The 461373-nt window shown below is 40.8% G+C and carries 325 protein-coding genes, 6 tRNA genes and 5 pseudogenes (2 of these 336 running past the window's edge); 178 read left to right on the forward strand and 158 right to left on the reverse strand.

Going from position 1 to position 461373, the window contains the following annotated elements; all coding sequences use genetic code 11:
* Positions 1 to 1014: the 5' portion of a hypothetical protein gene (locus tag IPP86_15925; GenBank protein ID MBL0139992.1), read on the reverse strand. It extends 639 nt beyond the left edge of the window; 1014 of the gene's 1653 nt are visible here — the first part of the coding sequence; its start codon is at positions 1012 to 1014; its stop codon lies off the left edge, out of view.
* Positions 1015 to 1023: 9 nt separating this feature from the next.
* Positions 1024 to 5112, reverse strand: coding sequence for a T9SS type A sorting domain-containing protein (locus IPP86_15930; protein MBL0139993.1), 4089 nt, complete (start codon positions 5110 to 5112; stop codon positions 1024 to 1026).
* Positions 5113 to 5354: 242 nt separating this feature from the next.
* Here IPP86_15930 and IPP86_15935 point away from each other — a divergent pair, with 242 nt between their 5' ends.
* On the forward strand, positions 5355 to 8300 hold the full coding sequence (locus IPP86_15935; protein ID MBL0139994.1) for a T9SS type A sorting domain-containing protein: 2946 nt from the start codon (positions 5355 to 5357) through the stop codon (positions 8298 to 8300).
* A gap of 70 nt (positions 8301 to 8370) precedes the next feature.
* Here IPP86_15935 and lpxD read toward each other — a convergent pair whose 3' ends face one another.
* The 3 genes from lpxD to IPP86_15950 form a co-directional block, all read right to left on the reverse strand.
* On the reverse strand, positions 8371 to 9414 hold the full coding sequence (lpxD, locus tag IPP86_15940; GenBank protein ID MBL0139995.1) for a UDP-3-O-(3-hydroxymyristoyl)glucosamine N-acyltransferase: 1044 nt from the start codon (positions 9412 to 9414) through the stop codon (positions 8371 to 8373).
* Positions 9415 to 9612: 198 nt separating this feature from the next.
* A complete protein-coding gene (locus tag IPP86_15945; GenBank protein MBL0139996.1) occupies positions 9613 to 10320 on the reverse strand; it encodes an alpha/beta fold hydrolase in 708 nt (235 codons plus the stop codon).
* Between the two features lie 13 nt (positions 10321 to 10333).
* Complete coding sequence (locus IPP86_15950; protein MBL0139997.1) at positions 10334 to 11557, reverse strand: HD domain-containing protein; 1224 nt, start codon at positions 11555 to 11557, stop codon at positions 10334 to 10336.
* Positions 11558 to 11789: 232 nt separating this feature from the next.
* Here IPP86_15950 and IPP86_15955 point away from each other — a divergent pair, with 232 nt between their 5' ends.
* A complete protein-coding gene (locus tag IPP86_15955) occupies positions 11790 to 13346 on the forward strand; it encodes a PglZ domain-containing protein (protein MBL0139998.1) in 1557 nt (518 codons plus the stop codon).
* 126 nt (positions 13347 to 13472) lie between these two features.
* Here IPP86_15955 and IPP86_15960 read toward each other — a convergent pair.
* Positions 13473 to 13545, reverse strand: a tRNA-Gly gene (locus tag IPP86_15960).
* A 162-nt stretch (positions 13546 to 13707) separates the two neighbouring features.
* Between IPP86_15960 and IPP86_15965 the strand changes: the two genes are divergently transcribed.
* The 4 genes from IPP86_15965 (at position 13708) to IPP86_15980 (ending at position 16541) form a co-directional block, all read left to right on the forward strand.
* A complete protein-coding gene (locus IPP86_15965) occupies positions 13708 to 14208 on the forward strand; it encodes a DUF1573 domain-containing protein (protein ID MBL0139999.1) in 501 nt (166 codons plus the stop codon).
* 36 nt (positions 14209 to 14244) lie between these two features.
* Positions 14245 to 14697: a DUF1573 domain-containing protein gene (locus IPP86_15970; GenBank protein ID MBL0140000.1), complete on the forward strand. Its 453-nt coding sequence runs from the start codon at positions 14245 to 14247 to the stop codon at positions 14695 to 14697.
* A 61-nt stretch (positions 14698 to 14758) separates the two neighbouring features.
* Entirely contained in the window at positions 14759 to 15229 is a 471-nt protein-coding gene (locus tag IPP86_15975) for a DUF1573 domain-containing protein (GenBank protein ID MBL0140001.1), read from the forward strand.
* Between the two features lie 85 nt (positions 15230 to 15314).
* Positions 15315 to 16541 (forward strand): pyridoxal phosphate-dependent aminotransferase, encoded by a 1227-nt coding sequence (locus IPP86_15980; GenBank protein ID MBL0140002.1) that lies wholly within the window; start codon positions 15315 to 15317, stop codon positions 16539 to 16541.
* A 90-nt stretch (positions 16542 to 16631) separates the two neighbouring features.
* Here IPP86_15980 and IPP86_15985 read toward each other — a convergent pair whose 3' ends face one another.
* The 3 genes from IPP86_15985 to IPP86_15995 all read right to left on the reverse strand — a co-directional run bounded on the left by IPP86_15985 (position 16632) and on the right by IPP86_15995 (position 19880).
* The gene (locus IPP86_15985) at positions 16632 to 18137 is read right to left on the reverse strand and encodes a T9SS type A sorting domain-containing protein (GenBank protein ID MBL0140003.1); all 1506 of its coding nucleotides are present in this window, start codon (positions 18135 to 18137) and stop codon (positions 16632 to 16634) included.
* Positions 18134 to 18547 carry a hypothetical protein gene (locus tag IPP86_15990; GenBank protein ID MBL0140004.1) on the reverse strand — a complete coding sequence of 138 codons (414 nt, stop codon included), beginning with the start codon at positions 18545 to 18547 and terminating at the stop codon, positions 18134 to 18136. The genes IPP86_15985 and IPP86_15990 overlap by 4 nt, the downstream gene beginning before the upstream one ends.
* A gap of 118 nt (positions 18548 to 18665) precedes the next feature.
* Positions 18666 to 19880 carry a DUF1343 domain-containing protein gene (locus IPP86_15995; protein MBL0140005.1) on the reverse strand — a complete coding sequence of 405 codons (1215 nt, stop codon included), beginning with the start codon at positions 19878 to 19880 and terminating at the stop codon, positions 18666 to 18668.
* A 58-nt stretch (positions 19881 to 19938) separates the two neighbouring features.
* On the opposite strand from IPP86_15995, the gene IPP86_16000 reads away from it, so the two are divergent.
* The 5 genes from IPP86_16000 (at position 19939) to IPP86_16020 (ending at position 26433) form a co-directional block, all read left to right on the forward strand.
* Positions 19939 to 21162, forward strand: coding sequence for an ABC transporter permease (locus IPP86_16000; protein MBL0140006.1), 1224 nt, complete (start codon positions 19939 to 19941; stop codon positions 21160 to 21162).
* A 126-nt stretch (positions 21163 to 21288) separates the two neighbouring features.
* Positions 21289 to 22674, forward strand: coding sequence for a pyridoxal-phosphate dependent enzyme (locus IPP86_16005; protein ID MBL0140007.1), 1386 nt, complete (start codon positions 21289 to 21291; stop codon positions 22672 to 22674).
* 55 nt (positions 22675 to 22729) lie between these two features.
* A complete protein-coding gene (locus IPP86_16010; protein MBL0140008.1) occupies positions 22730 to 23530 on the forward strand; it encodes an ABC transporter substrate-binding protein in 801 nt (266 codons plus the stop codon).
* A 62-nt stretch (positions 23531 to 23592) separates the two neighbouring features.
* The gene (locus tag IPP86_16015; protein MBL0140009.1) at positions 23593 to 25857 is read left to right on the forward strand and encodes a patatin-like phospholipase family protein; all 2265 of its coding nucleotides are present in this window, start codon (positions 23593 to 23595) and stop codon (positions 25855 to 25857) included.
* Positions 25858 to 25914: 57 nt separating this feature from the next.
* Positions 25915 to 26433 carry a glutathione peroxidase gene (locus IPP86_16020; protein ID MBL0140010.1) on the forward strand — a complete coding sequence of 173 codons (519 nt, stop codon included), beginning with the start codon at positions 25915 to 25917 and terminating at the stop codon, positions 26431 to 26433.
* 36 nt (positions 26434 to 26469) lie between these two features.
* Here IPP86_16020 and IPP86_16025 read toward each other — a convergent pair whose 3' ends face one another.
* Positions 26470 to 27108 (reverse strand): DUF1211 domain-containing protein, encoded by a 639-nt coding sequence (locus IPP86_16025; protein MBL0140011.1) that lies wholly within the window; start codon positions 27106 to 27108, stop codon positions 26470 to 26472.
* A gap of 91 nt (positions 27109 to 27199) precedes the next feature.
* Between IPP86_16025 and IPP86_16030 the strand changes: the two genes are divergently transcribed.
* Both IPP86_16030 and IPP86_16035 read left to right on the forward strand, forming a co-directional pair.
* The gene (locus tag IPP86_16030; protein ID MBL0140012.1) at positions 27200 to 27562 is read left to right on the forward strand and encodes a hypothetical protein; all 363 of its coding nucleotides are present in this window, start codon (positions 27200 to 27202) and stop codon (positions 27560 to 27562) included.
* Positions 27563 to 27696: 134 nt separating this feature from the next.
* On the forward strand, positions 27697 to 27978 hold the full coding sequence (locus IPP86_16035; protein MBL0140013.1) for a hypothetical protein: 282 nt from the start codon (positions 27697 to 27699) through the stop codon (positions 27976 to 27978).
* A 58-nt stretch (positions 27979 to 28036) separates the two neighbouring features.
* On the opposite strand, the gene IPP86_16040 is transcribed toward IPP86_16035, so the two are convergent.
* The 19 genes from IPP86_16040 to IPP86_16130 all read right to left on the reverse strand — a co-directional run bounded on the left by IPP86_16040 (position 28037) and on the right by IPP86_16130 (position 45852).
* The gene (locus tag IPP86_16040) at positions 28037 to 28351 is read right to left on the reverse strand and encodes a DUF3467 domain-containing protein (GenBank protein ID MBL0140014.1); all 315 of its coding nucleotides are present in this window, start codon (positions 28349 to 28351) and stop codon (positions 28037 to 28039) included.
* Between the two features lie 121 nt (positions 28352 to 28472).
* The gene (gene rpoC / locus IPP86_16045) at positions 28473 to 32768 is read right to left on the reverse strand and encodes a DNA-directed RNA polymerase subunit beta' (protein ID MBL0140015.1); all 4296 of its coding nucleotides are present in this window, start codon (positions 32766 to 32768) and stop codon (positions 28473 to 28475) included.
* Between the two features lie 70 nt (positions 32769 to 32838).
* On the reverse strand, positions 32839 to 36642 hold the full coding sequence (gene rpoB, locus IPP86_16050; GenBank protein MBL0140016.1) for a DNA-directed RNA polymerase subunit beta: 3804 nt from the start codon (positions 36640 to 36642) through the stop codon (positions 32839 to 32841).
* A gap of 154 nt (positions 36643 to 36796) precedes the next feature.
* Positions 36797 to 37174, reverse strand: a complete 378-nt coding sequence (gene rplL / locus IPP86_16055) for a 50S ribosomal protein L7/L12 (protein ID MBL0140017.1) — start codon at positions 37172 to 37174, stop codon at positions 36797 to 36799.
* Positions 37175 to 37278: 104 nt separating this feature from the next.
* The gene (locus IPP86_16060) at positions 37279 to 37806 is read right to left on the reverse strand and encodes a 50S ribosomal protein L10 (GenBank protein ID MBL0140018.1); all 528 of its coding nucleotides are present in this window, start codon (positions 37804 to 37806) and stop codon (positions 37279 to 37281) included.
* A gap of 40 nt (positions 37807 to 37846) precedes the next feature.
* A complete protein-coding gene (locus tag IPP86_16065; GenBank protein ID MBL0140019.1) occupies positions 37847 to 38539 on the reverse strand; it encodes a 50S ribosomal protein L1 in 693 nt (230 codons plus the stop codon).
* Between the two features lie 134 nt (positions 38540 to 38673).
* Entirely contained in the window at positions 38674 to 39111 is a 438-nt protein-coding gene (gene rplK / locus IPP86_16070) for a 50S ribosomal protein L11 (GenBank protein ID MBL0140020.1), read from the reverse strand.
* An 81-nt stretch (positions 39112 to 39192) separates the two neighbouring features.
* Entirely contained in the window at positions 39193 to 39756 is a 564-nt protein-coding gene (gene nusG, locus IPP86_16075; protein MBL0140021.1) for a transcription termination/antitermination factor NusG, read from the reverse strand.
* Between the two features lie 12 nt (positions 39757 to 39768).
* A complete protein-coding gene (secE, locus tag IPP86_16080) occupies positions 39769 to 39963 on the reverse strand; it encodes a preprotein translocase subunit SecE (protein MBL0140022.1) in 195 nt (64 codons plus the stop codon).
* Positions 39964 to 40054: 91 nt separating this feature from the next.
* Positions 40055 to 40127, reverse strand: a tRNA-Trp gene (locus IPP86_16085).
* 153 nt (positions 40128 to 40280) lie between these two features.
* The gene (gene tuf, locus IPP86_16090) at positions 40281 to 41468 is read right to left on the reverse strand and encodes an elongation factor Tu (protein MBL0140023.1); all 1188 of its coding nucleotides are present in this window, start codon (positions 41466 to 41468) and stop codon (positions 40281 to 40283) included.
* A 294-nt stretch (positions 41469 to 41762) separates the two neighbouring features.
* Positions 41763 to 41835: transfer RNA gene (locus IPP86_16095), tRNA-Thr, on the reverse strand.
* Between the two features lie 84 nt (positions 41836 to 41919).
* Positions 41920 to 41992, reverse strand: a tRNA-Gly gene (locus IPP86_16100).
* A gap of 89 nt (positions 41993 to 42081) precedes the next feature.
* A tRNA-Tyr gene (locus tag IPP86_16105) sits at positions 42082 to 42165 on the reverse strand.
* Positions 42166 to 42211: 46 nt separating this feature from the next.
* A tRNA-Thr gene (locus IPP86_16110) sits at positions 42212 to 42285 on the reverse strand.
* 179 nt (positions 42286 to 42464) lie between these two features.
* The gene (locus IPP86_16115) at positions 42465 to 42632 is read right to left on the reverse strand and encodes a hypothetical protein (protein MBL0140024.1); all 168 of its coding nucleotides are present in this window, start codon (positions 42630 to 42632) and stop codon (positions 42465 to 42467) included.
* Between the two features lie 437 nt (positions 42633 to 43069).
* Positions 43070 to 44071 (reverse strand): type I glyceraldehyde-3-phosphate dehydrogenase, encoded by a 1002-nt coding sequence (gene gap, locus IPP86_16120; GenBank protein MBL0140025.1) that lies wholly within the window; start codon positions 44069 to 44071, stop codon positions 43070 to 43072.
* Between the two features lie 115 nt (positions 44072 to 44186).
* Complete coding sequence (gene lipA / locus IPP86_16125; protein MBL0140026.1) at positions 44187 to 45056, reverse strand: lipoyl synthase; 870 nt, start codon at positions 45054 to 45056, stop codon at positions 44187 to 44189.
* A gap of 37 nt (positions 45057 to 45093) precedes the next feature.
* Entirely contained in the window at positions 45094 to 45852 is a 759-nt protein-coding gene (locus tag IPP86_16130) for a hypothetical protein (GenBank protein MBL0140027.1), read from the reverse strand.
* A 229-nt stretch (positions 45853 to 46081) separates the two neighbouring features.
* On the opposite strand from IPP86_16130, the gene IPP86_16135 reads away from it, so the two are divergent.
* The 6 genes from IPP86_16135 to IPP86_16160 all read left to right on the forward strand — a co-directional run bounded on the left by IPP86_16135 (position 46082) and on the right by IPP86_16160 (position 52919).
* Entirely contained in the window at positions 46082 to 46489 is a 408-nt protein-coding gene (locus IPP86_16135; protein ID MBL0140028.1) for an OsmC family protein, read from the forward strand.
* Positions 46490 to 46924: 435 nt separating this feature from the next.
* Positions 46925 to 47599, forward strand: a complete 675-nt coding sequence (gene ung / locus IPP86_16140; GenBank protein ID MBL0140029.1) for a uracil-DNA glycosylase — start codon at positions 46925 to 46927, stop codon at positions 47597 to 47599.
* Between the two features lie 259 nt (positions 47600 to 47858).
* Positions 47859 to 49490, forward strand: a complete 1632-nt coding sequence (locus tag IPP86_16145) for a BamA/TamA family outer membrane protein (GenBank protein ID MBL0140030.1) — start codon at positions 47859 to 47861, stop codon at positions 49488 to 49490.
* 151 nt (positions 49491 to 49641) lie between these two features.
* Entirely contained in the window at positions 49642 to 50667 is a 1026-nt protein-coding gene (gene hemE, locus IPP86_16150) for a uroporphyrinogen decarboxylase (GenBank protein MBL0140031.1), read from the forward strand.
* 159 nt (positions 50668 to 50826) lie between these two features.
* Positions 50827 to 52158: an MFS transporter gene (locus IPP86_16155; protein ID MBL0140032.1), complete on the forward strand. Its 1332-nt coding sequence runs from the start codon at positions 50827 to 50829 to the stop codon at positions 52156 to 52158.
* Positions 52159 to 52199: 41 nt separating this feature from the next.
* Positions 52200 to 52919, forward strand: coding sequence for a (Fe-S)-binding protein (locus tag IPP86_16160; protein ID MBL0140033.1), 720 nt, complete (start codon positions 52200 to 52202; stop codon positions 52917 to 52919).
* A 166-nt stretch (positions 52920 to 53085) separates the two neighbouring features.
* On the opposite strand, the gene IPP86_16165 is transcribed toward IPP86_16160, so the two are convergent.
* Both IPP86_16165 and purB read right to left on the reverse strand, forming a co-directional pair.
* Positions 53086 to 53955, reverse strand: a complete 870-nt coding sequence (locus IPP86_16165; protein ID MBL0140034.1) for a glycosyltransferase family 2 protein — start codon at positions 53953 to 53955, stop codon at positions 53086 to 53088.
* 6 nt (positions 53956 to 53961) lie between these two features.
* Positions 53962 to 55305 (reverse strand): adenylosuccinate lyase, encoded by a 1344-nt coding sequence (gene purB / locus IPP86_16170; GenBank protein MBL0140035.1) that lies wholly within the window; start codon positions 55303 to 55305, stop codon positions 53962 to 53964.
* Between the two features lie 242 nt (positions 55306 to 55547).
* Here purB and IPP86_16175 point away from each other — a divergent pair, with 242 nt between their 5' ends.
* From IPP86_16175 to IPP86_16195, 5 genes are all read left to right on the forward strand, one after another.
* On the forward strand, positions 55548 to 56165 hold the full coding sequence (locus IPP86_16175; GenBank protein MBL0140036.1) for a TetR/AcrR family transcriptional regulator: 618 nt from the start codon (positions 55548 to 55550) through the stop codon (positions 56163 to 56165).
* 43 nt (positions 56166 to 56208) lie between these two features.
* Positions 56209 to 57600, forward strand: coding sequence for a TolC family protein (locus tag IPP86_16180; protein MBL0140037.1), 1392 nt, complete (start codon positions 56209 to 56211; stop codon positions 57598 to 57600).
* Between the two features lie 27 nt (positions 57601 to 57627).
* Positions 57628 to 58749, forward strand: coding sequence for an efflux RND transporter periplasmic adaptor subunit (locus IPP86_16185; protein ID MBL0140038.1), 1122 nt, complete (start codon positions 57628 to 57630; stop codon positions 58747 to 58749).
* A 55-nt stretch (positions 58750 to 58804) separates the two neighbouring features.
* The gene (locus IPP86_16190; GenBank protein ID MBL0140039.1) at positions 58805 to 62212 is read left to right on the forward strand and encodes an efflux RND transporter permease subunit; all 3408 of its coding nucleotides are present in this window, start codon (positions 58805 to 58807) and stop codon (positions 62210 to 62212) included.
* A gap of 162 nt (positions 62213 to 62374) precedes the next feature.
* Positions 62375 to 63160 carry a menaquinone biosynthesis protein gene (locus tag IPP86_16195; protein ID MBL0140040.1) on the forward strand — a complete coding sequence of 262 codons (786 nt, stop codon included), beginning with the start codon at positions 62375 to 62377 and terminating at the stop codon, positions 63158 to 63160.
* A gap of 71 nt (positions 63161 to 63231) precedes the next feature.
* Here IPP86_16195 and IPP86_16200 read toward each other — a convergent pair whose 3' ends face one another.
* Together IPP86_16200 and IPP86_16205 are read right to left on the reverse strand one after the other, a co-directional pair.
* Complete coding sequence (locus tag IPP86_16200; protein ID MBL0140041.1) at positions 63232 to 64506, reverse strand: T9SS type A sorting domain-containing protein; 1275 nt, start codon at positions 64504 to 64506, stop codon at positions 63232 to 63234.
* Positions 64507 to 64638: 132 nt separating this feature from the next.
* On the reverse strand, positions 64639 to 65232 hold the full coding sequence (locus IPP86_16205) for a pseudouridine synthase (protein ID MBL0140042.1): 594 nt from the start codon (positions 65230 to 65232) through the stop codon (positions 64639 to 64641).
* Positions 65233 to 65945: 713 nt separating this feature from the next.
* Between IPP86_16205 and IPP86_16210 the strand changes: the two genes are divergently transcribed.
* The 4 genes from IPP86_16210 to IPP86_16225 all read left to right on the forward strand — a co-directional run bounded on the left by IPP86_16210 (position 65946) and on the right by IPP86_16225 (position 68773).
* Complete coding sequence (locus IPP86_16210; GenBank protein ID MBL0140043.1) at positions 65946 to 66359, forward strand: hypothetical protein; 414 nt, start codon at positions 65946 to 65948, stop codon at positions 66357 to 66359.
* Between the two features lie 133 nt (positions 66360 to 66492).
* Positions 66493 to 66873, forward strand: a complete 381-nt coding sequence (locus IPP86_16215; protein ID MBL0140044.1) for a hypothetical protein — start codon at positions 66493 to 66495, stop codon at positions 66871 to 66873.
* A gap of 14 nt (positions 66874 to 66887) precedes the next feature.
* A complete protein-coding gene (locus tag IPP86_16220) occupies positions 66888 to 68369 on the forward strand; it encodes a beta-propeller fold lactonase family protein (protein ID MBL0140045.1) in 1482 nt (493 codons plus the stop codon).
* Complete coding sequence (locus IPP86_16225) at positions 68369 to 68773, forward strand: DUF393 domain-containing protein (GenBank protein MBL0140046.1); 405 nt, start codon at positions 68369 to 68371, stop codon at positions 68771 to 68773. Before IPP86_16220 ends, IPP86_16225 begins: the two co-directional genes overlap by 1 nt.
* A gap of 5 nt (positions 68774 to 68778) precedes the next feature.
* Here the strand turns inward: IPP86_16225 and IPP86_16230 are convergent, their stop codons facing one another.
* Positions 68779 to 69246 carry a clan AA aspartic protease gene (locus IPP86_16230; GenBank protein MBL0140047.1) on the reverse strand — a complete coding sequence of 156 codons (468 nt, stop codon included), beginning with the start codon at positions 69244 to 69246 and terminating at the stop codon, positions 68779 to 68781.
* Between the two features lie 48 nt (positions 69247 to 69294).
* Positions 69295 to 70239: a malate dehydrogenase gene (gene mdh / locus IPP86_16235; protein ID MBL0140048.1), complete on the reverse strand. Its 945-nt coding sequence runs from the start codon at positions 70237 to 70239 to the stop codon at positions 69295 to 69297.
* Positions 70240 to 70675: 436 nt separating this feature from the next.
* Between mdh and IPP86_16240 the strand changes: the two genes are divergently transcribed.
* The gene (locus IPP86_16240) at positions 70676 to 83902 is read left to right on the forward strand and encodes a gliding motility-associated C-terminal domain-containing protein (GenBank protein ID MBL0140049.1); all 13227 of its coding nucleotides are present in this window, start codon (positions 70676 to 70678) and stop codon (positions 83900 to 83902) included.
* Positions 83903 to 84146: 244 nt separating this feature from the next.
* A complete protein-coding gene (locus IPP86_16245; GenBank protein MBL0140050.1) occupies positions 84147 to 85589 on the forward strand; it encodes a DUF3300 domain-containing protein in 1443 nt (480 codons plus the stop codon).
* Positions 85590 to 85789: 200 nt separating this feature from the next.
* Here the strand turns inward: IPP86_16245 and IPP86_16250 are convergent, their stop codons facing one another.
* The 4 genes from IPP86_16250 to recQ all read right to left on the reverse strand — a co-directional run bounded on the left by IPP86_16250 (position 85790) and on the right by recQ (position 90997).
* A complete protein-coding gene (locus IPP86_16250) occupies positions 85790 to 86590 on the reverse strand; it encodes a glycoside hydrolase family 16 protein (protein MBL0140051.1) in 801 nt (266 codons plus the stop codon).
* On the reverse strand, positions 86568 to 87998 hold the full coding sequence (locus IPP86_16255; protein MBL0140052.1) for a glycosyltransferase family 39 protein: 1431 nt from the start codon (positions 87996 to 87998) through the stop codon (positions 86568 to 86570). The genes IPP86_16250 and IPP86_16255 overlap by 23 nt, the downstream gene beginning before the upstream one ends.
* A complete protein-coding gene (locus tag IPP86_16260; protein MBL0140053.1) occupies positions 87985 to 88506 on the reverse strand; it encodes a hypothetical protein in 522 nt (173 codons plus the stop codon). Before IPP86_16260 ends, IPP86_16255 begins: the two co-directional genes overlap by 14 nt.
* 304 nt (positions 88507 to 88810) lie before the next feature.
* Complete coding sequence (gene recQ, locus IPP86_16265) at positions 88811 to 90997, reverse strand: DNA helicase RecQ (protein ID MBL0140054.1); 2187 nt, start codon at positions 90995 to 90997, stop codon at positions 88811 to 88813.
* A 110-nt stretch (positions 90998 to 91107) separates the two neighbouring features.
* Between recQ and IPP86_16270 the strand changes: the two genes are divergently transcribed.
* The 5 genes from IPP86_16270 to lptB all read left to right on the forward strand — a co-directional run bounded on the left by IPP86_16270 (position 91108) and on the right by lptB (position 96757).
* Positions 91108 to 92100, forward strand: a complete 993-nt coding sequence (locus tag IPP86_16270) for a KpsF/GutQ family sugar-phosphate isomerase (GenBank protein ID MBL0140055.1) — start codon at positions 91108 to 91110, stop codon at positions 92098 to 92100.
* A gap of 115 nt (positions 92101 to 92215) precedes the next feature.
* Positions 92216 to 93052 carry a twin-arginine translocase subunit TatC gene (gene tatC / locus IPP86_16275; protein MBL0140056.1) on the forward strand — a complete coding sequence of 279 codons (837 nt, stop codon included), beginning with the start codon at positions 92216 to 92218 and terminating at the stop codon, positions 93050 to 93052.
* A gap of 11 nt (positions 93053 to 93063) precedes the next feature.
* Positions 93064 to 93408, forward strand: coding sequence for a carboxymuconolactone decarboxylase family protein (locus IPP86_16280; GenBank protein MBL0140057.1), 345 nt, complete (start codon positions 93064 to 93066; stop codon positions 93406 to 93408).
* 41 nt (positions 93409 to 93449) lie between these two features.
* On the forward strand, positions 93450 to 95930 hold the full coding sequence (locus tag IPP86_16285; GenBank protein ID MBL0140058.1) for a carboxypeptidase-like regulatory domain-containing protein: 2481 nt from the start codon (positions 93450 to 93452) through the stop codon (positions 95928 to 95930).
* A 101-nt stretch (positions 95931 to 96031) separates the two neighbouring features.
* Positions 96032 to 96757: an LPS export ABC transporter ATP-binding protein gene (lptB, locus tag IPP86_16290; protein ID MBL0140059.1), complete on the forward strand. Its 726-nt coding sequence runs from the start codon at positions 96032 to 96034 to the stop codon at positions 96755 to 96757.
* 65 nt (positions 96758 to 96822) lie between these two features.
* Here the strand turns inward: lptB and purS are convergent, their stop codons facing one another.
* Both purS and pssA read right to left on the reverse strand, forming a co-directional pair.
* On the reverse strand, positions 96823 to 97077 hold the full coding sequence (gene purS / locus IPP86_16295) for a phosphoribosylformylglycinamidine synthase subunit PurS (protein MBL0140060.1): 255 nt from the start codon (positions 97075 to 97077) through the stop codon (positions 96823 to 96825).
* A gap of 9 nt (positions 97078 to 97086) precedes the next feature.
* On the reverse strand, positions 97087 to 97818 hold the full coding sequence (pssA, locus tag IPP86_16300; GenBank protein ID MBL0140061.1) for a CDP-diacylglycerol--serine O-phosphatidyltransferase: 732 nt from the start codon (positions 97816 to 97818) through the stop codon (positions 97087 to 97089).
* Positions 97819 to 98192: 374 nt separating this feature from the next.
* Between pssA and IPP86_16305 the strand changes: the two genes are divergently transcribed.
* Both IPP86_16305 and IPP86_16310 read left to right on the forward strand, forming a co-directional pair.
* On the forward strand, positions 98193 to 99260 hold the full coding sequence (locus tag IPP86_16305; GenBank protein ID MBL0140062.1) for a hypothetical protein: 1068 nt from the start codon (positions 98193 to 98195) through the stop codon (positions 99258 to 99260).
* Positions 99261 to 99315: 55 nt separating this feature from the next.
* Positions 99316 to 104412 carry a hypothetical protein gene (locus tag IPP86_16310; GenBank protein ID MBL0140063.1) on the forward strand — a complete coding sequence of 1699 codons (5097 nt, stop codon included), beginning with the start codon at positions 99316 to 99318 and terminating at the stop codon, positions 104410 to 104412.
* Between the two features lie 116 nt (positions 104413 to 104528).
* Here the strand turns inward: IPP86_16310 and IPP86_16315 are convergent, their stop codons facing one another.
* From IPP86_16315 to IPP86_16380, 14 genes are all read right to left on the reverse strand, one after another.
* On the reverse strand, positions 104529 to 105239 hold the full coding sequence (locus tag IPP86_16315; GenBank protein MBL0140064.1) for a YebC/PmpR family DNA-binding transcriptional regulator: 711 nt from the start codon (positions 105237 to 105239) through the stop codon (positions 104529 to 104531).
* Between the two features lie 135 nt (positions 105240 to 105374).
* Positions 105375 to 107135 (reverse strand): S41 family peptidase, encoded by a 1761-nt coding sequence (locus IPP86_16320; protein MBL0140065.1) that lies wholly within the window; start codon positions 107133 to 107135, stop codon positions 105375 to 105377.
* Between the two features lie 323 nt (positions 107136 to 107458).
* Positions 107459 to 107953, reverse strand: coding sequence for a cytochrome P460 family protein (locus IPP86_16325; protein MBL0140066.1), 495 nt, complete (start codon positions 107951 to 107953; stop codon positions 107459 to 107461).
* A 124-nt stretch (positions 107954 to 108077) separates the two neighbouring features.
* Positions 108078 to 108605, reverse strand: coding sequence for a GNAT family N-acetyltransferase (locus IPP86_16330; GenBank protein ID MBL0140067.1), 528 nt, complete (start codon positions 108603 to 108605; stop codon positions 108078 to 108080).
* Positions 108606 to 108630: 25 nt separating this feature from the next.
* Positions 108631 to 109239: a tetratricopeptide repeat protein gene (locus IPP86_16335; GenBank protein MBL0140068.1), complete on the reverse strand. Its 609-nt coding sequence runs from the start codon at positions 109237 to 109239 to the stop codon at positions 108631 to 108633.
* Positions 109236 to 110675, reverse strand: coding sequence for a hypothetical protein (locus IPP86_16340; GenBank protein ID MBL0140069.1), 1440 nt, complete (start codon positions 110673 to 110675; stop codon positions 109236 to 109238). The genes IPP86_16335 and IPP86_16340 overlap by 4 nt, the downstream gene beginning before the upstream one ends.
* Entirely contained in the window at positions 110660 to 112819 is a 2160-nt protein-coding gene (locus tag IPP86_16345; protein ID MBL0140070.1) for an urea transporter, read from the reverse strand. The genes IPP86_16340 and IPP86_16345 overlap by 16 nt, the downstream gene beginning before the upstream one ends.
* A gap of 6 nt (positions 112820 to 112825) precedes the next feature.
* A complete protein-coding gene (locus IPP86_16350) occupies positions 112826 to 114199 on the reverse strand; it encodes a diaminopimelate decarboxylase (protein MBL0140071.1) in 1374 nt (457 codons plus the stop codon).
* A gap of 18 nt (positions 114200 to 114217) precedes the next feature.
* The gene (locus tag IPP86_16355; protein MBL0140072.1) at positions 114218 to 115267 is read right to left on the reverse strand and encodes an ATP-grasp domain-containing protein; all 1050 of its coding nucleotides are present in this window, start codon (positions 115265 to 115267) and stop codon (positions 114218 to 114220) included.
* Positions 115257 to 115508 carry a PqqD family protein gene (locus IPP86_16360; GenBank protein MBL0140073.1) on the reverse strand — a complete coding sequence of 84 codons (252 nt, stop codon included), beginning with the start codon at positions 115506 to 115508 and terminating at the stop codon, positions 115257 to 115259. Before IPP86_16360 ends, IPP86_16355 begins: the two co-directional genes overlap by 11 nt.
* Positions 115509 to 115764: 256 nt before the next feature.
* Positions 115765 to 116463: a response regulator transcription factor gene (locus tag IPP86_16365; protein MBL0140074.1), complete on the reverse strand. Its 699-nt coding sequence runs from the start codon at positions 116461 to 116463 to the stop codon at positions 115765 to 115767.
* A gap of 1 nt (position 116464) precedes the next feature.
* A complete protein-coding gene (locus IPP86_16370) occupies positions 116465 to 117526 on the reverse strand; it encodes a sensor histidine kinase (protein ID MBL0140075.1) in 1062 nt (353 codons plus the stop codon).
* Positions 117527 to 117706: 180 nt separating this feature from the next.
* Positions 117707 to 118294, reverse strand: a complete 588-nt coding sequence (locus tag IPP86_16375) for a pseudouridine synthase (protein MBL0140076.1) — start codon at positions 118292 to 118294, stop codon at positions 117707 to 117709.
* A gap of 316 nt (positions 118295 to 118610) precedes the next feature.
* On the reverse strand, positions 118611 to 119153 hold the full coding sequence (locus IPP86_16380) for a putative metal-dependent hydrolase (GenBank protein MBL0140077.1): 543 nt from the start codon (positions 119151 to 119153) through the stop codon (positions 118611 to 118613).
* 71 nt (positions 119154 to 119224) lie between these two features.
* Between IPP86_16380 and IPP86_16385 the strand changes: the two genes are divergently transcribed.
* Positions 119225 to 120874 carry an amidohydrolase gene (locus IPP86_16385; protein MBL0140078.1) on the forward strand — a complete coding sequence of 550 codons (1650 nt, stop codon included), beginning with the start codon at positions 119225 to 119227 and terminating at the stop codon, positions 120872 to 120874.
* A 66-nt stretch (positions 120875 to 120940) separates the two neighbouring features.
* On the opposite strand, the gene IPP86_16390 is transcribed toward IPP86_16385, so the two are convergent.
* The 4 genes from IPP86_16390 to IPP86_16405 form a co-directional block, all read right to left on the reverse strand.
* Positions 120941 to 121282, reverse strand: coding sequence for a heavy-metal-associated domain-containing protein (locus IPP86_16390; protein MBL0140079.1), 342 nt, complete (start codon positions 121280 to 121282; stop codon positions 120941 to 120943).
* A 34-nt stretch (positions 121283 to 121316) separates the two neighbouring features.
* Entirely contained in the window at positions 121317 to 123584 is a 2268-nt protein-coding gene (locus IPP86_16395) for a TonB-dependent receptor (GenBank protein MBL0140080.1), read from the reverse strand.
* A gap of 79 nt (positions 123585 to 123663) precedes the next feature.
* Positions 123664 to 124065, reverse strand: coding sequence for a hypothetical protein (locus tag IPP86_16400; GenBank protein ID MBL0140081.1), 402 nt, complete (start codon positions 124063 to 124065; stop codon positions 123664 to 123666).
* Between the two features lie 64 nt (positions 124066 to 124129).
* Positions 124130 to 126718: a hypothetical protein gene (locus tag IPP86_16405; GenBank protein MBL0140082.1), complete on the reverse strand. Its 2589-nt coding sequence runs from the start codon at positions 126716 to 126718 to the stop codon at positions 124130 to 124132.
* Positions 126719 to 127028: 310 nt separating this feature from the next.
* On the opposite strand from IPP86_16405, the gene IPP86_16410 reads away from it, so the two are divergent.
* Together IPP86_16410 and IPP86_16415 are read left to right on the forward strand one after the other, a co-directional pair.
* Positions 127029 to 128264: a U32 family peptidase gene (locus IPP86_16410; protein ID MBL0140083.1), complete on the forward strand. Its 1236-nt coding sequence runs from the start codon at positions 127029 to 127031 to the stop codon at positions 128262 to 128264.
* Positions 128261 to 128494, forward strand: coding sequence for a ferredoxin (locus tag IPP86_16415; GenBank protein MBL0140084.1), 234 nt, complete (start codon positions 128261 to 128263; stop codon positions 128492 to 128494). The genes IPP86_16410 and IPP86_16415 overlap by 4 nt, the downstream gene beginning before the upstream one ends.
* Positions 128495 to 128516: 22 nt before the next feature.
* On the opposite strand, the gene IPP86_16420 is transcribed toward IPP86_16415, so the two are convergent.
* The 10 genes from IPP86_16420 to IPP86_16465 all read right to left on the reverse strand — a co-directional run bounded on the left by IPP86_16420 (position 128517) and on the right by IPP86_16465 (position 143800).
* Positions 128517 to 129422 carry a T9SS type A sorting domain-containing protein gene (locus tag IPP86_16420; protein ID MBL0140085.1) on the reverse strand — a complete coding sequence of 302 codons (906 nt, stop codon included), beginning with the start codon at positions 129420 to 129422 and terminating at the stop codon, positions 128517 to 128519.
* A 55-nt stretch (positions 129423 to 129477) separates the two neighbouring features.
* On the reverse strand, positions 129478 to 130527 hold the full coding sequence (rsmH, locus tag IPP86_16425; protein MBL0140086.1) for a 16S rRNA (cytosine(1402)-N(4))-methyltransferase RsmH: 1050 nt from the start codon (positions 130525 to 130527) through the stop codon (positions 129478 to 129480).
* An 87-nt stretch (positions 130528 to 130614) separates the two neighbouring features.
* Complete coding sequence (locus IPP86_16430) at positions 130615 to 132342, reverse strand: T9SS type A sorting domain-containing protein (GenBank protein ID MBL0140087.1); 1728 nt, start codon at positions 132340 to 132342, stop codon at positions 130615 to 130617.
* Between the two features lie 10 nt (positions 132343 to 132352).
* Positions 132353 to 133726, reverse strand: coding sequence for an aldehyde dehydrogenase (locus tag IPP86_16435; protein MBL0140088.1), 1374 nt, complete (start codon positions 133724 to 133726; stop codon positions 132353 to 132355).
* Positions 133722 to 135311, reverse strand: a complete 1590-nt coding sequence (locus tag IPP86_16440) for a GMC family oxidoreductase (GenBank protein ID MBL0140089.1) — start codon at positions 135309 to 135311, stop codon at positions 133722 to 133724. The genes IPP86_16435 and IPP86_16440 overlap by 5 nt, the downstream gene beginning before the upstream one ends.
* 268 nt (positions 135312 to 135579) lie before the next feature.
* Positions 135580 to 137370: an acyl-CoA dehydrogenase family protein gene (locus IPP86_16445; protein MBL0140090.1), complete on the reverse strand. Its 1791-nt coding sequence runs from the start codon at positions 137368 to 137370 to the stop codon at positions 135580 to 135582.
* A 153-nt stretch (positions 137371 to 137523) separates the two neighbouring features.
* The gene (locus tag IPP86_16450) at positions 137524 to 138699 is read right to left on the reverse strand and encodes an acetyl-CoA C-acyltransferase (GenBank protein MBL0140091.1); all 1176 of its coding nucleotides are present in this window, start codon (positions 138697 to 138699) and stop codon (positions 137524 to 137526) included.
* A 125-nt stretch (positions 138700 to 138824) separates the two neighbouring features.
* Positions 138825 to 139523, reverse strand: a complete 699-nt coding sequence (locus IPP86_16455; protein MBL0140092.1) for a toxin-antitoxin system YwqK family antitoxin — start codon at positions 139521 to 139523, stop codon at positions 138825 to 138827.
* A 22-nt stretch (positions 139524 to 139545) separates the two neighbouring features.
* Positions 139546 to 141948, reverse strand: coding sequence for a 3-hydroxyacyl-CoA dehydrogenase/enoyl-CoA hydratase family protein (locus IPP86_16460; GenBank protein ID MBL0140093.1), 2403 nt, complete (start codon positions 141946 to 141948; stop codon positions 139546 to 139548).
* Between the two features lie 88 nt (positions 141949 to 142036).
* Entirely contained in the window at positions 142037 to 143800 is a 1764-nt protein-coding gene (locus tag IPP86_16465; protein ID MBL0140094.1) for a long-chain fatty acid--CoA ligase, read from the reverse strand.
* Positions 143801 to 144043: 243 nt separating this feature from the next.
* On the opposite strand from IPP86_16465, the gene IPP86_16470 reads away from it, so the two are divergent.
* Together IPP86_16470 and IPP86_16475 are read left to right on the forward strand one after the other, a co-directional pair.
* Positions 144044 to 145054, forward strand: a complete 1011-nt coding sequence (locus IPP86_16470) for a nitronate monooxygenase (GenBank protein ID MBL0140095.1) — start codon at positions 144044 to 144046, stop codon at positions 145052 to 145054.
* 35 nt (positions 145055 to 145089) lie between these two features.
* Positions 145090 to 145605 (forward strand): DUF4442 domain-containing protein, encoded by a 516-nt coding sequence (locus IPP86_16475; GenBank protein MBL0140096.1) that lies wholly within the window; start codon positions 145090 to 145092, stop codon positions 145603 to 145605.
* Positions 145606 to 145648: 43 nt separating this feature from the next.
* Here IPP86_16475 and IPP86_16480 read toward each other — a convergent pair whose 3' ends face one another.
* Positions 145649 to 149257: a S8 family peptidase gene (locus IPP86_16480; GenBank protein MBL0140097.1), complete on the reverse strand. Its 3609-nt coding sequence runs from the start codon at positions 149255 to 149257 to the stop codon at positions 145649 to 145651.
* Between the two features lie 308 nt (positions 149258 to 149565).
* On the opposite strand from IPP86_16480, the gene IPP86_16485 reads away from it, so the two are divergent.
* Both IPP86_16485 and IPP86_16490 read left to right on the forward strand, forming a co-directional pair.
* Positions 149566 to 150303, forward strand: coding sequence for a 1-acyl-sn-glycerol-3-phosphate acyltransferase (locus IPP86_16485; protein MBL0140098.1), 738 nt, complete (start codon positions 149566 to 149568; stop codon positions 150301 to 150303).
* A gap of 136 nt (positions 150304 to 150439) precedes the next feature.
* The gene (locus IPP86_16490; GenBank protein MBL0140099.1) at positions 150440 to 152356 is read left to right on the forward strand and encodes a menaquinone biosynthesis decarboxylase; all 1917 of its coding nucleotides are present in this window, start codon (positions 150440 to 150442) and stop codon (positions 152354 to 152356) included.
* 12 nt (positions 152357 to 152368) lie between these two features.
* On the opposite strand, the gene IPP86_16495 is transcribed toward IPP86_16490, so the two are convergent.
* The 4 genes from IPP86_16495 to rmuC are packed head-to-tail and all read right to left on the reverse strand — an operon-like array spanning position 152369 to position 157755.
* On the reverse strand, positions 152369 to 154315 hold the full coding sequence (locus tag IPP86_16495; protein MBL0140100.1) for a glycosyltransferase family 39 protein: 1947 nt from the start codon (positions 154313 to 154315) through the stop codon (positions 152369 to 152371).
* 13 nt (positions 154316 to 154328) lie between these two features.
* Positions 154329 to 155135 carry a 23S rRNA (guanosine(2251)-2'-O)-methyltransferase RlmB gene (gene rlmB, locus IPP86_16500; GenBank protein ID MBL0140101.1) on the reverse strand — a complete coding sequence of 269 codons (807 nt, stop codon included), beginning with the start codon at positions 155133 to 155135 and terminating at the stop codon, positions 154329 to 154331.
* A gap of 27 nt (positions 155136 to 155162) precedes the next feature.
* Positions 155163 to 156419 (reverse strand): GWxTD domain-containing protein, encoded by a 1257-nt coding sequence (locus IPP86_16505; GenBank protein MBL0140102.1) that lies wholly within the window; start codon positions 156417 to 156419, stop codon positions 155163 to 155165.
* Position 156420: 1 nt separating this feature from the next.
* Positions 156421 to 157755, reverse strand: a complete 1335-nt coding sequence (gene rmuC / locus IPP86_16510; GenBank protein MBL0140103.1) for a DNA recombination protein RmuC — start codon at positions 157753 to 157755, stop codon at positions 156421 to 156423.
* 117 nt (positions 157756 to 157872) lie between these two features.
* Here rmuC and IPP86_16515 point away from each other — a divergent pair, with 117 nt between their 5' ends.
* Complete coding sequence (locus IPP86_16515; GenBank protein MBL0140104.1) at positions 157873 to 158961, forward strand: hypothetical protein; 1089 nt, start codon at positions 157873 to 157875, stop codon at positions 158959 to 158961.
* Positions 158962 to 158976: 15 nt separating this feature from the next.
* Here IPP86_16515 and IPP86_16520 read toward each other — a convergent pair whose 3' ends face one another.
* Both IPP86_16520 and IPP86_16525 read right to left on the reverse strand, forming a co-directional pair.
* Entirely contained in the window at positions 158977 to 160062 is a 1086-nt protein-coding gene (locus IPP86_16520; GenBank protein ID MBL0140105.1) for a PA0069 family radical SAM protein, read from the reverse strand.
* A 90-nt stretch (positions 160063 to 160152) separates the two neighbouring features.
* Positions 160153 to 160707 carry a hypothetical protein gene (locus IPP86_16525; protein ID MBL0140106.1) on the reverse strand — a complete coding sequence of 185 codons (555 nt, stop codon included), beginning with the start codon at positions 160705 to 160707 and terminating at the stop codon, positions 160153 to 160155.
* Positions 160708 to 160973: 266 nt separating this feature from the next.
* Between IPP86_16525 and IPP86_16530 the strand changes: the two genes are divergently transcribed.
* Both IPP86_16530 and IPP86_16535 read left to right on the forward strand, forming a co-directional pair.
* The gene (locus IPP86_16530; protein ID MBL0140107.1) at positions 160974 to 162779 is read left to right on the forward strand and encodes an ABC transporter ATP-binding protein; all 1806 of its coding nucleotides are present in this window, start codon (positions 160974 to 160976) and stop codon (positions 162777 to 162779) included.
* A 14-nt stretch (positions 162780 to 162793) separates the two neighbouring features.
* Complete coding sequence (locus tag IPP86_16535) at positions 162794 to 163429, forward strand: CoA pyrophosphatase (protein MBL0140108.1); 636 nt, start codon at positions 162794 to 162796, stop codon at positions 163427 to 163429.
* 90 nt (positions 163430 to 163519) lie between these two features.
* Here the strand turns inward: IPP86_16535 and IPP86_16540 are convergent, their stop codons facing one another.
* The 4 genes from IPP86_16540 to eno all read right to left on the reverse strand — a co-directional run bounded on the left by IPP86_16540 (position 163520) and on the right by eno (position 167095).
* Positions 163520 to 164086 carry a DNA-3-methyladenine glycosylase I gene (locus IPP86_16540; GenBank protein ID MBL0140109.1) on the reverse strand — a complete coding sequence of 189 codons (567 nt, stop codon included), beginning with the start codon at positions 164084 to 164086 and terminating at the stop codon, positions 163520 to 163522.
* Positions 164087 to 164129: 43 nt separating this feature from the next.
* Positions 164130 to 165401, reverse strand: a complete 1272-nt coding sequence (locus IPP86_16545) for a citrate (Si)-synthase, eukaryotic (GenBank protein MBL0140110.1) — start codon at positions 165399 to 165401, stop codon at positions 164130 to 164132.
* A gap of 98 nt (positions 165402 to 165499) precedes the next feature.
* Positions 165500 to 165772 carry a hypothetical protein gene (locus IPP86_16550; GenBank protein ID MBL0140111.1) on the reverse strand — a complete coding sequence of 91 codons (273 nt, stop codon included), beginning with the start codon at positions 165770 to 165772 and terminating at the stop codon, positions 165500 to 165502.
* Between the two features lie 30 nt (positions 165773 to 165802).
* Positions 165803 to 167095: a phosphopyruvate hydratase gene (gene eno, locus IPP86_16555; GenBank protein ID MBL0140112.1), complete on the reverse strand. Its 1293-nt coding sequence runs from the start codon at positions 167093 to 167095 to the stop codon at positions 165803 to 165805.
* Between the two features lie 341 nt (positions 167096 to 167436).
* Here eno and IPP86_16560 point away from each other — a divergent pair, with 341 nt between their 5' ends.
* From IPP86_16560 to IPP86_16580, 5 genes are all read left to right on the forward strand, one after another.
* Positions 167437 to 168177: a class I SAM-dependent methyltransferase gene (locus IPP86_16560; protein ID MBL0140113.1), complete on the forward strand. Its 741-nt coding sequence runs from the start codon at positions 167437 to 167439 to the stop codon at positions 168175 to 168177.
* A gap of 67 nt (positions 168178 to 168244) precedes the next feature.
* On the forward strand, positions 168245 to 168949 hold the full coding sequence (locus IPP86_16565) for an ABC transporter ATP-binding protein (GenBank protein MBL0140114.1): 705 nt from the start codon (positions 168245 to 168247) through the stop codon (positions 168947 to 168949).
* Between the two features lie 24 nt (positions 168950 to 168973).
* On the forward strand, positions 168974 to 169522 hold the full coding sequence (locus tag IPP86_16570) for a cob(I)yrinic acid a,c-diamide adenosyltransferase (protein ID MBL0140115.1): 549 nt from the start codon (positions 168974 to 168976) through the stop codon (positions 169520 to 169522).
* A gap of 146 nt (positions 169523 to 169668) precedes the next feature.
* The gene (locus tag IPP86_16575) at positions 169669 to 169890 is read left to right on the forward strand and encodes a DUF2795 domain-containing protein (protein MBL0140116.1); all 222 of its coding nucleotides are present in this window, start codon (positions 169669 to 169671) and stop codon (positions 169888 to 169890) included.
* 93 nt (positions 169891 to 169983) lie between these two features.
* On the forward strand, positions 169984 to 171570 hold the full coding sequence (locus tag IPP86_16580; GenBank protein ID MBL0140117.1) for a T9SS type A sorting domain-containing protein: 1587 nt from the start codon (positions 169984 to 169986) through the stop codon (positions 171568 to 171570).
* A gap of 52 nt (positions 171571 to 171622) precedes the next feature.
* Here IPP86_16580 and IPP86_16585 read toward each other — a convergent pair whose 3' ends face one another.
* Positions 171623 to 175015 (reverse strand): T9SS type A sorting domain-containing protein, encoded by a 3393-nt coding sequence (locus IPP86_16585; GenBank protein MBL0140118.1) that lies wholly within the window; start codon positions 175013 to 175015, stop codon positions 171623 to 171625.
* Positions 175016 to 175175: 160 nt separating this feature from the next.
* Here IPP86_16585 and secA point away from each other — a divergent pair, with 160 nt between their 5' ends.
* Entirely contained in the window at positions 175176 to 178490 is a 3315-nt protein-coding gene (gene secA / locus IPP86_16590; protein MBL0140119.1) for a preprotein translocase subunit SecA, read from the forward strand.
* 177 nt (positions 178491 to 178667) lie between these two features.
* Positions 178668 to 180152, forward strand: coding sequence for a peptide MFS transporter (locus IPP86_16595; GenBank protein MBL0140120.1), 1485 nt, complete (start codon positions 178668 to 178670; stop codon positions 180150 to 180152).
* Between the two features lie 85 nt (positions 180153 to 180237).
* Here the strand turns inward: IPP86_16595 and IPP86_16600 are convergent, their stop codons facing one another.
* Together IPP86_16600 and IPP86_16605 are read right to left on the reverse strand one after the other, a co-directional pair.
* Positions 180238 to 181728 carry a T9SS type A sorting domain-containing protein gene (locus IPP86_16600; protein ID MBL0140121.1) on the reverse strand — a complete coding sequence of 497 codons (1491 nt, stop codon included), beginning with the start codon at positions 181726 to 181728 and terminating at the stop codon, positions 180238 to 180240.
* A 130-nt stretch (positions 181729 to 181858) separates the two neighbouring features.
* On the reverse strand, positions 181859 to 181957 hold the full coding sequence (locus IPP86_16605; protein MBL0140122.1) for a 30S ribosomal protein THX: 99 nt from the start codon (positions 181955 to 181957) through the stop codon (positions 181859 to 181861).
* A gap of 86 nt (positions 181958 to 182043) precedes the next feature.
* On the opposite strand from IPP86_16605, the gene IPP86_16610 reads away from it, so the two are divergent.
* From IPP86_16610 to IPP86_16625, 4 genes are all read left to right on the forward strand, one after another.
* Entirely contained in the window at positions 182044 to 182520 is a 477-nt protein-coding gene (locus tag IPP86_16610; protein ID MBL0140123.1) for a TlpA family protein disulfide reductase, read from the forward strand.
* Between the two features lie 38 nt (positions 182521 to 182558).
* Positions 182559 to 183158, forward strand: coding sequence for a thioredoxin family protein (locus IPP86_16615; protein ID MBL0140124.1), 600 nt, complete (start codon positions 182559 to 182561; stop codon positions 183156 to 183158).
* 224 nt (positions 183159 to 183382) lie between these two features.
* The gene (locus IPP86_16620) at positions 183383 to 184849 is read left to right on the forward strand and encodes a gliding motility-associated C-terminal domain-containing protein (GenBank protein ID MBL0140125.1); all 1467 of its coding nucleotides are present in this window, start codon (positions 183383 to 183385) and stop codon (positions 184847 to 184849) included.
* 21 nt (positions 184850 to 184870) lie between these two features.
* Complete coding sequence (locus tag IPP86_16625) at positions 184871 to 187018, forward strand: tetratricopeptide repeat protein (GenBank protein ID MBL0140126.1); 2148 nt, start codon at positions 184871 to 184873, stop codon at positions 187016 to 187018.
* Between the two features lie 250 nt (positions 187019 to 187268).
* Here IPP86_16625 and IPP86_16630 read toward each other — a convergent pair whose 3' ends face one another.
* The 4 genes from IPP86_16630 to lpcA all read right to left on the reverse strand — a co-directional run bounded on the left by IPP86_16630 (position 187269) and on the right by lpcA (position 191790).
* Complete coding sequence (locus IPP86_16630; protein ID MBL0140127.1) at positions 187269 to 188087, reverse strand: hypothetical protein; 819 nt, start codon at positions 188085 to 188087, stop codon at positions 187269 to 187271.
* Between the two features lie 354 nt (positions 188088 to 188441).
* Positions 188442 to 189980 (reverse strand): YifB family Mg chelatase-like AAA ATPase, encoded by a 1539-nt coding sequence (locus IPP86_16635; GenBank protein MBL0140128.1) that lies wholly within the window; start codon positions 189978 to 189980, stop codon positions 188442 to 188444.
* A gap of 155 nt (positions 189981 to 190135) precedes the next feature.
* Entirely contained in the window at positions 190136 to 191038 is a 903-nt protein-coding gene (locus tag IPP86_16640) for a prohibitin family protein (protein ID MBL0140129.1), read from the reverse strand.
* Between the two features lie 176 nt (positions 191039 to 191214).
* Positions 191215 to 191790, reverse strand: a complete 576-nt coding sequence (gene lpcA / locus IPP86_16645; protein ID MBL0140130.1) for a D-sedoheptulose 7-phosphate isomerase — start codon at positions 191788 to 191790, stop codon at positions 191215 to 191217.
* A 102-nt stretch (positions 191791 to 191892) separates the two neighbouring features.
* Between lpcA and IPP86_16650 the strand changes: the two genes are divergently transcribed.
* The 36 genes and pseudogenes from IPP86_16650 (at position 191893) to IPP86_16825 (ending at position 231964) form a co-directional block, all read left to right on the forward strand.
* Positions 191893 to 192495 carry an outer membrane beta-barrel protein gene (locus IPP86_16650; protein ID MBL0140131.1) on the forward strand — a complete coding sequence of 201 codons (603 nt, stop codon included), beginning with the start codon at positions 191893 to 191895 and terminating at the stop codon, positions 192493 to 192495.
* A gap of 444 nt (positions 192496 to 192939) precedes the next feature.
* Positions 192940 to 193956 carry a UDP-N-acetylmuramate dehydrogenase gene (gene murB / locus IPP86_16655; protein MBL0140132.1) on the forward strand — a complete coding sequence of 339 codons (1017 nt, stop codon included), beginning with the start codon at positions 192940 to 192942 and terminating at the stop codon, positions 193954 to 193956.
* A 538-nt stretch (positions 193957 to 194494) separates the two neighbouring features.
* Positions 194495 to 196120, forward strand: coding sequence for a site-specific integrase (locus IPP86_16660; GenBank protein MBL0140133.1), 1626 nt, complete (start codon positions 194495 to 194497; stop codon positions 196118 to 196120).
* Positions 196121 to 196477: 357 nt separating this feature from the next.
* Positions 196478 to 197089, forward strand: coding sequence for a phage integrase N-terminal SAM-like domain-containing protein (locus IPP86_16665; protein MBL0140134.1), 612 nt, complete (start codon positions 196478 to 196480; stop codon positions 197087 to 197089).
* Positions 197011 to 197310 (forward strand): tyrosine-type recombinase/integrase, encoded by a 300-nt coding sequence (locus IPP86_16670; GenBank protein ID MBL0140135.1) that lies wholly within the window; start codon positions 197011 to 197013, stop codon positions 197308 to 197310. Before IPP86_16665 ends, IPP86_16670 begins: the two co-directional genes overlap by 79 nt.
* An 11-nt stretch (positions 197311 to 197321) precedes the next feature.
* Positions 197322 to 198512, forward strand: a pseudogene (locus tag IPP86_16675) (IS91 family transposase).
* Between the two features lie 321 nt (positions 198513 to 198833).
* Positions 198834 to 199457 carry a hypothetical protein gene (locus tag IPP86_16680; GenBank protein MBL0140136.1) on the forward strand — a complete coding sequence of 208 codons (624 nt, stop codon included), beginning with the start codon at positions 198834 to 198836 and terminating at the stop codon, positions 199455 to 199457.
* Positions 199458 to 200000: 543 nt separating this feature from the next.
* On the forward strand, positions 200001 to 200594 hold the full coding sequence (locus tag IPP86_16685) for a TetR/AcrR family transcriptional regulator (GenBank protein ID MBL0140137.1): 594 nt from the start codon (positions 200001 to 200003) through the stop codon (positions 200592 to 200594).
* Entirely contained in the window at positions 200591 to 200980 is a 390-nt protein-coding gene (locus tag IPP86_16690; protein ID MBL0140138.1) for a hypothetical protein, read from the forward strand. Before IPP86_16685 ends, IPP86_16690 begins: the two co-directional genes overlap by 4 nt.
* A 14-nt stretch (positions 200981 to 200994) precedes the next feature.
* Complete coding sequence (locus IPP86_16695) at positions 200995 to 202329, forward strand: TolC family protein (GenBank protein MBL0140139.1); 1335 nt, start codon at positions 200995 to 200997, stop codon at positions 202327 to 202329.
* Positions 202330 to 202337: 8 nt separating this feature from the next.
* A complete protein-coding gene (locus tag IPP86_16700; GenBank protein MBL0140140.1) occupies positions 202338 to 203408 on the forward strand; it encodes an efflux RND transporter periplasmic adaptor subunit in 1071 nt (356 codons plus the stop codon).
* A 12-nt stretch (positions 203409 to 203420) separates the two neighbouring features.
* Entirely contained in the window at positions 203421 to 206513 is a 3093-nt protein-coding gene (locus tag IPP86_16705) for an efflux RND transporter permease subunit (protein ID MBL0140141.1), read from the forward strand.
* Between the two features lie 5 nt (positions 206514 to 206518).
* Entirely contained in the window at positions 206519 to 206968 is a 450-nt protein-coding gene (locus tag IPP86_16710) for a DUF2141 domain-containing protein (GenBank protein ID MBL0140142.1), read from the forward strand.
* Positions 206969 to 207516: 548 nt separating this feature from the next.
* Entirely contained in the window at positions 207517 to 207909 is a 393-nt protein-coding gene (locus IPP86_16715; protein MBL0140143.1) for a hypothetical protein, read from the forward strand.
* Positions 207910 to 207986: 77 nt separating this feature from the next.
* Positions 207987 to 208457: a PepSY-like domain-containing protein gene (locus IPP86_16720; GenBank protein MBL0140144.1), complete on the forward strand. Its 471-nt coding sequence runs from the start codon at positions 207987 to 207989 to the stop codon at positions 208455 to 208457.
* Positions 208458 to 208513: 56 nt separating this feature from the next.
* Positions 208514 to 209254, forward strand: coding sequence for a hypothetical protein (locus tag IPP86_16725; GenBank protein ID MBL0140145.1), 741 nt, complete (start codon positions 208514 to 208516; stop codon positions 209252 to 209254).
* Complete coding sequence (locus IPP86_16730; GenBank protein ID MBL0140146.1) at positions 209251 to 210000, forward strand: hypothetical protein; 750 nt, start codon at positions 209251 to 209253, stop codon at positions 209998 to 210000. The genes IPP86_16725 and IPP86_16730 overlap by 4 nt, the downstream gene beginning before the upstream one ends.
* A gap of 352 nt (positions 210001 to 210352) precedes the next feature.
* Complete coding sequence (locus IPP86_16735) at positions 210353 to 211210, forward strand: hypothetical protein (GenBank protein ID MBL0140147.1); 858 nt, start codon at positions 210353 to 210355, stop codon at positions 211208 to 211210.
* 309 nt (positions 211211 to 211519) lie between these two features.
* Positions 211520 to 211753: a phage integrase N-terminal SAM-like domain-containing protein gene (locus IPP86_16740; GenBank protein ID MBL0140148.1), complete on the forward strand. Its 234-nt coding sequence runs from the start codon at positions 211520 to 211522 to the stop codon at positions 211751 to 211753.
* A 4-nt stretch (positions 211754 to 211757) separates the two neighbouring features.
* Positions 211758 to 213554 (forward strand): IS91 family transposase, encoded by a 1797-nt coding sequence (locus IPP86_16745; GenBank protein ID MBL0140149.1) that lies wholly within the window; start codon positions 211758 to 211760, stop codon positions 213552 to 213554.
* A 538-nt stretch (positions 213555 to 214092) separates the two neighbouring features.
* Positions 214093 to 214527, forward strand: coding sequence for an Rrf2 family transcriptional regulator (locus tag IPP86_16750; GenBank protein MBL0140150.1), 435 nt, complete (start codon positions 214093 to 214095; stop codon positions 214525 to 214527).
* 15 nt (positions 214528 to 214542) lie between these two features.
* Entirely contained in the window at positions 214543 to 214842 is a 300-nt protein-coding gene (locus IPP86_16755) for a cupin (GenBank protein ID MBL0140151.1), read from the forward strand.
* Between the two features lie 12 nt (positions 214843 to 214854).
* Positions 214855 to 215569 (forward strand): annotated as a pseudogene (gene ric, locus IPP86_16760) (iron-sulfur cluster repair di-iron protein).
* A gap of 7 nt (positions 215570 to 215576) precedes the next feature.
* Positions 215577 to 215882, forward strand: a pseudogene (locus IPP86_16765) (phosphoribosylpyrophosphate synthetase).
* The gene (locus IPP86_16770; protein ID MBL0140152.1) at positions 215883 to 216347 is read left to right on the forward strand and encodes a hemerythrin domain-containing protein; all 465 of its coding nucleotides are present in this window, start codon (positions 215883 to 215885) and stop codon (positions 216345 to 216347) included.
* 2 nt (positions 216348 to 216349) lie between these two features.
* Positions 216350 to 217587 (forward strand): annotated as a pseudogene (locus IPP86_16775) (NAD(P)/FAD-dependent oxidoreductase).
* Positions 217588 to 217946: 359 nt separating this feature from the next.
* Positions 217947 to 218414, forward strand: a complete 468-nt coding sequence (locus tag IPP86_16780) for a hypothetical protein (GenBank protein ID MBL0140153.1) — start codon at positions 217947 to 217949, stop codon at positions 218412 to 218414.
* 582 nt (positions 218415 to 218996) lie between these two features.
* Positions 218997 to 220625: an AAA family ATPase gene (locus IPP86_16785; protein ID MBL0140154.1), complete on the forward strand. Its 1629-nt coding sequence runs from the start codon at positions 218997 to 218999 to the stop codon at positions 220623 to 220625.
* Positions 220625 to 221995, forward strand: coding sequence for a restriction endonuclease (locus tag IPP86_16790; protein MBL0140155.1), 1371 nt, complete (start codon positions 220625 to 220627; stop codon positions 221993 to 221995). The genes IPP86_16785 and IPP86_16790 overlap by 1 nt, the downstream gene beginning before the upstream one ends.
* Positions 221996 to 222618: 623 nt before the next feature.
* Complete coding sequence (locus tag IPP86_16795) at positions 222619 to 223179, forward strand: hypothetical protein (protein MBL0140156.1); 561 nt, start codon at positions 222619 to 222621, stop codon at positions 223177 to 223179.
* A gap of 526 nt (positions 223180 to 223705) precedes the next feature.
* On the forward strand, positions 223706 to 225685 hold the full coding sequence (locus IPP86_16800; GenBank protein MBL0140157.1) for a protein kinase: 1980 nt from the start codon (positions 223706 to 223708) through the stop codon (positions 225683 to 225685).
* A gap of 709 nt (positions 225686 to 226394) precedes the next feature.
* A complete protein-coding gene (locus IPP86_16805) occupies positions 226395 to 226835 on the forward strand; it encodes a hypothetical protein (GenBank protein ID MBL0140158.1) in 441 nt (146 codons plus the stop codon).
* Positions 226836 to 226969: 134 nt separating this feature from the next.
* The gene (locus IPP86_16810) at positions 226970 to 227479 is read left to right on the forward strand and encodes a hypothetical protein (protein MBL0140159.1); all 510 of its coding nucleotides are present in this window, start codon (positions 226970 to 226972) and stop codon (positions 227477 to 227479) included.
* Positions 227480 to 227618: 139 nt separating this feature from the next.
* On the forward strand, positions 227619 to 229571 hold the full coding sequence (locus IPP86_16815; protein ID MBL0140160.1) for a hypothetical protein: 1953 nt from the start codon (positions 227619 to 227621) through the stop codon (positions 229569 to 229571).
* A 166-nt stretch (positions 229572 to 229737) separates the two neighbouring features.
* The gene (locus IPP86_16820; GenBank protein ID MBL0140161.1) at positions 229738 to 230448 is read left to right on the forward strand and encodes a hypothetical protein; all 711 of its coding nucleotides are present in this window, start codon (positions 229738 to 229740) and stop codon (positions 230446 to 230448) included.
* 136 nt (positions 230449 to 230584) lie between these two features.
* The gene (locus IPP86_16825) at positions 230585 to 231964 is read left to right on the forward strand and encodes a T9SS type A sorting domain-containing protein (protein ID MBL0140162.1); all 1380 of its coding nucleotides are present in this window, start codon (positions 230585 to 230587) and stop codon (positions 231962 to 231964) included.
* A gap of 390 nt (positions 231965 to 232354) precedes the next feature.
* Here the strand turns inward: IPP86_16825 and IPP86_16830 are convergent, their stop codons facing one another.
* Together IPP86_16830 and IPP86_16835 are read right to left on the reverse strand one after the other, a co-directional pair.
* Complete coding sequence (locus tag IPP86_16830; GenBank protein MBL0140163.1) at positions 232355 to 232996, reverse strand: response regulator transcription factor; 642 nt, start codon at positions 232994 to 232996, stop codon at positions 232355 to 232357.
* Positions 232993 to 235047 (reverse strand): tetratricopeptide repeat protein, encoded by a 2055-nt coding sequence (locus IPP86_16835; protein MBL0140164.1) that lies wholly within the window; start codon positions 235045 to 235047, stop codon positions 232993 to 232995. Before IPP86_16835 ends, IPP86_16830 begins: the two co-directional genes overlap by 4 nt.
* A 221-nt stretch (positions 235048 to 235268) precedes the next feature.
* Here IPP86_16835 and IPP86_16840 point away from each other — a divergent pair, with 221 nt between their 5' ends.
* Positions 235269 to 236168, forward strand: a complete 900-nt coding sequence (locus IPP86_16840) for a T9SS type A sorting domain-containing protein (protein MBL0140165.1) — start codon at positions 235269 to 235271, stop codon at positions 236166 to 236168.
* Between the two features lie 302 nt (positions 236169 to 236470).
* Here IPP86_16840 and IPP86_16845 read toward each other — a convergent pair whose 3' ends face one another.
* Positions 236471 to 239212, reverse strand: coding sequence for a T9SS type A sorting domain-containing protein (locus tag IPP86_16845; protein ID MBL0140166.1), 2742 nt, complete (start codon positions 239210 to 239212; stop codon positions 236471 to 236473).
* A 283-nt stretch (positions 239213 to 239495) separates the two neighbouring features.
* Here IPP86_16845 and IPP86_16850 point away from each other — a divergent pair, with 283 nt between their 5' ends.
* The 17 genes and pseudogenes from IPP86_16850 to IPP86_16930 all read left to right on the forward strand — a co-directional run bounded on the left by IPP86_16850 (position 239496) and on the right by IPP86_16930 (position 255389).
* Complete coding sequence (locus IPP86_16850) at positions 239496 to 240329, forward strand: hypothetical protein (GenBank protein ID MBL0140167.1); 834 nt, start codon at positions 239496 to 239498, stop codon at positions 240327 to 240329.
* A gap of 137 nt (positions 240330 to 240466) precedes the next feature.
* The gene (locus IPP86_16855) at positions 240467 to 241096 is read left to right on the forward strand and encodes a hypothetical protein (protein ID MBL0140168.1); all 630 of its coding nucleotides are present in this window, start codon (positions 240467 to 240469) and stop codon (positions 241094 to 241096) included.
* Positions 241097 to 241346: 250 nt separating this feature from the next.
* A complete protein-coding gene (locus tag IPP86_16860; protein MBL0140169.1) occupies positions 241347 to 241754 on the forward strand; it encodes a hypothetical protein in 408 nt (135 codons plus the stop codon).
* 73 nt (positions 241755 to 241827) lie between these two features.
* A complete protein-coding gene (locus IPP86_16865) occupies positions 241828 to 242463 on the forward strand; it encodes a hypothetical protein (GenBank protein ID MBL0140170.1) in 636 nt (211 codons plus the stop codon).
* A 291-nt stretch (positions 242464 to 242754) separates the two neighbouring features.
* Positions 242755 to 243450 carry an SIMPL domain-containing protein gene (locus IPP86_16870; GenBank protein MBL0140171.1) on the forward strand — a complete coding sequence of 232 codons (696 nt, stop codon included), beginning with the start codon at positions 242755 to 242757 and terminating at the stop codon, positions 243448 to 243450.
* Between the two features lie 57 nt (positions 243451 to 243507).
* A complete protein-coding gene (locus IPP86_16875; GenBank protein ID MBL0140172.1) occupies positions 243508 to 244242 on the forward strand; it encodes a PorT family protein in 735 nt (244 codons plus the stop codon).
* Positions 244243 to 244425: 183 nt separating this feature from the next.
* Positions 244426 to 244884 (forward strand): SRPBCC domain-containing protein, encoded by a 459-nt coding sequence (locus IPP86_16880; GenBank protein ID MBL0140173.1) that lies wholly within the window; start codon positions 244426 to 244428, stop codon positions 244882 to 244884.
* 193 nt (positions 244885 to 245077) lie between these two features.
* Positions 245078 to 245797, forward strand: a complete 720-nt coding sequence (locus tag IPP86_16885) for a VIT family protein (protein MBL0140174.1) — start codon at positions 245078 to 245080, stop codon at positions 245795 to 245797.
* Between the two features lie 204 nt (positions 245798 to 246001).
* Positions 246002 to 246427, forward strand: a complete 426-nt coding sequence (locus IPP86_16890) for a DUF3830 family protein (GenBank protein MBL0140175.1) — start codon at positions 246002 to 246004, stop codon at positions 246425 to 246427.
* 61 nt (positions 246428 to 246488) lie between these two features.
* Positions 246489 to 246975 (forward strand): annotated as a pseudogene (locus tag IPP86_16895) (GNAT family N-acetyltransferase).
* A 63-nt stretch (positions 246976 to 247038) separates the two neighbouring features.
* Complete coding sequence (locus IPP86_16900; protein ID MBL0140176.1) at positions 247039 to 248232, forward strand: DUF1624 domain-containing protein; 1194 nt, start codon at positions 247039 to 247041, stop codon at positions 248230 to 248232.
* Positions 248233 to 248340: 108 nt separating this feature from the next.
* Positions 248341 to 248913: a hypothetical protein gene (locus tag IPP86_16905; GenBank protein MBL0140177.1), complete on the forward strand. Its 573-nt coding sequence runs from the start codon at positions 248341 to 248343 to the stop codon at positions 248911 to 248913.
* Positions 248914 to 249185: 272 nt separating this feature from the next.
* Positions 249186 to 249515 (forward strand): hypothetical protein, encoded by a 330-nt coding sequence (locus IPP86_16910; GenBank protein ID MBL0140178.1) that lies wholly within the window; start codon positions 249186 to 249188, stop codon positions 249513 to 249515.
* A gap of 629 nt (positions 249516 to 250144) precedes the next feature.
* A complete protein-coding gene (locus tag IPP86_16915) occupies positions 250145 to 250720 on the forward strand; it encodes a hypothetical protein (GenBank protein MBL0140179.1) in 576 nt (191 codons plus the stop codon).
* Positions 250721 to 251055: 335 nt separating this feature from the next.
* A complete protein-coding gene (locus IPP86_16920) occupies positions 251056 to 252123 on the forward strand; it encodes a sensor histidine kinase (GenBank protein ID MBL0140180.1) in 1068 nt (355 codons plus the stop codon).
* The gene (locus tag IPP86_16925) at positions 252116 to 252817 is read left to right on the forward strand and encodes a response regulator transcription factor (protein MBL0140181.1); all 702 of its coding nucleotides are present in this window, start codon (positions 252116 to 252118) and stop codon (positions 252815 to 252817) included. The genes IPP86_16920 and IPP86_16925 overlap by 8 nt, the downstream gene beginning before the upstream one ends.
* Positions 252818 to 252956: 139 nt before the next feature.
* A complete protein-coding gene (locus IPP86_16930; GenBank protein ID MBL0140182.1) occupies positions 252957 to 255389 on the forward strand; it encodes a TonB-dependent receptor in 2433 nt (810 codons plus the stop codon).
* Positions 255390 to 255495: 106 nt separating this feature from the next.
* Here IPP86_16930 and IPP86_16935 read toward each other — a convergent pair whose 3' ends face one another.
* The 5 genes from IPP86_16935 to IPP86_16955 form a co-directional block, all read right to left on the reverse strand.
* Positions 255496 to 258885: a PAS domain S-box protein gene (locus IPP86_16935; GenBank protein MBL0140183.1), complete on the reverse strand. Its 3390-nt coding sequence runs from the start codon at positions 258883 to 258885 to the stop codon at positions 255496 to 255498.
* Positions 258886 to 259199: 314 nt separating this feature from the next.
* Positions 259200 to 260921 carry a M3 family oligoendopeptidase gene (locus IPP86_16940; GenBank protein ID MBL0140184.1) on the reverse strand — a complete coding sequence of 574 codons (1722 nt, stop codon included), beginning with the start codon at positions 260919 to 260921 and terminating at the stop codon, positions 259200 to 259202.
* Between the two features lie 5 nt (positions 260922 to 260926).
* Positions 260927 to 261451 carry a DUF5606 domain-containing protein gene (locus tag IPP86_16945; protein ID MBL0140185.1) on the reverse strand — a complete coding sequence of 175 codons (525 nt, stop codon included), beginning with the start codon at positions 261449 to 261451 and terminating at the stop codon, positions 260927 to 260929.
* A 241-nt stretch (positions 261452 to 261692) separates the two neighbouring features.
* Positions 261693 to 264572, reverse strand: coding sequence for a S8 family peptidase (locus tag IPP86_16950; GenBank protein ID MBL0140186.1), 2880 nt, complete (start codon positions 264570 to 264572; stop codon positions 261693 to 261695).
* 108 nt (positions 264573 to 264680) lie between these two features.
* Entirely contained in the window at positions 264681 to 265145 is a 465-nt protein-coding gene (locus IPP86_16955) for a type I restriction enzyme HsdR N-terminal domain-containing protein (protein ID MBL0140187.1), read from the reverse strand.
* A 27-nt stretch (positions 265146 to 265172) separates the two neighbouring features.
* Between IPP86_16955 and IPP86_16960 the strand changes: the two genes are divergently transcribed.
* From IPP86_16960 to IPP86_16975, 4 genes are all read left to right on the forward strand, one after another.
* Entirely contained in the window at positions 265173 to 265943 is a 771-nt protein-coding gene (locus IPP86_16960) for an AMP nucleosidase (protein MBL0140188.1), read from the forward strand.
* A gap of 11 nt (positions 265944 to 265954) precedes the next feature.
* On the forward strand, positions 265955 to 267013 hold the full coding sequence (holA, locus tag IPP86_16965; protein ID MBL0140189.1) for a DNA polymerase III subunit delta: 1059 nt from the start codon (positions 265955 to 265957) through the stop codon (positions 267011 to 267013).
* A gap of 163 nt (positions 267014 to 267176) precedes the next feature.
* Positions 267177 to 267581, forward strand: a complete 405-nt coding sequence (locus IPP86_16970; GenBank protein MBL0140190.1) for an EVE domain-containing protein — start codon at positions 267177 to 267179, stop codon at positions 267579 to 267581.
* Between the two features lie 66 nt (positions 267582 to 267647).
* A complete protein-coding gene (locus tag IPP86_16975) occupies positions 267648 to 270050 on the forward strand; it encodes a TonB-dependent receptor (GenBank protein MBL0140191.1) in 2403 nt (800 codons plus the stop codon).
* A 48-nt stretch (positions 270051 to 270098) separates the two neighbouring features.
* On the opposite strand, the gene IPP86_16980 is transcribed toward IPP86_16975, so the two are convergent.
* Positions 270099 to 271058 carry a phosphatase PAP2 family protein gene (locus IPP86_16980; protein MBL0140192.1) on the reverse strand — a complete coding sequence of 320 codons (960 nt, stop codon included), beginning with the start codon at positions 271056 to 271058 and terminating at the stop codon, positions 270099 to 270101.
* 156 nt (positions 271059 to 271214) lie between these two features.
* On the opposite strand from IPP86_16980, the gene IPP86_16985 reads away from it, so the two are divergent.
* On the forward strand, positions 271215 to 272834 hold the full coding sequence (locus IPP86_16985) for a CTP synthase (protein MBL0140193.1): 1620 nt from the start codon (positions 271215 to 271217) through the stop codon (positions 272832 to 272834).
* A 141-nt stretch (positions 272835 to 272975) separates the two neighbouring features.
* Here the strand turns inward: IPP86_16985 and IPP86_16990 are convergent, their stop codons facing one another.
* Positions 272976 to 273974: a T9SS type A sorting domain-containing protein gene (locus IPP86_16990; protein MBL0140194.1), complete on the reverse strand. Its 999-nt coding sequence runs from the start codon at positions 273972 to 273974 to the stop codon at positions 272976 to 272978.
* Between the two features lie 350 nt (positions 273975 to 274324).
* On the opposite strand from IPP86_16990, the gene IPP86_16995 reads away from it, so the two are divergent.
* The 4 genes from IPP86_16995 (at position 274325) to IPP86_17010 (ending at position 284330) form a co-directional block, all read left to right on the forward strand.
* Positions 274325 to 279226 (forward strand): T9SS type A sorting domain-containing protein, encoded by a 4902-nt coding sequence (locus IPP86_16995; protein ID MBL0140195.1) that lies wholly within the window; start codon positions 274325 to 274327, stop codon positions 279224 to 279226.
* 202 nt (positions 279227 to 279428) lie between these two features.
* Positions 279429 to 281276: a membrane protein insertase YidC gene (gene yidC / locus IPP86_17000; protein ID MBL0140196.1), complete on the forward strand. Its 1848-nt coding sequence runs from the start codon at positions 279429 to 279431 to the stop codon at positions 281274 to 281276.
* A 259-nt stretch (positions 281277 to 281535) separates the two neighbouring features.
* Positions 281536 to 282630 carry a 4-hydroxyphenylpyruvate dioxygenase gene (hppD, locus tag IPP86_17005; protein ID MBL0140197.1) on the forward strand — a complete coding sequence of 365 codons (1095 nt, stop codon included), beginning with the start codon at positions 281536 to 281538 and terminating at the stop codon, positions 282628 to 282630.
* A gap of 374 nt (positions 282631 to 283004) precedes the next feature.
* Positions 283005 to 284330, forward strand: a complete 1326-nt coding sequence (locus tag IPP86_17010) for a DUF5106 domain-containing protein (protein ID MBL0140198.1) — start codon at positions 283005 to 283007, stop codon at positions 284328 to 284330.
* 47 nt (positions 284331 to 284377) lie between these two features.
* Here IPP86_17010 and IPP86_17015 read toward each other — a convergent pair whose 3' ends face one another.
* Entirely contained in the window at positions 284378 to 287320 is a 2943-nt protein-coding gene (locus tag IPP86_17015; GenBank protein ID MBL0140199.1) for a glycosyl hydrolase, read from the reverse strand.
* A 132-nt stretch (positions 287321 to 287452) separates the two neighbouring features.
* Between IPP86_17015 and IPP86_17020 the strand changes: the two genes are divergently transcribed.
* Positions 287453 to 288094, forward strand: a complete 642-nt coding sequence (locus tag IPP86_17020; GenBank protein MBL0140200.1) for a DUF1211 domain-containing protein — start codon at positions 287453 to 287455, stop codon at positions 288092 to 288094.
* A gap of 10 nt (positions 288095 to 288104) precedes the next feature.
* Here the strand turns inward: IPP86_17020 and purL are convergent, their stop codons facing one another.
* Positions 288105 to 290333: a phosphoribosylformylglycinamidine synthase subunit PurL gene (gene purL / locus IPP86_17025; GenBank protein ID MBL0140201.1), complete on the reverse strand. Its 2229-nt coding sequence runs from the start codon at positions 290331 to 290333 to the stop codon at positions 288105 to 288107.
* Positions 290334 to 290471: 138 nt separating this feature from the next.
* Between purL and IPP86_17030 the strand changes: the two genes are divergently transcribed.
* The 16 genes from IPP86_17030 to IPP86_17105 all read left to right on the forward strand — a co-directional run bounded on the left by IPP86_17030 (position 290472) and on the right by IPP86_17105 (position 308947).
* Complete coding sequence (locus IPP86_17030; GenBank protein MBL0140202.1) at positions 290472 to 291779, forward strand: hypothetical protein; 1308 nt, start codon at positions 290472 to 290474, stop codon at positions 291777 to 291779.
* 254 nt (positions 291780 to 292033) lie between these two features.
* Entirely contained in the window at positions 292034 to 293071 is a 1038-nt protein-coding gene (locus tag IPP86_17035; protein ID MBL0140203.1) for a hypothetical protein, read from the forward strand.
* An 83-nt stretch (positions 293072 to 293154) separates the two neighbouring features.
* The gene (locus IPP86_17040; protein MBL0140204.1) at positions 293155 to 295071 is read left to right on the forward strand and encodes an amino acid permease; all 1917 of its coding nucleotides are present in this window, start codon (positions 293155 to 293157) and stop codon (positions 295069 to 295071) included.
* Positions 295072 to 295074: 3 nt separating this feature from the next.
* Entirely contained in the window at positions 295075 to 295845 is a 771-nt protein-coding gene (locus IPP86_17045) for an SDR family NAD(P)-dependent oxidoreductase (GenBank protein ID MBL0140205.1), read from the forward strand.
* Between the two features lie 63 nt (positions 295846 to 295908).
* The gene (gene lnt, locus IPP86_17050; protein ID MBL0140206.1) at positions 295909 to 297531 is read left to right on the forward strand and encodes an apolipoprotein N-acyltransferase; all 1623 of its coding nucleotides are present in this window, start codon (positions 295909 to 295911) and stop codon (positions 297529 to 297531) included.
* Positions 297532 to 297728: 197 nt separating this feature from the next.
* Positions 297729 to 299126 (forward strand): dihydrolipoyl dehydrogenase, encoded by a 1398-nt coding sequence (gene lpdA / locus IPP86_17055; protein MBL0140207.1) that lies wholly within the window; start codon positions 297729 to 297731, stop codon positions 299124 to 299126.
* Positions 299127 to 299186: 60 nt separating this feature from the next.
* Positions 299187 to 300200, forward strand: a complete 1014-nt coding sequence (gene hemH / locus IPP86_17060) for a ferrochelatase (GenBank protein ID MBL0140208.1) — start codon at positions 299187 to 299189, stop codon at positions 300198 to 300200.
* A 30-nt stretch (positions 300201 to 300230) separates the two neighbouring features.
* A complete protein-coding gene (locus IPP86_17065) occupies positions 300231 to 301364 on the forward strand; it encodes a T9SS type A sorting domain-containing protein (GenBank protein MBL0140209.1) in 1134 nt (377 codons plus the stop codon).
* Between the two features lie 231 nt (positions 301365 to 301595).
* Positions 301596 to 302354 (forward strand): SDR family oxidoreductase, encoded by a 759-nt coding sequence (locus IPP86_17070; GenBank protein ID MBL0140210.1) that lies wholly within the window; start codon positions 301596 to 301598, stop codon positions 302352 to 302354.
* A 108-nt stretch (positions 302355 to 302462) separates the two neighbouring features.
* Positions 302463 to 303764 (forward strand): anthranilate synthase component I family protein, encoded by a 1302-nt coding sequence (locus tag IPP86_17075; protein ID MBL0140211.1) that lies wholly within the window; start codon positions 302463 to 302465, stop codon positions 303762 to 303764.
* A gap of 66 nt (positions 303765 to 303830) precedes the next feature.
* A complete protein-coding gene (tilS, locus tag IPP86_17080; GenBank protein ID MBL0140212.1) occupies positions 303831 to 305162 on the forward strand; it encodes a tRNA lysidine(34) synthetase TilS in 1332 nt (443 codons plus the stop codon).
* Position 305163: 1 nt separating this feature from the next.
* A complete protein-coding gene (locus tag IPP86_17085) occupies positions 305164 to 305649 on the forward strand; it encodes a hypothetical protein (GenBank protein ID MBL0140213.1) in 486 nt (161 codons plus the stop codon).
* Positions 305650 to 305823: 174 nt separating this feature from the next.
* Complete coding sequence (locus IPP86_17090) at positions 305824 to 306399, forward strand: LemA family protein (protein MBL0140214.1); 576 nt, start codon at positions 305824 to 305826, stop codon at positions 306397 to 306399.
* Positions 306399 to 306845 carry a TPM domain-containing protein gene (locus tag IPP86_17095; protein ID MBL0140215.1) on the forward strand — a complete coding sequence of 149 codons (447 nt, stop codon included), beginning with the start codon at positions 306399 to 306401 and terminating at the stop codon, positions 306843 to 306845. The genes IPP86_17090 and IPP86_17095 overlap by 1 nt, the downstream gene beginning before the upstream one ends.
* A 90-nt stretch (positions 306846 to 306935) precedes the next feature.
* Positions 306936 to 307733: a TPM domain-containing protein gene (locus IPP86_17100; GenBank protein ID MBL0140216.1), complete on the forward strand. Its 798-nt coding sequence runs from the start codon at positions 306936 to 306938 to the stop codon at positions 307731 to 307733.
* A gap of 251 nt (positions 307734 to 307984) precedes the next feature.
* Entirely contained in the window at positions 307985 to 308947 is a 963-nt protein-coding gene (locus IPP86_17105; protein ID MBL0140217.1) for a T9SS type A sorting domain-containing protein, read from the forward strand.
* Positions 308948 to 309020: 73 nt separating this feature from the next.
* Here the strand turns inward: IPP86_17105 and IPP86_17110 are convergent, their stop codons facing one another.
* Entirely contained in the window at positions 309021 to 309515 is a 495-nt protein-coding gene (locus IPP86_17110) for a hypothetical protein (GenBank protein ID MBL0140218.1), read from the reverse strand.
* A 303-nt stretch (positions 309516 to 309818) separates the two neighbouring features.
* Between IPP86_17110 and IPP86_17115 the strand changes: the two genes are divergently transcribed.
* The 10 genes from IPP86_17115 (at position 309819) to IPP86_17160 (ending at position 321807) form a co-directional block, all read left to right on the forward strand.
* Entirely contained in the window at positions 309819 to 310910 is a 1092-nt protein-coding gene (locus IPP86_17115) for a hypothetical protein (GenBank protein ID MBL0140219.1), read from the forward strand.
* A 157-nt stretch (positions 310911 to 311067) separates the two neighbouring features.
* Positions 311068 to 312027, forward strand: coding sequence for an ABC transporter substrate-binding protein (locus IPP86_17120; protein MBL0140220.1), 960 nt, complete (start codon positions 311068 to 311070; stop codon positions 312025 to 312027).
* 73 nt (positions 312028 to 312100) lie between these two features.
* Entirely contained in the window at positions 312101 to 312967 is an 867-nt protein-coding gene (locus tag IPP86_17125; GenBank protein MBL0140221.1) for an ABC transporter permease, read from the forward strand.
* Positions 312960 to 313712: an ATP-binding cassette domain-containing protein gene (locus IPP86_17130; protein MBL0140222.1), complete on the forward strand. Its 753-nt coding sequence runs from the start codon at positions 312960 to 312962 to the stop codon at positions 313710 to 313712. Before IPP86_17125 ends, IPP86_17130 begins: the two co-directional genes overlap by 8 nt.
* A gap of 174 nt (positions 313713 to 313886) precedes the next feature.
* Entirely contained in the window at positions 313887 to 314330 is a 444-nt protein-coding gene (locus IPP86_17135) for a hypothetical protein (GenBank protein MBL0140223.1), read from the forward strand.
* Positions 314331 to 314425: 95 nt separating this feature from the next.
* Positions 314426 to 316441: a thioredoxin family protein gene (locus IPP86_17140; protein ID MBL0140224.1), complete on the forward strand. Its 2016-nt coding sequence runs from the start codon at positions 314426 to 314428 to the stop codon at positions 316439 to 316441.
* 263 nt (positions 316442 to 316704) lie between these two features.
* Entirely contained in the window at positions 316705 to 318156 is a 1452-nt protein-coding gene (locus IPP86_17145; GenBank protein MBL0140225.1) for an oligosaccharide flippase family protein, read from the forward strand.
* A gap of 87 nt (positions 318157 to 318243) precedes the next feature.
* Positions 318244 to 319359: a hypothetical protein gene (locus tag IPP86_17150; GenBank protein ID MBL0140226.1), complete on the forward strand. Its 1116-nt coding sequence runs from the start codon at positions 318244 to 318246 to the stop codon at positions 319357 to 319359.
* A 16-nt stretch (positions 319360 to 319375) separates the two neighbouring features.
* The gene (locus IPP86_17155; protein ID MBL0140227.1) at positions 319376 to 320332 is read left to right on the forward strand and encodes a hypothetical protein; all 957 of its coding nucleotides are present in this window, start codon (positions 319376 to 319378) and stop codon (positions 320330 to 320332) included.
* An 11-nt stretch (positions 320333 to 320343) separates the two neighbouring features.
* Positions 320344 to 321807 (forward strand): O-antigen ligase family protein, encoded by a 1464-nt coding sequence (locus IPP86_17160; GenBank protein MBL0140228.1) that lies wholly within the window; start codon positions 320344 to 320346, stop codon positions 321805 to 321807.
* Between the two features lie 37 nt (positions 321808 to 321844).
* Here the strand turns inward: IPP86_17160 and IPP86_17165 are convergent, their stop codons facing one another.
* Together IPP86_17165 and IPP86_17170 are read right to left on the reverse strand one after the other, a co-directional pair.
* Entirely contained in the window at positions 321845 to 323104 is a 1260-nt protein-coding gene (locus IPP86_17165; GenBank protein ID MBL0140229.1) for a PP2C family protein-serine/threonine phosphatase, read from the reverse strand.
* Positions 323105 to 324037, reverse strand: a complete 933-nt coding sequence (locus tag IPP86_17170; GenBank protein MBL0140230.1) for a UDP-3-O-(3-hydroxymyristoyl)glucosamine N-acyltransferase — start codon at positions 324035 to 324037, stop codon at positions 323105 to 323107.
* A gap of 171 nt (positions 324038 to 324208) precedes the next feature.
* Here IPP86_17170 and IPP86_17175 point away from each other — a divergent pair, with 171 nt between their 5' ends.
* From IPP86_17175 to IPP86_17195, 5 genes are all read left to right on the forward strand, one after another.
* Positions 324209 to 325330 (forward strand): glycosyltransferase family 4 protein, encoded by a 1122-nt coding sequence (locus IPP86_17175; GenBank protein ID MBL0140231.1) that lies wholly within the window; start codon positions 324209 to 324211, stop codon positions 325328 to 325330.
* Positions 325331 to 325351: 21 nt separating this feature from the next.
* The gene (locus IPP86_17180; protein MBL0140232.1) at positions 325352 to 325972 is read left to right on the forward strand and encodes a ribonuclease HII; all 621 of its coding nucleotides are present in this window, start codon (positions 325352 to 325354) and stop codon (positions 325970 to 325972) included.
* Positions 325973 to 326043: 71 nt separating this feature from the next.
* Positions 326044 to 328755 carry a DUF3352 domain-containing protein gene (locus IPP86_17185; protein MBL0140233.1) on the forward strand — a complete coding sequence of 904 codons (2712 nt, stop codon included), beginning with the start codon at positions 326044 to 326046 and terminating at the stop codon, positions 328753 to 328755.
* Positions 328756 to 328776: 21 nt separating this feature from the next.
* Positions 328777 to 330399 carry a hypothetical protein gene (locus IPP86_17190; GenBank protein MBL0140234.1) on the forward strand — a complete coding sequence of 541 codons (1623 nt, stop codon included), beginning with the start codon at positions 328777 to 328779 and terminating at the stop codon, positions 330397 to 330399.
* A gap of 25 nt (positions 330400 to 330424) precedes the next feature.
* Complete coding sequence (locus IPP86_17195) at positions 330425 to 332611, forward strand: OmpA family protein (protein ID MBL0140235.1); 2187 nt, start codon at positions 330425 to 330427, stop codon at positions 332609 to 332611.
* Positions 332612 to 332761: 150 nt separating this feature from the next.
* Here the strand turns inward: IPP86_17195 and IPP86_17200 are convergent, their stop codons facing one another.
* The 10 genes from IPP86_17200 to IPP86_17245 form a co-directional block, all read right to left on the reverse strand.
* Positions 332762 to 333145 (reverse strand): hypothetical protein, encoded by a 384-nt coding sequence (locus IPP86_17200; protein ID MBL0140236.1) that lies wholly within the window; start codon positions 333143 to 333145, stop codon positions 332762 to 332764.
* A 109-nt stretch (positions 333146 to 333254) separates the two neighbouring features.
* Positions 333255 to 334052: a T9SS type A sorting domain-containing protein gene (locus IPP86_17205; protein MBL0140237.1), complete on the reverse strand. Its 798-nt coding sequence runs from the start codon at positions 334050 to 334052 to the stop codon at positions 333255 to 333257.
* Between the two features lie 102 nt (positions 334053 to 334154).
* Positions 334155 to 335078, reverse strand: coding sequence for a hypothetical protein (locus IPP86_17210; GenBank protein ID MBL0140238.1), 924 nt, complete (start codon positions 335076 to 335078; stop codon positions 334155 to 334157).
* A 114-nt stretch (positions 335079 to 335192) separates the two neighbouring features.
* Entirely contained in the window at positions 335193 to 335960 is a 768-nt protein-coding gene (locus tag IPP86_17215; GenBank protein MBL0140239.1) for an ABC transporter permease subunit, read from the reverse strand.
* Positions 335953 to 336666 (reverse strand): ABC transporter ATP-binding protein, encoded by a 714-nt coding sequence (locus IPP86_17220; protein ID MBL0140240.1) that lies wholly within the window; start codon positions 336664 to 336666, stop codon positions 335953 to 335955. Before IPP86_17220 ends, IPP86_17215 begins: the two co-directional genes overlap by 8 nt.
* On the reverse strand, positions 336653 to 337867 hold the full coding sequence (locus IPP86_17225) for a nitrous oxide reductase family maturation protein NosD (protein MBL0140241.1): 1215 nt from the start codon (positions 337865 to 337867) through the stop codon (positions 336653 to 336655). Before IPP86_17225 ends, IPP86_17220 begins: the two co-directional genes overlap by 14 nt.
* Positions 337868 to 337914: 47 nt before the next feature.
* Positions 337915 to 338361, reverse strand: a complete 447-nt coding sequence (locus tag IPP86_17230) for a nitrous oxide reductase accessory protein NosL (protein ID MBL0140242.1) — start codon at positions 338359 to 338361, stop codon at positions 337915 to 337917.
* Positions 338362 to 338381: 20 nt separating this feature from the next.
* Positions 338382 to 338954 (reverse strand): hypothetical protein, encoded by a 573-nt coding sequence (locus IPP86_17235; GenBank protein ID MBL0140243.1) that lies wholly within the window; start codon positions 338952 to 338954, stop codon positions 338382 to 338384.
* Positions 338955 to 339168: 214 nt separating this feature from the next.
* Positions 339169 to 341130, reverse strand: a complete 1962-nt coding sequence (nosZ, locus tag IPP86_17240; protein MBL0140244.1) for a Sec-dependent nitrous-oxide reductase — start codon at positions 341128 to 341130, stop codon at positions 339169 to 339171.
* A 35-nt stretch (positions 341131 to 341165) separates the two neighbouring features.
* Positions 341166 to 341642, reverse strand: a complete 477-nt coding sequence (locus IPP86_17245) for a cytochrome c (protein ID MBL0140245.1) — start codon at positions 341640 to 341642, stop codon at positions 341166 to 341168.
* A 385-nt stretch (positions 341643 to 342027) separates the two neighbouring features.
* On the opposite strand from IPP86_17245, the gene IPP86_17250 reads away from it, so the two are divergent.
* The 4 genes from IPP86_17250 (at position 342028) to IPP86_17265 (ending at position 345927) form a co-directional block, all read left to right on the forward strand.
* On the forward strand, positions 342028 to 344316 hold the full coding sequence (locus tag IPP86_17250; GenBank protein MBL0140246.1) for a PAS domain S-box protein: 2289 nt from the start codon (positions 342028 to 342030) through the stop codon (positions 344314 to 344316).
* Positions 344317 to 344335: 19 nt separating this feature from the next.
* A complete protein-coding gene (locus tag IPP86_17255; GenBank protein ID MBL0140247.1) occupies positions 344336 to 344977 on the forward strand; it encodes a response regulator transcription factor in 642 nt (213 codons plus the stop codon).
* A 151-nt stretch (positions 344978 to 345128) separates the two neighbouring features.
* Positions 345129 to 345518 carry a response regulator gene (locus tag IPP86_17260; protein ID MBL0140248.1) on the forward strand — a complete coding sequence of 130 codons (390 nt, stop codon included), beginning with the start codon at positions 345129 to 345131 and terminating at the stop codon, positions 345516 to 345518.
* Between the two features lie 10 nt (positions 345519 to 345528).
* The gene (locus tag IPP86_17265) at positions 345529 to 345927 is read left to right on the forward strand and encodes a response regulator (protein MBL0140249.1); all 399 of its coding nucleotides are present in this window, start codon (positions 345529 to 345531) and stop codon (positions 345925 to 345927) included.
* 115 nt (positions 345928 to 346042) lie between these two features.
* Here IPP86_17265 and IPP86_17270 read toward each other — a convergent pair whose 3' ends face one another.
* The 15 genes from IPP86_17270 to IPP86_17340 all read right to left on the reverse strand — a co-directional run bounded on the left by IPP86_17270 (position 346043) and on the right by IPP86_17340 (position 381394).
* A complete protein-coding gene (locus IPP86_17270) occupies positions 346043 to 346405 on the reverse strand; it encodes a hypothetical protein (protein MBL0140250.1) in 363 nt (120 codons plus the stop codon).
* Between the two features lie 51 nt (positions 346406 to 346456).
* Positions 346457 to 347866 (reverse strand): NADH-quinone oxidoreductase subunit N, encoded by a 1410-nt coding sequence (locus tag IPP86_17275; protein ID MBL0140251.1) that lies wholly within the window; start codon positions 347864 to 347866, stop codon positions 346457 to 346459.
* 5 nt (positions 347867 to 347871) lie between these two features.
* The gene (locus IPP86_17280; protein MBL0140252.1) at positions 347872 to 349362 is read right to left on the reverse strand and encodes an NADH-quinone oxidoreductase subunit M; all 1491 of its coding nucleotides are present in this window, start codon (positions 349360 to 349362) and stop codon (positions 347872 to 347874) included.
* A 6-nt stretch (positions 349363 to 349368) separates the two neighbouring features.
* Positions 349369 to 351306: an NADH-quinone oxidoreductase subunit L gene (gene nuoL, locus IPP86_17285; protein MBL0140253.1), complete on the reverse strand. Its 1938-nt coding sequence runs from the start codon at positions 351304 to 351306 to the stop codon at positions 349369 to 349371.
* Positions 351307 to 351353: 47 nt separating this feature from the next.
* Positions 351354 to 351668 (reverse strand): NADH-quinone oxidoreductase subunit NuoK, encoded by a 315-nt coding sequence (gene nuoK / locus IPP86_17290; protein MBL0140254.1) that lies wholly within the window; start codon positions 351666 to 351668, stop codon positions 351354 to 351356.
* Positions 351665 to 352180, reverse strand: a complete 516-nt coding sequence (locus IPP86_17295; protein MBL0140255.1) for an NADH-quinone oxidoreductase subunit J — start codon at positions 352178 to 352180, stop codon at positions 351665 to 351667. The genes nuoK and IPP86_17295 overlap by 4 nt, the downstream gene beginning before the upstream one ends.
* Entirely contained in the window at positions 352180 to 352659 is a 480-nt protein-coding gene (locus IPP86_17300) for a 4Fe-4S binding protein (protein ID MBL0140256.1), read from the reverse strand. The genes IPP86_17295 and IPP86_17300 overlap by 1 nt, the downstream gene beginning before the upstream one ends.
* Positions 352660 to 352740: 81 nt before the next feature.
* Positions 352741 to 353817 (reverse strand): NADH-quinone oxidoreductase subunit NuoH, encoded by a 1077-nt coding sequence (gene nuoH / locus IPP86_17305; protein ID MBL0140257.1) that lies wholly within the window; start codon positions 353815 to 353817, stop codon positions 352741 to 352743.
* A 28-nt stretch (positions 353818 to 353845) separates the two neighbouring features.
* Positions 353846 to 354961 carry an NADH-quinone oxidoreductase subunit D gene (locus IPP86_17310; protein MBL0140258.1) on the reverse strand — a complete coding sequence of 372 codons (1116 nt, stop codon included), beginning with the start codon at positions 354959 to 354961 and terminating at the stop codon, positions 353846 to 353848.
* Between the two features lie 64 nt (positions 354962 to 355025).
* The gene (locus tag IPP86_17315) at positions 355026 to 355481 is read right to left on the reverse strand and encodes an NADH-quinone oxidoreductase subunit C (GenBank protein MBL0140259.1); all 456 of its coding nucleotides are present in this window, start codon (positions 355479 to 355481) and stop codon (positions 355026 to 355028) included.
* 83 nt (positions 355482 to 355564) lie between these two features.
* Positions 355565 to 356119, reverse strand: a complete 555-nt coding sequence (nuoB, locus tag IPP86_17320) for an NADH-quinone oxidoreductase subunit NuoB (protein MBL0140260.1) — start codon at positions 356117 to 356119, stop codon at positions 355565 to 355567.
* Positions 356110 to 356460 (reverse strand): NADH-quinone oxidoreductase subunit A, encoded by a 351-nt coding sequence (locus IPP86_17325; protein ID MBL0140261.1) that lies wholly within the window; start codon positions 356458 to 356460, stop codon positions 356110 to 356112. Before IPP86_17325 ends, nuoB begins: the two co-directional genes overlap by 10 nt.
* A 271-nt stretch (positions 356461 to 356731) precedes the next feature.
* The gene (locus IPP86_17330) at positions 356732 to 366118 is read right to left on the reverse strand and encodes a CotH kinase family protein (GenBank protein MBL0140262.1); all 9387 of its coding nucleotides are present in this window, start codon (positions 366116 to 366118) and stop codon (positions 356732 to 356734) included.
* 330 nt (positions 366119 to 366448) lie between these two features.
* Positions 366449 to 368065, reverse strand: coding sequence for a T9SS type A sorting domain-containing protein (locus tag IPP86_17335; GenBank protein ID MBL0140263.1), 1617 nt, complete (start codon positions 368063 to 368065; stop codon positions 366449 to 366451).
* A gap of 195 nt (positions 368066 to 368260) precedes the next feature.
* Entirely contained in the window at positions 368261 to 381394 is a 13134-nt protein-coding gene (locus IPP86_17340; protein MBL0140264.1) for a S8 family serine peptidase, read from the reverse strand.
* Positions 381395 to 382577: 1183 nt separating this feature from the next.
* Between IPP86_17340 and IPP86_17345 the strand changes: the two genes are divergently transcribed.
* Positions 382578 to 384182 carry a peptide chain release factor 3 gene (locus IPP86_17345; protein ID MBL0140265.1) on the forward strand — a complete coding sequence of 535 codons (1605 nt, stop codon included), beginning with the start codon at positions 382578 to 382580 and terminating at the stop codon, positions 384180 to 384182.
* Positions 384183 to 384224: 42 nt separating this feature from the next.
* Here IPP86_17345 and IPP86_17350 read toward each other — a convergent pair whose 3' ends face one another.
* The 12 genes from IPP86_17350 to IPP86_17405 form a co-directional block, all read right to left on the reverse strand.
* On the reverse strand, positions 384225 to 385493 hold the full coding sequence (locus IPP86_17350; protein MBL0140266.1) for a hypothetical protein: 1269 nt from the start codon (positions 385491 to 385493) through the stop codon (positions 384225 to 384227).
* An 87-nt stretch (positions 385494 to 385580) separates the two neighbouring features.
* Positions 385581 to 387770, reverse strand: a complete 2190-nt coding sequence (locus IPP86_17355) for a peptidase domain-containing ABC transporter (GenBank protein MBL0140267.1) — start codon at positions 387768 to 387770, stop codon at positions 385581 to 385583.
* A 523-nt stretch (positions 387771 to 388293) separates the two neighbouring features.
* A complete protein-coding gene (locus IPP86_17360) occupies positions 388294 to 388434 on the reverse strand; it encodes a hypothetical protein (GenBank protein ID MBL0140268.1) in 141 nt (46 codons plus the stop codon).
* 205 nt (positions 388435 to 388639) lie between these two features.
* Positions 388640 to 389656, reverse strand: coding sequence for an OB-fold nucleic acid binding domain-containing protein (locus tag IPP86_17365; protein ID MBL0140269.1), 1017 nt, complete (start codon positions 389654 to 389656; stop codon positions 388640 to 388642).
* 26 nt (positions 389657 to 389682) lie between these two features.
* The gene (locus IPP86_17370; protein MBL0140270.1) at positions 389683 to 390258 is read right to left on the reverse strand and encodes a tetratricopeptide repeat protein; all 576 of its coding nucleotides are present in this window, start codon (positions 390256 to 390258) and stop codon (positions 389683 to 389685) included.
* 19 nt (positions 390259 to 390277) lie between these two features.
* On the reverse strand, positions 390278 to 391330 hold the full coding sequence (locus IPP86_17375) for an SH3-like domain-containing protein (protein MBL0140271.1): 1053 nt from the start codon (positions 391328 to 391330) through the stop codon (positions 390278 to 390280).
* 27 nt (positions 391331 to 391357) lie between these two features.
* Positions 391358 to 394519 carry a cytochrome c biogenesis protein CcsA gene (gene ccsA / locus IPP86_17380; protein MBL0140272.1) on the reverse strand — a complete coding sequence of 1054 codons (3162 nt, stop codon included), beginning with the start codon at positions 394517 to 394519 and terminating at the stop codon, positions 391358 to 391360.
* A 488-nt stretch (positions 394520 to 395007) separates the two neighbouring features.
* Positions 395008 to 396027: a cytochrome c3 family protein gene (locus tag IPP86_17385; protein MBL0140273.1), complete on the reverse strand. Its 1020-nt coding sequence runs from the start codon at positions 396025 to 396027 to the stop codon at positions 395008 to 395010.
* 11 nt (positions 396028 to 396038) lie between these two features.
* Entirely contained in the window at positions 396039 to 398000 is a 1962-nt protein-coding gene (locus IPP86_17390; GenBank protein MBL0140274.1) for a hypothetical protein, read from the reverse strand.
* Positions 398001 to 398049: 49 nt separating this feature from the next.
* Entirely contained in the window at positions 398050 to 399048 is a 999-nt protein-coding gene (locus IPP86_17395) for a hypothetical protein (GenBank protein ID MBL0140275.1), read from the reverse strand.
* A gap of 257 nt (positions 399049 to 399305) precedes the next feature.
* The gene (locus tag IPP86_17400; GenBank protein ID MBL0140276.1) at positions 399306 to 400478 is read right to left on the reverse strand and encodes a hypothetical protein; all 1173 of its coding nucleotides are present in this window, start codon (positions 400476 to 400478) and stop codon (positions 399306 to 399308) included.
* A gap of 236 nt (positions 400479 to 400714) precedes the next feature.
* Positions 400715 to 401413, reverse strand: coding sequence for a hypothetical protein (locus tag IPP86_17405; protein ID MBL0140277.1), 699 nt, complete (start codon positions 401411 to 401413; stop codon positions 400715 to 400717).
* A 618-nt stretch (positions 401414 to 402031) separates the two neighbouring features.
* Here IPP86_17405 and hemA point away from each other — a divergent pair.
* The 7 genes from hemA to IPP86_17440 all read left to right on the forward strand — a co-directional run bounded on the left by hemA (position 402032) and on the right by IPP86_17440 (position 412337).
* Positions 402032 to 403228, forward strand: coding sequence for a glutamyl-tRNA reductase (hemA, locus tag IPP86_17410; GenBank protein ID MBL0140278.1), 1197 nt, complete (start codon positions 402032 to 402034; stop codon positions 403226 to 403228).
* Positions 403229 to 403385: 157 nt separating this feature from the next.
* Positions 403386 to 404384, forward strand: a complete 999-nt coding sequence (locus IPP86_17415; protein MBL0140279.1) for a 6-bladed beta-propeller — start codon at positions 403386 to 403388, stop codon at positions 404382 to 404384.
* Positions 404381 to 406048, forward strand: a complete 1668-nt coding sequence (locus IPP86_17420; protein MBL0140280.1) for a hypothetical protein — start codon at positions 404381 to 404383, stop codon at positions 406046 to 406048. The genes IPP86_17415 and IPP86_17420 overlap by 4 nt, the downstream gene beginning before the upstream one ends.
* 53 nt (positions 406049 to 406101) lie before the next feature.
* Entirely contained in the window at positions 406102 to 406806 is a 705-nt protein-coding gene (locus IPP86_17425; protein ID MBL0140281.1) for a Crp/Fnr family transcriptional regulator, read from the forward strand.
* A gap of 124 nt (positions 406807 to 406930) precedes the next feature.
* On the forward strand, positions 406931 to 408712 hold the full coding sequence (locus tag IPP86_17430; protein ID MBL0140282.1) for a tetratricopeptide repeat protein: 1782 nt from the start codon (positions 406931 to 406933) through the stop codon (positions 408710 to 408712).
* 27 nt (positions 408713 to 408739) lie between these two features.
* Complete coding sequence (locus tag IPP86_17435) at positions 408740 to 410452, forward strand: glycosyltransferase family 39 protein (protein ID MBL0140283.1); 1713 nt, start codon at positions 408740 to 408742, stop codon at positions 410450 to 410452.
* Between the two features lie 100 nt (positions 410453 to 410552).
* Positions 410553 to 412337: a DUF1736 domain-containing protein gene (locus IPP86_17440; protein MBL0140284.1), complete on the forward strand. Its 1785-nt coding sequence runs from the start codon at positions 410553 to 410555 to the stop codon at positions 412335 to 412337.
* Between the two features lie 19 nt (positions 412338 to 412356).
* Here the strand turns inward: IPP86_17440 and IPP86_17445 are convergent, their stop codons facing one another.
* From IPP86_17445 to IPP86_17455, 3 genes are all read right to left on the reverse strand, one after another.
* The gene (locus tag IPP86_17445; protein ID MBL0140285.1) at positions 412357 to 413097 is read right to left on the reverse strand and encodes a glycosyltransferase family 2 protein; all 741 of its coding nucleotides are present in this window, start codon (positions 413095 to 413097) and stop codon (positions 412357 to 412359) included.
* A gap of 269 nt (positions 413098 to 413366) precedes the next feature.
* Positions 413367 to 415325 carry a tetratricopeptide repeat protein gene (locus tag IPP86_17450; protein ID MBL0140286.1) on the reverse strand — a complete coding sequence of 653 codons (1959 nt, stop codon included), beginning with the start codon at positions 415323 to 415325 and terminating at the stop codon, positions 413367 to 413369.
* A gap of 161 nt (positions 415326 to 415486) precedes the next feature.
* Positions 415487 to 422791, reverse strand: coding sequence for a T9SS type A sorting domain-containing protein (locus IPP86_17455; protein MBL0140287.1), 7305 nt, complete (start codon positions 422789 to 422791; stop codon positions 415487 to 415489).
* A 523-nt stretch (positions 422792 to 423314) separates the two neighbouring features.
* Between IPP86_17455 and IPP86_17460 the strand changes: the two genes are divergently transcribed.
* Positions 423315 to 424583 (forward strand): hypothetical protein, encoded by a 1269-nt coding sequence (locus tag IPP86_17460; protein MBL0140288.1) that lies wholly within the window; start codon positions 423315 to 423317, stop codon positions 424581 to 424583.
* A gap of 188 nt (positions 424584 to 424771) precedes the next feature.
* Positions 424772 to 425704 (forward strand): hypothetical protein, encoded by a 933-nt coding sequence (locus IPP86_17465; protein ID MBL0140289.1) that lies wholly within the window; start codon positions 424772 to 424774, stop codon positions 425702 to 425704.
* Positions 425705 to 425963: 259 nt separating this feature from the next.
* On the opposite strand, the gene IPP86_17470 is transcribed toward IPP86_17465, so the two are convergent.
* The 4 genes from IPP86_17470 to IPP86_17485 all read right to left on the reverse strand — a co-directional run bounded on the left by IPP86_17470 (position 425964) and on the right by IPP86_17485 (position 432413).
* Positions 425964 to 426188, reverse strand: a complete 225-nt coding sequence (locus IPP86_17470; protein MBL0140290.1) for a T9SS type A sorting domain-containing protein — start codon at positions 426186 to 426188, stop codon at positions 425964 to 425966.
* Positions 426163 to 428103, reverse strand: coding sequence for a hypothetical protein (locus IPP86_17475; GenBank protein MBL0140291.1), 1941 nt, complete (start codon positions 428101 to 428103; stop codon positions 426163 to 426165). Before IPP86_17475 ends, IPP86_17470 begins: the two co-directional genes overlap by 26 nt.
* Before the next feature lie 407 nt (positions 428104 to 428510).
* On the reverse strand, positions 428511 to 431396 hold the full coding sequence (locus IPP86_17480) for a hypothetical protein (protein ID MBL0140292.1): 2886 nt from the start codon (positions 431394 to 431396) through the stop codon (positions 428511 to 428513).
* A gap of 177 nt (positions 431397 to 431573) precedes the next feature.
* Positions 431574 to 432413, reverse strand: coding sequence for a hypothetical protein (locus IPP86_17485; GenBank protein ID MBL0140293.1), 840 nt, complete (start codon positions 432411 to 432413; stop codon positions 431574 to 431576).
* Between the two features lie 134 nt (positions 432414 to 432547).
* On the opposite strand from IPP86_17485, the gene IPP86_17490 reads away from it, so the two are divergent.
* The 10 genes from IPP86_17490 to IPP86_17535 all read left to right on the forward strand — a co-directional run bounded on the left by IPP86_17490 (position 432548) and on the right by IPP86_17535 (position 447893).
* Positions 432548 to 433066: a hypothetical protein gene (locus tag IPP86_17490; GenBank protein MBL0140294.1), complete on the forward strand. Its 519-nt coding sequence runs from the start codon at positions 432548 to 432550 to the stop codon at positions 433064 to 433066.
* Between the two features lie 34 nt (positions 433067 to 433100).
* Positions 433101 to 434810: a tetratricopeptide repeat protein gene (locus tag IPP86_17495; protein ID MBL0140295.1), complete on the forward strand. Its 1710-nt coding sequence runs from the start codon at positions 433101 to 433103 to the stop codon at positions 434808 to 434810.
* A 273-nt stretch (positions 434811 to 435083) separates the two neighbouring features.
* Positions 435084 to 436685, forward strand: a complete 1602-nt coding sequence (locus IPP86_17500) for a T9SS type A sorting domain-containing protein (protein MBL0140296.1) — start codon at positions 435084 to 435086, stop codon at positions 436683 to 436685.
* Between the two features lie 869 nt (positions 436686 to 437554).
* On the forward strand, positions 437555 to 439315 hold the full coding sequence (locus IPP86_17505) for a SprB repeat-containing protein (protein MBL0140297.1): 1761 nt from the start codon (positions 437555 to 437557) through the stop codon (positions 439313 to 439315).
* 28 nt (positions 439316 to 439343) lie between these two features.
* Positions 439344 to 441509, forward strand: coding sequence for a hypothetical protein (locus IPP86_17510; protein ID MBL0140298.1), 2166 nt, complete (start codon positions 439344 to 439346; stop codon positions 441507 to 441509).
* 34 nt (positions 441510 to 441543) lie between these two features.
* Positions 441544 to 442431: a hypothetical protein gene (locus IPP86_17515; protein ID MBL0140299.1), complete on the forward strand. Its 888-nt coding sequence runs from the start codon at positions 441544 to 441546 to the stop codon at positions 442429 to 442431.
* A gap of 41 nt (positions 442432 to 442472) precedes the next feature.
* Positions 442473 to 442934, forward strand: coding sequence for a T9SS type A sorting domain-containing protein (locus IPP86_17520; protein ID MBL0140300.1), 462 nt, complete (start codon positions 442473 to 442475; stop codon positions 442932 to 442934).
* Positions 442935 to 442936: 2 nt separating this feature from the next.
* Entirely contained in the window at positions 442937 to 444514 is a 1578-nt protein-coding gene (locus IPP86_17525) for a T9SS type A sorting domain-containing protein (GenBank protein ID MBL0140301.1), read from the forward strand.
* A gap of 600 nt (positions 444515 to 445114) precedes the next feature.
* A complete protein-coding gene (locus IPP86_17530) occupies positions 445115 to 446383 on the forward strand; it encodes a hypothetical protein (protein MBL0140302.1) in 1269 nt (422 codons plus the stop codon).
* A 679-nt stretch (positions 446384 to 447062) separates the two neighbouring features.
* Positions 447063 to 447893 (forward strand): T9SS type A sorting domain-containing protein, encoded by an 831-nt coding sequence (locus IPP86_17535; protein MBL0140303.1) that lies wholly within the window; start codon positions 447063 to 447065, stop codon positions 447891 to 447893.
* Positions 447894 to 448066: 173 nt separating this feature from the next.
* On the opposite strand, the gene IPP86_17540 is transcribed toward IPP86_17535, so the two are convergent.
* Both IPP86_17540 and IPP86_17545 read right to left on the reverse strand, forming a co-directional pair.
* On the reverse strand, positions 448067 to 448414 hold the full coding sequence (locus IPP86_17540) for a four helix bundle protein (protein ID MBL0140304.1): 348 nt from the start codon (positions 448412 to 448414) through the stop codon (positions 448067 to 448069).
* Positions 448415 to 448959: 545 nt separating this feature from the next.
* Complete coding sequence (locus IPP86_17545; GenBank protein MBL0140305.1) at positions 448960 to 449265, reverse strand: T9SS type A sorting domain-containing protein; 306 nt, start codon at positions 449263 to 449265, stop codon at positions 448960 to 448962.
* Between the two features lie 267 nt (positions 449266 to 449532).
* Between IPP86_17545 and IPP86_17550 the strand changes: the two genes are divergently transcribed.
* Positions 449533 to 449808, forward strand: a complete 276-nt coding sequence (locus tag IPP86_17550) for a T9SS type A sorting domain-containing protein (GenBank protein ID MBL0140306.1) — start codon at positions 449533 to 449535, stop codon at positions 449806 to 449808.
* A gap of 87 nt (positions 449809 to 449895) precedes the next feature.
* On the opposite strand, the gene IPP86_17555 is transcribed toward IPP86_17550, so the two are convergent.
* The 10 genes from IPP86_17555 to IPP86_17600 form a co-directional block, all read right to left on the reverse strand.
* On the reverse strand, positions 449896 to 450795 hold the full coding sequence (locus tag IPP86_17555; GenBank protein ID MBL0140307.1) for a T9SS type A sorting domain-containing protein: 900 nt from the start codon (positions 450793 to 450795) through the stop codon (positions 449896 to 449898).
* 277 nt (positions 450796 to 451072) lie between these two features.
* Positions 451073 to 452536 (reverse strand): LamG domain-containing protein, encoded by a 1464-nt coding sequence (locus tag IPP86_17560; GenBank protein MBL0140308.1) that lies wholly within the window; start codon positions 452534 to 452536, stop codon positions 451073 to 451075.
* Complete coding sequence (locus IPP86_17565) at positions 452457 to 453461, reverse strand: galactose oxidase (GenBank protein ID MBL0140309.1); 1005 nt, start codon at positions 453459 to 453461, stop codon at positions 452457 to 452459. The genes IPP86_17560 and IPP86_17565 overlap by 80 nt, the downstream gene beginning before the upstream one ends.
* Before the next feature lie 300 nt (positions 453462 to 453761).
* A complete protein-coding gene (locus IPP86_17570; protein ID MBL0140310.1) occupies positions 453762 to 453932 on the reverse strand; it encodes a hypothetical protein in 171 nt (56 codons plus the stop codon).
* 61 nt (positions 453933 to 453993) lie between these two features.
* On the reverse strand, positions 453994 to 456153 hold the full coding sequence (locus tag IPP86_17575; protein ID MBL0140311.1) for a T9SS type A sorting domain-containing protein: 2160 nt from the start codon (positions 456151 to 456153) through the stop codon (positions 453994 to 453996).
* 105 nt (positions 456154 to 456258) lie between these two features.
* Positions 456259 to 456795, reverse strand: a complete 537-nt coding sequence (locus IPP86_17580) for a hypothetical protein (GenBank protein MBL0140312.1) — start codon at positions 456793 to 456795, stop codon at positions 456259 to 456261.
* 51 nt (positions 456796 to 456846) lie between these two features.
* A complete protein-coding gene (locus tag IPP86_17585) occupies positions 456847 to 457332 on the reverse strand; it encodes a hypothetical protein (protein ID MBL0140313.1) in 486 nt (161 codons plus the stop codon).
* Complete coding sequence (locus IPP86_17590; GenBank protein ID MBL0140314.1) at positions 457310 to 458584, reverse strand: hypothetical protein; 1275 nt, start codon at positions 458582 to 458584, stop codon at positions 457310 to 457312. Before IPP86_17590 ends, IPP86_17585 begins: the two co-directional genes overlap by 23 nt.
* A gap of 38 nt (positions 458585 to 458622) precedes the next feature.
* Positions 458623 to 460083, reverse strand: a complete 1461-nt coding sequence (locus tag IPP86_17595; protein MBL0140315.1) for a hypothetical protein — start codon at positions 460081 to 460083, stop codon at positions 458623 to 458625.
* Positions 460076 to 461373, reverse strand: partial view of a phospholipase D family protein gene (locus IPP86_17600; GenBank protein ID MBL0140316.1) — the 3' portion only. 595 nt of this gene lie beyond the right edge of the window; the window shows 1298 of its 1893 coding nt (coding positions 596-1893); its start codon lies beyond the right edge, outside the window; the stop codon is at positions 460076 to 460078. Before IPP86_17600 ends, IPP86_17595 begins: the two co-directional genes overlap by 8 nt.

A 461373-nucleotide genomic window follows, 5' to 3' on the forward strand; every position in this document is an offset into this window, starting at 1 on the left:
GTTACGATCCACTTCTTTATATTCAGCATGAAATCCGTCCCAGGCTACATCCATTGTAAATTTGTTGTAGTTAATTCCAAGCCCTATTGCCGCGGTATTGTTCTTATTCAGACTTAGCGATACTTCCAAGCCATTAATCAGGGATGTGGCGGATTTCGAAACATAAGCAAGGGTTCCTGTTTTGGTATTTTCCAAATCCACTTCATCATAAGCAAGAGTAGATTTTTCAAAAACAGGATTCTTTGGTGTGTTCACAACAAATCCGAGAAACAGATCTATTCCGTATTTGTTGGTAAATACTTCCTTTGGACATCCTTTGTTGAAAGAACTGCCATATTCTTCAGGACATGGATCTTCATTGTCAGGAATTCCATCTCTGTCACGATCAAGACAACCTTTAAACCGGATCTCCCCCTTTACACCGGGACAGGCATCCTGCTCGTCGATCACTCCATCGTTGTCCTTATCATTTGCACAACTGAATGAAGAACCAATCATGGATATTTTCTTAATCAAAAAAGAATTTCCATTGACTACGGCAAGTTCAAGCAAGAGTGTATCATTATTTTCAAAACGACTTAATGTGGAAGATTTGCCACTAACTTTCTTTTGAATAACAACATTAACAAGGTTACTGTCAAGACGATCAAAATTAATTGTCGAATTCAGAATTTCAACCCGAATACCGGCAGGAAAACCTTTTCGTACATCAGCGATGTATTCATCGAGCGGTTTATTCTTTAACTGGTAAGGACTTCCCCCTAAATTATCTTCAACGACTGAAGCATCAATATCATCAAATACGATTGCATTTTCAGCAAACATCTCTTTGAATTTTTTAGCCTGAGTTTCGGAAAATTCAGTTCCTCCTATTTCCCGAAATGAGGAAGTACTAGAGAAATCGTTCAGGAAATCATCCAGTCGATTCATCAGTTCTTTTTTAGAATTCTGAGCATTGCTCATCAATGACAAACACAACAAACCCAAAAAAGATATATAGAAATGTTTTTTCATGATCATTTATTATTGAATGACAAATGAAATTAAAGCCGTTTCTCCCTGTGTGGAGACTACGCGCAACCAATAAATTCCCTTATCCAGATTAAAATTGGATTCAAACCTGACCTCCGGGTCAGACCCTAATTCAACCTCTTTATTTCCTACCTGCTTACCCAATGCATCATATATTTCCATTGTCGCTTTAGTACCCAAAAAATTTTGCAAAGAAATTACAAAATTTCCCTGACTAGGGTTTGGAAAAACAAGAAGGGATGGTGAACCATCTGTTGTCTCTTGCGGCAAGCCGCCTCTTACATAATCCGGAAAATCATTTCCGTTAACTCCACCGAAATAATACTTGCTCTTGCAATTTCCCTGGTAAAGAATGACCCAGTAATAAAAGTTTGTGACATCAAAACTATTACCAAAAGAACACGATTGGAAAATTTGATCGGGTATTATAGAATCCTTCAAATCCGATTTCCTGTCACAACCCCATTGAAACCCATCTACATCATTGCGTAAACAAACAAGCGTATTATCCAACTCAAGGTATTTCACAATATTTCCTGAAGTATTGGGCGCAATATCAGGAGTGATTGTAAACTGAACAAAAGCAGAAGCTCCTCTGCAGACCGGGTCATTGGTGTATACACCATATACACTTACAGAATCCGTTTGAACAGAGGTTACCGCATTCACACTAAAGCCGCCAACAGTACTTGTATCCGGATTATTCATGTTCAACAAAGTTGAGCCCAGTGTAGTCCAGATATATTGCATACCTGCTTGTGCAGCAATAGGAAAAATAAGATTCTGGGCAAAGCTGCAAACAGTCGTATCGCTATGAGGAATTAAAGGTGAAGCAGGAACCCTGTGTATGACCAATGGAATAGTGTCTTGAATTCCATTACAAGAATTAGGATCTGACGTTATTGGCTGAACAAGTAAATTCGCAAAACCGGTATTGATCAGGGACTGATTTAAAATTGTAAAATTGAAATTATTAATAGTGATGGTGTCCTCCTGTGGACCGACAATCAGGCTGTCAGAAAGAGTAACAATATTCCAATGATGACTGTAACCGGCAATATCCACCAGGCTCGCGGTAATATTATCTCCGGAACATACTGAGCTTTGATTCACCGTAACAATCTCCTGTGGAGCGATTCGAATTCGAAGGTTCGTAGAATCAAATCCGGAAATACAACCCCAGTTATCGATGCTGTCGCGGTATTGAGCTCTGATAATTACCGTTGTATCACCGGGAATAGTTCCGATGTTCAGATTTCTTTGAAAATTGGAAATGGTATCACCAATTGGGTTCCACGATGAATTTTGATTTAACCTCCATTCCCAATGGAAATGTCCCGTTCCGGCATTATTTCCCTGTGTTACAGAAGTCATAAATCTAAGTGTATCTCCATTACACATACTTACTTTTGAAGTTGAAACAATCCCAAGTATAGGTTGATTGAAAAGGCCCGCGGTTTTATTTACTGTCGGGGTATCGCAACCCAAACCTTCTGTATGATACACACAGGTAAGTATAGTAGATGTGTTTTGTGCATTATCGACCCGGAGTGTTTCAAGTGTGCTTGAGCCATTGATTGTTCCTGAATTTGTATTCCATTGATAATGCCATGGACCTACTCCGCCACTTGTATCTACAAACGCCGTAAGATTGGCACCAACACAATTAAATCCGTCATCAACGATGTGAATGTTGGCCACAGGTTGGGCTTTGATCTGATAAGTTACAGTATCATAAGCAAGGGCACAACCATAAGAACCCGGGTTACCCGGATTGTAGGTGCATACATAGGAAACACTATGTCCCGCCTGCTGACTGAGATCCTGATTATAATTTAATAAAGTGTCGTTATCATTAATTGCCTGCGCAGAAGTTTGATCAATCAAATAAGACCAGCTATAAGTTCCGAAAATCGAACTCGTGTTGTGTGCAGTAATATTTGTATTAAAGGAATTCGTTGCACAAATTTCCGCAACATTTGTATCCGCAGTAATACTGATGGAAGGAGTAGCATTCAACGTCACTAAAATTGAATCCTGAATGAAACACTCCATTCCATTCGCAGTAGTGTGAGTCAGTAACACAACTCTGTTTGTGTCCGGAAGAGATGCAGACGTAGAAGAAAATTGAGCGGAAGTTCCTGCTCCATTGTTCCAGCTATAGCTGTCAAAATAACCATCCTGCGCATTCAACTGAAAACTGGATGCACCTGAACAGGATACTACAGAACCGGTTAATGAATTCCCGAGCGAATCCCGGAAATTGATCCCATTAGCGGTGATATAAATCAAATCTGTCCAGGTGACTGTATCTGAAACACCAAAACTATTCTCAACCACCAGTCTTACAGAATGAGCGCCTGCGTTTGAATAAAAAATACGTGGGTTAGGAACTGTATCTTCTGTGGGTTGACCTCCGGGAAAATACCAATGCCATTTTGAAGGGTGGTGATAACTTGCATCAAAAAACTGTACATAACCCGGACAAAAATTATGAACGCCTTGCGTTCCGCTTCCCAAACCAGGACTTGGGATCACATAAGGAATTGGAGCCAGGCTATCATCATTGGCAATGATCAATTTATAATCTTCGATTTCGCCACTGTGAACTGAATCAGGATTCGGACACTGGAAGTTAAATTTCGCTGAATCAGAGACCACAACCCTCAGGTGAATAGGACCTGCAGAGAGATTGGTCGGAGTCCTGAATTTGAAGGGACGACTTTGTTGAGCACCTGCACCATTGTCTGTGTAATATAGAATCCTGTCGCTACTACCCAAAAGTAAATTTTCGTTCGCATTGCTGATATTGAATTCCCCATCATTATTCCAGTCTGCAAAAATACCAACATACGCTGTTGTTCCTATTGGTTTCACCCATTGTACAAGGATGTTATGGGTTGTATCAGCAGTAAGTGGAATAGCCGCACTGACTGAATCGTAATAATTTTTATACACAACTGTCCCCCCCGCACTTAAAGGAGTGGAAAAACCATCTACATTCAAATCATTAACAAAAGTTCCATTAACAGAAGATCCGCTGTTGGAAGGATAACACAAAGTATCGGAAAGATAGATCAGGTAATCTTCGTACTCGCCCCTTGCGAAGGAAACACAAGCTTCATCTTCATAGGTAGTTGTGACCTGTGCATTGGATAATTGAACACGAAATCGTTTGAAGCCTGTTGCATTCGGCAAAGTAATTGTTGTAGTGGTGTCCTTATCAACAGGCGGACCGGCAGGCACAGGAATAACAATGGTATTAAACCGCTCATAATGTTCATTCTCTCCATCATCATCAAAATCTATCCATGTGTTCAGGTATGCGAAATTCGACAATAGGTTTTTCAGATGAAATGTAATTGGCAGATTGAATCCACTTGAAAACTGGCCAAGGAATACCGGATTATTTGTATAATCAGAATGACAATCAGTGCCTTTTCCGGTATTAAGATTAACAATATTTCCAAATTCAATACCGTCAATCATAAATGTTGTATCACATTGTGACAAAATCGGAAAACAATAATTGGAATCTATTTCAACTGTGTAATCCAAAGTTTGTCCAATCAATGGATCAATCGGTTCGCACGCTAAAAAATCCGAACGCAAACCCAGTCCGCTTGTCGTATCCGTTACCATCACCCGTAAGCGCTTATCACCCGGATTCACCCATGATGGAATATGAAACTGAATTGTACCCGATGCTCCGGGTCCATAAATAACTCCTATCTTTTCATCCTGCCCGTCAAATGAAAAATCTTCATTGTAATCAATCCAGGCTGTAAATGCACATCCGGGTTTATTTGCAACAATTCTTAAGGACTGATTTTTTCCCCGTATCAATTCAGTAGTATATAAGTAAAATGAATCTGTAGTTGTTGTACTTGAATAATCAATATACTGAGCAGCCTGGTGCGCAATAGAATGATTATCACGTAAATCGCCAAGGACAACTTGCTGAATATAAGTTGCATTAGGAAGTGTTCCGGTGTACTGTGGAAGGCAGTAATTTTGACTATTTCCCTGTTCAATAAAAACACTAAAAAGACACAACAGAATGAACAATAATTTTTTCATCAGGATAAGAGTTTGAACGGAGGTAAATATAGAATTTGCTCTGAGAATTAACAAAAAATGTTTTAAAGGAATAGCATGTTTACCAATCTATTCACTGAACAGGATTCCAGGCTTCTTAGCGGTGAAATAACAACATTCGGAAGTGAATTTGTCTATTTTTTGAATTGCCGGATGTATATTCTATATTTGTTTCTTCCCGATTGAAATCACTTAGAATACTTTATCCTAAACAATTAATTAAGATGATTAAAACGAAACTTTTTATTCGTTGCCTTTTTATTTGTCTCATTATAGGTGTCGCTGCAGACATTCTGACCAATAAAGCAAAGTCATATTCCGATTACACAACCGCTTTTACCCCCTTCTATAATTATACAGGTTCTCCTCATGATGTTCAGAATTGCACTTCATGTCACACCGGAGTCGCTCCTCAGAATAATCCCGTTGTCGCAAGCATCTTCTCAAATATTCCTGCTTCAGGTTATAATCCATTGTCTGTATACACGGTTACTGTCCGTGTAGCAAGCATAGGATACACCTCCTTTGGATTCTCACTTTGCTCTCTGGATTCCATCGACCAGTTCAAGGGTACATTGACATCAACTTCTTCGAGGACATTTGCTTCATACGGAGGTGTTGCTGGAAAATACATTACACAAACACTCACAGGACTGGTGAATACCGACTCAGCTAACTGGAGCTTTAACTGGACAGCCCCACCTGCCGGATCAGGTAGAATCACATTTTATGCAGCCATTGTTATTGGAGACGGAAATGGAAGTTCCATTCCATATTCCTCCACTTCTGACCTGACTTATCTCGCCAATTTACAAATACAGGAAAGAAGTTGCGCTCCTATTCAACCGGATCCTGTTGTTGGCCCTGTTACCGTGTGCAGTAATTCTACCGTGACCTATTCTGTACCGGCTGTTTCAGGAGCGACAAGTTATACATGGGATCTTCCCACGGGATGGACAGGTACATCTAGCACTAATTCAATTACTGCAACGGCGAGTGGTATCGGTGGTAATGTTTCAGTATTTGCCTCAAATGCATGCGGGAATGGGGATCCCATCAGTCAGTCCATAACCGTTGTTCCGGCAGTAACGACTAGCATTTCCGCCACGGATGCAACATGTTTCGATGCCAACAATGCGTCTGTTTCCGTAAGCCCCCTGAGTGGTACAGCTCCATTTACATACAGCTGGCAACCTGCATCCGGCTTTGGTTCGTCTGCAAATTCACTTTCACCGGGAACCTATACGGCTACAATTACTGATTTTTACGGATGCACTGTCACCGCTTCTGCAAGCGTGACAGAACCTTCACAAATTGTAGTGACTACCTCTTCAACTCCTGCCACATGTGGAATTGCAAATGGAACAGCTACTGCAAATTCTCAGGGTGGTACCGGGAATTATACTTATCTCTGGTCCCATGCCGGAGAAACCGATTCTACAATTTCACAATTATCGAGTGGAACTTATACCGTGCTGGTGACAGATGATCATGGTTGCACTCAGACTGGAGCCGTCACCATCATTGCTCCAAACGCCCCTGTCATCAGCCTTGAAGCACAAAGCAATGTCACCTGTCATGGAAGTGCAAATGGTAGCACATCAGTCACGGTTACAGATGGAACTTTGCCTTATTCTTATAGCTGGACTCCAAATGTGAGTAACACAGATTCCGCGTACAATCTTGCCCCCGCAAATTACACCATTATTGTCACTGACGATCTGGGCTGTTCAACCTCCTATTCCACACTTATAACCGAACCCGATCTTCTCGGTTCAGCAATCACATCTTCTCCAATACACTGCAATGGAGATGCAGACGGAGCTCTGGATGTTAGCATAACCGGCGGTATATCACCTTACACATTTTCATGGAACACAAATCCGGTCCAAAACACTTCAACGGCCACCGGTCTCGCAGCAGGAACATACACTGTGACATTCACAGATAACAACGGTTGCTCAGGCACGAATTCAGGAACTGTTAACGAACCTGCCCCTTTGACCACAATGGTCACCCAACATTTTGTTTATTGTTATAATGGAACCATTGGTTCCCTTGCAAAAGTATGGGTTTCGGGTGGTACTGGTAATTACTCCTATCTCTGGAATACAGGTCAAACAACTGATTCAATTGCAAACATTCCTGCAGGGAATTATTCTGTGACTATCACGGATCAAAATGGATGCACTATGGTGCAGCCATTTACGATCCTACAACCTGATTCGATTCATGCTAGTGACATTTCTACAGATCTTCATTGCTACAACGATCACAGCGGTATCGCTTCTGTTACAGTAACCGGAGGCAGTGCTCCGTATACATATTACTGGCCCAATGATACTTCCAATCATTCTGCCTCATTCACCGGACTGGCGGCAGGAAATTATCAGGTTTATATCAGCGATTTTTACGGTTGTTACAAAATCAAAACACTGGTTGTCCATCAACCCGCACAACTAGTCAGTCAGGCTTTTACAGATAGTTCAGTTTGCAGACCAGATACAATCCATCTTGGAGGGATTCCGACTGCCACCGGTGGTACTTCTCCTTATTCGTACCTATGGTCTCCTTCAAGATATCTTGACAACCCTGCATCGCCAAACCCATTTTGTATCCCTGACAGTTCCACAACTTATACACTTTCCATCACCGATGCTAACAATTGTACTTCTTCTTCTACAGTAGATATTACGGTATTTCAACACGACCCATTATATATAACCGAAGGAAATGACACCATGCTCTGGACCCTTGGGGGATTCGATAGTTATCAATGGTATCTGGATGGTTCAGTACTTCAAAATGCAACTCATTCTTATCTTGCAACACACGCGAATGGAAACTACACCATTGAAGTTGTAGATACCAACGGATGCCGATTCATGTCGGAAATTTATTCTTTTGAAGTATCCATGCAGGATATTCTCAACAGACTCGATCTGATGATTTATCCTAATCCAGTAAGTACTTCTCTGAATCTGAAATTGCCCTTAGAAATGATGCAAGGAAATTATATGATTATGGATGGCACAGGGCGCCTGGTCTTAAAAGGACTTATAAATGATCTGATTTCAAAAATTGATATATCGCAACTTGGTTCAGGTATGTATACATTGATCATAGAGAAAAACGATTTCTTGAAAAAGTTACAATTCACGAAAGAGTAGCACAAAAAAAAACGGATCACAAAATGTGATCCGTTTTTTTTGAATAACTAATGATGATTTTTTTTAGAGATTAAGAAGGAATTTGTTTTAAATCAGTAATCATTTGCTCGAGTTCCTTAATCTTTTTTTCCAACTGCGGTAATTTTCTGAAAACAACATAGGTTCGTTTGTAATCGCCAATGTTAAAGGCAGGTGATCCCTGTACAATTTCTCCTTCAGTTGTTATACTTGAACCTATACCGGATTGAGCAGCAATTTTAACTTTATCAGCAATGGTGATATGGCCTACAATTCCTACCTGTCCGCCAATCATACAATCCTTCCCGATTTTTGTTGAACCAGCTACGCCTGTCTGCGCAGCGATCACTGTGTTTTCTCCTATTTCAACATTGTGGGCAATCTGAATGAGATTATCCAGTTTTACTCCTTTTCGGATAATCGTGGAACCCAATGTTGCACGATCGATTGCTGTATTGGCACCGATTTCAACATAATCTTCAATGATTACATTACCGATCTGAGCGACTTTGTTGTATTGATTTTCACTGTTCGGAGTAAATCCAAATCCATCCGCACCGATCACGGTACCCGTATGGAGCGTACAGTCTTTTCCGATAACACAATCCGAGTACACCTTGGCACCGGCAAATAATGTAGTGTTATCTCCGATACTCACATTGTCCCCGACAAAAGCCTGTGGGTAAATCTTAACGTTATTTCCAATCTTAGCATTTTGCCCGATGTATGCAAATGCCCCAACATAACAATTCTCCCCCATTTGTGCATTCGTGGCAATATAGCTTGGTTGCTCTATACCCTTCTTATCCCGCTGAATCTGATTATATATTTCCAAAAGCTTGACAAAACTCTGGTAAGCATTCTCAACCCTGATCAATGTAGCTTTTACCGGATGCTCAGGAACAAAATCAGCATTAACAATAACCGCAGAAGCGTTCGTTGAATAGATGAATTGAGCATATTTTGGATTCGCCAGAAAGCTTAATGATCCCGGGGTTCCTTCTTCAATTTTACTTAAACGGTCGACCTTTACTCCCGCGTCTCCTTCGACAACTCCTTGAAGGAGATCACTGACTTGTCTGGCTGTAAATTCCATCGATTTTAAATGAGGCTCTAAGGTAAGATTTTTTATATATAGCAGTCAACTGAAAGCTGCTATTCCTTTGAAATAACGCAATTTAGGCCCATTTATTTTAAGACTTGCTTAATTACGGGAAGATTACAAATCCATGATTTTACAGAATGAAGCCGAGCCAATAAATTTCAGTATAACCTCCCTTTTTTTGTGAAAAGCTCAGGACATTTCCCGATTGGAATTTACAAATCCGGATAAAACAGAAGCTAATAGAGAGACCGAAACCTGTTCAATTGGATGAGGTGTATCCGGAAGTAATCTGAAAGTAGCGTCAGGGAAGATTTTCATAAAAGCCAATGTTTCATCCATATTGACCATATTGTCCTTTTCACCCAGACAACAAAGTACCGGCAAGTCTGAAGAGGAAATATCCCCTATTCGTAACGCTGGATTATCACCCAGCGAAAGCATCAGGTCGGCAGTTTTTTTCAAGACCATTTTCCAATTTGAAGAACCGTGTCTTTTCATCAGATCCGCTGCAAAAACCGGAACCTTTTCCAGAATCTTCTCTGCATTCATCCTGGAACTTTCCTTTCTGGCAGATTCAGGAGTCCAGTCAAATTTTGTTCCCAGGGTAATGATGCCTCTAAATAAATCCGGTCTTTTCATTGACAAGGACAATGCAACATATCCACCCATACTGTAACCAAACACATAAACAGGCGAATCGAACCTTGAACACAAACGCTCAAGGTGATCCGCAAAATAGTCAATGCTCCATGAAATTCCCTGATCAGGTGTTTTTCCATGACCGGTAAATTCCACAATCATAGGGTGAAGATCTTTCAAAGCCACTGAAAGGTCTTTCAATTGCTCAGCACTTCCGAGCGCACCATGAAGAAGCAAAATCCCGGGTTGATTAGTCATGAAAAAAAACAAATTATTTCGGAAAAGAAATATAATACTTTTCAATCGGACCGCTGATTGATTTTATATTCAAAGTATCCGCCGCATCTGCAATATCCAAAACATCTCCGTTCTTCAGGAGAATATTGATTTTGTCACTTCGGGTATCATATGCATTGTTCACAAGAGCACCATGTACAACAAAATAACTCACTTCATCGGGATTCAGGCGATACATATCTGCAACCTGTGCTTTTTTATCAATGATAAATGAATCTGAGAATTTTTCCTTCTGCAGGACTATTTTAAAAAGCTGCCTGTTCATCATTCTCCTGCACAACTCTGAGAGAATCGGGTCAGAATGTTTACTCCATTGTTTCACGGCTGTAGTGATATCACTGTCGTCCAGCTCTGAAAATGTACCCAGCAGCGACGGATCATTCAGAAAATCTTCGCGTGTATAAACTCTCTCCAGAAAACATGCCAACGCAGGTGTAGCGAATAAATCTATCCCGTCCCGTCTAAGATCCTTGGCCCGGCGCAGGATATTGATGAGCAATTGCTCGGCGCAAACAACAGTTTTGTGGAGGTACACCTGCCAGTACATCAATCGCCTTGCGACTATAAATTTCTCTATTGAATAGATTCCTTTTTCTTCAATGGCAAGCTGATCATTACATACTTCAAGCATTTTAATAATGCGATCGTGACTAATCACTCCTTCTGAAACTCCGGTAAAAAAACTATCCCTAGTCAGATAGTCAAGTCGGTCAACATCCAACTGACTGCTCACCAATTGATGTAAAAAACGTTTGGGATATCGGTCTCTGAAAATCTCAATGGCAAGGGAGAGCTCCCCATTGAAATCTTTGTTTAAAGCATCCATGAAGAGCGCTGAAATTTCTTCATGCTTAATGCCCGGAACAATGCTGTCTTCCAGAGCATGTGAAAAAGGTCCGTGACCAATATCGTGTAACAGAATGGCAATGGTGACTGCCTCCGCTTCCGCCGGAGTAATTTCATGCCCTTTGGAACGAAGAATTTCGATAGCTTCTCCCATCAGGTACATGGCACCCAGAGCATGATGAAAACGGGTATGATGCGCACCGGGATAGACCAGATGTGTCATTCCGAGCTGGCGTATCCTTCTCAACCGCTGAAATGAAGGATGCTCAATGAGACGAAAAACACTCTCAAAGGGTATTTGAATAAACCCGTAAATAGGGTCATTCACAATCTTTAAGTGGGCTGATTTCACAAGTGTATTGTTTCTGAACTTTTGCAAATATCCGTATTCAATTTGATTTTACACCATGAATGTGAACCTATTCCGCATTTCTCTCAATAAAAAAGCCGCCTGGACGTTACAAAGAGGAATGCAGGATGGATTGCTTACAATCATCGTTAAAAACATTTAAACACAACTCATGAATCGACACAACTTTGCTACCTTTGAAGGCCGCAACACGGCAATTATTTCCACCGAAATTATGGACACAATTAAAATACTTTGGGCCGACGACGAAATAGATTTATTGAAACCCCACCTGCTTTTCTTACAGGAAAAAGGATACGATGTTACTACATCAACCAATGGAGGTGATGCATTTGAACAATTCAAGAAACAGAATTTCGATATCATTTTCCTGGATGAAAATATGCCTGGATTATCCGGTCTCGAAACACTTACCCGCATGAAAAATCTGAAGCCGGAAATTCCGGTGATCATGATTACAAAAAGCGAAGAAGAAAGTATCATGGAAGAGGCAATCGGAAGTAAGATTGCAGACTTCCTGATCAAACCGGTAAATCCTAATCAGATTCTCCTGTCACTAAAAAAGAACCTTGAGAACAAGCGACTGATCAGTGAAAAAACAGCCTCCGCTTATCAACAGGAGTTCCGCAACATTGGAATGACACTCAGTGATAAGCTGACCTGGAAAGAATGGGTAGATGTTTATCGTCGACTTGTTTATTGGGAACTGGAATTACAGAAATCGGCTGATGACAGCATGTATGAGATTCTGACAACTCAAAAAAGCGAAGCCAACAAACTCTTCTCAAAATTTATTGAAAATAATTATTTGTCATGGTTGAAAAATCAGGATAAAGACATTCCGGTTCTTTCAAACCAGCTGATGAAAAAGAAAATTCTTCCGGCTGTGGATGAAAGTCCGGATCCGGTATTCATGATTCTGATTGATAACCTGCGATACGATCAATGGAAGATCCTACAACCTCTCTTGTCGGAATACTTCAGAATCCAGGAAGATGATCTCTACTTCAGTATTCTGCCTACAGCGACTCAATATGCACGGAATGCAATATTCGCAGGGCTCATGCCTTCGGAGATCGAAGCACGTTTCCCGAATCTCTGGTTGAATGATGAAGATGAGGGTGGAAAAAACAAACACGAACAGGATTTCCTTGCCGATACCATCAAGCGTTTTCGCAAGGAGTACAAATTCTCCTATACGAAAGTCACCAACCACCAGGAAGGAAAAGATCTTATTGAGAACGTTCCGAATCTTCTGCAAAACAAATTCAATGTGATCGTCTATAATTTCGTGGACATGCTTTCACACGCACGTACAGAAATGGAGATGATCCGTGAGTTGGCCGAAGACGAAGCAGCTTACCGCTCCATTACACTTTCCTGGTTTGAACACTCCCCGCTTTTTGAAGCTATCAAAAGAATGGCCGAGAAAAAAATTCGTTTGATCATCACAACGGATCACGGTACCATCCGTGTAAAAGAACCAACAAAAATTGTCGGAGACAAAACAGTGAACACAAATCTGCGCTACAAGCAGGGAAGAAATCTCAACTACGACAAACGTGAGGTGTTCGAAGTGAAAAACCCTGCAGATGCCATGCTTCCCCGCCAGCATCTGTCCCAGGCATTTGTGTTTGCAAAACAGGATAACTTCTTCGCATACCCGAATAATTACAATTATTACGTCACCTATTATAAGAACACCCTGCAACATGGTGGAATCTCATTGGAAGAAATGATTATTCCATATGCAGTTCTGACAACAAAATAATTGATGAACGCAAGGTGAAGAAATATAATCGTGGATGGATTTTTCCCCGGTTATGAAGACATCAATGAAAAGACCCCGAAATTTAGATTTCGGGGTCTTTGTTTTCAGTACTTTAGCCCTAATTTGAGCGGCAAACGGGAATCGAACCCGCGACCTTCAGTTTGGGAAACTGATGCTCTACCAACTGAGCTATTGCCGCTTTTCACTCAATTTCACCTTAAAATTACATATTCCAATTTCATTCTGCCTTCATAGCATCCTGCTAATTTTGGCAAAAATCTTGTTAGAGAAGGTGTCAAATAGAAGCTTATTCAAATGAATGGCTATTTTTGTAATCTTAAATAAAAACACTCTCAAAATTATGAAAACAGTAAAATACCTCGCTATCTCATGTGCTTTAATTCTTGGAGCTGCAAACCACAGTTTTGCCCAGGAGACAGCTCCGGCAGCTACCACTACTGAAGTAAAGGCGGATAACCCAAATGCCGCTGAAATAACCTTTGAAAATGAAACGCACGACTATGGTACTATTAAACAAGGTGCTGATGGCTCATGTGAATTCAAATTTAAAAACACCGGTAAAGAACCATTAATCATTTCAAATGCAAAGGGCAGTTGTGGATGCACCGTACCTACATGGCCTAAAGAACCAATTATGAAAGGTCAAACCGGTGTGATTAAAGTTCATTATGATACAAAAAGAGTTGGTGCATTTACAAAAACTGTTACCCTGAATTCCAACGCCAAAACTGATCCGAAAATATTAACTATTAAAGGTGTCGTTGAAGCATCTGAAGACAATTCAGATCAAACTATGCCTGTCAAGAAAACATCCGGCTTACCACTGGAAAATTCAAAATAATAATTTTACTGAATTCTCATCTTCTAAATTCATCTTATGAAACTCCGTTCAACTCTGTTTATCCTACTCCTGCTCTCATCCTTTGGCGGTTTTGCCCAGGAGGAGAAAAAAGTTCTCAGTAATATTGGCAATGTCGATGTCAACCAGGCTTCCTTCAAATTTGAAACGGAAGAACATAATTTTGGCACCATTACTCAGGGAGAATCCACTACTTATGAATTTAAGTTTTCAAATACCGGAAATGAACCAATCATCATTACAAAAGCTGAAGGATCTTGTGGATGTACAGTACCTGTTTATCCCAAAGAACCAATTATGAAAGGCCAGACTTCCGTGATTAAAGTAACTTTTAACTCTGCCGGTAAAATGGGGGTTCAGGATAAAACTGTCACTTTAACCTCCAATGCGAAACAAAACCCGATGATTATCCATATGAAGGGGACTGTTGAAAAACCAATTGAACAACCTGCCGTAGACTCAAAAAAATAAGTGGCACGAATTTAGATTACACTAACACTACATAACAAACAATCCAAAACAAATCACAAGAATGAAAAAAGCAATCTTAGCAGTATCGATGTTCCTTTTTGTTGTCGCTGCAAATGCACAGCAAGATGCTAAAACAGCTCCTGCTGCTACTCCGGCAGTTCAGGACAACAAAAATGCTCCTGATTTTAAATTTGATGTTGAAGAATTCAATTTCGGCACAATAAAACAAGGTGAAAAAGTTTCCTACGATTTTAATTTTGCTAACGCAGGTAAGGAACCTCTCATCATCACTGAAGCTCATGGTTCTTGTGGTTGCACTGTTCCTCAATGGCCAAAAGAGCCGGTGGCTAAAGGTGCGAAAGGCGTGATTCACGTTGAATTCAATTCTACCGGTAAAATGGGAATGCAGGATAAAACCGTTACAATCACTTCTAATGCTAAAGGCGGAAACAAAGTCCTCCATCTGAAAGGCAATGTTGAAGCTCCTGCGCCGGTGAAAACTGACGCTCCTGCCGGAACAGATGCTAAGTAATCCGAAACTAAAATAATTGTATTTTTAAGCCCTCCATTCGGGGGGCTTATTTTTTGCCCATAAATGGATAGTAAATACTTATGCTATGCCAAAAACATCAATAAAAGGCCGTGAAATGCCGCCTTCTCCTATTCGCAAACTGGTCCCTTTTGCCGAAAAAGCTAAAAAAGAAGGTAAAAAGATCTATCACCTGAACATTGGTCAGCCCGATATTGAAACGCCAGAAACGCTGCTCAACGCGATCCATACATTCGCGCCGAAAGTCGTTGAATACAGTCACTCTGCAGGAATTGAGTCCTATCGCCGGAAACTGACCACTTATTACAAACGATTTAATATTGAACTCGATTACCAGGACATCATCATCACTACAGGTGGTTCTGAAGCCATTGAAATAGCGATGATGAGCTGTATGGATCCCGGTGATGAAATCATCATTCCGGAGCCTTTCTATGCCAATTACAATGGTTTTTCCACCCAGGCGAATGTGAAAGTTGTTCCTATACGCTCCACGATAGAATCCGGATTTGCTTTACCCCCTATCGCGGAATTTGAAAAACTAATTACCTCCAAAACGAAGGCGATCCTCATTTGCAATCCAAGCAACCCAACCGGCTATTTATACAGCAAAGAGGAACTTGAATCCCTGAGAGATCTTGTGAAAAAATATGACCTCTGGCTTTTTTCTGATGAAGTTTACAGGGAATTCTGTTATGATGGAAAACCCTATACTTCGGTGATGCATCTCAGCGGTATCGAAAGCAATGTGGTGCTGCTGGATTCAATTTCTAAACGTTACAGCGCTTGCGGCGCCAGAATCGGTGCACTCATCTCCAGAAATAAAGAGCTGATGGCTACAGCGTTGAAATTTGCTCAGGCTCGTCTCAGTCCTCCAACCTTTGGACAAGTTGCCGCTGAAGCAGCAATCGATACTCCGGACAGCTATTTCGAAAAAGTCAAAGCTGAATACATTGAAAGAAGAAATCTTGTAGTTAGCAGTCTGAATAAAATGGAAGGTGTCTTTTGCCCGAAACCAAGTGGCGCGTTTTATTGCATCGCTCAATTGCCCATCGACAATTCTGATACATTCTGCCAATGGCTATTGGAAACCTTTAGCTATGAAAATGAAACAGTGATGCTTGCTCCAGCAACAGGATTCTATTCAAAGCCTGAATCAGGCAAACATGAAGTTCGTATCGCTTACGTCCTGAACCAGGAGTCCTTAAAAAAAGCGATGAAATGTCTGGACGAAGCACTCAAAGTCTATCCCGGAAGAACCTTACAACACATTGAAATGAAAGCTGTCAACTAAGACTCTGATATTTATGAAAAACAAAAGCCGGATTCAATAGGATCCGGCTTTTGTTTTATCTTAAAATATGGGTGTCTCTCACCCATACGATTATTGCTTTACAATTTTCTTTGTAGCACTATATCCCGAAGCAGTAGAAAATCTCACAGTATAAATTCCGGGACTAACGGAACTCAGATCAATTACATCATTATTTCCGGTGAAATTCTTATTGACAGAAATGATCTGTCCCATCACATTCACCACAGTAATTTCCACTTTTTCACCAGACGGAATTGAACCGGAAATGTGAAATAATCCTTCTCCCGGATTGGGATAAATGCTCAATCCGGAAAGCCAGGCAATTTCTTCTATTCCAACTACGCGACATCCCGTTGATGTTCTCAGACTGTTTCGCGCACCGCTCATTGTTGCATCAACCCTGGACTTTTGTCCATTGGTGAACATAGCCATGCAATTATCATTCACATAATCCATATAATTCATGAACATGTCTCCGTTAGGCCCATTGCTGCAAGTGATATGTGGAAAATTCGGGCACTGATAATTATGATCCTGCTGTGTAGGTGTATCGTTTACAAAATCATCTCCACAATTAGCATCTCCCCAGATGTGACGTAGATTCAACCAATGTCCGATTTCATGAGTAGCTGTTCTGCCGAGATCATATGGACTTGTTACGGCTCCATTTGTTCCAAAATATTTGTAACCGATCACAACTCCATCAGTGAGTGGACTTGTTGCCAAATCCGCAGGGAATTGAGCATAACCCAACAATCCTCCTCCAAGATTACATACCCACAAATTCAAATACTTATGCGGATCCCAGGAGTTTACGCCTCCTGTAGAATTCGACTTCACACCGTTATCACCAAAAAATTCCAATGTATCTGTCTGAGTTCTTGTGATTCCATTTGTTGGTTGTCCGGACGGCGTTCTTGATGCCATGCAAAATTCAATCTTGGTATCCGCCGCAACACCTGAAAATGCTCCCGGAACAATTCCAAAATCAGAATTGCGTTTCCTGAAATCCGCGTTCAGAACTTCAATTTGGGAGAGAATTTGAGAATCAGAAATATTTTCTGTTTGGTTGTTATAAACGACATGTACAACCACAGGAATTGTTACATCCGGGGGATCCTGGACCACTACAGTATTTATTAGAGTGACACGCATAGTCATGTCCACCTGGTTGCTGGAACACGGGTTATTATCGTCCAGGTAAAAATCAAGAAGCAAATCATAGTCCCCGGTAACAGACGGAGTAAAATCGATGGATGAAGGTCCGCCAGCAGTTCCACAGCCATCGTCATCACTTGCAATCAGGTTTCCACCACCTGCCGGATAAATTGATATCTGGCTGTCAAAAGTTGGTGTCCCGCATGTTGAAATACGATAAGTGTTCCCTGCAACCATTCCGGTTACACGGTTAAATTCACCCGCCCAGGTTTGTGGTGCTTCCACAAAATCATTCACAACAGTTGGCGCTGATCCGGTTAAATATATCGTGTTGTCATACGGACATTGTGCTCCGGCTTCAGTTGCAATGAAATAAACTACACAAGAAACAATTAGGGTTCTGAAAATAGTTTTCATTTTGAGCCTCCTTCTGTTCCATGAACAAAACCAGTGATAGTTTTTTTCTTTTTTACTGGTTCCTTTTGGACTTCAGCTCCGGAAGCAGGAGAAGTGACTGCTTCTTGTTTATTTTGATTTCTGCTTCTGATCAAGGCAGCTTTTGCTGCAGCGTATCGTTGCTGATCAACTTCCCTGTTTCCTGTTGGAATATAACCGGGAATTGAGGGAATCAAAGAGGTGGCCTGAGGAACTGTATTCGCTTTTATCCACTCCTGTGTAGCTCGCTCATGATCCTCGTGCACTTTACGCAAAGAAGGATCTTTTTTCATGCGTTCCTCGAGCGAAGTCATTGTTGCACAGGTTCTGTCCTGTGCAAAACCGGCAAACGAAGGAACGACCAATAAAATAAGTAAGTACAATTTTTTCATAGGCTCATATATTTCTAATGATTCAAGAGATTCTCAAAAATAAAAAAATCAACGATACTCACAATGTTGATTTAGTGCTAATCTTCAACAATTCAATTGTAAATTTAGGGATCGAAATTTATTCAAAATCAGGGTACAACAGATACTTTTTCCTTACCGCCTTAAATTGAATCAGTTTTTGAATCCATGACTTTCGAATTACATCCTCATTTTTTCCTGATTCGATTTGCTTTCTTAATAAAGCTGTTCCTGCAAGTTTCTCAAAAAAGGGAATAAAAAATGCTTCCTTCTCTGAATAAGAAGCATAAAACTGAATCAACCATTGAAGATTCAAACGAGTAAATACACTATCTCTTGTTGCACTTCTTAAGTCCAGACCCTGGCAAAGGCTGTCTTTATAAGGAGGGTTCAAAGCAATACCCGGCAAATCCTTTGGTGTAAATTCAAAATTGCCTCCTTTAAAACCGGGGTAACCGATGCATTGAAATGGTAATTCAGTCCCTCTTCCAAGACTCACTCTTGTGCCTTCAAAAAAACAAAGCGAAGGATACAAATACACTGCAGTCATATTTGGCAAATTTGGAGATGGCCTGACAGGTAATTGATACAAATCCTTATGTGTATAACCTTGTACCTTAATGACCTTCAGACTGCACATTTTTTTTCGCTTGAGCCATTTTTCTCCGTTCAGCATTTTCGCATATTCTCCAATTGTCATTCCATGTACAACAGGAATGGAATTCATGCCAACAAAGGAGCGATAGGCTGTATCAAGAACCGGCCCGTCCACATAAAAACCATTTGGATTGGGCCGGTCCAGAATGATCAGCAGTTTATTTTGCTCCGCGCATGCTTCCATCACATATTGCAATGTGGAGATATAGGTATAAAACCTTGCCCCTACATCTTGTATATCAAAGAGAATTACATCCGTTCCTTCAATATCCGCCTTGGTAGGTTTAAGGTGTTTTCCATACAAAGAAATGATGCGAATACCGGTTTTTGCATCCACACCATTGCTGATTTTTTCTCCTGCACCCTGCTCTCCCCTGAAACCGTGTTCCGGCGCGAAAACGCTTTTAATTTTAATACCGAGTTTGTGCAAACTATCGACCAAATGGGTTGTTCCGATTCTGGAGGTTTGATTGGCAACAATGGCGATTCTTTTCCCCTTAATCAAAGGCAGATAGGCTTCCATTCGCTCAGCGCCAACCTTTAAATCCTTACCGGTTTTAATTCGTGCAGCATAATCAGTCAATTGTGCGTTCACCGGTGCAATCACGGTAAATAACAAGATAAGAATATTGAAAAAGATTTTTCCCTGACTATTCATGTGCATGCCTGAATCAAATATCTTTAGACGCTAATCTTTGCAAACTTACGGTTCTGTTTTGAACTACGAATTATTCATCGCAAGAAGAATTGCCTTTTCCAGGGAGGGTAAATCATCAGTATCACGACCGATACTCAGGATTGCCATGGCCGGTGTCGCGCTGGGCTTTGCCGTGATGGTAATTGCCCTGGCTATCGTTACCGGATTCAAACAGCAAATCAGGGATAAGGTTATTGGTTTTGGATCACATATCCAGGTGAGCAATTTTGATGAGAATAATTCTTTTGAAACCAAACCCATCTTCAAAACACAGGATTTTTTAAAGGAACTAAAAAATGATCCTGAAATTGAACATGTCCAGACATTTGCGACCAAAGCGGGAATAATTAAGACAAAAGAAGAAATAGAAGGTGTTGTCGCGAAAGGAATTGGACCTGATTTCAACTGGGACTTTTTTAACTCACGTCTTGTGGAAGGTAGCATCATTCAATTTAAGGATACGCAACGAAGCAATGATGTATTGATTTCAAAATTGCTCAGCCAAAAACTCAATCTGCATACAGGTGATAACCTTGTCATGTATTTTATTCAACAACCGCCAAGGGCAAGAAAATTTACCATAACCGGAATCTACGAAACCGGACTGGAAGAATTTGATAACCTCTATCTCTTTTGTGACATTGCACAAATTCAAAAACTGAATGACTGGACCACGGATCAGGTGGGAGGTTTTGAAATCAAAATCCGTGATTTTAATAAGCTGGAGGAAGAAGGGAAAAAAGTTTATAACATCACAGGATCCGATCTCAATGCAAAAACAATAAAGGAAATCTATCCTCAGATTTTCGACTGGCTCGATTTGCAAAATATCAATGCGATCATCATCATCACCCTGATGATAATCGTTGCAGGAATCAATATGATTTCAGCACTACTCATCATCATTCTAGAACGGGTGAATATGATTGGAACTTTGAAAGCGATTGGAGCTGGAAGCATTAGTATCCGTAAAATATTTCTTTATGTTTCAGGGTTCCTGCTTTTCCGTGGCCTCCTTATGGGTAACCTCATCGGTATTGGCTTGTGTTATCTTCAAAAGACCTTCCACTGGATTCACCTTGATCAGCAGTCCTATTATATCAGCGTAGTTCCTATCAGTATAAGCCCGGTTCATATTCTTTTACTTAATATCGGAACCCTTTTGATTTGTATTGCCATGCTGGTCATCCCTTCCATGATTGTCACCAGGATCAGTCCTATTCAGGCGTTAAGATACTCATAGTCAATATTATATATTATAAAAAAAGTTCCTGAGAAGTATTAACTTCGCAGGCCGGAAAGAAATTCCGGATCAATCAGATTTTAGCCAAAATTCAAATAAAAAATCCATCCATTATACGCTCAGATTATGACTAAGAGTTCTTCAAAAAAAGTTTGTGATACAGTTCTCGATGCCATCGGAAACACACCGATGATTCGTTTGAATCATGTTGTAGCCGGTGTGAAAGCTACTGTGTATGCAAAAGTTGAAACCTTCAATCCTGGAAATTCTATCAAAGACAGAATGGCCTTAAAAATGATTGAGGATGCTGAAAAATCAGGACAACTTAAACCCGGCGGTACCATTATCGAAGGAACTTCCGGCAATACAGGGATGGGGCTTGCCATTGCAGCAATTGTAAAAGGTTATAAATGCATCTTCACAACCACCGATAAGCAATCCAAAGAAAAAGTTGACGCATTGAGAGCATTTGGCGCTGAGGTTATTGTTTGTCCTACGAATGTTGAACCTGAAGATCCCCGCTCCTATTATTCTGTTGCAGCGCGTCTGAATAAAGAAATCGCTAATTCTTTTTATCCTAACCAATACGATAACCTCAGTAACCGTCAGGCACATTACGAACAAACCGGTCCTGAAATCTGGGATCAGACAGATGGCAAAATTACACATCTTGTCGTTGGCGCTGGTACCGGTGGAACTATCTGTGGTACCGGAAAATTTTTAAAGGAAAAAAATCCGAATGTGAAAATCTGGGGTATTGATACTTACGGATCAGTATTGAAAGTTTTCCGTGATACTGGAAAGATGGATAAAAATGAAATATATCCATACGTCACAGAAGGAATTGGTGAAGATTTTATCCCAAAGAATTACGATTTCGGAATCATAGATCATTTTGAAAAAGTAACTGATAAAGATGCCGCCCTGATGACCAGGGAAATTGTTCAGAAGGAAGGGATTTGGGTAGGAAATTCTGCCGGCTCAGCTGTAGCCGGATTGCTTCAGTTAAAAGATCAGCTCACTGAAAAGGATGTAGTCGTGATCATTTTTCATGATCATGGTACTCGTTACATCGCCAAGATTTTCAACGACGAATGGATGCGTAAAATGGGTTATCTTGATAAAAAAGGTATGACCGCTCAGGATCTGGTCAGTTCTCGCAAGAATGCAGATCTGATGACTATTGAAAAATCGGATACCATTGGCAACGCACTAAAGTTGATCACCGATTATAATTTTTCGCAAATTCCTGTTACATCCGGAGATCGGATTATTGGTTCCATTTATGAAAATCTGGTCTTCAACCGCATCATGGAAAATCCCAATGCTAAAAATGATCCGGTCGAATCAATCATGCAGGAAGCGCTTCCCTTTGTCGACATCACAACTCCATTGGATACATTATCGAAAATGATTTCAATGGATCGCAGTGCTGTTTTGGTAAAAGATTTCAAAGCTAACAGGAGCTATATTATTACACGCAGCGATATCGCTGAGGCCCTTGCTCGCTAATTCGTTTCAGGTTTACTTATCGTATCCTTAACTGGTATGTAAATGACAGCATAGGATGTTTACAACATCGGATCAACTTGGGAGAACATTAAAATTTCAATCTTCTCCTTCAAGAATCGTATCACTGGTTCCCTCTCAAACAGAACTCTTGTACGACCTGGGACTGGAATTTGAAGTCGTCGGTATCACTAAATTCTGTATTCATCCTCAACAGTGGCATCATTCAAAAACCAGGGTCGGTGGAACGAAGCAACTGGATCTGGATAAAATAAGATCCCTTCAACCGGATTTGATAATCGGTAACAAGGAAGAAAACGATCAGGAGCAAGTGCAGCAATTGATGCAGGAGTTTCCGGTCTGGATGAGTGATATATACAATCTGAACGATGCCTGTCAGATGATTGGTACACTTGGTCAGCTACTTGGAAAAAAAAGTTCATCGGAAAGCATGATTCGAGGAATCGTCGATTCATTTAAGGAGCTTGAAAACTCCCGACCAAAAACTCTGGCAAAAACGGCCTATCTGATCTGGAAAGAACCCTGGATGGTTGCAGGACAGAACACATTCATCAACGATATGCTTGAAAGATGTGGATTTGAAAATGCATTTTCAGGACAACTACGCTATCCCGAAACCAATCCTGAGGAATTACTTCAATTGAAACCGGACTTAATTTTGTTGTCATCTGAACCCTATCCATTTAAAGAAAAGGAGCTACAGCTCATGAAAGAACTGATACCGGAGGCAGAAGTCCTTCTGGTAGACGGGGAGGCATTTTCATGGTATGGATCACGTTTACTGAAAGCTCCTGAATATTTCAAAACACTTTTCTTACAAATCAATTCTGCTTCGTAACTTTGAAACTCAACCCCATTCCTAAAAACCATCCTGTGCATACCGCATTCCTGAGAATCTTTATGTTCTCCGTGCTTTTGTACAGCTCAGCAACAGTACACGCCCAGAAAGTCGGTCTTGTACTTAGCGGAGGTGGTGCACGTGGATTGGCCCATATCGGAGTAATGAAAGCACTGGAGGAATATGGGATTCCAATTGATTATGTCGCCGGAACATCCGCCGGTTCCATAGTAGGTTGTATGTATGCAATGGGGCTCTCTCCTACTCAGATGGATTCTCTTGTACACACAGAAGAGTTTTACAATTGGGCAACCGGAACAATTGATGAAAATTACACCTATTATTTCCGGAAACGGGAGGAAAATGCGTCCTGGATTAACCTGAAATTTTCTCTTGACTCTATTATCCAAACGACCCTGCCAACAAGTCTGGTGAGCTCTGTTCCGATTGACTATGCGCTGATGCAATATACAGCTCCGGTGATCGCGGCTGCGGATTATAATTTCGATTCTCTGTTTGTTCCGTTTCGCTGTGTGGCTGCGGATATAGAAAACAAGCAAACGGTGATCTTTAAGGATGGAGACCTGGGAATGGCTGTACGGGCATCTTCAGCCTATCCCTTTTATTTCAGACCCGTTGTGTTTGATGGTAAAATATTATACGATGGAGGAATGTACAATAACTTTCCTGCGGATGTGATGCTTAAGGATTTTCAACCCGATATCATCATTGGAATTAATTCAGGAGGTAGTACGATGGCCACTTCTGAAACAAATATCATTTCACAGATTCGTGCGATGATGACTACGCCAACAAACTTTTCAGTGATTTGTGAAAATGGAATTTTGATCGAACCCAACACGGATAAATTCGGCTTGTTCGATTTTGACAATATTGATGGTTTGATAGATGAAGGATACAAAGCTGCCATCGCTCAAATGGAGCGCATTCAGTTCAATATTCAACGTAGAATTGACAAGGATTCTTTGGAAAGACGGAGAGAAATTTTTCGCGGCAATCTAAAAAGCGTATTAATCGACAATGTGGTGATTGAAGGTATTAACAGTAAACAATCTGAATATGTACGCCAGGTATTAAAGCCCTCCTATTCTCCTATTCCTCTCTCCAGACTGAAAGCTGCCTACTTCCAGCTTGTAGCTGATCAGAATATCAAGACAATCTTTCCTACTTTGAAATACAACAAGGTGACCGGATTTTACGACATGAAAGTGCGAATCCAAAGGGAAAAAGATCTGATCACCCAATTCGGAGGAAGTGTTTCTTCCCGCCCAATCAGTGAAGCTTTCATCGGACTTCAATACAATTTGTGGCACAAGAAAGCATACTCCTTCAGTGGGAATTTTTATTTCGGGAAATTATATACCTCCGGACAGGTCAAAGTCAGGATGGATTCACCGGCCAGAATCCCTTACTTTCTGGAAGCGGCAGCGACCATCAATCAATATGATTTTTTCCGAAGTAGCAATGATTTCTTCACAGACCAGAAACCCGCTTATATCGTAAAATCAGATCAGGATTATGGATTAAGTCTGGGTTTACCCGCGCGCAATAAAGGAAAGATTATTGCCTCTTCGTCCTATTTCAGGATCGCGGATAATTATTATCAAACATCAAATTTCCTGCAGAACGATACCGCTGACAAATCTATTTTGAAGGGTCTGACAGGTTCACTGGAATTTGAAAGAAACACGCTCAACAGAAAACAATATGCGAATCAGGGGACTTTTCTGAATGTCAGCCTTCGTTATGTGAACGCAAACGAATACACTATTCCCGGTTCTACTTCGGTCGACAGAAGTTTGCGTGAAGACAATCACCAATGGTTTCAATTGAAAATTGTTTATGAGAATTATTACAAAAGAAGAGGGCGAATCAAGCTGGGATTTTACATGGAAGCAGCCGCTTCCGATATTCCATTCCTTGCAAATTACACTTCCACAATCCTAAACTCTCCTTCTTTCAATCCTGTTCAGGAAACGAAAACACTTTTTCTCCCAAATTTCCATGCACATAATTTCGCGGGAGCCGGATTAAGAAATGTTATCATGATTAAAAACAATCTGGATATGCGACTGGAAGCATACATTTTCCAACCTTACGAGGAATTGGTGCGCACTCCGGATTTAAAGACACAATATGGCGAACCGCTTTCCAGAAGATATTATATAGGCTCCCTTGGGGCTGTTTTCCATAGCCCATTAGGGCCGGTTGGTGCCTTCCTGAATTATTATGACGATCGTAAAAATCCTTTTTCTTTCCTCTTCCAACTCGGGTTCCTGATTTATAACAGAAGTGCACTGGATTGACCGGGAAATGATTAAACTTTCCGCAAATTCATTTGTTATCTAATAAAACAAAAAATTATGTTCATGTTAATCACACTGCTATCCCTTCTCAGCGATGCATCTCAAAATGTTTATTCATTTAAGGTGAAAGATATAAGCGGTAAGGAAATCAGCCTGGATCAATATCAGGGAAAAAAAATACTGATCGTAAATACTGCATCTTCTTGTGGATATACTCCGCAATACGAAGGTTTAGAAAAACTTTATGAAGAACAAAAAGACAAATTGGTGATCATTGCTTTTCCTGCCAATAATTTCGGTGGACAGGAACCGGGAACCAATGAAGAGATTTCTGCTTTTTGCAAAAAGAATTATGGAGTTTCATTTCCGGTCATGTCAAAAATTTCAGTAAAAGGAGAAAATATGGATCCGCTTTTCAAATGGCTGACTTCTCAGACAAACCCTGATTTTACAGGTGATATCAACTGGAACTTCGAGAAATTCCTTATTGATGAACATGGAAATCTTGTGCATCGTTTTCGTTCTAAAGTTACCCCTGATAATCCATCCTTACTCGAGGCAATTCTGAAAAAATAAGATCAGGAATTTTTCTGTTTCACCGGAAATCTTCAATCATTCTACTTCACCTTTTATTAATCGAACTCTGCATCCGAGAATAATTCCGGTGATGAGCAGGAGTATGTAAATACAAAAACTGACCAATGGATACCACAGTGAAATAATCAATGGTATTATTGAAACAGGAATGTAAGTTCGTACCGCTTTACTGTTTTCTTTATATCGCCTCATATCTACAAGAGGAGAAAGGTGTCCTTTTTTCATAGCATATGTACCAAGTGAGTGAATAATAATTGGGATCAATAACCATGGAATCCCAAACAAAATCATCGCTGTGGAATTCTCAGGGTATTCACCAATCAAACCGGTTGGAAAAGGAACAAAACAAACAACCAGGAGATATAAATTATTCAGCCAAAGCATCACATTGTCAACCCGGATAAAAACCCTGAACAAAACATTGTGACTGAACCATAAATTGATTACAAATAGAAAACTCAGAATAAAACTGAGAAATTTATTCCTCAATAACCATAGAGCTTCCCACAAGGCATCCGGAGAATGCCCATCTTTGAGTTCGGGGACTTTCAAATCAAGAATCAATAAAGTGACAACGATTGCAAATACACCGTCACTTAACATTTCCACTCTTTCATTTTTATAAAACTTCTCCAGAAAGTTCTTGGGTTCCATTGGTCACAAATTTTTGAGGGTTTCAAAAAAAATTGGCAACTTGAAAATAGTATCCGACAATGTGTAAGCCAAAATTTCTACATTTATCAATATGAAATCTATCCACGATATAAGAAAAGTTGAGAATTTTCACATCCTACTTTGGCTATTGAAGGATTTGTGTTGGGTAAGTTTATCAAAAATGCTGGGCGTTATCATGATTGCTCCCACCCTGGCGTTCGCCATTTTTATTACCTGGAGAAACAGGTTCGACAAAGCCGAGCTCTTACATAATCTTGCAATTTGTTTCTGGATTTGCGCGAATTCCGTGTGGATGATTGGTGAATTTTACTTTGACGATAACACAAGAGGTACAGCGATGTTTTTCTTCGTCGCGGGGTTAATATCTATGGCTTACTTTTATCTGGTAGAAGATCTGCCCAAAAGACTCAGGAAAAGGCGAAATGGTTCTTGAAGACTTGAGTGTCAATGGAAACGTCCAAGAAAAAATCCACTTATTTACAAAATTCATGATTTGGTAATGTGATTTTCTTATACTTGTAAGATTAACTTTTCCTCTGATCCCCTTTTTCCACTGCGCAAGATCTTATGGAAGCAACCTACTTGTACTACCCTGCCCGCAAGGTGTTCAGGATACTTATATCCCAGGAAACTGAAAAAAAGGGATATAAGCTCGTGCATTGGGATGAAAAAGCAATGTCTTTGATCCTCAGGAAGAATCGATTTATTTTGAGAAGAAGGTTTTTTGAAGTAAAAATTGAACCCTCAGCCGAGAACATCACAAAAGTAATGGTCAATCAGGTCTACGCTGAAGCTGTTACACCTCAACACGAAAAAGATGTGATTGTGGATATCCTGAAAATATTCTGAAGAAGTGTTAAGAACACTTCTTCCCTGAAATCAGCTTGCTTTTTGATCCACCGGAAATTCAGGCCTGAGCTGCTGGACCACCAAAATTCATTGGGATACCAATGCCTTCAGTTTGCTTAATAGTGCCGTGAACAGCTTCATACTTCGCAATGTTATCCTGCATCGCAGCCAATAAACGTTTTGCATGCTGAGGAGTCAGTAAAATTCTGGACTTCACCTTTGCCTTAGGAACACCGGGTAACACCTTTACAAAATCAATGACAAATTCAGAATTGCTGTGCGTAATGATCGCCAGGTTGGAATAAATTCCATCTGCAATCTCTTCAGTCAGTTCAATGTTGAGTTGGTTGGAAGGATTCTGGTTATCGTCCATGATTGGTTATTTCTTTGTTTTACCAAAGGTCGTAAAAAAATCAATATTCTAAGCTCTTCCCCATCCTAAAATAAAAAGGGTCACTTCTTTCGAAGTGACCCTTTCTTATTATTTTAAGGGATTAACGGGCTGAAACTTCCTCTTCCTGCTTGGAAGCCATCAGGAGATCATATTCTTCCTGAGAACCTACAATCAGTCGGTCATACTCACGCAATCCGGTACCTGCAGGAATGAGGTGACCAACAATTACGTTTTCTTTCAATCCGAGCAAGTCATCAACTTTTCCGTTGACAGCAGCTTCATTAAGAACTTTCGTTGTTTCCTGGAAGGAAGCAGCGGAAATCCAGCTCTTCGTATGAAGTGACGCCTGTGTGATACCCTGAAGAATCGGAGAAGATGTCGCCGGAATGGCATCTCTGGCATCAATTGGCTTCTGATCCTTACGCTTCAACAGTGAATTTTCTTCACGAAGTTTACGCAAAGTAATGATCTGTCCGGCTTTCACTTCTGTAGAATCTCCAGGTTCAAGAACAACTACTTTGTCCATCATGGAATCATTCTCTTTCATGAAATCAACACGATCCACGAACTCACGCTCGAGGAATACAGTATCACCCGGATCTTCGATAACCACCTTACGCATCATCTGACGAACGATAACTTCAAAGTGCTTGTCATTGATCTTCACACCCTGCAAACGGTATACTTCCTGTACTTCGTTAACGAGGTATTCCTGAACCATTGCTGGTCCTTTGATCGCAAGGATATCGCTTGGTGTGATTGCTCCGTCTGAAAGTGCATCACCTGCCTTGATAAAGTCATTGTCCTGAACAAGGATGTGTTTGGACAGCGGTACCAGATACTTCTTGACTTCACCATCACGGGAAGTGATGACTATTTCACGATTACCTCTCTTGATTCCACCGTAAGACACAATACCGTCGATTTCAGAAACAACAGCAGGATTACTTGGGTTACGTGCTTCGAAGAGTTCAGTTACACGTGGCAGACCACCGGTGATATCACCTGACTTACCGGTTGCACGAGGAATCTTTACCAGGATGTCACCGGACTGAATCTTCTGTCCTTTGTTCACCATGATGTGCGCGCCTACCGGAATGTTGTAGCCTTTCACAACTTCCTTCTTCTCGTCGAGAATCCGGATAGCCGGGTTCTTAGTCTTATCACGAGTTTCGATGATCACCTTCTCCTTGTAACCGGTCTGTTCGTCCGATTCCTCACGGAAAGTGATACCTTCTTCAATATGTTCGAATTCAATTTTACCAGGGAACTCGGAAAGGATAACCGCATTGTACGGATCCCATTCGCAAATTACAGTTCCTTTCTCCACCACATCCCCGGCTTTCACAAACAGTTTAGAACCGTACGGAATGTTTGAAGTCGTTAAAATTGTACCTGTATTGGTATCGACAATTCTGAATTCACCAGAACGTCCGATAACCAATTCATGAGATTTATTGCCATCCTTGTGTGTTACTGTCTTCACTTCTTCGAACTCCAGTTTACCACTGTATTTCGCTTTCAGTTCAGATTCGTTGGCACCTTTCTGAGCCACACCACCGACGTGGAACGTACGGAGAGTAAGCTGTGTTCCAGGTTCACCGATGGACTGCGCTGCAATAACACCAACCGCTTCACCCTTCTGTACCATTCTACCGGTAGCAAGGTTTCTGCCGTAGCATTTCGCGCACACACCACGATCTGATTCACAAGTAAGAACGGAACGAATTTCAACAGTTTCAATCGGCGACTCTTCAATATGAGCAGCGATTTCTTCAGTGAATTCTTTTCCAGATTCAATGATCACTTCACCAGTCAATGGATGATAGATGGTGTGCAGGGAAACGCGACCAAGAATACGATCGTAGAGTGATTCTACTACTTCTTCATTATTCTTCAATGCTGTTTCCGCAAGACCACGAAGTGTACCACAATCTTCATCTGTGATAATCACGTCCTGAGCTACATCCACGAGACGACGTGTGAGGTAACCGGCATCAGCTGTTTTCAAAGCTGTATCGGCAAGACCTTTACGCGCACCGTGAGTAGAGATAAAGTACTCAAGGATCGACAGACCTTCTTTAAAGTTAGAAAGGATCGGGTTCTCGATGATTTCTCCTCCGGTGGAACCACTCTTTTGTGGTTTCGCCATAAGACCCCGCATACCGCCCAACTGACGAATCTGCTCTTTGGAACCACGGGCTCCGGAGTCAAGCATCATGTAGATCGAGTTGAAACCTTGTTTGTCAGTCGACAATTGTTTCATCAACGTCTCCGTGATACGTGAACTGGTCCGTGTCCAGATATCAATAATCTGGTTGTAACGTTCATTATAGGTGATGAATCCCATGTTGTAGTTATTCATCACTTCATCAACTTCAAGATTCGCTTTGCCAATCAATTCGGTTTTCACATCCGGGATTTTTACATCTTCCAGATTGAATGAAAGTCCGCCTTTGAAGGCCATTTTGAATCCGAGATCTTTGATATCATCAAGGAATTTGGCTGTTTGAGCGACACCACATTTCTTCAATACCTCTCCGATGATGTCACGAAGAGCTTTCTTGGTCAGCAATTGGTTGATGTAACCTGCTGATTCAGGAACAACCTGGTTGAACAATACGCGACCAACAGTAGTTTTGATGATCTCTTTCTTGAGTCCGCCATCTTCTGTCAGCACATTTGTCTTCACCTGGATTGGAGCATGGAGTTCAACAATTCCTTCGTTGAAAGCGATAATCACTTCCTCCGCGGAATAGAACTTCATTCCATCACCCTTCACTTTTACCTTACCATCAGATTTTTTCTCTTTGGTAATGTAATAAAGTCCAAGAACCATGTCCTGTGAAGGAACGGTAATCGGAGCACCGTTAGCAGGGTTAAGAATGTTATGAGAAGCAAGCATCAGCATTTGGGCTTCCAATACAGCTGCATGTCCGAGTGGAACGTGCACAGCCATTTGGTCACCGTCAAAGTCAGCGTTGAAAGCCGTACAAACCAAGGGATGCAGCTGGATCGCTTTTCCTTCAATAAGTTTTGGCTGGAATGCCTGGATACCCAATCTGTGCAGTGTCGGGGCACGGTTCAGAAGAACCGGATGTCCTTTCAGTACATTTTCAAGAATGTCCCAAACGATAGGATCTTTTCTGTCTACAATTTTCTTCGCTGATTTAACAGTCTTCACTACTCCACGCTCAATCATCTTACGGATGATAAATGGCTTGAAGAGCTCAGCTGCCATGTCCTTAGGAAGACCACACTCGTGTAGTTTCATTTCAGGACCTACGACAATTACTGAACGAGCGGAATAATCGACACGTTTACCGAGCAAGTTCTGACGGAATCGACCTTGTTTACCTTTCAAAGAATCAGAAAGGGATTTCAAAGCACGATTGGATTCTGTCTTAACGGCGTTCACTTTACGTGAATTGTCGAACAGAGAATCCACCGCTTCCTGGAGCATCCGTTTTTCATTCCGGAGAATTACATCAGGAGCTTTGATTTCCAGAAGTCGCTTCAAACGGTTGTTACGGATAATCACACGGCGATAAAGATCGTTCAGGTCAGATGTCGCGAAACGACCTCCATCCAGTGGAACGAGTGGACGCAATTCAGGTGGAATAACCGGAACAACTTTTACAATCATCCATTCCGGATGATTCTCAATATGTGTATTCGCGGCACGGAAAGCTTCTACAACATTGAGACGTTTCAACGCCTCATTCTTACGTTGCTGTGAAGTTTCATTGCTCGCCTGGTGACGTAAATTGTACGAAAGTTCATCGAGGTTCAAACGGGAAAGCAAATCATACAATGCTTCTGCTCCCATCTTCGCGATGAATTTATTCGGATCTTTTTCGTCAAGGTGTTGATTGTCTTTCGGAAGTGTTTCAAGAATCTGGAGGTATTCTTCTTCCGTCAGGAAGTCCAGGTAATTGATTCCATCCTCCTTTTTCACACCGGACTGAATAACTACGTAACGCTCGTAATAGATAATCATGTCGAGCTTTTTGGTAGGAAGTCCGAGCAGGTAACCGATTTTATTCGGGAGTGAACGGAAATACCAAATGTGCGCGACAGGAACCGTAAGGGTGATATGACCCATACGTTCACGACGTACTTTCTTTTCTGTTACTTCAACACCACAACGGTCACAAACAATACCCTTGTAACGGATACGCTTGTATTTACCGCAGTGACATTCCCAATCTTTTACCGGTCCGAAAATCCGCTCGCAGAACAATCCGTCGCGCTCGGGTTTGTAAGTACGGTAATTGATGGTTTCAGGCTTCAGAACCTCACCACTTGACTGTTCCAGGATGTGCTCCGGAGAGGCAAGACTGATGATGATCTTGGTGAAATTGGATTTGATCTTTATTTCTTTTCTGGTTGCCATCTTTTTTGATTTTTAGTTTGACGTTGTAAGAATGTTAAGCGTGATCGCGTTTAATTCCAAACATCAAACATTATTCGAGGGTAATCTTCAGTCCAAGGCCACGTAATTCGTGGAGCAATACGTTGAAGGATTCCGGAATTCCCGGTGTCGGCAGATTATCGCCTTTTACAATCGCTTCGTACGTTTTCGCACGACCGATGACGTCATCTGATTTCACGGTAAGGATTTCCTGAAGGATGTTTGCCGCACCGAATGCTTCCAGTGCCCAAACTTCCATTTCACCAAAACGCTGACCTCCGAACTGCGCCTTACCACCCAACGGCTGCTGAGTGATGAGAGAGTATGGTCCGATTGAACGGGCGTGCATCTTGTCGTCAACCATGTGTCCGAGTTTCATCATATAGATGATTCCTACTGTCGCAGGCTGGTCAAAACGCTCTCCTGTACCTCCGTCATGCAAATACGTTGAACCGAATTTCGGAAGACCTGCCTTGAGAACATAATCGTCGATCTGTTCAATAGTAGCACCATCAAAAATAGGAGTGGCAAAATTCATCCCTAATTTTTCTCCGGCCCATGCAAGGATGGTTTCATAAATCTGTCCAAGGTTCATACGGGAAGGTACACCCAGCGGATTGAGAACAATATCAACCGGAGTTCCATCTTCAAGGAAAGGCATGTCTTCATCACGAACAATTTTCGCGACGATACCCTTGTTTCCGTGACGACCGGCCATCTTATCACCCACTTTCAGCTTACGCTTCTTGGCAATATAAACTTTAGCAAGCTGAACAATTCCCGCAGGCAATTCGTCACCTACTGTCAGCGCGAATTTCTTCCGCTTGTAGATTCCGGTTACATCATTGTATTTGATGTTAAAATTGTGCAGCAATTGCTTGATCTGATCGTTCTTCTCTTTATCAGTTGTCCACTTATCCGGATTAACGGTTTCGTAGTTGATTTCAGAGAGCATCTTTTGAGTGAACTTCGCTCCTTTGGGAATGATGACTTCTTTGAAGAGGTCAGTCACACCCTGGGAAGTTTTTCCACTCACAAGAAGGAATAATTTATCAATCAGTTTTTCCTTCAATTCAGCAGCATGCTGATTGTATTCCTTGTCCAGTTTTTCAAGCTGAACTTTCTCGTCATTTTTCTGTGCTTTGTCTTTTGCGACAACACGTGAGAAGAGTCGTTTATCGATCACAACACCCTTCACGGATGGTGGAACTTTAAGAGAAGCGTCTTTTACATCACCTGCTTTATCACCAAAGATCGCACGCAGAAGTTTTTCTTCCGGTGAAGGATCGGTTTCACCTTTCGGAGTAATCTTTCCGATCAGGATATCACCTTCTCCTACTTCAGCACCAACACGAATGATTCCATTTTCATCCAGCTCACGGGTAGCTTCTTCACTTACGTTTGGAATATCAGCAGTGAGTTCTTCCATACCACGTTTGGTATCGCGAACTTCCAGACTGTATTCATCCACGTGAATGGATGTGAAGATATCTTCACGGATTACTTTTTCAGAAATTACAATCGCATCCTCGAAGTTGTACCCTTTCCAAGGCATGAAAGCCACTTTCAGGTTACGTCCCAAAGCAAGTTCTCCGCCTTGTGTCGCGTAACCTTCAGAAAGTACTTGTCCTTTTCTAACCTTTTGTCCTTTTGTAACAATCGGCTTCAGGTTAATACAAGTACTCTGGTTCGTCTTCTGGAATTTGGTAAGGTTATAAGATTTCACATCATCCTCAAAGCTCACAAGTTTCTCGTGCTCTTTGCGGTTGTAGCGAATCACAATTTCATTTGCATCAACATATTCAACTACTCCATCGCCTTCCGCATTGATGAGTACACGGGAATCACGGGCAACCAATCCTTCAAGACCGGTACCTACAATTGGAGCCTGTGGACGTAACAATGGAACAGCCTGACGTTGCATGTTTGATCCCATCAAGGCACGGTTGGCGTCATCGTGCTCGAGGAATGGAATGAGAGATGCGGCGATCGAAGCAATCTGGTTAGGGCCAACGTCAATCAGGTGAATTTTATCCGGATCAACGATCGGGAAGTCACCTTCGTAACGTGCCTTCACTTTCAATTCTTCAAAATCACCTTTTTCATTTACGCCTGCATTTGCCTGCGCGATAACTTTTCCATCTTCTTCTTCCGCGGTGAGGTAAATGACCGGCTTCTCAACATCCACTTTACCATTGGTTACACTACGGTATGGAGTTTCGATAAAACCGAGATTGTTGATTTTCGCGAATACACAGAGGGATGAAATCAAACCGATATTCGGTCCTTCCGGTGTTTCGATGGTACACAAGCGACCATAGTGTGTATAGTGTACGTCACGTACCTCGAATCCTGCACGTTCACGGGAGAGACCTCCTGGTCCGAGTGCCGACAAACGACGTTTGTGGGTAATCTCAGCGAGAGGATTAGTTTGATCCATGAACTGTGACAACTGGTTCGTTCCAAAGAACGAATTGATCACGGAAGAAAGGGTCTTCGCGTTGATCAGATCCGCAGGTGTGAACACTTCATTGTCACGAACGTTCATACGCTCACGAATGGTACGGGCCATACGGGCAAGTCCCACTCCGAACTGAGCATACAATTGCTCACCAACAGTACGCACACGTCTGTTTGACAAGTGGTCAATATCATCCACCTCCGCTTTTGAGTTGATCAACTGGATCAGCTGACGGATGATTTCAATGATATCCTGTTTGGTAAGTACACGTGTGTCTTCAGCGATTTCGAGACCGAGTTTTTTGTTGATCCTGTAACGGCCAACGTCTCCAAGGTCATAACGTTTATCAGAGAAGAACAGTTTGTCGATAATTCCACGAGCTGTTTCTTCATCCGGTGGCTCGGCATTACGAAGCTGACGGTAGATGTGTTCCACCGCTTCTTTTTCCGAGTTCGATGTATCTTTCTGAAGTGTATTGTAAATGATCGCGTAATCGTTGGTGTTCATATCCTCTTTGTGAAGGATAATGGATTTTACACCTGATTCAACGATCAATTCGAGATGATGCTCTTCGAGAATAGTTTCACGCTCGATGATCACTTCGTTACGCTCGATGGAAACCACTTCACCGGTATCTTCATCAACGAAATCTTCCACCCATGTTTTCAGAACCCGGGCAGCGAGTTTACGGTTGACTGCATTCTTGATACCTGATTTGGTTACTTTGAATTCATCGGCGAGACCGAAGATCTCGAGGATTTCTTTATCCGTCTGATATCCGATAGCACGCAGCAAAGTCGTTACCGGGAATTTCTTTTTCCGGTCGATGTATGCATACATGACATTGTTGATATCGGTAGCGAATTCAATCCATGATCCTTTGAAAGGAATGACACGGGCTGAATACAGTTTTGTACCATTCGCGTGGCGGCTTTGTCCAAAAAATACGCCCGGGGAACGGTGCAACTGGGAAACGACAACACGTTCCGCTCCATTGATCACGAAGGTACCCTTCGGAGTCATGTAGGGAATTGTTCCCAGGTATACATCCTGGACGATCGTTTCGAAATCTTCGTGTTCCGGATCGGTGCAATACAATTTAAGTTTTGCCTTCAGTGGAACACTGTGAGTCAGTCCCCTTTCGATACATTCTTCAATCGAATACCTTGGTGGATCGATGAAGTAATCCAGAAACTCCAGAACGAAATTGTTCCGGGAATCCGTGATCGGGAAATTCTCACTAAATACTTTATAAAGACCTTCTTTCTGACGGTTGTCAGAGGTTGTTTCAAGCTGGAAAAAATCCTGAAAAGATTTCAGTTGGACATCCAAAAAATCAGGATAGTCGATAGTATGCTTATTCGTCGAGAAGCTGATTCTTTTGGTAGGAGTTATGGCTGTGGACACGGTGCTGGGGTTTAAGTAAGTGAATTTGAATTTTCAACAGTGAGTGTTTCCGGAAACCTTCACCAGTTAAAAAAGGATATAGACCTATCCCCGTTTTGAACGGGGAAAGGTCTATAATTGCTCGCGGACAGAAGCCGGTTCCTTACTTAAGTTCAATCTCAGCTCCTGCTTCTTCCAATTGTGCTTTAATTGCGTTCGCTTCTTCTTTGGAAACGCCTTCTTTCACCGGTTTTGGTGCGCCATCAACCAGGTCTTTCGCCTCTTTCAGGCCAAGTCCGGTGATTTCTTTCACCAATTTCACGATGTTCAATTTTGCTCCACCCGGAGCTTTGAGGATAACGTCGAATGTTGATTTTTCAGCAGCAACGGCACCGCCATCACCACCACCAACTGCGGCAACAGCTACAGCAGCAGCTGCAGGCTCGATACCATATTCATCCTTCAGGATCTTTGCAAGTTCATTTACTTCTTTCACTGTCAGGTTGACCAACTGCTCAGCGAATGCTTTGAGATCTGCCATTTTTATGAGGTTTTGATTGTTAGAGATTTCTGGTTAAAACTAATTGATTGAATTATGTTGTTCTTGGAAGCATTCTTTTCACTACACCAACAGAGTACAGCAGCTTATGCAGCCCGTTCTGAGAGTGTTTTAATAATTCCTGCAAGTTTGCCACCGCCTGACTGAAGGCCGGAGATAACATTGCGTGCAGGAGATTGTAACAAGGCAATAATATCAGCCACCAATTCATTTTTGGATTTGATGGTTGCAAGGGTATCGAGTTGATTGTCTCCGAGGAAAACAGCTGTATCGATCCAGGCTCCTTTCAGCAGAGGTTTTTCGTTCCCGCCTTTGCGGAATTCTTTGATAAGTTTTGCAGGGACATTTCCTGTTTCACTGAACATCAGAGCGCTGGTACCTTTGAGAGACACGAAAATTCCTTCATAGGAAGCCGCATCTTTCTTTTCCATTGCCTTTTGAATCAATGAATTCTTGGCTACAAGCATCTTCACCCCTTTGTTGAAACACAAGCGACGCAATTGAGTTGTTTTAGCAACAGTCAACGCGGATGTGTCCGTGATGTAGACATTTGGATATTTGTTGAGGAGTTCCGCGATCTCGCCAATGATCACGTCCTTTTCTTCTCTTTTCATGATGGATTAACGTTTGAGGTTTAACCGGAAATGTTCCGGATTACGATAAGGTTTTCGTATCGACTTGAACCGATGGGCTCATCGTACTGGACAGGTATACACTCTTCATGTAAGTGCCTTTAGCGGATGATGGCTTCAGTTTAATGATCGTGTGAAGCAATTCATTCGCGTTTTCAGCAATCTTCTTCGCATCGAAAGAAACTTTTCCGATGGATGCGTGGATACTGCCTTGCTTATCGACTTTGAAGTCGATCTTACCGGCTTTCACTTCGTTTACTGCCTTCGCGATATCAGTCGTAACAGTACCTGTTTTCGGGTTCGGCATAAGGTTTCTGGGACCGAGGATTTTACCGAGTTTACCAACTTTACCCATAACACTGGGCATAGTGATTACAACGTCGATGTCTGTCCATCCCTGCTCAATCTTCTGAATGTACTCATCCAGTCCAACATAATCCGCTCCGGCTTCTTTCGCCTCAGCTTCTTTATCGGGTGTACAAAGTACAAGAACCTTCTTGGTTTTACCGGTTCCGTGGGGAAGCGTCACGACACCGCGAACCATTTGGTTTGCTTTCCGGGGATCTACACCCAGACGGATACTAAGATCCACTGATGCATCAAATTTTGTGGTAGTGATTTCCTTCACAATTTTTGACGCTTCAGTCAAATTGTAAGCCTTGCTTTGATCCACTTTGGCCAAAGCTTGCTTTCTCTTTTTACTGATTTTTGCCATTGAAATTTAAGTTTTGAAGTGCTGACGGGTTTGATGGGATCTCCCCCTCCTTCTGTTATAATCTCGATTATCAAGTTCCTGATTTCTCAGGAGATCTTTTCTAACGGATGAAATGATTGTATCTGCTAAATCTATCAGAACGGACGATCACCTTCTACAGTGATACCCATGCTGCGTGCAGTACCGGCAACCATACTCATTGCTGATTCAATTGTAAAACAGTTCAGGTCAGGCATTTTAATTTCAGCAATCTGACGCACCTGATCCCAGTTTACAGTACCAACCTTATTACGGTTTGGCTCTTTTGATCCGCTTTTCAATTTCGCAAAATCAAGCAACTGCACAGCTGCAGGAGGAGTCTTGATAACGAAATCAAAAGATTTATCTGTATAAACTGTGATGATAACAGGTAATACTTTTCCTGGCTGATCCTGCGTACGAGCGTTGAACTGCTTGCAGAATTCCATGATGTTGACACCCTTCGCACCGAGGGCCGGTCCAATCGGAGGTGCAGGATTTGCCGCTCCGCCTTTAACCTGAAGTTTAATGTATGTGCTTATCTCTTTTGCCATGGCTCTTTGTTGTTTTGTAACCGGAGAACGTTCCGCTTTGCGAGTGGAAGCTCACGCTGCGCTGGAACAATTCCGATTCATTTACTCTTTTTCTACTTGCATATAATTCAACTCAAGCGGTGTTTTTCTTCCGAAAATTTTCACCATTACTTTGAGCTTTTTCTTTTCTTCATTGATTTCTTCAATCACTCCGCTGAAACTATTGAACGGACCATCGATCACTTTCACAGTTTCCCCAACCACAAATGGAACACTCATGACTGCTTCACTATCCGCCAGTTCATCCATCTTGCCGAGGATTCGGTTCACTTCAGACTGACGCAAAGGAGCCGGAGCTTCACCTTTTGCTCCGAGGAAAGAAATCACCCCGGAAATATTTTCTATGATGTGAGGAATTTCTCCAACCAGGGCGGCTTCAATCAGCACATAACCCGGAAGAATATTTCTCTCTTTACTGACTTTTTTACCGTTACGGATCTGGTAGAACTTCTCCGTTGGAATCAATACCTGCGCGACATAATCGTTCAGCTTCAATCGGTTGATTTCGGATTCGATGTATTGCTTTACTTTCTTCTCCTTACCGCTGATGGCACGAACGACATACCATTTTCTCACCAGTTCTTTCTGCTGTTGTGCTTCGGACATTTCTTGGGTGATTTAGGCAATCATTTTATAGAACAGGTTCATGATGGCCTGGAAACCAAAGTCCATCACGAAGATCACGAGACCAATGATGGCTGTAGCCACCATTACCACGATCACACTACTTTGAAGCTCTTCCCATGTTGGCCAACTAACTTTGTCAACCAGTTCGGTGTAGCTTTCTTTTATATAAGCAGAGATTTTGCTCATGTTCGATTATTCGTTATGCATTAATGGTTAATCACCGCATTTGTAGCTGGTCAAATATTCAGGAAGAAAACCTGACCAGGGAACTTTATCGCACGGGTGGAGAGACTCGAACTCCCAGCCAACGGTTTTGGAGACCGCTACTCTACCAATTGAGCTACACCCGTATAGCCGACCTTGAGAAGAACTCTGCAGAATTTCGCCGAGCAAATTTTTATGCCTTTAAAAAGCATAAAAACAAGGTTTCTCTGGGTCTTGTATTGACAGGAAACAGCAGGAGATGTTACCATCACCTGCTGTCTGCCTGAAGTTCAATTGATTTATTTTACGATCTCAATTACCTGACCTGCACCAACAGTACGGCCACCTTCGCGAATCGCGAAACGCAGACCTTTGTCCATTGCCACCGGCTGAATCAATTCAACTGTGATGGTAACGTTGTCACCAGGCATTACCATTTCACGTCCTTCCGGAAGTGTGATTTCACCTGTAACATCTGTTGTACGGAGATAGAACTGAGGACGGTATTTGTTGTGGAAAGGAGTGTGACGACCACCTTCTTCTTTCTTCAATACGTAGATTTCAGCTTTGAACTGAGTGTGAGGAGTGATTGATCCCGGCTTAGCTACAACCATTCCGCGACGGATATCGTTCTTTTCGATACCACGGAGGAGCAGACCAACGTTATCACCAGCTTCACCACGGTCAAGGATTTTGCGGAACATTTCCACACCAGTAACCGTTGATTTCAAAGATTTCTCCTGCATTCCGATGATTTCAACATCATCACCAGAGTTGATAACACCACGCTCGATACGACCGGTAGCAACTGTTCCACGACCAGTGATCGAGAACACGTCTTCTACAGGCATAAGGAAAGGCTTATCAACATCACGTGGAGGAATCGGAATATATGAGTCAACCGCATCCATCAATTGCATGATAGCTTCTACCCATTTCGGATCTTTATTCAGACCACCCAAAGCAGAACCACGGATAACAGGAGTGTTTGTTCCATCAAATTCATAGAAGCTCAACAACTCACGGATTTCCATTTCAACGAGGTCAAGAAGTTCCGGATCGTCAACCATGTCCACTTTGTTCATGAATACAACGATTTTTGGAACACCAACCTGACGAGCAAGAAGGATGTGCTCACGAGTCTGTGGCATAGGACCATCAGTTGCAGCAACCACCAGGATCGCTCCATCCATCTGAGCCGCACCTGTTACCATGTTCTTTACATAGTCAGCGTGACCCGGACAGTCAACGTGTGCATAGTGACGGTTCGCCGTTGCATATTCAACGTGAGCCGTGTTAATAGTGATACCACGCTCTTTTTCTTCAGGAGCGTTATCGATTGAATCGAATGAACGTAATTCAGCAAGACCCTTACTAGCCAAAACTGTGGTAATGGCGGCAGTGAGGGTCGTTTTACCGTGGTCAACGTGACCAATTGTTCCAATGTTGACGTGAGGTTTGGAACGATCGAATTTTTCTTTTGCCATCGCAATGAGGTATTAGAGGTTAATGATTTAGAATTAAGTGAAGTGTATGTTTTATTGTCTGTCTTTTGAAGAACTGAGCGAGGGAAGCTCTTGTCAGTCTGAATAAGTCAAACAAATAATAACCAAAAATAATGGCTTTTAAGGGCCTCATCCGGGAAATTTTCATTTGTAAAATTAAAATGAAATCAAACCCGGATTAAATCAATTTTACTATGAGCCAATGCACAGAATCGGATTTGAAATCCTAATCCCTTCGGGAAGCTCTTCCCTTTCATCAGCTCCGATCCCATTATGAGCCAATGACCAGGATCGAACTGGTGACCTCATCCTTACCATGGATGTGCTCTACCAACTGAGCTACATTGGCTTGTTTGAGTTTAAAGTAATCTGCCCGATCATTGAACGCCATTCAGAATTCAAACCAAACCACTCACTTTTTACTCTGTTCAAGAGCGGAAGACGGGGCTCGAACCCGCCACCCTCAGCTTGGAAGGCTGATGCTCTACCAAATGAGCTACTTCCGCTTGTAAGGAACTGAATTTCAGCCTTTACTAACTGGAGATTTTCCTTGAGAATGCAACCAAATTTTTCCGCCAACCTCCTAAAGGTTTTTTGGTGGGGAGAGGAGGATTCGAACCTCCGAAGCTCGCGCAACGGATTTACAGTCCGTCCCATTTGGCCACTCTGGTATCTCCCCTTCTCAAGGGTTTACTAAACCAGCAATTTTAAATTCAAAGAACTCGAGCCGATGGAGGGATTCGAACCCCCGACCCACTGATTACAAATCAGTAGCTCTGGCCAACTGAGCTACATCGGCTTTTTTACTCAAATTTCAACGATTACACTACCCCTCCAAAAAGGGATTGCAAATGTAGAAAAGTGGAATGGAATTGCAAATTTTCTTGAAAAATATTTTCAATTGAAAGAAAATAGAAAAGGTTCCCCTATCGGGGAACCTTCTAATGATTTCCGGGACAAAACCAGAAAAACCAAAACTCAGGCAATCACTCTGGCAAGCGGATAACGCTTTTTCCACATTTTAAATGCAGCCATCGAATGAACTACCATCATGGTTTTATGATCGAGCTGAACTTTGATGCGTGTTGCGGCATCATGCTCAGGCTGTTTTACGATTTTGGCCTTTCTACTGGGGCGACGTACCATTTTTCTTTAGATTAAATAAATATAAGAAGATAACAAGAAACACTTCTAATATGTTTCGCAGATGAAGTTTTCAATTACTATACCATTTGCAAGTGATGGTCGCATTGGCAGAAAACCTGTGAATGGTGCGAAAAAACCATGTAGCATTTCCTGATCAAAGAAACGATTCTAACCGGATATTATTCGTTAATGTACGTTAAATTTATGATAAACTGGAGAAATAGCCCAAATCAGTCTGAATTGCAAACATTTTTATATAAAAAAATTACCTTTTCTTGGTAAAACAAGAAAAGGCAATTGAAATGTAGCATTATGCACTTTCAGATAATCAGATCAAAGAAATAGGAGAAAACAAGATTACACAAGTATATATAATTAATATTCAATTATATAACATCATAGATGTCAGGATCTTCGTGAAATTTGAAATAACTGCCTTATTGTCCGATTTTCACAACAAGCTCCGCCAAACGGTTACTATAACCCATTTCATTATCATACCATCCTACAACTTTAGCCATTGATCCAAGTACTGTCGTCAACTGAGAATCAAAAATACAAGAGGCTGGATTTCCTACGATATCAATCGATACAATAGGATCTTCAGTGTATTCCAAAATGCCTTTGAAGTATGTTTCGGAAGCTTCTTTGAAAGCAGCATTTATTTCTTCAATACTTGGATGGGCTTTTAAAATACAAGTAACATCAGTTAAGGATCCGTCCGGGGTCGGTACCCGGATTCCTGCTCCACCCAGTTTCCCTTGTAAATGTGGTAATACATCTCCCAATGCTTTCGCCGCTCCCGTTGAAGTCGGAATGATGGAAACAGCCGCTGCCCTTGCTCTTCTCAAATCCTTATGCGGAGCATCGTGAATATTCTGATCTCCTGTATAAGCATGAATAGTGGTCACAAATGCGGATTCAATTCCCCACTTCTCATCCAGTATTTTCAACATCGGTGCCGCATTATTGGTCGTGCATGAAGCATTCGACAAAATGGTATCCGTTGGCAGAATCAACTCGTCATTAACTCCCAAAACAATTGTCTTCACCGGTTCTTTTCCTTTTGCGGGAGCAGAGAGTATAACGCGTGTTGCCCCGGCCTTCAAATGCAATTCCGCTCCTGCCTTATCCGTAAAAATTCCGGTGCATTCTAATAACACATCTATTTCCAAAGATTTCCATGGGAGCTTTGCAGGATCTCTTTCTGATAAACTAAGAATTTTATATCCGTCAATGGTCAGATACTTTTCATCAAACTTAACTTCACCCGCAAATTTTCCATGGATCGAATCGTATTTGAAAAGATGCGCGAGTGTGAGGTTATCGGTTAAATCGTTAATGGCTACTAATTCTACATTCTCCTTCAACATCAGCATTCTTGCTGTCATCCTTCCAATCCTGCCAAAACCATTAATAGCAACACGCGTTTTTTTCATACAAATGTTATTTTAAAATATTTCTTTGAGAATAAGAGAATCCTTTAGATTCAATTTGATGGGAGAATGATAAATAAAACTATTGCTGGAAACCAAAATAACCGGCATCATGATTTTACAAAAGGTGCTTCTCCGCATGATAACTGGAACGAACCAATGGACCACTTTCAACAACACGAAAACCCATTTCCATTCCAGCCTTTTTGAATTCTGCAAATACATCCGGATGTACAAATTCTACTACAGGGAGATGCTCACTTGTTGGTTGAAGATACTGTCCCAATGTAAGTATCGACACATTCGATTGACGGAGATCCTGCATCGATTCAAGTACTTCTTCTTTGCTCTCTCCCAATCCCAACATGATACCTGACTTCGCAGCAATACCGGCATCACTGATTCTTTTCAATACTTCTAAACTTCTTTCGTATTTCGCCTGTACCCTCACTTGTTTGGTGAGTCTTCGTACAGTTTCAAGATTGTGAGAAATCACTTCCGGCCGAACATCCAAAACACGCTCCAGATTTTCCCATTTACCCTGGAAGTCAGGAATGAGTGTTTCAAGTGTTGTTTCCGGTGAATATTCCCTGATCTTTTGAATCGTCTCCACCCAGATCTGTGATCCGCCATCCGCCAGATCATCACGGTCGACCGAAGTAATCACACAGTGTTTTACTCCCATAAGCTTGACAGATTTTGCCACACGTAAGGGTTCAAAAGGATCCACCGCTTCCGGTCTGCCCGTTGCTACATTGCAAAAACCACAGGAACGAGTGCATACATTACCAAGAATCATAAATGTTGCTGTGCCTGCGCCCCAACATTCACCCATATTCGGACAGTTCCCGCTCTGACAAATGGTGTGGAGTTTATGATCACTCACAATTTCACGAACTTTCCTGTACTCTTCCCCTATAGGAAGTTTCACCCTGAGCCAATCCGGCTTGCGTTGCTTTGCACTTTTTGTTTCTGCTGGTAAATCCATCTTCTTTTTGATAATTCAGGAGACTGCTGTTATCGCATCACCATTTTCCACCCCACAATAAGGAGATGTAAAAATTTACGTATAAATTTTCATTCTTATTATAGGCCATGATTGGAATAGCTTTCGGGAAATAATCCACCACAACTCCTGCTTCAATAGCGGTTACCTTTTGTTGCCATCCTGCATATTCAAAAGAAAGGGCAAACTTTCCATATACACCAGGATAAACTTTCAATTCTCCAAGCCCATTGAAATAAGGTCCCGGACCATAGATATTTTCTACAGCCTGCTGCTTGGGATCATTCGGATCATACTTTCTTGTGTCGATTACTTTAACAAGAGAATCATACGGACTATCTATCAAAATTTCCAGATAGACCGGCTTAGTAATTCCAAGATCAAGTCCAGCGCAATAATTGTATCGAACTTCTACTCCACTTCTCTCTGCTTTGGAAAACAGGATATGTTGCCGGCCTACTCCACCTCTGAGTAAATACACGAAATTCAGTTTGCCATAAAAAAACGGGCGGGAATCAGGGTAGTATGGATTGGGTTGTTTGTATTGTTTGGGATGACGAATCGAAACGAAATCAAGATCTATGAGTCGTTTCTTATAACCGGTTACATGCCAGCCTCGCCGAAACGTAATTCCGAATCCGGATGAATGTACGTTCAAACCACCTTCTGCTTCATTTCTATAAAGTATGGTAACATCATCCTGTGCTACACGAAGTGAATCCTGCGCAAAAAGCTGAATGGAAAAAAGCAATCCAAGAATAAATAGATAATTCTTCATAAAGTCCGGAATACAAAACTACACAAATTCCATTAAATCCTTAGCGGAGACCACTTAAAGCTTCTTTAATTGTAATTCGCCGTTAATGTTTCTTAACAAAAGGAACAAAACTTAAACATTGGATTATCATGGAACTGTAATTTAGCTAAACTGGCAGACCCTGATTTAACACTATTAATTTCAATTTCAGAATGTCGCTGCAATCATTTTCATTGTCTATTTTCGTGACATGGAAACAGTGCATACAGTATACATCGGGGAGCTCCGTACCGAAGCTACACATGTGAAGTCGCAGGAGAAGATCATGACGGATGCTCCGCCGGATAACCAGGGAAAAGGAGAATATTTTTCTCCGACTGATTTACTTGCGGCATCCCTTGGAAGTTGCATGGCAACTTTGATGGGGATCGCTTCAAGAACTCATCAGATCAATATAGACGGAACGGAATTACGAATCACAAAAATCATGGCTTCAAATCCCCGGAGAGTGGCGGAAGTTCAGATTGATTTTGATATGCCGGATATTCAATATTCAGAAAAAGAAAAAGCGATTCTTGTAAATGCTGCGAAAACTTGTCCGGTAGCATTAAGTCTCCATCCTGACCTGAAGCAAACGATACAATTTCTTTGGAAATAATTAATCAAGGATATCTTTCGTGATTAAATACCAAGCTCTATAAATAAGAAAAGCGAACCTGGTATGGGTTCGCTGGATATTTTCCAAAAATCAGGATTAACTCCGGATTTCTTTCGTATGTTTTGGAGAACCGGAATGACCGTATGCCGGACATTTTTCATGTGATTTACACGAAGCAAACATCAGAGCAACAGCTGCAACAAGTGCAGAAACACGGAGGATCTTTTTCATGAGACGGGTTGAGTCGTTGTGGTTGGAAACGAATGTTTTCTGAAAATGTTTGATTCATTTCCAAAAATGCCTTGCAAAAATAGCTTTTTATCAAAAAAGAGCAAGCCAGAGTTTTCAACATATTAACAGGGGTCGCTTTTTATTAAAAAAAGAAGGGTTGCCAAATGAAATTAATACTATTCCTAAATTCACACCATGGCTGAAATTAACCCAAAAATTGAAGAAAGCTGGAAATTAAGGCTTTCTGATCAATTTAAGCAACCTTATTTTGGTAAACTCATCGAATTTCTCAAAGAAGAGAAAAAAAAGGGCGAAAGCATCTTTCCTCCTGGAACAAAAATTTTTTCCGCTTTTGAGCACACACCATTTAACAAGGTAAAAGTGGTTATTCTTGGACAAGACCCATATCATGGTCCGGGACAGGCACACGGACTTTCATTTTCTGTACCTCAGGGAGTCGGATTACCTCCTTCCCTTCTCAATATTTTCAAAGAATTAAAAAACGATTTAGGTATTCCTATTCCCAAAACCGGTAATCTTGAGAAATGGGCAGATCAGGGTGTATTATTACTGAATGCGACACTCACTGTTCGTGAGAGTCAGCCCGGTTCACATCAAAATAAAGGTTGGGAATTGTTTACGGATTCCGTCATCCGTGAAATATCTGCAACCCGTACAGGAGTTGTTTTCATTCTCTGGGGAAATTATGCAAAAGCAAAAGAAGTTCTGATTGATACCACAAAACATTTCATTCTTAAATCACCACATCCGTCTCCCTTCTCCGCAGACAGAGGGTTCTTTGGAAGCAAACCATTCTCCAGAACAAATGAAATTTTGAAAAGAGAAGGCCAGAAAGAAATCGACTGGAATCTCGAATGAAACCATCAACAGAACAATTTATTAAGACGGAATTCGTTTCATCGAAGTTCGAATTTTCTCTCTAAATAATTTTAACCGAATGCTTCCGGATTACTTCCTAGTGATATGTAAAAAGAAAAGAGGAAGAACATTTCGTTCATTGTTCCGGAAATTCCTGTTCATTTTATTTTTCTTCAAAAATCAGTTCGGGTTTTCACAAAGCACTTTTCAGATCAAGCTGAATTTAAAAGACACTGTCCAGCGAAAGGAATTTATCCGAATGGAAAAGCAATTGCTTTCTCAAAAAACATTCGTAGATTCATTAAGTATGTTGCGTGAGCTCAACAACACGCTGCTTCGTTTACAAGGAAGTGGTTTTTTAGCCGCAAGTATCGATAGTATCCATTGCAACCAAAAAGACTGCATTGCAGAATTATATCTTGGTGATTATTTCGCGTGGGCATATCTGGATAAAGGAAATGTCGAAAATGATTTGTTGAGCGGAACCGGATTCAGATCAAAGTTATTTGAAAAAAAACCATTTCGTCTGGAACAAATTCTCAAAATAGAAGAGAAGATTTTACAAAACTGCGAAAACAACGGATATCCATTTGCAAGTATAAAACTCGATAGTCTCCGGATTACAACGAATGAGATCAGTGGAAAATTAAATCTTATAAAAAATAAGGCTGTAACTGTCGACAGTGTGGTACTTAGAGGAAAAGCAACTATCGCGCCTGTTTATATTTACAGTTACATCGGAATCCGACCTGGCGATTTGTACAACGAATCCAAAATATCAAAAATCTCCAATCGAATCCGGGAATTAGCATTCGTTTCTGAAAATCGTCCCAGCCGCGTAGTATTTACAAAAACCGAAACCAAGCTGGAATTGTTTCTTGAAAATAAAAAAGCAAGTCAGTTCGACGGAGTCATCGGACTTTTGCCGGATGACGCGAAACCCGGGAAATTTACTTTCACGGGTGAAGCGCATTTGAAACTGCAAAACTCACTGAAGCGTGGAGAAATTATCGAGTTCAATTGGAAACAACTTCCGGGTAAAACACAAGATTTAAAAATTCATGGACTTTATCCCTTTCTCCTCAACACTCCTTTTGGAATCGATGGGAATCTTACTCTGTATAAGAAAGATTCAACGTATGTTGATATCACAAAAAATATTGGCATACAATACAGCTTTGCCGGGAATGATTTTCTAAAGGCATTCATAAACGATAAAGAAAGTAACCTTCAACTTACAAAGGGCCTTGAGAACCTCACCACCCTTCCTCCTTATGCTGACATTACCATTGTCACCTACGGACTCACATTTCATTTTGAAAGACTGGATTATCGTCTGAATCCAAGAAAAGGTTTACTCTTTGAACTAACCGGTAGCACCGGAAACAGAACTATTCGAAAAAACTCTTCCATCAATCCGGTTTTATACGACAGTTTGCGTTTACGAACGACAAATTACCAGGGTGAAATCAACCTCGATTATTTCATTCCACTCGGAGGAAGACATGTTCTGAACCTGGGTACAATCAGTGCATACATTTACAATCCTGAAATCTTCACGAATGAATTGTTTCGGATTGGCGGTTTAAGATCACTGCGTGGTTTTGATGAAGAATCAATTTATGCTTCCGCATTTTCCATAGGCAAACTTGAATACAGGTATTTGCTCGAACAGAATTCATTTCTCTTTGCATTTTTCAATGGAGCCTGGTATGAAAATAAAAACCGTTCCGGTTATATCTCAGATCAACCTTTCGGATTTGGTGCCGGTATTGATTTTGAAACAAAGCTTGGGATTATGTCGGTCAGTTATGCACTTGGCAAACAATTCGACAACCCGATTTATTTTCGAACCGGGAAAATTCACTTTGGAATCGTGAATTATTTTTAGTGGTTCAATTTCAAAGCTGCGAAATAGCAGATTTCCATTTTCAAAGACCACTTTTTTTTCTAATCAACTGTAATTCAGAGAATGGTCATTCGATGACCAAAGATTGGCACAATAATCCCGATTCCATCAAAATTTGTACTTTTGAGGCCCTATGAAATTACAAAATGATTTATTGCTTCGTGCAGCGCGCGGAGAGAAGACAGAACGTACACCTGTATGGTTGATGCGACAAGCCGGAAGAATTCTACCGGAATACCGGGTTGTCAGGGAAAAGATTGGTGGATTTAAAGAGCTTGTTGAAACCCCTGAATTCGCAGCTGAAGTAACCATACAGCCGGTAGACATCCTGAATGTGGATGCAGCAATTATTTTTTCTGATATCCTCGTTATTCCTGAAGCGATGGGTCTTCCTTACCAGATGGTAGAGAGCAAAGGCCCCTGGTTCGAGAGAACTATCCAAAATAAAAAAGACATAGATCAATTAAAGATCGCGGACGCGAACGATCTTCCCTATGTGATGGATGCGATCAAGCTTACTAAAAAAGAATTAAACGGACGTGTTCCACTCATTGGCTTCGCCGGAGCTCCATGGACCATCTTATCTTACATGATCGAAGGCCGCGGCAGCAAAACGTTTAGTAAAGCAAAAAAATTCTTGTACACCGAGCCAGTATTGGCGCATCAGTTGCTTGAAAAAATTACACAAAGCACCATCAATTACCTGAAAGGTCAGGTTGCGGCCGGAGCGAATATCGTCCAGATTTTTGACTCCTGGGCGGGAATTCTTTCTCCAAAACAGTATAGTGAATTTGCTCTTCGATATATCTCTGCCATCTGTGACGCGATCCGCGAAGTACCGGTAATTGTCTTTGCAAAAGGAGCATTCTTCGCAAGAGAAGAAATGTCAGCATTGAAATGCGAAGTCATCGGACTTGACTGGAATATGGGTATTGAAGAATCAAGAAAAATTATTGGCTGGAACAAAACTTTGCAGGGAAATATGGATCCTTGTCTCTTGTATGCGGACGATGAAACTATTGTTCGCGAGACGCAGAAGATGATGAAAGATTTCGGTCCTAACAGACACATCGCGAATCTTGGTCACGGACTGTATCCTGATATTGAAAAGGAGAAAGTAAAGTTGTTTATCGAAACTATTAAAAATTTCCGGTTCTGAGACTTATTTAAAGTCAAAGATTCCTGATTCAGAGAACGGATGCTTCAAACAATCCAAAAATCAATTCATTCCGGAGATAGTTATTCTGCTTGTTGAAAAGAAATTAGCATTCTTCTTCTTTAAACCTTTAACTTGCCCTTCAACAAGCTTTGTTAATTCATGAGTATAAAAGGAAATAAGAAAATAATCCGCGCCTGGGCAATGTATGACTGGGCGAATTCCTCCTACTCACTGGTAATTACTTCAGCATTATTCCCCATATATTTTCATGCAATAACAACCACCCCGGAAAACAATACCGTTCGTTTTCTTGGTAGAAATTTTAACAGCGATTCCCTGCAAACTTACGCGATCTCACTTGCCTTCCTTGTGATCGCTACCATCAACCCACTTCTGTCTTCTATTGCTGATTACAGCGGAAACAAGAAAAAGTTCATGTACTTCTTTAGTACACTGGGCGCTTTTGCCTGTTCTTCCCTGTTCTTTTTCACTTCGCTGGATACATTATGGGTTGGTGTCTTTGGAGTTGTTTTAGCGGCAATCGGATATGCAGGAAGTATCGTTTTCTACAATGCCTTTTTACCTGAAATTGCCGAGCCCCAGGATCAGGATAAGGTAAGTGCGAGAGGATTTGCAATGGGTTATATCGGGAGTTCAATGTTGCTAATATTTTCACTGACCATGATCTTGTTTCCTGACTGGTACGGAGGAATCTCAAGCGGAATGGCAACAAGGCTTGCATTTCTTCTTGTTGGAGTCTGGTGGTTTGGATTTGCCCAGTATACTTTCTATTATCTTCCCAACAATGTGTACAACAGAAAATCAGAAGGAAAAGTTGTACGTAATGGATATCGTGAATTGAAAAAAGTATGGAATGAATTGAAACACACTTCCCGTCTCAAAACATTCCTTCTTTCCTTTTTCTTTTACAACATGGGAGTGCAAACAGTCATGTACGTAGCGACTCTATTCGGCGACGGTGAACTGCATCTCCCCTCTTCAATTCTGATCGCTGTTATTCTGATCATACAATTTGTCGCTATCGGTGGAGCCTATTTGTTTAGTAACCTGTCAAAAAGATTAGGAAACATTTCCGCCTTATGCATTTCGCTTGCAACATGGGTTGCAGTTTGTGTAGGAGCATACTTTTGTGACAAGCGTTATGGAATAGACGAGCAAACCATGTTCATGATACTGGCTGCGGTTGTAGGTCTGGTAATGGGTGGTGTACAATCTTTATCAAGATCAACCTATTCAAAATTGCTGCCCGAAACAATCGATCACGCTTCCTACTTCAGTTTTTATGATGTTTGTGATAAACTCGGTACAGTATTGGGAACACTTGCATTTGGATTAATCAATGAAAGAACCGGAAGCATGAGAAACAGCATCATTGTTCTCATCAGCTTTTTCATTATCGGACTGATTTTGTTACTTCGCATGCGAAAAGGAAAATTGTCAATGCTGGAAGGTGAGAATGCACATAGTTAAGGTCACAAAATTGAATTCACATTAAATTAAATCGAACCCTAATGCTTGTTGATATATTCATCCCCTGTTTTGTAGATCAGATTTATCCGAATGCCGCTTTGAACATGATCAAAGTACTTGAAAGAGCGGGATGCACAGTGAATTACAATCCTAACCAGACCTGTTGCGGGCAACCCGCATTCAATGGCGGATATTGGGACCAATGCAAAGAAGTCGGTGAGAAATTCATCAAAGATTTCCCGAACGACAGGTATATCGTATCTCCTTCAGCCTCCTGTGTTGGAATGGTGAAAAATTACTATCCGGAATTGTTTCACAACACAGTATTACACAATGAATATAAAATTATTCAGAAAAATATTTTTGAGTTGAGCGACTTCCTTGTAAATGTTTTGAATGTTACAGACATCGGAGCCAAACTGAACGGTAGTGCAACTTATCACGATTCCTGCAGTGGACTTCGGGAAATCGGTTTGAAAAAAGAACCACGTTTATTGCTAAGCAAAGTAAAAGGTTTAGAATTACGTGAGATGGTCGACAATGAAACCTGCTGCGGTTTCGGTGGAACATTTTCAGTAAAATATGAATCTATCGCAGTAGGAATGGCCGAACAAAAAATCATAAACGCCGAAGCTACCAATGCTGATTACATCATCTCCACAGATCTCAGCTGTCTAATGCACATGGAAGGTTATCTTCAGAAGCATGGAAAGAAAATGAAAGTGTTGCACCTGGCGGACGTGTTGGCGAGTGGATGGTAGATTTGGGTTTCGGGTTCTGAGTTCCGGGTTTCGGGTTTTATTGTTCGAGGTTAGGTTAGGTTAATACAAGTAAACAACAACTAACAACTAACAACTAACAACTAACAACTAACAACCAACATCCAACATCCAACATCCAAATCTAATCGAATCGCTGATCTACATTTCAGATTAGCCGATAATTTTTGTATTCACCAATTCTCCAACCTGTAAGTCTTTCTACAGACATTTTAAAACGGGATTTCAGACTGAGTTTTTTAATGGTGGGGTCAATGGAAAATACCCAGTTTTTTTCGCTGATCCGTTTTTGCATGACTGCAGGATGAGTTCCGGTAAAATGTGCAAGTGAATCAATGCCTGAATAATCGAATTCTGATACGTCCGGAATATTTTTCTTCAGCCAGTCGTCGGAATGCCAAAGCTTGTGAAAATTCTTTTGTTTCTCTTGTTGTTTTTCCGGGGGTTTTACCCAACCATAATGATTAATTGAACCACCACTCTGCTTTACTCGAAGTGGCCGGCCGTTTTTCTGAAAACCCTGGGCGTCGCGGAAGGAACGGATTAAAGGATCCTTTCGGATGATGCGCACTTCTCTTCGGTACCAGCGGGAAGAATCAGCGATAAAATCATAGGACCCATAAAAGTGTCGGTAATCAAACAATAGACCTTCTACCCTTTTATCATCTTTCCAACGTTCCATTGCTGTCCTGACAGCAGGAATAAAATCTTCATGCATTACTTCATCACCCTGAATATAAAAACACCATGTGCTTTCGTCTGAAATTGCATCCAGGGCTTTGTTTGTTTCAGCAGCGAGTACCCTCCCTCCTTCACGAAGTGATTCGTCCCATACGCTATTGATAATTTTGATTTTTGAAGTTGGAATATTACGGATGAGATTCAGTGTGTCATCATCAGAATTTCCGACAACGACAACGAATTCATCACACAATGGCAAAATGGAAGTAATGGCTTCTACTATCGGATAATCATAGCGAATCGCGTTGCGGATAAAGGTGAAGCCGGAAACTTTCATCGGCGATCAGATACCGGTGTAGTTAAAAGGAGTAAATACTCTCAGTTCAGCTTTAACTGCTTCACTCACATCCAGCTTGTCAATAAAATTTTGCATGGACTCAGCCGTAATGCGGGAATTTGTGCGTGTGAGCTCTTTCAATGCCTCATAAGGATTTGCAAAATTCTCACGGCGCAGAATGGTCTGAATAGCTTCGGCTACTACTGCCCAGTTGTTCTCAAGATCCCGGTTCAGCGCGTCTCTGTTAACTATCAGTTTACCCAGTCCTTTCAGTAAAGAACGGAGTGCGATAATGGTATGGGCGAATGGAACACCCACGTTTCTGAGTACTGTTGAATCTGTCAGATCTCTTTGCAATCTGGAGATGGGTAATTTCGCAGAAAGGTGTTCGAACAAAGCGTTGGCCATTCCAAGATTACCTTCTGAATTTTCAAAATCAATCGGATTTACTTTGTGTGGCATCGCTGACGAACCAATTTCCCCGGATTTAATTTCCTGTTTGAAATAATCCATGGAAATATATGTCCAGATGTCTCTGTTAAGGTCAATCAGAATATTGTTGATTCTTTTTAAGGAATCAAACAAAGCACAGAGGTTGTCATAATGTTCAATTTGTGTGGTGGTCTGTAAGCGAACGAGACCTAATTGTTCGTTCACGAATTTATTTGCAAAAGTCACCCAATCGATTCCCGGATAAGCCGCATGATGTGCATTGAAATTTCCGGTTGCGCCGCCAAATTTCGCGCTGAAAGGAATTTGCTTTTGAAGCTTGAGTTGATTGTCAAGACGCTCGGTAAAAACAGAGATCTCTTTCCCCAATCGTGTAGGTGATGCAGGTTGTCCGTGTGTTCGTGACAGCATCGGAAAATCCTTCCATTCCGCAGCCAGTGTATTAAGTTTATGTTTCACTTCCAGTAGCAAAGGCAGGTAGACATGTTCCACTGCCTCTTTGATCGCCAAAGGAAATGCCGTGTTGTTAATGTCTTGTGAAGTCAGACCAAAATGTATAAACTCCTTGAATGAGCCCAGACCTGCATCAGTCCACTTATCTTTTAAAAAGTACTCCAGCGCTTTCACATCGTGATTGGTAACAGCTTCCCTTCTCTTGATACTATCGGCATCCGCCTGATTAAAAGCGGTATACAAACTTTTTAAGGAACCTACGATAGAAGCATCAGCATCCCTGAGTTGGGGAAGCGGTATTTGTCTTAGGGCGATAAAATACTCTACTTCCACTCTCACTCTGTATTTCATCAAAGCTTCTTCAGAAAAATAAGCGGAGAGAACAGCTGTTTGCTGCCGATACCGGCCGTCGACCGGAGATATTGCACTTAAAGGACTCAGTTCCATGAAGCTAATTAAAAAGGAATTGCGAAGGTACGAAACGATCTTTACCCGTAAAACGCCCTTTTTATATCATTTGAGCACCTCAATAATGCAATTCAGCCTTGAATTTTGTTGTTTCATCATTTTGATCCTCAGAAACTGCGAACACGGAATTAGTTTCGCACCGGAATATTAATAGAAAAAGGAAGGAAACTTTGCAAATGAAAATAGTTTCCATAGTTTTGCGCCCGAATTGAGAAAATAAAATGGTCAGGCAAGAAGACAGAATACTGGATACATCGAAAGAGCTTTTTTTCCGTCATGGAATAAAAAGCATCACGATGGATGATATCGCCCATAAACTAGGCATGTCGAAAAAGACCATTTACCAGTATTATGCCGACAAAAACGCGATTTTAAGTTCTTTGATGATCTCTGAGTTGAAATCACAGATCCGCGAGATGCAGGAAATCCGGAAGAATTCGGAAAACTCAATCGATGAAATGCTGCAATCCATGAGTTGTATGTCAAAGAATTTCAGCAAAATGAATCCTACACTTTTCTATGATTTGCAGAAATATCATTCTTCAGCCTGGGGCCACTTTAAAAACTTTAAAGAAAAGGAACTCACCGGTTTTGTGGAAGAGAACTTACGTCGTGGAATTAAAAGTGAATTGTACAGGAAAGATCTGAAAGTCAAAACACTTGCCCGTTTACGATTGGAAGAAGTGGAATTAGGCTTCAATACAGAGGCATTTCCACATGAACAATTTAATATTTCTGAAGTTCAGGTTGCATTGCTTGAACATTTCCTTTATGGAGTGGTTACTTTGAAAGGATATAAATTAATTAACAAATACAGGAAAATTCAGGATGAAGAATAGCATCCTTTACAATATACAATAATCCCCATACGTCTACCCTCTTATGAAAAAACTGCTCACTTTACTACTTTCTGTGTTTATAGCCGGTACCGCCAGCTCACAATCACAGGATTCCTTGTACCGTTTTTCCCTCCAGCAAGCCATTGATTTCGCTCTTCAGAATCAGAAGGATGTCCTTAATGCGCAACTTGACGCACAGATCGCTGATGCACAGGAAAAAGAAATCATTGGAATCGGATTGCCGCAGCTTAGCGGAAGCCTGGACGTCAAAGATTTCGAGAAAATTCCAACCCAATTTATTCCGGATTTCATTTCTCCATCTGTTTACAATATTCTTTTTGAGGAAAATGTTATTCCGCGTAAAGATCTGAATGGATCCGGTGTGTTTCCAGTTCAATTCGGTACACGTTGGAATGCTACAGCAGGGCTTACTGCTTCACAGCTTTTATTTGATCCAACCTATCTGCTTGGTGTGAAAGCAACCAAAACGCTTCACGAATTATCGATACGAAATGTAAAACGTACTCGTATTGAAACCGCAGTGAATGTAACCAAAGCATATTACAATGTACTGTTGTTAAAAGAACGTAAAAAAGTAATTGCCGCGAATGTTGAACGCATACAGAAATTGAAAGATGACACCAAAGCATTGTATGAAAATGGTTTTGTAGAAAAGCTGGACGTTGACAGGGTTACCGTGTTGTTCAACAACCTATCCACCGAAAACAGCAAATTTGACAGATTGCTAACTTTGTCTTCCCAGGTTTTCCTTTTTCAAATCGGAGCTAATCCTGCAGCTCGTGTGGAGCTCACTGATTCTATCAATGCGAATGAGATCAGGAATACCATCGTACCGCTTGATAAAGTAGATGCCTCCAAACGCATTGAATATTCAATTCTGAAGACACAGGAAAAATTACAACAGTATAATGTTAAAAGGTACCAGGATGGTTATTATCCGAACCTTGTCGCATATGGTAGTTTGAGTACTTCTGCACAGCGAAATAAGTTTGACTTCTTTGATCAAAGTCAAAAATGGTATCCAACCGGAATTGTTGGCGCGACATTGAATGTTCCCATCTTTGATGGCTTCCAGAAAGCAGCAAAAATTCGTCAGCAAAAATTAGCATTACGAAAAATCGAAATCGAACTTGTCAATTTTGAACAGGCTATTCAGCTGGATATTGCTTCGAACAGGAATGCATTGATTGATGCATTGAGTTCACTGGATAACCAGGACAAAAATCTGGCACTTGCCAATGATATTTACAGAACATCCAAATTAAAATACGACCAGGGCGTAGGTTCAAACCTTGAAGTTCTCGACGCTGAAACATCATTAAAAGAAGCACAAGCCAACTATTTTAATGCATTGTATGACGCTACGGTCGCGAAAATAAATCTTGACAAAGCCCTTGGTAATTTAAACTATTAAAATCCCCCATTGAAAAACACAAGACATATGAAATCAATATTTTTCTCCCTCCTCATTCTGACAATCGTGAGCTGCTCACAAAATTCCGGCACAGATAAAAAACGTGCTGAACTTGATAAATTAAAAAAGGAACAAGCGGATCTGCGTGAAAAAATAAGACTCCTTGAAAGCGAATTGGCCGCGAGTGATACATCCGCATCGAATGTTAAATCAAAGCTCGTTGCCATAACGGATATGAATCCTCAGGTTTTCAATCACTACATCGAAGTTCAGGCAAAAGTTGAAGGCGATGAAGATGTGAATGTCAGTGCTGAAACCATGGGTAACATTACCACACTGAATGTAAAAGCCGGTGATAAAGTAAGTAAAGGACAAGTGCTCGCAGTGGTGGACGATCGTATCATTCGTCAGGGAATCGCTGAGATGCAGTCACAACTTGACCTGGCAACCCAGATTTACAACAAACAAAAAAATCTTTGGGATCAAAAGATTGGTTCTGAGGTTCAATTCCTCCAGGCAAAGACCAACAAAGAAGCCATGGAAAAAAGAATGTCAGGTTTACAGGAACAACTCGATCTAACACGCATCAAATCTCCAATTAACGGAACCGTTGACATCGTTCATGTAAAAGTAGGACAAACGATGGCTCCCGGAATTCCGGCATTCCGCGTTGTGAATTTGAGTTCATTAAAAGTGACTGCTGAAGTAGCGGAATCCTATATCAGCAAGGTGAGCCGTGGAAATGATGTATTGATTTATTTCCCGGACCTGGGACAGGAAGTAAAAGGAAAACTGGATTATTCCGGACAGGCTATCAACAGTCTGAATCGTACTTTCAATGTGGAAGTTAGATTGAATCCAAAAGACGGATTGTTTCATCCAAACATGGTTGCCGTGCTGAAAATCGCGGATTATTCCTCTCCAAAAGCATATGTTTTACCATTGGCTGCTGTTCAAAAATCCAGTGATGGAGAATTTGTTTACGTGTCTGTTCAGGAAAACGGAAAGAATATCGCCAAAAGAAAAACTGTCAAGACCGGAATTATTTATAACGGTAATGCTGAAATTAAATCAGGTATTGATCAGGGAGACAAAGTAATCACAATTGGTTTCCAGAATATCATCGATGGAGACGCGATATCACTCTGAGCGGAAATCTGACAAATGAGCTATACCATTTTCACCCCTGAAAGAATATAATCAAATGCAAGACCTACAAAAAGAATTTAAGCCTTCCTCCTGGGCTATCAATAATAAAATCGCTGTATTCGTGATTACCCTTGTATTGGGTATCATGGGAACACTGGCATACATCAGTCTTCCCAAAGAAAGCTTTCCGGATATTTCATTACCGAACATCTATATCAGCGTTATTTATCCCGGAACTTCTCCAAAAGATATGGAGAATCTCATTGTGAGACCGATTGAGAAAGAATGTAAAAATATTGCCGGAGTAAAAAAGATCAAAAGCAATTCATTACAGGATTATTGCAGCGTTGTTGTTGAATTCGGTTCTGAAGTCAATATAGAAGACGCCAAACAAAAAGTAAAAGATGCTGTTGACAAGGCGAAAAAAGACCTCCCAAAAGATTTAAAAAACGATCCGGAAATTATCGAGATCAATTTCTCCGACTTACCTGTAATGCAGGTGAACATCAGTGGAAATTATGATTTATCCAAGCTGAAAGAATTTGCCGATGACGCGAAGGATCACATTGAGAGCCTCAAAGAAGTTAAAAAAGTTGAAATTATCGGGGCACTTGAACGGGAGATTCAGATCAATGTGGACATGATCAAAATGCAGGCTGCCGATCTCACATTGGGAGACATTCAGCGTGCTGTTCAGTCTGAAAACCTGACCTTCCCCGGTGGATCCGTCCGCATGGATGGAATCAGCAGGTCTTTAAGTGTAACGGGTGAATTCAAAAACACTGAACAGATTGGAAATCTGGTTATCAATTCCATCAACGGAAAGCCAATCTACCTGAAAGATGTAGCTCAGGTAATTGACAGTTATCACGAGCAACAAAGCTATGCACGGCTTGATCACAACAACGTAATTACCCTGAACATCATTAAACGTAAGGGTGAAAATCTGATTGAGACTTCAGATAAGATTGTTGAATTGATGGACGATATCCGTAAAAACGACTGGCCGAAGGATGTCAATGTCGTGCTTACAGGAGATCAGAGTGAACAAACCCGGACCACATTGCACGACCTGATCAATACCATTATTATCGGATTTGTACTGGTATTCATGATTCTGATGTTTTTCATGGGTACAACAAACGCTTTCTTCGTGGCATTATCGGTACCCTTATCCATGTGTCTGGCATTCCTTGTCATGCCGGCCTTAGGATTCTCGTTGAATATGATAGTCTTGTTCAGCTTCCTCCTGGCACTTGGAATTGTCGTAGACGATGCCATTGTGGTAATCGAAAACACACACCGGATATTTGCAAACGGGAAAATGAGCATCATCAAAGCCGCCAAGCTGGCTGCCGGTGAAGTATTTCTTCCGGTGTTCTCAGGTACCCTCACTACACTTGCACCTTTTGTTCCACTTCTGTTTTGGAAAGGAGTCATTGGTAAATTCATGTTCTTCCTGCCTGTGACACTGATAGTAACGCTGACGGCATCCTTGTTTGTCGCTTACATTATAAATCCTGTGTTTGCCGCCCAATTCATGAAACCGCATAAGGAACATGATGAAAAGCGTGACCGGAATAATTTAAAGAAGTCTTTGGCCTTATTCGGTGTTGCTATTGTAATCGGATACCTGATAGATTTTGGGGTAGGAAATTTCGGAGTTGTCGCCCTCCTGCTTTATTTGGTGAATCACTATTGGCTCAGATTTGTAATCAAACGTTTCCAGGAAATCAGTTGGCCAAAATTTCAGCTTGCATACCGTCGTTTATTGGTTTGGTGTCTGCATCGCCCAAGAACGATGATGCTTTCAACTTTCCTCCTGTTCATCGGTTCATTGGTGTTACTCGGGATGCGAAACGGTGGCATTAGTTTCTTCCCTCAGGCGGATCCTAACTTTATCTATGTCTATACCAGTTTACCGGTAGGGACAGATCAGGCATACACCGACTCGGTTACAAAGATTATCGAAGGACGTGTTTACAAAGCCATTGACTGGCCGAATCCTGTAGTTAAATCTGTGATTGCGAATGTTACCGTGAGCGTAACAGATCCGCAGGATGAAGACCAGGGAGATTATCCCAACAAGAGTAAAGTATCTGTGGCCTTCGTTGAATATGGTAAACGTAATGGTGTATCTACTCTGCAATATCTTGCCAAGATTCGTGAAGCGGTTAAAGGAATTCCCGGTGCAGAAATTTCCGTGGCACAGGAACAAGGTGGTCCTCCTGTCGGAAAACCTGTCAATATCGAAGTAAGTGGTGATAATCTTGAAGACCTTGCGCAAACCAGTCGTGGATTGAAACGTTATCTGGACTCACTCAAAATTGAAGGCGTAGAAGAACTACGAAGTGACCTACAGGACAAAAAACCTCAGCTGGTTGTAAACATCGACAGGGAAAGAGCCAATCGGGAGGCGATCTCCACTTATTCCGTGGGTAATGAAATTTATCTTGGAGTATTGGGTACAGATATTTCGAAATACAGGGATGTGAATGACGACTACAACATCGTGATCAAATATCGTGATGATCAACGCTACAACATCGACATGTTGAGAAATCTGAAAATTTTATATCGTGATATGGCCATGGGAGGCATGGTAAGGAATGTTCCTTTGTCAGCCTTCGCAGATGTGAAGTATTCAGATACCTATGGCGTGATCAAAAGGAAAAATCAGAAACGTGTTGTAACGATAGGTTCGAATGTATTGACAGGTTACAATGAAAACGCGGTTGTTCAGGATGTACAACGTGCCATCTCCGGATTTAACAGTGCTCCCGGTGTTCAAATCAAAATGACCGGTTCACAGGAAGAGCAGGCGGAAACCTCCGCATTCCTGGGTTGGGCCATGCTCACTTCCCTCCTGCTCATCATCATGATCCTTGTTTTACAGTTCAACTCGATTAGCAAGCCTCTGATCATTCTTGTTGAAATTGGATTTAGTATCATCGGAGTTTTCCTGGGATTCTCCATTTTCAAAATGGAGTTTTCAATTGTCATGAGTGGTGTCGGGATTATCGCGCTTGCAGGTATCGTTGTCCGAAATGGTATTCTTCTCGTAGAGTTTACTGATTTATTGCGTGAACAGGGAGTACCCACTTTCGATGCGATTGTGGAAGCAGGTCGCACGCGGATGACACCGGTTATCCTGACAGCCTCCGCAACCATGCTGGGACTCATTCCGCTTGCTGTTGGACTGAATATGGACTTTGCAACATTGTTCCGTGAGTTCAATCCGCATCTGTACTTTGGAGGCGACAACACTGCATTCTGGGGACCACTTTCATGGACAATGATCTTTGGTTTGGCCTTTGCAACCTTCCTTACCCTGATCATGGTGCCGGTTATGTATCTTTTAAGTGCCCGATTGAAAAACCGTTTGAGAAAATGGAGAGGGCATGCAATTGATGAAGGTGTAAAGGATAAAAGAATCGAAGACTTGATCGAAGCTGAAATATAATCCAGTGATGATTGATTTTCAAAAGCGGGGACAATTGTATTGTGCCCGCTTTTGCTTTTTGTAGACGCAGGTGTATGTGAAAACGAGGAGGTCTCCAATTCATCCGGCATCCTGCATCATCAAGGATATGTTTAATATATTTGCATTCGGAAAATTCATTGTATGAATTCAAAAATAAAGTTGTCTGTTGTTTCTTACCTGAACAGTAAGCCTTTTATTTTCGGTCTTGAAAAGCCCTGGATGAAAGAGCAAATTGAGTTGGAGTTGGATATCCCTTCTGTTTGCGCAATGAAATTACTGAGTGGCAAGGTTGACGTTGGATTGGTACCAATTGCAATACTTCCGGAACTCAAAGAATACTACCTGCTCACTGATTATTGTATCGGTGCCAATGGAGATGTCAATTCGGTGCTCCTGGTCAGTGAGGTTCCTCTGGAATCCATTTCCAGGGTGTTGCTGGATTATCAATCCAGAACATCAGTGCTGTTGGCCAGAGTACTTGCAAAAAGGTTCTGGAAAATCAATCCAATATGGGAAGCGGCCGAAGCCGGTTATGAATCCACAATTAACGGATCCAGTGCCGGAGTAATCATCGGTGATCGGGCATTGATTCTGAAAGACCAATTCAAATATGTATACGATTTATCCGGCGAATGGAAAAAATATACCGGCTTGCCCTTTGTCTTTGCTTGTTGGGTTGCGAACAAACCTGTTTCAAAAACATTCAGTGAATTGTTAAATAAAGCGGCAGCTGAAGGGGTTACAAATATTCCGGCCGTGCTGAATCAATATGGATCAGGAGAAATTGAAAATTCAGTTGCGGAAAAATATTTATCCGAGAATATAGATTTTAATTTTAACGAACAGAAGAAAAAAGCGTTGGAATTATTCCTCTCCTATATTGAAGAATTTACTGAAAGCAAATTGAAGGAGTCATTACCACATTGAATGCGAACATATATATGAAAAAGAAAGGCCGGACAAATTGCCCGGCCTTTTGTTTTATTTTATCTCTGGAATTAGTTCAGGATGGAAACCCTGACTGTCTTGCGGAATTCCGCATTGGTAAGATTTACAAAATAAACTCCTTTTCCAAATGACTGAAGATCTACCTGGTGGATTACTCCTACAGGGTTTTCCAGTTTTTGACTGTAAACAATTTTTCCGAGAGCATCGTGAATAATAAGATCAATTGATTTGCCAAGATCACGGGTAGCGGTCATGTCCAAATTGAGAATTCCTTCACTTGGATTTGGATAAATGCTCAACTGAAAATCATCCGGAGCACCGGTGATTCCAACGGGTGATTCACATTTTCCTGAAGCAAGCAAATCAGCGTACCAGGCAGTCATAGCAGTGTTCATTCGTGTATTCTGACCATTTGTAAACATATACAAGCAACGGTCATCACTATAATCCATATAATTCATGAACATATAACCATTGGTGGTAGTATTGCAATTGTCGTTTGCCGGGAAAGTCAGACAACCATAAGTTTCTCCACCCTGATTTGGGGTATCCGAAACGTTATCAGTACCACTGCATGCGCTACCATCATCACCCCAGATATGTTTGAGGTTGAAGCAATGTCCGATTTCATGAGTTGCTGTTCTTCCTTTGTTGTAAGGGAAAGAAACAACTCCTGTCCGGCCGAATGAATCATATAGGATTACAACACCATAGGTATCGGATACTTGTGAAGTTGGAAACTCAGCATAACCCAGAATTCCATTACCAAGATTGCACACCCAAATATTAAAATAATGACGTGTATCCCATGCATCCAAACCACCGGAAGCATAATACTTTACATCATCATTGGTTGAAAATGAAGTAACAGTAGTCTGACGTCTTTCGATTCCATTTGTGGCATTGCCATTAGGGTCAATACGTGCCATACAGAATTGAAAATTACTTGCGCCTGAAATGGTCCTCCAAACATTGGGAATACTTGAGGTATCAGCATTTCTGTGGCCAAAATCTTCATTCAGAACGTCAATCTGAGATAATATTTGCTGATCGCTGACATTCTGGGCACTGGTTCTCCAGACAACGTGCACAACAACCGGGAGAGTATAAATTGTGTTGCTTGATCTTGAATTCTGGCCTGACGTGATTGCTTGTTGCAGATATTGTTCGTCACGCAGCATCAGGTTTTCCCTCCCGGGATTTTCCTGATTGAGTCGCTTTGTACTTTCTACAATTCCACATTTCTGAGGCCCGGGAGATTTTTCTCCGGCAAAGGCAAAGGAAAGTGAACATGCCATCAAGGCAACCAGTAAATTTCTTTTCATTTGATCTTTTTCTTTGGAATGAATATTCGCAGTAATATATATACAAATTTACCAAAATTTTAACAGAAATTAACCTGACTTTTAAACTATTATTTCACCGGATTTTACATTTTGAAATTCTTCATTATCTATTCAGGATAATTTCAATTTTGCATAAAAAACTGCCTTATCTAATTCAACAACATCACCGGGTTCGAAAAAATCAAGTTCTAACGATTCCATGACAATTCTCACTAATCTTAAAGTAGGGAACCCGACAGCGGCTGTCATCTTACGAACCTGACGGTTTTTACCTTCACTAAGTTGAATTCGGATCCACGAAGTTGGGATGGATTTCCTGAACCTCACAGGCGGATTTCTTTCCGGAAGGAAATCCGGTGAATAAACAATGGAAACAGATCCGGCCGGTATTGTTTTATACTTTTTACCATCGATGGAAATTTCAACACCTTTTGCCAGTTGCATGCAAGCTTCTTCATTGACTTCACCTTCCACCTGAACAAGGTATGTTCTCATGTGTTTATTTGAAGGATGCAATAACTTTTCATTGACAGATTTATCATTGGTCAAGACAAGTAAGCCTTCGCTATCGGCATCCAGACGGCCAACCGGGTACACATCTTTTGGAAAAACAAAGTTGAGGTCGGCCAGTACTTTCCGTTCTCCCTCACGTGAAAACTGGGTGAGCATTCCGTAAGGCTTATAAGCAATAAAATATCGGTACATATAAATTCAGGGTTTAAAGACCTTTTACAAATCATCCTATCTGAAGATGAATTACTGAGTCTGACACTTGAAAGATAGGCATTAGGAAGCAATGGAGGAGCCTTCTAAAAGAAAACAATGATGAGCCACACAAAAAAAATATTCAATCTGCCATTACAAATGCTCAACAACACCAAGTTAAATGAGGCTTCTGCATCCCTGTGCTGCAATGTTAGATTTACACATCATAACACACAATTCCTCGTGTAAAAAAATTACAAATTATGGACACTTGTCTTCCGTGAAATTTCGTAATTTCACAAGGATGTTTACACGAATAGTTTCAATGATTGTGTGTTTAACGGTTTTGCTGCAGGTTTGCAGTAAAACATGCATATATAGCATATTCATACTGGAACAAAGCAGTATCATTGAAACATTTTGTGAAAATAAAAACAAACCTCAGCTGCATTGTCAAGGTTCTTGTTTTCTAAAAAAAGAGCTTAAAGAACAAGACAAACACGAAAACCAGAGCGGCAATTTATTGAAAGAAAAATTTGATCATTTTTATTCCGAAAATCAATACAATAATCAGTCATTTTCAGAATCCGGAATCTTGCACTTTTCACAACATAAAATGAACTCTATAGCTGGTTTTGACGGCAATGTATTCCAGCCACCAAAATATTTTTTGACATTAATTTAAATCATTGTATTAATCTCAAAAAATAAATATGAAACAAAAATCAATTCTGGCAACTACTGCCATTGCAATAACTATTATTCTATTCATTAGTTCCTGTAAAAAGGATCCATCCTGCGAAGCAGGTACCGGAGGATCACTCACTCTGGTTGCTAAACTGAAACACCATGGTGTAGTCATTCCAAATGACAGTGCTCAGCCTGATACTGTTTGGGTTAAATTTAATACACAGGATTGGTCCGGTGCGCCTTCCGGATACGATGCAAGATTTGTTGGAGAAGAAGGTGAAGATCATGTTCATATCAGTGGATTGAAATGCGGAGACTATTATCTCTATGCTGCCGGGCTGGACACTGCAGGACCTTTCATTGTTCGTGGAGGAAGGTCTTTCAGTACCGAACAAACTGAAGGTGAAATTGAGGTGGATATCTCTGTAACTGAATAGTTTTGAATGAAATGAAGGGTGTACTAAGTAAAGTACATCCTTCATTTTGATTAAAATTCACCCCTTCTATAGAATTGATATCATATATTCACACATGAAACGGGATAAATTTGCAAAAAAACTCCTTTTAGGGGTGTTTTTTGCTATTATCTTCATTGGTTGTAAGAAAGATGGGATCAGGAATCCTGATGGAACCATTGTGGTACAAGGCAACATTACGTTGAATGTTCACAATTATCATCACAGTTGGGCGGTTCCTTATGTACATGTATATCTTAAAAAAAACGCAGTTGAATTTCCAGGACGAGATTCAACAAAATATGAATATTCGGTTCAGGCCGACAGTGATGGAAATGCGGTATTCACCAATCTGTATCCTGGAAATTATTACCTGTACGCTACCGGAAATGACTATTATTTCGGAGCCTGGGTAAGAGGGCAATCCGCTGTAGTTTTAAATTCAACTACACTTGTCAACCAGACTTATGGAATGGAGTTACCAATGAGTGAATAATGCACAATCTGAAAATGAAAAAATATCTCTCCGCTTTAAGTGTTCTCTTGCTGTTTTTTGGATCTTGTTCTTATGACAAGCAAGTAGATCCGCTTATTGGCTCTGATTATCCCAAGGAAGTTGGAGAAATCATCGTAAACAAATGCGCAACAGCGGGATGTCATAATTCACTGAGCAGGGCAAATGCAGGTGGTCTTGATTTCAGTACATGGGATCTCATGTTTGAAGGTGGCCGGAATGGAAGCAGTGTTATCCCGTACAATATCGATTACAGTTACCTGCTATATTTCATCAATACTGATTCTTCCAGAGGCCCTACCCTATTACCAACAATGCCTCAAGGATTAACCCCACTCAGTAATGATGAATATCAAACAATTTATAACTGGATTCACAACGGTGCGCCCAATGATCAAGGCGCAATAAAATTTGCCGACAATCCAAACCGCAAGAAATTTTATGTGTGTATGCAAGGTTGTGATCAGGTCGCGGTATTTGATGCTCAGACTAAGGTGATCATGCGGTATGTATCAGTAGGCGTTGATCCCGCTATTGAAGCTCCGCATCTGGTAAGAGTTTCTCCTGATGGACAATACTGGTATGTTGTATTTTATTCCGGTCACGTTATTCAAAAATTCCGCACATCCGATGACTCTTATGTTGGTTCGCTTGAAATTGGCAATGGAGACTGGAACACTGTAATTTTCACTCCGGATTCAAAAAAGGGATTTGTGAATGCTACCACTTTGGGCATCACACGTGTTGTAGACCTGGAACACATGACACTGGAAACTTCCTTGTCAGTTGATTTCCCCCATGGAGGTTTTGTTACAAACGATGGAGAACACCTTTACCTTACCAGTCAGAATGGAAACTTTGTAACCAAAGTAGAAATCTCTGATCCGTTTTATGATACTGATAAAATTCCATTGGGAACCGGCGAAAACCCTTCCACATCATCAAAATATGATGCACATGAAATGGTACTTACTCCGGATGGACACAAGTATTTTGTCAGTTGTCAAAAATCGAATGAAGTAAGAGTATTTGCACGTGACAGAAGTAATGATGAAGATACATTAGTTGCAATCATACCAGTCGGTAATAAACCACAGGAATTCAGTTTATCAGAAACGCATCCCTATGTATTTGTAACATGTACAGAAGATTCACTCATGGGTTACCGTAAAAAGGGATCTGTGTATGTGATCAACTATCTCACCAACCAGGTGGTAAAAGTAATTTATACGGGCTACCAGCCACATGGAATTGCAGTGGATGACGATCACGATTGTGTGTATGTTGCGAATCTTAACTATGACAATTCCGGGCCTGCACCTCACCATGTGACAGCTTGCGGAGGAAGAAATGGTTATCTAACTGTTATCGACATGTCGACTCTGGAACTATACCGGAAGGTACTGTCAGATGGTAGTACTTTTGAATACAGAAATGAATTATTGAGTTTTCCCTATTTTGTTTCCTACCGGAAATAATGCCTGAAAGCGGTTTCCTGATCATTTTAATTGATGATGAATGTGTGATGTGCAATTGGATTGTTCATTTCATCCATCACAATGACAAGCAAGGTATTTTCAAATTCGCAGGATTGCGCAGTCATACCGGAAAATTTTATCAGGAAAAATATTCTATCCCGAAAACAATTGCGGAAAGCGTAATCCTTCTTGAAGGAGAAGGGTATTTTATATCATCTCTTGCAATTGAGCGTATTTTAAAAAAACTTCCAGGCTGTGTTTGGTTTGGAAAAGTCATCGGTATCTTCCCAAGAAAATTAAGTGACTGGATTTATCATTTAATAGCAAGAAACAGATACAGACTTTTTGGACGATTAAATTCCTGCAAAATTATTCCGGGATTAGAAAAAAGATTTTTGAATTGAAAATTCTATCTGGGTTTCGCGGATAATTTTAATTCCATTTTTTTGTAATTAATAGCTGCATTGTACTTGTAGAGGACATCGCCACCAAGAACTCCATCAATTGGCGTTAATCCAAGTTTCTCATACGATTCATTCACATGAGCAAGGTCCAGCAATACTGCTTCAAAATTTTCGATTAGCAACTCCCCCAGCCTGATTTTTTTAAGCCTTACCAGATGGGTTTTCATAGTATTTGTACCCAGTCCGGTTGATAATTTATCATGTGGTTCATGACTGCTTTCCCCGACATATCTCAATGATCTTTCTTTATCAAAGACTGTCCTGGAGGCGCCGGTATCAATTAAGAGCTGAACTGTTTTACCATTGATGCGCGCAGAGATGGTAAGATGATAGCCATCCTCTTCTATACCTCTGACGGTGATTGGAATTTTTACTGAACCTGATAACATACGGGGTAAAAATAAAGAAGACATTCGATAATCGAATGTCTTCCAAATTTATCAAAATAATTTTTATGTCAGTTATTTCACCGCAGCTTGTTGCATATTGTCGAGTACATCCATTACTTCTTTCACAGATTTTGCAGAAGCGTGAAGGAGTTTCATTTCATCTTCGTTCAGTTTCAGCTCGATGATTTCTTCGATACCATTTTTGCCGAGTTTTACCGGAACACCGAGGTAAATATTTTTCAAGCCATACTGACCCTGCAACCATGCGCAACAAGGGAAAATTCGTTTCTGATCTTTCACCACTGCTTCCACCATCTGGGCAGCTGCAGCTCCGGGAGCATACCATGCGGATGTTCCCATCAGATTTACCAATTCACCACCGCCTTTTTTCGTACGGTCGACAATAGCATCCAGTTTTTCCTTAGAGATTAATTCAGTAACCGGAATTCCGGCAACTGTAGTATATCTTGGAAGAGGAACCATGGTATCACCATGCCCGCCCATCAATACAGCCTGGATATCTTTCGGTGAGGTATTCAATGCTTCCGCGAGGAATGCACGGTAGCGAGCAGTATCAAGAATTCCGGCCATACCAAACACGCGGGAAGAATCAATTTTCGCAGTGAGGAAAGAGCAATAGGTCATTACATCCAATGGATTGGATACAACGATAATGATGGTATTCGGAGAATATTTAATAATGTTTTCAGTCACCGAGCGAACAATACCGGCATTTGTCGCGATAAGATCATCACGACTCATCCCTGGTTTACGAGGCAAACCTGAAGTGATTACCACAACATCCGAACCCGCGGTTTTAGAATAATCGTTCGTTGAACCGATAGTGCGGGTATCGTATAAGTTGATTGCCGCAGTTTGCCAAATATCGAGAGACTTACCTTCTGCAGTACCTTCTTTGATATCAAGAAGAACAACTTCGTGAACGAAATCTTTTTGTGCAATAACATCGGCACAAGTGGCTCCCACATTGCCGGCTCCTACAACTGTAACTTTCATGTACGATTGAATTTTTAAGAATTAGGCTACGAAATTAGGAACTCAAAAGGGATTTAGAAAATTAAACTTAAAGCAAGTGAGAAAAATCATGTAGTACCCTCATACAAATATTCGCCCAATTCAGAGGAATAAAATCTGTCTTTTACCCCTGATTTTTAATTAAAAATTAACATATCAACACCTGTTCAAAACACTCGACCAAAAAATTAGGAAATAAGGTCGTTTTTTCTTAAATTTCGTTGATAAATCCCTGATACACTGCAAACAACACTATTTCAGGGAAAAATAATGTTCAAAACTCAATTCAATCCTGATTGGTATTCATGAATCCTACAAAATTCAAAGGAATCTATTTGCTTTATTTAAGAATGCAAATAGCCTTTGGATCCCCTTTAAAAGCTATATGAAATCAATTCTTTAAATCTAATTCTCAAGCATGATCAAACAACTACTTGTCCTCACCACGTTAATTGTTTGCCTGTCAGGCGTTGGCTTTGCCCAAACCTATAACATGGGAAATTCCAATGTTTCAACTTGTTCTGGTACATTTTACGATAGTGGTGGAAACAATGGGCAGTACGCAAACAATGAAACCAGTGTTATGACATTTTGTTCAAGCACTTCCGGTCAATGTGTTCGGTTAACTTTTACATCATTTGACACTGAATCCCTGTTTGATGAAATGGTCATTTACAATGGCCCAAACACAACTTCTCCGATTATTGGAACCTATAGCGGAACTACAAATCCCGGAGTTGTTACAGGCACCAGTGGTTGTCTTACAATTGAATTTATTTCTGATGGAACGATCAAAGGTGCCGGATGGTCTGCGACTGTAAGTTGCGTTGCTTGTGGCGGTGGTCCTTGTGGTTCTGTATGTAACGGAGGACCAGCTCCCGCTAATGATGCTTGCAGTGGTGCTCAAAACCTTGGATTGCTGCCAATACCGTCTGCTTGTCCAACCGGAATCGGCAATCCACTTAGTCTGAATACGACCAATCTTTGCGCTACTGCAGAAACGCCTTATACTTCGATGTTGGGTTGTCAACCTGCAGGTAACATGGCTAGTCCGGCTGCAGATGTGTGGTATTCATTCTCGATCACAGGTCCAACGTTGATTGTGAATATTGCCGGCCTTCAGACACCAGAGGTTGGATTGTATTCCGGCAGCGGATGTAACAATCTGGTACCACGTGGATGCGGAATCGGAGCCAATGGTTCATTGAATACCACCTTTGGAAGTTTACAGCCCGGTCAGTATTTTTTACAAGTAAGTGGCGGGTCACTCAATGATCAGTGTAATTTCACTCTGACCCTCCAAAATAATTTTGATTGTTCGGGTTGCGTGATCCAAAGTAACCTCACGGTAAATCCACCTCCTGTGAATGGAACTTATCAGGCGGGACAGACAGTTAATTTCTGTTATTCCATTACAGACTATAACCAGACTTCAAGTAACTGGCTACATTCAGTTATTCCATCATTTGGAGCAGGTTGGGTGTTGAATTCCGTTACTGCAACACCGGCAACAACTTGCAATGCGAGTTTAACACCAGGTACATGGAGTTGGTACAATAATACATTTACGAGTACAGCTACCGGGCTTACAGTTGGACCGGGCTTCTTCTTTGAAACCTCTGCCGGAAGCATTTCAGGAGTTGCTGATAATAATCCCGGGAACAACTTCGGTGATTATAATCCGGCAAACCAATGTGACTGGACCTTCTGTTGGTCGGTTACGACATTGCCACCGAATCAATGTATCCCCGGAGCAAGTTTGAATATTGCAATTGACACTTATGGCGATGGTGAAACAGGATCATGGACATCTTATGCTTGCAGTGGAGACCCGATCATTCAATTCTTTGCTCAACTTGCCTGTTGTACTCCACCACAAATCACCAATACACCAATCCTGTGTCCAGGTGGAACTGCTACAGCCACAGCAACCGGACAGGGAATTGCACCCTGGAATTATATCTGGAGAAACGGTGGAGGAACAATTATCCAAACGGCAAATAACGTCAACGGATCAAATACGATTAACAATCTTGCTGCAGGAACATACACTGTGACCGTGACCGATGATGCAGGATGTACAGCTTCAGAATCCATTACTATTGCTCCCCCTACTGCAGTTACTGCAAATGGTACCGTAATAAACCCATCCTGTAGCGGAGCGAATACAGGTTCAATTACTGCAGCAGGCGCGGGTGGTACCGGTCCATATTCCTATGCATGGAATCCAAATGTAGGATCCGGCGCCACAGTCAACAATGTTGCACCCGGGAATTACACTGTGACAGTAACAGATGCTAACGGATGTACAGGTACACATGTATTTACTGTCACACAACCAACGCCAGTGACGGCAACAGCAACTCCAACGAATGTAAGTTGTTTTGGTGGTGCTAACGGATCTGCTGTCGCCAATCCGTCAGGTGGATCAGGTGTTTATACTTATTCATGGGCACCAACCGGAGGCAGCGCTGCGACTGCCAGCAATCTGGCACCGGGAACATATACTGTGACTGTCACCGACAATACCAATTGTACAGGCACAGCAACTGTAACCATTACCGCGCCGACTCAAGTTACAGCTACTATTCCGAACCATACCAATGTAACCTGCGCGGGTGGAACTAATGGTTCTGCTACTGCGACAGCAGGTGGCGGTACTCCGGGATACACTTATTCATGGGCTCCTTCCGGAGGAAATGCTGCGACTGCTAACAATCTCGCGGCAGGAAATTATACTGTCACGGTTACTGATTCAAGAGGATGTACAATGACAGCGAATATTGCCATTACGCAACCAACTCCGGTTGTTCCGAGTTTACTCAACCAGAGTAATGTTTCCTGTAATGGAGGAAATAATGGTTCTGTGAGTGCAAGTGCAAACGGAGGTTCTCCGGGATATACATATTCCTGGGCACCTTCAGGAGGAAACTCCAGCACCGCGTCAAATTTAGGCGCAGGCAATTTCACGGTAACAGTAACAGATGCGAATGGCTGTACAGCAACAACAGTAGCCACTATTACACAACCACCAGCACTGACCGGCAACGTTGTACCTGCACCTGCAAGTTGTAACGGAGTCATCGATGGAACTGCTTCAATCACCGCCGGTGGAGGAACAGGCCCTTACACTTACAACTGGCTTCCTACAGGTGGAACCGCTTCATCAGCTACCGGCCTCGCTGCAGGAACTTATACTGTCACCATTACGGATGCGAATGGATGCACTCGATCATCATCGGCGAACGTCACGGAACCTTCCGCGATTACCTATACATCCGCTTCCACTCTTGCAAATTGCGGCGCGAGCGATGGAACTGCTTCTGTAAATCCATCCGGAGGAACAGGACCTTATTCCTACCAGTGGTCTCCGTCCGGAGGTAATGCGGCGAATGCAAGCAATCTCGCTGCAGGCGCATATTCAGTAACCATTACTGACGCACATGGATGTACCACACTGGCTGCAGTTTCTGTTTCGAATGTTGCCGGCCCTGTAGCTGCCATCTCTGCTTCCACTGATGTAACATGCAATGGTGGAGCGAATGGAACTGCAACTGCAACCACCAATGGAGGTACAGGTCCTTTCACTTATTCCTGGACACCTTCCGGTGGTTCAGGTCTGACCGCTACCGGTCTGTCAGCCGGCAACTATGCAATTACAGTGACAGATGCACTCGGTTGTAATGCATCCGCAAATATCACTATCAATGAACCAACCCCGGTCACTGCAGCAATATCTTCTTCTGTAGATGTTCTTTGCGCTGGTGGAACAACCGGTTCTGCTACAGTACTTGCCGGAGGAGGAACTCCCAGCTATTCTTACACTTGGGCACCATCAGGCGGCTCCGGTGCAACAGCAAATAATCTTGGAGCCGGAAATTATACAGTGACTGTCACAGATGCTGCCGGCTGTACATCTACAACTGCTGTCACTTTGATTCAACCTCCAACTATGACAGCCAGCGTTACACCAACGGATATAACATGCAATGGAGCTGCGAATGGTTCTGCGAGTGTTACTCCCGGAGGCGGTACTGGTCCTTATACATACAACTGGGCTCCTTCCGGAGGAAATGGATCCTCTGCTAGCAGTCTTAATGCCGGGAACTATACAGTGACAGTAACGGATGCAAATGGATGTACTATTTCCAATTCAGCTACAATCACAGAGCCAACTGTTCTTGCAGCAACTGCAACACCTGTTGACATTGTTTGCAATGGTGCCGCGAATGGATCAGTTACTGCCAATCCGAATGGCGGAACAGCATCGTATACCTATGCATGGTCTCCTTCCGGAGGTAATACTGCAACAGCTAGTAATTTAGGCCCGGGAAGTTATACTGTCACAATAACAGACGCGAATCTTTGTACAACTTCTGTGACTGCAGCGGTTGCTGAACCGCCAGCAATGACGGCATCAATGGGAACTCCTGTGGATGTGCTTTGTAATGGTGGGTCAACCGGAAGTGCCACTGTTACTGCAGGTGGCGGATCAACTCCCTATACCTATAGCTGGGCACCTTCCGGTGGAAACAGCAACACGGCCTCAAATCTTTCCGCAGGAAATTATACTGTTTCGATTACAGATGTAAATGGATGTACCGCAACTGCAGCTGTGACCATTTATGAACCTACTCCGGTAGTCACAGCAATTACTGCTTCAACAAATGTCACTTGCAACGGAGCCGCTGATGGAACAGCAACTGTGAATGGCAATGGTGGAACCGGAGCACTGATTTATAACTGGACACCTTCCGGAGGAAGCAGCACAGTTGCAACCGGACTTTCTGGAGGAAACTATACTGTTACCGCCACTGATGCCAATGGATGTACAGCTTCTACTACAGTCAATATTACTGAACCTCCCGCTATCGTTGTGAACACTTCATCAACGACTGATTTGTGTGGAGCATCCAATGGAACAGCAACTGTAAATGCGAACGGAGGAATTGCTCCTTTAACATATAACTGGACACCAACAGGAGGTAGTGCAGCGACGGCAACCGGATTAACTGGTGGGGCTTACACCATCGAAGTGACGGATGCCAATGGTTGTATCGCACGTGCCAATGTGAATGTTGCCAGCGCCCCATCCCCTATCGCAACAGCATCTGTTTCGGCAAATGTAATTTGCAATGGTGGAACAAATGGCTCAGCATCTGTTTCAATTTCGCAGGGAACTGCACCGATTTCCATTTCCTGGTCACCTTCTGGCGGATCAGCAGCAGCAGCAAACAACCTTTCTGCAGGATATTACACAGTAACGGTTACCGACGCGAATGGTTGTACAAGCAGTGACAATGTCACCATTGCCGAACCTCCGGTCATCACGTTGAATGCTACCTATGCAGATTTGCTTTGCAACGGAGCAGCGAATGGAACAGCACATGTTTCAGCAAGCGGAGGAACACCAAACTTTACATTCAACTGGTCACCTTCAGGAGGAACTGATTCGATTGCAAACAATCTTGCAGGAGGCGCATATACAGTAACTGTAACCGACGTCAACGGTTGTACAGAAACAACCACTGTTAATCTTGCTGAACCTTCTGCATTAACAGCAACACCTTCTTCAACTGACATCACCTGTTTTGGTGCCGCAAATGGAACTGCTTCTGTGAACGCGGGTGGTGGTACACCAACTTACACATATGCATGGGCACCTTCAGGGGGAAATGCCAACTCCGCCAGTGGTTTGTCCGCCGCGACATATACTGTCACCATTACGGATCTCAATGGATGTACTACTACCACAACAGCAATTATTGCTGAACCGGCAGTAGTGACAGCAGTGCTTGCCGGTAGTACCAATGTAAGTTGCAATGGAGCCGCTGATGGAACCGCATCGGTTACAGCAGGCGGTGGAATTCCCGGCTACACTTATTCATGGGCTCCTTCAGGAGGAAATGCATCAAATGCAAGTGCACTCGGTGCAGGAACTTATACTGTAACTGTGACTGATGCGAATGGATGCACTAATACGACGACTGCTGTTATCACCGAACCAACCTTACTGACAAGTGCGGTTACTGCTACAACCAATGTATCCTGTAATGGTCTTGCAGATGGTTCCGGAACTGTGGCAGGAAACGGTGGCACAGTAAACTATACTTATTCATGGGCTCCATCCGGTGGAAACGCGGCAAGTGCAAGCAGTCTGAGTGCAGGCAATTATACAGTTACAGTCACAGATGCAAATGGTTGTACGACTACTACTCCCGTTTCTATCACCGAACCTACACTCCTTACTTCTTCTATACCTGCGTCGACAAATATTTTATGTAATGGTGGAAATGACGGATCTGCGTCAGTCACCGCTAATGGCGGTACAACAGGATACACCTATTCCTGGGCACCGGCAGGTGGCAGCGCTACGAATGCGGCAAACCTGACTGCGGGAACTTACACGGTTACTGTGACGGATGCCAACGGTTGCACCAGTACTTCTACCGTTGCACTCACGGAGCCTCCTGTGATCACTCTTCAAATGAATGCCACTCCTTCTCTTTGCGGAAATTCAAATGGCTCGGCGGATGTAGTTGCAGGCGGCGGAACTTCTCCGTTTACTTATAACTGGTCACCTGGTGGAGGATCTGCTTCACAAGCAAGCAATCTTGCCGCCGGTACATATACAGTTACCGTTACAGACGCAAATAACTGTACATTGACTAATACAACTACAGTCGCGAACATCATTGGACCTACAGCGACCGCGAGTGTAAACGCAGATGTAACCTGTAATGGTGGGAATAATGGTTCCGCAACCGTCAGCTTACTGAATGGTACTGCTCCATTCTCTTATACCTGGACCCCTACAGGAGGTAATGCCGTAAATGCCGCTAACCTTGCTGCCGGAACATATACAGTGAATGTGACTGATGCGAATGGTTGTACTTCTTCTGATCAGATCACAATCGTTGAGCCTCCTGTTCTTACAGCCGCATCAAATGTTTCTCCTGCTCTTTGTAATGGCAATTCTGATGGAAGTGCCGGTGTTGTAGCAGGCGGAGGTACTACTCCTTACTCTTACAACTGGACTCCATCCGGTGGATCCGGAGCAAACGCTTCCAATCTTGCAGCAGGAACTTATACCGTTACCATTACTGATGGCAATGGTTGTACTCAAACAGCAACTGCTGTTGTAAGTGAACCTGCAGTACTGAGCGCAAATCTTTCCGCAAATCCTGCTCTTTGTAATGGAAGCAGTGATGGAACCGCAACGGTTGTTCCGGCTGGTGGAACATCAGGATATTCATATAGCTGGTTCCCATCCGGAGGATCAGCGGCCAATGCAAGTAATCTTGCAGCGGGAACTTATTCTGTCACTGTTACCGATGCCAATGGTTGTACAACTACTGGTTCTGTGAATGTAACTGAACCCACAGCGATTGCTTTGCAAACATCAACAACACCTTCCACTTGTGGCACTTCGAACGGAACAGCAACTGTCGTTGCCAATGGTGGTTCAACACCTTACTCTTATTCCTGGTCACCTGCCGGAGGTTCAGCAGCGAATGCTTCGAATTTACCTGCAGGCGCATTTAACGTAACTGTAACGGATGCGAACGGTTGTTCGCAAACCGCTGTTGCAAACGTATCAAACACAGGCGGACCAACTGTCGCAGCGAATCTGATGCAGGATGTATCCTGTACCGGTGGAAATGATGGATCAGCCAATGTGAATGTTGCTAATGGTACTGCACCATTTACTTATCAATGGTCACCAAGCGGAGGAAATGGTGCTACAGCTTCAAATTTGTCTGCAGGAAATTATACTGTGGATGTAACCGATGCGAACGGATGTATTTCTTCTGATAATGTTACGATCAATGAACCCGGTCCTATCGCGGCACAAGCAAGTGCTACACCTACATTGTGTAATGGTTCATCAGACGGAGGAGCTTCTGTCAACGTTGCAGGAGGTACAGCACCTTATTCCTACTCCTGGTCACCTGCAGGTGGTGCAGCCGCTACTGCAACTAATCTTTCAGCCGGAAATTATACTGTGACGATCACAGACGCGAACGGTTGTACAAAAACAGCAGCTACAAATGTTGCTCAACCTGTTGTCCTTACATTGGGCATGAATGTCGTTCCTGCAGCCTGTAACGGTTCAGCAGACGGTTCAGCTACAGTTACTCCTAATGGAGGAACCAGTGGTTATACATACAGTTGGTTCCCATCCGGTGGTGCTGCAGCTACAGCTGCGAATCTAGCGGCAGGAACATATACCGTAAGTGTTACTGACGCAAATGGTTGTACTTCTTCTTCTACAGCAAACATACAGGAACCTGCAGCAATTGCTTTACAAACTTCTTCCACTCCTGCTTCCTGCGGATCTACTAATGGATCTGCCAGTGTCGTTGCGAATGGTGGTTCAGCGCCTTATTCATACTCATGGTCACCCGGAGGTGCAAATACTGCGACGGCTTCCAACATTTCAGCCGGTGCTTATACGGTTACAGTAACTGATGCAAACGGTTGTTCCAATTCTTCAGTAGTTAACGTTTCGAATACAGGTGGACCAACCATCGCCGCAAGTGTTACACAGGATGTAAGCTGCAATGGTGGAGCTAATGGTACTGCAACCGTGAATGTCGCCAATGGTACAGCTCCATTCACTTACAGCTGGTCGCCTTCCGGTGGCAGTGGAGCGAATGCAAGCAATCTTTCAGCAGGACCTTATACAGTTACAGTTCATGATGCAAATGGTTGTGTTTCCACGGATAATATTTCGGTCTCTGAGCCTTCTCCGTTGAACGCTCTTACTGCGACTATTCCTTCAACGTGTTCTGGTAGTGCTTCTGGTAGTGCTTCTGTAAATGTCGCCGGTGGAACAACACCTTACGCCTATGCATGGACTCCATCCGGTGGAGCAGCATCAACCGCAAACGGACTTGCAGCCGGAAATTATACTGTCACCATTACAGACGCGAATGGATGTACAAGAAGCGCTTCAGCTACGGTTGGACAGCCATCCGTACTTACACTTGCAACTCAACCTGCAAACACCAGTTGTAATGGATCTACAGACGGATCAGCAACTGCAAATCCGAATGGTGGAACACCGGGTTATTCTTACAGCTGGTTCCCGGCAGGCGGTTCCGGTGCAACCGCGAACAATCTCGCGATCGGAACATACACTGTGACTGTTACCGATGCAAACGGTTGTACAGCCAGTCAAACGGCATTGATACAACAGCCTTCAGCAATTGCTCTTCAAACATCCTCAACACCTGCTACCTGTGGATCATTCAATGGTACTGCGACAGTAGTTGCAAATGGAGGATCATCACCTTACTCCTATTCCTGGTCGCCGAGCAATGCGAATACCGCTACAGCAAGTGGACTGGCAGCTGCTGCTTATACGGTTACTGTGACAGACGCAAACGGTTGTTCAAATACCGCGATCGCCAACGTATCCAACACAGGGGGACCCTCAATCGCAGCAAGTGTAACACAACAAGTTTCTTGTAACGGAGGTTCAAGTGGCGCTGCAAGTGTGAACGTGAGCAGCGGTACTGCACCATATACTTATAATTGGTCACCATATGGCGGTACAGCTTCTTCCGCTACCGGATTATCAGCAGGAACATATTCTGTGATTGTACACGATGCGAACGGTTGTATTTCTACAGATAACGTAACAATTACTGAACCTTCCGCTATCGCGGCCCAGTCGAATTCAACGGATGCATTGTGCTTCGGTGCTTCAACGGGTGGTGCCTCGGTGAATGCTGCAGGAGGTACATCTCCTTATACCTACACCTGGACTCCATCAGGAGGTAATGCCGCAACAGCAAATGGACTGGCTGCAGGAACCTACACTGTAACAGTGACAGATGCAAACAATTGTACAACTACCAGTTCAGCAATTGTGGGACAACCTGCAAGACTTACTCTCGCACTGAATGCAGTACCTACCAGTTGTAATGGTGGTTCCGACGGTTCGATTTCCGTGAACACCAATGGAGGCACTGCAGGATTCTCTTATATTTGGTTCCCTTCAGGCGGTTCCGCTGCTACAGCAACCAACCTTGCAATTGGCACCTATAGTGTAACTGTTACAGATGCTAACGGATGTACCGCATCTCAATCATCAACAATTACTCAACCTGCGGCGATGGCATTGCAAACAGCAACCAATCCTGCGAATTGCGGATCATCGAATGGTTCCGCTTCAGTTGTCGCGAATGGAGGATCTTCGCCTTATTCATATTCCTGGTCACCGGGATCATCATCCGGTGCCTCAGCAACAAATATTCCTGCCGGAGCATATGTGGTAACAGTTACTGATGCAAACGGATGTACCGCGACTGCTTCAGCGAATGTGACGAATATCGGCGGGCCAAGTATTTCTGCCAGTGTAGCTCAACATGTGGGTTGCTTCGGAGGAAGCAATGGTTCCGGAACTGTGAACGTATCTACGGGAACTGCTCCTTATACTTATCTCTGGTCACCTTCCGGTGGTAATGCAGCAACCGCGAATAATCTTAGTGCAGGATCTTACACCATCACTGTTCATGACGCGAACGGTTGCGTATCAACAGATCAGATCACCATTACAGAACCTACAGCGCTTGCAGTACAAACTCATGCAAATGATGCACTTTGTGCAGGTTCCGCTACAGGTTCCGCAGGAGTCAATGCGGCCGGTGGAACAACACCGTATGCTTATGCATGGACTCCTTCAGGTGGCGCCGGAATGACTGCTAACAATCTCAGCGCAGGAACATATACAGTGACCGTTACGGATGACAATGGTTGTACCCTTACCGGTACTAGTACAGTTGGTCAGCCCGCAGCGATGAACTTATCGATGTCACATCAGAACGCGACTTGTCATGGTGCCAGTGATGGTACCGCGACGATCACAGCTTCCGGTGGAGCTTCCGGATTTTCTTATGCATGGTTCCCTGCAGGTGGTTCAGGATCCGCGGCGACAAATCTTGGAGCCGGAAATTATCAGGTGACTGTAACTGACGCGAACGGTTGTACCCGTTCGTCTTCTGTAACCATTACAGAGCCGGCGGCAATGAATCTGCAAACCAGTTCGACTCCTGCAACTTGCGGATCATCGAATGGTTCCGCATCGGTTGTTGCTGCAGGTGGTTCCGCACCATATTCCTACTCATGGACTCCCGGAGGTGGAAGTACTCCTACTCTTTCCAATATCTCAGCCGGCGCGTATACGACTACAATTACCGATGCCAATGGTTGTACCTCTTCCGCAACTGTTGTTGTCAACAACACAGGAGGGCCAAATGTTACACTGGCATCTTCAACCGATGTTTCCTGTTCTGGTGCCGCGAATGGAAGTGCCGGCATCAACACATCAGGAGGTACTGCACCTTACACTTATGCATGGTCACCATCCGGTGGAAATGCTTCGACTGCCAACGGACTCTCCGGAGGAAATTATACCGTAACTGTAACTGATGCGAGCGGTTGTCTGAATGTTGTGAATGTGACTATCGCTGAACCAACGGCTATTATATTGCAAACATCTTCTACAGGAACACCGTGTGGAGGCGCAACCGGAACAACCACAGTAATTGTTGCCGGAGGTTCCGCACCATACACGTATGCCTGGACTCCGGGAGGAAGTAACAGCGCGACAGCAAACAATTTGTCAGCAGGAAGCTATTCAGTTACTGTTACTGACAGTCATTCCTGTACCAGCACAGCTTCTGCTGTTGTGCCAAGCATTGGTGGAGCTACTGCTTCCTTGTTAAGCTCAACAGATGTTTCCTGCAATGGATTATCGAACGGTTCGGCTACGGTTGTCACAAGTGGTGGAACAGCTCCATTCGCTTATACCTGGTCTCCTTCCGGAGGCAGTGCTGCTACCGCATCAAATCTGAGCGCAAATACCTATACGGTTACCGTTACAGATGCAAATGGTTGTGGTGCTGATGTGATTGTAGTGATCAACGAACCGGATGCCGTGAATATCAGCATGAGTATGACTCCTGCAGCATGTAACGGAGGAACGAATGGAACCGCCACAGCAACTGCTTCCGGTGGAACACCACCATACCAATATCAATGGACACCGGGCGGAAGTACCAATGCTACTGCCAATAATCTTTCTATTGGTCATTACAGCGTGGTTGTTACCGATTCACGCGGATGCGCAGAGGTAAATGAGATTGATGTATTGTCAGCCTCCGGAATCATTTTAACTCCGGCTGCTCTTGGGGTTTCCTGTAACGGAATGTCAGATGGTACCGCTTCCGTTATTTCAAACGGTGGTACTCCGCCTTATACTTATGCATGGTCACCGACAGGTGGTACTTTGGCGAATGCAAGCGGACTCCCGGGTGGAAATTACACAGTTACAGTTACAGATGCCAATGGTTGTACAACAACAGCAACTGCTACCGTTGACGAACCTACAGCGATTTCACTGGCTGTCACAGGTGATGCGACACTTTGCAGCGGACAATCAGCTTTGCTGGAAGCAACAGTGAGTGGTGGAACAGGTCCGTATACTTACAACTGGAGCAGTGGTCCGAATGCACCAACCCAAACTGTTAACCCGACTGTTCCTACGAATTACACGGTTAGCATCACTGATGCAAACGGATGTACAACAGGAGTTGAAAGTGTAACCGTGGATATTTATCCGGCTTTATCAGTTGCCGCGCTTGGCAACAATGTCCTGTGTGGCGGCACACCAACCAATATCAGTGCGCAAGCAGCCGGTGGTGATGGTAATTACACTTATACCTGGAACAATGGATTAATCCTTGGTTCTTCTGCCACCGTTATCCCGGATCACGATTCTACGTTCACAGTTACTGTTACGGATGGTTGTGGTTCTCCTGCCGTACAAGATCAGGTGGTGCTCACTGTTTCCCCTGCTCCTGCTGTAGATTTTACACCTCAGGAAATCATCGGTTGTACTCCTGTTCATGTAGACTTTAGCAACCAAACTATTGCACCGACCGGATCAACTTATAACTGGAACTTCGGTGATAATAGTACCGGCAGTGATCTGAATCCTTCACATGATTATACCATCGCTGGCACATATAATGTAAGTCTTGAAGTAACCTCACCGGATGGATGTACAGGTTCTCTCGTGATTCCGCAATTAGTCACTGTTGAAGCTTATCCACAGGCTGAATTCAGTCAGTCTGCCGAAAATGTTACACTCACCAGTTCATCCATTTCCTTTACAAACATGAGTGCCGGTGGCACTGAATATGCCTGGGATTTTGGAGACGGAAGTTCCATCAACAATGAACCGAATCCATCGCACACTTACGAAGACACCGGAACCTTTGTTGTACAACTGATCGTGATCAATTCACTTGGATGCACGGATACCATTTATGGTGTTGTAAAAGTTACTGAAGACTTCGCGATTTACATCCCAAATGCCTTCACACCAAACAATGATAATGTGAACGATGGTTTCATCGCTACCGGTATCGGATTTGCTGATTACGATATGTGGATTCTTGACCGCTGGGGATTAAAAATCTTCCATTCAAAAGACAAAACACAACCGTGGGACGGAACCTATTATGAAAATGGCAATCAGGCACAAAGCGATGTCTACGAATACGTGATTCGCGTGCATGATTACGAGGGTAAATTGCACCGGTTTATCGGGCATGTGACGTTGGTGCGATAGTTTTTTGATTGATGATTGATGATTGATGATTGATGATTGATGATTGATGATTGATGATTGATGATTGATGATTTTAAAATTATGCTGGATTGATCATAATAAAAAATATATTTTCTGACAAAAGCCGAAGAAAATTCTTCGGCTTTTGTTTTTGTCATTTTATGGCTACAATTCAAATGTTAAGATATGATTGGTATCATTTGAATTAGAGTGGATTTACCGAACTTTGTAAAAATTTTCAGCCATGAAACGCAAGGGATTTGTATTCGCTTTCTTTCTTCAGATAATTTATTTCTCTCTGAGCGCACAGGATGTGCAACAGAGAATCCAAACATTATTCAGGGAAGACAGCACGGATATTCAAACGATAGCAGTGTATCCCACTGATACACGCGCAAAACTATTACAGGCATCCACTCATCCGGATGCTTTGGCAAGAATCAGCGACGCGAATAAAAAATCGAATGAACAATTTAAAAAACTCATTGAAACTTATTCGCGGGAAGACCAGCAAAAAATCTGGAACCTGACACGATTTGATGGACTCATTTCCAAGATGGCTTCTATCACCCCTCCTGCAGGTGAAAAGCTGGAAGAAATTCTGATGTCTTTTCCTGAAGAATCAAAAGCGGATGCAAGGTATGTCGGTTCCAAATACCCTACTCTGCCTGCTGATCTTGACAATCAACAAAATTCATTTTCAGCAGAGTTTGAATCGATTTTAAAAAATTATGCAGGGAACGATCAGGAAGCATTTCGAACTTTATTGCAACAGCCGGAAGCATTGGCTGTTTTAAACGACAACATGAACATGACTGTTCGTTTGGGTGATTTGTACAAAGAGGATCCAAGTACGGTAACAAAAGAAATGGATGGGCTCTCACTTGAATTGGCCGCGCAGAAAGCCAGGGACACCGAAGAGTGGAAACAGACTGTACAAAATGATCCGGATGCAAAAAAAGAACTTGAATCCGCGACAAAAGATTACGCGAAGGAGAATGGCTATAATGACAATGACCTGAGCAATGTGGATGTTCGCATCGTAGAAAGACCCGTGTTTTATCCTTATCCATACTGGAGTGGTTATCCCTACTGGTATGATGTTCCGATGTGGTATCCTTATCCATATTGGTATCATAGCGGATTTTATTTCTGGAATGGTGATATCGTCATCATCGGACAACCATCATGGTATTTCATGCATTGGCATTTTCACCATCATCATTATTTCTACGACTATCCTCATTTGAGTACTGTTTATGTAAATTATTATCACGGACCAAGACGATCCGCGGTGCGTAATTCAAGAGAAGTAAATGTTTGGGTAAATGAAAACCGATCCAATTTACCCAGAGACTTCTTTGTAAAAGATAAAAACCAGCCTGAACGGATCCGTGAATTTGGAAAACAGGCTCCACGAAAAAATGATCAGCAGGAAATGAAGCCGGTTGTCCAGCCTCCGCGCAACAAACAAAACGACATTTCTCCTCCCAAACAAGCCAAACCACCGAGAGAAGTCGCTCCATCAACTCCAAGAGAACCGAAACAGGTGACACCACGTAATGTTACTCCTTCCAAACCCGCACCATCAAAAGATAAAATTTCACCTCCTGTTTCACGACCGGAATCTAAACCACGGAATGTGAAACCGGCTCCTGCTCCGCCCAAGCCGGTGAAGAGGAAGTAGTTTTTAGTGGTTGGTGGTTAGTGCTTAGTGGTTGGTGCTTGGTGGTTGGTGCTTGGTGGTTGGTGCTTAGTGGTTGGTGCTTAGTGGTTGGTGCTTAGTGGTTGGTGCTTAGTGGTTGGTGCTTAGTGATTGGTGATTGGTGATTGGTGATTGGTGATTTTTGAAATATTACATGGTAGAGATGTAAAATTTCCTTTGAATTATTTTCGCTTATATGCTTTGATATAGTCGATTTCAAAATAAGCAGGGAAAATTGTACTTGAATTTGCAAAACCGGAATATGACCCTCCGACACCGAAGGTAGCTAGGAGATACATTCTTTCCTGTGGTATACCTACCTTAGAACTGAAAACTCTTTTACCATCAAGATACCATGTGATTTCCTTTGGATCCCACTCAATGCCGTAAGTATGAAAGTCCGAAGAGAAATCTGGCCCGGGATATGTAAACGCATTTTGTTTGTGAGCGCCTTGATCATCACTGAAATGATTGGTCATGTGCAACAGATTTGGTTCTCTTCCCAGAATTTCAAAAACATCAATTTCAGGTGGCCATCCTGAATAAGCCATCATCCAGAATGCCGGCCAGAATCCAATACCCTTCGGTATTTTCGCCTTCATTTCAAAATATCCATATTGTTGTGCAAACGCATCCCGTGATTGGATCATACCGGATGTGATGTAAAATTGTTTTGGAAGGCTGTGGAAATTCTCATCATACACCATTCCAATAACTGTATCACGTTTGGCTTCAATCTTTAAGACTCCTTTTTCAATTCTAAATGCAGAATCAATCCATAACTCCTGATTGTCGCCATTATATGCTTGCCCCCAAGGGACATTTGTTTTCCAAACATCTCTATTAAGAATAGGTCCTGAAAAATCGTCCACAAAAGTCAAGTCCCAGATCCTGTCTTCCAAAGGAGAATTTTTATTACAGGAGTTCAAAAACAATAATAACAGAAATAAAAGAAGAAATTTAATTTTTTCTGTATAAAACATAATTTTTCAAATCTGTTTCGATTTCATAATAACCTTCAGGTACAAGAGTCGAACACTCCTTACTTCTGATCATGATTTTTTGTTCATTGGAAGGCTCAAGAGTAACAGTTAAGTAACGCATTAAATATGCATGCAAATCCCAGTCTGCCATCAATTCAGGACAAATACTTACGGTTGATTTTTGGGAAATGAAATTTCTTGCGACACTTACCAGTTGGAGTTTATCCTTGTGTCTTCCCTCGCTTCCAAATTGTAGTGTGGAAAAAATCAAGACAGCTGCAAATAACAAATAAGCGAAGCGATTAATATAATTTGATTTTTGCTTCATAAAATCTGAATTCGAAAACAACAATTCCAAACGCTCTACAATGAAAACTGAAAAGGCTAATGCAAAATATGGTAGAGCAGGTACCAGATAATATCCGCTTTGTTTCGGACTAATCAGAATGGGAATTGATCCACAAAGAGCTAGAAGCAAAAAGAATTTGCCAAATGAAATTAATTTTGGCGAAGCTTGAAATACTAATTTTCTTTTAAGGGAAACGAAATACACAATACTGCTGAATATTAGGACCGGTATCAATTCGCCGAATAAGCGCAAAATAATATAGAACCGATTGCTATTTGCTTCCCTGGATCCGGATAGACTTTGAATCAATTGATGATCCCGGTAGTTTTTTAATGTTTCCAAAATCTGTGGCTCAATTGCACTCATGATCAATAATAAAAAAACAGGAGTGCAAACGATAACTAATGTTTGTATTAACATCGAATTTACATTTCTGTTTCTGAAAGAGAACCAAATAAGAAAAGGAATAGCCAGTGGAAAAAGACCCACAGGACCTTTAGATAAAAAAGCAAAAAGGATACACATGCCTGCTCCTGCTGTATATAAAAATCTATACTTTGGAAATTCAATTACTCTCAAAAGAAGGATGACTGACAAACAATCAAATATTCCCATAGTATTTTCCAGCATATTATTGGAATAGGACCAACTAACTACAGGGATGATTATCCATAATAACATTGGCAACCACGAGAATTTACTCAGTTTATCTTGACCTTTGAATATGAACTTCCATAATTGAATTATTAAAATAGCCTGAACAATTGCCGTAAGCAACGAATATAAACGATCAACAAATAAATGATCACCAAAAATTCGGAAGAATATGGATTGCAAACCTATGGCCAATGGAAGTTGATCATAAAATGGAAAAGAAAAAGCCTTTGTGTAATGCAAGGTCCAGAATCCACCATCACCAAAAGCCAGGTTCCTGGCCATGGAGCTATTTACAAGTCCATCCAGGAACATTCCATCCTTCACCAGACTCGGCAGAAGCAAGGCACTAAAAATTGCCCATGCAAGCAGCACCAAAGAGTTATTTACTTTACCTGAAATCATATCTCAAACCAATCACAAATAAACTGGAACTTTCACTTTTAGAAAAAATATTTCCGCTTGAATAACTCCAGGACAATGTCTTGTTCTCCGCAATATCTGTTGATGTATTGTAATTGTAAAATTGAACACCAAAACCCAAGCTGTTTTCCAGAGATAGATTTCTATAAAGCCTGATTTTTAATGTATAGCCTATATAATTATCCAGAGCATGCCATTCACTCTTAAAGGAAGTTGAATAAAACTGACCAGGACTCCATTCCATAAATTCATCATAATGAGTTTTCTGAAAAGTATAGGCTAGACTGTACCGTACTCCGAATGATAATTTCTCAGAATAAGAAAACGGACAATACTCGTAATGCCCTGAAATACCTCGAAAGGTTTTCGTTTTTTGATCTGAAAAAAAACTTAAAACCGGACCAATACCAAGTGTATGTCGTGTTTTTTCCACCAAAAACTCTGGTACAAATGTTACACCATCATTAAATTCTAATTCGGCTTTGTTCAAGCATGAAATTTCAAAGCCCAAAACATATCGCGTTGGATGTATTTTTGATGTGGATAATGAATCCAGCGAAAAAGTTGCTGAAGTGATTGCAAAATAAAAAACTAAAAAAAAGACTCCTTCCTTCCGCATGTGATGGGTAGTATAAAAGGTGAAAATAGGAAATTTGGGGAAATGTTTTGAAAATGACATAAAACATTGTAAAGTTGATCCTTACTTGCTTTTCAGAAAAAAAATAGGATTTAACTTGTCAGTTTCCAAAAAAAAATCCCGGTCTTTCGACCGGGATTTTTTCGTGCTTCATGATTTAGTTTCCGAGTTCGGACATGAATTTTATTCGCATCAAACGAATATCCTCGAGGGTGTAATCATTTTCCCCAAGTTCTTTTAATGCGGCTTCGACGGAATCAGTTTCCGCGGTTTTGAAGAATTCAAAAACTTCGGCCTGGCGATCTTCATCGATCACTTCGTTGATGTAGTAATTGATGTCGATCCGTGTACCAGAACCAACAATGCTTTCGATTTCCGTAAGGAGGTCGCGCATCGGAAGGCCTTTGGCAGTAGCCATATCGTCGAGAGAAATTTTGCGATCGATGTTCTGGATGAGATATACTTTTAATACACTCTTGTTGACGACAGATTTCACAACAAGATCCATAGGACGTTCGATCTCGTTTTCCTCAACATATTTGGAAATAAGATCGAGGAACGGTTTTCCGAATTTCACGGCCTTACCTGCTCCTACTCCGGTGATGTTTTTCAGTTCATCCTGAGTAATCGGATACTGAATCGCCATTTCTTCGAGAGAAGGATCCTGAAAGACAACAAATGGAGGAACATTTTTCTGCTTCGCGATCTTTTTACGGAGATCTTTCAGCGCGGCGAACAATTCAGGATCGGCCGCGGCACCTCCGCCACCAAATTCATCTTCATCATCCGCTTCCGCATTGCTGTAATCGTTGTCTTCCACCACCAGGATTTTCACCGGCTTCTTGAGGAAGGCTTTTCCTTTATCAGTAACTTTTAATGTTCCGTAAGTTTCAATGTCTTTGGAGAGGAATCCGGCAAGTAAAGCCTGACGGATCATTGCCGTCCAGAATTTAGTGTCGTGATCGTCACCTTCACCAAAAATCTCCAGCTGATCGTGGTTGTGGAGCTTTACGGCGTTTTCCGCTTTTCCGGTGATTACATTCACGACGTGTTCCATCGCGAATTTTTCCTTCACACCAAGAACAGCTTCGATGACGGTACACATTTCTTCTTTTCCGTCGAAGCTCTTTTTCGGATGCAGACAATTGTCGCAGCTACCGCAATTGGTTTCGTTGTAGGTTTCGCCAAAATAATTCAGCAATACTTTACGACGACAAACAGATGTTTCAGCATAACCGACTGTTTCAAGAAGCAGTTGTTTACCTACCTCCTGTTCAGCGACAGGCTTGCCTTTCATAAATTTTTCGAGCTTCTCGATATCTTTGTAACTATAGAAAGTCACGCATTTTCCTTCGCGACCATCTCTGCCGGAGCGACCGGTTTCCTGGTAATAACCTTCGAGAGATTTTGGAATATCGTGGTGGATAACAAAACGAACATCCGGTTTATCAATACCCATTCCGAACGCGATTGTCGCAACGATGACGTCGATTTCTTCCATCAGGAATTTATCCTGTGTGTCGGCACGTACGGCTGCTTCCAGTCCGGCATGATATGGCAATGCTTTGATTCCATTCACGGCAAGTGTGGAAGCGACTTCCTCCACTTTCTTTCTGCTCAGGCAATATACAATGCCTGATTTGCCCATGTTCTGTTTGATGAATTTGATAATCTCTTTCACCACATCAACTTTGGGTCTTACTTCATAATACAGATTTGGTCGGTTGAAAGACGCTTTGAAAACATTCGCGTCCATCATGCCCAGGTTCTTCTGAATATCAAGCTGTACTTTTGGTGTAGCAGTCGCGGTGAGGGCAATAATCGGAACTTTACCGATTGCCTCTATAATTGGGCGCAAACGACGGTATTCCGGACGGAAATCATGTCCCCACTCGGAAATACAATGCGCTTCATCAATCGCGAAGAATGAAATCTGGACGCTTCTGAGAAACTCTACATTTTCGTCCTTGGTCAATGATTCCGGCGCTACATAGAGCAGTTTTGTGCGTCCGGATTTGATGTCCTTACGCACCTGCGCGATTTCAGTTTTATTGAGGGATGAATTGAGAAAGTGAGCGATTCCATCCGCGTTACTAAAGCCGCGCATGGCATCCACCTGGTTCTTCATGAGGGCAATCAAAGGCGATACTACCACAGCTGTACCATCCATAATAAGGGATGGAAGCTGATAACACATCGACTTCCCTCCTCCTGTAGGCATGATGACAAATGTGTCCTTCCCGGCGAGTACGCTCTGTACAATTTCTTCCTGCTCCCCTTTGAACTTGTCGAATCCAAAATATTTCTGGAGATAGCTTTTCAAAGGTTTTTCTGCCACTAGCATTGTATTGATCTGATTTTTATGATATTAGGTTAAATAAAAAGGTATATGCTCCTGAAAAGGTTTCGGAACTAAAATTAAATAATTTTGCCGAAATACATAGTGAAAAACGGATGTATATTGAAAAAATTTTCAGACCCTTGAAAACACCCCAGCAAATAAAAAAATTAGCCCTTAAAACGCTTGATATAGAGTCAGAAGCAATAAGAAACCTGAAATCTTATATTGATGAAAGTTTCGTTAAAAGTGTTCAGCTCATACAGAAAAGTAAGGGACGTGTGGTCGTTACGGGCATCGGAAAGAGCGCGATTATCGGTCAGAAAATTGTCGCCACTTTCAATTCCACAGGTACTCCATCCATCTTTATGCACGCTGCGGATGCCATTCATGGTGATCTTGGCATCATTCAGAAGGATGATGTGATCATTTGCATTTCAAAAAGTGGCGATACACCTGAAATAAAAATTCTTGTTCCGTTGCTGAAATCCTGGGGCAACAAACTCATTGCTATCGTCGGCAATCCTGATTCATTCCTAGGTGTTTCCTGTGACGTGACATTGAATACATATGTTGAAACAGAAGCCTGTCCGCACAACCTCGCTCCTACCAGCAGTTCTACCGCACAACTGGCCATGGGTGATGCGCTCGCTGTTTGTCTGCTCGACCTGAAAGGATTCTCGAGCAAGGATTTCGCCCGCTATCATCCCGGAGGAGCACTGGGCAAAAAATTATATCTGAAAGTTGATGACATCTATCCTCATAACGAGGGACCAAAAGTCTCCGCGGATGATGATCTGAAAAAAGTAATTGTTGAAATTTCATCCAAACGTCTCGGAGCCGCGGCTGTATTGGACAAGAACAAACTGGTGGGCATTATCACGGATGGTGACTTGCGAAGAATGCTGCTTACCGGCAAGTCCATCGAAAACATGAAAGCGAAAGACATCATGAGCCCGAAACCAAAATCAGCGGAGAAAGGCATGATGGCTGTTGACGCGCTGAACCTCATGAAGCATCACAACATTTCCCAACTCATCATTACCGACAAAGGAAAATATGTGGGAATGGTTCACCTTCATGATCTTGTGAAAGAGGGAATCCTCTAAGGATAAAAGGCTCCCAATACATCCATTTTTATTAACATTTTGAGACCGGCTCCAGGGAATAGAAATTCCGCAGTACCTATCTGTACAACTTCAAAAAGCTATCTTTACCGCCCAAATGGCGATTTTTAATTTTCTTAACCCGAATAAGAACGATACAGGCGAGATGTCCTTCCTTGGTCATCTTGAAGCATTGCGCTGGCATTTGTTCCGGGCTGTGGTGGTGGTCATGTCATTGGCACTCATCCTGTTCTTTTTCAAAGAATTCCTTTTCGACGGAGTCTTACTTGCTCCGAAGAATCCGAATTTCATTACTTACAGATTGCTTTGTCAGTTATCAGACAAACTGAATCTCGGTGACGATCTGTGCATCACAACAAGTCCGTTTATCCTCATCAGCACCGACATTTCAGCGCAGTTCACCACACACATGTGGGTGGCTTTTATCGCAGGACTGGTTTGCGGATTCCCTTATGTTGTCTGGGAATTGTGGAGATTCATCAAGCCCGCATTGCATGAAAAGGAACGTCGTTATGCTACAGGGATTGTGTTCTATACTTCCTTCCTGTTTTTGCTTGGAGTGATGTTCGGTTATTACATCATCACACCGATGACGGTCAATTTCCTTGGGAATTATCAGGTGAGCACTGAAGTTAAAAATACGATTACACTGGATTCCTTCATATCAACAGTCACTACGATGACCCTGCTTACCGGTATTGTCTTTGAATTACCGATTGTCGTTTACTTCATGACACAAGTTGGGATTCTTACGCCGACTTTCATGCGTACGTATCGCCGGCACGCGGTTGTGGTGATTCTGATTCTGGCAGCTGTGATCACACCAACTTCTGACGCGACTACACTGATCATGGTGGCGCTTCCGCTTTATTTCCTGTATGAGGTCAGTATATTTGTGAGTGCTTATGTCATTCGTGGTAAGAGTAAAGCATAAAACATTCCATCATGCAAGACGCAGTTAAAGAATTCAATGCTTACAGGAGCCGGATGAATGAACGCATCCTGGATGCCGACAACCTTGTTATCAAACGTCTGTTCAACCTCGACACAAATACCTATGCTCCCGGCGCGCTTTCCGTAAAAGTGAAAGAACTGATGGGACTGGTCGCCTCCATGGTGCTCCGTTGCGATGATTGCATCAAGTATCATTTGGGTAAATGCAAAGAAGAAGGCGTTACCACTGAAGAACTCTTTGAAGTATTTGCCGTCGCGAATATTGTTGGCGGCACAATTGTGATCCCGCATTTGCGCAGAGCCGTAGAGTACTGGGATGAATTGAATAAAGTTTGATTCCCGTTGTGATCCGGATCCCCTGACCGGTTATTTTGTCTATGTATAGAAACGCACTCTTACTTTTATTTTCACTCTCGTTTTTACTCTCTTTCCCATCCGATTCTGTCGGACAAGTTACGAGAGTGAGTGGTCGTGTGTATGATCCTTTGACGAATGAACCGATCGCTTTCGCGAGTGTTTTATTCATGGGAACATCCACCGGTAAAAACACAGACATAGACGGAAACTTCAGTATTGAAACGATGGAATCGGTGGATAGTATCCGCGTATCCTTTATCGGTTATTTACCCACCACACTGCATGTACAGAAACACAAGGTGCAGGTAATGAATATTGCCTTGCGTGCGAACAAGTTTGATTTGCCGGAGGTGGTGATCAAAGCGGGAGAAAATCCGGCGATTATTCTGCTTAGAAAAGTGATCGAGAACAAACCGAAAAACGATCGCAGCGAGTTGAAGGCATTTCAGTATGAATCGTACAACAAGCTGGAATTTGACATCAATAACATCACCAATAAATTCAAAAAGAAACGTCTGTTCCGTCCATTCCAGTTTGTCTTTGACAATATAGATTCCTCTTCCACCAACAAAACACCATATCTGCCGGTCTTTCTGACGGAAACAGTTTCCGATGTATATTTTCGATCTGATCCTACACATCGAAAAGAAATTATCAAAGCGAGTAAAATATCCGGGGTAGAAAATGAAACTGTTTCGCAATACCTCGGAGATTTGTATTCAAACATCAACATCTACGACAATTACATTTACCTGTTCCAAAAAGGCTTTGTGAGTCCGATTGCAGGTCTTTCACAATTGTATTACAAATACTCTCTGATGGACAGCGCATTTCTGGGTGACAGATGGTGTTACAAAGTAACCTTTCATCCGCGACGCAAACAGGAGCTGACCTTTAATGGTGAAATGTGGATCGCGGATACTTCCTTCGCCATTCGTAAAATCAATATGCGCATTGCGAGTGACGCGAATATCAATTTCATTGAAGACCTTGCCCTTGTTCATGATTACGATTATGTAAACAATGAACACTGGATGCTCACCAAAGAAGTGCTGGTAGTGAATCTTGCTCCAACGGAAACCAAATCAAAACAAACTACAGGTTTCATTGGCCGGAAAACGACCTATTACAGGAAGTTTTTGTTGAATCAACCAAAAGACGATTCCTTTTTCAAAGGCTCGGAAGTGGATCTTGTTGAGGGAGCAAAAAAGCAGAACCTTTCTTTCTGGGATTCGACGCGTGCGGAAAGTCTGACCAAAAATGAACGTGCGATTTATTCAATGATCGACACGATCAAAACAATTCCTGCCTACAAGCGATATGCCGACATGGTGAAAATTTTCGCGACGGGTTATAAAGCGGCAGGACTGGTGGAGATCGGACCGATATTCACTTTTCTCAGTACAAATTCTGTTGAAGGAATACGGCTGAGATTTGGCGGACAGACCAGCAATAAATTCAGCGAATGGCTTGTGCTCGATGGTTATGGAGCTTATGGAACGAAGGATGAACGTTTCAAATACGGTGGTACTGCCCGATATTTCATCAGTAAAAAACCCAGAGTCATACTTGGCGGAGCTTATAAGCATGATGTGGAGCAATTGGGAAAAAGTCCGAACGCTTTCGCGGATGATAATTTCTTCGCTACGATTTTCAGACGGGAACAAAGCAATAAACTCAACGATATCAATCAGGGAAGAATCTATCTTGAAAATGAATGGATAGAAGGCTTCACGAATCGTCTCACTCTGGCGCACAGTGAATACATTCCGCTTGGCAATCTTGATTTCACCTATTATCTGAACGACGCGAAAACGGATTCATCCAATCGTATAAAAAATACGGAACTGAGTTTTTATATGCGATTTGCATACAAAGAAAGATTTGTAAGCGGAAAAGTGGACAGGATCTCCCTGGGAACACGTTATCCTGTGATTCATCTGCAATATTCTAAAGGAATAAAAGATGTGATTTATAGTTCTTTTGAATATGACAAATTGCGATTGAAAGTGGATGATGATTTGTATCTCGGAAATTTCGGGATCCTGAGTTATAGTGTTGAAGCGGCGAAGATTTTCCAGGCACTACCCTATCCATTGCTCTTTATTCATCCGGGGAACAATTCATTTGTCTATGATAAAGCCGCTTTTAACCTCATGGATTATTATGAATTTGTGAGTGACGAATACATCAGTTTCAAGGCGGAGCAACATTTTGGTGGAATTTTTCTTGATCGTATTCCTGCTTTGCGCAAATTGAAATGGAGAGAAGTGGCAACATTCAGTGCAGTATCCGGCAGACTGTCCTCAAAAAACAGAGTGTTGCTTTCGAACCCGAATGTATTTTACAATCTTGAGAAAAAGCCATATGCCGAATTTGGTGTAGGTATTGAGAATATCTTCAAAGTCTTACGGATAGACAATATCTGGCGTTTATCCTATCTTGATCACCCGGGTATTTCAAAGGTGGCAATTTTAGGAACCGTTTCCTTTTCCTTCTGATTTTGGAGGATTGATGGGAATAATCATCTTTGCAGGATAATTGACCGAAGGCGATGTAATGCCAGAATTCAGGTCACACAGTATTTCATCAACAGGAAAACATGTTATTACGCTCTGAAAACCTGATCAAACGTTACAAGCAACGTACTGTTGTTGACAATGTATCAATTGAGGTACGTCAGGGTGAAATTGTTGGTTTGCTGGGTCCAAATGGAGCCGGGAAGACCACCTCTTTTTACATGATTGTTGGTCTGATCAAACCGAATGAGGGCAAAATTTACCTGGATGAACAGGAGATTACAAATCTTCCGATGTATAAAAGGTCTCAGTTGGGAATTGGCTATCTGGCTCAGGAAGCTTCTGTTTTTCGGAAATTGAGTGTCGAAGACAATATCAAAGCCGTGCTGGAGATGACCAAACTAAGCAAGAGCCAGCAAAGTGAGAAGCTCGAGTCATTGCTGCAGGAGTTTGGTTTGAACCGAATCCGGAAAAACCGTGGTGATTTGTTATCCGGTGGAGAAAGACGTCGGACTGAAATTGCACGTGCTCTGGCTGTTGACCCAAAATTTATTCTACTGGACGAACCTTTCGCCGGTGTAGACCCGATCGCTGTGGAAGACATCCAAAGCATCGTTTCGCTTTTGAAACATCGTAACATTGGTGTATTGATCACTGATCACAACGTTCACGAAACGCTGACCATTACTGATCGGGCTTACCTTTTGTTTGAAGGAAGAATTTTGAAAGCGGGTACCGCGGAAGAACTTGCAGCTGATGAACAGGTACGGAAAGTCTACCTCGGACAGAATTTTGAACTGAGAAAATGAGGGTTCCGGCTTTTTGAAGATCTGATCTACTTCCGGTACGATACCCTTTTTAGAAAAAGTCTGATTTATTTCACTTCAACCAGTTCAAAATGGTAGGACTCCATGATTGGATTGGAGAGCAATTTTTTACAGGCATCATCAACTTTGGAGCGAGCCTCTTCAGGGTTTCCGGCTTCTATTTCAAGGGTGATGTGTTTCCCGATTCTCACGTTATCAATCTTGCTCAGGCCCATATTTGTCAATCCGTGACGAACGGCTTTCCCTTGCGGGTCCAAAAGTGCCTTAAGAGGCATCACATCAATTTCGGCTGTAAATTTCATTGCTTGGAATTATGAAGGTGTTTTCCTGAATTTATTCTGAATGATGGACAAAAGTACATAACAGAAAATTATCAGGGGAATTGCCGCGTATAAAAATATCGGGATCAGAATCGCGGAGATAAGGAGGAGGATATACTGGTATTGATTCTTTTTGAATGCAAAGCTTTTGAACTTGAGGGCAAACAGAGGAATTTCCGAAACCAGCAAAAAAGAGACAACAACAGAGACCAGTAGGATAAAAACCGGGTTCAGAAGTAAGGGGCTGAATCGGGGAGCATCCTGGGAAATCATGAGCGGAAAGGAGATGATGAGCAGGGTATTTGCCGGCGTCGGGAGGCCTATGAAGGAGTCAGTCTGACGCGTATCGATATTAAATTTTGCCAGACGAATCGCGGAAAATGCAGTGATGATAAAAGGAAAAAACTGTAAAATTTGTACTAAAGTATGAGATTCGATGATAGATGATAAGTTGGACATTTGCAGCATTTTAAACATCATCACCCCCGGTAAAAAACCGAAGCTGATTACGTCTGCAAGTGAGTCCAGCTCCTTCCCGATTGGGGAGGATACATTAAGTGCCCGGGCCATCATTCCGTCCATCAGATCAAAGAAAGCTGAGATGAAAACAAGGTAAGCCGCCCATTCAAGATGGTTGCGAAAAACCATGACAATGGCCACTGCTCCACAAAGCAAATTGAGGCAGGTAAGGAAATTGGGAATCTGGCGACGTATAAAATTCATCCGGCTCAAAATTAGTTTTTCTGTGAATTCTCTGCAGGTTTCGTAAAAAAATAGACTGCGTGTATTGTTTAGTTTTGAGTACGCTGATTCCAGGCCGAAAATGACAAATCATCCGGCTTCAGAATTTCAAACATTTTGAGTGTTTCAGATGTTGGTAACATCTCTTTGTACCCTGTTAATATTGGCCATTTTTCGCCCCTGTTTCCTGTATCTTTTCCTCCTTATTACGGTATAACTATTCACCTCCGAAATACAGTCGTTGGCGTAATGTGACAAAGCTGTATGGACTTGAAAATGGTAATTTTACAATAGAACTTAAGAACAATAAAAGCAGGGCCATGCCGTTTGGTTTGGTATCCTAATTTGACAAGCATATGCACTTCAAAAAAACTCTACTTTCCGGTTCTCTCCTCTTCCTCTCCTTTCATTTGTTTGCGCAGACGCCCAAATACAGTAATGAGTTTTTATCGATTGGAGTGGGTGGAAAACCGATGGGATTGTCGGGGGCAGTAGTTGCCGGTGTTGACGATGCCACTTCCGCTGTGTGGAATCCGGCAGGTTTAACCGGTATTGAAGGCAATCTTCAGATTGCCGCAATGCATGCTGAGCTTTTCGCGGGAATTTCAAAATTCGATTATGCAACGCTTGCCACCAAAATCGATTCTTCAAGAACGCTTGGTTTCTCGATCATCCGGTTTGGAACTGATGATATTCCAAACACATTGGATCTGATTGATGCCTCCGGTGTCATTGATTATTCCAAAATCAAATCCTTCTCGATCGCTGACTATGCCTTTGTGTTCAGCTATGCCAAGATCTCAAAGATTGCCGGGCTGAGGTTTGGCGGAAATGCCAAAATAATCCATCGCAAAGCGGGTGATTTCGGTAAGGCCTGGGGTTTTGGTTTTGATCTTGGAGCTCAGTTCCATAGTAACGGTTGGGAATTTGGTTTGATGGCAAAAGATGTCACTTCCACTTTCAATGCCTGGAGTTACAATACAGATCTTCTCGAAGAGACTTACAGCAAAACCGGAAATGAAATTCCGAAAAATACAACTGAAATTACCTTACCCAAACTAATTCTCGGAGTCGGTTACCGTTATGAATTTACCAAAAAGATCTCCGGACGAATTGAGCTGGATGCTGATATGACTTTTGACGGGCAACGGAATGTGTTGATCAGTTCCAATCCGGTGAGTGTCGATCCTCATTTCGGTTTGGAGATAGGTTATGCCAATTTCATTTTTCTACGAGGTGGAATTCAAAATATCCAGAGTGTGAAAGAATTTGACGGAACAAGCAGTACAATCGTGCAGCCCAACATGGGTCTGGGTCTCAAAATTGGTAAACTCACCATTGATTACGCATTGACGAACATTGGCCAGGAGACATTGAATTCAAATGTATTTTCATTAAAACTGGACATCTACAAACACAAATAATCTTACAAGCAGCTTTCCATTTTCGAAAGCATATTGAAAACGATAAAGGGCTATCATGAAAAGAATTTTACTAAGCATTCTCATCTCCTTCTGCGCCTCTTGGTTATGGGCTCAACCGTACGAGAATTCCTGGATCAATTACAGCCAGCCGTATTATAAGTTAAAAATTTCTTCTGAAGGAATTTACAGGATCAGTCAGCAGACCCTTCTGTTTGCCGGAGTGCAGGTTACCGGCAATGACCCTCGCAAGATCCAGCTTTTTCACAATGGCGTGGAACAGTACATCTACATTCAGGGAGAAAGCGACGGAACTTTTGATGCAAATGATTTCATTGAATTTTATGGAGAAAAAAATGACGGTAGTCTGGATTCAAAACTATACGCCGATCCCAGCTGGCAGCCAACTCCCAGCTTCAGTTTGTTCACCGACACTTCTGTTTATTTTATCACCATCAGCAATTCCGTCAACGGAAAAAGGCTGACCAGTGTGAATAACAACAATTACTCCGCTTACACTCCGAGTCCTTATTTCATCAAAGAATCCTATCAGGATCCTGCGACACAAGGTGCAACCGGACGTTATATCGGATACAACAGAGGTATGACTTCCACTTCCATCGAGTACACTGAAAGTGAAGGCTGGTGTGATGTGTTTGGAAACTACCAGGCTGCAAATTATCCTTTGAACGTGAGCGTGAATACTGACAAGATGTATTCCAGCGGACCCAATGTGGAGATCACAACCTGTGTCGGCGGGATCAATAACAATCCGCACAACATCAAGATTACTTTCCCTGGTGGAAATTTTACTGACACATATTATTCCCAATCCTTACGTGTTTATCCATTTTCAGTCTCCCCTGCTGTGTTCACCTCAGCAACTACTGCGTTCACTTACGATGTAACTACTCCCGTAAGTGCAACAAATCCGGAATACAGTTCTTTCTACTGGTTGTCGGTTCGTTATCCTCACACCTATGACCTTGAAGGAAGAAATACTTTTAAAATGTTTGTTCCGGATGATCCTTCCCAGAGTAAAACATTGATGAACATCACCAACTTCAACCCTGCTGCCTCACCGATTTTGTATGATCTTACCAATCACAAAAGAATTTTAGTGTCACAATCCGGTGCAACATTCCAGGCATTGGTTGACAACGACGGAAATTCTTCTCCAAAGGTTTGTTACCTGAGCACGCCCGGTTCCATTCAATCGGTAACAAGTGTTAGTGGCATTAATTACGTTTCTAATAATTTCGGTTACTTCAATAACCTTCAGACTGTCGCACGGGATTCCGCTTTCATTATCATCGCCCACCGTTCATTGTGGAATCAGGCTCAGAGTTATAAGTCATATCGTGATCAGACAACAAACAACAGGACAATTCTTTTGGACATTGATGAATTGTATGACCAATTTGCTTACGGAATTCAAAAACATCCTTTGTCAATAAAAAACTTTATACACTTTACCCTCAATAGCTGGACAGTTGCTGCACCGCAAAACCTCCTGTTGCTTGGTAAATCTATTTCAGGTGCTGATTTCCGTGGCAACCCGGGTTTATTCTCACTCTGTCTTGTTCCTTCTTTTGGTGTTCCTACATCCGATCAATTGCTTACATCCGGAATAGATGGTTCTTTGTATGAACCTACAGTTCCTGTTGGACGTGTATCTGCAAGGACAGGATCAGAAGTTTCGGATTACTTAGCAAAAGTTCAGGAATACGAAGACGCACAAGCCGGTCCCCCACAACCCTGGATGAAAGAGATCCTGCATTTTGGTGGTGGTGATGATCTGGCACAGCAAAATTTGCTCTCAGGTTATCTTGACATTTTCAAAACGGTAATGGAAGACAGTCTGTTTGGGGGTCACGTCACAACTTATCTGAAATACAACTCCAATCCTATCGTCATCAACCAAAGCGATTCACTGCAGGCACAAATCGACTCCGGTATTGCTGTCATGACTTTCTTTGGTCATGCTTCAGGATCAGGGTTTGATCAAAGTACAGACGAACCTTCTGCATACAATAACCAGGGCCGTTATCCTGTAGTGATTGCCAACTCCTGTTTCGCGGGAGACTTCCATACTTACCAGAAAAGTGTAAGTGAAAAATTCGTTCTGGAACCAAGAAAAGCTGCTATCGCATTTATCGCGAGTGTCGGACAGGGAATTCCAAACGACCTCTACAATTATTCGAATGCTTTTTTTGAAAACGCCTCCTATTACAATTACGGTGCAACTATAGGTCAGTTGATGAAAAAAGCGATTGAAACCATTCAAATGCCGAATCAGGAGAATATTAAAATCGTTTGTAATGAAATGTCATTGCAGGGAGACCCTTCCCTTCGACTGAATCATTTCGACAAACCTGATTATGCTGTTAACGAATCCAATATTTCTTTTTCTCCAAATGAAATCTCAACGGACCTTGACACATTTACGGTTCATGTAACACTGCGGAATATCGGCAAAGCTGTTCAGGATTCATTTTATGTGCATGTGATCAGGACATTCCCTAACGGACTGGATTCAGTATTTACTCTTAAACGCGGAAGATGTTATTATCAGGATACGATTAATCTGACGATGAAAACCGGTGGTTTCAACGCCGCTGGTGTCAACAAAGTCAGAGTTGAAATTGACCTTCCTGATTCCGTAGCTGAATACAATGACTACAGCAATAATTTTACATCTACGAATGTGTTCATCAAATCAAACGACATCATTCCGGTATATCCTCCTCGTTTTGCAATTCACCCCTACTCTACAGTAACGCTTAAAGCAAGCACAGCAGATCCGCTGGCCGATGTCCGGAACTATCGTTTTGAAATTGATACAGTAGATCTGAATGTTGTGGACTCTACACCCGGAATGCAACCCAGTCCGCAGTTTCGATTCACAGTGATCAGTGACAGTGGCGGTGTTTTCTCCTGGTCGCCTCCGAATCTTCAGTTAATCGATAGTACAGTTTACTTCTGGCGTGTCGCAAACGATTCCGTTACAATAGATACAGCCATATATAAATGGCAGCAAAGCTCGTTCATGTACATCGCAGGAAAGACAGGTTGGGCACAAAATCATTTTTACCAGTTCAAGGAAGATCAATTTGAAAACGTACTTTATGACGGTACGAGCAGAAAATTTGATTTTGTAAGAAACAATAAATCCCTCCGTGTATTTACACATGGTTTGCCGGATGGTTCACAAACACAATACAATGAAATCGGGTATTTCATGAACAATGCTCCGGTTGAGTACAACGGCTGTCAGGCACAGGCTGCTATCATGGTGGCTGTTTTAGACTCCATCACTCTCGAGCCTTGGACAACCTGTTCATACAATTTCGGACAAGCGAATCCATGGGTAGTGACATCCGGAGTTTGCGGAGATCCTACCATGCAGGGTATTAATGTTTGTCAGTTCCCGGGAGGTCGTCAGCGTCCGGAAAACTATTTCATTTTCCGATATGCAGATCCGACACAAATGCAAAGTCTGCAAAATATGATCAACCAGGTACCGGCAGGAAATTACATCCTCGCGTATTCATGGTATACCTATCCCTATTCCGCCGCAGACCCCGCCTTCAATGCTTCACTGACAGGACTTGGTTTTCACATGAACATGCTTCAGGATAACACACCATTCATCGTGTTGATGAAGAAAGGCTATCCTTCTACTATCGAAGAGAAGTGGGGACAATCCGATACATCCGATTTACAACTTCAAACGCTGCTCAGCGCGATCTGGAACAGAGGAACGACAACAACCGAAGTAATCGGACCGGCTACACGTTGGGATAGTTTCCACTGGAATCAGGTTCCTGATGAAAATCCGACTCGTGATCTGGTGAGCATAGATGTTCTCGGACAAAACAGTACCAGTAGAAACTGGGACACCCTCGTGAGCAACCTGAGTTATTCAATTACAGGAAAAGACACATTGCTGAACTGGATTGATCCCGTCACCTATCCTTACCTCAAATTGATTTCACATGTTCAGGATGATTCTTTACGTACACCTGCGCAGATGAAATACTGGAGAATCTATTATGATGAAGTTCCCGAATGCGCTTTAAATCCGAACCGTTCATTTGGCTTCTATGAAAACCCAATTCAGGAAGGTGATACTGTAAGGATGCACATTGCGATTGACAACCTTGGAAATTTACCGATGGATAGCCTGGATGTTAGTTTTTATCTCTATGACAATAACCGTATTCGACACGATTTACAAACTGTCAAATTGGATTCATTGCGTCAGGGACAATCACTCATTGCAAATGTTGTGGTAGATCGCACGTTTGGTCTGGCCGGAACAAATGGTTTGTGGGTAGAAGCGAATCCGTTCATCCCCTCACATCAGACTGAAAAATATCATTTCAACAACCTGATGGAAATGAAGTTCACCATGAATCGTGATCGCATCAATCCGATTCTGGATGTAACATTTGACGGCGTGCATATCCTCGATGGTGATATTGTATCCGGTAAACCAATGATCACGATTCAGCTGCATGATGAGAATAAATTCCTTGCATTGAATGATACAGCGAAGTTTAAAGTGTATCTAAAGAGCCCGAATTCACAGACACTTACACCCGTATTCTTCTCCTTCCCTACTTATGGAAATACACTGAGGTTTACTCCCGCGATACTGCCGAAAAACAGCTGTAAGATCGACTGGAATCCGATCTTTGAAAACGACGGAGTATACGTACTGGAAGTAGAAGCAACGGATAAATCAAACAACGAATCGGGAAAATACAATTACAAAATCTCTTTTGAAGTGGTGAATAAGTCCACGATTACGGAATTCCTGAATTACCCGAATCCATTCTCTACTTCCACCCGTTTTGTCTTTACGCTAACCGGTAATGAAATTCCTACACACATGAAAATTCAAATCATGACGGTCACCGGAAAAATTGTGCGAGAGATTATGCAGAATGAATTAGGCAACATTCATATCGGCAGAAACATTACGGATTATGCATGGGATGGAAAAGATGAATATGGCGACCAGCTTGCCAACGGCCTCTACCTCTACCGTGTTGTTACCGATCTCCATGGCGAATCCATCGAACACAGGGCAACTGATGCGGATAAATTCTTCAAGAAAGGTTGGGGCAAAATGTATCTCATGCGATGAGACCATGATTTTCCCGATCTTCAAGAATTGAGTGATTATAATTTCTTCAATTGAAATAGAAAATAGAAAAAGGCGAACATGATGTTCGCCTTTTTCATTCTAATAATTTTTTATGATTATTTCAGGTTGTGGTAGACAGCCTGAACATCATCGTCTTCCTCAAACTTATCAACCAGCTGAAGTATTTCATCCTGCTGCTCTTCACTTAGCTCCACAAAGGTTGTTGGTAAGCGTTCAAGGGCGGCTTTCTTCACTTCTATTTTCTTTTCTTCAAGGCCTTTTGCCATTTTTCCGAAATCTTCATATGCCGTATAGATGAGAATTTCCTCTTCATCCACTTCCATACTATCCAGTCCAAAATCAATCAATTCCAACTCCAGTTCTTCCACGTTTACTTTACCATCATTTGCAATACGGAAAACGCCTTTTCGCTGAAACATGAAGTCCAATGATCCTGTTTTTCCCAGTGTTCCATTTCCACGGTTAAAATACATACGGATATTCGCTACTGTCCGTGTTGTATTATCCGTTGCTGTTTCCACAACAATGGCTACTCCGTGCGGACCATAACCTTCGTATACAATCTCCTCAAAATTCCCTTCGTCTTTCGATACAGCACGTTTTATTGCCCCGTCGATGCGGTCCTTGGGCATATTCAAACCCTTCGCATTTTGCACAGCTGTGCGCAAACGAGGATTATATGCAGGATCCGGACCACCGGCCTTTACTGCAATGGCGATTTCCCGGCCCACACGAGTAAAGGCTTTTGCCATTTTATCGTAGCGGGCAAACATTTTGTGCTTGCGTTTTTCAAATACCCGACCCATAGTATGTAAATAATTTAATGGTCGCAAACGTACGGGATTCGGGAAAATTAAACAAACGGAGTTATCATCCCCGATGGAGAAAATAAAAAAATCCCCAAAACTTGGTTTTGGGGATTCTCTTTCAGGGTAGGTCATTTAGTTCAATCCGTCATCTTCTTCTCTTTCGCTGATTGCCTTAGCCTGGGCTTCACTTCCGGGTTTTCCAATTACCTTGTAATTCCCGTCGCCCTTCAAAATAGAGGTATAAAGTGGCTGATTATCCAATACTTCCAACGCTTTCTTGAGATCCTGATCAGTCCTGAAACTGGATTCAAGGCGGCCTTTCTGGAAATAATATCTTGAAGCGATTTCCCCTTCCAACATGTCTTTCACCTCTGATTTATGATTCATCAGGTCCTGCTTTTTGTAATCCGCCATTTTCTTTTTGAGTGCTTCAAATTCTGTTTTTAAGGCATCAAAATGTTTGTCCTTTTCAGCTGCTTTCCGGAAGGAATCCAGTTCCTTTTCGCTCTTATCGGTGTAATCATACTTTTTTCCATCGAGGAATGCTACGAAGTCATTGTAGTCCTTTTCCGAAATCATAAATTCTTTTGCTGGAGCAATAGACGCATGTTCACGAGCATATTTATTAGCATAATCGAAAAACAAGAAGTTGTGATACAGTGCACCTGTGAGGTTGCTGTAAACTTCAGGATTGGTATAGATATCAGGGAAAATACCACTTCCATCATAGACTACACGACCACCCTTGGTTTTAAATTCCGTAATGAGTGAGTCAGCTACTTTAGATACTGACCCATCCGCGTTTCTGTGTGTGTAATCCAATGCCTGAATACAACGTCCGCTGGGCGTATAGTACTTGGCAATCGTCACTTTTAAGAGCGTATTATAAGACAGATTATAAGTCTGCTGAACAAGTCCCTTTCCGAAGGTACGTTGCCCTACGATGACTCCCCGATCAAGTTCCTGAATGGCACCCGTAACAATTTCTGAAGCCGAAGCGGAACCACGATCTACAAGCACAACCACCGGAATCTCAGTATCCACAGCGGTTTTGCTGGCAAAATATTCCATGTTCATCTCCTTAACTTTTCCGCGCTGGGAAACGATCTTTTGGCTTTTATCTACGAAGAGATTTACGATATCAACAGCTTCTTTCAGCAAACCACCACCATTTCCACGAAGGTCCAGAATGACAGATTTCATTTTCGGATCCTGTTTCAGTGTCACTAAAGCTTGTTTTACTTCATCCGCTGAGTTCTCCAGGAATTGGGTCAATTTGATGTATCCGGTATGATCGTTGACCATTCCGAAATAAGGGACATTTTTGAATTTTATCTCATCACGTGTAATCGTTTTCTCCAGTGGTTGGGCAGTTCCTTCCCTTTGTACGACAATTTTCACGGTTGTCCCTTTCTGCCCCTTCATAAACTCAGTCACATCATCGACCTTCCGGCTTTGGGTTGTAATCCCATTCACCGAAATAATTTTATCTCCCACACGTATATCCGCTTTCTGGGCAGGGAAACCCTCGTACACTTCACTGATTTCGATTTGTCCGTCGCGTTCATGAACCAATGCACCAATCCCGCCATATTCAGCGGAAATGTGGGTCATGCGATAATCCTCTATTTCACTTTCCGGAATATATACCGTGTAAGGATCAAGTGATTTAAGCATGGCATCAGCACCCTTTTTCATGAGTTCACCCGGCTGAAGAGAATCCACGTAATAAATATTTACATCCCTGTAAAGGGTAGAAAATATGTCGAGGTTTTTGCTGACCTCGAAATAATAATCTTCAACAAAGCTGAAGGAGGCTATTGAAACCAATACTATTGAAAATACCAGCACTATTTTTTTAGCGCGGCGGGAGACTGATTGAATCAAGGGCATGCTTGTGGAATTTAGCCGGATAAAGCCGGGAAGAGTTCGTTTTATACTGCAAGAACGGAAAAAAGTTAATTCCATTTTCTTAAAAAGGGTTAATTCACCCGTCCATCATTAAAGAAAACCAAATAGCCATTCTATCAGCAAAACAAGCAACATGATTGCAACCAGGATTACGAAAATCGCTCCTGAGGAGGCTTTGGGGCTTGTTTCATTTTCGGGCGATTCCAATGCAGTTTATTTTAGGTGAATTCGGGGTAAAATGTTTTATCAGGATTCAGATAAGAATCGCCATGATCCTTCCGTCGAGATACTGGATCGCGAAAAGCTCAATGAAAATCAAAGGTTCTGATAAAGTCCCGTCCTGGTGATCCTGAATGACATCCTTTACAGCCGGCACCTTTGTTACCTGCGCTATAATTCACGCTGCCATCCGCGTTCAATTCTGCCCAAACCCAGTTTTCAGCTGCAAAAGTATTTTCCGGTTCCTTTTCCATGATAGCGTACAATTTGAGATTATCATTTGAATCAAAAATTTCTTTCACAATCAATGAACCATCGGGAAACTTAGCTCCTAATGGAAGTTCGCCGGAACTATCAAGCGCTGCAAAAGCAATTTCATTAAAACGGAGTTTGAAGGCACCGTGCGGACTTGGGGCTACCCCATTCAATTTATTTCCATTCTGATAATAATGATAACCACCTTCAATGATATCTTCGAACAACTCCAAATCTTCATTGGCATTGATCTTATCCTTGGTACAGGAAGAAATACCCAGAATCAAATGGATTATCAGCAGTAATAAAGCTGTATATTTTTTCATGATTCAAAATTAAAGGTGCTTCTCCCCAAACAGGAGCCGGGATAAAAGTCCGGATTTTAATTTTGAAAATTAATGTATACAATCAAATTCTGCAAATAAAATAATTCTAAAAAAAAAGAATCATTCAGACAGAATGTGGTTCGAAAACCCAACGATTTACTTCTTGTTCGAAGTTTATCGAACCGGGAATTGTTATGTAGGATTTCACGAATTTAAATCCTGCTTTCGGGAGCGTTTTATTTGGCGAAGGGTTCAAGGCATAAGGCTCGCTGTACAAACGATGTAATTTTAATTTCTCAAAAAATAATGGCACTGATAATTTTACAAAATGAACCCCTAAACCTTTCCCTCTGAATTCGGGATGCCAGATGTGCAAATGCATGAATGCATGCTTTCCAAATTCAATCGGATTAACATTGGAATGACCAACAGGCTTTCCATCCACTTCCCAAATGAGGGCAAAGGATTTTTTCTGTTCGTAATCCAGTTTTATTTGATTCGAAAGCATTGCCAGAAAATCACTTCTTGCCGGCATTTTTTTCAAATCAACACCCATTTTTAAAAGGTATTCAGGAGCCGCCTTGCTCCAATAGTCAGCAATCAATTCAATATCCGATTCCCGGATTTCCCTGACCGTAAGTAATGGATCCACGCAATAGTAGTTTATCGTTATTCATTCACTTGCACATTTGCAATCCATTCATTGCACTTGTATCCTGCGGGCTATACAACAATGCACGTTCAAAACAAACAGCTGCGTCGGTCTTATTGAGAAGCGCAAGCAGTGTCCATCCCTGCAAAACATTTGAATCGAAATCGAATGGATACAACTGTAAAACGACTTCCAGGTGTTTCTTTGATTCGGCGTAATTTTTCCGATTGTAGTAAATCAAAGCAGTGCGATAATTCACCAAGGAATTTTTTGAATCAATCTGAAGAATAGCATGGTATTGAGCCAATACTTCGTCCCATTTATTCTGAACAGACAAAGGATACACGATTCCTAATCTTGATTCAATTGATAAAGACTGGAGATCAATCGCTTTTTGATAGTATGAAATTGCTTCGCTATAACTCCCTGCTGAATATTTCAACCATCCAAGACGTAAATTTAATTCATAAGAATTTGAGTTGTATACTTGTTCGAGTTCATCAGAAGCTTTTTGATACTGTTTATTCGCTTCATAAGTATAACTTTTGACAAACGCGGAACGAAGAGATTCCATATTTTGCGCACTAGCAATGCATGAAATTAAAATGAAAGCGAAAATCATGTAGTTTTTCATAGGGAGTATTTTAAGCCAACAGTAAATAAGTAATTTGAATATGGTGTTTTGATGGTGATATAGCGATCAGGCTCCGGGTAAAAAATGTACTGACTATTCTTTCTTGAAAAATTGAATCCAAAAAATCCGGACAAATGAGCACCCATTTCCTGATAAGCTGAAAGCGAAAGACGGTAAATAGTTTCGTCAGTTGTATTGTGAACTACCAAACCATCATACTCAGTTGTGTTTGATAAATCTCCATACAAGGCAGACAAAGATAACCATGTTTTCTTGAAAACCCGATTAGTGATTGCCAATTGAGGGATCAGCCTGCTTTGGTTTTCCTCAAATAAAACCACAGCATTTGCAGTAAAAAATAAATCTGTATTGCCACGCGGAAAATAAACCATCCGGATTTGTGGCTGAACTTGAATTTTTGAATTTAAATTCGAGTAGGATATACCCGCTTCAATCCTGGATTTTCTGAAATTTCGTTCAAGAGCAGCTCCGAATATGTATTCATAATTTATCCTGCTTGTATCTGTAAAAGAATAGATGGTTCTTGTAGAATAAAACGTATCAACCGTCTGAGCATAATATTGTTCTTGTTTGTATGAACTGACAGCGGTGCTAAATTCACTGGATAAATAATTCCCAAATAATTTCAATGTACATATTTTTGGGAAAAAGATATTTGCCTGAAGATATCCTAAATGTTGATTCACGAGACTGTTTCTAACATAAGTTGTGTCTTTGTACTGGTAAATATTCCGGATGTACTTTATACCATTCCAGACATCCGATACACGATCCACCACAATCAGATCGGTAGCGCTGATCCTTTCCCGTTTTTCCAACTGAACAGCTGTGAAAGCACCATACAAACTAAGCGAAGCAAATGGCCTTATTTTTAACCCTGCTTGCAAATAATAAAGCTTGCCGTTGAGTGATTGAAGACCATAGATGTTGCCGTGCCGTATATCTATTTTATCATAGAGATTATAGTTGTTATTAAGGGAAATTCCCGAATTAACATCCGCGCTGACAAATACCTTACTTTTTTCTACACCCATCCAAATCTTTGTTTGCTCCGGTATTAAGCCCAGAAAATACGCCGTTTCCTGATCCTGGTCTGTTAATAAGGCGCAGCGATACAGCATCACAATGGCATCCTGGTCAGATTTGTTCTCCTCGAATACTCTTCTGTAATGCAGCGCACTTGAGGTATAATCATGTTTCATAAACATGGCGTATCCAAGTGACTTACGAATATTTACTGTTTCAGCTCCGGCACGTATCGCCATGGTAGAATAAACAACGACACTATCCCATTCTCCGCTGTTAAATGCTACCGCAATCAACGAATCGTAATTCCGCACTATATCCGGCTGAGTTTGTGAAAAAACAGATGCAGTTGAGAATATAAAAAACAAAACTGTTATTGCTCCTCGCATATCGCCTTTGTTTTGTCATTACCTTCAAAAATCATCAGGCTTTCAATGCCATTTTTTGTAAGGTGGATCTCATATTCAAATTTACTCAACCTGATCCCTGCCAGTCTGGATGTACTTTTTGAATGAAGTTCCATACGTGTGGTATATTGCAAATCATCGGCAAACACATATTCCAATTCAAATTCATTTTTTACAGCGCTAAAAAAGGGAGCTGAAAAATCCTCGAGCCACTGTACGAGAAAATTTGTTTTAAACAGGACCGGAAAATTCTCATGCAATTTCAAATCATTGTAAAAACCCAGGAATACTTTATAACAGCTCAGGTAGAAATGATACAGAACAGAATTTCTGTCACCATCAAAAAAATTAAACCTGAATATCACTCCGTCATTTTCCAGTCGAGCAATACTTTTTGTTGATTCGCACCAGATATTGATGCGGTTCCATTCATCTGTATAAATTAGCCATTCCTCAGTTTTTCCTTTCCAAGACCATTTGAGTGATTTCCCGGGAGCGAAATTAAAAGCTTGTTTCAGAAGCGGATTTATTTCAGGATTCCTGATCAGATCACCTTCATTTGGAACTTCAAATATTTTGAGATCAAAATCAGTTCCCCTTCTCAGGATATAAGAAGCAATGGGATAATCCAGAGTACGAGCACCGACCTTTGGAATCGTTTGCACCTGAAAATGTATATGCGGCTCCGGTGAACGTCCTGAATTACCACAGTTACTCAGCACATCTCCCCTTTTTACAAAATCTCCCAATTTAAAACGAAAATCTCCCGATTTCAAATGAGACAACTGAGAAAAAATACCATTACCATGATTAAGCACGATACTGTTACCCCAATTTTCCTTTGTATTCACTTCGAAGATCGCATTCTCTTCAATATTATCAATGATCAATTCCACTGTTCCATTTCCGGGAGCAAGAACGGGTTTGTTATAACAGTAGTAGTTTTCCACCCTGTTTCCCGGCGGATAATAAGATTTCATTTCATCATCCAAAAGGATGAAATCAAAAGCTTTGCTCCAGTCTCCTAAATGTGTAATTTTTCCATCATGTCCCTGACTGATTATCCATTCACCCCAGAATGGAAGGGAGATCGGAAAATATTTCGCAAAACGGTAATTGTCTTTTGTGACTAAATAATGGTAAAGGTTTTTCTCCGGAGATGAATATTGCAGCTGAACGGCATGAATATATTTACCATCAATTCTCCATTTCAATAAATAGAGGAAAAACAAAGTAGCGACAGCCAGTGACAAAGTAAAAGCCGGTAAATGAAATACGTTCAGTACCTCACTGCTTCCATAGTGAATTAAGGCGACAATTGGCACCATAAAAATGACAGCGAGAAATGACCATGTACTGGTCACTACAAAAAAACCACCGATTGCGATGGCAATAAAAATATAATTAGCGCCCACAAAAAAATGAACAAGATCGCGGGTGTCGATCCCGGCAATTTTATAAAAGAAAAAGGCAGTACTAAAACCCAATAAAGCCAGCGAAAATGAAATTCGTGAATAGAAAAATAAACCCAAGCTAATAATGAGTCCAACCAAAACATTACTTTGGAAAAATACGGCACCGAGGGAACGACAAAATATTTTAAAGAATTCGGGCAGGTTCAGCTGATTGAACCCTTCCAACATACTGTAATAAGCTCCCTGGCTGGTTTCCAATCCAGGGGTAATACCAATCAGATTGCCAAAGTATTTTGAACCCAACAACAACAACCAAAACGAAACAAGGAATGGTAAGCCCATGAATGGCAGCTGATATTTTGTAAGCAAACCCTGGAAAACAATTGTTACCAACAAACAAACAATTGCCATCAAAAACAAAATCAGCCAATACAGAGGCCCGGTTTGAAAAAACGCTCCCATACCCATTCCAACAAGGGCACTGCAAAATCCGTAAAGTCCTTCACGGATGGAAACCGGATTCATAGTGAAGGACTCTGCTACAGCATTTGTAATCAGCACAGCAAACAAACCCGAAATGCCAATTACCGGATGAATCATTGAAGCAAGCAGTAACAAAGCCCCAAACCAGAGGCTACGCGCAAAAAAGATCTGCGAATAGCTGTAAAGCAATCCGTGCGCGTGGCGTGTGATGAGTATTTTTAATTTCACACGAAATCAGAGCTTAAAGGTTTTGAGATGCTCAGGTTTCGATTCCAGATTTGTCAGCGTATCGATTGTTTCCCGTTCCCTGATTTTATGTACTTCCCCTTTCGTATCAATCATTACAACATTCGGACGCATCGCTATAAACTGCATCCATTGCGTCATGTTGTAGGCGCCAACTTTGTGAACGACAACATTATCTCCACGGCTGAGCAAAGGCAGACTGACGCTTTCGCGGATCTTATCGATGTTCATGCAAAGCGGACCATACACAACCATGTCTTCTGTATGATGTGTAAATTCCTGAGCCGGCGAGATTTTATGCTCGTACCAGAATGCGGTGAAAAGAATATTCACTCCAAAATCCATAATAGTGGCTCGACGGCCATCTGATAATCGTTTATTGGCGAGTACAGTTCCAAGTAAAAATCCTGCATCATCGATCATTGCTCTTCCTGTTTCCAAAACAAGCAGTGGCAAATCCTCCTGCTTAAATCCAAAATTCAGAATTGTGGAAGTAATGGCTTCCGCATAATCATCAAAGCCCGGACTGATATCGGATCCCGGAAGATAGGAACCACGCAGGGTATTTGTAGACGCAAAACCTCCACCCAGATCGAGGTACTGTATGGACTTATCCCACTTCAGCTTGATGTTGTAAGCCAGGTCGCACAATTTGCTTGCGGCAATCGCGTACGCGTTTGCTGTAAGCATGAAAGTACCAATGTGACAATGAAGTCCCACGAGTTCCATCCGCTCGCAGTTCATAATTTTCACAATTGCCTGCCATGCCTGGTAGGACTCATAATTAAATCCAAAACGATCCCAAAGTGGATAAACTCCAACATCCATATTTACACGGATGGCAACTTTGGCTTTTTTCTTTGACGTTTCTGTAATCTCAATGAGATCATACAATTCATCGAAATGATCAATGTGAATCAGTGATTCATTTTCTATAGCTCGTTTTAATTCATCAGTAGATTTTTCCGGTCCGTTGAAAATTATTTTATTGCCGGGAACTCCATTACGAATGGCTTTTTCATATTCGAATCCACTGACGACCTCCGCCCAGGATCCTTCCTGGTGAAATACATTACAAACGGCATCGAGGTAATTTGTTTTATAACTCCAGGCAAACTGTACTTTAGGATATCTCGTTTTAAAAGCTCTTAGCGCCGACTGATATGTCTTTCGCATTGTACGCTCCGAAATCACAAAGCAGGGTGAACCATATTCATCGATAATTCGCTTAACAGGAACACTATCAATGTGGGAAGTTGGAGCATATTCAGTACGGGTACCGAATTTATTCATAAGTCCCGAATTCATCTTGCGGATAATCGGTCGCTCGTAACGTAATTTAGTTTCTGACTCTGCTGACATACGTGCTGTAATTAAAAATTAATTTTCTCCAAAAGCGGAGAAATGTTGAAATTGTTCGATATCAATTATCATATCCCAGGAATAACGAATAAATGTTTTTCCCACTGCATAAGTCGTAAACGGCTCCACTTTCTCACCTAACGCAAGTTTTACCAGTGATGCAGGTTGATTTTGTCCGGCACCAACAGTAAGATAAATCCAGGCCGGAAACCGTGGATTCACTTCCATAAAATATGGTCGCCCATCGGCAGTAACCATCAGCTCAAGTTCGCAACCGCCTCTCCAGTTTGTCGCTTTGATAAAATCCTTTGCAAGCTTTATTAATTTAGAATCTTCCAGTGTTACACCAGCCCAGGCTTTTCCTTTATCGGTGATGAATAATTTTCTCATCGGGATCGCTGAAATTGTATTCCCCTCCCCGTCTCCTAAGGCTGCGACATTGATTTCCGTTCCATTGATAAATTCCTGAACAATGATCGGAAGCCCCCATTTGGCCTCAAGTTTATAAAAAGCTTTTTGAGCCTGCTCAAGAGTCTGACAAACTGAAGCATCATAATATTTTCCTTTTACAACCAGTGGATAATTAAAGTGAGCTGCTACAGCCGGCAATTCAGCGGCAGTGTATATGGTCCGGTCGCGAGGTACGAGAAAATTGTTCTTTTTACAAAAAGCAAAAAGATTGATTTTATCACGAGCCTCAAATTGTTCAGCGCTTGGCATAAAGGTGTGAATGCCCATCTCCTTCAACTTTGGAGTCAGTTTGATAAAATTATACAGCTCAGCATCAAAATTGGGAATCAAGACATCAATTTTTTCCTTTTCGTGTATGTACTCCAGCCGTGTTAAAAGTGATTCACTTCCGGCTGAAGGATAAGGAATCTGATAGGTCTTGTCGGCGATACCTTCCATGTAGATTCCCGGTTCAAGACTTTCGTAGGATAGTCCGATGATTCTAACCTTAAAATCAGCACAATCCCTGATCCCGCGTGCAACGGCAACTCCGGGTCCCGGGCTGTCCACAGCATTCAGTCCTGTAAGGGCTACTGTAATTGTTCGATTATTTGACATCCCCGTTCATTAAATGATTATCACGCAGTTCCTGAAGAAATTCATCAAGATCTCTTTCGATCGTAGATTTTTCTACATCATACTTAGCCAAGAGTACCTTCTTGATTTCCTCAGGAGATTTATCCAATTTTAACATCGCAATAATATCTGTCGCAACAGCATTACTTGAAAAGGAATCCCCATTGGTAGGGTTAAAAAGGTAGCCGGATTCACTGACCGCGATATTGCTTAATAGTTTCATGATGTGGGATGTAGTGCCGTTTTAGATGGATATTTTCGTACAAGGTTTAATGAAAGAGAAAATATCATTTCAATACACAAATATGGATCAGTTCATCACTCCAGACAAAATTTCATAGGTGAACAGGTTGAAATTACCGGAGTTTAAAGGATTTCGGGGGATTTGTATACACCTGAACAGCAGGGCCAATACAAAAGAATCAATATGGCAAAGCATTATCCCGTCAGAACAAAATCATGTATTTTCAAAGACAAAATTAATGTTTGATATTCTTCGCAAGAAATTCATTTACAGCAGAAATGTAGGTAGCTCCCACAGGAATTTCTTTGCCGGCGATTCGAATCATTTTATTGCGGATACTTTCTATTCTTTTCAATGGAACGATATAGCTTCTGTGCACCCTCATAAAATCCTCATGAGGAAGTAATTCGAGAATTGACTTGAGGCTCATCAATGTTCTGACAGGAGTTTCTCCGCAATAAATCTTTATGTAATCATCCCATCCTTCAATAAATAATATACTACTCAGGTTCACTTTTACCATCTGGTAATCTGATTTCACAAAAATAAAAGACTCATCCTGCTTTTCGGGATTTTTCAATTTGTACAATTGATACGCTTTGTTTACTGCTTTTTGAAAACGATCAAAACCAAAAGGCTTCAGGAGATAATCCACAACATTTAATTCAAAACCCTGAACTGCATACTTATCAAATGCAGTAGTAAAAATTATCCAGGGAGGGTTCTCCAAAGATTTCAACAACTGAATTCCATTGATGTGAGGCATCTGAATGTCAAGGAAAACAAGGTCTACTTCTGATTTATGGATGTACTCCGACGCATTTATCGCATCATGAAAAGTTGCAACCAGATTGAGAAATGGGATCTGGCTGACAAATGATTCAATCAGTTCTACCGCGAAAGGTTCATCGTCTACAATAATACAACGGAGCATATCAGATCAATTCAAGTTGAACGACAAAATTAGCATTAGCATCATCAATCATTAATTTGTGTCTGCCGGGATACAATAAGTTCAGTCTCTTTTTCGTATTTGTTATACCGATACCCGTGGATTCAGTAAGGATATTACTGTAATTAAATATTCTATTTGTTGTCACCAATTTAATTTTGTGCTCCTCAATAGAAATTGTGATAGTAATTGTTGAATCCTCATGAGTAGACACGCCATATTTAAAAGCATTTTCAATAAAAGGTATAAGAATCAGTGGAGCAATACTTCTTCCCTGCGGATTTCCAATAACATTATAAACCACTGTGACTTTATCCGTCAATCTCATTTTTTGCAAATCAACAAACCGGTTAATGTATTCGATTTCCATTTCAATGGGAACCAAATCCTGTTTTGCCTCGCTCATCACATAACGCATCATTTCAGAAAGCTTTAATACTGCTTCAGGAGTCTGATCAGATTTTTTTGAGGCTAAAGAATAAATCGTATTCAATGTATTGAATAAAAAATGTGGGTTTATTTGCGCTTTCAACAAAGACAATTCATTCAATCTTTTTTCGTATTCAATTTCCTTACTACGCTTTTCCGACAAGAACCATAAATCAATGATCTGCCCAATACCACTGGCAATAAAAACCAAAGAAATCAAGAGGATGCTTGAAATAAGCATCCCCCTGTTGATTGGAACACCCGGATTTATTATTAAGAAAGGAATAATCGTGAGTGCAATGAAAACCAGTACACATCCAAAAACACTAAATGCATATTCCCATCTCTTTTGCCTGGACAACAATTTCGGAATCAGTACAAGTGAATTCAGGTAGTAAAAAGAAACAAGCGAAAGATAAAGGATTACGACTACAGTAAACGGAGGAGCTGAAGGAGGCGGCATTTCCTCTTCGACAGGATTTTGTCGGAATTCCTCCATTCTGAATGGAGGCGGACCGGCAGGCCGGACAAGTTTTGGGAAATAAATAGAATGCAAACTGATCAGAGCTGCCCAGATCAATGCATGAGAAATTATTTTACGAATATTCAGTTTCACAAGTTAGCCCAAATGTAAGTGTCGGGGAGATAACATTTACCAATTTCCGGTAAATTGATGGTATTTATCTGTGAACAGATGTGAAAAAACAGACTCTGTCAAAGGAATGTCAACTGCGTAAGTACTAAATCATTTTCAAAATCAAAGAAATTTCTATTTCCGTCCAAATTGACAATGATCTCAATTCATCGTTAAAATACCTGTTTCAATAAATCCATCATCAACCTCCCTAACTTCTCCCGCTTTCAATTCCTTTAAAAAAATAGTACCTATTCGAATTCTAAGCAAACGAAGAGTAGGATAACCCACCGCTGCAGTCATTTTCCGAATCTGTCGATACTTGCCTTCCGATATGGTGATTGAAATCCAGCTGGTAGGGCCATGACGATCATCCCTGATCTTCCTTGTTCTTGGAGGAAAATCAGGACTGCTTTCCAACTTGAAGACCTTGCAAGGAAGCGTTTGATATTTTACATCCCTTATCCCAATTTCAACGCCCTGCTTCAATAGCTCTATTGCATCTGGTGTAATATCACCATCAAGCTGCGCAAAATATTCTTTTTCCACCTTTTTACTCCGCACCCTTTCACTGGTAATCCCGTTTGTTGTAAGAAGAAGCAAACCTTCACTTTCTTCATCCAATCTTCCAATCGCCATCGTACCCTCCGGGAAATCGTATAAAGAACCCAGTAATTTTTTTCTGGGCAATTCACAAACGAACTGACTGAGATAACCGTAGGGTTTGTGGATGAGGAAATGGCGGTGCATATTTCGGGTTCGAGGATTGAGGATTTAAGATTGAAGATTGAGGATTGAAGATTGAGGATTGAAGATTGAGGATTGAAGATTGAGGATTGAAGATTGAGGATTGAAGATTGAGGATTGTGGATTGTGGATTGAAGATTGAGGATTGAAGATTGAAGATTGAAGATTGTGGATTGAAGATTGAGGATTGAAGATTGAGGATTGAAGTATCTGATACCATATTCGAGGTATACAATAAATCTACCAAGCACTAAGCACTAAGCACCAAGCACTAAGCACTAAGCACTAACAACTAACAACTAACAACTAACAACTAAAATCACCACTCCATTCTTTTCTTCAGCGAAACAATATGTGCCAGATGATGATCACCGTGCCATGCATACATCGCGAGCAATTGAAAAAGGTCGTATTCTTTTTTTGATTCCGGATGATATATTTTACGTTGCCAGTCGGATTCTTTGAAGCTTTTTAAAAAAAACACCCATCGGAAATGCAAGGACTTTAATAAATCAAGAGACAAATCCAATTGCCCGTGGAGTCCATCTTCTGTGTTCGCCCATGCATTTTCTTCATAAGGACGAATGGCAGGAAGCTGCTCTGTGTAGCCCAGCTTAAAACGGCAATATGCATTGAGATGACTATCTGCCAAATGGTGAACAACCTGGCGAATTGTCCAACCTCCATCTCTGTAAGGAGTATCCAATTGCTTATCGTTAAGTCCGGCAACTGCTTCCCAAATAGCAAAAGGAAGATGATCAATTCTGTGAATAAAACTCTTCATGTCAGCCTCTGAAAATTGCTCAGGCTTAACATACTTTCCAATTGGATATTTTAATTCATCTAATACAAGGGTAGCCATGATATTTTAACTTTTGTATCGTGTAAAGATATTGGTTTACTTTGCAGTGTCAAAATCATAAAGCACCCAACATGGCTAAAATGCGTCGGTCCTCACTGCTGCTCATTTCTATTGTTTTACTGGGCTATTCCTGCTCATGGACTAAAAAAGCTGATCTTGTTTTACATCATGGCGTGATCTATACAGTTGACAATGGCTTCAACATAATGGAAGCTATGGCCATCAGAAATGGAAAAGTGATTGCCGTCGGTAATAATGATGACATCATAAATAGTTTTGAGGCAACTGAAAGTATTGATCTGAACGGGAAGCCCGTCTTCCCGGGATTTATTGATGGACATTGTCATTTTTTCGGGTACGGAAGCGATCTCGTAAAATGTGATTTATCCGACACCAAATCATTTGATCAGGTAGTTGAAAAGGTTCAGGAATATTCCAAAACAAATACATTCAAATGGATTCTCGGTCGTGGCTGGGACCAGAACGACTGGGAAAAGAAAGAATTTCCAACCCGATATAAACTTGACAGCCTCTTTCCTGACATCCCTGTTTTTTTAATGCGCATAGATGGGCATGCTGTGATCTGCAATCAAAAGGCACTTACGATTGCAGGGATAGACAATTCTACTAAAGTGAATGGCGGTGAAATTATTTTGGAAAATGGAGAGCCCAGTGGTTTATTGATTGATAACGCTGTTGATCTGGTCAAGTCCAGGATTCCGGCCTTCGGTAAAGAGATGCATGAAAAAGCACTTCTCGAGGCTCAAAAAAATTGTTTTGAAGTAGGACTAACTACTGTTGACGATGCAGGTCTTGGAATGGATTCAATCCAGTTGATTCAGGATATGCAGAAAGCCGGTACCTTAAAAATCAGAGTATATGCCATGTTTTCGGACGCAGCCAAAACACGAACGCATTTTTTTGAACATGGTCAGGTAAAAACTGACAGGCTTACGGTTCGCGCTATAAAAGTTTATGCTGATGGTGCACTTGGTTCACGTGGAGCTTGTTTGAAGAAACCTTACTCTGATCAGCCAGGACATTATGGCTTTCTGTTAAATAGCGAAAAATACATGAAAGAAATTGCTGACGAGGCTCTGGAAAATGGATTTCAGGTTTGTACCCATGCAATAGGCGATTCCGCTGTGAGTACAGTACTACACATTTACGCGGATCACCTGAATGGAGAAAACAATCGCAGATGGAGAATTGAACATTGCCAGGTTGTTGATCCGAAAGACCACAACATGTTTGGCGACTATAGCATCATTCCATCTGTGCAACCCACCCACGCAACCAGTGATATGTACTGGGCGGAAGAACGATTGGGGAAAGAACGCCTCGCGAATGCCTATGCTTACAAAGAGCTAAAAGATGAAGCCGGTGGCCAGATTGTTTTTGGGACGGATTTTCCGGTTGAGAATATAAATCCCATCTACACTTTCTACGCTGCGTTGGAACGTAAGGATCTCAAGGGTTACCCGAGTGGTGGTTTTCAGGCAGAGAATAAAATTAAAAAGAAAGACGCTTTGAGGGCCATGACTATCTGGGCAGCGTATGCGAATTTTGAAGATCAGGAAAAAGGTAGTCTGGAAGAAGGCAAGGTTGCTGATTTCGTTATCCTTGATCAGGACATTATGAAAATTGAAGGACATCTGATTCCCGCAACTAAAGTTCTCTCAACATTTGTAAATGGAGAAAAAGTATTTAGCAGGGAATAAAAAGAAAATCCCCGGTTTTCAGCTTCATCGTTCTGAGTTCCGGAGATTTTCCCGCCAGTTTATCTATCATTCATGATGGCCGGGCGCCTTACAACAATCCGGTAATTTTTCAAATGCCTTGGGATCTGCCTTTAGTGAATCAGCATCATATCCGATTTTCGTAAGTGCCAACCTGATTTTTTCGGGATTCGTTTTACCCGGATTATAGACAACAGTCACAGTTTTTGTGTCGATATCCAGGCTGGTAGTTTTTATACCCTTCTCAAAAGACATATCGTGTTCAATTGTTTTTTTACACATATCACATAAAGAAGATGTGTGTATCCGAATTGTATCTGTTTGTCCAGAAACTAAATTACCGGTAAATTGTACGAGAATATAAACAAGAAATATTTTTATAGCTTTCATTTTGTCTTTTTTTTTGAATGAATTAATTGTTTAATTAACGAAGCATAAACCTCAGACCAGCAAAAATCCTTCGCCCTTCAATAGGTGCATAAATATTTGTCGCGTCAAACGTATTCGAGAAGGGATTAGAAGCATTGATGATTGGGTTCTTTTGTCTGTAATCCAATAGGTTTTCGGATCCTGCATAAATTTCAAATTTCCGGAAGACTTTAGTAACCTGAAAATGCATGATGTAAAAATCAGGAGAATTGGAAGGCAAACTCCCTGCCTCCGGATCAGCAAAAGTTGTTTCGAGCTTTTTCGGGCCATCCCAAATTACAGTGTAATCAAATTTCCAGTGTTCATTATAGGTACTGTACGAAAGATTCGCCAACATCTTTTCACGTGAAACCAATGGTTTTTGCTCCAGCTTTCCATTATAAGTTGATTTGACATCATCCAGTTTATAAGCCAGACGAACCCCAAGTCCTTCTATTACTTCGTAGTTCACCATCGCCTGAAAACTATTGGAATACGAATCACCTTTCAGATTGTAAAACAATATTCTCGTTGAATCGCTGTATGCGTCCATCACCAGCTGGTTTTGAAAATCAGTTCTGTAAAAATCAGTTGAGACAGAACCCTCATGTTGACCCAATTTAAATTTCCAGGTGAAGTTCAAACCATAATTCCAGGCTTTCTCCGGTTTAATATCCTCTGTGATCAGGAGCTCACGGGAGGATGCAAAACTACTGATGTTGTCGGCATAGAGATAAGGTACTCTGAAACTACTCCCTGCACTTGCTCTCACGAGCAGATTATCAGTAAAATTATATTTGCCGTGAAACCGTGGTGTAAAGATCCAGTTGTATTTTGAATGATAATCCTCCCGCAAACCGGTTACAAGACTCAGTTTGTCGGTGTGATTGTAGGTATATTCAAAGAACACTCCGGGAACAGCTTCCTCTACACGTGGAAGATTTTCCAGGTTGTACACCTGATCCAATGCTTCGTAACGAAATACAATTCCGGTTTTGTATTGATGCTCTGCTTTCCACAATACATTCTGGTAAATACTCTGAAAATAGAATGTCTTTTGAGTGGCGTCATAGGCTTTCAAACCAAATGAAGAATTCATATCGTGATAAGTCAGCTGCATGATATTCCCAATGCTTTTGAATGGAGCTTCAGGAAATACAAAACCCAATTTTCCATAAACTTCCATTCTCTTTGTTTCAATCGAAGTCAGGTATGGATGGGAATGCGCTCCTGGATTAACTACAGAATGCAACTGCCCTCCTTCTCTTTTATCGGCGAGAAATTTTATACCTATCTGAGATTCCAGCTTTTTACCACTATGGTAATTCCATCGATTGTAAACGTTGAATTGCTGATTGTGCATCATGTCCAGAAATCCATCCTTGTTACGGTCAATATCTCTGTCCATATAATTACCATGCAAAAAGAGCATGCTGCTCCACTTCTCATTTAATTTTTGCCGGTAGAAGGTATTGATTTCAGCATTCCCATTTGCTTCACCGAAGAGATTCAAATAAAATGCCGGAGTAGTTTTTTCCATTGGTTTTTTAAACTCGACATTGATTTGGCCCGTTGTGGATTCATAACCATTCACAACCGAACCGGATCCTTTGGTGACTTGTATGGATTCCATCCAAGGACCGGGGATGAAGGACAGTCCGTAGATAGCTGCAATCCCTCTCATGGTAGGTATATTCTCTGTCATCAATTGAGAGTAAATTCCTGCAAGGCCCAGCATTTGAATTTCTTTTGCTCCGGTAACGGCATCCTTATAGGAAACGTTTACGGTAGGACTTGTTTCAAATGCTTCAGACAAATTACAGCACGCTGCTTTTAGCAATTCTTTCTGGGATATTTTTTCGACATTGATGGGATTGATTGTAGATAAGCCGACCGCTTCCTGTTTCGCTGCCACCTGGACTTCTTTAAGATCAAGAGCTTTTTCCAGCCGTATATGCAGATCAGAATTATTTTTGATGAGCAAGGTATCCGGTTTATAACCAACAAAGCTGACAACAAGTTTAGCCGGATAAACATCCGCGCTTCTCAGGGTAAATTTCCCCTGTTGGTCAGTTGTTGTGCCATCCAGGGATGGTAACCAGTAAAGATTTGCCCCGGTCAATGGCATTTCCATTTTCATTTCTGTGTTCCATTCTACAACAATGCCTTTCAGCAAAGACTGAGAAAAGCTTGTTAAAGAAAGGAACATCAAAAGAATAACAGGCAAAGTATCACGAATTGAATCGCGCGATCTTCGTTTTGAATTACAGGTGTTAGTATTCATTTTTGATTTTGATTTGAATGCATAAAGAAAATCCGAGGCAGCTAAAGCTCCCGGAATACAACCATTAAAGGCTGTTGCATCAAATCAATAAACGATGGATTCCGTAAAGGAAATCTGTACCACCTCTCAGCTGTGGTGGAGCCTTATTTGAAATTACAGAAAATAATGTATTGTCTGAAAAAAATGTAGTCGTATTAAATGGTTCTGAAATCAGATCCGCAGATAAAGAAATCTCATACTTCAGAACACTTGCATTAACATCAATTTTATGATAAGAGATCGACAACTCACAACATTTGGCTTTCAGTCCTGTTGAGGAAGTTTTGTGACAACCTTTGTTGGACTTAGAACAACAACCCTTATGTTCAAATAAAGAAATCTGTTTTTTGGAACTTGACAAACATGTATGCATTGCCACAACCACACCTGAAGAAGAAATCAGGATAGTGAAGGCAAGAAAAAATGCAAGGATATGTTTCATCCGAATTTTCATGAATATACAAAGGTACATCATGCTGTGAAAAACAGATGAAATTTTACAAGAATTATTGCAAAATCAGCAATCCGCTCCCCAAAACAGCCTTTTCGCTCTGAATTCGATAATAGTAAATTCCTGAAGCAAGTCCACGGGTTTGGATATAGTTAATATTTCCCGGTCCTAAACGTTCAGAAAGAACAAGGCGACTTGTTTCATTATACAATAGAAGATAATAACCCAATCCTGCTTCCTCAAGAATCACCTTCAATTCTCGACCCACAGAAGATGGATTTGGCGAGATGATTACTTTTCCCGAAGTCAACTCGCTCACATGATCACAGATATCATAATAGATACGAATAGTGTCACTGTTCGCGCATCCATTTGTATCAGTAACAAACACAAAATAATCCGCTGAATCCGGAGTCATCGAAGGTGAGAAAGCAAGAAAAGTCTGATCCACTGATCCATCCTGCCACAAATAGTAATTAAACCCGGCACCCGCATCAAGTAGTACTGAACTGGTATCGCATACAATTGAATCCGGTCCAAGCGAAATGTATGGTAGTGAGTTAACGGTAACAGTTACAGTATCTGATAATTTCGGGCAACCATAATCACTCAGCATGCTGAAATAATAAGCATTGCTGGAGTTCACCAATATTTGAGGAAGCGTATCGCCGGTTGACCAGAGATATTGCGAACCGGAAGGTGCACTCAATTCAATCTGACCACCTGCACAAAAGCTCAAAGGTCCGGATGAATTTACATAAACCTGCCAATCATCGACAGTTAAAAGAAATAAATCAGAATTCGCAGGACAACCGTTTCTGTCCGTCACTTGTACCTGATAATTATTTTGAATCTTAAGGTAAATAAACGAATCGATTGCGGATGGAATGGCCTGCATTCCGGTGACGGTTTCCTCATACCATTGAAATGTGTATCCGGTATCAACAGCGGCTAATCGAAAACTATCTCCGGGACAAATTGTAGCCGGCGAAACCGCGTTCAAACCTGGCTTAGCAGGGAGTTCAAACAAAGAGTCCAAAAATACACCGGAAGTATCCGAACCACAATAGTTCGAAACAATCAGTGAATAGAATCCCTGATCAACCGGCGTAATTTCTGATGTATTTTCTCCTTCAATAAGTGTATCGTTCAGAAACCATTGGTATTGAAAACTCACATCGTTCGGAATGAGATTTTGAAAAACACTTTCACTGCATAAGGACAAGGTATCCTGGGTTGCAATCTGTGAAATTGGCCTGGCAGCAACATAGACAGGGTAATTGATCGTTCTTAAGGTATCTCCTCCTGCTTCAATAACAGTCACTGAGAAATTCCCTGTTGAAGTGACATGAATGGTATCTGCTGTTTCTGCATTTGTCCAGAGCACCGTTGAACCTGAAGGAGGAGCCGGCTGCAAAATCAATTCTGCAGTATCTCCTTCACAAAAATAATTTCCGGAACCTGTTATAGTATATTCCCCCGGAATATTTCCAAGACTATCAGTTTTGATGACATAAATTTTCGATGAGCCAAAACTGCTGGTACCGGCAAGAATTACAAAACCATGATCATATGTTTCTTCAAAGTGAATTGATGACTCATTGAGAAAAGAACCATATGTTTTTGACCACAGACTGTCACCGGAAGCATTCACTTTCATCAACTCAATGTCACCCTGGTTATGCAGAGTCCCAGTTGCATTATTCAGAATCGCAAATCCTCCATCGGAACATTGCTGTACACTATACCCATCCTGGAAATTCGGGCAGGCATAGTTTTTTTGCCAAACCGGTGTTCCATTCAAATCAAGTCTTGTCAATTTGATCCATCTCGTACTCAAAGAATCCTGATATCCTGATATTAAAATTCCGCTGTCGACAGTTGGTGTGATCGCATTTGAGACTGAGTAAAACTCAAAAACCGAGTCGATCACCAATGTTCCATCCGCCGCAAATTTCCGGATCGATGTTGCCTGTGGAATATTTGGAAAGACATAATAGAAGTTATTATAATAGGCCATTGAAAAAAAGCTTCCATCCTTTTCCTGAATCACATCATGAGGATTTAATATAGAACCATCATAGGATAAAAAGCTTGTCCAGCTGGTACTCAGATCAGGAGCAATTTTATATAATGAATAATAGTTCTGTGAAATGAAACCATCAGTATACACAGAAATAGCAAGGTTACTATCTATAGTTTCAATGATTCCTATGCCAGCAGTTCCCCAACCATCAGCCGGAGGAAATGCATTTGAGTTGAGGATATTTCCCAGACTGTCAAGGCGGACAATTTCAGCTACGCCATCATAAAAAATTCCATTGTGGGAACCAACAAAAGCATACCCTCCATCATAAGTCGGAACAATCGCATTCCCGTATGCGTTTAATGGGTCACTGAAAATGCGCGACCACATCTCATTTCCATTGCTGTCAAGTTTCAGAACGTAATAAGCTGTATTCTGATAGAATGGATCCCTGGCAGTCCCGACCAGAATATAACCGTGATCAGGAGTAGGTTTTATATAAGACGCAGTTTCTTCAAATGTTCCACCGTAGGTCCGTTCAAAACCTGGTTGTGCTGCAGATATTACAGCAATACCAAGGAGGCAAAAAAGTAAAGCGATCGCACAGCGATTAAACATATTTCTTTCTGAAGCAAAAAAGCCCTTAAAAAGGCTTATTAAACGAAGGTAGTGAGAAGTGGACTCAGAGTAATTAAAATGTTATGAAGAAATGAAGAGGGAAATGTTAAGAAGTCTGACAAAAATCAAAGAAATCCATATTCGAGTCCATAAAATGCAATTTCAAGAGAAACTGTCAGGTATTTACAATGACATTCACAAGCCTTTCCTTCTGCCCTATGTGACCAATATCATTCCATTGTCAGAATGAAAAATCTCAAATTACACTCGAAAATATTGTAGCCTTTAGAGTGAATACATATCTACAATCATGAGTAACAAAACAGAATTAATGGCTCCCGCCGGGTCTTATGAAGCATTAATGGCAGGAATCAAGGCAGGATGCGATTCCGTCTATTTTGGAGTCGAACAGCTCAATATGAGAGCCAGATCTACAAATAACTTTCGTACCGAAGACCTTGAAAAGATTGCCAAAATCTGTAGCGAACATGAAGTAAAAAGTTACCTCACACTCAATACGGTGATGTATGATCATGATATTTCACTCATGAAACGTATCGTGGATCAGGCTAAAGCCAGTGGCATCACAGCTATTATCGCCTCAGATCATGCTGTATTGAATTACGCGAAGAAAACCGGTGTAGAAATCCATATATCCACGCAGGCGAATATCAGCAACATTGATACCGTTGAATTTTATTCCGCATACGCTGATGTAGTGGTTCTGGCTCGTGAATTGAGTTTAAAGCAAGTTGGGGATATCGTCAGGCAAATTCAGTTTCGGGAAATTACAGGACCTAAAGGAAAATTAATAGAAGTTGAAATTTTTGCTCATGGTGCTCTTTGTATGGCAGTTTCAGGGAAGTGTTATCTCAGCCTTCATTCCGACTATGCCTCCGCCAACAGAGGAGCATGTATACAGAATTGCAGAAGAAGCTATATCGTTACTGATAAAGAATCCGGAATTGAATTTGAAGTGGACAACGAATACATCATGTCGGCAAAAGATCTTTGCACGATTGGATTCCTGGACAATGTGATGGAATCCGGGGTATCTGTTTTGAAAATTGAAGGACGTGGACGCGCAGCGGATTATGTGTACACCGTTACTTCCTGCTATCGTGAAGCCATAGATGCATGGCATGAAGGCAGCTATACTCAGGAAAAGGTCGAAGCCTGGATGGAAAGACTTGCTACTGTATACAATCGTGGTTTCTGGGATGGTTATTATCTCGGCAGAACCATGGGAGAATGGAACAACGAATATGGATCCAAATCCACGAAGAAGAAAATTTATATAGGACGTGGCGTAAAATATTTTGAGAAAGCCGGAATCGGTGAAATCCAGCTGGAAGCACATCACCTGTCTGTTGGTGACGAAATTATCATAACCGGACCGACCACCGGTTACATCCACGTTGTGGTAAATGAAATGATGGTCAATGAAGCATCAACACAAACAGCAAGAAAGGGTGATGTACTCACCACTCCCATTCCGGAAAAAATTCGTCCTTCAGACAAAATCTACAAACTGACGGATGCATGAATAAAGTGAGAATTTCACAGCGTCGTGATAAATGTATTGGTTGCAATGCCTGTGTCGAAGCGGCAGACGACCGCTGGCGTGTTTCGCGACGGGATGGAAAATGCACTTTAATCGGAGGGGTTGAAAAAAAAGGAATTTATTCCGTACTCGTCGACAATCATGAATACGAAGCGAACATGATCGCGGCGAAAAACTGTCCGGTGAAAATTATCCTTGTAGAAAAAGTTTAATATGAATTATTGAAAACACCATTCATTCTTTCAAAAACACTTTTTGTACTATCCTATTCGAATCGTGGAGTTCAACAAAATACATGCCGCCAGGCAAATCCCGAATATCAATTTCGGGATTAGTTTCACATATTATTTTTTTTATCATCAGTTCTCCCGGAATTGAATAAATCACAACTTCAACCTCTCGCTTTCCGTTAAACTTAACTACCAATCTATCAGTTGCGGGGTTTGGATAAATCTGAAAACCTAAATCAGTTCCATTCTCCTGAATTTGTGTTGGGGATAAATCACAAACACATCGGATTGCAAAACCATTATTAACATTGAAATAGTACTTAACAGCTTGTGCATTGTCATAGCTTAAAAGCGTTGCAAAACGCAGCACTCCCGCATTAGATGTGGAAGACCACCAATGGCCGAAAAACCCTCTATAATTATATGGTCCGCTATCGTATCTATCACCACCCGGAAGCCCGCTAAATCCACTACTGTCAGTGGCACCGGTATTTGGAAAGTTCCAGCCATAAATGGATTTCATTGCACCACCGGCAACATTCGTTCCTCCCAAATAGCCTATTAAAATTATCCAGTCATTATCTTCAGGTACATGCCAGTTTATCGGACAAATGTTATTAACTGCATACCAATTATACAAAGCACCATAGACTCCTGAATACATTGATGAATCATTATTGTAATAAGACCTGGCGCCTGTCGTAAGTATACTCCATACAGAATCATTTCTGACATTCGGAATAAAATTACCATATCGGTCATGAGTCACTTTGAGATTATCTTTCATCCAGATCTGATTGCCTATAGTGACAGTGTTGTAAACATTTCCGTCAATATCCACTACAGTCTGTCCAGAAGATTTAGTGCCATTTAATAGCAGGATAAAAAGAAGTATTCCAATAGTTCTCATTTCAAAACAAATTCAATTTTTTAAAATCAAGTGATATTAATCAATCATAAACGTATCATCCTTTAATTGCCCAACGGAGCTTCGCGGATTTCGCTCTGGGATTTGCATTGCATTCTTCAGGAGAAGGACGAATAGGTTCGGGTGCAATTTCACTGTATACACCGGCCCGGAACAGTCCCTGAAACGCTTTTTTTACACGCCTGTCTTCTCCTGAATGAAAAGACAGAATAGCCACTCGACCTCCTGGGGCGAGGGCGTCAGGAAGTTTTTCTAGAAATTTTTCAAGTACGCCAAATTCATCATTCACCTCTATACGTAAAGCCTGGAAACAGCGCTGACATGATTTTTTAATTTCCTCCTTCTTATTTTCTCCCGAAAGAAAATCCAGTGCCTCCTTGATAACATCACGAAGCTGTGTTGTTGTTGTCACCGGAAACCCTTTCGCGATTTTTGTGACCACAGCTCTGGCTATTTGTACCGCGAATGGCTCATCAGCGTTTAAAACAAGCAATTCTTCCAGATCTTCGAGTGAAATTGTTTTTAAAAGTTCTGTTGCTGATTTTCCGCTTTTCGGATTGAGCCGCAAATCCAAAGGTCCTTCCACTTTATATGAAAACCCGCGATCCGGATTATCAATTTGCATGGAAGAAACACCAAGATCAGCCAGTACAAAATTCAAAGGGCCGGATTCGGCTGCAATCAAATCAATGTTAGAAAAATTGAGAATTCTTGCCTCAAAAAAATCAGAACCATAACCAAGAGCTGCCAGCCGTTCACGGGTTCTTGGCAATTCTATGGGATCGACATCAGTGGCATACAATCGTCCTCCTGGAGAAAGACATTTCAGTATTTCAAGACTGTGTCCACCATAACCCAAAGTTGCGTCCAAACCGATTTCTCCGGGCACGATTTTGAGAATTTCCAGGATCTCTTTTATGCAAATAGAACGGTGCATTCCGGCCGGAGTCCGGCCTTGTTGCATCACTTTTTCGACATCCTGTGAATATTGCTCAGGATTCAGCTCCTTGTATTTCTCTTTAAAAGATTTCGGGTGTGTGCCTTTATATCGTACTCTCCGGGCACGTTTGGGCTCCTGATCGTCCATTTTGTAAATCTATGAATAAGAAAACAGCCCGGCAAACAAAGTAGGATGTATCCATCTATACCCTCTAAAATAAGGTCTTAAATTCATTTACTGGATAATCAACTTACACGTCTTCCTCTCATCCAGTGAATTATTAATTGTCACAAAATATATTCCGGGTTTTAACCTGTCATTCAGTTTTAGACTAATGACATTCTCCCCTGTTCTGGAGGAAAATTTTTCGATATGTACCTGATCACCCAAAACCGTATTAATAACAAGTGAATAATTCCCTGCCGCGACGACATTGAATGAAATGTCAAAATTCCCAGAAGAAGGATTCGGATATACCAAAGCTGATTGAATGGACTTCAACTCATCAATAGAATTGGTGAAATTCAGCGAAGCAATGAAGTTGTGGTTGAGGGTACAGCTTGTGTCTTCAATCAAAACGTTCCCCGAGAACGTTGCCGAATCCGCAAAAGCACCATACACAATCGCTCCCGAATTTGTACAAGTTATCACTCCAAAATAAAGGTCATGTCCCAAGTCAGAGCTTCGGATTACACGCTTGATATGAAATGCTGAATCCATGATCAACAAAACGTTCGTGAAATTATCAAATGAGGAAGTCACAATTACAGTGTCAAATGCGATTGTTCCGTAAGGCATGGCAGGAAAAAAGATATCCCCGGCTTCGTTCACATCCGGAACAATATATGGGCTGATGGAAGATGTGTCCCCACCAAAAGTACGTATCGATGTAATTTCACCAGATGTATCCATCCAGGCGCAATAAACATCGAGATAGCCACTGGAAGTTATCGTTTGTGAGCCAAGTGTCGTAACCGAGTCAATGGTGCCATAAATGAAAATACGATCACCCATAACTTTTATCATGGTCATGGCGTCATCATTAACATTTCCAAAATGCTTTGTCCAAACTTTTTGTCCCGCTGAATTAATTTTACGAATGACAATATCTCTTTTCCCATAAGAACGTATCGTATCATTCCCGTCAATGGCCATGCTGTCAATAGTTTGACGAAAGTAAATGCTTCCGTAATCGTCCATAACTGCGGAAAAAGGTTGCTCGTCTTCCGGACCATTCCAGTAGTTCATTCCTAAAACATGACCATCCGGATCAAACCGGAAAATATAGCCATCAACATACCTTGTAAAAGGGATAATGAATGTATCCGTTGGAATTTCATGATACATGTAAACAAGAGTATCCAAAGCATCATAATCTATATAGCCTCCGTTTACAGAGATGTTGTCGTTGTGATCTAGAAATATTTTCCCGAAACCCTCTGCAGCTCTGGCAGCAAGGTGTTTTACCCATATAAAATTTCCAGACGAATCACACTTCGCAAGAAAAGCATCCTGCCAATTATTTACCGAATGCAGCGTATCCGAATTGACTATAAAAGTCCCTGCGAAGGATCCGGACATCAGGATGTTTCCCCAAGAATCCACCGCGATACTGAAACCTTCAATTGAACTGATTCCCGAATAGGCGTCATCCCCTCCAAAACTTTTCACCCAGAGGAGATTGTTCGTGGCATCAAATTTTGACAGAAACATGTCCCATCCGGTTGACTGACTGATCAAGGTCTGGTTACCAATGTTCATGGTGTCTTTAAACACTCCGGTGAAGAAAAAAGTACCATCCGGATTGGGAGTCACTTTTGCATTCCGGTTCGCGCAACTTTTCTGTTCCGCCCAATTCCATGTTTGAGCTGTAACAGAATCAGCACTCCAACACAAGTACAAAAAGCACAAACAGCTAAGTCCGTTTTTTAAAAAAGTTAAACCTCCAGTCAGATCTTTCATACCAAATAATTTATACGACTTTTTTAAGGAATTTAAAATATTTGAACGGTACATATTTAAATGGGAAATCTACACGGGTAGAAGATGTAATCACAGACCTTCTGTTACTGAAGGCAAGGAAACTATCTTTACCATGGTATTTTCCAAATCCGCTGTTACCAACACCACCAAAGGGTAAATGGTGGTTGGCAATATGCAACAATACATCGTTGACACAAGCTCCTCCGGAAGCAATTTTAGACAAAACAAGTTTAACATTTTTTTTCGATCCGAAGTAATAGAATGCAAGTGGTTTTTCTCTCGCATTTATATAAGAAATCGCTTCTTCTACATTTGAAAATGTCATCACCGGTAATAAGGGTCCAAAAATTTCCTCTTTCATCATCTTAAACTCCGGCCTGACTTCATCAATAATTGTTGGTGAAATATATTTTTGACTTCCGTTTACTATCCCTCCGTATCGCACTTTTCCTTCGTTCAATAAATCAGTTAATCTCGAAAACGCCTCTTCATTTACAATTCTGGCATAGAAATTACTTTGTTGTGCATCTTGGCCGAACATTTCCTCAAGGGCCTGTTTCATTTTCTCCAACAATTCCTCTTTTACATTTTCATGTACAAAAAGATAATCAGGAGCGATGCACGTTTGTCCTGCATTAATTGATTTACCCCAGACAATTCGCTTTGCGGCAATGTCGAGATTGGCATCTTTTTCGACAATACAGGGACTTTTACCACCCAATTCCAAAATCACAGGAGTCAGATGTTCCGCGGCCGCTTTCATGACAACTTTACCAACCGCTGAACTCCCGGTGAAGAAGATTAAATCAAATTTCTGTTCGAGTAGAATTTTATTTACTTCCCTTCCACCCTGAACAACACCAATAAAATTATCTTCAAAAGTCTCACGAATGAATTCTTCCATTACACTCGCTACATTGGGAGTACTTGGCGAAGGCTTGAGAATAGTGCAACAACCTGCTGAAATGGAACCCACCAATGGATTCATCAGTATATAAAATGGATAGTTCCAGGGAGCGATGATTAACGATACTCCAAGCGGTTCTTTCACAATTTCACTTTTTGAAGGAAAGAGTTTCAATGGGGTTCTTACTCTATCATTCTTTGCCCAGCCTTTTAGATGCCGGATATGGTATCTTATTTCCTGTAATACAATACTAATCTCGGTTAAATAACTTTCCTCCTTTGACTTGTGTAAATCTTCCCAGAGTGAATCGGTTATTCTTTTTTCAAATTTCAGAATTGCTGCATAGAGTTTTTTCAACGACTCAAGTCTGAATTGAATATCTTTTGTTTTCCCGGCATTAAAATACATACGTTGCTTTTGCAACAGCTGTTCAATCTCTATGCGGGTTGTGTCAATCATTTTGATCAGCTTGTTTTTTATGTGGAATGTGGCTCATTGCTCTTTCCGTAATAGCAGTTATAGTCAAACTTGGATTCACACCAACATTAGCTGAAATCATACTACCATCACAGATCATCATATTCCTGTAATTAAAAACGAAATTGTTTTTGTTTATGACTCCTGACTTGTCATTTTCTCCCATACAGGCGCCACCCAAAATATGAGCGGTAGTAGGTATACCCAGCAAAGTTTCCGTACTCATCACCATTGACTTTCCATTAATAATGGTTTCCGTTCTTTTTGCAATGGACTGAGCAATCGGATTAAAAGCAGTTGGCGCCTTGCCTGCCTCAAGACTTGTTTTTACAAAACCTAATCTGGATCGCTTCATTCGTAGTGTTGAATCAATGCTTTCCATATAAAGTAAAATATGGGTTCGTTTGCTCCAATCATCTACAAAGTAGGCTTTAAAATTATCAATTGGATGGATCAATAAATCTTTAATCATTTTAAACAAACGAATGAAGAAGGAATTGCCCTGCACCATAGGTGCCATAAATAAACGCCAGAATCCCGAACCCTCCGGGTAGATGACAGGTTCGACGGAACGATTTTCGTCAATATTTACAATTGAACCGATTGCAACACCATCAGAAAATGAAGTGGCGTGATCAAATGTTGTGACTCCAATGAGACTTTCAGAATTGGTACGCACTCCTTTCCCAAGTGCATCCGATAAATTTGGCAGAGAAGTTTCTTTAAGTTTAAGCAACAAATCCATTGTACCCAGGACTCCGCCTGCGAAAATTACAGATTTTGTTTTCACAGAACCTTTGCGTGAAAAATAAGATAAGGAGTCTTTAAATTCAATTCTATATCCATCAGATCCGTCTATACTAAGAGGAATTACATCATACACCACTGTTTCCGCTTTTATTTCACATCCTGATTTTTGGGCGAGGTATAAATAGTTTTTATCTAATGTATTTTTTGCATTGTGACGACAACCCAGCATACAACCTCCGCAAAGGATACAACCGGTCCGGTCAGGGCCATTTCCTTCGAAATAAGGATCTGAAACTTTTTCTCCGGGTTTTCCAAAATAAACTGCAACATCAGTCTTTTGAAATGAATCCTTGTTGCCCATTTCTGTTGCGAGAGTTTCCATCACCCTATCGCTCCTGCTCATGTAAGGGTTTTTCTCAGTACCCAGCATTTTTTTTGCAAGATCATAGAAAGGTTTCAATTCATTTTCCCAATCACACAAACCCTTCCATGTGCCGGAATTAAAAAATGAAGCCTTAGGAAAAGGCAACGTATTGGCATAAACCAGTGAGCCGCCGCCAACACCTGTACCACTTAAAACTGCAACATGTCGGTAAAATGTCAATTTGAAAATACCCTGCATTCCAAATTTCGGAAACCACATCCATTTTCTAAGGTTCCAATTTGTTTTTGGAAAATCTTCAGGTTCATTAAACCACTTTCCTTTTTCAATGACCAAAACTTTATAACCTTTTTCAGATAAGCGCAAGGCAGAAACTGAACCGCCAAAACCGCTTCCGATAATCACATAATCATAATCAAATTGATTATTCATATATCCAACCTCAATGAATTCTTGTTATTGGAATGTAGTGTTGCGATCTTCATATTTCGAACCAAGCATTCTATGATGTTTAGGCCTATTCCCCATGGGTGATATTCAATCGCCGGCATCCGCTCCCAATACTAATCCGAATGTACCCATTATTTTGATGGAAAAGAAATTCAAAGAATCCAATATTGCATCTATTCATTTAGAAAATAAAGGCACAAAAAAAAGGGAAGCCCTGTCAGGCTTCCCTTTGATGAGTATGAAAAACTGATCAATAACAATATTTATTTTCAGTCAACAACTTCGCAGCAATACGGCGACGGGACTCTTTTACGTTAACAGGCGCCACCTTCGTAAAACGTTTTAAACCCATAAGGAGCATACGTTGTTCGTCACCGGTTGTATAGGAGTTGATAGCGTCTTTACCTGCTTTGTTGATACGTTCTGCTGCGTCATAAAGGAAGACGCGCATCATGTCTACCTGTTCGGCGCAGGCGGCTTCACCTTTGAGTGCAGAAAGTTTTTCTACGCGGAGTTGCAAGGACTCGGCAACATAGAGATCAATAAGCATATCCGCTATATTCATCAGAACTTCTTGTTCTTTAGCAAGTTCCATCATCAACTTTTGTACTGCGGAACCCGCTACCATCAGGACAGCTTTCTTGAAATTCGCGATGGTTTTCTTTTCGGCTGCAAACAGTTCATCGCTACCATTTCCCATGTCAGGAATTTGCATCAGTTCGTTCGCGACCGCTGTTGCCGGTCCCATGAGATCCAGATCACCTTTCATGGCTTTTTTCAGCATCATGTCAACTGCGAGCATCCTGTTGATTTCATTGGTTCCTTCGAAGATTCTGTTGATACGCGAATCGCGGTAAGCGCGATCCATCGGCGCGTCAGAACTGTATCCCATTCCACCATAAATCTGAACACCTTCATCAGTCACATAATCGAGCGCTTCGCTTCCATAAACTTTCAGAATAGCCGCTTCGACTGCATATTGTTCAACTCCTTTTAATTTGGCTTTCCCCTCTTCCATTCCCTGTTCACGCAGCGCGTTGATGGCATCTTCCATATTCTGACTACAACGATAGATGGCAGCTTCCGCGGCAAAAATCCGGATTGCCTGCTCAGCTAGTTTGTATCGTATAGCACCATATTTGGCTATAGGACGACCGAATTGCTGACGCTCATTCGCGTATTGAACAGAAAGTGTAGCCACACGTTTAGAACCACCGATTGCAGCACCGGCGAGTTTAATTCTTCCGAGATTCAGGATGTTTACCGCTATCTTAAAACCATTTCCACGTTCGCTCAGTTGATTTTCAACCGGCACAATACAATCGTTGAAAAATATCTGGCGTGTGGAGCTGCCTTTAATTCCCATCTTATGTTCTTCCGGATTGAGTGTAATCCCCGGGAAATTCCGTTCAACAATAAAAGCGCTCAGATTTTCATCGTTATCAATTTTTGCAAAAACAATATAGACATCAGCGAAACCACCATTGGTGATCCACATCTTTTGTCCATTGATAATCCAGTTTTTCCCATCCGGAGAAAGAACTGCTTTAGTCTTTCCGGAATTTGCATCCGAACCGGAACCCGGTTCTGTCAGACAGTAAGCCGCCTTCCATTCCCCGGTGGCCAGTTTGGGAACGTATTTTTTCTTTTGCGCATCGTTGCCATAGTACAAAATAGGCAGTGTTCCGATTCCGGTATGTGCAGCATACGCAACCGAGAAGGAATGTCCTGCACCGAGATATTCCGTCGCGATCATTCCTGTTGTGAAATCTTTTCCAAAACCTCCAAGGTCTTCAGGAATAGAGATTCCCAACAAACCAAGCTCTCCTGCTTTATCGAGAATACTTTGCATCAATCCCTCCTGCTGCGCATCAATTTTATCCAGATTAGGATACACTTCCTGCTGTAAAAAATCACGACAGGTTTGAGCAATCATTTGCTGTTCCTCATTGGCTTGTTCAGGAATAAAAATATCAGCGGCCTTTGTTTCTCTGATAATAAATTCTCCTCCTTTAATCGCTTGTTGGGTCGTTGTTTCCATTTTTGGAAAATTGAGATGAGTTATGAGTCAGGAATTATGAGTTAAGAATTATGAATTATGAGTTATGAATTATGAGTTATGAAATTTCAACTCATGAATCTATCATTCTGAAAACTCCAATTCTTTATTGATGATTTTGACTCTATATTCTAATTATAAAAGTTCGTAAATACCGGCGGCTCCCTGTCCTGTGCCTACACACATCGTCACCATTCCATATTTACCTTTTCTTCTGCCAAGTTCGTTGAACAGTTGTACCGACAATTTTGCGCCACTACAACCGAGAGGATGGCCGAGTGCGATGGCTCCTCCATTGACATTGATCTTAGAGGGATCCAGGTCAAGGGTTCTGATAACAGCGAGTGACTGAGAAGCAAACGCTTCATTCAGTTCGATGAGATCCATATCTTCCTTTTTCAAACCTGCATGAGCAAGAACTTTGGGAATTGCTTCTACAGGACCAATTCCCATGACACGCGGTTCGACACCGGCGACTGCATAATCCACAAAGCGGGCAATTGGTTTTACATTGAGTTTTTTGAGCATTCGTTCGCTGACGACAATCACGAAAGCGGCACCATCACTGGTTTGGGAAGAATTTCCCGCGGTAACACTTCCTCTTGCATCGAAGACCGGCTTTAAGGTGGCCATTTTTTCAAGGGTTGTATCCGCACGTGGACCTTCATCAGTATCTACGACAATTTCCCTGGTTCTCTTTTTTTCTTTTTCATCCAGGTAAACTTCAGACACTGTCACTGGAACAATTTCATTCTTGAATTTCCCATCGCGAATCGCGTTGGACGCTTTGATATTTGATTCGTAACCGAATTTATCCTGGTCCTCTCTGCTGATTTTATAATCACGGGCTACAGCTTCAGCTGTCAGGCCCATTCCCCAATAATAATCAGGATTAGACTGAACATATTTGAGATTAGGGACAATCTTCCAGCCACCGAAAGGTATCGGGGACATGCATTCCACTCCACCGGCAATGATACAATCCGCCATGCCTGCATGAATTTTTGCCGAAGCGATCGCGATGGTTTCCAGTCCGGATGCACAATACCTGTTGACAGTCATGCCCGGAACTTTCACAGTTTCTAAACCCATCAGACTGATCATACGGCCAATATTCAGGCCCTGCTCCGCTTCAGGTGTTGCATTCCCTACAATAACATCATCGATGAGTTCTTTATCCAGCTGAGGAACTGAAGCCACAAGGTGACGAATAACGGATACAGCAAGATCATCCGGACGCATGGAGCGAAATTTACCTTTGGGAGCTTTTCCAACAGCTGAACGAAAACCGGCGATGATGTATGAATTCATTTTTTTATAGTGAAGAGGGTAAAGTGAGTGTGAGTGTGAGTGTGAGTGTGAAGTGTGGGTGTGAAGTGTGGGTGTGAACGGCCCTTCAATTCCGGTTCAAGAGAACTCTCATGAAAAAAAACTGATCATTTTTTCTTGAGGGTGTCTTTCACTGCGGGATTTGGTGTTGGGCTTCCTCCCTGTTTTTTGGGGTCAACCGGAACGGGGCCTTTCTTTGGATCAGCAGCTGCTTTTTTATCGGAGGCTTTCTTTTCATCTTCCTTCTTTTTTGCCGCGGCTTCGATATCAGCGACATCAACACCGTCTTTGTATGTAGCCTGACCTACCACTACGCCTTTACGACTATATGTTTTCCAAACACCATCTTTTTTTCCTGCCTTGTAAGATCCTTCCTGACGAATAGAACCATCTTCAAAATAACGGGTCCATTTGCTATCTTTTTTTCCGTCTTTGTACTGACCTTCCTGGGCTGTCTGACCTGAGAAGTAATAGCGAGTATAGGTTCCATCTTTAACGCCACCGAGAAATTCTGTTTCTTCTTTTACTTTATCGTAACCATAAAATTTACGTTCCACTCCTTCTTTCTGATCATTGACAAAATCAATTTCAGAAATCTTTTCTCCGAAGGTGTTATAGAACATCCATTTTCCCTGCTTGCGTCCGATTTCATCGGTGCGGTTACGGTGTTTTTCTTTTCCCGGAGCGTACTTCGGTTTTTCTTCTCTGGCTTGCCCCATCGAAATCATCGGTACTATCAATCCTGCAAGGAGGACGATACTTAGTATCCGCTTTCGGAGGCTTTGGAATAGTTTGGTCGTATTCATTCGGTCAGACAAATTTACGATTCTAATTTCTCAATGGTTTACCGCTTGTAAGAATACTTTGAATCCTTTCGAGGGTCTTTCTTTCTCCGCAAAGCGAAAGAAAAGCTTCTCTTTCCAGATCCAGCAAATATTGCTCAGAAACGAGGGTTGGGGCCGACAAATCACCCCCACACATTACAGTTGCCAGTTTTTGAGAAATTAACTGGTCATGAGCTGAAATAAAGTTTCCTGACATCATCGCGTGAGCCCCTGCATAAAACATGCCCATTCCGCTCCGTCCCAGCACTTTGATGTCTTTTCTGGGGATGGGTTGGGTATATCCTTCGGCGGCCATCTCGAGAACGGCTCTTTTTGCTTCTGTAATCACCCTTTGCGGGTTAACCACCACTTCATCCCGGCCCGGACTTAATATTTTCAAATCAAAGGCTTCATGTCCCGAAGTGGACACTTTGGCCATGGCGATTGTAAGATAATATTCACGGAGAACCTGTTCATCAATATTGCCTTCGCCATAAGCATCATTTGCCCGAAGAGCCATTTCCTTACTGCCTCCTCCGCCCGGTATTAATCCGACTCCAAATTCAACGAGACCGATATAGGTTTCCGCCGAAGCTACTACACGATCTGCATGAAGTGACATTTCACATCCACCACCCAAGGTAAGAGCATGTGGAGCGACTACGACAGGCACAGAAGAATAGCGAACCCGCATGTTCATATTCTGAAACGCACGAATCGCCATGTCGATTTCTTCATATTCCTGATCGGTGGCGAACATAAAAATCATCGCAAGATTTGCTCCCGCTGAAAAATTTTGTCCTTCACTTCCGATAACCAATCCGGCATAATCTTTTTCCGCTATGGCAATTGCTTTGTTCATTCCTTCAATCACTTCCCCGCCGATAGTATTCATTTTGGTATGAAACTCCAGATTGAGCACACCATCGCCAATATCGATAAGGGAACATCCGCTGTTTTTCCAAACGGTTTTTTCCCTGCAGGCATCCAGTAAAATAATTGGCGAGGCGCCACTCTTTGACCTGCGGGCACCCTGTCCGAGATCATAGAATTGTTGAGCCCCGTCTTTGTATTCGTAAAAGGAAGAAACTCCTTTTTTAAGCATCTCATAAACCCAGGCAGCCGGCGGCATTCCCATTTTTTCCATCACAGTGACAACATTCTGAACTCCCAGAATGTCCCAGATCGCGAAAGGTCCGGTTTCCCAGCCGAAACCTGCGCACACGGCTTCATCGATTCGTTGAATATCGTCAGAAATTTCGGGTATGCGGTACGTTATATAACGAAACAACTCAGCAAAGGAAGCGCGATAAAATTCACCGGCTGCATCTTTTCCTGAAAAGAGGATCTTCACCCTGTCTTTGAAATTATCTATGCTTTTTGTTTGATCCAGCGTCGGGAATTTAGACTTCGACTTTGGTTTGTATTCAAAAGATGTAAGATCAAGTGTAAGAATCTCACTTTTCCCCTTCTCTCCTTTCACTTTTTTGTAAAAACCCTGTCCGGTTTTGTCCCCAAACCATTTATTATCGATCAGTTTCTGAACAAATGCAGGCAGCTTAAAAGTATCCTTGCTTTCATCCTGTGGGCAGCGCGCGTACACATCCTGCGCGACTTTTACCAGAGTATCCAGCCCCACTACATCACAGGTTCTGAATGTCGCGGATTTTGGACGACCCAAAACAGGACCTGTCAGTTTATCCACATCGTCGATACTCAGTCCCATTTTTTCAATGAGATGAAAAAGCGACATGATTGAAAACACACCAATTCTGTTGGCAATAAAAGCCGGCGTGTCTTTACACAACACTGTTGATTTACCAAGGAATAAATCTCCGTAGTTCATCAGAAATTCCACAACGGCAGGATCCGTTTTCGGAGTAGGAATTATTTCCAGTAAACGGAGATACCTGGGAGGATTGAAAAAATGTGTGCCACAAAAATGCTTTTGAAAATCCTCGCTTCTTCCTTCATCCATCAGGTGAATGGGAATTCCCGAAGTATTGGAGGTAATGAGCGTTCCCGGTTTGCGGAATTTTTCCACCTCCGTAAAAACACTTTTTTTAATATCAAGGTTCTCCACTACCGCTTCAAGAATCCAATCGCATGAAGCGATGTCTTTCATGTTGTCGGTAAAATTTCCGGTACGAATTCTTGATGCAAATGATTTCTTATAAATCGAAGACGGATTGGCTTTAAGCGTCGTTTGCAATGCGGAATTTACAATACGATTTCGTACTTCCGGAGAGTCCAGTGTGAGACCCTTTTTCTTTTCTTCATCACTGAGTTCTTTCGGAACAATATCCAGCAACAATACATTCACACCGATATTCGCGAAATGACAGGCAATGCGGCTGCCCATGATACCACTTCCCAGTACAGCAACTTTCTGAATTGATCTTTTCATTCGAGGTTCTTTCATCTTGATGTTTCGAAAAAAAGAAATGATCCTTCTTTTTTTATCCGAACATCCTTGTATCAACGGATGCAGCGGTTTATTCCGCGTACATTTTTTCTATTTGTTTAGCGAATTTTTCCAGGATAATTTTTCGTCGCAATTTTAATGTCGCTGTCAGTTCTCCTGAATCAATTGTCCATTCTTTACTTAGTAATTCAACCTTTTTTATCTGTTCGGTCTGGCCGAATTCTTTATTGAACTCTTCCACTTCCTTCTGAATACGATCAATCACTTCATGGTGCAAAATCATATCTTCAGGAGTAGTATACGGGAGTCCCTTTATTTCACACCATTTTTGCAAATGAGGAAAAGAAGGTACAATCAAGGCGGCAGGGAATTTCCTGTTTTCACCGATGACCATAATTTGTTCGATGAACGAAGATTCTTTGAACTTATTCTCCAGAGCCTGTGGCGCGATGTATTTTCCACCGGAAGTTTTAAAAATTTCCTTTTTACGATCGGTAATTTTCAGAAACCTGTCATTCATCATCACCCCGATATCTCCGGTATGAAAAAATCCGTTTGCATCCATCACTTCCGCTGTCAGATCAGGGCGATTGTAATATCCCAGCATCACATTCGGGCCTTTGCAAAGAATTTCTCCATCCTCAGCGAAAGCGACTTCCACTCCTTTGATAACCGGGCCTACAGTACCGAACATGGCACCGTTTTCTTCCAGGTTATTCACTGCGATTACAGGTGATGTTTCTGTGAGACCATAGCCTTCCAGCACCGGAATCTGCGCCGACCAGAAAACTCTTGCCAAACGAGGTTGCAATGCGGCTCCACCACTGACGATCACTTTTACATTTCCGCCAAGAGCTTCTCTCCACTTACTGAATATTAATTTATTCGCCCAGCGAAGTTGCATTTCATACCAGGCACCGTTTTTCCCATTCAATTCATATTTCAATCCGAGATCAAGCGCCCAAAAGAAAAGTGCTTTTTTTATTCCTGTCAGTTCCTTCCCTTTCGCCACAATGCGATCAAAGACTTTTTCCAGCAAACGGGGAACGGTAGAAAATACATGTGGCTTCAATTCCCGCAGATTATCTGCAATCTTCTCCATGCTTTCAGCATAGTAAATCGAGACGCCGTTGTACATGTACATGTAGGTGAGCATGCGCTCGTAACTATGGCAAAGCGGGAGAAAACTCAATGCCCAGTGTTCTTTTCCTACAGGACACAAATGTTCGGAGGCAAGAATGTTACTCACGATATTGTGATGAGAAAGCATTACGCCTTTTGGTGTCCCTGTTGTACCGGAAGTGTAAAGTAATGTCGCGAGATCTTCAGGATCTACACTGTCTTTTGCAGACTGCAAGGCCGAAAGATCCCGGTTGGCTTTTCCTTTCTCACTGATTTCCGTCCAACATTTGCTGCCCGGTATCACGTTGAACGTATATACATCCAGGAGTGAAGGAACTTTCGAACGGATGTTATTTATTTTTAGCAATAATTCAGCGTCACCAACAATGATGTATTTCGCTTTGCAATCATTCAGGATAAAAGCAATCTCATTTTCACTCAGTGTGATGTAGACGGGAACATTCACTACACCAATCTGCATCATACCGATGTCCATCATGTTCCATTCCGGACGATTCGGAGAGATCATACCGATGGTATCGCCTTTTTTAAGTCCAAGGGCCATTAAACCCAGACTTATCTCATCGGCGGTTTGAACGAAAGTTGCCGTAGATGTCGGAATCCAGTTGCCGTTAATTTTCGCCGCTAAAGCATCCTTCTTAGGAAAAAGTTCCAGCTGACGTTGAGGAATGTCGAAAAGCCTTCTTATCATTTCAGATTGGTCTGCACACAAATTAAGGAGTTATTTGATTTACAATGCATTACAACTGTCAAATTCTCCCAGATGCGATTATTATAAAACCACACAATTGTGTCTGATCTGCCAAATTAAGGGATTTGACTACACCGGGGTCATGGTGGGAAAAAAATTTTGCAGGGGATATTAACAATTGAAAGGCTTCCGTTCTTTGTATCAGCAAGCCGAAACCGGAATAAACACTCTTGCTTCAAAATTATGCACTTTCAAAACGAATTGACCCGAAGCCTGAATATCCGGTTTCCATTGATAATGGCTCCTATGTTCCTTGTGACAAACGAAGCCATGTTACGTGAAGCAATTGATGCCGGAATCATGGGATGTTTCCCCTCCCTGAATTATCGTGAAGAAGGTCAACTCGATTCGGTATTGAAAAATTTAAATTCATTTATCAAAAGCAGGAATGGACAAACAGGAACCTACGCGGTAAACCTGATTGTGCAGAGATCGAATCCCTGGTTTGAAAAGCATTTGAATATTTGTATTGAAAATAAAGTTCCCGTTTTTATAACTTCTCTCGGAAATCCTAAATCCACAATAGAAGCGGCTCATCCGTACGGCGGTAAAGTATTTTGTGATGTAACCAATCTCGTTCATGCACAAAAATGTTACGACATGGGTTGCGATGGATTTATCGCTGTTGGTCAGGGGGCAGGCGGACATGCCGGACCTTATCCATTGGCGATTTTGATTGAATCGCTGAAAAATGCATTCCCAAACAAACCGGTTCTGGCTGCAGGCGGAATTGCTCATGGTAAAAGTATCCTGAGTGTTCTGGCAGCAGGAGCATCGGCCGCTTACTGCGGAACTCGTTTTATAGCATCACCGGAAGCCGGAGTGTCACAGGAATACAAAAAAGCCATCCTTGATGCAGGCATGGAAGATATAGTCATGACTACACGTATCAGCGGTACGCCATGTACTATCATCAATACTGAGTTCGCGAAAAAAATCGGGACACAACAAAACTGGTTTGAAAAATGGATGAGTAACAATCCACGTACCAAAAAGTATTTTAAAATGCTCGTACAAAAGCGCGGATTTTCATGGCTGGAAGATGCAGTGAAGCCGGGAAATTACAACAGTCTCTGGTGTGCCGGGCAATCCGTTGAACTCATTCATGCAATAAAACCCGTAAAGGAAATTGTTGAAGAAATGATAGCTGAAACTGAAGCTGCCTATCTTGAATTGAAAAAGATTGCTGAATAAACAGTTCTCAAAAAGATTAAAAAAGAAACTAATTTATGAAGCAACTAATAACTCTGCTTGAAAAAGCGAGACATTCCTCCTTCTCCCGTTCATTACTGGGTTTCGCTTTGGCACGTGCCATACCTTTCAATGCACCGCATGGTTTTAAAATTCTTGAAGTATATGAGGATGGAATAAAAATTCTTCTTCCCTATAAACGAAAAAATCTAAACCACCTCAGAGGAATTCATGCATGTGCTCTGGCAACTTTGTCCGAATTTACGGCCGGTATTACCCTTGCAAAAATGAGTGGTACAGATGCATTCAGACTCCTCATGAAAGATCTGAGTATGACGTATCATTACCAGGCCAAAGAAGATGTCATTGCAGAACTTCATTTCCCTTCAAGTGATTTTCAAAAACAGGTGAAAACTCCCCTCGAATCACAGGATGCAGTTTTTATTGAAATGAAAGTTGAAATTTTCGACGTGAAAAAAAATCACATTTCAACCGGAAAAGTTAACTGGCAAATCAAGAAGTGGGACAAAGTAAAAACAAAGACCGGCTCCTAAGGAAACCGGTCTTTGTTTTAAGAAAGAATAATTATATTTCCTATCAAAGTATTGCCAGTCGTAAGTTGTAAACTTTTTCGTCTCCGGCTATGCGCAGCATATAAATACCCTTTGTGCATTTACCTACATCCAGCATTTGAGTGAATACGTCATTAGTTTTTTCAAAGCTTCTGATAAGCACTTCCCTGCCCTGACTGTCCATCAGGGTCAAAGTAAGTTTTCTTGACGCAAGATTTTTGATATTCACATTCACCTGAGCAGATGCTGGATTCGGGAAAACAGAGATCACAGGGATCTGTACAGCGGAACCAACTCCGGCAATGTTATCATTTTCGATGTTGACATTATCGATATAAAGATTATTTCCATAATCATTTATGTTTGCAAAACGAATCAAAGCATAAGAGTTCGCCATTGAGGCTAAATCCACAGTATCATTTCTCCAGTCACTTGCCTGAGAAGGCTGGAATGAAAGATTGGCAGCCGGAGCTGTTGCCAGCACTGCACCAATTTTGAGGTAGGAAGTTGGGACAAATGTAGCACCGCAATCGCCGGAAACATCGACACGCAAACCATCTTCAAATCCTGAGTACACAGAATAAGCGACATCGAAAGTCATTCTTGGTGCGCCAGCGCCATGAAAATCAGCAAGCATCGTGACGAGATAATCTTCCGCACCTGAATTGCTGTAAGAGAAATTGTTGAACCAGGCAGCACTGGTAAGATTTCCATCACTGCCTGTGATTCCTGTTTTCACATCCCAGAAATAAGTTGTTCCCGAACTAACGATTGACCAGTCGGCCGGAGGAAAACTTTGCTGAAAGTTCTCAGCAACAGGAATCGCTGCCGTTGCGCCTGTATTAACCTGAATTGTCAAAGCATCATTCGTAGGATTTTGATCACCCGTATAAACGATTGAAACTTCAAGCAAATTCGGGCCCGGAGTTGAAAGATCAGCGGTGGTAGAGAACGTATAGGTCATCGATGCGCCATGAACCAACAATCCATTGTATGTCTCAGTAACAGGAGTACCTCCATTCAAAGTATAAGAAATATCAAAGCTTGTCACTGTATTCACTCCATCATTTCTCAAATTCAAACTCACTGGTACCGCACTCAGGTTTTGACATCCGAATAAATTTCCGGGAGTTGGATTAATGGAATTCAACAAAGCCAGATCGGAAGCAAAAGAACAATTCTGTAAACCCGGAGCTTTGTGAATTGCAATTGCCCTGCGACCTTTTCCGGAATTTGCTCCAATTGTTCTCACACTAAACCATGTATCCACTGCCTGTGAAACAGGAATTGCAATGCTTGTTGAAGCAGTCGTTGCGATGGAATCCATGTACTCAGTTCCGAGCATGCTTACTTCATATGCACTTGCTCCGGTCGCAGATGTCCAGCTTATTTGCAATGTATCCAGACAAGCATAATCAATAGTCAGATTGGATGGGAGATTGAGAATAGCAAGATTCGCGTCAGACACATCGCTGATTCCTGAGCGGGTCACACGTACTTTCACACGATCACTTAAATTGGAAGGAATAGTCCATTCGTATTGTCTGATACTAGCTGCAACACTTGGATTGATAGGATTCCAGGTGCTTCCATTGTCGGAAGTGTATTCCAGATTGAAGGTTGATGTATTTCCATAAGCATCCCAACGCAACAATTCAGTTTCATTAGGAACGAAACCTTCTCCACCATTGGGATAGGTAAGCGTAATTTCGTCAGTACGGAACTCCCAAACGATGTAATATTTTTGCGGACCAAAAGGAACATTCGTGCCTGCAACATTCACGGTATATGTTCCTGAAGCAGGTGTGTTAATCGTTACTTGTTCTACATTGTTTAAATGATCAGCACCCTGAATAGCATTTGCAGATAAGGCAACTGCACTCGGGCTTGGATCAAGAATCCATGGAGAAACGATAGCGCTTGCAGGTGTTACCACTGTCATGTCAAGATCATTTACCAGAGCCGTTGTTCCAACAGGATCACCTTCCGGATCGAGCCAATACACCATCATTCTTACCTGATCCACTCCGGCTGGCACCAGGATATCGAAAGCATTTGCTGATCCCTGATCGACAGAATCCAACACATAACGATGTTCTTCCAGTGTTTGCAAAGCTCGCAGAGCATTGACACGACCCCAACCGTAGGTAAAATCAGGACCGGGATTTCCGATGTCTTCCGCGGAATTCAGCAAAACACCTTTAATGAGTGGAGATTCCGGATTTGGATCACCGGTAATTTCACGGTAAGCCTGGTAAAGTTCTGAACAGATCCCTGCAATTCCGGGGCATGCCGCACTGGTTCCACCACCAACCTGGTATGTATTTCCTTCGTCAGTAGACATCTGATCTTTTCCATTGGATGAAATATCGGGCTTCACGCGTCCATCCGCAGAAGGTCCCTGGCTGCTTGAATTGTCGAGGACTTCATAGGCATCCAGATTTGCGCAGGCAATAACATTTTTTCCTTGCTTGAATCCTCCTGTAATTGTTCCCCATGGAGGGCCGGCACCATACCCGCAATCCGCTGATGAATTATTTCCGGCAGAAAACACCAAAGAAAACTGTGGGTTGTCATGAACAATCTGATCTCCGGTACTTGAATATAAATCATAATCATTGCAACCCTGGCTGTAACTTGTCGAAGTAATTACAATACCATATTGTGTAAAATACAATGGTGCGTTATACACATGATCATAACCATCCGGACCGGCACCCACATCATGCACATACAGGTGTGCACCGGAACCCATTCCACGTTTGGTTGGATCCAGGTTACCTGCTCCGGCAGCGATTCCGGAAGTCATGTCACCATGTGTTCCGCCGGCTCCAGTAGTGAGGAGATTGGTGAGACGTCCCTGGAAATCAATATGAGGACCGACTTCTCCGTCATCTGCAAGTGAAATACTCACTCCTGCTCCATCGTAATGTCTGCCTCCCGGATAATCGGCATTGATCATGTTTGCACGGTGCAAACTCCGGCCTTTTGTATCATCAGGTGTTGATGGAGGAGCTACCGGGGAAATCCATTTGATAAAAGTCAGCGTCGCAAGCTGATCTACAAAATTTTCAGCTACACGAATATGCATTTGTGCATTTGACGGATAATTGGCGACAACCTTTATCTCGCTACGTTGAAATTGAATTGCAACATCAGCAGGATTAATGTCTTTGAAATACTGGACAACCAAGTCAATTTTTCCATCAGCGGATTTTGCATAAGCAGGATAATTGTGTTCAGCAAGTGAACGGGCCAGTTTCATCTCTGATGTAATACTTACCAGAGTTCGCACATTGTAAGCTGAGAGTAAATTCAAATTGTAAGACTGAGGAAAAGAAATTACAAATGCCTGATTCGGGATGTAACTGATAAAATGCAATCCGGATGATTCCATCTGCTTTTTTTGAAGAGCATCCGGCATCACATTGAACTGAACTATTCTGTAATATCTTCCGGCAAAAACATCCGAAGAAGAAATTGCCTGAGAAATTTTGGAATTGAAATCATTAGCGGTAACAATGTTTCCTGACTTCAACAGGAGCTTATGCGGATCAGGAATTGGATGAGCCGCAAAGGAATTTACACCGATGAAAAGTACACCGGCTGCAATAATGGATAGAATTTTTTTCATGAAATTTTCCTGGTAGATGAGTATCAAAGTAAAATAAAAAAGACAGGATTGACAAGGAGAATTGTTATTATCCTGAGCTGTCTTATCAATAATCAAACTAAGGTTTATCTCCTGTTCTGACATCAGCATTGCACATTTCACACAAAACATGAAATAGTACAAGTCCTTGAGTTGCTCTGTTCAAATTCCAATGTTCCTGGACAATGTGCAAATAATATTAATCTCCTTTTGACCAGTAAGCACTGAATCCCTGAGAAATAATGTATTAAGCAAAAAGATTTTTATGTTTGCAGAGGCAATCCCCTAATATGCTCCGAATCCTCCTTCGCAATCTTTTTGGCTTTTTTGCACTCCTTGTATTCGGACTTTCCCTTATAATTACAAGCATTGCTTACGTATTGGTTTTCACCTTTGCATCAAAGCAAAAAGCACCTCATCTGGCTCATCGTTACATCTCCCGCAATTGGGCTAAGTTCCTTTTTCCGGCATTTGGCATTCGTGTCAAAATTATTCATGGAGAAAGAATTGATCCTGACACAACCTATGTATTTGCTGCGAATCACAGATCTTTACTGGATGTACCTGCCTACGCGATCGCTTGCGAAAACACCTTTCGTTTTCTTGCAAAAGCAGAGTTGATGAAAATTCCTTTGATGGGATACATCATCCGTAAACTCTATATCAGTGTGGACAGGAAGAATAAATCCGCCAGAGTAAAAAGCATGGAAAACATGCTGAACTCAATAAAAGAAAATATCAGCGTTTTTTTATGTCCTGAAGGTACACGTAACGCAGGGCCCGAACCGCTTTTACCTTTTCATGATGGTGCTTTTCGTCTGGCTATCGCGGCTCAGGTGCCTCTGGCAGTGATGACGATCAGGAATTCAGATCGTTTACTTTCACCAAAACATCCTTTCGCTCTTTCACCGGGGACAATGGAATGTATCTGGAGCGAACCCATTTCTACCATTGGGATGAAGGAAGAAGACATACCGCGCCTGAGAGAAATGGCAAGAGCCGAAATGACCGGGAATTTAATTTTCTGATTCATTCTTCAATTAAAACTTTTCCGGATCAACAGTGTTATTCAACTGATGATGATTGCATTGATGCCTTAAGGGCGCCCTGATAAAATGCATTGACAGTATTCTTTGTAAATTGCAATCGATTTTCAACCATCCCATGTATCGAAACACACAAGAATGGATTCAAAAGCTGGAAGCAGCAGGTGAATTGATCCGAATCAAAGAATTTGTTGACCCTGTTCTTGAAATCAGTGAAATTACTGACAGGGTTTCAAAACACAACGGCCCTGCCTTGTTATTTGAAAATACCGGAACTGCTTTTCCCGTGCTAATCAATGCGATGGGAACTGAGAAAAGAATGGCCATGGCTCTTGGCGTGAATCATCTGGATGACATCGCCAAAGACATGGAGGCGCTTTTCAAACAGCTCACATCGCCAAAGGAAAGTATTCTTGACAAACTGAAAATGCTCCCCACACTGGGAAGTATCGCCGGCTGGATGCCAAAGGTTATCAGCGGAAAAGGCGAATGCCAGGAAGTGGTGATTAAAGATCCGGATATTACTAAGTTTCCCGTTCTCAAATGCTGGCCGGAAGATGGTGGCCCTTTTTTAACACTGCCAATCATACATACGAAAGATCCACTTACCGGCATTCGCAATGTTGGATTGTACCGGATGCAGGTGTTCACTCCAACAATGACAGGCATGCACTGGCACAGACACAAAGTGAGTGCACGACATTTTAATGAATACAAAAAACGAGGAGAAAAAATGCCGGTTGCTGTCGCACTTGGTGGCGATCCTGCTTATACTTATGCGGCAACCGCCCCACTTCCGGATGGTGTGGATGAATACATGCTTGCCGGTTTTTTAAGAAAGAAAAAAGTTGAGCTGGTGCAATGCCTTACGCAGGACGTTCAGGTGCCGGCTGACGCGGATATTATTATAGAAGGTTATGTTGACCCTTCTGAAGAATTCATTCTGGAAGGACCATTTGGCGATCATACAGGATATTATTCTCTGGCAGATTATTACCCGCGTTTTCACATCACCGCGATAACACATCGTAAAAACGCTGTTTATCCTGCAACCATAGTTGGTATTCCTCCCCAGGAAGATGCATGGATAGGAAAAGCTACCGAACGCATTTTTCTGGTGCCGATCAAAATGACAATGGTACCTGAAATCACCGATATGGTAATGCCTGTGGAAGGAGTGTTTCACAACCTTGTGATCGTTAAGATCAATAAGGAATTCCCCGGACAGGCTTCAAAAGTGATGCATAGTCTCTGGGGTGCCGGACAAATGATGTTTACAAAAATGATGGTTGTCGTGGATGGCGATGTAAATATTCATGATTCAGCCGCAGTCGCCAAATATGTGAGTGAGAATTTTGATCCGCAATACGACACTTACTTCACCCAAGGCCCGGTTGACGTATTGGACCACAGTTGCAGTGTGATGGCATTTGGAGGAAAAATTGGACTGGATGCAACCAAAAAAACTTCGGAGGAAATGTCCGGAAGACAATCCGAAATGCAAATTCAGGGTTCATTGAATTCAGAGCATATTCATCTTGAAAAACTGAAGTTACTTTTCCCGGAAATCAGAGACATCAATGACAAGCTCCTGAGCATGGGAGTTTCACTTGTGTTTATTTCAATAGAGAAAAACAGAAAAAATCAAATCAAAGAATTAAGCAAGAGTGTATTTCAATTGCCGGAGTTCAGCAACATCAAAGTTGTTATTTTTCTTGAACACACCATTGACATTCGTGATATAGCGGATAGTGTATGGCGATTCGCAAACAATGTTGATCCGAAAAGAGATTCCTTTGTCGTTGAATCTGATTCAGCAATGCACCCTTCTCATGTCGCATTCGACGGGACAAGAAAGACAAAGGAACACGATGGCTTTCAACGCGACTGGCCGAACATCCTCGCATCTGATGCTCAAACGATCAAACGGGTCGATGAAGTTTGGAGCAAACTCGGACTTGGTAAGTTCATCTCATCCCCTTCTTTAAAATACAGAACACAGCTGTACAAAGGAGGCGCGGTTGCCGAAGATTAAATAAAGTATCTTTTATTCAAGATAAGGGTCATCTCCATTGTCGACAGAAATACAAAAATCATCCACAAAGAAACTTTGCCGGTCTTTGTTCCAGATGTACATTTTTATTTCATCATCCTGCTGAAGATCCCCGGGGAGCAATCGGGAAAAAGTGACTTTATTCCATTTGCCTGATTCTACATCAAACTCTCCGATATTAGAAGTAAAATAAGAGACATTCTCTTTGTTTCTGTTAACTTCCATCACGACCAATGCGGAAAGTGGTCCTTGTTGGCTGAAAAACCTGAATTTACAATTCATCCATCGGTATCCTGAACCGGGAATATCTATGCCATTTTTCTGGAAGGTAAATGCATACATATCCGAAGAATCAATGTGGGCAGATTTTGTCCCGCTAAATTTAAATTCCCCTGTCGTTTTCAATACTGATCCAACACAGTCCAGTGAATCAAAATCACAACAGGATTGAAAAATTGTTGAGGACTCTCCGGAACCATTTTTTCTACTATACAAATAAGCAGCGGAATTAAAATAGATTTCCTTTTCAACCAAATACGGGTATTTATCCTGAATCAATTTATTTACTTCAAAAATATTTTCGCAATTGCTCCATGTAAATGCAAAATAGTCCGATTGAATTGTATCCAGAATATTTGCCAACGTCGAAAATTTTTCGCCGGAATTCACTTTCTCTGCCGCCAGCCATGGATCAAAATTCAATTGCCTGAAATAATATCGCATATAATCCGTATTGATGGCATTTACAACGCATGGAACCTGTTCTTTTCCATACAAATTTATCCATCTTTGAAGATCCTGAGCCGGTTCCCGAAAGAGACCATAGGTTGGACGTGTAAATAATTTTGCCTCTACAATTGTACTCCAGCATGTACCCAAGAGCATCAGTAAAATGAAGGCTGACCGTAGTTTTTGAATAACAATCTTCTGAATAGCTGAAGCAATAAGGAAAAGTGAGAAAGGGAGAACAAAAAACAAAGTTGAATATTGCAAAACAGGGCCTCGCAATACAGAATATCCATAGGCAATAAAGAAAGAAAACAATACCCAAGCTAAAGATATCGTGTGGAACTTGTTCCATCTTTTTGACTTCACCAGGAAAAAGAGACCGGGTACTACCAGGATTGCTACGATAAAACTAAGAAGTGCCGATTTATTCAAAAGCTGATGGACAAAATCCAATAAGAACGATTTTTCAGGTGGAGCCAACCAACCTCCAATATCTCCTGTTTTCATTTGCTCCAAAAATATTTGCCATTCAGGAGTGAACAAGGCAAGTACAACCATGCCGGAAATCAGGTAAGGCAAACGATTATTCCTGCTGATGAAAAACAAGCCTGTCAATCCGAGCCCGGCAACAAATACAAAAGAAAAATAATGAATGTGTGTGCAAACAGACATCAGTATTACCAACCAAACCCATTGACTCCTTCTTATTTCTTTTTCCTTGTTTTCAGACTCTGGAAAAACAATATTGGTCCAGACAAGAGTTGTAAGCAAGGAGAAAAACAAACCCGGACTATACAACCTTGCATACATTGAATAAAGGATGCAAAATTTTGTACCAGCGAATATTGCTGCAGCCAATAAACCTGTAAATGTCGAGAACCATCTTTTCCCAAGAATATATATCAACCAGACTGATCCTATACCTGTGAGGATAAATGGAAGTCGAAATAAAAACGCCGATTCGCCAAATATTTTGAGCCAGTAATAAATAAACAACTCCACTCCTGCAGGGTGATAATCTATATAAACACCATTTACAATGAGATCATGGAATGAATTTGCTTTAGCTCTGGTTAAGGCACTCAATTCATCATTCGACAATGACAATTCATGACAGGCATACAATCGGATGATCGCGGCAAAAATCAGAATACACGCGATGAGGAGATTTTCATCCTTACGAAAAAAATTGTCAGTCCACTTTCCCGGCATTGTGTCAATCAGCTCAATTGGTTTTAGTCGTCATTCCTTCGGCAACAATCCTTTGGCGGATGGCTTCGTAGAGCATAATTCCACAAGCCACAGACACATTCAATGAAGAAATTGTTCCGATCATGGGAATTCGCAGCAACTTGTCGCAAATGCGAATGAGTTCAGGAGAAACGCCATCTTCTTCCGAACCCATGACTACGGCAAGCGGACCATTGAGATCGTTCTGAAAATGGTATTCTTTTCCTTTCTCTGTCGCGGCTACTACCAGTACTCCACTTTGTTGCAAATACGTCACTGTATTTTTCAGATTACTTTCCCTGCAAACAGGAATCCTGTTTAGTGCGCCTGCTGAAGTTCTGATCGCATCCGAAGTTACCTGCGCCGCACCTCTGGAAGGAATTACAATCGCGTGAACTCCCGCGCATTCTGCCGTACGGGCAATCGCTCCAAAGTTACGGACATCTGTGATCCTGTCCAGAACAAGCAGAAAAGGTGTTTCTCCTTTTTCAAAGATTGAGGGCAACAATTGTCCGAGTGAATGATAAGAGATCGCGGAAATAAAACAAACAACATCCTGGTGATTCTTCCGTGTGAAGCGGTTGAGTTTGTCTTCAGGAACCTCCGTCCATGGAATATTCTCTTCACGAAGCAGATTTTTTAACTCCTGCATCAACTCCCCTTTCGCTGTGCGACCGATAAAAATTCTGTCGATCTCTTTCCCTGCTTTAACGGCTTCCATGACCGGTCTTAAACCGTAGATCATCTGGTCATCTTCACGATCGGCATTCGGGTTTTTATCTTTGAATGAAAAATTCTTCATATTGTTTCTAATGATTGTGTACCGGTATTAATTCATGCTGTTGTAAGCCCGGCCCTGACGCCATACTTCCACTGCACGATACCAACTGCTTTCATAGGTTGGTGATCGTGACAATGTAAAATCGTTATCAGTAAATGGATTATTGACTCGTACAAAAAAGAAATTCAGGGAGAGATTGCTGTTTGGAGTACCATAGATCCAGCTTTCACTCAATGCTCCACGATAAATCGTATTCGGACTGCCGAAGATAATATAGAGCATTCCTCTGTCGGTTCGCCATCCCTCAGTAAAAGAGGTAAAATAGCGATTTGCCTCTTTCACACGCGTATAGTACTTTTTTATAAGCTGACGGGACCTTTCCGCATTCCCTCCGCGGTCCAGCCAGAATGCATCCATGGCACTTTTCAAATTGGGCTTATTGCCAATGTCTTCGAATTCTCTTTTGGTCGTTAAGTAACGCATCGCCTGATACATCTGCATGGCAGTGGTGATTTCGGGAAAACCTCCATTGAAACGGAATAGCGTTAAACCCACTGATGAATTCGTATCCGGAGCAAAATGATAGAAACCCTCTTTTGCAAGGTTCAGTCCATGTGTATCAGACAGATCCACCATAAACAAACTATCAGCGTGATAGTTAAATTCCTCTCTCACATCAAAGCTGTATGGCGGTGGAGCCAGAATAAAATCACGGTGATAAAATTTGCACCAAAGTTTTTTAATTCCGGGATTCCTGCAATGCAAGCGAACTGTATCGCTCTGATACAAATAATTCCTGAAAATTAAATTATCCCTGAGGTCGGTCACCCTGAAACTTTGTCTTCCAAGAGAATCCGTATTATCAAAATTGACAAAAAATTCTTCGCTGTAATTTTTATTATTATCGGTAAATATCAGATTGAGCAGATGACTTCCTTTCTGATGCACGTTAAAATCAAATTCAACCAGGCGTGGACCCGATTTCTCCATCATGTCGAAGGAGTACTGAAGGGTAAGCGTATCCAGCACAATTGAAGACTCGTATGATTCCATCAGACGAGCCTGTATTTTCAGAGACGCCTTGAATTGATCATCCGGCTGACGGACAAACAAAAACTCGGAAGGCAACAGCTTTATTGAAATTCTGGAAAGGGTGTCTGAGGAATGAAATACATTTATTTCAGGATGAAAAACCTGTTCTGAATTCCTATAAACGGAACTCAGGTTTTCATTGCTCAGCTCACGCGTACCGAAACATCCGGTAAGCAGGAAAAACAGAAAAAAATAAAAATAGTTCCGGAACATATCAGGACTGTATATTTTCCTCCGCGCGTTCAACCAGTGAAGGAGGAAGTTCCTTTGTTGCTTTTGCTCCCAGTTTCCGGAGATCTTCGATTCGCTTAACAATATTTCCGTTTCCGGTTGACAATTTATTCATGGCTTCCGAATAACTTGTTTTCGCGCCATCCATCTTTTTACCAACTTCGATCAGATCGTCAACAAAATTTTTGAACTTATCATACAGAGCACCGCCCTGACGGGCAATTTCCATCGCGTTACGGGTCTGTCTTTCCTGTTTCCAGATAGAAGAAATTGTGCGCAAGGTCGCAAGCAAAGTAGAAGGACTCACAATGACAATTTTCCTGTCCCATGCAAAATTGAACAATTCATTATCCGCCTGTACAGCCATTCCAAAAGAGGATTCAATAGGCATAAATAAAAGCACAAAATCAGGTGACGTAAAATCAGCAGAGCTCTGATAACTTTTTTCACTAAGACCTTTGATATGACTTCTGACACTTAATACATGTTCACGCAATGATTGTTCACGTATCTCCTCATCCGGCGCATTCACCATGGCTTCGTAGGCCACAAGCGAAACTTTTGAATCAACGATGATGTGTTTGCTGTCGGGAAGATAGATGACAGCATCCGGCTGAATTCTGTTTCCAATTTCATTCTGAGCACTAACCTGCATTTTGTACTCTTCATCTTTGATCAATCCTGAACGCTCCAGGATTTTCTCCAGGATAAGTTCACCCCAATTGCCTTGCTTTTTGGTGTCGCCCTTCAACGCCTTCACCAGGTTATTCGCTTCTTCACTGATCTGTTTATTTAATTCAACCAGACTTTTGATTTCTCCTTTCAATGAATTTCTTTCCGCAGACTCCGCTTTGTAAGCATTATCAACCTTTTGTTCAAAGTCTCTGATTTTATCTTTCAGTGGATTGAGAATGATGTCCAACTGGGTTTTATTTTGCTCTGTAAACTTCTGACTTTTTTCATCCAAAATTTTATTGGCGAGATTTTCAAATTCCTTTGTAAAACGTTGCTGAAGGCTTTCCAACTCTTCCTTTTGCAACATTAACTTTTCCTGAAGATTTTTATTCGTTGTTTCCTGTTGTGCAAGCAGGGCATTCAGCTGAACATATTCCTGTCTTTCTTTTTCATTCTGTTTACGGGCATTTTCAGTTTGTAAAAGGGTCTGCTCCACCCTGTCGGCAAGAACAGAACGCTCCTTGTCCAATTCATTGATCCGGAGATTCAATGCCTCCTGCTCCGCATGGCCCTTATTCTTTGAATAAAACCACATGAGGATAGCCCCAATAACAATTCCGGTGATGAGAAAAACGATTTGCATAATCCTTGTAAGAATGAGGTAAATTTACGAATTATTTTAAGCAAACCTCCTATCGAACTCTTCCTGTATCCTGACGGATTCTTATCTTTCGGGGCAAAATCCTGTACATCAAAGCAAATGTTGAAAAGATATCTGATTGTTCTGTTAATTCTCTGCCCGCTCATCACTTTTTCTCAGGAGCGCAGCTATACTATATCCCTAAAGCCGGAAGACTGGGGCATCCGGTCCGGTGCTTTTTATATCTGTGGAGTTGACGATAAAAGGCATGATACAAAGAGTAATGGAAAAATTTTAATGGAGGGAAGCAAGAATCCGGTTGACGTGGTATTTGAAGAAGACATACAAAAAAGTCTGTTGAGCTGGATTTCTAATTGCATGCCGGCTGACACAAGCAAAATTCCAATCTGGATCGCTATTGATGACTTTAAATTTAAGGATCCCGGAACTGCAATTAAACACACCCTGAGTCTCGATTTCAAAATTCATTTTTACAGAATTCTTGAAGGACAGGAAATTGATCTTTTTCAAACAAGCGGAACTCCACAAATGCAGGCAAGAGGTTTTCCTAAATCCATGCCTGAAACTATCCTGCGTCAAACATTTAAAAGTTTATTCCAAAGCTTCAATGATTGGGTGAACCAAAACCCGGGACAAGTTGCGCTCTGTAAAAACATTTCGGTAGAATTTGTCAGAATGGATGCATCAGAAAAGGAATCAAAAAAAGATACCATTCGCTGGACATCAGAATACAGATTAAACTGGGATGATTTCAAATCTTCTCCTGACAAATCTTCTCCATTCAGTGCGCAAAGTCATTGTTTGTTTGATTACAAAGGAGTGCCAACTTTCAGGGATCAAACCATGATTTTACAGATCAGCATCTTCGCCTGTTTCGCGAAAAAAGAATCCTGGGTTCATCCGGATAAAAAGGAAGCACCGCTGCTAACCCACGAACAATTGCATTTTGACATTTGTGAATTGTTTGTCAGAAAACTCCGGAAGAAAATTTCAGAAACCCCATTATCGCTTTTGAATTCCGACAATCAGATAAAGGCTCTTTTTGAAGAAGCCTGGAAAGCTTATCAGGTTAATCAGAATCTTTACGATGAGGAAACAGAACATGGTCTGATTGAAGCTGCCCAGAAAAAATGGATCAACAATGTGAATGAAGAATTGAATGGGCTTGCTGAATTTTCCAGAGATTAAATTCGAACACAATATTTATTCTTCCATAAACAATTCCATCTGTCCGCCTGCCGATGGAACTCTGAAAAGCGATTTGTTATAAGGAGGAATTTCACGATCTGCCATGAAACGGTTTACACTCTGATGAAGTAACTGACGGATACTTTCCGCGATTTTCCCCTCACCTTTCATACGTGTCCCAAATCGACTGTCACTCAATTTACCTCCATGACAATCGGCGATCATGTGGAGTACTTTTTCGGCACGGTCAGGATAGGTTTTATGAATCCAGTTGGTAAAAATTTCCGCGACAGAATCATTTAAACGAACGATGGTCATGCCTGCATTCCGTGCACCACATGCTGCGGCTGCTTCGATGATTGCTGGAATCTCATGACTGTTCAAACCAGGGATAATCGGAGCAACCATGACGGTCACAGGGATATTGTGCTGACTCAAAACTTCAATAACCTTCAGTCGATTTTTAGCAGTAGCTGTTCTTGGCTCCAGTTGCAATCTCAAATCCTCATCAAGAGATGTAATACTGACAGCAACATGAACAAGGCTTAATGCTGCAAGTTCTTTTAGTAAATCAAGATCACGGAGTATCAACTGATTTTTTGTGATCAGACTCACGGGATTCCTGAAGCGTAAAAGAATCTCAAGCATTCTTCTGGTAAGTTTCCATTTACGTTCCGCGGGCTGATAACAATCTGTATTTCCCGAAAGCATGATTACCGCAGGCTTCCAGGATTTTTTTCGCAGCTCAGCTTCCAGCAAGGTTGGAGCTTCCGGTTTTACAAGGATCTTGGATTCAAAATCAAGTCCTGCGGAGTAGCCCCAATACTGATGTGTGTTTCTTGCATAACAATAAACACAGCCATGCTCACATCCCTGGTAGGGATTCATTGAATAATCAGAAGGAATATCCGGACTATCGATCCGGTTGATCATTTTTTTTGGATACTCGAGGAAATACTGCGTTGTATGGGAAAGTTCGAGTGCCTCATCGAGACCTTCGATGTGTTCCGTAACCAGTTCCTGACGCAAGTATTTATTACGCGTATTCAGTTGCGCGCCCCGGCCTTTAATCAGGTTGTCTGTAATGCGATCTTTCGGCATGCAGACAGTATACAAAAAAATGTATCGCTGATTCCGGCAATAAAAAATTCTGTGAAAAAGAAAATATTTTCTTTTAAAGCTATCTCTAAATTAGAAAACGATGATCATGTAACCTTTTTGTTCCAAAGGAGCTGTTGGCACATTGTCAAACAGCGCGCTTTCCGCAGCTTGCTTCGCTTTGGTTTTAAGGTATTCATTGTTCGTGCTGGAACCGGGAGCGCCGGGAGTTGCCTTGGTGACATGTCCGTATTTATCAATACTGATTTCAACCACAACAGTTCCTTTGTCCTGAGTAAGATTATCAATGCGCGGGGCTTTGGCAATTTTACGGTCGGCAACTTTATAACGGACGAGATATGATCCTGCAGTAATTTGCTTCTCCCCGATTTCTCTTGGAGCTGCCGCGGAAGATTCCGCGCCGGTAGCAGCTTTTGCCGCTTCCGATTCTGAAAAATTGATTGAATAAATATCCTCAACATTCAGTTTCATCTTGTTTCCTTTATACAAAAAGTCCACAGTGCCATTGTTCAGAGACTGAACTGTTCCGTTCATTTTCTCTCCGCTTTTCATCGTTACAACATGTTGAGCGGAACAGAATGCGTACGAAGCCATAAAGGCTAATCCAAGAATTACTTTTTTCATCATTTTTTCAGCAATTGATTGTTTTATACAAAATTATAGAAGTTCAATTCACCAATTAGATGAGCAGAAGCTATTTATTAACATCTTGCGAAATCTAAATTCCAATCCAATGAACTATTTATGGAACGCAAACTATCACATTAATATTCTCATTCTTGGATTTTATTAAAAATTCCGGTTGAAAAGCCCACGTTTATTTGATCAAAGAATGAAATAAATTCACGCCAGAATCGTCCATAAATAAGTACCTTTGGCCCCCTCTATCTCCCATGAAATTACTTTTATCTTACCTCCGCAATCACAAGAAATATGTACTGCTGGCACTCCTGCTGGCGGCTGTGAATCAGTGCTTTTCCCTTATGGACCCGCTGATTGCGGGAAAAATGATGGATCGTTTTGGTGTTCACATTTCAGACTATCGTAATGACCCGAACAAAAATTTCGCCCATGATATTATGCTGCTGCTGTTGGCATCAATGGGTGTTGCAATGGTCAGTCGTATCGCCAAGAATTTTCAGGATTATTTCGTGAATGTTGTTGTACAGCGCTCCGGAGCACAAATGTATACAGATGGAATCCGCCACTCTCTTGAACTTCCCTACCAGGTTTTCGAAGATCAGCGCAGTGGTGAAACGCTCGGCAAACTCCAGAAAGTACGAACCGATTCAGAGAAATTTATTACAGCCTTTATAAGTGTCGTATTTCAGACATTAGTTGGATTGATTTTCGTGATCTGGTATGCTTTTACAGTTCACTGGCTTGTTGCTCCTGTATTTCTTGTAACCGTTCCTTTACTTGGAATTGTCAGCAGTCTGCTCAGCAAAAACATCAAAAAAATCTCGAAAGTAATTCTTGGAGAAACCACTTCACTTGCCGGTTCAACAACTGAATCTTTACGCAATATTGAACTGGTAAAAAGTCTCGGACTTGCCAATCAGGAAGTCAGTCGGTTGAATTCCATCACAGGAAAAATCCTGAAACTTGAATTGAAGAAAGTCCGGTATATCCGCAGTTTGAGTTTTGTGCAGGGAACGACTGTAAATTTTCTCCGCACAGCATTCTTATTCCTGTTGTATTATTTGGTGTTTAAGGATGTGATTACACCGGGAAAACTTCTTACGCTCACCTTTTTCAGCTTTTTCATTTTCGGACCTTTGCAGGAACTTGGTAATGTCATTGCCATCTATCGTGAAGCACAGGCATCGCTTGCAAACTTCCAGACTATTCTCGATACACCAATTGAGCCGCGTCCGGCTAATCCGAAAAGTATAGGCAGAATTGAAGATTTTCGTTTCGATAATGTATCATTCCGCCATCAAAGCAGTGCGCACAATGCGGTGGAAAATATTTCCTTTCAGGTTCGTCGCGGAGAAACTGTTGCCTTTGTAGGGCCAAGCGGTGCCGGCAAGACGACACTAGTCAAGTTGCTTGTTGGATTGTACATCCCTGAACAGGGAAAAATTCTTTACAACGGAATTCCCGGTGATCAGATCAACAAGGATGAACTTCGTGAACAAATTGGTTTTGTTACACAGGATACACAGCTCTTCAGCGGAACTATTCGCGAGAACCTCCTCTTTGTAAATCCAAATGCTACCGACGAGCAATGCATGGATGTGCTGAGGAAAGCAGCCTGTCAGAACCTGATGGCCAGAGCCGAGAAGGGTCTGGATTCAGTGATTGGTGAAGGTGGTGTAAAGGTTTCCGGTGGTGAAAAGCAAAGGCTTTCAGTAGCCCGTGCTTTGTTACGTCAACCCAACCTGATGGTTTTTGACGAGGCGACCTCCGCACTTGACTCGATTACTGAAGAAGAAATTACAGATACCATTCGTGCTCTTACATCACGCAAGGAGCACATCACCATCATGATTGCTCACCGCCTGAGTACCATCATGCATGCCGATAAAATCTTTGTTCTTGAGAAAGGACAAATTATTGAATCCGGTTCACACAATGATTTGCTCGAATCAAAGGGTTTGTATTACGCGATGTGGCGTCAACAGATTGGAGAACGTAAGCGTGTCGTTATCCCTGCCGGAAACGGAAGCGCGGCGAAAATGCCGGTAACAAATTAATTCTACTCTCATTTATGCTGGAAATTTTCAGCAAAAGTCTTAAACATCGATTGGCCCTGCCACTTCCTGGCCGGGAAGCACAGCTAAAAATGGCTCATGCGGAAAGAAGACTGAATCTTTCCCGCTACAAAATTCCGGAAGACGCCCGTTGGGGAAGTGTTTTGATTTTGTTGTTTGAAGACGAAGGCACGATAAAATTTCCGCTCATCCTCCGCTCTGATTACGATGGTGTTCACAGCCGTCAGATAGGTTTACCCGGAGGCAAATACGAATCGCCTGATCTTGATTTACAAGCTACCGCTCTGCGTGAAACTGAAGAAGAAATCGGTGCCGCGCAAAAGGACATCACCATTATCGGCAAACTCACTGAGCTTTACATTCCACCAAGTAATTTTCTTGTTCATCCATACATCGGAACGATTCCCTATCGTCCGCTTTTTGTTCCTGATAAAAATGAAGTTGCGAAAATCATCGAACTCGATCTGGATAAACTGATGGATGAAAGCAGTCTGGGCGAAAAAGACATCAAGTTAGGCACCGGACACATCATTCACACCCCTGTTTATTATTTTGAAGACGAAACCGTCTGGGGCGCGACAGCAATGATGCTGAGTGAATTTAAATCGGTGTTGTTTGAAATGGGGATCTGAGGGACGGGGGACGAGGGACGAAAGCTAACTCAATAACTCAATAACCAAATAACTCAATAACTCAACAACCATTATCCAGATCTTCGAACCTCAACCTCTATACTTCCAACAATCCACCAAATGATCATTGACCATTCCCGCTGCCTGCATATAGGCATAGCAAATGGTTGAACCGACAAATTTAAAACCGCGTTTGTACAGATCGGCGCTCATGTTGTCGGATTCTTTTGTAGAAGGTTTGATGTTTTTGTGCGTCTTGTATTTGTGATCGATTACTTTGTTGCCGGTGAACTGCCAGATGTATTTATCAAAAGTTCCAAACTCTTTTTGAATCTCAAGAAAACGTTGCGCGTTGTTGACGGTGCCATACACCTTCAGCTTATTGCGAATGATCCCTGCATCATTCAGGAGTTTCTGAATTTTTGGTTCTTTATATTTTGCAATTTTGACATAATCAAAATTGTCAAAAGCTTTTCTGAAATTCTCTCTCTTGTTCAGGATTGTACTCCAGCTCAGTCCAGCCTGAAAAGTATCGAGCAAAATAAATTCAAAATGTTTTTCATCATCATGCACGGGAACTCCCCACTCTGCATCATGATATTCCATCATGAGTTCAGAGGAAAGACACCACGGACAACGAATACGTTCTTTGGCCATTTTATAAACCAGAATGGACTGAATAAATAAGAAAAAAGAAAAATTATACCGCTGCTTTCGCTGCCTTGCTTTTCATCCAATCTGTGGTTACTGAACCCGGACGTTCAATCGGATGTCCAAGTGCGCGATCCCAGAGCAATGATGCCAATACACCTAAAGCACGGCTAACACCGAAGAGTACAGTATAGAAATCATATTCATCCATACCATAATGCATCAGCAAAGCTCCGCTGTGTGCATCCACATTTGGCCATGGATTTTTGATCTTTTTAATATTGTCGAGAATTGGAGGAACCACCTCGTACACCTGGTGTACAATTCTGCAGTTCACATCTTCAGGAATATATTTCTTCGCGAATTCCATTTGAGCGATAAAACGCGGATCGGTTTTACGCAATACAGCATGCCCGTAACCCGGCACAACTTTTCCGTCTTCCATGGTCTTCATCACGTAATCCTGGATTTGTTCTTTTGTTGGAACAGCTCCATCGTAATAATTACGGAGATCGAGGATCCAGCGAATCACTTCCTGATTTGCGAGACCATGCAATGGACCTGCCAGACCGTTCATCCCTGCAGCGAAAGACAGATAAGCATCACTCAGCGCTGAGCCAACAAGATGTGTCGTGTGCGCGGAAACGTTTCCTCCTTCATGGTCAACGTGGATAGTGAGATACAAACGCATGAGGCGTTTCATATCGTAATCATCATATCCGAGCATGTGCGCGAAATTTCCGGCCCAGTCCAGTTTTGGATCCGGCTCGATGTGCACATTGTTTTTGTAAGTACGGCGGTAGATATATGCGGCGATGCGGGGAAGACGTGCGATGAGGTTCATCACGTCTTCGTACATCGGATCCCAGTATTCTTTTTTATTTAAACCTTTACGATAAGCGGCAGCGAACACCGATTCCTTTTGCAAAGCCATGATGGCCATACTGAACTGCGTCATCGGGTGCAGATTCAAAGGCAAACTGTCAAGCATGTCGAAAACAAACTTCGGCACATTGCTTCTGCGTGCCCAGATATTACTCACCTGGAGCACATCGTCCTCAGTAGGTAATTCACCCATGAGCATGAGATAGAAGATTCCTTCCGGCAAAGGTTCACTGTCGCCCGTTGCTTTCGGGAGTTTCTCGCGCAGTTCAGGAATGCTGTAACCACGGAAACGAATACCTTCTTCAGGATCCAGTTTGCTGGTCTCCGTTACCATCCCGATCATCCCCTTCATTCCTGAATACACCTGCTCAATCGTGTAGGAACCGATGACCTGGTTTCCATTTTCTTTAATGAAATCTTTCAGCTCAGCCGCCATAGGCAGAGCTATTTTCGCGAATTTGTCTTTTATCTTATCGGTTTTCAAGAGAGATATGTATTAAAAAATAAGGAGGATGAATGTAAACGAATTTCAGATTAACGCGGTGGCGTGTAAATTTTCTTGGACTTTTCTATATTTTCCTGTTTGTTCACAGAGGTAATGTTAAGTTCAGGAACAACAATGACGAGACTGACTATAAATGCGGCAATCAGGAATATCCACAAGGCCAAACGTCCCCACTTTTTCATTCTCCGTTTCGAGAAAAAAGGTGATTTCTTTTTCAGCCTGATCTTTTTTCTTAAACGGCCACTACGCGGTGAAATTGAGTACTCACCCGTAGCCAGTTTATCCAACGTTTCCTGATCCATCAAACGAAATTATCCGGGTTAATGTTTTAATTAACGCTTTACAAATTTAAAATCTTTCCCTGCAAAATGTGCTGTCTCTCCCAGTCCTTCTTCAATCCTCAGCAATTGATTGTATTTAGCCATCCTGTCGGAACGGGAAGCGGAACCGGTTTTTATTTGTCCGGTTTTCAGAGCAACGGCAAGATCAGCAATGGTACTGTCTTCGGTTTCTCCTGAACGGTGACTCATCACTGATGAATAACTGTTTCGATGCGCCAGGTTAACCGCATCAATGGTTTCAGATAATGTACCAATCTGATTCACCTTAACAAGAATTGAATTAGCAACTCCTTTTACAATGCCTTCATTCAGACGTTTCACATTGGTCACAAACAAATCATCACCTACCAGCTGAATTTTTTTCCCGGCCAGATCTGTGAGCTTTTTCCAACCATCCCAGTCATCTTCAGCCAGTCCGTCTTCAATAGAAACAATCGGATATTTTTCGATCCAGTTGGCCCAGTACTGAGCCATTTGTTCCGGACTCAGCTGATCACCGGAGGATTTTTTGAATATGTATTTTCCGGCTTTCTCATCAAAGAATTCCGAGGCCGCTGCATCCATCGCGATGTAAATATCTTTACCTGCCGTGTATCCCGCTTCACCAATCGCATCGAGGACCGACTGAATCGCTTCTTCATTCGATTTGATGTTTGGAGCGAAACCACCTTCATCACCAACATTTGTAGAAAGTCCTTTTTTCTTCAATACTGCTTTGAGGTGATGGAACACCTCTGTGCCCATGCGTAAAGCCTCACTAAAACTAGGTGCGCCAATAGGCATAATCATAAATTCCTGGAAGTCGATGCTGTTATCAGCATGTGAACCTCCGTTGAGGATATTCATCATCGGAACAGGCAGCACATTGGCATCTACTCCGCCGACATAACGGTAAAGTGGCTGATTGCTTTCCATTGCTGCCGCTTTCGCGCAAGCCAGTGAAACGCCCAGGATCGCGTTGGCTCCCAGGTTGGATTTATTTTCGGTTCCATCCAGTTTGATCATGGCCATATCAATCAGGCGCTGATCAGAAACAGGGAAACCTTTGAGCTCTTCGTTAATGGCTTTGTTCACATTGTAAACAGCTCTCAAAACACCTTTGCCAAGGTATTTTTGTTTGTCACCATCCCTGAGTTCAACAGCTTCATGAACGCCGGTAGAAGCCCCCGAAGGGACTGCAGCGCGTCCAAAAGCGCCATTTTCTGTTATTACATCTACTTCAATCGTTGGATTACCCCTGGAATCCAGAATCTGACGGGCATGTATTTCTGCAATCGAGCTCATATAGAAGATAATGAATTCACAAAAATAGCAATAATTGATCTTTATGAAAATGATTTAAGCCCTGAGACCTTTTTTTTGAATAAAATTCAAAGGTTGATTTCCATAAATCGCAGCATAAAAAGCAGGAAAAAACCAAGATTAATCCAAACTCTTCAGCCTTAAGTACAGCGTATTGAAAGTCAATGGTTCATTGGAAAGTACCCGGCACAAATTCATGGATGCAATTCGTTTATAAAAAATTTCAAATCGGCAGGATCCGGACTGGGAACAAAAAGCCTTTCTTTTATCTTCGCAGGGTGGATAAATTTTTTTCTGCGACACATTTCCTGAAATATAAACTCATGGGCGGAACAGCCCATGATGTTCATTCTCCATTTGTTTTCGATTTACTAAACGACGTAATCAGGGATGAAACGCCCTTTTACATCTATGATAAAATTGAAGCTTTAAGAGCCCGACTTTTACTGGATGAATCCATTCTTAGTGTTACAGATCTGGGAACCGGTGGAGAGCGAAATCAAAAAAGGTCTCTCAAGGTTAAATACATCGCGGGTACATTTCTGAAATCTGCACGATGCAGTCAATTGTTGTTCCGGCTGGTGAATCATTTCCATCCAAAGAACATATTGGAACTTGGAACTTCATTGGGAATTACGACACTCTACTTAGCCTCACCTTACAGGAAAACTCAGGTTATCACCATGGAGGGTTGTCCGGAAACTGCTAATAAAGCAAGGGAACATTTCGATTTGTTTCAAATGGAAAATATCCGGGTTGTTACCGGAGATTTTGGCCTGAATCTTTCCAGTGTATTGGAAAATATCGGAGAAACCGGAATGGTCTTTTTTGATGGCAATCACAAACGAGACGCTACACTCTTCTACTTCAACCAGGCTCTCCGGCATGCAGGGAATGATACGATCTTTATCTTTGACGATATACACTGGAGCAGGGAAATGGAAGCAGCCTGGAACACCATCAAAGCTAATCCAAGGGTTACACTGAGCATTGATTTGTTCCAATTGGGTCTGATCTTTTTCAGAAGTGGCATTCCGAGACAACATTTTGTCCTTAAATTCTAATTCCTTCTCTAACGTTTTGATAACATTTTAACGTTTACATTTGCCCAAAGAATTCCTGTTTATGGCATTGCTTGAACTCAGAAATATTTCCCGTCGTTATGTAATCGGTACAGAGGAAGTAAACGCTTTACGATCCATTACTTTGTCGATACAAAAAGGCGAATATGTCGCATTGATGGGACCTTCCGGTTCCGGAAAATCAACGCTCATGAATATCATCGGTTGCCTGGATACTCCAAGCAGCGGAGAGTATATTCTAAACAATAAACAAGTGAATTCCATGGCAGATAATGAACTCGCCGAAATCCGTAACAAAGAAATCGGGTTCATTTTCCAGACATTCAATCTTATCCCGAGAAGCTCTGCCTTGGACAATGTAGCTCTGCCACTCGTATATGCAGGGATCCGCAAAGATGAGAGGGTTAACAGAGCGATGACTGCTTTGGAGGATGTCGGCCTGGGTGATCGTGTCAAACACAAACCGAATGAACTGTCCGGTGGACAAAGACAACGTGTCGCTGTCGCGCGCGCGCTTGTAAACAAACCTTCTATTATTCTTGCGGATGAACCGACAGGGAACCTTGATTCCAAAACTTCGGAGGAAATCATGGCCTTGTTTGAAGAAATTCATCAAAAAGGAAATACCATCATTGTTGTTACACACGAAGAAGACATTGCCCGTCATGCCTACAGGATTATCCGGATCAAAGACGGACTCATTGAATCCGATCAGCCCAATCCGAAAGTTGTCAGAACCGGAGCGCCTGTTTGATTCGCAATCTTTTCTATCATACTCATGAAGATTTACACAAAAAAGGGTGACGAAGGCAAGACTTCTTTGATTGGAGGAACCCGTGTTTCCAAAAATCACAAGCGAATCGATGCTTATGGAACCATTGATGAACTAAACAGCTGGATTGGACTTTTGCGTGATCAGGCGATTGCTTCCGGACATATCACCTTGCTGCTCACCATTCAGGATCGCCTCTTTATCATTGGTTCTCAACTTGCAGCTGACCCTGAAACTTCCCGAATGAAACTTCCTGAACTTACAGAGGAGGATGTCCTCCTTCTTGAAAACGCTATGGATGAGATGGAAAGTACATTACCGGAAATGAAACACTTTGTATTACCCGGAGGAAACCCGATTGTTTCTTATTGCCATCTGGCCCGAACCGTTTGCCGTCGTGCCGAAAGATGTGTTGTTTATTTATCAGAGACGGATCATGTTTCTCCGCTTATTTTAAAATATCTGAATCGATTATCCGACTACCTTTTTGTCTTATCCAGGAAACTTAGCGCCGAAACCGGTTCAAAAGAAACACCCTGGATTCCGGGAAAGTGATCATAACACCGATTTTTATTTGCAAATCCTTGTCAGGCAAGCCTTTCCAACAAATCCGGAAAAATGAGAAACCCGATACAAGTGATTATTATTTTTCTATTTTTGCAACCCTTAAAAAGGATCAACATCCTTCTAATCAATAAAAAATGTATTGGACCCTCGAACTTGCACAGCACCTTGAAGATGCTCCATGGCCGGCAACTAAAGATGAGTTGATCGATTACGCGATTCGTTCCGGCGCTCCTCTTGAAGTCATTGAAAACCTCCAGGAACTGGAAGACGAAGGTGAAGCCTACGAAAGCATCGAAGAAATCTGGCCTGACTATCCAACCAAGGATGACTTCTTCTTCAACGAAGACGAGTATTAGTCAAATAGTATAGAAAACATTCAAAAGGGGACTTTATTGTCCCCTTTTTCTTAAGATCAAATTTCAATTATCTTTGGTAATAAATAAATTTTCATGAAAAAATATCTACTCCTCTCCTACTTGTTTCTGATTGCAGTTGCCGGAAATGCACAAGTTAAATTTCAAACTTTGTACGGTGATGTGAATCTGGATGACGCACAGGTTGTGGTCCACACTTTTGATGGCGGATTTTTGCTTGCCGGTGGTACAGGACCAAACATGCTCGACAGTACTGATGTAACTTTATTTCGTCTCAACGCAAATGGCGATCTCGTATGGTCTTCAAAAATTGACGCCTACAAAGACGACTTCATCAGCGATGCGCTTCAGCTTGCGGATGGTACTTTCCTGCTGGTTGGAACAACGTACAGTTCACCAATTGACTCAGTTTATTCCGACATCCTTGTGATGCAAGTGGATGATGCAGGATTCATCATGTGGTCAAAAGTATTCGGCGGTAGTGATTATGATGAGGCTCAATCTATTGTTGATATTGGCAACGATCAGTATGTGATCCTTGGCAATACATGGAGTTTTGGTTCTGTTTTAAAATCAGCATTGGCCATGAAGATCAATGCGGGTGGTGATCAGTTCTGGACGAACATCAGCAGCACTACGATCTCCAATTATTTTTACAAAGGAGCAAAAACTGACGACGGATTTATCGCAGTTGGCGGAACATTCAATGTGAGCGGTGGTACAAACTTCGATCACTACGTTACGAAATTTGACAGTACAGGGAATATTATCTGGAGCAAACGCTATGGAACTATCGGCGCCGATTGGTCATACGCGATTGAAAATGTTCCTGGCGGAGGATATATTGTGGCGGGTGTATCTGTTGTAAACACTTCGGGCGGTACTGATCAGAATATTTTCAAACTGGATGCCGCAGGCAATGTTGTCTGGAACTTCAATTATGGCGGACTGCAATACGAAAGGCCTTCGACTGTGCGGCAAACAGCAAATGGGAATTTTGTAATAGCCGGTTTCACCAATGTGGGAGATTCATTGAATGTGATCAATCAGGACCTTCTGGAAGAAATTGACACGGATGGTAATCTAATCTGGGCACGTACTTACGGCGATGTAACTGCTACCAGCGAATGTTATTCCATGGTCGCGACCAATGATGGTTATGCTTTGGCGGGATACACCATTGGTTTCCAGACTGGCAATATCGGAGATGCTTATTTCGTCAAAACTGATACTGCCGGATTCAGCGGGTGTTATGAAACCAACTTCCCTGCGATTGTGAACATCAATACATTCACCGATAGTACTGGTGCCAATGAGCAAATAATTGTTTTAAACGAAAGCACCGCTTTATTTAATTCATCCTTACAAATCAATCAATTCGGGCAGATCTGTTTTACGGATGGCACAACCGACTTGACTTCACAAAAAATGTTTAGCCTTTACCCGAATCCTGCAAGCGAAAACCTGATGGTTCATTTTACTACTGAAGACAATTCAGGTTTACTGAAGATCAAAGATCTTTCCGGCAGAATTTTGAAAACAATAGCTGTTTCAGAAAATTCCGGGATGACAATTCCTGTGAAAGAACTCGCTTCCGGTCTTTACATCATGAGTTATGAAAATGAAAAAGGTATTACCAGTACCACCTTCATTCGTCAATAAATAAAAAACAAAGCACAATAAAAAAGGAGCCTTAGTGGCTCCTTTTTTTGTATCAGGATTTTATGATTTTTCCCGAATGCTGAACTGTATTGTTCTTAAGAATGCTGTATTGATACATTCCAGCTTCCAGTCCGGACAGATCGAGTACAGTATTTATTAATCCGGATGATGATCTGATTTCCTTAGACATCACTTGTCTGCCGGTTACATCTGTGATGCGCACGAAATATGTATTTCCTGCTGCAGCATTGAATGCTATTTTCAAAACATCTGTTACAGGGTTAGGATAAACCATCACCTTGTCACTGAGTTCGGCGCTATTCACCCCTGTACTTGCATCGCTTACATTAATATCGTCCAGGTATAAATTGTTACCATAACCACTGATGGCATCAAAACGAAACAGAACTCCTGAATTACCTATGAGGGAAGTTATATCAATTGAATCTCTTCTCCAGTCAGAAGGCCCGGGAATAAAAACATTTGAATTTTGAGCAGTAGTTGCTATGTCAAGAGGACCTTTCTCATAAATGCGATTAAAAGTGGTTCCACAATCTGAACTTACAGAAATGACCAGTGAATCGTCAAATCCTGTTCCATAAGGTGCATAGGCAAGGTTAAAGGAGAGTATTGCCGGAGCTATCGCATTACTCAAATCAAATTGTGGAGTTGACAAGGCACCAACACTTCCATTTGCAACATAAAAGAAATTAGCATAGACAGATGTTGACGACAATCCGAATCCTCCTGTCGTATTGTCGAGCAGCAGTAACCCTGAAGGATCATTTAATGTCCAGTTCGCAGGAGGAAGTAATGCAGCCTGAAAATCTTCGGTGAATGGAATAGGGAATTGAATTGTATTCACATTAAAACTGATGGAACGAATATCATTGAATGCATACTGATCAGTTCCTCCATTTGGATCAGAAGTATACACTGAGAATACATGGTTTCCGCCGGTATAGGTTTGCACAGGAAGTGTGATCAGATCTTCGTCTCCCCTGCTCAGCGCTCCTGTCCATACATACAATTGTGGCGTACCACCATCAAGTTGATAATACACATTTGCTGTAAATAATGTATCAGAGCCATAATTGCGAATTTTAAATTGAGGAATTTGTTGTGAATCACAAGATGTTCCTCCCGGAGAAAGTATTTGAGAAATTCCTGCATCCAACAGAATTGGCACAGCTCCGTTCAAATCAGCTTCCCAGATACCACGACCATAAGTTGCCGCACGCAATTTTCCGGCACCGTAATGAATTTCCATTTCACTCACCATCACATTAGGCAAGCCACCATTGTAGGGTATCCAATCGAATGCGGCGGAATCACGATAGAAAACTCCGAAATCAGTTCCTATATACAGCACATCATCGCTTTGGTTTTGATAAACAATACAGTTCACCGGAATATTCGGAAGTGTTCCGGAAATATTATTCCAGTTCGTTCCTCCATCTGTTGACATGTAAACTTTTTCTCCATCAGAATAGCCCGTAAAAGTCACCCATACTTTCTGAGGATTCGTATCACATACCGAAATGGAAGTGATACCTACTGAATTTACAGGAAGACCGGGAGAGATATCTGTCCAGGAAACTCCTCCATTGTCGGTACGAAAAATCGCTCCCAATGATGCTGCGTAAAGCACATTGGTATTGGATCTTGCAATGGCAATAGCTATCACATCTCCGTTAAATGTCGCGTTCGAAGTTATCGAATTCCAGGTGCTGCCACCGTCTGTTGTTTTTTGAAGGTCAAAAAAGCCGCCATACAAAGTTTGCGGATCAACCGGATCTATGATGTAAGGTGTCACCCATGCACCACCCCCGGGAGCAATAAAGTTGAATGTAGTTCCTCCATCTGTTGAACGCTGAACATAACCGTTCTGTGAAGAGACATACACGACATCATCATTCGTATAATCTACAAGACATTCCATTCCATCGGCACCGGATACTTGCTCCCAGACACCATTCTTCAAACGATCCGTTCCATTGTCCTGTGCTCCCGCATAAATCAGGTAAGGATCAGTGGTACTCTGTCCCATGCGGTAATATTGTTTGATACCAAGCGAATTACTCAGGTCTGTCCAGCTTGATCCTGCATCATCTGTTTTAAAAATTCCACCATCGTTACCTGAGAAAATTGTCGTGTTACTTCCCGGTAGAAAATCGAGAAAATGATTGTCGGCATGCACATAATCAACTCCACCACCGGTATTTGCGGCACTCTGCCATGAACTTCCACCATCAATTGTTTTTGAAATTCCCAATCCTCCGCAATACACCGTATTTTCATCCACTTGTGAAGCGGCTAAAACACAATCATAATAGCCGTAAAAAGTAGTCTGCGGCGAACCGGGTTGCGTAAAACTCACTCCTCCGTCGTTCGATCGATAGAAAGTTCCTGTTTCGCACAGAGCGTAAATTACATTATCATTTGCGGCTGTGGTTGCAATCGAGATGCGACCGGTGCATAAACCCTGATACAATTGTGTCCAGGTTTGACCACCGTCTAATGAACGGTACAAAGAAGAATTATCTGTTGAATAAACAACATCCGCATTCGAGGTATTGAATTCGATGTCATAATAGTGACCGGACTGAACCAGGCTCCACGTTGCTCCTCCATTTGTGGAACGGAAGATCCCATTGCGCGTCGCGATCATCACAATTTCAGGGTGTGTTGGACTAACGACAATACGTTGAATAATATCAGTCTGTGATTGAGAATAAGTTAAGCCAGTTGAATTCCATGTCACTCCACCATCAACCGACATCAACACTCCCGCACTGTATGTTCCACCCCAGAAATCATTCAGATATTCATAACCATATCCGTCGCCTGTAGCAATGTACATGGTATCCGTATTTCTGGGATTGATGGCCATATCGGCAATGCTGAGTGCTGGGAGAAGATCCGTATTGGTTGACCAGCTTTGTCCGCCATCGGTTGATTTCCAAAGTCCGCCACATGCCGCACCAAGAAAAATATTTTGGGAATTGTTCGGATCGAAACGAATGACATTTACCCGTCCGGCTCCACCACCACCACCCGGAACTACCGCGGGTCCGATAAAACTCCAGTTAGGGGACGAAGTTCTCTGGTTGGCTACCGGATGCTCCTGCTGATAACGTTTGTATTCCCTGAACAAAATATCCGGCTGAGGAAATTGTCCACTGGGAAAAGTCCTTTGTTTCATGAACCATTCCCATCTTTTAAACTGCTGATAGCCTCCTTCTTCTGCATTTTCTTCTTCCTTCATGGACACATCACGATCTTTCCAATAATTGTTAAATTTCTCCTGAACACTGTAGAAATTAGGCTTCTGTGCTTCTTTTCTCACGGAGGTGAGTGAAGGCTTCATCCACGGCTGAGCGGAAACAGAAATCTGTAAAAAAATGCCTGAAATGATCAGGGAAAATAATGAGTTCTTTTTCATTTGATTGCGACAGGATTTTGGACCTGAATTTCAAAAATAAGAAAAGAACTTAATCCAAAGCCTGATTTCATCCCATAAGTGCTTTATTTACATGAAAATGACATACTTCTTTATCTCTTAAATAAAGAGTACTTTTGTGACCCTTATTTCTCACCTTGATATGATTGGAATATTCAATAAAGCCCTGACCAAATTCTTCGGAAGCAAGAGCGACCGTGACCTGAAAGAAATCATGCCACTGGTGTTGCAGGCGAAAACCGCATTCACCGGACTTGCAAACCTGAGCAATGATCAGTTGCGGGCGAAAACACATGAGTTTCGTTATAAAATTTCTGAATTTTTAAAAGATATAGATGCGGAAATCAAATCCCTGGAAGATCAGGCAGAGAATGATCCCGATCTGGAGTTGCACCTGAAGGAAGATTTGTATCGAAAAATCGATGCACTGAAAAAGGACCGGAACAAACAAACCGAAGAAGTATTACTTCAAATTCTTCCGGAAGCATTCGCTGTTGTAAAAGAAACGGCAAGACGATTTACGGAAAATGAAACGCTCTCTGCTACAGCCAACGACATTGATCGTTTGCTTGCAACGAAAAAAGACAATGTAAAAATTGATGGCGATAAAGCTATCTATAGTAATTCATGGGTTGCAGCCGGAAACATGATCACCTGGAACATGGTGCATTATGATGTACAGCTTATCGGTGGTGTTGTCCTCCACCAGGGAAAAATCGCTGAGATGGCAACAGGTGAAGGAAAAACACTTGTAGCTACGCTCCCAATCTACCTGAACGCGCTGGCCGGTCGTGGAGTACACATCGTTACTGTCAACGACTACCTCGCGAAACGTGACTCCGAATGGAACGCGCCTTTGTTTGAGTTTCTTGGTCTTACTGTAGATTGCATTGACAAACACGAACCGAACTCTGTCGCGAGACGTGATGCCTACCTTGCTGATATTACGTATGGAACCAATAATGAATTTGGTTTCGATTATCTCCGTGACAACATGGCCCGTGCGGCAGAAGATATGGTTCAGCGCGGACACCATTTCGCGATTGTGGATGAGGTTGACTCCGTCCTCATTGACGATGCCCGTACACCATTGATCATTTCCGGGCCAACTCCTCGTGGAGACCATCACGAATTCGATATTTATAAGCCAAAAGTTGAATTGCTGATGAAAGCGCAGCGTGATTATGTGAACACGCTCATTTCGGATGCACGGAAATTACTTGCCGAGAAAAAAGAAGACGAAGCCGGACTTTGTCTCTACAGAGCTTACAGAGCATTGCCTAAAAACAAAGCTTTGATCAAGTTGCTGGGTGAACAAGGTGTCATGGGAATCATGCGCAAAACTGAAAATTTCTACATGCAGGATCAGCAGAAAGAAATGCATAAGGCGGATGCAACCCTATACTTTGTAATTGACGAAAAAAACAACAACATTGAACTCACGGAAAAAGGGATCGAGCTGATGTCCTCTTCCAGTGAAGATAAAAACTTCTTCATCCTTCCGGATGTCGGTTCCATTGTCGCTGAAATTGAAAAATCAGCAGCCGCGGCTGAAGACAAGCTTGCCAAAAAAGATGAGTTGATGCGTGAATATGGAATCAAATCCGAGCGTATCCACACAGTCAATCAATTGCTCAAAGCTTATTCTCTCTTCGACCGCGATGTTGAATACATCATTGCTGATGGTAAAATTAAAATCGTCGATGAGCAAACCGGCCGTGTATTGGATGGTCGTCGATACTCCGACGGATTACACCAGGCGATTGAAGCGAAAGAAAATGTAAAGATCGAAGCGGCGACACAGACTTACGCGACGATCACACTTCAAAACTACTTCCGTATGTTCCACAAACTGGCCGGTATGACCGGTACAGCGGAAACGGAAGCACAGGAATTCTGGACCATTTACAAACTGGATGTCGTAACGATTCCGACAAACCGTAACGTCATTCGTAAGGATACAGAAGATAAAGTATACAAAACAAAACGCGAGAAATACAACGCGGTTATCGAAGAAGTTGAATTGCTTGTGAAAGCGGGCCGACCGGTACTCGTCGGTACAACTTCGGTTGAAACTTCTGAATTGCTGAGCCGGATGCTCAAACTCCGGAACATCAAACACAATGTACTCAACGCGAAACAGCACCAGCGTGAAGCACAGATTGTCGCTGAAGCCGGTCTTGCCGGAACAGTAACCATCGCGACAAACATGGCTGGTCGGGGAACCGATATCAAACTTGGTCCGGGTGTTAAAGAAGCCGGCGGTCTTGCAATTATCGGTACTGAAAAACACGAATCACGTCGTGTTGACCGGCAGTTGCGTGGTCGTGCTGGACGTCAGGGTGATCCGGGATCTTCACAGTTCTATGTATCGTTGGAAGACGATCTGATGCGTCTCTTTGGTTCGGAACGAATCATGAAACTCATGGATCGCATGGGAATCGAGGAAGGTGAAGTGATTCAACACAGCATGATCACCTCTTCGATCGAACGTGCACAACGTAAAGTAGAAGAAAATAACTTCGGAATTCGTAAGCGTTTGATCGAATATGATGACGTGATGAATTCACAGCGTGAAGTGGTGTACACCAAACGCCGTCATGCTATTTTCGGAGAACGATTAAGTATTGACATCAGCAACATGGTGTACGATACCTGCGAGGCGCTGGTAAATCAGCACATCGAAACCCGCGATTTCCAGGCATTGCAACTTGATCTCATTCGTGTACTTTCCATTGAATGTCCGGTGACCGAGCAGCAATTCATGAATGAAAAAGCTGAGGTTAGCACTGAAAAAATCTTCAACGAAGCACAGCGATACTACAAGCATAAAACACAAATGCTGATCGAGCGCACCTGGCCGTTTATCGATGACGTGTATAAAAATCAGGGCGCGACCATTCAGAATATTGTCATTCCATTCAGCGACGGTCTTAAGGGAATTCAGGTTGTTGCCAACCTGAAGAAATCTTACGAAACACACGGCAAGGAACTGGCAATAGCATTTGAGCGATTGATCACAGCTGCCATGATTGACGACGCATGGAAAGAACACCTGCGTGAAATGGATGATCTGAAAACATCTGTACAGAATGCTGTCTATGAACAAAAAGATCCATTGCTGATTTACAAATTCGAATCTTTTGAATTGTTCAAACAAATGATGGATGAAACCAACAGGGAAATCATTTCTTTCCTTTTCAAAGGAATCATTCCTCAGCAGGATCCTAACCAGGTGAAAGAAGCCCGTCCTTTGCCAAAACAGGATTTAAAGAACGTCAGTACTAACAAAGCAGAAACGCCATCAGTTTCCAATCGTCCGGGTACACAACCGGGTCCTCCTGCCCCACCTAAGATTCAACCTGTAAGGGCTGAACAAAAGGTTGGTCGCAACGATCCTTGTCCTTGCGGTAGTGGCAAGAAATTCAAAAACTGCCACGGAGCGGGAACAATTTAAATTAAAATACGAAGTGCATTAAAGACCGTCCACAAGACGGTCTTTTTTTATGGATTTAACCATCGTGCTATTGCGAAATGTATCTGGAAACAAGTATTTTCAAGGAAAAAAATTACATTGCGCATCAGATGGACAGCAATTTGTCCTGATGATTTCTTAAAAACCAAACCCTTCACTATGAATCAAACACTCGAAGAGATCCAGGATTTCAAAGGAAAATACCCGAAGCAGCTCTGGTATTTATTCCTTGCGGAAATGTGGGAACGCTTTTCTTTTTATGGTATGAGAGGAATGCTCACCATTTTTATGGTAGAAAAACTTCTGATGTCTGAAAAAGAAGCCAACCTGAAATACGGAGCCATTCAGGCATTTGTGTATACCATGGCATTTATCGGTGGTTTGTTCGCCGATAAAATCCTCGGATTCAGAAAATCCATTTTCTGGGGAGGATTGCTGATGATCATTGGAAGTTTCACGCTCGCTTTTTCTCCGGATACTCTTTATTACATCGGTATCAGTTTCACCATCGTAGGAACAGGTTTTTTCAAACCGAATATCTCTACCATGGTTGGAGCGCTCTACAAAGATGGCGACCCAAGACGTGATGCCGGATTTTCACTGTTCTATAGTGGTATCAATATTGGAGCCCTCATGGGAGGGTTTCTGTGTATGTATGTTGCCAATAATTACAACTGGAATTACGCGTTTTCCCTCGCCGGAATTTTCATGGTACTCGGTCTTCTGATATTTTCTTTCACTCAAAGAACACTTGGCCCGATCGGTCTTTCTCCCCTGCTGCAGAAAAAGGAACTCACACCATCGCGGAGAAGAATGTACGAATTCATGGTTTATGCAGGTGGATTGCTGGTAATTCCTTTTATACTCCTGCTCATTTCCAATTCGAGCTACTCCGATATGTTCATGTATACTGTTGGTCCGCTGACTATCCTGTATATCATTTTCGAAATGACGAAAAGTACCAGGGAGGAAGTGATGAAACTCTCAGCGGCAATGGTATTTATCCTGTTCTCCATCTTATTCTGGGCATTCTTTGAACAGAGCGGAGGATCACTGAGTTTGTTTGCCCGCTATAGTGTCCACAACAAGTTGATGGGTTATACCGCGGATCCGAATGAAATCAACAACGCAGTGAACGCGCTTTTTGTCATCCTCTTCAGTCCGCTTGTAGGTTTGATCTGGCTCTGGCTGAACAAACGCAAACTGGAACCGAATACTGTAGTGAAATTTGGATTGGGATTCTTGTTCCTCAGTTTATCATTCTACGTATTTTACAGCTCACGCTTTTTTATCAATGCGGAAAATAAAACTTCATTGAACATCTTCACACTCGCATATCTGGTCATTACTGTTGGTGAATTGTGCCTCTCCCCGATCGGATTGTCGATCATGACAAAATTATCACCCAAACGTCTGGTTGGTGTAATGATGGGAATGTGGTTTCTCGCGAGTGCTTACGGACAATATGCCGCGGGATTACTCGGCGCGGGGATGGTTTCTCCCAATGAAAATGCAACACCGGTAGAAAAAATCATGTCTTATACGGAAGGCTACAAGCAACTCGCCATTTACGCGGTGATTGCCGGATTGGTGATGATCGTGATCTCTCCATTTGTCCGCAAACTCATGAGAGAAGTGAAATAAAACGCGAACTAATTTTAAGCAAATAAAAAAGGGCAGAAAGTTTTCTGCCCTTTTTTATATCAATCTGTATTATTTCAGTTTCTTTTCAATCCAGATAAACTCGTTTACTGTATGTATTTTTTGAATTGGACAGGGTCACAAAGTAGATTCCTTTTGAATAATTCCGAACCGGAATGATCATACTTCCTTCTTTAACAACTTCAGAATAAACTGTTCTGCCATTGAGATCAGAAATTGTCAAAGCTCCTTCTGTTCCATGTTGAATTGTCACCTCGAGAGATTGATCACCATTCAGGTGGAACTCAAATGGCGATACCATTTGTGCGGCTTCACCAATGCCAACGGATAAATCACAAATAGAATCACTGGTAGACGAGCATCCGTTTACATCCGTGATGACCAGACTAAAACATCCTGAATAAGGAAGTAATAAATTCGGAGAAGTGGCCCCACTCACTGCTGTTGAATCATTGTACCACTGGTAACCATACGGGCCGGTATTGATGGATGAGTAGGCAGTATCGTTAGAGAGACTCAGCAAAGGAACCGGTGGAGCTGTTACCTGCCGTACACTCACCAGGTTCGAAGCGGCATGACAGGTACCCACTGTCGTGGACACACTATAAAATGCCGGAGAACAAGCAAGTGTTGTTTGTGTGGTATCTCCATTGCTCCACAAATAATTTGGAAGCGTAGGAGCGGAAAGAGTTACACATTCTCCAGGACAAATATTAATGATAGAAGGCGATGAAACGCCATTGTATTGCAGGTTAAAAGCAGCTGTTGATTTAAAACTACCAGCCTGGATGAATATTCCCGAATCATAAATTCCATCTCCCGCATCCGCGATGGCAAGACGAAGATGATAGGTTGCACAGGGCTGAACATGTGTTCCTGCAGTTAAGCGGGTGGTGTAACCATCGTACTGCAGGATTTGACCCCCACTATTCTCAACATAATATTGACAATTGGTACACGGACCGGTTGGCAGAGTCCCAACCTGAGCATAACCATTGTTGATACTGTCAATGGAGACAGGAGTATTTGTACCAGGAACCAAGGCGATATTTTGAACACCATTGATACCCGGACCACTGATAAAAAAACCGAAGATGTCGTTATATCCGGAATTTACAAATTCATTGTATTCCTCCGAACCAAACACATAATTAAATGCAATAGAATCGGAAGTGGGAACAAAATCAAATTCAAGGATCGTCGCATCCTGAGTGAATGCGGTGGTATACAAATCAAGAAGAGAATCTCCGGGAAGTAAATTATCTACGGAAGCGCTATCCATATTGTTCGGTCCCGGTATCCGGCTTGGACTTCCGGTAGTCAGAACAATTCCATTTCGGATATTAAAACTGTTCGAAGGTTCTATGAAAGCTCCTGTAGCGCTCAATGTTCCGGTAAGTGAAACATTGGTTGCGGACACACCGATTCCCAGCATCGTCTGCACCAGTTGCTGTGGTGTCAATCCATAATTAATTGTCACCTGTGCCTCAACGTAACCGGAACCGAGTAACATAGAAATTAAAACTGCCGGAAATATTCGCAAGTAGAATGGTTTCATGTTCATCTGTTTTATGTAACGAATATAATGAATAATACTTAGCAACCCTTATTTTGATCTAATCCCAATTACAAAATCATCACTGAAAAATCGATCCTTTAACAACACTTCGAAATAAAAAAACCGGGGATTACCCGGTCTTTTTATTCTTCGCTCTGGCAGGACGGCGCTTGCCGAATGAACCTCTCCAGATCTTTCCTTTACGTGATTTTTTATCTCCTTTTCCCATAAGATTGGTTTTTTCAAGGATAAAATTATTAAAGTGCAAACAAATTTCAAAGAGTTTTTTGCTAATTTTAGAAAGTGAAATTGATCTTGTCAGGACTCCTCTTCTTACTTCCTCTTACCAGTAATTCTCAGAACTTCAGATCCCTCTCATCACAGGCATTGATTTCAGAAAGTGGAAAATATAACGATACATTATACCTCCTGAATTTCTGGGCAACCTGGTGCAAACCTTGTATCGAAGAACTTCCCTGGTTTGAGTCAACGGCAAAAAAGTACACAAACAAGCCGGTGAAAATGATCCTGGTAAATCTGGATTTCAATTCCAAAGTTGATTCACTGGTAATTCCATTCATTCGAAGAAAAAAAATCGAATCTGATGTAATACACATTACAGATACGGATCCAAATGAATGGATTAATAAAATAGACTCTTCATGGTCAGGGGCAATTCCAGCTACCGTGATGATCAGAAATAAAAATGTAATTTTCTTCAAAGAAGGCACGGTCAGTGAATTGGAATTGAACAGCAACCTTGAAAAATTCAACCTTCCGGACAACAAGTAAAAAAAACAATCATCATAAAATTAAATCATTCAAGCATTATGAAAACAAAATTTCTTCTCTTCTGTCTGCTAATTTCGTCGGCAACCATTTTCGCGGAAGGTTACAAAATCGGTGATATCGCGCGTGATTTTTCCCTAAAAAATGTTGACGGAAAAAATGTCGCCCTTGCTGATTTTAAAAACGCGAAAGGATACATCGTTGTATTCACCTGCAATCATTGCCCATTCTCCAAAGCTTACGAAAGCAGAATCATGGGCCTCGATAAAAAATATGCTTCACTCGGTTATCCTGTTATCGCCATCAACCCGAATGACGTTAATACAGTTCCGGAAGATTCATACGATAATATGGTCGTTTTGGCAAAAGAAAAGAACTACACTTTCCCCTATCTGTATGATGAAAGCCAGCTGATAGCTTCCACGTATGGCGCTGCACGTACTCCTCATGTTTTTGTGATTCAAAAAGTAAATGGTAATAATGTCGTCAAATACATAGGTGCTATCGACAATAACGCTGATGACGCGAATAAAGTAACCGCTAAATTTGTAGAAAATGCTGTCGACGCTTTGTTGGCCGGAAAAGAAATTCCTCTGGCAGAAACAAAAGCTATTGGCTGCACTATCAAATGGAAACAATAAGCATCCCATTCATAAAAAAAGTCCTGTCACAAAATGGCAGGACTTTTTTTATGCCGATACTTTTAGGACAATGACTTTCTTCTAGTCCGGATACCCTTATTAAAAATACAAAATCCAAAAAAGCTCCTCGATTCATAATAATTATTACAAAAAACACCTTTTTACGCTGAAATCATCGATTATACTATTTGCACCTTTGGCAATACCTTGTATTTTTGCCAAACATGAAAACTGCGAAAATTCACCATATTTTATTCACATTATTGATCATTACTTTACTGCCATTCAGATCAATAGCACAGTGTACCTCTCCAATAAATAATTTCCCGTATCACGAAGATTTTGAAAGCGGTCCGGGTGGATGGTCCAACGGTGGCACTGCCGATGACTGGACATTGGGAACACCTGCCAAAGCCATTATCGCTCAAGCCGGAAGCGGAACACAATGCTGGATCACCGGAGGGTTAACAACTGCATTCTACAATTTTGGCGAACGCTCCTATGTGCAAAGTCCTTGTTTCGATTTTACAAATCTGAATCATCCTTTGATTCATTTTAAAATCTATTACGAAACTGAGTACAAATTCGACGGAGCCAATCTTCAATATTCTCTTGATGCAGGCGCAACCTGGACCAATCTGGGCACCAATGGTGAACCAAACGATTGCCATACTGTAAACTGGTACAATTACGACAACATCACCAACATGACAGGACTTGCTTCTCCTGCTCACGGATGGTGCGGAAATTCACTGCCGACATCAGGCTCTTGTCAGGGCGGTAATGGAAGTATGGGCTGGATAGATGCCGAACATTGCATGAACATGCTTGCCAATCAGCCACAGGTTATTTTTCGCTTCGCTTTCGGTGCAGGAACAACCTGTAATGCTTATGATGGTTTCGCGTTTGATGACATCACGATCAGCGAAACTCCTGTTCCTGTTCCTGATTTCTCCATCAGTTGCTCAGGAGCAAACCAGGTTACATTTACCGATATGAGTGCAGCTTGCCCTACATCCTGGTCATGGGATTTTGGTGATCCATCATCAGGCAGCAATACAAGCGCTCAACAAAATCCTGTCCACACCTTTAGTGGCAATACTTCCTTCAATGTAAAAATGATCGTGTCCAGTACCTGCAGTGATACGGCTTCCATCACCAAAACAGTTTCTTTCCTCTCCGGAACCGACAGCACATTTGATGAAACTTGTGCCGGTAAAAAAGACGGATCGTTTGCTGTGTATATTACACCAAATGGAAATTACCAGTATGCCTGGACCACCAACCCTGTTCAAAGTGGCTCGACAGCTACAGGACTTTCTGCGGGTATTTACACTGTTGTTGTAAGCGGAACTACGGAAACTTGTCCGCTCGCTATCACTGACACAGTAGGTGCCGGTGAACCCTGCGAGGAACTCACGCTCACGAATGTTCTGACTCCAAACAAAGACGGAATGAATGATGGCTATTTCATCAAAGGCCTGGATCGTTATCCTTCTAATCATCTTTCTGTTTTTGACCGCTGGGGAAAACTGGTTTTCGAACAGGATAATTATGTAAATGGAGTTTGGAAAGGAGTCAACATGGACGGCAAGCAACTCAATGATGGAACTTATTATGTAATTTTTGAAGTAAAGGGTGAAAGCATCACAAAAAAGAGTTGGGTAAGTATTATCAATAAAGAAGATTAAATTCAGGGCTTATTGCACCTCATGACAAAATCTAAATTTTTATTTTTTCTTTTTTTCTTCATATCATTCAACTCGGAGGCACAGGATCAATTTCTGATTGATAGTCTTTCCAAAGAATTGAAACACATTGAAGCCTTTCGGCTTGAAATGGGTGATGCCGCAAGTGCAGGTAAGGATACGATTGAGGCTGAAATTCTCAGGCAACTGGGTTTGGAACTAATTTTTGTCAATCCTGAAACTGCACTCGATTATTTTCAAAAATCACTCGACCTTTCATCACGGGCAAAATTCAAACCAGGAATTGCCGCGGCGCATAAAAATATCGGAATTTGCTTTACCAATATGGGTGATTATCCGAATGGACTGATCCACTATTTCGCGGCACTTGAAATCAACAAAGAACTGAATGATCAGAAAGGAATCGCGTCTATTTATAATAACCTTGGGAATGTTTACAGTTACCAGGGAGATTATTCCAGCGCTTTAAATTATTTTCTCGAAGCTTTAAAAATACGCCAGGCTATTGGCGACAAAAAAGGCATCGCCGCTTCATATAATAATATCGGCAGCATTTATGGATTTCAAAGCAATTATCAGGAAGCACTGAAATATCAACAGGAGTCAATAAAGATAAAAGCAGAAATTGGGGACCAGGCCGGAATGGCTTCTTCTTACAACAACATCGGAAAATTATATTTCGATCAGGGTAAATACAGAGAAGCATTGCGCTATTTCAACAACAGTATGGATATCGCCATCCAGCTCAATGATGTTCCCGGAAAAGCCATTGCGTATAACAATCTTGGAAGTGTCTTCGGCGCCATGGGTCAATACGATGATGCCCTGAAAAATTTCCTGCTCTCCCTTGATCTGAAAGAAGAATCCGGAAATGAAAAAGACATCGCCTCTTCATTTGTCAATATCGGAAGTGTTTATTTAAAAAAGGGACAATTCGTCGAAGCACTGAAGTACGAGCACAAAGGCATGGAACTGGCGAAAGAAATCGGGTCTCTCCCCGATCTCACGGATGCCTGCGAAAAGCTCGCTGAGATCTATGCGGCCATGAACAATTACAAACTGGCCTATGAATACGCTACGCAATTCAAACAACTGAACGATTCCCTTTTCAACGCGGAAGAAAGTCGTAAGATCACGGAATTGCAAATGCAGCACGAATTCAATCTGAAGCAATCCGAAGAAAAAGCGGAACAGGATAAAAAAGATTCATTACAAAAAGCGGAATTAAAAAAACAACGCATCATTCGCAATGCTTCCATTAGTGGCGTCATTGTATTGGGAATTTTCATTTTCATCCTGTTCAGACGATTCGCTGAAAAGAAGAAAAATAACCTGGCACTTACGCAAGCCAATGAAACTCTTCAATCTACTCTCGCCAACTTAGAGGCTACACGTTCCCAGCTTGAACAAAGTGAAAAGATGGCTTTGCTCGGCCAGCTCACTGCCGGAATCGCGCACGAAATCCGTAATCCATTAAACTTCGTCAACAATTTCTCCGAAATCAGTCAGGAATTGGTCGATGATTTCATCGATACTAAATCGGATGAAGAACGAAAAAGTATCGCGGAGACTCTGAAGAAAAATTTCAGCAAAATCCTCGAGCATGGCAAACGTGCCGACAGGATCGTTGAATCCATGCTGGAACACAAAAGTGGTACGAGCGGACAAAAGATTCCTACCGATATCAATACACTTTGTGATGAAGATATCGCTTTGTCGTATTACAGTCTGCGTGCCAATAAAAATGATTTTAACTGCACCATCCGAAAAGATCTCGCAACGGATTTGCCTTTGCTTCCGCTTATTCCACAGGACATCCATCGTGTGCTCATCAACATCTTCAACAACTCTTTCGATGCGCTCATCGAAAAGCAAAAAAAGGACCCGTCTTTTCTCCCGGAGATTTCCATCACCACAAGAAAAAATGATTCAACGGTTGAAATCCTGATTCGAGATAACGGACAAGGAATTCCTTCTCACCTGATAGATAAAATTTTCCAACCCTTTTTCACCACCAAACCAACCGGACAAGGCACCGGTCTCGGCCTTTCTCTTTGCTACGACATCATCCGTACCCACAATGGATCCATCACTGTAAAAAGTGAATTGGGCAAAGGGACGGATGTGCTGATTGCATTGCCAATTAGTTAGAAAGTTCAGGGTTCCGTGTTCCGAGTTCTGAGTTATTGGTTATTAGTTATTAGTTATTAGTTATTAGTTATTAGTTATTAGTTATTAGTTATTAGTTATTAGTTATTAGTTATTAGCTGCTGGAAATTGGTTATTACTTGTGGTCTATGAGTTTTTTGTTTCAAAATAATTCTCTTTTTCAAAGCTGAAACTTCGAGCATCAAACCCTAAACCCCGAACTCGGAACCCGGAACCCGGAACTCGAAACCTTCTAATTATTTATAACACCAACTAAAGCAGCATTCAAACAAGCATACAAGCGTTCCGAAAGTTCATCATAACGTTGACCGGATTCGGGATCATCAAAGGTGAGATCGTTCCAGGAGCCCATGCCACCGAAAACCCAGGCCATGGCTGCGGAAAAAAGTAATTGTCGGTTGTTTACTGAGTAATCAGATTTAGGCACAAGATCTTTGTGATAATACGCTTCTCCGGGAGTAAGATTGGTGAGTTCATACAACGCTTTCTGAAATGTATTCGCCCATCCGTGCAAATTTTGAGCAGAAGCAAAAGATGCAATTTCAGAAAGCGCTTTACGGAACTCTTCTCTTAATCTCTCCAGACTCTGATCCGCATTCGTACTTAAAATTTTCCTCGCGAAGCGGGCGTAATTGACGGTCCATTTTTTATCCTTCTCCTTCTCCTCTGAATTGAATGTCCAGCGCGCTTGCCAGTAATAAGAATAATTCTGACAACGTTGTTCAATCATCCAGGTTCCACCACCGCCAACAAAACCGGCGAGTTTATAATCTTTTCCCATTTTTAAATCTTCAGATGGACGGTAAAACAAATGCAGCTTTTTTGTTTTCTCTTTTTTCAAAAAATTAAACCATTCAATGGGATCCTGACAAATAATTTTTTCAGAATATTTTGAAAAAAAGAACAACTTACTCATTTCCCGAAAATCAACATGATCACAAAACTGAAAAGTGGAATTCCCCGGATAAAAACCCGGTTCCAATTCTCCTTTCAGGAGAAAATGATTTCCATAGCTAGTAAGTGCAATTAGTTGAGCGAGTGTACCTGTCATCTTCTCTTACCTTGCTCTAAAGGAAAGAAAGAATTTCGAAGGATGAAAATCCCAGCCCAAAATTTTATGGTGAAATCTATTTAAATGAAAATATCCTTCAATTATTCTAATGAACATCGTCCGGTTCGAGTTTCCACCAGTCAGAACTGAAGGAGACAGAAAATCTAAAGTATCCGAGTGTCAAAATTGATAAACCTAAATACTGCCACCCCGCAACCAAAAGAAATTTATCAACTCTAACTCTTAAATTTTCCATTTGCTTAACTTCCATGAATAATATACTCAAATATATTCATGAAGATATTAACTCAACGGTCATAACTCATAATTCATAATTCATAATTCCAAACTCCCTCACCCCGCCCACCCTTCCCTGTCCAAACTCCTATACTGAATCGCTTCTGCAAGATGTTCCGTGCGGATTATTTCACTCTTGTCCAAATCCGCAATCGTTCTTGAGACTTTTAAAATGCGATCATAAGCTCTTGCCGACAGACCTAGTCTTTCCATCGCTGTTTTAAGCAAAGCTCTGCCGTCATCACCAATCACGCATATCTCATGCAGTTGCTTTGAACCCATCTGCGCATTGCAATACACTCCGTCCTGATTCGCGAAACGTTCGGCCTGGATTTGCCTGGCCGCGACAACACGTTCCCGTATCGCCTCACTCTTTTCCGACACACGAAGAGCGGTAAGTTCTTTGAAAGCTACAGGAGTAACTTCAAGATGAATATCAATTCGATCTAACAAGGGACCGGAAATTTTATTCAGATATTTCTGTACCACTCCCGGAGCACACACACATTCTTTTTCCGGATGATTGTAATAACCGCAGGGACATGGATTCATCGAAGCCACCAGCATAAAACTCGCAGGGAATTCGATCGAAAATTTTGCCCGGGAAATCGTGACACTCCGCTCTTCAAGCGGTTGTCGCATGACTTCCAACACAGTTCTTTTGAATTCGGGCAGTTCATCCAGAAACAAAACACCATGATGAGCAAGTGAAATTTCTCCCGGCTGTGGAAAGCCGCCGCCTCCGACCAGAGCCACATCACTAATCGTATGATGCGGCGATCTGAACGGACGAATAGAAACCAGCGAATTTTCTTTACCTAATTTCCCTGCGACAGAATGAATTTTTGTTGTCTCCAATGCTTCACTCAATGTCAGCGGCGGCAAAATCGTTGGCAGTCGTTTTGCCAGCATGGTTTTCCCTGCTCCGGGCGGACCAATAAGAATAATGTTGTGTCCTCCTGCCGCGGCCACTTCCATTGCACGCTTGATATTTTCCTGTCCTTTTACATCCGCGAAATCAAATTCGCTCCTTCCCTGGGAATTTTTAAACTCTTCTTCCGCGTCCACAAAAACAGGTTCAAGAACACGCCCGCCATTCAAAAACTCCACAACCTCCAGGATGTTGTCCACTCCATACACTTCAAGTCCATTCACAATGGCTGCTTCACGCGCGTTTGCTTTGGGCAAAATAATTCCTTTGAATCCTTCCTTCTGCGCCTGTATCGCGATAGGCAATACACCTTTGATGGGCTGCACTCCCCCATCCAGAGACATTTCTCCCATGATCACATATTTCTCCAGAACATCCTGTTGCACTTGTCCTGATCCCGCGAGAATACCAAGAGCAATCGTCAAATCATAAGAAGAACCTTCTTTGCGGATATCCGCCGGAGCCATATTCACGGTAATCTCCTGTCGGGGATATTTGAATTCACAATTCTTCAATGCCGCGACAATGCGCTTCTGGCTTTCCTTCACCGCGTTATCCGGCAGACCAACAAGAATAAAGTTGACACCACTGCTTTGATTCACTTCAACCGTGATGGTGGTGGCATTGATCCCATACACAGCACTTCCAAATGTTTTGACGAGCATTTTACAAATGATAATTCCCGGCCAAAAGTACAGTACAGGAATTACCCAGCCTTGTCATTCATCAAATTCACGCAGAGAGAATCCCGCAAATAGGAAGGTTTCTTTATCAGTATTTTTTATTAGTAGAAAAGAAAACAGAATGTTTTTGAAAATTTTTATTTATCACTAATTAATACCTGGTTACTTCCTTTGCCCATAATAATTACTTTGGCATTGGGAGAAATAGCGATTTCTTTTTGCGCTTTTATGGTTTCGTATTGCAGCAACCGGTCCGACAATTCACTGTTGATGATGCGCTGGTAATCCGCGATACCCTGCGCTTCGACGCGTTTGCGTTCCGCTTCCTGGTGCTCTTTCTGCAATACAAATTCCATCTTTTGAGCTTCCTGCTCGGCATTAATTTTTGATTCAATCGCAGCTCTCACCGAAGGCGGCAACGTGATGTTGCGAACGAGCAATTGTTCCAGAATCATTCCCCGTGATTTGAGGTCTTTCTCTATACCCTGAGAAATTCGCGCCTGAAATTCATCCCGCCGTTTGGAATACAAATCAACTGCCGCATAATAAACCGCGTTATCACGGATGCGTGTACGGGTAATGGGACGAACAACAATATCTTTGTAATTCTGCCCGATCTCTTTGTAAATATTCGGTGCCTCAGCGGGAATAATACGATAGAGTATGGTGAGGTCAACAATCACCTCCAATCCATCTGCCGACAAAACCCGGATGGCATCATCACCCGTCTTGTCACCCTCAGAAGATACAGATGACATCGTATAGTTTTGGGTTTTCGTATCAAACATCTTTACTTCGACAAAGGGATTGACAACATTCAATCCGCTCTCTAGAATCCGTCCTTGTACTTTTCCAAAAAGTGTCTGCACACCGATTTGTCCCGCTTCAATTTGCTTGATACTGGAATTTGCAAGCCCCAATATTGCTATTGCGATACCCGCAATTCGGAAAATTCGTTTCGCATCATGCAAACGGGGCAGATACATGTCCGCATTCCGTGCCAGAATAAAGATTACAATACCGAGAAGGAAGAGAATCATCGTGTAAGATTTTTACGAAGATAAAACAATCACTATGATACCAGCTATATCTGATTAAAAAATTCGGGATTTGGTTTTTAGTGATCTCTATTTAAAAGAGGGACGAGGGTCGAGGGGCAATTAGCAGCCCAATAACTTAATAACTTAATAACTCAATAACTTAATAACTGAATAACTCAACAACCAATTTCAACCAGCTGAATCAGCGAATGAATAATCTTAATATGCACTTCCTGCGCTCTGTCGGCGTAGTCGGAATGAGGGGCACGGAGTTCGATATCACAGAGACCGGCCATCTTGCCTCCGTCTTTACCGGTGAGACCAACGACTTTCATCCCTTTCTGTTTCGCGGCTTCGATAGCGCGTAAAATATTTTTCGAATTGCCGCTGGTGCTGATCGCAAGCAACACATCTCCTTTGTTACCGATCGCTTCAACATAACGTGAAAAGACAAATTCATAACCATAATCATTTGCGACACAGCTGAGATGCGAGGGATCAGAAATGGAAATCGCCGGTATCGCTTTGCGGTCGTCGCGGAAACGGCCGGTGAGTTCTTCGGCGAAATGCATCGCGTCGCACATGCTGCCACCATTGCCGCAAGAAATTATTTTTCCACCGCCTTTTACCGAAGCCACCATGAGCTCAGCTGCGGAAGAAATATCGTTCAGCAGCGCTTCATTGGAAAGTACCGCGTCAAGGACAGCTTTCGCTTCCAGGAAATTTTTCCGTACCACTTCGGTCTTCGACATATTGTTCAAATTTGATCTTGCCAAAGGTAGGAAGATCTGCAATATTTCAAGGCTGCTGCTTATCTTCACCCGCACAATTTTCACAAAAGAATTGCCCTGACAATGAGAATCCTGATTTGCTGCATTTTACTCGGACTGTCCCTCACCGTCAATGCCCAGAGTTTTCTGAAAAAGAACATCCTTCTGGACATGGGCATCGATGTAGGAACTTATCAGACTCAGGGCAAAGAAACCGCCACCGGAAAAAAGATCAAAGACGGCACCGTTGGCAGCGTCTTTCATACAGGCGCCGAGTATGCCATCAGCGATTACCTCGGCATCGGGGCGCAATTGAGGACCAATAATTATTCCACCGATAACGATACCGCTTCCGCAAAAAATACGGATTTCAGTCTGCTCGCCAATATCCATTTTCTGCGGACGAATTATTTCAATCTCTATTTCGGGATGAAATACGGAACCTCACATTTCAGTTACGACAACACAAAAAATCAAACCACTTTTTCCGCTGACGGCTCCCATTTTCAAATCGATCTCGGAGCCAATTTATTTGTAAGCAAATATTTTGGTTTCACACTCCATACCGCTTACAACAACCTCCATTACACCAACGGCAACATCATCCGCCCTTCCGCCCCACCTATTATCTACCGCCTTCATTTCAACGGCGCGAATATCGGGATTGGGATGGTGGGGAAGTTTTAGGATTGAGGATTTAGGATTGCTGATTTCTGATTGAGGATTTTGGATTGCTGATTTCTGATTGAGGATTGCTGATTGACTGGTTTGAGTTATGAGTTATGAGTTTTAGCGATTCGGTAATTGCATATTTCGTCCCCAGTCCCTCGTCCCTCTTCGTCAGTCCCTCGTCCCCCGTCCCTTCGTCCCTCCCTAAAAAAAACAGAAACAGCGGCCTCCCGACCGCTGTCCTGAATTACTCGAATAAACACCTCGGTCGTTTAACCAAAAACTGAACCATGAGATGTCGGCAATATAGGTGGTGGAACATGAGGCGTCAATTAAATTCGGGGGCGCTTCTTACAACCTTGGTAAACATCGTTTTTCGGACTGTGAGTAAAATTTTCAAAAGTTCGCTAAAAACAGGCTTTTCCGGTCAATTACCTCATTATTTTCGTGTACGATATCCCAATGAAGATCCAGGAAAAAGTTTCTCTCCGCCCCTACAATACCTTTGGTCTGGAGGTCAATGCAGCCCGTTTTGCCGAAGTTTCCAGCGTAGCTGAACTTCGGGAGCTCATCCTTGACCCTGCGCTAAAAAGCCTGCCTAAATTCATTCTCGGCGGCGGGAGCAACATTCTTTTTACGCAGGACTTCAACGGACTCATCATCCGTAACAGGATCCGCGGAATAGAGATTACCGATGAAACCGACGACCACGGCCGCGTGAAAGCCGGTGCCGGTGAAGTATGGCATTCTTTTGTGCTGTGGACACTCGATCACAACCTGGCCGGACTCGAAAACCTCAGTCTGATTCCCGGTTCTGTCGGCGCAGCGCCGATACAGAATATCGGAGCCTATGGTGTAGAGATCAAGGACACTTTTTATGAGCTCGAAGCGATGAGTCTCGAGGATGGAAGTCTCACAACATTTTCACGCGAAGAATGCAAATTCGGTTACCGCGACAGCATTTTCAAAAGAGAAGCGAAAAATAAATTTGTGATTGTATCCGTCACATTTCAACTGAGCAAGAAGCCGGCACTCAATACAAGTTATGGCGCGATTGAGCAGGAGTTGAAAGCGATGAATGTACAGAATGCCGGCATCCGTGAAATTTCACAGGCCGTCATCAATATCCGCAGCAGTAAACTCCCCGATCCGGCGAAGATTGGCAATGCCGGAAGTTTTTTCAAAAATCCCGAAGTCGAGATTTCCATTTTCGAAAAACTCAAATCAGAATATCCTGATCTCGTCGGCTACAAAACGGGCAACAACAAAATGAAACTCGCCGCCGGCTGGCTCATCGAGCAATGCGGATGGAAAGGCAAAGTTTCCGGTCATGTCGGCATGCATAAACAACAAGCCCTCGTCCTAGTCAACTACGGCGGCGCCACCGGTTCCGAATTAATCCAACACGCCCGCGCTGTTCAATCCAGCGTCCGTGAGAAATTTGGTGTGGAATTGGAGATGGAAGTCAATATTCTTTAGTGGTTAGTGCTTAGTGGTTGGTGCTTGGTGGCTAGTGCTTAGTGAAGGGTATTCATTTAGCTTCCGCTTATACTTTCAACTTCCACTTACACTTACACTTACACTTCCACTCACTCCTGACTATCGACTCAAGAAGATCACCAATCGCCCTTCGTCCCATCATCCCTCTTTAATAAAATTTGGAGCGCCCCCGTCTTTCTCCGCATCTCCCTCCCTTCCCGTGTTCCGCTCCTAAAGTCGCTTCACCCGGGGCTATTTTACTGAGGGCGGAAATCGATTTTGGTTTTTTTGGTGGTTAGTGCTTGGTGCTTAGTGCTTAGAGGTTAGTTGTTAGTTGCTAGCTTCAATTCTTCTTGCTTCCACCTATACTTCAAACTTCCACTTACTCTTCCACTCCCTCCCGACTAAAGACTCCTGACTACTGACTACTGACTCCCACCCCGCGTCCATCGTCCCCTTTTCAACTTTTTATCCGCATAAATGAAGTTGTACGCTAAATAAATTCTGACGAAAATTCAGCAGAAAATTTATCGTCAATATGAAAGCAAGCCGCATTACTTATAAAAACGAGCAGAGAATCAAAATAGAATTTCCTTACAATTCAAAGATCCTTTCCAAATTGAAAACCATACCTGATGCGCGATGGAGCAAAGCACACAAAGCCTGGCATATCCCTTATACGAAAACAGCATTCAACCAATTGCTTGCCTTATTTCCTGATCTCGAATACACAAAAAAAGATCCTTCGGTACAAGAAAATAAAAGCGATGAAATTAGTACGAAGAAAAAACCAATTCCTCAAAATAAAAATCAATGTAATGTCACCATTCAAATTGCCGGACAACGGATCCTTATCAAGTTGCCCAGGAATGATGCGGATATACATTTTATAAAATCACTACGTTACAGTCGTTGGGACAAAAAGCAATTCTCATGGGTCTTGCCGAATTACCCTGGAAATCTCGATCTGTTAAATGACTATTTTAAAGACAGGATACAGGAAATAATCCAGCATCCTACGGTCAAATTTTATTCGGAGGAAGAACTGGGAAGAAAAATTGGCGATGATGAAATTCTTATTGTAAAAACAAACTCAGGCAGGTTGAAATTATTTTTTGGCTACAACAAAGATTTAACAAGAGCAGTAAAGGGAATCCCCTATTATCAATGGCATACCCAACAAAAATACTGGAGCATCCCCTATTCTGAAAAATACCTGCAAGAAATCAAGGCGATAGCGGAGATGCTTAATCTGAAAGTCATTTATGAAGAAGAAAAAACAGACACATCGAAAGTAAAGCGTATCAGAAATTCAGAAAATACAACTTATCGTAAATGTCCGCCTGAATATCTAAATAAACTGACGGAATTGAGGTACAGCCCGAATACGATAAAAACCTATAAAAATGCATTTGAAGAATTCATTAATTATTATTCTGAGAAAAAATTGGAAGACATTGATGAAACATTAATCACCAATTACCTGAAGTATCTCGTAATGGAACGAAAAGTTTCAATTTCTTATCAGAACCAGGCAATTAATTCCATAAAGTTTTATTATGAACGTGTTTTAAAGGGAGAGCGTAAAATATACTATGTCGACAGGCCACGAAAAGAACAAGTTTTACCGGAAGTGTTGAGTGAAGAAGAAGTAACGAAATTAATTCAATCAACGGAGAACCTGAAACACAGAGCCATTTTGATGCTCGCATATTCAACCGGAATGAGGCTCAGTGAACTTCTGAATGTAAAAATTAAGGATATTGATTCCAAACGCATGCAGATTCGTATAGAACAGGGAAAAGGCAGGAAAGATCGTTATGCCAGGCTATCTTCTGTATTACTCGATGTTTTAAGACGATATTTTAAAGAATATAAACCTGTAGAATGGTTAATTGAAGGTATAAATGGTGGAAAATACTCCGCCCGGAGCATTCAACAAATAATGAAGATGGCCCTAAAAAAAGCAGGGATAAAGAAAAAAGCAAGTGTGCACACTCTGCGACATACATTTGCCACTCACCTGCTTGAAAATGGAGTTGATATACGCTACATTCAGGTATTACTAGGTCACGAAAGCAGCAAAACCACTGAAATTTACACTCACGTTACCACGAAGGGTTTTGATCAAATAAAAAACCCTTTGGATAAGTTAAAATTATAATAAAAATGAGGTATTATAAATGTTAGAAAATTTGTAACTTGGTATTTTAATCCTAATCAATAACGATAGAATTTGAATATAATCTTTTGAAAAAACTCATGAGCTCAAATAAAATGATCAATCAAATTCAAATACGAAACCAACTTAAGGTTGAATTTCTGGCAAATTCATTCCATACCGACATATCCGTTATACACGCAATTAATTGCGTAAACCCAACCAATTTCAATATATATACGCAACTAGTTGCGTAAACAGAAACGTTGAACTAAACCGCCTGTGGCGGTAGTCTTCCAAACGCTTAATTATTTTTTAGTTCCGAACTTAGTAGTATGTCTAATTTAAAAACATACTATCATGAGCACATTACGGAACAACATGATTCAGCAGATGGAGTTGAAGGGCTTCAGTCCCCTGACCATTAAAGTTTACATTTTCCATCTTCTACAACTGAGCAAACATTTTAACACCTCGCCGGATTTACTTTCTGTGGAACAGATCCGGACGTATTTACATCAGACGGTCGCCGAAAAAAAATGCAGCAGGTCCTGGATGAACCAGATGGTGAGCGCCCTGAAGATTTTATATTGTGATGTGTTGCGAAGGCAGTGGGACCCACTTGATTTACCCCGTGCGCCACGGGAGAAAAAACTGCCGGTAATTTTATCGAGAGATGAGGTCAGCAGGATTATTCAGGTGACGGAGAACATAAAACACCGTGCTGTGCTGATGCTCACCTACTCGGCCGGATTGCGATTGCATGAGGTAAAGAGTTTAAAGCTCAGCGATATTGATTCCGCGCGCATGATGGTGCGTGTGGTGCAATCAAAAGGTGACAAAGACCGGTATACAATTTTATCACCCCTAGCATTGAAGATGCTCCGGGAGTATTGGAACCGTTACCGTCCGGGAGTCTGGCTTTTGAAACGCGTCCCGGAAAAGCCATGGCTGACCGAACAGCACAATTGATTTTTAAACATTCGCTCCAGAAAGCCGGAATAAAAAAGGCGGCCAGCTTTCATACCCTGCGCCATAGTTTTGCCACGCACTTGATGGAACAGGGCGTTTCACTGCCAATCATTCAGCAATTGCTCGGACACAGCTCGCTGAAAACAACGAGTGGTTATTTGCATGTTCAGCAATACTCGGTGGATGCGGTAAAAAGTCCGCTCGATACTCTTTCGCTTTAATCCTGTGGGTCATGGAATCTGTTCCAGTTCCTGCAGCCACTGTCGGAGAAGTGTTCTCTTTATTTGGAGAGCAGTACAGGCATGCGCACAAATTGCCGGTGCAACAACGTAAAACAATGTTTGCACTCCAGCAATGTCGTACCGCCGCATTGGGCGGTCATGTAGACATCTGTAACAGCTGCGGTCACACACGGGTGTTTTACAATTCCTGTCGTAACAGGCATTGCCCCCGGTGTCAGGGATTAAAAAAGATCCAATGGGTTGACCGCCTCAGTTCACATCTATTACCGGTACGCTATTTTCATATTGTATTTACGCTTCCCTCCGAGCTCAACCGGCTGAGTCTGGTCAATCAGAAATGTGTGTACAATATCCTCTTTAAAGCCGCCTCGGAAAGTTTGCTCACCCTGGCAAAGGATCAAAAGTATCTGCATGCGCTCACCGGGATGGTGGCCGTGCTGCACACCTGGGGACAGAATCTGATGGAGCATCCGCACCTGCATACACTCGTTCCCGCCGGTGGTTGGAGTGAAGTAGCGCAATCCTGGAAAGCTTCAAGGAAAAAGTTTTTCTTCCGGTAAAGGTCATCTCTGCATTGTTTAAGGGTAAATTCCTTTCGCTGCTTAAAGCCGCATACCAGACCGGTGAGCTGAAATTTGAAGGGGGAGATAAAACCCTTAAAACAAAAGGAAAGTTTTAAGCAACTGCTCAACACCCTATATCAAAAACCATGGGTTGTCTATGCGAAAAAACCGTTCAGGAACTCCGCGGCAATTGTGAATTACCTGGCACGGTACACCCATCGCGTGGCCATCGACAATAGCCGGATCCTGAGCGTAGAAGATGGACAGGTGAGTTTTCGTTGGAAAGACTACAAAAATCAGGGAGCAAAAGGCACAATGAAGTTAAGCGGAGAAGAATTTATCCGTCGTTTCCTGCTGCATGTACTTCCGAAAGGCTTTTGCAAAATCCGTTACTATGGAATTTTCGCATCGCGCATCCGAAAGACGATGCTACACCAATGCAAAAAAGCCACCGGGTTAATTCCTCCCAAATCCAAATTCGCGGGACTTGACTGGAAAGCCGTATTACTGCTGGCCTATACGATTGATGTATCCCATTGTCCTGTTTGTAAAAACGGAACGATGGAGTTGCACCGCACGTTTAAAAGTCTCCGTTCACCGCCAGGGCTCATCAGGTGAATCGTTCTTTGAACAAATTAATGATTATTCTATTGCGGCCGCGGCCGCAGAGGCTTGCCATGTGTTTTTCAAAACAAATAAAGCTTAAAGCAAGCCCATGCAAGCGAATAATTAATTAATTTACCCAAAATAAAATGTATTTTAACATATTTTCCCTTCATCTGAAACATTGAAAGTACATAGGGAATAAGGCTGCTACTCAGGCGGTTTCGTTCAACGAGATTCTATCCGCAATTAATCCAACGTCATTCTTTCAAATCAGGTATTTTGCTAAATTGCGGATAAAATCCTGAAATGTTATAGGCAACCAAAGTAATGATAATGCGAAAACTGAATTTAGTATTTCTAATTTGCTTATCAATCCAAGTTTCATCCGTTTGTGAGACTTATGGACAATTCAATCAAAACGACACAACGATCTTGCTAAAAGCTTTTAGACAAATAACATCACAGAGACAAATTGTATATGTCGACACAGTTGGCCCAAATAGTTATGTCCAAGAGAAACTTCAAGAAGCTTTTAAAAAAGACACAATAATCGACAAAAGAAGAGGTAACTCAATTACTTTGACTGAAAGTGAAATGAACCATATAATATCGCAACTTGGAAAAGAAACTATATGGTACGACAACCTATTCTTTAATTGCAAACGTATTGACTCAGACAGCCTGTTGTCTGTGGCAAAACAAATGTATGCAGAACGGGTACAATCTTTAAATGAAGCTATATTAAAAAAAGATACGGCTAGAATTAAAGACCTGAAACAAAACTATTCGTATGTGTTCGAATTTACAAAACCAATTTACATTAGAGATAATACCATTTGTCTAATATCGTTTAATGCAATGTGCGGGTTAGACTGCGGACAATCAGAGACAAGCTTTTACAAAAAAGACGAAGGTGAGTGGACTAAGTGGGTTTTAGTTTCCTCGGGCGATTTTTGATAACTAAGGTCAAATGAACATTAGATAGAAAAATTTGGCTGCCTATAACATCGCCTTGCTGCCAAGCAAAGAAAGTGCTATCTTCGATTTAACAGACGGCGTGCTCGGCAGCAAGGCTAACCGTTACCAGCAAGCGTAAAGACCGACACAACAAATATCGAGTTGACTTCTAAGCGACCAAACTTTTGACTTTCAAACAAACTTTCTGGCGACCTTCTCGGTAGCCAATTTCGCTGTAACTTGACACAAACCACTCCCATTTGCCGACACTCAAGCCATCGCAAGGTTTAAAAAAAAATTCCACCGCACTATTAAAAAATAATTTTATGCCAGCCCATATTGGCACATTTGGGGTTTGCCTCCTCACACAAACCGACACAGGCAAACCCCAAAAGAGCCAATTCCCCAACGCACGTGATGATTTTCGTTAGAATTTTGAAATTTCTTTTTAAAAAATTTGCAGGAGTGAATAAAATTCAATTACCTTTGTAAGCGAACACTTACTTACATTTATGAAAATCATTTATAAAGAGGAACTTGAAAATGAAAAACAATAAATTCACAGACAGACAAATAGAAATAATGGAAGCAGCTACGCTTCGCATTGATAAATTCGGAATACAGGAATTAACCATTAAAAACCTCTCTGCTGATTTAAATTTATCTGAAGCTGCTTTATATCGACATTTTAAAAGTAAAAACGAGATATTACTTGGGCTATTAACCTATTTTATTTTAGAGATGAACGAGCGGATTGCTACAATAATAGCTGATAAAGAAAAACAACCTTCTGAACTTTTAAAAAAAATATTTACATCACAACTCAGCACTTTTGCACAAAAACCCGCCATAGTTAGTGTTATTTTTTCAGAAGGAATATTTCAATTTAATAAAGAATTAAGTGAAAAGGTTTCTGTAATGATGGCACTGATGCAAAAAAACATCAATGCACTTATTGTAAGAGGTCAAAACGGAGGTGTTTATGGAAAGTTATTAGGTGCCGACCCTATCACAACAATTATTATGGGCAGTATGCGAATGGTGGTTTTAAAATGGAAACTTTCGGGTAACAAATCCAATTTAGTAAATGATGGAAAAAATGTATTAAACGGACTTTTAAAAATGATAGAAAAATGAAAAAAGCACTTCCCTACTTATTTGCAACAATCCTAACTGGATTTGGTCTGCTTACTTTGTTTCTTAGCACCTCTGTGATATTCGATTTATTTGGTATCAGAGCAAAAGAAGGCAACTACGTTTTATTTGTTGTTTGGTCAAATTTTATCAGTAGTATTCTTTATCTTATTGCCTCTTATGGCTTTGTTACATCTAAAAGATGGACAGCTAAACTTTTAGGAGTTTCTACCATAATTTTAATTACTGCTCTTATTGGTTTATTTTATCATATCAACTCAGGCGGTATTTATGAAACAAAAACCATCGGTGCAATGATTTTTAGAATTTCTGTAACAATGGTATTTGCTGCACTTGCCTATTTCACTATCACAAAAAGGAATAATTAAAAAAAAATTGACTTATGAAGTTAGTAAACATTCACAAACAAACACTATTCCTACTATTCATTTTAATAGGATTTCAAGCAGCACAAGCACAAGTCTGGTCGCTGCAACAGTGTATTGACACAGCACAGGTTCACAACAAAAACCTGCAAATGAGTAGAAATAATATTTCTATTGGTGAGCAAAAAGAGAAAGAAGCCAAAGCCAATTTAATACCGAAAGTAACAGCCAATGCGGATTACAAGTATTTTACCAATTTGCCTTACCAGTTAATGCCATTATCAACATTTAATCCGACAGCTCCAGAAGGTCAGTTTAAAGAAGCTCAATTTGGCGTTCCGCACAACATCAATGCAAACTTACAATTGTCAATGCCTTTGTATAATCCGCAAGTTTACGGTGCCATTCAAACTACTAAAATAGCATCGGAATTGACCGAATTACAATACAAAAAAACTGAAGAGCAAATCTTTTTTGAAATCTCCAATCTGTATTACAATGCACAAATTTTACATAATCAATTAGCTTTTATTGACAGCAACCTTTTAAATGCTGAAAGACTGCTAAAAAACATTCAACTGCTCAACGAACAATTGCTTGCCAAAGGAACAGATGTAAGCAAAGTGAAATTGCAGGTTGGACAATTAACAACACAAAAAGAAAGTATCAGCAGTAAATACGAGCAAGTTTTAAATGCGTTGAAATTTGCGATTGGTGTTTCAATCGAACAAAATCTACAAATTGAGCCAAACATTCAATATCAAAACGCAAATGAATATACACCTTCATCAATTTTAGATATTCGTATCATAAAAACTCAAAACCGCTTATTGTCGAGTGAACTAAGCACGTTAAACAAATCAAGGTTTTTACCTTCGCTAAATCTTATTGGAATGTATGGAACAACAGGTTTTGGATATGACAAGCAACCAAATGATTTTTTAAAATTCTACCCTATTGGCTTTGCAGGTATTCAACTCTCATATCCACTATTTAATGGAACGGTTACACAACGAAAAATTAATCAGAAAAGATTTGAACTTCAAAACAATGAACTTCAATTTGGATTACTTACCGAACAAAATAATATGCAGGTTCAAAATGCAAAAATGCAAAAAGAAGTCGCTAAAAAAACGGTAGAAACAACAACAGAACAAATCCAATTGGCTCAAACAATTTATGAGCAAACGATAATTCAACAGAAACAAGGAACAGCAAGTTTAACAGATGTTTTGCTTGCGGACAATGCTTTGCGTGAAGCACAACAAACATATCTGTCTGCTGTAATTGATTATCTGAAAGCAGATTTAGAACTTAAAAAACTAACTGGTAATATTTCAACAACTAAATAATTATTACAATGAATACAAAAACGTCAATCTTAAAGAAGGCATTATACATTATTATACCATTGGTATTGATTGCAATTGTAGTAATCAAGTTGAAAAGCAACAAAGAAATTACACAGAGCAAAGTTTATCAATATGATAAAGAACAAGCAATTAATGTTCAGGCAGACACACTACAAATTGAAAATGTGAATGCTGATTTTTCTTATTCAGGAACATTTGAGCCCAATAAGGAAACCAAAATAAGTGCTGAAATACAAGGAAAGATAAATGATGTTTTGGTTGATGTTGGAAGTGTTGTAAATAAAGGGCAAGCATTAATTCAGTTGGATAATTCATTATTGCAACTGCAACTGCAAACTATTGAAGTGCAAATTGAAGGTTTGGAAGCCGATGTAAATCGTTATACGATTTTAGCTAAAGCAGATGCCATACAAGGTATCCAATTAGAAAAATCCGTATTGGGATTGAAATCCGCGAAAGTGCAGAAAGCTACTTTAGTAGAACAAATAAATAAAACAACTATCAAAGCCCCTTTCAATGGAGTAGTTACTGCAAAACTTAGTGAAGAAGGGGCATTTGCAGCACCCGGAGTTCCATTACTTCAAATAACGGACATTACAAATTTAAAATTCACAGTAAATGTTCCCGAAAATGATTTAAGACAATTCAAATTAAATCAAAGCTATTCTCTATCAGTAGATGCTTATTCTGAAATTTCATTAGCGGGTAAAGCTACAATGATAGGTAGTAAAGCAAATATGGGAAGTAGCTTTCCTATTCAGTTTTCAGTAAATAACACATCAGATTTAAAAATAAAATCAGGAATGTTTGGCAAGGTGAATTTGAAAAACGACATACAAGAAAAGGGAATTATTATTTCGTCCTCTGTTATTGTTGGCTCTGAAAATCAACCACAAGTTTACCTTATAAAAAATGGTAAAGCTGTATTGCAAAACATCACTATTTCAAAAAAGATACAGAACAAATCAGTTGTGTCAAGCGGTTTAAAAACAGGTGATGCAATTGTAACAAATGGGTTTATAAATCTTTTTGACGGAGCGAAAGTAACGGTTAAATAAAATCAGCGGAAAATGAATATTACAGAAATTTCAATCAAACGACCTTCGCTAATAATAGTGCTGTTCAGCGTATTTACTTTATTAGGTTTTATCGGCTATAAAAATTTGAGCTATGAATTAATGCCCGACTTTAATCAGCCCGTAGTTGTAATCAAAACAGTTTATCCAGGTGCTGAACCCAACGAAGTAGAAACATCGGTTTCACGAAAAATAGAAGATGCCTTATCCAATTTGGAGGGTGTAGATTACTTGGTTACAAAGTCATTGCCGAATGCCTCTATTATTATCGCCAATCTAAAATACGGAACGGATTTAGATAAAACAATGCAAGATGCTCAACGCTATATTGACAATATCCGCAAAGATTTACCACAGGACATTTTAAGCCCTGTAATGAGTAAAGTATCGCCAAATGATTTGCCGATAATGTCCATCAGTGCAACAAGTAATTTGTCTGCCACTGAGTTTTATCAAAAAATGAAAGATGATTATCTGCCACAAATTCAACAAATAAAAGGAGTAGCAGAGATTACCATTTTAGGAGGAGAAGAAAGAGAAATACAAGTAAAAGTAAATCAGGACAAACTGAAACTTTACAAAATTTCAATGGTTCAGGTTGTTGAAGCAATTAATCGTTCGGGCTTAGACTTACCTGCTGGAAAAGTGCAAACCGAAAAAGAAAGTAATTCAGTTCGTTTAACCGGAAAATTTACATCGTTAGAAGACATTAAAAACGTTCAAGTGGCAATGCCTGTTTTAGGTAGTCCTGTTTATGTAAAAGATATTGCGAATGTTATTGATGGTATAAAAGAGACAACCTCAATCAGTCGTTACAATGGGAAAAACGGTATTGGTTTAATGTTGAAGAAACAAGGTGATGCAAATGCTGTTGATGTTTCAAAATTAGTTCGTGCAAAATTTAAATCCATTGAACAACAAAATGCAAATTCAGGTGTAAAATTTATTATTGCAGATGATAGCACCGACAATACAATTGCGGCAGTTAATTCTGTAGTTTTTGATTTGATTTTAGCCGTGATTTTGGTTTCATTGGTAATGCTTTTGTTCCTGAGAAGTTTTAGAAACTCATTAATTGTAATTGTTGCCATTCCGACTTCTTTAGTTACCGCATTTGCAGTAATGTGGCTTTTGGGTTACACACTCAATTTAATGACTTTGCTTGCTATGTCTTTAATCATTGGGATTTTGGTAGATGATGCGGTTGTAGTATTGGAAAATATTCAAAAACATTTAGACAAAGGAAAAGACAAGCGAACTGCTGCAATGGATGGTCGTATGGAAATTGGCTTTGCTGCATTGTCAATCACATTGGTTGACGTAGTGGTATTTTTACCAATTCTATTTTTACAAGTATTTGTTGCCGATATGCTCAAGCAGTTTTCGGTGGTCGTAGTAACTTCTACGCTCACAAGTTTATTAGTAGGTTTTACACTTACACCTTGGTTGGCTTCAAGAATTGGAAAGAAAGAAGATTTACAACCAACTAATTTTTTTAATCGCTTTTTGCTTTGGTTTGAACATCAATTAGAAAAATTCACCAATTGGTATGGCAGACAATTAGAATGGGTTTTGAGCCATAAATTAATTTTTACAGGAATTGTTTTGTTACTTTTTATAATGACTTTAGGCATTATGAAACAAGGTATTATTGGTAAAGAATTAATTTCAACAGGCGACCAAGGAAAGTTCAGAATGGCTTTAGAGTTTGACAAATCCACTTCCATTCAGCAAAATAACTTAATTGCTCAAAAAATTGAAACCTACATTATTCAACAACCCGAAGTAGCAACCGTATTCAGCAACATTGGCGGACCAAGCACAGGTATTGGAAGTTTGGGTGTTGGTTCTGCAAACAAAACAGAATTTACAATTCAATTAAAATCTAAAAAAGAACTTAAAAATGTGCCGACAGAAACATTTATGAAAAAACTTCGTGAGGATTTGAAAACAAAATTTCCAAGTATAAATTATTCAATGGCAGCTTTAGGTTTAATACCTCGTTCTGCACCAATTGAAATCACTTTGAGCGGAAGTAATTTGGATTTGTTGATGCAAAGCGGAAATGACCTAAAAGTAATTATTGAAAAAATTCCCGGTGCTGATAATGTTCGCTTATCCGTTGAAGCAGGAAGTCCCGAATACAAAATAATTCCCGACAAAGACAAAATGCAACGATTAGGTTTAACAACCGCTTATGTTGGATTGAACCTAAGAACTGCATTTACAGGAAATGATGATGCCACACTTACCGATAACGGAACAGAATATCCCGTAAGAATTTGGTTGGATGAATTTAGTCGACAGAATTTTGAAGATGTTCAACAACTTTCCATTATTAACCCAATGGGATTACCATTTGAAGTTTCTCAATTTGCAACCGTTCAGCAAGACAATTCTCCGTCCTTGTTAGAAAGAAAAGACCGACAAGCAGCCGTTACATTGACTTCTGATGCTTTAGGCAGACCATCAGGAACGGTAGCAGACGATGTAGTAGCTTATCTCAAAGAAAATCCGCTGCCAAACGGAATACAAATGACTTGGGGTAGCGACATCAAAAGACAGAATGATAGCTTCGGTGCATTAGGTTCAGTTTTACTCATTTCTTTTTTGTTGATTTACCTGATTATGGTAGCACTTTATGACAGTTTTGTTTATCCATTTGTTGTATTGTTTTCTATTCCTGTAGCAGCAATTGGGGCATTTTTTGCATTGAATTTGTCGTTAAGCAATTTGAGTTTATTCGCCTTACTTGGTTTAATTATGCTAATGGGATTGGTAGTAAAAAACGCAATTCTAATTGTGGATTTCACCAATCAATTAAAAGCAGAAGGCAAACATTTCAAAGAAGCATTAATCATTGCAGGAAAAGGTCGTATGCGACCAATTCTAATGACAACGCTTTCAATGGTTGTCGGTATGCTCCCTATCGCAATGGCAACTGGAACAGCAGCCGAATGGAAAAACGGATTAGCTTGGGTTATTATTGGCGGACTACTTTCCTCATTAATTTTGACCGTTTTTTTAGTTCCGATGGTCTATTATTTAGTTGACACAGCGAAAGAAAAAATAAATCGTAAAAAATAATTGAAATGAAAACAGCAATCATAATACTAATCGCATTTGCGTTATCACTTACACTTTATTCATTTGCCAAACCCAATGCAGATACTTATTCCTTAACCATAGAGGTAAAGAATTTACGGAATGCAAAGGGAGTAGTTCAATTTGCACTATATAACAAAGACGGCTCAATTCCTGATGAAGATTATGAGAATTATTACAAAATTCTAAAAGGAGAAATTGTGAATAATTCATCTACAATAACTTTTAAAAATATTCCATCAGGAAAATATGCAGTTAACATTTTACACGATGAAAACAAGAACGGTAAAATTGACAAAGGCTTTATTTTACCAATAGAAGGTATAGGCTTTTCAAATTTTCAATCCATAGGTTTAACAAACAGACCGAACTTTTCAAAAGCCAGTTTTGATGTAAAAGAAAATAAAACAATCAGTGTAAAGGTGATTTATATGTAGTCAGTAAGCCATCGCACAGGTGTAAGCACATTTGCAATTCACACAAGCCAACGCACAGTCCAAAAATTGCAAAAGAGCTTCCACCTCTCCCACCAAAGAAAAATTATTTTTTAAAATCTCCCCTTCTATTTTTTTTTAAATCCACAACCGCACAGCCGACACAAATGACAGCGGAAGCCACGACAGACATGGACTACAGTAACTCGACAGACAGAACGCCAGCTGGTAACAGCACCTACCCAAAAGGCGGGGTTTCGTGTTCCAAAGACAGTTTTGTGGGTAATCAAACATTAGTTTTTCAAATCAAGTTTTGTGGTAAAAGTCCCGCCCTTCGGGTAGCTGCAAACCGTTAGCGGTCATTGTAAAAAGACAGACCAGACCATCAAAATATCGACAGAAAAAATGAAAGACAGCCGACCCTTCGCAAAATTAAAAGAGGTGTTTTGCCAACGCACTTGCCGACACAAAAACACCACATTTAATTTTGCCCAACCGCGCAGCGACTATTTCACAATAAAAACTCTAACTTTGCCGTTACATAGACAACATTGAAAAAAGCAGTTAACATATTTCTATTAGCATTTTACTCCTTCGGAACTTTCTGTTTGCCATTGGGTGACTTTGCAGTGCTGCAAGACATTCCTGAAATGTATCGCCACTGCAAAGCGACAGAGGATAAGGACATGACACCGCTTGACTTTATCACCGACCACTTAGTAAACATTGACGGACTGTTTGACAAACATGAAAACGGAGACGAACAAAAGCCACACACTCCAAATCAACCACAACACCATGGACAGACACAAGTTACTTTCATCACCTACTTTGCATTTTCAATTTCATTATTTCAACCTATTGAAGTTAAACATTCAATTCCTTCGGTGAATTTTCTTCCATCGGGTTACATCTCAAAATTCTTCCGCCCCCCAATAGTTTAGTTGTTTTATTTCTTGTCCGACACAAACTTCGTTTGTGCGATTAGTCATTTATTTCAAACAATTAAAAAATTCAAAAAATGAAAAAAGTAATTTATCTGCTGCTTACAGCGGCACTAATGAGTAATGCGGTTTGTGCTCAAAAAATATCTGCCGACAAAGTTCCTGCTGCCGTTACTTCAGCATTCAAAGCAAAGTTTCCAAATGCAACTAAAATAAGTTGGGAAATGGAAAACGCAAACGAGTATGAAGCAGGTTTCAAACTAAATGGCGAAGAAGTTTCTGCCAATTTTGACAACACAGGAAAATGGTTAGAAACAGAAACAGAAATTAAAATTTCTGCCTTGCCAGCTTCTATTCAATCAGTATTAAGCAAAGATTTTGCAGGTTTCAAAATCAACGAAGCAAGCAAAATTGAAAGTGTAAAAAACGGAAACTGTTTTGAAGCCGAGATTGAAAAAGGCGAAGAAACTTTTGATGTTCTGTTTACGGCTGACGGTAAAATGTTGAGCAAAACAAAAATGGAGAAAGAAAAAGGAGACAAAGATTAAGTAACAAGTAAAGCAGCACCGCTAAAGCGGTGCTGCTTTTTTTTATTTCAAACAAAATGACAAGTAAAAAATTAAATATTCATATCCCAAAACTAGGCATTCTCTACTGGACGCTAATGACTTTGGCAACAACAATAGGGGAAATTGTTGGAAACCTGATTTCAAGAAACCTAGGTTTGGGTTATAGCACAGGTTCAATTCTTTTAATAAGCATTTATGTTTTTTCAATCATAGCCATTGCATTAAGCAGAAGAGAAAACGCAACTGTTTATTGGTTGCTGATTGTGTTAGGAAACATAGCAGGAACAAACTGTGCCGACTTTATTACAATTGAACCATTAAAACTTGGAACTGTTTGGGGTTCTGTTTTAGTTATGGGTATTTTGACACTAACTCTCATTATCTGGAAATTTGTTTCTCCAAAATCAACAGTCGAAAGTGGGTTAAACAACAAAACATTTTTCCTTTATTGGTTTGCTATTATAGTTTCAAGCACCTTTGGCACAACATCGGGCGACCTGCTTTCTAATGACACTCCTTTAGGAGCGGGTGGTGGGACAATTTTGCTTACAATAATATTATCAGTATTTGCACTATTGAATAAATACACAAATTTTTCAAAGGAAATTCTTTACTGGGTTGCATTGGTAGTAATGCATCCAATTGGTGCAACTATTGGTAACTATATTTCTAAACCGGCAGGACTAAACTTCGGCAATATTTGGACTAGCATTGTTTTAGTAATTGTATTTATTGCCTTATTTATTACAAATCAAAGAAGGAAGGTTGCCTTATGAATAGAACGAATATATTACCAGCAATCACACTTTCATTTTGGATAATGAAAATTTGTGCAACCACTTTAGGCGAAACCGCAGGAGATTTACTTTCCATGACCATGAATGTTGGTTATGCAATAAGTTCAGCAATTCTTTTAGGTTTCTTTTTCGCAACGCTTGTGGTTCAACTTTCAACTAAAAAGTTTCAACCGATTATTTATTGGGCGGTAATTCTTTCTACAAGCACGGCAGGCACAACCATGTCGGACTACATGGACAGAACTTTAGGTTTAGGTTACGCAACAGGTTCTTTGATTTTAGTTTCACTTTTGACAATAACACTCATCACATGGAAGTTGACAGAAAAATCATTGTCGGTAACAAACATTAAATCGCTTCGTGGCCAAGTGTTTTATTGGACAGCGATTTTATTTTCCAACACTTTGGGAACAGCGTTAGGAGATTTTCTTGCAGACAATTCAGGACTTGGTTTTGCAGGCGGAGCAATTCTCATTGGTAGTTTATTAGCACTAATTGTTTTGGCTTACTACTTCACTAAAGTATCTCATGTAATTTTATTTTGGTTAGCGTTTGTTCTCACAAGACCATTCGGTGCAACCTTTGGCGACTTGCTGACAAAGACACATGAAAAGGGCGGACTAAATTTCGGAACAATTGGTTCATCTTTAATTTTATTTACGATACTTGTAGTTCTTGTAACGATTTCAATTATCAAACTAAACAGAGAAACTAAAACTGCCTGACAATGGAAGTAAACGCCAACGCATTTGGTAGCACATTTGCATTTTTTCCAACACCACAAGCCAAATAAAAAATGCAAAAGAGCTACCAATCTAACGCACAACGACACTGCACTATGGACAGACATAACAAGACCGAAAAAAAACAACGAACCGCTAACAGCACCTTGCCAAAAGTGGCGGTTTCGTGCTTCGTAGGACAGTTTTGTGGGTATATAAACTTTAGTGCTTCGATGAAAGTTTGTGCTGAAAATCGCCACCTTCGGCAAGCTGCAAACCGTTAGCGGTGATTTTAGGGCGACCGTGCTAACTTGAAACATTAGAGCATTAAACGAACACATTAAACAGACATAAAATGAAACGACACTTGACAACTTTAACTATTACGCTTCTACTTGTAACTAATGTTTACAGCCAACAGACAAAAGAAGAACAATCTGTAGTGGACGAAGGCAAAAAACTTTACAAATCAGAAATGGCTTCATGGTATGGCACTGACGTTTTTCTTGCAAAATTTCCCGACAAGAGAGAAAGTATTGGTGGCTACTTTTCATATGCGGACGGAGAGGTTGAGAAGTGTTTGTTTTTTTCAAACGCAACAGCTCCAAAAGTTCTTGCAATAATTTCCTTTGACAGCACTTTCAATGTAAAGACAGCAAAAGTGGACAACACCGAAAGAGAGTTTACATCGTTTGAGAACGACATTTATACAATTCGTAAGACAGCGTTAGCTTTAATCAATAAAGACACTTTATTTAAAACCTACAAAAACACTAATCTAAATCTCATTCCTCTTATTGAAGGCGACAGCAAAAAGATTTTTGTATTAACTGGACCTGAACAAAACGGAGTAGTAATTTTTGGTAACGACTATTTAATAACATTTGATAAGAACAATGAAGTGAAAAGTAAAAAGCAACTTCATAAAAACATTATTGTTCAAGAGTATTCATCAAACGGAAAAATTGACGGAAATAAAGTTGTTGGAGGCATTCACACTCATTTACCAGAAACGGGTAACTTAATGACATCAACGGACATTTGCACTTTGATGTTGTATGCAAAGTTTGCTGGTTGGGAAAGCTACTCAGTTGTCAGCGAGAAATATTATAACATATGGACTTGTGCAACAAACTCATTGGCTGTTGTTCCCAAAGACGTATTTGACAAAATAAATAAAGACCAAGAAAAAAGAAACAAGAAGAAGAACTAATCAGCAAACAAAATGGAGAGTGTAACTTTTTCAAACAACCTTTTGTGCGGACTTCTGACTGACGAGCTTCGGACAGAAAGAAAAACCACCGCTAACAAGGGGTTTGCGATAGCGGGGGTTCCGTGCTTCGCAGACACATTTGTGCAAGGTGGAAGTTCAGTTCTCCGAATGAAGTTTAGTGCTAAAACTCCCCGCCATCGCAAACCCCAGAAACGTTGAACTAAACCGCCTGTGGCGGTAGTCTTCCAAACGCTTAATTATTTTTTAGTTCCGAACTTAGTAGTATGTCTAATTTAAAAACATACTATCATGAGCACATTACGGAACAACATGATTCAGCAGATGGAGTTGAAGGGCTTCAGTCCCCTGACCATTAAAGTTTACATTTTCCATCTTCTACAACTGAGCAAACATTTTAACACCTCGCCGGATTTACTTTCTGTGGAACAGATCCGGACGTATTTACATCAGACGGTCGCCGAAAAAATGCAGCAGGTCCTGGATGAACCAGATGGTGAGCGCCCTGAAGATTTTATATTGTGATGTGTTGCGAAGGCAGTGGGACCCACTTGATTTACCCCGTGCGCCACGGGAGAAAAAACTGCCGGTAATTTTATCGAGAGATGAGGTCAGCAGGATTATTCAGGTGACGGAGAACATAAAACACCGTGCTGTGCTGATGCTCACCTACTCGGCCGGATTGCGATTGCATGAGGTAAAGAGTTTAAAGCTCAGCGATATTGATTCCGCGCGCATGATGGTGCGTGTGGTGCAATCAAAAGGTGACAAAGACCGGTATACAATTTTATCACCCCTAGCATTGAAGATGCTCCGGGAGTATTGGAACCGTTACCGTCCGGGAGTCTGGCTTTTTGAAACGCGTCCCGGAAAAGCCATGGCTGACCGAACAGCACAATTGATTTTTAAACATTCGCTCCAGAAAGCCGGAATAAAAAAGGCGGCCAGCTTTCATACCCTGCGCCATAGTTTTGCCACGCACTTGATGGAACAGGGCGTTTCACTGCCAATCATTCAGCAATTGCTCGGACACAGCTCGCTGAAAACAACGAGTGGTTATTTGCATGTTCAGCAATACTCGGTGGATGCGGTAAAAAAGTCCGCTCGATACTCTTTCGCTTTAATCCTGTGGGTCATGGAATCTGTTCCAGTTCCTGCAGCCACTGTCGGAGAAGTGTTCTCTTTATTTGGAGAGCAGTACAGGCATGCGCACAAATTGCCGGTGCAACAACGTAAAACAATGTTTGCACTCCAGCAATGTCGTACCGCCGCATTGGGCGGTCATGTAGACATCTGTAACAGCTGCGGTCACACACGGGTGTTTTACAATTCCTGTCGTAACAGGCATTGCCCCCGGTGTCAGGGATTAAAAAAGATCCAATGGGTTGACCGCCTCAGTTCACATCTATTACCGGTACGCTATTTTCATATTGTATTTACGCTTCCCTCCGAGCTCAACCGGCTGAGTCTGGTCAATCAGAAATGTGTGTACAATATCCTCTTTAAAGCCGCCTCGGAAAGTTTGCTCACCCTGGCAAAGGATCAAAAGTATCTGCATGCGCTCACCGGGATGGTGGCCGTGCTGCACACCTGGGGACAGAATCTGATGGAGCATCCGCACCTGCATACACTCGTTCCCGCCGGTGGTTGGAGTGAAGTAGCGCAATCCTGGAAAGCTTCAAGGAAAAAGTTTTTTCTTCCGGTAAAGGTCATCTCTGCATTGTTTAAGGGTAAATTCCTTTCGCTGCTTAAAGCCGCATACCAGACCGGTGAGCTGAAATTTGAAGGGGAGATAAAACCCTTAAAACAAAAGGAAAGTTTTAAGCAACTGCTCAACACCCTATATCAAAAACCATGGGTTGTCTATGCGAAAAAACCGTTCAGGAACTCCGCGGCAATTGTGAATTACCTGGCACGGTACACCCATCGCGTGGCCATCGACAATAGCCGGATCCTGAGCGTAGAAGATGGACAGGTGAGTTTTCGTTGGAAAGACTACAAAAATCAGGGAGCAAAAGGCACAATGAAGTTAAGCGGAGAAGAATTTATCCGTCGTTTCCTGCTGCATGTACTTCCGAAAGGCTTTTGCAAAATCCGTTACTATGGAATTTTCGCATCGCGCATCCGAAAGACGATGCTACACCAATGCAAAAAAGCCACCGGGTTAATTCCTCCCAAATCCAAATTCGCGGGACTTGACTGGAAAGCCGTATTACTGCTGGCCTATACGATTGATGTATCCCATTGTCCTGTTTGTAAAAACGGAACGATGGAGTTGCACCGCACGTTTAAAAGTCTCCGTTCACCGCCAGGGCTCATCAGGTGAATCGTTCTTTGAACAAATTAATGATTATTCTATTGCGGCCGCGGCCGCAGAGGCTTGCCATGTGTTTTTCAAAACAAATAAAGCTTAAAGCAAGCCCATGCAAGCGAATAATTAATTAATTTACCCAAAATAAAATGTATTTTAACATATTTTCCCTTCATCTGAAACATTGAAAGTACATAGGGAATAAGGCTGCTACTCAGGCGGTTTCGTTCAACGAGATTCTATCCGCAATTAATCCAACGTCATTCTTTCAAATCAGGTATTTTGCTAAATTGCGGATAAAATCCTGAAATGTTATAAGCAAGCCTAAAGAACGACTGTGCAACCATCAAGCTGACACTAAAACAACCAGACTTTATACTTCCAAACTAACTTTCGGCCGACAAAATTCGGTTAACATTTTTGTAGCAATTCGACACAAAACCAACCTAAAGTATTTGAATTAGAACCTACTAAAATAATTTAACAAATAATAGTGGACGCCATTGTCCACTATTAAAATATTGCTTATCTTTGCCTTATAAAATGACAACAGATGTTTTCAAAAGCTTGTGAATATGGAATTAAGGCATCAATTTTTATTGCTCAACAATCACTCTTAGACAGAAAAGTGAATTTGAGAGAAATTGCTGAAGCTATTGAATCACCAACAGCTTACACGTCAAAAATTCTACAAAAACTATCTAGACAAAAAATTATTAATACCGATAAGGGACCAACTGGTGGCTTTTCTATGGATAAAGTTAAATTAGAAAAAATAAAACTAAGTTCTATTATATGTGCTATTGACGGTGAAAATATTTATAATGATTGTGGATTAGGATTAAAAAAATGTAATGAAAAAATGCCTTGTCCGGTGCATAATCAATTTATAGTAATAAGAGAGGAACTGAAAAAAATGAGTGAAACGACAACCATTAAATCATTAACAATCGATTTCGATAACGGATTAACTTTTTTAAAACGATAATAAAATAATATAGATATGAAATCAAATGATAATCCAAAAATGACACGTCTTGATTTAGGAAATACATTCAAGGTATTGCAAGTAACCGGAAGTGCTGGAATGAATATGCCAGAACATGTAAGCACTAAAGAGGCTGTAATTATTATTCAAAAAGGCCAGGCTATTTTAAAACTGAAAGGAATTGACCATGTGTTAGAATTAAACAAATCTTTCGTTGTACCAGCAGGGCAAAAACACGAGTTACAAATAACTGAAGATTTTCAGGCCGTAGTAATCATGGAAATAGAGTCTGAAATAAAATTTATAAACAATTAAAAACATAAAAAAATGAAAGAAAACCAAATTATTGGAGAGCTGGTAGCAAAAGACTACCGCACCGCATCGGTATTCAAAAATACAGCATTGACTTTTGTTGTCAAGGTAACAGAACTATTCAAGAGGCCTGTGATAAGAAAAACATTGATTCAAAAAGGTATTAGAAGATTTAGATACTTTAGTACAAACGAAAAGTGAGGCAACCACCGACTATCAATCGTGGCCACTTGATCTATTAGCGGATTATATTGAAAAGAAACACCACCGCTACGTTCAAGATAAAACATTAGAAATACAGCCATATTTAGATAAAATATGCAGAGTTCATGGAGAACACCATCCCGAACTCTTTGAAATTAAGAATGAATTTAATGCTAGTGCAGGTGAACTAGCTGCTCACATGAAAAAAGAAGAGCTGATTTTATTTCCTTTCATAAGGAAAATGGTAAAAGTAAAACAAGAAAATTCCAATGTAGAAGCCGCAAATTTCGGAACGGTTAAAAACCCAATACAGATGATGATGGATGAACACACAGTAGAAGGAAATCGCTTCAGGAGGATTGAAGAATTAAGCAATAATTATACGCCTCCTCAAGATGCCTGCAACACCTATCGTGTTTCGTTCGCCTTACTTAAAGAATTTGAGCAAGATCTGCACCTGCATATACATTTGGAAAATAATATTCTCTTTCCAAAAGCTGTTGAAATTGAAAATGATTTAATATGAAATTTGCATGAAATATTATGAAACTTTAAGCGAAGCAGTAAATGACCTGATTAAACGAGGTTATACACATGATTTCAATGTTCATCTGGAGCAAGAATGCTTAGTATGCAATAGTTCTCTAACACAACTTTCTCCAGATGAATTTGAAATTGATGAAACCTATCGGTTTGAAGGAAATACTGACCCGGGAGATGAAATGATTTTATTCGCAATTTCCTCGACAAAGCACAAAATAAAAGGCACTTTATTAAATGCATACGGTATGTATTCAGATTCTGCCACAACAAAAATTATAGAAAAACTAGTAACACATATAAAAACTATGAAACCCATAAAAAGAGAAGAATATCTAAAAGCATTGAGCAGAGAACACCATCACAGTTTATTACTCTGCTGGAAAATTAAAACCGGTTTTACTAAAGGTGTTTCAATTACACGTATGAAATTATATATTGATTGGTTTTTTAAAAATCATTTACAGCCACATTTTGAATTAGAAGAGAAATATATTTTCCCTATACTAGGTAATGAAAATGTTCTAATCAAACAAGCTATCGAAGAACACAAAATAATTTCCCGTTTATTTTGCGATACTTCTCATATTGAAACTTCCATAAAGCAAATACAAGAAGATTTAGAAAAACACGTTCGATTTGAAGAAAGAGTTTTGTTTGATGAAATTCAAAAGGTTGCTTCTTCTGAAAATATGGAAGAGATCATAAAACTTCATACAAACGAAAAATTCATTGAAAACACAACGGATGTATTTTGGGAATAATCATGAAAAGGAAAATAATTGTTATTGGAGGTGGGTTTGCAGGTATTGAGTTTATAAAAAAATAGACGAGACACTGTTTGATGTTTTACTTATTGATAAAATCAATCATCATCAATTCCAACCCCTGTTTTATCAGGTAGCAACTTCTCAACTAGAACCAGCGAGTATTTCATTTCCACTTCGAAACATATTTAAAACAAAGAAAAATCTTCAAATCCGTTTAGCAGAAGTTCTATCTATTGATTCTGCTAATAATAAAATAAAAACAACTATAGGCGAATTTTGCTATGACCTTCTTGTAATAGCTATTGGCTGCACAACGAACTTCTTTGGAAACGATGAACTAAAAAGTCATGCTTTTACATTAAAAACCACTTACGATGCAATTAATATTCGAAATCATATACTCCAAACGTTTGAAAATATTATTTCAGCCGAAGCAGGTGAAAAGGAAGGTTTAATGAATCTTACAATTGTAGGAGCTGGACCGACTGGTGTGGAGTTAGCCGGTGCATTTGCTGAAATAAAAAAAAATATACTACCAAAAGATTATCCTAATATTGACTTCACTCATTTTAAAATTAATCTCATTGAAGGAAGCAAAGACACCTTGAATAGCATGAGTTTGCTTGCCAAAAGAACTTCAAAAATATATCTTCAAAAGATGGGGGTGAATATTATTACCGAGACTTTTGTAAAAAGATATGATGGAAATTTTCTAGAGCTTAGTAATGGAAATATAATAAAATCAAAAACAGTTATTTGGGCAGCAGGTGTTATAGGTAATACAATTAAAGGGCTACCCGATTCCGTTCAAAAAGTTGGTAATAGAATTGATGTGAATCGAACAAACTTGGTTAATGGAACCCAAAATATTTTTGCTCTTGGCGACATTGCATTTATGCAAACACCAAAGTACCCCAATGGTCATCCTCAAGTGGCTAATGTAGCAATCAACCAAGCTAAATATTTGGCATATAATTTAAATAAAACTAAGACTAATGAATTTGAATATAATGATTTGGGATCAATGGCAACAATAGGCCGGAACAAGGCTGTAGTTGACTTGCCACATTTTAAATTTAAGGGTTATTTTGCGTGGTTAATTTGGATGTTTCTTCATCTTATGCTGATACTAAGTGTTAGAAATAAACTTATTATTTTTATTAACTGGGTATGGGCTTATTTAACCAAAGACACATCGCTAAGACTGATCTTGAAACAAACAAAAAATTATTAAAATAGCTTGACGAATTAGACACATTAACCTATGATAGCAAATAGGCCAGCTTATAACACGGGTTTGGCAAAAGTGGCGGTTCAGTGCTCCGCAGACACATTTGTGGTTAATCAAAGTTTGGTTCTCCGCATCAACATTTGTGGTGAAAATCGCCACCTTCGCCAAGCCCGAAAACGTTAGCGGCAACCGTAACAGACTGCAATCATATGAACGAATATATTTCAGTGAACAGACATAAAATTATTTTCAATTTTAAATGGATCACTATTCTTTTAACCACCATTTGGACAATATATTTACTTAAATTAAATTCTGAAGACATTAGCCTAGACTTCAAGTTAATATTAATTGGCTATTGTATGGCGACAATTATTCTCCCCCTTTTTACCGTCTTAATTTTATCGATTCAAGATCTTATTGAATTTGTCAGAATCAATAAAATACTAAGCAATAATCCATTTAATCAATTTCTAAATATCGGTTTTGAAAAGTCGTACACGGAAAAAAAGGCGAAATGGACTACTTCAAAACCAATGCTGACAGGTACTCTAGACAATTATCCGATTAGGTGTGAAGTAGAAAATGGGATTGTAAGAATAATTGCCACCGCTAACTTGGATGAAATTAAAAAGACAGACATGAAAAATTGGAAAGAACTATTTGGCGATGATAATATTACCTATGATTGGTTTGGTGTCGCACTTGTATACAGACCCAAAAAGTTTAAGCAATTAACTTTTATGGACATTGAAACAGAATTGAGAAAATTTATTAAAATATTAGCAGACACTAGAATATCACCATTGGAAAGTTACGGCAGCCGCTAACACCGACTTGCTGTCAGGCAAAAAAAGTATTAACTTCGATTGAACGCAGCGGCGTGCCCGTCAGCAAGCCTCAAACGTAGTTCGCAATTTTAATTAGGGTGCATTCGTCCTGTCAGTTTTCAGTCTTGCGAGCAAGAAGCGCCCTGGGAAGTAAAAGTTTAAAAGGAAATTGTCGTTATCGCCAGCCATTCATTGAATCGGAAAGAATAAAACTTGTTTTAATGAATTCCGATTCAATGAATGGCAAAGTTCGGGGATAAAAACCGGAGTCACAACCGCATAAAATAGAATAAAATCAAAAGCTCCATTTTACCACTTACACACATGGAACCCAGGCGAATCTATCTGCAATCCTGACAAAAAAATCTACAGCGTCAATCGAAGATTAGCGCAATAGATTTTTATTAAAACTGCAGGAGCTAAAGGTTATTGAAGAAACCCATTAAAACTGCGAACAACAACCGTTTGCTGAAATGCCTCAAACAAGGTATCTTTCCATAGCGAAATTCGGAAGCTCGGCACTTCAGCAACCTTCCCATTGTGCGTCAGTGTAAAACGACAGTAACATAGAAAGTGACAGAAATGAAAAATAAAAATTATTGGGTTGTATCTCCAAACGTAAAAAATAATGATGAAGAAAACAGATGGAAAGAATTTCTATCAAGCAATCCCTATTCATTTATCGGGTGGGACGAGGACAACCAATTTGGAAATACTTTTATAAATACAATAAAAAAAGGTGATGTGATTATCAATTCGCAAAGGAAGAATTGGAAACCACACGTTTTTGGTATTGGTATCGTTTCAAATGATAAATGTGAGTGGAAAGAAATCGAAAATACTCCAAGCGGTGCATATTGCAGACAACTTAACCCATATTTGACAAAAGAAAGAGTTTCAAAACTGAAATTAGAATTTGATGGTACAGCGTATTATGGCGACAACAAACAAATCCCTGCTCTCTACCAACTGCATCCACAAAGAAATGAGAACGACAAAAGATTGGTTGAAATCATAGAAAAAGAATTAGAAATGGTTAAAAAAGAACAAGACATTCAGAAGTTTGTAGAATTACTCAAAACAAACAAAAACATCATCCTAACAGGTGCTCCTGGAACAGGCAAAACATATTTAGCCAAAGAAATTGCAAAGCAAATGATTGGAGTTAAAACTGATGAAGAGATGGAAGACAGTGGACAATTTAATTTTGTACAATTTCATCCATCTTACGACTATACAGACTTTGTCGAAGGACTAAGACCAACACCGCCTGATGAAAACGGAATAATCGGTTTTGAAATTAAAGACGGAATTTTCAAATCATTTTGCCAAAAAGCTTCGGAGGCAAAATTTTCTGAGATAGTTGACAATTTTGATGTGGCTTGGGAAAGTCTATTAACAGCAGTAAGAAATAGTATTTCTCAAGGTACATTGACAACGATTGGTTCTTGGGATTTCGGCCTATCTTCTAAAGACTCATTGAAGTATTCTTCTGTAAATACTCCATCTCAATACAATTTTACTATCACGAAAAAGAATGTTTACGATGCTTATCAAGGTAAGCAAGCAAGACCTTCTGGTGCTTTTCAAAAAGATATGGAGGATGTTGTAGATTATCTGAAAGCCAATTTTAGTTTAGTAGATTTTGTAAACGGTCAAGAAAATTCTAATAAGGGTATTAAAAATTATGTTTTTGTTATAGACGAAATTAACAGAGGTGAGATTTCAAAAATATTTGGGGAGTTATTCTTTTCCATTGACCCAAGCTATAGAGGTAAAAAGGGTTCAGTTAAAACACAGTATTCAAATTTACATAATGATGAAAAAGAAGTTTTCTATGTCCCTGAAAACGTCTATATAATCGGCTCAATGAACGACATTGACCGAAGTGTTGAAAGTTTCGATTTTGCAATGCGAAGACGTTTTACTTGGATAGAAATTACAGCAGAACAAAGTTCAGAAAATATGAATTTACCACAGAATATAAAGGAAAGAATGTTAACGTTAAACGAGAAAATTTCAGATACAAATGGACTAAATCCTTCTTATCACATTGGAGCTGCATATTTCCTAGATTCGAACAGTAATGCTAGACAGGATATTGACAATATTTGGAATTTACGAATTGAGCCACTTCTAAAAGAATATTTAAGGGGAATGCCTGATAGTATTGAGAAAATTGAACTACTGAAAAATTCCTTTCTTGCATAATGAGAACAACTGATAACAATGGAGGAAAAAGTATTGATAAATTTGACAATTTAAACATTGCAGATTTATCAGTTATAGCAAACAGAAACCTTTTGGATTTACAAAATGAAAATCCTGATTTGCTTGTTTTTCCTCATTCGTTTGGTAAATATCGAGACGATGTAGAAAAGCCACCAATCTTCACACTAGACAATGAAAATCTAACAACCTATAATTTAATGGGTTTCATTGGTCGAAATTCCACACAACTTACAATTTCATCACGTTTTGCAAAAGATGACAACAACGATTATTTTCTTCATTATATGCTGCAAAAGGTCTTTTCAATTAATCTTTTAAAATTTGACCAAACACCAAACAAAGAAAATATTTGGGATTTTCTGCTATATCTCTTCCCTTATTATCTAAAAAAAACTTATTCACAAGGTATATACAAAGCCTATAAAAAAGAGGAATACAACGATTCAAATGTAAAAGGAACTATTGATGTTAAACGGCATATTCTTAGAAACATTCCTTTTACAGGTAAGATTGCCTATACCACAAGGGAACATAGCTATAATAATTACCTGACACAACTTATTAGACATACTATTGAATATATCAATAAGCATCCTTTCGGAAGTGGTGTATTAACAGGTGAAAGTGAAGTCAGAGACATTGTAAGTAAATTCATATTTGTTACAGATAAAACATACAATAGCAATGCTAAACAAAAAATAATTACTGCTAATTTAAAGCCAGTTGCACATCCATATTTCACGGAATATTCTGCCTTGCAAAAGATTTGTTTAAAAATTTTACGGCACGAGAAAATAACATTCGGCAATGAAAAAGACAAAGTTTATGGATTATTATTTGATGGTGCTTGGCTTTGGGAAGAGTATCTTAACACCATTCTAAAAGAAAATTTCATTCACCCAGAGAATAAAACAGGAAAACACCGTCATTTACTTTTTGAGAATTTTCAATCTATTTATCCTGACTTTATTAGTAAAGAAGAACCAAAATCTGTTGGGGACGCAAAATATGTTCCACTGGACAGACAACAATCATATTCTGAAAATTCAGAAAAAGCGACAAGTATTTACTACAAAACAATTGCGTATATGTATCGCTTTAGTTCAAAGAATGGGTTTTTAATATTCCCAAAACAAGACACAAGTTTTTTTGAAACATACCGAATAAAGGAAACAGATGGAATGCTAAAGAAAATTGGACTTGCAGTTCCACAGACAACTGAAACCTTTAAAGAATATATCAAAACAATGAACGTAAACGAAGAAGAATTGAAACAAAATTTAATGACAGACAAAACACCGAACGCACAACAGCAGTTTGGCAAAATGGCGGGTTCAGTGCTAAATTGAACATTCGAATTTCTAATAAACATTTGTGCTAAAATTGAACATTTGTGCTTCTAAATCCGCCACTTCGCCAAGCTGCAAAACGTAGTTCGCAATTTTAATTAGGGTGCATTCGTCCTGTCAGTTTTCAGTCTTGCGAGCAAGAAGCGCCCTGGGACGTAAAAGTTTAAAAGGAAATTGTCGTTATCGCCAGCCATTCATTGAATCGGAAAGAATAAAACTTGTTTTAATGAATTCCGATTCAATGAATGGCAAAGTTCGGGGATAAAAACCGGAGTCACAACCGCATAAAATAGAATAAAATCAAAAGCTCCATTTTACCACTTACACACATGGAACCCGGGCGAATCTATCTGCAATCCTGACAAAAAAATCCACAGCGTCAATCGAAGATTAGCGCAATAGATTTTTATTAAAACTGCAGGAGCTAAAGGTTATTGAAGAAACCCATTAAAACTGCGAACAACAACCGTTTGCTGAAATGCCTCAAACAAGGTATCTTTCCATAGCGAAATACGGAAGCTCGGCACTTCAGCAACCTTCCCATTATGCCTCATATTAAGAAAACCGAAATGAAACCGAAATACCTTATTTTATTGACATTGTATTGCTATTCGTGCATAAACATGAATGATCCTGACTCGCAAGCCAGGTATTCAGATAGCTATAATTCTTTCGACAAAAAATTGGTGGACCATATTCCAAAGAAACTACCAAACAATCAGATAGGTTTTGGCTTTTATTCGCCAGTGAATACTAGTTTTGGACAACTCTACCTTTTGACAAAGGTATCTTCCAAATCTGAGTTTTTGAAACTTAAATCTGAGTTTTCAAATCAAGCAATATATAGTGGATATGCCAGTGATAAGTGTTTTGCGATCGTTGATGGTTTTAAGTGCAATCTGAGTGACACGAGTGGTTTAAATAATTGTAAGACAATATTCCCAATTCCGCAGGAAGCTATTTCATATACGGAAGATTTGCCAAGTAATCTAAATTCGATTAGTAAGAATTATGAGAATGCGGAAATCATTATAAAAGAATGCAAATTGGGCAACTTCCTAAAAATAATAGACACAAAATCAAATGAGAATGATTCAATAAAAAAAAGTAAGAGTGGATTTTCAAAAGGATATACATTTGTCGAAAAGGACATGATAATAATTTACTGGACAATGAATTGGTAAAATTCAAAAATATGGAAACAAAAAAACTCATTTCAAAATATGCAGTAATTCTTCTTGTTTATGTCATTCTAATTCATTTTGTCCAGCCTTATGGATTGAAAGCATATTATTCTGCAGTCGCAAGCTCCCCTCTTACGTCTGCTACAGTAAATACAATTCAGAGTTACTTGTATGCTCTAGAGTTTACATTAAATCTGATAATAATGATTATAGTTCTGCCCGATAAAAAAAAGAGAAAGGAAATTTAATTTAATAATAAAAAAAACAATTAATTGGGAGAGACTGGAATAATACTTTTCTTAATTTGGCAGATTTACAAGACTGAAAAAATAAAATACGAGGCATAACAAACGCTATAGCAAATGCGGGTTTGCGTGTTCGTTGAAACATTTGAAATCTTTACATACATTTGTGCTGGCAGACAGTTGAGCAACAATTTATTCCCGCACTTGCCATAGCGTCGGAACGTTAGATGAAATGCTGGGGGACGTGCTAACTTTAACCTGAATACAAGAAACAAACAGTAATGACGACAAGACAATTAAAAATAGGCGAAACAATTGTTGGGGAATTTAAAATTCGCAACATCTTCGGTGGCGAAGGTAAATCGGGTATGGGCGTTGTCTATCTTGTATCAAATCGCAACTACCCTAACCCATTTGTCTTAAAAACATTTCAGAAAGCTGAACTTAATTCGCTTAAAAGGTTTCGTGCAGAAGCAGAAACTTGGGTTTCCATCGGCATACACCCTAACATTGTAAAAGCACTGTTTGTTGATGAAATAAACGAACAACTTTTCATTGCAGCCGAATACATTGCACCTGATGAATATAATAGGAACACTATTACTGACTATTTAAAGCAAGGGGGAATATCAACACAAAATATTATTAAGTGGATTGCTCAATTCTGTTATGGAATGGATTACGCCATTTCAAAAGGACTTAAATCACATCGTGATATTAAACCCGACAACTTAATGGTTGACGAAGAAGGTAATCTGAAAATTACTGACTTCGGATTATCAAAATTTGATAACGAGTTTCACCAACTTAATCAAATCAAATTGCCAAAGGAAAACTTGTTCAATAAGATTAAGCAAGTATTTAAGAAACCTGAAGCAGAAGAACCCAAAGTTGGTTTGACTAATGCAGGTTCCTTTCTTGGAACAATATTATACGCTTCACCCGAACAAATTCTTGACTCTACCAAGGTTGATTTCCGTTCTGATATTTACAGTTTTGGCATTGTGCTATATCAGCTTTTAGGTGCATATCCTTATTCATTAAAAGGTAAAACTACGATTGAACATTATGCTATAATGCACTTGACAGAACCAGTTATTGAAATCAATCATCCCCTTTCAAGTATTGCTTACAAATGCCTTTCAAGAAATCCTAATGACCGTTACCAAACCTTTGGGGAAATGATTTTGGATTTGCAACGAGTAGCTACAAATTTGAAACTCAAAGTTCCTCAAAACAAAACTCAACCCGACAGTTCTTTAAGAGAATTATACATTCAAAGCTTATCCTTCATTTCGCTTGGAGACATTGACAAAGCAAAACAACTTATTAATAAATATCTTGAACAAGACAAGGAAGACAGTTCTGCCTGGAGTTTGAAAGGGAGAATTGAATATCAGTTAGGAAATATTGATGAAGGCATTAAGGCAACATTACTTTCATATAATCTTGAATCTTACAATTCCAAAACTTGTAACAACCTTGGTATATTTTATAAAGAACAAAATGATTTACTCAATGCAATACGTTATTTAACGGAAGCAATAGATATTGACCCGAACAATACAGGTGCATTGACAAACCTTGCAATTGCTTTTGAGGAAAAAGGAAATTTTTCGTTAGCATCAGATTTAATAGTAAGGGCAATTCAGTTAGCACCTGACAAAAAAACACTTCATTTTAATGCTGGCAATATTGCGGCAGGGGTTTCAAGGCAAAGACATTTTGAAAAAGCAATTAACATTCTTGAGCTTTTAATAAAAGTTGACAAGGACAACACAAACAACTGGTTCAACCTTGCATCCAACTATTGGCTGACAGACCAGAAAGAAAAAGCAATTAAATGTTTTAAAGTTGTTGAGCAACGACTACCTGACGATGAGCAGACACTTGTTTCGCTTGTCAAACTCAATGGAGAACTTGGCAATTACAGTGAAGCCATTTCATATTGCGAGAAACTTCTTGACAGAAAACTTTCAATACTAAATGCTATTTGTTGGCGTGCTCAATATATGCAGGCAAGCGGAAAAGGACAAGAAGCAATTGAATTTATGAAATCAACAATAGCAAACAATCAGACAAATGACCATCTTTTAGTTACACTTGCTAATATGTATTCCTACGAGGGCGAAAATAAAAAAGCAGTTGAAATGATTATTAGAGCAAGACAAATATTAATAAAAAATGGGGAAACAGAAAATAAAGAGAAAATGGACTTCCTGAATAAGAAGCAATCCCATTTCCAACAACTTGCAAACTGAAACTAAATGACACGAAACGCCCGAAAACAAAGCACTTCATCTAACATAAGATTTATGAAATAAAAAAAGGGGGGGGCGACCTGCCAGTATGAAGTTTCAAATATTTAATTACGTTTGTCGCGGGGCGAAAGAGACGAGCTTTTAATCCCCCCTTTTTTTTACTTCATAAATCTTTCAAACGTAGTTCGCAATTTTAATTAGGGTGCATTCGTCCTGTCAGTTTTCAGTCTTGCGAGCAAGAAGCGCCCTGGGACGTAAAAGTTTAAAAGGAAATTGTCGTTATCGCCAGCCATTCATTGAATCGGAAAGAATAAAACTTGTTTTAATGAATTCCGATTCAATGAATGGCAAAGTTCGGGGATAAAAACCGGAGTCACAACCGCATAAAATAGAATAAAATCAAAAGCTCCATTTTACCACTTACACACATGGAACCCGGGCGAATCTATCTGCAATCCTGACAAAAAAATCCACAGCGTCAATCGAAGATTAGCGCAATAGATTTTTATTAAAACTGCAGGAGCTAAAGGTTATTGAAGAAACCCATTAAAACTGCGAACAACAACCGTTTGCTGAAATGCCTCAAACAAGGTATCTTTCCATAGCGAAATACGGAAGATCGGCACTTCAGCAACCTTCCCATTAGCTGCTATTTAAACGCTCCGATGAAACAGTCTGCCAAAGTCAAATATTAGTCATACCACAAAGCATGATAGGAAAGTGGAAAGGTTCTTATAGATACAACTCCAAAAGAGTTAAGGAAATATTAGGTGTTGACAAAACAAACTTTGCAATTTCAATTGACACTTTTGAAAATAATCATTTCAAAGGTTCAGTTGAAGATGATTTAACAATGAAAGGAACACCAGGCATCGGAGAGATAGAGGGAACAATCTCGGGTGAAAAACTAAGTTTCGTAAAACGAATGCCTATAAAAGCTGTAATTGCATTGAACAATGACACAAAGACTTATGGCATGCATACGAATCCTGAAAAGAAGCATAAGCCAATTTATTATGAAGGTACATTTTCCCATGACAAGAAATCAGCAGAGGGCGTTTGGAAAATGAAAATGGGGTTTTCAATTTTCGGAAACTTTATAACATTATTGACTCAAAATGGTACATGGAATATGTTACGTGACGAATAAATCGAAAGATAAACTGCAGCTAACATCGCCTTACCGCCAGGCAAAAAAGTGTGTATCTTCGAATAACCCACGAAAGGCCCGGCGGTAAGGCTTGGACGTTAGCTGCAAGCAACTAGACAATCAAACAAGCAACTGTGGACATAAAGACAGCAAAACATATCGGACAACGACTAGCGATAAAGTCTGGACTCATTGGACTTTTGATTGCCTATATACTTTTCGCCATGGTGACTTACAGTTGGGACGAAAAATTAACAAAAGCCGTATTTTGGATTTTTGACATAGAGTTTTGGTATCATTTATTGTTTGGAGCTATTGGACTGTTAGCAATGGCTTATTTCTTCGGACAACTCGCAGGAGTTGAAATTTTAGTGAAACGAAAAAATGAACTTTGGACAGGCGTAAAGTATGGACTTATAACTTTATTAACTGGGACTTTGATTGGTAGTTCGGTAGGATTTATTCAAGAAGGAATTGACAACATTGGTGGTTTTAGTAATCCATTTTACGACTACTATTTCAAGCCAATGTATTGGGTGACAATGTTTGGAATAGTTCCCGTAATAATCGTTGGACTTTGGTTTGGCCGACAAATAAAAAGACAAGGACAGAAAATAGACGTGAAACAAAATGCCAGCCGCTAACAGCACATTTGCAATAGGCGGGGTTTCGTGCTCCGCAGACAGTTTAGTGGTAGCCAAAAGTTTTGCGCGCCGCATTAAGTTCAGTGGTAAAAATCCCGCCCATCGCAAATCTGCCAAACGTTACCCACCATTTTAAAAAATGAACGAGCGCTACTTTATATCAAGTAAAAAAGGAAAGATTAAAAGCATTTCTATTTATAAATATAATTTCACGACTGACCTTGATAAGCAGAATGACCAAAAGGTGAAATTCTGCAAATGGTTAAAAATGAATCCTGAAATTTTACTTTATGAAATAGGAGAAAGCTACTTTATAACCTTTCTTCCGTTAACCGAGTCCAAGACTTGGCAATATAAATTTTGCAAAATGGAGAGTATAACGCCACCATTTGATAATATTACATTGATTTCTAATTATCTTGGACACTTGATTCGCAATGTTTATAATCAACATTTTGAACAATATTTAAATCACAATACCTACGTAATTGATAATCTAAATTTACATCCATTCCATTTGCTAAAATGTTTTGATTTTAACGTAGAAGTATTCAATGATGGAGATTTTTTTATTCATTTCCTTCCAGTTTCTAAAATCGTTAATTCAAAGGACATAACAAGTGAATATCTGATTAATCTTAGGCTTAAAAACGAAAACAATTCTAAGACAGATAATATGCTTTTCAATTTGGTTGATTGTAAATACTTTAAAAAACAAAAATTTGACCTTCTTGATAGTGATTGTTCTGAAAAGATAACGGAGTTTGTCAAAGACAGAAAAAAAGTTGTAGCTACGTTTGATTATCATTTTGTTGCAAACTATTCACCTGCTATTTTTGGCGAAATAACTGAAAACACGATAAAGGAATTATCCACTTCAATTGACTTTTTGATTCCTGTTTCACAGTTAATTGTAATGCCTGATTTTATAGAATTAAGCGACAAGCCATTTTCTGAGATTATAATTAATCACCTTACAAAAAAAACAAATCTACTAATTGGAAATGGGAAAAAGGTTATTGAGCAAAAAGCAGCTTTCTATAACGGAATATATCGGCCTGTAAGTGATAAAGTAGTTCAACCAATAATTATTGATGGACTTAAAATAGACATGTTTATTGATTTAATAACAAAATTCAATGCTGGTGGTAATGTCGAAATTTTGAACCCAATAGTTTTTTCATCCAATGAAGTCATTGATATTTCAACTTTTAAACAATTGAAAAAAGAATATGGACAAAAACTACTTTGTGCAATTTTTACTAAGTATATTCAGCCAAGAGAATATTTTCAATCGCTTTATGATTTAGGTATTCGGCTTCAAATGTACCAAGGTCAAATTAACCAATTTCAATTATCGAACTTTACTGTAAAATGTCTTGAAAAATTAGGTGGCATTTTAAATATTATTGACAATACATTCGAACCAGAAACTACGTACTTCTTAGGTATTGATTTAGGGCATACAACCCATAATGATGAGAAATATTCGAATTTATGTGTTGTGCTTTTTGACAATAAGGGAATTTTCCTTTCATATAGGGTTATTGATAAAATACCCAGAAATGAAGCTATTAGTTCCGAAGTGATATGGCCTGGATTTTTGGAATTAAGAACGTACATTCAAAAAAATAAGCTTCCAAAACCTCAAAAATTGATTATTCACCGTGATGGTAAATTGCACAGTGGAGAAATTGAAGACTTGGTTAAGCAGGCAAAAAAACACCTATGGACAGACAATGTTGAAATTGTCGAAATTATTAAGTCAGGCTATCCTATAATTGCTTCACATGATGAGCATGAATACAAAAATTTGGTATCTGGTGACTCTTGGATACTTGAAAATCAAAAATATGGTATCTTAGTGACCAATATTCAAGCTGATGAGAAAGGGGCAGTATTAAGCCCTATTATAATTAAGCACAGGCATGGCAATTCAAAATTTTCAGAGTTGGTTGAACAAGTTTTTTGGTTTACAAAAGTTTATACTAATAATTTATATAATTCAACTCGATTGCCAGCAACAACAGAGAAAGCAAATAATTATGTTGGAACGAGTGATAAAAGACACATTTCGACATATTTAGCATAAAAAAAATAAAAAAAACGGTGGGTAACACGCGGTCATACGTAATTGGGGTTTAAGTGCTTAGGCAAGCGCATCACTCGCTGGCAAGTTTCTTATCGGGTGTTAGGTTCGTCTCCACGAAATCCCCAACTACGCATACTGCCAACGTTATGTGCAATGTTATTAAGTGATGGAAGAAATAAAAGCTAATTTTCAGTTATGTTATTTTGACTTGAGAAATGCAAAAGGAATTGCAATGAATTTATTAATGTTTGGCTATCGACAATTTGCAGACACCTATTTGTACAAAAACAAAGATCAACTAAAAATTATTTCTGAACATATTAACACTAAACCACCAAAAATTGACGAAATTTCTGGATTTGCTTTAAATAATTTAATAGATTCTGTCAAAATTCACATCTGTATTGAAAATTTTCTTAAAGCAATTCTTTTGGCTAATGGAATCGTTATTCACAAACTTGATAAAAATATTTTTAATGATTTATCAACTAAGCAAAAAAATGAACCTGTTTTTCGAGATGAAGTAGTGAGAATTTCAAAATGGGAAGAAAATTCCAAAATTAAATTGCCACTTCCAAATCAAAGACTACAAATTTTAGGTATTCAAGAATATTCACTAGGAACTAATATTTTAATGAAGCCAGGATACTTAAGTGCATTGAATTTTAGTGCAGAAACCGCAGCATTATTTGAACCATATTTGGAATATCGAGACAATCTTCACTATTATATGGACGAATCTATTACACTTACAAAATCCACTTTTTCAAATTTTGAGAGGATGATAGATTTTGTAAATAAAAATCATGTAGTAATTCAAAACGTTTTAGTAGACGAATTAAATAAAGGTGACGAATATAAATTAAAGCGCTTATAAACACTGCACATAACATCGCCTTGCTGCCAGGCAAAGAAAGTACTATCTTCGATTCAAGAGAACGGCGTGCCCGGCAGCTTGGCTAAACGTTATGCGAAACCCGTGGGCCGTAGTACTAATTATTATCTTTGTTGCTTTGAACGAAAAACTAAAAACAAAAATAAATTCAATTCAAACTTTAAATAAAAAACACAAAATGAAATTTTTTCTACTCACACTTATCTGTATCATTAGTATAAACATGGCTGATGCACAATGGACGACATCCAATCTATCAACATCAAAATTTTATCTAAGTGCTACCGCAGTTGGCACCGAAGTTTTTTTTGCGGGAGGGTTTCTTAACAATGTTACTCCTGCTTCTGTAGTTAATATTTATGACAACAGCACCGGCCTCTGGACAACCGCTAATCTTTCTGTAGCAAGAGGGTCTTTAAGTGCTGCCACAATTGGCAGCAAAGCTTTTTTTGCGGGAGGTTCGAGTAGTAGTTCTACTCCTTCTTCTGTGGTTGATATTTATGACAACAACACCGGTCTCTGGACGACTGCGAATCTATCTCAAGCAAGATCATCTTTAAGTGCTACCGCTGCTGGCACCAAGGTTTTTTTTGCAGGAGGGTATGATGGTAATCCTTCTTCTGTAGTAGATGTTTATGATAACAGCACCGGTCTCTGGACAACTGCTAATCTATCTCAGGCAAGATCAGCTTTAAGTGCTACCGCTGTTGGAACCAAGGTATTTTTTGCCGGAGGTATGACTGGTGGTTCTAGTTATTCTTCTGTGGTTGATATTTATGACAACAACACCGGTCTTTGGACAACTGCGAATCTCTCTCAAGCAAGATCATCTTTAAGCGCTACCGCTGTAGGCACCAAGGTTTTTTTTGCCGGAGGATTTGCGACAGTTCCTCAAACAGTTTTTTCTGTAGTTGATATTTATGACAACAGCACCGGCCTCTGGTCAACTGCGAATCTTTCTGCAGCAAGAGGGTTTTTAAGTGCTGCCACAGTTGGCAGCAAAGTTTTTTTTGCGGGAGGGTTTACTAATGGTGGTACTGGTTATTCTTCTGTAGTTGATATTTATGACAACAGCACCGGTCTCTGGACAACCGATAGTCTTTCTGTAGCAAGAGGTTATTTAAGTGCTACCTCTGTAGGCACCAAAGTATTTTTTGCGGGAGGGCGTAATCCGGGTTTTTCTTCTGTAGTTGATATTTATGATAATACTATTTCAGGTATTAATGTTATTAATAATAATGAAGGTATAGAAATTTATCCTAATCCTGCCACCAATCAATTCATAATTGATAATGAACCCGATTTAATCGGGATGAAAATTGAAAGTGTAGTGATTTATGATGTAAGTGGTAGAAAAGTTTACAGTGAAAATCTCGGTACATCAAACTCTAATCCCGAAATTACTATTGATGTTTCAAAATTTTCAGCGGGAGTTTATCAAGTTAAAGTTCAGGCAGCTGATTTTATTGCAACGAAAAAACTTATTGTGGAAAAATAATTTAGTGTTTATTTGAACAACACATCTTCGCATTGACAGTCGGGTATTTGCATAACATACTTAAACGAAATTTTAAAAAGGGGTATTGACCGTAATGCGAACAGTAGTGCATCTAACAAATAGTTGTGGTTGTACAAACAGTCTTGTATCCAATCCCCCTTTTTAAAACTTCTTTAATCCCTTCTTCGTTATAGGCAACTGCTTTCAGCTCCGAATAAACACGTGTGCTTGACCGAAATGCCATGCTCCATAAGTCGGCAAAGCCTTTTAACTATCGCTTCAGTACATCAAAAAGAGAAACAAGATCTTCATATTTATAAAATTGGAGTGTTTCACATTTTAATTTACCCCACCCTACCCACTTCGGTTGAAGTACATTGCTTAAAAAGATCAGACAATTTTTCCCTTAATCGCCTTCGCCACCGCTTCCGATTTTGAATGAACCTGCAACTTCTTGTAAATGTTTTTGATGTGACCGTTTACAGTTTCAGGGCTAATGAAACAGGATTCGGCAATCAATTTATAACTCATTCCCTGAACAAGATATTTCACAACTTCTTTCTCCCTGTCTGAAAGGTCAAAATCATTAACTGCTTCTGCTGACGGTTTATGTTGTACCATCTTCAGTACTTTTCTGGCTATGCTTGGTGTCATTGGAGAACCGCCTTCATAAACTTCTTTGATCGCGGCAAGCATTTGAACCGGAGGAGTGCTCTTTAGAATATACCCTTCGGCCCCGTTGCAAATAGATTGAAATATTCTATCGTTGTCATCAAAAATGGTCTCCATCAGGATTTTCACATCCGGAAAATTTTCTTTCACGATTTTCACCGCTTCAATACCCGAAATTCCGGGCATTTCAATGTCCATGAGAATGACATCAGGATTTGTTTGCCTGATGTCATTTATAATGTCCGTGCAGTTGGCAAACGCTCCGACACATTCAAATCCGAGACTTCCATTAATAAGCTGGAACAATCCCTCGCGTAAACTCCTGTTATCTTCAAAAATAATTACTCTCAATGTTTTCATGCTTTAAATTTTAGTTCAACACTTGTTCCGCTTCCTTTTTCTGATTCTATTTTCAATTGCGCTTTCATTTCTTCAGAGCGATATTTCATATTGAGCAGGCCGTTACCTTTTGATGTCTGAGAGACATCAAACCCGACTCCATTGTCCCTGACTGCCAACTTTATTAATCCGTTTTCATTGGTTAAGGTGATGGATGCACGAGTCGCATTGGAGTACTTTACAAGATTGTTGAGCGCTTCTTTAAAAATCAGGTAAAAATTTCTTCTCGATTCCAGGGAAAGTTTTGTCTCATTTAAATTTTCATCTGCCTGAAATGTGTGTTCAATATTTTTTGCCTTAAGCAAATTGTACGCAAGCGTGCCCATGCGTGAAATGATATTTTCAAATGTATCGTTCTTTGGATTGATGGTCCAGACAATATCACTCATCACTTCAATTATTTTTCTTGAAGCATCTCCGATCTGTTCCAGTTCATCAACTACAGCCGGAGATTTTTGCTTCGCCACCTCGCTGTAAACCGAAATACTGTTTAACGTAGAGCCGACATCATCGTGAAGGTCGCTTGCAATTCTGTTACGGATACTTTGCAATTTCAGTTTATTCGATATCCTGAAATTATTATAAACAAAAAATGAAAGTATCAACAACAACGCAAGTCCGCCAATGAAATAATTCTTAATCAGTTTTTGTTTTTTGATTTCTACATCTGCCACAGCCAGTTGTTTTTCGTTATCGGCTTTTGTTGCTGCTTCTTTTTTATCAAACGCGTAATTCATTTCCTTGCGTGTGATTTCATCATTCTTCTCCTGATCAAAAAGTGTATCTTTTAACGCCATTGCGTTTTTATAGTGAATCATAGAAAGCTTGTATTTCTCTGCTGCCATTGCAAACTGCCCATTGCGCATGGCCAACTGGGCTGTGGTGTCGTAAAGTTGGGAAAGTGATTCTTCAAATAGTCTTAAATTATTCTTAGCACCAATACTATCGCCAAGTGCAATTGCTTTTTTCAGTTCCACTTCTGCCTCTTTAAATTTTCCTGTTAAGATATAAAGTAAGCCGATGTTGCCGAGATTCATTGCAATTCCATTCCTATCGCCTAATTCTTCATTTATTTTCAAGGCCTGTAATTGATAGTCCAGCGCTTTGGGATAATCGCTTTCCTCAATATAGATATTTCCGATGTTGCCGAGAGCCAGAGCTTCCCCATTTATATCTCCAAGTTCTTTCGTCAGTTTCAAATGTTTAAGAAAATAGTCCAAAGCTTTGGGGAAGTCCTGTTGTTGAGCATAGGCACTTCCGATATTGCCAAGATTATTTACTTGTAATTCTTTATTTCCGAGTTCTTCCGCCATTTTTAATGCTTTGAAATAATAGTCCAGCGCTTGGGGATAATCACCTTTCTCAATATAGACATTTCCGATGTTGCTTAGATTCCTTGCAACGCCATTTTTATCTCCGAGTTCTTCATTAATTTTCATTGCCTTTAAATGATAGTCCAACGATTTAATATAATCGCCCTGAGTAACATAGACCATTCCGATATTGCCGAGTTCCAGTGCGATTCCATTTTTATCTCCGAGTTCTTCTGCCACTTTCAATGACATCAAAAAATTGTCCAACGCTTTAGAATAATCGCCCTGGTTAAAATAAACATGTCCGATATAGCTAAGGTCCTTTACAATTCCTTTTTTATTTCCAAGCTCTTCATCCATTTTCAATGCCTTGAAAAGATAGTCCGATGCTTTGGAATAATTGCCTTTGAAAAAATAATAAGTACCCAGGTTTCCTATAGATTTAGCGATGCCTTTTTTCCATTTTGATTTTTCGGCAAGAGCGAGTGCCTGGTTGCCGAGTATTATGGCTGTATCGGTGTTGGAATACATCAGCTCCCAGCCGAGGTTGTGGAGCAGATTTACCTTGTTCGTATCCTCCTTTGCCGTTTTCAAAACATTCAACAACGAATCAATCGCCTGTTGATTCTGCGCCAGAGCAGAATTAAATAAAACTCCGCACAGGAATAAAACGGAAATAAAACGGAGATTTTTTTTCATAGCTCAATGCTTCAGTTAATCGGGGATTTAAACTTATGTATAAAAATCGCAGCAAATGTAACCAGCTCATACTTCATCTGAAACCCCTTGAATATGGTGTTTTACTCTGCTTGCATCAGCAAAACACCCTGTTTATGGCATTGCTCTGTCTTTTCTATCGCTCCACCTTTGCCCCGTTCAAATATCAATAATTTTACTCAAACAGCTAAAACAATAATAAAATGAAAAAACAACTACAAAAAAAGGTTTATGCCTTCATCGTTACAGTATTGATGTTTTCTACACTTTCAAATGCACAGGTTGTTTATACAGATGTAAATCCGGATATGGTGCTTAGTTGCATCTTTCAAACCAATTGCTCGCCGGATTATTCACTTGACTTGAATAATGACGGGATCAGTGATTTTGTCTTGTCAGCAAGCAAAATGTTTGTAAATTGCGGTAGATGTGGTCCTACCGGGGGTCATACTATGGCCAATGGAAATTCAGCAGTGATAAGTTCAACTTCTAATTGTTGGATAGCTGATACCACCGGAGGATATGCTTTAAATACACTTATTAATTCCTCTTTGGCCTGGACGAATGCTATACATACTTTGGTTACAAAAAGTGTAAATTGTGAGTCTTGTTCACCATCTCCCGGTAGTCATCTTGTTTATTTACCCGAAACCGGTAACTGGATTAATGTTTCCGGAAACTACCTCCCTTTAAAAGTACAGGTGGGAACTGACTTTTTTTATGGATGGATTAAACTTGGAGTATTGATAGGCCAAAATACAGTTTCAATTACGATTTATGAATACGCTTACAATTCTATTCCCAACCAACCCATACTTGCCGGACAAACAACTGTCACAGGAATAATTGAAAACTCCCTTGCTTCATCAATAAATCTTTTTCCCAATCCTGTCACAAACCATCTCACCATTGCTTTGGGCAACAATACCAAAAAGGCCGATGTAACAATCGCAGACATTACCGGAAAAATAATTTATTCAACATCGGCAAGTGAAACACAAAAAATAGAAGTAAACACTAAAGATTTCCCAGCTGGAATTTATATTGTACAAATTCATTCAGGAGAATTTATTGGAACAAAAAAACTTGTCGTAGAAAAATAAAGTTTGCGAATATTTGAACGGCGTATCTTCATGTGCATAGTCGGGTGTTCGCACAACAGCGGGTTTAAGAAATTGGCGGTTCAGTGGTTAAATGAAGTTCAGTTTTCCAATGAAACATTTGTGACGGCAGACAGTTTAGTGCTCCGAAATCGCCAACTTCTTAAACCCACAAACCGTTATGGGCAATTCCATGTGTTAAACTTAACAAAGTTACTATATCACACAAAGCTGTATGTGTTGATAATCCAAAATTAATATCCCTTAAAACAAAACCTAAAATAATTCATCTTCAGCTTTCTGCTTTATCTGATTATAGTAACCTTACCCGAATACCGGTTCTGATCAACATCCGTAATGATATAGAAAAACTGTCCTGAAAAAGTACCTGGCAGATCAATGTGATAATAGTTGTCTGGCGTTAAATTTTTAGAAAAGATCATCTGTCCGAATGCATTATATAATTTTATTTCTTTTAATTTCCTTTCGACTGAACTAACTATAAGATAAGTTGATGAAGGATTCGGATAAACATCTAAGCCAATATTTACTTTTCTATCCTGCACAATATTTGTCATTACGTTATTATACCGTCTAACGCTGATTATTACTCCGACCGTATCTGTTCGGAGATTTGATGTGGTATAAAATGAATTTGCTTCGGCTATGATAGAAGATGGCTGGTTTTGATAACCCGGAATTGAATCTCTGAACAATATACCGCCAGTATAATCATAAATGGTGACCGGAGCCATATCGGTATTGGTGGCGGATGCAGACGCATATACTCGATTATTCAGGACTGACAAACCTGAGCCGCTAAAACCGATAATGGAATCTGTCCATTCGACATTACAATTCTGAAATTTCCGTACGCAATAATTTCCCGTTTGACCATTGAAGATGTCACCAATAACGAAGATATTATCATAATCGTCGACTACTAAATTTAAAACTCGGTTATTCCAGTCGGCCGGACTTAAGGTATCACGCCAGTCACATAAATAATTCCCGGCACTGTCCAGGCTGACCACATACCAATTAGCTGGAATGGTAATACCGGCAAGCGCAATATTACCGGTACTGCTTATTTTCATTATTGTAGAATAGGCAACATAGGGAACGGACACCTGATGAGTCCAGATAGGATTTCCGCTTGTGTCATACTCACATACGAACGTCTGCCCTACACCTGACAGGACAGAGTGCACGGTTAAAATCAAAACATTATTTCGCAATTCAAGATTGTCAATTTGTTCGGCCGCTGTCGGTCTGATTGTAATGTGCCTGATCCACTGGCAGTTTAACATCGAGTCGAATTTAATGATCACTCCATCGGATGCAAAATTGGGATAGTTGGATGTATCTGCCAATCCACCTGCATAAATATTTCCAAAACTATCGGCAGTGACTGCATTAATAGAATATCTTCCTCCTGGAACAGAATCGTAGTATAAATATCTATAGGTATACAATCCATCTGCCGAAATCTTCACAACGCATCCCTGTGTATTGGAGACTATGCCTTGCGAATTTCCACATGCATAAACATTATTGTTTGCATCGATGAATGAATTGGTATAATATAAATAGCTGTTGGAGGTGAAATTGATTTTCTTTTTCCAACGAAGAATACCGCTGCTGTCAAACTTCGAGACCTGAAGAGAGGGATAAGCATAATAACCTGAATAAATTATAGTATCCACCGCGCTGCAAATATCAATAATATTATGATCATGATCCACCAGTGATTTCAACTCACGGTCCATTTTGTGCTGATAATTAGTGTTGGTATAAAAAACACTGTCAGTGAATGAGGAATCATAATACACAACCTGATTACCGTTATGACCACAGCAAGCCTGCCACATGCCTGACATGTAGGAAGAATTACCATTCAAAGCGCCCACCGGATAGATAAAATCTAAAAAGCATTTTACCTGTTTGAGAGTACCCGATGAATCAAAGACCTGGAAACATGCTAAGTCGCGTGACCCGCCGATTGAATATCCAACATAAGCATCACCATTTACGCTGACATCAAAAGATCCTAAATAGTTACCAACATAATTATTCCAGTTAACTGTGCCGCTAGAATCGATCTTGTAGATGCGTGCATCATCTAATAAATATAAATGCCTGCCATTGCCATTCATGAATGTTGCGTTTGAAGTTGTAGAAATCGGAAGTTGCCAGGTTTCATTTAAACCAGGATCGAGTTTAAATACATATTCTGAATCGGGATTGCTCCAAATGATAGGGGCAAGTCCAATAACAAAATAAGTATTGTTCCATGCATCGATATATGATGTGATTCCACTGATGCAGGATGTTTTATAATTTGACACTGCGGTAAACGAGGTGTCATACAGAGTTATGGAAACAGAATCCCTGTTAGACGAACTGATTCCTACTTCGAGATTATTATCAGACCTCATCTTAAACGCAACGAGTCCATCATAATATTGGGCAAGGAAATTTTGCCAGGTAAGAGATCCATTTAAATATAATTTACCGCATTTGAGCTGAATACCTGGCAAAGCGGCATTATGATATGCATAATACAAAGAACCGTTAGAATCTGTCGTCAGAATAATTTCGAATCGTTTGGGATCATTTCCGTCCATAAAGGTTGGCTCCTTGTACGTCCACAATAAATTTCCCTGAAGATTGAATTTTACAATAAACAAATGAAGAGAATCGTCCATATTCTCAAATCCCGCGATAAAAGAATTCCCGTTCAAATCAACCGTCACTGCATAGGCGGCATTCCACCATAAAGGATTTGAATAGAATTCGGTCTGAAATGAAATTGAACCATCGGGGTTATATTTATTCAAAAAACTTTTCGAAGTGACAGATGTATCCTTCGCGCCCGTGAAATAAAAACAATTATTGGCATCTACAGCCGAAGCGTTTACTCTGAAATTAGAATTCTCCTTGTCCCCCATTAAAGTCCTTTCCCATTGTAAGGCAAATGGTTGAGCAGAAAGTTTAAAAAGGCCGAGAAACAGGATGAGTGATAAAACGACTTTTTGCTTTTGCATATTCCAAAGATAATGGTTTAATCGTCCGAAAATCGTTTTTGAAGATTTCTGTAACCTTGGAACATCACAACAACAAATTGAAGTTATCTTGCACAGGCCATAACATGCGCTTGGCGCAATGGCTTCCCTCCTGCTTTGGCGCACATAATTTATTGACAATTACAGCGTGCTAAAGAAATTTTTATCTTTGAAACGCGCCACTGGGCCAAGTGCCAAAGCGGTATCCTTCATGCTTAGAAAAACCTACTATTCTAAAACTCATTTCAAGAAATAAATATTAATTATGGACGAATTCATAGAGTATTTAAGATTTCCTGAAATTGAAAAAGCGAGAGAATACACTTCAGTACTTGAAAAACACAACATTCCCTTTTATCTTGATGATGTTTCAATGCGTTTTAAACTTGTTTCAAATAATAACCCTTGGGAAAATCAGTTTATACTGAAACTCAAAGAGTCTGATATTGAGCGTGCGGAAAAAGCGGTTAATGAAGAATTGGATAATGAAGTAAAACTGACCACCCAAGAACACTACATGTTTTCATTCGATGACAATGATATTTTAAATGTAATTGCTAACCAGAACGAATGGACAAGAGAAGAGGTTAAACTGGCAATGAAGATTGCTAACGAGAGAAAACTAGACTTATCTGCTCAATCAATCAGAAGCAATAAGATAGTTAAAGAGCAAACGTCACAACATCGGTCAACAATATATACCACTGCAAGCTGGTTTTGGGTAATAGGAGTCTTTACAATTGCAAATTCAGTTTTATCCGGAAAACATATTAGTTTTCATTTACCCGGGTTAATCATTACTGAAATTTTTGAAAACGTGTTTATAAATGTTTTTGGTGAAGGTAATAGATTTGGCTTTGTAGCGACCTTAATCATATCGGCTATATTCTTTCTATTTGCCAGATATGGACGGAGAAATAAATGGATATTTTTAACTGGACTTATAATTTATTCCTTTGATGCAATATTAGTATTTTCAAGTCCCAGATGGGGACAGCTAATATTTATCTTCATAGCATTGTGGAGTATGATTACTTCACTAGTGAATACTTTTAGGGACGGAGAAAAACAACTAGTGCAGAGAAGTACGAACGGATAACATCGCCTTACCGCCATGCGAAATTTTTGTATCTTCGAATAAACCACAAAAGGTCCAGCGGTAAGGCCTGGACGTTATGCTGCAAACTAAATAGCAAATAAATCAATACAAATAGAAACAAATTTTAAAAATAAAATATGGAACAATTTTCAAACAAATGGAATGAAAAATTAAGCAGGGCATTACCTACTTTATCCATGGTAGCCCCTTTATGCTGGTTTGTGGCAAGCATCGTTTATGTTATAGGTATAGGACGACTGCCGGGAGGGTTGTCAATTATAAGTTCTCATGAAGGATTTCTAATGACCTTAGGTTCGCCCTTTTTTATAGCCACATTTATTTTCTTAGGACAATCTGTAGCAAGGCAATTTCCTACGACCGGAATTGTAGTTACAGTACTCGGTTCGCTAGGTGTGACAACCTTGAGCGCCATTTCAGCCTTTAGGTTGTTTGCAACCTCATTTGTTAATTATGGCATTGATCCCGATACTATTCTTGGCGCATTTAATGCAGGTTCAAAATTTGACATTGCCTTTGCACTTTTACAAGTCTCAGGATTTTTGAGTTTTATTGTAAGTGGTGTGGCCTTTTTGCGTTCAACTACTATACCTAAATGGGTGGGCTTGTTATTAATTGCCAGCATTCCTCTTATGATAACAGGCCAGTTTTTCGAGTTTAAGAAAGAAATATTCTGGCCTCTTGCTACTTTAAGTTGGGTATTGGCAATATGGGGTCTTGCTAAATCGATGAAAACGAAACATTCATAAATGCAAATCCATTCTTTAGACTTTCCTTTATTGAATAAAGTCCGAATGCACAACATCAGCTTGGTAATATGGCGGCTGAACTGCTTCTATGAAACATTTGTGAAGGGTTCAACAGCTGGAATTCTATTGAGCTTTTGTACTAAAAATCTGCCAAGTCGCCATGCTGAAAATTGAAATGCCATCACTCATAAATTACAAACCTCACACGGAAATCATGTTGAAAACAATAAAAGATTTTACCTTCTAAAAAATGAACAGATTTCTCACCTATTTATTCTGGTCCTTACTTATAACACTTGCAGGACAGAGCTGTAAAAAAGAAGAAAACCAAACTTCCAGTTGTGCCTTTATCGAAGAGGTTCCACCCCGTTATATGTTTGCACCTGACTCTGTAAAGTCAGATTCTACAATTACAATTATAGTTTATTACAATAATCCAAAACACTGTCAACATTTCGATTCATTCAGTTCAGTTTCTGTTGACAGTACAGTAAACATTGCTTTACAAACTAAAATTGACACTTGCAATTGCACCGACGATTTCGATTTACAAATACCGGTTTTTCATTATAAGGCTCCAAGTTCTCCCGGACATTCAATCATTTCAATTCACGTAATTGACACATTGTACTATAGGGACACTATTGTTGTCTATTAACTTCATGGCTGTGTAAAAGAAAATTTAGCAAATTGAGCAAATTAATAGTATTAGGACGATACAACAACAACCAATGAACAAACTGAAATTTGTATCAACAATTTTCATATTGATAGGTTTGTTTGCTTGTGAACCACCAATTACTTTCAACGAACCACAACCTGCAGATACCGGTAATTTGTCTCACTTTCCGATTCGTTTACAAGGAGAATTTTTGAGCCTTGCAGACAATTCAATACTTTTAATTAGCGACAAGTTAATTCAAAGAGTTTATGACTATGACCATAAAATTCACCCAAGCCAACTTGATAACTCATCCTATCTCTCAGGTGACACCCTGATAGACCTGAATACAAACGAAAAGACTATAATAAAACATGACGGTGACAGTTTAATAACTCATGTCCATTATATTGACACCTTATTTCAAATGAACTACGACAATGTTGTCAGAAAGTTCAAAGGCTATTACTTTCTAAATACACGCTACGACAAGACAAGTTGGGAAGTGAAAAAAGCTCAGCTATCAAAAGGACAACTTATAATAAGTAGTATCTCAACAAAACTTGACATTGATAATTTAAAAGAAATAACAGAAATCCCAACCGATACTGTTCCGCCTTACAAGTTTTCAGCAACAAAAAAACAGTTTATAGAATTCAAAAAAAATAATGGGTTTAGAGATAGTGAAACATTTGTTAAACAATAGAAAAACGAATTATTACAACGAATTTGTAATAGGCAGGGGTTCACTCCGCCCAGACAATTGTGTAGTAAAAGAGTGGGCAGTATTCTAAATGAATTTTCATACCGATGAACAGAAGAATAATTGCGGAAATTAGAGCCTACAATAATTTGGCGGATTTGGGGTTAAATGAAGCTTTGTTCTTCATATCCAATATGAGGCAGTTTGACAATTTATTGTTTCGAAATCGCCAACTTATTCTAGACGATAACTGCTAAGTGCTAAAAATAAAACGAAATTCTAAAATTAGACCACATGAAACATTTGCTTTCGATTCTTTTTATTCTACTTGCCAACAATCTATCAGCTCAAACCAATGATTTCCCAAATGAAAGAAAAATTACCGTTAACGGCGTTGCTTCCGTTCAAATAGAGCCAAGTGAATACATCATTAGCATTAGAATTCAAGAATACTTTTACCATTCAAGTGAAGACAAAGGAGAAGCCAAAGTAGAATACACTATTGATGCATTAGAAGGGAAATTGAAAGATCTGATTTCATCACTCGGATTCAATCTTAAGAATCTTCATTTGGTTGAAATCAGCTCAAACTATAGTAATAGCTATGGAAATGAACGAAAACCATTAATTAGTGAAACATTTGAGTATAAACTGGACAATTTTTCAGATGTTGTCAGATTTCTTCAGAATGCAAGAATAAATAGCATTACATCTCTTCAAGTAAGAAGAAAGTATTCAATTAAGAAAGAGGAATTGAGAACACAATTATATAAATCTGCTTTAGAAGACGCCAAATCAACTGCTGACAAACTGTTATCAACTATAAACAAATCAACAGGAGATGTGCTTTTTATTAATGCATCAAACAATCAGATTCAGTATAATCTTGATGAAGAATATCAAAATAACTATAGTAGTGTGAGTACATTCAATCTTAATAATAACAAAACGATCTCAATGGGAGTTACCGTAATTTATGGAATAAAGTAAGTGTTTGTCAGTGCAAAAAACTCAAGTGGCACTTCCACTTAAGAAAATTGTATTCTTATGAAAATAATTCTTATTATACTTTTGATGCTTTCCATTCAAGCGCCAGGGCAAGACACAACAACAACTACAACAAAACACAAGTTCTTTATCGGTCTTAATTTATCACCAGACTATTGCGGACGAGTAATTACTCAAAATGGCAATACTCTTTCAAACGCCAATTGGTCCCGCGTCAAAGCCATGGAAGATTCAATCTTCAAACCGAAGTTTGGGCACTCATTAGGTATTACATTGGAATATCAGATTGGAAATCGACTGTACTTTGAATCGGGACTGCAATTTTCAAATAAAGGTTACAAGACTATTCCCATAATGACACTTTATGATCCTTTCAACCCGGATGGTAGTGTAACAGAAGCAACAAACATTATCAGCCACAATTACCTTGACTTACCTTTGAAAGTAAAACTATATTTTCTTAAAAATAAATTTCAACTACTGACGAGTGTTGGTGCGACACTAAATTATTTGTTACGAGTAAGTATTAAGACAATTCCAACTGTGGAGACTGAAGAATTCAAGGTAGTGACACATATTATTGACTACCCCTACAATAAAATAAATATCTCGCCAACAATAAGCTTTGGAGCCAAATACAATTTTAATGATAAAATGAATGTACAGGTAGCACCCACATTTCGATACGGACTTTTAAAACTTGATAACAAAGATTACAAGATTGAACATTTGTGGAGTGCAGGTATAAACATCAATCTCTATTACAAACTGTGACAGATACGAAAGAAGGGTTTTCCCTCGCATGACATGGCCTTGCTGTCAGGCAAGAAATTTATTACCTTGAACAAGCTAAATCCAGCCTCGCAGCATATTGTGGGGCCTTATAGGCTGCGTCAAACCACTGCTGGTCACGTAGAAATAGCAAATGGGAGATCAATTTAACCTATTATAAATAGCATGAAAAAACTACAATTCAAAGTAACCATTAACGCCCCTGTGAGCAGGATTTATGACCTTATGCTTGGCATCAGCAACAAATCAACTTACGAGCAATGGACAGCTTTGTTTAACCCGACATCAACCTATGAAGGGACCTGGATAAAGGGAACCAAGATGCTTTTTATTGGTGTAGATGAGAATGGAGAAAAGGGAGGTATGGTTTCAAGGATAGTTGATAACATTCCCAACCGCTTTGTTTCGATTCAACATTACGGTCTTTATAAAGCAAACAAGGAAATTACCGAAGGACCGGAAGTGGAAAAATGGGCTAATGGATATGAAAACTATTCCTTCGAAGAGAACAATGATTCAACGACTCTTACAGTTGACGTGGATGTCAATAATGACTTTTTGGATTACATGAACGAGACCTATCCTCAAGCTCTTGAAAAGCTGAAAGAACTTTGTGAAAAATAACAATTTCAGGAATATCAGAAAATTACAAAGAAATAAACAATGCCTATCACTCGAATTAGCAATATGGTGACTGAAGTGATTTCACGAAACATTTGTGAAAAGTTCCATATTAGGAATTCTATTGAATTGTAGTGCTAACAATCTACCACATCGCTATACCGAAAAACGTTACATGTAATTTCAAAAACTTCTCATGAACAATAAAAAGAAAATCGTAACCATTGACAATTATTTAGACACTCATTACATACACAGAAGCAATTGGTTAAGGGCCGCTGTTTTGGGAGCAAACGATGGAATAATATCTATTTCAAGTCTTGCGATAGGCGTTGCTGCCGCAAGCTCAACAAGGGAACCTATTGTTTTAGCAACAGTCGCCGGACTTGTTGCAGGAGCTTTATCTATGGCTGCTGGTGAATATGTTTCTGTAAGTTCACAAACAGACACAGAAAAATCAGACATTGAAAGAGAAACTCAGGAACTTAAAGAAATGCCGGAACAAGAGTTAAATATATTATCTCAAATTTTTGAGAAGAGAGGACTGAAAAAAGAAACAGCAATGCAAGTAGCCATTGAATTGACGGAGAAAGATTCCCTGGGTGCGCACATTAGAGAAGAATTGGGTATAAACGAAATTAGTCAGGCAAATCCCATACAAGCAGCAATTGCTTCAGGCGCTTCTTTTTCTGTTGGAGGAGTATTACCTCTTTTGGTAGTACTTTTTGCACCAATAAAAGGAATGGAATATTGGCTATATGGTTTCACAACATTTTTTTTAATTGTTTTAGGAACAACTGCAGCAAAAACAGGAGGTTCAAGTATAAAAAAAGCCATTTTACGCATTACTGTCTGGGGGACAATTGCAATGGGTTTGTCAGCACTAGTGGGCTATTTCTTTGGTATTAAAGTATAATCTATTTGACCGTTATAGAGAAACTGAAATAAAAACTACGCACAATGGCACATTTGCAAGAGGTGGACCTTTGTGCTCTGCAGATAGTTTTGTAGTTAAAGGGCAGTTCTCCACGTCAACATTTGTGGTGTGTAACCGGCTCATCACAAATCTGCAAACCGTTAATAGAAATTATAAGACAAAACATACTGACAACAAAAGAGCATGACGGGTTTTAAAATTACAACTGCGGAGAAACAAGAAATAAGATTTGAATTTTACATGGAGCTTGCTCCTGTAACATCAAAGGCCTTTGCTGACATTTTACCATTCACAAGAACCTTTCATCATGCAAGGGTTTCCGGACAAGAAATTTGGATAGACGATGTACCTCAACTTGACATTATTCAGGAAAACGCATCAGTATTCACTGAACCGGGCGAAGTTGTTTTTGGTCCAACAAAACCCATCAGGGCAAAAACGGCAAACTGTTTTGGAATTTATTATGGTGAGGGTAAAGGATTGGACGCTTGTAACATTTTCGCCAGGGTCGTAGATAGTGACAAACAAAAATTGATTGACCTTGGAAATAGTATTTGGAAAAACGGTTCACAAGTATTGACCCTTTCATTAGTAGACACAATTAAATAATCGAAATTGCAAGAGCTGTAAGAAATACGCGCAATACAGCACATACCCAAATGAATGGATCATGACACACAATAATCTTGACATTAAACTCCGGCCAACAGAAATTGCAGACCTCGACATCTTGTTTCAATTTCAAACGGACAAAGAAGGTGGATACCTGGCTGCATTTATGTCTAAAGATCCTACAGACAAGTCGGCTTACATTACTAAATACACAAAGTTGCTTGCTGACCCAACAATAAATAACCAAACTATCCTTCTTGACAATACTATTGTGGGTAGTGTCGCTAAGTTTGTCATGGAAGGTGATCCAGAAATAACCTACTGGATCGACAGAAAATATTGGGGACAAGGCATTGCGACAAAAGCATTATCCCAGCTTCTTGCTATAGAGACCAATAAGACCGATCTTTGGGCGGGTTGCATTTGACAATTTCGGTTCACAAAAGGTTTTAGAAAAATGTGGCTTTATCAAAATCGGCACCGACAGAGGTTTTGCAAATGCAAGGCAGGCGGAAATAGAAGAATTTATTTATAAGCTTGTCTGAGAAGGAGCAACAGTAAAAAAGTCAGGCACATAAAACCTACGGTCAAGCTACCAACCCATTCTTATGACCCCACTCACAAAATCCAGAATAGAATCCATTGATGTAGTACGGGGAATTGCCATGGTTATTATGGCACTGGACCATGTGAGAGATTTTTTCCATGCAGAAGCATTTACGGATGACCCTTTAAATTTAGCGACCACTACCCCACTTCTCTTCTTCACCAGATGGATCACTCATTTTTGTGCACCGATATTTGTATTTCTTTCCGGGACATCAATTTACCTTCAAAGCTTACGAAAAACAAAGAAAGAATTAAGTGCTTTCCTGGTAAAAAGAGGCTTGTGGTTAATTTTTGTTGAGTTCATAATTATTACATTCTCCTGGACTTTTAATCCCGCATACAGTTCCATTTTCCTGCAGGTGATATGGGCAATAGGCATCAGTATGGTTATTCTGGGCTTACTCATCCGTCTTCCCTATAAAATTATACTGTCACTTGGCTTGCTGATAGTCTTCGGCCATAATCTTCTGGATATACCCGAAGCTGCACCTGATTTCAAAACCGGATTTTGGTGGGACTTGATCCATCATGGCAATTGGTCTCCTTACGAATTACTGCCCAATCATACTTTCGTCATCATCTATCCATTCCTGGCCTGGACAGGAGTAATGATGCTGGGCTATTGCATGGGTATTTTCTATACGTCAAAATTTACTGCGGAGAACCGTCAAAAAACAATTTTCAGGATTGGCATTGGACTTATCCTGTTGTTTGTCATACTGCGTTTTATCAATATTTATGGCGCCCCTCATCCCTGGACAACACAAAAAAATAGTTTGTATACTTTTCTGTCCTTTCTTAAAATCCACAAATACCCTCCTTCCCTATTGTACCTGTGTATTACAATCGGACCCGCATTGTTATTGCTCTCAATGGTAGAAAGAATAAAAAATCATCTCACAAACATCCTGGTTGTTTTTGGACGCACAGCATTCTTCTATTATGTTATTCATTTTTTCCTCTTGCATTTACTTTTAGCTGCTTCATTTTATATACATGGCAATACTACTCAGCAGGCAATCGAGTCATTGCAAAAACTGCCATTCCTTTTTGCAATTCCCGGACAAGGATTCGGTTTGGCCGAAGTCTATGGCATTTGGGCAGGAGTAATTATAGCTTTGTATCCTTTGTGTAAATGGTACAATGAATATAAAACAAAGAACAAAGAAAAGTGGTGGTTGAGTTATTTATAATGTTAAAATTCTTATTGACACATTATTTACTCCATAGCCGGCCTTATTGCCGCAAATTTATTGTATCTTCGAATATATACGCATAACATTTGCCAGAATTCCTGACCTATGCAAGCATGCCTAAAGGTTACAAACATTTTTACAATTGGACTTTTGCTTTGCTTGCTTGCATGCGGAAAACCCCTACCATCCAAAATTGAATTTGACCACAAAGCATTTGAATTGCCATTAAGAGTTGATCAGGCTAAAGAAATATTCGGTCTTCAGTATGGCTATTATTCCGGCTTTTTCACCGGAAATGCAAATGATAAATCCATTGAAACACAGCTGGAAGGTTTTCCATTGTTTATGGGAAGTGACAATGACAAAGAAGAAAGTTATTATGGAAATTACTTTGCAGGTATTACTTTTTTTAAAGCAGACAATACACTTGAACAATTAAAAGCTGAATTGGAGAAACAATACAATAAAAAAATCAAGACAGAAACAATAGACTTTGGCGTGACAAGAACTCTCCCACCTTTCAGTATGACATATCACTATTTTAAAACAGAGGAAGGTCTGATTGTAGCGATAAAGGAAATTGTACGCAAACAATTCAACAAAAAATACACTTCAATTTCATTTTATAAAGGAATTTCTGAAAAGGAACTGGGAAAGTACCTGGAATATGTAAATTAATAGACAATGTTCACTAGCTGCAGAAACAGGAGAATGAAGTTTCCTCTTACAATATTGATAAGTATAATTTCATTCACAGGATGTTCTAATCAAACCTATAAGGTTGACGATTTCACCACTGAGAAACTTCTCTGGTACAAACCTTTTTCAAAAACAGATTCAGCTATTTATACTTCAGAAAAGGGGAAAAGGACACTATCATTTTCAACGCTCCCGAAACCGGTAGTGATTCGACACGAAACTTTGAACAGGGGTTTTCCAATACAAATTATTTGACAGTAGTGTACACTTTTTCCAAAGGAAGCTATCATCAGTCGGCAATGATGAGTGACGGCAAAAACCGCTATGACCATTGGTTCGTAAATAGCTACAAATCATCTGCCAGTTATGAAAGTCTTGAAATATCATTCATTGGAACTTTTTTTAGTGAAAATATTAAGAACATTCAGAAAAAAAATGACAGTACCTATTTTTTCGATAGTAATGTGGCCGACTACTCAGGAATGAATGTAGAAAAAGGAATCAAGAGCTTTACGTTCAATCCGGGAAAAGGAGTATCGGAATTTGTTGACGACAGAAATATTAAATGGAGTAAAAAATAAAATAGCGTACTCCAAAAAATTCATTTAACTGTAAAAAACGAATCGAACCCAAGGTTTTACCAAATCTCCTTCAGTATAGTTCCATTCAAAGGTTTCCTACTGAATTATGTAGCCTTTTTATAAAATGAGCCTTAGTCAAATTTATTTTTAAATTCGTAGTTTAATCCAATACTTTATAGCAAAAAGTCACAGAAACTCCTGACCGGCAAAAGTATTTTAACATTTAGATTCGGCTCTTGTTGTATTCAATAAATATATCTATAAGTATATATGAATTTTATAAAAAAACATTCTCCCCGGGCATTTTTAACAGTTCACCTTATTCTTTCTCTTGATCTTTTAACAACCCATTGCAATTTCGATATACTTCCATCGAAGGCAAATTGTGCATTCCCGTATTCCACCAACTTATTGAATATTCAAAGTAAAGCTGCGCCAGGCATGGTTTAGAATAATTGTACAACTTTGATTAAGAAAAGAATATGTCCAGTCTGTCGTATTATCGAAATTTTCACATCTTCAATTCCTGTTTGTAAACCCTGAGATAGTATGGCTGAACACATACAGCATGCACAACACGATTACCCCATCCCAGACAAATCAATTCACCCCAAAAAAATAATCTTACGATGAATATTTTCCTCCGGCTAAAACACTGGCAACTCTTCATTTTGTTGATGGGACTACCAATCCTATTACAAGGCATCGGAGCTTTTTCAATATTTGCTACAAAAGATGCAAGAATGTTGCTTGCCACATTTCCTTTCATTTTGGTTCTGTTTATTGGCATCTTCCTCGGCTGGTTCTATACACTTGGAATTAACCTTCATAAAAAACTTCCCGATACCGTAAAAATGAGCCTGTCCAGATTCAAATTGTTCCTCTTCATCCCCATGACCTACCTGCTCGCCTTATGCATCTGGATGACAAGCTTATTTTTAAACACACCTGATGGCGGAAATCACACTCCTGGAATTTTCCTCTTGATAATCCCCCTGCATTTATTTTCAATGTTCTGTTTGCTCTATTGTATCTATTTTATAGCCAAAAGTCTCAAAGCAGTTGAAATGCAAAAACCGGCTTCCTTCAACGACTACGCAGGGGAGTTTTTTCTGATCTGGTTTTTCCCGATCGGAGTCTGGATCATCCAGCCAAGAATCAATTCCTTGTTTGATCACGAAATGCATTATGCACAAACCAATTAATCAAAGCCAGACAAAAAAGTCAGTATTTCAAGAGCTTCGTTTTTTTTCTTTTCATATTTTTTTGGAACGACACATTCAGTCTTCCTCCTTCCGCCCTTCCCGTGCTCCGCTCGTCCCTCGCTGCGCCCGGGGTTGGATTGCATTTGATAGCGCATCTTAAAGAGTGCAATCCTGTTCCATTACTGAAAAATAATGATGAATAATCCCGAATCACCGGAATTTAACCGGCTGCAATCCCGATCTTGCAGACAAATACCGCCCTTTTGAATAATACATTTCCTGAAACCCTTAAATCCCTTCAATTTTGACACATTAAAACTCAAAATTGAAATTTCATGAAAAAGTCAGTCATTATTTTTCTTCATATCGGTTTTTGGATCTGCTATCTGCTGCTGATTATGATTGTTGTCGGGGTTTTCTACCGAAGCAATCACAGCTCCGTTGATCAGACTTCAAAAATTCTCAATGCAATTGCCAGTGTCAGCCTGTTTGCCCTTTTTCCCTCTGTTATCACCTTTTACTTCTACTATTTCCTGGTCTTCCCGAAATACCTTCAACATAAAAAGCACCTCTCCGCAATACTTTCCGCCCTGCTCATTTCACTTGCTGCGGCAATTCTAAGCTACATTTCCATTCGATTTTTTATTGAAACCGGGAGGCTCATCGATATGGACGATGGTGGGCGACATGGAAGATCTACGGCACTGCGGACAATTCTTATCACCAGCATTATCGCCTCAATCTCTGGTATGGTCGCTCTTGTTATTAAAGGTTTCATCACCTGGTTCGACGAAAGGAAACTGAAAGAAGAACTGAAACAGAAAAATCACGAAGCCGAACTGGCATTGGTTAAAGCACAGCTGGACCCTCACTTCCTTTTCAACACACTCAACAACATCGATACCCTCATCGTCAACAATGCTACAGATGCCTCGAATTATCTCAACATGCTGAGCGATATACTTCGATTCATGCTGTACGAAACTAAATCAGAGAAAATTCTGCTGGTGCACGAAATCGAATACATTCAAAAATATATTGAATTGCAAAAAATACGCACTTCAAATTTAAATTATGTACATTTCGAAATAAGCGGAAGCCCGGGCAATAAAACAATCGCGCCGCTAGTCTTCATTCCCTTCATTGAGAATGCATTTAAACACGCTACCAATAAAAAAATTGACAATGCTATCAATGTGAAAATTCTGATCGACAAAAACAGCATTGGTTTTATTTGCGAAAACAAATACGATCCTAATCGAAAATACAAACAAGGCAGCAACGGTCTTGGAAATGATCTGATCCAAAAAAGACTGGATCTCATTTACCCGGGAAATCACAAACTGGAAATTGTCAAACATAGCGACATCTACAGTGTTCATTTAACAATTACGAATGGATAAATACACCTGCATCATCATTGAAGACGAACCCCTGGCCCTGCAAAGAACCAAGGGTTTCGTCGATAAAATACCCTTTCTGCAATTGGTCGGAACTTTTGAAGATTCACTGAGTGGACTTACATTTCTTAAAACAAACAAAGTGGATTTGCTTTTTCTCGATATCAACATGGACGAATTATCCGGTATCGAATTGCTCGAAAGTTCAAGGATTGAAAGCCAGGTGATCATTACAACAGCTTACCAGGAATATGCCATCAAAGGATACGAACTCAACGTAACCGACTACCTCTTAAAACCATTTTCCTTTGATCGCTTCCTCAAAGCCGTCAGTAAAGCCCAGGAAAATTTAAAACAACAAATTTCCACACCACAAACAGCACCTGCATTCATTTTTGTTAAAACAGAAAATCGTCTCGAGAAAATTAACATTTCTGATATATTATACATTGAAGGGATGAGAGACTACCGTCGGATTCACACGGTCGAAAAAAGGATTATGACCCTTCAGAATTTCAGCGAACTGGAGCAAATCCTTCCTCCCGGACTGGTTTGCAGGGTACACAAATCCTTCATGGTGGGCATCAACAAAATTGAATCCATCGAAAGGAGTAGAATAAAAATCGCCGATCAGCTGATTCCTATTTCAGATACCTACAAAGAGCAGTTTTTTCAGATCATCAACAATAGAATTTAAACTCTTTAATTCGCTTTGCAGATCAAAGTCCTGATTTCGCAGACAAGCACACATACTTGGCATAGTTGAATTGCAGCACCGGGCTCAGAGGGTGACTTTTGTATCATAAATCAAAAACATTATACAAAAGAACCCCAACATGAAAAATTTAATTTCTACCACTTTCCTGATTATCCTGCTTTCAGGATTTGTCAAAGGTCAAAACCTGACACAAACCGTCAGAGGAACAATTATCGATGCCGACAGCAAATTACCACTCTTTGGTGTCGTGATCCAGCTCAGCAACGATCGCAGCATTGGAACAGTAACCGATATCAACGGCGAATTCAGACTTGAAAAAATGCAGGTCGGTCGGATTTCATTGCTACTCTCTTATCTAGGCTATGAAAGTAAAACCATCTCTGACATTGAAGTAAATTCAGGGAAAGAAAAAGTCCTTGAACTATCCATGCAGGAATCTTTACTCAAATTAAAAGAAGTTGAAATCAAAGCCATCAAAAACAAAGGAGAGGCACTCAATGAAATGTCTCTGATCAGTACACGATCCATTTCAGCCGAAGAAACAAAACGCTATGCAGGCGGACTGGACGATCCTTCCAAAATTCTGTCGAACTATGCCGGAGTCACAGCATCACAAAACGGACAGAACGATATTATCGTTCGCGGCAACTCACCAAAATATGTACAATGGCGTCTGGATGGAGTAGAAATTACCAACCCGACTCACTTTGGCGATCAAAACGCGGTGAATGGTGGTGTCAGTGCACTCAACAACAGCCTGCTCGGAACTTCGGATTTTTCTACAGGCGCTTTCACACCCGAGTACGGCGATGTATTATCCGGAGTCTACGATGTAAAATTCCGAACCGGCAATAACGAAAAACACGAGACATCCATAGGTGTCGGAATTCAGGGAACAGATTTAACACTCGAAGGACCATTCAAAAAAGGATATGGTGGTTCCTACCTCATCAATTACAGGTACTCAACCATTTCACTGCTGAATAAATTGCACGCAATAAAAGTAGATGGCGACCTCAACTATCAGGACGGCGCATTTAAAATTGTATTGCCAACCAAAAAAATGGGAGTATTCTCCATGTTCGGTTTGGCAGGAATGAGCGATGCATCCATGACAGATGTCCGTGCCGACATGATCTCGACTCCAAACAACGGAACCATCTCAGCTGAGCTTACAGAAGATTACGACAAGAGCAATTATCTTTCAAACTATGGAATCAATCACACCATGCCTTTGAGCGACAAAAGTTTTCTCAAGACTACTCTCTCCTATTCAAATGAAGGTATCAGCGAAGACATCTTCAAAATCAAAACAACAAAACTATACGACGATCAGGGCGGGTTTTTAACCGACTCTATTGGTGGCAGAATACAGGATTATAAAAGTCGGATCAAAAACTCCGCATACAGAGCTGCAGTTACATACAACAATAAATTAGATGCTAAAAACACCCTCCAGGTGGGCGCGAAGTATGCACTGCTTGGATACGACAATGCTCTGAGCCGCATGCCGAACAATTCCAATGAATTGTTCACGGTAGCGGACTTTACAGAAAACATCAATACCATCAGCAGTTTCGTGAGCTGGAAACATCGGCTAAAAGAAAATCTTACCATTGTTGCCGGCGTACATAATATGAATGTACTCTACAACAACAAGAGCACAGTCGAACCACGTCTACAACTCGACTGGAAAATCAACAGCTCAAGCGATTTGAACGCGGGTTATGGTAAACACAGTACGATGGAAAGTGTACACAACTATTTCACAAAGGTGAAACAAGCGGACGGAAGTGTCCTCGAACCAAATAAAAACCTGGGCCTGTTAAAAGCCGATCATTTTGTGCTTGGCTATGAAAAACGTTTCGGAGAAAATATCCGGTTAAAAGCGGAAGCGTATTACCAAAGTCTGTACAATTTACCTGTAGAAAATCTGAACACCAGCTCCTACGCGACCATCAACGAAGGAATCGAATTCAACTATGTTGACCTGGTGAATAAAGGAACAGGGAAAAATTACGGTATTGAACTGACGCTGGAACGCTTCTTCAACAAAAGTTACTATTACCTGATCAACGCTTCGCTTTACAATTCCAAATACAAAGCGATGGACGGAGTGGAACGAAACACACAATACAATGGCAACTATCTTGTAAATGTATTGATCGGAAAAGAATTCGCCAATCGTGGAAAAAAGAAAAACCAGACATTGAATGTGAACGCGAAAGTATTTTTCGGAGGTGGTAAGAGATACATTCCATTACTGAGAGATGCAAACGGAAATCTTGCTGTTGATCCCGCAAACAACAAATTCTGGGATAACGAAAAAGCTTATGAAAAGAAATTTGAAGATATCTATCAGGTAAACATTTCTGCCAGCTACAAGTGGAACAAACAAAAAGTAACGCATGAATTATTTCTCACAATCAACAACATCACCGACGCCAACGGAAAACTTTCAGAATATTACGATGAAAAAGTCCCCGGAAATGTAGGCAATGTAAGACAGTTCGGAATGTTCCCGAATCTGATGTATCGCTTGTATTTTTGAAATAGAGATGCATAAAGCGAAACAACAATACGCAAAGGGCGCAAAGAATAATCTTTGCGCCCTTTGCGTATTTGCGTGAAATAATAAATGCTTTATTATATGTTCTTTAACTCAGCTTACCCAAAGCTTCCTCGGTCTTTCTCCACTCCTCTATCAAAGAAGGAATCATTGTGGAACAGTCTGCCGGATTCGTTGATTTTCCAATTAGTTCAATCTGGCGGCACACTTCTGCGAGCAAATTAGCTCCAATGTTTAAAGCGGAACCTTTTAATTTATGAGCAAGCTTACTCATGCCCTGCCAGTCCTTTTCTTTACAAAGCCTTTCCATATCCTTTGTAATTTCTCTTCCCTGATCAATAAACATTGCGATTACCTGTGAGAAAAATGTAGGATCAGATCCTGCTGTCATGTCGCGCAAACGCTGAATGACAGTCATATCAAGAACTACATCTGAAGATTTTTCAGAATTACGATTGTTGTTTTGTTGAACCATTTCGGCTCTTACCTGAATATACCTTCCACCCCACTTGCGGATACGCTCAACAATTTCCTCGATCTGGAACGGTTTGCTGATATAATCATCCATTCCTGCCTCCATACATTTCTCTTTATCACCTTCCAATGCAAAAGCTGTCATTGCGACAATGATCGGGCGATGCTCAAGGTTCATTTTTTGAATGATAAACCTTGTCGTCTCAAGACCATCCAATTCAGGCATCTGAACATCCATGAAAATTAAATCATAGGATTCTTTTCTAAGGACATCAATTACTTCCAGTCCGTTGCTCACAATCTTCGGAGTATAACCCAGGCCTTCAAAAATATTTAATGCCAGTTTCTGGTTGATCTGGTTATCTTCCGCAATCAGAATTTTTATAGGTACATGTTGCGCCAGTTTAATATCCATGCGACCCAGATCCTTGTCATGCTGGCTACGCGAATGATCTTCTACCGAGAACACACCAATCAGGATATCCAGCACTTTTGAACGATCCACATTTTTGGGAATGACCGCTGAAACAATTTCTCCGCTGTAATCAAAGACAACATTATCCGACTCGTCAGCATTGAAGAGTACTATCGGCAATTCTCCTTTTCTCCGGATCTGACGGATTTGTTCGGCAAGATTCAATGCTTTTGCACTGATCATTTGTGCGTCAATCAATACAAGATTTAATTCGTCGCCGGTACGAACCATTTCGAGTGCTTTACCTGCTTCATCTACCGAACGTGGAACCATATTCCAGCGACGGAAATAATTCGAGTATATATCTGTTTCTGTTTTATCGTCACTGATGAGCAATACGTGTGAATTGACCAGCTTGTTGGTACCATTACCCGTACTTCTCGGAGTATCCGACTTGGATACAGACTCTGTTTTTATCGTGAACTGGAAATTTGATCCTTGTCCCGGAACACTTTCTACCCAAATTTTTCCACCCATCAATTCGACAAGGTTTTTGCAAATCGCGAGTCCGAGGCCCGTTCCACCATAAGTCTTAGCGGTTCCGGCATCGGCTTGAGAGAAGCTTCGGAACAGTTTGCCAATTTTATCAGGTGGAATTCCCACACCGGTATCTTTCACCTCAAAGAGTAAATCAATTTTATTCTCTTGTTCCTTCAACAAGGAGACACTAATAGTAATGGTACCTTTCGGAGTGAACTTTATGGCATTACCCACCAGATTCATCATGATCTGACGCAAACGGGTGATGTCTCCATATATATAGGCAGGCACCGAACGGGCAATGGTATATTGCAAAGCAAGGTGCTTTTCAATTGCTTTGGATGACATCAGATCGAATGTCTCTTCAATAGCGCGTTTGATAAGGAATGGTTTGTGTTCCAATTCCATCTTCGCCGATTCGATCTTGGAATAATCAAGAATGTCGTTGATGACAGATAATAAAGCTTCACCACTGAGCAGAATTGAATCGACATAATCCTGCTGTTTGGGAGAAAGTGAAGTCTGATTAAGCAACTTGCCCATTCCGATAACACCATTCAGTGGTGTCCGGATTTCATGACTCATCGTCGCGAGGAAACTTGATTTTGCTTCAGTAGCTGCTTCCGCCTGGTTTTTCTCCCTGATTAATTTCAGTTCAGAAACCTTTCTTTCAGTTACATCATGACCAAACAATGAAACACTGATCACTTTATTAAAATCATCCTTCACCGGTGTCACGACGATTTCAATATCGACTCGTTTTCCGTGCATCACCACATTGCGTTCCTGAATAAAATTCTCACCGGTCAAGGCACGCTTGTGCATGTCAAGATATTCCGCGTGAAAATTCTCAGGCAATATGTCAAGAAGATTAAATCCAGTTTCAACGACGATACCTGTAAGCCCGAACAAAATATCACAGAGCTTCGAATTGATCAGTAATATGGTATGATGCTTATCCACCGACAGGATGGAATATTCAGCATTCTCAACAAGCGCGCTGAGTTTATTTTTACTATCCGCCATTGAGCGCTCGACGCGTTTACGTTGGGTAATATTCTCAACCATCGTAATCACAAACTGCGGACGACCTTTTTCATCGCGTGAAAGAGAAGCGGTCTCGTTCACCCAGATCACTTCATTATTCCGTTTTACAAAACGCTTTTCCCTTTTACTCAGCGGTACATCTCCCCTGAAAATCGCGGAAATATTCTTTTTCTCTTTCTCCTTATCTTCCGGATGCAAAACATCGAGAAAACTAAGTTGCTGCAATTCAATTTCGGTATAACCCAACAGATTACAAAAAGCTTTGTTCGCTCTCGTGAATTTATAATTCATTCCGATGAATGCCATAGCCTGCAATCCATCCTCAAACAATCTCTTTGACGTCGGATCCGATTCAATTGTAACTGCAGTTTTTGAGGATTCAGCATCCTGAATTGGCTCAGCTTTCAAATGACTCAGATCCGTAATGCGAACAGTGAGCAGCGACTCTGAAGCGGAAGATGTTTTCACCGCCTGCATCAAACCTCTGATTTTTTTGCCTTTCAGACTCACGTACTCCGCCTTAGCTGATGCTCTGCCCTGACTTTCCAAGCCACGACGGATTTGTTTTTTTTCCTCTACGGTCCAATCTGTCGCCAGGAACGAATTGAGATCATGCCCAAGCAATGCATTTTTATCTTCGGTTTCAAACAAACGGAGTGCTTCATCCGAACAATCGAGAATCAATCCTGTGGAAACACTGATGTAAAAAACAGGGTCTTCAAAAACAGGCTGAATAATTTTTTCTTCTTCAATGATTTCTTCCTGTTCCTCTTCAATGATTTCCTGTGTACCGGAAACTCTGAACCACATGTAGAACAGTGTGAGTATCACAAATCCAAACAAACTGAGCAGGAGGAAAAAAGTAAAATGCAATTGAAGCAGATAATCGAGCACAAACACCAGGGCATATACCACGGCCACTGCTACCAGCAGGAGACGGTATAAAACCTTTCGTCCTTCATCAGGAATAGGTCTTCGGATATTTTTAATTTTTGTACTCAATGGGTAAAAGCCCAATTATGACTTGTTCTTTATATGGGTTCTGTCTCAGTATGTTTTCAAAACCACCCTCATATATTCGTAAAAAACGATGTTTTTATTACAAAAACGAAGATTCACGCGGATTTTGAAGGGTCTGTGACTGAACCTGAATTGTCTCGTCTTTTTTTCAGACAGAATGCTCTGAAAGCCTTAGTGGGCGCTGATTTGAGGAGAATAATACGAAAAAACCCGGCCCTCAAGATAAATCTCAAATTGGGACCGGGTTCTTAAAACCTTCTTTTTATCAAATTCGGTAAAAAATCAACTACCGAATCTTACACTTTTTGGAGCTCAGATTTTACAAAATCAACAAGTTCACGGATGTATTTTTCGGAAAAATCGAAGCGAATTCCTGCCGCGCTATAGATCTCCGGAATCGAACAACTATAACCCAATTTCAAAGCATTCATGTATTGTTCGATGGCTTTTTGCGGATTCTGTTTGTAATTCCTCCACACAGCTATGGCGCCCAGTTGAGCCATTCCATATTCGATGTAGTAAAATGGAACTTCAAACAAATGCAATTGTTTCTGCCACATCGCTTCCAATGCATTTTGGTCGGTTGACCAATCAACAACCTTTGAACTGAATTGCAGATAAATCCTTTTCCATGCTTCTGTGCGTTCACTTGTTGTATGATCAGGATTCATATACAACCAATGCTGGAAGTGATCAACACAGGCTATCCATGGCAACGCTTCGATAACGTTCTCCAATTGCTCACGACGTGCTCTGCGCAAATCATCGGCATTCTGGAAGAAATGATGCCAGTGCTCCATTGAAATCAATTCCATACTCATGGAAGCAAGCTCAGCAACTTCTGATGGAAGTTCTTTGAACCCGATGAAATCGAGTTTGCTTGTCAACATGGAATGAATTGCATGACCACCTTCGTGTACCATCGTGATCACATCGCGAAGCGAACCGCTTGCATTCATAAAAATAAACGGAACACCCGATTCATATAAAGGATAATTATAACCTCCCGGCGCTTTTCCAATTCGTGAATCAAGATCGATGTAATTCAAACGCTGAAGCGTTTTTGTAACCTCTCCAAAATAAGGATGAATGTCGCTGAAACACGCGATCGTTTGGGTCATCAATTCTTCACCCTTGGTAAAAGGTTTCATGTCCGGACGGCCTTGTGTATCGACATCGAGATCCCAGGGTTTCAACGCATCGAGTTTGAGCTCTGCTTTTCTTTCTTCCAGCAATGAATCAAGAACAGGAACAATGCTGGTTCGAACGGATTCGTGAAAACGCAAACAATCTTCCGGAGTATAATCGAAACGATCCAGTTCCACGAATTTATAATCACGGTAATTCGCGAAACCGGCCTGACGTGCAATGCGGTGACGCAATGTGATCAGTTCATGAAAAAGTCCATCGAGCTTCTCAAGATCCTGTTGGCGGCGACTAACAATTTTATGATACACCGATTCCCGTACAGAACGATCCGGATTCTTCAAAAGATTGGATGCTTGTTGTAAGGTCAGCGTTTTTCCGTTCACCTCAACGGTCATTGCGCCTGCCGTTTCACCGTACTTTTGCTCTTTCACAGTCATCTCTGCCTGCAATGGAATGTTTTCTTCCCTGAAAATACGGATGGAATTTTCTACCTGTTTCAAATATAAACTGTAACGCTTGTCAAGTTCTGTTCTGAACGGGCATTCAATCAATTTCCTGTTCAGTCGATCCGCGAATGGTTCAATCTTCGGATTGATATTTTCGATGAAGTGCGTGTAAGCTTCCGTAAGCTTCTTGTCGGTCGTATCGCAGGTCATGCGAATATACAACCAACCAAGATGCTCCGAAACGATGGATTCGAGTTCTGTAACATCTGTAAGCCATTTCTGAAGATCAGCAACGGAATCAATTTTACGATTCTGAAGATCCAGATAAAATGGTTCAAGAGATTCCCATGTACTCAGGTCAAGACTGGCCGGTAAAAAGTTGCGCCGGATTTTTTCCGGCGCGTTTACTGTATTAGTTGTCATTGCGATTAAACTTTTTTACGGGTTTTTGCAGTTGTTGCTTTTGCTGATTCCGCTTTAGGACCGTGTGCTTCGTGCTTCTTCGGAATCGGCTTATCATGATCCGCCGCCGCAAGAAGTTTCTCATCCGCTTCTCCGCCGGTTTCTTCTTCCTTGGAGAAATCAATCTTATCTTTCAGAATATCATACCACACCAGCATCTTTTTGATATCCGATGTATAAACTCTTTCTTCGTCAAAAGTTGGAACAATCTTTTTGAAATAATCCCTCAGCTTTGCGCCATCCGCTTTCGGATCCACACCAAGTTTTTGTCCTTCCTTTTGCTGAATCTCTTTGTAGATTTCACGCAATGGCATATCCTCACCGGTAGTGTACACAGCGATATCCACCAGTGTCATGATGCGTTGAGTTGAATTGATAAGGGTTCTTTTTGAATCAGCAAGCGATTCAACGATGAAACCGTTTTTGTTGTTTGCGACAACTTTGTACAAGCCGCTCATTCCGGGCACTGAAATAATATCTTTTAATTCCATAAAATTGATTTCTAAATAGGATACAAAGTTAAAACGAAAATCGAAAGAAGATATTGAATTCGGTAAATTATTCTACCGGGTATTCAACACCTTTTCACCGGTCTTTTAATCGATTACCAGGAAAAATAAGCGCACAGATGCGTTCACTCCAAATTGAATATTCACAAGACCGGACACAAAACGTAATAAACAAACAACCCATGGCTTATGCGGCCATGGGTTGAAATTCAAGGTTCTTTTATTATTTAATGATGGTCAATGGTAAGGTTTTTACCAGGCCACCACTTTGCAAACGATAAAAATAATTTCCTGCGGATAACTGGCTCAGATCAACTGTGACTGAATATTTTCCGCCATTCAATTTCTCAGAAACAACAGATTTGACCTTCTCACCCATAGTTGTGTAAATTGACAATTCAGTCTCGTTTGCCTGAGGAAGTACGAAACTAATCGTACTTTGATTATTTGCCGGGTTTGGATAACTCTGCGATAAAGAAAATGCTCCGGACATCGGAATCTCGGTCATGCCGGTGCTCAGGTTGTCATAACGAATCTGAGCAGCATCAGCGCTTGCCTGAATCATGCTTAAATCCTCACCGGCAATCAATGCAAATGCGACTTTTACTGAATCATTGTTTGCCAGATTGAACGGACCTGTTGAAACTATCTGGATAATATCATTTCCTGTTGCCGCGGAAGTCCCGCCATCCTGACGGAATGTAGACAGAGATAAGTACTTATCCGCGTTGCTGTAACCATCAAACATATCCAGACCTCCGTTCCCTCCGCTGATATTGTCAATCGCATAGCTGTTGAAAGCACCCGGAGAAAGTAATTTCATTCCGGCATACAGACCAGCGACATCAGTACTCCATGCATAACCCATCATTCGACTGTTATCGACAGAACATTTGTTGTTTGCATAAGCTGGTATATCCCAATCCGCAAACAATCCCGCAAAGAGATTAGATAAATTTCCTCCACTTGTATTTTTAATAGTATACTCTACGATGATATATTTTCTGTCAGCGGGTGCCATCCATGCGTATGCACGATGAGTTACAAATACGCTGATTGGTGATACGGATGTAAGTCCGTTATCACGGAACTTCCCATAAGCATCAAAATCAGAATAAACTCCCGGCTCCTGACTTGACACAGCGAGAACCGAAGCGAAATCTTCATCATAGCCGGAACCATCACCGCGTACACAATCAGAAACCTGTGTTCCGGTAGCGCCAATCATCAGACCCATTTCATAAAGTATTGTAGCGCCTCCCATATAAGTGAATCCTAATCCACCCAGCTGGCCGCTGGCATTGTATCCAATAAGTCCTTTGCTTGTGATTGTCGATGCAACATCATTGATCGCGATATTGATGTAATCCACGTTCACGATCAGAATGAATGAATAAACATCTGACCACGTTCCATCGGTCATCGTAATTTTGAAACGAACTTCCGTATTTGCTCCTGCGGAAGGATTGATCACCACTTTGTATGGACTTCCGGAATTGGTGGCTGTAGCCAATGTGCCTACTACACCCGGAGTGAATGTACTGTTCAAAACAGTAACAGCCGTATTTGTCGTAGACAATACACAGGTCAGGTTCGCTGTTGGACGCAGCAGATTTTTGAATACAGCGGTCATATCCAGCGTATCACCGATCACGAATGCATTATCATTATTATCAGTAATGTCAAGACTCTCCACTACAACACCCGGAGAAACAGAATCGGTGATGGCAGTAAACAAGTTCACCCTTCCTTTACCAAGTTTGTTACGGTAAGGGGTGTTTCCACTTGCGCTATAAATATCATCACAAGTGATTCGCAATTGCTCACCAACCTGCAAGGCGTTCATAGTAGGAAATCTGGATTTCACAATCGCCGCGCATCCGGCTGCTATCGGAGAAGCCATGGATGTTCCGCTGTAAGCTGTATAAGTATCATTGAATACAGTTGAATAAATCTGGTTTCCGGGAGCACAAACATCAATGGAATATCCAAAATTTGAAAATCCCGCTTTGCTGTCGGTACTGGTAGTCGCGGCGACACTCAATACATATTTGTAAGAACTTGGGTAATGTTCCTCTTCAAGTCCATCATTTCCGGAAGCAGCTACAACAAGTGCATCCATATCTATCGTAGCGTAGGTAATTACATCCTGCTCAAACTGACTGATACCACCTGTACGTCCCCATGAACAGTTGATCACATCCGCGCCATGATCCGCTGCATAAACGATTCCGTCGTATCCATTATCAATGGATGTAGAACTTGCATCAAGTGAAACTTTCACAGGAAGAAATTTGCAACGGAAAGCCGGACCTGCAACTCCTACTCCATTATCTGTTACTGCGGCGGCACAACCACTCACGTGTGAACCATGATCACTGTTCACCACCATCGGGTCATTATCATTCTCACTTACATCCCACCCGCGGAAATTATCAATGAATCCATCGTTGTCATTATCTGTGCCATCAATCGGATCATTCCAGTTATACTTAATATTTCCTGCCAGATCCGGATGATCCCAGTCTGTGCCACTGTCGACAATTCCTACAACAGTATTTGTATCACCTTTCCAAACATCCCAGGCATTGTACAAATTGATTTTCGCGTTTTGGTACTGCGAAGCAATTTGTGGATCGTTCGGAGTGTAATCCATCTGGTTTAAGTAGACCGGCTCAGCATAAGCGACACTACCGGTAGCCATCACTTTAGTAATCACATCTGAAATATTCAGATCCGCAGGAAAAGAAACAGAATAAATCAGACTCAAATCCGTAGGTTTTTCGCCATTTCTGTTTAGTGCCATGACAGGAGCCTGCTTTGAAGGGAATCTTTTCTTCAAACCGCTTGCCTGTAAAGATTGCAGCACAACACTGAGTTTCGATTCAGAAATCTCAGTTGGAGAACATTGTGAACGGAATTCAGGCTTGACTTTGATGATTAATTCACCGGCTTTAATTCTGGCACCGTTGAAATTCAACTCCGCGACATTTCGCTGAGTACCGCTCACAGCATTATTTGCCAGAGGATTAGCGGCGAATGTAAATAAGGATTGGGTCACCAGAAATGCTCCGAGGAACATCCGGCCAAAAGTTCTTTTCATGGATAATAGATTTTTTAGCTAAACAGAAGGCACAAGGTAATTTGAATTTTTCGGATGACCAAGGTCTCTCCAGTCCCTACAATATTCCTTCATCAAATCTTCGATTTGTCAAAGTTTTTCGTAGAAAGGGACTTCTTCCAGAAAATGATAACTCTTGTTAGCATGATCAAGGGTGCAGCAAAAGGTCTCATAACCATTTGTCAGAATAAAAATCCGGGCATCGACAGTCAGATTATACCTGGCAGCCTGATCAAAGACTTCCTGTGTGATTTTTACATTCGGGGCTTTGCATTCTACTAAAAGCATAGGTTTCATGTCCGAATCATGGATGAGAATATCGTATCTTCGCTCCAACCTGTTCACTACCACCCTTTTCTCTACACCGGTAAGGGATTTCGGATAATGCTTATCGAGGATCAAAAAGTGCAGAATATGCTGTCTTACCCATTCTTCCGGACTTAAACGAACATATTTTCCCCGAACTATGTCGAAAATTTTTAAACTTTGTCCGCCAGAGGTATCTGACCTTAGCTTAAACTTGTACTCCGGGAAATGCAGTTTTGGTAATTCCACCCTAATTTTTTTTACGAAAATACCTTTATGAATAATAAAAAAGAAATTGTTGAAAACTGGCTTCCCCGGTACACCGGTACGGAATTAAAGGATTTTGGCAAATATATCCTCCTGACCAATTTTAATCACTACGTACGGTTGTTTAGCGAATGGAACAATGTTCCAATTAACGGTCTGGATAAGCCGATGCCAAACGCGACACATGACGGCATCACCATCATCAACTTCGGGATCGGTAGTCCGAACGCGGCTCTCATCATGGATCTCCTGTCTTCTATCGCTCCCAAGGCTGCATTGTTCCTGGGAAAATGTGGTGGGCTGAAAAAGAAAAACAAACTGGGAGATCTCATTCTCCCCATCGCCGCGATTCGCGGAGAAGGAACATCCAACGATTACCTCCCTCTTGAAGTGCCTGCTCTTCCCGCATTCAGTTTGCAAAAAGCGGTTTCCACAACTATCCGGAACAATGATAGCGATTATTGGTCCGGAACGGTTTTCACCACCAACCGCCGTGTCTGGGAACACGATAAAGAATTTAAAAAGTATCTTCAAACAACACGATCCATGGCAATTGACATGGAAACTGCTACCATATTTATCGCCGGATTCGCCAATAAAATACCTACTGGCGCTCTCTTGCTTGTCTCTGACCAGCCCATGATTTCTGCAGGAGTAAAGACAGCGGAAAGTGACAAAAAAGTAACCGAAAAATATGTGAACGCGCACCTGAAAATCGGCATTGCTTCACTGAATGAATTAATTAATAACGGACTCACAGTAAAACATCTGCGTTTCTAAGTGAAAATTGCATGACCTACGATCAGATCATAGCTGAACTTAAGAAAAAGATCTATTCACCTGTCTATTTTTTGCAGGGGGAAGAGCCTTTTTACATTGATCAGATCGCCAATTACATAGAGAACGAAGTCCTTACAGAAAGCGAAAAGGAATTCAACCAGACTGTACTCTATGGAAAAGATCTTGACCTTCCGACCCTTTTCAGTTATGCGAAACGCTACCCGATGATGTCCAATTATCAGGTAGTCATTGTAAAAGAAGCACAGGACATCAAAGACCTTGCTGGAAAAAAAGAATCTGCTGATGGTGCAGGTAAAAGTGGAAAAAAGAATGATTCAAAAGATCACTTCCTGGATTATCTTCAGAACCCGACGCCTACTACCATCCTTGTGTTTTGTTACAAATACAAAACCATCGATAAACGTACTAAGGTTGCAAAAGTACTTGACAAAGCAGGAGTAGTTTTTGAATCAAAAAAAATCTATCAGGACAAAGTTCCCGCATGGGTTAATCAGTATGTTTTATCAAAAGGACATCGCATCAATCCAAAAGCTTGTGTGCTGATGGCTGAATATTTGGGCGCGGATCTCAGTCGTATTGCCAATGAAGTAAATAAATTATTACTCAACCTGAAAGCCGGTGATGAGATTACAGCGAAACACGTTGAAGAGAATATCGGCATCAGTAAAGAATTCAATATTTTTGAACTGCAAAACGCTTTGGGAAAAAGAAATATTCTGAAAGCAAATCAGATCGTAAATTATTTCAGCGCTAACCCGAAAAGCAATCCGATTCAGTTCACCATTCCACAACTCTATTCTTATTTTCACAAACTTCTTACGCTTCATTCTCTTGTGGACCGTTCACAAAATAATGTTGCAAGCATCTTAGGTGTCCATCCCTATTTCGTTCAGGATTATGAATCAGCTGCAAAGGCTTATTCCAGGGATCACTGCGTACGCAATATCAGTTTCATCCGCGATTATGACCTCCGCGCCAAAGGCATCAAACCATCCAGCGCTGATGACGGAGAACTGATGAAGGAATTGGTGTATAAAATACTCCACTGATTTTTGGTTCCGAGTTCCGAGTTCCGAGTTCCGAGTTAAAATGAAATATAATATTTCTTAAAATAAATTTGAGTTCTGCTCAGATGAACAGAAATTAAAAAACTAATTTTCTAATTTACCCGAATCCAACCCGGAACCCGAAACCCGGAACCCGAAACCAAAGATGAACTACTGGCTCGTAAAATCCGATCCCGAAACCTATTCCTGGCATGATCTGCTGAAAGATGGCAAGACCAGCTGGGATGGCGTTCGTAATTATGCGGCACGCATTCATTTAAAAGGAATGAAGAAAGGCGACAAAGTCCTGGTTTATCATAGTGGTAATGAGTCATCCGTAATTGGAATCGCGTCTGTTTCAAAAGAATTTTATCAGGACCCTACGACATCCGACATTGCATGGGTTTCCGTTGAATTAAAAGCTGAAAAAGCACTTCCAAATAGTGTCACTTTAAAACAAATTAAGAGTGAAAAGTCTCTAAGCAATATCGGTCTTGTAAAAATCGGGCGACTTTCTGTGATGCCTTTGACTAAAGAAGAATTTGAAACAATTTTATCATTAGCTAAGTAATTTTTTCTTCGATAGTTTTTTTTGAACTGAAAAGAAGGTGCTGTTTTCATGAAGTATTAACATAAAGTGTTAACTCAAAAAGCAGGGCCTTACATCCTGACCAAATTATTACAATCAAATGGAGTAAATATCAGCCCATTGGTTACATTTGCCGCAAGTAAATTTCATATGCGCAGAATTCTATTCTTTTCCCTGCTGGGAATCTTATTCAATTTAGGCCTCCATGCACAAACCGCTGAAATCCGTGGGTTTGTATACGAAGCAGAATCAACAGAACCATCCATTTATACCAGTGTATATCTGAAAGGTACTACCTATGGCGCTCAGACAAATCTGGACGGATTTTTTTCCATCTCCAAGGTACCTCCGGGCAGCTACACTTTGTTGATCACTTCCATAGGATTTGACAGCATTATCATGCCATTGACTTTGAAGAGCGGAGACCTCTTAACACGAAAGATCTTTTTAAAAAAGTCCGCTGTTCAGATGAAAGAAATAAATGTTTCTGCTGAAAGTGAAGAGAAGAAAACCGATGTACGTATTTCAGTAAATAAAATTACACCAAAAGAAATAAAGCAAATCCCGACAGTTGGCGGCGAACCGGATCTTGCCCAATACCTGCAAGTACTTCCGGGAGTAATTTTTTCCGGCGATCAGGGCGGACAATTGTATATCCGGGGAGGTACACCTATCCAAAATAAAGTGCTGATGGATGGTATGGTAATTTACAATCCGTTTCACTCCATAGGACTATATTCAGTATTCGACGCCGACATCATCCGTGCAGCGGATGTTTATACAGGAGGTTTCAATGCCGAATACGGAGACCGCATTTCTTCAATCATGGATATCACCACCCGTGATGGAAATAAAAAAAGAATCGCGGGAAAAGTGAGCGCTAATACCTTCACGGCAAAAGCACTTCTGGAAGGACCGCTGAAAAAAGAAAAAGAAGATCAGGAAGGCAGTTCTTCTTTTCTTCTCACAGTTAAAAATTCCTATCTGGACAAAACATCCAAATCACTTTACAACAACCTCGATTCTGCCGGTCTCCCCTATTCCTTTACGGATGTATATGGGAAGCTTTCTTTCAACAGTTCTTCCGGCAGCAAAGTGAATCTGTTCGGTTTCCGTTTTGAAGACAATGTCGATTACAACGAAGCGACCAACCTGCATTGGACGAGTTCAGGGTTCGGAAGTAATTTTCTACTTGTACCTTCCGGCTCATCGGTTCTGATTGATGGAAATTTCGCTTACTCAGGATATAAAATCCGTCTCAAAGAACCAGACGGTCGTGACCGCTACAGTGAAATCCGCGGATTCAATACCGGATTGAATTTCTCTTATTTCCTTGGCAAGGATGAGTTGAAATATGGTCTGGAATTGCTGGGCTTTAAAACCGATTATCAGTTCACAAATAATTATGGCTCCAGCAATGGACAAACTGAAAATACTACCGAACTGGCGGCTTTTCTGAAATATAAAAAGATCGCCGGAAAATTTGTGATCGAACCCGGGATACGCTACAACTATTATTCCTCCTTATCGGAATCTTCCCTCGAACCCCGCATCGGTTTGAAATTTAATCTGAGTGATAAAATCAGGCTCAAAGCAGCAGGAGGATATTACAGCCAAAATCTTTTGTCAGCATCCTCCGATCGTGATGTGGTGAATTTATTTTATGGCTTCTTATCCGGTTCGGATGATTTACCCTCCAAATTTGATGGAAAAGATGTGACATCGCGTTTGCAAAAAGCAAAGCATGCAATCGGTGGAATTGAAATTGATCTGCCTTTACATCTTTCGTTAAACGTTGAAGCATATTTCAAAGACTTCACACAGCTTGAAAATATTAACCGTGATAAAATTTACGAAGACGACGGACAGCACAGCGAAAAACCGGATTATCTGAAACAGGATTTCATCATTGAATCCGGAACAGCCAGAGGCGTTGACTTCCTGCTGAAATACGATTACCGCAAATTATACGTTTGGGCGGTTTACTCTCTTGGCTATGTCAAAAGATTTGACGGAGTCCGCACCTACGAACCCAGCTTCGATCGTCGTCACAATGTTAACCTGGTTGTTTCCTACAAGTTTGGAAAGAAAGATGCATGGCAGGCAAACGTTCGCTGGAATTTTGGCTCACCATTCCCATTCACCCAAACACAGGGCTTTTACGAACAGTTGATTTTACCTGAAGGATCCGGTTCAAACATTTCCAATCAAAATGGTCAACTGGGAATTTTCTACGGAGAGTTGAACAAAGGTCGTCTTTCCTACTTCCATCGCCTCGACATTTCATTGCAACGTGCATTTCACATTTCAAAAAACTCAACACTGGAAGTTGTTGCCGGTGTAACAAATGTGTATGATCGGGACAATATCTTTTATGTCAACCGTGTGACGAATTCAAGAGTCTACCAGCTTCCGATTCTTCCAAGCTTCGGAATGAACATGACTTTTTAAGAGGTTCAAATCCGCATTCAGGATGCAAAGCAGTGTTTACTTCTGCTTTCAAAAGATCAATGAATAATGAATGCGCGGTATCGAGGAATTCGTAAAATAAACAGAAGAAGCAGTTTTATGCTTTCGGGATGCCCCCGAATCCGTACGAAATAATTTCCGGTAATGCTTTACAACCTGCCGGCCGCAGGCATAACCAATGGCAGCACCAGGAAGCAGATCCGATGCCCAATGCTCGTGTTCCACCAAGCGGCTTACTGCCACCAACGAAGCCAGTGAATAAGCGATGTAAGGCACCGCTTTCTTATCTTCAAACTGCAATGCAAAAACTGTAGCGATTGAAAACGCGGCAGCTGTATGACCACTCGGAAATGCGTCAAATGCAGCAACACTTCTCCCCCTTTTTATTTCCGGATCAAACTGTGCCAGGGGACCAAACCAGTGATCCTTGTTGTATTCCCGATCCATGTATGTCGCGCCGGGACGCATGCGTCCGGTTCCAATTTTGATGATGCGAACCCATACCCCTGCAGTAATTGCAGCCTGGCTTGCGAGAACAGCTGTATGCAATGCCTTTCGTTCATGGAAAATCAGACTATAACCACCATAAGCTGCCAACAAACCATATCCATAATAGTCACCCAACTGTGTAAATTCAGGGCTAATGTATTTTAACCATGGATTCCTGTCTTTTAATGGTCTGACACTTTTTTCAATATCGGGATCAAGAAAATAAAACCCGACTGTCCCGGCACATATCCCGGCAACCTGTAATGCCTGGGACCCTGTCATGTGAAAGGGTGCCGATGCCTGTTCTCCAAAATTATGCAGCAACATCGGGAAATATCCTTTTGAACTGCGGAAAGAATACAGAGAATCCTCTTTGAATTGCTGCTTCCAGGTTTTCTTATTCTGAACAATAGTGCTGTCATTTCCTTCTGCAAACAAGGGAATGGAGCTTATTTCAAAAATAAAAAGAAAGAGGCAAAAGATTAAACGCTTCGGATTCATGATTATGGCTAAACAAGAGCCCGCAAAATAACCAAATCTGCATTTATTTTTTTTTCTCTGTCGCTTATTCTTAATTTTGTACCCCGTGTTGATGATTTTTTCTTTTCGGAATTTCTTCAACTCACAAAAGGTTTAACCCTCTAAAGGATCAACACGGTGGCTTCAGCAAAATATATTTTCGTAACAGGAGGTGTAACTTCCTCTCTTGGCAAAGGGATCATTTCGGCTTCCCTGGCCAAATTATTACAAGCAAGAGGTTATTCAGTAACCATTCAAAAGCTCGATCCTTATATCAATGTTGACCCCGGAACACTCAATCCATATGAACATGGTGAATGTTTCGTCACTAACGATGGCGCTGAAACCGATCTTGACCTGGGTCATTATGAACGCTTTCTGAATGCTCCTACATCACAGGCCAATAACGTTACAACCGGAAGGATTTATCAGACCGTTATTAATAAAGAACGTGAAGGCGCCTATCTTGGCAAAACAGTTCAGATCATCCCGCACATCACGGATGAAATCAAGAGGCGAATTCAACTGCTGGGTGAAACCGGTGAATTCGATGTGGTGATTACTGAAATCGGAGGAACAGTTGGTGACATTGAATCCCTTCCCTATGTTGAAACAGTCCGTCAATTGAAATGGGAATTGGGAAGTTCAGCTCTTTCCATTCATCTTACCCTGATTCCTTATCTCGCCGCTGCGGGTGAATTAAAAACCAAACCAACACAACACAGCGTAAAAGCATTGCTTGAATTGGGAGTACAGCCGGATGTTCTTGTTTGCCGGACTGAAAAATCTTTGTCAAGCGAAATCCGTCGCAAGATCGCATTGTTTTGCAACGTAAACGTGAATGCGGTCATTGAGTCCATTGACGCGGAAACAATTTACGATGTTCCTCTTCTGATGTATAAAGAGCAACTTGATAAAGTTGTTTTAAACAAACTCAAACTTCCTCTTCAACAGGAACCTGAACTTGCTCAATGGAAGGAATTTCTGGGCAAACTAAAAAACCCTGTTCATGAAGTACGGATTGGGCTTGTTGGTAAATACATTGAGTTGAAAGACGCTTACAAATCCATCGCTGAAGCTTTTATTCATGCCGGCGTTGCCAATGAATCCAAAGTAAAACTGGAATGGATACATTCAGAAAAACTGGACGCTACGAATGCCGCCGCCAAACTTGGTGGATTGCACGGAGTATTGGTCGCCCCGGGTTTTGGTGATCGCGGAATTGAAGGGAAAATTTCAGCCATACAATTTGTACGCGAAAACAACATACCATTCCTTGGTGTTTGTCTGGGGATGCAATGCGCGGTAATTGAATTTGCAAGAAATGTGATGGGTTGGAAAGACGCGCATTCCACCGAAATGAACCCCGCGACAAAACACGCCGTGATTGATTTCATGGAAGGACAAAAAGGAATTACCAAAAAAGGTGGCACTATGCGTCTGGGTGAATACACCTGCACAATTCACAAAGGAACAAAAGCCGCCAGTGTTTACAAGAAGGAAAAAATAGGCGAACGACACCGGCATCGTTACGAATTCAATAATAAATTTTTAAAAGATTTTGAGGAAGCGGGAATGACTGCTTCCGGAGTTAATCCTGAAAGCAACCTGGTAGAAATCGTTGAATTAAAAAATCACCCCTGGTTTGTTGGAGTACAATTCCATCCTGAATACAAGAGCACAGTTGAAAATCCCCATCCGCTTTTTGTTCGATTTGTCAGAGCAGCTTTGGACAGATCGAAATTGGCTATGGATTGAATTCAGTAAATAGTGAATGATGAATGATGAAATAAATATTTGCTGTTTCAATTTCAATCCTCAGCATAAATATTTTTACATAAAAATAAAAAAACCGGAATCTTGACAGATCCCGGTTTTTTTTGTTTGTATAGAATTTCTTTATTGTAAAATCAATCTGTTTTGTCGAATTGTCCCTTCAGAATAGGCTGACAGCAGATAAATTCCGCGTGGAAGACTAGCAACATCCAACTGCAAAGAAGCTTCTCCGGGGAATGAGTTGTGACTCCATTCTTTCCATACTTTGCCGGTAAGATCCATGATTTTAAATTGCACTTCAGAAGGCTGCATAGAAACAAAAGAAACTTCGGTGCTACCGGAAGCCGGATTCGGATGAATACTGATTTCAGAAATAGTTGGCTTAAAGATATCATCAACACCCAATCCAAAGTCAGCTACACCAACATATTTCGTGTAGCCGGTTGCAATACCGGAAGTAGTCGATGTAACCAGTTTCATGAGTGGTCCGGCATGTGTTGCAGAATACCAGAAATAACTTACCGTCAGGATATTTTCATCAACGCCCGGTCCGAAACTATAAGTGATGTTCTCCTCCCGCTTTACACGTAAAACATTGCTGTAAGTGATTGCTGGTAATTTCAAAGTACCGGTTCCGTCACCTGTGATGGTAACAGTTCCTGAAATGGTACCTGCATTGGTACTACCACTGATAGTATTCACAATGCTTGATCCAAATTGGAATGGGTAACTAAAAAATGCATAATTCGATCCGGTAATTGAAACAATATCGTTGGACGAACCTCTGCCATTGAATAAATATCCGTTTGCGTTAGTAGTAAAATATTCATACTCACCGGGAATTGTATAAGCGGCAAGGTTGGAACCGGGAAATGATGCGCCATGTGGTGTTGATGCCGGTGAAACATAATTTACAATGGTAGTGTTCAACGTCACCTGTACATTTGTGAAATTCCAGGTCTGCCCCTGTCCAGCAGCACCTGGCTGAGCAATCGTATCCGTATTTCTGTAATAATACCTTTGACCCACCAAAGGATTGTTTACAGAGGTAAGTGTAGGTTGAGCCTGGAGAAGAATACCTCCAAAAATCAAAATAATGCAGAGAAGTATTGGTTTTTTCATATTTATTCCTGATTTATTGCCGCAAGTTAAAATCCTTCTTTGAATTCGCCTAAGAACTTCATCATTTAACCTAAATTTTTCATTCACCCTCATGAAAAACACTTTGCCAAATGGATTTGGGTCATTCACCAATTATATGATAAGTTAAGGGACAATTAATTGAATTTTAAATAAAAAATCATTAGATTTGACCATCCAAAAAGGCTTATTGTGGGGGGATATTTCCTGGCTTTGGAAATAAAGGATATGTTTTGGTAAAATAAATTAGACAAACTGCGAAAACCCTTATCTGATAAGGCTTTCAAACATGATAATCTAAATCGACTAATCAAACGAATAAACCACAAACCATGAAAATCAACTTTACCCGTAATTTGTTTGTGTTGACCCTGGCTCTATTTTCCTCCTGCTTTTCAGCCATGGCATTACCCGGGATACAGTATAACCTTACAGCCAGTACTGCCGCCTTTACTACAATAGGTGCGCCGGCAACTACTGCCACCCAGGGTACTCCTATCGGAGCCAACGTTGACGAATCTTTGATCGGTCCGATTTCTCCGACTGGTTTTGCAGTCAACTTTGGTGGTATCAGGTACACTAGTTTCTACATTTCATCGAATGGATTTATTTCGTTCCAAAACCCGGGCGGAGCATTACCGACCAATGACATATCCACTGCTCCGAGCACCCTTATTGCCCCGATGTGGGATGATTTGAAAACTTCCGCTACCGGTCGTGTTGCATGGATTTATTCTTTCGGTACCCTGACAGTTGAATGGTTCAATGTTCTTTGGGGAAGTAATGCTGCTGCTGCTTCGATGAATTTTCAGGCAAAAGTTGTGACTGCATCCGGAAACATTTTATTCGCTTATCAACAAGCAGCCGGTGCTGTTGATGTAAGTATTTCAGGAGGAGCTTCTATTGGAATTTCAGGATATTGTACCGGCGACTATTATTCCCAAAACAACAGTGCTGTTCAAACAGCCGGTGTATCCTGGGGAAAATCAGTTTTGTTTAATACAGTTTCAACCAAAACTACAACCAACCAACTTTTCACATGGGCCCCTGTTGCGGGTAACCCGGTGAATGACAGCTGTAACGCTCCTACTGCACTCGCCTTTAATCCGGGTGCGATCACCACACTGAACAACCAGACTCTGGTGATGTCAAAACAAATTACCATGGCGGCGGTTAACCCACCAAAACCGGCTGCATGGCCTGCAACCACTTATTCAAATGATGTATGGTATTCGTTTACAAAACCTGTAGGTATCACTTCCTTCGAATTGCTCATCAACAATACCTGCCCAAGCACTTTTACAACTCAGATGGCTGTTTATACAGGGGCATGCGGAGCATTTACTCTGGTTTCTGCGGATGATGCCAGCAACGGAGGCTCTCCCGGAAACCCTTATCTGTTTATTTCCGGTCGACCCTGTAACGTAACCGAAACTTTTTTTGTGCGTGTAGAAAGCGATCAGGACAACTGGGTTGGCAACTTTTCTATTCAACTCCGTCCTCCGGGAACTACATGTGCCACAGCTAACGATATCACCTGCTGGTTTTATGACCCTGCAAACCCTTCTGTAGGCAGTTATAGCACCAACGTTGCTCCGACAGCATGGCTGATGAACAACGCAGGGTTCAATAACAACTTTGATACGAATAACGTTGCTCCACGAAACCTTGCGACTTCAGGTAGTGACTACCTTTTTGCATTCACTCCTACAGCATCCGGTTGTTATGACATTTCACTCTTCAACACCCAGGCAAATACAAATCCGGGGATTTTCATTTACACAGCATGTCCTACAGCAGGCTCACTGGTTGCATACAATATCGGAGCTGGTGGATCAGCGATCAACATCAATAGTTTAACACTTGGAGTTGGTTTCACTTACTACTTCCTGATTGATAACGATACTGCAGCAGCAGCATCTACCAACTTTGGATTCTCGATTTCACCATCCGCTTTTGGTGCACCGCCAAATGATGCCTGTGCCAATCCTCCGACAAGTACTGTGATTACTCCAATTACAGGATCATCCTGTACCGGTGCGGTCAACTATACTGTTGCCTGTGCTACCCCAACTCCTGCCGCGACATACACCAACCCTGGTTGTGCCGGGTTTGTGGATGGAGTAACCGGTGATGTGTGGTTTACGATGACTTCAGTAAGTACCCAGCCCCATTCAATATCTGTCCAACCCGGATCAACCGGCACGTCGGCAACAGATTTAGGGATGGCTGTATATACAGGAAACTGTGGCGCTCTTACAACAATGATAGGTTGTGATGACAACTCTGCAGGCGCGAACATGCCGGCGTTGACTGTTGTTCCTCCTGCAGCCGGAACTGTTTACTATGTCAGAGTCTGGTCCAATACAGGTGCAACACCGGGAACTTTCCGCATTTGCGCAATCTCCGGATGTACTCCTGCAAATGATTTGTGTTCAGGGGCTGTTCCCCTGACGCTCGGTGTGAGCGCAACATACCAAACGAATATCTGTTCCAGCGGAACCGGCGCAAGTGATACAGGTCCGGCTTCGTGCTGGGATGCAGGTTCATTGAATACTGTCTGGTATACAGTTACTACATCTGCAACGGGAACAAGTCTGAAAATACGGACACGATTACGTTCAATGACAGATTCCCAAATTGCATTGTATTCCGGCGCTTGTGGCGGACTTGTTCAAGTTGCATGTAACGATAATTTTACTTTGTGTAGTTCAGGAGGAGGAAGAAATTCCGACCTGAACGTAACCGGATTATTACCTAATACAACCTATTATATCCGTGTAGATGGTAGAGGTGCTGCAACCGGAACCTTCGATATCATGGCCATTGACGGTGCATCAACCTTCCCTCCAATTCCGGATCAGGACTGTGACCTTGCAACACCGGTTTGTACGGCGAATACAACAGTTGCCGATCCCGGTTTTACAGGCTCCGGAAATATTTGTGACTTGCAAGGTGGTACTTGTCTTTTCTCAAACGAAGCTTCTGGTGTTTGGTACACCTTCTCTACTACTTCTACAGGACCTGGCAGTTTGCTTCAGTTTACAATTACACCTAATAACGGATTCTCCGATTATGATTTTGAAATCTGGGAGACTACCGGTATGGGAAGCTATTGTTCGCTGATTCAGACAAACCCAACATCAGGAACCTTCCCATTCCGTTCTTGTAACTACTCTGCTGTTGGAACATCAGGTTTGAATACAATTGCAGGAACAACTTCTGTCTCACAAACTGGTGCCGTATCCGGAGGTTGGAACAGTGCTTACATTCTTAATGCTACTGCAGGAACTGTTCAAACCTTTGTACTTCTTGTTTCTCACTTCGCTAATTACGCCGGTGGAGCAACTTCTGGTTTCACACTGAATTTCCCGGGTGTAACCCCACTTAATATCGGAGCGCCTAACGTTCAGTACTGGAGACCGGATGCCGGAAGTACTACCTGGGCACCTGCGCCACTTTCGACTAACTGGGATCCTTCCTGTATTACCACTATGGGTACATGTGCAGGCGGACCATCTACATGTGTTATCCAGGGCGGACCAAATCAACCTACCATCACAGCCAATACAAGTGTGAAAAATCTTGTCATTAATGCAGGTGCAACGCTGACCATTAATCCTGGAATTACACTTTCAATTTGTGGTGACCTTACCAATAATGGTACACTGGTTTGCGGTAACGGTTCAACAATCCAGTTCATCGGAAATGCTGTCCAGCAGATGTCCGGAAATTTCACAGGAACAAGTGCCCTCTGGAATTTAACCATGAGTAAATCTGGGGGAACACTTACACCAAACAATAACGTAGAAATGCGTGGAAACTTCCTGTTGAATACAGCAGCTCCAACCGGTCAATGGATTCCAAATGCTAAATACTTCAAAGTTGCAGGAAACTGGACCAATAACGGAGGTACGACTACGCATGCTGTAGCAACCGGAAGTACGTATGAATTCAATGGAGCAGCTGCACAGACATATACCAATCTTGTAAGCAACATTGATCTCTACAATGTTAAAATGAATCAAAGTCCGGCTTCCACATTGACACTTACTGTCGGCGGATTTAATGATATGAACGTTTTGGATTCCTTGATTTTCACTTCCGGTAAAATTGTGACCGGTGTACAAAAGGTATATCATAAAACAAATACCTCACCCGGACTGGTTACGATCGGTAACGCCAACAGTTATGTTATCGGAAATTTACGTCGCGCACTGAATACAGGCTTGCAAACATGGAATTTCCCACTTGGAAGTACGTCTTTCTATAACCTGGCAGAAATACAATATACCGCCAGCCCGGTTACCGCATACGATCTTACCGGAACCTTTACACTCACAAGTCCATGGGCTCCTGTAGTAGGTCCTACGGCCACAGAATGTGTAATCAACACTTATGACGCGTTACAATTGTTTGATCAGGGCTACTGGACCTTCAACTCGAGTGTGGGAGTTGGAACAGGAACATACACTATGCGTCTGCACAATAATGGAGAAACCAACAACACCGGTATGGGTTGGACTGTTTCTAAATACATAGCCGGTGCATGGTCATTGCAAGGTTCATGTTTTATTCCTTCCACTCCGACAAATACACAACGTACAGGAATGTCCGGATTCAATACTGATTTCTCTACTGCTCAATCACAACAACCACTTCCAATTGAATTGATCAGCTTTACAGCTGAACCTGATGGAGAAGGCGTTCTATGCAATTGGGCAACCGCCTCTGAATCGAACAACGCGTATTTTGAAATCCTCAGAAGTTACAATGGGGAATCCTTTGAAATTGTAAACGCGAATAATCCAATCCCGGGTTGTGGTGCCGGAGTTTGTAACGAAACCCGTTTCTACTCTTACCTCGATAAAGATCATTGTGAAGGCATTCAGTATTACAAACTCCGCCAGGTAGATATCGATGGTAATTACAGTACCAGCAAACCTGTCGCTGTAAATTGTAAAGGCAAAATTGATGAACTCACCTTGTATCCAAACCCTGCATACAGTGAACTCACCTTCACCTTCTTTGAACCGGCTGATGGTCAGATCTCAGTTGAATTCGTAGATGTTCTTGGCAAAGTGGTGAAATCTGAATCCGTTAAGGTTCAAAAAGGCATCAACACTATAAAGAGTGGGTTGGAAGATCTTGCCGGTGGTATTTATTATCTCAAAATCAAACGGGATGGCAATACTCAGGAAATCACCAGACAAGCTAAATTCCTCAAGAAATAAGAACAAATGAAATTGGCAGGGAAAAACTTCCTGCCTTCTTCAAAAACAACTGATTATTAACCGCTTGGACAGGTTGTCCAAGCGGTTTTTTTTTGTTTACTATACATACTTTTGAACCACAAAATCAATTCCCCGCCACTCAGAGGAATCACCAAAGCCTCACCATTTTTTCTATCTTTGCCCTCCGTTTTTAAAATCCCTCATGGACAAAAATTCCATTATTGGTCTTTCGATTATAGGCCTGCTGATCGTTGGTTATTCTATTTATACGCAACCAAGCAAGGAAGAACTTGCAGCGGCTAAACACAAGCAGGATTCCATCGCGGCTCTTCAGCAAGTAGTTCAGGCAACACATGATTCAATCAAAGCGGTGCAGATTCCTGCACAAAATGTACCTGATTCATCAGTTGCAATTCCGAATGATTCCCTGATCGCTTCACAGGAAAAACAGCAATTTGGAGAATTCTACCAGGCAGCAACCGGAACGGAGCAAATACTGACTTTAGAGAACTCAAAAATTAAAGTGGAAGTATCTTCCAGGGGAGGAAGAATTCATGCAATTGAATTGAAAGATTATAAATCCTGGGAAGGTAAACCTGTGCGTCTGTTTTCCTCCGACTCCAGTGTTTTTAGCCTTACACTTTCAGCTCAGAATCGTATCATCAATACATCTGAATTATTTTTTCAGGCCTCCGGTAGTACAGGAAATAAGAAAAGTGTCACCATGCGACTACCTGCCGGTGATAATAAATACATTGAATATGTTTATTCTCTTGAAGAAGATTCCTACCTCGTCGATTACAAAATAAATGTCGTCGGCCTGCAGGATATCATTTCTCAAAATGCGGGTTACATCAACCTCGACTGGAAAGACCAACTTGCCCGTGAGGAACAAAGTCTCGAAAGCGAACGACAGGCTTCAACTGTTTATTATCGTTTTGCAGAGGAAGACGTGGATTTCATCAGCTATACCAAAGATGAAAAACAATCACTGAAAACAAAAGTAAAATGGATTTCATTCAAACAACATTTCTTCAATGTAACCCTCATCGCGGAAAACTCATTCGACTCACCTGTTGTAGAAACATATACCAACACCGATAAAAATTATGTGAAATCGATGTCTGCTTCCTTTGCGCTTCCCTATGAACGCAAACAGGTCCAGTCCTACAACATGCGTTTTTATGCAGGGCCAAACCACTACCAGACCCTTAAGAAAATTGACGACCTCAATCTTGAAAAACTTATTCCATTGGGATGGGGAATTTTTGGATGGGTAAATAAATATCTTGTCATCCCGACATTCAATTTCCTGAACAGCTTTGACATCAATTACGGGATCATCATTCTCTTGTTGACGATTCTGGTTCGTATCATTCTCTTGCCGCTTACCTATGGCTCATTTAAGTCCCAGGCTAAAATGAAAGTGCTTCAGCCTGAAATGGCTGAAATCAACGAGAAATTTAAAGATGACGCGATGAAAAAGCAACAGGAAGTCATGGGCCTGTATAAAAAAGCCGGAGTAAATCCTTTGGGAGGATGCATTCCCGGACTTTTACAGCTTCCTATTCTGATTGCGATGTTCCGTTTTTTCCCTGCTTCCATAGAGCTACGGCAAGAACCTTTTTTATGGGCACACGATTTATCAACTTACGACAGTATCCTGAACCTTCCATTTAAGATTCCTTTCTATGGAGATCACGTGAGCTTGTTTACACTGCTGATGACTGTTTCGACATTGATCTACACCAGAATGAATATGCAGATGTCAACGGCGATGAATCCGCAAATGAAATGGATGATGTATCTGATGCCTATTCTTTTCCTGGGCTTCTTCAATAATTATTCAGCCGGTTTAAGTTATTACTATTTCCTGAGTAATATTTTTGGTTTTGGACAGCAATATCTCTTCAAAGCATTTATTGACGAAGACGCTATTCACAGGCAAATTCAGGAGAACAAGAAAAAACCTGTTAAAAAGTCCGGATTCCAGGCACGCCTTGAGCAAATGGCGAAAGAACGCGGAATGCAACCTCCGAAGAAACGTTAAGGTCTTGATTTTTAGAAAAAAAATCTTAATATTTGAGATACCTGATTGTTGATTGTTGATTGCTGATTGTAGATTGTAGATTGTAGATTGAGATAGGACTCGTATTAGTAAATCCTGTTTAGTGTGGCATCATAATACTCAATGTATTCAGTAAGCTCAAGACCTCAATCTAAATTCAACAATCATAAATCAGCAATTCAAATAATCAGCAATCTAAAATCAGCAATCTAAAATCAACAATTTAATATTCCCCATATCCATGTCACAAGATTTCCTTCCTCTCCTCGGTACAGATCACATCGAATTTTGGGTTGGTAATGCAAAACAAGCTGCCTACTATTATCAAAGGGCTTTTGGTTTTGAGTTGGTTGCTTACGCGGGTCCGGAAACTGGTGTACGTGACCGTGCATCCTATGTATTGCAACAGGGAAAAATTCGCTTTGTATTAACCACCGCGATGCAACCTGATTCCGAAATCGCGCAACATGTATTGAAGCATGGCGATGGAGTAAAAGTACTTGCTCTTTGGGTTGATGATGCAGAAAAATCATTCTATGAAACAATGTCTCGCGGAGCGAAAGCACACACAGAACCGCAAACCATCACTGACGAATTTGGAGAAATCAGGTATGCCTCCATCCACACCTACGGAGAAACACTGCATAAATTTGTAGAAAGAAAAAGATATACCGGCGCGTTTATGCCCGGATACAAGCCTGCAAAAGCATCCTTTAAAGCAGAGCCACTTGGCCTTGAATACATCGACCATTGTGTTGGAAATGTAGAATTAGGCAGAATGAATGAGTGGGTGAAATTCTATGAAGATGTGATGGGCTTCAAAATGATCATCACTTTCGACGACAATGATATTTCCACTGAATACTCCGCGTTAATGAGTAAAGTGGTTTCTAACGGGAATGGATATGTAAAATTCCCAATCAATGAGCCGGCTGCCGGAAAGAAAAAATCACAAATTGACGAGTATCTTGAATTTTATCATGGCGCCGGTGTACAACACATTGCCATTATTACACAGGATGTCATCAAAACCGTAACAGAATTACAAAATCGCGGAGTTGATTTTCTCCAGGTTCCGGGTAGTTATTACGATGAACTGGAAGCACGTGTTGGAAAAATCGATGAAGATATTTCCGCGCTTCGTAAACTGGGAATTCTGGTCGATCGCGATGACGAAGGTTATCTGCTTCAAATTTTCACCAAACCTGTTGAAGACAGACCAACTGTATTTTTTGAAATTATCCAGCGTAAAGGAGCAAAATCATTTGGTAAGGGAAACTTCAAAGCACTTTTCGAAGCAATCGAAAGAGAACAGGCTTTGAGGGGGAACCTTTGAACTTAGATTTTAGATTTTAGATTTTAGATCTTAGATTTTAGGATTAAGGTTCGAAGTTTGAGGTTGGGTTTAGATTGAAATTACGGGTGGATTTGGCGCAAAAATTGCTTTGCCCGGCCTGTTAATTTGTGCTTTATAACGTCCCTCGCCCCCGGTCCCATGTCCCTATTTATCAATCCTTCATGTTTCGCATGTATGGAATTGTATTTTTGTGTAACCTATCTTAAAAATTAATGTTGAAAATCAAGCTATTACGAAGTCCTATGATTCAAAAAAGCTCCTTTTCCTTCCAAAAACAGTTCTTAATCGCCATTCTGTTTCTTATTTCCACCGTTCATGTATCTGCCGCAACAGGATATGAAATCAAGATTCGTATGAACGGTCTGCGCGACACCGTTTGTTACCTTGGAAATCACTTTGGCGAAAAGCAATATGTAAAGGACACTGTTCGTGTTGATCACGACGGTTGGGCTGTTTTTAAAGGGAATGAGCCACTCCCGGGTGGTATCTATCTGGTGGTCTTACCAAGCCACACGTATTTTGAGATCGTTGTGAACGAACAAAAATTCACTATCGAAACTGATACCATTGATTTCGTAGAATCCATGAAAATTACCGGTTCATTGGAAAACAAACTATTCAATGACCATCAGAAATTCATCATTGCTAAAACCAAATATTCGCAGACTCTGAAGGCGAAGATGGACGCGAACAAGGATAACAAAGACAGTGTCGCTTACTACAAAAAAGCGATTACCGATGTTGACAAAGAAGTGAAAGACTACCGGATCAAAGTAATGAATGACTATCCACAAACATTCATGGCTAAGATCATTAAAACCATGTCAGAGCCGGAAGTTCCCGAAGCTCCAAAGGATGAGAAAGGCAATGTGACCGATTCTACATTTCAGTTCAGATACTACAAAGCACATTACCTTGACAATGTAGACTTCAGTGACGATCGATTGCTGCGCACTCCTTTGTTGCAGACAAAAATCAAAACCTATACTCAACAGTTGACGGTTCCTTTGCCTGATTCTATCATTCCTTCCGTAGATACAATTATCGAAAAATCCAAAGCGAACAAAGAGGTGTTCAAATATTCAGTGGCCACTCTCGCGAATTATTATGAGACCTCCAACATTATGGGTTATGATAAAGTATTCGTGCACATCGCGGAGAAATATTACCTCTCAAACGACGCATACTGGGCGGATTCCACACTCAAGGCAAAAATTCACGAGCGGGTGATGAAAATCAAACCAAACATCCTTGGTGAAAAAGCTTACAACCTGGTGATGCCCGACACGGGTTTTGTGATGCACAGTCTTCAGGACATTAAAGAAAAATTTACCATCCTGGCTTTCTGGGATCCAACCTGCAGTCATTGCAAGCATGAAATTCCAATGCTTTCCGCCTATCGCGATAGTGCCCGTGAACATGGAATCAGTGTAGAAGTGTTCTCTGTAGGTATTGAATCCGATATTGAACTTTGGAAGAAATTCATCCGCGATAATAAACTCAAGTGGATCAACGTATCTGATCTTTATAACAATACCAACTTCCGTAACTACTACGACATCTACTCTACTCCCGTTATTTATCTTTTGGATGAACAAAAAAGGATCATTGCCAAGCGACTGGATACGGAGAAAATCAGAGACTTCATATCAAACAGTATGAAGGGAACGAAGAAATAAATCCCAATCACAGAATAAAAAAACGCCCGGTAAGCCCGGGCGTTTTTTTATTTGATGTCATTTTCTTCTGATTCGCCTGCCGGTTTCCCGGACGATGAACCGCCCGATTCAGGATCTGTAATTTCAAAAGCAGAGTTTACTTTATTTCCTTGTTGATCGGAAATTTCAATTTTGTATTTTCCTTTGGGTAAATAGTACATTTTATTTTCAGAAGCAGCTAAATGCACCTGCGTTTTACCCGATAAAGATTTTTCCAGCGCCTTCAGGTTTACCGGATCTACACTGAGATCATACACCAGATAATTCAATCCTGCTTCCGCAGTATCTTTAATCGATTTTATGAGTGCTCCTTTTTCAGTAGTAAATTTTACCTCTAAAACACCTTTTGCTTTTGAAAAATAGCAAGTTGAAAGAGAAGGGGAAAATGGTTCGGAAAACTCATCTTGCTTTTCTCCCCAGTGTTTATTCCACTCTGTCTTTTCCAATTCAAACACATGAAGATTTTGCTTTACAATTGAATCCGTTATTTTCTCAACTTCTTTGAGCGAAGCGATATAAATACTTCTTCCATGAGTTCCCAAAACCAGCTCGTTATCCCGTGGATGAACTACCAGGTCATGCACAGCAACTCTTGGGAGATTTCCACCTATAGTCATCCAGGACATCCCCTGATTAAGGGAACAATATGCACCATTGTCGGTACCCAGGTAAACAATCTTTTCATTGACCGGATCTTCCTGGATTACATTCACGGGCTCAGCCGGTAAATTACCGCTGATGGATTGCCATGTTATTCCTCCGTCTTCACTCTTGTAAACGTATGCTTTGAAATGGTCATTACGGTATCCGTTCAATGTGGCATATACACGGCTTTCTTTGTGTCTGGATGCGACAACACGACTAACATACAATCCCTGAGGTAAACCATCCGATATTTTTTTCCATGTGTATCCTGCATCAGAACTTGTCCAGATATACCCGTCATCAGTTCCGATATACAACAATCCAAATCTCGAAGAGGACTCGCTAATCGTAACAATTGTATTAAAAGGAACATCTCCTGTTTTATCATGATGTGTCAGATCAGGCGAAAGTGTTTTCATGTCATCGCCTTTATTCATTGAACGGTGAAAGCGATTGGATCCGTAATACAAAATATCCTGGTTGTGACGCGACAGCCATATTGGCGTTTGCCAATTGAAACGGAAGTTTGGTTCTCCCAAATCATTATCCGGTTTAATCGCAGTGCCATTTTCAGGGTCATTCTTATTAATTCTATAGTAGTATCCAAATTGATATCCGGTATACACAGTGGTGTTATCACGAGTATCTACTTGCACCTGCATGCCATCACCATTCATGATAAACTTGTATGGATATTGACCTTCCTGATGCCAGTACACTGAATTATCGTTGGTTGATGGTCCCGTCCAAACACCATTATCCTGCAATCCACCATAGACATTATAGGGTTTAGCCATGTCCACATTCACCGAATAGAACTGTCCTACCGGAGGAGTATTTGCTTTGAACCAATGCGCTCCATCATCGTATGTAATGTTCAGTCCACCGTCGTTGCAAATAATCATGTGCTTGTCTCTTTTTGGATTGATCCATACCGCGTGATGATCACCATGGGTATTATCACCATCAATAGTTTTGAATGTCTTCCCGCCGTCCAGAGACATGATCAGAGGCAAACCACAAACAAGAATTTTTTTATCGTCAAATGGAGAAACAGAAATTCGTCCAAAATAATATCCATAGGAATAGAAGAGATTTTTCAGAATACTTTCATGAGTTTTCTTCCAGGATTTACCGCCATCTTCTGAACGATAGATTTCAGAACCGATGATCGGAGTATCAAAAAGTGAATTATTCGCATCGTTGAGGTAATCCACAATGGCGGAAGGTTTGATGGAATCAGTTTTGACAAGTTCCTTTACACCTGTAGCGGTATACTTTGCCGGGAAACCATTATTTCGTAAAAATTTGCCGAGTTTACTTTCGTCCAGTGCCAGGAAACCTGACTTCGAAATATCTTTCAACTGCTTAACAGATAAAACACTGGTATCCTGCTTTTCATCCTCTTTTCTTTTACTCTGGTTATCGAGAATGGCATAGATGATTTGTGAATTCTTAGGATAAACTGCCAAACCAATACGACCCACACCATCACCCGTGGGAAAACCGGAACCATTTCCGGTGAGTAAACTCCAGTTTTCACCTCCATCGGTACTCTTATAAATACCGGAAGTACTTCCACTCTCAACAAAATTCCATGCGCGTCTTTCCCTGTGCCACATGGATGTATATAAAATATCAGGATTGTTCGGATCCAGGGTAAGATCAACTGCGCCGGTGTTTTCATCAACTGACAGAACCTGCTTCCAGGTATTTCCTCCATCCGTAGTTTTATATACTCCCCGTTCTTTATTGGGAGAATATAAATGTCCAAGTACCGCGACCCATGCAGTTCCCGGTTGTGTTGGGTGCAGACAAATCCGTCCGATATGATGTGATTCCGGCAGACCTTTATTCAACCAGGTTTTACCTGAATCAGTACTTACGTAAACACCTGTTCCGGAATAAGAACTCCGACTGCTATTTACTTCACCGGTACCCACCCAAATCATTCGGGTTTTCCAGTTAACAGCGATATCGCCGATGGTGATCACATCTTCATGATCAAAAACCGGTTCAAAGGACTGACCATTATTTACAGTGTGCCAGAGTCCTCCGGATGCATAGGCAACATAAAATTCAGTCGGATCATCCGGATTCACATCCACGTCAACAGCCCTGCCGCTCATAATGGTTGGTCCGACATTTCTAAAGTTCAGGTTGTTGAAATAAGAGTTTTCCTGAAGGGCCTTGCGTTTTGCAATTCCTTCTAAGCGTTCGCTTGCAGGTGTAGTATTGATGCTTGTCTGCCCCTTTATTTGCAAAACGCAAATAAGGGCAAAAGAAATCATAGTGTAAATTTTCATTACGGATAATTTTACCTTGGTAGAGAGAATAAAGGTGAGATTTTTTTTTGAAAAGGCAGAATTTATCCTCATGAAACAGACATTGCCCAAATCATTGGAATTTGCAATATTGCCGAAAGAAAACCCATCTCCATGACAGCAGAGCATCACAAAAAGGAATCCCAGATTGAACGCATCATCTTTTTCAGTGACGCTGTTTTCGCGATCGCGATTACTTTACTGGTCATTGAGCTGAAGGTTCCACACCTCGATGCAAGTTTATCCAACCGCGAAATCTGGATCATACTCAGGAATATGAGTCAGCAGTTTATCGGATTTATTCTTAGCTTTTATGTTGTGGCAATATTCTGGATCACTCACCATAAGATCATGAGTTATCTTGTCGCCTATAATAGAAAATTAATCTGGAAAAATATGCATTTGCTTTTCTGGATCGCATTCATGCCATTCTCCTCGGCACTTTATTCAGAATACCTTTACCGTCAGCCTGTTCTCATCTGGTATAGTCTGAACATCATTATTGTTGGCCTGAAAGTGATGGATCTCTGGAATTACATTTCCAATCCAAAAAACAAACTCAGCAAAGGTCTGGAAAACAGAAAATATGTGGAATACAATTTCATGCGTGTGCTGGTAGCACCATTCGCATTCCTGCTGGCAATCGTCTTATCCTTTGTGAATATGGATTTCGCCTACTTTTCTCCTTTATCAATCCTGATTATAATTCCTGTTTTAAAGAGACGTTACAAAGATGTCGCCCCTCATTGGGATTGATACCATTCGATTAGTTTGCAAAAAGTTTATCGAGCGCGTTATCGTACAAGTTGCGTGCTTCCTGAATGCTTCCAAATGATTCCTCATCGATCAGAATTTCACCTTCAGTAACGGAACCAAGGTTTGAAAATTCTACATCTGTAGAAGCAAGAGCGTCTACGAAATCATCCAGCTTCTCAGGACTTACAGAAACTACAATTCTTCCCTGTGCTTCTCCAAAAAGAAATGCATCCGCGCGGCAATCGAAATCCGTTTCGATGGCAAAGCCAAGATTTCCGGGCATAGCTGATTCCGCAAGGCAAATAAACAAACCTCCGTCAGAAACATCGTGCGCGGATTCGATCAGTCCTTTGCGGATAAGATTTTTCACAACCTGCTGCACCTTGAATTCCACATCGAGATCAAAATGCGGCGCCGGAGAAGTCTTGATTCCATGAAAAGAATACAAATATTCAGAGGAGGATATATCGTTAACAGATTCACCTATAAGAAAAATACTATCACCGGCATTCTTAAAATTCAGTGACATCCTGTTGTTTTTGTTTTCAAGAACACCAAGCATACCGATTGTTGGGGTCGGAAAAACCGGACCTTCATCTGAACTCTGGTTGTAAAAACTAACATTCCCTCCGGTTACCGGAGTCTGGAATTTACGGCAGGCTTTACCCATACCTTTGATTGCCTGTACAAATTGCCAGTATACTTCTTTGTTATAAGGATTTCCAAAATTCAAACAATTCGTAATTGCCGAAGGCTCTGCTCCGCTACAAACAAGATTTCTGGCAGCTTCAGCGACTGCGATCGCACAACCATTTTCCGGATCAGCGTATACATATCTGGCATTGCAATCTACAGTAAGCGCGATCGCTTTTTCTGTTCCTTTAATATTTACAATCGCCGCATCTGATGGCGCATTGGTGCTCATGTTTACAGTACCAACCATGGAATCATACTGGGTACTCACCCAGCGGCGTGATGCTATATTGTGGTGCGACAAGAGAAAATCCGCCACTTTGCGCATATCTTCCGGCTCTTCTACCTGGTCAATTGAAAATCTTTTGCTTTCATAAAAATATGCCGGAACAGAATATTCCCTGTTATAAACAGGAGCTCCACCACCCAATACCAATGAATCAGCAGGTACATCAGCAACCAGTTCACCACTCATGTAAAACTTGAGTTGTGTTCCTGAAGTCACTTCTCCAATCTGAACACAATTCAAATCCCATTTTTCAAAAATCTTTTGTACTTCTTTCTCCTTGCCTTTTCTGACAACGATTAACATACGCTCCTGCGATTCGCTCAATAAAATTTCCCAGGCCTGCATACTTTTCTGACGAACGGGAACTTTATCAAGATGAATAATCATCCCGTGTTTCCCTTTTGCTGACATCTCAGAGGTAGAGCAAATAATTCCGGCTGCACCCATATCCTGCATACCAACTACAGCTCCGGTTTCAATCAGCTCCAAAGAGGCTTCAAGCAATAATTTCTCAGTAAAAGGATCTCCAACCTGAACAGAAGGGAGATCATCCGCTGAATCCTCGTGGAGATCACCGGAAGCAAATGTAGCACCATGAATACCGTCTTTCCCGGTCGCTGAACCAACAATAAAGACCGGGTTGCCCAGACCATAGGAAGTCGCGGATATTGTTTTTCCGACTTTAACTATTCCCGCTGACATCGCATTCACCAGGGGATTAACATTGTAACAATCATCAAAGAAGACTTCGCCGCCAACCGTCGGAACACCAAAAGCGTTTCCATAATCCCCGATACCTTTAACGACACCACGCATCAGCCATTTGGTTTTTTCCAGGTTGGGATTTCCGAAACGGAGTGAATTTAACTGAGCCACAGGTCGGGCTCCCATTGTAAAAATATCACGATTGATACCACCAACCCCAGTGGCAGCACCCTGATAAGGCTCTATTGCTGAAGGGTGATTGTGAGACTCTATTTTAAAAGCACAAGCAAGACCATCGCCGATCCCAACCAGACCGGCGTTCTCTTCTCCGGCGGCCACCAGCATGTGGGGGCCATCTTTAGGCAATGTCTTTAACCAGACTATTGAATTTTTGTAAGAACAATGTTCACTCCACATCACACTGTAGATGCTGAGTTCGGTGAAATTCGGTGTTCTGCCGAGGTATTCTTTAATTTTTTGAAATTCTTCAGGCAATAAACCCAAATCTTTGGCGGTATCAACTGTAACCGCTTGTTCCATAACGTCTGACATGAATGAGGAAATAAAAATGAATGATTTTCGAGCTGCAAAAATAACGATAATTTATTTCAGTATTTTTGAAGAATCGTGAAATTCACGACCTGTTGAAAACTTCACAGGAAGGAAAAAACAGGTTTGAACTTTGTGCCTATGCAATGGATCCTGGTCGCAGGCTATACTGGTTTGATACTGGCACTTATGCCACGCATCGCTTTTTTTCGTCTGCCTTCGATACCCGCAACTTGGCTTCAGGGAATGTTCGTCCTCAAAGTATTGGCAGGCATCAGTTTGGGCCTTGTATATTCCCGATACTACACCGATAAAAGCACAGCTGATACATTCAAATTTTTTGATGACAGCCGGATAATCTTCGAATCACTCAGGGACAACCCAAAGGATTTTCTCCGGATGTTCACTGGCTATCATGCGGACGCTCAGGATCTGAAAGAAAAGTACTACATGGGCATGACTGCCTGGAACAATAAGGAAATGTTTTTCAATGACAACAGGAGTATTATCCGGTTGAACGTTTTATTTCAGTTTATAAGTCTGGGGTATTACTATGTGCATATTGTGTTATTAAACCTGTTTTCCTTTACAGGCTTAATCTGCATGTACAAATTCCTTAACAGGGGTCTGGAGAATAAAAACAAACTCTTCTTTCTTGCGCTTTTTCTTTTTCCTTCACTCCTGTTCTGGGGATCCGGCCTGTTGAAAGATGGTCTTTTGCTCTTCTCCGTCGGGATATTTTTATATTTCTTCCAAAGTATATTTATAGAAAAGAAAATAAGTCTTCTTACAGTCGCGGGCTTTCTGCTGGGAATAACCGGATTGCTTTTCAATAAATTTTATATCCTGTTCATGCTTCTCCCTGCTGTCACCGCTTATTATTTTTGCACCAAATCTCAGGTAAATTATATCCGGAAATTTAGTATTGTTTATTCCCTGTTCGCTTTAATTTTCTTTTCATCCAAATACGTTTCACCTCAATTTGACTTTCTGAAAATACTCGAGACAAAAAGAACGAGCTTTGAACAGATCGCTGTTTCAGGAAATGCGCGACACTTGCTGGAATTACCGAATACGCCTCTCACTACTTTCTCATTCCTTAAACAAATTCCTCAGGCATTCTCAAGGGTATTGTTTCGGCCATATCTATGGGAAGCGGATTCCGCACCGGTACTTTTATCCGCTTTGGAAAATTTTTTCCTGACCCTCAGTGTTCTATTACTTTTATTTTTTGTTAAACGAGGCACTAAACCATTTCCCTTGCTGCTCTTTTCTGTTGGATTCATCCTCACACTTTTTATTTTCATTGGAATGATCACTCCTGTATTAGGCGCAATGGTGAGATACCGGATCATTGGAATTCCATTTCTTATTTTCATACTATTGGGGCTAATGGACACCGTTCGGGTGAAGGCATGGTTTCAGAAAATTCTAAACTCAAAAGCCTGATGCCAAATTTCATTCTGCCACTGGGTTATTCAGCCATCTTACTTTTCATCATTGGCAAATTTAATTTTTTTACTGTGCCGGGAATTTCAATTCGGAAAGTGCAAATTCTCTTTGGAATTAAAATTTGCGCCGGGATGATGATAACCTATTTGGGATTTTATCATTTCAGAAATCTAGACATGGTCGGATATTTTGAATCAAGCCAAAAGTTATTTCATCTCAGTTTAACAGATCCAATACAATTTTTAAAAATCATGATTGGCATCGAAAATTATGATGCTGTTGTATTTTTGAACGGAGTTCCAGGCTGGTATACATATCCATGGGACATGGGCTTGAACGACAATAGAATCATTCTGCGGTTGAATACATTCATATCCTTTCTTTCAACAGGAAATCCTTTTGTACACGCGCTCTTCTTTTGCTTTTTCTCGATGACAGGAATTATTCAGGTGTTAAAAGTTTCAGCAACTTACCTCAGTAAATCAGCCATTCAGATCGCCATGTATGGAATGCTCTTTCTGCCAGGCTTACTTTGCTGGACATCGGTGATTTCAAAGGAAAGCTGGGCAGTATTTCTGATTGGAATGTTATTGTTCTCAATCCAAAAACTGTTTAGTAATCGGCAAAGGATTAAAGGTGTCATTTTTTTATTACTGATCCTGCTATTGTTCATTTACTCTAAAGCATATCTTCTTATTATACTCATTCCTTCATTGATCAGTTGGACCATTTGTCATTTCAAAAAAACAAAAAGAACTCCGCTTGTATTTTTCACAACGCATATCATTGCTGTATTTATTGTTGTTGTGAGCGGAATGATCAATCCGTATTTAAATCCTACCTGGATTGTTTATCAAAAGCAGGCAAACTTTATTAAGTTCAGCGCTGATGCCGATCCCAGGACTAAGTTTGAACTGCAGGAATTGCAGCCAAGCTATGAAAGTTTTTTAAGCAATATTCCTGAAGCACTCATCAACCCAATCGTTCACCCTTCTCCCACCGAATTAAAAAACAAATTGCTGATTCCGTTTTTTCTTGAAAATATAATATTGGTTCTCCTGTTTGCATTTCTCCTTTACCAACGAAACATTAATGTTCAAAATCCAATGAATTGGATGGCACTTTATTTCTTTGTAGGAGTGTTTCTTTTGATTGGAATGACTATCCCGATTACCGGATTATTAATCCGTCTAAAAGTACCGGCGATTTTATTACTATGCCTTCTTTTCGCGGAATCTCTGAGCAGGAATCAGCAATTCAGGACAGGAATTTCAGGGGACAAAACATGATCCGGACGAATCGTTTATTTCCAATAATTCCGGTTTTTAGATTGCTCATAATTTAGTACGTTTACGAGCATAAGCATTGAAGTATGGATCTTTTCCGAAAAAAATCAGTTGAAAAAATAATGGATCAGGCATCCAAAGATGCAGGATCAATGGAGCACCATTCCCTCAGCAAACACCTTGGCGTAAGGGATCTTACAGCATTCGGAATCGCTGCAATTATTGGCGCGGGGATTTTTAGTACGATCGGAAACGCGAGCGCGAATGGCGGACCGGGCGTGATCTTCCTTTTTCTGTTTACCGCTATCGCCTGCGGGTTTGCCGCATTTGCATATGCGGAATTTGCTTCCATGGTTCCTGTTTCCGGAAGCGCCTATACATACAGCTATGTCGCTTTTGGTGAACTCGTCGCCTGGACCATTGGATGGGCGCTCATCATGGAATATGCTATTGGTAATATTACTGTAGCCATCTCCTGGTCAGATTACTTCACCGGCTTGCTCAACAATATGGGCTTACATGTCCCGGCATGGATGACCATGGATTTTCTGACCGCCATGAAAGGATTCAAACAAGCGGAAGCTTTGTTGGTAAGCGGGAAACAATTTGGCAATCTTGATGCTCCTTTGCAGGAGGCTTATACTGCCTGGACCGGTGCTCCACAATTATTCGGACTTCATCTTGTAGCCGATTTACCTGCATTGCTCATTATTATCCTGATAACAAGACTTGTCTATCGTGGTATCCGTGAATCCCGAAACGCGAGTAATATCATGGTACTGATAAAAATCGCCATTGTGCTCATGGTCATTTTCGTTGGAGCCTTTTATGTAAATACAGATAACTGGCACCCTTTTCTTCCCAATGGAATCAGTGGAGTGTTAAAAGGAGTTTCAGCGGTATTCTTTGCTTACATCGGATTCGATGCAATCAGTACCACCGCTGAAGAATGCAAGAACCCGCAACGCGACCTGCCGCGCGGAATGATGTGGGCTTTGATTATTTGCACCATTTTATACATCGTGATTGCCCTTGTGCTTACCGGTATGGTGAATTACAGCGAGCTTGCTGTGGGTGATCCGCTGGCATTCGTTTTTCAAAAACTCGACATGCCCTGGTTCTCCGGAGTGATTGCAATCAGCGCGATTGTAGCCATGGCAAGCGTATTGCTGGTTTTCCAGCTTGGACAGCCACGTATCTGGATGAGTATGAGTCGTGATGGTTTGCTTCCAAAAAAATTCTCAAGAATCCATCCAAAATTCCATACGCCGTCTTACGCCACCATTGTTACCGGATTCGTAGTTGCTGTACCTGCCCTTTTTATGAATCTTACGATGGTGACTGATCTTTGCAGTATCGGAACTTTATTTGCATTCGTATTGGTTTGCGCCGGTGTACTCAAACTGGAAACGATGCCCGATGCTCCGAGGGGAAAATTCAAAACACCTTATGTGAATTCCCGTTACATCATGCCGGCACTTGTTATTCTCGCCATTGTTCTGAGTTTTACATACAACAAAGAAAATGTAGAGAAATTCCTTGGAAACGAAAGTCGTTTACTGGATGCAACTACTTTTGTAAGTCATCTGAACAAGGAAGAAGCTGAATACGCGCGTTATGAAGTAAGTCTTGCAGACCCTGAAGGATACAAATCAAGCAATGGAGATCTGGAAGCTTATCTGTCAAAACAGGATGAATCAAACTATAAGAATCTCGTTTCCAATCTCCGCATTCCGGAAACAAAAAAATTTGAAAGTGGTTGGGATGTTTTCAAACACAAAATACCTACCTGGATTTTCATTCTTACCTGTTTGTGGCTGACCTATTGGGCCATTGCCAAAAAACTCTCATTGATTCCGCTTCTCGGGCTTGTCAGCTGTTTGTATATGATGAGTGAGATGGGAGTTACCAACTGGATGGGATTTGGAATCTGGCTCGTGATCGGACTTGTCATTTATTTTAGTTTCAGTTATAAAAACAGTAAATTGAATACTCAGCATTGATCTATGAAAAAAATTATATTTGTTACAGGCGCCACCGCTGGTTTTGGAAAAGCCATCGCTTTCAAATTCGCTGAACACGGATACAATGTTATTCTGAACGGACGAAGAGAAGATCGTTTGCGTGCAATAGAGCAAACACTTACAGAACAATTCGGCACTCAGGTGATATCCCTTCCCTTTGATGTTCGAAATCAAAAAGAAGTAGAACAATCGATTAACAGCCTGCCACACGATTGGAAAAAAATTGATGTGCTGGTAAACAATGCCGGTCTGGCTGCAGGACTTTCCCTCATTCAGGATGGAAAAATCGAAGATTGGGAACTCATGATTGATACCAATTTAAAAGGTTTACTCTATGTATCCAGAGCCATCATGCCGTTTATGGTCAATCAAAAATCAGGACACATCATTAACATCAGTTCCATTGCCGGCAAAGAAGCTTATCAGAAAGGCAATGTGTATTGTGCCACAAAATTCGCGGTTGACGCCTTGACAAAAAGTATGCGTATCGATTTGCTTGAACACGGCATTAAAGTGACATCCATTGATCCCGGAGCTGCGGAAACAGAATTTTCACTTGTACGCTACAAAGGCGATCCGGAAAGAGCAAAGAAAGTATACGAAGGCTACGAACCCCTGAAGGCTGAAGATATTGCCGATATCGCATTCTTTGCCGCGACACGGCCACGGCACGTTGTACTGAATGATATCGTGGTCACTCCTCTTGCACAGGCGAATACCGCTTATATTGTTAAAAAAGTTAACGAATCCTAAGCCGGATTTTCAGTAAAAGATCAATTTTCTATTTGTGTTTTTTTAATGATCTTGCAAGGAAATATGTCAAAAATCCGGCCTACCATTTTATTGTTCAGTTGCGCCTTCCTTACCGGAGTTTTGGGTTGGCTGGCATGGCCTGAACGCGGATTTGTTCCCCTCATCTTCATCACTTTTGTCCCACTTTTCTGGATGGATTACCTCGTCGCAAGTGGCAAGGTGAAACGTTCCGGTTTCCGGATGTTTGGGAATTTCTTTTTAAGCATGTTGGTATGGAATGTACTCACGACCTGGTGGATCTGGAATTCGACAGATGTAGGAAGTATTGTCGCTTTCGCTATCAATAGCTTTTTTATGGCCATCATCTGGCTTTTGTTTTTCATCACCAAAAGACAATTTGGTTCCTTCTGGGGTTATCTCGCTTTCGTAATTTACTGGATAGCTTTTGAATATCTGCATTTGAATTGGGAAATCTCCTGGCCCTGGTTAACGCTCGGGAATGTGTTCGCGACAAAACCGGAATGGATCCAATGGTATGAATACACAGGAACTCTGGGTGGCTCTTTGTGGGTACTTTTGATCAACATTCTTGTTTTCTTACTGGTAAAAAGTATCTGGAGCAAAGATCTTCTCATTAAGATCAGGCGCATTAACTCCCTCGTACTTTGTACAATTTTAATTGTGCTGGTTACAGTACCACTGCTGGGTTCTATTTATCTGTATCGTCACCACACGGACAAAGGAACGCCGGTGAAAGTTTCGATCATTCAACCCAATATCGATCCTTACAATGAAAAATTTACCGGTACAGGGCCGACACAATTGACAAAAATTCTTCGACTCGCTTCGACCGTCATTGATACTTCAACAGATTATGTAATTTGTCCTGAGACTGCATTGCCTGATGGAATTTGGGAAGAAAATTTATACGCGGATGCTGAAATTCAATTTATCAAAAAGTATATTTCTAAATATCCGCGTCTGAATTTCATCACCGGACTTTCTTCCTACAAAGCTTATGGAAAAGATGAAAAGCCCAGTCTTACCGCGAGAAAATTTAAAGACGCGGACGCATATTACGACGCATATAATTCTGCCATTCAAATAGACCTGCGTGATAGTTTACAAATCTATCACAAATCAAAACTTGTTCCCGGTGTTGAAAAAATGCCCTATCCGAAAATCTTCGGTTTCCTTGAAAGTTACGCATTATCATTAGGTGGAATTTCAGGAAGTCTTGGCACACAGGATGACCGTAACAATTTTATCGGAACGAACGGTACATTCGTTGCTCCCGCGATTTGTTATGAATCTATATATGGTGATTTCATGGCCGCGTATGTGCGGAACGGAGCGGAATTCATCGCGGTGATAACAAATGATGGATGGTGGGGAAATACTCCCGGATATCGTCAGCATATGAATTATGCGAGATTGCGCGCGGTGGAATTCCGAAAAAGTATTGCACGCTCTGCCAACACCGGCATATCCTGTTTCATCAACCAACGCGGAGATGTTGTCCGGCAAAGCAGTTGGTGGGAAGAAGACGCTTTTCAGGAGACTATTTTAAAAAATTCCATCCGTACATTCTATGCTCGGCATGGTGATTATCTGGGATTCATTGCATCTTTTCTGTCCGCTTGTATTCTTGTTTTTATGAGTTTCAGGAAGCTGATCAATAAGTGAATCTTTCCCTGAAACAAGTATCGAACATACTCCTATTGCAAATTCAGGGAAAATACTTTCTATTCAATCCAATACTCCTCAGAATCAACACTCTAAAGGTTTATTCATTTGAAAGAACTGTTGTAACTTCGCGGTTCATTCCATCAGCCTGATTTACACATTTCAGGTTTAGAGAATATTTAAATAAAAAAATTATGATCTACGATGTGATCATTATCGGTTCAGGTCCCGGCGGCTATGTGGCGGCAATTCGCTGCGCGCAATTGGGAATGAAAACGGCAATCGTTGAAAAATATCCTTCTCTCGGTGGAACATGCACCAATGTTGGCTGCATTCCTTCCAAAGCGCTTCTTGATTCGTCAGAACATTATTACAATGCAGGACATCATTTCGCCGCGCATGGAATCAATCTAAAGGAACTCGGTGTTGATCTGTCAAAAATGATTTCCAGAAAGGACGATGTAGTTAAACAAAATGTGAGTGGCATCAGTTATTTGATGAAGAAGAATAAAATTGATGTGCACACGGGTACAGCTTCTTTTTTAAGTGCGAAAAAAATCCAAGTTAAAGCGGAAGGCAAAGATCCAGTTGAGCTGGAATTTAAAAACGCGATCCTTGCAACAGGATCCAAACCCGCTTCATTAAAGGGTATAGAACCTGATAAAAAAAGAGTGATCACATCAACGGAGGCATTAAATCTGAAGGAAATTCCAAAGCACCTCATCATTATCGGAGGAGGCGTGATAGGACTTGAATTGGGTTCTGTGTATGCCCGCCTCGGCTCGAAAATATCGGTTGTTGAATTTACAGATTCAATCATCGGTACAATGGACAAGTCACTGGGAAAAGAATTACAAAAGAGTTTGAGCAAACTCGGCTTTGAATTTTATCTGCAACACAAGGTGACTTCTGTTTCTACAAAGGGCAATGGTGTAAAAGTCAGCGCCGAAAATTCTCAGGGAGCTACAGTTTCATGGGACGGGGATTATTGTTTGCTAAGCGTAGGCAGAAAACCCTTTACGGAAGGACTCAATCCGGATGCTGCAGGAATAAGACTGGATGAAAAAGGACGTATTGAAGTAAACGAACATTTGCAAACTTCCGTTCCGGGAATTTATGCGATTGGTGATGTAGTAAAGGGCGCCATGCTTGCTCACAAAGCAGAGGAAGAAGGTATTTTTGTCGCGGAATTACTCGCTGGCCAAAAACCTCATATCAATTATTTACTCATTCCCGGAGTGGTATATACATGGCCGGAAGTAGCAGCAGTCGGTTATACAGAAGAGGAACTCAAAGCCAAAGGCATTCCATACAAAACAGGATCTTTCCCGTTCAAAGCCAGTGGAAGAGCAAGGGCAAGCATGGATACTGACGGATTTGTAAAAGTATTGGCCTCCGCGGATACCGATGAAATCTTAGGTGTACACATGATTGGCCCTCGTGCAGCGGATATGATTGCCGAAGCTGTTGTTGCCATGGAATTCAGAGCATCCGCGGAAGACATCGCCCGAATGAGTCATGCACATCCAACATATACCGAAGTCTTTAAAGAAGCCTGCCTCGCCGCAACAGAAAATAGGGCGATACATATTTGAGTCAGGCTGCAATAAAATAAATTCAGCTATTTACCAATCATCTAATTCAGTAGAATTACAATGCAAGCTCTTAAAACAGGAATTCTGATAGTGAACCTGGGGACACCGGACAGCCCCTCTACCCCTGATGTAAGAAAATATTTACGGGAATTCCTAAGCGATCCTCGAGTAATCGATATCAGCGCTGCAGGAAGATTTGCGCTGGTGAATTTTATCATCGCGCCGTTCCGGGCTCCCAAATCTGCCAAACTGTATTCTAAAATCTGGAATCAGAATGGTTCTCCCCTGCTCTATTATACACAACGTCAGCAGGAATTATTACAGGAAAAATTAGGCAGTGAATTCCAGGTTGAATTTGCTATGCGTTATCAAAGTCCGTCACTTAGTTCAGTATTGGAGAAATTTAAAAAACCGGTCTTTAAAAAGATAAAGGTCATTCCGCTTTTTCCGCAGTATGCTTCTGCAAGTACAGGTTCCGTTCAGCAAAAGATAATGGAAATTGTTAGTCAGTGGCAGGTTGTTCCTGAAATTGAATTTATCAATAGCTTTCACAATCATCCGGATTTTATCCGGGCTTTTGCCAATATTGGTAAGAAATACCAACCGGAAACTTATGATCACGTCTTATTCTCCTTTCATGGTTTACCGGAAAGACAAATGAGAAAAGCGGACAGCTTCGATCATTGTTTGCGGAATTCAAATTGTTGCGCGGAGCTTACAGAGAAGAATTTCTTTTGTTATCGTGCTCAGTGTTTTGACACAGCACGTTTGCTTGCTAAAGCACTTTCTCTTTCTCCCGAGAAATACACCATTTGCTTTCAATCCCGGCTGGGAAGAGATCCATGGATCAAACCTTATTCGGACGAAACGATAAAATCCCTGGCGAAAAAAGGTGTGAAAAAGATGCTCGTCTTCGCTCCTGCCTTCACATCGGATTGTCTCGAAACTATTTATGAAATCGGAGTTGAATACCATGAACTCTTCAGAGAGCACGGTGGAGAAAAAATTCAGTTGGTAGAAAGTCTTAACGACTCACCGGACGGTATTGCAATGCTCGAAAAACTGTCGCGTTGACGGAGTATCATTCTCAATAAAAATACGGAGATGAAAGTCTTTTTCCAACTTTTCCTATTGCTACTTTTCTTTGTAAAAAATAGTTTTTCCCAGGGATCTCCACCATGGGAACATCCGCTACTCAGCTGTACTTCGAATGACGGAATCACTTTTTCCCAGCCTGTCATGTTCCAGGATTCTTCAGGCGTACCCTGCCTCATGCGCTGGAAAGGCGATACACTCATTTCAGTTTTTCAATGGTTCCGGGAACCTATCGGTGCTGCTACATGGGACCGTGTTGCAGTAAAATTTTCGTACGATGATGGTTTCAGCTGGACCTCTCCTATCCCTATTACCATAAATAATTTTCCACCAACGTTTCAAAGGCCATTCGACCCGACGCTGGTTCGATTTGCCAATGACAGTCTTCGTTTGTATTATTCTTCGAGCAATGGAATGGGACCTTCGAGCGATTCTTTAATCAACACCTATTCTGCCAAAAGTATTGATGGAATTAATTTTGAATTCGAACCTGGCGCCAGGGCGGATCATCCTACTAACAGGCTCATTGATCCTGCTGTCGCATTTTTTAATCACGCCTGGCATTACCTGAGTCCTGCCGGCGCGCCGCAAGACGGTGCTTTCCATTTCATTTCACAAAATGGGGTTCAGTTTAATCCTGTTCAAAATATTCAATCGGATTCCATGCATAACTGGACCGGCAATTACATGATTCAGGATTCCACCGAGATGAGATTTTACGGTTGTGGCGGTAGCACCATCTGGTACAATGCTACTCCGAACGGCGGGGTTTGGAATGGTTATGTGCACACCAATATTCAGGGTGGAGATCCGAGTGTTGTTCGAAAGTTGAATGGCACATACCTGATGATCTATACTGGAGGAAATCCTCCCACCGATATTAAACAATATGCCACAAATCCATTCATCTTTCAAGTCTATCCCAATCCGGCTTCTTCACAAATTACACTTTGTGCTCCTGAACAAATTTCATCTACAACAACTCGTTTTGATCTGTTGGACATTACCGGCAGACCTATACTTTCCGGAGAATTCACTAAGAAGATTAATTTAAATACAGAACTAATTCCTGCCGGTTGTTATTACATCATTTTTACTACTGAAAATACCCTTTCCCGGACTCCTTTGATCATTGCCAAATAAATTTGTGCTGAATTGAAAATGCGAGGAAAAATTACTGCAGGATTTTCATTCATCGATTTTAGCAATTATTCAATTTTCCAGGATTTATATGACGAATTTTCTTTTTCAAAATCTTATAGTTTATTGTCAATTCATGATGGAGATCATTTACATTTTTATTTTCATTTATAAATAATATCTCCCTCCGCTTCGTCGTAATTTTATAGTGGAAAAAATAATAATTACGAAGCCATGAAAATTCTTGATAACAAAGTAGCCATTGTCACCGGTGCAGGTTCAGGCATGGGAAAAGCTATTGCGGGTTTATTTGCAGCAGAAGGCGCATCTGTAGTTTGCGCGGACATGAACGAAGCAAACCTTGAAACTATTGTAAAAGAAATCGAATCAAAAAAAGGGAAAGCAATAAAGATTGTAGTGAACGTATCCAAACAGGAAGATATAAAACGAATGATCGACCTGGCTTTGAAAGAGTATGGAAAATTGGACATCCTTGTCAACAATGCTGGCATCATGGATGATTTCGTTCCGGTAGCTGAAGTCAGTGATGAATTGTGGAACAAGGTATTTGGCGTAAATCTGAATGGAGTCTTTTTTGCTTGTCGCGAGGCGATTCCGATCATGCAAAAGCAAGGCAGCGGTAGTATTATTAATACTGCTTCCGTTGGAGGATTGCAAGGCTGCAGGGCCGGTGCAACATATACGGCCAGCAAACATGCAGTCATCGGACTTACAAAGAACATTGGTTTCATGTATGCAAAAACTGGAATCCGATGCAATGCCATAGCACCAGGAGGAGTAAACACAAATATCGGTGCATCAATGAAGCCTCATCCATTCGGTTTTGAAAGAATGGGACTTGGTGCAGCAAGCATGCCTCGAATGGGTGAACCGGGAGAAATCGCTGAACTGGCCTTGTTCCTGGCATCTGATAAATCCAGTTTCATCACCGGCTCAGTGATCACTGCTGATGGCGGTTGGACTGCATATTGAAAAGCAGATTTAGAAATGCTTATAACATTGTAAGGAAAAAATTCCGGGAAAATTCTATTTGCTGCTCTCCATTCAAAATTGCTAATTCTTGTTACTTTTGACGCACAAATGCGTCAGAGCCTTAACTTCTCCCTTCCTTCAGATTTTTCTATAGAAAATTTTCTTTTGAATGCAGGGAAATTTTCTCCCGTAGTATTATTGAACAGTAATCAATCATCACAAGCAACTTCTGATCCATATGGGAAGTTCAAAATGATCTCGGCTATTGGAAGTATAGAAGAATTAATTCGTCAGGAGAATTCGTTTTCCAGCCTTCAGAATTTCATCGATAAAAAAGATTGGCATTTCGGTTACTTCACATTTGATCTTAAAAATCAATTGGAAAACCTTTCTTCTTCAAACCATGACTTCATCGGATTTCCGGTGCTTCATTTTTTTCGACCACGCTGGGTTCTGATCTTTTTTGACGACGCAATCCGTGTAGAATATGACTCAAAAATTGATTCGGAAGAATCAACAATTGAACACATAAAACAACTCACAGAAAAATATCAGGAGGATAAAACGACTCCTCCTCCCGTTTTAAAGGCGAAGGTTTCAAAAGAACAATACATTTCGAATGTTGAGAATATTCAAAAGCATATTCAACGCGGAGATATCTATGAAATGAATTACTGTGTTGAATTTTTCTCTGAAAATACAGACATCTCTCCTGCACATGTATACCAAGAACTGAACCATGTTTCCCCTATGCCCTTTTCATGTTATTATCAAATGGAAGAGCATTATTTAATGTGTGCAAGTCCGGAAAGATTTTTAGCAAAAAGAGGAAATAAAATAATTTCCCAGCCTATTAAAGGAACGGCAAAACGAGGGCAAAATGAGGAGGAAGATAAAAACATCATTGAAGCACTCAGGAACAATCCGAAGGAACAAAGTGAAAATGTGATGATCGTAGATCTTGTCAGAAATGACCTGAGCCGGACAGCAGCCAAAGGAAGTGTAAAGGTGGAAGAATTGTTTGGCATCTACACTTTCCGTCAATTGCATCAAATGATATCCACTGTAAGTTCTGAATTAAAATCCGGTCTTGAGGGACTGGATGCAATTAGAGCCGCATTTCCAATGGGATCCATGACGGGAGCTCCGAAAATACGTGCCATGCAACTGATTGATGAATTTGAATCAACAAAACGGGGTTTGTATTCAGGAGCTGTTGGTTATTTTGATCCCAATGGAGATTTTGATTTCAATGTGGTTATCCGAAGTATACAATACAACAGGAAAAACAAGTACCTGAATTTTATGGTTGGCAGTGCCATCACAATTTCCTCAGATCCACAATTTGAATATACTGAATGTCTGCTCAAAGCGGAAGGCATGATGAAAGCTCTGCGACAATCTCTCTGATGATCACCAAACGATTTTCTTATCTTTCGGCTCGAAGAATTCGATCAGTTCTGTCAAATAAATAACATGACCCTTTCCTCCGCATTTTCTGAAAACAGCAGGAAACAAAAACTGTTTCAACAGAAAAGCAAAGTCTTGCTGGCTGTGAGCGGCGGGTTGGATTCTGTTGTGATGGCAGCGCTTTTTCATCAGGCAAAAATCAATTTCGCCATTGCGCATTGCAATTTTAATTTACGGGGCAAGGAATCCGAAGCGGATCAAACTTTCGTTAAAAATCTTGCAAAAAAATACAAAGTCCGCTTCCACACAAAAAAGTTCGATACAGGAACTTTCGCCGAAAAAGAAAAATTATCTATCCAGGAAGCCGCCAGAAAACTTCGATACGAGTGGTTTGAAGAAACGAGAATCAATTTCAATTATGATCTCATTTCTACAGCTCATCATCTCGATGATTCGATAGAGACTTTTTTCATCAACCTTGTCAGAGGCACCGGCATCAAAGGTCTAACAGGAATTCCGGTTCGTTCAGGGAAAATTATTCGTCCGCTGCTTTTTGCGGGAAAAGATCAGATCCTGGAATTTGCGTTGATGCATAAACTCAGCTGGAGGGAAGATGCATCCAATCAAAGTGATGTTTACCTCAGGAATAAAATCCGTCATTCCCTCATTCCTGTTCTCACAGAAATTCAGCCGGGCTTTACCAAAAGAATGGGATCTAATCTGGATCATCTTCAGCTTGCATCTTTGGCGTACGATGAATTAATTAAAAAACTTCAAAAACAATTTCTTCTTAAAAAAGCAAAGGATCAATGGGAGATCCGGATAAAGGACCTTTCCCGTCTGAAAGAGGCAGAACAAATGCTCTCCGCATTATTGCATTCAATCGGAATAACGATTTCGGCTAATTCAATTCTAAGTGCCGGTCAGACCGGAAAAGTTTTCATTGAAGGAGAATTCCGCTTGTTGCTTGACAGGGGCAAATTAAAAATTGAAAAAAGAAGAGGGAAAGACAAAGGAAGTATAAAAATCAGGAAAGCAAACCAGGAGTTATCTCTTGATACCATTCGTATCGACTTGGCTATTAAGAGTTTAGATGCAAAACTGAATTTCAGGCAAAACCCATCCATCCAGTATCTGGATCTTGACAAACTGCAGTTCCCTTTAGAATTAAGAACATGGGAAGCGGGTGATTTTTTCTACCCATTAGGATTGGGGCATAAGAAAAAACTGAGCGATTTTCTTACTGATAAAAAAATTTCCCTCTTTGATAAGGAGAAATGTCGGGTATTCTTGTCGGGAGGCGACATTGTTTGTATCTTAGGGCTTGGAATTGACGACCGATTTAAGGTCAGCGAAACAACAAAAAGGGTATTTGAAATCCGGAATTCCCCCGTTTAATATGGAACAGGAAAAACCTCTGTATGAGGAAAAACAATATTTGGGCTATAATCAGTTGAGCTTATTGCGTCGGCTGTCGTTAGCATTGTTCTGTTTTGCTTTGTATTGGTGGAAGACTACGAATGGACGTAACGGTGATCTTTTTTTCGGTTTGGGCATTGGTATTATTGTAATCTCCATTATTCTCTTGTTTGTTTTACACATCAAAATCCGGGTCTATAAATCCTTTATCGAACTGGACGGTCTTTGGACCGCGCGAAAGGTCAAAATTGATCTGCGAAGTATCACGAAAATCGAAAAGAAGAGATACAGTAAATATCATTTGAATAACGCAGTTTTTAATTTGCATTTAAACGGATTGATTCGCTTTTACACCGGTGGTCATGATGCAGTTGAAATCACCGACAGGGAAGGCACACCCTATCGAATTGGCACTCAAAGGGCCACAGAGCTTGAAAAAATTTTAAAAGATCTTGTTTCGCGCTGAGCATTCTTTCAGAAACAATATTTTCTTCCCCAAAACGTCTTACCTTTGCAGTGGCCATTTAACCGGCAGAAATTGAAATTAATTTTCCATTGGTAAATGATTGGCTACAAAACAAAAAGTAAATTTATTTGTTGAATATACACCCTAAGACAAACCATAAACTCCACCACTAAAATGAAAAAATACCTTATCTGGATTATCCTCGGTCTTCTAGTGATTGTTGGGATTACTTCCTATAACGGCCTGGTTAGTTCGCGTGAAAGCGTTAACAAAGCCTGGGCAAATGTAGAAACGCAATACCAGCGTCGTTCCGATCTTATTCCGAATCTTGTAAATACAGTAAAAGGTGCTGCTGATTTTGAAAAAAGCACTTTGGAAGCAGTCACTGAAGCCAGATCAAAAGCAACATCTATTCAAATTGACCCGAACAATATCACTCCTGAAAAGTTGGCAGAATTCCAGGCAGCACAAGCTCAGGTAAGCGGTGCACTGGGCCGTCTGTTAGCCGTTGCCGAAAATTATCCCCAACTGAAAGCTGTTCAGAACTTCTCTGATCTTCAGGCACAGCTTGAAGGCACAGAAAACCGGATCACGGAAGCGCGTCGTCAGTACAATGAGGCTGCACAAGGTTACAATACCGGAAGAGCTCGTTTCCCACGTGTCATTTTTGCAAGTCTGTTTGGTTTCAAAGAGCGTCCGTATTTCGAGGCTGACAAAGGCACTGAAAAAGCTCCAACCGTTAAATTCTAATGGCAAGCGGAAAATTCACACAGACGGAACGCGATGTGATCGTAAAAGCGATTACTGAAGCTGAGAAAAACACTTCAGGTGAAATTCGTCTGTTCGTTGAAGACGTATGCGGCAAGAATGTATTGGACCGTGCCGCATATGTTTTCAAAGAATTAAAAATGCATGAAACCAAGGAGCGTAACGGAGTGTTGTTTTACCTCGCTCTTGAATCCAAAAGCTTCGCTATTCTTGGTGATGCCGGCATCAATGCAAAAGTGCATAAGGATTTCTGGCACGAAATAAAATTAGAGATGCAGCATTATTTCACAGAAGGTGATTTTGTGAAAGGCCTGAGTAAAGGAATTGAAATGAGCGGACATGCTCTTGGAAAATTCTTTCCTCTTCTGGATAACGACACCAACGAACTTTCGAATGAAATTGTTTTTGGTGATAACAAGAAACCCTGAAGGTAGATTTCTTTGATCAACAGAAATGTTTGCACAGCATGTCAATTACTTCTTCCTACATTTCACTACTCCCCTAGTCGTCAGCCAAAAATGTCCCGGATAATTTTCTTCTTCTTGCTCCTGTTGCCCGGTTTTGTAATCGCGGATGACTTTCCGGAACGCTCCAACCGGCTGGTCACGGATTACACGAAAACCCTCACTGCTGAAGAAACAGGCTCATTGGAACAGCGATTGGTGGCCTTCAATGATTCCACTTCCACACAAATTGCTGTGGTGATGATGCAATCCACCGGCTTTTATGATATCTCTGAATACGCGGTGCAACTTTACAACAAGTGGGGTATCGGACAAAAGGATAAAAACAACGGTGTATTGATTCTTGTTGCCAAGGAAGACCGAAAAGTATTCATCAGCACAGGTTACGGAATTGAAGGCGTCTTGCCGGATATTCTTTGCAAAAGAATTGTTGATCGTGATATATTACCAAATTTTAAACTGGGAAATTATTACGAAGGAATAGAGTCAGCGACAAATACCATCATGTCAATTGTCAAAGGCGAATACACTGCCGACGATTACATGAATCGCAAGAATCAAAACAGTCCGGGATGGTTTATGATCCTGATGTTTCTTTTCATTTTCGGAATTGTCATTTTCGCACGCATCCGACATGTTAGTCGTTATGCTCGTATGAACAACCTTGCTTTCTGGGCAGCCTGGGCGCTTTTGAATGCTGCAACCCGCAGAAGCAGTGGATCCTGGAACGATTTCTCAGGCGGAAGTGGCTGGGGCGGTGGTGGTTTTGGCGGTGGTGGCGGTGGTGGCGGAGGCTTTGGTGGTTTCGGAGGAGGAAGTTCCGGAGGCGGCGGTGCAGGTGGCTCCTGGTAGATGAATTTCCTTTCTACTCTTCTTTCTACTCATTGAATAAAAACAGATATTTCAGAACTCAATTTTACTGCACGCCTATCCGATTTTTCATCTTTTACATTATTAATTTCATTTCATAATTTCTGAATAAATCATAGCAGTGTAAAAATATTGTCGGACATGACAGAATTTGCCAAATTCTTCATCCTCAGCTAAAATTCCATATTTACCACTTTTATAATCACTAAATTTGAACAACTAAAAAAAATAACATGAAAAAAACTCTACTTCTCTCTTTTGCACTGTGCCTGTCAGCATTTTATTCAAATGCCTCGCTTCCGAAAAAACATACAATCGGGTACAGCGCGCATACTGCTACTTCCCCTTTGAATTCATCCACACAAAGAAGTTTGTTGCTGTGTGATACATTGAGCAACATTCATCCTACTGACACTCTCGTAGTATATCTGGATTCCATTGGATATGTAACAGGGCAAAATTCTTTTGGCGATCTGGGTAAAGCTGATCGCTTTTCCAATAACAATCATGTTGGCGGAACCGTCAGTGCTCTCCTGCTTTATTTCGCCGTTGCAACTGCGGCTAATGCCACGGACACATTTAGCGTAAACATCTGGGATGAAACTGCAGGTTTCCCGGGCGGAATCCTGGCCAATACCAATTACATTTACCAGGGAGCGGCGGATGATGTTGCTGCCCAGACAATTTCCGTTATTACCTTTCCGGTTCCTCCAACGGTGCAGGATTATTTCTATGCAGGTATTCAATTCGATTATGCAGCCGGAGACACGGTGGCTCTCTATTCAAATATAGATGGCAATACAGTTCCAAATACAGCGTGGGAATTGTGGTCAGATGGCACATCCTGGTATCCTTTTGATGATGTAGATTCATGGGGACTTTCTATTTCCATGGCCATTCTCCCTGTAGTTTGTGACGGTACAACAGGAATGGAAAGTGTCGCATACGACAAAAATGTCGCGGTTTACCCGACCATGGCAAGTGATCGTCTGAACGTTCTTATCAGCAATTCCACAACTGATGCGTCAGTAGAAATTATGGACCTTACCGGCAGAGTTGTTTTGAGTAAGAAAGTGAATACAATGACCGACCATACACACCAATTCGACATAAGTTCAATTGCTGACGGAACTTACATGGTGAATGTGACATTTGGAAATTACCATTCATCTAAAAAGATCATTGTTCAGAAATAATTATTTCGTCAGGGATAAAAAAAGCTGTCATCACTGACAGCTTTTTTTGTTTCTGAAGAATAGACCTGCTTGCCTATAAACTAATTTTATTTAATTCCTGCTGATAATCGAATTGCAGGTCTTCATGCATTTTTGAAATGGCAGCGTTTATTTTTTTTAATTGTTGATTATACAAATTTAGGAGAACCTGACTTTTTTGAAATTTAATTCCGGAATTTTTCATTTGCACACAAAAATGAATCAATAGCTCCGCTTCCGCTTCATAAGAATCAGCGAAGCGAATATGTTTATTAGTAATTCGCAATATTTTTCTCAAACCTTTTTTCGCTAGGTAGAGATTACTCTGATTTATTTCAGGAAATAAAATATCGATTTCGCCTTTCACCTTATTCAGGAATGCTTCCGGGTTGTGGGATTCATAGATCAGGAAAGACAACAATTCCTTATTCTCCTTTTTATGTTTCGCCAGACGCAAACAAATCTTTTTAAGATCCGCTGGTGTGAGCACATTCAATTCAGCTTTCAAATCCTGTATGGATGCAGGTTTGAGCAAACTTTCGGTTTTCATTTCTTGAGAATTTGAATCCTTGGCAACTTATCATCATTTACATTCTTCATTCAAAAAATCCGGATGAAAATTATTGTTCATGCACATTATTCCACCGGCCGTGCAAGATAGAAAACACAGGAAGATCGCTCTTCCCTCCTTTTTCTAAAAATGAACAGTGAAAAGTTTGAACAGAAAAATCGCTCAATTCAGATCAAAAACAACGATTTCAATTTGAAGTTCACTTCTCGTTCATCTTGAAAAATCAACTGAAATTGAAATGGCACAGAACTTGGAAAGCAGCCTTCACAAACCCAAAATACAATGAACTCTATTTCAAAAAGAATGATTGCCGGTTTCGCGATAGCGACTCTTGCAAATGCTTTTTATTCCTGCAGTCCGGTATTTGTTGCACAATCCAGACCACATCCAAGAACAGTTGTTTACACAACTCCGGCACCTGCTCCAGCTCCTGAACCTGTTTATGCCTCCACTTTACCTCCGGCACCGGTTCAAACTGTTGTAGTTACTCCTGTAGTCCCAGTCTGGGCTCCTCCATATGTATATGTTAACGAAGTCCACTATTACTACTTCCCTGATTACATGGTTTATTACGATGTATTCGCACAGAATTACTGGTACTTCGACGGTTACAGCTGGGTCCACGTGGTGACACTTCCCGCCATTCAAACGTATTACGGTTTCAATCCATACAATTCATACATCGTGATCATGAACCGTAACACTTATAATCCATGGTTACGTCATTCACACTTCGAAGAATTGTATCCACGTGGATATTACAAAACCGCATATGCTCCACGTCAATCACTTGGTAATAACGTAGCATTGCGTGCATTCGATGAAAACCAAAGTCGTCCGGTTTTTGTAGATAAAAGATCGAACAAGGAAGTCAAAGTAAAATATGACGTGAAGAACGTCTCGCAAAAGGATGTAAAAAACAATGGACTTGCGCAACAGTCAGAAATGAGCAGACCAAAAAACAATACTGTGCTCAATCATCAAACTGAAATTGCACATCCTAAAACAGAGTCCCAAGCTAAGAATCCGCGTTCCGTAATGAATACTGACACAAAAAAGAATCCTGTCGTGATTCATTCAGAAACTCAAAGTGTGAACACAAATGCTCAGCCACGTCCGTCGAAACAGAACACACAAATAAAACCGAAAGAATCCCATCAGGGTCAGATAAAAAATAACACTAACGGATCCATTCCGCGGGAACAAGTACAAACACGTCCTGCCACACCTGGTCGTAAACCGGTAGCAATTCAAAATGAGAGTGCACCTAAGTCAGCCGGCAAACCAGCCCCGGTGATGATGAATAATCATCAGATAAAATCCGCTCCAGGCAATGCAATGGATGATAAAAGAGGCGGAAAAAGAAACAAGTAATAACAGATTGAATATTCAGAAGGTTTCCTCGCAAGGGGAAACCTTTTTTTATGCGATCCTCACACCTGTCCATCCTCCATTCATAATTCAATCGGTTCAACATCGCTCATCCGCTTGATTACAATTTTGTATCTTCGCTTTCAACATTTTGACGGATATGAAACTGAAGCCACATTATTTCCTTCTCCTTATAATTGCTTTCGCTGCCTGTAAATCTTCTACACAAAGAACGGTACCGGTTATTGGTTTTCTGGATCTGCTACAGGACGAAACACTTGAACAGGCAAAAAAAGGTTTTTTTGTTGCCTTGAAAGACAGCGGTTTTGACCCGATGCAAAAAACACTGGAAGTAGTGTATCGAAATGCTCAGAATGATCAACCAACATTGCTACAAGCCTGTGATTATCTGATTTCACAAAAGGTAGATTTAATTGCGACTAACCCTACTTTATCAACCATCACGGCCATTCAAAAAACAAAAACGATTCCCGTTTTCATGATGGTCTCTCCCCGTCCTGATATTGCAGGACTGACAGACAATGAAGGTCATGCTCCATTGAATCTTTTTGGTACCTACGAAACACTTGATTACATCGATACAGCGATGATGCTGGTCAAATCCACATTGCCTTCAGCAAAACGTATTGGAACAATCTTCAACCAGTCGGAACCACAATCGGTTGATGCATTGAAGCGAATTGAGAATACCTGCCATGCACTCGGATTTGAGCTGGAGAAACTTCCTGTAAACAATTCAAATGAAACCCAACTGGTAGTTGCTTCACTGCTCACCAAGAAGATTGACGTTTTCTTTGCATTGCCTGATAACACAGTATTCTCCTCCATGGAGATTATAGTAAAGAGTTGCGACGACGCGCACGTTCCTGTTTTTACGAGCGAAGAAGGTCTTGTTAAACGTGGTGCAGTAGCCGCGTTTGGAGCGGATATGTATCAGTGGGGTTATCAAACCGGTCAGCAGGCTGCTGTCGCTTTGAAAAAAAAATCATACCTGGGCTTACAGCCGCAAATCGTGATCTCACGTCGAAGAGTTTTCAATTCGGCGAAAGCGAAAAGTTTCAACATAGCATTTGATTCAACATTCACGGCAGTGAATTGACATACAATTCAAAGTATTGCGAATTCGATGATGTGTGCACATAAATAGAATTTGATTTTAGCAAGTTCTCATGATGAACCTGTATTTATCAGCGGTGGTTTTAGGCTTGGGTTTCGCGTCGCTCGGGTTGGGAATTTTTATTTCCATGCGCATCTTCAACATCCCGGATATTACAACGGATGGTAGTTTCACATTGGGTGGAGCGATTACAGCAGTAATGATCAGTTCCGGATGGACAAGCTGGTTCGTACTTCCAGTTGTTTTTATAGCCGGGGCCATTGCAGGAATGCTCACCGGTCTCATTCATTCAAGACTGAAAGTTAACGCACTACTTTCCGGAATCCTGGTGATGACGGCATTGTATTCGATCAATTTAGCCATCATGGGACGATCGAATATTCCCCTTGTAAATGTACCCTCCATTTTTTCCGACTTCACATGGATAAGGGATGATTTAAACAGGCAATTGTTTTTAGTGGGCATCATCATACTGATTCTTTGGGTAAAAATTTCCTGGTTATTAAAAACAGATTTTGGTCTGGCCATGAGGGCAACAGGCAATAATGAAATCATGATCCGGGCATTTGGTGTGAATACCCGGAACATGAAAACCATCGGCCTTGCCCTCGCGAACGGGTTAACCGCTTTGAGTGGATTTCTGATTACGCAAATTCAGGGATTTGCCGATATCAATATGGGGATTGGCATTGTGATCCTGGGGCTTGGCTCGGTAATGATCGGTGAAATAATCATGAAGGCATTAAAGGTTACTTCTATCACAAAGCATTTACTGGGTGTTATCCTTGGAAGTATTTTGTTCAGGATGATTCTCGCGTTTGCATTGTCTATTGGAATTGACGCGCTCTATTTGAAACTGGTAGTAGCTGTTTTCGTTTTGCTGGTGGTTAGTATTCCTAATTTGAAACGGGCGAATGATTGAATTAAAAAACATAAGTAAATCCTTTGGCTCCGGGACCATTCATGAGATCAGAGCATTGCAACCGCTTTCGCTGGAATTGAAGGATGGTGAGTTTGTAGTCCTGATCGGATCGAACGGGTCAGGAAAGTCAACACTGTTCAATCTACTGGCCGGATCCGTCAAGTCGGATACAGGTTCGATATTGATAAATGGGAAAGATATCACGCATTTGCCGGATCATAAGCGCAGCAGATACATCAGTCGGATTTTTCAGAACCCTTTATCCGGTACAGCCCCGGAGCTCAGCATCCTTGAAAATTTCAGATTGGCTTCTTTAAGAACGCAAAAAAAAGGGTTGTCTGTAGGAAGCAACAAGCTTTTTAAGAAAGAGGTAAAAGAACAGGTTGCAAGCCTGAATCTGGGCCTTGAGGATAAAATCGACCAGCCTATGGGAACATTATCCGGAGGTCAAAGACAGGCTCTTACCTTACTCATGGCCACGATGGATCGGACGAATATATTGCTGATGGACGAACCAACAGCAGCTCTTGACCCGGGGACCTCTGCTTTACTCATGGAACTAGCGTCAAAAATTGCTCATGAAAAGGGTCTCACTACCCTACTCATTACCCACCAGGTAAAGGAAGTGTTAAAGTATGGAGACAGGCTAATTCAGCTCAAATCAGGCAAAATTCTAAGGGATTTGAATACAGCTCAAAAGCGAGAGCTAGAGGTCAATGAAGTTATGAGTTGGTTCAGTGAGTGATTTTTTCTAAATTCGTTGCCCCTGCCAATTTCCAAAATGGTCCTCGACCAGGCATACCAAAAATCAATATCTGAAACCGGTATAACCGCACACTGGATTTCAATGAAATCTTGAGTATTTTTGCAAATAATAATAACCCAAATCCGTTAAATACCATCCCCGGAACAGACCTATATGAATCGACTTTTCTTAATGCTTGTTCTCTGTTTAAACAGTTTGATTCTGTTTGGTCAAATGCCCTCTGATCCTGCAACGTGGACATTTACAATTGAGAACAAAACAAAAGAATCCGCCACTCTTGTCTTTGATGTAAAATTTGAAAAAGGATGGCACATGTATTCTCAATTCACTTCGGATGGAGGTCCTTTACCGGCATTATTTACCCTTGATTCATCCGCTTGTTATCAAAAAATTGACGGAGTAACCGAACCTGAACCGGTAACTGAATTTGACTCCTTGTTTGGCGTGAGTGTGAAGTATTTTATTGAAAAAGCCACTTTCAGACAAAAAGTAAAATTGAATGGAAATTCCTGTAAAATAAAAGGTAAAATTGAATACCAGGCTTGTAAGGAAGCTTGTATCTTCTATTCAAAAGAATTTCTGTTCAATATTGAATAAAGCGAGAGCATCAGAAAAGAATAATTCCTTTTTAAAGGAATATAAGTTAAACTGCGAATAATTAAAATTACAATCACAAGGCCCCGATCAGTCCAATGAAAAAACTGTTCACTTTTCTTTTTGTAATTCTGTGGATGACACAGGCATTCGGGCAAATGGTGCATCCGGTGCATTGGTCGTTCACCACTGAACAAAATAAAGCCGGAGAAGCTACATTGATTTTCAAAGTAAAGATTGAATCAGGATGGCATCTTTATTCCCAGTTCACTCCGGATGGCGGTCCGCTTCCGATGGAATTTAAATTCGAACCCAACGGTTGTTATATTCTGGATGGAAAAGTTGTTGAACCAAAACCGATAGAATTTTTCGACTCCACTTTTGGAGTCAAGGTTCTGACCTTTGAACACGAAGCGATATTTCGTCAGAAGGTAAAGGTGAAAGGCGATGCCTGTACGATCACGGGAACTTTGCTTTATGAAGCATGTAAAGAGAGCTGTATTTTCCCTGACACTACATTTACATTTCACGTCATCAAAACAGGTTCTGCTGTTTCATCGAATCCGGTTGACACCGGCAGTATTTTGATTCCGCCTGTAAGTGTTGATACATCTCATAAATCTTCAAATTTACCGGATACCGCCGGCGCTGTACCAACATCGGTTGCAGGAACACAGCTTGAACCGGGCTGTGGGAAAGGCGATTCGGATTCAGGGACAACTGAGCAAAGTATTTGGGGAATATTTATTGCAGGGATGTTGGGTGGATTTCTTGCTCTCTTGACGCCTTGTGTGTTTCCAATGATCCCAATGACGGTAAGTTTTTTTACCAAGCGCAGTGGCACCAAGGCAAAGGGAATTCGAAACGCCATCATTTATGCTTTGTCAATCATATTCATTTATGTTACACTCGGCTTTCTTGTAACAGTTACATTCGGCAGTGATGCATTGAATGACCTGGCAAGCAATGCGTTTTTTAACATGGCTTTCTTCATCATCTTTGTGATTTTCGCCATCAGCTTTTTCGGCGCATTTGAAATAACATTGCCAAGTTCCATCATCAACAAAGCGGACTCCGCGAGTGATCGTGGTGGTTTGCTGGGAATATTCTTTATGGCCTTCACTTTGTCTCTGGTATCATTCTCCTGTACCGGACCGATTATCGGCACTTTACTTGTGGAAGCAGCACATGGACGAAGTTATCTTGGTCCTGTTGCGGGTATGACAGGCTTTGCTCTTGCATTGGCAATTCCGTTTGCATTGTTCTCTTTATTCCCGGGATGGTTGAGTAATTTACCTAAATCAGGTGGCTGGTTGAATACAGTAAAAGTATCTCTGGGATTTATTGAATTGGCACTCGCATTTAAATTTCTTTCGAATGTAGACCTGGCCTATCATTGGGGATTCCTTCAACGTGAATTGTTCGTGGCGATCTGGGTAATTATTTTCGGATTATTGGGAATTTATTTACTTGGAAAGCTGCGCTTATCTCACGACAGTGAGACCATGCATATTTCAGTGGGTAGACTTGTATTTTCCATAATCTCTCTCACATTCGCATTGTATCTGTTGCCGGGAATTTGGGGAGCTCCATTAAAACTGATCAGCGGCTTCCCTCCTCCTGAGTTTTACAAGGAATGGAAAACAGGAAAGATTACAGAATGTCCGCATGATCTGAATTGCTTCCACGATTACGATGAAGGAATGCGTTATGCCCGAAGTCAGGGGAAACCTGTCATCATTGATTTCACAGGATGGGCTTGTGTCAATTGCAGAAAGATGGAAGACAATGTCTGGAGTGATCCAAAAGTTTTGAAGCGACTGTCAGAAGAATATGTATTGATTTCTTTGTATGTTGACGATAAAACTGTACTTCCTGTTGAGCAACAAACTGTTTCAAAAACTACCGGCAGAAAGATCAAAACAACCGGTAACAAATGGAGCGATTTACAGGCATCGGTTTACAATACCAATTCACAACCATATTATGTTTTGCTGGATAATAAAGGACAAATTCTGGCTCAGCCACGTGGATACACTCCTGATATTCCAACTTACATTGATTTCCTGGACGAAGGTTTGTGTAGATATGATAAACGAAAAGAAGCGAATTAATAGTTACCTTTTACTATTAATAAAAGATTTGGAGTTCTAACTATCCGGGGGTTCATACAAACTTTTAAGTCATTCCAACTTCGCTGATGTATCACTTTTCAGCATTACATTTTTTTCGCGGGAGAATTTCCGAACCGGTAAAAAAAACACATGAAAAGATCTTCATTTTCAATATATTCTGTTTTATTTGAATTAAATTAAATCTAGCTTGCTTCATCAAAGCAACAGGTAACATTCGCTTAAAAACTTACCTTTGCCGCCCGATGCAAAGAAAATTCATCACCAATCTTGCTTTAGTCCTTGCGCTCAATCTATTGATTAAGCCATTTTGGATTTTGGGCATCGACCGCGCAGTACAAAACGCGGTGGGAACGGAGCAATATGGATTTTACTATGCCATTTTTAATTTTTCTTTTCTGTTGAATATTCTGTTGGATCTTGGAATCACCAATTTCAACAATAAAAATATTTCACAGAACAATCATTTATTGAGCAAGCATTTTGCCAGTATAGTTTTGTTAAGACTTTTACTGGCCGGAATATTTGCCGTTGTGACACTCTTTGGCGGTCTCATCATTGGTTATACACCGGACATGATGAAGATGCTCATCGCGGTGATTCTGAACCAGGTCCTGATCTCCTTCATCATGTACCTGCGATCCAATCTTGCCGGTTTGCATTTATTCAAGACCGATAGTATCGTTTCAGTGCTTGATCGCTTGATCATGATCGCTATTTGCGCTGTACTGCTGATGAAATATTCAGCACCAGGAACATTTCAAATTAAATGGTTTGTTTATGCACAGACGGTTGCATACCTGATCACTACTGCCATTACACTCTTCATCGTAATCGGGAAGGCGAAAGTCAGAAGATTCACCTGGCGCTGGCCATTCTTTGTGATGATTCTGAAGAAGAGCTATCCCTATGCTGTTTTGGTTTTGCTCATGACATTTTATAACCGGATAGATTCCGTGATGCTGGAACGTTTGCTTCCCTTTCGTGTCGGAGCGAATGAAGCGGGGATTTATGCATCCGCTTACAGGCTATTGGATGCCGCGAACATGATTGCCTTTCTATTTGCCGGACTACTGCTCCCCATTTTCGCTCGTATGATCAAGTTACGTCAGAGCGTAGAAGAAATGGTGAGGTTATCATTCTCATTACTGGTTGTACCCGCGCTGATAGTTTCGATCTGTTGCAATTTTTTCAGTTTCGAGTTAATGAATTTGCTGTACAGCGGTGATCACATCCAGGAGTCAGCAGATGTATTCAAAATTCTGATGTGCTGTTTTGTTCCGATATCCAGCACGTATATTTTTGGTACGCTTTTAACAGCAAATGGAAACCTTCGACAGCTGAATTTCATGGCAAGTTTCGGGATGGCTGTTAATATTGTAATGAACCTGATTTTAATTCCTCGTTATTCCGCAGTAGGAGCGGCGATTTCGAGTATTACTACACAAATTTTTACCGCTTTTGCACAAATCATCATGGTTCAAAAAGCATTTGAATTCAGGAAGAATTACAGGTTGCTGGGTAAGCTTGTGGTATTTATTGCAGGCTGTATTGCCTTCAATTACTTCGCATTTTCCTTGAATTTATTCTGGATTTCCCGTTTTGCTATTGCAGCTGTGGCTTGTTTTGCCCTTGCATTTGGATTGCGCCTGATCAGTATCCGGAACCTGATTCATATTGTTAAATATGAAGAATAAGCCATTTCTGGCTAAAAAGAGCAATTTCCAAATTCCATTTCCTTTTCTACCTTTGAAGCCCTCAATCTCAATTTTCGCTAAATTATTATGTTTCAGAAAGCCAGGGAAACAGCTTATCTGGAGTCCACCAGCTTTTTAGTATTGCTGATCCGCTGGAGGAAGCCACTCATTATCGTTACAGTCGTAACGGCAATAGCGGCATACATTTTTTCCGGTCCGGCATTCATCACACCAAAATTCAGATCTTCCGTTGTTTTCTTCCCTTCCGCGACCAATTCGGTAAGTAAAGCGATTATGGAAGAAACCAATTCAGAGAAGCAGGACATCCTTGCTTTCGGAGAAGAAGAGCAGGCGGAACAGATGCTTCAGATTTTAAATTCTGATGAGATCCGGGAAACCGTCATCAACAAGTATAAATTATTCGATCATTACAAGATTAATCCGAATCAGGAATATCCGATGACCGCCCTGATGGAGGAATACAAGGACAATATTAATTTTTCACGAACAGAATTTATGTCGGTGAGAATTGATGTGCTTGACAGAGATCCTGAAATGGCCGCCAACATCGCGAATGACATCGCCGCATTGCTGGATTCCATGAAAACAAAGATTCAACGATCCAGAGCGATCGCAGCTTTGTCGATTGTTGAAGAAGCATACCAGGACAAGATGGCTGCGATGAAATCCAAGGAAGATTCGCTCATGAAACTTCGCGAATTGGGAGTAATGGATTTTAAAAATCAAAGTATTATCTGGAATGAGGAGTACGCGAAATCGAATTCCATTTACAGCAATGAAACGGCGATGCTTTCTGTTCTCGAAAAGTATAAGCCTGCAAATGACACCTCCATCATCAACACCAGAGGAAGAATCAAAGGAGCAGAGACCAGAATAAAATACCTGCAGTCCAAACTGGATCTGCTGGCACAATACGGAGGCGCAAGTGTTTCTTTGAATGAAGAACTTACTCTCGAGCGTACCGAATTGGGAAAGTTAAAAGAACAATACGATAAATTGCGTGTGGATGCCAGTCAAAACCTGACACATAAATTTGTTGTAAACAAGGCAATAAAAGCCGAGAAGAAATGTTATCCTGTACGATGGCTGGTGCTGTTGGTATCGGTAGCCTGCGCCTTCCTGCTTTCTTTGGTAATCATCCTTGCTTTTGAACGCCTGAAAGAAGTTCAGTATAAAATTTAATCCTATATAAGTACCAATGAACAATTCGTTTTTCAATTCCACTGAATTAATCCGTTCAATAATTCGTTGGAAAAAACACCTCCTCATTGTCGGACTGATCAGCCTTGGAGCATCCATTTTATTTTCTTCTCCCTGGTTCATCAAACCCAAATACAAATCATTTGCACTCGCCTACCCTTCCAACCTGATCGCCTATAGTACAGAAAGCGCAACTGAACAAATGTTACAGCTTGCGCAATCTTCTGACATTCGCGACAAAGTCATCAAGGATTTTGATTTGTTCAAGCATTACGATATCGATACGCTGAAGAATGTTCACTTTCGCACAGATGTAATAAAAATGTACGAAGAAAATGTGACCATCAAAAAGACAGAGTACGAATCCATGGAAATTACGGTGTTGGATGAAGATCCTTATGTCGCTTCAGCCATGGTTGACTCTATCATTCACTTTTTCGATGTGAAGGCGCGTTCATTGCAGGCAGAAAAATCCGCTGAGGTAATGGTGATTGCAAAGAATCAGCTGGATCAGAAACTGGCACAGATGGACTCCATGGAAGAACGCTTAAGAAAATACCGTACTGAATATGGTATCCTTGATTACAAAGAACAATCCAAGGAAGCTCTTCGTGGCTATCTCAGAGGATTATCCGGCGGAAATCCACGTGCAGCTTCTGAAGCAAAAGTGATGCTTGATGCGCTTGGTGATAAAGGTGGTGAATTCAATGCACTCAACGAACACTTGTGGAGAGTACGTGGAACATATAACGACCTGAAACTGGTTTACGAAAATGCTGTACGTGATGTAACCAAAAAACTTACATACGCGAACGTCGTTACCCGTCCTCAACCTTCTGACAAAAAAGCCTACCCGATTCGTTGGCTGATTGTACTGATTAGTGTCGGCTCTTCCCTCTTCCTTGCTTTTATGGTGTTGCTGATCTTTAATTCCAGACAGGAATTAACTAAATAAGCTAAACATTCGTGATCGATAAAATTGAACTCCGTTGGTTTTATGCCATCACCCTGACATTTATCTCTGCCAGCATCTTTTTTCTGGCAAAAGAAATGTACTGGGTTGCGGCAATTCCCATTGTTCTAGGCATTGGTTACCTGGCGGTTTTCTCCATCGATAGCTTATTGTTCATCATCGCGTTTTGTACTCCCTTAGCGATTGTACTTAACGACAAATCAGCCGGACCGGCATTGAGTATACCTACCGAACCACTCATGTTCGGGATAACATTGCTTTTCATTTTCAAATTTATTTTTGAGGGCAAATTTGACAAGCGAATCTTATGGCATCCTGTGAGTCTGGCTATTTTCTTTCATCTCAGCTGGATGTTCATCACTTGCATGACGAGTAGTTTACCTTTGGTGTCCTTCAAGCACCTTTTGTCTCAACTCTGGTTTATTGTTCCGTTTTACTTCCTGGGAACACAGTTGTTTAAGGAGAAGAAGAATATCCGGAAATTTGTCTGGCTTTACGCCGCTACGCTTACCGTCGTTATCATTTATACCATTGTGAACCATGCACAGAACGGATGGACACAAAAGGCCGCACACTGGGTCATGACTCCTTTTTACAACGACCATACAGCTTATGCGGCGGTGATCGCTTTGTTCATACCGATCATTTTTGTGTTTACACGCAACCGTGAATCAAGTTTTCCGGAGCGTGTTTTTGCTATCCTGACACTGGGATTGTTCCTGACAGCACTGATCCTTTCGTATACCCGTGCCGCGTGGTTGAGCCTTGTGATTGCGATCACTATTTATTTTATCTACAAATTCAAGATCCGGTTTTATACGGTCGCTGCAGTAAGTGGAACAGTACTCATCCTATTTCTATCATTCCAGACAGAAATCATGATGAAGCTTGAAAAAAACAGGCAGGACTCGGCAACCGATTTCAATAAACATCTTCAGTCAATTTCGAACATCTCAACAGATGCATCCAACCTGGAACGTATCAATCGCTGGAACTGTGCAATGCGGATGTTTGATCAGCGACCTTTTCTTGGCTGGGGCCCGGGAACGTATCAGTTCAATTATGCTCCATTTCAAAAATCGAATGAAATGACCATTATCTCCACCAATGCCGGGGATATGGGAAATGCGCACAGTGAATTCATCGGTCCGCTGGCGGAAGAAGGAGTATTGGGAATGGTGGCCATGATTATCATAGTCATTGCAGTGTTTTACCGTGCGACCATGTTTTATTCATCCTCTAATGACAGTCAGAATAAAATACTTTTATTGGGTATCTTACTTGGACTCGTTACATATTTTGTACACGGGACTTTGAATAATTTTCTGGATACCGATAAACTGGCTGTTCCCGTCTGGGCCTTTATCGCGATGATTGTTTCGCTGGATGTTTATCATTCAGATCCCGATGCCGCAGAAAACGGCGCTTTGAAAGGGAACAAAAAATTACTCCATTAAGATTTTCTGAATGCGATTTCCTCTTCAGGCTCGCTGATTATTTAGATTTAAATAAGCAGCTAAGCAGTGTAATATCGTCGGTATAATTACGGGATTGTTTGAATGCAAAAAGGTTGGCGACTAATTGGCCATGCAGTTCTTCGATATTCCTCAGTTGAGTACGGGCAGTTAAAAATTCACGCAAACGATCCATTCCAAAATCGTGGCCGCTGTCGTTCTCGACATCGGTGATACCATCGGTGTAACAATGCAGCATCGCGTTTCCCGGAATGAAAACTTTTCCCGGATGAATAAAAGGTAATTCCTCAAACATTCCCAATCCTGTGCTGCCTTCATTGAGCATGTAAACTACTTTATCATGGATGAGGAATGGAGGATTGTGTCCGGCATTGACATAGTGAAGTTCTTTTGTTTTCACATTGTATCGGCCGATAAAAAATGTGATGAACTTCTCCCCTTTCGCGCTTTTAAAAACTTTTGCATTCAACAAACTGATGAGTTCCGGCAGGTTGTGCATCAGGTGTGAATGCGCATGAAGATTCGCCTGAAAGTTGGACATCAGCAAAGCGGCAGGAATTCCTTTTCCGCTGACATCAGCCATACAAAAAACGAACTCATCTTCATTCAATGGAATATAATCATAGTAATCACCTCCAACTTCCTGATGGGGAAGATAGGTCGCGTGCATAACATAATCACCCGTGGAAGGCAATGTAGTCGGGAAAAGCATGGTCTGCATTTGCGCGGCGAGTTCCAGTTCTTTCCGGATACCGGCCTGTCGGATCTTTTCGTTGGCGATGTTGTTATTTTCAACAGCCACAACAATCAGGTTGGTAATGGTATGAATGAAGGGAAGTAATTCATTCCGTTTTGGAATGACACTGCCGGAGGTACCACCAACAAGTGCATAAGCGAGAATCTGTTCTTTATGATATACCGGAAGAATGGTATCGAAATTTTTGATCCACAATTCCTGTTCCGTTTCAAGATTCTGAATTTTATTCAATTCCTGGAGAATACGATCCAGATCAAAATCCAGAAAATTGCGATCGGTACCGTAGAGCAAAGCACACTCCCATTTATTTTCATGAATCAGGAGGGCGAGTTTATCTACCTTGAGTTGCGTGTGCAAAACATGTTCGTACACATCAAGCAATTGTTTCGTGGAAAAATTATAATTGATCGCTTTTGTGATCTGCAGCAGCCAATGCAACTGCAATTTTTTGGCATGCAGATCCACTGCAAGGCTATCCTGAGATTCCTGAGCCGATGAGATATGTTTTTCAGCCTCTGACAATCAGGATTTCAGTTTTTCAATGATGGAAGGTAATTGTTTGATGAAAGCAAGTTCTTTCATTTTTTCACGGGCTTCCTGTGTTGGGCTGCCAAAGTAAGTTTTACCGCCTTCAAGTGATTTTGGAACACCGGATTTTCCGAGGACGACAGCGCCTTTTCCAATAGTGAGATCTTTCTGCACTCCAACTTGTCCCCAAAGGATTACATCGTCTTCGATGGTCACAACACCTGCAATGCCGACCTGTCCGGCGAAGAGGCAATTTTTTCCGATCACTGTGTCATGACCTACATGGACCATATTATCCATTTTTGTTCCTGAGCCAACGATGGTATCACCGGAAACACCTTTATCGATTGTACAGCAGGCTCCAATTTCAACTTTATCATGAATGATTACCCTGCCACAGGAGATCATTTTATCATAACCCTCCGGTCTTCTTTTGAAATAGAATGCATCCGCGCCAATGACTGTACTTGAATGAATAATTACATCATCACCAATGATGGTGTGATCGTAAATACTGACATTGGAATGAATGATACAATTTTTACCGATCACAACATGCTGACCGATAAATGCTCCGGGTTGGATGATGGTGCCTTCTCCGATAACAGCGGTTTCACTGACTGCATTTGCACTTGGAGTAAAGGTTCTGAACTTTTTGACAATTGTATTGTATGCCGTGAAAGGGTCATTAGAAAAAAGCAAGGCTTTCCCTGGTGGAACATCCACTTCTTTGTTGATAATTACAAAACCGGCATTGGAATTCAAGGCTTTGTCGTAGTATTTCGGATGATCCACAAAGGTGATATCACCGGCTTCCACCTTGTGAATTTCATTGATTCCGGTAACGGTCATGGAACCATCGCCCATCACGCGGGAACCCGTTAATTGAGCAAGTTGTTGGAGAGGAACAGCGGCAGGAAATTTCATTCTCTGCAAAAATAATCTTTTTGCCGGGAGCATCTTTGGTTACCTGCTATCCCGGGCAGCATTTATCAACACCTGAGCGTCAAAAAGTTCGGGAAATTGAGGATATATTTTCGTGGGAAATGCAGGGAAGCCTGACAGGTTTAGTATTTTCGGCGTCACAAATTAACCTGTATGATTATCGCTGTAAATGCCCGGATGCTGGTGAAAGACAAGATGGAGGGCATTGGTTATTTTACGTATGAAAGCTTAAAGCGCATCACGAGACAACAAAGCGGCCATGAGTTCATTTTTTTGTTTGACCGGCCTTATGATCCTTCCTTTATTTTCTCTGACAATATAACACCACTTGTAGTTTCGCCTCCGGCCAGACATCCGATTCTGTGGTATCTCTGGTTTGAGCAATCCCTGCCACGTGTTTTTAAAAAGATAAAAGCTGATTTATTCCTTTCGACAGATGGTTATCTGTCTCTTGCATCCGGACAGAAAACACTTGCAGTGATTCATGATATCAATTTCGAACATTATCCGAAGGATCTCCCCTTTTTCAACCGGGTATATTACCGTCATTATTTTCCGAAATATGCAAAACAAGCAGCGCGGATCGCGACAGTATCGGAATATTCCAGACAGGATATCGTGAAGGCCTACAATGTACCGGAATCAAAGATTGATGTTGTTTACAATGGAGCGGGAGAACATTTTGCTCCATTGAGTACCGAGCAGATTTCATCTGTTCGAAATAAATATACTCAAGGAAAGCCCTACTTTCTTTTTACCGGCGCTCTTCATCAGCGAAAAAATATCGCCAACCTGATGCGTGCTTTTGATTTGTTCCGTCAGCAGTCGCAGGAAAAATTTTATCTGTTACTGGCAGGGACAAAACGGTGGTGGACGAGTGAAATGGAAAGCGTGTATACCGCGATGAAATTCAAGGAAGATGTTGTTTTCACCGGACGACTCACGGAAGCGGAACTAATAGCAGTGACCGGTGCAGCATATGCCATCACCTATGTTTCAAATTTCGAAGGATTCGGAATACCCATTGTGGAAGCATTTCGTTGTGATGTACCTGTTATTACCTCAAACATCACTTCGATGCCTGAAATAGCAGGTGACGCAGCAGTATTGGTGGATCCATTTTCCGAAAATTCCATCGCTGACGGGATGACGAAGCTTGCAGCTGATCAGGGTTTACGAATACAATTAATAGAAAAAGGAAGAATCCGCAAATCAGCATTCAGTTGGGATAAAACCGCGGATTCGCTATGGGCAAGTATTGAAAAAACTATTTAATCGACCAAACGGATAAATCACATGCCGGCCAGACTTCACAAATATTTTCAGCAAGACCTGATTGAAGCGGGTTGTGATGAAGCCGGAAGAGGTTGTCTTGCAGGTTCTGTTTTTGCCGCTGCAGTAATTTTGCCTTCAGATTTTTTTCATCCTGATCTCAACGACTCCAAGCAAATCAATGAAGCAAAACGAGACAAGCTCCGGCCGATCATTGAAAAGGAAGCTATTGCCTGGTCAGTCGCTTCTGTCAATCCAGTCGAAATTGACACGATCAATATCCTGAACGCCTCGATTCTGGCGATGCACAAAGCATTGGATGGTCTGAAGAAAAAACCAGGTTTGCTGCTGATTGACGGAAACCGTTTTCACAAATACAAACGCATACCGCACAAGTGTATCATTGGAGGCGATGGGTTGTACGCTTCCATTGCCGCTGCTTCGGTGCTTGCCAAAACCTATCGTGATGCATATATGGAGCAATTGCATGCGGAATTTCCTGTTTATGGCTGGGATCAGAATAAAGGCTATGGAACTGTAAAACACCGAAAGGCTTTGCTTGAAAATGGCCCATCCCCTTTTCACCGTCTCAGCTTCCGCTTGCACAAGCCGGAACCGGAATTACCTTTTAACAGTAGTTTGTAAATAATTCCCTCTTCAAAGCCGCATTCCTGAAGGCTTAGATGTTACCTTGCACAATACTTTTTTTCACCCGAATGAAGCGTCTGATCCTTATTGGTGCGTCAGTGGTTTTACTGCTCGCCGCAATCGCATATTATTTCTTCCGTAGCAGTCCAGTTCTTTCTGTCGATCCTTTGGATGCTATTCCTTCGGATGCGGCATTGATCTTTGAATGTCCATCGGGAACGGCAGCATCGACGGAGCTCCGTCAAACCGGTTTTTGGAAGATTCTCCAGAAGGACAGTTCATTCGCGAGGATTGAAACGCAAATGCGACAAATTGATTCCATCGCGAAGATCCAACCGGAGCTGGGAATATTGTGGACGAAGGAGAAATTATTTCTTTCCTTTCATCAGGTAAAGGCGAATGCTTTTGATTATCTATTTGTACTCAAACTTCCGGATGAAATCAGGAAAGGAAGGGCGATCAGTTTACTGGAAGAAATTCCCGGATCGAAATACACACTGGATGAACGCGAATATGAAGACGTCAGCATTTTCGAATTCCGTTCCGGTGAGAGTATTGCATTCGCGTTTGCCGTTTCAAAGGGATTGGTTCTCGCGAGTAAAACATCCTTTCTTGTAGAGGATGCAATACGTCAGCTGAACGGAGGAAGTTCAGTTCGTAAATCAAAAGGATTCACACAGGCACGCAAATCACTTTCAAACAAATCGGGAATCATTTGTTATTTCAATCACGTTGGTAGCGGTGATTTGTTTTCCGGATTTCTGAGCAACACATTTACCGGTTTTCAAAAATCAGTTTCCAACCTCGCACGTTGGGAAGCGCTATCTGTTGGTTTAAACAATGATTTCATTTCTCTCACAGGATCCGTTTCTACTGTTGACACCAGTGATGGTTTGCAGATTTTCAGGAAGCAGGAACCTGTTCTCAGCAAAATGGGAGAAGTACTTCCCGGGAGAACAGCCTTCTATCTTCGCTGGGGTTCATCGAATCTTGCTGAATGCCTGAATCATTTGCGTTTGAATGAAAATTATTTTGACCCTGTAACTGAGCGAATGGATGCCATTGCAGCGTTCAACAACAAATACAAAACAAATATCGAAGAAGATCTTACTTCCTGGATCGGTAATGAATTTGCCTTCGCCATTACTGAACCCGGAACAACGGAATTTGAAAACAGTGTCTTTGCTGTAATCAAAGCAAAGCGTGCGGATCTGGCATTGCTTTCACTAAACAGTTTGCAGGGAAAATTAGGTACATTAAAAGTTCCCGCGAAATACAGAAACCATCCGATAGGCATTTTACAAGGAGGAGATTTCCTTTCTCTGTTTTATGGAATTTCTTTTCATCGTCTTCAAAATCCATCCTTCACTATTGTGAACGGCTATGTCATTTTCGCAAATCAAACTAGTGCGTTGAAAAGTCTGATTGATGAAATCGAAGCAGGGAAAACACTTTCGAATGCCGCAGCTTTCAGACAAAGCGCTGCGCTTATTAATCAACCATCTTTTCTGGATCTTTATCTGAATGCAGGTTCAGGACTAAACCTCATCAAAGCGGGATTGAATGCTGATGTATTGAAACAATTGCCGGAACATCGCGAAACGCTGAATAATTTATCCTCTTTCATACTGAAAATCGGCAAAGCAAAAGATGGATACCAATGCCAGGCAAACCTGTCGTTCCTCAAAAACCCTAAGCGGGAAGTGAACCTGCTTTTTGCAACACAACTTGATACATCGGCCACACAGAGACCTTCCTTTATTGAAACCGACGATGAAACTTTTTCGGTAGCGATTCAGGATGACGCGAACACATTATATCTCATTGATGAAAAAGGAAATATTCTCTGGAAAAAACCTTTGGAAGAAAAAATCATGAGTGATATTCATCCGGTGGATTATTACAAGAATGGAAGCAAGCAATTGCTTTTCAATACTGCCAGTCGCCTCTATCTGATCGATCAGGAAGGAAATAATGTTCCGAAATTTCCGATCAAATTGCCGGCAGAAGCAAGCAACGGATGCAATGTCGTGCAGAATGGAAATCTGAAAACACAACAAATTCTGATAGCCTGCACAAACGGTCAGGTGTATGCTTATGACTTAAGCGGCAAGCCTGTTTCGAGCTGGCTGTTTGAACCATTCCTGAATGGCATTGTGGATGTCATCAAACCGGTAGTTATGCGTAACCAGATTTTCTACCTGGTCACAAGTACGGAAGGAAAAATCATTCTTGCGGATGCAAGAGGACGAACCAGAGAAATTGCCGATGGCCTGAGTCCTGAGCAAATCAGGAGTCTTGAAATATTGCCGGCTGATTCAGGGACAAATGCTCAATTCATGGTTTATGACAGCAGTGGTGTTTCGTTGTATACTCTGGAAGGCAATCGTGGAACAATATTCGGCGACATTCAATCGCTGAAAATGATCCGTGGTATCGAAGGATGGCCGGGCAGTAATTCATCGGTCTATCTTTTACTCACAGAAGACTCCCTGATGTTGTATTCCAGTCCGGGAAAACAGGAATGCATGAAATCCTTACCCTTAATGAAAGATTGTCATCTGGAAGCTGATTTTGACGGAGTTTCAAGGACCTGGGCCGGGCTAATTTACCCTGAAGAAAACACTTTTTTCCTATTGGCAGATGATTGTTCCATTCCGGGCGGGTTTCCGGTGAAGGGAAACAGCAGATTTTGTGTCAGGATGACAAAAGGTGATGGAAAAAACAAACTCCTGATTGCGAGTACCGATGGAAACTTGTACGTTTATAATCTCAATTAACCTTTCTAACCATTATAATTCATGAAACGAATCACTATCAATCAAAAATTGAGCGCGGTGCTTCTTATTTTACTCGGCACAGGATTCTGGCAAGGCTGTGTGAAAAGCGAAGATTTTCAGTACGATAAAATAGCCGTTACAACATGGGATCCCGATGTAGCCGTTCCGCTGATCAATTCCGATTTATCTGTTTATGATATTGTGGACAATACAGATTCAGGAACGATCACGATTGATTCATTGAAAAAAGTGAGCCTCGTTTATAAAGGAAATATTTACTCGGTGTATGGCTACGAATTTCTTCCATTGATTGATCAGAGTGATTTTTCTACTATCCTGTTGAATCAAAACGACAGCAATGCATTGCAATCAGCCGGTACGTTCACAAAGAGTATTACCTCGACTATTCCATTTGTTGTCGCGAATGGAGAAAGTCTGGATTCCATTGTTTCACGACTGGGCACTTTGATTGTATCTGTCAATTCACAGATTCCTTACGATGGTTCTCTCAATGTGAGCATACCGGGTGCATTAAAAAACGGAATTTCATTCAGCAAGGATATTCCATTTTCAATCAGTAACGGAATTCCGGTGATTGCGCTTGACAGTTCGGACATCACCGGATATCATGTGAACCTGAAACCATCCGGTACTCCTAACCAATTACAGATTGTCTATTCAGCAAGGTTCACGTATAATACAAACGGACAGCCGAGTATCAACAGACCTTTCAATATCCAAAGCAATTTCGCAAATCTGCATGTGGCACAGGCATTCGGAAATTTCGGAAGCAGACCTTTGTCAATCAGTGTAGATTCCTCGAAGATAAAAGTCTTTACCAACCAGATTAGCGGAAATATTGTCTTTGATGATCCGAGTGTAAAATTCATCATCACCAATTCTTACGGGATGCCGATTGAAGCACACCTCACATCTCTTTTCGCGATCCTGGCGAATAACAGTACGATTCCAATTACAGGTTATCCGGATCCCATTCCGATTGCAGTTCCATTGAGCATCGGACAAGTTGTTCAGACAAATTTTGTACTGAATCAAACCAACAGTAACGAAAAGACTGTCATCAACCAGCAACCGAGATACATCAGTTACTCAGTAAACGCCCTGACCAATTCACCTACTCCAACATACAATTTCCTTGAGGATTCAAGCCGTTTCAAAGTAGATGTGGAAGTGAATTTACCAATGAAAGGATATGCTGAAGGATTTACGCTTCAGGATACGACACCATTCACTCTGGAGAATATTGAACAGGTACAATCAGCGGTATTCCGAATCAATATTGTAAATGGTTTTCCGGCCAAAGCTTATACGCAAGTTTATTTCTATGATACATTATTTGCCGGACACCCCCCACTCGACTCGATGTTAACAGACGCATCTGATTTGCTTGTGGAGTCAGGGCCACTGGACGCGAATGGTGTTGTTATTTCTCCTGTACACAAAAGAAAAGACGAGCCATTTAACCGCACTCGCCTTGAACATATTTTTAAAGCAAAATACCTGATCATACGAAGTGTAGTTGACACCAAAGATTCTCCTACACAACAGGTACAGATTTATTCTGATTACAAGTTGAATGTCAGGATTGGAGTACGTGCACAGCTTAGTTTTCAATCCAATTAATTGTTCAACCTTTTAATCTGACCTTATGAAAAACAAATTCACAAAAATATTCTTCCAGATTGCGGCATTCCTGACTTTATCCTTTGCCGCAAACGCCCAGCAGGATCTGACATTGTATAACATGAATACAATTGGTCAGTCGATCCGGGTGAATCCGTCATTGATGCCGGTCAATAAATATTATGTCGGTATTCCGCTTATTTCGTCGACGTACTTTCTGTTCAGTCATAACGCATTTGTGTATCATGATTTTTACAAAGTACGTTCTGATGACTCTGTTCAGATTGATGTCAACAATGCGCTCAATCAACTCAAGAAAACCAATTTCCTGAAAACAGATCTTCAGGTAGATTATCTCTCCCTGGGTATCAGCCTGAATAAATTTTACATCACAGGAAATATCACCGAGCATGTCGCATTTCGTTTTGCATACGCAAAAGAATTACTGGAACTGATTCACAAAGGGAATGGACCTTTTGTAGGACAGACGATTGATTTCAGCAAAACAGGATTTGATGCTACACATTATCGCGAATACGGTCTTGGTTTGGCGACGGAACTCAATGACCAATGGACCGTTGGCGGAAGATTGAAATATTTGTACGGACTGGAAAATTTCTCCAGCACTACCGGTGATCTGGGATTGGTGACTGCGGAAGAGGATTATCATTTGCAGGTTCCTACCAATATTGTGATCAATACATCCGGACCGGTTAATTCTGAAGACGGCTATGATCAGTTCAGTGACGGAACAGCAAAATCCGCTTCATCGAATATCAGAGATTATTTGTTTCACCGAAAAAACAGAGGCTTCGCGATTGATTTGGGCGGCACTTACAAACCGAATGAAACATGGTCCTTCAGCGCGAGTGTTCTGGATCTTGGTTTTATCAAATGGAAAAGCGATGTACGCAACTATCGGACAGACGCAGGTCAGTATGATTTTAATGGCGTAGATTTAAAGAACTTCCTCAATGATACTTCAGCCAACGTTCAGGAAGCATTGGATTCTTTGGGAAGAGTTTTTAAAGCAAAAGAAACACATGATAGTTACAAAACAAATCTCCCAACACAGGTAAATCTGAGTTCAAATTATACGATCGACGATAAGAGTTTTGCAGGCGCGCTGGTGCATGCAGAATTTTTCAAAAAGACTATCCAACCTACCGTTACTCTTTCCTACAATCGTATGGTTGGAAGACATCTTTCTGTAGCAGCATCCTATTCCTACATCAATCATACTTTTGATAACATAGGTTTGGGAATGTCTACAAGCGCAGGACCGGTTCAATTGTATATAGTATCTGACAATGTGCTCGGTTTGATTTCACCGCTTGATCATCACAATACGCATGTGCATTTTGGGATTAACCTGATCTTTGGCCGACCATTGCGTGACCGTGATAAAGATAAAGTTCCTGATGTTCGTGATGATTGTCCGGATGTACCTGGATTGATTGATCTGAAAGGTTGTCCTGACAGAGACCACGATGGAATCGCGGATTATCTTGACCGTTGTCCGGATGTTCCGGGTCTGAAACAATTCAATGGTTGTCCTGACTCCGACAATGACGGTGTAGTTGATTCACTTGATAATTGCCCGACTACTCCGGGACTCATTGAATTCCTTGGTTGTCCGGATACAGATGGAGACAGTATCCCTGATCCTGAAGACAGCTGTGTAACCGTAAAAGGTCAGCGGATCTTCAATGGTTGTCCGGATACAGATAACGACGGTGTGATGGATTCACAAGACAGTTGTGTACTTGTGCCAGGACCAACCAGCAACAATGGTTGTCCGATTATCAAGAAAGAAGTGATCGTTCCGAAAGAGCCTGTGAAAGCGGTTCTGACGGTACAGGAGCAGGAAGTCATTAATAAAGTCTTCAAAAATCTCGAATTCGAAACCGGCAAAGCGGTAATCCGCAGCAGCAGCTTTAGTTCGCTGGATGAACTTGCCGCATTGATGAAGAAAAAGCCGACTTTCCGTTTGTTGATTGAAGGACATACTGATAATGTCGGTTCCGATGCATCCAATCTGAAACTCTCGCAACGTCGTGCTGAAGCTGTGAAGAAATATCTCAGTGACAAAGGCATTGATGCTACTCGTATTGTCAGCAAAGGTTATGGTGAAATGTCACCGGTTGCCGACAATAAAACAGCCGAGGGACGTCAGCGTAACAGGCGAGTTGAGTTTACGATTCTGGAGTAATTACCAAATCGATTTCTTAAAACAAAAAAAGCGGCTGATGGCCGCTTTTTTTGTTTTAAGAACTATCTGACTTGAATAAAGACTTTAATTATTCTTATCAGGTTACAATTGAGAAAAGCAAAACTCGAAATGTTTTTTTGAATTAAATTATTACTTACATCCCGCTTCATACACCCTACTCTTCTCCTTCAAATATTCATCTTTTTCATTTCCGGCAATCTGGTATTCAATGCTCGCGATTTTCTGACAGAGATCTTCGTAGCGGGCAAGAATTCTTCGATCGGGTTCCATGATGAGTTTATGAAAAGCGGAAGCACGAAAAGCGTATAAGGCAGAATCTCCAGAATAGGACTGATGAATTTCAGAATAGTCGCATTCGATCTGGTGCAGTTCTGTTAAAAAAGGCAAATAGGTTTCTTTAGTATAAGAAGTAATTTCCAGGCTTTGGGGGTTGTCCACTCCACCTGTTTCGACAGGCCTTGAGCAGGAAACAGCGATAGATGCAAACAAAAACAGAAGGCTGACATTTTTCATCTTGTGTTTTATTTCAATTTTTCATGTTTACATGTCCTTTTTGGAGAACACTCTTACTGACCAGAGCAATGGAACAATCATTCAGAAGAATAAACTTTATCATAAAACATCAATTCAAAACAATTATTTTCTCTTCGACAACATTTTTAAAATCAGAATTAATTCGAAGAACATACATTCCAGAGGGAAAATTGCTGATGTCCAAATTAATAATCCCACCTGTTGAACTATGATTTTCTTTATTCATATCCCAAATCACCCTTCCATATAAATCCACAATCACTATTTGATAATAACTTAGATCATTCAAATTTGTCAAGTGAATAATTTTTGATGCTGGAGAAGGGGAAATAACCAGTTTCCTCTTTTGAATTTCATCAGTTGATACAAGTGATATTGTCATAAAAGATGAATCAGTGCATTCTCCTCTGAAAACTATCAAGGATACAATATAATTCCCAGCATTTGAGTAGATGTGAACTGGATTAATGTCATTAGAACTGGAACCATCGCCAAAATCCCAGTAATAATACTCTGCATTTTGAGAAAGATTTTGAAATACAATAGTATCATTCTGAATAGTATAATTGAAAGTACTTTGAACGGGGCCGATTGTACTGTTATTTAAGTGAGCAAGATAAAAGCCAATTCCTGTTGATAGATAACAATCAAAAGTGGTGTCCCGATGAAAACCGCCTATTGTATAGCCATCCAGAGAATCAGAAATAATCATGGTATTATTTCCGGAAATGTATTTTACCCATTGCATATGAAAGAGACTGTCATACTTAACCAGATATTCACCGCCAAGAAGTGATTGCACTCCTGCTCTTCCAGAATCGAGAACGAAACCTGAAAATAATAAATTCTGATCATGATCCAATATCAAACTTTTAATCGATTTCATGGCGGAAAAAGATGCAGATGAAATCGGCAAAGCACTTTTCTCAACACCACTACTGTTGTATTTCAGAATTGCTGAATAGTTTAAATTTGTTGTAAATGGATTCTACATTGTATCACTTCCAAAAATATTTATACCAATATCTTCGATTGCAATATAAATAGTACCATCATCTCCAATCGCGGATTCTACCACTTGCTTTTGAGCATTTGTAAGTCCTCCCCAAGCTTTCATCCAAAATGCTATTCCGTTAGTATCCATTTTTATGGTAACTACTTCATTAGCCAAACCTGGTGATAAAATTGCCTGAACTGTGTCAAAATGAATGGGAGTACCGCAAAAATTAGTATTTTCAATCCCATTCAGACATAATTCTGCAGAATTATTGTAACTTATATTCTGAAAATAAGGATGTTCACTAAAGGTGACACACGCGTCTATTGATTTCATCCAAACCTGATTTAAATTTTGATCAAGTTTTTCAACAAAATGTTCTGATGAAACATAAAGACTATTCTTAATACAAACAAATGAAAACGGACCGTTATAAGGTTTTATTTGAATGAATTTTCCGGCGCTATTAAATTTAAGTATATGATAAACAGTTGCAATATTTAAAGAGGTATCCTGATCAATTGACAAATCACTTCCAGATAAACCGACACCTACATAAAGATTGCCATCTTCATCTGTTGCTATACAATTGAATTGATCTGTTCCAAATGATGCATCACATTGGAGTTGTTTAAGCCAGACAACTTGCATATCTGAATTAAATTTTACAATTATATCATAATCGTTAGCATATGATGTTGAATATCCCAGATAATCAATGTACAAAGGTCCCCATGCATTTGAAGCAACAAAAATATTACCGTTAAGATCCTTTGTCATAGGAAGAAATGGATATCCTCCTTGAGTTACTGCAAAACGAAATTTATCGAATGTTTGCCCAGCCATATTTCCAAAGACTCCAAGTATCAAAAGAAAAATGAGATATAATCCCTTATCATTTCTGTCAAATTTCATATCTAGAATTATTTAATCTTATTGATAAAACTCACAGTTATAACAAAGGCGTTATTAATAAAGGTAATAAAAATTGGTTGACAATTAAATCACAATGAATAAAGAAATTTATAGTCACATATCCTTCTTCGAGAACACTCTTACCGACCAGAGCAATGGAACAATCATCCAAATGATCAACAAAATAAAGGAGTATGCGATTCCAGCTCCGGAGCCAAAGAATTTCTGATACAAGGCACCGGTATAACCCATCAATGCTGAAGTATCGAGTTTCAATAATACAAGTACTCGTCCGAGGTCGATAGGATTTAAAGCTGTGAGTGCCAAAACAGGTTTTTCAAGCGGGTAATCACTGAATGAGGACAGAATCCAGAGTACAATTCCATCGTAGAGAACTGAAAAATAAAACCACATCAGCAAAGCAGTTCCGATACCACGGGCTTTGTCGGTACTTCTCACCGAAGCAAGGAATGCAAGCGCGGTGAAAATAAATGTAAGCAAGACCCCGACAATCAGAAGATAAAGCGATGTTTCGTTGATGTCCCACATGAGGATGGGCACACCCAAACCAATGATCAGGGCCGTGGCAAGTGAACAACTCAATCCGAGGTATTCTCCAAGTAGAATTCTTCTTCTCCGAATGGGCTGAGCCATCAGCAATTCAATAAATTCTCTCGAATTGTAATAATGAATCGTTCCGAAAACAATGCTCATCAAGGGAACAACCAGGAGAATGATGTGCAATAAACTCACTGTCGTTTTGGAATCACCGGAGCCGAGGTAATACAAACCGCTGCAGAGCGCGAAAAGCAGGATCGTGTATACGAGCACCATTTTACTTCGCAGCACATCGTAAATAACATATTTCAGAACTTTACGCATATACCTCCCCTTCCATTCGTTTTGCCAGCGCTTTTCCGAGTTTACTTTCACCTGTTCCTTCCAGCAATTCAGAAATGGTGAGATTGAACTTAACAACACCATCCACCAGGAAAACCACACGATCCGCGAGTTCTTCCACTTCACTCATGTTGTGAGAAGTTACCAGTGTTAATGATCCTTGTTTTTTCTGTTTCAGAATTTTGTTTTTCAGATGTTCGGAAGCAACGGGATCCAGTCCTGCCGTAGGTTCGTCGAGGATATAGAGTTTGGGCTGAAACATAAACGCGAGCGCAGCGCTTACCTTTTGTCTTGTTCCTCCCGACAATGTTCCCATACGTTTCTCCATCATCCCCTGCAATCCGAAATCCGCGATGAGTTCTTCATCGAGGGATTTTACTGAGGAACGCAAATCTTTCATCATTTCAAAAACCTGGCGGATTTTCATTTGTTCAGGATACCGCCCGATCTGTGGCATATAACCTATTTGTGAACGGTATTCCCAGCCTTGAAGAATATTTTGTCCGTCTAAAGTAAGAGTACCACCATCGGGAACAACGAGTCCGAGTATAGATTTGATGAGTGTTGTTTTGCCTGAACCATTCGGACCGATCAAAGCGACCACTTCTCCGGCAGGGAAATCAAGACTGACATTTTTTAGCACCGCCAGCTTGCCAAATGATTTTACCAGATTTTCAATATGTATCATTGATCAGGGGTTTCATGAGTGGAAATTCGTCTTTAAAAGCCTCAGGAGTAATCGTAGGAACTACTTTTTCCGCCTGATCCATGAGGTCGATAAAGAAGCTGTGCAATAACATCAGTGTGAACGGTGATTCCTCCGTAATTTTTGAATACAAACTAACAGGATGATAAGGAATATCTCCAACCTGATCGTGATTCAGATCGTAACCACGGTACTGATCCCAGTAATTTCTGTAAAAGACATTCATGCTTCGAATCGCGTTTGTCGCGACTTCAAATGTATTTCCTTTAAAATTATTGAATCGTACGGAATCATCAAAGCAATCGCCAAGTATGCGTAAACCCCAGCCATTGCGAATAAAATCATTGTTCTCCACCACGGTTTGATTGGAGCCTTCCATGTACAGGCCGGTTGTATTCATGGAAAATGTATTGTTGTTGATCCGGCTATAGCTGATTTCTTTGAGGAGAAGTCCGTATGCCGCACTTCCCCAGTTGTGTTCAAAACGATTGTGATCCATGGTGACGCGACGTGTGTACATCACTGCCACTCCGGAACCGTTGTTGCGAAAGATATTAAAACGATAGGAGTCATCATCGGAAAACATAAAATGCAAACCATAACGCAGATTTAGTTCGCTCAGATTGCTGATGATGGCGCTGTGTTTTACGAATTCAAAATAAATGCCATCCCTGTGGCCGCTTACATGATTACCAATTAAAAGATTGTATTCACTTTTCCAGAGATGAATTCCGTTACCTGAACTGGTTTCTGTTTTTGCCAGTCCTTCAACACGATTGTGCAAAATTTTACAATGGCGTGAATTGGCGAGATAGATTCCAAAATAATTGTCATAGAAATAATTTCCTTCTATCCTGCAGCGGGAAACATTTTCAAGCCGGATACCAGAAAGCTCATGCAAATCACTATAACCTGAGTTCCGGATGGTTAGTCCTTGAATGTACACTCCGTTTGCCCTGACAACCAGAACAGATGTTTTGTGTTCACCATCGAGAATGGATTCTTTGCTTCCTTTAATGCTTACACTTTTGGTGATGACAAGTTCGCCTTCCTTGTAGACTCCTGCATGAACATTAATTACATCGCCTTCTTTTGCAATTTGCAATGCTTCACGAATAGAATGAAAACGTCCGCCCGTGCCCACGGTAATTTCTTCTCCATAAACGGAGACACCCATGATCATAAATAACAGGACGAGAATTCTTAACACAGACTATTTTTAAAGAGAAATTATTTCACCCTCACGCGAACATCTTCCCAAGTCAGCTGCTCACCTCCAAAACGGTTGAAGTAAGCTTGTAAAGAATCTTTGCTTTCAAAAGCACTAAGAGATTCACCCATCGGACTTGGTAATTTTTCGGAATGAAGATAAGATGCGGATTGTGCTTCCACAAATGTGTTCGGACGGGAATGATCTGTTACAAGCAAACGATTGTTATAGGTATTTGAAGCATCATTTTTTTTCAGGTAACGAACCAAACATTCGATAGAATCGAATTTATAAATTTTCCCTTTCGACGAAATGAGTTCGCTGCCAAAATGGGTATCGACAATTATCATCTTACACATAGAACATGCATCTGATCCGTAGTGAATGGGTTCAGGATCTGTCTGACAGCTATTCAACATTAATAGAAGGAAAATAAAGATGTTCGCCACAATGATTCGGTTGAGCATATGAATTTATTGACGTTGCATTACGCTTTCTTTTTATTCAGGAACATTTCATAAGCAAAGACAAGAAATGAAGTTGTTCCGGCTATAATAATAACCCATCCACCAGTAGCAGGAAATGAGCATGCATTAAAATTAAGCAATTGTTTGCAACCAATAAGTGGTGGTTGATAATACATGTCAGGAATCTTTATTGCTGCACGAGGATCAAGGTTGTGACCGTAATCGTATTCCCAGCTCCAAAAGTCATAGATGCCCAATGCCGCGATGGCAAAGAAAGCAGCGAACCAAATCGCAAACAACCATTTCTTTCTCAAGATTGAAACTATCAATCCGGAAATAATTACAGCGATCACAACTGTTCGCATATAACTGAATTCGGGAAACATCTCAACACTGATTTTTTTCATTCCGATATAATGATTCAATCCACTAATTGTTTCTACGTCGCCGCTTAACTGATTCAGCCAGATCTGTAAAGTTAAACCTTCCGGATATTGGGGAGCTTCAAGATCGACTGTCCAAAGCGGAACAAAAAGACTGAAAACCATAGCCAGACACGCTACAACAATCAGGACGGAAGATAATTTTTTCATAATTGGGTTATTGATTTACAATCCTTGTTAAAGGTAGATATTGTGTTTTTATTTCAGAATGATGGGTATCAGAACAAGACTTGACAGCTATCAAGATAAAAGATGCGAAAAAGTATCTTATACATGCGAATTCACATTGAAAATTCAGCTATGTAAGGTCTATAAAAAGCGAAAGGGGAGATATAAATACCTCCCCTTTTCACTCTCTCTCCTATTATTTACCTGTCGAAAAACTAAGCGCCACATTCGAGTTGGCAGGTGAAACTCGCATGTATCCTTGCATTTCCTGGTGAAGCGCGGAACAGAAATCCGTACAATAGAACGGGTAGATGTCCGCTTCTTTTGGAGTAAACTTCAAAGTTTGTGTCTCCCCAGGCATGATTAACAATTCAGAACTTGTGGACCCTTTGATCGCGAAGCCGTGAGGAGTATCCCAATCCTGTTCAAGGTTGGTCACGTGGAAGTACACCACATCACCGACTTTAACACCTTCGATATTATCAGGAACAAAGTGAGATCTTACAGAAGTCATGTATACATGCACCTCATTTCCTTTGCGTTCAACCCTTGCATCTTTTTCGTTAATACACGCATAAGGGTGTTTGTTCTCTTCCAGTTTGAATACTTTAACCTGGTGATTCATTATCAAATCAGCTGTAATTCCCTGTGCATAGTGTGGTTCACCAACTGTTGGGAAGTCGTAGAGCATACGCATTTTCTCACCGGTGATATCGATCAATTGTGCACTTTGGTTCAATTCAGGACCTGTAAGCAGGTAACGGTCTTTGGTGGTTTTGTTCATGGCTAACAAATATTCGGGCCATGGGCTTTTTGAGTCGCCACCGGGAATTGACAAGTGACCGATGGAATAGTAAGTAGGAATACGATCCACTACTTCCCATGTTCCCAGTTTCCATTTCACAACTTCTGAAGAAACGAAGAAGGAAGTATATGCAAAGCCTTTACCGTCAAATTCAGTGTGCAGCGGGCCAAGACCTGGTTTTTGAACTTCACCTGCCATGACACTTTCGTATTTCAGGATTGGAATTCCATCAACATCACCGATAAAATCTTTGGCTTCGATCGCTTTTTGGATTTTTGAAAATCCGAAAACAGGAATAACTGTAGCGAGTTTACCACCACCAACAATGTATTCACCGGATGGATCAACGTCGGCGCCATGTGGAGATTTCGGACAAGGCATCAGGTAGACAAGGCCCGGGCAATCTTTCGGATCCAGCATTTTCACACCTTCCATAACCTGGGAAGTTGTCATGTGGGATTTCTCATCCAGTTTATTGTGATAATATTTGCATGGAAAATCTTTCGCTTTGCCAGCTGCAATGTATTCTTCAGCTTTTTTCCAGTTCAAGGCAACCATGAAGTCTTTGTCATTCTGACTTGCATTCGCTTCTAACAAAGTATGTGCTTGTTCAGTATTGTAGCAGGAGAAAAAGAACCAGCCGGATGAGGGACCTTTACCGCAATGGGACAAATCGTAGTCGAAGCCAGGCATAAGAATCTGGAATCCGATTCCCATGTTTCCGGTTTCTTTATCCACTTTTACAAAAGTGATTGTTCCTTTAAAATTCTCTTTGTAGGAATTGATAGGAACATCTTTATTGCCGGTAATTGGCACACTAAAACGTGTTGCGCCAACAACGTATTCTGTATTTTCAGTAGTAAATGGTGAAGCGTGACAACCGCCGCTGTTCGGGATCTCGATGATTTCCTCTGTACGGAAGGTCGACAAATTGATCCTTGCAATACGTGGAGTATTGTTTGAATTGATGAACAACCATTTTCCATCCGGCTTTCCATCGGTCATAGAAAGTTCAGGGTGGTGTGAATCGTCCCATGGAATATAACCATGCGTAGAGTTCAGCATTTCTTTCGATTCTTCTGTAAAGCCATAACCATTCTCCGCATTGAGAGCGAATACAGGTATAACTTTCAAGAGTCGGCAGGAAGGCAATCCGTAAACGCTAACCTGACCGCTAAATCCACCGGAAAGGAACTCGTAATATTTGTCGAGTTTACCCGGTGCCACATAGACTTTGGCAGGTGCATCACCTACATTTACCTGCTTTTTTTCCTGTTTACCTCCGCAACCGGCAAGGACACCAATGGCCAAGGCAGCTGAAAGAATAAACAACATTTTAAATGATTGTTTCATAATAAATCCTCCTGGTTTTTATGTTAATGTTTCATTTAGTTGGAAGCGCCATCCATTTTGCGGAAGTATTCATAAATACTTCTGGCATCAGCTTCAGTGACATTTTGATTGGTCATTTGAGTGAGATGGGTTGCGAGTAATTCTTTGGCTGTTGGATCCTTCTGAGTCATTTCAGCCGGATTCAACATCATGTTCATGATCCACTCTGGTTTACGGCGCTTTGTAACACCCAGGAGTCCGGGACCGACATATTTCTCAGCTGCGAATTTGTGACAGGCGGTACATTTCGCTTCGAAAAGCTTCTGACCACTTTCAGCCATCGCTACGTCAATAGTTGCCGGAATTTCCACTGATTTAACAGGACCGATTCCTTTACCGTCATCTTTCATTTCTTCGGCATCTTTCATCATGTTGCCGCCGCCGCTATTTGCATCGGTAGATTCATTGGTATTGGAAGAACAACCCTGAAAGGTGGTAATAATGAACAGCACCGGGAGAGCTGCAATGGACATTTTCAGGGTTTTAATAGAGAGAGAGAGCACTGTTTTTTTCATGGTCTAATTGTTTTTATTTATGCCTCAAATGTATTGAGAAGTAGAGAATTCGCTACATGATCAAACTCAGAGGACTTTGTGAGATTCATCAATGAAGAAACTAAGTTTTCATACTATTTTCAGTATGGAAAACGCAAGAATAGCCCCAAATCAGAACCGGGTACTGGACGCCAGAAAAAAGTTAGTTTTTAGTGTTTTTTAGCCTTTTTCACGCATAGTGTTAATAACCTTCAATTTATTAACCAATGAAAACAGTGTTATATTTATTTATACTTTTTCACATCTTTTAAAACAAGGTTTCAAACAGGAGGAAATTATTTTCTACTCCTCAATTTGATCGTTTATGGCGCAAATCAATTTCTTAAATATTGGCATCTTTCTTTTACTGTTCAGTTTGAGTTATTCAATTTTCCAAATAACCCGGAAGTATATTCTGAATAAAAAACAAACTGAAAAAACCAGGGATCATGAAGACTTACAATATGTCGATTTTTACAATCATGCGCCTTGCGGATATCATTCAATAGATATGAATGGTTATTTTGTTTCTATTAATCAAACGGAGTTGGGCTGGCTGGGCTACCAGCGTGAAGAATTGATAGGCCGAAAAAAATTTTCGGACATATTGGCTCCGGAATACAAAGGTATTTTTGAAAGTAAATTCCCTGATTTCCTGAGCAACAAAGCTATATCGAATCTGGAATTTGAATTGCTCAGAAAAGACGGAAGTAATTTCATGGTTCGATTGGATGCGACGGCTGTGACAAATGAGAACGGTGAATTCCTGTACAGTCGTTCCATATTGTTGGACATTACAGACAGCAAAAGAAATGATAGCCGGCTGGAATACCTGACCAGCATTATTCAACAATCCAGTGACGCGATATTTTCTGCTGATGCCAATATGGTTATCAAAAGCTGGAATAAGGGTGCAGAAAACATGTATGGTTATGCCGCGGCTGAGGTGATTGATAAAACCGGAACAGAATTCATGCAAGCTATTTTGAATCGTGAAAAGATTGACGCGATTGTTCAACAGGTTTGCGAAAATGGTCATTGGCAAGGTGAATTATCCCAAAGAAGAAAAGACGGAACTTATATCGATGTATTGAGCTCCCTTACCCCTATTCGTCAGCCCAATGGCGTATTGTCGGGATATGTATCCATCAACCAGGATATTACTTCACAAAAGTTATACGAAACACAACTAAAACAATTCAACAAAGAATTATCCCTGAAGGTTCTCGAAAAGACTGACAATATCAAGCAAACACTTGAACGAATGACCGATGGGTTCATTGCCTTTGATACAGAATGGAGGTTTTCAATGCTGAACAAGCAGGCAGAGGAAATGCTGGGCATCAAGTCCGTTGATCTGATCGGAAAAATAATCTGGGATGTTTTTCCGGGTGTTGAAAATCATCCTTTGTTCAAAGCGGATATTCTGGCTATGGAAACCCAGAAAAATATTGAAGTAGAAGAATATTTCGCACCGCTCGAAAAATGGTTTTACAAAAGCATTTATCCTTCACCGGATGGTGTTACAATCATCATGAAAGACCGGACGGATGTGCGGAACGCGGAAATACGAAGGGCTTATTCGGAACATAAGTACAAACTTTTATTTGAAAACAATCCGCTCCCGATGTGGATGGTCGTTTGGCCTAGCACAAAAATACTTGACGTTAATGAATCAGCGATAAAGAAGTATGGTTATTCAAGAGAGGAATTTCTTCAATTCGGAACCATCGACTTATTGACACCTGAAGACAGGGACAGGTTATTGAAATGCGTTGATAAACCAATTGCTGATGTGAAAAATCCGGGAGTTTGGAAACATTGCAAGAAAGACGGATCTCTGATTGATGTAGAAATTATCACGCATGAAATTCATCTAGACAATCAGGTTGCTCTTCTGGTACTTGCCAATGATGTTACTGAAAAAGTGATTGCGGAAGAAGCACTTTTACATTCCAACAACCAACTACGGAAATTGTCAGCCCATCTTGAAAAAATCAGGGAAGAAGAGAGAACTTTCATCGCCAGAGAAATTCACGATGAACTGGGACAACAACTAACCGGTTTAAAGATGGATATCTCCTGGCTGACAAAAAAAATGCAACCTGTTGATCCATCTTTGAAATCGAAAGCCAACGAAGTAATGCATCTGATTGATGAAACAGTGAGAACCGTCAGAAGGATCGCGACAGAACTCCGGCCCGGAATCCTGGATGATCTCGGATTGATTGCCGCTTTGCAGTGGCAAAGTCAGGAATTCAGTAAACGTACCGGAATACAATGTAATTTCAGTACAGAATTAGTTGATCAAAAATACAATCAGGATCTTGCCACCGGTATATTCCGTATCTTTCAGGAATCGCTGACAAATGTTGCCAGACACGCTTCCGCGGCCAAAGTGCTATCCTCTCTTTCTCTTGAAGAGAGCTCACTGGTTCTCGTGATCAAAGATGATGGCATCGGTTTTAAGGATACTGAACGACAACAACTGCCTAACCTTGGCCTGATTGGTATGCGTGAACGGGCTACATCGCTGAAGGGTCACCTGACAATATCCAGCGAACCGGGTATAGGAACCACAGTCAAATTGACTACACCATTTGACATTGATTAAATCTATCAAGCATCTTAATATGATAAAAATACTTCTCGCAGATGATCATAGTATTGTTCGTAAGGGCTTAAAACAAATTTTACAGGAAGAATTTCCGGAGGCGAATTTCGAAGAAGCAGCAGACGGACTGGAATTGCTGAGGAAGGCCAGAACTTTTAACGCGGACATCATCATCAGCGATCTGTCCATGCCGGGCAGAAGCGGAATGGATACGCTGAAACAATTAAAATCCGAATTGCCTGCAACACCTGTAATCATTCTGAGTATACATCCCGAAGATCAATATGCCATTCGCGTGTTGAAAGCCGGAGCACAAGGATATATTACAAAGGAGGCCGCTCCGGAGGAACTTGTACAGGCAGTACGACAGGTTTTGAAAGGCAGAAGGTACATCACACATTCACTCGCTGAAAAACTTGCCGAGGCGATTGGAGGCCATGTACAGGAGTATGAAATGCCGCATCAATCACTCTCCGACCGGGAGTTTTACGTTCTTAAAATGATTTCTTCAGGTAAAACAGTTTCTGAAATCGCGGAATCGCTTTCTCTCAGCGTGAATACCATCAGTACTTATCGCGCCAGGATTCTGGAAAAAATGAACATGCGTACCAATGCTGAGTTGACGCATTACGCTATTTCCAACAACATTATTTCCACATGATCAATTTCATTGCTTCTACCCCCAGGGGTTAGAATGCAAATTTTGTAGTATTGAATGTGACAGTGGATTGGAATATCCTTTGACAGCTTTATGCCATCTTACCCTATGCATTCGGGGTAACTTTTTTGCTTTTTTGTTGCTATAAAACTATATGTTAAAGAGCCCCCTAAAAGTTCTGGTCGCTGAAGGTTCCTCTGATTTGGCACTGCGTGTCCGGGAACTTTTATCTGAACTCGATTTCGTTACCTCAATAGGGTATGCTAAGAATGGCCACGAAGCCTTGGCGCTGGCAGAATTCATGAACCCGGATTTTATCCTGCTCGATATCAAAATGCCAGGCATGAATGACCTCGATGTGCTTGAAAAACTTCGTCTTCAAAAGCATGAAGTAAAAATTATTCTTCTTACGACTCATCCGGATGAATACCTCAGACAAAAATGTCTTGAGTTGGGAGCTGATTATTACCTGGACAAAATGCTTGAATTCGACCAAATCGCAGATATTCTAAGATATCAACCGCGACAATCAGCTGCCTCCTAATATTCATTTTATGAGCTTCAACAGTCCGTACAATCAAATCGTGATCATTGATGATACCGATGTTGACCTGTTCATTTCAAAAAAAATAATTGAAGCGGCGAAATTCGCGAACACTGTTTTAACATACAAAACCGGCAAAGATGCATTGCAGGAATTAGAGAGCAGGACTAAACAACAAATTGACTGGCCGGAACTTTTTTTTATAGATATTCGGATGCCTGAGATGGACGGATTTGAATTCATCGAAAAAATTGAAGCATTGGTTCCGAAAAGTAATCCGCCAAAGTTCATATTGTATTCTACAGAAATTACCGACGAGATCCGGCAATCAGCCGGCAAAAATAAATTAATCCATAAGGTACTTCGGAAACCTTTTACCGTTGAAGATCTCCGCGGCTTGGCATCCTGATCTCTTTTCGATTCATATCAACTGGAAAAACAACATCCGTTTTACCGGCTATTGCTAAAAAACTCCCCATCTAAGCTTCTGAATTTTACCAAAGCAAAAATCCCCATCAATCCGATCAGGGGTGTTCGTAATACGGGATATCAGGGTTCGATACAGCCTCTTTTTGTTGCCAATAAGCCAAAGTCACCACTTGTCCTTGCGACGTCCTTAAAAGCCTCCCAAATACGGCATTTGTGGGATTAAACCTGACGTCTGTTACTCCTATGGTAAAGGTTTCAGGACCTGCACTGACCGGCTTATCAGGATCAGGAGCCGGAGCCCCTTTTGGAGGCGGACTTTTAACAACGACAACCTGGTAACCGTTGTATTCAAGCAATGGCTTCAAAAAATCAACCCTTGACTGAGCGGCATTCTTTTCAACGATGGAACATTTCACACCGTCAAGATCCTCAAATAAATGGTTTTGGTTAATGGCCATTTTAAAACAAATTACATTATTGCATTCAAATTTTTCCGAGAGTCTCTTAGATCAGAGACCATTGCTCAGAGAAAGTATATACTCGTACAATCCTGTCGTGAAACCGGTAATCAGTATCCCTGCGACACAAATAATCAATGCAGCTTTGTAACTCCAGTCTCCCTGCACAAGACGAACGGGATTTTCATTGGTATCCATAAATATCGCCCGGATTACCCTGAGGTAATAATAGAGCGAAATGATCATGTTCAACGCGGCAATGGTAATCAGCAAATAGTTTCCTTTCGCAGCACCCGCAGTAAGTAAGAATATTTTTCCGAAAAATCCCGCTGTTGGCGGTATACCTGCCAATGAAAAGAGTGACAAAGCCAAAACCCAGCTAAGCATCGGATTGGTTTTGTACAATCCTTTGAAATCATCTACAGATTCTCTTCCTGTTTCAGAAGAGATCAGAGAAATTACTCCGAATGCTCCAAGGTTGGAGAAGATATAAATCAGAATAAAATAAATGGACGAAGCCATCCCTGCATCTGAACTTCCTGATATCCCAATGAGAATATAACCGATCTGGGCTATTGAACTAAAAGCCAGAAATCGTTTCATGTTGTTTTGTCTCAGCGCGAAAAGATTTCCCACCACCATGGTAATGATCGACAACACCACCAGTGCATCGTACCAGATTGTAGACATTCCTCTGAAAGTTGAATACATCACCGACACGAAAACAAATACCATGGACCCTTTGGAGATAACAGAAAGGTAAGATGTCACACTCACCGGTGCGCCTTCATATACATCCGCGGTCCACAAATGGAAAGGAACAACAGATAATTTAAAAGCGAAACCGGAAAAGATCATGAGGAATGAAAGAATCTGCAAAGGATTTCCGTCAAAATAATAGGTGATGGATTGAAGAGAAAATGAACCTGTCAGTCCATAAAACAGGGAGATACCAAACAATAAAATGCCCGAAGAAAAAGCGGATGACATGATCATCTTCATCGCCGCCTCACTGCTGTTAGGTTTTTCAAGATCGAAATTACAAAGAGCAGCAAGAGGAATGGTAGACAGTTCCAATCCAAGATAAAACATCAGCAGGTTACCACTTGAAAGCATGAAAAACATACCAATCAAAGTGGAGACAATCAACATGTAGAATTCGGGAAGATGTTTGTGATTCTTAAGCCAGCCGGAAGATTGAAGACAAATAATCAGCAGTCCGAAACTGAGGATATTTTTTTCAAATGCAAGGAGCGCGGAGTTTCTGAACATACCGCCGAACAATTCACCGTTGGCATTCATCATCCAACCCCAGGCAAAATTGAGGAGCAAAAGTACATTCATCACATTGATAAGGGATGAATTCACGATTGGTTTACTCCTGATTTTTAAGACCAGCAGAAAAACCAGAATGAGCACAAGACTCAATTCATGTTTCATCAACAACAAGAAATCTGTCATTCCATTCATTTTAAAAGAGCAATTCTGCTCAATTGATTAAAGATGGCATCAGCACCCGGGGATACCAGGTCGTTGAGCCAAAACGGCATTATTCCAATCGCGACAATTCCTGCAATTAATACAACAGCCGCTAGTTTTTCATTCCAATGTGCATCCGTCAGATTAGAGAAACCTGCATTTTTTACCGGACCCATTACCGATTGACCTGTAGCTCTCAGAATGTATACAGCAGTCACCACGATAGACATACAAGCCAGGATGGTGGCTATGTGATAAAACGTTCCACTACGTTGCCAGGAACCAATGAACACTGTCATTTCAGCTACGAAACCACTGAATCCGGGAAGTCCCAGTGAACACAAACCGGCGATAAAAAAGACGGTGCTGATAAAGGGCATCATTTTCATTAAACCCCCAAGTTCAGCTACTGCCCGCGTATGTGTTCTTTCATACAACATTCCGATCGCGGCGAAGAAGAGTGCCGTCATCAGGCCATGTGATACCATTTGGAGCACTGCGCCGGTAATCGCTGTTTTCGTCAGCATGCCAATTCCCAACAACACAAAACCACAATGGCTTACTGAAGAATACGCGTTGATGTATTTCAAATCTGTTTGCATCATCGTTGCAAATGCGCCATAAATAATGGCAATCGCGGCGACGAGTACAATGTATCCTGAATAATAATGAGCTGCTTCCGGCATCAGGTAAGTAGCCACACGCAAACAACCGTAGCCACCAAGTTTCATACTGATTCCGGCCAGGAACATGGAAGCCGCGGTTGGCGCGGATGAGTGACCGTCAGGAACCCAGGTATGAAAAGGAAAAATAGCTGTGAACACACCGAAACCGATGAAGAGGAACGGGAAGAATATTTTCTGGATATAAAAGGGAATATGAAATGTACTGAGATGGACAATATCAAAGCTGTTTCCGGAATTAAAATACATCCCGAGCATCCCGACAAGTACCAGAGCAGAGCCTCCCATCAGCATCAATGCAAGTTTGTTCGCGCTGTACTCCTTACGTCCGCTACCCCAGATTCCAATGAGAAGATATTTGGGAATCACCGCTACTTCGAGGAAGAAGAAGAGCAGGAACAAATCCAATGAAATAAAGAATCCATAAGCTCCCGCACTGAGAATGATGAGTAAGAGAAAAAACTCTTTGGTCATTTTTTCAACTTTCCATGAAACCAATACTCCTGCAAAAACCACGAAGGAGGTCAGTAAAATCATGGCTACAGAAATTCCATCAACACCAATATGAAAATTAATATTTAGAGCGGGAAACCATGCCGAGCTGGACTCAAAAAGGAACGCAGCAGTATTGCCCAACGCACGCTCGGCAAGGTAATTTTGCAGAAGCAACAAGGATGCAAGCAATTGCAACCCCGAGCCTGCCATTGCTACTGTTCGGGATGCCTTCGCGTTACTAATTGCCAGAACTGCGGCAGTAAGTAAAGGAAGAAGCAAGAGTATCGTGAGAATCATAATTTTTTCTTAATGAATCCAAACATAAATAAAGAGCAATGCCAGTCCGATAACCCCGGTAAGGAAATAGGCTGCATAGTTCTGCACTTTCCCGGACTGCATTCCACTAATAGAGAACGAGAAAACCTGTGCAGCGGCGCCCAAAGTATTCATCACACCATCCACAATATTACGGTCAATCCATGCGGCGGGTCGGCCGATCAGGTTGAATATAATTTTCTTTGTGATAAAGAGATAAATTTCGTCGATGTAAAATTTGTTCTTAACCGTTGAAAAGAAGGAACCGAAAAGGCCCGCAACTTTATCCGGATAAGCAGATACTTTTTTATAAAAGACAAAAGCAATGAGAATTCCGGCGAGAGAAAGTCCCACCGGCAATATGCTGAATGAAATATGCATCTCAGAAGCGAGGGCCTTTCCATCCGAAGAAACAAAATTTCCAAAGGGAATCCATCCTGCAGAAATCGCCAGCAATCCTAATACACCAAGTGGAAATAACATCGATGCAGGTCCTTCACCATGATGTGCATGCCCGTGATCTTCGTAAGGTTTAGTCCAGAAGATTGAAAAATACAGACGGAACATATAGAATGCCGTAATTCCCGCAGTTACTAATGCCACCCAATATATCAGGGGATTTGAGTGGAAAGCGGCGAGGAGAATTTCTTCCTTACTGAAGAAACCTGAAAATGGAGGCACTCCGGCTATTGCAAGACAAGCGATCAGGAAGGTAATGTGTGTGACAGGCAGAAATTTCCGTAAACCTCCCATATCTTTCATCTCATTGCTGTGCACATAATGAATCACAGAACCTGCTCCGAGGAAGAGCAGCGCTTTGAACATCGCGTGAGTGAATAAATGGAACATGGAAGCTGTGTAACCAACACCTGCTTCACCACCATAATTTGACACTCCCAGAGCAAACATCATGTAACCGATCTGAGACATCGTAGAATATGCCAGCACACGTTTAATATCGGTTTGTGTACAGGCGATCAATGCGGCAACCAGAGCTGAAATTGCCCCGGTATATGCGACTACATCGAGTGCGACCGGACAAGCCAGTGAGAATACAGGGAACAATCGGGCTACCAAATACACACCAGCGACAACCATGGTAGCTGCATGGATGAGAGCGGAAACAGGTGTCGGGCCTTCCATGGCATCCGGCAACCAGACATGCAAAGGAAACATCGCGGATTTGCCGGCTCCGCCAATGAACACCAGAGTCAATCCCCAGGTAAGAGCTGAAATTCCGAGGAAGGTCGCGGAAGAAGCCGATTGAGCAAAGGGTGAACCGGGTGTAGTGAGACGTTCTGTGAGAGAAACGAAATCAAGCGTTTCTGAATAGAAGGATAATATTAGAATACCGATCAGGAATCCCAGATCTGCAAACCGTGTCACAATGAATGCCTTCTTCGCTGCAGCAACTGCTGAAGGTTTGTTGTAATAATATCCAATGAGAAGGAACGATGACACTCCGACAAGTTCCCAGAAAATATATGTTTGGAAAATATTGGTGGACAATACTAATCCAAGCATGGAGAAAGTAAACAAAGAGAGGAAAGAATAATATGTCGCATAGCGCTCCTCCCCTTTCATGTAACCCAGACTGTAGATGTGCACCATCAGGGAAACAAAAGTAACCACGACGATCATCATCACTGATATCGGATCCAGGAGAATTCCCATGTTGATGGAAAGGGTCTCACTAAATTTCAACCAGGTAAACTGTAATGGAATAACAGCGGTATACGTATCACCTGCTTTGCCGAAACTGAAAAAATAATTATAGGCGGTAAGCAGACTGATCACAGCCGAAACAGCCAGTGAAAGGGTTCCGATAATCCCTGAGAAATTCCCGATATATTTCCGGCCGAACAATCCAAGTAAAAGGAAAGAAGCAAGCGGCAATAAAGGAACAAGTACCAACAGTGAAATATTCATCGTTCTTTAATTCTTCAATTCAGGTATTCTGCAAGTGTACTATTTAATCAATCTTTCATCACCTCTGCGTCTTCCACATCGATTGATCTGTGTCTTCTGTAGAGATTGATGATAATGGCTATGGCAACAGCCGCTTCAGCAGCAGCGATCGTAATAATAAATATGCTAAAGAACACACCTTCCATTTTCCCGGGAAAGAGAAATTTGTTGAAGGCAAGGAAATTAATGTTCACACTATTCAATAATAACTCAACCGACATGAGCATGACAATCAGGTTCCTTCTTGTCAGAAAACCATATACACCAATGAAAAACAAAGATGTACTCAATACAAGTAAGTGTGTTAAACCAATCTCGTTCATTTGTCTCCCGGAGCTTTAATTGCAATCGTTATGCAACCAATCATGGCTGCCAATAATAATAAACTGACCACTTCAAAAGGAAGTGAATATCCACCTTCTCCAACGCTTAGCATTTTGGTTCCGATAGCCGCAACACTTACTTCAGTGGGCGGATCAAGTGAAGGCACAAAAGAATGCTGTAAGATTATTGTAGTTGTAAGCAGGAGGCCGCATACAACAGCTAATCCCGCGAATAATCTCCTGCTCAACCCTGGTCTGGGCATATCCAGCGAAGAAGTCTGTGTCAGGAAGATGGAGAAGATAATCAACACTACAATTCCTCCAACGTATACAATGATCTGTACTGCGGCGAGAAATTCGTATTCCATCCAGAAATACAATCCCGCTATTCCAATCAGGGAAAAAAGAAGATATACCGCTGCCCTGAATATTTTACGAGAAGTAACTGCCATGAAACCACCGCCTAAAATCAGTGCTGCCAGCAGATAAAAAACAATGATATGCGCGCTCATTACTCTACACCCTCCATTAATTTTGATCCCGGTTTGTTCAACACCTTTGTGAGGTCGGCACGATTGAAGACGCTGTGCTCAAATGTTTGTGCCATTTTAATTGCATCCGTCGGGCAGGCCTGAATGCAGAGATTACACATGGTGCATAATTCCAGGTGATAGATAAAGGTATCGATGGCTTTTTTCTTTTTGCCGTCAGGACCCACATCGAACTTCGTGATGATTTTGATTGTACCGTTCGGACAAGCCAGCTCGCAAGCGGTACATCCTGTGCATCGGTGCTCGTTCGATTGATTGTGAGTCATTACCACTTCTCCCCGGAAACGTTCAGCCAGATTCAGGGAATCCCTGTTCTCAGGATATTGCTCTGTAATGATTTCTTTATGATGAGTAAAGTAATACCCCGTCATCTTCATTCCTTTCAGAAGTGATGCGACCGAGCGATAAACTGTACTTATATATTCTTTTAAAAAACCCATGTCTTTTTATTTCAAATTCTACCTACACCTCAAATCCACACCCGCACTTCCTCACACAATAAATACTCTTCACGCTTCACTCTAAAAATGCCATCCCAAAATTCCAATCAAAGTCATCAGCAACAAATTGAACAACCCGATTGGAAGCAGATATTTCCATTCGAGATTCAACAATTGATCAATACGCAATCTTGGAAAGGTCCATCGGAACCACATGATTACAAAAATCAGGAAGAATGTTTTTCCGAAGAACCATATAGAAGATGGGATAAAATCCATGATATGATTAAATGCCGACCAACCGCCTATGTGAAAAGGCATCCAACCGCCGAGGAACAACGTTGCTCCGATGGCAGTGACGATGAAAATGTTTACATATTCCGCAAGAAAGAACAAAGCGAATTGCATACCGCTGTATTCTGTATGGAAACCTGCAGTAAGTTCTGATTCCGCCTCCGCGAGATCGAAAGGAGCACGATTGGTTTCTGCTGTTACCGCGATGATAAAAATGACAAATGAAATGAGCGCTGGAATATGTCCTTTGAAAATCCACCAGCCGGTAGCCTGACTCGCGACAATATCCGATAAGCGCAAACTACCTGTAAGAATAACGATGGAAAGGATTGCCAGTCCGGCCGACAGTTCATAACTCACAATTTGCGCGCCGCTGCGCATAGCGCCTAATAAAGAGTATTTATTATTACTTGACCATCCGGCCATAAGAATTCCAATTACAGAAATCGATGAAATGGCGGAGATATACAAGACACCAATATTCACATCCCAGATCTGCACATTTCTTGCAAACGGGATCGGAGCCATAAGGAGCATGGCTACCATCATGACAATGTATGGTGCAAGATTGAACAGAAACTTATCCGCGCCAATAGGTCTTAAACCTTCTTTTAAAATTAATTTGAGTGTGTCGGCAAGTGTCTGGAAAATTCCTTTGGGACCTACACGGTTTGGCCCGAGGCGGATCTGCATATAGGCAGAAACTTTTCTTTCCATGAATACCAAAACTAGTCCAAGGAAAGCAAACAACCCAATCATCAAAAGACCCACAATAAAAAACTCCGACAACAATGCCAGTTTTGCCGGAAGATGGCCGTACAACCAGGTTTGAATTTGACTACTTATATTTTCAAGACTAAGCATTCTAAGATTTTAAATAATTCACAATTAATCAACGATCGATATCCGGAATGACCAGATCGAGCGTTCCCATCGTAGCCACCAGGTCTCCGATCTTTCCTCCTATAGACATGTGATTCAATGCGGATAAATTGGAGAAACCGGGAGAACGGAATTTGATACGATAAGGAGTAGTAGCACCTTCACTCACGATATAGACACCCAGCTCACCACGGGCAGTTTCCACCATGGTATAAAATTCACCTTTTGGCAATTTCAAAACCGCTTTTGTTTTGGCTTGAAATTCTCCTTCAGGAATTACATCAATAAGCTGGTCGATAATGGCGATGGACTGACGCATTTCGTCCATTCTTACCAGGTAACGTGCATACGAATCACCTTCTGTACGGATGATTTCATCAAACTTAAGTTGGGCGTAGCAATCGTACGGGTACCATTTACGGATATCGCAACTAACTCCGGATGCTCTCGCGACCGGCCCGCTGCAGCCATAAGAAATCGCGTCTTCCTTAGAGATATAACCGACGCCTTTCATTCTTTCCTGGAAAATAATATTTCCGGTAACAAGTTCGTCGTATTCGGGAAGCTTTGATTTCAGTCCTGCTATAAGTGATTTTACTTTTGTCTGGAAGTTGGGATGTATGTCCGCCATCACACCACCGGGAACCATGTAGTTCATGGTAAGCCGGGCTCCACATGTTTCTTCCATGATATCGGTGATCAACTCACGTTCACGGAATGCATGAAAAAATGGTGTAATTGCACCCACATCCATGGCCATGGCACCCCACCACAAAAGATGAGAAGCGAGCCTGGTTAATTCATCCATAAGAACACGGATCACCTGAGCCCTTTGTGGAATTTCAACCTGTAGTCCCTTTTCAACAACCAATGCGCATGCATGATTGTTAATGTGTGAACTGAGATAATCCATCCGGGATGTCGTGTAAATAAACTGGCGATAGCTCAGACTTTCACACATTTTCTCAATGGACCGATGAATATATCCAAGATGAGGATCTACCTTTTTGATAGTTTCCCCATTGAGGGTGATCACAAGGTGTAAAACTCCGTGTGTCGCCGGGTGTTGTGGCCCCACATTGATCACCAGGTCTCCCTGCTCAGTCGTTCCGATTTCTTCAAGCATATATTGCAATGATCCCTTTTTTCATTCACTTAAAATTCAGGGATCTTCTAAAACAAATTCGAATTTATAGTTTAATAATATTCACAGGATCTTCGTAATCTTTTCTCAAAGGCCATCCTTCCCAATCGTCAGTAAGCAGAATTCTTCTGAGATCAGGATGATGGAGGAATTTTACTCCGAACAAATCATAGACTTCACGCTCATTCAATTCCGCGGTTCTCCAGATCTGATTCACTGATTCTATCTCCGGGTTGTTTCTGTCAAGCTTCACTTTTACAGTCAGCATGTGACGGTGTTTAAAGGAGCGAAGAAAATAAACCATACTCAGGTGTGTTTTCCAGTCGACACAGGTAAGGCAAAACAAATAATCGAATTCCCATTCATCGCGTGACCGAAGATCTTTTGCAACAGAAAGAAAAGCAGAAGGTTCAACTGAAACATTCAACCATTCTCCCGTTTCTTCAAAAACCATTTCCGGATAAACGCGGAGTAAGGACTCTTTTAATTCTTCCTTTGTCATAGTATTTGTACCCGTGAACCGAAGTTCGATGGGAATGCATTTGATTTATTTAATTACGGCTGAAATTCCGGCCGTTTATTCATTTATTTCTTTCCTACTACTTTTTGTTCATCAATAATTATTTTCTCCCGCACTCCCCCATCCTTGACTTTTGACTGCAGAGTAATCAGGGCATGCATGAGAGCTTCTGGTCTTGGAGGACAACCTGCCACATATACATCCACGGGAATTACGTGGTCTGCACCTTTTACAACAGAATAAGTATTGTAAAAGAATGGGCCTCCTGAGGTAGCACAAGCTCCCATCGCGATAACGTAACGAGGCTCCGCCATCTGATCATACAATCGTTTTAATACGGGAGCCATTTTATTGACGATAGTACCTGCGATGATAATCACATCCGCCTGTCGTGGAGTAGCACGTGCTACTTCAAAACCAAATCGCGACCAATCGTATTTCGCGGAAGCGGCGGACATCATTTCGATCGCGCAACAACTTGTTCCGAAAACCAATGGCCATAGCGAATTGGATCTTGCCCAGTTGATAACATCGTCGAGTTTGCTGACAAGAATTCCGCCACCCGGTGAGGGATGCACCGCGCCCGGAAATGGTTCCGGTTTATTTTGGTTTACATCCATTTCAAAGCTCCTTTCCTGTGCGCATAAAGAAATCCAAGGAATAGTATGAATAAGAAAATAACAATTTCAACAAGTGCCGACCAACCTATTTTTTTCACCACTACTGCCCAGGGATATAAAAACACAAGTTCAACATCAAAGATGAGGAAGAGTAAGGCGAAAAGATAATATCCAACATTAAACTGAATCCATGATTTTCCAATGGTAGGAATTCCGCATTCGTAAGCTTCACCTTTCTGAAGATTGGTGGAACGTGTTGCAAGAACACGAGATAAAAGAATCCCACCTGCGGCAAATGCAACCCCGCAAATCATCAGCAAAATCATTGATCCTGATCCCATATACCTGAATTGACTTTGTTTTCTAAGCAATCAAACCTACGGGAATGTTTGGAAAAAACAAAGGATACAGGACATCTAAAGGGTGAATCTTGTCACCAGTTGTATTCCGCTGAAAATGAAGAAGAATTAATGTTAAAAAAGTAAGTCAGGCCTCTCGCGGCTCCAACGGAGCCTGGAAAAGAGCTTATTAAGAAAACTTGACTTTGGTCATTGTGATATGTAAAAAAAACTCCGGGTCAGTTTTCTGCCCGGAGTTTTTCATAGAAGAATATTATTGTTTCAGGAATTCAAGGGTAGTTGATGACTTATTCGTCGTCAGGCGGACAAAATATACTCCTGGTGCATAATCATTAAGCAAGACTTTTTCCTTATGTGTACCCGGATGCGTTTTGCATTCTTTTGATTGCATCAAGCGACCATCCACACTATAAATTTGTAAGACTACTGTATGAGCACTTGTCATACCCCAGCTTACAGTTATCTCGTGTGAGCCAGGGTTAGGGTAAATATTCACGGAAAGAAGTTCATCTGTCTTTTCGATGCCGGTGATGACATGTACAAACACAGAATCAGTAGCAGTACATTGGTTAGAATCAGTAACTACTACAGTGTACACATTTTCAGTATTGACACTTATTTGCCGGGTAGTTTCCGAAGTCGACCACAAGTAGGAATCAAAGCCTGCTCCTGCATCGAGTGTCGTAAATTGTCCTGACAAAACATCCACAGTATCCGCACCAAGGTTGAGTGTTGGTGGTGTGAATACGAATGCATCAACAGCTACAGCATTGCTTGGACAGAATGTTCCGGCTACAGCATAATAGGTTGTGGATGTAGTGAGCACCGGAGTCACAAAACTATTTCCTGTGGCAAGGATAGTTCCCCCGCTTGCCTGATCATACCATGAAACCGGATCAGATGCAGTTGCAAACAAAGTAACTGAACCGCTTCCGCATACTTGTCCGGATGAAACAACAGGATCCGCACTTACAACGTTAATGATAGCCTGAGCAGGTGTACGCGTACTCCTGCAAAGTGAACCTGTTTCAGCATAATAGGTTGTAGAAGCAGAAATGAAAGGAGTCACAAATGAAGAGCCTGTTCCGATTTGAGTTCCACCGGAAATTGCATCAAACCAGAAGATCGAATCTGTGGCAAAAGCATTCAGGGTGAGAATACCGGGACCACAGCGGGAATCATCTGTCGTAGATGGAGCAATTGGCAATGGATTTACAACGGCATTTACAGGAACACGAGCACTGTTACAACCCAATCCTGCATCAGCATAGAAAATAGTTGTTGCAGAAATGGAAGGTGTAATGAATGTAAAACCTGTACCAAGCAGATTTCCTCCGGAAGCTGCATCATACCAATTTACCTGAAGTGAAGCGGTTGCACTCAGATTTACAGTACCCGGACCGCAACGATCTCCATCCAATACTACAGGCGTGGCAGGAACGGTATCAATCAAAGCCTGCACGAGAACCCTTGTGCTGCGACAGATATCGCCGGTCTCCACATAATAAGTAGTATCTGCAATAAGTGCAGGTGTCGTAAATGTACTTCCTGTTCCAATGAGATTTCCTCCGCTTGGTTGATCATACCAATAAATAGTCTCCGGTGAAGAAGCATTCAAAACTATCACTCCGGGTCCGCAGCGGGAAACATCGGATGCAACAGGAGATCCAGGGATAGCTGAAATAATAGCCTGAACAGGTATCCTGACACTTCTGCAACCGTCTCCTGCTTCCGCATAATATACAGTAGTATTTGTCAGAACAGGTGTATTGTAAGTAGTTCCGGAAGCAAGAAGATTACCGCCGATAGATGCATCAAACCAAAAGATACTGTCGGCAGAGGCAGCTGTAAGTGTAACACTGCCATCACCGCAACGGGAAACATCGTTGGCTACAGGAGCTGCCGGGAGGGCGTTTACAATTGCCTGTACTGCGACACGACTGCTATTGCAACCTGTTCCTGCTTCAACATAATAAGTTGTAGTTGCGCTTATCACCGGAGTAATGAAAGTAATTCCGGTATCGAGTAACACGCCTCCGCTGGCAGTACTATACCAGTTCAAACGATCCGTTGAATTCGCGGAAATCAAAACAGATCCTGTACCACAACGAGCACCGTCGATTGCAACAGGAGCTGCAGGTGGAGAAGTAATAACCGCCTGCACAGCAACTCTTGCACTTCTGCAAACATCACCGGCTTCAAGATAATAAGTTGTGGTTGTACTGATGCTTGGCGTTGTAAATGAATTACCTGTATTCAGAAGAGTTCCTCCGCTTGGCGCACTGTACCAGTAAACCGTTTCAGGCGAAGTTGCGGTAAGTGTGACTGTCCCTGAATTACAACGTGAAACATTGGATGTTACCGGAGGTGATGGAATTGAATTCACTATCGCGTTCACTGAAATACGATTGCTTCTGCAGGTATTTCCGGTCTCTACATAATATGTTGTTGTTGCTGAAATCGATGGTGTATTATAAGTGGTTCCTGTGCCAAGCAAGGTTCCTCCGCTTGGGGCATTATACCAATAAATCTGTTCAGGAGAAGTTGCAGATAAAGCGACTGAACCGCTTCCACAACGGGAAGCATCATTACTTACAGGTGGAGATGGAATTGGAGCAATAATTGCCTGCACTGCGGTTCGAGTTGCGCTCCGGCAGGTATTGCCGGCTTCAGAATAATAGGTTGTTGTTACAGTCAGCACCGGACTTGTATACGAACTTGCCGTCGCTAACAAAGTTCCACCGCTGGCAGCATCGTACCAGTAAATTTGTTCTGTAGAAGTAGCTGTTAAAGTAACTGTTCCTGAACCACAACGGGACACGTTTGAACTTGAAGGAGCGGCTGGTACTGGATTGATGATCGCCTGAATAGGAGTTCTTGTCGCACTCCGGCAGGTATTTCCGGCTTCAGCATAATAAGTAGTAGTGGCAGAAATGGAAGGTGTAGTATAAGAAGCAGCTGTTGCAAGTAATGTTCCTCCGGTAGCAGCACTATACCAATAGATTTGTTCCGTTGATGATGCAGACAGTGTAACTGTTCCGGTACCACAACGGGAAACGTTTGAACCTGCAGGAGCAGCAGGAAGAGGATCGATGATTGCCTGAACGGCTGTTCGTGTGAGACTCTGACAACCACTTCCCGCTTCCGCATAATAAGTTGTAGTTGTACTTATTGATGGAGTCGTATATGAACTTCCAACAAAAAGAGCTGACCCGCCACTTGCAGAACTAAACCATGTAATTTGTTCCGGAGAACTTGCACTTAAAACAACTGTTCCGGTACCGCAACGTGAACTGTTGGATGCAGTTGGCGCAGCAGGAGCCGTAGTGATGATTGCATCTACTGCAATCCTTGCACTCCGGCAATTATTACCTGTTTCCACATAATATGTAGTAGTAGAACTAAGCGAAGGTGTTGTATAGGAAGCAGCTGTTGCAAGTAAAGTTCCTCCGCTGGCTGCGGAATACCAGTAAATTGTTTCAGTAGAAGTTGCAGATAATGTTATTACACCCGGACCGCATCTTGAAACATCAGAAGCTACCGGAGCATTCGGAATCGGATCTATGATCGCCTGTACAGCGGTTCGTGTAGCACTTCGGCAGGTGTTTCCGGCTTCAGCGTAATATGTGGTTGTAGTACTGATGGAAGGTGTAGTATACGAACTGTTCGTCGCCAACAATGTACCTCCGCTTGCCGCGCTATACCAATATACCTGTTCAGATGAGGAAGCAGTAAGAACAACAGTTCCTGTTCCGCATCTGGAGACATTGGAAGATGATGGTGCTGCGGGAAGCGGATTAATGATGGCCTGTACCGCTGTTCTGGTAACACTTACACAACCATTGTTTGATTCCGCATAATAAGTAGTGGTTGAAGAAATAGAAGGCGTTGTATATGATGTTCCGCTACCCAGAAGGGTTCCGCCGGATGAAGCCGAATACCAGTTAATCGTTGCAGTTGAAGAAGCTGTGAGAACCACAGTTCCTGTTCCACATCTTGAAACATTGGATGCCGTTGGTGCGGCAGGTGCGCTGTTCACAATTGCCTGCACCGGAATTCTGGCGCTGCGACAATTGTTTCCGGTCTCAACGTAATAGGTTGTAGTGACTGCGATGGACGGTGTCGAATAAGAAGCACCTGTCCCCAACAATGTTCCACCACTTGCAGCGCTGTACCAATATATTGTTTCAGTAGATGTAGCTGTAAATGTTACGCTACCACTTCCGCAACGAGCAACATCAGATGCGGTGGGTGCAGCCGGAATAGGATCGATGATCGCCTGAACAGCAGTACGGGTGGCGCTTCTGCAGGTATTTCCTGCTTCAGCATAATAGGTTGTTGTGGTGCTGATGGAAGGTGTGGTATAACTGCTGTTAGTAGCCAGAAGTGTTCCTCCACTCGCCGCGCTGTACCAGTATACCTGTTCAGATGAAGTTGCAGTAAGCACTACTGTTCCGGTTCCACAGCGGGAGACATTGGAAGATGATGGTGCGGCAGGAATAGGATTAATGATGGCTTGAACTGCTGTTCTGGTAGCACTGGCACATCCATTATTCGCTTCCGCATAGTAGGTTGTAGTTGCGGAAATAGACGGAGTTGTATAAGAACTGCCGGTTCCAAGCAAGGTACCTCCTGTCGCAGCCGAATACCATGAAATTGTAGCGGCTGAAGTAGCTGAAAGTCCTACCGTTCCCGGACCACACCTTGAGACATTAGATGCTGTGGGTGCAGCAGGAGCAGAATTTACAATGGCTTGCACGGAAATACGGGCACTCCTGCAGTTATTTCCGGCTTCCACATAATAAGTAGTGCTGGAACTGATTGAAGGTGTTGTATAAGAAGGGCCTGTAGCAAGCAAAGTTCCTCCGCTGGCAGCGCTGTACCAATAAATAGTTTCCGGAGATGTTGCCGTCAGGGTAACTGTACCTGTTCCACAACGTGAAACGTTAGAAGAGGTCGGTGCGGAAGGACCTGTATTTACAATGGCCTGAACCGGAGTTCTGGAAGGACTTTTACAAGTAGTTCCTGCCTCAGCATAATAGGTTGTTGTTACAGATATAACCGGTGTAGTAAACTGATCCCCTGTAAATAAAAGGTTGCCACTAACAGCAGCATCGAACCATGTGATCAACTCAGGTGAAACTGCTGAAAGTGTAACGGTACCCGGACCGCAACGTGAAACATCTGTGGCTGTAGGGGCAGCCGGTATTGAATTGACAGCAGCCTGAACTGCGGTTCGTGAACTCCGACAGGTATAACCTGCCTCTGCATAATATGTTGTACTTGCATTCAGGAATGGTGTGTCGAAAATTGAACCTGTGTACAATAAATTTCCACCGCTTGAAGCATCGTACCAATACACCTGCTCAGTTGAAGTTGCAGAAACCGTTACAATGCCCGGACCACAGCTGAAGCCATCGGTACCTACCGGAGCTGACAAAACAGGATTGACAATCGCGATAGCCATGACACGTGCACTTGGACAGCCGGAATTCGCTTCCGCGTAAAAAGTATCTGTTACTGCCAGTGATGGAGTGGTGAATGAAAGTCCGGTTCCCAATACCAATCCGCCGGATACACGGTTGTACCAGGAAACCGGTGCGGAAGAAATAGCGGTCAATACGACTGTACCGTTTCCACATCTTGAATTATCACTCACTACAGGATCCGCAGTGGAATTGATTATTACATGTGCTTCAATTCTTGGGCTGGGACAAACGCTTCCGGCTTCAACATAAAACACTGTATCTGTGGAAATATAATTGGTAACAAAGCTTCCGCCCGTTTCAAGCAATCCACCACCCTGTGGCGCATTGTACCAATGCATGGTCGCTGTATCCGTTGCAGTAAGTGTAGCAACACCCGGCCCGCAAAGTGTGACATCACTTGTCACCGGTGCTGCTGTTTGTTGTAAGATCTGAGCAATTGCAGAAACAGCACTGGAAGGACAGATCCGACTTGTCTTTGCATAATAAGTCGTGGTAGCTGATAAATTTGGAGTAATTAAGGTATCTCCAAATCCGAGCAGGTTCCCGTTCGGGGCATCATACCAGAAGATCGTATCGGAAGATGTAGCTGTAAGCGTGAGACTTCCTGCACCACAACGCCAGTTAGAGGTCGTAACAGGATCAGGACTTTGAGAAACAACGGTAACAATGATAGGATCTGATACAACAGAACATCCCAAAGAACTAACGACTACCGTATATGTACCACCCTGTATCGCAGTATAACTGGAGGAGGTTGCACCAACAATAGTTGTATTGTTCCTCTTCCACTGATAAGTATACCCGGGATCTGTTGTAGAAGATAAAACCACATTTCCGCCATTGCAGAAAGTCGTATTGCCGGTTACTGAAACAGGTACCGACAACAATGAACTGTAGGCCCGTCCTGGAGAACCTCCGATACATCCTGCAAACCAATTGTTCCCATCATTCAGGTCTCCGTTTACATTTAATAATTCACAAGTATACCCGCCACCATCCGGTGTGAGTGGCCATGGCGCCAAATCAGAATAGAAGAAATTCAGATAAAGATTCCCGTTATAATCGAACAACCTGACTTCATCTCCACCATTGCCGTAATTAAAACCAAGTTGACCAATGCGATTGGATACAGTAGGAAATTGCGATTTGAATTTAACACTATCTTCCACTACCACCAGATATGCACCAGCAGCCAGCACTGTTCCTGTTGGAAAATGAAACATATGATTGTCGGCACCATCACTCAATACCCAGCCGGAAAGATCAACGGCCTGTGATCCGAAATTCTTCAATTCGATCCAGTCTCCGGAATTCAGAGCGGAATCAGCATTATAATTCAATTCGCTGATTGTAATCTTAGGCACCGCAGCAGAACCGGTAAAATATGCTGTGATAGCATCATTCGCAGTGAAATTATATGTTACTGCCTGGTTAGGATTGTTCGATGTAATTGTAACATTTGAACGCCAATGATCGAAGGTATAGCCCGGGTTCGGAATCGCGGTGATGGTTACCGGGTTTCCATTGAAATACACTCCTGACCATGGGTAAGAAGTAGGAATAATCGTACTGATTTCTATCCTGCCTGCTCCTGCCGGACTAACATTTAAAGTGAGTGTGACTTTTCCTGCAAGACTAAATCCAGTCTTGATATTATCACGCATTATAGTTGGACGTGCATTCACAAAACTGCTCACAGCATCAATATTTGTTTGCCATGTACTCATGTTATTTCCCCACTTTGCAAAATGCGCCGGCATATCCGGAGCCATAGAATCCTGGAACTGATGAATGACATCGTCAATGTTCGCAGGCAGGTAATTTGTATTTATAAGGTCAGCATATCGGTTAATAAAATAACGTTTGAACGTTGGGTTGTTCAACATCGCATCAAACATCTCTGAAGAATGACTGAATGCTGCCGGATTTCTTGCAATTGCAAGCCGGTTGTCATTCACACTACCCTGCAATCCAAATCCAAAATCTGTATCGTACAACATGTATCTCCATTTTGAACCGGTTGCATTCGGTCTCCACAATTTGATATTATTCGTCCAGTCACCAATCCAGTCACCATTGTTATAATAGGTTTCAGCTATGAAGTAGTCGGCATAGTTTTTCAGATCCAGCACGCTGTTCATGTAATCATAGTATGCCTGAGTGGTCGGAGTCTGGGTGGTAGCATAATTGTACATGGTCCAGAAAGAAGCATCAGAGCCTTCTTTAACCGTCATACTGCTTCCATCTTCTTTCAGATAATCAATCTGCTTTTTGCTTAAACCAAAATTATAATCCATCCAATTCTCATCATGGTTTTCATGGATTGTATACACACCCCAGAATTCACCATTTAAAAACATCACAGCAGGTTCGGCACCAAGATAACCGGACCATGTATTTTTCATGATACGTTCCATTAAAGCATCACGAAAATGAACTTTATTCCAGTCTGTACCCGAGTTCCTTAAAACAATATCATCCATTTTATCGATGAATGGTTTGTCTGTAAAAAAAGGATAATTCACAGATGAAGTGCCATATTTATCTCCAAGTTTTATTTCAAAGCTCTTTTGAGCTTTGGCCCGGGAATAATTTCCATAAATACTAATATCCGCATCAAATCGGACAATTCGAATTTTGTCTTTATCGTAGTACTCAATTGTTGCGGGCTTTTCCCAGTCTTGCCAGAAATTCGCACCGAAATAGGGAGAAGTTGTACTCGCATTTGGACCCATGACATATATGCCGGTATTATAATCCCAGAGATTCAGGGAATCCGTTGTAATTGAAAAGACCGGTAAGTGTACTGACTCGCTGATGAAATATGTATTTGTAACAACCGGACTGGGCAAATAACCTGATGCGAAAACTTTTGCCCGAATTGTTTTGGTACTTGAAATCGAAATGGCTCCTGAATACAATGGTGAAGAGGTTGTAGGTTCATCACCATTCGTAGAATAACGGATAGATCCTCCGGGTGTAGTTGTACTCAATGTGAGTGTTCGTGTAGAAGTATAAAACCCTCCGGAAACAGAAAACACCGGAATGGATGCATACCCATTTGAACACGTTGACGAATTATTTGAAGTGTTTGGAGTTGGTGTACCAAATAAACACCAGCTTCCTGAACCATCCGGTTTTCTTCCATACGAGTTATTACTGCTCATGGAAGGGTACGTCTTTTCATCAATGCGAGTTCCGGAAGGGTTACTGAGATAAACAGTCTCTCCTGTTCTGGCAAGTTTAAAATGCGCATTGTAATAATCGGAAACAGGTGGGTGAAACCAGGACGGTATGGCAGAGAATGTTGTACCGGTTCCTTTCATCCCAAAAAACAAATACGGTATAGATGACAAATCGGTTGATGAAGAGGTCACATTATGCGTTTCCACTGCAAATACATTCGTCCCATTTCGAAGTACTGTTTTTAAGAATACAGGATCAATAAAAACAGAATCGATCGGCAGGCCCTGGTAATTATTTGCTTCATGCGAACTCAATGCAAGATCATTCCAGTTAGGTCTTGTGCCTGCAACACCGAGGTTTGCTCTGGAAATTTCTACACCATTGAGGTATGCAACAAATCCGTCATCGTAATCCATCATGAAGACCGCTTTCAGAATTTGTGAGGTATCCGGAATGTTGAATGACTTTCGCATCATCACAGATGTACCAACAGCAACTGTTGTTCCATCATCGCTATCGCCAAAACCAATTCCACCATTACCTGTAGACATGGTCGCTTCATTAAAGGAAATATTTCTCCAGTTGGTATCGAGTCCTGCACTACCACTTGCATATCTCCAGGAGGAAAGCGCGTTAACAGCCATCTCCCAATGATTAACAATTACCGAACTTGTCGAATCGGAAGCAAACACAATGATCCGCCCGCCTGCACTGATAGTCTGTGATGGAAATGTAAATCGGTAAGGCTGAAGTGTATCATCAGTCAAACCATAACCTGACAAATTCACGGTGGTACCACCGGCATTATACAATTCGATCCAGTCATCGTATTGCCCGTTCGAATTCAGGATTACTGAAATATTCGAAGGACATATTTCATTGATTACAATTTGTGAAAAGGAAAATCTGACATTGCAAATAACCAAAAGGAGCAATGTTAATAGTGCTTTTAAAAGTGTTTTCATTTTAGGGGTGGAATAATTATAAAACCACAATTGAACAGGCATCAATTGCCTTGCGAAAATACAAAATCTGACGCTTTTTACCCATAAATGTTGACCAACGTACTAAAATCCTTGGCGAAAATTTCGTTTGTCAGAAGTCCTGAAGCCCTCACTGGAAGCCGATTTTCAAACACTTAGGATGCTACCAGGAAATCGGTTACCTTCATTTTAGTTAAAAAAAATAGTTACCAACAGTGTTAATAACCTGGACCATAAATTTGACCGGAGAATGAACTGAAAATCCTTTAGAAAAATGCGGAAATCACATTAATCAAAGGTTGATAAATGTCATCAATTTTTGATGAACTTAACGATTCTGAATTCAGAATCAGAAGTCCAGATCCTGAGAAAATAAATTCCAGACACATAATCAGTCAGGTCCACACTAATCCGTGATTGACCCTTCCCCTGCTTACACTCCTTTAACCTTCCCTGGAAATCATACACACATACCTTATCAACTTCAGCTAGAAGATCAGATTGCAGGGTCAATTCTGTTATAGCAGGATTGGGATATACCACAAATTTTTCATTTGATTTTGCCTCATCAGTAAGCGCGTACAAACAAGCATCCTCATCATCAGTATTCACTGTCATTTGCACCAGAGCAATAACACCGGTAAACAACCCGGAAGCTTGTGAAAAGACCGCGGTTCTTCCGATAAGCGGAGCATTATTAATTATCGGGTGAGAGGTAAATTCATGACAACCTGTGAATCCCATTGAATCGGTTTTGATCATGATCATCTGCGCGCTATCCTGGAAAGTATAATTCGTAGTAAATCCTGCGATCAAGTATCCTCCATCACTTGTAGCGTTATTTCTGTACGCTTCGTCCTGCAATCCATCACCATAAGTTCTGGTCCAGACTGTATCGCCAAGAGCATTTATCTTCATCATGAATATATTCGTACTGTCATCCCCCCGGTGTTCATGACCATATCCAAAACTATTGGTATACCCTGAAATCGTGTAGGTAGAATCGGAATTGATTACTAAACCGTAACTGGCATCAATTTCCGGCCCCCCATATGTTTTTACCCAGTCAACGTCACCCGCATTATTTGTTTTCATACAAAGCACATCATATTTACCGGCTCCATAGGAAGTAATTGCTCCGCAACTGACAATGCTTTCGTCAGCATTCACACCCACAGATTCCAATTCCTCCCATAGTGAGTCTCCATACAACTTTGTCCAAAGCAAATCACCGGATGCATCTGTACGCAACAAAATTCCATCTGCAAACGGGAGACCACCCACGATCCGGGTCTGTTTTCCGCAGATCACAAATCCTCCGGATGGAATTTCCGCGATTGCTATTCCAGCGTCAGAATCAACAGATCCATAGGAACGGGTAAATATAGTATCCCCATTTTCATCAGTTTTTATAAAAAGAATATCGTCTGATCCGGCACCAATACTCTGAGTAGAGCCAACAAGTGCATATCCATGATCACTTGTTTCAATCATGTAAACCGCTCCATCATTACCACCTCCTCCGTACGTTTTACTCCAGATCAATTGACCCAGGGAATCTGTTTTGAAAAGTAAAACATCTCTAGTGACATTTCCGGGAAAAAAAGTTAAGCCGGTTCCCAATAATTTGCCATCATATGATTCGATTGCATATTCAGAATTATCAAAAGCAACAGTTCCATACGCCCTCGCCCACTCCAACAATCCCTGATTATTTGTTTTGACAAAAAAACCATCCGCACTTCCCGACCCGTACGATAAGGTAGCTGCATTGTAGAGGTATCCTCCATCACGGGTTTGAAATAAAGTCTGCCCCCGTTCCTGACTTACCCCGCCAATCAATCGCTGAAAAGAATACTGAGCAAAAACTCCATTGCAGAGAAATAATCCAAAAATGAAAATACTGAGGAGAACATTTTTATTTTTCATTCCGCTAAAATAAATATTATGCAGCTTCATCCATAGATGAATAAAAGAAATACCACGTATTCATGGAATGAACAATATTTCTTTCTGAATAAAACAAATGTATTTCAGAGTCTGACCCAAAAACAGAAAGGCCGGAGAATCATCTCCGGCCTTTCTGTCTGCATCAGAAAATCAATCTGAAGCTATGATTTGTCATTATTCCACAGCGATACGAATTGTTTTACTTTCCGAATCTTCTTTCATCAGCGTGATGAAGTAAATTCCGGAAGCATATTTACTCATATCCAGCTCCGTATAATTTTCACCTTCTTCTGCAACCAGATCTTTCTGCAGGTAAACATGTCCTACCATATCCGTTAAAATCAGAACATTATTTTCTTTCTGATCAGCAGAGAATGAAAGTGTGAGTCTGCCGGATGTCGGATTCGGATAAGCATCAAATGTTCCGCTGAATGAAGATGTTTCCTCTTCAAGTGTACGACAAGACAAGTTGACCGCAATATTCAAAGTCCTTGCAACAGATGCGCCACACAGGTTATTTGCTTTAACAGAAAGCAAGGCACTTGTTGAAGTCGCGGTGGTGAACTTCACTTTTACACTGGCGCCTGTATTACTTCCGACAAAAGTTGCGCCACCGGTGATTGTCCAGGTATATGAAGTTGCGCCGGTAACTGCAGGAATCGAATATGTTACAGATGACTGTGTTTTACACACTGAAGCCGGACCTGAGATTGCGGATGGTTGTACAGTAACCGCGGAAACCCCAAGAGAAGTAACAGCACTTGAACCACAACTGTTATTTGCTTTTACAGTTACAAAACCGGAACCCACGAAACTATTACCATAGGTTACCTTGATCGAAGTACCTGAATTGCTGGTAATAGTCGCACCGGAAGGAACGGTCCATGTGTATGAAGTTGCTCCCGTAACCGGTGAAATCGAATAAGTGTTACCTGTCTTTCTGCAAACATTGCTCACCGGACCTGATATCGCTGATGGAGCGAGAGGAGTTGAACGAACCGTAAGTGTAGAAACCGGGCTATTGCCACAGGCATTCGTAGCATATACTGTCACAGTTCCGGATGTAAACCCTGCAGGGAAAGTAATATACACTTCACCCATTGAGCTATCAACTGTCAGCGGATTACCTGTTAATCCTGCTCCATTCGAAATGATTGCGCCTGCAGGAGCTGTCCATGTATAGGAAGTCGCATTCGGGAACTTGATGATCTCATACTCCCTTGTGCTTCCGGCACAAACACCCACAGTTGGGTTTTCTGTTGCTGTAAAGATTGGAGGAATGACAAGCATACCAAGTATAAGTTTCAATCGAGGTCCGCTGGAACCAATACAATTGTTTGCCTGAACCGCCAGAACACCAACAACATATCCCGATACAAAATTGATCGTGATGGTATTGGTTCCCTGACCTGAAGCTATCGTAGCTCCAGGAGCAATCAGGGTCCATGTATAGCTTGTTGCGTTCGCTACAGGAGCCACAGAGTAAGTAGCTGTCAATGGTCCACAGATGGTAGCCATACCCGAAATTGTTCCCGGAGTAGCCGGCGCTGCGGTAAAGCGTGACAGGGTCTTACAGGTGAAAATACTACTGCCGCATCCGTTGATTGCTTTGACACAGATGGATCCTCCGTTATATGTACTTCCGAAATTCAGAGTAATGGATGATGAAGTTGAACTTCCTGTAACACCTGCAGGAATGGTCCACTGATAAGATGTGGCACCTGCAACCGGAGCAATACTGAACACAACACCATTTTGTCCTCTGCATGCACCTGAAGGTCCGATAATGGATACCGGTGCATCAGGAGCTGAACCGGATATGGTCACAACAGCAGTTGCTGAACCTGTACAACCTTTCAAATCAGTCATTGTTACAGTGTAAGTACCAGCAGCAAGACCTGTAGAAGATGCAGTTGTCTGGCCTCCCGGTGTCCAGGAATAAGTATAACCCGGTGTTCCGCCTGACGCAACAATAGATGCAGTACCTGTATTTCCGGTACAACCTGTTGGGGTTACTGAGGTTACACCAGTAATTTCTGCCGGTACAAGTATTGTAGCTGTAGTATTGGCAGTACAACCTTTAATATCAGATACAGTGTAGTTATAAGTCCCTGAACCAAGTCCGGTAACAGAAGCTCCTCCAAATGTATATGGACCATTTCCACCGCTGGCAGACAATGAAACACTACCTGTCTGGCCGTAGCAATTCGGATTCGATGGTGTTGCAGTCAGTACCAGTAATTCCGGTGCCGGATCAATAGTAGCTGTTGTAGTTGAAGTACAACCGTGAGCATCCTCAACAGTATAATTATATACACCCGGTGCCAGATTGTTCACCGCGTCACCACCTGTAGTATAAGGTGATGTTCCACCTGACGGAATCAGGTCAACACTACCTGTCTCTCCAAAACAATTTGGTTGTGAAGTCACCGCGTTGAGCACTATAGCAGCAGGTGCATTATTAATGGTAATGAATAAACTTTCACTACATCCATTTGAATCGCTTACAAAATAAGTGTACAATCCTCCGGAGAGATTTGTTGTCGGAGAGCCCGCGAAAGTATAAGGAGGTACTCCTCCGCTTGCCTGAAGTACAACATTTCCTGTTTGTCCGAAACAATCGGGTTGTGTAGTAGTAGCTGTGAGGAATAATCTTGGAGGGAACTGATTAATTATAACCTCCACGCTTGCGGTACAACCATTTTCATCAGTAACAGTATAGTGATATGTTCCTGCACCAAGATTCACAGTCTGATCACCACCGAATGTATAATTACCGGTCCCTCCGCTTCCAGTTAACTCAACACTTCCGAATTCACCAAAGCAATGCGGTTGTGAAACGCTAACATTCAGTACCAATGGTTCAGGCACAGTCAATGCACCATTTTCATAAACGATGATGTAGTTCGTATCAGCAGGGAACGTAAATCCACCCGGTACAATCTGGTAGGTACCGCCAGAAGTTAAAGGACTAACCGGCTGATTCGCGTTATCCAGAATTGTAAAGGATGGTCCGGATGCCGGAGTAACTCCAGTAGAATCCTGATTTTTGAAACCGCTTACAGAAGCAGTAAATACCGGTGTTTCAAAACACGTCGGATTTGCATCAGCAGCAGTTACTGTGAGTGTAGCAGGCAGGATAGTCAGACTTCCCAATTCGTAATGGATATCAAAATTATCCGAGAAGAATGCACCCGGTACAACAATCCATGTACCTACAGTTGTTCCTGTAATCAGATTCACCGATTTCAATTCGGTAGTGGTATCTGTTGACGTAACATCATCTTCATCTAGCACAACCGCGATATTGTCTCCATTACTGGAAGTAACATCGATGCTGTCTACTTCGCTCACACCATTCGTGATTACACGCGGGTTGGTAATCACACGCGGATTCGTAATCACACGTGGATTTGCCATCGCACGTGAGTGCAAACCGGCTCCCGGACTTTCAAGAACAATTACGGAAGAATCAGCATCGAAATTGAACACAGATTCCGTAGCAAGATCAATAATAAGAGTTGAATCAATGACAGTAAGTGAATTGGTAATCACACGTGGATTTGTGATGACGCGCGGATTTGCCAAAGCATTACCGGTGGCGACAATTGCAAGGTTTGCAAAATCAGAATTGGTGATCACACGTGGATTTGTGATGACACGTGGATTTACCAGTACGAGTGCATTGGACAATGTCAACTGGTGGCTCTGTTCAATTGAATCCAGGAAATGAACCTGATCGTTAGGATCAATATTGCTTTGATCATAAACATAATTGAATTGGAAATCACCAATCTTATCACCATAAGTCATAGTGGTGTCTTTTGGAGAAATTACAATCGGCATTTTCTGAATGGTCAATCCGCCCGGATAGAAATTATACTCATACAGGGAATCCAATGCATAGTCCACAGGATCTGAAAGATTCAACGGAGGCATGGAAGCAGAAACCTGGTAGGATCCGACTCCGCTTTCTGAAGTCGCCAGGGTCTGGAAGATCAGATTGTCGAGTTTCAAATCCGCGGCTGTAAGACTGTCTTCCGACAAATCTTTTCCGTCCACAAGAATGGTTGCCGTGAATTCGGGCAGCATTTCTCCGTATTTCTTCACTTTATTATCGGTCTGGATACTAAGTACACGTTTAACCGAATTGAAGAAGAACAATCCGTTCGAGAATCCACCATCGTTCAGATTTGGAACGGTTGGTGGTGTAAACACCCGAATCATCGGATTACCGAAGAACGGAGGAATTGTAGCAGTCAGATGTGTATTGTCAATGAAAGTGGTCGTCAGCGCTATTCCATCCATATAAATGGTAGAAGAATCATCGAAATAAGATCCACCAACAATTACATCAAATGCTGTCGAGCCGGGTACAACTGAAGTATCGGCACGCATCAGGGAATCGATCACCGGTTTCGGTGTAGCAAATGTGCTCACCGCGCCGGTCGCGTCAATCAAACCATATCCGGAGCTGAAATCAAATCCGGCAGGTCCCATATCAATTGCAGTTCTTTGCAAGAGCGAACGCAAACTATCCGGGAGCATGGTTTCGGTATAGAATTTCTTTTTCGCCTGAAGGATCAAAGCTGCAGTTCCGGCAGCATGTGGAGCTGCACAGGATGTTCCATAGAAATTATAGATACCATCAAACTCAAGATCCTTCGAGTAGAAATTCACGGAAGTATTCACACCGTCAGGAGCTGTGAAATCAGGTTTATTACGAACCACACCTTTCACAGCAGTTCCACCGACAGAAGAGAATTCCTCGATTACAGGTGCCAGTCCATTGTTAAAGACCGGAGTTTGTGTGTACCTCGCAGCACCGACAGACATCGCACCCTCTGCATTCGCTTGTCCGATAATAGTAGAGCCACCGTTAGGATATTCTTTAATTGTAATATCTCCACGATACACTACATATTTAAATTTCATCGGTGTGACTGAATCCTGAGTCCATGTACGTGCAATTACTATGTTCGCATCTACATTTGATTTTACCGTGAATGGCAATACCTCAATTGGATCTCCCCAGTTATTTTTTCTGTTCAGTCCAAAAAGTTTCGTACCGGTTACATCAGTAAGATAAATATCAAAGTCATTTCTTGCACCCGGTAATTGCTTGAGTGAATAGATTGAATCATCCCACTGCAATACCAAAGTGTAATTACCGGCTTTGAGGCCAATTTTTTGCAAATAATCACCACCACCGAAATCATGCACTTTACCGGTGAGACCGGCAGGTGCAGGCATAGGATTGAAAACTCCTTCGAATGATGCGGATCCGAAATTACCGGCAGAAGTGAAATAACTTACTCCCTGATCACGTACATAATTTACCGCTCTGGAAACAATTCCATCCTGGAAGTAAGGTTCAGTAATATAGGTTACGTCATCAACAATGACATTACAAGTATCTTCCTGCAAAGCGACAATACCTTCCGCAAAGTCTCCTGCACTGATGAATCCTGTTCGGAAAGCAAGTGTTGCTTTCGGAGCAATATCATGGACAATTTGCAACATCGCGCGACCTTCATCCAATCCTTTTCCATAAGGGTAATCAAGCAATACTTCTACTTCCCTATCGTTATCAGGATTTCCTGGTCCCGGCAAGTCGTGGTTGCCAATATCGATATTCTTCGGATTACCGGAAATGGTATTGTAACTATCTGACATCACTCCAATCTTAATACCTGAACCGTCAAGACCAAACATTGAACGGGCGGAATCAGATTTCATCGATCTGTCGCCTTGTGTGGTGATGAAACCTCCACTGGAAACCGCTGAATAATTCGGTCTAACAAAGTTGATCATGCCCGGAAGGGAATCCAGTTTTTTCAGATTCGCAACAGGGAAATAACCGGTAATGATGATTGAAGTATCACCGTTGTCGACAAGCCCTGTCATTCCATAAGGAGCAGTTTGCAACAAGGATAATGTCGGGTAATACATATTGAGATTCGTAATCACATCAATCAATACCGATCCAAAATCATCAAACTGGAAGATTACGTTGTTGGTATCCGGACCAATTGAATCCGGATTTTCATACAACTGTGTCAGTTCAGGTCCAAGAACCGTATTGACTTTTCCGGAGTCAGGAGCATTGTAATATGGAAGAATACAGTTAGTAACGAATACTTCGGTATTTGCAGTGAGCGAACAACCATGGTTATCAGTGAGTATATATGAATAAACACCCGCAACAAGATTTGTAGTATCAGAACCTGTGAGAGAATAAGGAGGTGTACCACCGGAAGGAACCAGTGATAAACTTCCGGTGTTGGATGTTTCAAGACAAACAATTGTACTATCTGTAACTCCAGAAAGAACAAGTACTGCAGGTTGACTGACAAGGATACTGTCTCTGTAAGTACAGCCTATACTGTCAGTAACAATAAATTGAAAGACTGTATCTGCTGATGCAAAGGAACCAAAGCTTTGAATTCCTGCTCCGAAATACGGTGGAACTCCACCGGTCGCGGAAATATTGATTGAAAATCCATCACCATGACAAGTCGGAGCAGTCACCCCTACCGATGCAAATGGACCAAACACAACAGCAATCGCAATACTTGCGCATGAATCAGGAGTTGCACAACCACCTTCTCCTCTTACATAATAGTAAGTAGTATCCGATGGTGTGACGTTAATCGATGTTCCGTTTCCAACCAGAGTTCCTGTTCCGCATAAACCGGCATACCAGTACCAGTCAGTTGCATCGTTAAGATTACCAGACGCAATGCTTAATGTAACACTGCCACCTGAACAAACAACAGATTGTGAAGCAGAAATTACAGGTACCTCTGGTTGATTGCAATTGCCCAGACCAACGATGATCGTTGTATCAAAAGAACAAGGAACACCATCAGTAATTTGAAGATAATACGAACCTGCAGGAAGACCTGAAAAAATACCTGTTTGATTGTTCTGATTGATGGAAGCGAAGTCAGTAATGCTATAAGTATAACCACCAATCACACCACCGCTGGCAGGACCGACAGTAATACTTCCATCGTTCGCGCCGGAAGTTGTTTCATTCGAAACAAGAATTGCTCCTGGTACAATCGGTGCAAATTGATAAATGGTGATACTGTCAACAGTAACACAACCGAAAATATCCGTTCCCACAACACTATAGGTTGCTGTATCGGTTGGAGAAACAGTGATATAAGAAGTTGTTTCACCGGTGCTCCACAGGTAAGTATTCGCTCCACCTGCAGCCAGTACGGTTGAACTTCCCGGGCAAATTTCCCAGTCAAAACTCGGACCGGCATTTACTGTTGAAGCTCTCATTTTAAATCCATCTGATGTGGCCATACATCCACCGTAGGTTACGGTAGCGGAATATGTTCCCGGACTATTCACACTCAGACTGGCTGTGGTTTCTGAAGTTGACCACAAATATGTATTGTATGTAAGCGGAATAATATTTCCAATCGCAACCGCGTCAATTTCATTCCAGTCATGGACAAACGGTGAGTTCATCGCGATACGAATAGAAGAAACAGGGAATGCGGTCAGAGGGAAAGTAATGTGCAGTTTATTCGCTTCCTGAGGCATTGAACCTGCAGTTGCCGTATATACCGCCTGATATGAACTTGTGTATGGATTCATCACGTACACCGTATCAATGGTGCCGGGCGCATACGTTTCATAAATATCAACGAAGTTTATCGGAGCAGGATTCGCGAACCCAAGCTCAATATATTCACGTGAAGCATCCTGATAATTTGGAGCCCATGCATTGATATTGTCACCGTAGGATGGATAAACATCCGGAGCACCGAGAATCTGGATTGCTCCATAATCTGGTGTTGAATATTCTGAACTGAAGGCGATCACCGAATTTGCGTAACGCAGGTTACTGTATTCGGCAACAAATATTGAATCGCTGAGACCAAAACATGTAGGAAGTGTACCGGAACCTGTGGTAACAACTACCGGTCGTAAAGACTGTGTTGTAGGATCCGCATCGTTACAGTCAGAACTGTCTGAAACATAACCTACCGGTTGTGTAACCGCATATTGGCTTGCAAACAGATTTCCAAAAGAATCACCGTCAGCATCCTGATAATATGCATGCAATACAGGGAATGGAACAGTAAAGTAATTTGCCAATGAATTTGGTCCTCCGAAACAACCCGCATCATTACGTGACGCGTCAGTATCATTGTAAATAGGGTTTGGATCACCTCCGTCAATCGCATCTGAACCGGGATTAGGTCTTCCGTATTCTGACAGGACTGTATTTGATGTATCGTTGTTAGTATTATCAGCGGTAACACCACTGAAGCCTGTTCCCCCACCGGTTGATTTTCTGAAATAGTTGTAAGTGAATTCTCCCGGAACTCCGTCATTGATACCATAACCAACTCCAACAGAATTTTCAACACTAATCACGTTATTTTTAATAATCCAATATGGAGCTCCGCGAAATATTGTTGCAAGGAATGAACTCGTTGTACTCTTGATTGTGTTATTGACGAAATAATTCGTTAATCCACTGTAAAAAGCACCGTAGCTTGTAAATCCATCTGCTCCCTGACCACCATTTGGCCAAAGCATGGACATAAAGTTATTCGCGATGTACATTCCATTCTGATTGTTGTTCAGGAAGAAAACAGTCGAATTGCTGGTCATGTACATCTGGTTGCCGATGATCTGAATCTGATCACCGGTATTTGATGAGTTATTAATCTGAAGAGCACCTCCCCCGCCATTACCATACAAATAACAACCACGAACCAAACCTCTTCCGGTAATCACAGATACATCGGTAGTGTTTGGCATTACAGAGTCTCCTTCTAAAAGAGGAATACCATTGCATAGATCAAGTTTGATATATCCGTAAACAGTACAGTTGGTGATATAAAGTGAATCGAATTCAGGAGATTCATTGTTGATGTTTCCTGTAATCTGTGCTCCGTTAATATTCCATGCACCACCCATATCCACGTTACCTGTAATATGGTATTTCTCACCGGGTACAGCGCTGAAAATATTTAGATTGGTTTTTCCGGGAGCTGAAATATTTTCAACATATTCCGCTCCGCCTGCGCGTGGATAAACAAGAATCGTATCGCCACTAACAGCTGCGGCAAGCGCATCAGCGAAGTTGGTATACGCGCCACCGACTCCGTTTTCTTCAACAACAAGTGTGTTCAGGAAACCTTCGTCAACAAGACCATTACAGTTATCATCAATACCATTCATCACTTCATTTCCGTTTGCGCTGCCGGAATAGATCTTCATGATTTCATCTGAAGTAAGTTCTCTTCCGAAAACCATTACTTCATCAATCTGTCCGTTAAAGAAATTTGCAAGAACAGGTGTTTCGTCCGCACCGATAATCAAAGAATGACCATCCGCACCAAAACTGATTAGAGGAAATGCAAGACTCCGCACTAAACTACCATCCACATAAAGTTTGGCAATAGTACTGTTTGGACTAAATGTAAACGCAATATGTTGCCATCCACTGCCTGAACTAAAGGGTTCATCGATGTAAGCTGATGAAGGGTCAGCACCGAAATTGTTGAAGATGTATTGATCGGAATTTTCCACTCCGAATCTCCAGGCATTAGCGGAACCTGCGCCATATCCTTTGGAGATTACAGCCATTTCTCCGGCAGGAGATAATGGATTTACATTGATCCAGGCAGAAAGCGTAAGATCAGACAAATTAAAACTTCCGTTGTTCGGAACTTCAATATAGGCATCGGTACCGTTAAAATCGTAAGCACTGTTAGGTGTTCCAAAACGATCGTTTGTGAGTGTTGCGTTATGAACAATCCCGTTATTCCCCAATGGGCCGCCATCATCTGCATTTCCATTAAAAGGAAGATATACTGCTGCACCTGAAGGCAAAGCAAACGGAGGATGAACAAGATTATTATTATCATCGCAATCTGTAGCATCCAACGCATAACCGATTGGAGGATCACAAACAGCAGAAATTGTAATTGAGTTGTTCAAATCTCCAAAACCATCAAGATCAGTATCTGCATAAGCTGTAGCAGTTGCAATTGGGGAACAAGCTCCGGGCATACTAAATCCAACCGGAACAACCCAATTGGAAGTACCTCCGGTAAGAGCGAAATTCAACAAATTACTATGATTACCATTACCACTTGAATCAAACAGAACATCAACTGCCGGTGTAGTATTATCAGCACCTGCAAGCCCCTGATTGAAATTGTAAGCCGCTATCAAACCCAATTCGTTGTGAGAAATTTCACAAGTCCAGTTGGAAATGATTTCTTCAGGACACAAAGCTCTGTCCCATACTCTCACCTCGTCAATACTTCCTCTCCAGTATTCACCAATACCCCATTGTGACCCGATTAGGAAAGTTGCAGTAGGATTGAGTGGAGGAAAATTGGTTGGACTTGGGATAGTACTGCCTTTTGTCGCTATCAGATTTCCATCGAGATACAGGTAGGTATTATCGGTAGAACGAACGACAACATAATTGTGCCAGCTCGCATCCAGTGGAAATGAGAGATCAGTATACCACTCATCCCCTACGCGAATCGTTCCATCAAAATTTTGTCCGATATAAAAATGGCGACCCTGGGATACCATGGTCTTCATTTCACCCATGACCGGACTATCGTATTGAGCCCAGACAGATACAGTGAACGGACTGTTATTTACTGGAATCAATTCAACAGGACCTTCTACATAATCATCGGCACCGTCAAAATGTAATGCTTGTCCGGGCACCGGAGGCAAAGCTTCTCCAATCTGAAAATCACTAAAGGTTTGAATTGCTGCAACGGTGATTGACAAGTTATCGTTTCCGGAAACAGGGACATTGATCCAGTTTGGATCATCGTATTTTGAACAAACAAAACTAAAAGGGTCTGCAATCGGATCCACATCTGCTGCTTTCCAGGTCAGATAAGCATCCAATCCCAAAACACCTCCGGAAATCGGAGTGATGGTCCACCATCTGTTTACGCTTTTATCCTGATCAATTCCCGACGTAAGAATTTGCGGGTGGTCACCTGCTTCTGTTCTGGCAAGAATGTATCCACCGGGAAAAACAGAACCACTCAAAGTAACCGGTGTATATGCATCCGCATCACCAATATCATAGGTGAGAGTTACAGAACCATCGAGAAAACGTTGCATGTTACCGACAACATAGCACAAATCAGAAGCACCAGAGACTGCACAGGTCCCACCAATTCTCAAACTGTTAGTACCGGTATGAACCAATCCAAGATCAAAAAACAAATTAGCGTTTACTGTTTGATCGCCTTCCAGACTAAATCCGGCAGCATTATTGAATCGCAAATCCGAGAATTGCCCGTTACCAAGGATGTATTGCAAGTTTGTCCCTTCCAGACTAAGAGCAACAATGCTGATGAGACCATTGTTTTGAATAGTGTCACCGGTATAAATCAACTCGTTACCGGCAAGCTCTGCTCCTGCTTCAGTTTGAATGAAACCGGTAAACGCGCCACTGCTTCCATCAATACTCAGCGTTCCTTGATCAACAAAGAGGGATCCGTAATTGTTATACGTACAACCACTTGCAAAGGAAGACAGATCAGTACCAGATTTATACAGCTGTCCGCCTGCCATGTTATTGAAAGTTCCGTTGGTAGGTGTGGAGTTAAAATCACCATTATTGGTTATATAGAAAATACCATAATTGTTGAATACGGATCCATCGGTGAGAGTGAACATTCCCATTGAACTAAAGTCACATTCAGAATAGTTATTCAAAACCAATCCACCTTCAAGACCATGGTCGTTATTATTACTGATAGAGAATGTACATCCGGACTGAACATTAATTGTTCCTGTACCACTAATATGTGTCATTCCTCCCCAGTTAAAGGTTGAAATACCGGTAAATTCAGCGATGCCGTCATTGACGATAGAACCTGTATTGATATTCAATGCACCATCGCAGGTAAAATCAGTTCCCGCGCCATCCAGGATGTGCAATGTTCCTTCCGAGATAAAAATTGATCCTCCATTTTCAATCACCAGTTGATCGGCATTGATATTTTGAGAATTATTGGAAACGAAATGTCCGGAACGAACGGTAATTGTACCACCATTCAAACCATTCGGAATACTATCTGAAGGAACCCAATAAGTACCATCAAACATTTCCCATGTTGACAGATCATTCCAGTTTCCACTGCTTGCAGTGCGGAAAGAATAATTTGGTGTAGGCAAATTGAATTCCCATAATTCGGCACCATTGACACCTTCATCGGCACGCACATACAAACGATTGCGATAAATCGTAAGCTCAGAAGGGTTTGCTGAACCCGGACCAGCGATGATGTCACCAATGGGTGATACGTTCGGTTGTACCCAAGACCAAATTTCCGTTCCAAGACTCGGGACATTCGCAGCAAAATAAAGTCCACCGTTGTAGGTTACCATTGCAGGTGAAGAAACTGCGGAGCCGCCGGAACCGTTATTTACATCCGACAACATACTGGAAAAGTTACCGTTGCTCGCCCAGATTTCCTGACCATTAATCCCATCATCCGCACGGAAATATAAAAAACCGCCTGATAGAATTAAATTGATAGGATTACCACTAGCTGAACCGGGAATAACATCCGTTAAAAGACTAACAGAGGCACCATTGTATTTGAACAATTCATTTCCAACCGTACCATTATCAGCACTAAAGAATAAGTTACCATTGTAAACTGTCAAATATTGTGGTGAGGAACTGTTGCTACCGGGATTAATATCCGACACCTGTGAAGCCGTAACACCATTGTATCTCCAGAGTTCAACACCATTGGTTGCAGCTGATGCTGAAAAAAACAAATCACTTCCATAAGTGCAGAAATTCGAAGGTGCAGAACCAGTAGCGCCGGTAATGATATCGGCAGCGAGACTCACACTTACTCCGTCGTACGACCACAATTCTGCACCGGTAGCCGGAGTTGTTGCATTAAAATACAGTTTACTTCCGTAAACATACAAGGATTGAGGGTTAGAGTTGCCTGTACCTGCATTGATATCCGAGACACGTGTAGCAGATATTCCATCATAAACAAACAACTCAGTTCCAAAGGTTCCGTCATCCGCCTGGAAATACAATTTGTTATTGTAAACTTTAAGAAATGCAGGATTGGATCCCAGTGCACCACTGCGAATGTCCGCTTTGAGAGTCGAAGTCGTTCCATTGAATGACCACAACTCCGCTCCATTCGTTCCATCATCCGCGCTAAAATACAGCTCACCCTGAAACAAGGTCATGTACTGAGGCGTTGAGCTTCCCGGACCCGGATTGATGTTCGTAACCCTTGTCTGAGCCACTACATCAAATTGCCCTGTTAGAATAAAACTTAATGTTAAGAGTACAACAGACTTGGATAGCGATCGAAGTCTGTTTGATACCGCATTGGAATTAATTCGAAATGGTGTGTTCATGTTATTTAGGTGTGTTTGTTTTAAAATGAAAATAGTAAGCTCACAGTAATTCTTATGGATTAGGCAGTGCATTAGATAATCATGCGATCAACACTTAACTAAATCCGGAATCTAAACCGTAAACATTTTGCTTACAGGCAATTCAAGCAATCCAAGGCAATTACATATATGAAGGACGTGAGTCCGATGATGCAGGAAAGTTTGAACAAATCCGGATACATCCGGAACCTGAAATCTGAAATCCGAAATGTTAAAAAACACCGGTTTTTCAGGTCTCCAAGATAGTCTTTATTCACTAATTGTCAAGTAATTACTTTGATTTTACCCCAAATTTGGGCATAATTCCGCTTGACTTTTGGTAAAACCACCATCAGGGATTTGGCCGAATGGCCAAAAAACTTGGTAAAGGGAAATAAAGTATGTATTCAGGTTAAACATATCAGGACCAGTATTTACACTACTTTGGCAATAAACCGGAATTCTTAATACCTGCAAGGATTCAATTCGGCCTTCTTTAAATGGCATTCTTCAAACCGCTTTGCACTCTTTTCGGTAATCAAAAATCTACCACAAACATAAGCACAGAAAAAAAAATTCCTAATCGAAATTCACGCACTTATCCAGCTATACTTCCACTTGTGTTTTAATACACTTCACTTGTCAAATTTTGGATACCAGATGAAAAATATTTCATTTTTTTTCAATAGAAATATTGTCACTCTTCTACAGATTTAATTCTATTCATTCAATGAAAAAGAGAATAAAATTCAATGCCCTGATTTTATAATTTGAACTCACTCATAAAACTATATATCATAAAATACAAATCAATAATTCCAACTTATTATTCAGGGTAACAATACAAATGAAAAAAATAAAAACGCAAATCAATCTCTGAATTAATACTATATGCCATCAAACTCTGCAACAGAAAAATAATTTTTAAATTCCATTACGAAGTAGAAATCGCCATCATTAAATATTGACTCAGATTATCCCTAAAAAATCGAAAAAACCTCCTACTTTTGCGGCAAATCGAAGCCCGGGATAAATGCCGGGAAATCAAGGTATGGAGCTGGAAAAAGAAATCGCCAAACGCAGAACATTTGCAATTATTAGTCACCCGGATGCCGGTAAAACAACGCTGACCGAGAAATTCCTCCTTTTTGGTGGCGCGATTGTTACTGCCGGGGCTGTAAAAAGCAATAAAATCCGCAAGACAGCTACTTCCGACTTCATGGAAATTGAAAAGCAAAGGGGAATCTCCGTTGCTACTTCCGTAATGGGTTTTGATTATATGGGACATCGTGTCAATATCCTCGATACTCCCGGTCACAAAGATTTCGCGGAAGATACCTATCGTACACTCACTGCAGTTGACTCCGTTATCCTCGTTGTGGATTGCATCAAAGGTGTCGAGGAACAAACGGAAAAACTAATGAACGTCTGCCGGATGAGAAATACACCGGTGATCATTTTCATCAATAAAATGGATCGTGAAGGAAAAGATCCTTTTGATCTGCTCGATGAATTGCAGGAAAAATTGCAGATCCACGTGCGTCCGCTCACATGGCCGGTGAGCCAGGGAGAATCCTTCAAGGGCGTGTACAGTTTGTACAACAACCAGATGAATCTCTTTGAACCAAGCAAGACAAAGATTTCAGAGAACATTGCCAAGATCAATAATCTTCAGGATGAAAAAATCGCGGATCTCATCGGAGAAAAATTCACCGAAAAACTCCGCGAAGATGTTCACCTGATCGAAGGAGTTTTTGAACCTTTCAATCGCGAATTGTACCGCGATGGATTACTTGCTCCTGTTTTCTTTGGGAGTGCCATCAACAATTTCGGAATCCGGGAAATGCTGGAAACATTCCTGGAGATCGCTCCCCCACCCTCTTCACGTGAAGCAGTAGAACGTGAAGTACAGGCTACGGAAAATAAATTCTCGGGATTCGTTTTTAAAATTCACGCCAACCTCGATCCAAATCACCGCGACAGGATCGCTTTTCTCAGAATCTGTTCAGGAAAATTTGAACGCAATAAATTTTACTTCCATACCCGCACCGAAAAGAAAATTCGCTTCAACAACCCGACAACATTCATGGCCAATGAAAAAAGTCTGATCGATGAAGCGTTCCCCGGCGATGTTGTGGGTTTATACGACAATGGAATTTTTAAAATCGGCGATACTCTTTCTGAAGGAGAAATGCTTCATTATACAGGTATCCCCAGCTTCTCTCCTGAAATTTTCAAGGAAGTTGAAAACAGAGACCCTTTCAAAACAAAGCAGCTTGAAAAAGGTATTCAGCAATTAACCGAAGAAGGTGTTGCTCAGCTTTTCACGCAACAACCCGGTAACCGGAAAATCATCGGTACTGTCGGCGAACTTCAGTTTGATGTAATCAAGTTCCGTCTCGAACACGAATACGGCGCGAAGAGCGATTTCCGTACACTGAATTTCAACAAAGCATACTGGATCACTGCTGATACCAATGCCCAACTGGATCAATTCATCAGCTTACGTGCAAATGCAATTGCTTACGATAAAGAAAATCGTCCTGTTTATTTTTCAGAAAATGACTGGATGATGAAACTCATCAAGCAAAGCGCGGCAGGAATTCATTTCCACACTACTTCGGAATTTAATCAGTGGGAGAAAACAGAAGTGTAATTTTTTTCTGATTCAAAAATAGATTTGGGAGTACTCTGCCATTTATTGAGCGGTAGCTTCGTAATAAACTTTCTTCATATCATTAAACAGATATTGATAGAACGTCTTTTCATCCAAAATAACCGTGAGATCCCCATTCATCCCTATCTGAACAAGGTTTTTCAGATGACCGAAATTATCCATCTTCACTTTCATAGAGAAAGATCCATTTTCATCAGGAGTAAGACTGAGATTATCGACATGCCCCTGGATGGTTCCCCATTCATAAAACGGAAATGAAGAAACTTTCAGGACTGCACGGTTGTTTACTCTCACACGACCAACCAATGCAGGCGGACTTTTCACCCAGGCATACAGGGAAGAACTGCTATACATCACTTTTATCAGGATTCCACCTTCTTTCAGCTGCTTCTCTCCTTCAAAAATATAGGATACGATTCCATTTCCCTTTGCTACCAGAATCAGATCATTATCCACCAGTTGAAAATCGCCAAATGTATTCCGGATTTTATTTTTTGCCAGTTCGTATTGATTGACAAGTGAAATAGAATCGTACTTTGTATCAATCGCCAATTTTCCAAGTTCATCCCCAAAACTGCTATTATCCAGAAGCGATTGCTCGTTCATAGAGCTGAGATTAAATTTGGCTTTTTGGTATTCCTGCCGTGCACTGGTAAGCGCATCAGCGGCTTTGAGTTTTTTTGTTTCGGATTCTACGAGTTCATATTTTGAAATATGTCCTTCATCAAAAAGTTTTTTGTTGAGTTCATGCTTTTGAGCGGCATCATCACTCTCGTACTGCAATCTGGCAGAATTGCTCTTCCAGGTACTGTCAAGCACCTGCAATTCGTGTTCTGTCTCCTGAATCCGTGAATCGTTCTTTCGAATCCGGGTGGTAATCATTTCTTTTTGCTTTTGGATCGAAAGAACTTTTTGATTGGAAAAAATCTGCAAATTCTTTTCCGCTTCCACATAGCTGTTGACAAGCGCTACGATCTCCGGAGAAGTGATACGCATCAACGTCTGACCTTTGGTAACCGCTTTCCCGGGTTCAGTATAACTTTCAAGGATATAAACAGGATATGAAAAGCGGTAGATTTCTTCAGACTGATCACTCTTCACAACAAATGGAAGTTCTACCTGATCCGGGAATTTTATAAAGATCGCGAGAATGGAAAACAACAGACACAAGCCACCGCCTATGTAAACAAGTTTACGCAGGGCACTTTTACGAACATCTTTCACCGGAACATCTTCGTCCCAGTATATTCGTTCGTATTGTTGTGGATCTAATTCGTCAGTCTCTGCCATGTGTTTTCATTTTGTTTTGATCTTCCCGGAGCAATCAAACAGTCAATTCATTTTTATATATCAGATGAATGCACTGTTCAGACCAAATCAATAGTCGACATACGTCTTCATAAATTTATAATACAACCCTTCAAGTTTTATCAGCTCATCGTGGTGTCCATCTTCAACGATCTCACCCTGTTCAAGCACCCAAACGCGGTCGGCATTCTTCAGCGTGTTCAAACGGTGGGCGATGGAAATGATCGTCTTCCCTTTGAAATGAGTCCGGATATTGTTCATGATGATAGTCTCCGACTCAATATCCAGCATACTGCTGGCTTCATCGAGGATAATCACATCCGGATTACTCAGGAACAAACGCGCAAAGCCGATTTTAAGTTTTTGTCCGCCTGATAAATTTCCACCCGTATCCCCTACTTTGTGATTATAACCAAGGTATAAACTCTTCACATAATCGTGCAGGTTCGCAAGCTTCGCGGCCTGAATAATCGCGTCAAGATCCGCATCCAGATTACCGAATTGAATATTCTCTTTTATCGTCCCGGAGAAAATATAAATATCCTGAGGGAATAAAAAGACTTTGGAACGTAATGCGGTTGGGTTTATTCTTCTTAATTCATGCTGGTCAACAAGAATCTCTCCTTCATAATCCGGATAGAGATTCACCAGCAATTTTACGAGGGTCGTTTTACCGGAACCATTTCTTCCAACAATACCAATGGATTCTCCCTTGTTTACTTCCAGGTTGATATTCTTGATCGTATAATCATCCTGGGAACCGCTGTACTTGAAATGCAAATTCTTAAGGGTAATTTTATCCGTGGTGAAATTATTCACAAGTTCAAGCATGTTGGTGTTCTCTGTCTCCTGCATCAACACTTCATTGAGACGGCCAAGACTGACCCAAAGTTCTGTGATGTTGTACCAGATCAGACCCAAACTGTTCAGGGAATTCATCACCACCACAAAAATCGCGGTAAAGGCAAGATATTGACCGATGGTGATTTCATTGTTGAAGGTCATGTAGGCACCCAGCCAGAAAATAGAAATCTGGCTCAGGTAAAACAGACTGCGCTGTAAAGAATGCAGCATCGCGTTCTTTGATTCAGAAGCCATGACCACATTCAATGCCTTTTTATACTTGTTCTTCCATTGCCAGAATTTAAAATTCTCGAGAGACAACAGTTTTACAGTTTTGATACCGAGAAGAGAGTCCAGGAACTCCCCGAGTGTTTCAAGATTTTTATAAAATACTTTATACACGAGCAGACGCATCACCGGCGCATAGTATAAAGTGAAGATGAAGAAGATCACCACAAAACACAGTGCCAGTAATCCAAGCTTCAGATTGTAAAACAACAACACAGGCAGGTAAAGCAGGATAAACAAGATATCCACGATACTCTCTATCACCGCAGGATTGACCAACTGACGGATGGTGATATTCTCCTGGAAACGTGCCATAAAATCTTCACGCTTGTTGTTGTCATAATACTTCTGCCGGAGCGATATGAAGTGTCTGAAAAACCGACTGAAGAAATCCAGCTCAAAATTAATCTGCAGTTGTATGAGCAAAACATTTCGGACATATATCAACAGAATCTGCGTAAGGAAAATTCCCGACATCCCGACAAGGATCGCCACCAGCAATTGCTTGTTCTGGTTCACGAGTACATCATCAACGATGAGCTGGGTGAAGAACGGAATAGCCAGACCCAGAAATTGCAAAAAGAATGTGGCCAGCAGCACCTCGATGATAACAGGTTTCAAGGATGTGATTACCGGAGCATAGAATTTCTTCCAGAGAGATTTCTTCTCTTTCATAAATTCTTCTACCGCTTCGGTCAGATCCTTATTCTTAAAAATCTCAGGCGTAGGCTCAACAACAAGGATGATTCCATTCCAACGGTTGAGGAATTCCTTCTTGGTCAGCTTATCCTTTCCATAGGCCGGATCAGCGATCCATACATGGGTTTTGGACCATTTGTAAATAACAATAAAATGAACCCCGTTATAATGCGCGATGCAGGGCATCTGAACCTCTGCAAGGTGTTCGTAAGCGTGCAACTCATAACCATCCGCCTTAAAACCAAATTGCTCGGCCAGTTCGGCCATATTGTACAAACTGGTTCCTTCGGTGGTGACTTCACCGAGTTTGGTCAGCAAAGTCTGAATGTTGTAATACCCGTAATGCTTGAAAATCATGGCAAGACAAGTCGTGCCACATTCCATCATTCCGGTTTGTTGTATAAAGGGAAAAGACTTGTTTAACTTCACAAATGATTCAATTTAAGTCAATTCTACTAAATCTGGCTTAACTGAAAGAACAATCAAAGCCTCTTTAATGTTGTTTGAATTTCAGTACTTCCACATTTCTAAACACACGGTTTTGACAAATTATCCAATATACCTGTATGCTTTGAGCCAAATATAATTATTTCCACAAGAACTAAGGGCCAAATAGAAAGGTAAATCAGTAAACAAGCATAGGAATTTCACGCGAAAAACGCAAACGAGCATACTCAGGAATTAGAAAAAATCATTCAAGTGCCTGAATCTTACCACTTAGCAATGATTCAGTATTTTTGACAAAATGCAATTTCATTTGCCTGTTCAGCAGGAAAAACGAATTATCAAATGCTTTGATTACAAATTTTGTGGAACAAAGATCTTACATGAGTTTCATTCAAAAGAATGAACTCAATTCTTAAAAAATAATCCCTACCTGAAATTACATATTTCAGAATTGACCTAAAAAGCATCTAACAGTTCCAAAGTTTCAGGAACAACTAAATGAACTCTATGAAATCTGTCCCTTACCTTTGATTTGAGTGTTGCGATGCAATGGAGTTTGTCCACCTTTCACTTTTTTCAATTCAGAAGCATCCAACTTCCTGTCGGATTTTTTAATGTTTTCTGATTTTTTGTTTGGAGTTTTCATGACTTTGATTTTAAACTATAAGACCATGAAGAATAAAACGAATAAAAGAAAAACGTTCTAAATCACATACAAGTATACAAAAAAACAGGGCAATTTCCTAATATAATTATGCACAAATGGTGCATAGAAATCAACAGCGCATTCAAATTTTAATTTAAAAAATCAATCTCTTTTTCAGTTGATCACAACAGGAGCACTAAAATTCTCATTTCACCACTTTCGCCTTCTCCACAATCACTTCGAAAAAATATCCGGAGCCAAAATCTTTATCCAGATCCACAATTCCTTCAATCGTGATAACGTCTCCTTCTTTTGCAAATTGATCAGAAGTGACTGTCAAATCAAACTTGCCGGAAAACTGTGTGCCATCCTGCAGGTGAATCCAGTTTCTTCCCATGATGTCGGAACTGAATTTCACAACCTGTCCTTTTACCTTTACACTTTTTCCCCGAAAGTCTTGTTTGCCGTTATACAAATCCGCGATACTTGTCCCACCCGGGATCGCTTCTATTTTGATACCATGCTCAGGAACAGCTTTCACTGAAGTCTTTCTCGAATCACTCGCATGTCCTGATGTATTTTTCCCTTCTTCTTCTTCTTTTTTCAAAGTCAGTTTCGCGAGAAATAAAATCTCCTTGAAATTTCTGTTCAGCTCCTTGCTGAAAAAATTAGTCATGGGAGCCGCGTCATCATAGGTATAAACCTGTCCGACTTTCGCCGGAATTTTTACAATGGCCAGCCATTCCTCTTTATCCCCTTCCATAACTCTCAAATATGAATAGCCGCTTGTTTGAAGCACCTCCTTCACAACAACGGTATGTTTCACAACCGGGGTAGTATCCATCGGAACGGTATCCGCTGCAGTAACAGGAACAGGAATAATTGTTTTGCTTGAAAATTCAGGGCTGGTGCTCAATCCACCAAGAAATAAGATGTCACTAAAGGTTCGGTTCAGTTCTTTACTTTGAAATTCTCCCATTTGCAGACCACTTTCATAGTAGTAGTTCATCCCTACAGTTGGCTCTACCAAAGGCAATGCAAGCCACAATGAAGAATCCTTTCCGTCTATTACTTCTTTTACTTTCAGGTAAGTGTAGTTCTTTGTCTGCAAAACGGAATCAAGAACTACTTTGTGTTTGTAATAACGCGGAGACTCCTGTGCAAATACAGCACCGGTGATCAACAAAACCAAAACAAGCAGGAGACTCTGAAGAATTTTCATTTTGTAGAATTATTATACAGAATTAATTACTGAGCATTTCCGGAAAGCGATTTATAAATAGCCAACTCCTTATCCGCTCTCTCGATATCGCCATTTTTCCTGAGGATAACAGAGAGATTATGATGAGACTTACTATGGCGGGCATCGATTCGAATATTTTCTTCAAGGATCTGTATCGCCTTTTTCATTTTATTGACATTGGAATAACAGGTTGCCAGATCGCAACGGATATTGATATCGGCAGGATCAATCGCCAGTGCTTTTTCATAGAACTCAATAGCTTTGGTATCCTGCTGACTATCGTAATAAATATTACCGAGGTTGGTTAAGGCTGCATAATTCTTTGGATCCTGGTTATATATTTTCAAGAAATGATAGGCAGCTTTAATCAGATCTCCTGATGAATAATATCTCGTAGCCAGCATGGTTCTCATTTCAATATTTGAAGTATCCTTGCTTAGCTCCTCTTCCAGGAGTGCAAAATCATTGACGGGTTGCTCAACCGCCGGAGCGTCCGGAATTTTTCTTTCCTGTTCGGAATTGCATGCAGCGAAAACAGAAAATGAAATAAACATTATTCCAATAAAGAATCTGGGTAACATATCAATAAACTTTAAGAGTTCATTTACTTATTTTGACATCTTCCATCAATACTTCATAGTAATATCCGAAGCCAAAATCTTTGTCAAGAGTAATCGTTCCTTCAACTGTAATCTTATCCCCGACTTTGACCTCCTGGTCAGTTGTGACAACTAAATCAAACTTTCCTGAAAAATCAGTTCCATCCTGCAAATGGATCCAGTTCTTCTTCATGATTCCGGAATTGAATTTTGTAACCTGTCCTTTTACTTTGATGGATTTCCCGGCATATTTCGCTTTGTTCTCATAAAGACTTGCAATCGTGATATCGTCTTTATCGTGTTTAACACTCACTTCCTTCTTTTCAGGTTGAACAGATGAACCGGTTGAAACAGCTTGTTTATTTTGCGTGTTTACTTCTGCCACAGCGGTAGTCGCACCCGGATGCTTGGAAAGATTGTCAACAAAATATACTTCATCGAAAGTTCTTTTCAACTCCTTACTTGCAAATGCAGTCATTTTCAATCCACCCTGGAAATAATACGTATCGCCAATTGAAGCTTCCATCTTGGTCACAGCAAGCCAAATGTCTTTACCGCCTTCTGCTGCCCTTAAATACGTATACTGATTAGTCTGTAATACTTCTTTTACAACGACGGTATGCATCGCCGAAGGAACAGCTTCTTCTGAAGTTACAGGTGCCGCATCCGACATTCCGCCGGTTGAAACATTTGCTTCTTCTTGCATTGCCGGGGTTTCAGTCTTCTCAGCTATTTCCGGACTGCTACTGATATTATCCAGAAACAGGATTTCGTCAAAGGTTTTGTTCAGCTCTTTACTCACAAAATTTTTCATTACTAAACCATCTTTGTAATAGTACGTCTCGCCGGCAGTCGCCTGCATTTTTGGTAAAGCAAGCCAGGCTTCCTTTCCATCTTCCATCACATTCAGGTAAGTATATTGATTGGTTTGCAAAACTTCTTTTACCACTGCCATGTGTACACCTGATTTCGTGGCGGATTGGCCTGACTGTTGATCAGATTGACAAGCGGTGAAAAAGGAAATCAGAATCGCTAAGAATACTATATTTTTCATTGGATAATTATTTTCTAATATGAGAAATCAATGTGTATTTGAATCTATGTGATTGTGAATTCTTGAATCCCGGATTTTCGCGATAACCATTAATAGAACTATAGAGAAAATCGCGATCCAGGCCCAAACCGGGAATATTGCATGATCACCTGCACCATAACTATGCATTCCTTTTGAGAGAAAATAATTCACTCCGAAAAATGTCATCAGTACACTTCCATAACTTAGTACTGAGGCAACATTAAAGAGATATTTTCCGCTTAATTTAGGAATGAATCGTAAGTGCAACAATAAGGTATAAGTGATGACAATGATCAAAGCCCAGGTTTCTTTCGCGTCCCATCCCCAATACCTTCCCCAGGATTCATTCGCCCAAACACCTCCAAGAAAAGTACCGACTGTCGCGAGCACAATTCCTATAGTCATGTTCATCTCGTTGATATGTGTTAATTCGAGAATAAGCATATCCAGTCGTTTGTGGTTCTCTTTTGTTTTAAAAATATAGAGGAAAAGATTCATGATCCCCAATACAAATCCTAAACCGAGAAATCCATAACTAATGGTAAGCACTGCCACGTGAATAATCAACCAGTACGATTTCAATACAGGTGTGAGATTTGTAAGTTGCGGATCATAACTGCTGTGACTTGCTGTCATCAATATAAAAAATGCCAATAAGGATGTAGCTGCCAGTGTGATCTTGGAATAACGGATAAAGCTGAACCCGGCCAGCAATGTTCCCCAGGCGACCAACAACAAAGCTTCGTAACCATTGCTCCATGGCGCGTATCCCAGAAGATAAGATCTCAGCGCCATTCCGAAGGTGTGATACAAAAATGCCAACCCGAGCAGGAAGATGCTTACATTCAGCATCACAGTGATCAGTTTGCTTTTTTTGGTTTTTACATTGTCAATAAAGGCAAGCAACAAGAGCACAAGGCTGAGTACAGAATAAACATTACGCAGCACAATAAAAATCTGGGCTTTGTTGTAATATATTTCGAGGTTGATTTTACTTTCAGAAGGCAACAAACCGGCGTCTTTTCCCTGGCGCTGAATTCCTGAGATATAAACAAGAATCTTTTCCGGACGTGTATAATCACCCGACTCCATACTTTTCAAAACTTCCCTGAAATATTCCCGCATCAGGTTGTTGTAATTAAGAACTGGCAATTGCAAATCCTGGTTGATTACTTTCACAACTCCCTGCAGTGGTACATTCGCGGCTTTTTCATCCCAACTCACCCACTTATTATTCGGCGAATTCTGTTCAGGAAAAATCTTCAGAATATTTACCTGAAAAACCATCATGAACACATTCATGCGTTCATCCACTTTAATTATTTCCTTGTCGAAATTATTTCGTTCAACAGGTTTCTTCCGGAACGCAGATTCAGCGTAACTCTGCAATTTGTATTGTGATTTTTCATCAAAGAAATCCAGGAATGAAGCGGTTTTGGTATTAATTCCAATCAAATCCCTGACAGATTGTTCTTTGATGTAGACTAGTTTCTGCTTTTTCCAGAATTCCGGATTCAGCATCATGTCCATGAATACCTGCATGGCATCCATCTCCCCTCTTTCTTCAATAAAAAACTTATCCTTTCGGGTAATTTTATGCAGGACATCGTAAGCAAGAGAATTCACCGGTTCAAATCGTCCATCAATGGTCTGAGTAACCAGATGTCCAAATTTTTCAGCATGCTCCGCGTTGACAACGGGCAATACTTTCTCTTCTCCAAACACAGTTGTGCTCAGTGCAAGCAAAGCAAACAAAGGCAAAATCGCTTTTCTGCTTCTGCGAAGAATCGCGATATTGTGTCTGAGAGTAAGGAATCGTGAACGACGATTGAAGAGTGTAATGATGAATCCCAGGGTAAGCAAAATGTAACCTATGTAGGAAATCCATGTGCCCCAAAAATCATGATTTACGGAAAGAATCGTTCCCTTTTCATCTTGATCATACGAAGATTGAAAAAAACGGAATTGATCATAGTCCAACACATTGTTCATGAAAATACGATGGTTCAGTTTTATTCCTGTTCTGCTGTCTACAACCATCACTTCGCTGGCATACGATGAAGGACTTTCAGATCCCGCGTAACGCTCCAGGATGAACTTCTTCAGGAATATGGAGAACGGAAGTTTGATTTCCTTTTTTCCATAAGCGATATTTATCGGAAAGCCATCCACTTTGAAAGTTGAATATTCAGCAACCTGGTCAGGAGAAAACAAGAGCTGAACATTTTCCGTCTTCGCGCCGTCTGATATAGCCAGATCCAAAGCATCAGAACCGGTTTCTTCACCATCTGAACTCACGAGTTTACGAGTAGCTCTATGGTAATTGTTTGCAAAAAAGAAAACCGCGTCCTGCACATTGTACAATCTGCCTTTGACAAATTCAGCTGTAGAATCCGAAGGAATGGTCACACTGGTCTTTTCAGCCATGTTTGATTGTGTGATTTCAAAGGGAGAAATTAATGTCAGCATACCATCCTTCTCATTCACCCTGATTGCACCGGGAAACTTGTCGCTATTAAATGCAATCGTAATCTGACCGATCTTCAAGGATTCACCACTTGGAATAAATTCTTTCTTACGACCGGTTTCAGATGCTACCACCAATTCCAGCAAATCAGTTCCTCCTTCTGAATTCTCCTCAACCTTCTCAACAGCATTGGCGATATAACCTTTGCATTCAACAGAAATTTTTCCTTTCCCTTCAGCATCGATAGTAGCCTGGAATTTATTTTTCAGATACGGACTAAAATTCACCGGGATTATTTTCTCATGCATTCCATCTTTCTCTTTCACAGATATCATCATGAACGGATCCGAACTGTAGAGGATATTGGAAGATTCACCTTCACGAATGTGCATATTACCTTCATAGCCAAAATACCTCGTTACACCTGCCCCAAGTATCATCACAATAAAAGCGAGGTGAAAGATCACTCCACCAACCCGCTCTCTGCGAAACATGTGAAATGGTTTAATATGGCCTATAAAGTTTAATGCAAGCAATAAAAACATGAGTTCAAACCACCATGAGTTATAAATCAATACTCTTGCTGTTACTGTATCGTATTTGTCCTCCAGAAATGTTCCGGATGCCATAGCCACCGCAAGCGCGATCAGCAACACAACCATTGTCTTCGAGGAAAACAAAACACCTGAAATACGTTTCATAATATTATTCTATAAACTTAATTTAGATTCCATCACCTGCAAGCATATTCATCTTTGGCTTCTCGCTATACATCCGGAGTTTTGCTTTTAAAAGAAGGGATCTGAATGAACTTAGAACCACAATCATTCGTCCTTTCATTTTCCTCTTCAGGAAATCTTTTCAATCCACTCAAACCCCTCATAACCCCTTAATTTGCAATACAATGAACCAATGAATAAATAAGGCCTTCTCCTATTAATTACTATCAAAAATGGGGATACCTGAGGTTTTTTAACATGACAGTCATCATATTACCAAGGTCAAAAAAGATGACCTTAATTCAGTCTTTTACTCTCTGGAAAAACACATCAAGGAACTCTGCCTGATCATTCAGAAAATAACTTACACTGAAAATACGAACCAGGAACCCGTTGCTTAAGCAATACGGATCGGAAAAATCAATCAGGACAATATGAATACAAAGCGTATACTTTGAAATCAGAAGCCCTTACCTAACGTAGCTCTTTTCACTATGACAGCCGGGAGCGCAACTGCCACCTTTAGGAAGTTTCACAAATTTTATCGGCATTTCCCATTCACCGAATTTTACCTGGTCCGCGATGAGAAATAGATTATTGGACGCATGCACGTCATGACAATTCACACAATTTCTTCCCTTCTCCTTGTTTACATGCAGGAAATGCATATTCTTCTCTCCGTTCCTGAAACCGGTAGCCTCTGAAGTCTCAGCTTCTTCATACAAAGAACTTTCATGGCAATCAAGGCAAAGTGCATAATTCAGCTTCTGAGCTGCCGCGTAATTGCCGGCAGGAAATGATTTAACGAGTAAATTTTTATTTTCAGAATAATGCGGACTATGGCAAACAGAACAACCGTTATTTTCAATCGCACCATGAACGTATTTACTCTTTGTGATCATCTTTTTCATGTCCTTAATAATCCGGTCACCGGAAGCAATAGGCTTATCATGACAGGACAAACAGATATCCGGTTCCGGTGAAATAATCATTCTCTTTTCCGGTGAAGAATGTGGTGAATGACAGCTCACACATGATTTATTATCCTTCAGAGCTCCATGTTGAACCGCGGCTGCTTCAACTGATGTTTGTAAATCATTGTGACAGGAATAACACAAGCCCGGAGGTTTTGCGGACAGGAGGCCCTCATTCTTTGAACTGTGTACATCATGACAGGAAAAACAATCCCCCTCTTTTAACGGAGAATGTACCACTTCTTTCATAATATTTTTTTCTTCATGACAAGAAAAACACAAGGCAGGGACATCTTTCACCAGTTTAAAGCCTTCCACATCTTCCTTCGGATGCACCTCACCATTGCTCTGATGGCACTTATCACATTCGTACATCACCGGCTTGTGCACAACCTTCTTCTCTGTTAACTTCCCATGACAGTCCAGGCAACTATTGGTCACAGACGTAATTTGCCCGGCAACTTTTGGTTGAATACCTGATAAAAGTATTGCCAGAATTACAAACAGTCGTTTCATAATTTTTTGCATTAGAAATTTCTTGCTAACTGAATATATGCCCCTTTATATTTCGTCTTACTGTTGACACTTTGATTCCAGTACAACTCGGTACCCGCAGACAAAAACAGATTATGCAGATTGGTAGAGAGTTCAAGTTTCGCTGTATGAACATCAATATCCACCCCAATTCCATTCATGGAACGGTACATATAATCCACGTTAACTTTTAAATTTTCGGTTACAGAATATGCTACTTTTGAGGACAGATCAATATCCCGTCTCCTTGCAAGCTCATTGTTCATCTGGTAATCGGTATAATTTCCATTGAACGTAATGTAAATTTTGCGATACATTTTCTGGTAATTCACAAAGTACTTGATGCCTTCATACGGAAGCAAACTGCTGCGTGTATATTCGTACTCCGCTCCTGCTTTCAGATAGTAGAAATCGAGACGGAAACCAACAACATGTCTGGTAAAATAATTTAGTGCCTGAGTTTCTGTCTTGCTTTGGTCGCTATATCCCTGAGTATTGTAACGATAGTACACATTGAGTAAATCTTTAAACAACCACAGGTCCACATTCACATTGTTATTGTTCATGGAATAAAATCCATTCGGTTTATGTGCCGAATAATCTACATACACAAGAGCATTATTCGGAATCAATCCACCTGGGATTCTGATTATTTCCGCATAAGGGCTCCTGTCCACTACGATATAATCAATATTCAACTGATAAACTGTACTGCCATTAATATTTTTCACGACAATCGATTCAATATTTACATACTGATTATTCAGCAGTGTAATCTGGTTATCGGCTAGGATCTTTTCCTCACGAATAATATTTACTGTTGAAGGATGCGCTTCCACTTCCTGGTATTCATTGTAGTAGATATACGACAGCCATAATTTCCCATTCCTCAAATTTTTTACATATTTCAAATCAACACTGGTCCGATTTCTTTTTTCGAGATAGGTACTTTGGTCGGACTCGCTGTATTCCCATGCCACGCGTGAAAACAAACTTTCATAAAGCTGATGACCCAAAGCGCTTTCAAATCGTTGATAATTGTAGTCCTCAATCACTTGCTTCGTTTTACGAAGGTTATAACTATTGGTAAGAACAAAACGTTTTGGCAAACGAAAATTCAGATTTTCCTGCATCGCGAAATTATCAAAGCGATTCGTACCCTTGTCAGTCGTCTTCGCCAAGGAAGAAGAAAACGTAACATGCTTTTTCGAGTCAAAAGAAACTTCATTATTCAATTCAAAGAAATCAATATTGTTGATAATTCTGCTTGGCGTAATAAAGCCAACATCGTTTTGCAAACTGGTATTGTCCGTATGCAGATACATAAAGGAATGGTAATCCAGCTCACTGAAGGATTTATTAGCGGTAGCCTGGTACAAATACTGGTCAACTTTGAAACTCCGTTCTGTATCCAGAATTCTTTGATTATTTTTTTGATGAGAAAAACCCAAAGTAAAAGGCATTACTTTATTCAAATAACTGAATGTAGCTCCTTTGTAATTGCTCTTGGAGCTGATCCTTGTAATGTTGTCGATGTTTTGCAGACTATTGTATACACTCGCATTGGTAGTCAGTGTAAAACTCTTCTTTCTGAAAAATTGCGCGGAAGCATCCCATCCTTCATTCGTATTCTTCTCTGAATTATCAGGAAGACCGATATAACTGCTTCTTCTTGTTTCAGGGTTGAATATTCCGTTAAAATTCACCAGCATAAAATTCGGATGCACAAAATAACTTTGTGTGCGACCCTGTAGAATTCCATTCAGGTAGGACTCCGAATGTTTGTTGTAAAAACCGCCGTTCCAGGTTTCGGATTCTCTGTAATTACCCCTCAAACTTACCTGGCCTGACAAAGAAGTGAGTCTCCATATTTTGAATGGACTTTGATCTGTTTGGGAATAAGCACTCATTCCCATCAGGAGCAAATAAAACAATATGGATTTAACTTTTTTCACTACTTACTAATTTTCAAATTTCATATTTTAATTCAAAGCAAATTTTTGTTTATTGTTTTTGAAGCGTATCCGGCTCAACTGCAGGCAGCAGCTCATTTTGCTGCAATGTATCCTGTCTTACAATCACTGTGTCCTTTAGCTCTTTAATGGTATCCGTCGCATGTATCACATTTGCGGGCTGTTCGACCTCTAAGGTTTTTAATGGCATGAGAGACTGCACAAGTATGAAACGATCACCGCCACCATGAGGATTATGACATTGGGTACAATTTGCCTTTTTGTTTTTCTTATGTACTGGATTGTCAAAGACCAACTCTGAATTGTGGCAGCTAAAGCACAATTGTTGTCCTTCCTTTACAAGGTATTTTGGTTTTTTTGATGTATGCGAATCATGACAGGTAGTACAACTCTCAACAGCGACCGGACCATGGAGATGGTTGAATTTCGAATTGAAATTTTCATGACACGAATAACAACTTGCACCGGTAAGCAAACCCGTGTTTTCACCGCCATGGGGATTATGACATGTCGTGCAGGATTTGTCTTCGATCTTTTCGTGCATTTTGTTTTTCATTATCTCCACAGGAGAATGGCAATAAAAACAAACATCCTGTCCATCACGAGTTAAAAGTTTGCTGAACTTGGTCATGTGCTGATCGTGACAGGACATACAATTTCCGGAGCCAACCGGGCCATGTAGAATTTTATATTTTTCATTGAAATTGTCATGGCAGGTAAAACACAATTCCGGTAAAGGTTTCAACAGAGCATTACTAAATCCTTCCGCGTGACAACTTTTGCAATTGTCTTCTTCGTAAGGCTTATGCATAAAATACTCCGGCTTCACCACTTTGACAACCTCAACAACATTGTTCAGTGAATCTACAGTCACCACAACTTCTGTTTGCCGGTTTGGATTGGGCACTCCATCAAAGAGAAAATTCAGAATACGAAATTGTTTTTCAGGAGAACATCCTGACATCAGGATGGTGATGAAAACGACAACAGCCAAAAGCTTGAAGACTCGCGATTCTCCTGCACTTCTCATAAAAATCCCGGATGGAAATAACAGTAATAAATCATGACTAAATCGCTTTCACATCCGATCAAAACTACAAAGTTCATGCAGGTAGCAATATGACTTTCAGCAGTTTTTGAGAAATTGGAGAATGACTTTCCCCATCTGGCGCAGGGTTTAGAAGGGCTCTAAAAAAAGCCTGTAACAAAAATTGTCACAGGCTTCGTGTACTCATTTATAAATCAACCAATGATAAACAATCAATAATGGCTGGTTTTCTGCTATGGTTATTTAGCAGACTTCACCTTTGGCTCCACTCTGCCGTATACATTGATGAGATCAGGGCCATATTGGCTGGTCACAAAAACAAGGTATTTCAGGTCGAGAGAAGGATCCACGTACTTTTGGAAGTATTTCAGATTGTCATAATCAATCATCACTTTGGCAGGGATCATCAATCCGCCAGGGCCGTCATAATGGCCTCCAAGCACAATCAGCAATTGTCCTTTTTTATTAAATACCTGGACATTTTCGAATGCTGCATCAACCGCAAAAATATTCTCCTCTTCATCGACAGCGATACCTTTCAATTTAGTGAACTGACCAGGTCTGTCGCCTGCTGAGCCTATCGTATCCACTAATGTTCCATCGAGAGAATAAATTTTAATCCTGGAATACCCAAAATCCGCTGCATATATCCTGTCCTTTTGTACAGCTATGTTAACAGGTAATCCTAATGCTGCAGCCCTGCCATCTTCAGCCTTTGGAAAGGTGAACAATAACTTATTTAGGGAGTCATTACTGTATACGTGAATGCAACTATTGGCAATATTCGAAACATATACCCTGTCATCCGTAACGTAGACATCTCCTGGCTTGAATTTTTCCTTCTCGCCAAAACTTTTTACAAAATTTCCGTTTCTGTCATACACAAGAATCTCATATCGTCCTACATCAGCCACATAGAGAAAACCATCTTTATCCACAAAACAATTAATTGGCGTTTTCATCTGTCCTTTACCTCTGGGTTGAAAGAAATCGAATTTTTTCTCTTCGAGATTGAGAATTTCCATACCACCACCGTAGTTATCGCACACATATAATTTGCCATCATATATCGCGACTCCATAAGGCTTCACAATCGTTTTCGCCTTTTCTTCCCCCAGCACCAATTTTGAGAATTTGCTTTGAGTTGTACCAATATCATTTGAAGTTGTAATCTTAGTCAGATATTGAAATCTGGCTTCCTCGGGAGGACTAGGATAAATCAGGTAAGACTTAGGTGCATCTTTTTTCGTCGTGAATTTGCCACAGGAACTAAGTCCTGAAAACAACACAATCAGGGAAATGAATCCAAAACCGGAATACAACAACCGGTTGAAGAACTTTTGAAAAATAACCTTATTAAAGGCGTGAGTCTGCCGACTAACCGGGTCTTTAGGGTTGATTTCTCGTTTCATAAATTCAATTATTATTGCAAGAACTGATAGTTATTCTGATCACTAAGCGAATGTAAATATGATAAGATGCACGCAGGGAATGCAGAATATTACTCATACATCGGACGTGACACTTGTCATGTTTTTCACATACCAAAAATTTAATTCAATATCTCACAAAGTGCCGCCGTTAGCATGGAAAAGGGCATAAAAAAAGGGCGATTAAATCGCCCTTTCCATTTCTCTGACCTGCAGAATTATTTTTTATGGCAAGCTAAACAAAGTGCAGAACCTCTGTTACTCATTCTCAATTGATAACCTCTGGAGTTACTGTGTGCACCATGGCAGCTAGTACATTGTACTTTACCTGTTGCATCCAACATTGTAGAAACCGCTCTTGTTCCAGGAGTGTAGGTTAAGTTCAAAGTATCAAATGTAGAATAAAGATAAGTAGTTGCTTGCAAACCACCGTAACCACCTGCTAAAGAAGCAGCATAGTCAATAGAAACCGGATGGTCATTACTCAAATCAGCTGAAAGATCAGCACCACCAGAAATGAATTGTGTTCCAACTTGTCCACCAAATGATCCAAGAGCAACTGTTCCGTCGTGACAAGCCAAACATAATTTAGAAGTACCATCAATAGCTGTTACACCCATTGTTGATCCATCTTTAATACTTTGATAGAAAGTGTAAGTCGCAGTTGAATACTGGTGATTCCACAGTGGAGCAAGAGATAATGGAATTGCATTGTGTGGAGTGTGGCAAGGTTGGCAAATTTGCTGACCTAATGTAGTTGTGTAATTGTAGGCGTTCCAAGCATCAGATGCAAAGTTGTGTGGTAATCCTGCAACAGTCAATGATGTTCCCATTACACCTGGGCCTAATGTAGATTGTGCCATTCCCATTAGTGGTATCATTAAACCAAACGCTGCTGAAATGATAAGCTTTTTCATAATTTTATTTTTTAGTGATTACTGGATGATGTTTTTATCAGAGAATTATTTTATGTCAATTCTATGACACAAATATCTACTCACCCTTCTCTGAAATCAATGAGAGAAACCACTTATGTTGTTGATTTTAGACTGAAATAATTCTGCTAAAACGCAAACTTGAGTATTTCAGATAAAAATATTGTGTCGCAAACTCCTGTATTTCTGCACTTTACAGAGGCGAGGAAAATTGATTTTTCATTCATAAAAAGTACAGAAATCATCACCTTTACATGATCAAAATGACGACTATCATACAGATGTAATGACAAATGCTTTCTTTTTAAAACGATGCAAAAAAATGTTTTCACTTCTATACATATATATAATAAGAAAACCCTGATTAATTTTTTTACAAATAGATTTTCGCAACATTTCTATTCAATTTTTTTAACGTCTGAACTAATTTCATTTCCTCCAAAATTGAGAGTGAAGAAAAGCCTGTAAAAGCTGCGCTTTCGCAACAGAATAGCAAGATATAAATCAGCCTGCTGTATGACTCCCATCATACAAATTTTTATCCTGTGGACCCATATTTGTTAGGTGAAATTTGTATCCAAATAATCTATCTGAATATTCATGGAAAACACATTTGTAATCGGGATTTCTTTTAAGAATGCGGACGTCACTACACGTAGCGCGTTTTCTATATCTGCAGAAAAACAAATCGAATGCTTTGAATTGGCAAAGAACTATCAGTTCAAAGATTTTGTTGTTTTGAGCACCTGTAACAGAACAGAAGTTTACGGAGTAGGATCTATCGCTTACGCTGAAGAAATTATTACTACAGTGTGTAACCAACCAAAAATACTTTTGGATACTTTCAAATTCGTTAAAACATCCACTGACGCCCTCACCCACATTTTCAATGTTGCATCAGGACTTGACTCACAAATTCTAGGCGATTATCAGGTATTGGGTCAATTTAAAAATGCTTGCAAATTCTCAAAAGAGAATGGCTTACTGAGTCCGGTTTTTGAAAGAATGGCAAATATTTGCATTCAGGCTTCGAAAGAAGTAAAAACAAAAACTGATTTAAGTAAAGGCACAGTCTCCGCTTCTTACGCAACAATTGAAATTCTGAAAGATAAAATCGGCGACCGCACAACAAAATGTCTGCTCATCGGTACCGGTAAATTTGGGAATAACATTTCAAAAAACATCAAACACTATCTTCCGGATTATGAATTGACAGTTTCAAACCGTACTTATTCCACCGCTTGGGAAATTGCCAATGAACATGGATTTGGAATTTTGCCTTATGAGCATATCAGCACAAGCCTTCAGGATTACGATGTAGTGATCCTCAGCGCGACATCACACAAATACATTGTTACACCTGAAATACTTCGAAACGCGAAAACAAAACTTATTCTTGATCTTTCCATTCCTCAAACAGTACATCCGGAATGCAAGACCAATAATATGACCGAAGTACTGGACATCGATTCAATTTCTGCAATCCTTGACAAATCACTGGAAAACAGAAAAACATATCTTCCAATCGCCAATGAAATTATCAATAACCATATTTCTTCATTTGTTGACTGGAATAATTTTTACAAAAAAAGAGATCAGATCGTTTCTTTGAAAAGCACATTGATTGAAGTGAGCAGATATTGCCCGCATCTTTCAAAATTGGATCCGGAAGTGAAAGACGAATTGGTGAATAAAACAATCCAGGCTTTTGTACTCAATTTGAAACAGAATAAGGATTTCGAATTTGAACCCGATAAAGTAGTTGACCAATTCATGCAATATGCTCAGGCGGTTTAGCATCGGATCTAAGGAACGCAAGCTCAGCATATGGCGGGAATTCAAATACAGACATAACAGCAGGCTGAATATACAGCCTGCAAAAGGTGTTTGTCAAAACACCAGTACGGTTTTCCATTCAATTATATTTAAATCACAAATAAATAAACTGCAGTATATGCTTGCCACTGCATTTTTTCTTCTCATCAATGTGTCCGCCAGGTCACAGGACTCATTGCGACTGAAAATTCCGGTTAAATATGAAAGTGGTACGATTGACTTTGTCAGTCAATGGCCATCTGCAGAACACAAACTGCACAAGAAGTCCTTTACACACAAATTGAGAGATGTTCTATTGGGAGATAATACACCTGATTTAAACAAACCGGTTTCACTGGTAGCCTCTGACCCGAATACTTTTTGGGTGCTTGACCAAAAAAACAATGCGGTTTTTCGTGTAGAAAAAGGGAAAGAAAAAATTCCGCATTACCTCAACAAATCAAAGTTTCATTATAATTCGCTGGTCGGAGTATGTCAATATACTGACCACAAAATTCTTTTTACAGATTCCTATCAAAATAAAATTTATATACTCGACCCTGATAGTAAAAAATGCTCAGTATTGAATGACTCACTCATACTGGAAAAACCCACAGGTATTGCTTTTTCAAAAATCACCAATGAAATCTGGGTAACAGAAACAGGTAAACACAGACTTGTAGTGCTGAATAACAAAGGCGAGATCCTGAGAACCATCGGAAACAGAGGAACATCGTGGGGGAATTTCAATTTTCCAACTCATCTGTGGATCGATAATCAGGGACAAGTCTACGTAGTGGATGCGATGAATTTTCGTATTCAGGTTTTTAATAAAGAAGGATTGGTAATATCCGTCTTTGGTTCAAATGGTGACGCGACAGGCTATTTTGCAAGTCCGAAAGGCATCGCGACGGATTCCTTCGGGCATATTTATGTCGCGGATGCTTTATTCCATGCAGTTCAGATTTTTGACATAAAAGGAAATTTCCTTTACTCTTTCGGTTCTCAGGGCCAGGATGAAGGTCAATTCTGGATGCCGTCAGGGATCTATATCGATGAACATGACAGAATCTATGTTTCTGATACATACAATTCAAGAGTACAGATCTTTCATTTAATTACAGGAGGTGAAAAATGAAATTCCTTTTTCACACATTCATACTCTTGTGCATTTCATTTGGAATAAATGCACAATCAATAGTGAATACAAAACACAATCTTTCTGTAACCGGTCCGGGTTCAGTCAAAGCTACAGGAGAAACAGAAATTTGTCTTTTCTGTCATACAGCGCACAATAGCAAACCCCAATCTCCACTTTGGAACAGAAATGACCCCGGGTCTACTTATTCGCCTTATACGAGCTCAACGATGAAAGCCCTGCCCGGACAACCAAGCGGCTCTTCCATACTTTGCTTATCCTGCCATGATGGAACTGTAGCTCTCGGAAGTGTATTGAGCAGAAGTTCTACAATCAGTTTCGCGAATACATCAAACATGCCTGCCGGGCCAAGCAATCTTTCTACGGACCTGAGGAATGATCACCCTGTATCTTTTACCTACGATGCTGCTCTTGTTGCTGCAAATGGCCACCTGAACAATCCTGCCACATTGGGATCACAGATTACATTAGAGAACAACAAGCTTCAATGTACTTCCTGTCACGATCCCCATAAAAATTTATACACTGATTTTCTTGTTGCCTCATCTCAATATTCAAATATCTGTATCGCCTGCCATGCCCAGCCTTCCTGGTCGACATCCAGTCATAAAACATCAACAAAAACCTGGAATCACAATGCACCGAATCCATGGCCATTCACTCCATGGACAACCGTTGCTGAGAATGCCTGCGAAAGTTGCCATAATCCTCACAATTCCGGTGGATTGAAAAGATTGCTAAAATACCCTGCTGAAGAAGACAATTGCCTGGATTGTCATAATGGAAATGTAGCGACAAAAAATATTCAGGCTGAATTCGCAAAAGCGTATAAACATAATGTGTACGGATACACCGGAACTCATGACCCAACAGAAGCAAGTGCTGTCAGTACCAGGCACGTTGAATGCGTGGATTGCCATAGCGCGCATGAAGCGAATGCTACCACTGCAAGCGCTCCTGCCGTCAGAGGACCGAATAAAGGAGTCAAAGGAATAAATCAGAGCGGTGTTGCAGTGAACCCGGTGACGAATGAATATGAAATCTGCTATCGCTGTCACTCCGATAATCCGGTAACAGGTCCGACAACACCACGGAGGATCATTCAGAATAATGTAAGACTGGAATTCGCTCTCAATAATCCTTCCTTCCATCCAATAGCAGGACCAGGTGTAAATGCAAGTGTACCAAGCCTCATTTCACCTCTTTCACGAACCAGTATTATCTATTGCACCGACTGCCATGCCAGCAATGGTGCAGGATCGCCTGCCGGACCACATGGATCTATTTATCCGCAAATTCTGAAATCCCAATACATTCTGACAGACAATACGACTTATAATGTTTCCAATTTCCAATTGTGTTACAATTGCCATAGCAGCACTTCTATAATGAACGATATCTCTTTTAAAGAACACAGTAAACATATTTCAGGTGAAAGAGCATCATGCAGTACATGTCATGATTCACACGGAATAAGCAGTCTGCAGGGAACAGCTGCCAACAATAGTAATTTAATCAATTTCAACACCAACTATGTAACTCCATCCAGTAGTGGTATCCTGAGATTTGAAGATCTTGGAACCAATAAAGGGCGGTGCTACCTGAGATGTCATGGGGAAAATCACAACCCTCTCTCCTATTAGAATTGTATTCAGGAAATTATAATCAAACTACCGGCAAATAAATATTCAGAGCAATGAGACAAATGATTGAATGCAGCAATTGTACAAGCTCGAATTGTTTCCTGAAAAAATTCTGCAAAGGAGAAAATTTAAGTATTATTTCTGCCTTAAAGAATCAAAATATTTACAAAAAGGGTGACGCCATTTTCAGGGAAGGAAATACAATGCAGGGAATTCACTTCATCATGAGAGGTGGAATAAAGGTAGTAACTACCAATATAAATGGCAGAGAACAGGTAGTACGTTTGGCTTCTGATGGCGATATTCTTGGTCACAGAGTGCTTGGAAATGACAAGTACTATTTTAATGCCATCGCGATGATGGAAACCATTGTGTGTTTTATTGAAACCAATGTATTCCGCGAAGCGTGTATGAACAACCCTGAATTCGCTTACAATCTCATCCTCTTTTACGCTCTTGAACTGCGAAGAACTGAACTAAGGGTAAAATATCATGCACAAATGAATATCCGTGAAAAAGTGGCGGAAGCATTTGATTATCTCAATGAAATTTTCGGAATCGATCCAAAATCAAAAACACTGAATATCGAATTGAGCAGAAGAGAAATTGCAGACATCGCAGGCACTACACCCGAACAAGTCACCCGACAGCTAAGCGATTTTGAAAGTGAAAAATTGATCTACAGAACAAAAAGAGATATTCAGATTCTCAACAAAAAAGGAATTGAAAATATAGTCCGTGACTATAAAATTGAATAAAATTCATAATTAGAATTCAAAGAACAAATTTACCTATCCAATAATTACTTTTCACTAATTTTAATACTGCGGAAGATTTTCAAAAACACAATCCCTTGCCCTGGTCAGGGTGTCTGCAATTCAAATGATGAAATTCAAATTGTTTACACAAACCGGCAATTTTCACTTGTTCATCCTGTTGGTCCTTGCTTTGGGATTGAATTTCAATACGCTTCAAAATGAATATGCGCTCGATGATTATGTTGTGCTCACTCAGAACAAATATGTTCAAAAAGGAGTAGCAGGAATTCCTGAAATTCTTGGGAATGACCTGATGACAGGGACTACTGATAAAAACCTATTAAATCAATCGAGATACAGACCATTTTCCTTAATTATTTTTGCGCTCGAACATCAGTTCTTTGGAGATAATCCGGTTATTAGTCATCTGATCAATGTCTTACTTTTCGCCCTGCTCATAGTATTACTTTACCGTCTGCTAAGTAAATATCTGTTCAGGGAGTATCCTGTCTACTTTTCTTTCTTTACCTGCCTTCTTTTTGTAACCCATCCCATACATACTGAAGTGATTGCAAATGTCAAGAGCAGGGATGAATTAATCGCCTTTCTTTTACTCGCATTATCACTCATCACTTTCTTATCCTACAGTACAAAAAGATCCGGATTCTATCTGGCTGTTGCACTGACCACTTTCTTTTTTGCTCTCCTCACCAGGGAAAGCGCAGTTACTTTTGTCCTCATCTTTCCGCTTGCTTTATTTTTCTTTTATAAACGAGGATTATTCAATGCGATTAAAGAATCATTTCCATTCCTGATTGTTCTCGCCATATATCTGGCTCTTCGCTTTTCCATTGTAAGTACAACGAAACCACTTTTGACAGATATATTAAATGCCCCATTTCTGTTCGCGACAGCTGCACAGGCTTTTGCTACAAAGATTTACATTCTCTTATTGTATATTGGAATTCTCATTTTCCCTTCTCCCCTCTCCTGTGATTATTCCTTTAACCAGATTCCCTATATCGAACCGGGTTCCTTTCAATTCATTGCTTCAATAATTACTCTTGGAGCACTCCTTTACTTTGCATACAGTTTATATAAAAAGAATCCAATTCTCTCTTTTTCCATTCTTTTCTTTTTTATCACAATTTCAATTGCATCAAATTTACTGGTGGATATCGGAACTCCCTTCTCAGAGCGCCTTCTGTTTCAATCTTCACTGGCATTTTGCATCGCCCTTGGAGCCGGTTTTTCCAAACTTTACAACAAATCAAAACCCATTACACTTATTTTGTTGGCCGGAATACTTTCAGCCTATTCGGCTAAAACTATCCTACGCAATTCAGACTGGAAAAACAACGAAACTCTTTTCCTTAAAGATGCTGAATCAACTCCGAACAGCGCAAGAACAACCTGGGCCGCCTGTGAGATCTACAGAACCAGGGCTGAGAAAGAACCGGATGAATTGCTGAAAAATCAGTATCTGGACAAGTCCATCACCTATGGTGAAAAATGCATCCGGATTTACCCTGGTTATGCCACTGCTTATATCAGTCTGGGATTTCCATATTATTACAAAGGAAATTTCGACAAAGCCGCTGAACTCTGGAAGAAAAGTTATCAGCTGGATTCCATTTCACCACAAGCAAGAATCTGCCTGAATGTATTGAGTAAAGATTATTTTTATCGGGGAAATTTACTGACTGAAAATGGTCATACAAAAGAAGCTATCATGAATTACTCAAAAGCAACCGATCTGAATCCTCAGAATACTGAAGCCTGGTACTTCCTGGGTGGATTACAATATCTTGATGGAGATTCAGTCACTGCAGAGAAATCCTGGCAAAGAGTAAAACAGCTGGATCCACAACACCCCTTAAATTTGGATTTCTTTCTAACCAGATAAGCATTTTCATCGGACACAAAACTATTTATGATTTCATCAGGCACATTTAATCTCTCAAATAAATTCAAGCTGATCAGCCTGATTCTATTTAGCCTGACTTTAAATATAAACACGCTGTTTCACGACTATGCTCTTGATGATATCGTTGTGCTCACGGAAAATAAATTTGTGAAAGAGGGAATCAAGGGAATTCCGAAAATACTACAAACAGATTATATAGCCGGCTATTCGAGTGAAGCGAATATTCTTGCAGGCGCCCGATACCGGCCACTCTCTCTGATTTCCTTTGCTTTGGAATACCAGTTTTTTGGAGCGAATCCGATGATTAGTCATGTGATAAATATTATACTTTTCACCCTCCTGATTCTTTTACTCTATAAATTGTTCGATAGCCATTTATTCCCGAAGAGGGAGGATTCACTGGTCTTTTTCACAGTACTTTTATTCATTGCCCATCCCGTTCATACTGAAGTAATCGCGAATGTAAAAAGCAGGGATGAAATTCTGGTATTCCTATTTTCAATTGGCGCATTTCTCCTTTCTTTTCGATACCTGGAAACAAAAAGACCGGCATTTCTAGTATTATCACTCGCAGCTTTTTTCCTGGCATTGTTAACCAAGGAAACCGCCCTGACATTTATCCTCACGCTTCCTTTGATAATTTACTTTTTTAGTAAAAATTCCGTTTCAGAATCTATCAGGCATACCATTCCCTATCTTTTGGTATTCTCGGCTTATATGCTTTTAAGATATGCTGTTGTAGGTTTCGCGGAATACCCGGTAAACGATGTTACCAATTCGCCCTATCTTTATGCAAGTCCCATGGAAGCTTTCGCGACAAAAGTTTTTGTCATAATAAAGTACATATCACTTTGCATCTTTCCATTACATCTGAGTACAGAATATGGCTATAATCAAATTCCCTATGTAGGAATTAGCAACGCTAAATTTATCATCTCAGCAATCATAATTTTCCTTTTGATTCTTATTGCAATAATCAGTTTCAAAAAAAGATCACTCATCTCCTTTTCAATCTTATTCTTCTTTGCAACACTTTCCATAGGAACAAATTTCCTGTTTGACCTGGGAGCTCCAATGGCAGAACGAATTTTATTCCAACCTTCATTAGCCTTCTGTTTACTTTTTGCCTTATTTATTATAAAAGTCCGGGAATTTTCCAGAGCAACTTCAACCACAGTACTATTCATAACGCTTATTCTATTCTCTGCCAAAACAATTGCCAGAAACCAGGAATGGAAAAATAATGAAACCCTCTTTTTAATTGATGTAAAAACTTCACCGAACAGTGCCAGGATCAACCTGTATGCGTGCGAACAATACATAATCAAAGCAAATAAATCTGAAGACCTGAAACTCAGAAATGAATTCCTTGACAAGGCTGAAGAGTACGCAAAAAGATCCCTGGAAATTCATAATAAATTCGCCTATACTTACTTGCGTTTAGGTCTGGTTTATTTTCACAAAGGAAATTATACCAGCGCTGCCGATGAATGGATGACCGCGTACAGGCTGGAACCAAAAAATCCCGAAACTATCAAATGGACGTCATATTTAAGTGATGTATTAGTCGGAGAAGCATCAAAAAATATGTACAAGGGAAATATTCAAGAAGCCATCATTCAATATGAAAAGTCAATAGATTTGAATCCCAAAAATGAACATGCTATATTGAGTCTTCAAAAAATACTTGAGGAAAAAAAAGACTCAGTTGACAGATGAAATTAAATTATCAGAAGAAAATCATGTATACAGAGTTCGCTAAAGTAAAAAGAAGGATAATTTAGTACAATTGTTTCCACAAGAATTGAAATACAAAAGGATGAAAAAATTTAAACTTACAACAGGTCAACAAGTCCTGATCCTTATCATACTTGCACTTGGATTAAACATCAACACCTTGTCTAATGAATATGCACTGGATGACGCGGTGGTATTGACAGGAAATTCATTGGTCCAAAAAGGCATCAAAGGAATTCCGGAAATCCTGAAGACTGAATTCTTTTTTGGTCTTGAAAAGAAAGATAGTGATTTATCCGGAGGGAGATACAGGCCTGTTGCTTTGGTCATTTTTGCAATAGAATATGAATTATTCGGAGTAAATCCCCTGATGAGTCATCTGATCAATATCCTCCTGTTTGCCTTCCTGATCGCTTTCCTTTTTATATTGTTGAAAAAGCACGTATTCAAAGAGCATCATGAGTACCTCGCCTTTTTTACCTGTCTCATTTTTGTCATTCACCCCATCCATACTGAAGTTATCGCGAACGTAAAAAGCAGAGATGAACTCATCGTATCGCTTTTGCTAATTGCTTCGTCTTTTACATTTATCCGTTATCTAAAAAATAAATCAATCCCATTGCTGTTATTGGGATTCCTGTGCTTCTTTCTTGCACTATTAACGCGGGAAAGTGCTGTACCATTCATTGCCATTGTTCCTTTGACAGCCTATTTTTTCTTTGGTCAATCAGTAAAGCAATCAGCTGTCTATGCAATTCCGCTCGTATTGATTTTTATAGCCTATATGGCGCTACGGATTGCAATTGTCGGTTTTCATTATGACACAGTAACTGACGTTCTCAACGCGCCATTTTATTATGCCACAAAAACGGAAGCATTTGCCACCAAAGTCTTTCTGCTGGTTAAGTACCTCGGCCTATTAATTTTCCCACATCCCCTTTCCTTTGATTATGGATTCAATCAGATCCCATACCTCTCCTTAGGTTCCGTAAAATTCATTTCATCTTTCATTTTGCTTGCAGGAATGATAGTTTATGCAATTCTGACTTTCAGGAAAAAATCAATGGCTTCATTTTGTATTTTGTTTTTCTTCATTAGTATATTCCTGTTTTCGAATTTTATCATTGATATCGGAGCACCACTTGCCGAACGTTTGTTATTCCAGCCTTCGCTTGCATTTTGCATAGCCATATCCTTGATCTATCTCAAAATATCTGAAAAAGCCGCTATACCGGGGACAGTGGTATTGGTAATTTTGTTGTCACTCGGGGCGATCAAAACCATTACAAGAAATGCCGACTGGAAAAATAATGACACATTGTTTCTCAAAGATGTAGAGACGGTGCCTAATAGTGTGAGAGCTAACTTGTATGCAGCTAGACAGCACATTCAGAAAGCGAAATCAGAACCTACTCAGGAAAAAAAGAATATTCAGTTCAGGAAAGCGCTGTATTACGATGAAAGAATCCTGGAAATTTATCCCCACTATCGTTTTATCTACGATGATCTGGGAATGGCTTATTTCGGGCTTTTGGACTATTTCAAGGCAGCAGACTACTGGAAGAAAGCCCAGATTCTTGATCCGACCAATGCGACTGCACAAAAGCGAAATGCGACACTTGGCGATATCCTGTACAATGAAGGGAACAGACAATTCAGAAATGGAAATCTCGACAGCGCGATTGTTTTTTACAGGAAATCAGTGGATATAAATGATAAAAATGTGGATGCATGGTACAATCTTGGAGGTTGTTATTTCCTGAAGAATGATACGAAAAATGGCATTGAAGCCTGGCAGGAAGTCAATGCTTTGTCACCAAATCATCCACTTGACAGAGATCAATTCCAGATGCCGACGAAAAAATAATTTTTTGAACTGAGATAATCTATTTTAAACGATCCCATTTGTACAATCCGCGGTGATGAAAAAAGTACTTGAGTGATACACTCAATACCCCCAAACCATATTTGACACTGCGCTTAAAATTGATGCTTGAAGCTTCTTTAAAATAACGTGTCGGACAGGTGATCTCTGCGATTTCAAATCGTTTGTGAAAAATCTGAGCAAGGACTTCGTTGTCAAAAACAAAATCATCCGAGTTACCATTGTAATCAATCGCTTTCAAAACTTTACTGTGATATGCCCTGAATCCGGTATGGTATTCACTAAGTTTTTGTCCCATCAGAATATTCTGCGACAAGGTGAGTAATCGATTCGCAAAGTACTTGTACTTCGGCATTCCTCCTTTCAATGCACCACCACCAAGGATTCTGGAACCGATTACAGCCGGATAAACACCATCCGCAATGACCGAAGCCATGGCCGTAATAAGTTTTGGAGTGTACTGATAATCCGGATGAAGCATGATCACAATATCCGCATGCAGGCGAAGCGCGGCATTGTAACAGGATTTCTGGTTGCCTCCATAACCCTTGTTCTTTTCATGCCTTATAACATGTTCTATACCAAGTCTTTGCGCTAATTCCGGAGTGTGATCAGAAGAATGATCATCCACTAGGATCACTTCGTCAACAATATCCCGGGGGATTTCTTTATAGGTCTGCTCCAGAGTCCTTTCTGCATTATAAGCCGGTAAGACAACAACAATTTTATGTTTGTGATACATAAAGCAACAACCTGATTATTTCAAAACGACTCCAATATACAAATTCAATTTCCCCCCTTTTATGACTTTCGTGGGATCATCCGGCAATAAATGTCATGCTTTTTTGGGGACGAGGGACAGAGGACGAGAGACGGGAATCGTGAGTCGGGATTCACCACTAACCACTAAGCACTAACCACTAAGCACTAACCACTAAGCACTAACCACTAACCACTAAGCACTAAGCACTAACCACTAAGCACTAACCACTAAACACTAACCACTAAAAACTACCCACCAATCGCGCCACTCACAAAGTACATATCAATCTCCCCTTTGTTCTTTGCTTTCACTTTACCTCTGTGTTCGCAATGAAATTTGTCTTTGATCAGCTCATAAGTAGTACCGCTGATATTTACTTTCCCGATTTCACCTGAGGATTCCATTCGAGAGGCTGTGTTTACAGTATCTCCCCAAATATCGTATGCGAATTTTTTAATTCCGACAATACCGGCAACCACAGGTCCGGTGTGAACACCACATCTCAATTCAAAGAAAGGCTGGCCTTTGGCGATTCTCTCATTTTTATTTCGCTCTATAAATTCTACCATTTCCAGTCCGGCCTGAACAACATCTACAGGATGAGTTGAATTCGAGACGGGCAATCCTCCCGCGCACATGTAAGCATCACCGATGGTTTTAATTTTTTCAATACCATGCTTTGTAATGATCTTATCAAACTCACAGTAGCAGTGATTAATTTCTTCAACCAATTCTTCCGGTGACAATTTCTCAGAAGCCTGTGTGAAATTTTTGAAATCTGTAAAGAGCACACTTACGGAATCAAAACTTTTCGCTTTTGCAGTTCCAGTCGTTTTCAATTCTTCAGCAGTTTCTTCAGGCAAAATGTTCAACAGAAGTTCATCACTTCTCTTTTTTTCCTTGGAGATACGGTTACGTTGCGAGAAGAATACTCCTGCAAACAATAGGACAATCGCGAATCCTCCCATGAAACTATTCCGGACAAGTTTTTGCCGGTTAATCTCCTGCTCTTTCAGCTCCTGATCCTTGGTCAACAGTTTGATCTTGGATTCTTTCTTGTCCAGATCATAGGTAAATTGCAAGGTCCCGAGTTTTTTATCTGAGTCAATATCATACAATAAATCTTTGATACGGATCAGCATGGTCTGATACTTATATGCATTCTTATAGTCATTCAGCTCCGCATACACCGCTGAAATTCCCTCGTAAATTTCCTTCTGTTCCTTGTTCGCATCTGTTTCCGCTGCAATGGCCTCCGCTTCCTTAAACGATGAAAGAGCAAGTTGAATATCCTGCTTTTCAAAATAGGTCTGTGCCATACGCAGCAAAGAAATCATCATATCATTTTTGGCACCGAGTTCTTTGGAAATTTTATATGCTTCCTGCTGGTATTGGATAGCCTTAGAAAAATCATCTTCCGCGAGGTAGACGCGACCAATATAATTCAGAGCGTAAGGCAGATTCTCTGTTCCCTGGTACGCAACAACGGATTTCTTGAAATAAAACAAAGCTGAATCAAGATCTCTTTGCTTATTCTCTTCATTCTTTTCTATTTCATATTTTTTATAAAAAACCTCACCAATGTTTACAGTAGTAGTACCTACCAGATCCGTATTTTTGATCGCTTCACTCAAAGGATAGGCCCTGCGGAGGTAATCCAGTGCTTTATCATAGGTAGATTTCTTATCGGTATACACTGCTCCGATATTGATGAGCATCGTAATCACCCTGTCAGAATCACCAATTTCCTCTGCCAGCTTGAGTGATTTCAGATAAAAATCAATGGCCTTATCCTGTACTCCCTGATTGTACCAGATATTACCAATGTTGCCAAGCATACTGGCCTTACCCTTTTTATCTCCAATCGAATCCAGCATATTCAACGACTGCTCGTAATAAGGCATCGCATCGAGATAGGATGCCTGGATAAAATAGCCTACCCCAGTCCATTTGTAAGCATAAGCCAAACCTCTTTTGAACCCAAGCTTGGTAGCAAGTTCGATCGCTTCTTTTCCATAACGGACAGCTTCTTCCGGCTTTTCGGTACGACTGAGTCTGCTTAGTTCAATAAGAGTATTCACCTTTAATGTGTCCTCAGCGGAACCCTGCAGCACACTTTTCAGGCTGTCAATCTTTGCATCCTGGGAAAAACTTATAAAAGTTTTCAGGAACAGAATGAGAAAGACTGTACTTCTACAAAAATTCATAAAGGTTGATTGAATGAATAGGTTAAAAGTACAAATATTTTAGTGTCTGAGAACTCATCCGGTATCCAATTATACAAAAACCGGCATTTCATTAACCTCATTAAAAAAAAACGAGCTGTCACCGGGTTTGGCAACAGCTCGTTTTTCTGAAAAATTAGTTTTTATTCGACAGTAATCCGGATTGTTTTGATTTCACCGGCCTTCTCTACACTCAGGAAGTAAATTCCTTTTGAGAAGCCTGTAAGATCAAATTCTTTCAGGTTATTACCCTCAACAACCGGACTGATTTCATTCAGCATTACATCTCCCAGAAGATTGGTGATGCGATATACATACTTGTCGGCAGCCGGTGAAGTAAATGAAAGATTCAGTTTACCAGCTGTTGGATTTGGATATGCACTCATTTCATCAAGTGAAACTTCCTGTTCTCCTTCAAGGGTACGACAACTCAAATTCACTGAAATCACTTTTGAAGTTGTAACCGATGAACCACAAGAGTTATTTGCTTTCACAGTCAAAGTTACTGAAGTAGAAGTAGAAGACGTGAATCTCACATTTACCGATGCTCCAGTTGCAGTGCCGACAAACGTTGCGCCACCTGAAACTGTCCATGTATACGAAGTTGCTCCGGTTACAGCGGCTACAGAATACGGTACTGATGTTTGTGTCTTGCACACTGAAGCCGACCCGCTGATTGTTCCGGGCTGTGCTGTTCTGGCTGAAACAGCAAGAGAAGTTACAGCGCTGGATCCGCAACAGTTATTTGCTTTTACAGTAATAGTACCTGTATTGGTGAAGCTGTTTCCATAAGTAACTTTAATGGAAGTACCATAGTTATTTGTAATTGTTGCTCCGGATGGAACTGTCCATGTATAAGATGCAGCCCCGGGCACGGCAGCGATGGAATAAACCTGTCCGGATTTTTTACAAAGATTAGTGACCGGACCGGAAATTGCTCCCGGTGCATTTGGTTTGGATTGAACCGACCAGCTTGCTACAGGACTATTACCACAAGCATTCGTTGCATATACTGTGACTACACCGGAAACAAATCCGGATGGGAAAGTTATTTCCAGTTCCGGATGACCGCCTACAGGACCACAATTGTTATAGTAAGCCTGTGTTGTAGTAAGTGGGTTACCGGAATGACCGCATTCATCATTGATGATCGCGCCCGGAGGTGCTGTCCATGTGTATGAAGTTACATTGGATACCGAATCCAACTCGAAGTCGTAAGTACTTCCGCCACAAACTCCGTAAGAAGGATTGTCGCTGCCATAACCATCCCAGTCATTGAATACAGGAATAGCAGGAACAGAGCCGGAAAGTCCGACTGTTGCAATTGCGGTTCCAGTACAACCTTTTGAATCAGTAATCACTACAGTATATGTACCTGCCGCTTTACCTGTTGCGGTTTGAGTTGTGTTTCCACCCGGAGACCACAAATATGTATAACCAGGAGTACCACCTGAAGGGCTGACAGAAACACTACCTGTTCCTACTCCACAACCTGAAGCAGTCGATGATGTTGTTCCGCTTACAGCTGATGGAACTGTAATTGTTGCAGAGGTATTAGCTGTACAATTTTTAGAATCCGTTACAGTGTAATTATAAATGCCGTCTGCAAGATTTGTGGTAGCAGAACCGGAATATGTATACCCGGCTGTTCCGCCTGTTACAGTCAGGGTAACACTACCTGTTTGTCCGAAGCAGGATGGTTGATTTGCGGTAGCAGTCAATACCAACTGATCAGGTGCAGTGTTCACAGTAGCTGAAGCAGTCGCAATGCAACCATTGTCATCCATTACAGTGTAATTATAATTACCTCCATTGAGGTTGCTTGTTGCATCACCATCAAACTGGTAAGCTCCGGTACCACCTTCTGCATCCAAAGCTACACTTCCGGTTTCACCGAAACATGATGGTTGTGCAGGTGTCGCGGTAAGGCTCAGCAATGCAGGTTCTGTCAATGTACCGTTTTCATATTCCAGAATATAATTCGCTTCCGGAAGAAGCTGTGCATCATGAGGAACAATCTGGTATACTCCACCTGCAGGTACTCCATTCACAACCTGATTCAGGTTGTCAAGAATAGAATAAGAAGGATCAGATGCAAATACAGTCGATGCATCATCCTGGTAATGGTATCCTTCAATGCTTGAAGTAAATGCAGGAATACTATTACATGCCGGATTTTGATCATCAGCAGTGATGGTAAGTGTATCCGGTAAAATGGTCAGTGTTCCCAATTCATAACTGATATCGAAGTTGTTTGACAACAAAGCACCAGGAACAATGAACCATGATCCGACAGTTGTACCTGTTACCATGTTGATGGATTGCAAGCCACCCAGCTCATCTCCCGGAGGAGCATTCACGTCGCCTTCGTCAATAATCACAACAACATTCTGGTTGCTGGAATCAGAAGCAGAAGAACTGTTTACAATCGGAACTGAACTGGTCACTACGCGTCCGTTGACAACACCGGTTCCACTCGTTACAACACGGCCATTCAACAAGGCTCTTGAATGCAAACCTGCACCCGGACTTTGAAGTACGGCAGTTGATGAATCGTTCTGATAATCAAAAATAGATTGAGGAGCAATATCAACAATGATTGTTGTGTCGGTGACGGTAACACCACTGGTCACTACGCGTCCACTGGTAACGACGCGACCACTGGTAACAACACGACCGCTTGCAATCATACTGAGTGTAACAAGATCGGAGCTGGTAACAACTCTTCCGCTGGTCACCACTCTGCCATCAACAAGTGCGATAGCATTTGCCATAGTTGATTCGTGTTCAGCTTCAATTGAATTCAGGAATGCAAGTTGCACACCCGGATCAATATTGGACTGATCGTAATCGTATTGGAAACCAAAGTCACCGATTTTATCTCCATAAACAAGAGTAGTATCTTTCGGAGAAATCACCAACGGAAGTTTAGTAATACTCAATTGTCCGTCAACAAATGAATAATTGAATAATTCCTTAAAGCTGACATCAAGGGCTGCAGTATCCAAGACAGGTCGGATGAAAAACACTCCGGTGTTGCTGGAACTTGTTCCTGAAGATATAAATCCAAGATTGTCAAGACCAAGGTCAGAAAGCGAAAATCCTGAGCTTGCCTGATCTACCCCATCAACAGTAACTGAAGCCGTGAATGTGGGGAGGAGTTCTCCGTATTTCTTTGTTTTATTCTCAGCGGTAATTACTACATTTTTCTTTACTGGTGAGAAGAAATACAGTGCATTGGAAATACCACCATCTGTACAAGAAGGAGTAATACAAGGTGTGAGTACCTGAATGGCAGGATTACCTGAGAAGTTTGGAACAGTTGCTAATACATGACTGCCATCAATGAAGCTGGTAGGAATTGTATCACCGCGGAAGAGCACTTTTGACTGTGTAGTAAAGAAGCTACCGTCAACAGACACAACAAACTGAACAGTACCGGGAGTAACGCCTCCGGGAACATTCAGCGCGGAAATCACTGGAGTTGGAGCGGCCATGGTCAGCATTGCCGCACCGATATCAATCAATCCTGCGCCGGATTGGTAATCAAACCCTGCCGTGCCGATATCAGAAGCTGTTCTCTGTAACAAGGCACGCACACTATCAGGAGTAATTGTAGTGTTATAGAATTTTTTCTTCGCACTCAGCAAGAGAGCTGTTCCTGCAGCGGCATGCGGAGCAGCACAGGAAGTCCCGAAGAAGTTTGGTGTATTATCTCCTTCAAGATCCAGACTATTGAAATTTACGCTGGTATTTACTCCATCCGGAGCGGTAAAATCAGGTTTGTTACGAACTACACCGTTGATTGGTGTTCCTCCGGTTGAAGAGAACGATTCCATTTGTGCAGGTGATCCCCAGAATGCGGGAGTTCTTGTATAACGAGCGGCACCAACTGCCATTGCACCACGGGCATTTCCCTGGCCAACAATGGTAGAACTGTCTGCGCGATGTTCGTTGATGGTGAGATTTCCACGGAATACAATGTATTTGAAATCTACATTTTGTACTCCTGATGCACGCACAACCATAAGGTTGATAGTTGTATTTGCAGTTACATTAAATGGAAGAATTTCCAATGGATCGCCACCAATGTTATTCCGGTTAAATCCAAATAGTGTTTTACCGTTATCATAGGTGAGATAAAAGTCAAGATCATTCTGTGTTCCGGTTTGTGTCTGGAACAATGAATAAATAGAATCCTGCCATTGCAGAACCATGGTATATGTTCCGGGTACAAGAGATAAACTCTGGAAGATGTCACCGCCACCAAAATCATGAGCCATACCGGTCACATTTGAAGGAGCAGGTGCAGGATTGAATGTACTGTGATAAGAACGACTACCGAAGTTACCTGCAGCAGAGAAATAAGATACTCCCTGAGCCGCTACTTCATCCACCGCCTGGCTAACAACTCCATCCTGGAAGAAAGGTTCAGTGATAAATGTTACGTCATCGACAATGACATCACAATTCTCCTGTTTCAACTGGCGGATACCTTGTGCCATATCTCCTGCACTGATAAATCCGGTACGGAAAGCCAAATCAGCTTTAGGAGCGATGTCATGAACAATCTGAACCATGGCACGACCTTCATCGGAAAGTCTTGAATAAGGATAATCACGCAATACATGCACGGGGTTCGGATCATCCGGATTACCTACTCCGGGAAGATCACCATTCACCACGTCAGTCAATGCAGGATTTCCAAGGATCGTGTTATAACTATCAGATATAATTCCAACCTTCACTCCTTCTCCCTTTACATTGAATCCATTTCTTGCAAAATCAGAGTACTGCGCGACGTCTCCACCTGTATTTGCAACACCGACATTTGAAATGGCCGGGAACAACGGACGAGCGTAATCAATGTATTGTGCAATAGGCAAACTATCCAGGCTCAACAAATGAGATACAGGGAATTTACCGGACACAATAAGAGTAGTATCACCGTTGTCAATCAAATCAACCATCCCATAAGCAGGTGATTGAAGCATCGCAAGCAAAGTTGGATAGAAACCATCCTTTGCAATTACTTCGATATACACACTGTCCTGCTGAAGAACGAAAATGTCATTTGCAGAAGTATTGATAGAACCAAAATTGTGGTACAAGGAATTCAATTCCGCACCAATCAAATCAAATACTTTACCTCCTGGTGGTGGAGGGTAATACGGGAAGATACAAGGGATACGCGCAACCAATGCAGTATCGGTTGCGGAACAACCTGTTGAAGGATCAGTTACTGTTAAAACAAATGTTCCTTCTCCATTGATGAAAGGAGTTGAAACGTTTGACGGACCATCAAAAGTACCATCATCAAAACTGCTCCACGAATACTGTGCATTCTGAACAGATGAAGAACCATTGAGTGTCGCTACCGGGTTTTCACAAGTAAGTGAACTGTCATTGCCGGCATCAGCATCCGGAAGATTATTTACGAGGATAGTTGTCGTAACAGTGTTGCTGCATGTGTTTCCATCAGTATAGCTATACGTAATTACATGCGAACCGATACCGCTTACCGAAGGATCAAATGATCCGCCGGCAACACCGCTGCCACTGAAAGTACCACCTGCAGGCGATCCGCTCAGACTAATGATGGATGCATCGGCGCAAACAGGACCATAAGTACCCGCGTTTAGAACCGGCAGTGCGTTCACAGTAACATTAACAAGGTCATTCGATGAACAACCATTCAATGAAGTAGTCAAAGTATAAACTGTTACTCCGGCCGGTGTTAGTGAAACACTTGGGTTTGCGACAGAGGCGTCGCTCAATCCTGTTGAAGGAGTCCAGCTATATGAGTTACTTCCAACAGGTGCTGCACCCAGACCTGCACTGCCACCGGAACAAAATTCTACATCAGTACCTGCAAGTGATGCAGGAATTGGTTTTACTTCCACTACTACCTGATCTGTTTTTGTACATCCGTTTGATGGATTTGTCACCAATACTGTATAGGTTGTAGTTCCCGGAGTTGAAGAAGTAACAGTCGGATTAGCAATTGCCGTATTACTGATTCCTGTTGAAGGAGACCAGAGATAATTCATTCCTGCAACTGCTGCACTTCCCAGGGAAGCACTGCCACCGGAACAGAAGGAAACATCCAGGCCGGCATCAGCGGATGGTTGTGTGAAGTTAGTAGTGACGACAGCGATATCCGTAGCAGTACATCCACCGGTAGCCGTAGTAACTGTAAGCGTGTACGTTCCTGCTGCAGTGACTGTAGGCGTTGCTGTTCCACCGCCTGTAGAAATATTTCCACCGCCGGAAGCAGTCCATGAATAACTTACATTCGATGTTGTAGAAGAACCTGAGAGTTGAAGAGTTTGTGCCGAACACATCAACACTTTGTCAGGACCTGCATTTGCATTTGGAGTTGTACAAGTTATGAATGGAGCATATGTTAAAGATACTCCACAATTTACATTTACCTGGGTTCCGCTGTATAATGCACCGGTAAGACTACTGTTTCCCGTACCTGAACCAATGTAAATTGCACCATAAGGTGCATATACTGTTCCCAGCCATTTTGAACCTCCACCGGAAGAGCCGTTAGCGATCAGCCAGGCTACATTGGAAATCGAACATCCTGCACCTGTACCATGCGTTTCAGAAAAAATACGTGAAGCACTGCCGCCATTCAGCAAAGTCGCGTTAGATTTTCCAAGGTCAGCATTGCCATGAACATAGATATAAAAGTTGCCAGTACTGGAATTTTGAAAATTAAATACGAAGTTATTGGAACTACCGGAACATTGAATTGTACTGAACACATACACTCCGGGTCCGTTAAAGGTGATGGTCTTATTTCCAGACAGAGTAATATTCTTGTAATTACCCGGAGACAAGGTTTGTGTTGTAGTGATATTGGTAGTGCCTGCAGCCGGAAATGTGGTGATGACAGGCAAAGCAGGCAGCGTTGGAATTGCAGGAACTCCAACAATGTTTCCACCCGCCGGTGCCGGACCTGTATAGGTTGTTCCAGTCGGATGTGTAACTCTTCCTGAAACTGTTCCACCACTTACTACAACATTTCCATTCACATCAATGTTTCCACTTAAGTTGGCACTTGAACCAACAGAAAGAATAGTTCCGGTAAGTCCGGCTTGATTGCCTGCAGCAATTTTGCCACCAATCACATTACTGTTTGCGATAGTCACCTTTTCACGTGAATAAATGTTTGCATTCACAGTGCCACTACCAGTGGTTTGAACAAGTTTGTAGCTTCCAACAGAACCTCCGGAAATTGTATTCGAAGAGCCGATGAAAACTCCATAACCCGGTGTTGGTGGGGTGGAAGTTCCTGCACCACCCGATCCTGAAAACAGAACAAAGTCCGTAATCTGCATGGATTGAGCATTGGAAAACAATGGAAAAACCAGAAGCATTGCCAAAACCAAGGCACACTCTTTTACACTGATTTTTAACAGTTTGTGTTTGTTCATGTAAGTAGATAATTAGAAAGAGATAAGAGGTATTTGAGTTGATGATTGCAAGCACTGACCAATTTAAATGGCCATGTATTCAAATTATTAATAGAGAGTTAATTACAAAGAGGCGAATATATAGCAATTGTACCAAAAATCCGGAGCAAAAGCTAAAAATATTATGTAAAGGCAGCTAAAAACTTGATTAAAAACAGGTATTTCCAGATAAAATAGATTTTTAATGGGTTCGGGAACTTCATTTAGGGAAAAAAAGAGCAAAAAAGGCTTGATAAAACCTTTTTAAAAACCATTATCAAGCTCTTTTCAATCCTTTTGAAAAAGGCACCCTTCTAAACAAATGCAACGGTTTTCCAAACCACTGGATAATGTCCCAATACTGATGTCTTAAAATCGGGTAAGCTTTATGTAAAAGCTAAAACATAATCCACCGTAAAATCTTCATCTTCTGTTTTGACCATCATCATTTTAATATTCTATAAGGTAATGCAATTTTACATTAGAATAATAAAAGTAATTGCTGATGAAAAAGGTACTTACCTTAATGATTGTTTTTTGCATTCAGTTGCAAATATTCGCACAATCCTGGATTGCACTGCAAACCCCGGCAAATAGAAATTTGTACGGATGTTATTTTGATCCTACAAATCCTGATAAAGGAATGGCAGTTGGCTGGTATATTCAGGCTCAGGATCGAATCCCCTTCGGGTTTTATACAAACGATGGCGGAGCGAACATCACTTCAGGAAGTCTGTTCCAAATCTATTTTTACGCATCCTCCGATGTCTGGTTTACCAATTTTTATAACGGAATTGTTGTGGGTAATGGAATTATCCAGACAACAGATGGTGGCACCAATTGGAACCTGATCGTCGATGCAGCATCTACACAAGCGGGAATTCTTGAAAATGTTATGTTTACAAATGGCACCGATGGTTACGCAGTTGGTCAGCGTTACGACTTCAACTACACTTCTATGGAAGGAATGCTATACAAAACATCAAATGCCGGAGGAAGTTGGACCGACCATACAGTCAGTGCAGAAGTTAATAATGAAAATACATTATTGCATACTGTTTACAGCACAGGAAATGGGGTAATCTATGCCGGTGCGGAAAATACAATGGGTGGTGGCTCAACTTTATTCAAAAGTTCTGATGATGGTTTAACATGGTCATCATTGAATTTTACACAGAACATTTATTCGCTTTTTTTCACTTCAACTGATACAGGTTTTGCTGCAAGCACAAACGGACTTTTCAGAACAACTGATGCAGGACTCAGCTGGTCCAATGTAATCACAACATCTACTCCACTGCATGCAATTCAAATCAAAGAAAGATTTGGTTTCACCGCGGGAGAAAATGGAAGTATCTATATGACGACAGACACTGGAAACACCTGGACATCCGTTTCCAGTCCGGTCACAACTACAATAACCGATTTATATATTGTTTCTCCTAATCTTGCATATGCTGTTGGAACCGCGGGAACTTTTTTAAAATATACAAACACTTTAGGAACGCAGGAAATCCAGAAACCAAATACAGTACAATGTTCAATTGATAAAAATCGCATTTTAAGTATAGAATGGGAAAGCAATACAGCCACTCGATCAAGCATTGATCTCATTAATTTACAGGGTGCGATATTGAAAACGGAAACTGTTTTAAGTACCGGTGGAAGGAATAAAATTGATTGGGACATGCATCAATTTTCACCGGGGGTGTATTCCGTGCGTTTGTCAGGTGAAAATGAATTTAGGATATGCAAATTCAATCTCATGGACTGAATTTGCAAAACAAATGGGAGCCCTGATTCTCGAAAAAACGAATCCTCCAGCTAAATCATCGCCTGCTTCAATTGTTCCATTGACCATTGGGAGGTGATTTTTGCCCGTACAGCAGCTATTTTTATTTGGGAAGATTTTTAAACACTACCCTTGATGGAGTTTCCGGAAATGAATAACACCCGCATCAGTTGAAAAATACGAATACACTTCAGGCCATTCTAAAATCAATTAAACAGCTGATTCTTCTGTTTCTTTTGGTCCTGAATTATTCAACCTCGCATTCACAGACTATAATCAATGGAAGTTTTGAAACTAATTCCGCTGTTTCGGATCTTATCAACTTGACAAATGCAAGTTTCAACGCTACATGCAGCAACGTATTTGCTTTTGGAACTTATGGAGATATTGATCTAATCAAATCCTCTACTTATTGCGGAGGACCTCAAAATGGGAACTGGTACATTGCGCTTACCGGTAATGGAACAGATGCCTTTTCGTTAAAACTATCGGCACCTCTTGTGCAAGGTACAAGCTATCTGCTGAGCTTTTATGATCACGCTTGTGGTTCTCCTTATTCCATTGGACCATGTCCGGTACAGATTGGAATCTCAGGAGTAAATAATAGTTTTGGATCATTAATTTATACTGCTCCACTTCCTATGGTCGGTGTTTGGACAAAGAGAACTGTGATCTTTACAGCTCCTTCAAATGGAAATTACCTCACAGTTCAATTACAGGGTGGGGCATTACAAAATTGGACACAACTTGATAATTTCGAAATCTCACAGCAGGCATTGCCCATAGAATTGCTTTCTTTCTTCGCCTATTCGGATGAACAAACCAACTATCTGGAATGGACAACTGCTTCTGAAAAGAATAACGAACGATTTGAAATTGAACGCTCCTTTGATGGTACTACTTTTGAAGTGATTGGTCAGCAAACCGGCGCCGGCAATTCAAGCTCCCGAATCGATTATAAATTTTGCGACCATTCTCCTCATCAGGATGTAAATTATTACCGGCTTAATCAAATCGATTATGATGGAAACTCAACTTACTCGCCTGTCGTTTCCGTTAAAAGCCGGAAGCCAAAAGAATTTTCATTTCAATTGCACCTTTAATAAACAACAACATCTGTATCTCTCTTTCAGGACTCACCCAACGACAAACTTTTTAATCTTTCAGTAGTTGATATGACAGGAAAATCGATTTTCCAGACAAGCGCACTTATTTCTCCTCGAATGGAAATTCCTTGCCAAATACGTTTTCCGGAGTATACATTGTCGAAGTTCAAACAGAAAATTATTTAATCAGAAAAAAAGTTCTTTTCAACAAAGAGTAAATCTTCGAATTCTTAAGATCAAACAATAACAATCAGCTTCATCTTTCGATAACAAATCGTTTATAGGAAACCATTTTCCCGGATTTTATACTGAGAAAATAAAATCCATCGGAAAGATCGGAAACATCAACCAAATGATTGGTACCATTCATGCTTTGACAGGCAATTTCTTGTCCGGTAAGATCCCTGATACACATCTCAGCTTGATCTTTCATTAAGTCTGAAAATACACTCAGACTAGTGTTGACCGGATTCGGGAAAATACTGACAGCATTTTCCGAAACAGTATGCTAATCCTGAAGTGATCACCGGATAAATATCCGATTCACGTTCGCATCCTGCCGAGTCAACCAAAATTAAAGTATAATCTCCCGATACATTCGCGATCACATAAGGATTCGGTCCTGATGCATACAATACTCCATCAACATACCATTCATAGCTCAGTGCAGGTAAATTTGTATACAATGAATCACCGGATTGAAATACAACCGGAAGTGACACAGTGATTGTATCAGAATAATAATCACACCCAAGCGATCCGTAATACGGACTATATGAATACTTAGAAACCTGGGCCGAATAATTTCCGGGTTGAGTGACAACACATATATTCGAATCAAGACCGCTGATAAGCTGCCCGTCTCTGTACCATCGATAATAAACTGAAGGCAGATCGACAACTGACAAAATTGCCAATTCAAAACAACCTGATGTATCTACAGTAAGTGTTTCTTCCAGCGCTGGATGCACGCTGTAATAAATAGTATCCACATGTCCGGCGTTGTCCCGGGCGACAACAGTATACATGATCGAATCCCCAACAGTAATCACTGGATCCAAAATGGTATCTGACGACAAACCTGTCGCCGGAAACCATTGTACCTGATAAGGCTGACAACCACCTGCAAGGAGAAAGTGTGTCTGATATTCAGAACCTCTGCATACATAAGGATCCAAATCCCAATCAGGAACCAGGATATTCATCGCTGAGGAATCGGCAAGATAATAATGGATAAAAGTGAACCGGTCACTCACCATCGTTGAACTAAGCATTTCTTCAGCAAAAAGAAATCCGGTAGAATCATATGAATATTCGTGAGTGCCGGAACAAGGATTTGTACACCCTCCTATCACTTGTGTCAACACCAATCTGTTATTTTGATCATAAGAATAGGTCTCAACGATTGGACGGAAATATTCGTACCACAAAGTATCACCGCTAACCAAATCCATCATTGATTCACTGTAAGTAGTGACATGAATTTTCACTTCTCCCTGGTAAAGATTGTATTCGACACTAGAATAAGAAGATTCATTATTACCCAAATTCACTGTGTCCATCACGGTAAACTGAGCGTTCTTCCAATACATAATATTTTCAAGTGTATCCAGATCATACACAACAGTATCCACAGCAGGGATGCCACTTACTGTAATCGGCAAATTTCTGGTGATTCTCGCGACCCAATCTCCTTCGATCAACTGATACGGTACTTGAGCATAACTTATCCATGTCACCAGCGTACTATCCCAAAAACTTAGATCCAGCATTGTACGTAAGGTATCCGCGTATGTAAATACCAGCATCGAATCATTGGTCCATGTAGTACCATTTCCCCGACTGTAGGTTTTTGAAAAAGGATGAATTCCGCTATAGGCAACATCCATTTTTCTGTCGTTGTTCCATTGTCCGGATGAAAAAACATAACGCTCAAAATTTGTCAATCTATCCTGCAAATCATACTGCCAGAAACTATGCGACACCGAATCCCATGCCGATCCATTCCAGGATCGCTCGGCTTGTTCAGTGATCAAACCGGTCGGAGAATAGGAATAAGTTACCGAAGAAAAATTATTCCATCCGGTAACGGACCCTCTGCGGGTAAGTATCTCTTCGATTTGTCCACCGATTGAAAATGTTGTATCCACATCATCCCATACTCCATTACTATACGTAGTTGCAGTCCACGGAATTCCATTCTGCAAAGAACGATTGAATAAACCGGAGTCAAGATCAAAGGATTTTATTTCTGTATATGCTGTAACAAATGAACTTGCATCTGATCTTTGATAATACGTCGTAATAACAGTGGAATCATTTTTACAATCTCCGGTAAAATTTGATGGCACTCCAAAAAGTGTGCTATATGAACCAAGGAACAGATAAACAATCAACAGATATTTAATTTTCAAACATCTCTCAGCTTGAAACTTCTTTGAAAAAATACTTCTCCGATCATTGTAAAAATCGGTTCTCAAACTTTCAGAATGCCCATTATTTGTACAAGAAAAATGTTGTTGCAACTGCATATGGATTCAAATTTTTTAATGATCAAATGAACTCTTCAATGTATGAAAAATAGACAAAAAACGGCACTTGCGAACTATAAATTATAGAATATCATCAACAATCCATTGCTTAAATCCTCATGAATAATCAAGACCGCAAAAGGACAATAACAAAAGGAAAAATGGCTACAGTTGTTTGAAAATAATATCAATCCGATCCAGAAAAATCACAACGCAATCCAACTTTGTTCAGAATGACGCCAATGGCTTTCTTACTCAAAGCAGGCTTTTCATCAGGGCTTTAAGAGAAATATATAATTCGAACATTGGTTTTCAATAAATGAATAATCAACAGACTCAACGATTCTATCACCATTCAAATCCGCAGTTCTGTATCCTGTTTGAAACGTTGCGGCCTCTGATTCTATCGAATCAAAATCATATCCGTCAACCACTCCATCCTGCAAGCCCGCATTGCCCGAAACATCCCCGGAGAAAATACAATAATCACCATTTACATTTTTCAGATTGTTTCCGAATGCCTGTGTGCTGGAAGTGGTAAAGTCAAAGCTTGCAATTGAATTAGTAAAAGAAATCGTACCGGAGCTCCAGGTTTCAAGGGAATTTCGATGGCGAACGATCACGTAATAAGAACTTCCTGAATTCAAACCGGTAAAACTGAATTGACCGTTACCATCGATGCTCAGAACATTTCTGTCACTGGCAACGATAGCATATGGCGAAGTCGACTCAGCCAACAGTACTGTAATCGTATCACATAACAAAGGATATACTACAGGATCAATTACTGCATTCATGGATTGATTCCCAAGATAAAATCCCTCAATAAATGCTTTTAAGTTTAAGGTAAATGTCTGACATGGATTCACCGTTACGGCAAAAGGCGCGGATACAGCACAACTAACTTCGACCGTATAATTTCCACTTGAATTAACAGAAATACTTTGTGTCGTTTCTCCTGTATTCCACAGATAAAAACTACCCGGACTGGAAGTTAAAATAACAGAATCACCCTGGCAAAAAACAGAGGAACCGCTGGAAGTAATTACAGGATTACCCGCTGAATAAGTCAATGAAACATCGTCTATCCTATAGCTTGATGCGGTGCCATTTTGCCGGAATTGAATGCGCAAATTTGAAGTTGCCGGAATAGTACCCGTTGCTGTCCGATAGCTCCAGTCAGCTGATGCAGTTGACAATGCTGAAAAAGAAAGGGAAGAATAATTGACTCCATCCGTACTAACCATTACCTGTAATTCAGATCCATTGGCAGCAGTAGAACCTTTGAAAACACCAAAAGAAAGTTGAATGTTGTTCAGTCCGGAAGTATTGATTCCCGATATTATAAAATTCTTACCGATAGTATTGGTAAGAAAAATATTTGCTCCTCCGGAGGCTACGGGGTATTTATTCAATGAAGAAGAAGTATTCCGTACATCTCCGGTACCCGACATCGTAAGACTATCATTATCGAAACCATTCGCGGATTCATGAAACGATATTAAAGTTGTACCGCCTACAGAACCCATGGATTCATTGAAAAGTGTCGCCGATGAAGCTACTCCACCTGAATAAACCCTCACCGGAGCCGAGGTTGCCGTGCATCCACCCGCAACTGTAACTGTCACCGCGTATTGTCCGGTATCTGATACCGAAATGGAGGAAGTCGTCGCTCCATTTGTCCACAAATACGACAAACCGGAAGTTGCTGTTAATGTTTTGGTACCGGAACAAATCATCAATGGTCCGGATGGTGTAACGCTCACGGCCGGAGAAGCACTTACCTGTGCATTGGCTTGCATCAAAGTATCGTTTGCCGTATTTACATCTCCGGACAAAGTACACCCTCCTGTGAATGAATAAGACCCGGATAAATTCATTGTATACAATGAATCAAATGTGAACGTCATCACAGCTCCTGCTCCCAATGATCCGGATGAGATTGTCTGAGTAAATGTGCGACTCAAAGAATTTGGATCTATTGCATGTATTCTCACATCAAGTGGATGATTTGCAAAATCGAGAGTCGAGGTAGAAAAGTTCTTGATGCTAATGGTGAGAGGCTGATCTGAGTTTACACAGTTTTGAGCTGATGGTGAAACAAGCGCCATAATTCCTGCGTCCAATTGTTGCACAGTCCCGTATTCAAAAGTAAATGTAGCCCTGATCGGTAAATGATCCGATGCATTGTGCAATGCATTTGCCACGGCGACAGGTACAGAATTATTCGGCTGTTTATTGATTGAATCATTGTAATGCAAACCATCATTCCCATAGGGAAGACATGAGTTTGGAACATAATTCATTCCGCCTGCCTGTTGGATGGCCTGAGAATACATAATCATATCAAATCGGTCATCAACTCCACCGTTTGAACCACCGCCAAAAGAACGGGTTCGGGTAGATTGTGTGTGATACATCGCATAAGCAGAATTGTTCCATGTTCCACTCATCACAATCGGATCAATAAAATGACCTTCATTCGCGGGTTGAACTGCAAGTAATTTCTGATATGCGCTTTCGGAAGAAGCGTAAAAATTAAAATCACCACAAACAATAAAATTACTTCCTGCAGGCAAAGCGTTAGTGACTTTTCGCAAGCTATCTGCTTCCACAGCACGCTGCGCTTCGTTCGCTGTTCCGGAGCTTGCCTTGAGATGTACTGCATAGATCCTGATTGTATCACCGGAAAGAAGATGAATCAATGAAAATTCATTAATCGTTCTCAGATCCGTTTGAATAGCTTTGTTGTCGAGAAAAATAAATTTCGATGATTTAAAAAATATTCCGTTGTCAGTATCCGGACCATCCAGAAAAGTACCGACTGAATAATTATTCGAATTCGCATTCAGAACATTTGTCAGTAAAATATTCATGCCGACTTCGGAATTTAATTCTTCAACAACAAGAATATCCGGATTGGCATTCGAAAATATAGTTCTGTAAAATGGATTTCGAAGAGTAGTATCTGCGGCTGTTGCAGCATTATCGGGATAATTCAAAAGATTGTACGCAAACAAATGAATCGAATCCAATTGCTGAGCACAAGCCATCATCTGCACAAAAATAAATCCTATTATAAGCTGGATTTTCTTTTGGCACAAAAGGCAATAACCCTTGCCTCCGCGTGAAGGAATCAAACGGGAAATAAATTTCATCCAATAAATTCAGAAATCGATGACAGCAGTGATGCGCAGGGGGAGCAATGCGAATATAAAAAAAAGAATTAAATATAGGCCGGAAAAGCTTTACAAACCCTTGCCGGAAGCTATTTTGCGGTATTTCAATGAATACCTGAGAAATCCTGCAGGCCGACAAAAGCCTGATAAATTCGATTATTCCTCAGTATTCTCAAGCAGACGGATTTCGTGATCCGATAAATCGATCCGCTGATCCTTGAACAAACCTCCGATCGCTTTCTTAAAAATCTTCTTACTCATTTTAAAACGGGCGTATATTTCTTCAGGCGAACTTTTATCGCCCAATGCGATCAGTCCGGCATTCGCTTTAAGTTGCTCCACAATTACATTCATCGCTTCCCGCACTGCGTCATAACCTTCCGGTTGCAAACGCAAATCAATTTTTCCATCCTCTCGAACAAGTTTGATATACCCGCGAAGAGAATCGCCTTCCTGAATCCCGGAGAATACTTCATTCGCGTAAATCAAACCTTCATGACGATTGTTGATGATTGCTTTATATCCCAGGTCAGTTTTTTCGGCAATCAACAAGGAAACCTCATCGCCTTCTTCGTAATCAGCGTCCTTTTCAATGTGTTTCCCCCATCGCGACGTAGCAGAAATTCTTCCGGAAACATCATCGATCATGAGGTAAACGAGATACTTCCCTCCTTTTACCATTCCCGTACGTTGTTCCGCATATGGGACAAAAATATCCTTGGCGATTCCCCAATCCAGAAAAGCACCGTGAGCGTTCACATCTTTCACGGTAAGAAATGCAAAATCTCCGACGCAGGCTTTTGGTTTCAGCGTTGTCGCGATAGGACGGTTTTCATTATCCAGATAAACAAACACATCCAGAAAATCTCCTGTAGATACCCCTTCAGGTACATACTTTATGGGTAACAAAATATCCGCTTCACCATCACTCAGGTACAAGCCAATGGTCGCGGCGCTTTTTACTCTCAGACGGTTGTATTTACCTATTTCAATCATTGAACGAAGGTAGTTTAATTCTGCTTAGCACCATCGGGGCCAACATTTCAAAACAAACATTCTTGTGTTTATTTTGAACGATGTTCAATAAAATAAATATATTTACGAAGGATGATTCAATACTAAACATTTACATGATGACTTATTCTACTCCTCTGGATAGCCCGGAACCTCCCGCTCCAAAATCTTTACTTCCGAAATTGGAACTAATTTGCATTTCGGTGGCTGTCCTTGGTATGCTCTTCAAAATAATGCATTGGCCTTTTAGCGGGATGCTGCTGGTCTTTTCGCTTGGGGCATTGGCAACAATTTATTTTCTGCAGACAGCAATGATATTAAAAAGAAACCCGCCTCCTGATATGAGAAGCCGTGTTGGCGGAATGGCCTGCAGTATCGCGACTATCGGAATCCTCTTTAAAATTCAGCACTGGCCTGATGCTAATTTTATGCTGATTCTGGGTGCAGCGCTTTTATTTGTTTTAATATTCACAGGCTATATCATGGGCAAACATTCAGAATTTCTGAGAAGACAAATCATACTCATGATTTTCGCCCTCTTGCTCTTCTGGAAATACAACACTTATTTTCCACCAAGAAACCTGTCTGAACAGACTGACGGCACTCAGGTAACCGACAGTTTAATAAAGCAATAATTTCAATGAAATAATTTGTTTTTCATTTATTCATATGTCCAATTCGAAAAAGAAAAATATTCCTGGCGGTTCCGGAAAAATTACTTCATCTAAAGAAAAGTCCCCACCTTCCCGGTTGAAATGGCTGGCCATTATTCCATTGTTGATCCTCACCTATCTTGTTTATACTCCGGCCCTGAAAAACTCAATCACCGGCTGGGACGACAGCAATTACATCACCGAAAACAACGACATCCGGGAGCTGAATTCAGCATTCATCAAAAAAAGTTTTTCTCCGCATACAGGATATGTGATGGGAAACTACCATCCGATCACCATGATTTCGTATGCGGTTGAATACAAAATCAGCAAGCTTGATCCGAAAACCTACCACACCAACAATGTACTCCTGCATTTAATCAATGGCATTCTGGTTTATTTATTTATCTGGTTGCTTTCAGGAAGAATACTGGTAGCTTCCATCACTGCGGCGCTTTTTCTACTTCATCCCATGCATGTCGAAAGTGTTGCCTGGATCTCCGAACGAAAAGATTTACTCTATTGCCTGTTTGAAATGGCCGCTTTGTCGGCTTACATCTTGTATATACGAAAAGAGAAAAGCGCGTATTATATCCTTTGTTTCATTTTCTTCATTTTAGCTTTGCTGAGTAAAGCGATGGCAGTAGCCATGGTTGGACTTCTCCCTTTGCTGGATTTTTATTTCAACCGAAAATTAACCCGGACAAAAGTAATTCTGGAAAAGATTCCTTTCCTTATAGTTGGTGTCATCGCCGGATTGGTAGCCATCCAGGCTCAGAATGAATTTGAAGCAATCGTCACCACTGTACGCCCATTATACGACAGATTCCTTTTCGCAGGATACAGCTTTATCACCTATTTCTGGAAATCCATTTTACCAATTCAACTTTCAACTTTTTATGATTATCCAAAAGCCGGAACTTATTCATGGTACATCGTTTTCCCAATCTTATCACTTGCGCTTTTAGTTTTGGCATTCTTCAGTTTACGCAAAACAAAAAAAATATTTTTCGGTTTCCTGTTTTTTACTTTCAGCATTGCACTGATCCTTCAATTGCTTCCTGTCGGTGGCGCGATGATGGCGGAACGATACACCTATATTCCTTATATCGGCATTTTCTTTTTAATTGGAGAAGGAATAAACTTCCTGTATCAAAACCGAAAAAAACAGGAATACAAAACCTGGTATCCGGTTGCAGCATCCGCTCTTTTTCTTTTTCTGATTGTCAATTGCAGTATCACCAATGCCCGTTGTAAAGTATGGAAAGACACCATCAGCATCTGGGACGACGCTCTCGGAAAAGACCCGAACATCATCAAAGGATATGGCGGTCGTGGCAAGGGTTATATCGACAAACAAATGTATCCCGAAGCCATTCGTGATCTGAACAAAGCACTTGAACTAAAAACCGACTACTCGGATGCATATTACAATCGCGGACTCGCCCATTATTTTCTGGCGAAACAAAATCAGGATGCCGGCAATATGAATGAAGCTATGAACTATTACGAGCTTTCCATTCGCGATAATTCAGATGCAATCAAATACAATCCCAAACTCGCACGAGCCTATTACAACCGCTCCGGCAATTATTTCATTCTGAAAAAATACGATGAGGCATTGCAGGATGCATTAAAGGCAAAAGAACTGGGAATGGAAGTTGAGCAGGCTTATCTGGATGTATTGAAGAAAAATATTTTACCGGGCAATAACCCGGTTCAATGAAATTCTACTTGCTTGCTGGGTCAAGTCTTTAACGCCAGCCTGTGCGCAGGCGGACTTGACCCTACTCTAAGTCAAAAGCCTAATAAATGTATGAATTCAATGAAATAACTTACGGATAAACTTATGCATGTAATCCATATAAATTTCATATTTGAACTTTATTAATTTTCAGATCCAACCTTTTCTTTTCAGTTATATTTCATTACTATTGATATTCCATTTTCTGCTGAATCAGAAGCAGCAATTGTACTTAGGATCATTAATTCTTTTCACATGAACAACATCGAATTTTATCCCTTCACTAAATTCCGGTCAATTGTCATCATAATTTCCTGTATCCTTTCCTGTTTGAACTTTCAATCAGCCACTGCAGCGATTTCTTGGCAACATTGTTATGGAGGATCTGATGACGACTTAAGCATGAATCTGATTCAGACCAGAGACCATGGATTCCTTGTTGTTGGAATGACCAGTTCAATTGATGGCGACCTTGCAAATACTACAGTGCATGGATTTGATGACGTTTGGCTATTACGGCTTGATTCAAATTTAAATCTTGTCTGGAAAAAATCCTATGGAGGTAGTGGAAGCGACATAGCTTTAGATGCGGCTCAAACACCTGACGGAGGATTCATCATCGCCGGCAATACTGACTCAAACGATGGAGATGTTACTGCAAATCATGGAAACGGAGATATCTGGATATTTAAAATTGATTCTCTCGGAAATTTACAGTGGCAGAAAAGTGTCGGTGGAGCAGAATACGATTGCCCCTTAAGTGTCCTGGTAAATTCATCAAATAAAATTTTAGTTTGCGGTGGTACAGAATCCTCAGATGGAGATTTCACCGTGAATCATGGCTGGATGGATGAATTTGTATTACAAATGGATTTATCCGGAACAATTAATTGGATCAAAACCTATGGAGGATCCGATGATGATGTTGCCTACGAAATAATTGAAAACTCGGTAAATTCTTTTATGGTAATAGGTTATGCCTTTTCTGACGATTATGATGTGAGTTTAAATCATGGTGCCGCAGATATCTGGCTTACAAAAATTGACAACCTGGGTAATCTTCAATGGGAGAAAGTGTATGGAGGATCGGAAGATGACATGACTACCAACGTCTGCAAGCTCCCCGGAGGTAAATATTTTTTTGCAGCCAATACATACTCTTTTGATGGAGATGTAACCGGCTATCATGGCAATGGAGATTATTGGACTGTGGTTGTAGATTCCGCATCCGGACAAATACTACATGAAAAGTGTTTTGGAGGAACCGATGAAGATTCGCCCTGGAGAATTTCCAAATCAATCGACGGTTCTATCATCATTACCGGTTCCAGTTTATCAAATGATGGAGATGTAAATAATAATTACGGTGATTTCGATGGATGGATTCTTCATGTTGATACAGCTCTAAATCCAATTTGGTCCACTATTGTGGGAGGATCAGCAGAGGATGATCTTTATGGAATTTGCGCGAATAATGATGGGTCTGTGCTTCTAACGGGTTATACCTATTCCAATGATCATGATGTCAGTGGAAATCATAGCATAAACAGTGATATTTGGGCTCTGAAACTTGATTCACAAACCGGCATTCTTTCAACCGGACAATCAAAAATTAATCTACAGATTTTTCCCAATCCATCCGCAGGAGATCTCTTTGTAAATACCGATAAAGATCTATTTGAAGGGAAAGTTATTATCAGAGATATCAATGGACATGAAGTTTACAACAACATGCATTCATTCAGAAAAAATGAAGTTCTAAAAATTCCGATGACCCTTTCTTCCGGTCTGTATCAGATTAACATTTTCGATAATTCTGAAATAATCTATTCAAAGAAAATTATTGTTGCGAAGTAATTCGGGGTAAGAAACATTAGAAACAATAAATAAATTACAATCTATAGTATAGACTTTTTTTCTAAAGAATAATTCACAATTGATTAAAATTTCACATATCCACAAATATCAATTGATATGTATTGCATAATTCCTACTTGTATTTGACGGTTCAAATTAGTAAACTGATCAAGATAATACATTCAAACTGTATGCATATATGAAATTTATCTCTATATTTTTATTTCAGAATTCACGAAAATTTGTATTATTGCCATTACATACTCCCGCTGGGCCAAGTCTTTAACGAAAGCCTGTGTGCCAGCGGAAAATTATTGTTTCGAAGTAATTCGGGGTAAGAAACATAGAAACAATAAATAAATTCCCCGCTGGGCCAAGTCTTTAACGAAAGCCTGTGCGTCAGCGGACTTGGCCCGTTATTAAGACTAAGACCTTAGAAATATAATCATTTTATTCAATTCAGCTGCATACCCAAGAACAGTTGAGTATTATAGAAATAAAATAATAAAAGTAACTCACTCCAAAAACATCATTGGTGTGTTAAAATATGCAATCTCAAAAGGCATCCCCAATGATATTGAGTTAAATAATAAATGGAAAAAAGTGATCAGTGTATCTAACTAATTCAATTTTCAACTTGGTTCAATACTATACAATATTACTAATGAAAACTGCCTTAACTTTTAGGATTTGAACCGTAATTTATAATCAGTCTAAATAGAATTTAAGTAGACTATTAATCTTTTTCTCGTCCTTTTGTCATTTTTGGCGAAACCAACTTTTTCAGTTGTTAATCCAGTAATTAATTTGTATACATTGTGGAAGCAATTGCAAATAGTCTCCAAAACATTTTCAAAAAGAAATTCATCATGAAAAAGAATTCAATCATTTACATTTTATTCCTATTCACTTTCATTCTTATTTCAAACTTATCACACGGCTCTGACCTGGATGTAGTCATCACCATTATTAAGTATCCAAGCGGAACTGACATTACTTGCCATGGAGTGCATGATGGAGCAATGGAGGCCGTAATAGTTGGCGGAGTTCCGCCGTATTCATATCAATGGACTAACGGAACTTTCACCGCGTATACCAAAAAAATCACGAACCTTGTTCAAGGTGATTATGTATTCACTGTAATCGATGGAAATAATGACACGGCATTCAAAAGTGCAAAAATTTATGATGTAACAGCTATAACAACTTCACCGGAATTAACGGTTTACGAAGGAGGATATAATATTTCTTATCAAGGTGCAGATGATGGACAAATCCATTTAAGCCCTTCCGGAGGTACTCCACCCTACACTTTTCATTGGAGTAATGGAATTGACGAAGAAAATCTGGGAAGCGTAACCGCGGGAACTTATACTGTTACTATCACAGATGATAATCAATGTACACATACTGCTTCCTTTACTATGACTGAACCAACACCACTTCATGTGGTTAGTTTATCAAGTCCCTTGCAACATGGGTATAATATTTCTTGTTATGGAGGATCCAATGGCAGTTTAAGTTTAACAGTCGATGGTGGGGTTCCTCCTTATACTTATTCATGGAATGTTGGAGACACTACAAATTCCATAGATTCATTAAAGATAGGTACTTACACTGTTCAAATATATGATGCGAATGCCGCACATCTTACTCGTTCAATCGTATTGACAGAACCTGCCGCAATAAATTACGACCTCGCAGCTACGACATATGGTAATGGAAAGAATACTAGTTGCTTTAATTGTTCAGATGGTTATGTCACTAGTAATGCAAATGGTGGTGTGAGTCCATACACTTACTTATGGAATACCGGCCAAACAACTGCCAACCTTTCTGCGGTGATCGCACGAAATTATTCTCTTGTCGTCACTGATGTAAATGGATGTACCAAATCGAAAGAAATTACACTTACACAACCAGATAGAGAAGATTGGACTGTAAAAGGAAATGCCGGAACAAATGCAGACTCAAACTATATCGGCACAAATGACAATAAAGATTTCAGAATCCGGACTAACGGAACAGAACGCTTGAGAATCTATAGTACAGGAATGGTAGAGCTAAAAAGTGCCTTAAAAGTGGACACCATTTCGAGCGACAGTCTTCGATCAGTATTTGTGGATAGTCAAGGTGTTTTAAGAATTGGATCACACGGTACAAGTCAGCAACCATGTGTCACACCAACAAATAGATGGGTGACAGATTATTGTAACCATACAAATGATATTTACAATCTTCCGACAACAGGGAATGTTGGAATTGGTACTTCACAAATCCCTTCCGGGTACAAGTTGGCCGTAAATGGAAAAATTATTTGTGAAGAAGTGAAAGTAAAACTACATTCAACCTGGCCAGATTTTGTTTTCAAGCCGGAATATAAACTGATGCCGCTGCATGAATTGAAACAATTCATAAATCAGAATAAGCATCTACCTGAGATTCCTTCTGCTTCAGAAGTTGAACAATCCGGGAACAGCTTGGGTGAAATGCAAACAAAACTTCTTCAAAAGATTGAGGAATTGACACTTTACTTGGTTCAGCAAAACGAAAAGATTGAAAAGCTTCAATCCGAAAACGTGAATCTGAACACCAAACTAGATGCACTTTCTGTGCAAGTGAAAAAGTAATGTTGAACAATTCTTAAACTATTTTGCCATGCAAAAGATTATTCGTTTTCTTGTCGCTTTTATCTTGCTTGGGTTTTGCTTGCATAATAATCAAGTATTTGCTCAGTTACCAAGTGCACCGATTATTGATACACCGCTAACAACTTCAAAGACTTATTTTTACAATGGAGAAATTATTGTTCCATATTCATCCGGACATGTTAGTGTAACAAATAATTCCTCTGTGAATATTCTTTCTACGACAGAAGTAAATTTATTGCCAGGATTTACAGCTTCAACGGATTCTGGGTGTACTCAATTTGTCGCAGGCATTCAAGAATGTCCCACAATAGTTTATTCAAAAAAAATAAGTAATATCAGTTGCTTTGGAGCAGCCGATGGCAGTATTTCAATAGAAAGTAATATCGACCTAACCAACTATAAATTTGTATGGTCAATTCCTGGCGATAACAAGCCTTTAAGAAATAATTTAAACAAAGGGACATATTTGTTCACAATGGTTGATCCTTCAGGATGTATTAATTATGATTCTTGTGCTGTGATTGAACCAGATTCTATTTTTGCAAATTTTTCATCAATCTCAACATCATGCGGAGATTCGAATGGTGTTGCTACTATTCATTTGCAAGGGGGAGAACCTCCATATTTTTATAATTGGTTCCCATATGGAGGAAATGATTCGGTAGCCACTGAATTAACATCTGGCATATATGAAATTCTGGTAAAAGACTCTAATCACTGTGTTCAGAAATATTTTTTAACTCTACCTGATTCATCAGGACCAGAAATAAATGTTGATAGCATTAAATATTTAATGTGTACGAACACAAACACTGGCGCTATTTTTACACATGTAATTTCAGGAAATGGTCCATTTCAATATGAATGGATAAACTCAATTGACACAACACCGTCATTGATTAATATCCCTTCTGGTATGTACACAATTATGGTTAAAGATTCTAATCAATGTAAAATGTTCAAATCCATTACCATTCCTGAACCAAGCCAAATGTCATCGACAATGATTTCTAATAATACAACATGTGGCCAAACAACTGGAAATGCGATTTGTGTTGTATCTGGTGGTGTACCTCCGTATCATTTCGAATGGTCTTCTGGTTCAATTGATTCCTTTATTGTTCAATTAAATTCAGGAAAATACTCTGTGATCATTTCGGACGCTAATGGGTGTATGATAAAAGATAGTGTTGAAATTTTAGAAAATGGTGGTCCTGCTATAGAAGTATTTAATTTAGCCAATCTAACATGTTTTGAAGGGAATGATGGTAAAGCAAAAGTAGAAGTTACATCAGGAAATGGCCCTTATCAATATTTATGGCTACTTGATAGTACTAATACTGATACCATTAGTAATCTTATTGCAGGAATACACAAGGTTAGGGTAACAGATAATAATGGCTGTTCCACTATGGGTCAGGTTAATATTTATGATCCTCCAAGAATTTATATTACATTATTATATGATCCCCCTACAACTGATAGTTCAACTGATGGAAATGTATATTCACAAGTTGAAGGAGGAACTCCGGAATATACTTATCAATGGTCAAATAGCAATACACAGGGACCGGATCTATACAATGTACCAATTGGAACTTACACATTAACTGTAACTGATGCTAATGGTTGTCAGACTAGTCAAGGATTGAGAATCGCTTCTTATTTTAATGGGTGTTATCATGCTAATCCTTCCGTTGTGTGTCAAACTCAAAGTCCAAGCCCATGTGGAACAGGATATTGTTACAAAGACATTTATCTGGATTTTGGCGCTGACCCTACTGGGAATTATAATTCTACTTGTGCATTTTCTGCAGCTGTTGATTTTTTTAATGCAAGAAATGGGCACGGAATATTAAACATTCCTCCTGGAACTTATATCGTCGGGGAACAAAGTCGCGGTGGTGGCTTCTATCTAACAGGTCAAGATATTATGTGTTTCAATAATTGTGAAGATTTGGTGATTCAAGGAAAAGTTGTTGGTACTCCTCCTAAAATTAAATTTGAGAATTGTATGCGATTTGGAATGTTTGATCCTTCAACTGGTGATAGATACATATTCAATACAGGCAACTGTTGTGATTTATCTCAATGTGGAGCTTTTCAATACCCGTATTGTGCATTTACAGGTTCATTTTTAGTTCTTAGAAATTGTAAAAAATGTTATAGTTAGAGACCTTGAATTTGATGGCAATAATGAAAATTATATGTATGGAGGACATTATTGTGATGGAATTCAATTGCCATCGGATGGCATATCACTGCAGACTTCAACATATGTTTCCATTGATAATCTAAATGTTCATAATTTTGGAAGGGATGGAATTGTCATTCTTGATAATTACTACCCCTATTATAAATTTCATCATAGCCTGGATATAACCATTAGTAACAGCAAGTTTAATAAGAATGATCGTGTAGGATTAGATTGGGGAAGTGGAAGTGTGATTACCTTCACTAATACTCAGTTCAATTACAACGCTGTCGGTAGATTTAGTAGCCACGAATTGGTTGGTGCTGATTTTGAATATTTTGGGGGCAACTCAATTGGCGTTGGTAAATTTTTTGATTGTGAGTTCATGTACAATAAATATTGTGGGCTAGAAGCATCTGCTTTGAATTCTTTTGGTGCATGTAAAAATCACGTTTTTACTCGTTGTAAATTTGCCGCTAATGAAGGATATACTCCAGCTTTTACATACACTATCATGGTTCCTAACCCAAATTTTAAATTTGAAGGTTGTGAATTTTATGGAACAGTAACTGCACCTTATCCAGCAAGAGATTGCCAAACATGCACAAATAATAACAACACAAAATTTGTAAAAGTTTCTGGATTGTTTGGTTCAAAGTGTCGTTTTATTGAAGAATATAATAATCTTAGTCATAATAATAATATATACGATGATTGTGTGGGACCTCCATTTAATACAGATGCAGGTTACATGATTGAATTTCAAGCTTGCGCTAGAACATTGTTTCAGGACTGTGACTTTATTAGTAATAAGGAAAGTAGAATTGCATATTTCTCTGGGGTATTGACCCGTGGAATTTCGTCACATTGCAGCGTTGCAATTTCTATAATTACGGATTAAGAGTTAATAATACACTTGGATCGATTTATAATTTCAATAATTTGAATAATAACTTGTACACGGTAAGTAATGGCTCATATGATTTTTACCCACCATTTTATTTCACAAATCATCAAATTCTCCCCAATCTTCCATGCACCAATAAATTAAGAAGAGCACCTTATTTGAATGAGGTCACAGATGCATATAATTGTTATATGTGTCTTTCAAATATACCTGCTACCTGTCCTGCAGATTGTTATCCGTGCACTGCTAGGTTAACTAGTCAAATTACTAATGAGGGGATCGATTTTTCCATTTATCCTAATCCAGTATCCAACACTTTATTTATTGAAAATGCAGCGATTGGAGATGTTGTGAAAGTGTATGATTCCATTGGAGATTGTGTATATTGGAAATCAATCAAATCTAGTACAGATGAATTTGATGTACACAATTTAAATCCTGGGATTTATATTATTAAAATAAATAATTCCAATTTTTCTAAGTTTGTAAAATTGTGATCATGAATAATAAAATTAAATATTGCTTTACACTTTTGATATTATTTTTAAGTCTGGGTAGTGCATGTTCTCAAGCGCCACTTATTTTATGGGAAAAATCTTTTGGTGGCACATCTTCTGACGCACAGATATCAATTAAAGCTTTAACTGATAACGGTTTTTCATTGGCAGGAGCAGCATTGTCAAACGATGGAGATATTTCCAACAATCACGGCAATTCAGATTTTTGGGTTTTAATGATTGATAGTATTGGAAATGTAATTCATTCAAAATGTTTCGGAGGGAGTGCAGGAGAAAGCGCAGCATCCATTGATCTTACAAATGAAAGTGGATTTTATATTGGTGGAGTAACAAGTTCGTGTGATGGAGATGTTACAGGTTGTATAGGAAACAGTGATTATTGGATTGTTAAAACTGATAGTAATTTAAATGTTATTTGGCAACGAGTATTAGGTGGCACTGAAAATGAAGACTTAAAATCTCTAAAATCTACGAATGATGGGGGTGTTATTCTCGCAGGAATTTCTAATTCAAATGATGTTGACGTTATTGGCCAACATGGTTGTAGCGGGTGTTCAGATGATTTTTGGATTGTAAAATTAGATTCTTCCGGAAATCTGCAATGGCAGAAAACTTTAGGAAGTATTTATTATGATCAATGCAGTGATATTTGTTTGGCCAATGATGGTGGATATGTATTAGTAGGAAATGTTGAATTGGATGGCGGAGATGTATCTGGAACGCATGGTCATACCGATTATTGGGTTGTAAAAATTGATAGCCTTGGTCAATTTGTATGGCAACATTGTTTTGGCGGAACGCTCGATGAACAAGCCATTAGTGTAATTTCAGATAGAGTTGGTGGATACTTCGTTTCTGGTGGTTCGATGTCTAATGATGGTGATGTAACAAACAATCATGGGTACTTCGATACCTGGGTCGTTAAAATCGATTCCCTAGGACAAATAGTATGGCAAAATTCATTCGGAGGATCTAATTCTGACTATCCCGTTTCTATGAAATTAACGGAAAGTGGTGGTTTAATAATATTGAGTGAAACTTTGTCAGATGATGGGGAGGTGACAGGATTTCATGGCTTGATGGACAATTGGTTAATTTGTATAGATTCATTAGGGAATTTACTGTGGCAAAAATGTCTTGGTGGTTCGTATTTTGATCATCCTGCTTCAGTTGTATCATTGGATAACAGTGATATTCTAATTTCCGGGTATTCGAATTCATTTGACGGTGATGTCACTGGAAATCATGGAGGATTAAATTGTTTCGATCCCGACAGTTGTTTTGATGCTTGGATTGTGAAACTTGGATTTTCTACCGGGATTGATAAATTCGTAAACGATACTATTATTTCAATCTACCCGAATCCCTTGAATTCGGTACTTAATCTAGATAATTTAAAACCGGGAGAATTGATTTCAATTTATACTGGCATTGGTGTAAAAATAATGGAATTCAGAGTTTCAAGTACCTTTCAACAAATATCCTTCGCAGGATACTCAAATGGTTTGTATTATATAAAAACCGAGTATGAACCTCCTAGATTAATAATTAAAATGTAACGGTTTTATGAATTATTTTTTTCAGAAACTCATAGGATGAACTATTTCAACCAGTGAAAGTAGATTAAAAGAAAAATTGGAATTAGAACTTGAGTAAATGTCGGAATTTGAAAGAAGTACAGGGAAAAATGGTGTTCCTCCTTCCCGCTGGGCCAAGTCTTTAACGAAAGCCTGCGCGTCAGCGGACTTGGCCCGTTATTAAGACAAAGACCTTAGAAATTTAATCATTTTATTCATTTCAGCAGCATACTGTTTACAACCTTATCTTGAATTCCTATTGTGGTTTAAATTATTAGCAACATAAGAACCTCCCTCTGACGCACAGGCTTTTGTTAAAGACCGGGCCCGGCGGATTCTGCATGGGAAGGTAAATTGTTTAGATAATGGATTTGATGATTTCGCGTTTGCGCTAAAACGATGTGGATTTTTAATTATTCAAACACGTTCAAAACATTTCTTTCGCATGTTCGAAATCATAGAAAATATGATTAAATTAGTACCTTAATGCTCAAAGGATATAAAATAAAGATTTCATGAATGATAATTTTCCAAATGATTTTAGTGAATCAATGATCCTAATTTTAATAAGATAAAATCGACATGAAGCAATTTTTACTTTTCATTTTCTTTCTCATTCTTTTCTCCGACTTCAGCTCTGCCCTTACTCCGGACTCCCTCGTTTACGTGTACTGCAACGAATTGGACAATCGGCTGCCCACACCGAATTGGAATGGGACTACACGACACATTGAACGTTATGACTCACTTAGACTTCTGCAATATTACACCAATGCATCCGGTGATTATCCTGCAGCAAATTTTATAGCAGATGACAGTGTTATTCATATATATAATAACCTTGGTCAGGTTATCAATTCGATTTCATATAACAGTGCAAGTGGATCAATGACTCCAATATGTAAATCTACTTACGCATACGATTCCGCAGGAAACCGAACTTTTAATCAACTTGAAATGTGGAATGTCATTAATGCTGTATGGGATTCAAATGTTTACACTTTGTCTCATTATTCAATGCAGGGTGTAGTTGATTCCATTTATACCAGATCCGGACATAACACTTCTTCGCAGAGTATACAAATGGATTCAATAGCACATCAGGAGGTTTCAATAACATGGATATTGAATGGAAGTAATTGGAATCCTGTGGAGAGAAAAATAATGAGATGGGATTCGAATTGGTACTACATAGGTGAAAGCAGCGAAAATTGGGCAGGTGCATGGGTTGATCATAGCCGGCACGTAGTGATCCGCGACACTTTGGAAAGAGTGATTGATGAGTATTATGAGATTTGGGATAATACATCAGGAAGCTGGGTAGGGACTGACACAAGAAGGGTAACAACATATGATGTCGCCTTTCAAAGTGACAGCGTTAAAAGCTATTGGTGGCAGATGGGAAGTGGTTGGTATGTATGGAATTTAGCTTTAGTTGTTCGTGATTCTTCAAACAGAACCCTCAGTCGCAATTCTCTTAATCTTCAGGACTCTTCAACCACACACCAATATTACTCCTATAATGCGTATGGAGATTATATTATCAATAGTTATTCCGGTAACGGTAATTCAAGTTATACATACAATGAATATGATAATCTGGGACATATTATATTTTCCAGATCTCACCGCAATTCCGCGGGATCAGCAGGATTTATGAATGAATGCTATTATTATCGCTTCCTTTCAGATTCCACAGTTATCGATATTTCAGATACAATTTATTCCTGCGCCGGCGCTCCTGTTCAGCCGAGAGCGCTGGTGGTTTATCAAAAGAACCATTGCGTTATTCATGGTCACCAACTACCGGACTCTCTTCCGATACAGTTTTGGCTCCGGAATTTTCAGTGAGTTCAAATAGAAATTACATACTCACAATCACAGATTCACTGGGAAATATTTTCACGAGGAATGTTGCAGTCATCGTAAGACCATTGCCAGTTCCGTCTCCAATTGATACAACTGAATTAACCGGACATTGTTATCCTGATACCATACTGATTACAACAACGGCACAACAGGGATACACTTATATTTGGTACCTAAGTTCCGGATCTCAATATATGGTCAATACAGACACTTTGTATTTTTCCATGAACGGCGCGACTAAAAGTTTCTTATATAGCATGACCGATTCATTCGGATGTTATGCATATTCAGATACTGTGACTGTTTCAATGATTGCGAGTCCTTATGCCGGAATACAACCAGCTGTTTTAGAATATTGCCTGGGCGACACCTTACAATTGTATGGAAACCATTTTCAAGGACATTATGCCTATCAATGGAAGATAAATGGAATCGATTCTGCCGGCGCGAATACTGACAATCTATTCATTACTCAAAATGGTTTGTATTCTTTCTACCTGACGGATTCTTTGACAGGTTGTGATGCGATGGCTGCTTACACTGCCCAATTTTCTCCGCAACCTCCGGCAGTAAGTCTGATGGCAAGTCCGCTTCAGATCTTGTGTCCCGGTGATACTTTGTATCTCATTTCTGTCAATACAAACCCCAACTGGCAATATACATGGTCATACAATTCGAACATCATTCCCGGAGCTGTTTCAGATTCCCTTGCAGTAACTTTCCTGCAACCTATACTCTTGAAATTGTTGATGGAAATTGTCCAGCTGTACCAGGCACAAAAATAATCTCCAGAGATAATTTTAATATTAGCGTAACACCCAACGGCTCCATTTCTGTTTGCGATCAGGACACTTTGATTCTGAATGCCGGCGTCGCCAGTACTTATCAATGGTCAACCGGTGACACTACATCATTTACGATGATTACTTCAACCGGATCGGTTGCTGTGCTTGCAATTGATTCTCTCGGATGCAGTGATGTTTCAGATACGATTGATATCAGTTTTTTTCCTCCAACGACTCCTCCATTTCTTAACTATCAATCACCTATTTTAACTTCTTCTTATAGTGGAACACAAGAATGGTATCTTGATGGTATTTTAATTCCGGGAGCAACAGGGGATACAATTACTCCTCTCAGTTCAGGCGATTACACAGTGTCGTATTCTGATTCCAATGGATGTTTGGTTGTTTCTCAGCCGTATACTTTGGTGCTTGTGGGATTGAATAATGTTAAGGAAGATTACGCTGTTCGCATTTTCCCAAATCCAGTAAGAGATCATTCTGTAATTGAATGTAAAGGGAATGAAAATATAATTGGATTTATTTTGTACGATGCCCAGATGAGAAAGGTAAAAGAATTCAAAAAGGAACAATCCACAATCACAATTGACAGGGATAAATTAGTTTCCGGAACTTATTTTGGAAGAGTTGAATTAGAGTCTGCCTCCGGAATATCAGTTCAATGGCTAAAAGTAGTTTTCGGGGATTGATTCCCCGCTGGGCCTGGTCTTTAAAGAAAGCTTTTGCGCCGGCAGACTTACAAAAAAAAGTGGAAATGGAAGTGGAAGAGTAAGTGGAAGTTTCAGGTTTCAAGTACTTCAAACTTAAAACTTCCACTTACTCTTACTCTTCCACTAACACTTCCACTTATCATCCTGAGCTTTTACCTCAAACTTTTTTCCAATCCAAACAACATTTTGGTCATCTCAAATGCAAATGAATAAATTTCGGAATAGACTTCTTCAGACAAGAAATTGAGCGTTTTCAGCTGATCAAGAATGGCTACACATTCGAAGGTTGAACCAATTGCAATTACATAAAAACGTCGTCGATCTGCTCTGGCAGTTCTTCCAGTTCCCTCAGCTATGTTTAAAGGAATACTAAACGCAGCCCTCTTAAGTTGTTCCCGATATTCCCTATCAATATTTTTATTTGCTAAAAGCAAAGAATAAATTTTCGAATTGAAGACTGTCGCTTTTTTGTAAACAAGTAATTTTTCAAAATCGAACATCGTGTGGTTTTAATTTCAAAACACCGATAAAAAGTTGGGAAGTAAAAACTGTGTTTGATGGTGAATAAAAAAAACTTAATAGGTACTGAAAAAAAATAAAGGCGGAAAATATAGTGGAAGTTTTATATTCTTGAAACATGCACTTACACTTACACATCTACTAACTTTTCTACTCCAAATGAAGGGTTAAAAAATAGTGGAAGTGGAAGTGTAAGTCTTAAGTTTTAAGTACTTGAAACTTAAAACTTACACTTACACATCCACTAACTCTCCCAGATCAAATCGTGGCACAAAAAAAAAGTGGAAGGGTAAGTGGAAGTTTTAGGTTTCAAGGATTTTGAAACTTGCACTTCCACATACACTTCCACTCCAATGTAGCCCCTTCTGGGCAGATTCCGAACTCTTTAGTGCATAAAATTGCGAATTTGAGTGTTTTTCAGCCCTAATAGAACTCAATCAACATCTAAAAATATTTTTTTTCATTTTCGGGAATGAACTAGATTCAGCTTTAAAATTTCTCAATCAATCAAATGCCAGAGTCTCGTTTATTGAGCTACAAAAAACTTTATCACTTCGCTAGTTTTCGAATTTCGAAGGCAAGCAAAATAGACCCCTCCTGATAAATTTTCTGCACTAATTTTCATACTCCAGTTGCCGGATGGTAATATTGTTTCATTCAATTTGCTGCCGAATAAATTGTAAATTTCTAACTGGACATCTTGCTTCAATTGAGGGTATGAAATAGTGAACTGTTCACCTCTAACAGGATTGGGATAGATGTGAAAAAGATTGGAGGCAGGAAGAGAAGTAATTGCGTCAATTACCAGACTATCGCATGCGCTGCCAGTCAAGGCTCCCAGTCTATAGTTTGGAAAATTTGGAGGAAAGCCGAGGGGGCAGGGAAGTTCAATAGCGTGTTGAATAACATTACATGCAAGTCCTTGCTGCTCTGTAAGTGGTAAACATGGGAATTATGATTGCTGGATTTTTAAAATTGATCATCAGGGATTTATTGAATGGAAAAACTCCTGTGGTGGTTCTGACAATGAGGGGGCATATTCAATTCAACAAACAATTGATCATGGTTTAAACTCGGTTTTAACACCGGAAAATCGGAAATAAGTGTACCTTCTTCACAACTTATTATTTCGCCAAATCCAATATTATCTAGTATTAAATTAAATCTCATTCATCCCGATGACATAAACATTAGCTTATTTGATGTACAAGGACGCCTACTCAGAATATTTAGCTGCGGAAGGTTAGATTTTGGAATAAATAAAATTAATTTGGACAGAAATGATCTATTACTTTTAAGTAATGGTATATATATACTTCATGTTCAAGGAAAATTTACAAATATCTCATCCAAAATTTTATTAATGAAAAACTAGAGTATGATCATTCAATAGTATTAACATGTAATAGCTACTACTTCACCTGACAGACAGGGATGTAGTAGCTATTACATCTATGGTGTATCAATAGCTCAGTACAATTCGTACCACGTCCTGCTTTTCATTGCGAATAACCCGAATGAGGTATGTACCAGGAGCCAGACCTTGATCAATAAGTGGTAATTCAAGGGTGTACTCACCAGCCGCAACGTATTCGGCATCCAATTTGATTAGGCTCCTTCCGGCTAAGTCCAATAGTTCTAAATGAACTTTGCCTTGTTCAGTCATCGTGAATTTCAGAGTAACGTTTTCTGCAGTTGGATTAGGGTAGACCTGAACTTCATCGACGCCAACCGAAAAAACCTCAGCTTCCCTGCAAGAGATAGATGTGGTCTTTGTTTTTGGATTACTATAACCACATGTATTTCTGGCTTTCACGCTCACCTGTCCTGATCGATTGCCCATTCGTACTGAGATTGATACTGTGCCCTGTCCTGTTAAAATAGAAGCTCCCTGAGGAACTGACCATGTATAGGATGTAGCCCCTTGGACAGGCTGACTACTGTATGCATATATCTGGTTGTGGCATACGCCGCCTGGTCCACTAATTGACGCCGGGGAAGAAGGTACTGTAGAAACCGAGAGGCATCTTGTCGAGGAAGTTCCGCAGCTATTCACAGCTCTCACACTAATCGTACCCCCGGAAGTGCATCCCCCGCCAAACGATACTGTGATTCCAGTACTGCCCTGCCCCGAAGTTATCGAAATGCCCGGACTTGTAGTCCATTGGTATGAGGTTGCGCCGCTTACAGGTAAAATTGAATAGCTTACACCGGTCAAATTACACAAGCCAAAGGTCGGGCCACTAATTGAACCAGGTAGAGATGGGCGATTTAATACCTGAATGGTAACCGATACACAGGATGTTGGACCACAGCCTCCACCTTCTCCCCCGCACATAATAACTGGTTGTTGTACATACATTCACCTGGATACTGGGCCCTGTACCTTGAACAGTTCCCAGCCCGCAGCCTCCCTTTGTACCAACGCCAAACTCCACCGGTGGGCAGTATTCCACCAACCAAGGATAATGTTGTAGAGGTTCCGGAACAGACTGTGATACCGGCGCTGCTGTTCACGGAAGTCGGTGCCTCACAAATCACTGGAGGGATCACATTCACTGTAACCGAAACACAGGCTGTGCTATTGCACACTCCTTCCGCCCTTACAAAATATGTTGTGGTGATTTGCGGAGTTACAATCAGCGATGAACCGGAACCAATTGATGTTCCTCCGCATGAAGTTGTATACCATTTCCAGGAAGCACCAGTTCCAAGAGTACCCCATTTACATTTAAGGTAACAGGTGTTCCGGGGGCTATATTATCGGCACTTGCTCCTGCTGATGAAGCAACCATACTCGGCAAATTGAATGTCAGATTCAAGGTTGCTATACTGTCACATCCTGCAACGTTTGTTGTATGGTAGGGATAGACGCCAGGCTGAGTATAGATTTGTCCATTCCAAGTGTATGCGTCGCATGTGCTTATATCTGTCAAGGAACTGGTGGCCTCATTGACTGTTACAGTTACACTCGCCGTACAGTTATTAATTCCATTACTAGCGGTTACTACATATGTTGTTGTTTGAGTCGGGCTTACGGTAATCACCTGTCCTGAATCGCCCGTCGACCACAAATATGTTAAACCAGAATATAATTGTTTAACTTCTTCCGGAGAAATAGCGCGATTCCAAATCCCAACATCGTCAAGTTTACCATTATAATAATTTGATGGAATGCCATTACTGGTCCAATAACCTTTGCCCATCAACAATGGCAAGTTATTTTGTCCTATCACGGTAGATGTAGGAATTAGCTGACGATTTATTAAATTACCATTTAAATAGGCATAACATGAATCCTTTTGTTTGTCAGTAACAAATACAACATGAAACCATTGGTTGATTGTAAAATTGGATTGCGCAATTCTTGTAACTAACCAACTTGATCCGGCTCCACTCTTGAAACGGTAATCAAGATCAGGAGAATAAATATTCTGCCCAAATATCACTTCAAACCCTGTATTTGAATTTCCAGAAGGGTCAATAGGTAAATTTTGATTGGTTTTACTAAGGATAGCCATGTCATTCCCAATCGGATTGGGAATGACAGGTAGATAAATCCAAAAAGATATGGATTGTTTACTATCGGCAAATTGCCAATTTGCACTATTAAGGACTTCAATATAATTGTTAGAACCATTGAATGAATATGCATTGCCTGGTTGGCCGAATCGATCAGATGTTAAAGAGGCACCATAAACAGTTCCATCGTTCCCATTTCCGCTTTGATCAGTTGCATTTCCACAGAAAGGATACCACGCAAGAAGCCCTTGTCGCAGACTCGAGGGAAGTTCAGACAATTGACAAGCAGACCCTGTGCCTAAACCCGTAGCAATTGCAGTTAACATTACACTGCTTCCCGAACAAATTGATGTATCGTTATTAAGAATTTCAACATTATGCAAATCGAGATACATACTGTCCATTACTGAGCAAGAGCCCTGGTTAACAGAACAGATGTACCATCCAGATTGACCTATGGTTATTGATTGGGATGTCGAACCCGTATTCCAGAGATAGGAGTCATATCCGCTCCCGGCATCCAAAAAAGCTAGCCCCGCAAGCGGTAATCGTATCCTGTGGAAAAGGATTAGGATCGACATTGCAGGATGGACTATACTCCCAACAGTCTTTCTGATTTCCAGAATTATTAACCCCCGTTAAAGCGTAACCTTTACCAGCAATTGAAAATGCTGTAGCATCCCATCTTTCTAATCCGAAACTTGTTTCTTGGGTCCATGCATTTGAGATTGGACTATAAGACCAAAAATCATTAAAGTGCGCTGGGAAGTTAACACCAGTCCCTACATATCCCTTATTCCCAATAGAAAAGCTAAATGTGGACCATCGAGCACCACCCGTAAAATCTGCAATGGGTGTCCATAAATTATTTACTGTATCATACTCCCAAAAATCTACTAACCCAGTACCAGAAGTCTGACCTAAACCAATGTAACCTTTCGTACCAATTGTAAACGAAGCCGCTTCATATCTAGCCATGCCCGCAAAATCAGCTCTCTGTATCCAGGAATCATTTGCCGGGCTGTATTGCCAAAAATCAATTTTCCATGTACCATCATAACCTGTTCCAACATAACCCTTATCTCCAATAGCAAATCCAACTGCTGAATGCCTGGCGGAAGCCGGAAAACTAGATACTTGAATCCATGAATTTGAATTTGGGTCATACTCATAGAAATCATTGAAGTAAACCGGACCGTTTAAACTTACGCCCGTACCAACATACCCTTTATTGCCGATCGAGAATGCTACAGCCGCGTGGCGAGCGCCACCTCCAAAATCAGCTTTCTGGGACCACACATTTGATGCTGGATCATACTCCCAAAAGTCAGCATATTCTAAAGTTGTTATGCTATTTCTGCCGGTCCCAACATATCCTTTAGTATCTATAGAAAAACTAACAACATCACATCTGTTTGATCCTCCAAAGTCAGCCTTTTGGATCCATGTTCCTTGTGCGAATAAAAAATTAAATGCACAAGCGCAAAAGTATACAGCAGAAAACATAAATATCTTTTCATAATTCTATATTTTATACAAGTTTGTAGTAAATTTATAATATGTTTCTCTATTGTCACAGATCTTACTCACGATAAACTCTATAAAACAGCTGCGATTTCGCAGAGTCCATCTTAAACATTTCTTTCGTTTATGATATATATCACCTGAATTGATTGCTGCGAATTAAGTCCAAGGCTCGAAAAACAAGAAATGTTATTTTACTAAACTGATGTTAATTCCATTGGCGCAGATAAACATGCCCAATTAATTCGGAGTAGGTTTTATAGCAAACTCACTAATTTGAATTTATTCCTTCTTTGCCCATACACCAAGATACCCGTTGCTTCCAATTGAAAAGCCTGCAGAACCTGTTCGAACACCTCCACCATAGTCGGCTTTTTGAACCCAAGTATTTTGTGCTGCAACTTGACTGGAAATAAACAATGTCACCAATAAAATCCTAATTACAATTTTCATGTGTTTAAATTTTTGATATTTCATGTTATATAAAAAATACTGTCTCCTACAGTTTATCATTCTATAACCCCACAACCACTCTCTCATAAAACCGACGATTTTCAATTTGAATGATTGCTATATACACTCCCCTTGCAAGGCCTGCAACGAATATCGTTGTACTTTTGGCAATCAATTTCTCTTTTAAAACTTCTTTTCCGGTTATATCCAAAAATATTATTTCTGACCCCACGTGACCTGCAGGAATGTTGATGCTAACAAAATCAGAAGTCGGATTGGGATAGATTATTATATCAGCTTCAAGAATTTCATTTTGAAGATTTGTAGTTGCATAATAATAGGATGCGGAAAATCCTGTACACCCAATTGAATCGTAAGTAACCACCACATAATTCCCGGTCTGATTTGGAATAATAAATGGCGATGCACCTGAACTGTAAAGTGCCCCATCCAAATACCATTCATAATGGTCAGCAACCGACAAAGTGAATAATGTATCTCCTGAAAGTTGAATTTCCGGCCCGGAAATATGAATGAGTTCCGATTGAACGGTGCAGACCCCTCCTTGGAAGTAGTCTGATGAATAGTTGCCAGTAACTTCAACAGAATAATCTCCGGGTTGACTCACTTCCAGGACAGATAAATTTGCATTGGGTATTATCTGACCATTCTCGTACCATTGATAACTTACATTCCCAGAATTTTGAACGGATAAACTAATAGGTCCGGAACAAGTCGAAGAATCAACATCTATCCTGGTCGAAAAAACAGGTGAGACATGGTACAGAATTGTATCCATATTGCCGGCATTGTCTTGTGCAAAAACGGTGTAAGTCATGCTATCATTCACTTCTATCACAGGATTAGTGATTGTATCCGAGGACAAACCAGTTGAGGGGTACCAATGAATTTGATAGGGAGCACAACCTCCCGCTATAATTAGATTAGGTTGATATACAGATCCCGGACAAACAGGTGGATCAATATCCCATCTGGGAACAAAAATTCCAATATCGGAGGAATTATAATAAGAATATTCTACATAGGTATTTGTTTCTGCAGTCGTGATCCACATTTGTTCATGGTAACGAATTAATAACCCTGCAGAATCATAAGTATTCTGAAAATTGTTTCCACAAGGGTTGGTACAACCCCCGGTTTGCTCCATATCTATTAGTCGATTTTCCGCATCATATGTATAGATTGTAATGTACGGACGATAAATTCCGGACCACAATGAATCACCATTAAAAAGATCCAAAGAATATAGACCTTCGGATGATATCATCAGTTTATATTCACCGTTTAAAAGATCATAATCATAACTATAAATATATGCCTCAGTATTATAGAAAGTCACGGTGTCGATGGATGTATAGGTGAATGAATGCCAATAAACTGTTGCATCCAAAGAATCAAGATCATAGTACAAGGTATCTACAGCACCAACACCATCTACGATCACAGGAATTAATCTGACAATGCGGGCACTCCAGTTCCCCTCCTGCAGTTGATATGGAACCAGAGAGACAACTTGCCAATTAGCTGCCAGAGTGTCCCAATAACTGAGCTCCAGCGAGGTTCTTGTAGAACCTGTATAAGTGAAGACAAACATTGAATCGCTCAACCATGATGAACCATTTCCATGGTAAAATATTTTTGAATAGGGCTGATCATTTAGATAAACTGTTTCTGTTTTCAGATCATTTGTCCACATCCCCAAAACATTAAAATAAGAGTTGTATTCAATAAGCTGGTCATTCACATCGTACAGATAGGTCTTTATAGAAAGAGAATCCCATACAGCACCGTTCCAGACTCTCTCATACTCACCTGTAAGTTTATCCGTCAATGAATATGTAAACGTAACTGATCGTTTATTCATCCAACCAGACACGGAACCCTCGCTTACAAGAATCTCCTGAATTAATCCTGTTGTCGTATAAATTGTATCCGACTTATTCCAGAATCCATTTCCACAACTAAGAGAAGACCAGGGCATCCCATTTTGTCCACAATAGGAACTCATTCCGGAATCCTTATCAAATATATTTATACCCAGACTATAGCTTCTCGTATTATTGAAATAGTCCAGGGTATATCCGGAGGAAATAATTGTTGAATCATTTCCACAAGAAATCGGAGACCGAAAGGAATTCTCCTTACCAAAACAAAACAACAAATTTGATACTGCGAAAAATGTTAGTATAAAATGTCTCATCAAAATAATTGTTAAAATAAGTTACCATCCAATTCTTCAAAATCAAATTTATAAATATTCCATTTCAAATGCACCGGATAAATGCATTAATTTATCGCATGTTTGTTAAGACGACCAATTTTCCTCAATTTTCCAGAAACAATCTCCAAAATCTTCTCTAAATTTCTTAATTAACTTAAAGTATTCATCTTTGTCGAGAGAGGTCCATCTGCGAGATTTTAACTTTAATTCTGGATATTTAGAATCCAGGTTTTGCAAAAGAATTCTGTCTATTGGCGGATGAGCGATCTTACTGAGTTTACTTTTACCTCTTTCAGGAATAACAATAGCTGTTTTAATATAAATTGCAACAATTTTAGCAGCCCTACCATAACTGGCATCAATTCCTTGTTTTTTAAAAACCGAAATCAATTTATCACACGTTTTCTCATGAAATTTATCAAACTGCTCGGGGGAATTAATAACTTTTCTGAAAAAAAAATTTTGGAGCTCTGTTTGTTCGATGGCTTTTCGAATATTTTCAGTGGTAGTAAAATTCCTTTGAACAGCTCGGGCTGCAGTCCATACCGCAAATCGGTGAACGTGTTCCGCGAAAGAGTAATTATCTTCAGATTTCTTTGTATTCACTCCTACCTGTTTCATATAAGATATTTAAAACGTGTGGTGCTATTTCATTAAATATTTCAAAAACACTCAAACCACATCCAGCTTCTCTTCCTTTGCTCTTTCAGCATATGCAACCGGACTGAGATTAATCATGAGTTTGGCTTTATAGGTTTCCAGCTCCTGTTCACTAAAATTCTGCAATAGGTATTTAACCAAATCTTCCTGATTGGGTTGTCCTAAGGACATTCTGTAAACCATCAGCGTTTTTAATAAGCGCTCCAAATGAAATCCATCCTTGGAAAATGGGTAAAGTGGCACCGTTCTTTCCAATGGGTATTTCACAAGTGGAACATGCCAATAGGGAACTAATTGACACTTATCTCCTCTTAACATATGATCGTTTTCTGCCATAGCAAAAAGCATAGCCCATGGAGATTTATCAATTGATCCGGTTTTCAATTGCCCTTTATACCTTTCGAAAAGATTCAATCGCAAAGCAAAATGCTTGTAGCGATTGATCCGCCCTTCTCTTTGCTCAAGGTCAATCGCATTATCGGGTAATGACCAGTGCATCAATTCCCCGACAGTATTTGTGAAAATCGAGCCCTTCCTGTCCGATGGAAGTAGTTGCAAGAATGAAAGGCCGAAAAGGCGAATTAAATGCATCCTGGACCGATTGCTTACGCTTATTGGTATCTTCAGTCTCTTGCTGATCAATGAAAGCAATCGCGTAATGTATGCGAAGTGCTTCTCGTTGAATAAGTCCACGTGAATTTAACAGATCAGCATCCAGAGTGGAAGTTCGGATTGAAAGTACTGATGCAAGAGTTTCAACTATTTTAATAATAACCGGGTCCTTCTCTTCCTCCTCTTTTAAAATCACTTCACCGTCTGTCTGCATATAGAAATATTCGTCCAAAACAGCTCTCAAACATCCATTCATATTATAATTGATAACCGCCAGCCAATAGTCGGATTTCGCAATCGAATTGGTTAGATCAATAATTGAAATCGCCTCCGGTGAATTAAAATAGGAACGGGATGCATTTGCAAAATAAACACTGGAAGTAAATAATAAGGGAAACACAAAATTATCCGATAGCTCTGCGCCAATTGTAACATTGCTTAACAAAGTTTGCAACATTACACAGGCACTTCCCCCTAATGCAATTGAAGCCAGGGTAGATTCCAGATTTAACGGCATCGAACCCAAACCCAATTCCACTGCCAAGCCTGATGGACCGGAGTGATCAATTACCTTCATCCATTTATACAGCTGGTTCAGGTTCTTATTCATTTCCCAGCTATCAATATCATAATCCGAATCCTCGGAGCAAATCGCTTTTAATTTTAAAGGATGGTATTTATAATCCAGAAATAACAATGCAAAAAGATACCACCTTGCATCCGTTGCTATTGCAGGACGCTGAATAAATGATTCCATTCCCTGCAGTTCTGCTTTAATCATTGATCCAATGTTGCTCCTCACTGACTCAAGACTTTGCTCCGGATCTAGTTTCAGGTTTGAATTTACCAAATCAGCCAGATACCAGGATGGGTAACAATAACTCAATAAAGAATAAGAAGAATCATCATTCTTAAATACAAGACGAGGTCGTGGCAACCGCGTTTGTTTTGTTATCTCCTCAGCATCCGACTGATCAGTCCCTTCCTCTACCGAATTATCATTTGCAAAATACTGACGGACCTGACTTGAAGGAGCTATTTTAATTGCTTCCGGATTTCCGGTGGTAAAACATTCTGCGGCATAAGATGCAATTGTTGAAATAGCACGAGGCTCAACTGCAAACTTTCCAAATATCATTGTCTTCGAAAAACCCTCCTTGCCTTGAAAAGGTCCTTCTAATTTGTAATAAGGCATGGAAGGGGAATCCAAAGCAATTGAGATCCCGGCTCGACACTTTCCCGGATCAGCCAGTTCATCTTTGCATTTGGAAAATCCTTCAGTGAATATGAATTTAACAATTCAAATGGTAAAAATGTACCGGCTTGCTTTGTGGCTTCAAGCAAACCTGGATTTTTATCATCATACAACTCTCTGAAGAGATTTTTTAATTTGTATTTCTCCATAAACGAAAGCGGGTATGGAGCGGTCTTACAATACTCCAGGGGAGAATATATACTCTGATCATTCGCTTCTATTTTCTGTACAATCTGATCCGCTGCCATGAAGTTACTCAGGTCACGACTATCAATGTCCAGAACCACTGTTCTCGAATGAAGCAGAGATCGTTCAGGTGATTCCTCATAGGCGATATTTCGCTCAGTTCTGCAAATGTATTTATACAACCAGCGCTCAACTCTGTTGGTGATTTCACCCAATTCATCCGGAGTGAAATAGCGCAAAGACAACATCGCCTCTGTGTATTTCGTCCAATCCTGAATAAAAGCCTGGTAATCTCCCCGCATTAAAAATTTCATCAAAAACTGAAACTCATCATAATGTGAATTGCCATCGAGATTCTCTTCCCGGATCGTGTACATCTTGTAAGGTGTTGCAGAAAGCATAAGCATTTCCGTATGATCATTGCTGAACAAAGCCTGTACAAGATCCGTAGCATCATCCTCTTCGCTGCTTTTCAAAATATCTGCAAAACGCTGGAATTCATCCAGGATGATCAAATCGGGTTTAAGTGATTCCAATCCTGCGGTAGCAAGAATTTGTCGCAATTCACCAATTAGTTTCCGGTAATCACCAGAAATCCTGTCAAAACAATCGTACATCAATTGCAGGACTTCACTTTTTGATTTTAAAAGTTGATAAAAACGATCCCTGACATTCGGATCAAATTCCTTAAATGTATAACCCGGTTTATCTTTTCGTTCACTCCAATTATTTATACCCAGACTTAAAACCTGTTCATAGGTAGTCTCACGCTTTCCGGGCAACAAGCCTGAATTTCTCAGCAACTGGTAAATAATAATACGTTCATTCAACATACCACCCCGTGAATTCATATCCACAGATGTCTGTGGTGATAATGGAAGTATGGAAAGCCCATTGCTTTTTTCAATCAAATCAGGGTACAAGATCAATTCGGTAAGCCGACTGATTGATTTCTTTTGAGAATCAGGATGAAGTTTTTCAAGATTTTGTCGGGCAAGATATTGGCTGGAACAGATATAGAATACTTTGAGATTTCCGCCTCTGACTTCTTTAAATCTGTCTATTACTCCTTTGGCAATAATTGTTTTTCCCAAGCCCACTTCATCAGCACACAAAAATCGCTGACAGTCCTTCTCTTTCAAACGACTGTAAATATAATCTACTGATTTTTGCTGAAAGTCTTTTAACTCAAACATTGGCAGGTTGATTTTCAAGTATCATTTTAAACGACTTCCACATGGTTAAAAATTCCAGAATTTCTTTGTCAGAAACTACATGTACACTACCTTCTTCCTGATCGAACATCGAAACGATCCTGTCAATATCTGTCAACTTTTTCCTGTCACGTGACGCGGCCTTCATCAATCGCTCAAATAAAGGAGCATCGACACCCGAATAAGCAGACCAGCCTTCTCCTGGCGCATTTGTTTCATCTTCATCCACTGATCCAAGAATAGCATCAACAAGGTCTTCGGAAAGCAACATTCTAAGCAAGCGAAAAAAATTCTTTTTGTCTTTAAAAAGCGAACGAACAACATACTCTTCTCTGTTTTCCGGCAGATTCGAAACCGGCAATTTAAATACTGCCGCTTTACTTATTCCCTTTTCACTTTTAATTGTAAGCTCAATAATAAAAAAACAAGAAAGGTCTGCAGGATCTATGTGAGAAAATACCTGCTTGGCTGTAGAATTACTCAGGTTTTTTGCCAAATCTTCCTGCAAATGAAAAGGCCTGATTGAAATACTAACACCTTCCTCTAAGGCAGGAAAAGCTGAAGTATCCACGATCAAATCATAATCATTTTCATCATTTATAACTGCTTCACATTTGACCAATGGCAAAACTGAAAGCATCCATCTCCATGCTTCATCAAGTTCCTTTTCCAGATCATCCGGTGGAGGTATCTCCGAAAGAGGGTCCGGTACATAAGGAATGATAAAATCTTCACTTTCGCTGAAAAATGAATCTTTAAAATATTGTGCCGAATTTCTCCTCTCCCCCTTCAACATCACCATAAACTCAATATTTCCATGGTGTGCATTGTATGTCGCGTTAGCAGAACCGATATACAAATCATACGCTGCTCCATACTTGAACAAAAATGCCTTGGCATGAAGATCATTGGGCATTTTGAAATCTGCTAGTTGATTTTCGGAACCCATAACCGGGTCTGCTTCCATAGAAGACCCTTCAGTTTCAGCTTCCAGTTTTGAAGATCCTTCTACAATCTGATCGTTAATCCGAAAACAACTTACATCTTTCAATAATGAAACATCCAGTTTTTTAAATGTATCAAGTCGGCTGATTAGAGTTAGTTTTTTTGTACTGGACTTTAGAATTTTTACAATTCCATCACTGACAAATGGAGAAACCGCAAGAATCTCATCACAGTCAAAATTGCCTTTGGTAAATAAGTCGATCTGTGTTTTACTTCCCGGGATTCCCAGGGGAAAAAATTTCAAATCCACAAATTCATCATCTCCAA

Source organism: Bacteroidota bacterium (assembly GCA_016720935.1).
In the GTDB taxonomy this organism is placed as follows: domain Bacteria; phylum Bacteroidota; class Bacteroidia; order AKYH767-A; family 2013-40CM-41-45; genus JADKJP01.

Excerpts from the sequence above, each read along its gene's own strand:
- IPP86_17090 (MBL0140214.1), top strand. The coding sequence starts at position 305,824 with ATGAAAAAATACCTTATCTGGATTATCCTCGGTCTTCTAGTGATTGTT.
- IPP86_17270 (MBL0140250.1), bottom strand. The coding sequence starts at position 346,405 with ATGGCCATTAACCAAAACCATTTATTTGAGGATCTTGACGGTGTGAAA.
- IPP86_17260 (MBL0140248.1), top strand. The coding sequence starts at position 345,129 with ATGTTAAAGAGCCCCCTAAAAGTTCTGGTCGCTGAAGGTTCCTCTGAT.
- IPP86_16030 (MBL0140012.1), top strand. The coding sequence starts at position 27,200 with ATGAAATCTATCCACGATATAAGAAAAGTTGAGAATTTTCACATCCTA.
- IPP86_16835 (MBL0140164.1), bottom strand. The coding sequence starts at position 235,047 with ATGAAAAAAAATCTCCGTTTTATTTCCGTTTTATTCCTGTGCGGAGTT.
- IPP86_17110 (MBL0140218.1), bottom strand. The coding sequence starts at position 309,515 with ATGAAAACCGAAAGTTTGCTCAAACCTGCATCCATACAGGATTTGAAA.
- IPP86_17250 (MBL0140246.1), top strand. The coding sequence starts at position 342,028 with ATGGCGCAAATCAATTTCTTAAATATTGGCATCTTTCTTTTACTGTTC.
- IPP86_16195 (MBL0140040.1), top strand. The coding sequence starts at position 62,375 with ATGAATTCAAAAATAAAGTTGTCTGTTGTTTCTTACCTGAACAGTAAG.
- IPP86_15980 (MBL0140002.1), top strand. The coding sequence starts at position 15,315 with ATGCCAAAAACATCAATAAAAGGCCGTGAAATGCCGCCTTCTCCTATT.
- IPP86_16575 (MBL0140116.1), top strand. The coding sequence starts at position 169,669 with ATGTATTGGACCCTCGAACTTGCACAGCACCTTGAAGATGCTCCATGG.
- IPP86_17130 (MBL0140222.1), top strand. The coding sequence starts at position 312,960 with ATGATTGAATTAAAAAACATAAGTAAATCCTTTGGCTCCGGGACCATT.
- IPP86_17565 (MBL0140309.1), bottom strand. The coding sequence starts at position 453,461 with ATGTTTTCTGCTGTATACTTTTGCGCTTGTGCATTTAATTTTTTATTC.
- ccsA (MBL0140272.1), bottom strand. The coding sequence starts at position 394,519 with ATGAAACGTATTTCAGGTGTTTTGTTTTCCTCGAAGACAATGGTTGTG.
- IPP86_16230 (MBL0140047.1), bottom strand. The coding sequence starts at position 69,246 with ATGTCTTCTTTATTTTTACCCCGTATGTTATCAGGTTCAGTAAAAATT.
- tatC (MBL0140056.1), top strand. The coding sequence starts at position 92,216 with ATGGCGATTTTTAATTTTCTTAACCCGAATAAGAACGATACAGGCGAG.
- IPP86_17350 (MBL0140266.1), bottom strand. The coding sequence starts at position 385,493 with ATGGCAGAGACTGACGAATTAGATCCACAACAATACGAACGAATATAC.
- IPP86_16395 (MBL0140080.1), bottom strand. The coding sequence starts at position 123,584 with ATGAATACTAACACCTGTAATTCAAAACGAAGATCGCGCGATTCAATT.
- IPP86_16180 (MBL0140037.1), top strand. The coding sequence starts at position 56,209 with ATGAAAAAACTGCTCACTTTACTACTTTCTGTGTTTATAGCCGGTACC.
- rplK (MBL0140020.1), bottom strand. The coding sequence starts at position 39,111 with ATGGCAAAAGAGATAAGCACATACATTAAACTTCAGGTTAAAGGCGGA.
- IPP86_16475 (MBL0140096.1), top strand. The coding sequence starts at position 145,090 with ATGAAGCAACTAATAACTCTGCTTGAAAAAGCGAGACATTCCTCCTTC.
- IPP86_16625 (MBL0140126.1), top strand. The coding sequence starts at position 184,871 with ATGACAAAATCTAAATTTTTATTTTTTCTTTTTTTCTTCATATCATTC.
- IPP86_17220 (MBL0140240.1), bottom strand. The coding sequence starts at position 336,666 with ATGATACATATTGAAAATCTGGTAAAATCATTTGGCAAGCTGGCGGTG.
- IPP86_17070 (MBL0140210.1), top strand. The coding sequence starts at position 301,596 with ATGAAAATTCTTGATAACAAAGTAGCCATTGTCACCGGTGCAGGTTCA.
- IPP86_16885 (MBL0140174.1), top strand. The coding sequence starts at position 245,078 with ATGAACAATAAAAAGAAAATCGTAACCATTGACAATTATTTAGACACT.
- IPP86_16900 (MBL0140176.1), top strand. The coding sequence starts at position 247,039 with ATGACCCCACTCACAAAATCCAGAATAGAATCCATTGATGTAGTACGG.
- IPP86_16845 (MBL0140166.1), bottom strand. The coding sequence starts at position 239,212 with ATGCAAAAGCAAAAAGTCGTTTTATCACTCATCCTGTTTCTCGGCCTT.
- IPP86_15995 (MBL0140005.1), bottom strand. The coding sequence starts at position 19,880 with ATGAATAGTCAGGGAAAAATCTTTTTCAATATTCTTATCTTGTTATTT.
- IPP86_16020 (MBL0140010.1), top strand. The coding sequence starts at position 25,915 with ATGTTCATGTTAATCACACTGCTATCCCTTCTCAGCGATGCATCTCAA.
- hemE (MBL0140031.1), top strand. The coding sequence starts at position 49,642 with ATGAAATTACAAAATGATTTATTGCTTCGTGCAGCGCGCGGAGAGAAG.
- IPP86_16540 (MBL0140109.1), bottom strand. The coding sequence starts at position 164,086 with ATGGCCAAAGAACGTATTCGTTGTCCGTGGTGTCTTTCCTCTGAACTC.
- IPP86_17045 (MBL0140205.1), top strand. The coding sequence starts at position 295,075 with ATGAAAAAAATTATATTTGTTACAGGCGCCACCGCTGGTTTTGGAAAA.
- IPP86_15975 (MBL0140001.1), top strand. The coding sequence starts at position 14,759 with ATGAAAAAAGCAATCTTAGCAGTATCGATGTTCCTTTTTGTTGTCGCT.
- IPP86_16620 (MBL0140125.1), top strand. The coding sequence starts at position 183,383 with ATGAAAACTGCGAAAATTCACCATATTTTATTCACATTATTGATCATT.
- IPP86_17590 (MBL0140314.1), bottom strand. The coding sequence starts at position 458,584 with ATGATATTTGGAAAGTTTGCAGTTGAGCCTCGTGCTATTTCAACAATT.
- IPP86_16690 (MBL0140138.1), top strand. The coding sequence starts at position 200,591 with ATGAAAAAAGCACTTCCCTACTTATTTGCAACAATCCTAACTGGATTT.
- IPP86_15955 (MBL0139998.1), top strand. The coding sequence starts at position 11,790 with ATGGACACAATTAAAATACTTTGGGCCGACGACGAAATAGATTTATTG.
- IPP86_15970 (MBL0140000.1), top strand. The coding sequence starts at position 14,245 with ATGAAACTCCGTTCAACTCTGTTTATCCTACTCCTGCTCTCATCCTTT.
- IPP86_16325 (MBL0140066.1), bottom strand. The coding sequence starts at position 107,953 with ATGAAAAAATATACAGCTTTATTACTGCTGATAATCCATTTGATTCTG.
- IPP86_17560 (MBL0140308.1), bottom strand. The coding sequence starts at position 452,536 with ATGTCGATCCTAATCCTTTTCCACAGGATACGATTACCGCTTGCGGGG.
- IPP86_17065 (MBL0140209.1), top strand. The coding sequence starts at position 300,231 with ATGAAAGTCTTTTTCCAACTTTTCCTATTGCTACTTTTCTTTGTAAAA.
- IPP86_16550 (MBL0140111.1), bottom strand. The coding sequence starts at position 165,772 with ATGGATCAGGAAACGTTGGATAAACTGGCTACGGGTGAGTACTCAATT.
- IPP86_17325 (MBL0140261.1), bottom strand. The coding sequence starts at position 356,460 with ATGGGATCAGGATCAATGATTTTGCTGATGATTTGCGGGGTTGCATTT.
- IPP86_16160 (MBL0140033.1), top strand. The coding sequence starts at position 52,200 with ATGCTTGTTGATATATTCATCCCCTGTTTTGTAGATCAGATTTATCCG.
- IPP86_16185 (MBL0140038.1), top strand. The coding sequence starts at position 57,628 with ATGAAATCAATATTTTTCTCCCTCCTCATTCTGACAATCGTGAGCTGC.
- IPP86_17085 (MBL0140213.1), top strand. The coding sequence starts at position 305,164 with ATGGAACAGGAAAAACCTCTGTATGAGGAAAAACAATATTTGGGCTAT.
- IPP86_17235 (MBL0140243.1), bottom strand. The coding sequence starts at position 338,954 with ATGAAAAAATTATCTTCCGTCCTGATTGTTGTAGCGTGTCTGGCTATG.
- IPP86_16665 (MBL0140134.1), top strand. The coding sequence starts at position 196,478 with ATGAGCACATTACGGAACAACATGATTCAGCAGATGGAGTTGAAGGGC.
- IPP86_16005 (MBL0140007.1), top strand. The coding sequence starts at position 21,289 with ATGACTAAGAGTTCTTCAAAAAAAGTTTGTGATACAGTTCTCGATGCC.
- IPP86_17365 (MBL0140269.1), bottom strand. The coding sequence starts at position 389,656 with ATGAAAATTCTTCAGAGTCTCCTGCTTGTTTTGGTTTTGTTGATCACC.
- IPP86_16350 (MBL0140071.1), bottom strand. The coding sequence starts at position 114,199 with ATGTCAGCAGAGTCAGAAACTAAATTACGTTACGAGCGACCGATTATC.
- IPP86_16580 (MBL0140117.1), top strand. The coding sequence starts at position 169,984 with ATGAAAAAATATCTACTCCTCTCCTACTTGTTTCTGATTGCAGTTGCC.
- IPP86_16270 (MBL0140055.1), top strand. The coding sequence starts at position 91,108 with ATGTATATTGAAAAAATTTTCAGACCCTTGAAAACACCCCAGCAAATA.
- IPP86_16980 (MBL0140192.1), bottom strand. The coding sequence starts at position 271,058 with ATGAATCCGAAGCGTTTAATCTTTTGCCTCTTTCTTTTTATTTTTGAA.
- IPP86_16705 (MBL0140141.1), top strand. The coding sequence starts at position 203,421 with ATGAATATTACAGAAATTTCAATCAAACGACCTTCGCTAATAATAGTG.
- IPP86_16720 (MBL0140144.1), top strand. The coding sequence starts at position 207,987 with ATGAAAAAAGTAATTTATCTGCTGCTTACAGCGGCACTAATGAGTAAT.
- lnt (MBL0140206.1), top strand. The coding sequence starts at position 295,909 with ATGTCAAAAATCCGGCCTACCATTTTATTGTTCAGTTGCGCCTTCCTT.
- IPP86_17415 (MBL0140279.1), top strand. The coding sequence starts at position 403,386 with ATGCTTGCCACTGCATTTTTTCTTCTCATCAATGTGTCCGCCAGGTCA.
- IPP86_17395 (MBL0140275.1), bottom strand. The coding sequence starts at position 399,048 with ATGAGAAGTGCAGGAGAATCGCGAGTCTTCAAGCTTTTGGCTGTTGTC.
- IPP86_17405 (MBL0140277.1), bottom strand. The coding sequence starts at position 401,413 with ATGAAAAAGCTTATCATTTCAGCAGCGTTTGGTTTAATGATACCACTA.
- IPP86_17450 (MBL0140286.1), bottom strand. The coding sequence starts at position 415,325 with ATGAATTTTTGTAGAAGTACAGTCTTTCTCATTCTGTTCCTGAAAACT.
- IPP86_17460 (MBL0140288.1), top strand. The coding sequence starts at position 423,315 with ATGAAAAAGGTACTTACCTTAATGATTGTTTTTTGCATTCAGTTGCAA.
- purL (MBL0140201.1), bottom strand. The coding sequence starts at position 290,333 with ATGTCAGACGTTATGGAACAAGCGGTTACAGTTGATACCGCCAAAGAT.
- IPP86_17495 (MBL0140295.1), top strand. The coding sequence starts at position 433,101 with ATGTCCAATTCGAAAAAGAAAAATATTCCTGGCGGTTCCGGAAAAATT.
- tilS (MBL0140212.1), top strand. The coding sequence starts at position 303,831 with ATGACCCTTTCCTCCGCATTTTCTGAAAACAGCAGGAAACAAAAACTG.
- IPP86_17335 (MBL0140263.1), bottom strand. The coding sequence starts at position 368,065 with ATGAAAAATAAAAATGTTCTCCTCAGTATTTTCATTTTTGGATTATTT.
- IPP86_16460 (MBL0140093.1), bottom strand. The coding sequence starts at position 141,948 with ATGAAAAGATCAATTCAGAAAGTTGCTGTACTGGGAAGTGGTATCATG.
- IPP86_16320 (MBL0140065.1), bottom strand. The coding sequence starts at position 107,135 with ATGCCCTTGATTCAATCAGTCTCCCGCCGCGCTAAAAAAATAGTGCTG.
- IPP86_17100 (MBL0140216.1), top strand. The coding sequence starts at position 306,936 with ATGTCCCGGATAATTTTCTTCTTCTTGCTCCTGTTGCCCGGTTTTGTA.
- IPP86_17020 (MBL0140200.1), top strand. The coding sequence starts at position 287,453 with ATGACAGCAGAGCATCACAAAAAGGAATCCCAGATTGAACGCATCATC.
- IPP86_16875 (MBL0140172.1), top strand. The coding sequence starts at position 243,508 with ATGAAAATAATTCTTATTATACTTTTGATGCTTTCCATTCAAGCGCCA.
- IPP86_17570 (MBL0140310.1), bottom strand. The coding sequence starts at position 453,932 with ATGAAAATTGTAATTAGGATTTTATTGGTGACATTGTTTATTTCCAGT.
- IPP86_16245 (MBL0140050.1), top strand. The coding sequence starts at position 84,147 with ATGAAACGCAAGGGATTTGTATTCGCTTTCTTTCTTCAGATAATTTAT.
- IPP86_16865 (MBL0140170.1), top strand. The coding sequence starts at position 241,828 with ATGAACAAACTGAAATTTGTATCAACAATTTTCATATTGATAGGTTTG.
- IPP86_16905 (MBL0140177.1), top strand. The coding sequence starts at position 248,341 with ATGCAAGCATGCCTAAAGGTTACAAACATTTTTACAATTGGACTTTTG.
- IPP86_16405 (MBL0140082.1), bottom strand. The coding sequence starts at position 126,718 with ATGTTTAATCGCTGTGCGATCGCTTTACTTTTTTGCCTCCTTGGTATT.
- nosZ (MBL0140244.1), bottom strand. The coding sequence starts at position 341,130 with ATGAAACAATCATTTAAAATGTTGTTTATTCTTTCAGCTGCCTTGGCC.
- IPP86_16010 (MBL0140008.1), top strand. The coding sequence starts at position 22,730 with ATGTTTACAACATCGGATCAACTTGGGAGAACATTAAAATTTCAATCT.
- IPP86_17180 (MBL0140232.1), top strand. The coding sequence starts at position 325,352 with ATGCCGGCCAGACTTCACAAATATTTTCAGCAAGACCTGATTGAAGCG.
- IPP86_16390 (MBL0140079.1), bottom strand. The coding sequence starts at position 121,282 with ATGAAAGCTATAAAAATATTTCTTGTTTATATTCTCGTACAATTTACC.
- IPP86_16725 (MBL0140145.1), top strand. The coding sequence starts at position 208,514 with ATGACAAGTAAAAAATTAAATATTCATATCCCAAAACTAGGCATTCTC.
- purB (MBL0140035.1), bottom strand. The coding sequence starts at position 55,305 with ATGGAACTGAGTCCTTTAAGTGCAATATCTCCGGTCGACGGCCGGTAT.
- IPP86_17445 (MBL0140285.1), bottom strand. The coding sequence starts at position 413,097 with ATGTATCACAAACATAAAATTGTTGTTGTCTTACCGGCTTATAATGCA.
- IPP86_16420 (MBL0140085.1), bottom strand. The coding sequence starts at position 129,422 with ATGAGAACTATTGGAATACTTCTTTTTATCCTGCTATTAAATGGCACT.
- IPP86_17400 (MBL0140276.1), bottom strand. The coding sequence starts at position 400,478 with ATGAAACGAGAAATCAACCCTAAAGACCCGGTTAGTCGGCAGACTCAC.
- IPP86_16930 (MBL0140182.1), top strand. The coding sequence starts at position 252,957 with ATGAAAAATTTAATTTCTACCACTTTCCTGATTATCCTGCTTTCAGGA.
- IPP86_16710 (MBL0140142.1), top strand. The coding sequence starts at position 206,519 with ATGAAAACAGCAATCATAATACTAATCGCATTTGCGTTATCACTTACA.
- IPP86_16065 (MBL0140019.1), bottom strand. The coding sequence starts at position 38,539 with ATGGCAAAAATCAGTAAAAAGAGAAAGCAAGCTTTGGCCAAAGTGGAT.
- IPP86_16175 (MBL0140036.1), top strand. The coding sequence starts at position 55,548 with ATGGTCAGGCAAGAAGACAGAATACTGGATACATCGAAAGAGCTTTTT.
- IPP86_17145 (MBL0140225.1), top strand. The coding sequence starts at position 316,705 with ATGCAAAGAAAATTCATCACCAATCTTGCTTTAGTCCTTGCGCTCAAT.
- IPP86_15945 (MBL0139996.1), bottom strand. The coding sequence starts at position 10,320 with ATGACTAATCAACCCGGGATTTTGCTTCTTCATGGTGCGCTCGGAAGT.
- IPP86_17580 (MBL0140312.1), bottom strand. The coding sequence starts at position 456,795 with ATGAAACAGGTAGGAGTGAATACAAAGAAATCTGAAGATAATTACTCT.
- rmuC (MBL0140103.1), bottom strand. The coding sequence starts at position 157,755 with ATGCAAATCGTTTTTCTCATCACCGGAATTGTTATTGGGGCTATCCTC.
- IPP86_16995 (MBL0140195.1), top strand. The coding sequence starts at position 274,325 with ATGAAAATCAACTTTACCCGTAATTTGTTTGTGTTGACCCTGGCTCTA.
- IPP86_17540 (MBL0140304.1), bottom strand. The coding sequence starts at position 448,414 with ATGTTCGATTTTGAAAAATTACTTGTTTACAAAAAAGCGACAGTCTTC.
- IPP86_17105 (MBL0140217.1), top strand. The coding sequence starts at position 307,985 with ATGAAAAAAACTCTACTTCTCTCTTTTGCACTGTGCCTGTCAGCATTT.
- IPP86_17440 (MBL0140284.1), top strand. The coding sequence starts at position 410,553 with ATGAAAAAATTTAAACTTACAACAGGTCAACAAGTCCTGATCCTTATC.
- IPP86_16385 (MBL0140078.1), top strand. The coding sequence starts at position 119,225 with ATGGCTAAAATGCGTCGGTCCTCACTGCTGCTCATTTCTATTGTTTTA.
- IPP86_16340 (MBL0140069.1), bottom strand. The coding sequence starts at position 110,675 with ATGCGAGGAGCAATAACAGTTTTGTTTTTTATATTCTCAACTGCATCT.
- IPP86_16545 (MBL0140110.1), bottom strand. The coding sequence starts at position 165,401 with ATGGCGGCTGAGCTGAAAGATTTCATTAAAGAAAATGGAAACCAGGTC.
- rsmH (MBL0140086.1), bottom strand. The coding sequence starts at position 130,527 with ATGGACGATCAGGAGCCCAAACGTGCCCGGAGAGTACGATATAAAGGC.
- IPP86_16415 (MBL0140084.1), top strand. The coding sequence starts at position 128,261 with ATGAATAAAGTGAGAATTTCACAGCGTCGTGATAAATGTATTGGTTGC.
- IPP86_16535 (MBL0140108.1), top strand. The coding sequence starts at position 162,794 with ATGCTGGAAATTTTCAGCAAAAGTCTTAAACATCGATTGGCCCTGCCA.
- IPP86_16925 (MBL0140181.1), top strand. The coding sequence starts at position 252,116 with ATGGATAAATACACCTGCATCATCATTGAAGACGAACCCCTGGCCCTG.
- IPP86_16970 (MBL0140190.1), top strand. The coding sequence starts at position 267,177 with ATGAACTACTGGCTCGTAAAATCCGATCCCGAAACCTATTCCTGGCAT.
- holA (MBL0140189.1), top strand. The coding sequence starts at position 265,955 with ATGACCTACGATCAGATCATAGCTGAACTTAAGAAAAAGATCTATTCA.
- IPP86_16255 (MBL0140052.1), bottom strand. The coding sequence starts at position 87,998 with ATGATTTCAGGTAAAGTAAATAACTCTTTGGTGCTGCTTGCATGGGCA.
- IPP86_17215 (MBL0140239.1), bottom strand. The coding sequence starts at position 335,960 with ATGCGTAAAGTTCTGAAATATGTTATTTACGATGTGCTGCGAAGTAAA.
- IPP86_17255 (MBL0140247.1), top strand. The coding sequence starts at position 344,336 with ATGATAAAAATACTTCTCGCAGATGATCATAGTATTGTTCGTAAGGGC.
- IPP86_16800 (MBL0140157.1), top strand. The coding sequence starts at position 223,706 with ATGACGACAAGACAATTAAAAATAGGCGAAACAATTGTTGGGGAATTT.
- tuf (MBL0140023.1), bottom strand. The coding sequence starts at position 41,468 with ATGGCAAAAGAAAAATTCGATCGTTCCAAACCTCACGTCAACATTGGA.
- IPP86_17330 (MBL0140262.1), bottom strand. The coding sequence starts at position 366,118 with ATGAAAACACTTTTAAAAGCACTATTAACATTGCTCCTTTTGGTTATT.
- IPP86_15990 (MBL0140004.1), bottom strand. The coding sequence starts at position 18,547 with ATGAAAAAATTGTACTTACTTATTTTATTGGTCGTTCCTTCGTTTGCC.
- IPP86_17575 (MBL0140311.1), bottom strand. The coding sequence starts at position 456,153 with ATGAGACATTTTATACTAACATTTTTCGCAGTATCAAATTTGTTGTTT.
- IPP86_16750 (MBL0140150.1), top strand. The coding sequence starts at position 214,093 with ATGTTTTCAAAAGCTTGTGAATATGGAATTAAGGCATCAATTTTTATT.
- IPP86_17455 (MBL0140287.1), bottom strand. The coding sequence starts at position 422,791 with ATGAACAAACACAAACTGTTAAAAATCAGTGTAAAAGAGTGTGCCTTG.
- IPP86_16200 (MBL0140041.1), bottom strand. The coding sequence starts at position 64,506 with ATGAAAAGAAATTTACTGGTTGCCTTGATGGCATGTTCACTTTCCTTT.
- IPP86_16465 (MBL0140094.1), bottom strand. The coding sequence starts at position 143,800 with ATGATAAGAAGGCTTTTCGACATTCCTCAACGTCAGCTGGAACTTTTT.
- IPP86_17230 (MBL0140242.1), bottom strand. The coding sequence starts at position 338,361 with ATGCTCAACCGAATCATTGTGGCGAACATCTTTATTTTCCTTCTATTA.
- IPP86_16640 (MBL0140129.1), bottom strand. The coding sequence starts at position 191,038 with ATGATTCTCTTCCTTCTCGGTATTGTAATCTTTATTCTGGCACGGAAT.
- IPP86_17595 (MBL0140315.1), bottom strand. The coding sequence starts at position 460,083 with ATGTTTGAGTTAAAAGACTTTCAGCAAAAATCAGTAGATTATATTTAC.
- IPP86_16940 (MBL0140184.1), bottom strand. The coding sequence starts at position 260,921 with ATGACAACTAATACAGTAAACGCGCCGGAAAAAATCCGGCGCAACTTT.
- lipA (MBL0140026.1), bottom strand. The coding sequence starts at position 45,056 with ATGGATTTACCAGCAGAAACAAAAAGTGCAAAGCAACGCAAGCCGGAT.
- IPP86_17195 (MBL0140235.1), top strand. The coding sequence starts at position 330,425 with ATGAAAAACAAATTCACAAAAATATTCTTCCAGATTGCGGCATTCCTG.
- IPP86_16205 (MBL0140042.1), bottom strand. The coding sequence starts at position 65,232 with ATGTACCGATATTTTATTGCTTATAAGCCTTACGGAATGCTCACCCAG.
- IPP86_16315 (MBL0140064.1), bottom strand. The coding sequence starts at position 105,239 with ATGGGTCGGGTATTTGAAAAACGCAAGCACAAAATGTTTGCCCGCTAC.
- IPP86_16870 (MBL0140171.1), top strand. The coding sequence starts at position 242,755 with ATGAAACATTTGCTTTCGATTCTTTTTATTCTACTTGCCAACAATCTA.
- IPP86_17585 (MBL0140313.1), bottom strand. The coding sequence starts at position 457,332 with ATGCACTGGTCATTACCCGATAATGCGATTGACCTTGAGCAAAGAGAA.
- secE (MBL0140022.1), bottom strand. The coding sequence starts at position 39,963 with ATGAGCAAAATCTCTGCTTATATAAAAGAAAGCTACACCGAACTGGTT.
- IPP86_16375 (MBL0140076.1), bottom strand. The coding sequence starts at position 118,294 with ATGCACCGCCATTTCCTCATCCACAAACCCTACGGTTATCTCAGTCAG.
- lpxD (MBL0139995.1), bottom strand. The coding sequence starts at position 9,414 with ATGGAATTTACAGCCAGACAAGTCAGTGATCTCCTTCAAGGAGTTGTC.
- IPP86_17200 (MBL0140236.1), bottom strand. The coding sequence starts at position 333,145 with ATGAAAAATGTCAGCCTTCTGTTTTTGTTTGCATCTATCGCTGTTTCC.
- IPP86_16685 (MBL0140137.1), top strand. The coding sequence starts at position 200,001 with ATGAAAAACAATAAATTCACAGACAGACAAATAGAAATAATGGAAGCA.
- IPP86_16135 (MBL0140028.1), top strand. The coding sequence starts at position 46,082 with ATGGAAACAGTGCATACAGTATACATCGGGGAGCTCCGTACCGAAGCT.
- IPP86_16840 (MBL0140165.1), top strand. The coding sequence starts at position 235,269 with ATGAAAAAACAACTACAAAAAAAGGTTTATGCCTTCATCGTTACAGTA.
- IPP86_16595 (MBL0140120.1), top strand. The coding sequence starts at position 178,668 with ATGAATCAAACACTCGAAGAGATCCAGGATTTCAAAGGAAAATACCCG.
- murB (MBL0140132.1), top strand. The coding sequence starts at position 192,940 with ATGAAGATCCAGGAAAAAGTTTCTCTCCGCCCCTACAATACCTTTGGT.
- IPP86_17210 (MBL0140238.1), bottom strand. The coding sequence starts at position 335,078 with ATGAAATTTGACAGAAATGATAAGGGATTATATCTCATTTTTCTTTTG.
- IPP86_17500 (MBL0140296.1), top strand. The coding sequence starts at position 435,084 with ATGAACAACATCGAATTTTATCCCTTCACTAAATTCCGGTCAATTGTC.
- IPP86_17480 (MBL0140292.1), bottom strand. The coding sequence starts at position 431,396 with ATGAAATTTATTTCCCGTTTGATTCCTTCACGCGGAGGCAAGGGTTAT.
- IPP86_17095 (MBL0140215.1), top strand. The coding sequence starts at position 306,399 with ATGGCAAGCGGAAAATTCACACAGACGGAACGCGATGTGATCGTAAAA.
- IPP86_17275 (MBL0140251.1), bottom strand. The coding sequence starts at position 347,866 with ATGACAGATTTCTTGTTGTTGATGAAACATGAATTGAGTCTTGTGCTC.
- IPP86_16445 (MBL0140090.1), bottom strand. The coding sequence starts at position 137,370 with ATGGAAACAACGACCCAACAAGCGATTAAAGGAGGAGAATTTATTATC.
- IPP86_16860 (MBL0140169.1), top strand. The coding sequence starts at position 241,347 with ATGAACAGATTTCTCACCTATTTATTCTGGTCCTTACTTATAACACTT.
- IPP86_17555 (MBL0140307.1), bottom strand. The coding sequence starts at position 450,795 with ATGTATGTACAACAACCAGTTATTATGTGCGGGGGAGAAGGTGGAGGC.
- IPP86_16495 (MBL0140100.1), bottom strand. The coding sequence starts at position 154,315 with ATGCCGGGAAAGTGGACTGACAATTTTTTTCGTAAGGATGAAAATCTC.
- IPP86_16515 (MBL0140104.1), top strand. The coding sequence starts at position 157,873 with ATGTTGAAAAGATATCTGATTGTTCTGTTAATTCTCTGCCCGCTCATC.
- IPP86_17295 (MBL0140255.1), bottom strand. The coding sequence starts at position 352,180 with ATGAGCGCGCATATCATTGTTTTTTATCTGCTGGCAGCACTGATTTTA.
- IPP86_16130 (MBL0140027.1), bottom strand. The coding sequence starts at position 45,852 with ATGAAGAATTATCTATTTATTCTTGGATTGCTTTTTTCCATTCAGCTT.
- IPP86_17190 (MBL0140234.1), top strand. The coding sequence starts at position 328,777 with ATGAAACGAATCACTATCAATCAAAAATTGAGCGCGGTGCTTCTTATT.
- IPP86_15985 (MBL0140003.1), bottom strand. The coding sequence starts at position 18,137 with ATGAAAACTATTTTCAGAACCCTAATTGTTTCTTGTGTAGTTTATTTC.
- IPP86_17225 (MBL0140241.1), bottom strand. The coding sequence starts at position 337,867 with ATGATCATGGGTGTCTCCGTTTATGGAGAAGAAATTACCGTGGGCACG.
- IPP86_17315 (MBL0140259.1), bottom strand. The coding sequence starts at position 355,481 with ATGACAAAGGAAGAATTAAAAGAGTCCTTACTCCGCGTTTATCCGGAA.
- eno (MBL0140112.1), bottom strand. The coding sequence starts at position 167,095 with ATGAGCTCGATTGCAGAAATACATGCCCGTCAGATTCTGGATTCCAGG.
- IPP86_17510 (MBL0140298.1), top strand. The coding sequence starts at position 439,344 with ATGCAAAAGATTATTCGTTTTCTTGTCGCTTTTATCTTGCTTGGGTTT.
- secA (MBL0140119.1), top strand. The coding sequence starts at position 175,176 with ATGATTGGAATATTCAATAAAGCCCTGACCAAATTCTTCGGAAGCAAG.
- IPP86_17170 (MBL0140230.1), bottom strand. The coding sequence starts at position 324,037 with ATGAAATTTCCTGCCGCTGTTCCTCTCCAACAACTTGCTCAATTAACG.
- IPP86_16605 (MBL0140122.1), bottom strand. The coding sequence starts at position 181,957 with ATGGGAAAAGGAGATAAAAAATCACGTAAAGGAAAGATCTGGAGAGGT.
- IPP86_17075 (MBL0140211.1), top strand. The coding sequence starts at position 302,463 with ATGCGTCAGAGCCTTAACTTCTCCCTTCCTTCAGATTTTTCTATAGAA.
- recQ (MBL0140054.1), bottom strand. The coding sequence starts at position 90,997 with ATGCTAGTGGCAGAAAAACCTTTGAAAAGCTATCTCCAGAAATATTTT.
- IPP86_16165 (MBL0140034.1), bottom strand. The coding sequence starts at position 53,955 with ATGAAAGTTTCCGGCTTCACCTTTATCCGCAACGCGATTCGCTATGAT.
- IPP86_16950 (MBL0140186.1), bottom strand. The coding sequence starts at position 264,572 with ATGAAAAGAACTTTTGGCCGGATGTTCCTCGGAGCATTTCTGGTGACC.
- IPP86_16365 (MBL0140074.1), bottom strand. The coding sequence starts at position 116,463 with ATGCTCCGTTGTATTATTGTAGACGATGAACCTTTCGCGGTAGAACTG.
- IPP86_16520 (MBL0140105.1), bottom strand. The coding sequence starts at position 160,062 with ATGCCGAAAGATCGCATTACAGACAACCTGATTAAAGGCCGGGGCGCG.
- IPP86_16040 (MBL0140014.1), bottom strand. The coding sequence starts at position 28,351 with ATGGACGATAACCAGAATCCTTCCAACCAACTCAACATTGAACTGACT.
- IPP86_16780 (MBL0140153.1), top strand. The coding sequence starts at position 217,947 with ATGGCGACAATTATTCTCCCCCTTTTTACCGTCTTAATTTTATCGATT.
- IPP86_16530 (MBL0140107.1), top strand. The coding sequence starts at position 160,974 with ATGAAATTACTTTTATCTTACCTCCGCAATCACAAGAAATATGTACTG.
- IPP86_17420 (MBL0140280.1), top strand. The coding sequence starts at position 404,381 with ATGAAATTCCTTTTTCACACATTCATACTCTTGTGCATTTCATTTGGA.
- IPP86_16285 (MBL0140058.1), top strand. The coding sequence starts at position 93,450 with ATGTATAGAAACGCACTCTTACTTTTATTTTCACTCTCGTTTTTACTC.
- IPP86_16680 (MBL0140136.1), top strand. The coding sequence starts at position 198,834 with ATGCGAAAACTGAATTTAGTATTTCTAATTTGCTTATCAATCCAAGTT.
- IPP86_16600 (MBL0140121.1), bottom strand. The coding sequence starts at position 181,728 with ATGAAACCATTCTACTTGCGAATATTTCCGGCAGTTTTAATTTCTATG.
- pssA (MBL0140061.1), bottom strand. The coding sequence starts at position 97,818 with ATGAATTTTATACGTCGCCAGATTCCCAATTTCCTTACCTGCCTCAAT.
- IPP86_16915 (MBL0140179.1), top strand. The coding sequence starts at position 250,145 with ATGAATATTTTCCTCCGGCTAAAACACTGGCAACTCTTCATTTTGTTG.
- IPP86_16015 (MBL0140009.1), top strand. The coding sequence starts at position 23,593 with ATGTTCTCCGTGCTTTTGTACAGCTCAGCAACAGTACACGCCCAGAAA.
- IPP86_17155 (MBL0140227.1), top strand. The coding sequence starts at position 319,376 with ATGAACAATTCGTTTTTCAATTCCACTGAATTAATCCGTTCAATAATT.
- IPP86_16280 (MBL0140057.1), top strand. The coding sequence starts at position 93,064 with ATGCAAGACGCAGTTAAAGAATTCAATGCTTACAGGAGCCGGATGAAT.
- hemH (MBL0140208.1), top strand. The coding sequence starts at position 299,187 with ATGCAAGCTCTTAAAACAGGAATTCTGATAGTGAACCTGGGGACACCG.
- IPP86_17245 (MBL0140245.1), bottom strand. The coding sequence starts at position 341,642 with ATGTCCATTGCAGCTCTCCCGGTGCTGTTCATTATTACCACCTTTCAG.
- IPP86_16785 (MBL0140154.1), top strand. The coding sequence starts at position 218,997 with ATGAAAAATAAAAATTATTGGGTTGTATCTCCAAACGTAAAAAATAAT.
- IPP86_17425 (MBL0140281.1), top strand. The coding sequence starts at position 406,102 with ATGAGACAAATGATTGAATGCAGCAATTGTACAAGCTCGAATTGTTTC.
- IPP86_17265 (MBL0140249.1), top strand. The coding sequence starts at position 345,529 with ATGAGCTTCAACAGTCCGTACAATCAAATCGTGATCATTGATGATACC.
- nuoB (MBL0140260.1), bottom strand. The coding sequence starts at position 356,119 with ATGGATGTAAACCAAAATAAACCGGAACCATTTCCGGGCGCGGTGCAT.
- IPP86_16225 (MBL0140046.1), top strand. The coding sequence starts at position 68,369 with ATGCCTGAAAGCGGTTTCCTGATCATTTTAATTGATGATGAATGTGTG.
- IPP86_16850 (MBL0140167.1), top strand. The coding sequence starts at position 239,496 with ATGGACGAATTCATAGAGTATTTAAGATTTCCTGAAATTGAAAAAGCG.
- IPP86_16480 (MBL0140097.1), bottom strand. The coding sequence starts at position 149,257 with ATGAAAAAAATTCTATCCATTATTGCAGCCGGTGTACTTTTCATCGGT.
- IPP86_17040 (MBL0140204.1), top strand. The coding sequence starts at position 293,155 with ATGGATCTTTTCCGAAAAAAATCAGTTGAAAAAATAATGGATCAGGCA.
- IPP86_17525 (MBL0140301.1), top strand. The coding sequence starts at position 442,937 with ATGAATAATAAAATTAAATATTGCTTTACACTTTTGATATTATTTTTA.
- IPP86_16115 (MBL0140024.1), bottom strand. The coding sequence starts at position 42,632 with ATGGTACGTCGCCCCAGTAGAAAGGCCAAAATCGTAAAACAGCCTGAG.
- IPP86_16400 (MBL0140081.1), bottom strand. The coding sequence starts at position 124,065 with ATGAAACATATCCTTGCATTTTTTCTTGCCTTCACTATCCTGATTTCT.
- IPP86_16060 (MBL0140018.1), bottom strand. The coding sequence starts at position 37,806 with ATGAAAAGAGAAGAAAAGGACGTGATCATTGGCGAGATCGCGGAACTC.
- gap (MBL0140025.1), bottom strand. The coding sequence starts at position 44,071 with ATGAAAAAAACGCGTGTTGCTATTAATGGTTTTGGCAGGATTGGAAGG.
- IPP86_16430 (MBL0140087.1), bottom strand. The coding sequence starts at position 132,342 with ATGAAAGATCTGACTGGAGGTTTAACTTTTTTAAAAAACGGACTTAGC.
- IPP86_16880 (MBL0140173.1), top strand. The coding sequence starts at position 244,426 with ATGAAAAAACTACAATTCAAAGTAACCATTAACGCCCCTGTGAGCAGG.
- IPP86_16025 (MBL0140011.1), bottom strand. The coding sequence starts at position 27,108 with ATGGAACCCAAGAACTTTCTGGAGAAGTTTTATAAAAATGAAAGAGTG.
- IPP86_16560 (MBL0140113.1), top strand. The coding sequence starts at position 167,437 with ATGGGCGGAACAGCCCATGATGTTCATTCTCCATTTGTTTTCGATTTA.
- IPP86_16755 (MBL0140151.1), top strand. The coding sequence starts at position 214,543 with ATGAAATCAAATGATAATCCAAAAATGACACGTCTTGATTTAGGAAAT.
- IPP86_16730 (MBL0140146.1), top strand. The coding sequence starts at position 209,251 with ATGAATAGAACGAATATATTACCAGCAATCACACTTTCATTTTGGATA.
- IPP86_16740 (MBL0140148.1), top strand. The coding sequence starts at position 211,520 with ATGAGCACATTACGGAACAACATGATTCAGCAGATGGAGTTGAAGGGC.
- IPP86_16210 (MBL0140043.1), top strand. The coding sequence starts at position 65,946 with ATGAAACAAAAATCAATTCTGGCAACTACTGCCATTGCAATAACTATT.
- hppD (MBL0140197.1), top strand. The coding sequence starts at position 281,536 with ATGTCACAAGATTTCCTTCCTCTCCTCGGTACAGATCACATCGAATTT.
- IPP86_16945 (MBL0140185.1), bottom strand. The coding sequence starts at position 261,451 with ATGGAATTAAAAGATATTATTTCAGTGCCCGGAATGAGCGGCTTGTAC.
- IPP86_16220 (MBL0140045.1), top strand. The coding sequence starts at position 66,888 with ATGAAAAAATATCTCTCCGCTTTAAGTGTTCTCTTGCTGTTTTTTGGA.
- nusG (MBL0140021.1), bottom strand. The coding sequence starts at position 39,756 with ATGTCCGAAGCACAACAGCAGAAAGAACTGGTGAGAAAATGGTATGTC.
- IPP86_17435 (MBL0140283.1), top strand. The coding sequence starts at position 408,740 with ATGATTTCATCAGGCACATTTAATCTCTCAAATAAATTCAAGCTGATC.
- IPP86_17175 (MBL0140231.1), top strand. The coding sequence starts at position 324,209 with ATGATTATCGCTGTAAATGCCCGGATGCTGGTGAAAGACAAGATGGAG.
- IPP86_16735 (MBL0140147.1), top strand. The coding sequence starts at position 210,353 with ATGAAACGACACTTGACAACTTTAACTATTACGCTTCTACTTGTAACT.
- IPP86_16145 (MBL0140030.1), top strand. The coding sequence starts at position 47,859 with ATGGAAAAGCAATTGCTTTCTCAAAAAACATTCGTAGATTCATTAAGT.
- IPP86_16250 (MBL0140051.1), bottom strand. The coding sequence starts at position 86,590 with ATGTTTTATACAGAAAAAATTAAATTTCTTCTTTTATTTCTGTTATTA.
- IPP86_17125 (MBL0140221.1), top strand. The coding sequence starts at position 312,101 with ATGAACCTGTATTTATCAGCGGTGGTTTTAGGCTTGGGTTTCGCGTCG.
- IPP86_16440 (MBL0140089.1), bottom strand. The coding sequence starts at position 135,311 with ATGAATAATCAATTTGATTATGATTATGTGATTATCGGAAGCGGTTTT.
- IPP86_16335 (MBL0140068.1), bottom strand. The coding sequence starts at position 109,239 with ATGAAAAACTACATGATTTTCGCTTTCATTTTAATTTCATGCATTGCT.
- IPP86_16190 (MBL0140039.1), top strand. The coding sequence starts at position 58,805 with ATGCAAGACCTACAAAAAGAATTTAAGCCTTCCTCCTGGGCTATCAAT.
- IPP86_15935 (MBL0139994.1), top strand. The coding sequence starts at position 5,355 with ATGATTAAAACGAAACTTTTTATTCGTTGCCTTTTTATTTGTCTCATT.
- IPP86_17140 (MBL0140224.1), top strand. The coding sequence starts at position 314,426 with ATGAAAAAACTGTTCACTTTTCTTTTTGTAATTCTGTGGATGACACAG.
- IPP86_16790 (MBL0140155.1), top strand. The coding sequence starts at position 220,625 with ATGAGAACAACTGATAACAATGGAGGAAAAAGTATTGATAAATTTGAC.
- rlmB (MBL0140101.1), bottom strand. The coding sequence starts at position 155,135 with ATGAAGAATTTTTCATTCAAAGATAAAAACCCGAATGCCGATCGTGAA.
- IPP86_15930 (MBL0139993.1), bottom strand. The coding sequence starts at position 5,112 with ATGAAAAAATTATTGTTCATTCTGTTGTGTCTTTTTAGTGTTTTTATT.
- IPP86_17120 (MBL0140220.1), top strand. The coding sequence starts at position 311,068 with ATGAAACTGAAGCCACATTATTTCCTTCTCCTTATAATTGCTTTCGCT.
- IPP86_16505 (MBL0140102.1), bottom strand. The coding sequence starts at position 156,419 with ATGTTCCGGAACTATTTTTATTTTTTTCTGTTTTTCCTGCTTACCGGA.
- nuoH (MBL0140257.1), bottom strand. The coding sequence starts at position 353,817 with ATGCTTAGTCTTGAAAATATAAGTAGTCAAATTCAAACCTGGTTGTAC.
- IPP86_16795 (MBL0140156.1), top strand. The coding sequence starts at position 222,619 with ATGAATGATCCTGACTCGCAAGCCAGGTATTCAGATAGCTATAATTCT.
- hemA (MBL0140278.1), top strand. The coding sequence starts at position 402,032 with ATGGAAAACACATTTGTAATCGGGATTTCTTTTAAGAATGCGGACGTC.
- IPP86_16570 (MBL0140115.1), top strand. The coding sequence starts at position 168,974 with ATGAAGATTTACACAAAAAAGGGTGACGAAGGCAAGACTTCTTTGATT.
- IPP86_16830 (MBL0140163.1), bottom strand. The coding sequence starts at position 232,996 with ATGAAAACATTGAGAGTAATTATTTTTGAAGATAACAGGAGTTTACGC.
- IPP86_17185 (MBL0140233.1), top strand. The coding sequence starts at position 326,044 with ATGAAGCGTCTGATCCTTATTGGTGCGTCAGTGGTTTTACTGCTCGCC.
- IPP86_17150 (MBL0140226.1), top strand. The coding sequence starts at position 318,244 with ATGTTTCAGAAAGCCAGGGAAACAGCTTATCTGGAGTCCACCAGCTTT.
- IPP86_17115 (MBL0140219.1), top strand. The coding sequence starts at position 309,819 with ATGAACTCTATTTCAAAAAGAATGATTGCCGGTTTCGCGATAGCGACT.
- IPP86_17515 (MBL0140299.1), top strand. The coding sequence starts at position 441,544 with ATGTATGGAGGACATTATTGTGATGGAATTCAATTGCCATCGGATGGC.
- IPP86_16585 (MBL0140118.1), bottom strand. The coding sequence starts at position 175,015 with ATGAAAAAGAACTCATTATTTTCCCTGATCATTTCAGGCATTTTTTTA.
- IPP86_17430 (MBL0140282.1), top strand. The coding sequence starts at position 406,931 with ATGATGAAATTCAAATTGTTTACACAAACCGGCAATTTTCACTTGTTC.
- IPP86_16310 (MBL0140063.1), top strand. The coding sequence starts at position 99,316 with ATGAAAAGAATTTTACTAAGCATTCTCATCTCCTTCTGCGCCTCTTGG.
- IPP86_16990 (MBL0140194.1), bottom strand. The coding sequence starts at position 273,974 with ATGAAAAAACCAATACTTCTCTGCATTATTTTGATTTTTGGAGGTATT.
- purS (MBL0140060.1), bottom strand. The coding sequence starts at position 97,077 with ATGAAATTTACAGCCGAAATTGATGTGATGCCTCTTAAGGCACTTTTG.
- IPP86_16360 (MBL0140073.1), bottom strand. The coding sequence starts at position 115,508 with ATGAAACTATTAAGCAATATCGCGGTCAGTGAATCCGGCTACCTTTTT.
- IPP86_16920 (MBL0140180.1), top strand. The coding sequence starts at position 251,056 with ATGAAAAAGTCAGTCATTATTTTTCTTCATATCGGTTTTTGGATCTGC.
- IPP86_16815 (MBL0140160.1), top strand. The coding sequence starts at position 227,619 with ATGAACGAGCGCTACTTTATATCAAGTAAAAAAGGAAAGATTAAAAGC.
- IPP86_17345 (MBL0140265.1), top strand. The coding sequence starts at position 382,578 with ATGGAGCTGGAAAAAGAAATCGCCAAACGCAGAACATTTGCAATTATT.
- nuoK (MBL0140254.1), bottom strand. The coding sequence starts at position 351,668 with ATGAACGAGATTGGTTTAACACACTTACTTGTATTGAGTACATCTTTG.
- IPP86_17375 (MBL0140271.1), bottom strand. The coding sequence starts at position 391,330 with ATGAAAAATATAGTATTCTTAGCGATTCTGATTTCCTTTTTCACCGCT.
- IPP86_17370 (MBL0140270.1), bottom strand. The coding sequence starts at position 390,258 with ATGTTACCCAGATTCTTTATTGGAATAATGTTTATTTCATTTTCTGTT.
- IPP86_16450 (MBL0140091.1), bottom strand. The coding sequence starts at position 138,699 with ATGAATTCATACATCATCGCCGGTTTTCGTTCAGCTGTTGGAAAAGCT.
- IPP86_17530 (MBL0140302.1), top strand. The coding sequence starts at position 445,115 with ATGAAGCAATTTTTACTTTTCATTTTCTTTCTCATTCTTTTCTCCGAC.
- IPP86_16470 (MBL0140095.1), top strand. The coding sequence starts at position 144,044 with ATGCACTTTCAAAACGAATTGACCCGAAGCCTGAATATCCGGTTTCCA.
- IPP86_16035 (MBL0140013.1), top strand. The coding sequence starts at position 27,697 with ATGGAAGCAACCTACTTGTACTACCCTGCCCGCAAGGTGTTCAGGATA.
- IPP86_16855 (MBL0140168.1), top strand. The coding sequence starts at position 240,467 with ATGGAACAATTTTCAAACAAATGGAATGAAAAATTAAGCAGGGCATTA.
- IPP86_17505 (MBL0140297.1), top strand. The coding sequence starts at position 437,555 with ATGAAAAAGAATTCAATCATTTACATTTTATTCCTATTCACTTTCATT.
- IPP86_16960 (MBL0140188.1), top strand. The coding sequence starts at position 265,173 with ATGAATAATAAAAAAGAAATTGTTGAAAACTGGCTTCCCCGGTACACC.
- IPP86_17035 (MBL0140203.1), top strand. The coding sequence starts at position 292,034 with ATGATTGGCATCGAAAATTATGATGCTGTTGTATTTTTGAACGGAGTT.
- IPP86_16485 (MBL0140098.1), top strand. The coding sequence starts at position 149,566 with ATGCTCCGAATCCTCCTTCGCAATCTTTTTGGCTTTTTTGCACTCCTT.
- rplL (MBL0140017.1), bottom strand. The coding sequence starts at position 37,174 with ATGGCAGATCTCAAAGCATTCGCTGAGCAGTTGGTCAACCTGACAGTG.
- IPP86_16455 (MBL0140092.1), bottom strand. The coding sequence starts at position 139,523 with ATGAATACGACCAAACTATTCCAAAGCCTCCGAAAGCGGATACTAAGT.
- IPP86_16240 (MBL0140049.1), top strand. The coding sequence starts at position 70,676 with ATGATCAAACAACTACTTGTCCTCACCACGTTAATTGTTTGCCTGTCA.
- IPP86_16805 (MBL0140158.1), top strand. The coding sequence starts at position 226,395 with ATGATAGGAAAGTGGAAAGGTTCTTATAGATACAACTCCAAAAGAGTT.
- IPP86_17310 (MBL0140258.1), bottom strand. The coding sequence starts at position 354,961 with ATGCTTGAAGAAATCGGAACGACTGAGCAGGGAGACCTGGTGATCAAT.
- IPP86_16650 (MBL0140131.1), top strand. The coding sequence starts at position 191,893 with ATGAGAATCCTGATTTGCTGCATTTTACTCGGACTGTCCCTCACCGTC.
- IPP86_17135 (MBL0140223.1), top strand. The coding sequence starts at position 313,887 with ATGAATCGACTTTTCTTAATGCTTGTTCTCTGTTTAAACAGTTTGATT.
- IPP86_16630 (MBL0140127.1), bottom strand. The coding sequence starts at position 188,087 with ATGACAGGTACACTCGCTCAACTAATTGCACTTACTAGCTATGGAAAT.
- IPP86_16380 (MBL0140077.1), bottom strand. The coding sequence starts at position 119,153 with ATGGCTACCCTTGTATTAGATGAATTAAAATATCCAATTGGAAAGTAT.
- IPP86_17485 (MBL0140293.1), bottom strand. The coding sequence starts at position 432,413 with ATGATTGAAATAGGTAAATACAACCGTCTGAGAGTAAAAAGCGCCGCG.
- IPP86_16660 (MBL0140133.1), top strand. The coding sequence starts at position 194,495 with ATGAAAGCAAGCCGCATTACTTATAAAAACGAGCAGAGAATCAAAATA.
- rpoC (MBL0140015.1), bottom strand. The coding sequence starts at position 32,768 with ATGGCAACCAGAAAAGAAATAAAGATCAAATCCAATTTCACCAAGATC.
- yidC (MBL0140196.1), top strand. The coding sequence starts at position 279,429 with ATGGACAAAAATTCCATTATTGGTCTTTCGATTATAGGCCTGCTGATC.
- nuoL (MBL0140253.1), bottom strand. The coding sequence starts at position 351,306 with ATGAATATTTCACTGTTGGTACTTGTTCCTTTATTGCCGCTTGCTTCT.
- IPP86_17490 (MBL0140294.1), top strand. The coding sequence starts at position 432,548 with ATGATGACTTATTCTACTCCTCTGGATAGCCCGGAACCTCCCGCTCCA.
- lpcA (MBL0140130.1), bottom strand. The coding sequence starts at position 191,790 with ATGTCGAAGACCGAAGTGGTACGGAAAAATTTCCTGGAAGCGAAAGCT.
- IPP86_17030 (MBL0140202.1), top strand. The coding sequence starts at position 290,472 with ATGCAATGGATCCTGGTCGCAGGCTATACTGGTTTGATACTGGCACTT.
- IPP86_16305 (MBL0140062.1), top strand. The coding sequence starts at position 98,193 with ATGCACTTCAAAAAAACTCTACTTTCCGGTTCTCTCCTCTTCCTCTCC.
- IPP86_17385 (MBL0140273.1), bottom strand. The coding sequence starts at position 396,027 with ATGAAACGACTGTTTGTAATTCTGGCAATACTTTTATCAGGTATTCAA.
- IPP86_17010 (MBL0140198.1), top strand. The coding sequence starts at position 283,005 with ATGAACGGTCTGCGCGACACCGTTTGTTACCTTGGAAATCACTTTGGC.
- IPP86_16525 (MBL0140106.1), bottom strand. The coding sequence starts at position 160,707 with ATGATGAAAAAAGTAATTCTTGGATTAGCCTTTATGGCTTCGTACGCA.
- IPP86_17300 (MBL0140256.1), bottom strand. The coding sequence starts at position 352,659 with ATGGGTTTTTTAAAAGAATATATAAGTACAGTTTATCGCTCGGTCGCA.
- mdh (MBL0140048.1), bottom strand. The coding sequence starts at position 70,239 with ATGAAAGTTACAGTTGTAGGAGCCGGCAATGTGGGAGCCACTTGTGCC.
- IPP86_17015 (MBL0140199.1), bottom strand. The coding sequence starts at position 287,320 with ATGAAAATTTACACTATGATTTCTTTTGCCCTTATTTGCGTTTTGCAA.
- IPP86_16890 (MBL0140175.1), top strand. The coding sequence starts at position 246,002 with ATGACGGGTTTTAAAATTACAACTGCGGAGAAACAAGAAATAAGATTT.
- IPP86_16820 (MBL0140161.1), top strand. The coding sequence starts at position 229,738 with ATGGAAGAAATAAAAGCTAATTTTCAGTTATGTTATTTTGACTTGAGA.
- IPP86_16355 (MBL0140072.1), bottom strand. The coding sequence starts at position 115,267 with ATGTCAAATAATCGAACAATTACAGTAGCCCTTACAGGACTGAATGCT.
- IPP86_16155 (MBL0140032.1), top strand. The coding sequence starts at position 50,827 with ATGAGTATAAAAGGAAATAAGAAAATAATCCGCGCCTGGGCAATGTAT.
- IPP86_17535 (MBL0140303.1), top strand. The coding sequence starts at position 447,063 with ATGGTCATACAATTCGAACATCATTCCCGGAGCTGTTTCAGATTCCCT.
- IPP86_16410 (MBL0140083.1), top strand. The coding sequence starts at position 127,029 with ATGAGTAACAAAACAGAATTAATGGCTCCCGCCGGGTCTTATGAAGCA.
- IPP86_16700 (MBL0140140.1), top strand. The coding sequence starts at position 202,338 with ATGAATACAAAAACGTCAATCTTAAAGAAGGCATTATACATTATTATA.
- IPP86_16635 (MBL0140128.1), bottom strand. The coding sequence starts at position 189,980 with ATGCTCGTCAAAACATTTGGAAGTGCTGTGTATGGGATCAATGCCACC.
- lptB (MBL0140059.1), top strand. The coding sequence starts at position 96,032 with ATGTTATTACGCTCTGAAAACCTGATCAAACGTTACAAGCAACGTACT.
- IPP86_15965 (MBL0139999.1), top strand. The coding sequence starts at position 13,708 with ATGAAAACAGTAAAATACCTCGCTATCTCATGTGCTTTAATTCTTGGA.
- IPP86_16615 (MBL0140124.1), top strand. The coding sequence starts at position 182,559 with ATGAAAACAAAATTTCTTCTCTTCTGTCTGCTAATTTCGTCGGCAACC.
- IPP86_17360 (MBL0140268.1), bottom strand. The coding sequence starts at position 388,434 with ATGAAAACTCCAAACAAAAAATCAGAAAACATTAAAAAATCCGACAGG.
- IPP86_16695 (MBL0140139.1), top strand. The coding sequence starts at position 200,995 with ATGAAGTTAGTAAACATTCACAAACAAACACTATTCCTACTATTCATT.
- IPP86_16490 (MBL0140099.1), top strand. The coding sequence starts at position 150,440 with ATGTATCGAAACACACAAGAATGGATTCAAAAGCTGGAAGCAGCAGGT.
- IPP86_17205 (MBL0140237.1), bottom strand. The coding sequence starts at position 334,052 with ATGAAATCGATTAAAAGTTTGATATTGGATCATGATCAGAATTTATTA.